Origin of the sequence: Dactylosporangium vinaceum (assembly GCF_019904175.1) — a bacterium.
Taxonomy (GTDB): Bacteria; Actinomycetota; Actinomycetes; order Mycobacteriales; family Micromonosporaceae; genus Dactylosporangium; species Dactylosporangium vinaceum.
In genome coordinates, this window is record NZ_CP061913.1 from 5937983 (window position 1) to 6392371 (window position 454389).

At 73.3% G+C, this 454389-nt stretch carries 409 protein-coding genes, 2 pseudogenes and 1 riboswitch (2 of these 412 only partly in view); of the genes and pseudogenes, 199 read left to right on the forward strand and 212 right to left on the reverse strand.

Annotated features, from left to right (window positions below; genetic code table 11):
* A protein-coding gene (locus Dvina_RS26675) for an ABC transporter permease (protein WP_223105180.1) crosses the window boundary here: on the forward strand, window positions 1-319 show its 3' end. It extends 410 nt beyond the left edge of the window; only the last 319 of its 729 coding nucleotides appear in the window; its start codon lies beyond the left edge, outside the window; it ends in the stop codon at window positions 317-319.
* Window positions 320-557: 238 nt separating this feature from the next.
* On the opposite strand, the gene Dvina_RS26680 is transcribed toward Dvina_RS26675, so the two are convergent.
* Window positions 558-1439 carry an alpha/beta hydrolase gene (locus Dvina_RS26680; RefSeq protein WP_223105181.1) on the reverse strand — a complete coding sequence of 294 codons (882 nt, stop codon included), beginning with the start codon at window positions 1437-1439 and terminating at the stop codon, window positions 558-560.
* A gap of 74 nt (window positions 1440-1513) precedes the next feature.
* Here Dvina_RS26680 and Dvina_RS26685 point away from each other — a divergent pair, with 74 nt between their 5' ends.
* Both Dvina_RS26685 and Dvina_RS26690 read left to right on the forward strand, forming a co-directional pair.
* A complete protein-coding gene (locus Dvina_RS26685) occupies window positions 1514-1858 on the forward strand; it encodes a winged helix-turn-helix transcriptional regulator (protein ID WP_223105182.1) in 345 nt (114 codons plus the stop codon).
* 69 nt (window positions 1859-1927) lie between these two features.
* Window positions 1928-4348, forward strand: a complete 2421-nt coding sequence (locus Dvina_RS26690) for a glycoside hydrolase family 3 N-terminal domain-containing protein (RefSeq protein WP_223105183.1) — start codon at window positions 1928-1930, stop codon at window positions 4346-4348.
* Between the two features lie 522 nt (window positions 4349-4870).
* Here the strand turns inward: Dvina_RS26690 and Dvina_RS26695 are convergent.
* On the reverse strand, window positions 4871-5653 hold the full coding sequence (locus Dvina_RS26695) for a helix-turn-helix domain-containing protein (RefSeq protein WP_223105184.1): 783 nt from the start codon (window positions 5651-5653) through the stop codon (window positions 4871-4873).
* A gap of 427 nt (window positions 5654-6080) precedes the next feature.
* On the opposite strand from Dvina_RS26695, the gene Dvina_RS26700 reads away from it, so the two are divergent.
* Window positions 6081-6920 carry an SDR family NAD(P)-dependent oxidoreductase gene (locus Dvina_RS26700; protein ID WP_223105185.1) on the forward strand — a complete coding sequence of 280 codons (840 nt, stop codon included), beginning with the start codon at window positions 6081-6083 and terminating at the stop codon, window positions 6918-6920.
* Window positions 6921-7016: 96 nt separating this feature from the next.
* On the forward strand, window positions 7017-7400 hold the full coding sequence (locus Dvina_RS26705) for a VOC family protein (protein WP_223105729.1): 384 nt from the start codon (window positions 7017-7019) through the stop codon (window positions 7398-7400).
* A gap of 79 nt (window positions 7401-7479) precedes the next feature.
* On the opposite strand, the gene Dvina_RS26710 is transcribed toward Dvina_RS26705, so the two are convergent.
* From Dvina_RS26710 to Dvina_RS26725, 4 genes are read right to left on the reverse strand one after another with little or no spacing between them, the layout of a single operon-like run.
* Window positions 7480-9324, reverse strand: coding sequence for a glycoside hydrolase family 127 protein (locus tag Dvina_RS26710; protein WP_223105186.1), 1845 nt, complete (start codon window positions 9322-9324; stop codon window positions 7480-7482).
* A gap of 9 nt (window positions 9325-9333) precedes the next feature.
* Window positions 9334-10137 carry a carbohydrate ABC transporter permease gene (locus Dvina_RS26715; RefSeq protein ID WP_223105187.1) on the reverse strand — a complete coding sequence of 268 codons (804 nt, stop codon included), beginning with the start codon at window positions 10135-10137 and terminating at the stop codon, window positions 9334-9336.
* Window positions 10134-11000 (reverse strand): carbohydrate ABC transporter permease, encoded by an 867-nt coding sequence (locus Dvina_RS26720; RefSeq protein WP_223105188.1) that lies wholly within the window; start codon window positions 10998-11000, stop codon window positions 10134-10136. Before Dvina_RS26720 ends, Dvina_RS26715 begins: the two co-directional genes overlap by 4 nt.
* A 2-nt stretch (window positions 11001-11002) precedes the next feature.
* Window positions 11003-12268, reverse strand: coding sequence for a sugar ABC transporter substrate-binding protein (locus Dvina_RS26725; RefSeq protein ID WP_223105189.1), 1266 nt, complete (start codon window positions 12266-12268; stop codon window positions 11003-11005).
* A gap of 169 nt (window positions 12269-12437) precedes the next feature.
* Here Dvina_RS26725 and Dvina_RS26730 point away from each other — a divergent pair, with 169 nt between their 5' ends.
* Window positions 12438-13409, forward strand: a complete 972-nt coding sequence (locus Dvina_RS26730; RefSeq protein WP_246656468.1) for a LacI family DNA-binding transcriptional regulator — start codon at window positions 12438-12440, stop codon at window positions 13407-13409.
* A 13-nt stretch (window positions 13410-13422) separates the two neighbouring features.
* Here the strand turns inward: Dvina_RS26730 and Dvina_RS26735 are convergent, their stop codons facing one another.
* Window positions 13423-15276, reverse strand: a complete 1854-nt coding sequence (locus tag Dvina_RS26735) for a rhamnogalacturonan lyase (protein ID WP_223105191.1) — start codon at window positions 15274-15276, stop codon at window positions 13423-13425.
* 182 nt (window positions 15277-15458) lie between these two features.
* Here Dvina_RS26735 and Dvina_RS26740 point away from each other — a divergent pair, with 182 nt between their 5' ends.
* From Dvina_RS26740 to Dvina_RS26755, 4 genes are all read left to right on the forward strand, one after another.
* A complete protein-coding gene (locus Dvina_RS26740) occupies window positions 15459-16025 on the forward strand; it encodes a hypothetical protein (protein ID WP_223105192.1) in 567 nt (188 codons plus the stop codon).
* Between the two features lie 4 nt (window positions 16026-16029).
* Window positions 16030-17028, forward strand: a complete 999-nt coding sequence (locus Dvina_RS26745; protein WP_223105193.1) for a sensor histidine kinase — start codon at window positions 16030-16032, stop codon at window positions 17026-17028.
* The gene (locus Dvina_RS26750; RefSeq protein WP_223105194.1) at window positions 17025-17657 is read left to right on the forward strand and encodes a response regulator; all 633 of its coding nucleotides are present in this window, start codon (window positions 17025-17027) and stop codon (window positions 17655-17657) included. Before Dvina_RS26745 ends, Dvina_RS26750 begins: the two co-directional genes overlap by 4 nt.
* Window positions 17658-17864: 207 nt before the next feature.
* Complete coding sequence (locus Dvina_RS26755; RefSeq protein WP_223105195.1) at window positions 17865-18431, forward strand: DUF1062 domain-containing protein; 567 nt, start codon at window positions 17865-17867, stop codon at window positions 18429-18431.
* On the opposite strand, the gene Dvina_RS26760 is transcribed toward Dvina_RS26755, so the two are convergent.
* Window positions 18400-19200 (reverse strand): alpha/beta fold hydrolase, encoded by an 801-nt coding sequence (locus Dvina_RS26760; RefSeq protein ID WP_223105196.1) that lies wholly within the window; start codon window positions 19198-19200, stop codon window positions 18400-18402. The genes Dvina_RS26755 and Dvina_RS26760 overlap by 32 nt on opposite strands.
* A 92-nt stretch (window positions 19201-19292) precedes the next feature.
* Between Dvina_RS26760 and Dvina_RS26765 the strand changes: the two genes are divergently transcribed.
* Together Dvina_RS26765 and Dvina_RS26770 are read left to right on the forward strand one after the other, a co-directional pair.
* Window positions 19293-20018 (forward strand): laminin G domain-containing protein, encoded by a 726-nt coding sequence (locus Dvina_RS26765; protein WP_223105197.1) that lies wholly within the window; start codon window positions 19293-19295, stop codon window positions 20016-20018.
* Between the two features lie 8 nt (window positions 20019-20026).
* Window positions 20027-20785, forward strand: a complete 759-nt coding sequence (locus Dvina_RS26770; RefSeq protein WP_223105198.1) for an arylamine N-acetyltransferase family protein — start codon at window positions 20027-20029, stop codon at window positions 20783-20785.
* Here the strand turns inward: Dvina_RS26770 and Dvina_RS26775 are convergent.
* Window positions 20751-21371 carry a response regulator gene (locus tag Dvina_RS26775; protein WP_425516572.1) on the reverse strand — a complete coding sequence of 207 codons (621 nt, stop codon included), beginning with the start codon at window positions 21369-21371 and terminating at the stop codon, window positions 20751-20753. The genes Dvina_RS26770 and Dvina_RS26775 overlap by 35 nt on opposite strands.
* A gap of 59 nt (window positions 21372-21430) precedes the next feature.
* Window positions 21431-22717: a sensor histidine kinase gene (locus tag Dvina_RS26780; protein ID WP_223105200.1), complete on the reverse strand. Its 1287-nt coding sequence runs from the start codon at window positions 22715-22717 to the stop codon at window positions 21431-21433.
* Window positions 22718-22839: 122 nt separating this feature from the next.
* Here Dvina_RS26780 and Dvina_RS26785 point away from each other — a divergent pair, with 122 nt between their 5' ends.
* From Dvina_RS26785 to Dvina_RS26795, 3 genes are read left to right on the forward strand one after another with little or no spacing between them, the layout of a single operon-like run.
* Window positions 22840-23526, forward strand: a complete 687-nt coding sequence (locus Dvina_RS26785) for an ABC transporter ATP-binding protein (RefSeq protein WP_223105201.1) — start codon at window positions 22840-22842, stop codon at window positions 23524-23526.
* Window positions 23523-25901 (forward strand): ABC transporter permease, encoded by a 2379-nt coding sequence (locus tag Dvina_RS26790; protein ID WP_223105202.1) that lies wholly within the window; start codon window positions 23523-23525, stop codon window positions 25899-25901. The genes Dvina_RS26785 and Dvina_RS26790 overlap by 4 nt, the downstream gene beginning before the upstream one ends.
* Window positions 25902-25912: 11 nt before the next feature.
* Window positions 25913-26566 carry a hypothetical protein gene (locus Dvina_RS26795; protein ID WP_223105203.1) on the forward strand — a complete coding sequence of 218 codons (654 nt, stop codon included), beginning with the start codon at window positions 25913-25915 and terminating at the stop codon, window positions 26564-26566.
* Here Dvina_RS26795 and Dvina_RS26800 read toward each other — a convergent pair.
* Genes Dvina_RS26800 through Dvina_RS26820 form a run of 5 tightly spaced genes read right to left on the reverse strand, consistent with a single transcriptional unit; the run spans window position 26525 to window position 32334 of the window.
* Window positions 26525-27895 (reverse strand): DHA2 family efflux MFS transporter permease subunit, encoded by a 1371-nt coding sequence (locus Dvina_RS26800; RefSeq protein WP_246656469.1) that lies wholly within the window; start codon window positions 27893-27895, stop codon window positions 26525-26527. The two genes, Dvina_RS26795 and Dvina_RS26800, sit on opposite strands and share 42 nt — an antisense overlap.
* Window positions 27892-28452 (reverse strand): PadR family transcriptional regulator, encoded by a 561-nt coding sequence (locus tag Dvina_RS26805; RefSeq protein WP_246656591.1) that lies wholly within the window; start codon window positions 28450-28452, stop codon window positions 27892-27894. The genes Dvina_RS26800 and Dvina_RS26805 overlap by 4 nt, the downstream gene beginning before the upstream one ends.
* Window positions 28453-28503: 51 nt before the next feature.
* Window positions 28504-29094 (reverse strand): response regulator, encoded by a 591-nt coding sequence (locus Dvina_RS26810; protein ID WP_246656592.1) that lies wholly within the window; start codon window positions 29092-29094, stop codon window positions 28504-28506.
* Window positions 29095-29141: 47 nt separating this feature from the next.
* The gene (locus Dvina_RS26815; RefSeq protein WP_223105206.1) at window positions 29142-30284 is read right to left on the reverse strand and encodes a sensor histidine kinase; all 1143 of its coding nucleotides are present in this window, start codon (window positions 30282-30284) and stop codon (window positions 29142-29144) included.
* A 4-nt stretch (window positions 30285-30288) separates the two neighbouring features.
* Window positions 30289-32334, reverse strand: a complete 2046-nt coding sequence (locus tag Dvina_RS26820) for an MMPL family transporter (protein ID WP_223105207.1) — start codon at window positions 32332-32334, stop codon at window positions 30289-30291.
* 98 nt (window positions 32335-32432) lie between these two features.
* Here Dvina_RS26820 and Dvina_RS26825 point away from each other — a divergent pair, with 98 nt between their 5' ends.
* Window positions 32433-33107, forward strand: coding sequence for a hypothetical protein (locus Dvina_RS26825; protein WP_223105208.1), 675 nt, complete (start codon window positions 32433-32435; stop codon window positions 33105-33107).
* Here Dvina_RS26825 and Dvina_RS26830 read toward each other — a convergent pair.
* On the reverse strand, window positions 33083-35899 hold the full coding sequence (locus Dvina_RS26830; protein WP_223105209.1) for a transglycosylase domain-containing protein: 2817 nt from the start codon (window positions 35897-35899) through the stop codon (window positions 33083-33085). The two genes, Dvina_RS26825 and Dvina_RS26830, sit on opposite strands and share 25 nt — an antisense overlap.
* Window positions 35900-36033: 134 nt before the next feature.
* On the opposite strand from Dvina_RS26830, the gene Dvina_RS26835 reads away from it, so the two are divergent.
* Window positions 36034-36807: an ArsR/SmtB family transcription factor gene (locus Dvina_RS26835; protein WP_223105731.1), complete on the forward strand. Its 774-nt coding sequence runs from the start codon at window positions 36034-36036 to the stop codon at window positions 36805-36807.
* Window positions 36800-37231: a hypothetical protein gene (locus tag Dvina_RS26840; RefSeq protein ID WP_223105210.1), complete on the forward strand. Its 432-nt coding sequence runs from the start codon at window positions 36800-36802 to the stop codon at window positions 37229-37231. Before Dvina_RS26835 ends, Dvina_RS26840 begins: the two co-directional genes overlap by 8 nt.
* On the opposite strand, the gene Dvina_RS26845 is transcribed toward Dvina_RS26840, so the two are convergent.
* Window positions 37228-37509, reverse strand: coding sequence for an SCO0607 family lipoprotein (locus tag Dvina_RS26845; protein ID WP_223105211.1), 282 nt, complete (start codon window positions 37507-37509; stop codon window positions 37228-37230). The two genes, Dvina_RS26840 and Dvina_RS26845, sit on opposite strands and share 4 nt — an antisense overlap.
* 19 nt (window positions 37510-37528) lie before the next feature.
* On the opposite strand from Dvina_RS26845, the gene Dvina_RS26850 reads away from it, so the two are divergent.
* The gene (locus Dvina_RS26850) at window positions 37529-39121 is read left to right on the forward strand and encodes a HEAT repeat domain-containing protein (RefSeq protein ID WP_223105212.1); all 1593 of its coding nucleotides are present in this window, start codon (window positions 37529-37531) and stop codon (window positions 39119-39121) included.
* Here Dvina_RS26850 and Dvina_RS26855 read toward each other — a convergent pair.
* On the reverse strand, window positions 39112-39426 hold the full coding sequence (locus tag Dvina_RS26855; RefSeq protein ID WP_223105213.1) for a hypothetical protein: 315 nt from the start codon (window positions 39424-39426) through the stop codon (window positions 39112-39114). The genes Dvina_RS26850 and Dvina_RS26855 overlap by 10 nt on opposite strands.
* Before the next feature lie 19 nt (window positions 39427-39445).
* Window positions 39446-40174, reverse strand: coding sequence for an HD domain-containing protein (locus tag Dvina_RS26860; protein ID WP_223105214.1), 729 nt, complete (start codon window positions 40172-40174; stop codon window positions 39446-39448).
* 32 nt (window positions 40175-40206) lie between these two features.
* Between Dvina_RS26860 and Dvina_RS26865 the strand changes: the two genes are divergently transcribed.
* Window positions 40207-41022, forward strand: a complete 816-nt coding sequence (locus Dvina_RS26865; RefSeq protein WP_223105215.1) for an expansin EXLX1 family cellulose-binding protein — start codon at window positions 40207-40209, stop codon at window positions 41020-41022.
* On the opposite strand, the gene Dvina_RS26870 is transcribed toward Dvina_RS26865, so the two are convergent.
* The 3 genes from Dvina_RS26870 to Dvina_RS26880 form a co-directional block, all read right to left on the reverse strand.
* Window positions 41019-41372: a hypothetical protein gene (locus tag Dvina_RS26870; RefSeq protein WP_223105216.1), complete on the reverse strand. Its 354-nt coding sequence runs from the start codon at window positions 41370-41372 to the stop codon at window positions 41019-41021. The genes Dvina_RS26865 and Dvina_RS26870 overlap by 4 nt on opposite strands.
* A gap of 7 nt (window positions 41373-41379) precedes the next feature.
* Window positions 41380-41802, reverse strand: a complete 423-nt coding sequence (locus Dvina_RS26875) for a TetR/AcrR family transcriptional regulator (RefSeq protein ID WP_223105217.1) — start codon at window positions 41800-41802, stop codon at window positions 41380-41382.
* Window positions 41803-42037: 235 nt separating this feature from the next.
* Window positions 42038-42511 (reverse strand): DUF427 domain-containing protein, encoded by a 474-nt coding sequence (locus Dvina_RS26880; RefSeq protein WP_246655336.1) that lies wholly within the window; start codon window positions 42509-42511, stop codon window positions 42038-42040.
* 6 nt (window positions 42512-42517) lie between these two features.
* On the opposite strand from Dvina_RS26880, the gene Dvina_RS55310 reads away from it, so the two are divergent.
* Genes Dvina_RS55310 through Dvina_RS26890 form a run of 3 tightly spaced genes read left to right on the forward strand, consistent with a single transcriptional unit; the run spans window position 42518 to window position 43838 of the window.
* Window positions 42518-42646, forward strand: a complete 129-nt coding sequence (locus tag Dvina_RS55310; protein ID WP_281428051.1) for a hypothetical protein — start codon at window positions 42518-42520, stop codon at window positions 42644-42646.
* A 32-nt stretch (window positions 42647-42678) separates the two neighbouring features.
* Window positions 42679-43191 carry a TetR/AcrR family transcriptional regulator gene (locus Dvina_RS26885; RefSeq protein ID WP_223092123.1) on the forward strand — a complete coding sequence of 171 codons (513 nt, stop codon included), beginning with the start codon at window positions 42679-42681 and terminating at the stop codon, window positions 43189-43191.
* Window positions 43191-43838: a lysophospholipid acyltransferase family protein gene (locus tag Dvina_RS26890; protein WP_223092124.1), complete on the forward strand. Its 648-nt coding sequence runs from the start codon at window positions 43191-43193 to the stop codon at window positions 43836-43838. Before Dvina_RS26885 ends, Dvina_RS26890 begins: the two co-directional genes overlap by 1 nt.
* Here the strand turns inward: Dvina_RS26890 and Dvina_RS26895 are convergent.
* From Dvina_RS26895 to Dvina_RS26905, 3 genes are read right to left on the reverse strand one after another with little or no spacing between them, the layout of a single operon-like run.
* Window positions 43835-44254, reverse strand: a complete 420-nt coding sequence (locus Dvina_RS26895; RefSeq protein ID WP_223092125.1) for a DUF1810 domain-containing protein — start codon at window positions 44252-44254, stop codon at window positions 43835-43837. The genes Dvina_RS26890 and Dvina_RS26895 overlap by 4 nt on opposite strands.
* 9 nt (window positions 44255-44263) lie before the next feature.
* Complete coding sequence (locus Dvina_RS26900; RefSeq protein WP_223092126.1) at window positions 44264-44593, reverse strand: nuclear transport factor 2 family protein; 330 nt, start codon at window positions 44591-44593, stop codon at window positions 44264-44266.
* A gap of 31 nt (window positions 44594-44624) precedes the next feature.
* Entirely contained in the window at window positions 44625-45398 is a 774-nt protein-coding gene (locus Dvina_RS26905; protein WP_223092127.1) for a hypothetical protein, read from the reverse strand.
* 58 nt (window positions 45399-45456) lie between these two features.
* Here Dvina_RS26905 and Dvina_RS26910 point away from each other — a divergent pair, with 58 nt between their 5' ends.
* Window positions 45457-45945, forward strand: a complete 489-nt coding sequence (locus Dvina_RS26910; protein ID WP_223092128.1) for a MarR family winged helix-turn-helix transcriptional regulator — start codon at window positions 45457-45459, stop codon at window positions 45943-45945.
* Window positions 45946-45947: 2 nt separating this feature from the next.
* Here the strand turns inward: Dvina_RS26910 and Dvina_RS26915 are convergent, their stop codons facing one another.
* The 3 genes from Dvina_RS26915 to Dvina_RS26925 form a co-directional block, all read right to left on the reverse strand.
* On the reverse strand, window positions 45948-48053 hold the full coding sequence (locus Dvina_RS26915) for a carbohydrate-binding module family 20 domain-containing protein (RefSeq protein ID WP_246655337.1): 2106 nt from the start codon (window positions 48051-48053) through the stop codon (window positions 45948-45950).
* 167 nt (window positions 48054-48220) lie between these two features.
* A complete protein-coding gene (locus tag Dvina_RS26920) occupies window positions 48221-49801 on the reverse strand; it encodes a glycoside hydrolase family 13 protein (RefSeq protein ID WP_380029529.1) in 1581 nt (526 codons plus the stop codon).
* A gap of 117 nt (window positions 49802-49918) precedes the next feature.
* Window positions 49919-50926, reverse strand: coding sequence for a LacI family DNA-binding transcriptional regulator (locus tag Dvina_RS26925; RefSeq protein WP_223105735.1), 1008 nt, complete (start codon window positions 50924-50926; stop codon window positions 49919-49921).
* Between the two features lie 162 nt (window positions 50927-51088).
* On the opposite strand from Dvina_RS26925, the gene Dvina_RS26930 reads away from it, so the two are divergent.
* Genes Dvina_RS26930 through Dvina_RS26950 form a run of 5 tightly spaced genes read left to right on the forward strand, consistent with a single transcriptional unit; the run spans window position 51089 to window position 57223 of the window.
* On the forward strand, window positions 51089-52330 hold the full coding sequence (locus tag Dvina_RS26930) for a sugar ABC transporter substrate-binding protein (RefSeq protein WP_379993139.1): 1242 nt from the start codon (window positions 51089-51091) through the stop codon (window positions 52328-52330).
* A gap of 2 nt (window positions 52331-52332) precedes the next feature.
* On the forward strand, window positions 52333-53817 hold the full coding sequence (locus Dvina_RS26935) for an ABC transporter permease subunit (protein ID WP_223092129.1): 1485 nt from the start codon (window positions 52333-52335) through the stop codon (window positions 53815-53817).
* Entirely contained in the window at window positions 53814-54659 is an 846-nt protein-coding gene (locus Dvina_RS26940; RefSeq protein WP_223092130.1) for a sugar ABC transporter permease, read from the forward strand. Before Dvina_RS26935 ends, Dvina_RS26940 begins: the two co-directional genes overlap by 4 nt.
* Window positions 54656-56362, forward strand: a complete 1707-nt coding sequence (locus tag Dvina_RS26945) for a glycoside hydrolase family 13 protein (RefSeq protein WP_223092131.1) — start codon at window positions 54656-54658, stop codon at window positions 56360-56362. Before Dvina_RS26940 ends, Dvina_RS26945 begins: the two co-directional genes overlap by 4 nt.
* Window positions 56363-56398: 36 nt before the next feature.
* Window positions 56399-57223, forward strand: coding sequence for a transglutaminase-like domain-containing protein (locus Dvina_RS26950; RefSeq protein WP_223092132.1), 825 nt, complete (start codon window positions 56399-56401; stop codon window positions 57221-57223).
* Here the strand turns inward: Dvina_RS26950 and Dvina_RS26955 are convergent.
* Window positions 57204-58673 carry an MFS transporter gene (locus Dvina_RS26955; protein WP_223092133.1) on the reverse strand — a complete coding sequence of 490 codons (1470 nt, stop codon included), beginning with the start codon at window positions 58671-58673 and terminating at the stop codon, window positions 57204-57206. The two genes, Dvina_RS26950 and Dvina_RS26955, sit on opposite strands and share 20 nt — an antisense overlap.
* Before the next feature lie 101 nt (window positions 58674-58774).
* Between Dvina_RS26955 and Dvina_RS26960 the strand changes: the two genes are divergently transcribed.
* From Dvina_RS26960 to Dvina_RS26990, 7 genes are all read left to right on the forward strand, one after another.
* The gene (locus Dvina_RS26960) at window positions 58775-59209 is read left to right on the forward strand and encodes a MarR family winged helix-turn-helix transcriptional regulator (RefSeq protein ID WP_223092134.1); all 435 of its coding nucleotides are present in this window, start codon (window positions 58775-58777) and stop codon (window positions 59207-59209) included.
* A gap of 33 nt (window positions 59210-59242) precedes the next feature.
* On the forward strand, window positions 59243-59803 hold the full coding sequence (locus tag Dvina_RS26965) for a cysteine hydrolase family protein (protein ID WP_246655338.1): 561 nt from the start codon (window positions 59243-59245) through the stop codon (window positions 59801-59803).
* Window positions 59804-59867: 64 nt separating this feature from the next.
* Window positions 59868-60404 (forward strand): hypothetical protein, encoded by a 537-nt coding sequence (locus Dvina_RS26970; RefSeq protein WP_223092135.1) that lies wholly within the window; start codon window positions 59868-59870, stop codon window positions 60402-60404.
* Between the two features lie 340 nt (window positions 60405-60744).
* Window positions 60745-61083: a hypothetical protein gene (locus Dvina_RS26975; RefSeq protein WP_223105738.1), complete on the forward strand. Its 339-nt coding sequence runs from the start codon at window positions 60745-60747 to the stop codon at window positions 61081-61083.
* A complete protein-coding gene (locus Dvina_RS26980; protein WP_246655339.1) occupies window positions 61080-61568 on the forward strand; it encodes a roadblock/LC7 domain-containing protein in 489 nt (162 codons plus the stop codon). Before Dvina_RS26975 ends, Dvina_RS26980 begins: the two co-directional genes overlap by 4 nt.
* A 61-nt stretch (window positions 61569-61629) precedes the next feature.
* Window positions 61630-62313 carry an RraA family protein gene (locus Dvina_RS26985; RefSeq protein WP_223092136.1) on the forward strand — a complete coding sequence of 228 codons (684 nt, stop codon included), beginning with the start codon at window positions 61630-61632 and terminating at the stop codon, window positions 62311-62313.
* 134 nt (window positions 62314-62447) lie between these two features.
* Window positions 62448-64016: an Ig domain-containing protein gene (locus Dvina_RS26990; protein ID WP_246655340.1), complete on the forward strand. Its 1569-nt coding sequence runs from the start codon at window positions 62448-62450 to the stop codon at window positions 64014-64016.
* A 55-nt stretch (window positions 64017-64071) separates the two neighbouring features.
* Here the strand turns inward: Dvina_RS26990 and Dvina_RS26995 are convergent, their stop codons facing one another.
* Window positions 64072-66882: a glycosyl hydrolase family 95 catalytic domain-containing protein gene (locus tag Dvina_RS26995; RefSeq protein ID WP_223092138.1), complete on the reverse strand. Its 2811-nt coding sequence runs from the start codon at window positions 66880-66882 to the stop codon at window positions 64072-64074.
* Window positions 66883-67004: 122 nt separating this feature from the next.
* Here Dvina_RS26995 and Dvina_RS27000 point away from each other — a divergent pair, with 122 nt between their 5' ends.
* The gene (locus Dvina_RS27000) at window positions 67005-68612 is read left to right on the forward strand and encodes a methyl-accepting chemotaxis protein (RefSeq protein WP_223092139.1); all 1608 of its coding nucleotides are present in this window, start codon (window positions 67005-67007) and stop codon (window positions 68610-68612) included.
* 54 nt (window positions 68613-68666) lie between these two features.
* Here Dvina_RS27000 and Dvina_RS27005 read toward each other — a convergent pair whose 3' ends face one another.
* Together Dvina_RS27005 and Dvina_RS27010 are read right to left on the reverse strand one after the other, a co-directional pair.
* Window positions 68667-69311 carry a response regulator gene (locus Dvina_RS27005; RefSeq protein WP_246655341.1) on the reverse strand — a complete coding sequence of 215 codons (645 nt, stop codon included), beginning with the start codon at window positions 69309-69311 and terminating at the stop codon, window positions 68667-68669.
* Complete coding sequence (locus tag Dvina_RS27010; RefSeq protein WP_223092141.1) at window positions 69302-70408, reverse strand: sensor histidine kinase; 1107 nt, start codon at window positions 70406-70408, stop codon at window positions 69302-69304. The genes Dvina_RS27005 and Dvina_RS27010 overlap by 10 nt, the downstream gene beginning before the upstream one ends.
* A 107-nt stretch (window positions 70409-70515) precedes the next feature.
* Between Dvina_RS27010 and Dvina_RS27015 the strand changes: the two genes are divergently transcribed.
* The 9 genes from Dvina_RS27015 to ptsP are packed head-to-tail and all read left to right on the forward strand — an operon-like array spanning window position 70516 to window position 77673.
* Complete coding sequence (locus tag Dvina_RS27015; protein WP_246655342.1) at window positions 70516-71097, forward strand: hypothetical protein; 582 nt, start codon at window positions 70516-70518, stop codon at window positions 71095-71097.
* Between the two features lie 9 nt (window positions 71098-71106).
* Window positions 71107-71868, forward strand: a complete 762-nt coding sequence (locus tag Dvina_RS27020) for a DeoR/GlpR family DNA-binding transcription regulator (protein WP_223092142.1) — start codon at window positions 71107-71109, stop codon at window positions 71866-71868.
* A complete protein-coding gene (gene pfkB / locus Dvina_RS27025; RefSeq protein ID WP_223092143.1) occupies window positions 71865-72815 on the forward strand; it encodes a 1-phosphofructokinase in 951 nt (316 codons plus the stop codon). Before Dvina_RS27020 ends, pfkB begins: the two co-directional genes overlap by 4 nt.
* Before the next feature lie 12 nt (window positions 72816-72827).
* Window positions 72828-73973 (forward strand): mannitol-specific PTS transporter subunit IIC, encoded by a 1146-nt coding sequence (gene mtlA, locus Dvina_RS27030; protein ID WP_246655343.1) that lies wholly within the window; start codon window positions 72828-72830, stop codon window positions 73971-73973.
* A 5-nt stretch (window positions 73974-73978) separates the two neighbouring features.
* Window positions 73979-74287, forward strand: coding sequence for a PTS sugar transporter subunit IIBC family protein (locus Dvina_RS27035; RefSeq protein WP_223092144.1), 309 nt, complete (start codon window positions 73979-73981; stop codon window positions 74285-74287).
* A complete protein-coding gene (locus tag Dvina_RS27040) occupies window positions 74280-74714 on the forward strand; it encodes a PTS mannitol transporter subunit IIA (RefSeq protein ID WP_223092145.1) in 435 nt (144 codons plus the stop codon). Before Dvina_RS27035 ends, Dvina_RS27040 begins: the two co-directional genes overlap by 8 nt.
* On the forward strand, window positions 74711-75751 hold the full coding sequence (locus Dvina_RS27045; RefSeq protein WP_223092146.1) for a zinc-dependent dehydrogenase: 1041 nt from the start codon (window positions 74711-74713) through the stop codon (window positions 75749-75751). The genes Dvina_RS27040 and Dvina_RS27045 overlap by 4 nt, the downstream gene beginning before the upstream one ends.
* A gap of 10 nt (window positions 75752-75761) precedes the next feature.
* Entirely contained in the window at window positions 75762-76040 is a 279-nt protein-coding gene (locus Dvina_RS27050) for an HPr family phosphocarrier protein (protein WP_223092147.1), read from the forward strand.
* A complete protein-coding gene (gene ptsP, locus Dvina_RS27055) occupies window positions 76033-77673 on the forward strand; it encodes a phosphoenolpyruvate--protein phosphotransferase (protein ID WP_223092148.1) in 1641 nt (546 codons plus the stop codon). The genes Dvina_RS27050 and ptsP overlap by 8 nt, the downstream gene beginning before the upstream one ends.
* A gap of 56 nt (window positions 77674-77729) precedes the next feature.
* Here the strand turns inward: ptsP and Dvina_RS27060 are convergent, their stop codons facing one another.
* From Dvina_RS27060 to Dvina_RS27070, 3 genes are read right to left on the reverse strand one after another with little or no spacing between them, the layout of a single operon-like run.
* The gene (locus tag Dvina_RS27060) at window positions 77730-78554 is read right to left on the reverse strand and encodes a polysaccharide deacetylase family protein (RefSeq protein WP_223092149.1); all 825 of its coding nucleotides are present in this window, start codon (window positions 78552-78554) and stop codon (window positions 77730-77732) included.
* 56 nt (window positions 78555-78610) lie between these two features.
* The gene (locus Dvina_RS27065) at window positions 78611-79819 is read right to left on the reverse strand and encodes an RNA polymerase sigma factor (protein ID WP_223092150.1); all 1209 of its coding nucleotides are present in this window, start codon (window positions 79817-79819) and stop codon (window positions 78611-78613) included.
* Window positions 79816-80154, reverse strand: coding sequence for a YciI family protein (locus Dvina_RS27070; protein ID WP_223092151.1), 339 nt, complete (start codon window positions 80152-80154; stop codon window positions 79816-79818). The genes Dvina_RS27065 and Dvina_RS27070 overlap by 4 nt, the downstream gene beginning before the upstream one ends.
* A 94-nt stretch (window positions 80155-80248) precedes the next feature.
* Between Dvina_RS27070 and Dvina_RS27075 the strand changes: the two genes are divergently transcribed.
* A complete protein-coding gene (locus tag Dvina_RS27075) occupies window positions 80249-81364 on the forward strand; it encodes an outer membrane protein assembly factor BamB family protein (RefSeq protein WP_223092152.1) in 1116 nt (371 codons plus the stop codon).
* 43 nt (window positions 81365-81407) lie between these two features.
* On the opposite strand, the gene Dvina_RS27080 is transcribed toward Dvina_RS27075, so the two are convergent.
* Together Dvina_RS27080 and Dvina_RS27085 are read right to left on the reverse strand one after the other, a co-directional pair.
* Window positions 81408-81746 carry an MmcQ/YjbR family DNA-binding protein gene (locus Dvina_RS27080; RefSeq protein ID WP_223092153.1) on the reverse strand — a complete coding sequence of 113 codons (339 nt, stop codon included), beginning with the start codon at window positions 81744-81746 and terminating at the stop codon, window positions 81408-81410.
* Window positions 81743-81904 (reverse strand): hypothetical protein, encoded by a 162-nt coding sequence (locus Dvina_RS27085; protein WP_223092154.1) that lies wholly within the window; start codon window positions 81902-81904, stop codon window positions 81743-81745. The genes Dvina_RS27080 and Dvina_RS27085 overlap by 4 nt, the downstream gene beginning before the upstream one ends.
* A 423-nt stretch (window positions 81905-82327) precedes the next feature.
* Here Dvina_RS27085 and Dvina_RS27090 point away from each other — a divergent pair, with 423 nt between their 5' ends.
* On the forward strand, window positions 82328-82759 hold the full coding sequence (locus Dvina_RS27090) for an SPW repeat protein (RefSeq protein WP_223092155.1): 432 nt from the start codon (window positions 82328-82330) through the stop codon (window positions 82757-82759).
* Window positions 82760-82789: 30 nt separating this feature from the next.
* Here the strand turns inward: Dvina_RS27090 and Dvina_RS27095 are convergent, their stop codons facing one another.
* Entirely contained in the window at window positions 82790-83305 is a 516-nt protein-coding gene (locus Dvina_RS27095) for a DinB family protein (protein ID WP_223092156.1), read from the reverse strand.
* A 100-nt stretch (window positions 83306-83405) separates the two neighbouring features.
* Between Dvina_RS27095 and pgm the strand changes: the two genes are divergently transcribed.
* Complete coding sequence (gene pgm / locus Dvina_RS27100; RefSeq protein WP_223092157.1) at window positions 83406-85049, forward strand: phosphoglucomutase (alpha-D-glucose-1,6-bisphosphate-dependent); 1644 nt, start codon at window positions 83406-83408, stop codon at window positions 85047-85049.
* Window positions 85050-85059: 10 nt separating this feature from the next.
* Here the strand turns inward: pgm and Dvina_RS27105 are convergent, their stop codons facing one another.
* Together Dvina_RS27105 and Dvina_RS27110 are read right to left on the reverse strand one after the other, a co-directional pair.
* A complete protein-coding gene (locus Dvina_RS27105) occupies window positions 85060-85695 on the reverse strand; it encodes an adenylate kinase (RefSeq protein WP_223092158.1) in 636 nt (211 codons plus the stop codon).
* A 166-nt stretch (window positions 85696-85861) separates the two neighbouring features.
* A complete protein-coding gene (locus Dvina_RS27110) occupies window positions 85862-86239 on the reverse strand; it encodes an FKBP-type peptidyl-prolyl cis-trans isomerase (RefSeq protein ID WP_271189115.1) in 378 nt (125 codons plus the stop codon).
* A gap of 65 nt (window positions 86240-86304) precedes the next feature.
* Between Dvina_RS27110 and Dvina_RS27115 the strand changes: the two genes are divergently transcribed.
* The gene (locus Dvina_RS27115) at window positions 86305-86859 is read left to right on the forward strand and encodes a hypothetical protein (protein WP_223092159.1); all 555 of its coding nucleotides are present in this window, start codon (window positions 86305-86307) and stop codon (window positions 86857-86859) included.
* On the opposite strand, the gene Dvina_RS27120 is transcribed toward Dvina_RS27115, so the two are convergent.
* Both Dvina_RS27120 and Dvina_RS27125 read right to left on the reverse strand, forming a co-directional pair.
* Window positions 86860-87288, reverse strand: coding sequence for a DUF6069 family protein (locus tag Dvina_RS27120; RefSeq protein ID WP_223092160.1), 429 nt, complete (start codon window positions 87286-87288; stop codon window positions 86860-86862). It abuts the gene before it with no gap.
* A 75-nt stretch (window positions 87289-87363) separates the two neighbouring features.
* Window positions 87364-88235, reverse strand: a pseudogene (locus tag Dvina_RS27125) (aminoglycoside phosphotransferase family protein).
* Window positions 88236-88330: 95 nt separating this feature from the next.
* On the opposite strand from Dvina_RS27125, the gene Dvina_RS27130 reads away from it, so the two are divergent.
* From Dvina_RS27130 to Dvina_RS27155, 6 genes are all read left to right on the forward strand, one after another.
* A complete protein-coding gene (locus Dvina_RS27130; protein WP_246655344.1) occupies window positions 88331-89899 on the forward strand; it encodes an MFS transporter in 1569 nt (522 codons plus the stop codon).
* A gap of 112 nt (window positions 89900-90011) precedes the next feature.
* Window positions 90012-91421, forward strand: coding sequence for a sigma 54-interacting transcriptional regulator (locus tag Dvina_RS27135; protein ID WP_246655345.1), 1410 nt, complete (start codon window positions 90012-90014; stop codon window positions 91419-91421).
* A gap of 2 nt (window positions 91422-91423) precedes the next feature.
* Window positions 91424-93376: a vWA domain-containing protein gene (locus tag Dvina_RS27140; protein ID WP_223092163.1), complete on the forward strand. Its 1953-nt coding sequence runs from the start codon at window positions 91424-91426 to the stop codon at window positions 93374-93376.
* A 78-nt stretch (window positions 93377-93454) separates the two neighbouring features.
* Window positions 93455-93610 (forward strand): DUF6131 family protein, encoded by a 156-nt coding sequence (locus Dvina_RS27145; protein ID WP_223092164.1) that lies wholly within the window; start codon window positions 93455-93457, stop codon window positions 93608-93610.
* A gap of 261 nt (window positions 93611-93871) precedes the next feature.
* Window positions 93872-94168 carry a hypothetical protein gene (locus Dvina_RS27150; RefSeq protein ID WP_223092165.1) on the forward strand — a complete coding sequence of 99 codons (297 nt, stop codon included), beginning with the start codon at window positions 93872-93874 and terminating at the stop codon, window positions 94166-94168.
* Window positions 94169-94460: 292 nt separating this feature from the next.
* Window positions 94461-95930, forward strand: a complete 1470-nt coding sequence (locus Dvina_RS27155) for a hypothetical protein (protein WP_223092166.1) — start codon at window positions 94461-94463, stop codon at window positions 95928-95930.
* Between the two features lie 104 nt (window positions 95931-96034).
* On the opposite strand, the gene Dvina_RS27160 is transcribed toward Dvina_RS27155, so the two are convergent.
* The 3 genes from Dvina_RS27160 to Dvina_RS27170 all read right to left on the reverse strand — a co-directional run bounded on the left by Dvina_RS27160 (window position 96035) and on the right by Dvina_RS27170 (window position 99024).
* Complete coding sequence (locus Dvina_RS27160; protein ID WP_223092167.1) at window positions 96035-96493, reverse strand: peptidase inhibitor family I36 protein; 459 nt, start codon at window positions 96491-96493, stop codon at window positions 96035-96037.
* A gap of 192 nt (window positions 96494-96685) precedes the next feature.
* Window positions 96686-98539, reverse strand: coding sequence for a tetratricopeptide repeat protein (locus Dvina_RS27165; protein ID WP_223092168.1), 1854 nt, complete (start codon window positions 98537-98539; stop codon window positions 96686-96688).
* Entirely contained in the window at window positions 98536-99024 is a 489-nt protein-coding gene (locus Dvina_RS27170) for a MarR family winged helix-turn-helix transcriptional regulator (protein WP_223092169.1), read from the reverse strand. Before Dvina_RS27170 ends, Dvina_RS27165 begins: the two co-directional genes overlap by 4 nt.
* Before the next feature lie 91 nt (window positions 99025-99115).
* On the opposite strand from Dvina_RS27170, the gene Dvina_RS27175 reads away from it, so the two are divergent.
* The 3 genes from Dvina_RS27175 (at window position 99116) to Dvina_RS27185 (ending at window position 102854) form a co-directional block, all read left to right on the forward strand.
* Window positions 99116-100414, forward strand: coding sequence for an MFS transporter (locus Dvina_RS27175; RefSeq protein ID WP_246655346.1), 1299 nt, complete (start codon window positions 99116-99118; stop codon window positions 100412-100414).
* A 21-nt stretch (window positions 100415-100435) separates the two neighbouring features.
* On the forward strand, window positions 100436-101833 hold the full coding sequence (locus Dvina_RS27180; RefSeq protein WP_223092171.1) for an ABC transporter permease: 1398 nt from the start codon (window positions 100436-100438) through the stop codon (window positions 101831-101833).
* Window positions 101834-101915: 82 nt separating this feature from the next.
* Window positions 101916-102854: a phosphotransferase family protein gene (locus Dvina_RS27185; RefSeq protein ID WP_223092172.1), complete on the forward strand. Its 939-nt coding sequence runs from the start codon at window positions 101916-101918 to the stop codon at window positions 102852-102854.
* 26 nt (window positions 102855-102880) lie between these two features.
* Here Dvina_RS27185 and Dvina_RS27190 read toward each other — a convergent pair whose 3' ends face one another.
* From Dvina_RS27190 to Dvina_RS27200, 3 genes are read right to left on the reverse strand one after another with little or no spacing between them, the layout of a single operon-like run.
* A complete protein-coding gene (locus tag Dvina_RS27190; RefSeq protein ID WP_223092173.1) occupies window positions 102881-103390 on the reverse strand; it encodes an NUDIX hydrolase in 510 nt (169 codons plus the stop codon).
* 3 nt (window positions 103391-103393) lie between these two features.
* A complete protein-coding gene (locus tag Dvina_RS27195; RefSeq protein ID WP_223092174.1) occupies window positions 103394-103759 on the reverse strand; it encodes a PPOX class F420-dependent oxidoreductase in 366 nt (121 codons plus the stop codon).
* Window positions 103756-105393, reverse strand: coding sequence for an ABC-F family ATP-binding cassette domain-containing protein (locus tag Dvina_RS27200; protein ID WP_223092175.1), 1638 nt, complete (start codon window positions 105391-105393; stop codon window positions 103756-103758). Before Dvina_RS27200 ends, Dvina_RS27195 begins: the two co-directional genes overlap by 4 nt.
* A gap of 150 nt (window positions 105394-105543) precedes the next feature.
* On the opposite strand from Dvina_RS27200, the gene Dvina_RS27205 reads away from it, so the two are divergent.
* From Dvina_RS27205 to deoC, 4 genes and pseudogenes are all read left to right on the forward strand, one after another.
* On the forward strand, window positions 105544-107661 hold the full coding sequence (locus Dvina_RS27205) for an MDR family MFS transporter (RefSeq protein ID WP_246655347.1): 2118 nt from the start codon (window positions 105544-105546) through the stop codon (window positions 107659-107661).
* Between the two features lie 187 nt (window positions 107662-107848).
* A pseudogene (locus Dvina_RS54505) lies at window positions 107849-108335 on the forward strand (transposase); the annotation flags it as partial.
* Between the two features lie 150 nt (window positions 108336-108485).
* Window positions 108486-109214: a GntR family transcriptional regulator gene (locus tag Dvina_RS27220; protein ID WP_223092178.1), complete on the forward strand. Its 729-nt coding sequence runs from the start codon at window positions 108486-108488 to the stop codon at window positions 109212-109214.
* A complete protein-coding gene (deoC, locus tag Dvina_RS27225) occupies window positions 109211-109915 on the forward strand; it encodes a deoxyribose-phosphate aldolase (RefSeq protein ID WP_223092179.1) in 705 nt (234 codons plus the stop codon). The genes Dvina_RS27220 and deoC overlap by 4 nt, the downstream gene beginning before the upstream one ends.
* Before the next feature lie 108 nt (window positions 109916-110023).
* Here the strand turns inward: deoC and Dvina_RS27230 are convergent, their stop codons facing one another.
* Window positions 110024-110896: an NAD-dependent epimerase/dehydratase family protein gene (locus Dvina_RS27230; RefSeq protein WP_223092180.1), complete on the reverse strand. Its 873-nt coding sequence runs from the start codon at window positions 110894-110896 to the stop codon at window positions 110024-110026.
* Between the two features lie 61 nt (window positions 110897-110957).
* Between Dvina_RS27230 and Dvina_RS27235 the strand changes: the two genes are divergently transcribed.
* A complete protein-coding gene (locus tag Dvina_RS27235) occupies window positions 110958-111386 on the forward strand; it encodes a MarR family winged helix-turn-helix transcriptional regulator (RefSeq protein WP_223092181.1) in 429 nt (142 codons plus the stop codon).
* 2 nt (window positions 111387-111388) lie between these two features.
* Here the strand turns inward: Dvina_RS27235 and Dvina_RS27240 are convergent, their stop codons facing one another.
* On the reverse strand, window positions 111389-111904 hold the full coding sequence (locus Dvina_RS27240) for a YflT domain-containing protein (protein ID WP_223092182.1): 516 nt from the start codon (window positions 111902-111904) through the stop codon (window positions 111389-111391).
* 82 nt (window positions 111905-111986) lie between these two features.
* On the opposite strand from Dvina_RS27240, the gene Dvina_RS27245 reads away from it, so the two are divergent.
* From Dvina_RS27245 to Dvina_RS27260, 4 genes are all read left to right on the forward strand, one after another.
* Complete coding sequence (locus Dvina_RS27245) at window positions 111987-112229, forward strand: PspC domain-containing protein (RefSeq protein WP_223092183.1); 243 nt, start codon at window positions 111987-111989, stop codon at window positions 112227-112229.
* Window positions 112230-112859, forward strand: a complete 630-nt coding sequence (locus Dvina_RS27250; RefSeq protein WP_246655348.1) for an alpha/beta hydrolase — start codon at window positions 112230-112232, stop codon at window positions 112857-112859.
* Window positions 112837-114084, forward strand: coding sequence for an ATP-grasp domain-containing protein (locus tag Dvina_RS27255; protein ID WP_223092184.1), 1248 nt, complete (start codon window positions 112837-112839; stop codon window positions 114082-114084). Before Dvina_RS27250 ends, Dvina_RS27255 begins: the two co-directional genes overlap by 23 nt.
* A 104-nt stretch (window positions 114085-114188) precedes the next feature.
* On the forward strand, window positions 114189-114479 hold the full coding sequence (locus Dvina_RS27260; protein ID WP_223092185.1) for a hypothetical protein: 291 nt from the start codon (window positions 114189-114191) through the stop codon (window positions 114477-114479).
* A 13-nt stretch (window positions 114480-114492) separates the two neighbouring features.
* Here Dvina_RS27260 and Dvina_RS27265 read toward each other — a convergent pair whose 3' ends face one another.
* Genes Dvina_RS27265 through Dvina_RS27275 form a run of 3 tightly spaced genes read right to left on the reverse strand, consistent with a single transcriptional unit; the run spans window position 114493 to window position 116728 of the window.
* Window positions 114493-115128, reverse strand: coding sequence for a nucleotidyl transferase AbiEii/AbiGii toxin family protein (locus tag Dvina_RS27265; RefSeq protein WP_223092186.1), 636 nt, complete (start codon window positions 115126-115128; stop codon window positions 114493-114495).
* Window positions 115125-115457 (reverse strand): hypothetical protein, encoded by a 333-nt coding sequence (locus Dvina_RS27270; RefSeq protein ID WP_223092187.1) that lies wholly within the window; start codon window positions 115455-115457, stop codon window positions 115125-115127. Before Dvina_RS27270 ends, Dvina_RS27265 begins: the two co-directional genes overlap by 4 nt.
* A gap of 32 nt (window positions 115458-115489) precedes the next feature.
* On the reverse strand, window positions 115490-116728 hold the full coding sequence (locus Dvina_RS27275; protein WP_380029646.1) for an AI-2E family transporter: 1239 nt from the start codon (window positions 116726-116728) through the stop codon (window positions 115490-115492).
* Between Dvina_RS27275 and Dvina_RS27280 the strand changes: the two genes are divergently transcribed.
* The 3 genes from Dvina_RS27280 to Dvina_RS27290 all read left to right on the forward strand — a co-directional run bounded on the left by Dvina_RS27280 (window position 116722) and on the right by Dvina_RS27290 (window position 119057).
* Window positions 116722-117447 carry a lysophospholipid acyltransferase family protein gene (locus Dvina_RS27280; protein ID WP_223092188.1) on the forward strand — a complete coding sequence of 242 codons (726 nt, stop codon included), beginning with the start codon at window positions 116722-116724 and terminating at the stop codon, window positions 117445-117447. The two genes, Dvina_RS27275 and Dvina_RS27280, sit on opposite strands and share 7 nt — an antisense overlap.
* Complete coding sequence (locus Dvina_RS27285; protein WP_246655350.1) at window positions 117444-118382, forward strand: acyl-ACP desaturase; 939 nt, start codon at window positions 117444-117446, stop codon at window positions 118380-118382. The genes Dvina_RS27280 and Dvina_RS27285 overlap by 4 nt, the downstream gene beginning before the upstream one ends.
* 315 nt (window positions 118383-118697) lie before the next feature.
* Window positions 118698-119057 carry a histone-like nucleoid-structuring protein Lsr2 gene (locus Dvina_RS27290; RefSeq protein ID WP_223092189.1) on the forward strand — a complete coding sequence of 120 codons (360 nt, stop codon included), beginning with the start codon at window positions 118698-118700 and terminating at the stop codon, window positions 119055-119057.
* Window positions 119058-119153: 96 nt separating this feature from the next.
* Here Dvina_RS27290 and Dvina_RS27295 read toward each other — a convergent pair whose 3' ends face one another.
* A complete protein-coding gene (locus Dvina_RS27295) occupies window positions 119154-122036 on the reverse strand; it encodes a fibronectin type III domain-containing protein (protein WP_223092190.1) in 2883 nt (960 codons plus the stop codon).
* A gap of 491 nt (window positions 122037-122527) precedes the next feature.
* Here Dvina_RS27295 and Dvina_RS27300 point away from each other — a divergent pair, with 491 nt between their 5' ends.
* From Dvina_RS27300 to Dvina_RS27310, 3 genes are all read left to right on the forward strand, one after another.
* Window positions 122528-125260: a putative bifunctional diguanylate cyclase/phosphodiesterase gene (locus Dvina_RS27300; protein ID WP_223092191.1), complete on the forward strand. Its 2733-nt coding sequence runs from the start codon at window positions 122528-122530 to the stop codon at window positions 125258-125260.
* A gap of 128 nt (window positions 125261-125388) precedes the next feature.
* Window positions 125389-126798: a type III PLP-dependent enzyme gene (locus tag Dvina_RS27305; RefSeq protein ID WP_223092192.1), complete on the forward strand. Its 1410-nt coding sequence runs from the start codon at window positions 125389-125391 to the stop codon at window positions 126796-126798.
* Window positions 126798-128042 (forward strand): MFS transporter, encoded by a 1245-nt coding sequence (locus Dvina_RS27310; RefSeq protein WP_246655351.1) that lies wholly within the window; start codon window positions 126798-126800, stop codon window positions 128040-128042. The genes Dvina_RS27305 and Dvina_RS27310 overlap by 1 nt, the downstream gene beginning before the upstream one ends.
* Before the next feature lie 52 nt (window positions 128043-128094).
* Here Dvina_RS27310 and Dvina_RS27315 read toward each other — a convergent pair whose 3' ends face one another.
* From Dvina_RS27315 to Dvina_RS27340, 6 genes are all read right to left on the reverse strand, one after another.
* Window positions 128095-129279, reverse strand: a complete 1185-nt coding sequence (locus Dvina_RS27315; protein WP_223092193.1) for an ROK family protein — start codon at window positions 129277-129279, stop codon at window positions 128095-128097.
* An 88-nt stretch (window positions 129280-129367) separates the two neighbouring features.
* Window positions 129368-130627 (reverse strand): sugar ABC transporter permease, encoded by a 1260-nt coding sequence (locus tag Dvina_RS27320; protein WP_223092194.1) that lies wholly within the window; start codon window positions 130625-130627, stop codon window positions 129368-129370.
* Window positions 130624-131388 (reverse strand): ATP-binding cassette domain-containing protein, encoded by a 765-nt coding sequence (locus tag Dvina_RS27325; protein WP_223092195.1) that lies wholly within the window; start codon window positions 131386-131388, stop codon window positions 130624-130626. Before Dvina_RS27325 ends, Dvina_RS27320 begins: the two co-directional genes overlap by 4 nt.
* A gap of 24 nt (window positions 131389-131412) precedes the next feature.
* Window positions 131413-132492 (reverse strand): sugar ABC transporter substrate-binding protein, encoded by a 1080-nt coding sequence (locus Dvina_RS27330; protein ID WP_223092196.1) that lies wholly within the window; start codon window positions 132490-132492, stop codon window positions 131413-131415.
* 103 nt (window positions 132493-132595) lie between these two features.
* Window positions 132596-134125, reverse strand: a complete 1530-nt coding sequence (locus tag Dvina_RS27335; protein WP_223092197.1) for an outer membrane protein assembly factor BamB family protein — start codon at window positions 134123-134125, stop codon at window positions 132596-132598.
* 56 nt (window positions 134126-134181) lie between these two features.
* Window positions 134182-134940 (reverse strand): M15 family metallopeptidase, encoded by a 759-nt coding sequence (locus tag Dvina_RS27340; RefSeq protein ID WP_223092198.1) that lies wholly within the window; start codon window positions 134938-134940, stop codon window positions 134182-134184.
* Between the two features lie 85 nt (window positions 134941-135025).
* On the opposite strand from Dvina_RS27340, the gene Dvina_RS27345 reads away from it, so the two are divergent.
* Window positions 135026-135895, forward strand: a complete 870-nt coding sequence (locus Dvina_RS27345; protein WP_246656593.1) for a L,D-transpeptidase family protein — start codon at window positions 135026-135028, stop codon at window positions 135893-135895.
* A 142-nt stretch (window positions 135896-136037) separates the two neighbouring features.
* Here Dvina_RS27345 and Dvina_RS55315 read toward each other — a convergent pair whose 3' ends face one another.
* Together Dvina_RS55315 and Dvina_RS27355 are read right to left on the reverse strand one after the other, a co-directional pair.
* On the reverse strand, window positions 136038-137105 hold the full coding sequence (locus Dvina_RS55315; RefSeq protein ID WP_223092200.1) for a DUF4037 domain-containing protein: 1068 nt from the start codon (window positions 137103-137105) through the stop codon (window positions 136038-136040).
* A gap of 63 nt (window positions 137106-137168) precedes the next feature.
* On the reverse strand, window positions 137169-142655 hold the full coding sequence (locus tag Dvina_RS27355) for an ATP-binding protein (RefSeq protein WP_223092201.1): 5487 nt from the start codon (window positions 142653-142655) through the stop codon (window positions 137169-137171).
* Window positions 142656-142943: 288 nt separating this feature from the next.
* On the opposite strand from Dvina_RS27355, the gene Dvina_RS27360 reads away from it, so the two are divergent.
* Complete coding sequence (locus Dvina_RS27360) at window positions 142944-143507, forward strand: DUF1275 family protein (protein ID WP_223092202.1); 564 nt, start codon at window positions 142944-142946, stop codon at window positions 143505-143507.
* Entirely contained in the window at window positions 143461-144330 is an 870-nt protein-coding gene (locus Dvina_RS27365) for an NAD(+)/NADH kinase (protein WP_223092203.1), read from the forward strand. The genes Dvina_RS27360 and Dvina_RS27365 overlap by 47 nt, the downstream gene beginning before the upstream one ends.
* A 13-nt stretch (window positions 144331-144343) precedes the next feature.
* Here Dvina_RS27365 and Dvina_RS27370 read toward each other — a convergent pair whose 3' ends face one another.
* Entirely contained in the window at window positions 144344-144634 is a 291-nt protein-coding gene (locus Dvina_RS27370; protein ID WP_223092204.1) for a ubiquitin carboxyl-terminal hydrolase 14, read from the reverse strand.
* An 81-nt stretch (window positions 144635-144715) separates the two neighbouring features.
* Here Dvina_RS27370 and Dvina_RS27375 point away from each other — a divergent pair, with 81 nt between their 5' ends.
* On the forward strand, window positions 144716-146359 hold the full coding sequence (locus Dvina_RS27375; RefSeq protein ID WP_246655352.1) for an NAD(P)/FAD-dependent oxidoreductase: 1644 nt from the start codon (window positions 144716-144718) through the stop codon (window positions 146357-146359).
* Window positions 146356-147801, forward strand: coding sequence for an ATP-binding protein (locus Dvina_RS55320; protein ID WP_223092206.1), 1446 nt, complete (start codon window positions 146356-146358; stop codon window positions 147799-147801). The genes Dvina_RS27375 and Dvina_RS55320 overlap by 4 nt, the downstream gene beginning before the upstream one ends.
* A 37-nt stretch (window positions 147802-147838) precedes the next feature.
* Here the strand turns inward: Dvina_RS55320 and ahcY are convergent, their stop codons facing one another.
* The 4 genes from ahcY to Dvina_RS54525 all read right to left on the reverse strand — a co-directional run bounded on the left by ahcY (window position 147839) and on the right by Dvina_RS54525 (window position 154870).
* The gene (gene ahcY, locus Dvina_RS27385) at window positions 147839-149359 is read right to left on the reverse strand and encodes an adenosylhomocysteinase (protein ID WP_223092207.1); all 1521 of its coding nucleotides are present in this window, start codon (window positions 149357-149359) and stop codon (window positions 147839-147841) included.
* A 151-nt stretch (window positions 149360-149510) separates the two neighbouring features.
* A complete protein-coding gene (locus tag Dvina_RS27390) occupies window positions 149511-150299 on the reverse strand; it encodes an SWIM zinc finger family protein (protein WP_223092208.1) in 789 nt (262 codons plus the stop codon).
* Complete coding sequence (locus Dvina_RS27395) at window positions 150292-153642, reverse strand: DEAD/DEAH box helicase (protein ID WP_223092209.1); 3351 nt, start codon at window positions 153640-153642, stop codon at window positions 150292-150294. The genes Dvina_RS27390 and Dvina_RS27395 overlap by 8 nt, the downstream gene beginning before the upstream one ends.
* Window positions 153643-153667: 25 nt before the next feature.
* Window positions 153668-154870, reverse strand: coding sequence for a ferric iron reductase (locus tag Dvina_RS54525; protein WP_246655353.1), 1203 nt, complete (start codon window positions 154868-154870; stop codon window positions 153668-153670).
* 48 nt (window positions 154871-154918) lie between these two features.
* On the opposite strand from Dvina_RS54525, the gene Dvina_RS27400 reads away from it, so the two are divergent.
* The gene (locus tag Dvina_RS27400; protein ID WP_246655354.1) at window positions 154919-156040 is read left to right on the forward strand and encodes a type III PLP-dependent enzyme domain-containing protein; all 1122 of its coding nucleotides are present in this window, start codon (window positions 154919-154921) and stop codon (window positions 156038-156040) included.
* Here the strand turns inward: Dvina_RS27400 and def are convergent.
* Entirely contained in the window at window positions 156012-156509 is a 498-nt protein-coding gene (gene def / locus Dvina_RS27405) for a peptide deformylase (RefSeq protein ID WP_223092211.1), read from the reverse strand. The two genes, Dvina_RS27400 and def, sit on opposite strands and share 29 nt — an antisense overlap.
* Before the next feature lie 113 nt (window positions 156510-156622).
* Between def and Dvina_RS27410 the strand changes: the two genes are divergently transcribed.
* Window positions 156623-158386, forward strand: coding sequence for a substrate-binding and VWA domain-containing protein (locus tag Dvina_RS27410; RefSeq protein ID WP_223092212.1), 1764 nt, complete (start codon window positions 156623-156625; stop codon window positions 158384-158386).
* Here the strand turns inward: Dvina_RS27410 and Dvina_RS27415 are convergent.
* On the reverse strand, window positions 158383-159792 hold the full coding sequence (locus Dvina_RS27415) for an IucA/IucC family protein (protein WP_223092213.1): 1410 nt from the start codon (window positions 159790-159792) through the stop codon (window positions 158383-158385). The genes Dvina_RS27410 and Dvina_RS27415 overlap by 4 nt on opposite strands.
* A 156-nt stretch (window positions 159793-159948) precedes the next feature.
* Here Dvina_RS27415 and Dvina_RS27420 point away from each other — a divergent pair, with 156 nt between their 5' ends.
* The 6 genes from Dvina_RS27420 to Dvina_RS27445 all read left to right on the forward strand — a co-directional run bounded on the left by Dvina_RS27420 (window position 159949) and on the right by Dvina_RS27445 (window position 164489).
* Window positions 159949-160314, forward strand: coding sequence for a hypothetical protein (locus tag Dvina_RS27420; protein WP_223092214.1), 366 nt, complete (start codon window positions 159949-159951; stop codon window positions 160312-160314).
* 166 nt (window positions 160315-160480) lie between these two features.
* Window positions 160481-160855 (forward strand): nuclear transport factor 2 family protein, encoded by a 375-nt coding sequence (locus Dvina_RS27425; RefSeq protein WP_223092215.1) that lies wholly within the window; start codon window positions 160481-160483, stop codon window positions 160853-160855.
* Between the two features lie 330 nt (window positions 160856-161185).
* Window positions 161186-161449, forward strand: coding sequence for a ribbon-helix-helix domain-containing protein (locus tag Dvina_RS27430; protein ID WP_223092216.1), 264 nt, complete (start codon window positions 161186-161188; stop codon window positions 161447-161449).
* Complete coding sequence (locus tag Dvina_RS27435; protein ID WP_223092217.1) at window positions 161446-161847, forward strand: hypothetical protein; 402 nt, start codon at window positions 161446-161448, stop codon at window positions 161845-161847. The genes Dvina_RS27430 and Dvina_RS27435 overlap by 4 nt, the downstream gene beginning before the upstream one ends.
* Window positions 161848-161986: 139 nt before the next feature.
* A complete protein-coding gene (locus Dvina_RS27440) occupies window positions 161987-162883 on the forward strand; it encodes a hypothetical protein (protein ID WP_223092218.1) in 897 nt (298 codons plus the stop codon).
* An 865-nt stretch (window positions 162884-163748) separates the two neighbouring features.
* Window positions 163749-164489 (forward strand): lysophospholipid acyltransferase family protein, encoded by a 741-nt coding sequence (locus Dvina_RS27445; protein ID WP_246655355.1) that lies wholly within the window; start codon window positions 163749-163751, stop codon window positions 164487-164489.
* A gap of 63 nt (window positions 164490-164552) precedes the next feature.
* Here the strand turns inward: Dvina_RS27445 and Dvina_RS27450 are convergent, their stop codons facing one another.
* The gene (locus tag Dvina_RS27450) at window positions 164553-165104 is read right to left on the reverse strand and encodes a LuxR family transcriptional regulator (protein ID WP_223092219.1); all 552 of its coding nucleotides are present in this window, start codon (window positions 165102-165104) and stop codon (window positions 164553-164555) included.
* 147 nt (window positions 165105-165251) lie between these two features.
* Window positions 165252-167789 (reverse strand): helix-turn-helix domain-containing protein, encoded by a 2538-nt coding sequence (locus tag Dvina_RS27455; protein ID WP_246655356.1) that lies wholly within the window; start codon window positions 167787-167789, stop codon window positions 165252-165254.
* A 254-nt stretch (window positions 167790-168043) separates the two neighbouring features.
* On the opposite strand from Dvina_RS27455, the gene Dvina_RS27460 reads away from it, so the two are divergent.
* The 4 genes from Dvina_RS27460 to Dvina_RS27475 all read left to right on the forward strand — a co-directional run bounded on the left by Dvina_RS27460 (window position 168044) and on the right by Dvina_RS27475 (window position 173282).
* Window positions 168044-169531, forward strand: a complete 1488-nt coding sequence (locus Dvina_RS27460) for a dynamin family protein (RefSeq protein WP_246655357.1) — start codon at window positions 168044-168046, stop codon at window positions 169529-169531.
* A 152-nt stretch (window positions 169532-169683) separates the two neighbouring features.
* The gene (gene grpE / locus Dvina_RS27465) at window positions 169684-170562 is read left to right on the forward strand and encodes a nucleotide exchange factor GrpE (protein WP_223092222.1); all 879 of its coding nucleotides are present in this window, start codon (window positions 169684-169686) and stop codon (window positions 170560-170562) included.
* Entirely contained in the window at window positions 170559-172478 is a 1920-nt protein-coding gene (locus tag Dvina_RS27470) for a dynamin family protein (RefSeq protein ID WP_223092223.1), read from the forward strand. Before grpE ends, Dvina_RS27470 begins: the two co-directional genes overlap by 4 nt.
* Window positions 172479-172490: 12 nt before the next feature.
* The gene (locus Dvina_RS27475; protein WP_223092224.1) at window positions 172491-173282 is read left to right on the forward strand and encodes a hypothetical protein; all 792 of its coding nucleotides are present in this window, start codon (window positions 172491-172493) and stop codon (window positions 173280-173282) included.
* Window positions 173283-173363: 81 nt separating this feature from the next.
* On the opposite strand, the gene Dvina_RS27480 is transcribed toward Dvina_RS27475, so the two are convergent.
* Window positions 173364-174878: an Hsp70 family protein gene (locus Dvina_RS27480; protein WP_223092225.1), complete on the reverse strand. Its 1515-nt coding sequence runs from the start codon at window positions 174876-174878 to the stop codon at window positions 173364-173366.
* Between the two features lie 105 nt (window positions 174879-174983).
* Here Dvina_RS27480 and Dvina_RS27485 point away from each other — a divergent pair, with 105 nt between their 5' ends.
* The 6 genes from Dvina_RS27485 to Dvina_RS27510 all read left to right on the forward strand — a co-directional run bounded on the left by Dvina_RS27485 (window position 174984) and on the right by Dvina_RS27510 (window position 184527).
* Window positions 174984-175745, forward strand: coding sequence for a glycerophosphodiester phosphodiesterase family protein (locus Dvina_RS27485; protein WP_223092226.1), 762 nt, complete (start codon window positions 174984-174986; stop codon window positions 175743-175745).
* 12 nt (window positions 175746-175757) lie between these two features.
* Window positions 175758-177104, forward strand: coding sequence for an MFS transporter (locus tag Dvina_RS27490; RefSeq protein WP_223092227.1), 1347 nt, complete (start codon window positions 175758-175760; stop codon window positions 177102-177104).
* 56 nt (window positions 177105-177160) lie between these two features.
* On the forward strand, window positions 177161-180088 hold the full coding sequence (locus Dvina_RS27495; protein WP_223092228.1) for an AfsR/SARP family transcriptional regulator: 2928 nt from the start codon (window positions 177161-177163) through the stop codon (window positions 180086-180088).
* Between the two features lie 60 nt (window positions 180089-180148).
* Window positions 180149-180826, forward strand: a complete 678-nt coding sequence (locus Dvina_RS27500) for a thymidine kinase (RefSeq protein ID WP_246656596.1) — start codon at window positions 180149-180151, stop codon at window positions 180824-180826.
* Between the two features lie 55 nt (window positions 180827-180881).
* Window positions 180882-183833 carry a hypothetical protein gene (locus Dvina_RS27505; protein ID WP_223092229.1) on the forward strand — a complete coding sequence of 984 codons (2952 nt, stop codon included), beginning with the start codon at window positions 180882-180884 and terminating at the stop codon, window positions 183831-183833.
* Window positions 183834-183900: 67 nt separating this feature from the next.
* Window positions 183901-184527 (forward strand): hypothetical protein, encoded by a 627-nt coding sequence (locus tag Dvina_RS27510; RefSeq protein ID WP_223092230.1) that lies wholly within the window; start codon window positions 183901-183903, stop codon window positions 184525-184527.
* On the opposite strand, the gene Dvina_RS27515 is transcribed toward Dvina_RS27510, so the two are convergent.
* Together Dvina_RS27515 and Dvina_RS27520 are read right to left on the reverse strand one after the other, a co-directional pair.
* Window positions 184493-185476: an endonuclease/exonuclease/phosphatase family protein gene (locus Dvina_RS27515; protein WP_223092231.1), complete on the reverse strand. Its 984-nt coding sequence runs from the start codon at window positions 185474-185476 to the stop codon at window positions 184493-184495. The genes Dvina_RS27510 and Dvina_RS27515 overlap by 35 nt on opposite strands.
* The gene (locus Dvina_RS27520; protein ID WP_223092232.1) at window positions 185473-186657 is read right to left on the reverse strand and encodes a winged helix DNA-binding domain-containing protein; all 1185 of its coding nucleotides are present in this window, start codon (window positions 186655-186657) and stop codon (window positions 185473-185475) included. Before Dvina_RS27520 ends, Dvina_RS27515 begins: the two co-directional genes overlap by 4 nt.
* A gap of 23 nt (window positions 186658-186680) precedes the next feature.
* On the opposite strand from Dvina_RS27520, the gene Dvina_RS27525 reads away from it, so the two are divergent.
* Window positions 186681-188357: an acyl-CoA dehydrogenase family protein gene (locus Dvina_RS27525; protein WP_223092233.1), complete on the forward strand. Its 1677-nt coding sequence runs from the start codon at window positions 186681-186683 to the stop codon at window positions 188355-188357.
* 15 nt (window positions 188358-188372) lie between these two features.
* Here Dvina_RS27525 and Dvina_RS27530 read toward each other — a convergent pair whose 3' ends face one another.
* The 5 genes from Dvina_RS27530 to Dvina_RS27550 form a co-directional block, all read right to left on the reverse strand.
* Window positions 188373-189341: a tyrosine-type recombinase/integrase gene (locus tag Dvina_RS27530; RefSeq protein WP_223092234.1), complete on the reverse strand. Its 969-nt coding sequence runs from the start codon at window positions 189339-189341 to the stop codon at window positions 188373-188375.
* Window positions 189342-189977, reverse strand: a complete 636-nt coding sequence (locus Dvina_RS27535) for a class I SAM-dependent methyltransferase (RefSeq protein ID WP_223092235.1) — start codon at window positions 189975-189977, stop codon at window positions 189342-189344.
* Between the two features lie 463 nt (window positions 189978-190440).
* On the reverse strand, window positions 190441-192759 hold the full coding sequence (locus tag Dvina_RS27540; RefSeq protein ID WP_223092236.1) for a HelD family protein: 2319 nt from the start codon (window positions 192757-192759) through the stop codon (window positions 190441-190443).
* 97 nt (window positions 192760-192856) lie between these two features.
* Entirely contained in the window at window positions 192857-193822 is a 966-nt protein-coding gene (locus tag Dvina_RS27545; protein WP_223092237.1) for a nucleoside hydrolase, read from the reverse strand.
* A 240-nt stretch (window positions 193823-194062) separates the two neighbouring features.
* Window positions 194063-195991 carry an Hsp70 family protein gene (locus Dvina_RS27550; RefSeq protein WP_223092238.1) on the reverse strand — a complete coding sequence of 643 codons (1929 nt, stop codon included), beginning with the start codon at window positions 195989-195991 and terminating at the stop codon, window positions 194063-194065.
* A 153-nt stretch (window positions 195992-196144) separates the two neighbouring features.
* On the opposite strand from Dvina_RS27550, the gene Dvina_RS27555 reads away from it, so the two are divergent.
* Entirely contained in the window at window positions 196145-196609 is a 465-nt protein-coding gene (locus tag Dvina_RS27555; RefSeq protein ID WP_223092239.1) for a MarR family winged helix-turn-helix transcriptional regulator, read from the forward strand.
* Between the two features lie 77 nt (window positions 196610-196686).
* On the opposite strand, the gene Dvina_RS27560 is transcribed toward Dvina_RS27555, so the two are convergent.
* On the reverse strand, window positions 196687-197193 hold the full coding sequence (locus Dvina_RS27560) for a mycothiol transferase (protein ID WP_223092240.1): 507 nt from the start codon (window positions 197191-197193) through the stop codon (window positions 196687-196689).
* Window positions 197194-197246: 53 nt separating this feature from the next.
* Here Dvina_RS27560 and Dvina_RS27565 point away from each other — a divergent pair, with 53 nt between their 5' ends.
* Window positions 197247-198974, forward strand: coding sequence for an MFS transporter (locus Dvina_RS27565; RefSeq protein ID WP_223092241.1), 1728 nt, complete (start codon window positions 197247-197249; stop codon window positions 198972-198974).
* Between the two features lie 284 nt (window positions 198975-199258).
* On the forward strand, window positions 199259-201100 hold the full coding sequence (locus tag Dvina_RS27570; RefSeq protein WP_223092242.1) for an SdiA-regulated/phytase-like domain-containing protein: 1842 nt from the start codon (window positions 199259-199261) through the stop codon (window positions 201098-201100).
* Window positions 201101-201252: 152 nt separating this feature from the next.
* Here Dvina_RS27570 and Dvina_RS27575 read toward each other — a convergent pair whose 3' ends face one another.
* From Dvina_RS27575 to Dvina_RS27585, 3 genes are all read right to left on the reverse strand, one after another.
* Complete coding sequence (locus tag Dvina_RS27575; RefSeq protein ID WP_246656597.1) at window positions 201253-203334, reverse strand: 3-hydroxyacyl-CoA dehydrogenase NAD-binding domain-containing protein; 2082 nt, start codon at window positions 203332-203334, stop codon at window positions 201253-201255.
* Between the two features lie 65 nt (window positions 203335-203399).
* Window positions 203400-204611, reverse strand: coding sequence for an acetyl-CoA C-acetyltransferase (locus Dvina_RS27580; protein ID WP_223092243.1), 1212 nt, complete (start codon window positions 204609-204611; stop codon window positions 203400-203402).
* A gap of 62 nt (window positions 204612-204673) precedes the next feature.
* Complete coding sequence (locus Dvina_RS27585; protein ID WP_223092244.1) at window positions 204674-205483, reverse strand: class I SAM-dependent methyltransferase; 810 nt, start codon at window positions 205481-205483, stop codon at window positions 204674-204676.
* A gap of 86 nt (window positions 205484-205569) precedes the next feature.
* On the opposite strand from Dvina_RS27585, the gene Dvina_RS27590 reads away from it, so the two are divergent.
* Window positions 205570-206235 carry a winged helix-turn-helix transcriptional regulator gene (locus Dvina_RS27590; protein ID WP_223092245.1) on the forward strand — a complete coding sequence of 222 codons (666 nt, stop codon included), beginning with the start codon at window positions 205570-205572 and terminating at the stop codon, window positions 206233-206235.
* Window positions 206236-206243: 8 nt separating this feature from the next.
* Here the strand turns inward: Dvina_RS27590 and Dvina_RS27595 are convergent, their stop codons facing one another.
* On the reverse strand, window positions 206244-207452 hold the full coding sequence (locus Dvina_RS27595; RefSeq protein ID WP_223092246.1) for an acyltransferase family protein: 1209 nt from the start codon (window positions 207450-207452) through the stop codon (window positions 206244-206246).
* A 101-nt stretch (window positions 207453-207553) separates the two neighbouring features.
* Here Dvina_RS27595 and Dvina_RS27600 point away from each other — a divergent pair, with 101 nt between their 5' ends.
* From Dvina_RS27600 to Dvina_RS27625, 6 genes are all read left to right on the forward strand, one after another.
* Window positions 207554-208414 (forward strand): SDR family oxidoreductase, encoded by an 861-nt coding sequence (locus tag Dvina_RS27600; protein ID WP_223092247.1) that lies wholly within the window; start codon window positions 207554-207556, stop codon window positions 208412-208414.
* 23 nt (window positions 208415-208437) lie between these two features.
* The gene (locus Dvina_RS27605; RefSeq protein ID WP_223092248.1) at window positions 208438-210078 is read left to right on the forward strand and encodes a cation:proton antiporter; all 1641 of its coding nucleotides are present in this window, start codon (window positions 208438-208440) and stop codon (window positions 210076-210078) included.
* Window positions 210079-210127: 49 nt separating this feature from the next.
* Complete coding sequence (locus Dvina_RS27610; RefSeq protein WP_223092249.1) at window positions 210128-210949, forward strand: SAM-dependent methyltransferase; 822 nt, start codon at window positions 210128-210130, stop codon at window positions 210947-210949.
* A gap of 24 nt (window positions 210950-210973) precedes the next feature.
* Window positions 210974-212119, forward strand: a complete 1146-nt coding sequence (locus tag Dvina_RS27615) for a CaiB/BaiF CoA transferase family protein (RefSeq protein WP_223092250.1) — start codon at window positions 210974-210976, stop codon at window positions 212117-212119.
* A 63-nt stretch (window positions 212120-212182) separates the two neighbouring features.
* Window positions 212183-212947 (forward strand): hypothetical protein, encoded by a 765-nt coding sequence (locus Dvina_RS27620; protein WP_223092251.1) that lies wholly within the window; start codon window positions 212183-212185, stop codon window positions 212945-212947.
* Entirely contained in the window at window positions 212944-214611 is a 1668-nt protein-coding gene (locus tag Dvina_RS27625) for a hypothetical protein (RefSeq protein ID WP_223092252.1), read from the forward strand. The genes Dvina_RS27620 and Dvina_RS27625 overlap by 4 nt, the downstream gene beginning before the upstream one ends.
* A 62-nt stretch (window positions 214612-214673) precedes the next feature.
* On the opposite strand, the gene Dvina_RS27630 is transcribed toward Dvina_RS27625, so the two are convergent.
* Window positions 214674-215582: a LysR family transcriptional regulator gene (locus Dvina_RS27630; protein WP_223092253.1), complete on the reverse strand. Its 909-nt coding sequence runs from the start codon at window positions 215580-215582 to the stop codon at window positions 214674-214676.
* Window positions 215583-215899: 317 nt separating this feature from the next.
* Between Dvina_RS27630 and Dvina_RS27635 the strand changes: the two genes are divergently transcribed.
* Window positions 215900-217351, forward strand: coding sequence for an MFS transporter (locus Dvina_RS27635; protein WP_223092254.1), 1452 nt, complete (start codon window positions 215900-215902; stop codon window positions 217349-217351).
* A gap of 27 nt (window positions 217352-217378) precedes the next feature.
* Here Dvina_RS27635 and Dvina_RS27640 read toward each other — a convergent pair whose 3' ends face one another.
* Window positions 217379-217828, reverse strand: a complete 450-nt coding sequence (locus Dvina_RS27640) for an endonuclease VII domain-containing protein (protein ID WP_223092255.1) — start codon at window positions 217826-217828, stop codon at window positions 217379-217381.
* A 195-nt stretch (window positions 217829-218023) separates the two neighbouring features.
* Here Dvina_RS27640 and Dvina_RS27645 point away from each other — a divergent pair, with 195 nt between their 5' ends.
* The 3 genes from Dvina_RS27645 to Dvina_RS27655 all read left to right on the forward strand — a co-directional run bounded on the left by Dvina_RS27645 (window position 218024) and on the right by Dvina_RS27655 (window position 220856).
* Window positions 218024-219238 (forward strand): coiled-coil domain-containing protein, encoded by a 1215-nt coding sequence (locus Dvina_RS27645; RefSeq protein ID WP_223092256.1) that lies wholly within the window; start codon window positions 218024-218026, stop codon window positions 219236-219238.
* Between the two features lie 236 nt (window positions 219239-219474).
* Window positions 219475-219819: an RNA polymerase-binding protein RbpA gene (locus tag Dvina_RS27650; protein ID WP_223092257.1), complete on the forward strand. Its 345-nt coding sequence runs from the start codon at window positions 219475-219477 to the stop codon at window positions 219817-219819.
* A gap of 155 nt (window positions 219820-219974) precedes the next feature.
* Entirely contained in the window at window positions 219975-220856 is an 882-nt protein-coding gene (locus Dvina_RS27655) for a pentapeptide repeat-containing protein (protein ID WP_223092258.1), read from the forward strand.
* Between the two features lie 97 nt (window positions 220857-220953).
* Here the strand turns inward: Dvina_RS27655 and Dvina_RS27660 are convergent, their stop codons facing one another.
* Window positions 220954-221292 carry an STAS domain-containing protein gene (locus Dvina_RS27660; RefSeq protein ID WP_223092259.1) on the reverse strand — a complete coding sequence of 113 codons (339 nt, stop codon included), beginning with the start codon at window positions 221290-221292 and terminating at the stop codon, window positions 220954-220956.
* Between the two features lie 65 nt (window positions 221293-221357).
* Between Dvina_RS27660 and Dvina_RS27665 the strand changes: the two genes are divergently transcribed.
* Window positions 221358-222563 carry an MFS transporter gene (locus tag Dvina_RS27665; protein ID WP_223092260.1) on the forward strand — a complete coding sequence of 402 codons (1206 nt, stop codon included), beginning with the start codon at window positions 221358-221360 and terminating at the stop codon, window positions 222561-222563.
* Window positions 222564-222631: 68 nt separating this feature from the next.
* Here Dvina_RS27665 and Dvina_RS27670 read toward each other — a convergent pair whose 3' ends face one another.
* The 13 genes from Dvina_RS27670 to kdd form a co-directional block, all read right to left on the reverse strand.
* Window positions 222632-223033 (reverse strand): hypothetical protein, encoded by a 402-nt coding sequence (locus tag Dvina_RS27670; RefSeq protein WP_223092261.1) that lies wholly within the window; start codon window positions 223031-223033, stop codon window positions 222632-222634.
* Between the two features lie 201 nt (window positions 223034-223234).
* Entirely contained in the window at window positions 223235-223732 is a 498-nt protein-coding gene (locus Dvina_RS27675) for a GNAT family N-acetyltransferase (protein WP_223092262.1), read from the reverse strand.
* A gap of 103 nt (window positions 223733-223835) precedes the next feature.
* A complete protein-coding gene (locus Dvina_RS27680) occupies window positions 223836-224393 on the reverse strand; it encodes a hypothetical protein (protein ID WP_223092263.1) in 558 nt (185 codons plus the stop codon).
* Between the two features lie 73 nt (window positions 224394-224466).
* A complete protein-coding gene (locus tag Dvina_RS27685; protein ID WP_223092264.1) occupies window positions 224467-225096 on the reverse strand; it encodes a nucleoside/nucleotide kinase family protein in 630 nt (209 codons plus the stop codon).
* Window positions 225093-225605, reverse strand: coding sequence for an FxsA family protein (locus Dvina_RS27690; RefSeq protein WP_223092265.1), 513 nt, complete (start codon window positions 225603-225605; stop codon window positions 225093-225095). Before Dvina_RS27690 ends, Dvina_RS27685 begins: the two co-directional genes overlap by 4 nt.
* A 16-nt stretch (window positions 225606-225621) precedes the next feature.
* Window positions 225622-226425, reverse strand: a complete 804-nt coding sequence (locus Dvina_RS27695; RefSeq protein ID WP_246655358.1) for a polyprenol monophosphomannose synthase — start codon at window positions 226423-226425, stop codon at window positions 225622-225624.
* Complete coding sequence (gene lnt, locus Dvina_RS27700) at window positions 226422-228092, reverse strand: apolipoprotein N-acyltransferase (RefSeq protein ID WP_223092266.1); 1671 nt, start codon at window positions 228090-228092, stop codon at window positions 226422-226424. Before lnt ends, Dvina_RS27695 begins: the two co-directional genes overlap by 4 nt.
* A gap of 555 nt (window positions 228093-228647) precedes the next feature.
* Window positions 228648-229862, reverse strand: a complete 1215-nt coding sequence (locus Dvina_RS27705) for a glutamate mutase L (RefSeq protein ID WP_223092267.1) — start codon at window positions 229860-229862, stop codon at window positions 228648-228650.
* Window positions 229859-230236 carry a 3-aminobutyryl-CoA ammonia lyase gene (gene kal / locus Dvina_RS27710; protein WP_223092268.1) on the reverse strand — a complete coding sequence of 126 codons (378 nt, stop codon included), beginning with the start codon at window positions 230234-230236 and terminating at the stop codon, window positions 229859-229861. Before kal ends, Dvina_RS27705 begins: the two co-directional genes overlap by 4 nt.
* Window positions 230233-230925, reverse strand: a complete 693-nt coding sequence (kamE, locus tag Dvina_RS27715; protein ID WP_246655359.1) for a lysine 5,6-aminomutase subunit beta — start codon at window positions 230923-230925, stop codon at window positions 230233-230235. The genes kal and kamE overlap by 4 nt, the downstream gene beginning before the upstream one ends.
* Window positions 230926-230968: 43 nt before the next feature.
* Entirely contained in the window at window positions 230969-232525 is a 1557-nt protein-coding gene (gene kamD, locus Dvina_RS27720; protein WP_223092269.1) for a lysine 5,6-aminomutase subunit alpha, read from the reverse strand.
* 20 nt (window positions 232526-232545) lie between these two features.
* Window positions 232546-234048 carry an amidohydrolase gene (locus Dvina_RS27725; RefSeq protein ID WP_223092270.1) on the reverse strand — a complete coding sequence of 501 codons (1503 nt, stop codon included), beginning with the start codon at window positions 234046-234048 and terminating at the stop codon, window positions 232546-232548.
* A complete protein-coding gene (gene kdd, locus Dvina_RS27730; RefSeq protein WP_223105752.1) occupies window positions 234045-235049 on the reverse strand; it encodes an L-erythro-3,5-diaminohexanoate dehydrogenase in 1005 nt (334 codons plus the stop codon). Before kdd ends, Dvina_RS27725 begins: the two co-directional genes overlap by 4 nt.
* Before the next feature lie 122 nt (window positions 235050-235171).
* On the opposite strand from kdd, the gene Dvina_RS27735 reads away from it, so the two are divergent.
* Window positions 235172-236506 (forward strand): KamA family radical SAM protein, encoded by a 1335-nt coding sequence (locus tag Dvina_RS27735; protein WP_223092271.1) that lies wholly within the window; start codon window positions 235172-235174, stop codon window positions 236504-236506.
* Window positions 236507-236923, forward strand: a complete 417-nt coding sequence (locus Dvina_RS27740; RefSeq protein WP_223092272.1) for a hypothetical protein — start codon at window positions 236507-236509, stop codon at window positions 236921-236923.
* A gap of 187 nt (window positions 236924-237110) precedes the next feature.
* On the opposite strand, the gene Dvina_RS27745 is transcribed toward Dvina_RS27740, so the two are convergent.
* Window positions 237111-238025: an SDR family oxidoreductase gene (locus Dvina_RS27745; RefSeq protein ID WP_223092273.1), complete on the reverse strand. Its 915-nt coding sequence runs from the start codon at window positions 238023-238025 to the stop codon at window positions 237111-237113.
* An 87-nt stretch (window positions 238026-238112) separates the two neighbouring features.
* On the opposite strand from Dvina_RS27745, the gene Dvina_RS27750 reads away from it, so the two are divergent.
* On the forward strand, window positions 238113-238715 hold the full coding sequence (locus Dvina_RS27750; protein ID WP_246655361.1) for a TetR/AcrR family transcriptional regulator: 603 nt from the start codon (window positions 238113-238115) through the stop codon (window positions 238713-238715).
* On the opposite strand, the gene dinB is transcribed toward Dvina_RS27750, so the two are convergent.
* From dinB to Dvina_RS27840, 18 genes are all read right to left on the reverse strand, one after another.
* The gene (gene dinB / locus Dvina_RS27755) at window positions 238704-239894 is read right to left on the reverse strand and encodes a DNA polymerase IV (RefSeq protein ID WP_246655362.1); all 1191 of its coding nucleotides are present in this window, start codon (window positions 239892-239894) and stop codon (window positions 238704-238706) included. The genes Dvina_RS27750 and dinB overlap by 12 nt on opposite strands.
* Before the next feature lie 39 nt (window positions 239895-239933).
* A complete protein-coding gene (locus Dvina_RS27760) occupies window positions 239934-241337 on the reverse strand; it encodes a GH1 family beta-glucosidase (RefSeq protein WP_223092275.1) in 1404 nt (467 codons plus the stop codon).
* Between the two features lie 44 nt (window positions 241338-241381).
* Window positions 241382-242395, reverse strand: coding sequence for an ABC transporter ATP-binding protein (locus tag Dvina_RS27765; RefSeq protein ID WP_223092276.1), 1014 nt, complete (start codon window positions 242393-242395; stop codon window positions 241382-241384).
* Window positions 242392-243435 (reverse strand): ABC transporter permease, encoded by a 1044-nt coding sequence (locus tag Dvina_RS27770; RefSeq protein WP_223092277.1) that lies wholly within the window; start codon window positions 243433-243435, stop codon window positions 242392-242394. The genes Dvina_RS27765 and Dvina_RS27770 overlap by 4 nt, the downstream gene beginning before the upstream one ends.
* Window position 243436: 1 nt before the next feature.
* A complete protein-coding gene (locus tag Dvina_RS27775) occupies window positions 243437-244417 on the reverse strand; it encodes an ABC transporter permease (protein WP_223092278.1) in 981 nt (326 codons plus the stop codon).
* Window positions 244414-245541 carry an ABC transporter ATP-binding protein gene (locus Dvina_RS27780; RefSeq protein WP_223092279.1) on the reverse strand — a complete coding sequence of 376 codons (1128 nt, stop codon included), beginning with the start codon at window positions 245539-245541 and terminating at the stop codon, window positions 244414-244416. Before Dvina_RS27780 ends, Dvina_RS27775 begins: the two co-directional genes overlap by 4 nt.
* Before the next feature lie 109 nt (window positions 245542-245650).
* Window positions 245651-247306, reverse strand: coding sequence for an ABC transporter substrate-binding protein (locus tag Dvina_RS27785; protein WP_246656599.1), 1656 nt, complete (start codon window positions 247304-247306; stop codon window positions 245651-245653).
* A gap of 143 nt (window positions 247307-247449) precedes the next feature.
* On the reverse strand, window positions 247450-248469 hold the full coding sequence (locus tag Dvina_RS27790; RefSeq protein ID WP_223092281.1) for a LacI family DNA-binding transcriptional regulator: 1020 nt from the start codon (window positions 248467-248469) through the stop codon (window positions 247450-247452).
* Window positions 248470-248851: 382 nt separating this feature from the next.
* A complete protein-coding gene (locus Dvina_RS27795; protein ID WP_223092282.1) occupies window positions 248852-250429 on the reverse strand; it encodes a serine/threonine-protein kinase in 1578 nt (525 codons plus the stop codon).
* A 53-nt stretch (window positions 250430-250482) separates the two neighbouring features.
* On the reverse strand, window positions 250483-251244 hold the full coding sequence (gene ppgK, locus Dvina_RS27800; protein WP_223092283.1) for a polyphosphate--glucose phosphotransferase: 762 nt from the start codon (window positions 251242-251244) through the stop codon (window positions 250483-250485).
* A 105-nt stretch (window positions 251245-251349) separates the two neighbouring features.
* The gene (locus tag Dvina_RS27805; RefSeq protein WP_223092284.1) at window positions 251350-251610 is read right to left on the reverse strand and encodes a Prokaryotic metallothionein; all 261 of its coding nucleotides are present in this window, start codon (window positions 251608-251610) and stop codon (window positions 251350-251352) included.
* Between the two features lie 40 nt (window positions 251611-251650).
* Window positions 251651-253228, reverse strand: a complete 1578-nt coding sequence (locus Dvina_RS27810; RefSeq protein ID WP_223092285.1) for a fused response regulator/phosphatase — start codon at window positions 253226-253228, stop codon at window positions 251651-251653.
* Window positions 253225-254925: an ATP-binding response regulator gene (locus tag Dvina_RS27815; RefSeq protein WP_223092286.1), complete on the reverse strand. Its 1701-nt coding sequence runs from the start codon at window positions 254923-254925 to the stop codon at window positions 253225-253227. The genes Dvina_RS27810 and Dvina_RS27815 overlap by 4 nt, the downstream gene beginning before the upstream one ends.
* A complete protein-coding gene (locus tag Dvina_RS55325) occupies window positions 254922-255950 on the reverse strand; it encodes an ATP-binding protein (protein WP_281428081.1) in 1029 nt (342 codons plus the stop codon). The genes Dvina_RS27815 and Dvina_RS55325 overlap by 4 nt, the downstream gene beginning before the upstream one ends.
* Window positions 255947-256363, reverse strand: coding sequence for an ATP-binding protein (locus Dvina_RS27825; protein ID WP_223092288.1), 417 nt, complete (start codon window positions 256361-256363; stop codon window positions 255947-255949). The genes Dvina_RS55325 and Dvina_RS27825 overlap by 4 nt, the downstream gene beginning before the upstream one ends.
* Entirely contained in the window at window positions 256356-256757 is a 402-nt protein-coding gene (locus tag Dvina_RS27830; RefSeq protein ID WP_223092289.1) for an STAS domain-containing protein, read from the reverse strand. The genes Dvina_RS27825 and Dvina_RS27830 overlap by 8 nt, the downstream gene beginning before the upstream one ends.
* Window positions 256757-257626: an STAS domain-containing protein gene (locus Dvina_RS27835; RefSeq protein WP_223092290.1), complete on the reverse strand. Its 870-nt coding sequence runs from the start codon at window positions 257624-257626 to the stop codon at window positions 256757-256759. Before Dvina_RS27835 ends, Dvina_RS27830 begins: the two co-directional genes overlap by 1 nt.
* Window positions 257627-258081: 455 nt before the next feature.
* Complete coding sequence (locus tag Dvina_RS27840; RefSeq protein WP_223092291.1) at window positions 258082-258327, reverse strand: hypothetical protein; 246 nt, start codon at window positions 258325-258327, stop codon at window positions 258082-258084.
* A gap of 35 nt (window positions 258328-258362) precedes the next feature.
* Between Dvina_RS27840 and Dvina_RS27845 the strand changes: the two genes are divergently transcribed.
* From Dvina_RS27845 to nth, 3 genes are all read left to right on the forward strand, one after another.
* Entirely contained in the window at window positions 258363-259142 is a 780-nt protein-coding gene (locus Dvina_RS27845) for a class I SAM-dependent methyltransferase (RefSeq protein ID WP_223092292.1), read from the forward strand.
* Between the two features lie 70 nt (window positions 259143-259212).
* Window positions 259213-260202, forward strand: a complete 990-nt coding sequence (locus Dvina_RS27850; RefSeq protein WP_223092293.1) for a malate dehydrogenase — start codon at window positions 259213-259215, stop codon at window positions 260200-260202.
* A gap of 81 nt (window positions 260203-260283) precedes the next feature.
* Complete coding sequence (nth, locus tag Dvina_RS27855; RefSeq protein WP_223092294.1) at window positions 260284-261003, forward strand: endonuclease III; 720 nt, start codon at window positions 260284-260286, stop codon at window positions 261001-261003.
* Here the strand turns inward: nth and Dvina_RS27860 are convergent.
* The 4 genes from Dvina_RS27860 to Dvina_RS27875 all read right to left on the reverse strand — a co-directional run bounded on the left by Dvina_RS27860 (window position 260975) and on the right by Dvina_RS27875 (window position 267848).
* Window positions 260975-262015, reverse strand: coding sequence for a winged helix DNA-binding domain-containing protein (locus Dvina_RS27860; protein WP_246655363.1), 1041 nt, complete (start codon window positions 262013-262015; stop codon window positions 260975-260977). The genes nth and Dvina_RS27860 overlap by 29 nt on opposite strands.
* Window positions 262016-262217: 202 nt before the next feature.
* Entirely contained in the window at window positions 262218-264548 is a 2331-nt protein-coding gene (gene lon / locus Dvina_RS27865) for an endopeptidase La (protein WP_223092295.1), read from the reverse strand.
* A gap of 479 nt (window positions 264549-265027) precedes the next feature.
* A complete protein-coding gene (locus Dvina_RS27870) occupies window positions 265028-265348 on the reverse strand; it encodes a hypothetical protein (protein ID WP_223092296.1) in 321 nt (106 codons plus the stop codon).
* Between the two features lie 1315 nt (window positions 265349-266663).
* On the reverse strand, window positions 266664-267848 hold the full coding sequence (locus tag Dvina_RS27875; RefSeq protein WP_223092297.1) for an FAD-dependent monooxygenase: 1185 nt from the start codon (window positions 267846-267848) through the stop codon (window positions 266664-266666).
* Window positions 267849-267928: 80 nt separating this feature from the next.
* Here Dvina_RS27875 and Dvina_RS27880 point away from each other — a divergent pair, with 80 nt between their 5' ends.
* Window positions 267929-268501 carry a TetR/AcrR family transcriptional regulator gene (locus Dvina_RS27880; protein ID WP_223092298.1) on the forward strand — a complete coding sequence of 191 codons (573 nt, stop codon included), beginning with the start codon at window positions 267929-267931 and terminating at the stop codon, window positions 268499-268501.
* A 4-nt stretch (window positions 268502-268505) separates the two neighbouring features.
* Here Dvina_RS27880 and Dvina_RS27885 read toward each other — a convergent pair whose 3' ends face one another.
* Together Dvina_RS27885 and Dvina_RS27890 are read right to left on the reverse strand one after the other, a co-directional pair.
* Window positions 268506-269261: a PP2C family protein-serine/threonine phosphatase gene (locus Dvina_RS27885; RefSeq protein ID WP_223092299.1), complete on the reverse strand. Its 756-nt coding sequence runs from the start codon at window positions 269259-269261 to the stop codon at window positions 268506-268508.
* 67 nt (window positions 269262-269328) lie between these two features.
* The gene (locus Dvina_RS27890; RefSeq protein WP_223092300.1) at window positions 269329-269637 is read right to left on the reverse strand and encodes a hypothetical protein; all 309 of its coding nucleotides are present in this window, start codon (window positions 269635-269637) and stop codon (window positions 269329-269331) included.
* A gap of 50 nt (window positions 269638-269687) precedes the next feature.
* Between Dvina_RS27890 and Dvina_RS27895 the strand changes: the two genes are divergently transcribed.
* The 6 genes from Dvina_RS27895 to Dvina_RS27920 all read left to right on the forward strand — a co-directional run bounded on the left by Dvina_RS27895 (window position 269688) and on the right by Dvina_RS27920 (window position 281469).
* A complete protein-coding gene (locus Dvina_RS27895) occupies window positions 269688-272168 on the forward strand; it encodes a hypothetical protein (protein ID WP_223092301.1) in 2481 nt (826 codons plus the stop codon).
* An 848-nt stretch (window positions 272169-273016) separates the two neighbouring features.
* Entirely contained in the window at window positions 273017-274285 is a 1269-nt protein-coding gene (locus Dvina_RS27900) for a hypothetical protein (protein ID WP_223092302.1), read from the forward strand.
* A gap of 186 nt (window positions 274286-274471) precedes the next feature.
* Window positions 274472-274951 carry a CAP domain-containing protein gene (locus tag Dvina_RS27905; RefSeq protein ID WP_246655364.1) on the forward strand — a complete coding sequence of 160 codons (480 nt, stop codon included), beginning with the start codon at window positions 274472-274474 and terminating at the stop codon, window positions 274949-274951.
* 733 nt (window positions 274952-275684) lie between these two features.
* Window positions 275685-276989 carry a glutamate-cysteine ligase family protein gene (locus Dvina_RS27910; protein WP_223092303.1) on the forward strand — a complete coding sequence of 435 codons (1305 nt, stop codon included), beginning with the start codon at window positions 275685-275687 and terminating at the stop codon, window positions 276987-276989.
* A 191-nt stretch (window positions 276990-277180) separates the two neighbouring features.
* Complete coding sequence (locus Dvina_RS27915; protein WP_223105756.1) at window positions 277181-278119, forward strand: ribose-phosphate diphosphokinase; 939 nt, start codon at window positions 277181-277183, stop codon at window positions 278117-278119.
* A 71-nt stretch (window positions 278120-278190) separates the two neighbouring features.
* Complete coding sequence (locus Dvina_RS27920; protein WP_223092304.1) at window positions 278191-281469, forward strand: ATP-binding protein; 3279 nt, start codon at window positions 278191-278193, stop codon at window positions 281467-281469.
* A 45-nt stretch (window positions 281470-281514) separates the two neighbouring features.
* Here the strand turns inward: Dvina_RS27920 and Dvina_RS27925 are convergent, their stop codons facing one another.
* Window positions 281515-282162, reverse strand: coding sequence for a hemerythrin domain-containing protein (locus Dvina_RS27925; protein ID WP_223092305.1), 648 nt, complete (start codon window positions 282160-282162; stop codon window positions 281515-281517).
* Window positions 282163-282305: 143 nt separating this feature from the next.
* Between Dvina_RS27925 and Dvina_RS27930 the strand changes: the two genes are divergently transcribed.
* A complete protein-coding gene (locus tag Dvina_RS27930) occupies window positions 282306-283496 on the forward strand; it encodes a cytochrome P450 family protein (RefSeq protein ID WP_246655365.1) in 1191 nt (396 codons plus the stop codon).
* Window positions 283497-283555: 59 nt separating this feature from the next.
* Here the strand turns inward: Dvina_RS27930 and Dvina_RS27935 are convergent, their stop codons facing one another.
* The 4 genes from Dvina_RS27935 to Dvina_RS27950 form a co-directional block, all read right to left on the reverse strand.
* Window positions 283556-284152: a hypothetical protein gene (locus tag Dvina_RS27935; RefSeq protein ID WP_223092307.1), complete on the reverse strand. Its 597-nt coding sequence runs from the start codon at window positions 284150-284152 to the stop codon at window positions 283556-283558.
* Between the two features lie 69 nt (window positions 284153-284221).
* The gene (locus tag Dvina_RS27940) at window positions 284222-284584 is read right to left on the reverse strand and encodes a tetratricopeptide repeat protein (RefSeq protein ID WP_223092308.1); all 363 of its coding nucleotides are present in this window, start codon (window positions 284582-284584) and stop codon (window positions 284222-284224) included.
* Between the two features lie 36 nt (window positions 284585-284620).
* Window positions 284621-285451 carry an alpha/beta hydrolase gene (locus Dvina_RS27945; RefSeq protein ID WP_223092309.1) on the reverse strand — a complete coding sequence of 277 codons (831 nt, stop codon included), beginning with the start codon at window positions 285449-285451 and terminating at the stop codon, window positions 284621-284623.
* 621 nt (window positions 285452-286072) lie between these two features.
* A complete protein-coding gene (locus Dvina_RS27950; protein ID WP_223092310.1) occupies window positions 286073-286459 on the reverse strand; it encodes a VOC family protein in 387 nt (128 codons plus the stop codon).
* Window positions 286460-286509: 50 nt separating this feature from the next.
* Between Dvina_RS27950 and Dvina_RS27955 the strand changes: the two genes are divergently transcribed.
* The 4 genes from Dvina_RS27955 (at window position 286510) to Dvina_RS27970 (ending at window position 292962) form a co-directional block, all read left to right on the forward strand.
* The gene (locus Dvina_RS27955) at window positions 286510-288927 is read left to right on the forward strand and encodes a hypothetical protein (RefSeq protein WP_223092311.1); all 2418 of its coding nucleotides are present in this window, start codon (window positions 286510-286512) and stop codon (window positions 288925-288927) included.
* A 798-nt stretch (window positions 288928-289725) separates the two neighbouring features.
* Window positions 289726-290985 (forward strand): FAD-dependent oxidoreductase, encoded by a 1260-nt coding sequence (locus Dvina_RS27960; RefSeq protein ID WP_223092312.1) that lies wholly within the window; start codon window positions 289726-289728, stop codon window positions 290983-290985.
* Window positions 290986-291742: 757 nt separating this feature from the next.
* Window positions 291743-292078 carry a transposase gene (locus Dvina_RS27965; protein WP_223092313.1) on the forward strand — a complete coding sequence of 112 codons (336 nt, stop codon included), beginning with the start codon at window positions 291743-291745 and terminating at the stop codon, window positions 292076-292078.
* The gene (locus Dvina_RS27970) at window positions 292075-292962 is read left to right on the forward strand and encodes an IS3 family transposase (RefSeq protein WP_223092314.1); all 888 of its coding nucleotides are present in this window, start codon (window positions 292075-292077) and stop codon (window positions 292960-292962) included. The genes Dvina_RS27965 and Dvina_RS27970 overlap by 4 nt, the downstream gene beginning before the upstream one ends.
* 113 nt (window positions 292963-293075) lie before the next feature.
* Here Dvina_RS27970 and araA read toward each other — a convergent pair whose 3' ends face one another.
* From araA to Dvina_RS28005, 7 genes are read right to left on the reverse strand one after another with little or no spacing between them, the layout of a single operon-like run.
* Complete coding sequence (gene araA, locus Dvina_RS27975; protein WP_223092315.1) at window positions 293076-294560, reverse strand: L-arabinose isomerase; 1485 nt, start codon at window positions 294558-294560, stop codon at window positions 293076-293078.
* On the reverse strand, window positions 294557-295237 hold the full coding sequence (locus Dvina_RS27980) for an L-ribulose-5-phosphate 4-epimerase (protein WP_223092316.1): 681 nt from the start codon (window positions 295235-295237) through the stop codon (window positions 294557-294559). The genes araA and Dvina_RS27980 overlap by 4 nt, the downstream gene beginning before the upstream one ends.
* Complete coding sequence (araB, locus tag Dvina_RS27985; RefSeq protein WP_223092317.1) at window positions 295234-296847, reverse strand: ribulokinase; 1614 nt, start codon at window positions 296845-296847, stop codon at window positions 295234-295236. Before araB ends, Dvina_RS27980 begins: the two co-directional genes overlap by 4 nt.
* Window positions 296844-297848, reverse strand: a complete 1005-nt coding sequence (gene yjfF / locus Dvina_RS27990) for a galactofuranose ABC transporter, permease protein YjfF (RefSeq protein WP_223092318.1) — start codon at window positions 297846-297848, stop codon at window positions 296844-296846. The genes araB and yjfF overlap by 4 nt, the downstream gene beginning before the upstream one ends.
* Window positions 297845-298870 (reverse strand): ABC transporter permease, encoded by a 1026-nt coding sequence (locus tag Dvina_RS27995; RefSeq protein WP_223092319.1) that lies wholly within the window; start codon window positions 298868-298870, stop codon window positions 297845-297847. Before Dvina_RS27995 ends, yjfF begins: the two co-directional genes overlap by 4 nt.
* Window positions 298867-300369: a sugar ABC transporter ATP-binding protein gene (locus Dvina_RS28000; RefSeq protein ID WP_223092320.1), complete on the reverse strand. Its 1503-nt coding sequence runs from the start codon at window positions 300367-300369 to the stop codon at window positions 298867-298869. Before Dvina_RS28000 ends, Dvina_RS27995 begins: the two co-directional genes overlap by 4 nt.
* A 24-nt stretch (window positions 300370-300393) precedes the next feature.
* Complete coding sequence (locus Dvina_RS28005; protein WP_246655366.1) at window positions 300394-301389, reverse strand: ABC transporter substrate-binding protein; 996 nt, start codon at window positions 301387-301389, stop codon at window positions 300394-300396.
* 305 nt (window positions 301390-301694) lie between these two features.
* Here Dvina_RS28005 and Dvina_RS28010 point away from each other — a divergent pair, with 305 nt between their 5' ends.
* Window positions 301695-302681 carry a LacI family DNA-binding transcriptional regulator gene (locus tag Dvina_RS28010; RefSeq protein ID WP_223105757.1) on the forward strand — a complete coding sequence of 329 codons (987 nt, stop codon included), beginning with the start codon at window positions 301695-301697 and terminating at the stop codon, window positions 302679-302681.
* A 964-nt stretch (window positions 302682-303645) separates the two neighbouring features.
* Here the strand turns inward: Dvina_RS28010 and Dvina_RS28015 are convergent.
* The 3 genes from Dvina_RS28015 to Dvina_RS28025 all read right to left on the reverse strand — a co-directional run bounded on the left by Dvina_RS28015 (window position 303646) and on the right by Dvina_RS28025 (window position 306815).
* On the reverse strand, window positions 303646-304647 hold the full coding sequence (locus Dvina_RS28015) for a LacI family DNA-binding transcriptional regulator (RefSeq protein WP_223092322.1): 1002 nt from the start codon (window positions 304645-304647) through the stop codon (window positions 303646-303648).
* Between the two features lie 294 nt (window positions 304648-304941).
* Window positions 304942-305532, reverse strand: coding sequence for an HIT family protein (locus Dvina_RS28020; protein WP_223092323.1), 591 nt, complete (start codon window positions 305530-305532; stop codon window positions 304942-304944).
* 170 nt (window positions 305533-305702) lie between these two features.
* A complete protein-coding gene (locus Dvina_RS28025) occupies window positions 305703-306815 on the reverse strand; it encodes an LCP family protein (protein ID WP_223092324.1) in 1113 nt (370 codons plus the stop codon).
* 442 nt (window positions 306816-307257) lie between these two features.
* Here Dvina_RS28025 and Dvina_RS28030 point away from each other — a divergent pair, with 442 nt between their 5' ends.
* Window positions 307258-307890, forward strand: a complete 633-nt coding sequence (locus tag Dvina_RS28030; RefSeq protein WP_246656602.1) for an FHA domain-containing protein — start codon at window positions 307258-307260, stop codon at window positions 307888-307890.
* 51 nt (window positions 307891-307941) lie between these two features.
* On the opposite strand, the gene Dvina_RS28035 is transcribed toward Dvina_RS28030, so the two are convergent.
* The gene (locus Dvina_RS28035; protein WP_223092326.1) at window positions 307942-309231 is read right to left on the reverse strand and encodes a M20/M25/M40 family metallo-hydrolase; all 1290 of its coding nucleotides are present in this window, start codon (window positions 309229-309231) and stop codon (window positions 307942-307944) included.
* A gap of 124 nt (window positions 309232-309355) precedes the next feature.
* Between Dvina_RS28035 and Dvina_RS28040 the strand changes: the two genes are divergently transcribed.
* Entirely contained in the window at window positions 309356-310267 is a 912-nt protein-coding gene (locus tag Dvina_RS28040) for a hypothetical protein (RefSeq protein ID WP_223092327.1), read from the forward strand.
* A 539-nt stretch (window positions 310268-310806) separates the two neighbouring features.
* Here Dvina_RS28040 and Dvina_RS28045 read toward each other — a convergent pair.
* Window positions 310807-311583 (reverse strand): EcsC family protein, encoded by a 777-nt coding sequence (locus Dvina_RS28045; protein WP_246655367.1) that lies wholly within the window; start codon window positions 311581-311583, stop codon window positions 310807-310809.
* Window positions 311584-311678: 95 nt separating this feature from the next.
* Here Dvina_RS28045 and Dvina_RS28050 point away from each other — a divergent pair, with 95 nt between their 5' ends.
* Together Dvina_RS28050 and Dvina_RS28055 are read left to right on the forward strand one after the other, a co-directional pair.
* Entirely contained in the window at window positions 311679-312482 is an 804-nt protein-coding gene (locus tag Dvina_RS28050; RefSeq protein WP_223092328.1) for an SAM-dependent methyltransferase, read from the forward strand.
* Window positions 312483-312520: 38 nt separating this feature from the next.
* A complete protein-coding gene (locus Dvina_RS28055) occupies window positions 312521-313276 on the forward strand; it encodes an NAD(P)H-binding protein (protein WP_246655368.1) in 756 nt (251 codons plus the stop codon).
* A 108-nt stretch (window positions 313277-313384) separates the two neighbouring features.
* On the opposite strand, the gene Dvina_RS28060 is transcribed toward Dvina_RS28055, so the two are convergent.
* The 3 genes from Dvina_RS28060 to Dvina_RS28070 are packed head-to-tail and all read right to left on the reverse strand — an operon-like array spanning window position 313385 to window position 315114.
* Window positions 313385-313909 carry a GNAT family N-acetyltransferase gene (locus tag Dvina_RS28060; RefSeq protein WP_223092329.1) on the reverse strand — a complete coding sequence of 175 codons (525 nt, stop codon included), beginning with the start codon at window positions 313907-313909 and terminating at the stop codon, window positions 313385-313387.
* A gap of 31 nt (window positions 313910-313940) precedes the next feature.
* Window positions 313941-314126, reverse strand: a complete 186-nt coding sequence (locus tag Dvina_RS28065; RefSeq protein WP_223092330.1) for a hypothetical protein — start codon at window positions 314124-314126, stop codon at window positions 313941-313943.
* Window positions 314127-314130: 4 nt separating this feature from the next.
* Window positions 314131-315114 (reverse strand): helix-turn-helix transcriptional regulator, encoded by a 984-nt coding sequence (locus Dvina_RS28070; RefSeq protein WP_223092331.1) that lies wholly within the window; start codon window positions 315112-315114, stop codon window positions 314131-314133.
* A gap of 64 nt (window positions 315115-315178) precedes the next feature.
* On the opposite strand from Dvina_RS28070, the gene Dvina_RS28075 reads away from it, so the two are divergent.
* On the forward strand, window positions 315179-316039 hold the full coding sequence (locus Dvina_RS28075; protein ID WP_223092332.1) for a DNA-3-methyladenine glycosylase family protein: 861 nt from the start codon (window positions 315179-315181) through the stop codon (window positions 316037-316039).
* Between the two features lie 61 nt (window positions 316040-316100).
* On the opposite strand, the gene Dvina_RS28080 is transcribed toward Dvina_RS28075, so the two are convergent.
* The 5 genes from Dvina_RS28080 to Dvina_RS28100 form a co-directional block, all read right to left on the reverse strand.
* Window positions 316101-316958 (reverse strand): flagellin N-terminal helical domain-containing protein, encoded by an 858-nt coding sequence (locus tag Dvina_RS28080; protein WP_223092333.1) that lies wholly within the window; start codon window positions 316956-316958, stop codon window positions 316101-316103.
* A gap of 132 nt (window positions 316959-317090) precedes the next feature.
* The gene (locus Dvina_RS28085) at window positions 317091-318131 is read right to left on the reverse strand and encodes a serine hydrolase domain-containing protein (protein WP_223092334.1); all 1041 of its coding nucleotides are present in this window, start codon (window positions 318129-318131) and stop codon (window positions 317091-317093) included.
* A 108-nt stretch (window positions 318132-318239) separates the two neighbouring features.
* Window positions 318240-319232 carry a Gfo/Idh/MocA family protein gene (locus Dvina_RS28090; RefSeq protein ID WP_246655369.1) on the reverse strand — a complete coding sequence of 331 codons (993 nt, stop codon included), beginning with the start codon at window positions 319230-319232 and terminating at the stop codon, window positions 318240-318242.
* Window positions 319229-319600, reverse strand: coding sequence for a VOC family protein (locus tag Dvina_RS28095; protein ID WP_223092335.1), 372 nt, complete (start codon window positions 319598-319600; stop codon window positions 319229-319231). The genes Dvina_RS28090 and Dvina_RS28095 overlap by 4 nt, the downstream gene beginning before the upstream one ends.
* A 16-nt stretch (window positions 319601-319616) precedes the next feature.
* Window positions 319617-320192, reverse strand: coding sequence for an adenylate kinase (locus Dvina_RS28100; protein ID WP_223092336.1), 576 nt, complete (start codon window positions 320190-320192; stop codon window positions 319617-319619).
* 76 nt (window positions 320193-320268) lie between these two features.
* On the opposite strand from Dvina_RS28100, the gene Dvina_RS28105 reads away from it, so the two are divergent.
* Window positions 320269-322770, forward strand: a complete 2502-nt coding sequence (locus Dvina_RS28105; protein ID WP_223092337.1) for an AAA family ATPase — start codon at window positions 320269-320271, stop codon at window positions 322768-322770.
* Between the two features lie 118 nt (window positions 322771-322888).
* Here the strand turns inward: Dvina_RS28105 and Dvina_RS28110 are convergent, their stop codons facing one another.
* Window positions 322889-323353 carry a MarR family winged helix-turn-helix transcriptional regulator gene (locus Dvina_RS28110; protein ID WP_223092338.1) on the reverse strand — a complete coding sequence of 155 codons (465 nt, stop codon included), beginning with the start codon at window positions 323351-323353 and terminating at the stop codon, window positions 322889-322891.
* Window positions 323354-323388: 35 nt separating this feature from the next.
* On the opposite strand from Dvina_RS28110, the gene Dvina_RS28115 reads away from it, so the two are divergent.
* The gene (locus tag Dvina_RS28115; protein ID WP_223092339.1) at window positions 323389-323706 is read left to right on the forward strand and encodes an antibiotic biosynthesis monooxygenase; all 318 of its coding nucleotides are present in this window, start codon (window positions 323389-323391) and stop codon (window positions 323704-323706) included.
* A gap of 140 nt (window positions 323707-323846) precedes the next feature.
* Window positions 323847-324116: a DUF6289 family protein gene (locus Dvina_RS28120; protein ID WP_223092340.1), complete on the forward strand. Its 270-nt coding sequence runs from the start codon at window positions 323847-323849 to the stop codon at window positions 324114-324116.
* Between the two features lies 1 nt (window position 324117).
* Here the strand turns inward: Dvina_RS28120 and Dvina_RS28125 are convergent, their stop codons facing one another.
* A complete protein-coding gene (locus Dvina_RS28125) occupies window positions 324118-324804 on the reverse strand; it encodes an SDR family NAD(P)-dependent oxidoreductase (RefSeq protein ID WP_223092341.1) in 687 nt (228 codons plus the stop codon).
* 265 nt (window positions 324805-325069) lie between these two features.
* Here Dvina_RS28125 and Dvina_RS28130 point away from each other — a divergent pair, with 265 nt between their 5' ends.
* Window positions 325070-325477: an MmyB family transcriptional regulator gene (locus tag Dvina_RS28130; protein WP_343217195.1), complete on the forward strand. Its 408-nt coding sequence runs from the start codon at window positions 325070-325072 to the stop codon at window positions 325475-325477.
* Here the strand turns inward: Dvina_RS28130 and aceB are convergent.
* Window positions 325450-327009, reverse strand: a complete 1560-nt coding sequence (aceB, locus tag Dvina_RS28135; protein WP_223092342.1) for a malate synthase A — start codon at window positions 327007-327009, stop codon at window positions 325450-325452. The genes Dvina_RS28130 and aceB overlap by 28 nt on opposite strands.
* Entirely contained in the window at window positions 327006-328274 is a 1269-nt protein-coding gene (gene aceA / locus Dvina_RS28140; protein ID WP_223092343.1) for an isocitrate lyase, read from the reverse strand. The genes aceB and aceA overlap by 4 nt, the downstream gene beginning before the upstream one ends.
* A 165-nt stretch (window positions 328275-328439) precedes the next feature.
* Between aceA and Dvina_RS28145 the strand changes: the two genes are divergently transcribed.
* The 4 genes from Dvina_RS28145 (at window position 328440) to Dvina_RS28160 (ending at window position 331115) form a co-directional block, all read left to right on the forward strand.
* Window positions 328440-329822, forward strand: a complete 1383-nt coding sequence (locus Dvina_RS28145) for a short-chain fatty acyl-CoA regulator family protein (RefSeq protein WP_223092344.1) — start codon at window positions 328440-328442, stop codon at window positions 329820-329822.
* Between the two features lie 134 nt (window positions 329823-329956).
* Entirely contained in the window at window positions 329957-330265 is a 309-nt protein-coding gene (locus Dvina_RS28150) for a VOC family protein (protein WP_246655370.1), read from the forward strand.
* A gap of 32 nt (window positions 330266-330297) precedes the next feature.
* Window positions 330298-330717, forward strand: coding sequence for a MarR family winged helix-turn-helix transcriptional regulator (locus Dvina_RS28155; protein ID WP_223092346.1), 420 nt, complete (start codon window positions 330298-330300; stop codon window positions 330715-330717).
* On the forward strand, window positions 330714-331115 hold the full coding sequence (locus Dvina_RS28160; RefSeq protein WP_223092347.1) for a hypothetical protein: 402 nt from the start codon (window positions 330714-330716) through the stop codon (window positions 331113-331115). Before Dvina_RS28155 ends, Dvina_RS28160 begins: the two co-directional genes overlap by 4 nt.
* A 739-nt stretch (window positions 331116-331854) precedes the next feature.
* Here Dvina_RS28160 and Dvina_RS28165 read toward each other — a convergent pair.
* The 3 genes from Dvina_RS28165 to Dvina_RS28175 are packed head-to-tail and all read right to left on the reverse strand — an operon-like array spanning window position 331855 to window position 333915.
* Complete coding sequence (locus Dvina_RS28165) at window positions 331855-332139, reverse strand: CATRA system-associated protein (RefSeq protein ID WP_223092348.1); 285 nt, start codon at window positions 332137-332139, stop codon at window positions 331855-331857.
* On the reverse strand, window positions 332132-333259 hold the full coding sequence (locus Dvina_RS28170) for a sensor histidine kinase (protein WP_223092349.1): 1128 nt from the start codon (window positions 333257-333259) through the stop codon (window positions 332132-332134). Before Dvina_RS28170 ends, Dvina_RS28165 begins: the two co-directional genes overlap by 8 nt.
* Complete coding sequence (locus Dvina_RS28175) at window positions 333256-333915, reverse strand: response regulator transcription factor (protein WP_223092350.1); 660 nt, start codon at window positions 333913-333915, stop codon at window positions 333256-333258. The genes Dvina_RS28170 and Dvina_RS28175 overlap by 4 nt, the downstream gene beginning before the upstream one ends.
* Window positions 333916-334002: 87 nt before the next feature.
* On the opposite strand from Dvina_RS28175, the gene Dvina_RS28180 reads away from it, so the two are divergent.
* Both Dvina_RS28180 and Dvina_RS28185 read left to right on the forward strand, forming a co-directional pair.
* A complete protein-coding gene (locus tag Dvina_RS28180; RefSeq protein ID WP_223092351.1) occupies window positions 334003-334854 on the forward strand; it encodes an ABC transporter ATP-binding protein in 852 nt (283 codons plus the stop codon).
* Entirely contained in the window at window positions 334851-335843 is a 993-nt protein-coding gene (locus Dvina_RS28185; RefSeq protein WP_223092352.1) for an ABC transporter permease subunit, read from the forward strand. Before Dvina_RS28180 ends, Dvina_RS28185 begins: the two co-directional genes overlap by 4 nt.
* Window positions 335844-335957: 114 nt before the next feature.
* Here the strand turns inward: Dvina_RS28185 and Dvina_RS28190 are convergent, their stop codons facing one another.
* The 3 genes from Dvina_RS28190 to Dvina_RS28200 all read right to left on the reverse strand — a co-directional run bounded on the left by Dvina_RS28190 (window position 335958) and on the right by Dvina_RS28200 (window position 339375).
* Window positions 335958-338048, reverse strand: coding sequence for a PQQ-dependent sugar dehydrogenase (locus Dvina_RS28190; protein ID WP_223092353.1), 2091 nt, complete (start codon window positions 338046-338048; stop codon window positions 335958-335960).
* A 583-nt stretch (window positions 338049-338631) separates the two neighbouring features.
* Window positions 338632-338820 (reverse strand): DUF3072 domain-containing protein, encoded by a 189-nt coding sequence (locus Dvina_RS28195; RefSeq protein WP_223092354.1) that lies wholly within the window; start codon window positions 338818-338820, stop codon window positions 338632-338634.
* Window positions 338821-338901: 81 nt separating this feature from the next.
* The gene (locus tag Dvina_RS28200) at window positions 338902-339375 is read right to left on the reverse strand and encodes a hypothetical protein (RefSeq protein WP_223092355.1); all 474 of its coding nucleotides are present in this window, start codon (window positions 339373-339375) and stop codon (window positions 338902-338904) included.
* 162 nt (window positions 339376-339537) lie between these two features.
* Here Dvina_RS28200 and Dvina_RS28205 point away from each other — a divergent pair, with 162 nt between their 5' ends.
* Complete coding sequence (locus Dvina_RS28205; protein ID WP_223092356.1) at window positions 339538-340062, forward strand: MarR family winged helix-turn-helix transcriptional regulator; 525 nt, start codon at window positions 339538-339540, stop codon at window positions 340060-340062.
* 129 nt (window positions 340063-340191) lie between these two features.
* Entirely contained in the window at window positions 340192-340581 is a 390-nt protein-coding gene (locus tag Dvina_RS28210) for a hypothetical protein (RefSeq protein ID WP_223092357.1), read from the forward strand.
* A gap of 72 nt (window positions 340582-340653) precedes the next feature.
* Here the strand turns inward: Dvina_RS28210 and Dvina_RS28215 are convergent, their stop codons facing one another.
* Genes Dvina_RS28215 through Dvina_RS28225 form a run of 3 tightly spaced genes read right to left on the reverse strand, consistent with a single transcriptional unit; the run spans window position 340654 to window position 343198 of the window.
* A complete protein-coding gene (locus Dvina_RS28215; RefSeq protein WP_223092358.1) occupies window positions 340654-340986 on the reverse strand; it encodes a TraR/DksA family transcriptional regulator in 333 nt (110 codons plus the stop codon).
* Window positions 340974-341648, reverse strand: a complete 675-nt coding sequence (locus Dvina_RS28220; protein WP_223092359.1) for a response regulator — start codon at window positions 341646-341648, stop codon at window positions 340974-340976. The genes Dvina_RS28215 and Dvina_RS28220 overlap by 13 nt, the downstream gene beginning before the upstream one ends.
* Window positions 341645-343198, reverse strand: a complete 1554-nt coding sequence (locus Dvina_RS28225) for a sensor histidine kinase (RefSeq protein ID WP_223092360.1) — start codon at window positions 343196-343198, stop codon at window positions 341645-341647. Before Dvina_RS28225 ends, Dvina_RS28220 begins: the two co-directional genes overlap by 4 nt.
* 54 nt (window positions 343199-343252) lie before the next feature.
* Here Dvina_RS28225 and Dvina_RS28230 point away from each other — a divergent pair, with 54 nt between their 5' ends.
* From Dvina_RS28230 to Dvina_RS28260, 7 genes are all read left to right on the forward strand, one after another.
* On the forward strand, window positions 343253-344647 hold the full coding sequence (locus Dvina_RS28230) for a cation:dicarboxylate symporter family transporter (RefSeq protein ID WP_223092361.1): 1395 nt from the start codon (window positions 343253-343255) through the stop codon (window positions 344645-344647).
* Window positions 344648-344726: 79 nt separating this feature from the next.
* A complete protein-coding gene (locus tag Dvina_RS28235) occupies window positions 344727-345539 on the forward strand; it encodes an ABC transporter permease (RefSeq protein ID WP_223092362.1) in 813 nt (270 codons plus the stop codon).
* Between the two features lie 14 nt (window positions 345540-345553).
* Window positions 345554-346579, forward strand: coding sequence for a taurine ABC transporter substrate-binding protein (locus Dvina_RS28240; protein ID WP_223092363.1), 1026 nt, complete (start codon window positions 345554-345556; stop codon window positions 346577-346579).
* Window positions 346566-347315, forward strand: coding sequence for an ABC transporter ATP-binding protein (locus Dvina_RS28245; RefSeq protein ID WP_223092364.1), 750 nt, complete (start codon window positions 346566-346568; stop codon window positions 347313-347315). The genes Dvina_RS28240 and Dvina_RS28245 overlap by 14 nt, the downstream gene beginning before the upstream one ends.
* Entirely contained in the window at window positions 347312-348151 is an 840-nt protein-coding gene (locus tag Dvina_RS28250) for a TauD/TfdA dioxygenase family protein (RefSeq protein ID WP_223092365.1), read from the forward strand. Before Dvina_RS28245 ends, Dvina_RS28250 begins: the two co-directional genes overlap by 4 nt.
* A 17-nt stretch (window positions 348152-348168) precedes the next feature.
* A complete protein-coding gene (locus tag Dvina_RS28255) occupies window positions 348169-349104 on the forward strand; it encodes a sulfotransferase family protein (RefSeq protein WP_223092366.1) in 936 nt (311 codons plus the stop codon).
* A 75-nt stretch (window positions 349105-349179) separates the two neighbouring features.
* Entirely contained in the window at window positions 349180-350064 is an 885-nt protein-coding gene (locus Dvina_RS28260; protein ID WP_246655371.1) for a hypothetical protein, read from the forward strand.
* Window positions 350065-350082: 18 nt separating this feature from the next.
* On the opposite strand, the gene Dvina_RS28265 is transcribed toward Dvina_RS28260, so the two are convergent.
* Genes Dvina_RS28265 through Dvina_RS28275 form a run of 3 tightly spaced genes read right to left on the reverse strand, consistent with a single transcriptional unit; the run spans window position 350083 to window position 353530 of the window.
* On the reverse strand, window positions 350083-351177 hold the full coding sequence (locus Dvina_RS28265; protein WP_223092367.1) for an LLM class flavin-dependent oxidoreductase: 1095 nt from the start codon (window positions 351175-351177) through the stop codon (window positions 350083-350085).
* Window positions 351174-352205 (reverse strand): LLM class flavin-dependent oxidoreductase, encoded by a 1032-nt coding sequence (locus tag Dvina_RS28270; protein ID WP_223092368.1) that lies wholly within the window; start codon window positions 352203-352205, stop codon window positions 351174-351176. Before Dvina_RS28270 ends, Dvina_RS28265 begins: the two co-directional genes overlap by 4 nt.
* Complete coding sequence (locus Dvina_RS28275) at window positions 352202-353530, reverse strand: NtaA/DmoA family FMN-dependent monooxygenase (RefSeq protein WP_223092369.1); 1329 nt, start codon at window positions 353528-353530, stop codon at window positions 352202-352204. The genes Dvina_RS28270 and Dvina_RS28275 overlap by 4 nt, the downstream gene beginning before the upstream one ends.
* A 224-nt stretch (window positions 353531-353754) precedes the next feature.
* Between Dvina_RS28275 and Dvina_RS28280 the strand changes: the two genes are divergently transcribed.
* Window positions 353755-354957 carry an IS110 family RNA-guided transposase gene (locus Dvina_RS28280; protein WP_223092370.1) on the forward strand — a complete coding sequence of 401 codons (1203 nt, stop codon included), beginning with the start codon at window positions 353755-353757 and terminating at the stop codon, window positions 354955-354957.
* Between the two features lie 8 nt (window positions 354958-354965).
* Here Dvina_RS28280 and Dvina_RS28285 read toward each other — a convergent pair whose 3' ends face one another.
* Window positions 354966-356108 carry an LLM class flavin-dependent oxidoreductase gene (locus tag Dvina_RS28285; protein WP_223092371.1) on the reverse strand — a complete coding sequence of 381 codons (1143 nt, stop codon included), beginning with the start codon at window positions 356106-356108 and terminating at the stop codon, window positions 354966-354968.
* 414 nt (window positions 356109-356522) lie between these two features.
* On the opposite strand from Dvina_RS28285, the gene Dvina_RS28290 reads away from it, so the two are divergent.
* The 7 genes from Dvina_RS28290 to Dvina_RS28320 are packed head-to-tail and all read left to right on the forward strand — an operon-like array spanning window position 356523 to window position 364222.
* The gene (locus Dvina_RS28290) at window positions 356523-358157 is read left to right on the forward strand and encodes an ABC transporter substrate-binding protein (RefSeq protein ID WP_223092372.1); all 1635 of its coding nucleotides are present in this window, start codon (window positions 356523-356525) and stop codon (window positions 358155-358157) included.
* A gap of 5 nt (window positions 358158-358162) precedes the next feature.
* Entirely contained in the window at window positions 358163-359092 is a 930-nt protein-coding gene (locus Dvina_RS28295; RefSeq protein ID WP_223092373.1) for an ABC transporter permease, read from the forward strand.
* Between the two features lies 1 nt (window position 359093).
* A complete protein-coding gene (locus tag Dvina_RS28300; RefSeq protein WP_223092374.1) occupies window positions 359094-359981 on the forward strand; it encodes an ABC transporter permease in 888 nt (295 codons plus the stop codon).
* A gap of 1 nt (window position 359982) precedes the next feature.
* Window positions 359983-361569, forward strand: coding sequence for a dipeptide ABC transporter ATP-binding protein (locus Dvina_RS28305; RefSeq protein ID WP_223092375.1), 1587 nt, complete (start codon window positions 359983-359985; stop codon window positions 361567-361569).
* On the forward strand, window positions 361566-362387 hold the full coding sequence (locus tag Dvina_RS28310; RefSeq protein WP_223092376.1) for an LLM class flavin-dependent oxidoreductase: 822 nt from the start codon (window positions 361566-361568) through the stop codon (window positions 362385-362387). Before Dvina_RS28305 ends, Dvina_RS28310 begins: the two co-directional genes overlap by 4 nt.
* A complete protein-coding gene (locus Dvina_RS28315) occupies window positions 362384-363673 on the forward strand; it encodes an LLM class flavin-dependent oxidoreductase (protein WP_223092377.1) in 1290 nt (429 codons plus the stop codon). The genes Dvina_RS28310 and Dvina_RS28315 overlap by 4 nt, the downstream gene beginning before the upstream one ends.
* A gap of 54 nt (window positions 363674-363727) precedes the next feature.
* Window positions 363728-364222, forward strand: a complete 495-nt coding sequence (locus Dvina_RS28320) for a flavin reductase family protein (RefSeq protein WP_223092378.1) — start codon at window positions 363728-363730, stop codon at window positions 364220-364222.
* 4 nt (window positions 364223-364226) lie between these two features.
* Here Dvina_RS28320 and Dvina_RS28325 read toward each other — a convergent pair whose 3' ends face one another.
* Window positions 364227-365762: a PH domain-containing protein gene (locus Dvina_RS28325; RefSeq protein ID WP_223092379.1), complete on the reverse strand. Its 1536-nt coding sequence runs from the start codon at window positions 365760-365762 to the stop codon at window positions 364227-364229.
* On the reverse strand, window positions 365759-366259 hold the full coding sequence (locus Dvina_RS28330; RefSeq protein WP_246655372.1) for a PH domain-containing protein: 501 nt from the start codon (window positions 366257-366259) through the stop codon (window positions 365759-365761). The genes Dvina_RS28325 and Dvina_RS28330 overlap by 4 nt, the downstream gene beginning before the upstream one ends.
* Before the next feature lie 137 nt (window positions 366260-366396).
* On the opposite strand from Dvina_RS28330, the gene Dvina_RS28335 reads away from it, so the two are divergent.
* Together Dvina_RS28335 and Dvina_RS28340 are read left to right on the forward strand one after the other, a co-directional pair.
* Window positions 366397-366897, forward strand: a complete 501-nt coding sequence (locus Dvina_RS28335) for a hemerythrin domain-containing protein (protein ID WP_223092380.1) — start codon at window positions 366397-366399, stop codon at window positions 366895-366897.
* 10 nt (window positions 366898-366907) lie between these two features.
* The gene (locus Dvina_RS28340; RefSeq protein WP_223092381.1) at window positions 366908-367888 is read left to right on the forward strand and encodes an LLM class F420-dependent oxidoreductase; all 981 of its coding nucleotides are present in this window, start codon (window positions 366908-366910) and stop codon (window positions 367886-367888) included.
* 184 nt (window positions 367889-368072) lie between these two features.
* Here the strand turns inward: Dvina_RS28340 and Dvina_RS28345 are convergent, their stop codons facing one another.
* On the reverse strand, window positions 368073-370337 hold the full coding sequence (locus Dvina_RS28345) for a catalase (protein ID WP_223092382.1): 2265 nt from the start codon (window positions 370335-370337) through the stop codon (window positions 368073-368075).
* Between the two features lie 82 nt (window positions 370338-370419).
* Window positions 370420-370573: riboswitch (cobalamin riboswitch) on the forward strand.
* Between the two features lie 33 nt (window positions 370574-370606).
* Here Dvina_RS28345 and Dvina_RS28350 point away from each other — a divergent pair.
* Together Dvina_RS28350 and Dvina_RS28355 are read left to right on the forward strand one after the other, a co-directional pair.
* Window positions 370607-370831: a CbtB domain-containing protein gene (locus Dvina_RS28350; protein WP_223092383.1), complete on the forward strand. Its 225-nt coding sequence runs from the start codon at window positions 370607-370609 to the stop codon at window positions 370829-370831.
* Window positions 370832-370843: 12 nt separating this feature from the next.
* The gene (locus tag Dvina_RS28355; protein WP_223092384.1) at window positions 370844-371695 is read left to right on the forward strand and encodes a CbtA family protein; all 852 of its coding nucleotides are present in this window, start codon (window positions 370844-370846) and stop codon (window positions 371693-371695) included.
* A gap of 48 nt (window positions 371696-371743) precedes the next feature.
* On the opposite strand, the gene Dvina_RS28360 is transcribed toward Dvina_RS28355, so the two are convergent.
* Window positions 371744-372877: an FAD-dependent oxidoreductase gene (locus tag Dvina_RS28360; RefSeq protein ID WP_223092385.1), complete on the reverse strand. Its 1134-nt coding sequence runs from the start codon at window positions 372875-372877 to the stop codon at window positions 371744-371746.
* Between the two features lie 96 nt (window positions 372878-372973).
* Between Dvina_RS28360 and Dvina_RS28365 the strand changes: the two genes are divergently transcribed.
* On the forward strand, window positions 372974-373687 hold the full coding sequence (locus Dvina_RS28365; protein ID WP_246655373.1) for a TetR/AcrR family transcriptional regulator: 714 nt from the start codon (window positions 372974-372976) through the stop codon (window positions 373685-373687).
* A 151-nt stretch (window positions 373688-373838) separates the two neighbouring features.
* Here Dvina_RS28365 and Dvina_RS28370 read toward each other — a convergent pair whose 3' ends face one another.
* The 4 genes from Dvina_RS28370 to Dvina_RS28385 are packed head-to-tail and all read right to left on the reverse strand — an operon-like array spanning window position 373839 to window position 377008.
* Window positions 373839-374420 (reverse strand): flavodoxin family protein, encoded by a 582-nt coding sequence (locus tag Dvina_RS28370; protein ID WP_223092386.1) that lies wholly within the window; start codon window positions 374418-374420, stop codon window positions 373839-373841.
* Window positions 374421-375359: a TIGR03557 family F420-dependent LLM class oxidoreductase gene (locus Dvina_RS28375; RefSeq protein ID WP_223092387.1), complete on the reverse strand. Its 939-nt coding sequence runs from the start codon at window positions 375357-375359 to the stop codon at window positions 374421-374423.
* Between the two features lie 9 nt (window positions 375360-375368).
* On the reverse strand, window positions 375369-375983 hold the full coding sequence (locus tag Dvina_RS28380; protein WP_223092388.1) for an NADPH-dependent F420 reductase: 615 nt from the start codon (window positions 375981-375983) through the stop codon (window positions 375369-375371).
* A complete protein-coding gene (locus Dvina_RS28385; protein ID WP_223092389.1) occupies window positions 375980-377008 on the reverse strand; it encodes an LLM class flavin-dependent oxidoreductase in 1029 nt (342 codons plus the stop codon). Before Dvina_RS28385 ends, Dvina_RS28380 begins: the two co-directional genes overlap by 4 nt.
* Before the next feature lie 78 nt (window positions 377009-377086).
* Between Dvina_RS28385 and Dvina_RS28390 the strand changes: the two genes are divergently transcribed.
* The gene (locus Dvina_RS28390; RefSeq protein ID WP_246655374.1) at window positions 377087-377542 is read left to right on the forward strand and encodes a MarR family winged helix-turn-helix transcriptional regulator; all 456 of its coding nucleotides are present in this window, start codon (window positions 377087-377089) and stop codon (window positions 377540-377542) included.
* Here the strand turns inward: Dvina_RS28390 and Dvina_RS28395 are convergent.
* Window positions 377519-378121 carry a TetR/AcrR family transcriptional regulator gene (locus Dvina_RS28395; RefSeq protein ID WP_223092391.1) on the reverse strand — a complete coding sequence of 201 codons (603 nt, stop codon included), beginning with the start codon at window positions 378119-378121 and terminating at the stop codon, window positions 377519-377521. The genes Dvina_RS28390 and Dvina_RS28395 overlap by 24 nt on opposite strands.
* 177 nt (window positions 378122-378298) lie before the next feature.
* Here Dvina_RS28395 and Dvina_RS28400 point away from each other — a divergent pair, with 177 nt between their 5' ends.
* The 3 genes from Dvina_RS28400 to Dvina_RS28410 all read left to right on the forward strand — a co-directional run bounded on the left by Dvina_RS28400 (window position 378299) and on the right by Dvina_RS28410 (window position 380832).
* Window positions 378299-379189, forward strand: a complete 891-nt coding sequence (locus tag Dvina_RS28400) for an oxidoreductase (RefSeq protein ID WP_223092392.1) — start codon at window positions 378299-378301, stop codon at window positions 379187-379189.
* A gap of 61 nt (window positions 379190-379250) precedes the next feature.
* A complete protein-coding gene (locus Dvina_RS28405) occupies window positions 379251-380381 on the forward strand; it encodes an NADH:flavin oxidoreductase (RefSeq protein ID WP_246655375.1) in 1131 nt (376 codons plus the stop codon).
* A 205-nt stretch (window positions 380382-380586) separates the two neighbouring features.
* Window positions 380587-380832, forward strand: coding sequence for a hypothetical protein (locus Dvina_RS28410; protein ID WP_223092394.1), 246 nt, complete (start codon window positions 380587-380589; stop codon window positions 380830-380832).
* Between the two features lie 229 nt (window positions 380833-381061).
* Here Dvina_RS28410 and Dvina_RS28415 read toward each other — a convergent pair whose 3' ends face one another.
* Window positions 381062-384505, reverse strand: coding sequence for an MMPL family transporter (locus Dvina_RS28415; RefSeq protein ID WP_343217021.1), 3444 nt, complete (start codon window positions 384503-384505; stop codon window positions 381062-381064).
* An 886-nt stretch (window positions 384506-385391) separates the two neighbouring features.
* Complete coding sequence (locus Dvina_RS28420; RefSeq protein ID WP_246655376.1) at window positions 385392-387683, reverse strand: putative bifunctional diguanylate cyclase/phosphodiesterase; 2292 nt, start codon at window positions 387681-387683, stop codon at window positions 385392-385394.
* A 195-nt stretch (window positions 387684-387878) separates the two neighbouring features.
* On the opposite strand from Dvina_RS28420, the gene Dvina_RS28425 reads away from it, so the two are divergent.
* Window positions 387879-388943, forward strand: coding sequence for a glycoside hydrolase family 11 protein (locus Dvina_RS28425; RefSeq protein ID WP_223092397.1), 1065 nt, complete (start codon window positions 387879-387881; stop codon window positions 388941-388943).
* Window positions 388944-388998: 55 nt separating this feature from the next.
* Here the strand turns inward: Dvina_RS28425 and Dvina_RS28430 are convergent, their stop codons facing one another.
* Window positions 388999-389289 carry a hypothetical protein gene (locus tag Dvina_RS28430; RefSeq protein ID WP_223092398.1) on the reverse strand — a complete coding sequence of 97 codons (291 nt, stop codon included), beginning with the start codon at window positions 389287-389289 and terminating at the stop codon, window positions 388999-389001.
* 145 nt (window positions 389290-389434) lie between these two features.
* On the opposite strand from Dvina_RS28430, the gene Dvina_RS28435 reads away from it, so the two are divergent.
* From Dvina_RS28435 to Dvina_RS28445, 3 genes are all read left to right on the forward strand, one after another.
* Window positions 389435-390328 carry an MBL fold metallo-hydrolase gene (locus Dvina_RS28435; protein WP_223092399.1) on the forward strand — a complete coding sequence of 298 codons (894 nt, stop codon included), beginning with the start codon at window positions 389435-389437 and terminating at the stop codon, window positions 390326-390328.
* A gap of 121 nt (window positions 390329-390449) precedes the next feature.
* On the forward strand, window positions 390450-391949 hold the full coding sequence (locus Dvina_RS28440; RefSeq protein ID WP_223092400.1) for an MFS transporter: 1500 nt from the start codon (window positions 390450-390452) through the stop codon (window positions 391947-391949).
* Between the two features lie 107 nt (window positions 391950-392056).
* Window positions 392057-393337: a methyl-accepting chemotaxis protein gene (locus Dvina_RS28445; RefSeq protein ID WP_223092401.1), complete on the forward strand. Its 1281-nt coding sequence runs from the start codon at window positions 392057-392059 to the stop codon at window positions 393335-393337.
* A gap of 21 nt (window positions 393338-393358) precedes the next feature.
* Here the strand turns inward: Dvina_RS28445 and Dvina_RS28450 are convergent, their stop codons facing one another.
* The gene (locus tag Dvina_RS28450) at window positions 393359-393679 is read right to left on the reverse strand and encodes an STAS domain-containing protein (protein WP_223092402.1); all 321 of its coding nucleotides are present in this window, start codon (window positions 393677-393679) and stop codon (window positions 393359-393361) included.
* A gap of 290 nt (window positions 393680-393969) precedes the next feature.
* Between Dvina_RS28450 and Dvina_RS28455 the strand changes: the two genes are divergently transcribed.
* Both Dvina_RS28455 and Dvina_RS28460 read left to right on the forward strand, forming a co-directional pair.
* A complete protein-coding gene (locus Dvina_RS28455; RefSeq protein WP_223092403.1) occupies window positions 393970-394896 on the forward strand; it encodes an intradiol ring-cleavage dioxygenase in 927 nt (308 codons plus the stop codon).
* A gap of 33 nt (window positions 394897-394929) precedes the next feature.
* Window positions 394930-395385 (forward strand): pyridoxamine 5'-phosphate oxidase family protein, encoded by a 456-nt coding sequence (locus tag Dvina_RS28460; protein ID WP_223092404.1) that lies wholly within the window; start codon window positions 394930-394932, stop codon window positions 395383-395385.
* On the opposite strand, the gene Dvina_RS28465 is transcribed toward Dvina_RS28460, so the two are convergent.
* The 3 genes from Dvina_RS28465 to Dvina_RS28475 all read right to left on the reverse strand — a co-directional run bounded on the left by Dvina_RS28465 (window position 395362) and on the right by Dvina_RS28475 (window position 400151).
* Window positions 395362-396102, reverse strand: coding sequence for a class I SAM-dependent methyltransferase (locus tag Dvina_RS28465; RefSeq protein WP_223092405.1), 741 nt, complete (start codon window positions 396100-396102; stop codon window positions 395362-395364). The genes Dvina_RS28460 and Dvina_RS28465 overlap by 24 nt on opposite strands.
* A gap of 145 nt (window positions 396103-396247) precedes the next feature.
* Entirely contained in the window at window positions 396248-399304 is a 3057-nt protein-coding gene (locus tag Dvina_RS28470; RefSeq protein WP_246655377.1) for an ExeM/NucH family extracellular endonuclease, read from the reverse strand.
* Window positions 399305-399683: 379 nt separating this feature from the next.
* Complete coding sequence (locus tag Dvina_RS28475) at window positions 399684-400151, reverse strand: class I SAM-dependent methyltransferase (protein ID WP_223092407.1); 468 nt, start codon at window positions 400149-400151, stop codon at window positions 399684-399686.
* Window positions 400152-400302: 151 nt separating this feature from the next.
* On the opposite strand from Dvina_RS28475, the gene Dvina_RS28480 reads away from it, so the two are divergent.
* Entirely contained in the window at window positions 400303-400935 is a 633-nt protein-coding gene (locus Dvina_RS28480; protein ID WP_223092408.1) for a class I SAM-dependent methyltransferase, read from the forward strand.
* 450 nt (window positions 400936-401385) lie between these two features.
* Here the strand turns inward: Dvina_RS28480 and Dvina_RS28485 are convergent, their stop codons facing one another.
* Complete coding sequence (locus Dvina_RS28485) at window positions 401386-402228, reverse strand: septum formation family protein (protein WP_223092409.1); 843 nt, start codon at window positions 402226-402228, stop codon at window positions 401386-401388.
* Window positions 402229-403089: 861 nt separating this feature from the next.
* Between Dvina_RS28485 and Dvina_RS28490 the strand changes: the two genes are divergently transcribed.
* Window positions 403090-403689, forward strand: coding sequence for an RNA polymerase sigma factor (locus Dvina_RS28490; RefSeq protein WP_223092410.1), 600 nt, complete (start codon window positions 403090-403092; stop codon window positions 403687-403689).
* Window positions 403689-404927: a hypothetical protein gene (locus Dvina_RS28495; protein ID WP_223092411.1), complete on the forward strand. Its 1239-nt coding sequence runs from the start codon at window positions 403689-403691 to the stop codon at window positions 404925-404927. The genes Dvina_RS28490 and Dvina_RS28495 overlap by 1 nt, the downstream gene beginning before the upstream one ends.
* Here Dvina_RS28495 and Dvina_RS28500 read toward each other — a convergent pair.
* Window positions 404914-405504, reverse strand: a complete 591-nt coding sequence (locus Dvina_RS28500; protein WP_223092412.1) for a class I SAM-dependent methyltransferase — start codon at window positions 405502-405504, stop codon at window positions 404914-404916. The genes Dvina_RS28495 and Dvina_RS28500 overlap by 14 nt on opposite strands.
* A gap of 1043 nt (window positions 405505-406547) precedes the next feature.
* Here Dvina_RS28500 and Dvina_RS28505 point away from each other — a divergent pair.
* Window positions 406548-407048 carry a hypothetical protein gene (locus Dvina_RS28505; protein WP_223092413.1) on the forward strand — a complete coding sequence of 167 codons (501 nt, stop codon included), beginning with the start codon at window positions 406548-406550 and terminating at the stop codon, window positions 407046-407048.
* A 236-nt stretch (window positions 407049-407284) separates the two neighbouring features.
* Here Dvina_RS28505 and Dvina_RS28510 read toward each other — a convergent pair whose 3' ends face one another.
* Entirely contained in the window at window positions 407285-408334 is a 1050-nt protein-coding gene (locus Dvina_RS28510) for a lysylphosphatidylglycerol synthase transmembrane domain-containing protein (RefSeq protein ID WP_223092414.1), read from the reverse strand.
* 737 nt (window positions 408335-409071) lie between these two features.
* Here Dvina_RS28510 and Dvina_RS28515 point away from each other — a divergent pair.
* Entirely contained in the window at window positions 409072-410526 is a 1455-nt protein-coding gene (locus Dvina_RS28515) for a serine/threonine-protein kinase (protein WP_223092415.1), read from the forward strand.
* A gap of 18 nt (window positions 410527-410544) precedes the next feature.
* Here Dvina_RS28515 and Dvina_RS28520 read toward each other — a convergent pair whose 3' ends face one another.
* The 3 genes from Dvina_RS28520 to Dvina_RS28530 all read right to left on the reverse strand — a co-directional run bounded on the left by Dvina_RS28520 (window position 410545) and on the right by Dvina_RS28530 (window position 412570).
* The gene (locus Dvina_RS28520; RefSeq protein ID WP_223092416.1) at window positions 410545-411366 is read right to left on the reverse strand and encodes a polysaccharide deacetylase family protein; all 822 of its coding nucleotides are present in this window, start codon (window positions 411364-411366) and stop codon (window positions 410545-410547) included.
* A gap of 53 nt (window positions 411367-411419) precedes the next feature.
* Window positions 411420-411989, reverse strand: coding sequence for a hypothetical protein (locus tag Dvina_RS28525; RefSeq protein ID WP_223092417.1), 570 nt, complete (start codon window positions 411987-411989; stop codon window positions 411420-411422).
* Between the two features lie 146 nt (window positions 411990-412135).
* Window positions 412136-412570: a DUF6582 domain-containing protein gene (locus Dvina_RS28530; RefSeq protein ID WP_223092418.1), complete on the reverse strand. Its 435-nt coding sequence runs from the start codon at window positions 412568-412570 to the stop codon at window positions 412136-412138.
* Here Dvina_RS28530 and Dvina_RS28535 point away from each other — a divergent pair.
* The gene (locus Dvina_RS28535) at window positions 412561-412749 is read left to right on the forward strand and encodes a hypothetical protein (RefSeq protein WP_223092419.1); all 189 of its coding nucleotides are present in this window, start codon (window positions 412561-412563) and stop codon (window positions 412747-412749) included. The two genes, Dvina_RS28530 and Dvina_RS28535, sit on opposite strands and share 10 nt — an antisense overlap.
* On the opposite strand, the gene Dvina_RS28540 is transcribed toward Dvina_RS28535, so the two are convergent.
* Window positions 412736-413185 carry a hypothetical protein gene (locus tag Dvina_RS28540; protein WP_223092420.1) on the reverse strand — a complete coding sequence of 150 codons (450 nt, stop codon included), beginning with the start codon at window positions 413183-413185 and terminating at the stop codon, window positions 412736-412738. The genes Dvina_RS28535 and Dvina_RS28540 overlap by 14 nt on opposite strands.
* Window positions 413186-413235: 50 nt before the next feature.
* Between Dvina_RS28540 and Dvina_RS28545 the strand changes: the two genes are divergently transcribed.
* Window positions 413236-414210, forward strand: coding sequence for a helix-turn-helix transcriptional regulator (locus Dvina_RS28545; RefSeq protein WP_223092421.1), 975 nt, complete (start codon window positions 413236-413238; stop codon window positions 414208-414210).
* Here the strand turns inward: Dvina_RS28545 and Dvina_RS28550 are convergent.
* Together Dvina_RS28550 and Dvina_RS28555 are read right to left on the reverse strand one after the other, a co-directional pair.
* The gene (locus tag Dvina_RS28550) at window positions 414201-414695 is read right to left on the reverse strand and encodes a hypothetical protein (protein ID WP_223092422.1); all 495 of its coding nucleotides are present in this window, start codon (window positions 414693-414695) and stop codon (window positions 414201-414203) included. The two genes, Dvina_RS28545 and Dvina_RS28550, sit on opposite strands and share 10 nt — an antisense overlap.
* An 84-nt stretch (window positions 414696-414779) precedes the next feature.
* A complete protein-coding gene (locus Dvina_RS28555; RefSeq protein WP_223092423.1) occupies window positions 414780-415172 on the reverse strand; it encodes a VOC family protein in 393 nt (130 codons plus the stop codon).
* A gap of 53 nt (window positions 415173-415225) precedes the next feature.
* Here Dvina_RS28555 and Dvina_RS28560 point away from each other — a divergent pair, with 53 nt between their 5' ends.
* Together Dvina_RS28560 and Dvina_RS28565 are read left to right on the forward strand one after the other, a co-directional pair.
* Window positions 415226-416338, forward strand: coding sequence for a helix-turn-helix transcriptional regulator (locus Dvina_RS28560; protein WP_223092424.1), 1113 nt, complete (start codon window positions 415226-415228; stop codon window positions 416336-416338).
* A gap of 43 nt (window positions 416339-416381) precedes the next feature.
* On the forward strand, window positions 416382-417131 hold the full coding sequence (locus tag Dvina_RS28565; protein WP_223092425.1) for an SDR family oxidoreductase: 750 nt from the start codon (window positions 416382-416384) through the stop codon (window positions 417129-417131).
* Here the strand turns inward: Dvina_RS28565 and Dvina_RS28570 are convergent.
* Window positions 417128-418084 carry a quinone oxidoreductase family protein gene (locus Dvina_RS28570; protein ID WP_223092426.1) on the reverse strand — a complete coding sequence of 319 codons (957 nt, stop codon included), beginning with the start codon at window positions 418082-418084 and terminating at the stop codon, window positions 417128-417130. The two genes, Dvina_RS28565 and Dvina_RS28570, sit on opposite strands and share 4 nt — an antisense overlap.
* Window positions 418085-418182: 98 nt before the next feature.
* Here Dvina_RS28570 and Dvina_RS28575 point away from each other — a divergent pair, with 98 nt between their 5' ends.
* Window positions 418183-419013 (forward strand): MBL fold metallo-hydrolase, encoded by an 831-nt coding sequence (locus Dvina_RS28575; protein WP_223092427.1) that lies wholly within the window; start codon window positions 418183-418185, stop codon window positions 419011-419013.
* Window positions 419014-419098: 85 nt separating this feature from the next.
* On the opposite strand, the gene Dvina_RS28580 is transcribed toward Dvina_RS28575, so the two are convergent.
* Window positions 419099-419557, reverse strand: a complete 459-nt coding sequence (locus Dvina_RS28580) for a MarR family winged helix-turn-helix transcriptional regulator (protein WP_246655378.1) — start codon at window positions 419555-419557, stop codon at window positions 419099-419101.
* A gap of 23 nt (window positions 419558-419580) precedes the next feature.
* Window positions 419581-420549: a DNA topoisomerase IB gene (locus Dvina_RS28585; protein WP_223092428.1), complete on the reverse strand. Its 969-nt coding sequence runs from the start codon at window positions 420547-420549 to the stop codon at window positions 419581-419583.
* 86 nt (window positions 420550-420635) lie between these two features.
* On the opposite strand from Dvina_RS28585, the gene Dvina_RS28590 reads away from it, so the two are divergent.
* Window positions 420636-421622: a LacI family DNA-binding transcriptional regulator gene (locus Dvina_RS28590; protein WP_223092429.1), complete on the forward strand. Its 987-nt coding sequence runs from the start codon at window positions 420636-420638 to the stop codon at window positions 421620-421622.
* Window positions 421623-421734: 112 nt separating this feature from the next.
* Here the strand turns inward: Dvina_RS28590 and gap are convergent, their stop codons facing one another.
* Together gap and Dvina_RS28600 are read right to left on the reverse strand one after the other, a co-directional pair.
* The gene (gene gap / locus Dvina_RS28595) at window positions 421735-422739 is read right to left on the reverse strand and encodes a type I glyceraldehyde-3-phosphate dehydrogenase (RefSeq protein ID WP_223092430.1); all 1005 of its coding nucleotides are present in this window, start codon (window positions 422737-422739) and stop codon (window positions 421735-421737) included.
* 25 nt (window positions 422740-422764) lie between these two features.
* The gene (locus Dvina_RS28600) at window positions 422765-423784 is read right to left on the reverse strand and encodes a GlxA family transcriptional regulator (protein ID WP_223092431.1); all 1020 of its coding nucleotides are present in this window, start codon (window positions 423782-423784) and stop codon (window positions 422765-422767) included.
* Window positions 423785-423934: 150 nt separating this feature from the next.
* Here Dvina_RS28600 and Dvina_RS28605 point away from each other — a divergent pair, with 150 nt between their 5' ends.
* The 3 genes from Dvina_RS28605 to Dvina_RS28615 all read left to right on the forward strand — a co-directional run bounded on the left by Dvina_RS28605 (window position 423935) and on the right by Dvina_RS28615 (window position 428484).
* Entirely contained in the window at window positions 423935-424474 is a 540-nt protein-coding gene (locus Dvina_RS28605; RefSeq protein ID WP_223092432.1) for a Chromate resistance protein ChrB, read from the forward strand.
* Complete coding sequence (locus Dvina_RS28610; RefSeq protein ID WP_223092433.1) at window positions 424471-427386, forward strand: cation-translocating P-type ATPase; 2916 nt, start codon at window positions 424471-424473, stop codon at window positions 427384-427386. The genes Dvina_RS28605 and Dvina_RS28610 overlap by 4 nt, the downstream gene beginning before the upstream one ends.
* Before the next feature lie 261 nt (window positions 427387-427647).
* Window positions 427648-428484 carry a TIGR03620 family F420-dependent LLM class oxidoreductase gene (locus Dvina_RS28615; RefSeq protein WP_223092434.1) on the forward strand — a complete coding sequence of 279 codons (837 nt, stop codon included), beginning with the start codon at window positions 427648-427650 and terminating at the stop codon, window positions 428482-428484.
* 204 nt (window positions 428485-428688) lie between these two features.
* Here Dvina_RS28615 and Dvina_RS28620 read toward each other — a convergent pair whose 3' ends face one another.
* The 6 genes from Dvina_RS28620 to Dvina_RS28645 all read right to left on the reverse strand — a co-directional run bounded on the left by Dvina_RS28620 (window position 428689) and on the right by Dvina_RS28645 (window position 439612).
* The gene (locus Dvina_RS28620) at window positions 428689-430293 is read right to left on the reverse strand and encodes a glycoside hydrolase family 13 protein (protein WP_223092435.1); all 1605 of its coding nucleotides are present in this window, start codon (window positions 430291-430293) and stop codon (window positions 428689-428691) included.
* 460 nt (window positions 430294-430753) lie between these two features.
* Complete coding sequence (locus Dvina_RS28625; RefSeq protein ID WP_223092436.1) at window positions 430754-433714, reverse strand: CBM35 domain-containing protein; 2961 nt, start codon at window positions 433712-433714, stop codon at window positions 430754-430756.
* A 34-nt stretch (window positions 433715-433748) separates the two neighbouring features.
* Entirely contained in the window at window positions 433749-436406 is a 2658-nt protein-coding gene (locus Dvina_RS28630; RefSeq protein ID WP_223092437.1) for a glycosyl hydrolase family 28-related protein, read from the reverse strand.
* Window positions 436407-436414: 8 nt separating this feature from the next.
* Complete coding sequence (locus Dvina_RS28635) at window positions 436415-437284, reverse strand: carbohydrate ABC transporter permease (protein WP_223092438.1); 870 nt, start codon at window positions 437282-437284, stop codon at window positions 436415-436417.
* 12 nt (window positions 437285-437296) lie between these two features.
* A complete protein-coding gene (locus tag Dvina_RS28640) occupies window positions 437297-438235 on the reverse strand; it encodes a carbohydrate ABC transporter permease (RefSeq protein ID WP_223092439.1) in 939 nt (312 codons plus the stop codon).
* Complete coding sequence (locus Dvina_RS28645) at window positions 438236-439612, reverse strand: ABC transporter substrate-binding protein (protein WP_223092440.1); 1377 nt, start codon at window positions 439610-439612, stop codon at window positions 438236-438238. It lies immediately after the preceding gene.
* Between the two features lie 327 nt (window positions 439613-439939).
* Between Dvina_RS28645 and Dvina_RS28650 the strand changes: the two genes are divergently transcribed.
* Window positions 439940-441232 (forward strand): cytochrome P450, encoded by a 1293-nt coding sequence (locus Dvina_RS28650; protein WP_223092441.1) that lies wholly within the window; start codon window positions 439940-439942, stop codon window positions 441230-441232.
* Here the strand turns inward: Dvina_RS28650 and Dvina_RS28655 are convergent.
* Entirely contained in the window at window positions 441181-442014 is an 834-nt protein-coding gene (locus Dvina_RS28655; RefSeq protein WP_223092442.1) for a glucose 1-dehydrogenase, read from the reverse strand. The two genes, Dvina_RS28650 and Dvina_RS28655, sit on opposite strands and share 52 nt — an antisense overlap.
* A gap of 101 nt (window positions 442015-442115) precedes the next feature.
* Here Dvina_RS28655 and Dvina_RS28660 point away from each other — a divergent pair, with 101 nt between their 5' ends.
* A complete protein-coding gene (locus Dvina_RS28660) occupies window positions 442116-443240 on the forward strand; it encodes a sigma-70 family RNA polymerase sigma factor (RefSeq protein WP_223092443.1) in 1125 nt (374 codons plus the stop codon).
* Here Dvina_RS28660 and Dvina_RS28665 read toward each other — a convergent pair.
* The 5 genes from Dvina_RS28665 to Dvina_RS28685 all read right to left on the reverse strand — a co-directional run bounded on the left by Dvina_RS28665 (window position 443237) and on the right by Dvina_RS28685 (window position 447097).
* Window positions 443237-444418, reverse strand: a complete 1182-nt coding sequence (locus Dvina_RS28665; protein ID WP_223092444.1) for a zinc-dependent alcohol dehydrogenase — start codon at window positions 444416-444418, stop codon at window positions 443237-443239. The two genes, Dvina_RS28660 and Dvina_RS28665, sit on opposite strands and share 4 nt — an antisense overlap.
* Window positions 444415-445236, reverse strand: a complete 822-nt coding sequence (locus Dvina_RS28670; RefSeq protein ID WP_223092445.1) for an SDR family NAD(P)-dependent oxidoreductase — start codon at window positions 445234-445236, stop codon at window positions 444415-444417. The genes Dvina_RS28665 and Dvina_RS28670 overlap by 4 nt, the downstream gene beginning before the upstream one ends.
* Window positions 445237-445364: 128 nt before the next feature.
* Window positions 445365-445829 (reverse strand): SRPBCC family protein, encoded by a 465-nt coding sequence (locus Dvina_RS28675; protein WP_223092446.1) that lies wholly within the window; start codon window positions 445827-445829, stop codon window positions 445365-445367.
* A 67-nt stretch (window positions 445830-445896) separates the two neighbouring features.
* The gene (locus Dvina_RS28680; protein WP_223092447.1) at window positions 445897-446556 is read right to left on the reverse strand and encodes a QcrA and Rieske domain-containing protein; all 660 of its coding nucleotides are present in this window, start codon (window positions 446554-446556) and stop codon (window positions 445897-445899) included.
* A 4-nt stretch (window positions 446557-446560) separates the two neighbouring features.
* Entirely contained in the window at window positions 446561-447097 is a 537-nt protein-coding gene (locus Dvina_RS28685; protein ID WP_223092448.1) for an RNA polymerase sigma factor, read from the reverse strand.
* Between the two features lie 101 nt (window positions 447098-447198).
* On the opposite strand from Dvina_RS28685, the gene Dvina_RS28690 reads away from it, so the two are divergent.
* Window positions 447199-448395: a vanadium-dependent haloperoxidase gene (locus Dvina_RS28690; RefSeq protein WP_223092449.1), complete on the forward strand. Its 1197-nt coding sequence runs from the start codon at window positions 447199-447201 to the stop codon at window positions 448393-448395.
* Between the two features lie 31 nt (window positions 448396-448426).
* The gene (locus Dvina_RS28695) at window positions 448427-449638 is read left to right on the forward strand and encodes a sugar efflux transporter (protein WP_246655379.1); all 1212 of its coding nucleotides are present in this window, start codon (window positions 448427-448429) and stop codon (window positions 449636-449638) included.
* A 42-nt stretch (window positions 449639-449680) separates the two neighbouring features.
* On the opposite strand, the gene Dvina_RS28700 is transcribed toward Dvina_RS28695, so the two are convergent.
* Window positions 449681-451099: an FAD-dependent monooxygenase gene (locus Dvina_RS28700; protein ID WP_246655380.1), complete on the reverse strand. Its 1419-nt coding sequence runs from the start codon at window positions 451097-451099 to the stop codon at window positions 449681-449683.
* A 21-nt stretch (window positions 451100-451120) separates the two neighbouring features.
* Here Dvina_RS28700 and Dvina_RS28705 point away from each other — a divergent pair, with 21 nt between their 5' ends.
* Window positions 451121-451729 carry a TetR/AcrR family transcriptional regulator gene (locus tag Dvina_RS28705; RefSeq protein ID WP_223092450.1) on the forward strand — a complete coding sequence of 203 codons (609 nt, stop codon included), beginning with the start codon at window positions 451121-451123 and terminating at the stop codon, window positions 451727-451729.
* Here Dvina_RS28705 and Dvina_RS28710 read toward each other — a convergent pair.
* A complete protein-coding gene (locus tag Dvina_RS28710; RefSeq protein ID WP_223092451.1) occupies window positions 451719-452927 on the reverse strand; it encodes an erythromycin esterase family protein in 1209 nt (402 codons plus the stop codon). The genes Dvina_RS28705 and Dvina_RS28710 overlap by 11 nt on opposite strands.
* A gap of 26 nt (window positions 452928-452953) precedes the next feature.
* Between Dvina_RS28710 and Dvina_RS28715 the strand changes: the two genes are divergently transcribed.
* Window positions 452954-453925, forward strand: a complete 972-nt coding sequence (locus Dvina_RS28715; RefSeq protein WP_223092452.1) for a hypothetical protein — start codon at window positions 452954-452956, stop codon at window positions 453923-453925.
* Here the strand turns inward: Dvina_RS28715 and Dvina_RS28720 are convergent.
* Window positions 453898-454389 carry the 3' end of an MFS transporter gene (locus tag Dvina_RS28720; protein ID WP_223092453.1) on the reverse strand. 729 nt of this gene lie beyond the right edge of the window, so only the last 492 of its 1221 coding nucleotides appear in the window; the start codon falls outside the window, past its right edge; it ends in the stop codon at window positions 453898-453900. The genes Dvina_RS28715 and Dvina_RS28720 overlap by 28 nt on opposite strands.

The window sequence follows — 454389 nt, forward strand, 5'->3', positions numbered from 1 at the left end:
CGGGTCCGTGCTGTACCTCGAGCTGGTCGCGCTGTTGAGCCTCGGGCTGGCGACGGCCGTGCGGAGTCCGGCGGCGGCGGCCGGGATTGTGCTGGCGCTGATGTACGCGTGGCCGATCGTGGCGCTGGCCGTCGGTGACAAGGCCTGGTCGCGGCGGCTCGATCGGATCGGGCCGATGACCGCCGGTGCCGCTGTCCAGGTCACGAAGGATCTGGCGGCGCTGCCGATCGGGCCGTGGGCCGGGCTGGGTGTGCTGGCGCTGTGGGCCGTGGCGGCGATGCTGGCCGGCTGGGTCGTCCTGGTCCGGCGGGATGCCTGAGCGCGTCCGGACACCAAGCCGCGGCCGCTAGCGCTGGTGGTCCGGCGAGGTGCCTTGAGTGGTTGGGCCAGTGAGCCGCGGCTGCGGTCGGTGGTGGTCTGGCTCGTCGACGCCGTCGGTTCTCGACGCGGTGGAGCGCACGGTCAGGCTGTGTCGGCGTGCTCTGCGGGCGGGGGCGGCAGGCCGGGTTGTGGCTTCCGGCCTGCTCCTCGGCGGCGGGCGTTGCTCGGGACGGGGACTACGGGCGGAGGTGCTCGGTCAGGAAGGTCGTGGTGGCGTCGGTGGCCCGGGCGACGTAGGGCTCGTTGTCGTACAGGTCGACGTGGAGGGTGCAGTCGAGCCATTCGATGTGCTTGGGGCCCGCTGCGCGGTCGTGGAGTTGGGCGGCCAGGTCCGGGGAGCAGTACCTGTCCTCCTTGCCGTGGACGATCAGCAGCGGGGTGCGGGCGAGCAGCGGGGCGGCGCTGAGGGCGTCGAACGTCAGGAGGCTGTGCAGGGAGCCGCGGGTCACGCGGTTCTCCCAGGTGGGGGCGGCGGAGCGGTCGGTGCCGTAGTACGACCAGGGCTCGTCGCCGGACATGGCGGCCTCGGCGCCGTCGGGGGCCACGGCCGGCATGAACTCGTCGTAGCGGTCCAGGAAGGAGGCCAGCGCGGCTCGGTAGCCGTCGGGGTCGGCGGCGAAGGACTCGGGGCTGTTGTAGCCGCCCGCGATACCGGCCACGGCGCGGACCCTCGGGTCCTGGGCGGCCGCCCGGACCGCGTAGCCGCCGCCCAGGCAGACGCCCACCAGGGCGATCCGTGCGCTGTCGACGGCCGGGTGGGTGCTCAGTGTGGTCACGGCGGCTCGCAGGTCGGCGAGTTTGCCCTGGGTGTCCTCGTGGGCCCGGCGGCCGCCGCTCGCGCCGAAGCCGCGGTGGTCGAAGGCGAGGGTGGCGAAGCCGGCGTCGGCCAGGCGCTCGGCGTAGGCGCCGGCGACCTGCTCCTTGACGCCGGTGAACGGGCCCGTGACGGCCACGGCCGGGTGGCCGCCCGGCGGGACCGGGCCGGCCGGGATGCGCAGGTGGCCGCTGAGCGTTATGCCGTCGGTAACAAATGCAACTTCTTCGAGATCGTGGGCCATGCGGCGAGGTTAGGCTTGCCCGCGGTACACGTGAAGAAGGCACTTTGGGGTGCCCTTGGCGGCAGGAGAACCTGGTGGCGCTGGTGGTCCCCGACGTGCTTGACGAATCGTGCGCCACCCGGCAGGCGCTGGAGCGGCTCGCGGCGAAGTGGCGGGTGCTGCTGATCTACGCGCTGGCGGCCGGGCCGCAGCGGCATGCCGAGCTGCGGCGGCGGGTGCCGGGGATCACGCAGAAGGTGCTCACCGAGACGCTGCGCGGGATGGAGGCCGACGGGCTCGTCGAGCGGCGCGTGCTGAAGGAGGCGGCGCCGCAGCACGTGGAGTATGCGCTGACGGGGCTCGGCAAGACGCTCGAGGGTCCGCTGCAGGCGATCTGCGACTGGGCATCGATGAATGTTACACCGTCACCACCGGCCTGACCTGCACCTTCACCCCACCCGGCATCGACCGCCCCAAAACTGTCGTACCCCCCGCCTACCCTCCACACCATGCCCCGCCCCGTCCTCCTCACCGCCGTCACCGCCCTGTCGGTCGCCGCCGCGACACTCGTCGGTGTGCTGCCCGCCGCGGCCGCCGAACCGTATCTGGACCCGTCGCTGCCCGTGCCGCAGCGGGTCGCGGACCTGATGTCACGGATGAGCCTCGACGAGAAGATCGGGCAGATGACGCAGGCCGAGCGGGCGTCCGCGTCGGCCGCGGACGTGACGCAGTATCGGCTCGGGTCGATCCTGTCGGGTGGCGGGTCGGCGCCTTCACCGAACACGGCGAGCTCGTGGGCGGACATGACCGACAACCTCCAGCGGGGTGCGCTGGCGACGCCGCTGAAGATCCCGCTGGTGTACGGCTCCGACGCCGTCCACGGCCACAACAACGTGGTGGGCGCGACGCTGTTCCCGCACAACGTCGGCCTCGGTGCCACCCGCGATCCGGCGCTGGTGCAGCAGGTCGGGCGGGTGACCGCCGACGAGGTGCGCGGGACCGGGGTGAACTGGACGTTCTCGCCGTGCCTGTGCGTGGCCCGCAACGACCGGTGGGGGCGCACCTACGAGTCGTTCGGGGAGAAGCCCGAGCTGCCGGTGTCGATGGCGACGATCATCGACGGGTATCAGGCCGGCGGGGTCATGGCCACGGCCAAGCACTACGTCGGCGACGGCGGCACCACCGGCGGGGTCGACCAGGGTGACACGCAGATCTCCGAGGCCGAGCTGCGGGCGATCCACCTGCCGCCGTTCCAGGAGGCGATCCGGCGGCACGTGGCCTCGGTGATGGTCTCGTTCTCGTCGTTCAACGGGCAGAAGCTGCACGGCAGCGACTACCTCGTCAACGGGGTGCTCAAGAACGAGCTCGGCTTCGACGGGTTCGTGGTGTCGGACTGGAACGGCATCGACCAGATCGAGGGCGGCCAGGGATTCACGGCGTCCGAGGTCCGGCGGGCGGTCAACGCCGGCATCGACATGGTGATGGTGCCGACCGCGTGGAAGCAGTTCATCGACACGCTGCGGGCCGAGGTGCAGGCCGGGCGGGTGACGCAGGCGCGCATCGACGACGCGGTGCGGCGGATCCTGACCAAGAAGTTCGAGTTCGGGCTGTTCGAGAAGCCGTTCGCCGACCGCACGCTCACCGGGACCGTCGGCAACGCCGCGCACCGGACCGTCGCCCGCCAGGCCGTCCGCGAGTCGCAGGTGCTGCTGAAGAACACCGGCGTGCTCCCGCTCGCGAAGAGCGGCAAGATCTTCGTGGCCGGCAAGAGCGCCGACAACATCGGCCTGCAGAGCGGCGGCTGGACGGTCAGCTGGCAGGGGGCCGCCGGCAACACGACGCCGGGCACGACGATCCTGCAGGGCATCCGGGCGGCGGCCGGGTCGGCGACGGTGACGTACAACGCGGCCGGGTCCGGGATCGACTCCAGCTACAACGTGGCGGTCGCGGTCGTCGGCGAGACGCCGTACGCCGAGGGGCAGGGCGACCGGCCGTCGTCGCTCGGGCTCGACACCACGGATCTGAACACGCTGAGCACGCTCAAGGCGGCCGGCGTGCCGGTGGTCGTCGTCCTCGTCTCCGGCCGGCCGCTCGACATCGCGGCGCAGCTGCCCGACTGGAGCGGGCTGGTCGCCGCGTGGCTGCCCGGCACCGAGGGCGGCGGCGTCGCGGACGTGCTGTTCGGCGACTACGCGCCGACCGGGAAGCTGCCGATGACGTGGATGCAGTCCGCGTCGCAGGAGCCGATCAACGACGGGGACGGGAAGCCGGCACTGTTCGCGTACGGCTTCGGGCTGACCTACTCGACGACGCCCCCGCCGAGCTCGCCCGGGCAGCCGGGGACGCCCGTCGTGTCGGCGGTGACGAGCACCTCGGCGACGCTCACCTGGACGGCACCGACGACCGGGTCGACGGCGACGTCGTACCGGGTGTATCAGGGTGCCACGCTTGTCGCGACCGTCACCGGGACGACGTATGCGCTGACGGGGCTGACGCCTGACACGTCGACCTCCTACACGGTCGTGGGCGTGGACTCGGCCGGGCGGGCCGGGCCGGCGTCCGGGGCGGCGACCGTCACGACCCCGCCCTCGACCACGACGCCGCCGCCGTCGGCCGGGTGCGCGGTGACCTACTCGGTGAACGACTGGGGCGGCGGGTTCACCGGCACGGTGACCGTGAAGAACACCGGCTCGACGAGCATCAACGGCTGGACGCTGGCGTTCTCGTTCGCGGGCAACCAGAAGGTGTCGCAGGGGTGGTCGGCGACCTGGTCGCAGTCGGGTGCCGTGGTGACGGCCAAGAGCGAGGGCTGGAACGGGACGCTGGCGCCGGGGGCGTCGCAGTCGGCCGGGTTCAATGCGACGTACTCGGGGTCGAATCCGCGGCCGACCGCGTTCACGGTGAACGGAGCGGCCTGCACTGTGGCGTAGGCGAGTGGAGGGTGACGGCGGGCCGCGTCGGCTGGGGGACTGGTTGACGCGGCCTGGGACGGGTGTGCGCCGCTATGCGCAGGCGTTGGCGAGGCTTGTCCGGTCCGGTCCGGTCCGGCCGTGACGTGGGGTCGGTCGGCTGGGAGGGGAAGTGAGGGTGGGGCGGGCCTTGGCTGGTTGTCCCGGCTGGGGTTCGACGGTGCGGTGGTGAGCGGTGCGGTGGTGAGCGGCGCAGTGGGTGTCGCGGTGGGTGGTGTTCGCGGGTGTGGGTGGTGAGCGGCGGCTATGGCGACGGGTGGTGCGCCCGGGGCAGTGGCTCGGTGGTGAGTGGCGGCGGTGTGCGCCGGGGCAGCCGGTGTCGCGATGAGGTGGGGGCGGCGGGCGTGGTGGCGGTTGGTGAGCGGGGCAGCGGGTGGGCGGTGAGTGGCCGCGGCGGCGCCCCGGGGGCAGTCGGTGTCGGGGTGCGTGGGGACGGCGGATGTGGTGGGTGGAGTGGTCGTGGTGAGCGGTGGTGTGCGTGGGTCAGGTCAGGCGGGTCAGGATGTCGGAGCCTGGGGGTGGGCGGTAGGCGATGATGACCTGGCCGTTGGAGTCGGCGATGGCGAGGACGTGGCGGTACAGGTGGAAGGTGCCCAAGGCCGGATGGCGGAAGAGCTTGCGTTCGTCGCGGGTCGGCTGGGCGTCGTGCCGGGACCAGAGGGCTCGGAAGTCGGCGCTCTGGTCGAGCAGGTCGTTGATCAGGGCGGTCAGGGCCTCGTCGTTCGGGTTGGCGCCGGCGGCGGTGCGTACGGCGGCGACGGTGGAGGTGGCGACCGTCGGCCAGTCGGCGTAGAAGGTGCGCATCTGCGGGGCCAGGAAGACGTCGCGGACCAGGTTGCGGCCCGGGCGGTGGGTGGGAACCAGGGCCTGGGCCAAGGCGTTCGCGGCCAGGACGTCGAAGTGGCGGCCGCGGACGTAGGCGGGGATGCCCGACCACGCGTCCAGGAGTTCCTGGGCGCCCTCGGCCAACACCTCCGGCGGCCGCCCGTGTGACGGTGAAGCCGGTGGTGCGGCCAGGCGGCGCAGGTGGGCCCGGGCGTCGTCGTCCAGCTCGAGGGCCCGGGCCAGCGCGTGCAGCACCTGGTCGGACGGGTGGCGGTCGTGGCCCTGCTCCAGGCGGGTCAGGTACTGCTCGCTGATCCCCGCCGCGCTGGCCAGTTCGGAGCGGCGCAGGCCCGGGACACGGCGGCGGCCGGTGCTTGCCGGTGGGCGGATCTGGGCGCGTCTGGCCTTCAGGTACTCGCCCAGCCGGTTGGTGCCGTCCACGCCCTCAACCCTAGCCCGCGCCGCCCGCGCCCGCGTCGCCCGCGCCCGCGTCGCCCGCGCCCGCGTCGCCCGCGCCCGCGTCGCCCGCGCCCGCGTCGCCCGCGCCCGCGCCGCCTGAGGCTGCTGCGCCCGCGTCGCCCGAGGCTGCTGAGCCCGCGCGGCGCGAGGCTGCTGAGCCCGCGCGGCGTGAGGCTGCCGGGCCCGCGCCACGTGAAGCCGCCGGGCCCGCGCGGCGTGAGGATGCTGAGCCCGGGCCGTATGAGGGCTGTTCGTGCCGGATGCAGTGTGCGCCCGGCAAGCCCTGAGCGCGCGCCGTGAAGGAGAGGGTGACCCGGCCGCGGGGCCGAACTCTGAGGCCGCGTCGCGCGAAAGGTATCCCTGCCAGGGTGCTGGCTACCGTTGCCGCGCGGGCCGGAGTATCGGGGGTATGGCTAAGGTTTGGTGCATTACGGGGACCTCGCGGGGTCTTGGGCGGGTCTGGGCACTCGCGGCGCTCGAGCGGGGGGACAGCGTCGTGGCCACCGCGCGTGACGTGCGCTCGCTCGACGGGCTCGTCCAGCGGTTTCCCGGGTCGGTGCTGCCCCTCGCCCTCGACGTCAGGGACCGCGCGGCCGCCGTGGCGGCCGTCGCCGCCGGGGCCGAGCGGTTCGGGCGGCTCGATGTGGTGGTGAACAACGCGGGGTACGGGCTGTTCGGGGCGGTCGAGGAGCTGACGGAGCAGCAGGTGCGCGACCAGTTGGAGACCAACCTCCTCGGTGCGCTGTGGGTCACGCAGGCGGTGCTGCCCGTCATGCGCGCGCAGGGGCACGGGCACCTGGTGCAGGTCTCGAGCATCGGGGGAGTGGCGGGCTTTGCGCTGCTGGGCGGGTACAACTGCAGCAAATGGGCCCTGGAGGGGCTCTCCGAGGCGCTGGCGCAGGAGGTCGGGCCCGCGGGGGTGCACGTGACGATCGTCGAGCCGGGGCCGTACTCGACGGACTGGGGTGGCGACTCCGCGGTCTGGGCGCCGCGCAATCCCGCGTACGACGGGCTGCGGGCAGCCCGGCGGGCGGCGGCCGCGCGGCACGTGGCGGTCGAGCCGGAGGCGACGGCCCGGGCCGTGCTGGAGCTCGTCGATATGGCCGAGCCGCCGCTGCGGCTGTTTCTGGGCACCTACCCGTACGCGATCGCCGAACGGGCCTACGCCGAGCGGCTCGCGACCTGGCGGGCCGGGCGTGCGCTGGCCGCCACCGCCGACGGGGTCGCCCGACCGGCCGGTGCGTCCTGACCGCGGCGCCCTCCGCGACTCCCGGTATCAGCCTGCTGTGCCGGGCGTCGGACTTGATAGGCAAGCCGCGACTTGCCTATGCTGGCGGGCGTGACGATTCGAATCAACGTGACAAGCGTGTTTGTCAGCGACCAGCAGAAGGCCCTGGAGTTCTACACGGACGTGCTGGGCTTCGTGAAGAAGCACGACGTGCCGCTCGGCGAGCACCGCTGGCTGACAGTGGTCGGCGCGGGGGAGCCGGACGGGGTCGAGCTGCTGCTCGAGCCGGACGGGCACCCGGCGGTCAAGCCGTTCCGGGACGCGCTCGTCGCCGACGGCATCCCGGCGACGTCGTTCGCGGTCGCGGACGTCCAGCAGGAGTACGAGCGGCTCGCCGCGGCCGGCGTCGTGTTCACCCAGCCGCCGACGCAGATGGGGCCGGTCACCACCGCGGTGTTCGACGACACGGTCGGCAACCTGATCCAGATCACCGCGCAGTAGCCGGCAGGGGGCGCCCTGCCCGGGAGCGCCCCTCCGGCCCGCCGCGGCCAGCCCTACGCCGGGTACGTGACGGGGTTGCTCACCTCGGGGCGTACGGGCGAAGCGGGATCCAGACCCGCATGGGTCCGGGGCCGCGGTTGGCCCACAGGAAGTAGGGGATGGTGGCCACGGGGCGGTCGGTCTGCACCACGAGCGCCACCGGGGCGAGCGGGTGGTCGCGGCGCACCTCGATCGGCGCGTCGGCGTCGAGGTAGATGTCCTCGAAGCACACGCCGGGCACGTCGGCGTGCTCGAGGCAGTAGACGACGGGTCCCCGCATGACGGCCGCGGTGCCACGGACGGCGTCGACCCGCGGGTGCGGGGTGACGAAGCGGGGCGGCATGGGCAGGATCAGCTCGACCCGGTCGCCGGCCTGCCAGATGCGCTCGATGCGCACGCGGCCGTCCTCGACGAAGCCGACCCGCCGCCCGTTGAGCACCACCGTCGGGTCGCTGCACCACGCGGGGACCCGCAGCGTCAGGGCGAACGGCTCGCCGGTCGAGGAGGTGAACGACACGGCGACCGTCTCGTCCCACGGGTACTGGGTGGTGACCTGGACGGTGTGGCCGCCGGACGAGAACGTGCCCGGGGTGTACAGGTGCAGCTGCAGGCCGGCGTCGGTGCCGGTGGCCGCGTAGGCGTGCAGCGAGGCCATCAGCCGGGCCAGGTTCGGCGGGCAGCAGGCGCACTTGTACCAGGGCAGCCGCTCGCCGGGTGCGTCCTCGTCCGACCCGTCGTGGCCGGTGCGCAGCTGCAGCGGGTTGGAGTAGAAGAACGACGTCCCGTCAAGGGCGATGCCCGAGGCGATGCCGTTGTACAGCACCCGCTCCATCTCGTCCGCGAAGCGGGCCTGCCCCGTGGCGAGCAGCAGCCGCCACGCCCACTGGAAGCTGCCGATGGCGGCGCACGTCTCGGCGTACGCGCGGTCCGGCGGGAGCTCGTACGGGTCGCCGAACGCCTCGTCGCGGTGCCGGGAGCCCTGGCCGCCGGTGAGGTACGTCTTGGACGACTGCGCGGAGTCCCACAGCCGCTCCGCCGCCCGCAGCAGCTCCACGTCACCGGTCTCCACGGCCACGTCCACCGCGCCGGCGAGCAGGTACACCTGCCGCACGACGTGCCCGGTGACCTCGGTGGCCTCGCGCACCGGCCGGTGGTCCTGGTAGTAGGCGCGCTGGCCGAAGCGGCCCTCGGGCCCGAGCAGGCCGTGGCCGCGCATGTCGATCAGGCGCGCGGCGAGGTCGAGGTACGGGCGGTGGCCGGTCACCCGGAACAGTTCCACGAGCGCCGTCTCGATCTCCGGGTGCCCGTCGACGGCGTCCTCCCCGCCCGCGCCGAAGCGCTCGACGAGCAGGTCGGCGAAGCGCCGCGCGACCGCGAGGAGCTGCTGGGCGACGGCGTGCTGCGACGTGTCCGGCGGCGCGCTGCGGGCCCCGGCGACGGCCGCCTGCACGAGGTGGCCGGCGGTGTACATCTCGTGGCTCGAGGGCAGCTCGGCCCACTGGCGCTCGCGGTTGCCGGCCTGGAAGTACGACACCAGGTAGCCGTCCGGGTCCTGGACCTTCTCCAGCAGCTGCACGGCGTCGGCGACGAACGACGGGAACGCGCCGGCCCACAGCGCGGCCTCGAGCGTCTTGTGCACGTCGGTGTCGGCGAACCACCAGCCCCGGAACGGCCCGTCGAAGTCGCCGGTGACGCGGTGCAGGTTGTCGAGGTTGCCGCGCTCGTGCAGCTGCTCGATGCAGTGCGGCAGGGTCGCGGCGCTGTTGCGCGCCTGCCAGCCGCCGAGCAGGCCGGCGGGGTCGAGGCGGGCGGCGCCGGCGTCGAGGGGGCGCAGTGCGCTGATCGCCCGGTCGGTGGGCACGGCGGGGCCAAAGGAGTTGTGCATGTAGCTTCCTCAGTCCTTGACGGCGCCGGCGGTCACGCCGGCGGCCACGTACCGCTGCGCCACGATGAGCAGCAGGGTCGCGGGGATGGACGCGACCACGGCGGTGGCCATGATGGCGTTCCACTGCTGGTTGTTGTTGCCGATGTAGTGGTAGATGCCGAGCGTGATCGGCTGCTGGGTGCCGCCCCCGTCGAGCGTGGTGGCGAACACGAAGTCGGACCACGCCCACAGGAACGCGAAGAGGCTGACGGTGACCACGGCGTTGCGGCTCACCGGCAGGATCACCGACCAGAACGTGCGCAGCGGGCCGGCCCCGTCGACGGTGGCGGCCGCGGTGAGCTCGTCCGGGATGCCGGACATGAACGCGGTGAAGATCAGCACGCCGAACGGCACCGCGATGGTGGAGTCGGCCAGGATCAGCCCGGCCGTGCTGTTGAGGACGCCGAGGCGCAGGTAGATGGCGTAGAAGCCCATCGCCATGATGATGCTGGGGATCATCTGGGCGACGAGCAGCACGAAGCTGAGCCAGCCGCCGCCGCGCGGGCGGAGCTTGGCCAGCGCGAACCCGGCCGGGGCCGACAGCGCGACCGTGAGCACCACGGTGCCGATGCCGATCATGAGGCTGTTGATGAGGTACGGCAGCTGCTGGTCCAGCACCGCCCGGTAGCCCTCGAGGGTGCCGTGCAGCGGGAACAGGTGCGGCGGGTCGGCGCGCATGTCGGTGTCCCGGGTCAGGGACACGTTCACCATCCAGTAGACGGGGAACAGCATGATCGCGGTGAGCAGCACGCCGACGACGGTCTTGAGCTTCATCGCAGCGACGTCCGGATGTAGAGGAGGCCGAAGACCATGGCGACGATGATGAGCAGGTTGCCCACCGCCGCCCCGGGTCCGAAGGCGGGCAGGAGGTTGCCGAAGCTGAGCCGGTACGACCAGGTGGCCAGGGTGGTGGAGGCGTCCGCGGGGCCGCCCTTGGTCATGATCCAGATGATGTCGAAGACCTTGAGCGTGTAGATGAGCCCGAGCAGCAGCGTGATCGCCGAGACCGGCCGCAGCAGCGGGAACGTGATGCGCCAGAACGTCTGCCAGGGCCGGGACCCGTCGAGGGCCGCGGCCTCGTAGATCTCCGCGGGGATCGCCTGCAGGCCGGAGTACACGACCACCAGGTTGAACGGGATTCCGATCCAGATGTTGGCGATCGTCACCGAGGCGAGCGACCACGCGGGCGAGGTCAGCCAGTTCACCGGGTCCAGCCCGATCAGGCGCAGCGCCGCGTTGACGATGCCGGAGTCGCTGTTGAGCATCCACGACCACGTCGAGGCCGACACGATCAGCGGCAGCAGCCACGGCACCAGGAACAGCGCCCGCAGCGTCGCCGAGAGCGGGAAGTGCTGCCGGAAGAACAGCGCGAGGGCCATGCCGATCGAGAACTGGAAGACCAGCGACACGCCCGTGAACACCGCGGTGTGCCAGACGGCCGGCCAGAACGTCGGGTCGGACCAGATCGTGTCGTAGTTGTCGAGCCCGGTGAACGGGGCGTCGCCCTGCACGAACGAGCGGACCGTGTAGTGGCGCAGGCTCAGGTCGAGGTTGCGGTACAGCGGGTAGGCGTAGAACGCGCCGAGGTACACGACCACCGGCGCGAGGAACGCCCACCCGCTGACCTTGGAGCGCATGGTCACTTGGTGGCCGCGGCCGCGGTGCTCTGGGCGGCGGTGAACGCGTCCTGCGGTGACTTGCCGCCGCTGAGGGCGGCCTGGAAGCCCGTCCACAGCGGCTGGGAGATCTTCGGGTACTTGGTGCCGAGGTTGTCGCTGGTCCGGCCCTTGGCCGCCTTGACCGCCTCGACCCACACCTTCAGCTCGGCGTTGGCCGCGACCTGCTTGGTCTGCACGGCGTCGGTGGCGGCGATGTACGACAGCGTCGTGTCGGTGGTGTAGGCGTTGTCGGCGCTGGAGAGGCAGGCGATGAGCTTCTGCGTCGTCGCGTAGCGCCCCGTGTCCTTCTGCACCGGTGCGGTCACGAACTCGCCGCCGGTCGGCGCGGGCGCGGTGCCGCCGGCCTTCGACGGGATCGGGATGATGCCGTAGTCGAAGCCGGCCTTCTTGGCGTTGCCCAGCTGCCAGGTGCCGTTCTCGGCGAACGCGAACTGCCCGGTCGCGAACTCCTGCCAGCTGGTGGTCTGGGTGTTGCCGATGACCGAGTTCGGGGCGAGGCCGTTCTTCAGCCAGTCGGTCCACAGTGTCAGCGCGGACACGCCCTCGGGCGAGTCGAGCTTGGTGAGGTTCGCCCCGGAGCCCCAGAACCAGGGCAGGAACTGGAAGCTGCCCTCCTCGGTGCCGATGGCGGAGAACGTGATGCCCTTCTTGCCGGTCGCCTTGACCTTGTTCAGCGCGGCGGTCAGCGAGGCCCAGTCCTTGACCGTGGCCGGGTCGACGCCGGCCGCGGTGAGCACCGCCTTGTTGTAGTAGAGGGCCAGGGTGTTCGCGCCGATCGGGATGCCGTAGGCCTTCCCGCCGATCTGCCCGGCGGCGAGGAGGTTCGGCGAGATGGCGGCGGTGTCGACCTTCATCTCCTCGGTGGTGGTGAGCACGCCGGCGTCGGCCAGGGTGGACACGACCGGGTTGTCGACAATGAGCACGTCGGGGGAGTTGCTCTGCTGCGCCGCGAGCAGCGCCTTGTTGGTCAGGTCGGAGGTGTCGTAGGCGGTGCGCTTCACGGTGACGCCGGCGTCGGTGCCGCACTTCTGCAGCAGCTTCACCCAGTCGGCGCCGTCGTCGAACTGCGGGTACGGGTCCCAGATCGTGTAGGTGCCGCCGCCCGCGGAGCCGGTCGAGCCGGTGTCGGTGCCGCCGGTGGTGGAGCAGCCGGCGAGCAGGCAGGCGGAAGCGGCGACGGCGACGACGGCCCGCAGGCCGGTCCGCCGAGCGATGGAGACTGTCATTCGGGTTTCCTCATCGGGGGTGTCAAGGAAAGCTCGGAAAACGATTGCCTTGACGCTAGGCAGCGCCTTGATCGGGTGTCAAGGCACTGTTACGGTCACAGCCGAGGAAACAAGGAAACTCCAGGGGGACACACTGAGCAACGTCGTCCGGCCGGCCACGATCAGTGAGGTGGCGGCCTTAGCGGGGGTCTCGACCGGCACCGCCTCCAAGGCGCTCAACGGCCGGGGCTCCCTGCGCGCCGAGACCCGCCAGCGCGTGCAGCAGGCCGCCGAGCAGCTGGGGTTCATCGCCAACGCGGCCGCGCGGGGCCTGCAGACCGGCCGCACCTACACCGTCGGCATGATCACCACCGACAGTATCGGACGGTTCAGCATCCCGCTCATGATCGGCGCGGAGGACGCGCTCGGCGCGGGCCAGGTCTCCGTCCTGCTGGCCGACGCCCGCGACGACCCGATCCGCGAGCAGTACTACCTGCGCACCCTGCTGAGCCGCAAGGTCGACGGGATCATCGTCACCGGCCGGCGCACCCAGGCCCGCCCGCCGATCGCCGCCGACCTTCCCGTGCCGGTCGTCTACGCGTTCATCAGCTCGCAGAACCCGGACGACTGCTCGGTGGTGCCCGACGAGGCCGACGGTGCCCGCCGGGCCGTCCGGCACCTGCTCGCGATCGGCCGCCGCCGCATCGCGCACGTCACCGGGCCCGAGCACCACCACTCGGCCCGGGTCCGGGCCGCCGCGGCCGCGGACACGCTCGTGGAGCAGGGCCTCGAGCTGGCCTGCCCGCCGCTGCACGGTGAGTGGAGCGAGGCGTGGGGCCGGCACGCCGCCGGGATGCTGCTGTCCACGCGGGCCGACGTCGACGCCGTGTTCTGCGGCAGCGACCAGATCGCCCGGGGGGTGGCCGAGGCCCTGCGCGAGGCCGGGCGCACCATCCCGGGCGACGTGGCCCTTGTCGGCTTCGACAACTGGGACGTCATGGTCGAGGCGTGCCGGCCCCAGCTCACCAGCGTCGACATGGACCTGGAGGGGATCGGGCGCAGCGCCGCCGAGCTCCTGCTCAACGCCATCAACGGAGACCCGGTGCCCGGCCAGCGGGCGCTGCCCTGCCGGCTGGTGCCCCGGGCCTCCACTGCGGTGTGACGGCGGCCGGGCGCTACCCGGCGAGGGCGAAGCTGGTGTGCGGCGGCTGGTTGTAGGCGGTGTTCTGCCAGGCGACGGCCTCGCGGTACATCCGGTCCTGCATCAGCGACACGTGCGAGATGGCGGTGCTGTCGGTCGTGGAGTAGATGCGCAGGGCCCGGTTGTCGGTCGTCGGCCAGATGACCTCCTCGCGCCAGTCGCCGAGGATGTCGGCCGACAGCGACGGGGTCGCCTTCGTGCCGTTGTTCGAGTGCACGCCGCTCGCGGTGAGCAGCCGGGTGTCGGCACTGGTGCCGTACTTGTCGATGTGGGTGCCGTCGAGCAGTTCCCGCTGCGCGTCGCCGTCCCACCAGACCACGAAGTTGGCCGACGACGGTTTGCGGCCGATGTTCGCGCCGCCGGTGTTGAACAGGCCGCTGACCGCCGAGGACCACGACTCGGCGCCGGGGCTGCCGGCGTAGATGTCGTCGGAGACGCCGCGGCCGTTGTCGCAGCCGCACGACGCGTTCTGCCAGATGATCGCGCCGGTGCGGGCGTCGGCCATCCAGGCCGCGGCCTGGTTGGTGTTCTCGTCGACCTTGAACACCTCGAGGCCGGGCCGGCCCGGGATGAGGTCGCCGACGTGCAGCGCGTCGCCGTGGCCCTTGCCGGTGTTCCAGAGCCCGGCGCCATTGTCGTCGATCGCCATCGCGCCGTAGACGATCTCGTCGCGGCCGTCCTGGTCCACGTCGGCGATCGCCAGCTGGTGGTTGCCCTGCCCGGTCCAGGCCGAGCCGTTGGTGGAGCTGCTGCTGTCGAAGGTCCAGCGGCGGGTCAGGGCCCCGTTGCGCCAGTCCCAGGCGACGACCACCGTGCGGGTGTAGTAGCCGCGGGCCATGATGATGCTCGGCCGGGACCCGTCGAGGTAGGCGGTGCCGGCCAGGAACCGGTCGACGCGGTTGCCGTAGCTGTCGCCCCAGGACGAGACGGTGCCGCGGGCGGGCACGTAGCTGGTCGTGGCCATCGCGGCGCCGGTCTGTCCGTTGAACACGGTGAGGTACTCCGGCCCGGTGAGGATGTAGCCGGAGGAGTTGCGGTAGTCGGCGGATGCGTTGCCGATGACGGTGCCGACACCGTCGCGGGTGCCGTCGCCGGTCTTCATCGCGACCTCGGCCTTGCCGTCACCGTCGTAGTCGAACACCTGGAACTGGGTGTAGTGCGCCCCGGCCCGGATGTTGCGGCCCATGTCGATGCGCCACAGCCGGGTGCCGTTGAGCTTGTACGCGTCGATGTAGACGTTGCCGGTGTAGCCGGACTGCGAGTTGTCCTTGGAGTTGGACGGGTCCCACTTGAGCACGATCTCGTACTGGCCGTCGCCGTCGAGGTCGCCGACGGAGGCGTCGTTGGCGCTGTACGTGTAGGCGACGCCGTCGGGGGTGGTCCCGCCGGCCGGGAGCTGGATCGGCACGTCCATGCTGCTCGCGGCCAGGGCGGCGGTCGACGCGCCGGCGGTCAGGGAGGCCTGCTCGAGCCCGCCGACGACCGGGCGGACCGAGTAGCGGGCACCGGCCGGGGCGCCGGCGTCCGTGTAGTTCGTGCCCTTGGTGACCGGGGCGGCGTTCACCTTGACGCCGTCGCGGTACACGTTGAAGGCGGTGCCGGGTGCGTCGGTGCCGAGCAGCCGCCACGACAGGAAGTTGCCCTCGCCGGTGCGCAGGCTGATCAGGCCGCGGTCGAGGTGCTCGGTCATCGCGGTCGCCGGCGGTGCGGCCGCGCTCTGCTGCGGCGCGGCGGACGCGGACCTGGTCGCGGACACGGTCGAGCCGGCCGCGAGCAGGACCGCCGCGGCGACCGCGACGGTGAGCGACGGGGCGTTGATACGTTTCATGGACGACATTCCCTTCGGTTGGGGTGGGAAAGCGCTTGCCCGGCCCGCCAAGCTACGGTTTGCATCGATATCTGTCAACGTCTTGGCGTGAAAGCGGCGAAAGGACGCGTGCCGGTCGGCGGTGGAAGGTTGGCCGGTCGGCACTCCCGGGCGCCCCGTCACCGGCCATAGCGTCCCGGGGCATGTGGTTCCAACGTTTCGGCGCCGGCTGCGGCGTCCTGCTCGGCCTGTGCATCGCCGTGCCCGGTGCGATCGAGGCCTTCACCGGCGAGACGGCCGCGACGAGCCTGGTGCTCGGCCTCGGTGTCGTCCTCGCCGCCCCGACCGCGACGGTCCTGTACTTCCACCAGCGCAACGAGAGCGGGCGGTTCGGGGCGCTGGCGTTCGCAGTACACCTGCTGGGCCTCGGGCTCTTCAACGGCGTGGCCTTCTCCCTCAATGTGGTGCTGTTCTTCCTCGACGACGCCACCGTGGCCTCCCTCAGGGCCGGTCCGACGGGCCCGGTGCTCACCGCCGGCGCCGCGGTGTTCGTCCTCGGCACGCTGCTGTTCGCGGCGTCGATGGTGCGAGCGGGGGTCTTCCCGAAGCTGCCGGCGATCGGCTACGGCCTCGGCCTGACCCTCCTGGCCGCCCTCGCGCGGCTCGACGACACCCCGTGGACGAGCCTCGTGCACATCGCCGCCGGCGCATCGGTCGCCTGGCTGTCCCGCACCGCCCTCCCGGCCGCCCGGCCCGTGTCGGTAGCCTGACGCCATGCCCGTGCGCTGGGTGCCGTTCGTGCTGTGCGGCGCGGTCCTCGCCGCCGGCCTGACCGCCCGCCCCCTCGACCTGTCCGCGCTCGGCTTCGCCGCCGGGGTGCTCGCCCTGGCCGGCGTCGAGGCGCTGGACCGGGGGCGGCGGGCCTGGCTGGTGGTCCGCGTGGCCCTGCTGGCCCTCGTGGCCCCGTTCGACCCCAGCGGACTCACGGGTGCCCTGTTCATCACGGTGCCGTTCGCCGCGTACTTCACCATGGGCCGCCGCACCGCCGTCGTGCTGGGCGCGGCCGGGGCCGGTCTGCTCGCGCTGTTCTTCGCCGCCGGTGGGGCGGGCGACGTGGGGGACCTGGTGATGTACGCGGTCGGCCTGGTCCTCGCCCTGACCGCGGCCGCGTTCGCCGTCGGCCGGATGGATGCCGTGGCCGAGCTGGCCGCGGCCCGGGAGCGCAACCGGCTGGCCCGCGAGATCCACGACAGCCTCGGCCACCACCTGACCGCCATCGCCGTCCAGCTGGAGAAGGCCGAGGCGTTCCGCGACCGCGACCAGCAGGCCGCCGCCCGCGCCGTCACCGACGCCCGCTGGTCGGCGAAGCAGGCGCTGGCCGAGGTCCGCGACTCGGTGCGCACCCTGCGCGACGCGCCGCCGTCCGTGCGGGACCTGGCCCGGCACGCGCCCGATGTGACGGTCTCGGTCCTGGGCGACGAGGCCGCCGTGCCCGCGCCCGTCCGCCTGGCCGTCTACCGGGCCGCGCAGGAGGCCCTGACCAACGCCAGGCGCCACGGCAACGCACGGGCCATGGCCGTGGCCGCCGACTTCCGCGGCGGCCGCGCGACGCTCACCGTGACCGACGACGGCACCGGCCTGCCCGAGTCCCCGGGCGCCGGCTTCGGCCTGCAGGGCATGCGCGAGCGCGTCGAACAGCTCGGCGGCACCCTGACCCTCGCCCCGGCCGACTCCGGCGTCCGCCTGACCGTCACCATCCCGGCCCCGGCATGACCCCCGTCCGCGTCCTGGTGGTGGACGACCAGCAGCTGGTCCGCGACGGCATCGCCTCGCTGCTGGGCATCCAGCCCGGCATCGAGGTCGTCGGCACCGCCGCCGGCGGCGAGGAGGCCCTGCAGCGGGCCGCCGAGCTCGGGCCGGACGTGGTGCTGATGGATGTGCGCATGCCCGGCCTGGACGGCGTGGAGGCCACCCGGGCGCTGCGCACGACCCACCCGTCGTGCCGGGTCGTCATGCTGACCACGTTCGACGACGACCAGTACGTGGCCCTGGCCCTGCGTGCGGGCGCGGACGGCTACCTGCTGAAGGACCTGGGTGCGGCCGAGCTCGCGGACGCGGTGCGCCTGGTCCACCGCGGCGTGGCCCAGCTGGACCCGGCGGTGGCCCGGCGGCTGGCCGCGCTGCGCCCGTCCGCCCTCCCGGCCGCGGACCTGACGACCCGGGAGCTGGAGATCCTGCGGCTGGTGGCCACGGGCGCGACGAACCGCGAGATCGCCGGCCGGATGTTCCTCAGCGAGGGCACGGTGAAGAACCACGTCTCGCGCATCCTGAGCCGCCTCGGCCTGCGCGACCGCACCCAGGCCGCCGTCTACGCCCGCGACAACGGCCTGCTCGGCCCCTGAAACCCGGTTGAGGCGCGCCGCGGCGCCGCCGTAGGTTCACCGCGTGACACCGCCCGCACTGTAGACCCCGACGCACCTGTTCCCGCATCTCCGGCCGCCGGGTATCCCGTCGGCCCGGCCGGGCTGCCCTTCGGCGCCCGGGCGTGCTGCGTTCGAGGCCGCGCACTGATCGGCCTCGCCTGGGTCCTGCAGAGAGTGCACATCCTCATGTCCGCACAACCGCATATCGTGCTGTCCTGGCTCGTCCGCCGGACCAGGCTGCCGCTGCTGCACCGCCGCTGCCCGGACTGCCGGTCGGCGTCGGCGACCACCGGGCCCGGGCGGTTCCGGGTCAACGCCAACGGGAAGCTGCTGGACGTCTGGCTCCTGGTCCGGTGCGTGGGCTGCGACCGGACGTCCAAACTCACGGTGCACGAGCGGGTGCCCGTCGCCCGCCTCGACCCGGCCGCGCTCGACGGCTACCACGCCAACGACCCGGCGCTGGTGGCCGCCGTGCTGCTCGACCCGCGGCACCGCGCCGCGCTCGACTGGCGCGGCGCCTGGCGACTGGACACGCCGGCGGCCCCGCTCGCCGGCGACTGGCCGGTCCAGGTCGAGGTCGAGTTCGCCGACCCGGTGCCGGTGCGGCCGGATCGGCTCATCGCCCACGGGCTGGGGATCAGCCGCAACGACGTGCCGGCGCGGGTCAAGTGCGACGTCTCGCTGCGCCGGCCCGCCACCGCCGGCTTCCGGTTCGTCGTGCTCAGCCCGTCAGCGCCGCCCGCAGCAGCGTGAGCCAGGCCGCGGGCTGATCGAGGTGGGCGTCGTGCCCGGCGTCCGCGATGGTGGCGTAGCGGACGCCGGGACGCAGGGCGCGCATGCGGGCGTCCTCCTCCGGCGGGCAGGTGCCGCGCTCGCCGCGGATCAGCAGGGTCGGTGCCCGCACCGCCTGCCACTGCGCCCAGCGGGCTTCGGCGGCCACCGGGCGGATGGCGGCCTCCATCATGTCCGCGTCGAAGCGGGGGCGCAGGCCGTCGGGGTGCTGCTCCAGGTCGGCCGCCCAGGCGCGGGCGGTCGGCGTGGCGCCCAGGAACGACACCGCCGCGGCGGCCGACGGGAACGGCAGCGGCCAGGAGGCGAACCAGCGGCCCAGGCGGGCCGGGTAGTCGTCACCGGGGGCCGTGCCGCCCACGCCCGCCTCCAGCATGACCAGGTTGGAGACCAGCTCCGGGTGGTGGGCGGCCAGGAGCATGGCCGTGTGGCCGCCCATCGACTGGCCGGCGACGGCGGCCGGGCGGGCGCCGCCGAGCGCGTCGAGCAGGAACGCGGCGTCGGCCACGTAGGCGTCGCGGGACAGGTCGGCCGGGCGCCTGGTGCTGTGGCCGTGGGCGCGCTGGTCGGGGACGATCACGCGGAAGTCGCCGGTCAGCGCGTGCGCGGTCGGGAGGAGCTCGGTGCCGGCGCCGGCCAGGCCGTGCAGCAGCAGGACGGGCGGCGCGGCGGGCGGACCGCCGGTCAGGCAGGACAGGACGACGTCGTCTCGGCGGAGCTCCACGCGGTGCACCAAGCCATGATCTCAGAGCCACCGAAAACCACTTCAGCGGATGATTCGGGCAATTAGGATGATGCGCACAACGACCCAGCGGGGGGTACATCATGCGCAGCCGAGGGCGGTTCGCCGTCGCCGTCACGTTCACTACCGCGGCGACCCTTGTGGCCACCGCCGTGCAGGCCGAGGCCGTCGCCGAGACGTCCGGCGGGCATACCGTCGCGCAGTACGAGATGAACGAGGGCCCGGGCGCCCGGACCATGGTTGACAGCTCCGGGCACGGCCTGGACGGTGCCGTCGGGTCAGAGGTGCAGACGGGCGTCGGGGTGCAGGGCGAGACCGCGTACCGCTTCACCCGCCTCGACCCCGACACGCCGCCGACGCACCCGCGGCACCTCGCCACCGTGCCGTCGCAGCGTGACCTGAACCCGGGCGACCGCGACTTCGCCCTCACCGTCCGGCTGCGTACGCAGTACCACTTCGGCAACGTCGTGCAGAAGGGCCAGGCGACTGTCGACGGCGGCAACTACAAGCTGCAGATCCCCAGCGGCATCGCGCAGTGCCTGTTCCGGGGCGACCACGGCACGCTCATCGTCTCCTCGCGCAGCCGCCTCAACGACGGGCGCTGGCACGTCGTGCGCTGCGAACGCTCCCAGACCGGGCTGGCCCTCATCGTCGACGGGCGCACCGAGGCCCGCAAGTCGGGGTGGACCGGGTACATCGCCAACGACTGGCCGCTCTCGGTCGGCGGGAAGACGGCCTGCGACCAGGTCGACGTCGGCTGCGACTACTACGCCGGGGACATCGACTACGTGAAGCTGGAGTCGCGGTAGGGTCCGGTGTGGACGACTACCTGGCACGGATCGGCATCACCGAACGGCCGTCGACGCCCGACATCGGGACGCTGCGGCGGATCCAGCGGGCGCACCTGGGGACGGTGCCGTTCGAGAACCTGAGCATCCACCTGGGCGAACCGATCGGGCTCGGCGACGACGAGCTGCTCGACAAGATCGTCAACCGCCGGCGGGGCGGGTTCTGCTACGAGGTCAACGGGGCGCTGGCGCTGCTGCTGCGCGACCTCGGGTACACCGTCACCCTGCACTCCGCGCGGACGTGGAACGGGACGGTGTTCGGCTTCCCGTTCGACCACCTGGTGCTCCGCGTCGAGCTCGAGCACCCCTGGCTCGTCGACGTCGGCTTCGGCCGGTTCGCCCACCATCCGCTGCGCCTCGACGCCACCGGGCCGCAGGCGGACCCGGACGGCACCTACACCGTGACGGAGGACGCCGGCGAGCTGATCGTGACCGGGCCGCGGGAGCACGAGTACCGGATCGATCCCCGCCCCTATCTGCTGCGTGACTTCGGGCCCACCTGCTGGTATCAGCAGACCTCGCCGCTGTCGCACTTCACGAAGGGCCCGACGTGCTCACGGGTCACCGAGGACGGCGGGCGGATCACGCTCTCCGGTCGCAAGCTGATCCGCACCACCGGCGACGCCAGGCAGGAGCGCACGCTGAGCGGCGACGAGGCGCTCGCCGCCTACCGCACCGAGTTCGGCATCGAGCTCACCCGCCTGCCGGAGGCGAGGACCCCGGCGTGACGAGCCCGGTCTCGTAGGCCACGACGATCGCCTGGGCCCGGTCCCGCAGCCGCAGTTTCTGCAGGATCCGGGCCACGTGCGTCTTCACCGTCGCGTCGGACAGGAACAGCCGCTCGGCCAGCTCCGCGTTCGACAGTCCGCGGGCCAGCAGCGCCAGCACCTCGAGCTCGCGCGGGGTGAGCGTCGACAGGTCCCGGTGCAGGGCGGCCGACCCGGCGTCGCGGGCCGCGTACCGCTCGATCAGCCGCCGGGTGATCGCCGGCGCGAGCAGCGCGTCACCGGAGCGGACCAGGCGGACCGCCGCGACCAGCTGCTCCGGGCTCACGTCCTTGAGCAGGAAGCCGGACGCGCCCGCCGACAGCGCCGCATACACGTACCGGTCGAGGTCGAACGTGGTGAGGATGACGACCCGGGGCGCGGCGGCGTCCCCGGTCATGATCCGCCGGGTCGCCTCGAGGCCGTCCATCTCCGGCATCCGCACGTCCATCAGGACCACGTCCGGCGTCGTGCGGCGCACCGCCGCGACCGCCTCCACCCCGTTGGCCGCCTCGGCGACGACGTCGATCCCGTCGGCGTTGAGGATCATCCGGAACCCGGTGCGCACCAGGGCCTGATCATCGGCGATCACCACGCGCAGCGGCTCGCTCAAGCGGCACCGACCTCCAAAGGAATCTCCGCCTGCACCCGGAACCCGCCCGTCGGCCGCGGCCCGGCGGTGAGGGTGCCACCATAGACGGTGAGCCGCTCCCGCAGCCCGGCCAGCCCCCGGCCGCTGCCGTGCGCACCCAGCGCCGCAACCCCGCCGGTGTCGGCCACGTCGATGTGCAGGGTTCGCCCGTCGGCCGAGACGACGACGTCGATCGCCGCGCCGGCCGCATGCTTGACCGCGTTCGTCAGCGCCTCCTGCACGACCCGGTAGGCGGCCAGCCCGATCCCCGGCGGGACCGGCGGCGCGGCCACGGCCAGGGTCACCGGCACCCCTGTCTCACGGACCCGCTCGACGAGCGTCTCCAGCTGGTCCAGGCCCGGCTGCGGCGCCAGGTCGGCGTGGTCTTCACCGACGGTGAGCAGCCCGATCGCCTGGCGCAGCTCGGTCAGCGCGGCCCGGCCGCCGGCCTCGACGGCCAGGAGGGCCTCCTTCGCCTGCTCGGGCCGGGCGTCCATGACCTTGCGGGCCGCCCCGGCCTGCACGACCATCACGCTCACGTTGTGGGTGACGACGTCGTGCAGCTCCCGGGCCAGGCGGGCGCGCTCCTCGTCGACGGCGATGCGCGCCGCGGCCGCCTGCTCGCGCTCGGCGGTGCGGGCCCGCTGCCGCCAGCTGTGGATGGTGTTCGCGGCCAGCCCGACCGAGGACAGGATCAGGAACAGCATCAGGCCCTGCGGCAGGTCCGGCAGGTTGTCCTGCAGGTCGCTGACCGCGATGGCGGTCGTGACGACGACGCTGACGAGCGCCAGGTTGCGGTACCGGGAGTACATGGGGGCGCTGTAGGCCGCGATCAGCGACGCGACGACGGTCCAGGTCGGGTCGGCGTTCTCCTGGAAGACCGCGAACGTGCACGCCACGATGACCAGGAACGACACCAGCGGGAAGCGGCGGCGGAAGGCCAGCGGCAGCGCGGTGAGCGCGGCGGCCAGCAGCAGCCACCCGGCCTCGCCCCCGTCGTCCGGGGCCGGCGCCATCCGGCCCGGGTCGTCCGGGATGGGCGGCAGCTCCGGCTTCGGGGGCCGCACCGGCGGCGCGCCCCGGTCGAACGGGCCGTGGACGACCATCGGCCCGTGCCGGTCGGGCACCTGATACGGCTCGGCGGCGCCGTTGACCGCGCCGATCGCGAGCAGCACGGCGAGGATGACGTCGGCCGTCCAGGCCCACGGGGTGAGCCGGGCCGGCGCCGGGGTCTCCACGCGCAGCCAGGCCACCAGCTTCTTCATCGGGACAGTCTCGCCGACGGTCGCCGGGTCCGCGTCAGGAGCCGTGCGTACATCGCAGTGATGACACGAACCGGCACACCGGCCGACGTGCGGTGCCCCGGTTCGCCCCTACCTTCAGCGGCATGACCGAACCAGAGGTACTGATCGAGTTCGATGACGTGACGAAGCAGTACGAGGGCGGCGTCGCGGCCCTCGCCGGGCTGAGCGTGCGGGTGCGGCGCGGGGAGGCCCTCGCGGTGCTCGGCCCCTCCGGCAGCGGCAAGTCGACGCTGCTCAACATGGTCGCCGGGCTCGACCGGCCCACCGGCGGCACGGTGACCGTCGACGGGGTGCGGGTGGACCGGCTGTCCGAGTCGGCCTCCGCGCAGTACCGCCGCCGCCGCATCGGCATGGTGTTCCAGTTCTTCAACCTGCTCGACGACCTCAGCGTCCTCGACAACGTCCTGCTGCCGGCGCAGCTGTCCGGCACCGGCCGGGCCGCGGCCCGCAAACGCGCGGACGAGCTGCTCGACCGGCTCGGCGTCGCCCGCCACGCCAAGGCGTTCCCGGGCCGGCTCTCCGGGGGTGAGCGGCAGCGGGTCGCGGTGGCCCGGGCCCTGATGAACCGCCCGCCGCTGCTGCTCGCCGACGAGCCGACCGGCGCCCTGGACACCGCCTCCGGCCAGGACGTCCGCCGCCTGCTCACCGAGCTCAACCGGGACGGGCAGACACTGCTGCTGGTCACCCACGACCTGGCCCTGGCCGAGTCGTGCGCGACCCGGACCATCTCGCTCGTCGACGGCCGCCTGGCCCAGGGGGTGGCGGCATGAGCGCGGGCCTCGGGCGGGTGGTGCGCTCCGGCGTCGGGCGCCGCCGCGTCCAGACCGTCGTCATGACCCTGACGACCCTGCTCGCCGTGACCGCGTCGGTCCTCGCGGTCGGGCTCCTCGTGGCCTCCAACGAGCCGTTCGCGAAGGCGTTCGCCCGCCAGCACGGCGCCCACCTGATGGTGACCTTCGACCCGGCCAAGGCCACCGCCGACCAGCTCGCCGCGACCGCGCACGCCACCGGCGTGACCGAGGCGTCAGGCCCCTACGCGGTGGTCGAGCTCGAGCCGGTCATCGTCAAGACCCACGACGGCGGGTTCCCGGTGCACGCCCGGCTGCCCGCGTTCACGGTCGCCGCCCGCCCGGCCGACACCACCGGCCTCGACCGCCTGGAGCTCACCGCGGGCCGCTACGCCACCGGGCCGGACGAGATCGTGTGGTCCGCCGGCAACGGCCCGTTTGCCGTGGGCGACCAGATCGAGTATCCGGACGCGCCCGGTCAGCCGACGCTGACGATCGTCGGGCTCGCCCGGTCGGTCACCGACAGCAGCACGGCCTGGGCGCTGCCGGCGACGGTCACCGCTCTCACGCCCAAGGACAAGGGCCGACTGCAGATGTTGTACCGCCTGAGCAAGGCCGGCACCGAGGCCGACCTCACCACCGGGCAGCAGGCCATCGCGGCCACGCTGCCCGACGGGGCGGTGCAGAGCTCGGCGTCCTACCTGACCGCCAAGACGGGCAGCGAGCGCGTCGCCGGGGTGTTCGCACCGTTCGTCGTCGCGTTCGGCGTCATCGGCCTGATCATGTCGGTGCTCATCATCGGCATCGTCGTCGGCGGCGCGGTCGGCTCGGCCACCCGGCGCATCGGCATCCTCAAGGCGCTCGGCTACAGCCCGGGTCAGGTCTGCCGGGCCTACGTCATGCAGGCGCTGATCCCGGCCGCGGCCGGCGCGCTCGCCGCGGTCCCGCTGGGCAACCTGGCCGCCGTGCCGATCCTCAACGACGAGGGCGACGCGTTCGGCACCGGCTTCGTCGGCCTCGACTGGTGGGTCTCCGTCGTCGTGCCCGTCGCGGCCCTCGCCGCCGTGGCGGTGACCGCGTTCGTCCCGGCGCTGCGGGCCGGGCGGCTGCGCACGGTCGACGCGCTCGCCGTCGGCCGGACCCCGTCGCTCGGCCGGGGCCGGGCCGCGCGCACCCTGCTCGGGCGCCTCCCGCTGCCCCGGGCGATGAGCCTCGGGCTGGCCAACCCGTTCACCCGCCCGGGGCGCTCGGCGACGATCGCGGCCGCTGTCGCCCTCGGCGCCCTCGGCGTCACCTTCGGCCTCGGCCTCGCGCTGTCGATCGGCGAGGTGCAGGCGGCCATGAACAAGCGCACCGCCGGCGACGTCGAGGTCGGCGTCATGAACGCCGCCGGGCCGCCGCCCCCGCCCGGGTTGCCGGCCCGGCCGGCCGTGGACCAGGCCGCGATCGAGGCGGCCATCAAGGCCGAGCCGGGCACCGGCCGCTACTTCGCGCAGACCTTCGGCGACGCCACCGTCACCGGGCTCACCGGCACCACGGAGCTCGTGCTGTTCGCCGGCGACTCGTCGTGGGCCAGCTACGACGTCATCGAGGGCCGCTGGATCGGCGCCGCCGGCGAGGCCGTCGTGCCGACCGCGTTCCTGCGGGCGTCCGGCGCGCACATCGGCGACACCCTGACCGTCACCTCCGGCGGCCGATCGGCGAGCGTCACCATCGTCGGCGAGGTGCTCGACCTCAGCGGCGACGGCCGGCGGGTCATCGCCGACGCCGGCCCGTTCACCGGCTGGACGTTCGACGGGCCGCGCGGTGGGACGCGCTACCAGATCGAGCTGGCGGCGGGGACCGACCTGCAGCAGTACACCGCGAGTCTCCAGCAGAAGCTGGAGCCCGTCGGCGGCCACGCCGACATCAACGCCGCCGAGATCAGCCAGACCGTCGTGGCCATCGACTCCCTCGCCGGCCTGCTCGCGCTCATGCTCGTCGCCGTGGCCGGCCTCGGCGTGCTCAACACCGTCGTGCTCGACACCCGCGAGCGCGTCCACGAGCTCGGCGTGTTCAAGGCGCTCGGCATGGCGCCGCGGCAGACGGTGGCGATGGTGCTGACCTCCGTCGGCGGGCTCGGCCTGGTCGCCGGGCTGGCCGGGGTGCCGGCCGGGATCGCGCTGCACGACTGGGTGCTGCCCGCGATGGCGAACGCGGCCGACACCCGGTTCCCGGCCCACATCATCGACGTGTACTCCCCGGGGCTGCTCGTGCCCCTGCTGTTCGGCGGTCTGCTCATCGCTGTCGGCGGCGCCCTGATGCCGGCCGGCTGGGCCGCGCGCACCAGTACCGCCCGGGCGCTGCGCACCGAGTAACCTTGCGACGCATGGAGCTGCAGCGCAGGCGCCGATCCCTCGGTCTCGCACTCCTCGTCATCGTCTTCGGTCTGGTGGCCCTGGTCTGCGCCCGGGGCTCCACCGGCGGCGCCATCGCCCTCTACGCGGCGGGCGGTGTCGTCGCCATCGCGCTCGGCGTGGTGCTGCTGCGCGACGAGCTCCGCCCGTTCCGGTTCGCGATCGGCCCGGACGGCATCACCACCCGCGACGGCCTGATCGAGTGGGCGGCGATCGACAGCGTCGTCCTCGACGAGCCGGTCCCGCCCGCGACGTCCGGCCCGCACCTGATCCTCGAGCCCGGCGACCGGGTCGTGCTCAAGCTGCAGGACGTGCGCCAGTCGCAGGAGCAGATCGTCGCGGCGCTGCAGCAGCACTCGGGCGGGCGCCTCGACAACCGCATCGCCCGCCGCGGCCCGGACCCCGGCTTCGCCACGGTCCTGCGCGGATACGAGCCGGGCCGGGTCGACAACCTGGTCCGGCGGGCCGGTGACGCGCTGCTGTCCGGCGACCCGGCCGAGCGGGCCGCGGTCCGGGCCGCCCTCGCGGAGCCGGACCTGGTGGTCGTCCCGCGCGGCTACGACCGGGCCGAGGTCGAGCGCCACCTACGCCGGCTCCAAGCCCGCCTCGGCGACCCGGCGCGGTAGCGGCAGGGCCAGCAGCGCGGCCAGCAGCGCCAGCCCGCTGAGGATCAGCCCGATCTCGTGGAACCCGGCGATCGGCCCGACGCTCACCGCCCGCGCCGCGAGCAGCGAGCCCAGCACACCCACGCCGAGCGACCCGCCGAGGCGCTGGGCGATGTTGAACAGCGTGTTGCCGTCGGCCAGTTGGGTCGCGGCGAGCGGCTCCAGCATCACCGACAGCAGCGGCGTGACCCCGAACCCGATCGCCGCGGCCCGGCCGGACAGGATGAGCGCTGTCGCCCAGAGCGGGGTGCCGGCGCTCACGAACAGCAGCCCGGCCGTCGCGGCGGCCAGCAGGACGAACCCGGCACACACCAGGGGCCGCACCCCGAACCGGCCGGCCAGCCGCTGCCCGGCGGCCGCGCCGACGCCCGTGATCAGGCCCTGGGGCAGCAGCGCGACCCCGGTGGCCAGGGCGGTGTGGTGCTGCACCGACTCGGTGAAGACCGGCAGCAGGAACACCGCCGCGAACGCCACGACCGACGACAGCACGCTGAGCCCGAGCGCGAGGGCGGCCCGGCCGTGCCGCAGCAGCGTGAGATCGACGGCCGGCTCGGCCGTGCGCCGGGCCCACAGGACGTACGCGGCCAGCAGCACCGCGCCGGCGGCGAGGGTCGCGACGGCGAGGCGGTCGCCCCACCCGGCGCTCGTGGCCCGCCCGGCGCCGTAGAGCGCCGCGACGAGCCCCGCCGACAGCAGCCCGAGGCCGACGGGGTCGGGCCGGGCGTGCCCGTCGGCCGGCGGGGCGGTGCCGGCCGGGAGCCGCCGCACCCCGGCCAGGGCGAGGAGCCCGATCGGCAGGTTGACGAGGAAGATCCAGCGCCAGCCGCCGGCCGCGATGAGCAGCCCGCCGAACGACGGCCCGATGGCGGGGGCGAGGAAGAACAGCAGGCCGGCCGTGACCGGGATGCGCCGGGCCGCGCCCCGGCCGAGCAGCACGCTCATCGCCAGCGGGACCAGCGGCGCCCCGGTGCACCCCTGCAATGCGCGGGCGGCGACAAGGGTGCCGATGCCGGGCGCCAGCGCACAGGCGGCGGAGGCGGCGATGAAGCAGGCCAGCGCGGCGCTGTAGACGCGCATGGTCCCGAAGCGGCGGGCCAGGTACGACGTCGTCGTCAGCCCGGCGGCCAGGGCCAGGAGGTAGCCGCTGACCACCCACTGCGCGCCGCCCAGCCCGGTGTGCAGCTCGGCCGCGATGTCCGGGACGGCGACGTTGACGATCGAGGAGTCGATCATCGACAGCAGCGGTCCGGCCATGAGCCCCAGCTGCATCAGCCCGGTCAGCCGCTTCATGGCCCGTCGACCTGCTCGTCCACCTGCTCGTGCGCCGGCCCGCCCGGCTCGTCGGCCCGCTCGGCCAGCCGCGCGATCCAGGCCAGCTCGCGCTCGATGCGCTCGCCGAGCTCGGCCACGACCAGCTCGCCCCAGCGGTGGTCGCGCGGGCTGCGGGCCGTCTTCTCGCCGAGCGCCCGCAGGTGCGCGCCCTGCTTGCGCAGCGCCGCCGCCCGCGCGTCCAGGACGCCGTGGCGCTCGGCCGGGGTGAGGTGCTCGAACTGCCCGAGCCGGGTCAGGAACTCGGGCTCGTCCGTGGCCAGCTCGGCCGGCAGGTCGGCGAGCAGGTCGTGCAGCATCTCGCGGCCGAGGTCGGTGAGGGCGTACACGTGCCGCGGCGGTCGGCCCTCCTGCGCCTCGGCCGTCTTCGTCACGGCGCCCGCCTCCTCGAAGCGGCGCAGGGCCGGGTACAGCGTGTTGTTGTGCAGGGAGTAGGAGGTGGTCGCGGACACGTTGCGCTTGAGCTCGTAGCCGTGGACGGGCCCGCGCTGCAGGTGGCTGAGGATCACGATGTCCATGTACACGCCGTCCAGCGTGACATAGGTACAACTGGACTAGCAACCCGATCGTCACCCTCGGCGCAGCAGGCCGCGCTCCATGGCGACGACCACGGCATGCGTGCGGTCGTTCACGTCGAGCTTCGCGAACAGGCGCAGGAGGTGGGTCTTGACCGTCGCCTCGGCGATCACCAGGCGGGCGCCGATCTCGGCATTTGTCAGGCCGTCGGCGACGGCGGTGAGCACGTCGAGCTCGCGCGGGGTCAGCGCGGGATGGGCGGGGCGGCGCATCCGGGCGATCAGCTTCTCCGCGACCCGCGGCGCCAGGACCGTCTCGCCCCGGGCGGCGGCGCGGATGGCGTCGGCGAGCTGCTCGCGGGTGGTGTCCTTGAGGAGGTACCCGATGGCGCCGGCCTCGACGCCGCGCTCGATGTCGGCGTCGGTGTCGTAGGTGGTGAGGATCAGGACCCGGGTGCGCGGGTGCCGGGCCACGACCTGCGCGGTCGTGGCCACTCCGTCCAGGACCGGCGTCCGCAGGTCGATCAGGGCCACGTCCGGGTCCAGGCGCTCGATCAGGGCGAGGGCGGCCCGGCCGTGCTCGGCCTCGCCGACGATGGCGATCCCCGGGTCGGCCGCCAGCAGCGCGACGACGCCGGCCCGCATCACGGCATGGTCGTCGACGACGATCACCCGGACCGGGTGACCGGCGCTCACGCGTGGCCTCCGGCCGGGACGATCGCGAGGATGCGGGTGCCGTCACCGGGCGAGCTGGTGACGGTGAGCTCGCCGCCGAGCTCGGCCAGGCGCTTGCGCATCCCGTCCAGGCCGAACCCGGGGGCCCGGTCGACGGCGAAGCCGACGCCGTCGTCGGTGATCTCCAGCTCGACCTCGGCGCCGGCCGGGGCGAGGGTCACGCTGACCGTCGACGCCCGGGCGTGCTTGCGCACGTTGGCGAGGCTCTCCTGGGTGCAGCGCAGCAGCGCGATGCGGGTCGGCTGGTCCAGGTCGACGTCCGCGAGATCGGCGACGACGGTGAGCCGGGTGTCCTCGGTGAACCGGTCGAGGGTCCGCCGCAGCGTGTCGGCGATCGGGTGCGGCTGCCTGCGGTCGGCGCCCACCAGGTCCCGCGCCTCGGCCAGGTTCTCGCGCGCGGTCGCCTCGATCGAGCGCAGCTGCCGGACACTGCGGTGCTGGGGGTCGAGCCCCGAGCGGGCGGCCTCGGCGAGCACGACGATCGAGGCGAGGCCCTGGGCGAGCGTGTCGTGGATGTCGCGGGCCATCCGCTCGCGCTCGTCGGCCGCGCCCTGCCGCTGGTACGCCGCGGCCAGCCGGGCCTGGGTCTCCTCCAGCTCGGCGATGACCCGGGCCCGCTCGTGGCTCTCCTCCACGACCCGCAGCACCCACACCCCGATCAGCACGCTCGCCGCGTACACGATCAGGGTCGCGGTGATGGTGGAGCTGACGTACGCGGCGCTCCAGCCGACCCGCAGCGTGCTGCCGACGAGCGTGCCGGCCGCGCCGAGCCCGCTGAAGGCGACGGACGCGTGCCACGACCGGGCGAGGGCCCAGAAGTGCGGCAGGGTCACGATGAACAGGGCGGCGTACCCGTCGCGGAGGTAGGCCAGCCCGCTCAGCGACAGGGCCAGGACGCCGAGGTACAGGTGAGGCAGCACCCGGTAGCGCAGCACCAGCGCATAGCAGCCGGCGAGCAGGCCGAGCAGGGCCAGGGTCCCGACCTTCGCCGGACCGGGCCTGTCGAAGACCGCGACGACGGCGGTGAACAGCCCGTACAGCACCCAGCAGACGGCGTTCCAGCGGCGCAGCGTGGTCGCCCAGAACGGGCCGGCAGTCATGCCGTCAACCTACGCGGCCCGGCCGCGCCGGCCACCAGACCCGGTCGCCGAGCAGCCGCAGCGCGGCCGGCAGCACGAGGGTCCGCACGACGAACGCGTCGATGAGCACGCCGGCCGCCAGGACCACGCCCATCTGCTGCAGCTCGAGCAGGTCGACGAACACGAAGCTGACGAACACGGTGACCATCACGACGGCGGCGCTCGTCACGACGCTCGCCGAGGCCGCCGCCCCCTCGGCGACGGCCGCGGCCGCGGGCAGTCCCCGGCCCGCGGCCTCGCGGACCCGGCTCACCACGAAGAACTGGTAGTCCATCGACAGCCCGACCAGGATCACGGCCAGGAACAGGGGCACCCGCGAGCCGATGCCCGCCCCCTGGAAGGCGAGGACCAGCACGCCGATGGCGGCCGCGGTCGACACCACGCTGAGCACGGCGCCGAGCAGGCCGAGCACCACCGACCGGAACACGAGCACGGTCATGAAGAAGGTGGCCAGCAGCAGCGCCCCGAGGACGACGGGTATCCGGTCGCGCTGGTGGGCGGGGTAGTCGGTGTAGCGGGCGACGTCGCCGGAGACCGCCCACTCGGCGCCGGGAACGCCGCCGAGGGCCGCGGGCAGGTAGCCGGCCCGCAGGTGCTCCAGTGAGGCGAGACCCTGCGGCGAGTCGTTGCGGTACGGCACCGAGAGCGTCAGCACGCTGACCCGCCCGTCGGCGGAGGTGCTGATCCGGGGCGCCCCGGCGAACAGCGGGTCGGCCTGCGCCCGGCGCGCGACCTCGTCCAGCCCGGCGCGGACCCGGCCGGCCTGGGCCGGCTCCGCCCGCACGACGACCTGATGGGCGACGCGGAATTCGGGGAAATCGGCCAGGAGCCGGTCGCGCACCTGCATGGCGGGGACGCTGCGGGAGTACGTCTCCAGGCTGATCTCGGTGAGCCGCAGCCCGGCGATCGGGGCGGCCAGGGCGAGCAGGGCGACGGCCGCCGCGACGAGCGTGACGACCGGGCGGCGCAGCCCGATCGGCACCCGCCCCGGGCTGCGCCGCTGCCGCGCGGGCCTGACGCGGCGGCGGCCGAGCAGGACCAGCAGGGCCGGCAGGACGCTCAGCGAGCCCGCCACCGCCACCAGCGTCACCAGGATCGTCGCCGTGGCCAGGGAGGCGAAGATGACGTCGGAGGCCAGGTACAGGGTCGCGCCGCAGACGGCGACGGCCAGCCCCGACCCGGCCACGGCCCGCCCGGACGTCGCCGCGGCCAGCTCGACGAGAGCCCGCGCATCGAGCGGCCCGCCGGCCCGGGCCCGCTCCTCCCGCTCGCGCTTGACGTAGAACAGCGAGTAGTCGACGCCCACCGCGAGCCCCATCAGGATGATGACGTTGGTGCCGACGCCCGCGTCCGGGAACACGTGCGAGGCCATCATCGCCAGCCCCGTCGACGCGGCGATCGCCGACAGCGCGAGCACCAGCGGGACGGCGGCCAGCAGCGCCGAGCCGAACACCAGCCACAGCACGACGAACGTCACCGGCAGCGCGATGCGCTCCGAGCGGGCCAGGTCCGCACCGCGCTGCGCGTTGACCCCCAGCCCGATCGACGGCGCCCCGGTCTCCTCGATGCGCAGCTGCGGGTACGCGGCCTGCACCGCCGCCGTCTGCGCCAGCAGCGGCCCGACGTGCCGGCGCCCCTCGAGCTCCGGCCCCCGCATCGTCACCCGCACCAGCAGCGCCCGCCCGTCCGCGGAGCGCACCGCCGGGGCCACGCCCGCCACCTCGGGCAGCGCCGCCATCCGCGCCGCGACGTCGCCCGCCGCCGCATCCTGGCCGGCCGCCGCCCCGGTGATCAGCACCAGCTCCTCCGGCGCCCGCTGCAGGCCGCCCTCGGCCGCCATGGCCTCGGCCCGCCCCGCCTCGCCGACCCGGTAGTCGGCCCCGTCCGCGTCCCGCGGGCCGATCGCGAGCCCGGCCCCGAGGGACGCCGCCACGAACGCCAGCCACAGCCCGACGGCCCGCCACGGGTGCCCCGCACTCCACCGCGCCGCCCGCACGGTCATCGCACTCATGCCGTCGAGCCTCCCGGACGACCCCGGGCGAGCATGAGCATCGTACGGTGGGACCGTCTGTCCACCGGTCGGCGGACCCGAGCACTGGGGGTGGCCCGATGCCGGCGCCGCCCTGGTACTGGACCCACGACGCCGGACCCGAGCACGTCGCGCGACCCGAGCCGGCGCCGTGGCGCGTCGCGCGTGTGGCCGCCTACGGCCCCGCCGACCGGCGCCGGTTCGCGACGCTCGTCCACGGCGACCCCGGCCCGGCGCGCACCGTGCACCCGGACCTGACGGCCGCGGACCTCACGGCGCGCGCCGACGCGGTGGCGGTCAGCGTCAGCGGCGGGCGCTTCACGGTCGTCGCCGAGCCGGGCCGGGCGGTGCCGTCCCGGGCACTCGCCGGGGCCTCGGCCGCGCAGATCCGGGAGCGGCTGGCGGCGGGCGAGCGGCTGCTCGACGTCGACGCCTACGCCACGGCGGACGGGACCCGCTACGCGGCAGTGCTCGCCGCCGACGGCCCCGGCACGCACTTCTTCGGCGACCTCACCCTCCGCGAACTGCGGCGCGGCCTGCGCCGGGCCGGGGTGCGCCCGGTGCGGCTGCGGGCCTACGCGTGGGGCGCACTGTTCGCCGCCGCCGCCGGCGAGCTGCCGGCCGGCCGGTGGTACACCGGGCTGAGCGCGGACCAGGTCGGGCGGCGGCTGGACCGGCGCGGCGCCTGGCCGGTGGACCTCGACGCCGAGAGCACGCCGGCCGGCATCCGCTACGCGCTCGTCATGCAGTCCTGATCCGCGTCGGGCGCGCACTCGCCCGCGGGCCCGGCGGCCTCGCTCGCCGGCCCGTCGGACGGTTCGGTGCCCGGCTCCGGCGGCTCGCCCGGCGTCTCGCCCGGCGTCGCGGACGGCGACGGCGTGGCGGACGGTGACGCGGTGGCGGACGGCGGCGCGGTGGCGGGGGTCAGCGACTCGGGCACGGCGCTCGCGGACGGTGCGGCGGCCGGCGGGCCGGACGGCGGGGCCGGCGGTGCGGGCGGCACCGTGACCGCCGGCCGGTCGAAGGACCAGCCCATGGCCAGGAGCCGGGGGATGAGCACGCGCAGCGCCGCGATCGTCTGCGTGCGATCGCCGCCGCCGTCGTGGACGAGCACGACGGCGCCCGGGGTGAGCTGGCGCAGCACCGCGGCGACGATCGCCTCCGGGCCCGGGAGTGTCCAGTCGCCCGGGTCGACGGTCCAACCCAGCGGCGTGTGGTGCAGGTCGGCGGCGACCTTCGGGGTCGGGCCCCAGTCGCCGTACGGCGCCCGGAAGTAGGTGACTGTCGTGCCGGGCGCGGCCGCCTCGATCGCGGCGTCCGTCGCGACGATGTCGGCCCGGGCCTGCTCCGCCGGGGCGTGGCCGAGCGCGTCATGGTGGGCTGAGTGGTTGCACACGGCGTGCCCGGCGGCGACGATACGGCGCAGCTGCTGCGGGTTCGCGGCGACGTTGTCACCGACAACGCAGAACGTCGCGGTGACGTGGTACTGCGCGAGCACGTCGAGGACGGTCCGGGTGTACTGCGACGGGCCGTCGTCGAACGTGAGCGCCAGGGTGCGGCCGGCGTGGGCGGTGCGCACGACGATCGGCCCGGCCGCCGCCGCGGCGGCGCGGCCCAGGGAGTCCGGATCGCCGGTTCGCCCGGCGTCGCCGGTGTCGATGCGCCCGACGTGTGCGGCGGGCGGGAACGCGGCCGGGGGCTGATCCTGCAGGGCGGTGCCGAGGAAGTCGCGCCACAGCTGCGCCGGCAGCGTGCCGCCCTCGACCGGATGGCCGTCGGCGTCGAGGATCGGCCCGGGCACGAGCCGGCCGAACCACACGGCCACCGCGAGCTGCGGGGTGTAGCCGGCCATCCAGGCGTCCTGGTTGTCGTGCGTGTTGCCCCACTGCTGGCTGCCGGTCTTGCCGGCGGCGGGGCGCGCCGGGCCGAGGCCGCGCCGGTCGACGACCGCGTGCAGCACCGCCGAGACGTCGGCGGCGATGCGCTCGTCGAGGACCCGGACCGGCTGCGGCCGGGCCGCCCACACCGTCCGCCCGCCGGTGCTCGCCGACTCCACGAAGTGCCGGTCCTGGCGCACACCGCCCGCGGCGAACGTCGCGTAGACGGTGGCCAGGTCGGCCGGCGACACCGGGTAGCGGCCGATGGCGATGTCCGCCCGGGTGCGCCCGGGCCGCGGCTCACCCGGGCGGTCGACGAGCGCGGTCCGGCCGCCGTACGCCGCCGGCACACCGAGGTCCAGCGCCGTGGCCCGGACCCGGTCCGCCCCGATCTGCTGGGCCAGGGCGTAGAACGGCGTGTTGAGGCCGCGGACCATCGCCTCCTGCAGATTGCAGTCGGGGCACTGCTCGCCGTCGCGGTTGGCCAGCGGCACCCCGCCGCGGTCGGCGAACAGCCGCGGCGAACGCCCGTCCCACCGCGACAGGTAGCCGATGCCGTTGCGCAGGCCGGCCGCGAGGGCGACCGGCGCGAACGTGGCGGCCGGCGGGTGCGGCGCGGCCGCGTCGTCGAAGTAGCCGCGACCCTTGTCGCCGCCGTAGTACGCGCGCACCCCGCCGGTGCCCGGATCGACCGCGACGAGCGCCGCCCGCAGGCCGCCGGGCTGACCGGCGAGCGCGGCCCCGGCCAGCCGCAGCGCCGCCGCCTGCGCCCGCGGGTCCAGGGTGGTGGTGACCGCGAGCCCGCCGGCGTACAGCTGCTGCGACGTCACGCCGTGCGCGGCGAGCTCGCGCTCGACCTGCTCGACGACCAGCCCGCCGGGGTCGGCGCCGCCGGGGCGGGGGCGCGCGGCCGGATACTCGCCGGGCCGGTCGAGCCAGTGCCGTTCCCGCATCGACGCGATGATCCAGTCCCACCGCTCGCGGGCGGGGCCGGGGTTGACGGCGGGGTCGAAGTACGAGGGGTCCTTCACGACCGCGGCGAGCACTGCACCCTGCTCGGCGCTCAGCTGCTGCACGGGCACCCCGAAGTAGGCGTCGGCCGCCGCCGCGACGCCGTAGGCTCCGCGGCCGAAGTAGATGGTGTTGAGGTACCGGCGAAGGATCTCGTCCTTGGAGAGGCGCCGCTCCAGCTTCATGGCCATCGCGAACTCGGTGACCTTGCGCCGGATGCTCACCTGCCGGGTCAGGTAGGCGTTGCGGACGTACTGCTGCGTGATCGTCGAGGCGCCCTGGTGGCCGCCCCGCGCGTCCGCGGCACCGGCCCGCACGACGCCGCGGACGGAGATGCCCCAGTGGTCGTAGAAGTCGCGGTCCTCGGCGGCCAGCACGGCCCGGCGCACCCCGAGCGGGATCTCGCCGAGCGCGACGTCCGTGTGCCCGCCGACGCCGGCCCGGGCGAGCACGGTCCGGCCGTCGCGGTAGTAGAGCACCGACGCCCTCGGCGCGTCCGCGGTGACCGGCAGGTCGACGGCGGCCACCAGGACCTCGACGGCGGCGCCGGTGAGCTGGACCGACACGATGAGCATCAGCAGCAGCCGGTGCACGGCGGTCAGTCGGCGCCGGGCGGGCCAGGCGGCGCGGCGGAGCTTCTCGTCACTGTTGGCATCCATGACCCGACCCACTGTTGCGGGATGGCAGCCGGAGTGCATCGGGCGAGCGACGTACCGCCTGGCGGGTCGGCCGGGTGGTCGGGTTCGCTTGACAATAGGCAGGTAAAAACCTGCATAATGGTGCTGTGAGTGACATGGAGCCGGTGTTCAAGGCGCTCGCCGACCGGACTCGGCGGGACCTGCTCGATCGGCTCCGGGAGCGCAACGGGCAGACGCTGCGGGAGCTGTGCGAGGACCTGGAGATGGCGCGGCAGTCGGCCACGCAGCATCTGGACGTGCTGGTGCGGGCCAACCTCGTGACTGTTGTGCGGCGGGGGCGGGAGCGGCTGCACTACCTGAACCCGGCGCCCATCCACGAGATCGAGCAGCGGTGGATCGCCGGGTTCGAGCAGCCGCGCCTGCAGGCCTTGAACGCCATCAAACGACAAGCTGAGGAGTACGCCATGGCGGAGACCATCCCGACGTACGTGTACGTCACCTACATCCACGCCAGTGCCGAGCAGGTGTGGAGGGCGCTCACCGACGCCGACCTCACCGCGCGGTACTGGGGCAACGCGAACGTGTCCGACTGGCAGGCGGGCTCCGCGTGGGAGCACCGCCGGACCGACGGCTCCGGCCAGGTCGTCGTGCGCGGCACGGTGCTCGAGACCGACCCGCCGCACCGGCTGGTGGTGACGTTCGAGGACTCGCCGGACGAGGTGCGGGAGCCGTCGACGGTGACGTACCTGATCGAGGCGCACCAGGAGATCGTCCGGCTGACGGTGACGCACGAGCGGCTGCCCAACGCCGACATGTACCGCGGCATCGCGCAGGGCTGGCCGGCCGTGCTGGCCAACCTCAAGTCGCTGCTGGAGACCGGGGCCGTGCTGCCGCAGTCGCCGTGGGAGATGAGCCCCGCGCATGTCTGAGGAGCTGCGCAAGGCCTACGCGGCGCTGCTCGGCGCGACCCCGCGGCCCGCGCCGCCGCCGGGGGAGTGGAGCACGCGGCAGATTCTGGCCCACGTGTCGCTGCTGACGGCGGCGACCATCACCCTGGTGGCGTCGGCCGCCTCGGGGGCGATCGGCACGTACGACAACCGGCTCGCCCAGGACCCGTGGACGCTCGACCGGGTCGCGCGGCTGGCCGGGGACGGGCTGCGGGAGCGCATCCGGGCGCAGGGGGAGGCGCTGTGCCTGCTCGCCGGGCAGCTCAGCGAGGAGGAGCTGGCACTGGCGGTACCCTCGCTGCTGCTGTCCAATGGCGAATGCGTCGTCGATGCGCCCCTGACGGTGCGTGACATCCTGGCCGGGCTGGCCGCCGCCGAGCTTCCCGGGCACACCGCCCAGCTCTAGGAGGGCACGATGGCGCCGTGCTCGTCGACGACCTTGTCCTGCCAGTAGCGGTACCACTCGTCGTCGAGGTAGACGGGCTCCTGCCCGGCCGGGTAGCGCACGTAGCCGGCCGGGGGCTCCTGGCCCTTCGTCACGCAGGCAGCGCCTGTCCGATTCCCGACCGCCTTGACCGGGTACTCCTGCGACCGGCACACGCGCTCGCGCATGTCACACGCGCTGACCGGGCCCACCAGGAGCACGAGGAGCGCCACCGCTGAGCGGATGCGGACGAGTCCCATCCCACTATGGTGTACCACGATGGCGCTGAATGACCGGCTGCGCGACGCCCTGCGCGATCCGAACCCCGTGGTGCGGCTGGAGGCGGCGCGTGCGGCCGCCGGCTCCGGCGATCACCGGCTGGTCGAGCCCCTGCTCGAGGTGGCCCTGCGTGACACCGCCGAGGTGCGCGTGCCCAGTGGGCTGGGCGAGACCTACGAGCACGTCGGCGACGCGGCCGCGGTCGCCCTCGGGGAGATCCTGAGCCGCCGGTCCGGGATCGACACCCGGGTCGCGTTGGCGGCCGAGGACCTGCACTGCGACGACGACCGGGTCGCCACGCTGCTGTATTACCTCGGGCCGCGCTACGAGCCGCTGCGCCAGCGCCTCGAGCACCACGAGCAGCCCCGCCTGCGCCTGCGCGCGGCCCGGGCGGTGCTGTCGATCAACCGGACGGCCGCGTTCGCCGCCCGGCTGCTCGACGACCCGTCGCCGCTGGTCCGGCTGGAGGGGCTGCAGGTCCCGGCCCACCTGCGCGACGATGCGGCCGGCCTGCGCCTCATGCGCATCGACCCGGACCCGCGGGTGCGGGCCGAGGCGGCAATGCTGCTGCGGTTCACGGCGACAGGCGTCGAGCCGTTCGCGGCCGCGGCCCGCACCGAGCCCGACCCGGCCGTCCGGACCGCGCTCGTGGCCTGCCTGGCCCACCGGCGCCGCGACCCGCAGGCGGTCAGGGCCATCGCCGGGCTGCTCGGCGACCCCGTTGCCCAGGTCCGGCGGGCCGCCGCGGAGGCGCTGCGCGACGCCACCGACCCGGTCGCGGGGGCGGCGATCGGGCTGCGGGTCCTGGCCGAGCCCGACGACGACGTCCTGGGCGCGCTGCTGCGATACCGCAGCCTGCTCGCCGACGCGCCCGAGCTGCGGCCGGTCATCGAGCGGCTGCACCGGTACGCCAACTTCGACGACGATCGCCGCACGCTCGGCGCGCTCCTGGCCGCCCGCCACACCGAGACCCGCCCGCCGCGGTACACCGCCGACGGCCGGTTCCTGCGGGCCGTGCTGCGCCAGGCCGCTGACGCGCTCGGCTCCGGGACGCTGGCGGACTGGCTCGACGACCCCGGCCGGCCGGTCCCGGTCGGCCCACCGGAGCTCGACGAGTGCGTGCAGGCGTGGACGGCGATGGACGTCGAGCGGGCGCTGAACGCGGCCGAGAACGCCGCCTACGCCGTCGCGCTCGACGACCCGGCCCACGCCGCGCCCGACCCGGTCCGCGGGCCGACCACCGCCGCCCGGCGCGCACTGCAGCTCACCCGGGTCGCCCACACCCTGACCGCGCGGCTGCTGGCCGCCGGGGCCGAGCCGCCGCCGGCCGCCCCGCTGCAGCGGCTGCTGCTGCCGGGTGAGGACTCGATCGAGGCGCTGCGCTCGGTGCTGTCCGTCGACGAGTGCCGCCGGGCCCGCAACGTGACGTGGCTGCGGCTGCTGATGCGCCCGGCCGACGAGGCGTGGTACCTGGAGACGCTGCGGGCCGCCCATCCGACCTCGCCGCCCAAGGAGGACGGCGAAGTGAGCGAGTGGCACCTCAACCTGGCCGTGACCGCGGCCGAGGGCCGCCGCACCACCGGCTATCGCTGAGCGGCGGGCATGACCGGCCGCAGCCGGTCGACGGTGGCCGCGAGGGCCTCGCCGAAGTGCGGGTCGGTCCAGACCGCGTCCTCGAGGGCCTGAACCACCCGGCGGCGGGTCGACACGGTCGGCGTCGGTGACGACTCCGCCTCCCGCTGCAGGCTCTGCAGCGCCGGATCGTCCTCCAGCCGCGCCTGCACGAGCCCGGCCAGGCCGCGCAGCTGCTCCTCGATCGCCGGCTCCGCCTCCTGCGCCCGGCCGCGGTCGAACAGGTGCGACGCCAGCCACCCCACCGCAAGTTCCACCATCGTCACGACGAATACATTCTCATATTCATCGCCCGTCAAGAATGGCCGCGAACCGCTCCTCGGCGAGGTCGAGGTGGCGGAAGATGTGCTGCTTCACGAGCCGGGACAGCGGCGTGTCCGGCCGCCCGACGAGTTCCCGCAGCACGGGGACCATGGGGCGGTACTTCGTGGCCAGCCGCTCGACCTTCGGGCCCGTGGTGTGGATCACACCTACGCCGTTGTCGGTGAAGTCGGAGACCTTGATGACCCGCGCCCACGGCTCGCGGTCGAGACTGGCCCTGACGTGCTCCCGGTACTGCTCGTGCTTGTCGGATGACGGGTCGTACTCGGGATTGGTGACGGCCGACACGAGCCCGGCGACCCGCTCGCCGAACCGCTCGGCGAGCGCGGCGACGGCCCGCTCGCTCGTCGTGCCCGGGTGCCGCGGCCCGTCGGCCAGGTCGGCCAGCTCGCCCGGGTGGTCCTCGACGGTGTCGTGCAGGACGGCCGCCGCGATCACGTCGACGTCGGACACCTCGTAGTGGTGCATGATCCGGATCGCCACCCGCAGCAGGTGGTTGACGTACGGCTCGCGCACCCGCCGGTCCTCGCGGTGCAGCCGCGACGCCAGCTCGAGGGCGGCCGCGAGCCGGTCGCGGTCGGGCGGGGCGAAGCGCTCGATCTCGCGGCGGTAGCGCTCCCGCAGCCCGGCCTCGCCATAGATCTCGGTGATCGCATGCATGGGCATCGTGCCGAGGTACGACGGGAAGTCCATGGCCGTCATTATCGGCACTAGGATGCCCGGACATGAACCGCCGCCACCTCCGCTGGATCCTGCCCGCCGCCACCGTCGTCGCCGCCGCCGTGGTGGCCGTCGTGCTCGTGACCCAGGTCGGAGGCAGCGCCGCGTGCGCGGCCGGTGGCAGCGCGTCGTACTACACGGCCGGGCGCAACGGCATGTGCAACCTGGGCACCCCGGCCGACGGCGCCTACGCGGCAGTCGGCAACGCGGAGCTCGCGGGCGGGCGCAACTGCGGCACGCTGCTCGACGTGACGGGCCCCAACGGGACCACCCGGGTGCAGATCGTCGACCTGTGCCCGGGCTGCCCGGCCGGGAAGCTCGACCTGGGCAAGGGTGCGTTCCAGAAGATCGGTTCGCTGAGCGCCGGCATCATTCCCGTCACCTACGCCACGGTCCGCGACCCGCAGGTCGGTCCGCTGCGGGTGAAGGTGAAGGGCGGCGCCGGGTACTCGTCGCTGAGCGTGGTCGTCGACAACCACGGCAACCCGCTGTCCACTGTGGAGCTGCAGCAGGGTGACGGCTTCGTCGCCCTGCGCCGCGGCGAGGACAACACGTGGACGGGCCCGTCCGGTCTCAGCGGCACGATCGCGCTGAGGATCTCCGATGTGTACTCCCACCGGGCCCTCGTCTCGGGCCTGGCGCTCGGGCGCGGCGACTTCCAGCAGACCACGCAGCAGCTGTACGGCGCGGAGCCGTCGTCAGGGCCGTCGGCCGCCGCGTCCACAGTGGAGTCGGCGGGACCGTCGGCGTCGGTGGAGCCGAGCCGGTCCGTCGTCCCGGCCGGCATCGGGACCACGGCACCGGCGAAGCCGGGGTGTTAGCGGCGCACCGAGTGCTCGACGAGCGCGACCGTCGCGCGGGGGTCGTCGACCTCGATGATGAGCCGGGCGTACCGCTCGTCGGCGAGCTCGATGACGACCGCCTTGTTGGCGTCGCGGACGTCCCAGAACACCTTCTCCCCGTCGACGCGGAACGCACCGGCGGTGATGTAGTTCGGCAGGTAGGTCCCGGCGGTGCGGATCCCTTTGGGCTCCCGGGCGATCCCCGGGTCGGCGGTCGCGCCCCGGACGTTGGCCAGCGGGATCTCCAGGCGGCTCTTGAGGGCCCAGAGCTTGTCGATTCCCTCGATCTCGACGACAAGCGTGTCGGCGTCGACGCGGACGGTTGCCATACTCGCATCACTCCCCAGTGTTGATCCGGGCCCGCAGGCGCAGGCCCAGCAGTTGATTGGCGGCGTCCGGCCCGAGCACCGCGTCGACGCGCCCCAGGGCCGCCGCGACGAGTGCGCCCACCTCGGCGTCGTGGGGCGCCTGCTCCGCCGCGGCGAGCAGGAGCAGGTCGAGCTTCGCGCCCTCCTGCAGCAGCGCGCCGGTCGTCGGTGCGCCCTCGAGAAGCGGTGCCAACTCGTTGCGGAGGTACCACTTCAGCGCGGTCAGATACAGACCGCGCTTGCTGCCGAACGTCTTGTACAGGCTGTTGCGGTGCACGCCGAGCCCGGTGACGAGGTCATCGACCGAAAGCCCGTCGTAGGCCCGCCCGGCGAACAGTGCCACCGCCGCGCGGGTCACCGCCTCCTCATCGAAGCTTCGCGGTCGTCCCATGGCTTGACGGTACAAATTTAGGAACGAACAGTCAAGAACGATCGTTCCCTAATGGGCCACGTCACATCCGGGAGCTCGCGGCCGCAAGCCCCGGCACCCGGCGCCGCCGCATCAAGGGCGTTTCAGCGCCACGTCAGGATCGGCTGGCAATGTGCTGTGCAGCACCGCGATGCGATCCGGCCGGTAACCGCCAGCTGCCCAAACTCACGGACCCGGCCGGACGTGTCGCGGTGCTTCACCAGCCTTGCGTGCCCGGGCCGCCCTTGAACGGGCCGGTGATGTCCGCGGTCAGCCAGCCGCCGTAGAAGTCGCCGGGCTGGGGGACGACCCGCTCGCCGTCGACGGCGCACTCGTCGAGCAGGCCCGGGTAGAACGCCAGGCGGCTGCGCAGGATCTCGTAGCCGGGCGTCGGGTCCTCGTACGACCAGGCGGCATCGGGCACGACCACCCCGCCCACGACCAGGTTCCAGTACGAGGCGTAGCCCTTGAACTCGCAGAACGTGCGCCGGCGGGTGGCGGTGAGCACGGCCCGGACGTCGGCGCGCGGGATGTAGTACACCGGCGGATGGGACGTCTCGAGGACCCGCACGGCGCCGCGGGAGTCGAACACCACCTCGCCCCGGTGGCTCGCCGTGATGTGCCGGTCCGTCGGCTCGGCCCGGGGTGGCCGCGGGTAGTCCCACACGGACTCGGTCGGTCGCTGCATCATCCCAGGATGGCATCGCGGGGCCCTCGTGCGCTCGCCGGACCGGGGACGGTCGTCGGGCCCGGCCGGCGCGGCCGGGCCGGCGTCCCGCTGGAGCCCGGGCCGCCGGAGACGCTCACCGCGCGGCCGCGCGAGTAGACACTGTCTACGCGGTGGTGTAGACAGTGGTCATGGATCTTCGGGCGCGGCTCGTCCGCGCGGGGGTGGAACTGGTCGCGGCGGAGGGGCCCGGCGCCGTGTCGCTGCGGGAGATCGCGCGGCGGGCCGGTGTGTCGCACGGCGCGCCGCGGCGGTACTTCCCGACGCACGTCGAGCTGCTGTCCGCCATCGCCCGCCAGGGCTTCGCCGACCTCGCCGCGACACTGGAGGCGGCCGCGCCGGACCTGCGCAGCCGGGCCCACGCCTACGCGCGGTTCGCCCGGGACAATCGCGGCATGTACGAGCTGATGTTCCGCCACGACCTGCTGCGCTCCGGCCGCCTCGGGCTGCGCGACGCCAGCCTCCCGCTGTTCGGGGCCCTGGCCGCCGAGCTCGGGCCGGTAGCCGCCGGCGCCCTGTGGGCCAACGTGCACGGCGTGGTGCAGCTCTGGCTGTGGGGCAGCCTGCCCCTCGCGACCGGGGAGACGGCCCCGGCGGCGCTGCTCGACGCGGCCCTCGACGCGCACCTCGGACGGGCCTCGTGATGCCGGTGGTGTACCGCCTCGCCCGCGCCACCGCCGGGCGCGCCCTGCGCTGGGGCTGGCGGCCGCAGGTCGGCGGCCTGGAGCACATCCCGCCGGGCGGCGCGATCCTCGCCGGCAACCACCTGTCGGTCGCCGACGAGCTGTTCCTCGGCGCGCTGATGCCCCGCCACGTCGCGTTCTGGGCGAAGGCGGAGTACTTCCGCGGCCACCGCCCGGTCGGCCTGCTGGTGCGCGGCCTGGGCGCCATCCCGGTCGAGCGGGCCGGCGGCCGGGCCGTGCTGACCGCCTTCGACGCGGCGGTGCCGGTGCTGCGACGCGGCGGGCTGGTCGCCGTGTTCCCGGAGGGCACCCGGTCGCCGGACGGGCGGCTCTACCGCGGGCGCACCGGCGCCGTCCGCCTGGCCCGGCTGGCCGGGGTGCCGATCGTGCCCTTCGGGGTGAGCGGGACGGACCTGGTGCAGCCCATCCACGCCCGGCGGCCCCGGCGGGTGCGGGGGGCGCAGGTGCAGTACACCTTCGGCCGGCCCGTCGATGTCGAGGAGGGGACCGTGCGGGCCGCCACCGACGCGGTGATGGCCCGCATCGGCGAGCTGACCGGGCAGGAGTACGTGCCCTCCTACGCGCCGCTGCTGCGCCTCGGGCGCTAGATGCGCCGGAGCGTCTCGGCGTCCTCGATGCCGCCGTAGTAGCGGTCCAGGACGCGGGCGAAGCGGTTCTCGGCCGGCTCGGCGTGGGCGAACAGCGTCATCGACGAGCGCAGCTTCATGGCGTCGGTGGCGCCGAAGATGTCCTCCGCGGTGTGCGTCGAGTCGCCCAGCAGCGCCTCGGTGCACTCGAGCAGCCGCGGCCCCAGGACCGGGTGCTGCAGGTACGCCCGCGCCTCCGCGAGGGAGCCGATGGCGTAGCGCTGCGCCGTGGAGCTGCGCCCGAGCCCCCGGATCTGCGGAAAGACGAACCACATCCAGTGGCTGCGCTTGTTGCCGTCCTTGAGCTCGCCGATGGCGTGGTCGTACACGTCCCGCTGCGCCTCGACGAACCGCGACAGCCCGTACGGATCCTCCATGGATCCAGCCTAATCGGGCGCGTCGAACTGCGCCGAGAGCTCGGCGATGCGCCCGGCCGACCAGCGGATCCGCAGGGTGCCCGCACCGCCCGCGGACCACGTCACCCGGGCGATGTCCTCGTCGCCGTCGCAGGTGACCGAGGTGACGTCGAGGGTGTCGTCCGGCGGGGCCGCCGCGTACGCACCCGCGATCGCCGCGCGGCCCACGTACGGGCTGCCGGGGTCGCCCTCGATGCGCAGGGTCGCGGTGTCGGCGAACCGGTCCAGGTAGCCGCCCCAGTCGCCGGTCCGGACGCCCTCGTTGAACAGCCGGCACTGCTCCAGCACTCGCTCAGCCATGCCGAAGGTGTATCACCCCGATCGATCGATGTCACGAGGCCGGCGGCTGCGTGGGGTCGACCCCCTGCTGGAACGCGGCGGCCTGGGCGGCGATCCGGGCCGCGCCGATCGCCGTGGCCCAGCGCTGCACCTCGGCCGCGAGGGCGAGCGCGCCGGCCTCGTCGCCGGCGTCGCGGGCCAGCACGGCCAGGAGGATCTGCTGGGCCAGGGTGCCGCCGACGGTGCCGGCCGCGGCCCCGGCGGCCGTCGCATCCCGCCAGCGGGCCAGGGCGCCGGCGTGGTCGCCGGCGTCGTGGTCGTGGTCGCCCAGGTGCCGCTGGGCCTCCCGGCGCAGCAGCGGGTCGGCGGCACAGTTCGCCAGGGCGATCTCGTAGTGCTGCGGTGCGCCCGCGCGCTCGTCCAGGATGTTGTCGTACACCAGGCCGAGGTACATGTGCGCCCAGCCGAGCCGCGTCGGGTCCGGCGCCGAGGCCACGAAGTGCTCGGCCCGCTCGCGCAGCGCCGGGTCCACCCGGCGCAGCGAGACGTAGTAGGCGCAGCGGAACCGGGCGAAGCCGAGATCCCAGCGCCCGTCCGGGCCGAGGGCCTCCTCGTCCACTGTGGACAGCCGGGCGGGGGCGTCCCCGTTGCCGTCGTACCAGGCCGAGTCCACGGCGATCTCGGCCGCGAGGAGGGCCACCCGGGCCCGCTGCGGGCCCGGCGGCAGGCGATCGTGCACGGCGTCGAGCAGCCCCGTGGCCTGCTCCCACCGCGCGGCGAGCGCCAGTGATCGAGCCGCTGCGAGCAGCTCATCGAGTGTCAGCATGGGCCCGACGGTAGTAATCCGAAAAACTATCCACAAGAAAACTAGTTAGGGTGTACCCGTGGAGGATGCGGCGGATCGGCACGTCGACGTGTGGACACGCGAACTGGACGGCCTCGACCCGGTCGGTGAGGCGATATTCGTCCGGCTCGCCATCCTGGCCCGGCATCAGGACCGGCGCCGCCGCGAGGTCCTCGCGGCCGGGGGCATGCTGCGCTGGCAGTTCAAGGTCCTGCTGATACTGCGGCGCAACGGCCCGCCGTACACCGCGAGCCCGTCCCAGCTGGCCGAGCACCTGGGGCTCACCCGCGGCGCGCTGTCGGCCCGCCTCGGCGCGATCGAGGAGGCCGGCTGGATCGAGCGGGCACCCGACGCCGCGGATCGGCGCCGGGTGCACGTGCGGCTGACCGATGCCGGGCACGCGATGCTGACCGCGCACATCAGTCAGGAGGGGCTCGGCGAGTCGGTACTCCTGGCGCCGCTCACCGAGCGCGAGCGGCGCACGCTTGCCGGCCTGCTGCGCAAGATGGTGCTGGCCGTGCAGGAGTAGCGCTACTTCCAGGTGGCGTTCACCGTCTGCGCCGCCGTCCCCGTGCTCAGGGTCCGGTTGGCGCCGCTCTCCCAGGTGACCGAGCCGTCCGCGTTCTTCTTGATGAACTTGTACTCCACCGCCGTGTTCGCCGGCAGGGACACCGTCGCCGACCAGATGGGGTAGCCCGCCGGCGACAGCGCGATTGCACCGGCCGTGTTCCAGCTGCCCAGGGCCGGGATCGACCCGACCACGAACACGTTCTGGCCGACCGTCGTCGTCACGTTCGCGTTGAACGTCACCGCCGGGCTGGTCGTCGTCGAGCCGTTCCACGTCGTGCTGATGGCGCCGGTACCCGTGGAAGGCACCGTGTAGGTGTGGTTGCCGCCCGGCTCCCAGGTCACGGCCCCGCTGCTGGTCCTGGTGATGAACTTGTACTCGATCGCCGTGCCCGCCGGCAGCGTCACCGTCTTCGTCCAGGTGGAGCCGCTCGCGGTCATCGGGATCGCGCTCGCCGGGTCCCAGGAGCCGAGCTGGCTGACCGAGCCGACGAGGTACACCGGGTTGCCGGTCGGCGCGCCGGAGACGGTGAACGAGACGCCGCTCGCCGTGCCGGTCGGCGTGACCGTCGGCGTGGCCGTGGCGCCGCCGGTGACCCGGGCGCCGGCGTGGATGGCGACCGCGTCCTTGGCCGCGACCCCGACCGTGGCCTGGCCGCTGCCGTTGACCGTGACCGTCGGGCCGGAGCAGGTCGAGTTGGTGGCGTTGAAGTCGCCGTGGATGACGTCGCAGTAGACGCCGGCCGCCAGCCCGGTGCTGAACGTGCGCGCGCCGACAGCGCCGCTGCCGTTGTTGATGGAGATCCAGCCGTTGGCGCCGCGGGAGAAGGCGATCGCGTTCGCGCCGTCCGACCACCAGTTGCCGACTGTCGTGTCGGCCCGGGTCGCGTTGTGGAAGCCGACCATGTTCTTGACGGCCCGCTGCCGGTGCTGGCACTGCCAGCCGCTGCCGCACGTGACGGCGGTGACGTACCCGTTGGCGTCGGCGGGCGGGGAGGCGTCGTTGTTGGAGAAGGTGAACGAGCTCATGACGTTCGGGGTGCCGAAGTTCCAGGCCAGCATGAACACGTTGGCCAGGGTGTCGGTGGCGCCGTTCTTGTAGCTCAGGGTCGAGCCGTTGCGCTCGGTGTCGTGGTTGGACACGAACGCCGTGGACTTGTTGCTCGGCTCCAGGCCCCAGCTCGGGCCGAACGTCTGCAGGTTGGCGATGCTGCCGTTGAACTGGTTCTTCAGGTTGGTGGCGTAGTTGAACTCCAGGACGCCGCCGATGCCCTCGTAGGCGGCGGGGGCCAGGCTGCCGGAGCCGCCGGGCATGACCTCCTGGGCGATGTACACGCTCTGGTTGGACAGCTTGGCCTTGATGGCGCTCAGGTCGGCCGGGGGGATGTGCTTGGCCGCGTCGACCCGGAAGCCGTCCACGCCGACCGAGATGAGGTCGTTGAGGTACCCGGCGATCTTCGTGCGCACGTAGTCGGTGCCGGTCTTCAGGTCGGACAGGCCGACCAGCTGGCAGTTCCAGACCTCGGCGGAGTTGTTGTAGTCGTGGATCTGGTTGTCCGACTGGGGGCAGTCGGCCGGGTAGAAGTGGAAGTCCGAGGAGCTGTAGCCGGCGCTCGGGTAGCTGTAGGTGTTCGTGAAGCTCGCGCCGCCGTAGGCGGTGGTGCTCGACTGGTTGGCCCCTGTCATGTGGTTGATGACCGTGTCGACGTAGACCTTCACCCCGGCCGCGTGGCAGGTGCTCACCATGCTCTGGAACTGGGCCCGGGTGCCCATCCGGCTGTTGAGGTCGTAGGCGGCGGGCTGGTAGATGTCCCACCACGGGTGCCCGGCGACGCTGATGGAGTCCTCCGGCGGGGCCACCTGCACCGCGCCGTAACCGGCCGGTCCGAGGGTGCTCGTGCACTCGCTCGCCACCGACGTCCAGGGCCACAGCCACAGGTTCGCGATGACGTCGTTGGTGCCGGCGGCCGCCTCGGCCTGGCGGTCGCCGATCAGCAGCGGCACGCTCAGCGCCGCGGTCAGCAGCAGGCCGCCGGCGGCGGCCAGGGTTCTCTTGAGGGATACGCGCACGAGTGCCTCCGGAATGGCGGTAGCGGAGTCAGGGGTGTTTCGCTGACGATCCCGTGGCGGCGGGATCGATTGACGCTGAGCTTCGGCCTCGTTGAAACCGTCTGTCAAGGACCTTGCAAGAATTGCCCGCCGGTACTTCCGGCAAGGCCCTCGAGCAGCAGAAACGATTAGGAAGACTTGTTACTTCTTGCAAAGATCCACACTGCGGTATCGGCCGGAAGGGCATCGCCGTCGATGGGCCGGCTCGCCAGCGCGATGTCGCCGGCGGGCCGCGGGACGGCCGCGCCGGAGAGGTTCACGACGCAGCGGAACCCGTCGCGGGTGAAGTCCAGCACGCCCGGCGCGGACTCCTGCCACCGCAGCGGCCCGCGCAGGTCCCGGCGCAGGCGCAGCGCCCGGTGGTAGAGCTCCAATGTGGACGCCGGGTCCCCGGCCTGGGCGTCGGCGGCGAGCGCGGCCCAGTCCGGCTGGGGCAGCCACGCCGCCCCGGTCGCCGAGAACCCGTACGCGGGCGCGTCCGCCGCCCACGGCAGCGGCACCCGGCAGCCGTCCCGGCCGGGGTCGGTGCCGCCCGAGCGGCGCCACACCGGGTCCTGGCGCGCGTCCGCCGGCAGGTCGAGGACCTCGGGCAGGCCGAGCTCGTCGCCCTGGTACACGTACGCCGAGCCGGGCAGCGCCAGCATCAGCAGCGCGGCCGCGCCGGCCCGCGCCGGGGAGCCGAGGCGGGTCACGTGGCGGCGCACGTCGTGGTTGGACAGCACCCACGTCGTCGGCGCACCGACGGACTCGGCGGCGTGCAGGCAGGAGTCGATGCTCGCCCGCACCGCGGCCGGGTCGGCCCAGTCCGCCTGGAGGAACTCGAAGTTGAACGCCTGGTGCAGCTCGTCGGGCGCGGTGTAGCGGGCGAGGCGCTGCGGCGTTGACGCCCACGCCTCCGCGACGGCCATGCGCTGTCCCGGGTAGGAGTCCAGGATCTTGCGCCAGGCCCTGTGGATCTCGTGCACGCCGTCCTGGTCGAAGTACGGCAGCACCCGCCGCCCCAGCAGCCCGATCTGCCCGGTCAGGCCGGCCGCCGGGTAGCCGGCCGCCTTCACCATCCCGTGGGCCACGTCGACCCGGAACCCGTCGACGCCGCGGTCGAGCCAGAACCGCAGCACGCCCTCGAACTCGACCCGGACGTCCGGGTTGTCCCAGTTGAGGTCCGGCTGGGCGGGGTCGAACAGGTGCAGGTACCACTCGCCGTCGCCGGTCTGCGTCCACGCGGGCCCGCCGAACACCGACTCCCAGTCGTTCGGCGGACGGCCGTCGGCGGTCGGCGGGTGGAAGTGGTACCGGGCCCGGGCCGAAGATCCTGAAGCTTCTTGCAAGGCTTGCCGAAACCATGCGTGCTCGCTCGACGTGTGGTTGGGGACCACGTCGATGATCACCCGCAGGCCGAGGGCGTGCGCGGCGGCGAGCATCGCGTCGAAGTCGGCCAGGGTGCCGAACGCGGGGTCGACGTCGCGGTAGTCGGCGACGTCGTAGCCGCCGTCGACCATGGGGGAGCGGAAGAACGGCGTCAGCCAGAGCGCGTCGACGCCCAGGTCGCGCAGGTAGGGCAGGCGCTCGTGCAGGCCGATGAGGTCGCCGACGCCGTCGCCGTTGCCGTCGGCGAAGCTGCGCACGTACACCTCGTAGATGACGGCGGTGCGCCACCATTCGCCCGGTGTATCGGAAATATCCGGCATCGTGGTCCTTTCCAGGGGCATGGAGAACGTCCCCCGCGCTGGGGCGGCGCGGGGGAGATGGGCGCGGCCCGCCGGCCGCGATCGGGCGGGGTCGGTGCGGTACCCCCGCCGAGGTTCGACGCCGGAGCCGGGCCGGGCTCAGCGGCGGGCGATGCCCGTCGAGTTGCGCACGACCAGCTCGGGCGGGAAGAGGAACTCCGAGTGCGGCGACGGCTGGCCGTTGATGGCGTCGATCAGCGACTGGGCCGCGGCGTTCGACATCTGCAGGACCGGCTGGCGCAGGGTGGTCAGGGGTGGGTCGGTGAAGGCGATGAGCGGCGAGTCGTCGTAGCCGACCACCGACACGTCGCCGGGCACGGTGAGCCCCCGGGAGCGGGCGGCCCGGATCGCGCCGAGCGCCATCAGGTCGGAGCCGCAGACGATCCCGGTCACGCCCCGCTCGAGCAGGCGCCCGGTCGCGGCCGCGCCGCCCTCGACGCCGAACAGCGAGAGCTCGATGTCGGCGGGGAGGCCGTGGCGGGCCATCGCGTCGCGGTACCCCTCGATCTTGCGCTGCACCGGCGTGAAGCGCTCGGGGCCGGAGATGAAGCCGATGCGGGAGTGGCCGAGCGAGGCGAGGTGGTCGACCGCGAGCTCGCTGGCCCGGGCGTCGTCGCAGGAGATGCACGGCGCCTGCAGGCCCGGGACCAGGCCGGTGACCATGACGATCGGCAGCGGCCGGTCGATGAGCTTGCGGTAGCGGTCGTGGTCGGCGGTCGTGTCGGCGTGCAGGCCGGACACGAAGATGATGCCGGCGACCGCGCGGTCGAGCAGCATCTCGATGTACTCGTCCTCGGTCACGCCGCCGGGAGTCTGCGTGCACAGCACCGGGGTGTACCCGTGCCGGGACAGCGCCGACTCGATGACCTGCGCGAACAGCGGGAAGATCGGGTTCTCCAGCTCCGGCGTCACCAGGCCGACGAGGCCGGCGCTGCGCTTGCGGAGCCGTTCGGGTCGCTCGTAACCGAGCACGTCGAGCGCGGTGAGCACGGCGTGTCGGGTGTCGGCGCTGACCCCGGGCCGGTCGTTGAGCACCCGCGAGACGGTGGCCTCGCTGACGTCCGCCTGCTTGGCGATGTCGGCGAGGCGAGCTCGTGGAGCGTCCATGGCCATGCGACGAGAGTAAGCGGCTCCCGGCCGAAATTGAAAGTCGCTTGGAAGGTCTTTCATTCCGTGCAAGTCCTTGCTACGGTTCCGAGCCATCGGCGGATAGACACCCCTTGCAACTCTCGCCGACCCACCCTTCCTTGCCTGACACCAGGAGTCTCGATGCGCATACCCGTGCGCGCCGTCGGCGTGCTCGCCGTCGCCGCCTTAGCCCTGACCGCCTGCAGCGACAACACGAAGCCCGAGGCCGGCTCGACCGCACCCACCGCGACCCTGACCATCTGGGCCGACGACCAGCGGGCCGCCGCGCTCAAGCCGTTCGCCACCCAGTTCGGCGCGGCCAACAAGGTCGACGTGCAGGTCCAGGCCGTCTCCAAGGACCTGCAGACCAACTTCGTCACCGCCGCGCAGTCCGGCAAGGGCCCGGACATCGTCGTCGGCGCCCACGACTGGATCGGCAACCTGGTCCAGAACGGCACCATCGACCCGATCCAGCTCTCCGACTCGCAGAAGTCCGGCTTCGCCGAGGTCGCGATGAAGGCCGTGACCTTCAACGGCCAGGTCTACGGCGTCCCCTACGCGATCGAGAACCTGGCCCTGATCCGCAACACGGACCTGGCCCCGAACGCCCCGGCCACCATCGAGGACCTGGTCGCCGCGGGCAAGGCGCTCAAGGACGCCGGCAAGGTCAGCAACATCATGTCGCTGCAGGTGGGCCAGAACGGCGACGCCTACCACGTCTACCCGCTGTTCGCCTCGGCCGGCGGCTACCTGTTCGGCAAGAAGGCCAACGGCGACTACGACCCGGCCGACCTCGGCGTCGGCAAGCCCGAGTCGATCGAGGCGTTCAAGAAGATCGCGGCGCTGGGCGAGAAGGGCTCCGGCGCGCTGACCCGCTCGGTCAACAGCGACAACGCCATCCCGACCTTCACCGGTGGCAAGACCCCGTTCCTGATCTCCGGTCCGTGGGCCGTCGCCGACATCAAGAAGGCCGGCATCAAGTACGACATCACCCCGGTGCCCGCGTTCGCCGGCGGCAAGCCCGCGCAGCCGTTCGTCGGCGTGCAGGCGTTCTACGTGGCCAGCAAGGGCAAGAGCAAGGCCCTGGCCAACGAGTTCATCACGAACTACCTCACCAAGCCCGACCTGCAGGTGGCGCTGTACCAGGCCAACCCCCGCCCGCCGGCGCTGAGCGCGGCCCTGGACCAGGTCAAGGGCAGCGACGCCGACATCGAGAAGTGGCTGGCCGCGGGCAAGGGCGGCGCGGTGCTGCCGGCGATCCCGGCGATGGCCGCGGTCTGGGACCCGTTCGGCAAGGCCGAGTCGGCGATCGTCGGCGGGGCCGACGTGCCCTCGACGCTGACCGGCGCGGCCAAGACGATCAGCGACGCGATCGCCAAGTAGCCATGAAGATTGCGGTCCTCGGCCTCGCCCTGGCGCTGGCGGTGTACGCCGCCTTCCCGCTGGCCGAGGCCCGTGCCTGGGGATGGCTCGCGGTGCTCGTCGTGGCGACAGCGTTGATCTTCGCGGTCTACCTGTCGAAGCGGGCCATCCCGGCGAAGTACCTCGTGCCCGGCGTGCTGTTCCTCCTGGCCTTCCAGGTCGTCCCGGTGCTGTACACCGTCGCCACCGCGTTCACCAACTACGGCGACGGGCACCGGGGCAGTCAGCAGGACGCCGTCCGGGCGATCGAGTCGGCCTCGGTGCAGCAGGTGCCCGGCTCCGTCGAGTATGCGCTGTCCGTGGCGCTCGACGACGGAGGGCTGAAGTTCCTGCTCGTCTCGCCCGACGGGAAGGCCTACGTCGGCGACGGCACGGGCCTCAGGGCCCTGGAGCGCGCCGACGTCTCCGGCGGCCGGGTGGTCGCGGCCGACGGCTACCAGCTGCTCGGTCTCGGCGAGGCCACCCAGCGCAACGACGAGATCCTCGCGTTCACGGTGCCGACCGCCGGCGGCGCCATCCGGGCGAGCGGCCTGACCCGGGCCTACACCGGCCAGGCCACCCGCTTCTACGACGCCGGCTGCGACTGCATCACCGACCGCGCCAGCGGCAAGCGGTGGGTCGCCGACGAGGAGACGGGCTCGTTCGTCGCCGCCGACGGCGAGCACCTCGCCCAGGGCTGGAAGGTGAACGTGGGCCTGGCCAACTTCACCCGGGTCCTGACCGACTCGCGCATCGCCGGGCCGTTCCTCAAGACGCTCGTGTGGAACCTGGCGTTCGCGGTCGGCTCGGTCCTGGTGACCTTCGCGCTCGGCCTGGCCTGCGCGCTGGCCCTCAACGCGAAGATGCGGGGCCGCAGCTGGTACCGCGTGCTGCTGGTGCTGCCCTACGCGATGCCCTCCTTCGCCATGCTCCTGGTCTGGCGGGACCTGTTCAACCAGGACTTCGGCCTCATCAACCGGATCACCGGCCTGCACGTCGACTGGTTCGGCAGCCCGTGGACGGCCAGGGCCGCGGTCATCCTGGTGCAGCTGTGGCTCGGCTATCCGTACATGTTCCTCGTCGCCACCGGCGCGCTGCAGGCGATCCCGCGGGAGATGCAGGAGGCGGCGTCGATCGACGGGGCCACGACCGTCCAGCGCTTCCGCCGGGTCACGCTGCCGCTGCTGCTCGTCGCGCTCACCCCGCTGCTGATCTCCTCGTTCGCGTTCAACTTCAACAACTTCAACGCCATCTACCTGACGACCGACGGCGCCCCGTTCGCGGCCGGCAACTCCAGCATCGGCGCGACCGACCTGCTCATCACCTACACCTACCGGCTGGCCTTCGGCGGCTCCGGTGCGCAGCTCGGGTTCGCCGCGGCCATCTCCGTGTACATCTTCGCCATCGTCGCGCTCATCTCGGTCGCCGGCTTCCGCCGCAGCCGCAAGCAGGAAGAGGTGTACTCATGACCTCCTGGGTCCGCCGCAGCGGCTGGCGGCACGCGGCGGGACTGCTCGCCGTGGCCTTCTCCCTGTTCCCGATCGTCTTCGTGGTCTCGGCCGCGCTCAACCCCCTCGGCTCGCTGAGCTCCACCGAGCTCGTCCCGCGGGCCGCGGGGCTCGGCAACTTCGCCGACCTGTTCGCGAAGACCGCATTCGGGAACTGGTACCTCAACTCGATCCTCATCGCCGGGGTCGCCGCCGCGGCCGGGGTGTTCCTGTCGATCCTGTCCGCGTACGCGTTCTCCCGCATGCGGTTCAAGGGCCGCCGCACCGGGCTCGTCTCGCTGCTGCTCATCCAGATGTTCCCGCAGTTCCTGGCCGTCGTGACGATCTATCTGATCTTCGCCGCGGTCGGCGACTACTACCCCGCGATCGGGCTCGACCGGCCCTGGGGGCTGATGCTGCTGTACCTCGGCGGCGCCCTGGGGGTCAACACCTGGCTCATGAAGGGCTTCCTGGACACCGTGCCGAAGGAGCTCGACGAGTCGGCGGTCGTCGACGGTGCCACCCACGCCCAGATCTTCTTCAGGGTGACGCTGCCGCTCGTCACACCGATCCTGGCCGTGACCGCGCTGCTGAGCTTCATCGGGACCATCAACGAGGTGCTCCTGGCCAACGTGTTCCTGCACAGCGACGACGAGAAGACCCTCGCCGTCGGCCTCTACGGCCTGGTCGCCGAGCAGCGCAACGCCAACTTCGGGATGTTCTGCGCGGGCTCGCTGCTCACGGCGGTGCCGACGGTCATCGTGTTCCAGGTGCTCCAGCGCTACATCGTGTCCGGCCTCACCACCGGGGCGGTGAAGGGATGACCGTGCACCACGACGGGTCGGCCCTGTACGTGCCCGACCAGAACCCGCGGCTCGGCTCCAACGTAGACGTCTGGCTGCGCACGGCCCGGTCGGTGTCGTCGGTCCACGTCCGGTCCGTCGAGGACGGCGAGCCGCGCTTCACCCGGGCGACCGGCGAGCGGCGCGGCGGCGAACTGTGGTGGCGGGCGAGCGTGCTGGTGCGCAACCCCGTCACCCGCTACCGGTTCCTCGTCGACGGGGACTGGTACACCGTGCTCGGGCGGTTCGGCCACGACGTGCCGGACGACACCGACTTCCGCCTCGTCGCCTTCCCCGCGCCGGCGCCGTGGACCCGGGAGGCGATCGTCTACCAGATCTTCCCGGACCGCTTCGCCCGCTCGGCGACCGCACCGGCGACCCCGGACTGGGCGGTGCGCTGCGAATGGGACGAGCCGGTGGCCGGGCGCGGGCGGGACGCGTCGCGGCAGTGGTACGGCGGTGACCTCGACGGCATCGCCCGGCGCCTGGACCACATCCAGGACCTCGGGGCCGACACGGTGTACCTCACGCCGTTCTTCCCGGCCCGCTCCAACCACCGCTACGACGCCGTCGCCTTCGACCGGGTCGACCCGCTGCTCGGCGGCGACCGGGCCCTGCGCCGGCTGTCCGACGCCCTGCACACCCGGGGCATGCGGCTCGTCGGCGACCTGACCACGAACCACACAGGCATCGAGCACCCGTGGTTCGACGAGCCGGACCTGTACTACATGACTGGCGACGGCGGCTACGAGTCCTGGCTCGGGGTGCCGTCCCTGCCGAAGCTCAACTGGCACTCGGCGCGGCTGCGGGCCCGGTTCGTCACCGACACCGACTCGATCGCCCGGCGGTGGCTGCGCTACCTGGACGGGTGGCGCATCGACGTGGCCAACATGACCGGCCGCCGGGCCGCCGACGACCTGGCCCTGGAGGTGTCGCGGCTGCTCGCCGACGCGGTGCGCGGGACCCGGCCCGACGCCCTGCTGGTGGCCGAGCACGCGCACGGCGCCGGCGCCGACCTCGACGCCGGCGGCTGGCCGGGCACCATGAACTACGCCGGCTTCACCCGTCCGCTGTGGACCTGGCTGCGCGGCGACGACCTGGCCCTGCCGGACTTCCTCGGCGTCCCCGGCCCCGTGCCGCGCCGCGACGGCCACGCGTTCGTCGCCACCGTGCGCGCGATGATGGCGACGATGTCGTGGCGGTCCTGGACGCACTCCTGGAACCTCCTGGGCAGCCACGACACCGCCCGCATCCGCACCGTCGTCGGCTCGGCGCAGCGGATGGAGGTCGCGGCCGGGCTGCTGGCCACCCTCCCGGGCGTGCCGATGGTGTTCGCCGGCGACGAGTTCGGGCTGACCGGGTCCACCGGGGAGGAGTCCCGCACGCCGATGCCCTGGCGCCGGGCCGAACCGCCGCTGCCCTGGTACGCCCGGCTGCTCGCCCTGCGCCGCAAGCACGCGGCGCTGCGCGGCGGTGGCCTGCGCTTCGCCCACGTCGACGCCGACGCGATCGCGTTCTGGCGCGAGACGGCCGACGAGCGGCTGCTGATCCTGGCCCGCCGCGCCGGCGGCCGTCCCGTGGCGCTGCCGATCGCGGAGGCGACGAACCTCTACGGCGGCGCGCCCTGGAGCGGCGTCCTGCCGGCCGACGGGCCCACGTTCCAGATCTGGTCCGTCCCCGCGTAGACCGTTGTTGTCGTACCCACCCGCTAGTCTGCGGGCATGGATGAGGTCTCGTGCTACCTGCGGCAGACCGCGATCACCGACCCCGGGCCGCTCAGCGGGCTCCCCGCCGATCCGGGGGCCCTGGCGAGGATCGTCGGCGGTGTGCTCATCCACCGCGACTGGGCCTGGAAGTGGGGCGTCCAGCTGCCCGACGAACGCCGGGACGAGGCCAACCTGCGCTTCGTCCCGGCGATGCGGGCCAGGCTCGGCTCCCTGCGGGAGCGCCCGGCGGATCAGCGCGTCGCCGGGACCTGCCGCGACTTCGCGGTGCTGCTGGTGGCGCTGCTGCGGGCGGCCGGGGTCCCGGCCCGGGCGCGGGCCGGGTTCGCGGGCTACTTCACGCCCGGCTTCTACGACGACCACTGGGTGACCGAGGTCTGGTCCGAGGACCGCGGCTGGTATCTGGTCGACGCCCAGGTGGCGAGCGCCGAGCCGGGCGCCTACGGCACCGGCGGCCTCGACCCGCTCGACGTGCCCCGCGACGGCTTCCTGGTCGGCGGGCAGGCGTGGCGGGAGTGCCGGTCGGGGCAGCGTGACCCGAAGACGGTGGGGACGAGCGCGGCCGGCCTGACCGGGCTGTGGGAGGTGCAGGGCAACGTGATCCGCGACCTGGCCGCACTGGGCGGGGTCGAGGCGCTCCCGTGGGACAACTGGGGCCTGATCCCGGTGCACTACGACGAGCTGCCCGAGGCGGACCGGTCCCTGCTCGACCGGCTGGCGGCGGTGAGCGCGGCGGGCGGCCCCCGGCACCTGGCGCTGGAGGCCCTCCAGCTGGACCCGCGGCTGCCGGTGCCCGACGAGCTCAGCCGGCCACGGGGGTGAGCTCGGCGTCGGCGCCGGTGCTCGCCGGGCCCGGCTCGACGTGCTCGCGCCGCTCGCCCGCCGGAGTCCTGTCGCGGCGGTGGCGGGGGATGAGCAGGGAGACCGCGGCGGCCACGGCGGCGACGGCGGCCAGGGCGACGAACGCCGACGTGTATGCGGACTCGGTGGGCAGGCCGTCGGCGCGCAGGTCGCTGGTGACGATCGAGCTGACGACCGCGGTGCCGATCGAGGCGCCGATGGTGCGGATGTTGGCGTTCATGCCGCTCGCCGCGCCCGTCTGGGCCTGCGGGACGGCGTGGACGATGAGTGCGGTCATGGAGGAGTACGCCAGGCCGATGCCGACGCCGAAGCACGCGGCGGCGGTGGCGACCTCCCACGGGTGGCGGTGGGCGAAGGCGAACGCCGCCGTCGACAGGGTGGCCAGGAGCGAGCCGGCGATCACCTGGGCCCGGCTGCTGAACCAGGCCGCCATCGGGCCGGAGAGCATGCCCGCGACCGCCATGGTGGCCAGCATCGGGACCATGAGCAGGCCGGCCTGGCCGACAGTGGAGCCGAAGCCGTAGCCGGTGGAGCGGGGAATCTGCATGAACTGCGGCAGGAAGGCGTAGACGCCGAACATCCCGGCGCCGAAGAGCAGGGCCACGATGTTCGTGGTCCACACCGCGGGGCGGCGCATCATGCGCATGTCGATAAGCGGGTTGCCGGAGCGCACCTCGACCGCCACCCACGCCGCGGCCAGCACCGCGGCCGCCGCGAGCAGCGCGATCGTGAGCGGCGACGACCAGCCCCACGCGTTGCCCTTGCTCAGCGGCAGCAGCAGTGCGACAAGCCAGGCCGAGAGCAGGACCGCGGCCGCCCAGCTGACCCGGCCGCGGGTCCGCGACGGCGACGGCGGGACGAAGCGCCAGGCGAGCAGGCCGGTCACGGCGACGACGCCGAGGGGGATCCAGAACAGCCAGCGCCAGTTCAGGGCGGCCACGACCGGGCCGGCCAGGACGATGCCGAGGCCGCCACCGAGCGCGATCACGGCCGACATGGCGCCCACGGCGGACACGACCCGCCCGGGCGGGAACTCGTCGCGGATGATGCCGAACGAGAGCGGGAACAGCGCGCCGCCGAGGCCCTGGATGACCCGGGCGACGATCAGGACGGCGATGTTCGGGGCGAGCGCGGCGAGCAGGCAGCCGGCGGCGATGGCCGCGAGCGCGGCGAGCAGCGTGCGCTCCTTGCCGATCATGTCGCCGATGCGGCCCATGAGCGGCGTGGCGACCGACGCGGCGAGCAGCCACGCGGTCAGCACCCACGTCACGGTGCCGGCGGACGTGTGCAGGTCGCGCTGCATGACCGGCAGCACCGGGCTGACGAGCGACTGCAGCATGGAGAACGCCGCGGTCGACGCGGCCAGGACGCCGAACGTCAGCCGGGACGACGACCGAGAAACTTGAGGCATGCCTCCACAATAGCGGAGGCAGCCCTCCGGTCAACTGGACCCACCGTGACGGGCATCGCATCGGACAACTACGTAGGCTTCCTACGTAGTACGGTGACGGCGTGCCCGATCCCGCCGCGTCCCAGGCCGCCGACGACCTCGTGGCGCTGTTCCGGCGGCTGCGGGCCCGGCTGCGGCGCGTCCCGTCGGGCTCGCTCACCCCGTCCCAGGCCGCCGTGCTGCTGCGGCTGCACCGCGACGGCGCCTCCTCCACGACGGTCCTGGCGCTGGCCGAGGGCGTCCGCTCCCAGTCCATGACCGCGACCCTCAACGCCCTCGGCGATCTCGGCCTCATCGAGCGGGCCGCCGACCCCGAGGACGGGCGCCGGCAGCTCATCACGCTCAGCCCGGCCGGCCGGGCCCGAGCCCTGGCCGACCGGCAGGAGCGGCACGCCTGGCTGGCCGCGGAGCTCGACCGCCGCTTCACCCCGGCCGAGCTGGCGACAATCGCCGAGGCCCTGACGCTCCTGACCCGGCTGGACGACCCCGGCCGGTAGCGACCACCCCCGACCAGCAGTGAGGATCCCCGGATGACCGAGCCCCGCCCCGTCCTGCTCGCCATGGACTTCCAGCACGCGATCATCGATCGCGGCACCGGCCACGCCGCCCTCGCCAACGTCAACCGGGCCATCGCCGCCGCCCGGGCCGGCGGCATCCCGGTGATGTTCGTCCGGGTCGCCTTCCGCCCCGGCTACCCCGAGGTGTCCCCGGCCAACGCCGTCTTCGGGCGGCTCCGGGCGGCCGGCGACACCATGACCGAGGCCGGCCCCGGCACGCAGCTGCACGCCGGCCTCGACGTCCGCGAGGGCGACCCGGTGATCGTGAAGCGCCGGGTGAGCGCCTTCAGCGGCAGCGACCTCGAGGTGCTGCTCCGCGCGGCCGGCGCCGGCCACCTGATCCTGGCCGGCCTGTCCACCAGCGGCGTGGTCCTGTCCACCGTCCGGCAGGCGGCCGACCTCGACTTCGCCCTGACCGTCCTGGCCGACGCCTGCGCCGACGCCGACGAGGAGGTCCACCGCGTCCTCGTCGAGAAGGTCTTCCCGCGCCAGGCCACGGTGCTCACGACCGACGAGTGGACGAAAACCCTCTGACGGGCCGGAACCGCCGCCGCCACGGCCGCGTCTGAGGGGCATGATGCGACGGGGTTTGCCGGCGGTGCTGGTGGGTGTCCTGGTGCTGGGCGGCTGCGCGCGGGGCCCGGCCGCCCCCGCCGCCGGTCCGGCGGTGTCCGTGGCGGGGGACCGGCCCTCCGCGGCCCGGGAGCCCGCCGGAGTCGAGGAGGCCGAGGTCTACACGGCCGTCCTGCGGCAGTACCTCGGCAGCCGCAGCGACAACTCCTTCTCGGTCAACGGCTTCGCCACGACCTACGTGGTCGCGCGGGCCAACGGCGGCGAGCCGCTCGCCGACGACACCCGCCGCCGGATCGCCGCCGCGCTGGCCGCCGTGACCGAGGTCCGCTTCGTCGCCACCCGCGACGAGGTGATCCAGGTCCGCGACGGCTGCCCGCAGGCCCCGGCGGGCAGCATCGTGATCACCCTCGGCGCCGTCGCCGGCGACGACCGCGAGGTCCAGGTCCCCGTCAACGGGTTCGTCGCCTGCCTCGGCGCCACCTGGCTGACCTACGTCGTCCACAACGGCGACGGCGCGGGCTGGACGGTCACCGGCACCACGGGCGAACGGTCGATCGCCTGAATCCGCTCAGATTTCCGGTCCCGTCAGGCGGACCGTCCGTGCGGGCGGCGGCGCCCGCGAGAGCGCTCTCCCGCTCCCGGCGCGGCGCCGCCTGCGAGTGCTCTGACCTGGACTGATGGCGTCGCACATCCATGTGCGACATTGCGTTGTGAACGCAACAGACGACACAGCGCTACCAGGACATCGGCTGGCAGGACAGGTAGCACTTGGCCGAGTGTCTGAAAGATGTGACGAAACGTGTGCTGAGCGATCATCGTGTGTCAGGCTCGGGCGCGGCCCACATGTTTTCACCGCGGAGGCAGGCTTGACCAGCAATCTTGACGTCGCGCTCAAGAGCGCGATGAACATCGACGGCGCGATCGCCGTCGCGCTCGTGGACTACACCAGCGGCATGACCCTGGGCACCCTCGGCGGAGGGCCCGACTTCGACATCACCGTGGCCGCGGCCGGCAACACGGACGTCGTGCGGGCCAAGCTCCGGACCATCGAGATGCTCGGGCTGCCGGACCGGGTCGAGGACATCCTCATCACCCTCGACCACCAGTACCACATCATCCGTCCCCTGGGCTCCATCGGCGGCCGGGGCCTCTTCCTCTACCTCGCCCTGGTGAAGACCCGCGCGAACCTCGCGCTGGCCCGCCACCAGCTGCGCGGGATCGAAGAGAGCCTCGAGCTGTGACCTACTTCGGCACTGCCTCACCCCCGGCGGCGGACGGGCTCCCGTCCCGCCGCGGCGGTGGGGAGCAGGGCTGGTCCCCGGCGCCGAGATTCGGCACCACGATCGATCCGATGGCCGCCGCGCTCGCGGCGGTCCGCTCGGAGCTCGCGGACCTGCGCCTGCGGGTGCCGGGCGTGCGTGGAGCGGCCGTCGGCGGGGTCGACGGCCTGCTCATCACCCACGACCTGCCACCCGGCCTGGAGCCGGCGGACCTGGCGGCGCTGGCCGCGACCACCTACGGTCTGGGCCGCCAGACCGCGATGGTGCTCGGGCAGAGCCCGTTCCGCGACGCCACCCTGCGCAGCGAGGGCGGATACTTCACGGTGTACTCCGTCAACCCGAGCACGCTGCTGTCGGTGCTCGGCGACGACGGCATCAACGTGGCCCGGCTGCACCTCGAGGCCCGCCCGGCCGTGGCCCGCCTCGCCGCGCTCCTGCCCCAGTAAAAAACCACATACGGCGGATTGGCTCCGGCGCGGCCCGCCCGGGCCGGGGAAAGATCAGGCCGTGAACTTCGACGATCTCACCACGCCGCTCGTCGCCGACGCCTGTGTGCGCGCCGGCATCACGCCGCGGATCGCGCCCGCCGGCATCCGGCCCGTCATTGCCGGGACGCGCCTGGCCGGCCGGGTGCTCCCGGCCCGCCACTACGGCAGCGTCGACGTGTTCCTGGAGGCGCTGGGCGACGCCCGCGCCGGTGACGTCCTCGTCATCGACAACGGCGGGCGCACCGACGAGGCGTGCATCGGCGACCTGACGGTGCTCGAGGCGGCCGCGGCCGGCGTCGCCGGGCTCGTCGTCTGGGGCCTGCACCGCGACACCGCCGAGCTGCGCGAGATCGGCCGGCCGGTGTTCAGCTACGGCGCCCTGCCCCTCGGGCCGCTGCGCGTCGACGAGCGCGAGCCGGAGGCGCTCACCAGCGCCCGCTTCGGGCCCCACACGGTCACCGCCGACGACCACGTCCTGGCCGACGACGACGGTGTGCTCTTCCTGCACGCGGCCGACCTGGGCGTCCTGGAGCAGGCCCGGGCGATCCGCGAGACCGAACGCGCGCAGGCCGCCGGGATCGCCGCGGGGCAGACGCTGCGCCGGCAGACCGCGTTCGCGGACTTCCTCGACCGTCGCCGCGCTGACCCGCAGTACACCTTCAGGCAGCATTTGCGCCGGATCGGTGGGGCCATCGAGGAGTAACCGCAGGGCCAGACGTAGGGTCGGCCTCGTTGACGGGGAAGTTCGTCGATGTGAGGGTGCGAATCACATTGACGGGCGGCTACGCGCAGCCCACAACCGCCGCGCGTACCCCAACGAAGGGATCCCCCATGCGCATGAGACGGACACTCGGGGTCGGCGCGGCCATCCTCGCCGTCGCCGCGAGCGTCGTCACCGGCCCGGCGGCACCGGCGCAGGCGCTCGCGGTCACCGGCCTGGGCTCGACCATCGCGCTGAACAACTGCTCCGGCTCGCTGGTGCGCTGGCCGCAGTCGGTCGACGCCGACCGGGCGCTGCTGCTCACCAACGGGCACTGCTACGAGAACGGGTTCATCCCGGCCGGTCAGGTGTACACGAACCGGGCCAGCAGCCGCACCGGGACGCTGCTCAACGACGCCGGCACCGCACTCGGCACGGTCAAGGCCGACAAGCTCATCTACGGCACCATGACCGGCACGGACGTGTCGCTGTACCAGCTCACCGACACGTACGCGCAGATCAAGTCGAAGTACAGCAACACCACCGCGCTCACCGTGGCCGCCGCCCGTCCGGCCGACGGCACCGCCATGACGATCCCGTCGAGCTACTGGAAGCAGGTCTGGACCTGCACCATCAACGGGTTCGTGCCGACGCTCAAAGAGGACACCTGGACCTGGCACGACTCGATCCGGTACAACACCGGCTGCCAGACCACCCACGGCACCTCGGGCTCGCCGATCGTGCGCACCTCGGACCGGGCCGTCATCGGCATCAACAACACCGGCAACGACGACGGGCAGAGCTGCACGCTCAACAACCCGTGCGAGGTCGACGCCAACGGCAACGTGACGGTCCACCAGGGACAGTCCTACGGTGAGCAGACCTACTGGTTCACCACGTGCCTGAACTCGTCGCGGGCGATCGACCTGACCGTCTCCGGCTGCCTGCTGACCGGCGCCACCGCGCCGGGCAACACCGTCACGGTCACCAACCCGGGCGCGCAGACGGCCACCGTCGGGGCGGCCAGGTCGCTGCAGATCACGGCGACGGACTCGGCGTCCGGCCAGACGCTCACCTACTCGGCGACGGGCCTGCCCGCGGGCCTGAGCATCAACAGCAGCACGGGCCTGATCTCCGGTACCCCCACGACCGCCCAGACCACGACGAGCACCGTGACGGTCCGCGACACCACCGGCGCCACCGGCACCACGTCGTTCACCTGGACCGTGTCCGGCACCGGCGGCGGCACGTGCAGTGGCCAGAAGCTCAGCAACGGCGGCTTCGAGTCGGGCACCACGGGCTGGACCGGCACCACCGGCGCGATCGGCCAGTGGGCGTCGCAGGGTGAGGCGGCCCACGCCGGCACCTACAGCGCCTGGCTGCTCGGCTACGGCTCCACGCACACCGAGAGCATCTCGCAGGCGGTCACCATCCCGGCCGGCTGCTCGGCGTCGCTCACGTTCTGGGTGCACGTCGACTCGGCCGAGACGACCACGTCGACCGCCTACGACAAGCTGACCGTGACGGCCGGCTCGACCACCCTCGTCACCCTGTCGAACCTGAACAAGGGCACCGGATACGTGCAGAAGACCTACAGCCTGAACGCCTTCGCGGGCCAGACGGTGACGCTCAAGTGGAACGGCACCGAGGACTCCTCGCTGCAGACGTCGTTCGTCATCGACGACGCCGCCGTGACCGTGAGCTGACGAAGCCGGGTGGGGCCGGCACCCGGACCGGCCCCACCCACCCCGCCGGCGCCGCTCAGGCGTCGACGAGGTCGAACTTCTCCCACGGGCCTATCGCGTCGCGGTTGGCGATGAGCGGGGCGGACCCGGCGCTCTCCGCCGTCACGTACCTGTTGTTGACCGTCGCCTGGAGGCTCACGCTGGTGTCGCTGTTGCGGATCAGCCGGAACGTCTCCCACGGCCCGGCCCGGGCCCGGTCGGCGACGAGCGGGTTGGCCCCGGCGTTCTCGGCGCAGACGAACTGGCCGTTGACCCGGGCCCGCAGCGCCACCAGGCCACCGCCGCGGTCGACGAGGTCGAACTGCTCGGCCGGGCCGATGGCCGTCCGGCCGGCGACGAGCGGTGCGGTGCCGCCGCTGCCGGCCGTCACGTAGCGGGTGTTGACCTGGGCCCGCAGCGCCAGCCCGGCCCGCGCGGGCGCGGTGGCGCCGCCGAGCCCGGGCCCGCCGGGGCCGTCGGAGCCGAGCGTGGCGGCGGTGCCGGCGAGTGTCTTGCGGCCGTTGTTGGCCTGGGCGGTGAGCGTCGTGTGCGAGTACACCCGGAGCGGTTCGGCGGTGCGCTCGATCACGTAGACCGCGTCGGCCGCCGTGGCGAACGTGACCTCGGCCGCGCTGGTGGTGGCCAGGATCGCGCCGTCGGAGGTGCGGCGGACCCGGATCTGCTGCCCGCTCCACGGGTTCACCACCCGGGCCGGCCGGCCGTAGAGGCTCCTCAGCCCGGCATACTTCGTCTCGCCGGCCTCGCGCTCGGCGCTGACCAGGAACCCGTCCTTGGCCAGCAGGGTGAACCGGCCGCTGAAGCCGGTGTCGGCGGGCGCGGCCGGGAACACCCGGATCCGGTCGTCGTAGGACTGCATGAGCGACTCGTTGATCGCCGCGAGGTGCACGCCGAGGTACTCGAAGACGCCGTCGGTGTTGCCGGTGAGGCCGTTGGGGTACTGCTGGTAGCGCTGGAGCATCAGCCTGAGCCCGGCCAGCGCCTGATCCCCGAGGCCGAGCCGGGCCGCCTGCACGGCGTCGCCGGCCGCCACGCTGCTGTACGGGCTGGGCCGCGTGTTCCAGCTGTGCAGGGCGGTCGGGTAGTCGGCGGCGCCGATGCCGGTCAGGTCGTAGGGCCAGATGAGCTCCGCGGTGACGTTCTCGCTGTTGTGCGGCGGGGCCGGGGCCGGCGGGTCGTGGGGCAGCCAGGCGCCGTTGCTCACCCGGTAGGGCGCGAGGTGGTCCAGGACGTCCTGCCAGCCGGCCCGCAGGTCCGCGTCCAGGCCGAGCTGGGCGCTCGCGGCGATGGTCAGCGGGAAGATCAGCCGGACCGCGGCCAGGTCGGTGATCGCGTTCTGCACGTCCCAGTAGGTCTCGGCGGCGTTGGAGCGGGCCATGAAGTAGCGGCCGGTGCTCGCGTCGCGGGACAGCTCGGCCCGGTAGAACCGCACGACCTCGCGCATGAACGGGTACGCCGTGCCGCGCAGGTATGACGTGTCGTTCGTGTAGCGGTACTGCAGGTACATGCCGTAGGCGGCCTCGGCGCCGGTCGAGTAGATGTCGTCGACGAAGTCCGAGCCGACGCTCGTGCGCGCGTTGCCGTCCCAGCCCATCGCCTCCGGCACCCAGATGCCGTCGACGGCGAAGCGGGTGCGGGTGTAGGCCTTCAGCGCGCTGAAGTTGCGGCTGTAGAGCCGGTTCTCGGTGGCGACGAGGTCGGCGTGGTTCGAGGCGAGCAGGGAGTTGTAGACGTCGCCCTGGTCGCGGTGCCAGTATCCGGTGCTCCACGCCGTCCTGTCCTGCGTGGCGCGGAAGACGCCGTTGACGAAGTGGAACGGGTAGTCGCCGTGGCCGCCCGCGGCGATCATGTACGTCGCCAGGTAGTAGATGTTCTCGAGGTAGTCACCGGTGCCGGCGGCCCCGGAGTACTGCACGAACGACCGCTGCCAGAACGCGTGCCACCAGCCGCGGGAGTTGCCGAGCGCCGCCAGGTAGCCGGTGCTGCGGGCCGCGGCGAGCTGGCTGCGGGCGGCGGCCACCGAGTCGCGGCCGGCGGCGTCGATCCGGCTCGCGGCGGTGAACCAGATGGTGTAGTTCGCCGTCGGCGTGATGGTCAGGCGCACCTGGCGGTCGCCGACGACCTGGGTGGTGTACGCGGCGCCCTCGACCGTCGCGGCAAGGGTGTAGCCGAAGCCGCCGGGGTCGCGCTGCCCGCGGCTGAACCCGGCGACCGCGCTGTCGGCGAACGTGCTGATCTGCTTCCACGTGTCGAGGTCGGGTACGTCCGCCGAGTCGGTCACCGTCGCCGGGTCCCACATGCTCAGCTCCAGCGTCGTGCTGCCCTGGCCGGTCCGGGCGTCCTCGACGTGCACCCCCATCACCTCGGACCCGGGCACGCCGAGCACGGTGACCGTCCGGTCGGTGCCGTAGCTGGTCGTCAGCGTCCCGTCGTAGAGCGACAGCCGCTGCTGGTAGCGCGTGGACCCGGCGCCGAGGCCCGGGTCGGTGTCGAGGCTGACCAGGCCGGCCGCGTACGCCGACTGCTCGGACAGGTCGGCCCCGGACACCTGCATGGTGAGCCCGTCGCCGCTCCACACCATGGCGCCGGTCCTGCCGTTGCCGACGGTCAGGCCGCGGCGCGGGTCGGTCTGCGGGGTGTTGTAGACGATGTCGTGCTTGGCCAGGTAGCCGGCGTAGTCGACGTCGAGCGCGCCGGTGACCGGGTCGAACGCCTGATCGGTGCGCGCGGCGCCGGCGGTGGCGCCCGGCAGGACGGCCGCGCAGAGTGCGGCGACGGCTCCCAGCAGCGCGAGCCGGCGGATCCGGGCCACGGATACGGCTGCCACCATTGGAGTCTGCGGGGCCCGCCGGCCGGCCGTGGGAGTTTGCCGGCATTCGTGCGGTACTGCGGTTGTCGGACAACGGGTGGGCGCGCACTCAAGACGGTCGGGCCGCTGCCGATCGGGCAGGTATGCGTCGCTGGCGGATCACCACCCGCATCCTGCTCCTCGCCGTCATCGGCGTGCTCGTCTCGGGCGTGCTGCTGGGCACCGCCGCGGTCGGCTTCGGCCAGCAGCGGGCGGCCAGCGCCGAGGCCAGCACCCTGATGCGGCTGTCCCGGCTGGCGATGGAGGCGAAGTTCCGGGCCGCCGACATCGCCGGCTGGCAGACCGGCTACGCCTTCGACTTCGCCCGCGGCCTGCCCGGCGCCCTCGACGACACCGTGGGGCAGCGCAAGGAGTTCCTCGGCTCGGCGGCCGCGCTGCGGGACGTCTTCGCCCAGCTCGCCGCGGGCCCCCTGGCGGCCGGCGAGCGCACGCAGCTGCAGCGGGCGACGACGGGCTACGAGACCTTCATGGCCATCGACGCCAAAATGATCAAGTTGTACCGCCAGGGCTCACCCGAGGCCAAGACGGCCGCCGACACCCTGGCCTCCGGCGACTCCCTCGACGCCTTCAACGTGATGGCCGCGGCCACCAACGGCATGGCGTCCGCCGTCACCGCCCGCGGTCTGGCCGTGGCCGCGACGGCGCAGGGGACCGCCGAGTCCGGCCGCCGGACGGTGTGGATCGTCGGGCTGGCCGGGCTGCTCGTCGCCGCGGCCGTCGCGGTCGGCGTGGTGGCCAGCATCGCCCGGCCGCTGCGGGCCCTCGACGCGCGCCTGACCGACATCGCCGACGGCGACGGCGACCTGACCGCGCGCCTGGAGGAGGGTGGCCGGGACGAGCTGGCGACGGTCGCCGCCTCGTTCAACCGGTTCGTGGCCGGCCTGGCCGACGCGATGCGCTCCGTCGACGACCGGGCCCGCGTCGTCGCCAGCCACTCCGGCGACCTGTCCGGCGTCTCGGCCGACCTGGCCGTCTCCGCCGAGTCCGCGGCGGCCCGGGCGGCCGCGGCCACGACCGCCACCGAGGACATCTCGCACAGCGTCCAGACGTTCGCGGCCGGCACGGAGGAGATGGGCCAGTCGATCGCGGCCATCTCGGCCAGCGCACACGAGGCGGCCGCGGTCGCCGTCGCCGCGCACACCCTGGCCGGCACCGTGACCGAGACCATGGCGCAGCTGGGCCGGTCGAGCCGGCAGATCGGCGAGATGGCCCAGGTGATCAGCGGCATCGCCCGCCAGACGAACCTGCTGGCGCTCAACGCCGGCATCGAGGCGGCCCGGGCGGGGGAGAGCGGCCGGGGTTTCGCGGTCGTCGCCGGCGAGGTCAAGGACCTGGCCGCGGAGACGGCCCGGGCCACCGAGGACATCTCGGCCCGGATCACCGCCATCCAGGACGACACCGCCGGCGCGGCCGGGTCCATCGAGCGGATCGCGGAGGTGATCGGGCGGATCAACGACCTGCAGGTGACGATCGCCTCGGCCATCGAGGAGCAGAGCGCGACCACCGCCGACCTGTCCCGCACGATCACCGGCGTGGCGCGCAGCAGCGACGAGGCCCGCCAGGACGTGGCCGCGGTCGCCGACGCCACCCGGGCCACCACGGTGACCGTCACGGGCGTCGGGGCCGCGGCCGGGAGCCTGGCCCAGGTCTCGTCGGACCTGCAGGGGCTGGTCGGGCGGTTCCGGTACTAGCCCCGTGTTGCTGACTGCGCGGAGCCATCGGCTGATGGTGGTGTGACCACATCGTCACATGTCGAGGCGGCTCACCCGGCGCGCGGCGACGGCGGCCTGCATCCGGCTCTGCAGGCCCAGCTTCGCCAGGATGCGGCTCACGTGGGTCTTGGTGGTGGCCTCGGCGATGCCCAGGCGCGTCGCGATGGCCGCGTTGGAGAGCCCCTCGCCGAGGCAGTCGAGGACCTCGCGCTCGCGGGTGGTGAGCAGGCCGACGGGCACCGCGGCCGGGGTGGAGTCGGTGAGCGGGCCGGCGAACGCCCCGAGCACCCGGCGGGTGACGGCCGGCGCGACGATGCCCTCGCCGCGGGCCACGGTCCGCACGGCGGCGACGAGCTCGTCGGCGGAGGCGTCCTTGAGCAGGAACCCGGCGGCCCCGGCCCGCAGCGCCCCGAAGAGGTACTCGTCCAGGTCGAACGTCGTCAGCGCGAGCACCCCCGTAACGCCGTGGCGGGTCAGCTCGCGGGTCGCGGCGACACCGTCGAGGCGTGGCATCCGCAGGTCCATCAGCACCACGTCGGGGCGCAGCCGCAGCCCGAGCTCGACGGCCGCGGCGCCGTCGCCCGCCTCGCCCACGACCTCGATGTCCGGGTGCGCCCGCAGGATCAGCACCAGCCCGGCCCGGACGGCCGGCTGGTCGTCGCACACGATCACCCGCACGGCAGCCTCGCCTCGACGACCCACTGCCCGGCGCGTTCCCCGGCCGTGAGCTCCCCGCCCAGCAGCGCCGCGCGCTCGTGCATGCCGATGAGCCCGGCGCCCTCGCCGATCACCCGCTCGCGCGGCAGGCCCGAGGTGACCCGCATCGTGACGGCCGCCGGGCCGCAGTCGACCTCGACCGTGACCGGCCCGCCGTCGCCGTGCTTGAGGGCGTTGGTGAGCGACTCCTGGATGATGCGGTACGCGGCCAGGTCCACGCTCACCGGGACGTCCCCGGCGCCGTGGCGCACGTCGAGGCGGACCGGCAGCCCGGCCCGGGCCACCAGGTCGTCGAGCGCGCGGAGCCCGCCGGGCGCGTTGTCCGGCAGCGCCGCGGGGTCGCGCAGGAAGCCGACCATCCGCCGCATCTCGGCGAGGCCCTGGACGCTGTTCTCGCGGATGACGCCCAGCGCCTGGCGGGTGCCGTCGGCGCCGAGGTCGGTGGAGAGGGCGGCGGTGGCGTGGATGGCCACGGCGCTGAGGTGGTTGGCGATGACGTCGTGCAGTTCCCGGGCCATCCCGGCCCGCTCGGCGGCGACCGCGTTGGCCCGGTCGGCCGCGGCGAGGCGGGCCACCTGCTGCGCCGAGCGCCGGGCGGTCTCGGCCTGGTCGCGGTGGTGGCGCACGTGCGTGCCGGTCAGGACGGGCACGATGGTGACGAGCGCGAGCAGGACGCCGAGCCCGATCGCCCGCACGTCGCGGATGACGACCAGGCAGACGATCGCGGTGACGACCGACCCGACGACGCTTGTGGCGAGCAGGGTCCGGGCCAGCCGGGCGCTGCCGTGCAGGCAGGCGTCGTAGAGCACCTGGGTGTAGACGAGCGGCGTGGCGAGGGACGGGCCGATGACGACGTCACCGGCGACGGCGGCCGTGCCGACGAGCACCGATGTGACGGGCGCCGAGCGCCGCAGCAGCAGCGCCGAGCAGCAGACGGCGAGCGGCACGAACAGCCACCGCGCGTCGACGCGGGCCTGGTACTGCCCGGTGACGTACATGAGCGCCCCCGCGGCCAGCCCGCTGCCGGCCAGGACCAGGTCAACGGTGCGCCCCTTCACCCACCGATTCCACCATCCTTCACCGCCGCGCGGAATGCGACGAAGGATGTAGGCGAACCCTCAGTGGTGCCGACGTAATGTGGCGCCCGGGCCGGAACGCTCGAAGCATGCTGATTGCTTGGATCATCGGGTGTGAGATCGCGTTCTGGGTGGTGCTGGCCGCGGGGCTGAGCGCCAGGTATCTGCTGCGCCGCCGGCGGCTCGGGGCGGCGCTGCTGGTGGCCACGGCCGTCATCGACCTCGGGCTGCTCGTCGTGGCCGCTGTCGACCTGCGCGGCGGTGGGGTGGCCGGGCGGTCCCACGCGATCGCCGCGGTGTTCCTGGGGTTCTCGGTCGCGTTCGGGCACTCGATGATCAGGTGGGCCGACGTCCGGTTCGCACACCGGTTCGCCGGTGGGCCGCCGCCGCGGGTGGTGCCGAAGCGCGGGCCCGAGCGGGTCCGGTACGAGTGGCGGGAATGGGGCAAGGCGGTGCTCGGCGGGGCCGTCGCAGTGGCGCTGCTGCAGGGCGGGCGGTGGTGGATCGGCGACGATCAGCGGACCGAGGCGCTGCAGGGGATGACGCGGTTCGTGGGGTTCGCGCTGGCGGTCTGGTTGCTTGGCTGGCCCGTGTGGGTTTCTGTGGTTCAACTCTTGACGGCCCACACATTCGGGCGTAAACAAAACACAAGCAAAACGAAACGGCGGTGAAACCACATCATGTACGCCGAGGAGCGGCAGCAGGCCATCGTCCGCATCGCCCGTGAGCAGGGGCGGGTCGAGGTGGCCGGGCTGGCCGACGAGCTCAACGTCACGTCGGAGACGATCCGGCGCGACCTCACCTCGCTCGAGCGGGCCGGGGTGCTGCGGCGGGTGCACGGCGGGGCGATCCCCGTCGAGCGCATCGGGTTCGAGCCCGCCCTGGCCACCCGCGACGCCGTGCTCGTGGAGGAGAAGGAGCGCATCGCCAAGCTGGCGCTCGCGGAGGTCCCCGAAGAGGGCGCCATCATCCTCGACGCCGGCACGACCACCATCAAACTGGCCAACTTTCTGCCCGCCGACCGTGAGCTGACAGTCGTGGTCAACTCGCCGGTCATCGCCACCCTCCTGGGCACCCGGACCAACCTCAACGTGCTGCTGCTCGGCGGCCGGCTGCGGGGCAAGACCCTGGCCACCGTCGACGACTGGTCGCTGCGACCCCTGGCCGACCTGTACGTCGACGTCGCCTTCGTCGGCACGAACGGCATCTCGGTGGAGCGCGGGCTCACGACGCCCGACCCGGCCGAGGCGGCGGTGAAGCGGGCGATGATCCGCGCCGCCCGCCGCACCGTCCTGCTCGCCGACCACACCAAGCTGGGCAACGACTACCTGGCCCGGTTCGGCGAGCTGGCCGACGTCGACACGCTCATCACCGACACCCGCGCCGACACCGACCTCGTGGGCGACATCGAGGCGACAGGCATCCGGGTGATGCGCGCATGATCGTCACCGTCACGCTCAACCCGAGCCTGGACCGGGCGATGGACATCGGCCGGGTCATCCGCGGCGAGGTCATCCGGGCCACGGCGGCCCACCTCGACCCGGGCGGTAAAGGTGTCAACGTCTCCCGGGCGCTGCTGGCCAACGGCGTGCCGTCGGTCGCGGTGCTGCCCTGCGGCGGCGACGAGGGCAGCCAGCTGGTCCGGCTGCTCAAGGCCGAGGGCGTCGAGGTGCTGGCCATCCCGATCTCCGGGCGCACCCGCTCCAACATCACCCTGGCCGAGCCCGACGGCACGGTCACCAAGGTCAACGAGCCCGGGCCGGCCCTGGTCGGCGGCGAGTTCGACGCGATCACCGACCGGGTGCTGGGCCGGGCCGGCTCGGCCGACTGGGTCGTGCTGTGCGGCAGCGTCCCGCCCGGGCTGCCCGCCGACGCCTACGCCCAGCTGTGCCGGCGCCTCACCGCGGCCGGCATCCGGGTCGCCGTGGACACCAGCGGCCCGGCCCTGCGCGAGGCTGCCGCGGCCGGTGCCACACTGCTCAAGCCCAACCGGGACGAGCTGGCCGAGGTCGTCGGGTCCCCCCTCGGCGACCTGCGCGACGTCGTCGCCGCCGCCCAGCAGCTGCGCGCCTGGGGGGCCGGGACGGTCCTGGCCAGCCTGGGCGCCGACGGTGCCGTGCTCGTCGACGCAGACGGCGTCGTCACCGGCACGTGCCCGGTGGCCCGCCCGCGCAGCACCGTCGGTGCCGGCGACGCCCTCCTGGCCGGGTTCCTGGCCGCCGGCGCGCACGGGGCCGCCGCACTCGCCGAGGGGCTCGCCTGGGGCGCGGCCGCGGTAAGCCTGCCCGGCAGCAGGATGCCCGGCCCCGCCGATCTGATCCGCCACAACGTCACAATCCACCCCCGACCGGACGAGCTCCGCCCGCTGCTCTCCGGCCCGTCCTCCTGAAGGAGACACCCCGTGTCGACCTACACGCCCCAAGTCACCGGCTCGGGCTTCCGAGCCTCCGTCCAGCGCGTCGGCGGTTACCTCGCCGCGATGGTGATGCCGAACATCGGCGCCTTCATCGCCTGGGGTCTCATCACGGCCCTGTTCATCCCGACGGGCTGGATCCCCAACAAGCACATCGCCGAGCTCGTCGGCCCGATGATCACGGTGCTGCTGCCGCTGCTGATCGGCTACACCGGCGGCCGGCTCGTGCACGGCCAGCGCGGCGCGGTCGTCGGTGCGGTCGCCACGATGGGCATCGTGGTCGGCGCCGACGTGCCGATGTTCCTCGGTGCCATGATGATCGGCCCGCTGACCGCCTACATCCTCAAGCTGTGGGACGGCCTGGTCGAGAACCGCATCCGGCCCGGCTTCGAGATGCTCGTCGACAACTTCAGCGCCGGCATCATCGGCGGCGCGATGGCCGTCGGCGGCCTCTACGGGATCGGCCCGGTCGTCGAGTGGCTGACCAAGCGGGCCGGCAACGGTGCCAACTGGCTCGTCGCGCACGACCTGCTCCCGCTGACCTCGATCGTCGTCGAGCCGGCGAAGGTGCTCTTCCTGAACAACGCCATCAACCACGGCGTGTTCGGCCCGCTCGGTGTCGCCGAGGCGGCCGACAAGGGCAAGTCGATCCTGTTCATGATCGAGTCGAACCCCGGCCCCGGCCTCGGCCTGCTGCTCGCGTTCTTCCTGTTCGGCCCGCGCAACCTGCGTCCGAGCGTGCCGGCCGCGATCATCGTGCAGTTCCTCGGCGGCATCCACGAGATCTACTTCCCGTACGTGCTGATGAAGCCGAAGCTGATCCTGGCCATGATCTGCGGCGGCGCCGCGGGTGTCGGCACCTTCATGATCACCGGCGCCGGCCTGGTCGCCACCCCGTCGCCGGGCAGCATCTTCGCCTACATGGCTGTCACACCCAGGGGCGGCTACTTCGGCGTCCTGCTCGGCATCGTCATCGCCGCCGGCGTCACGTTCGCTGTCGCATCGCTGCTGCTGGGCTTCGGCCGCAATGAACCGGCCGAGGACGAGGCGGCCATCGGCCCGGACGAGGAGACCGTCGTCAACCCCGACGAGGCCGAGAACGCCGCGGCCAAGCTGTCCCGCCAGGAGGCGTAGAGCGCATGCCGACGATTCGCGGTACCGACATCAAGAAGCTCGTCGTGGCCTGTGACGCGGGAATGGGCAGCAGCGTGATGCTGGCCAGCCAGCTCAAGCGCCAGCTCGCCAAGAACGCGGTGACGGTCGAGCACACCCCGGTGAACTCGATCCCGGCCGACGCCGACGTGGTGCTGTGCCACAAGGGCCTCGCGGCCCGGGCCCGGGTCAGCGCGCCGGACAAGGTCATCGTGCCCTTCCAGGTGTTCATCGGCGACCCCGCGGTCGCCAAGGTCGTGCAGGCGGTGCAGCGCGGCGGTGAACTCAGTGGGTGACCTGCTCGCCCGCGACGCGATCCGGCTCGGCGAGCGGGCCGGATCGCGGGAGGAGGCGATCCGCCGCTGCGGCGAGGTGCTCGTCGAGATCGGCGCGGTGGCCCCCTCCTACGTTGACGCGATGCTCGAGCGCGAGCAGAGCATCTCGACGTACATCGGCGAGGGTGTCGCGATCCCGCACGGCACCCTCAACAGCAAGGAGACGGTCGTGCGCGACGCGCTCGCGGTGGTCTCCTTCCCCGACGGCGTCGACTGGGGCGGCGAGGACGTGCGCGTGTGCGTCGCGATCGCCGCCGCCGGCGACGGCCACGTCGACATCCTTGCCGCGCTCGCCGAGATCCTGATGGAGCCCGACGACGCCGCCCGGCTGCGCGCCGCGGCGAGCGCCGATGAAGTACTCGACCTGCTGGTTTTGGAGAAGTCGTGAGAGTAGTACGGTTCCACGCCCCCGGTGACGTCCGCATCGAGGATGCGCCCGAGCCGTCGCCGGGGCCCGGTGACGTCAAGATCCGGGTGCGGGCGTGCTCGACGTGCGGTACCGACGTCAAGATCTTCAAGTTCGGCCACCACCACATCGTGCCGCCGCGCGTCATGGGCCACGAGATCGCCGGTGAGGTCGTCGAGGTCGGCGCCGATGTGCGCGGGTGGCAGGCCGGCGACCGGGTCCAGGTCATCGCCGCGATCCCGTGTGGGCAGTGCGGCGAGTGCCGGCGGGGCCGGATGACCGTCTGCCCCAACCAGGTGTCGATGGGATACCACTTCGACGGCGGCTTCGCCGAGTACATGATCGTGCCGCCGAACGTCCTCGCCGTCGACGGGCTCAACCGCATCCCGGAGGGGCTCAGCTTCGCCGAGGCGTCGGTCGCCGAGCCCCTCGCGTGCGTGCTCAACGGCCAGAACCTGGCCGGGGTCGGCGAGGGCGACGACGTGGTGGTCATGGGCTCCGGCCCGATCGGCTGCCTGCACGTGCGCCTGGCCCGGGCCCGCGGCGCCGCCCGTGTGTTCCTGGTCGACCTCAACCGCGAGCGCCTCGACCTGGCGGCCGCCCTCGTGCAGCCCGACGAGGCGATCTGCGGCGCCGAGGTGGACGTCGTCGACGCGGTCATGAAGCTCACCGAGGGCCGCGGCGCCGACGTCGTCATCACCGCCGCCGCCGCGGGCGCCGCCCAGGAGCAGGCGGTGCAGATGACCGCGCGGCAGGGCCGGATCAGCTTCTTCGGCGGCCTGCCGAAGGACAAGCCGGTCATCTCGCTGGACTCCAACCTCGTGCACTACCGGGAGCTGACGATCGTCGGCGCCAACGGCTCCAGCCCCGAGCACAACAAGGAGGCGCTGCGGCTCATCGCCGAGGGTGCCGTCCCCGTCGCCGACCTCATCACCCACCGCCTGCCCCTCGACGCCGCGCTCGACGCCTTCGGGATCGTCGCCCGCGGCGAGGCGATCAAGGTGACCGTCGAACCCTAGGAGGTGTTTCGTGCCCACCCGGACCGTTGTCGTCGGCTCGGCCAGCGGCCTGCACGCCCGCCCCGCCGCCCTGTTCGTCGCCGCCGCCGCGAAGCAGAACGTGCCAGTCACCATCACCACCGAAGGGGCGAAGAAGCCGGTACCGGCCCGTAGCATGCTGGGTGTGCTGTCACTGGGCGCCAAGCAGGGGACCGAGGTCACCCTCACGGCCGACGGCGACGGCGCCGAGGCGGCCCTCGACGAGCTGGCCGGGCTCCTGGCCCGCGATCTGGACGCCCCCGATGCCTGAGCTGCGGGGGATCGGCGTGTCACCGGGCCGCGCGGCCGGCCCGGTGCTGCACCTGGCACCCCCGCCTGCGCTGCCGGCCCCGCCGCCCGCCGTCGACGCCGGCGCGGAGAAGGCGTCGGTCCGCGCGGCCGTGGCGGCCGTCGCCGCGGAGCTGGAGCGCCGGGCCGAGGCCGCCGCCGACCCCACGGTCGCGGAGGTCCTGCGGGCGCAGGTGCTGATGGCGACCGACGAGATGCTGGTGGACGCCGCCCTCGACCGCGTCGACGCCGGCGCGTCGGCGCCGCACGCGCTGGCGGACGCCCTGGCCGAGCACCGGGCGGCGTTCGAGGCGGCCGGGGGATACCTGGCCGAGCGGGTCGCCGACCTCGACGACCTGCGGGACCGCATGGTCGCGGCCTGTCTCGGCCTGCCGATGCCGGGCATCCCGGCGCCGGGGCATCCGTTCATCCTGGCGGCGCGGGACCTGGCCCCGGCCGACACCGCCGGGCTGGACCCGGCCGTCGTGCTGGCGCTCGTCACCGCCGAGGGCGGTCCGACGTCGCACACGGCGATCCTGGCCCGGACGCTCGGCATCCCCGCCGTGGTGCGGTGCGGCGAGATCGCCGACGTCGCCGACGCGTCGCTCATCGCCGTCGACGGCCGAACCGGCGCCGTGACGACGGGACTCTCGGGGGCCGACGCGGACGCCGTCAACGCGGAGGCCGCCGCCCTGCTCGCCGGCCGGGCCGCGTCGCACGGGCCCGGGCAGACCGCCGACGGGCACCCTGTCGCGCTGCTGGGCAACATCGGCTCCGCCCGCGACCTGACGCCGGACGTCGAGGGCGTCGGGCTGTTCCGGACCGAGCTGCTGTACCTCGATCGCGCCGACGCCCCCACCGAGCAGGAGCAGGTCGCCGCCTACACCGCGGTGTTCGCGGCCCTGCCCGGCAAGAAGGTCGTGGTGCGCACCCTCGACGCGGGCGCCGACAAGCCCCTGCCGTTCCTGCGCATGGCCGAGGAGCCCAACCCCGCCCTGGGCGTGCGGGGGCTGCGCATCGCCCGCCGCACCCCGGCCGTCCTGGCGACCCAGCTCGCCGCGATCGCCACGGCCGCCGCCGCGACCGAGGCCGACGTGTGGGTGATGGCCCCGATGGTCGCCACCGCCGCCGAGGCCGCCGCGTTCACGTCGCAGTGCCGCGCCCACGGCCTCCCGACGGCCGGTGTGATGATCGAGATCCCGGCGGCCGCCCTGCGCGCGCCGTCGATCCTGCGCGACGCCGACTTCCTGAGCCTGGGCACCAACGACCTGAGCCAGTACACCTTCGCCGCCGACCGCATGTGCGGCGATCTGGCCGAGCTCCTCGACCCGTGGCAGCCGGCCCTGATCACCCTGATCGCCGCCTGCGCCACGGCGGGCCAGGAGGCGGGCAAGCCGGTCGGGGTGTGCGGGGAGTCGGCCGCGGACCCGGACTTCGCCCTGGTGCTGGCCGGGCTGGGCATCACCAGCCTGTCCATGGCCCCGCGCAGCATCCCCGCCGTCCGCGAGGCCCTGGCCGCCCACACGCTCCAGGAGTGCCGCCAGATCGCCAAGGCCGCCCTGGCCGCGGACACCCCGGAGGCCGCCCGCGCCGCGGTCCGCCGCACATCCGGCTGACGGGCCCGGTCGCCGGTGCCGGACCCGCGGCCGGGAGCGGGCCGGTCACCGGGTGGTCAGGGCTGCACGCCGAGCGCGACGAACTGCAGGCCGCGGGACTGCAGGGCCGGGATGACGGTGCGCAGGGCGGCGCAGGTCTGGGAGCGGTCGCCGCCGCCGTCGTGGCACAGGAGGATGTCGCCGGGCCGGGCGGCCAGCAGGTGGCTGGTGATGGACGGGGTGCCCGGCTTGGTCCAGTCCTTCGGGTCGCGGTCCCAGTTCACCGGGATCATGCCGGCCTTCGCGGCGGCGGCGAAGACGGCCGGGGAGACGGCGCCGCCGGGTGAGCGGAAGACGGCCGGGGTGCGGCCGGTGGTCTCGTGGATCTTCTCCTGGGCCCGGTACACCTCCTGCTCGACCTTGTCGGCCGGCATCTGCGCGAGCGTGGCCGGGTGGCTCCAGGTGTGGTTGGCGACCTGGTGGCCGGCGGCGACGACGCTGCGGGCGACCGCCTCCTGGCCCAGGATCTGGTTGCCGATCATGCAGAACGTGGCCTGGACGTGGTACTTCTCCAGGATGTGCAGCACCTGCGGGGTCCAGCCGCCGTGGGGGCCGTCGTCGATGGTCAGGGCCACGGCGTTGTCCGGGAAGGCGGGGCCGGGGACGACCTGGCGGTACTCCTTCAACGTGAACACCGGCCGGTTGAGCGTCGGGGTCCCGGGCTCCGCCGGGCTCGGTGACGGCGCCGGGTGCGGCGGGGGCAGCAGCAGCGGTGGCGGCGCGTCGGCCAGGAACGTTTGCGCGTCGGCGGGCTGGGCAGTGGGCTCGCGGGCGACCAGGGCGGCGCCCACCGCGGCCAGGCCGGCGCCGAACAGGCGGCGGCGGGTGACGTGCGTCGGCAATGAGGGCTCCTCCGTCGGGGTGTGCAAGTTGCACTGATCCAGACGTGTCTGCCCGATTATCCGTTGCATCCCAGCGCACCGAGACTGCGGGTCAGGAACGCCCGCTCGGCCTCGTTCGCCGTGAGGGCCAGCGCCTCCTCGTAGGCCAGGGCGGCCTCGGCCCGCCGGCCCAGGCGGCGCAGGAAGTCGGCCCGGGCCGCCGCCAGGTAGCCGTACCCCGCCAGCGCCGGCTCGCTGAGCAGGGCGTCAAGGGCGGCGAGGCCGGCCGCGGGCCCGTCGCGGAAGCCCACGGCGACGGCGCGGTTGAGCCGGACCACGGGGTTGGGCCACAGGGCCAGCAGCGCGTCGTAGAGGCCGCAGATCTCGGTCCAGTCCGTCGCCGCCCACGTCGGGGCCTCGGCGTGGACGGCGGCGATGGCGGCCTGCACGGCCCAGCGCGACGGCGGCCGGCGCAGGGCCTCGCCCAGCAGGGCGGTGCCCTCGGCGATGCGCTCCCGGTACCAGCGCGAGCGGTCCTGATCGGCCAGGAGGACCAGGCGCCCTTCACCGTCCGTACGGGTACCCCCGCGGGCATCGGTCAGCAGCAGCAGCGCCAGCAGGGCGGTGACCTCGTGGTCGCGGGGCAGCAGCAGGTGCAGCATCCGGGCCAGGGCCAGGGCCCCGCCGGCCAGGTCGGGCCGGGTCAGCTCGGCGCCGCCGGGCGCGGTGTGCCCCGTGGTGAACACGAGGTGGACGACCTCGCAGGCGGCCGCGACCCGGGCCGGCAGCGCGTCGGGGCCGGGCACGCGCAACGGGATGCGGGCCGCGGCGATCTTGCGCTTGGCCCGGGTGATCCGGGCGGCCATCGTCGGCTCCGGCACCAGGTAGGCCCGGGCCACCTCGGCCGTCGACAGCCCGCCGACCAGCCGGAGGGTGAGCGCGACCTGCGCGTCGCGGGACAGCGCCGGGTGGCAGCACATCAGGATCAGGCCGAGCCGGTCGTCGGCGGGCGGGGCGACCTCGTCGGTGACGAGCTGGGGCAGGACCCGCCGGAAGGCGGCCTCCCGCCGGAGCCGGTCGAGGGCGCGGTTGCGGGCGACGGTGGTGAGCCAGGCGCCGGGCCGGTCCGGCACGCCGGCCTCCGGCCAGGTGCGCAGGGCCTGCGCGAACGCGTCCTGGACGCACTCCTCGGCCAGGTCCAGGTCGCGGGTCAGGCGCACGGTCACGGCCAGGACGCGGGCCCACTCGTCGCGGTGGGCCCGCTCCACGGCCTCGGTGACCGTCACCCGTGGTCCACGATCGGGCGCACCTCGACGCCGCCGTGCCCGGACTTGAGCTCGGGCAGCAGCGCGGCCAGGGCCAGGGCGGCGTCCAGGTCGGGGGCCTCGAGCACGTAGAAGCCGCCGAGGGCCTCCTTTGTCTCCAGGAACGGCCCGTCCGTCGCGGTCGGGCGCAGGGTCGTCGCGGTCGCGGACGGCTCCAGCTCATGGCCGCCGAGGACGGCCGCCCCGGCCGCGGCGTTGAACGCGCGGTGCCCGGCGTCCTTCTCGGCCCGTTCGGCCGGGGTCTCGGCGTCCCAGCGCTGCTCGTCGCCGTAGATCAGCAGCAGGTACTTCGCCATGTCGGATCCAATCTCCAGGAGGTTCACCGTCTCATGAGCACGACGATCGGGGCTCCCCGGATTCGACAGGCCGCCCACCGTACGATCAGGCGCCATGACGATGACGCGGCGGACGCTGCTGCGGGCGGCCGGGGTGGTGGGGGGTGCGGCCGCGGTGGGCGGCGCGCTCGTCTGGTACGGCGGGCGCGGCACGCCGCCCGCCCCGCCCGGCCACGACGAGAAGCCGCGCTGGCGGGTGCCGGCGGCCGACCAGCCCGACGCGCTGCTGCTCGCCGGTGACACGCTGCTCGCGCTGGGCAACGGGCTGACCGGCTTCGCGGCCGACACCGGGGCGACCCGCTGGAGTCACGACCTCGGCCGCAACGCGATCCTGCCCGGCCGGGTGCGCACGGCCCCGATCAAGGTGGCCGGCGACACCTTCGCCTACCGCACGCAGGAGGGTGGCACGAGCCAGATACGAACCGCGAACCCCCTCGACGGTACCGAGCGCACCCGGCGCGACTTCGCGCAGTACGTCGGGGATCTGGCGCCCACCGGCTCGGGCCTGGTCGTGGCGGTCACCGACGGCGCGGACGGCCGCGGCCTGAGCGGGTTCACGGGCGCCGCCGACACCTGGCGGCACCCGCTGGCCGCGGCCGACGGCCCGTTCGACCTGCTGGGCGAGGGCGCGACGGTCTACTCGGCGGGCCGTGCGCTCGTCGCGTTCGACGCCGCCGCCGGCACCGTGAAGTGGTCGGCGCCGGCCGCGGACGGCCACGTGTTCGGCCGCCCGGTCGCGCACGGCCCGCTCGTCGCCGCGGTCGGGATGCAGTACGTCGACGACGACTACCTGTACCGCCTGGAGACCGTGTTCGTGTTCGACGCCGCCTCGGGCACGCTGCGCTGGCAGTACGACGCCCCCGATGACCTGGCCGACGCCCCGCCGCTGGTGACCGGCCGCGGGATCGTCGCCGTGCACGAGGACGGGACGCTCACGGGCCTCGACCCGGACACCGGCGCGAAGCGCTGGACCTACGTCTGGGACTTCGCCGACATCATCGCGCTCGGCGACTTCGTGTACGTCGCGACGGCCGACGGCGTCGCGCAGGTCGACCCGGTCGACGGCCGGCGGCTGAAGCTGCTCGACGAGCCAAACGCGTACAAGCTCGCCGGCCGCGAGACCCGGCTCTGCGTCGCGGCCGGTGACAGCCTCGCCGGCTACGACGTCTGAACCCCGTCCCGCCGCCGGCCGGCGGTGACCGGCCGGGCAGGGTCTAGGCGGGGCGGTCCTTCTTCGGCAGCTTGGAGACGACCCAGCGGTACGACTCGTCGATCGCCTCCCGGATCTCCTCGTCCGGGATCGCCCCGCCGACGGTCAGCGAGTTCCACCCGGACCGCCCGATGTAGGGCATCGCGGCCGCATCCTCCGGGTAGCGGTGCAGCCACTCGTCGGCCGCCTCCCGGCTGGGCGCGCACTTCACGCCCACCCCGGCGCCGCCGAGGAACGCGAAGATCTTCGGGCCGACCTTGGCCACGACGTCGCCCTCCCATGGCTGGTCCTCCCACGCGCCGGGCTTCGCGAGGCAGTAGGCGACGAGCTCGTCCCGGGTCACGGCCGCCGCCCGGCGGCGTACGGCTCGGCCGCGGCGTGCACCTGGGCGACCGGCACGGAGTCGAGCGCCTCGGCACCACCGGTGGCGCGGGTGAGATCCCAGGTGTGCACGCGCACCTCCAGGCTTGCGACGACGGCCACGGCCTGGGCGATCGGCACCGCCCCATCGGCCCGCCCGGCATCGCCAGCATATCGTCGCGGACCCGCGCAGCGGCTTCCCGGCAGTGGTCCTCGTGAAAGTTACCTGCCGGGGCGCGGGCGCTCGCCAGCGCAATGCCCTTGGTGTGCAAGGCCATTGCTGGCAGGGCCCGGGCGGCTCCCGTTCGCCTGGTAGCGCCGATTCTGGCAGGGGAGCGCTCCCGGAACAAGGCGGGCTACCGTCGGCCAACCATCGATCTCCATGGAGGTGATGCCCAACCCCCACATCGCGGCTCCCACGCGAAACCCGCCGGGCGCGGCGGAGCAGGACGTCTGCAGCGGCCGCCCCCCGCGCCCGGTCCCAGACAAGTTCGGCCGCCCGGATGTGTTAGTTCCCCCGCGATCGGGTTAGTCCAGACCTCATCCGAGCGGAAGGGGGTCGTCATGGTCCGACCCATCGCAGACCTCGCGGGGCACCCGGACATCGCCGAGCTGCGGGCGCGGTACGACCAGGTGGCGGAGACGCCCGCGGCGCGCATCACGGACGGGGTGCTCGTCCTGGCCGGGCTGTACCTCGCGCTGTCACCCTGGGTGGTGGGGTTCACGCCCTTCGAGGGAAACCTGTCGGTCAACAACTTCATCTGCGGGATCGCCGTCGCGGTGCTGGCGGGCGGGTTCGCCGTCGCCTACGGGCGCACGCACGGGCTCGCGTGGCTGCCGGTGGCGATCGGCCTGTGGACGATATTCGCGCCGTTCGTCGTGCAGCGCGGGTACGCCTCGGGTGGGGCGATCGCCAGCAACGTGGTCATCGGGATCGTCACGATCGGCCTCGGGCTCGTCGCGATGCGGCCCGGGATGATGGCCGGCCGGAGGTGACGCGGAGGCGGCCGGGCCGGCCGGCGCCCGTCAGCCGGTCCGGCCGTCGATCTGCTCGCGCAGGATGTCCGCGTGGCCGTTGTGCCGGGCGTACTCCTGGATCAGGTGCAGGTACACGGCGCGCAGCGACATCGGGCCGCGCAGGTCGTCCTCGAAGGCGAAGTCGAGCGGCATGTCGGCGACCGCGGCCCGGGACGCCTGCCACTCGGCGAGCAGCCGGTCGTAGTCCCGTTCGGCCCGGTCGGGGTCGGCCTCGTCGAAGGCGGCGTCGCGGGCGTCCGGGCGCTTGTACGAGTACACCACCGGCAGCTTCTGCACACGGTGCTGGAACCACTCGCGCTCCACGTCGGTCACGTGGCGCAGCAGGCCGAGCAGCGAGATCGTCGACGGTGGCACACCCCGGACGGCGAGCTGCTCACCGGTCAGGCCGGTGCACTTGCCGACCAGGACGGCGCGCTGCCAGTCGAGGAAGCCTTCCAGGAGGGTCCGCTCGCCCGCGACGAGCGAACCCCCGAACGGCGGTGGTGGCGGTGCTGTCCAGATCATGCCGACCACGGTGCCACAAGCTGCGGCTGTACCGCGGTCAGGGTCTGCTCCACCGCGGTTGTCCGCGCGCTTTTCGGACCGGCGTGGCAACGTATGGGGCATGTCCGTCCATCCCCGCGCTGGACAGCCCGCGGAGCGCTCCGACCTCGTCGACGTGCCGCGGCTCATCACCAGCTACTACGCCGTTCACCCCGACCCGGCCGACCCCGCCCAGCAGGTCGCCTTCGGCACGTCCGGGCACCGCGGTTCGAGCCTGCGCGGCTCGTTCAACGAGGACCACATCGTCGCCACCAGTCAGGCCATCTGTGACTACCGGGCCTCCCAGGGGTACACGGGACCCCTCTTCCTGGGTCGTGACACCCATGCGCTGTCGGAGCCGGCGACGGTCAGTGCGCTCGAGGTGTTCGCGGCCAACGGGGTCACCGTCCTGATCGACAGCCGCGACGGGTTCACCCCGACGCCGGCGGTGTCGCACGCGATCCTCGTCAACCGGCACCGGGGCGCGGACGGGGTCGTGGTGACGCCGTCGCACAACCCGCCGGAGGACGGCGGCTTCAAGTACAACCCGCCCAACGGCGGCCCGGCCGACACCGACGTGACCAAGTGGATCCAGGACCGGGCCAACGAACTGCTGCGGGCCGGCCTGCGGGGCGCGGGCGGCGGGGTCAGGCGGGTCACCTACGCGAAGGCCCTGGCCGCGCCGACGACGCAGCGCTACGACTTCCTGGCCGCCTACAGCGACGACCTCGGCTCGGCCGTCGACCTCGAGGCCGTGGCCGGCGCGCAGGTGAGGATCGGGGCCGACCCGCTCGGCGGGGCGAGCGTCGCGTACTGGGCGTACATCGGGGAGCGGTACAAGCTCGACCTGGCGGTCGTCAACCCGGTGGTCGACCCGGCGTTCGGGTTCATGACCCTGGACTGGGACGGCAAGATCCGGATGGACTGCTCGTCGCCGAACGCCATGGCCTCGCTCATCGGCCGGCGGGCCGAGTATCAGCTCGCCACCGGCAACGACGCCGACGCCGACCGGCACGGGATCGTCACGCCCGACGCGGGGCTGATGAACCCGAACCACTTTTTGGCCGTGGCGATCGACTACCTGTACCGCAACCGGGAGGGCTGGGGCGCGGCGGCGGCGATCGGCAAGACCCTGGTGTCGTCGTCGATGATCGACCGGGTCGCCGCCGATCTCGGCCGCACTCTGATCGAGGTGCCCGTCGGGTTCAAGTGGTTCGTGCCGGGCCTGCTCGACGGCTCCGTGGCGTTCGGGGGCGAGGAGAGCGCGGGGGCGTCGTTCCTGCGCCGGGACGGCTCGGTGTGGACGACTGACAAGGACGGCATCCTGCTGTGCCTGCTCGCCTCCGAGATCCTGGCCCGGACCGGGCGGACGCCGTCGGAGCACTACCGCGACCTGGTCGCCAGGCACGGTGAGCCCGCCTACGCCCGCCTGGACGTCGCCTCGACCCGCGAGGAGAAGGCCGTGCTCGGCAAGCTGTCGCCGCAGCAGGTCACGGCCACGTCCCTCGCGGGTGAGCCGATCACCGCGAAGCTGACGGCGGCCCCGGGCAACGGGGCCGCGATCGGTGGTCTGAAGGTGGTGACGGAGTCCGGGTGGTTCGCCGCCCGGCCGTCCGGCACGGAGGACGTCTACAAGGTGTACGCGGAGTCGTTCAAGGGCCCCGAGCACCTGGCCGAGATCCAGACGGAGGCCCGCGAGGTCGTGGCCGACGCGCTGCAGGGTTAGCGCCCGGGCGTCAGGCCACTGCCCTCTCGGTGGTGGCCTGGCGCGGGCTCGGCTTCTTGAACGCCCGCTGCAGCTGCACGACGATCGACCAGGTGACCTCGGAGATCGGGCGGGCGCCGTTGACCTGGATCAGGGTCTCGCGGCTGGCGTAGTACTCCAGCAGCGGCCGGGTCTTCTCCTCGTACACCTTGATCCGGTGCCGGATGACGTCCTCGGTGTCGTCGGCGCCGCGCGCCCGGGCCAGGAGCCGCCGGATGAGCTCCTCCTCCGGGACCTCCAGGTGTACCGCGATCTGCACACCGACCCCGAGCGTCCCCGCCGTGCGGTAGGCGGCCTCGGCCTGCTCCACGGTCCGGGGGAAGCCGTCGAGCACGTAGCCGCCGGTCTCGTTGGCCGCCATGACCGGCTTGCGCAGCATATCCATGATCAGGGCGTCCGGGACCAGCTCGCCCTTGTTGACGATGTCCTCGACGGTCTTGCCGATGGCCGTGCCGTCCGCGATGTGCCGGCGCAGCAGGTCGCCGCTCGCGATATGGGTGATGCCGAACTGCTTCGCGATCGAGTCGGCCTGGGTTCCTTTGCCGGAGCCCGGCGCGCCGACCATCAGGATGCGCTTCGACCGTGGTGCCGCCGACTGCATCGTCATATGCCACCCCTCCATCTGCCCCGCCACCGCGGTGATGGTCTAGCTTCGCATCCCGACCTCACGGACGCGCCTGGGGACGGCTGTGAATTTCCACATGCCCGGCTGTGGGAATGTTGTCCCCCCAGCCGGGCATGCAGTCGCTTCTGCGTGCGCCGCTGCTACCCGGCTACTTGGTGCCGAGCAGGTCGACCACGAACACCAGGGTCTCGCCGGGCTTGATCAGCCCGCCGCCCGCACCCGCCTGGCCGTAGCCCAGGTGCGGCGGGATCACGAGCTTGCGGCGGCCGCCGACGCGCATGCCGGCCACGCCCCGGTCCCAGCCGGCGATGACCTGCCCGGCGCCGAGACCGAAGTCGAACGTCGAGCCGCGGTTCCACGAGGCGTCGAACTCCCGCCCGGTCGACAGGGCGACGCCGACGTAGTGGACACTCACGAGCTGGCCGGGCGTCGCCTCGGGCCCGTCACCGACGGTGATGTCCTCGATCACGAGGTCGGCGGGCGGTGGTCCGTCGGGCAGCGTCACTTCGGGCTTACTCAACGCCATGCGCTTGACTCCTTCGTTACGAAACGTCGTCTCCATCCTGCCCTATCCCGTCTTACCCTCGGCGTGTGCATCCCGTCCGGGTGGCGTTACGGCTGTTGACGGCGTGCGCCGCGCTGCAGCTCGGCCAGGCCGCCTCGGCGTGCTGGCTGCTGCTGCGCTACGGCCGGCTGGTCGACGAGCTCGGCCCGTGGTCGCGCAACGAGGCCACGCTCATCGAGGCGGTGTACACCCACCTGACCGGGGCGGCCGTCCTGGCCGCGGGCCTGTCGGCGCTGCTCGTGGGCATCGCGCTGGCCGTACCGCGGCGCACGCCGTATACCCGCAGCCTGGTCGGCTGGGCCCTGCTGCTGGTGACGGTGTCGCTGCTGCTCGGCGTCGTGTACGGCCCCGACGCGGTACTGCTCCCGGACAACCAGAGCCAGCTGGACCACCTGCAGCCGCTGCTGCCGCTGTGGTACACCGCGCAGCAGGGCCTGACGGTGACGCTGGTGATCGTCGGGTCGGCGACCGCGGTGGTCCGGCTGAGCTCGGAGGCGGCGGGGGAGTACTACCTGCGCCACGACCCGACCGCGACCTGGCGCGGCTTCACGTCCTGGCTGGACGTGCGGTTCCAGGACTGATCAGGTCCGCGGCGGCATGAACCGGCGGTAGGCCGGCACGGCGACCGCGGCGACACCGGCGTGCATGAGCATCAGCGCGATGACGCCGGTGGCGGTGGTGCCCGGCTGCCCCTGCGTGGCCAGCAGCACCACGTCGGGGATGAGCGAGAGGACGAGCACGACCGGCACCAGGACCCGCAGCACCCGGCCGGCGGCGCGGCTGCGGGCGACGACGAGCCGCCAGGCGACCGCCGAGATCAACACGCCCACGACGGACAGCGTCCCGTAGACGGGCAGGGTGAGCGGCTGGAACTCCTCCGGCGCCCCGAGGGCCCGGGCGCCCAGCGCGATGGCGGTGTTGACGGCCAGGCTGCCGGCGGCGGCGATGCCGACGGCGGTGAGCGTCGCCTTCAGGGTGGTGCGGGCGGCGGGCAGAGCGGTGGTGGTCATGTCGGGCCCCTTTCGGTCACGTCAACCTCGGGGGTGACTCTGCTCGGCGCGGTTAAGAGCCTCGATCTGCGCCGGCTAAGAATTGGATAAGCGGCGCAGCGCGGCCCGGGCCGGCGGGCCCCAGGTGGGCTTGCCGCCGGGCCCGCCGTCGGCGCCGATGAGCAGCCCGGCCACGGCCCGGCCCACGGCGCAGCCGCGGGCCCGCCGCACGGTGGCCGGGTCGGCGCCCGGCCCGTAGGCGGCCAGGCACCGCTCGGCGCCGCCGTCGGGCAGCAGCAGCCAGGCGGCCGCCAGGTCCCACGCGGGGTCGCCCGCGCACAGGTCGCCGAAGTCGATCACGCCGGCCAGCCGCCCGCCGTCGGTGAGGACGTTCGCCGCGTGCAGGTCCCCGTGCAGCCAGAGCCGCGGCCCGGGCCACGGCGGTGCGGCGGCCGCGTCGGCCCAGATCGCGCGGGCGGCGCCCGGGTCGTCGACCAGGCCGAGCTCGGCGGCGGCGAGGGCGCGGGTGAATCCGGACGTGTGCCCGGCCAGGTCACCGCCGCGGTTGCGCCCGGGCGGTGCAGCGCGGTGAGGAAGGCGGCCAGGGCCTCGGCGGCGCCGGGTTCGGTGACGGGGGAGCGGTCGGCCGGGGCGCCGGGGACCCAGGTGGTGACGAGCCAGGGCCGGGGGAACCGCGCGGACGGCGCGCCGAGGCGCTGGGGGATCGGGACCGGCAGCGGGAGGTGCGCCGCCAGGCCGGGCAGCCAGGCGTACTCCTTGCGCAGCAGCTCGTCGGCGTCCTGCGTGGCCCACGGCAGCCGGACCGCGAGGTCGTCGCCGAGCCGCCACAGCTGGTTGTCCCAGCCCCGGGCGCCCAGCCGGACGGGGCGGCCGGCGAGGTCGGGGTGCTGGTCGCGCAGCAGGTCCTGGACGAGCCCGGCCGTCATCTCGATCTCGGCGTGCGTCACGGGCGGTAACAGTAGTCGGGTGGTAACAGGAGTGAGGCCCGGCGGCCGGGTGGCGGTGGATGTCGAGACCGGGAGCTCGGCGCCGACCGGTTGGCATGATGAAGCGTTCGCCCTGGCTGGGGCTCGCCGTGCTGGCGCTGCCGGCGCTGCTGGTGTCCATCGACGTGTTCGTGCTGCTGCTGGCCATGCCCCGGATCGGGGAGCAACTGCACGCGAGCAGCACCGAGCAGCTGTGGATCCTCGACGTGTACGGGTTCCTGCTCTCCGGATTCATGATCACCATGGGGACGCTGGGGGACCGGATCGGGCGGCGGCGCCTGCTGCTGCTCGGCGCAGCCGGGTTCGGGGTGGCGTCGGTCGTCGCCGCGTACAGCACCGGGCCCGTCATGCTCATCGCGGCCCGGGCCGGGCTCGGCATCGCCGGGGCCACGCTCGCGCCGTCGGCCCTCGCCCTGATCAGTGGCCTGTTCCCCGACCCGCGCCGGCGCGGCCTGGCCATCGGGGTGTGGATGGTGTGCTTCATGAGCGGTGCGGTGATCGGGCCGGTCGTCGGCGGCCTGCTCCTGCAGCACTTCTGGTGGGGCTCGGCGTTCCTGCTCGGGGTACCCCCGATGCTGCTGTTGCTGGTCCTCGGGCCGTGGCTGCTGCCCGAGCAGCGCCACCCGGACACCCGGGCGTTCGACCTGCCGAGCGTCGGGCTGTCCCTGGGCGCCATCCTGCCGTTCGTCTACGGCGTCAAGGAGCTCGCCCGCGGCGGCCTGTCGCCGGTGCCGCTGCTGGCGGTGGCCGCCGCGGCGGTGCTCGGCGTCGTGTTCGTGCGCCGGCAGATGAGCGCCGGCCCCGGCCGCGAGCCGCTGCTGGACCTGCGGCTGTTCCGCGACCGGGCGTTCGCCGCCGCGCTCGCGGGGATGTTCGCCGGGACGATGCTGACCGGCGCCATGATGGTCTTCATCACCCAGCACCTGCAGCTCGTCGACGGGCTCTCGCCGCGCGCGGCCGGCCTGTGGCTCCTCCCGGCCGCGATCGCCACCGCGGCGTCGTTCCAGGTCGCGCCGCTGCTGGCCCGGCGGGTGCCGCAGGGCCGGCTCATGGCGGGCGGGCTGCTGCTCTCCGCGGCCGGCGTCGCCGCGGTGGTGCTGATCCCGGCCGGCGCGGGGCCGTTGCCGATCATCGCCGCGTTCATCGTCACCAACCTCGGCATGGGCCCGATGGTGACCCTGGCGACCGGGATCGTGCTCGGCTCGGCGCCGCCCGAGCGGGCCGGCTCCGCGGGCGCACTGAACGAGGTGAGCGGCGAGTTCGGCTACGCGCTCGGGATCGCCCTGCTCGGCAGCCTGGGGACCGCCGTGTACCGCGCCGCCGTCGACCTGCCCGCCGGTCTGCCCGCCCCGGCGCTGGCCGGGGCGCGCGACACCGTGACCTCCGCGACCGCGGTGGCCGCCGGCCTGCCCGGCGACCTGGGCGACCGGCTCCTCACGGCGGCCCGGGAGGCGTCGACGACAGGCCTGCACGTCGTGGCCGCGGTCTGCGCCGTCGCCCTGGCCGGGCTGGCCGTCGTCACCTACCGGATGCTGCGCCACCTGCCGCCACTGCGGGCCGCGGCGCCGGTCCAGCCGGAGTCCGGCGGTGCGCACACGGCGGCCGCCGCCGCAGGTGACAGATGACCGCCGCCATATCGAGATCTGCGTGGCGTCATCGCCGGTACGACCACTGCGACGGCACCGAGCAATGCTGAGCGCGTTCAAAGTCCGCTCCGCCGCGCTAGGGTCATCAAATGTGACAGTGACGCCAGACCAGCCCCTGGACCTTCCCCGCACGGCAGGCGAGCTCCGGGCGAGCGGCCACCGGTTCCGCACCGTGAAGGAGGAGCTCCGCGAGAACCTCCTCGACCGGCTGCGCTCCGGCGAGCCGCGCTTCCCCGGCATCGTCGGCTACGACGACACCGTCCTGCCCGAGCTCGAGCGGGCCATTCTCGCCGGGCACGACGTCGTGCTGCTGGGCGAGCGCGGCCAGGGCAAGACCCGGGTCATCCGCGGCCTGACCTCCCTGCTCGACGAGTGGACGCCGGTCATCGCCGGGTCCGAGCTCAACGAGCACCCCTTCGAGCCCATCACGCCCGCGTCGCGCCGGCTCGCGGCCGAGGCCGGCGACGCGCTGCCGGTCGACTGGATTCACCGGTCGGTGCGTTACGGCGAGAAGCTCGCCACCCCCGACACCAGCGTCGGTGACCTCATCGGCGACGTCGACCCGATCCGGGTCGCGCAGGGCCGCACGCTCGGCGACCCCGAGACCATCCACTTCGGGCTCGTGCCGCGCACCAACCGCGGCATCTTCGCCGTCAACGAGCTGCCCGACCTGGCCGAGCGGATCCAGGTGTCGCTGCTCAACGTCCTCGAGGAGCGCGACATCCAGGTCCGCGGCTACCAGCTGCGCCTGCCGCTGGACATCCTGCTGGTGGCCAGCGCCAACCCGGAGGACTACACGAACCGCGGGCGGATCATCACGCCGCTCAAGGACCGGTTCGGCGCGGAGATCCGCACCCACTACCCCCTCGACCTCGAGCTCGAGATGGACCTGGTGCGCCAGGAGGCGCAGCTCGTCGCCCAGGTGCCGGACCACGTGATCGAGGTCCTGGCCCGGTTCACCCGGGCCGTGCGCGAGTCGCCGTCGGTCGACGCCCGCTCCGGCGTGTCGGCCCGGTTCGCGATCGCGGCCGCCGAGACCGTGTCGGCCTCGGCCCTGCGCCGGGCCGGGCTGCTGCGCGAGGACCAGCCGGTGGCCCGCATCGGCGACACCGAGTCGGTCACCTCGACGCTGCGGGGCAAGGTCGAGTTCGACAGCGGCGAGGAGGGCCGCGAGACCGAGATCCTGGCCCACCTGCTGCGCACCGCGACCGCGGAGACGTTCCGCGCCCGGCTGTCCGGGCTCGACCTGTCCGGGTTCACCGACCTCGTCGCCGAGGGGCAGGTCGTCGAGACCGGCGAGCTGGCCGGGGCCGACGAGATCCTGCGCCAGGTCGGCACCGTTCCAGGCCTGGCCAAGGTCCTGGACCGGCTCGGGCTCGGCGACGCGCCCAGCCGGGGCGAGGCCGCCGCGGGCGTCGAGTTCACCCTGGAGGGGCTGCACCTGACCCGGCGGCTGTCGAAGGACCTCACCGACGACGGCCGTACCGTCTACGGAGGCTGACCTTGCGCAATAACAGGTTCCGTTACGGGGCGTGGCGCGGCGGGCCCGACCCGCTCGCCCCGCCCTACGACGTGCGAGCCGCCGTCGACCAGGTCGGCCAGGAGGTCCTCGAGGGCGGCAGCCTGCGCGACGCCCTGCGCAACCTGCTGCGCCGGGGGCCCCAGAACGGCCGGGGCCTCGACGACCTCCTCGCCCGGGCCCGCCGCATGCGCCGCGAGGCCATGCGCCGGGGCCAGCTGGACGGCGCCGTGACCCGGGCGACCCAGCTGCTCGACCAGGCGCTGGCCACCGAGCGCGCCGCACTCGCGGAGCGCGACGGCGACGACGCCCGATTCGCCGAGGCACAGCTCGACGCCCTCCCGCGCTCGACGGCGCGGGCGGTCTCCGAGCTGTCCGAATACCACTGGACCTCTCCGGAGGCCCGGCAGCTGTACGACCAGATCCTCGAGCAGCTGCGCCAGGAGGTGGTCGAGCAGCGCTTCCAGGGCATGCAGCAGGCCCTGCGCGACCCCGAGGCCCAGGCCGCGATGCGCGAGATGCTCCAGGACCTCAACGGGCTGCTCGCCAAGCACGCCCGGGGCGAGCACACCGACGACGCGTTCGCCGAGTTCATGAACCGCCACGGCGACTTCTTCCCGGAGAAGCCGGCGAACGTCGACGAGCTGATCGACGCCCTGGCCCGGCGGGCCGCGGCCGGCGAGCGGCTCATGCGCTCGCTGTCGCCGCAGCAGCGGGCCGAGCTGCAGGACCTCATGGCCCAGTCGCTCGGTGACATGGCCGGGGCGTTCGCCGAGCTCACCGACAACCTGCGGGCGCTTCGCCCCAACCTCAACTGGGGCCGGGGCGAGCGGGTCCGGGGTGAGAACGACCTGGGCTACGGCGACGCCGCCGGGGCCCTGGAGGAGATCGGCGACCTCGACGACCTGCTCGACCAGCTGGGCCAGGAGCACCCCGGGGCCACGCTCGACGACGTGGACGTGGAGGCGGTCGAGCGCCAGCTCGGCCGGGCCGCCGCCGACGACGTGCGGCGGCTGCGCGAGCTGGAGCAGCAGCTGCGCCGGCAGGGCTGGGTGACCCGGGGGGCCGAGGGGCCCACGTTGAGCCCGAAAGCGTTGAGACGCCTCGGTGGTACCGCCCTCAGGACGGTCTTCGCCCAGCTGCACGCCGGTCGCCAGGGGCAGCACGACCTGCGCGACGCGGGTGCGGCCGGTGAGCTGACGGGGGCGTCCCGGCGCTGGCAGTACGGCGACGAGCAGGCCCTCGACGTCGTGCGCACGATCGGCAACGCGGTGCGCCGGCAGGCCGGCGGCGGCGCGGCGGTCCTGCCGATCGGGCTCGACGTGGAGGACTTCGAGATCGCCGAGACCGAGCGGCGGGTCTCCGCCGCCGTCGCGCTCTGCGTCGACCTGTCCTTCTCGATGATGGCCGACGGCCGCTGGGGCCCGATGAAGCAGGCCGCCCTGGCCCTGTCGCACCTGGTCGCGACGAGGTTCCCGCAGGACGCGCTGCAGATCATCGGCTTCGGCCGCTATGCCTCGACGCTGTCGCAGGAGCAGCTCGCGGCGGTCGAGCCCGACATGGTCCAGGGCACCAACCTGCAGCATGCCCTGAAGCTGGCCGCCCGGCACCTGCGCCGCCACCCGGCGTCGGACCCGGTCGTCCTGGTCGTCACCGACGGGGAGCCGACGGCCCACCTGCTCGACGACGGCAGCTCGTACTTCATGTGGCCCTCCACCCGTGAGACCGTCCGCGCCACCGTGCACGAGGTCGATCAGCTCACCCGCTACGGGGCGGTGCTCAACGTCTTCATGCTCGGCGAGGACCCGGGCCTGCGCCGGTTCGTCGACGCGGTCGCCCGCCGCAACGGTGGCCGGGTCTTCACCCCGGACGCCGATGACCTGGGCCGGTATGTGATCTCCGACTACATCCGGGCCCGCCGGGGCCGCCGGGGGTGAAACCAGGTTTGGCGACCGCGGTCGTGGGGGTACCTACATCAACGTAGATCGGTCCCCCCACTCCTCCCGGGAGCTGAAATGATCGTCCTTGGTTTGATCCTGTTCCTCGTCGGTCTGTTCCTGCACGTCGGCATCATCGAGACGATCGGGATCGTCCTGCTCATCGTCGGTGCCGTCCTGTGGATTCTCGGTGCGGTGGGCCGCCCGATCGCCGGCCGTCGCCATTACTGGTAAGTACGTGAGCGGATAAGCGTCCCGAAAAAAGGGCCGGCGCCAGCCGGCCCTTTTTCTGTGCATTGACAATATGGCCACACGGCCCTACGGTAAGGGCGATGGGCCGCAAATCTTTGTGCATTCCCGGATGTGCACAAATGGTCTTTGGGTTCCGCACGGATTCGCAGGCTTTCGATCTCCGTTCCATGCTTGCGGCGGTGCAACGATCTCCGGCGGCGCACGGACCGTCCGTGCGCGGCACATGGTGATCGGAGGAGCGTCATGACACGACGCAGACCTGCCGCCCCGGCCCGGCCGGGCGGCGCCCAGCCGCCCGGCCGCGGGCTCGTCGAGGCGGTGCTCGGCCTGGCCGCCCTGGCCGCCGTGTTCGGCCTGGCCACGCTGGCCCTCTCGGCCGGGCTGCCCGCCGCCAGCATCGCCGCCCTGGTCGCGGCCGTCACGGCGGCGGCCGGTGGGCTCGTGGCAAGCATCCGGCGGGGCACCGCGGGCCCGCGGCCGGAGGACAACGAAGTGGGGGCCTCCCGCGGCAACGGAAGGCCCCCGTCCCGGGACCGCTGAACCCTGGTGCGGGGCCGGCCGGGAGTCGGCGTGAATGCCGCGACGTTACCGCATGGTTGCGCTCGGCCACAGGTCTCGGCATTCACGATCGTATTTTCATGCGTTTCAAGTAGCGCGACGGGTCGATGCGGTGGCACGATTCCCGGCAGCCGGGCGGCGCCGGTCGGCGGCAACCGCCGGCGTGCACCCCAACACCGGTGAATGAACCGCTGAACCCGTCCGGGCCGCGCCCTGCCGCAATTGCCGGCAGGGCGCCGGTCCGCCTCATCCCGCGAAAGCGAGCTGAGCAGCCATGGCCGCCACCACCGCCGGGCCCGACGACGCCGAAGAACGGCGCCGCGGCCGCCGGCACAACGCAATCCACGGCTTCACCGCCGGCGCCGAATGGGCCCGGCTCCTGCGCGCGGAACTCAAACGGGCCGGCGAACCCACCCGCCGGGAAATGGAGAAGCGCACCCACTACAGCGCCAGCATCTTCTCCGCCGCCGACAGCGGCCGCAGCCTCGCCACCTGGAAGCACAGCGAGGCGTACCTGCGGGCCTGCGACGTCCCCGACGAGGATCTGCCCGCATGGCAGCACCGCCACGCCGGGTACGCCGCCGCGGAGACCCTCCGGCACCCGCCCCTCGACCACCTGCGCACCCGGGCCGACGTCCGCCCGGCCGTGCTGCAGATGCTGCACGGGCTCGGCCTGGACCTCGCGGCCTGCGCCGGCCGCGGCCTCGGCGTCATCCCGGACTGCGTCCCCGACGCCGTGCCCGGCCCGGTCCCGGCGGCCGCGGAACTGCTCGACCCGCAGCGGTTCGGGGAGCGGGTCCTCGCCTGGATCGTCTACCTCGCCGGCGGCTACGACACCGACGTGCGGTACTGGGTCGCCCGCTGGCGCGACCTGCCCGAGCCGCCGGTGCCGACCGGACCGGCCGAGCCGCCCGCCCTCGCCCCGCCGCCGGCCCGGCGCACCCTGGCGCTGCTGCTCGTCGGCGCGACGGCCGTGGTCGTCGGCGTGGTGGCCGGGGCGCTGTACCTCTCCGGGCACCGCGGCACCGCGGCCCTGGCCGGGCGTGGGTCCGCATCGCCGCCGCCCGCCCTGGGGCCCGCGGCCGACAGCGGACCGGCGGGGGAGACGCTCCTCGGACTCGCTGAGCAGGCCGAGCGGGCCACGGCCGCGCCGGAGGCCCGGTACCGCTGCGTGCACCGCGCCGACTGGACCGTCGACGCCACCGACCCGCGGGCCCGCGAGACCCGCACCGACGAGCGGCTCTGCTGGGCCAACGATGGTCCCGGCCGTCGGCTCGGCACCGTCAACGGCCGCGACCCGCACACCGAGCGGCTGGCGCCCGGCGCGCCACCCGGGTCGCCGCCCGCCCCGGGCACCGACCCGCAGGCCCTGTACGCGGCCGCCCTGAACCGGCGCCCGAAGCCCGACGGGGACGCCCGCCCGCTGCTGTACTGCCTCGACCTCGCCGACACCTATCCCCTGACCCCGGCCCAGCGCGGCGCCGTGCTGCGCATGCTCGCGGCGCGCGACGGGCTCGTGCTGCGGGGTCAGGGCTTCGACCGCCTCGGCCGGGCCGGGCTCGCGATAAGCGCCGACGGCGCCGCGGGCAAGCGGGTCACGCTCCTGCTCGACCAGCAGACCGGCGACCTGCTCGGCGGGCAGATCGTCACGGGCGTGCCGCTGGCGGCCGGGCAGACCAACACCGAGGACGTCGCCTACGCGGAGTCCGGCTGGTTCGCGGACCTGCCCGACGCCGACCGCTGAGTCGGCGCACCGGACGGTTCGCCGCCCCGCGCCGTCCGCGCCGCGGCCCGGCCGGAAGCCCCGCCCGGGCGGCTGCGGCGGATCGCGGCCGGCGTGCGGGCGGGTCAGCAGTAGCGGTACACCTCCGTCGCGCGGTTGCGGCCGGCGCCCGCGTCGCCGAGCGCCCGCGCGCCGGCGCTGATCTGGAACAGGCCGGCGCCCGTGTCGAGGAACTGCACCGAGCCGCGCGACAGGTTGTAGAACGCCGACTCGACCCGGTCCTGCCAGCCCCACCAGGCCAGGCTCTGCCAGCCGCAGTCGCTGAGCTTGCCGCGCGGGTAGCCGTAGTCGGGCCGGTCGTAGAAGCAGTACCACCCCGACGGGCAGTCGACGAGGGCGTCGGCGCGCGGCGGGGCGTGCAGGGTCACCACGAAGGTGCCGCCGCCGTAGAGGATGTCGCCGCCGGCGATCCGGCCGCCGGGGTGCGCGGTCAGGTAGGCGGCGGTGTCCGCGGCGACCGGCACCGCGGCCGCGGCGGCCCCGGCCAGTGCGAGCGCCGCGAGCATGCGCAGGATGTGAGCCATGGTGCTGACCGTAAGTGACGGTGCCGCTACGTAGTCGATCCACTTCAAATGGTGACATGAGTGAATGTGTGGGCAGCGTGCCGCCGGTGCGTGCGGTCCCGGAGATTTGTGCAAAGGTGCTGCCTGCACAATTCGGCGGGGGAAGGATCGTACGGACCGTAACGGTCGGCCGATCTGCAACTTGCAGACCGCTCAGCGGCGGCCGAACCAGCGCCGTTTCCGTGGCGGCTGCGGCGGTGGCGGCGGGGCAGGCGCGCGCCGGGGCGCTTCGGGCTCGTCGGCCCGGCTGAGCAGGTCGCGGGCGAGCGTGGCGACCTCGGGGATCATGTCCGGGGTGGCCAGGGCCAGGGTGGCCAGTGACTCGCGGATCGTCACGACCCGGTGCCGCGACTGCTGCATCGCCGCGACGAACCGCCGCCCGACCGCCTCACGGACCTCCCCCCGGCAGGCCGGGTCCAGCCAGGCGGCCACGACGAGCCCGAACACGGCGGCCTCGGTCGTCCAGTCCTCGACGCCGAACGCGATGCCGGTGAGCAGCTCCCGCGACCGGGTGGTGTCGCCGGGCTCGACCCCGGCCCGCAGCTCCTCGCAGTGCAGCAGGCCGAGGCAGGCGAACGTCTGCGCCGCCCGCTCCCACACCCCGTCCGGCAGCCCCGGGTCGGTGCCGGCCGGTGGATGGACCAGCAGCGCGACAAGCTCGTCGGCGGGGAGCTGGCCGAGCGGCAGCGCCCGGTCGTAGGCGGCGACCGGGTTCGCCCAGCGCGGCCAGGCGACACCCCGCAGCAGCTCCAGCGACTGCCGATCCGGCGGGGGTACCGCGGGTGCCGCGCGCAGCCCCGAGTAGTGCCACAGCACCCGCCCGCCGGGCCGCTGGGGCTGGACCATGTCCCGCGGCGGATCGCCCTCGATGGTGAGGGTGAGGCCGGGCAGCTCGCGGTGGACGACCCGCAGCGCGCTCGGTACCTCCAGGGCGGACACGGTCGCCGTGCCCTTCATCGCCCGGCTGTCCCGCGGGATCTGGTGCAGCAGGTTGATGACCGACTCGGCGGGGCGGTCGACCGACGACAGCCACGGCCGCCCGTGGCAGGCGGCGTCGAGGTCGGTGTGCTCGTGGCTGTTGACGGGGTGCTCGCGCAGGAAGTCGACGAGGGCGACCAGGTGGCGCACGTCCCCGTCGCGCCGGAAGCGCAGCCGGGCCGCGGTGTGCACGGCGCAGTCGTAGTCGGGCGCCCGGCGGATCGCGGCGTCGAGCAGGTCCAGGGCCTCGTCGAGGCGGCCGGCCTCGGCGAGCCAGTTGGCCATGTCCGCGCACAGGTCGACCTCGTCCGGCTGGGCCTGCCACGCCTGGTGCATCACCTGCAGGGCCTGGTCGAGCTTCCCGTCGGCCTTGAGGGCGTAGGCGTACCAGACGGCGGTGAGCTTGTCGGGGCGCAGCCGGTATCCGTGCCCGCCCCACCGCACCGCCTCGGCCAGCGCGCCCGGGGCGATCGCGGTGAACCGGCGGGCCAGGCCGGCCGCGGCGCCGTGCAGCAGCGCGTTGCCGGGGTGGGCCGTGCAGGCCCGGCGGGCCAGGTCGAGGTACACCTCATTGGCCCGGGCGACGGCCGGCTCGGCCGGGTCGCCGAGGCCGGACATGGCCGCGACGAACAGCCGGGCGAGATGCTCGGGGTCGAGCCGGCGCGGCTCGAGGGCGCGGACCCAGCTGACGTCGGCCCACGGCTGGGCGGGGTCGAACCGGGTGGCCTGGGCCAGCATCCGCAGCCCGCCGATCGGGTCGTGCCGGCCCTGGAGGTGGGCCCGGGCGACGACGTTGCCGATGAACGCGGGCTGCTCGACGGGGAACAGCGCGATCGCGCCCTCGTCGCCGGCCCGGGCGGCGAGCGCGGCGAGGAGCTCGTGGACCTCGGGGAGCCCCGGAGCGAGCGCGATGGCCCCGGCGACGTGGCCGGCGGTGTGCGGCAGGTCGCCGTCGGCGAGCGCGACGCGGGCCAGGGACAGCTCACCGTGGGCCTGCGCGATCGGGTCGGCGCGCTGCTCGTCGGTCACTGCGTGAGCGTATTGCGTTTGACCCCCTTGCCGTGACCCGCCCCGTGTGCCCGGTTTCGGGAGTCGACGTTCGCGGTCATCGCGGTGAGGACGGCCGGGAGCCCGGCGGCGGTCGCGGGGTCGAGCCCGGCGACCGTCTCGTCGGCGAGCTCGCACCACAGCGCCTTCACCGCGCCGGCGAGGTCCCGGCCGGCGTCGGTGAGCTCGACGACGGTGGCCCGCCTGTCGGTGGGGGCGGGCGTGCGCCGGATGTGCCCGGACGCCTCCAGCTTCTTCACCATCAGCGTGACGCTCGGCGGCTCGCAGCCCAGGGCGTCGCTGAGCTGGGCCTGGATTCGCGGGCCGGTGCGGTCGAGCTCGAGCAGCAGCGCCTCCTGGCCGGGGTGCAGGCCGAGCGGTGCGAGCAGCGCGGCGGCCCGGGCCCGGTGGCGCAGGCTCAGCAGCCGGATGGCCTGGTTGAGCGCGTCGGCGGTGGCGAAGTCCAACGGGGCTCCCGATGACGTGGGGCGGCTTGACAGAAATAGTTATGCGCATAACGTTATGCGCATAACTAATCCTACACCGGGGAGCCGCAAGGTGCCGAGAACCGCCGGACCATTCCTGCCGCTACTGCTGCCGCTCGTCTGCGCCGGCCAGTTCATGGTCATCCTGGACGCGGCGATCGTGAACGTCGCCCTGCCGGCCATCCGGGCCGACCTGGGCTTCACGTCGGCCGGCCTGGCCTGGGTCGTCGACGCGTACCTGCTCACGCTGGCCGGCTGCATGCTCCTCGGCGGGCGGCTGGCCGACGTCATCGGCCACCGCCGCGCGCTCGTCGCCGGCCTGCTGCTGTTCGCCGCGGCCAGCCTCGTCGCCGGCCTCGCCGGCCACGCCGGGGTCCTTGTCGGGGCCCGGGCCGTGCAGGGCCTCGGCGCCGCGCTGCTCGCCCCGGCCACCCTCGCCGTCATCAACACGGCGTTCCCCGCCGGCGCCGCCCGGGCCCGCGCGCTCGGCTCCTGGTCGGCGGCCGGCGGCGTGGGCGGCATGGCCGGGGCCCTGACCGGCGGCGCCCTCACCACCGGCCTGTCGTGGCGCTGGGTGTTCCTCATCAACGTCCCGATCGGCGCGGCCCTGCTCGCCGCCGCCTTCGTCGCCCTGCCCCGCGGCACGCCGGTGCGCCGGCGCCTCGACCTGCTGGGCCCGCTCACCGCCACCGCCGGGCTCGCCCTGACCATCTACGGCGTCATCCGCGGCGGTCCCGCGTGGACGATCGCCGCCGGCCTGGTGCTGCTCGCCGGGTTCGCGGTCGCCGACCGGCGGCTCTTCGCCCGCCGCACCACCACCGTCGCCGGTGGGCTGCTGCTGCTCTTCGGCGCACTGTCCATTGCGCTGTGGTACTTCTCCGCGCTGCTCCTGCAGACCGTCCACGGATACAGCGCGCTGGAGGCGGGCCTGGGTCAGACCCCGGCCGCGGTGCTGTTCGTGGTGGTCGCCGGCCGCGCGCCCGCGCTGCTCCCGCGGACCGGGCCGCGGGTGCTCGTCGCGGCCGGCGCGCTGGGCTTCGGCGCCGGGTTCCTGTGGCTCGCGCTCGGCGACGGCGGGTACGGCACCGCCGTCCTCGGGCCCACGCTGCTCGTCGCGGCCGGCATCGGCCTGACGTTCCCGACGCTCATGGCCGCGGCGACCGCCGGGGTGCCGCCCGCCGACGCGGGCACCGCCGGCGGGCTGGCCAGCACCGCGAGCCAGGCCGGGGCGTCGATCGGCCTCGCCGTGCTCGCCACCGCCGGCCCCTTCGACCGGGTCTTCCTGATCGCCGCCGGCCTCGGTGTCCTGCTCGGCCTGCTGAGCCCGCTCCTGCCCCGGCGCGCCGCCGCGCAGGGGGAGCGACAGGCCTGAGTGCGCGGTATGTTGCCCGGCATGAGCGATGTCACGGCGCCGCCGCCGGCCCGGCCGTTACGCGAACTGCTGCCGAACCTCGTCTGGGAGGGCGTCCTGCTGCTCGTCGCGGCCGGGGTCCTCATCACGCTGTACAACGAGGCCGAGCGGCTCTTCAGCAGCGGCGGCTACTGGCTGTCGTTCGCGGCGCTCGGCCTGGCCGCGGCCGGGCTGTCGCTGTCACTGCGCACCGGCACCCCGAACCTCGCGGTCGGGCCCCTGGCGTCGCTCGCCGCCTACGTGTACGCCGACAGCGGCAGCATGCTCGCCGGCATCGCCGCGGCCGCGGGCATCGGCCTGGTCCTCGCCCTGCTCGTCGGCCTGACCGGCCTGCCCGGCTGGACGGTCACCCTCTTCGGCGGCCTGATCTGCACCGCGATCGTCATCGGCGCGAGCGACGCCAGGACGACCCGGCTGCAGGACCCGCCGCAGACGTACTGGATCTGGGGCGTCGGCTTCATCGTCGTGTCCATCGCCGGCGGGGTGGTCTTCGCGATCCCGGCGGTGCGGCGGTACCTGTCCGCCAACCGGCCCGCCGGCGGCGAGGCGGGCGCGTTCAGCGGCGCCCGGTTCGTGGGCGCGCTTGTCGGCGTGTTCGGCTCGAGCGTCGCCGCCGGGCTGGCCGGGGCCGTGCTGACGATCCGGCTGGCCTCGGCGGGCCCGGGCGACAACAACCTCACCCTCGCCGGGCTGGCCGTGGTGCTCCTGGCCGGCGTGAGCCCCCTGGGCCGCCGCGGCGGCATCCTGGGCGTGGTGCTGGCCGTCGCGATCGTGGACGGCCTGACCCGGCTGCTGCAGATCTGGAACCAGGGCTTCTGGGTCACCACGCTGGTCATGGGCCTGCTCGGACTCTTCGGCGGGCTTGTCGTGTGGCTGATGGAGCTCATCGGGCGGCGGGTGTCACCGCTCGTCACGGCCCGTCCGGCGGCGCCGCTGGCCACACCGGTGGGCGGGTTCCCACCGCCGGGCGCGGGCGGACCGGGGTTCCCGCCGCCGTATCAGGGCGCGCCGCCGGTTGCGGGCTACCCGGCCGGTGGGTATCCGGGGCAGCCTCAGTCCGGCCAGCCGGCGCCGGTGGGGCAGCCCGGCTTCGGTCAGCTGCCGGCCGGCTCGCCACCGGGGACGGCGCCGATGTACGTGCCGCCGCCCGCGTCCGGCCCGCCCGCGTCCGCCCCGCCCACCTTCGGGCCGCCCTCGTCCGATCCGCCGGTGTCGGCGCCGCCTACCTATGCGGCGCCGGTCGCGCCGGCTTCCGCGCCGCCCGCCTCCGCGCCCCCGGCTTCCGCGCCGCCGGCCTCTGGGGCGCCGGACGGGATTCCGCCGTGGCCGGGGTCGCAGCCGCCGCCGGCGAGCGGGCCCAGCTGGCCGCCGGCTCGGTAGGCGGCCGGACCGGCAGGTGGCCGGACCGGTAGGTGGCCGGACCGGTAGGGGTTTGTCAGGGCCGCGGTACCGGGAGGCGGCGGTGGTGACCTGGCTCGGGGCGCCGAGCGTCGCGGCGTTGCGGGAGGCGCTGCACGAGGTGGCGCCGCAGCTCGGCGGTGGGGCGATCGTCCCGCGGAACCTGGTGCCGGACGCGGCGCCGGAGTGGTCGGCGGCCACCGCCGTGCTCGCCGGGCGATACGTGGTGAAGTTCGCGTGGGCCGAGCCGGCCGCGCTTCGGATCCGCCACCAGGCGCGGGTGCTTGGCGCGCTGAAGGCTGCGGCGCCCTGGCTTGCGCTGCCGGCCGTGGTGGTGGCGTCGGAGAGCCCGGCGCTGCTGGTGACGGAGCTGGCCGCGGCGGTGCCGTTCTTCGACGTCCGGCACCTGGTCGGGGCCGGCGGCCGGGCCCGGGTCGGGCAGGATCTGGGCACTGTGCTCGCCCGGCTGCACGACCCGGGAGTGCTGGCGGCGGTGTCGGCGGCGGCCGGTCCCTTGGCCGCGCCTGTGATGCCCGCGGCCACCGACGTACTGCGGCGCGGGCCGGCGGCGCCGGATGTGCGGTGGGAGCGGGTGGCGGCCTGGTGCGACTGGACCGATCGGGTGCTGGGGCCGGCGCCGGGGCGGGCCGGGCTGGTGCACGGGGACTTCCACGGTGGCAACCACCTCTGGGACGAGCGGTCGCTGCGGCTGGAGCTGGTGGTCGACTGGGAGACGGCGGGGCCGGCCGAGCCCGAGTACGACCTGCGGTGCCTGCCCGGGGACTGCGGCATGGAGCTGTTCGGCGCGGTCGTCGACGCGTATGAGCGGGTGTCCGGGGCGGCCCTCGACCGGGATCGGATCATGGGGTGGCACGTCCGGACCGTGCTCGACGACGTGCTGTGGCGAGTGGAGGCGGGGGTGCCGATGCCGGACCGCCGGACGGCCGGCGAGTGGGTGGACGATCTGGGCGCCCGGCTGGCCGGGTTCGGGGTCGGCGGCTGAGTGCTCGGTGGCGCAGACTTCGTTGCTCAGACCGGGTGGCGGCCGGTCAGCGCCGGGTGGGACGCGCCGGGCTGGGTGAACCATGCCGCGGGGGTGTTGCGCAGCGTCCGGTCGATGCGCAGGCGGGCGAAGTCCTCCATGTCGGGCAGGGCGTCGACGGCGAACCAGCGCATGTCGAGGGACTCCTCGTCGTTGACGACGGCCTCGCCGGCCAGGTGGCGGCAGCGGAACCACACGCTGAGATAGTCGCAGCGGTCCTCGTTCGGGTAGGTGACCGAGTGCATGGCGACGCCGACGAGGTGCTCGACGGCGATCTCGATGCCGGCCTCCTCGCGGACCTCGCGGACCAGGGCGTCGGCCGGCTGTTCGCCCGGGTCGACCATGCCGGCCGGCAGCGACCAGCCGCCCGTGTCGGCGCGGCGGCCCAGGAGGAGCTCTCCGACGGCGTTGAAGATGACGCCGGAGACGGCGGGCAGCAGGACGAGGTCGTGGCCGACGTGCCGGCGCAGGTTCGTGAGGTACTCGCTCATGGCCATGCGTTATTTATATGTGCCGAGCACCCTGGTCACGGTGACCAGGATGACGACCCGGTCCGGGTTGGGCCGCGGGACCTTGTACCGGCGGGCGTAGCGCTCCTCGGCGTCGCGGACCGCCGCCGGGTCGCGCTCGACGGTGGCGATGCCCTCCAGCGTGCTCCAGCGGCGGCCGTCGATCTGGCAGATGGCGATGTTCGGGTTGTGGTCCAGGTTGCGGACCTTCTGCGAGCGGCCGGACGTGATGATGCGGGCCAGGCCGGTGGCCGGGTCGTACGTCGCGCCGACCGGGACGCTGTGCGGGGTACCGTCGGCGCGAATGGTCGTGACCGTGCACAGGTGGCGTTCGGTCCAGAACTCCGGCAGCGTCACTGCGCGGTCACCCGGCCGTCCTCGACGCGGACCCGGCGGTTGGTGTGCACCGCTTCGAGCATCTGCCGGTCGTGGGTGACCAGCAGCAACGTGCCCGGATAGCCGTCCAGGGCCTGCTCGAGCTGCTCGATCGCCGGCAGGTCGAGGTGGTTGGACGGCTCGTCGAGGACCAGCAGGTTCACGCCGCGGCCCTGCAGCAGCGCCAGGGCGGCCCGGGTGCGCTCGCCGGGGGAGAGGCTCGCCGCCGGGCGCATGACGTGCCCGGAGCGCAGGCCGAACTTGGCCAGCAGGGTCCGCACGTCGGCGGGGTTCTGCTCCGGTACCGCCAGCCGGAACGCGTCGAGCAGCGAGTCCTCGCCCTCGAACATGCGCCGCGCCTGGTCGACCTCGCCGACGACGACACCGTTGCCGAGGTGGGCCCGGCCGTCGTCGAGCGGGATGCGGCCCAGCAGCGCGCCGAGCAGCGTCGTCTTGCCGGAGCCGTTCGCGCCGGTGATCGCGACCCGGTCGGCCCAGTCGATCTGCAGGTCGACCGGGCCGAGGGTGAACGAGCCGCGGCGGACGACCGCGTGGGACAGGGTGGCGACGACCGCGCCCGCGCGGGGGGCGGCGGCGATCTCCATCCGCAGCTGCCACTCCTTGCGCGGCTCCTCCACGACCTCGAGGCGCTCGATGAGCTTCTCGGTCTGGCGGGCCTTCGCCGCCTGCTTCTCGGTCGACTCGATCCGCTTCGACTTGCCGATCTTGTCGTTGTCGGGCTGCTTGCGCCGGGCGTTCTTGACGCCCTTCTCCATCCAGGCGCGCTGCATCCGGGCCCGGGCCTCGAGGTCGGACTTCTTGTCGTCGAACTCCTCGAAGCGCTCCCGGGCGTGCCGGCGGGCGATCTCGCGCTCCTCCAGGTACGCCGCGTAGCCGCCGCCGTAGAAGTGCACCTGCTGCTGGTGCAGGTCCAGCTCCAGGATGGCGGTGGTGGTCCGGGTCAGGAACTCCCGGTCGTGGCTCACCACGACGACGCTCTTGCCGCGCTGCGACTGCATGAACGCCTCGAGCCGGGCCAGGCCGTCGAGGTCGAGGTCGTTCGTGGGCTCGTCGCACAGCAGCACGTCGTAGCGTGACAGCAGCAGGCTGGCCAGGTTGGCCCGGGCCGCCTGGCCGCCCGAGAGGGCCGTCATCTCCAGGTCGAGGTCGACGGCGAGGCCCAGGTCGGCCGCGGTCTCGGCGGCGCGCTCGTCGAGGTCGGCGCCGCCCAGGGCGAGCCACTTCTCGAGGCTGACGCTGTACTCGTCCGCGCCCGCCGGGTCGCTGCCGAGCGCCTCGGCCGCGGCGTCCATGCGCGCCTGCGCCTCGGCGACGCCGGTGCGGCGGGCCAGGAATGCGCGCAGCGTCTCGCCCGGGCGGCGGTCGGGCTCCTGGGGGAGGTACCCGATCGTGGCCTCGGGCGGGCTGAGCTGGACGACACCGTGCTCCCGGGGCAGCAGCCCGGCGAGCGTGCGCAGCAGCGTGGACTTCCCGGCGCCGTTCACGCCGACCAGCCCGATCACGTCGCCCGGGGCGACGACCAGGTCCAAGCCGCTGAACAGCGCCTTGTCCCCGTGCCCGGCCGCAAGATCTTTCACCACGAGCGTCGCTGCCACGCGTTTGAACCTCCCATTTTTGTCGTACCCCGTGACTAGTGTCCCTGGTGTGTTCACGATGCTCCCCGCGCCCCGGCCGCGATCGAGGAGTAGCGTGAATTCTGAAACGGGATCGGATCGAAACGGCCTGGCTCTAACGGGAGAGACGCCTTGAGCACAACAGCACCGCCGGCCGCGGGGGAAGACACCGTCCTGACGCACCGCCAGATCCTCACGATCCTGGGCGGGCTCATGATGGCGATGTTCCTGGCCGCGCTGGACCAGACGATCGTGTCGACGGCGATGCGCACCATCGCCGATGACCTCGGCGGCTTCTCGCTGCAGGCGTGGGCGACGACGGCGTTCCTCATCACGTCGACGATCTCGACGCCGCTGTACGGGAAGCTGTCCGACATCTACGGGCGCAAGCCGTTCATCCTGTTCTCGATCGGCATCTTCATCGTCGGCTCGGTCCTGTGCGGCATCGCCACCTCGATCTACGAGCTGGCCGCCTTCCGGGCCGTCCAGGGCATCGGCGCCGGCGGGCTGTTCTCGCTGGCCTTCGCCATCATCGGCGACGTCGTCCCACCCCGCGAACGCGCCAAGTACCAGGGGTACTTCCTCGCCGTCTTCGGCACCTCCAGCGTCCTCGGCCCGGTCCTCGGCGGCTTCTTCGCCGGCGCCAGCAGCATCCTGGGCGTCACCGGCTGGCGCTGGATCTTCTACATCAATGTGCCGATCGCCCTGGCCGCGTTCCTCGTCGTCATGCGCGTGCTGCACATCCCGCACCGCCGCCAGGACCACCGCATCGACTGGCCGGGCGCCGTCGCGCTGATCGTGTGCCTGGTGCCGCTGCTGACCGTCGCCGAGCAGGGCCGCGAGTGGGGCTGGGGCGACGTGAAGTCGCTCGCCTGCTACGGCATCGGGTTCGTGGGCCTGGTGCTGTTCCTGGTCGCCGAGACCGCGTACAAGGACGAGGCGCTGCTGCCGATGCGGCTGTTCCGCGGGCGCACGTTCTCGGTGGCGTCGATCGGCAGCTTCATCCTGGGCATGGCGATGTTCGGCGGGCTGCTCACGCTGCCGCTGTACCTGCAGATCGTGAAGGGTGCCACGCCGACCGAGGCCGGCCTCATGCTGCTGCCGCTGGTCCTGGGCATCATGACCGGCTCGATCGTCTCCGGCCAGGTCATCGCCCGCGCCGGCCGCTACCGCATCTTCCCGATCATCGGCTCGGTGCTCATGCTGGCCGCGCTCGCCCTGTTCTCGCGGATCGGCGCCGACACGCCGCTGTGGCGCACGATGCTGATCATGGCCCTGATGGGCCTCGGCCTCGGCGGCAACATGCAGCCGGTCATCACCGCAGTGCAGAACGCGGCCAACCCGCGCGAGATCGGCGTGGCGACGTCCACGGTGACGTTCTTCCGCTCGATGGGCGGCACGCTCGGCGCCGCCGTCTTCCTGTCGGTGCTGTTCAGCCTCCTGCCCAACAAGATCAAATCGGCGTACACAGCGGCCGGCGCGACCCCGGACTTCCAGCAGGCCGCCCGCGCCCACCCCGACCAGCTCAAGGCCATCCAGGCCGCCTCGGGCGGCGGCTCGTCGGGCGGCGGCCTGAGCGACACGTCGTTCCTGGAGAAGCTCGACACCGCCATCTCCCACCCGTTCAAGGTCGGCTTCTCCGACTCGATGGCCACGGTCTTCATGGTCGCCGCGGGCATCATGGTCGTCGGCCTCATCGTCATCCTGTTCCTCCCGGAGATCCCGCTGCGCTCCATGTCCGCCGCCCAGGCCCGCGCCGCCGAGGACGCCGCGGCGGCCGGCTCCGCCTCGGTGACCGACCCGGCCGCCGCCGACGCGGACCGCTCACCCGCGCACTCACCGACGTCACCGGCCTCGGACCCCGCGTCGGCACCGGGCGCGGGCCGGACCCCGGACTCGGCGCCGGCGTCAGGTCCGGCCGCGGGTGCGCACTCTGCTCCCGCGTATTCGGCTGTCTCCTCGAACGGCTCCGGGGCGGCTGGGCACACCACGTCGCACTCCGATCCCGCCGCTGCCGCATCCAACGGCGGCTCCGGGGCGAACGGCGGCTCGGGCCATACCGCGGGCCTGGCCTCGGGAGCCCTTGCCCCGGCGGACGGCACCTCGCCGGCGAACGGCGGCGGGGCCCACGAGGCCGACGGCACGGCCGCGGCGGTGGACCACGTCCCGGCGCACGCGGTGGACGGCGGCGCCCACGAGGCCGACGGCGAGGCCCGCCTGAGCGACACCCCACCCCGCCACGCTCTCTGACCGGTCACAGCCTGCCCGGCCGCACGTGAGGGCCAGGCACGCACGGCCCCGACATCGACACGCCCGCCGGGCGGGACCGCTTGCGCGGCCCCGCCCGGCGTTGTCACGTCCACGGGAGTGGTGCGCGAATCGCCCGTCTTTGCGGTGTTTGGAAGACGGAGACGAGCGGTGACCGCGCCCCAGGAGTGTGGACGCCGGCAGGTTTCGGCGGGAGGACCGCGGCTCGGCCGGACCCGATGTGCTGCGTTCGATGGTGAAGACGTTCGCCGAGGCCCTCATGTCGGCGGAGGCTGACGCCGTCTGCGGCGGCGGTGACGGCGAACGCAGCGACGAGCGGACAAATCAGCGGCCGGCACCGTTGAGCTCGCCGTTGCGAAGTTGCGGCAGGGCTCGTATTTCCCGGACTGGTTGTTGCAGCACCTCGCACCTGTCGAAGAGTCAGGTGTCAAAGATGGCGACACATCTGGACGCGCATGTCGAGGCGTTCCGCAACGGCCCCCTCGACGGCGGCCCGTCGGCGTTCATAGCTCTGAACGCCCTCATCGGTTGAGGTGCGGGAACGAGGCCGGATCGTCAACGTGCACACCCTGGTAGCGACCGGCGTGAACGACGACGGGCAGCGGGAGGTCCATAGCTTGGACGCCACCTCCGATGAGGATGGCGCCGGCTGGCTGCACCAGACCCCCGCCACGCGCTGCAACCCGGCTTGCCTGTAGGCGTTGCCGGCGGCGCGCCTGCCTGTGCCGTGGCGCTCGAGTTTGTTGACGTGCGCAGTGCTCGGTGTGATCCTCTAAGTTGTCTAGACGACCTAGTCGGGAGTGGAGATGGCGAAAGCGCCGCTGTACGTGCGGATCGAGCGGGAGCTGCGGGCCCGGCTGGCGCAGGCGCGGCCCGGGGATGCGGTGCCGGCCGAGTCGGCGCTCGCCGCGGAGTTCGGGGTGGCGCGGATGACGGTCCGGGCGGCGCTCAACGCGCTGGAGACGGACGGGCTGATCGAGCGGGTCCAGGGGCGTGGGACGTTCGTGCGGCAGCGGCCGGAGCCGCGCGCGGCCGGGACGTTGATGAGCTTCCAGGACCAGGTGCGCGCATGGGGGCGCACCCCGACGTCGCGCCTGCTCGCGGGTGAGGTCCGGGCGGCGTCCGGCGCCGAGGCGGCGGCGCTCGACCTGAGCGCCGCGGCGCCGCGGGTGGTGTCGATCGTGCGGGTCCGGCTCGCCGACGACGTGCCGGTGGCCATCGAGTACGCCTGCTTCCCGGCCCACCTGAGCGCGCTGCTCGACATCGACCTGGAGGTCGCCTCGCTGCACCGCGCGCTGCACGAGCGCGGGCTGCGCCCCACGCTCGGCACCTCGACGCTCACCGCGCACCGGGCCGGCGCCGACGGTGAGCACCTGCACGTGCCGGCGGACGAGCCGCTGCTCGTCGAGGCCCGCCTGATCGTCGACCAGCACTCGGCACCGCTGGAGTACACCATCAGCCGCTACGTCGGCGGCCGCTACGACCTGCACGTCACGTTCGACGTGCAGCCACCCCGGACAGGAGCCGCCCGATGAACATCGCCAAGATGATCGACCACTCTCTGCTGCGCCCCGAGCTGACCACCGACGACGTCCGGCGCGGCTGCGCGGTCGCCGGCCGGCGGGCCGTCGCGTCGGTCTGCGTGCGCCCGTCGGACGTGGAGCTGGCCGTCGCCGCGCTCGCGGGCACGGGTGTGCTGGTGGGGACGGTTGCCGGGTTCCCGCACGGTGACGCCCGCACCGCCACCAAGGTCGCCGAGGCGCGGGCACTCGTCGAGGCCGGCGCCGACGAGATCGACATGGTGCTGCACATCGGCCGCCTGCGCGACGGCGACAGCGGCTACGTCCACGACGACATCGCCGCCGTGGTCGCCGCCGCGCAGGGCCGCACCGTCAAGGTCATCCTGGAGAACGCCTACCTCACCGACGAGCAGAAGGTCCTCGGCTGCCACCTGGCCGAGCGAGCCGGTGCGCACTTCGTCAAGACCAGCACCGGCTTCGCCCCCGGCGGCGCCACCCTCGCCGACATCCGGCTGATGCGGGCCGCCGTCGCCCCGCACGTCGAAGTCAAGGCCGCGGGCGGCGTACGCACGCTCGCCACCCTGCTCGAACTGCACGACGCCGGCGCGACCCGCTTCGGCGCCACCGCCACGGAGGCGATCCTCGACGACTACGCCGCCCGCGAGCGCGACGAACAGCCGCCTGCCCCCGCCGCAGCCGTCGACGGCGGGTACTGACGAGGAGCCTCCGCAGGGCGCCGCCGGCCCTGAGACGCTTCATGACCTAGCTTCCTAGGACGGCTTACGCGGTGTGGCGCCGGCCGAGGGCGGCAGTAGACGGGTGGGTCAGCGGAGGTGGCCGGCGGACAGCCAGGCGCGGTAGTCGGTCACCGCTGCCTGCAGCGGCCAGGCCGGCTGCCAGCCCTCCTCGCGCAGGCGGGTGGTGTCCAGGTAGGGGATCGGCCCGGAGCCGCCCGGGACCAGGGGGGTCGGGATGTCGGGGATCGCCGCGGCGACCTCGGCGTTCGTCGTCGGGTGGCCGGTGCTGACGTTGTAGGTGCGGTGGCGCAGGGTCGGGGCGGTGGCCAGGAGGGCCAGGGCGGTGCCGCAGTCCGGTGCGTAGAGCAGGTCGGCGCCGTCGTCCGCGTGGACGGTGCCCGGCTGGACGGTGCCGCGGACCATGGCCGGGATGGCGATGAAGGGGCTGCTGGGGCGGCCTCCCGGGCCCCAGATCGCGCCGATGCGGGCCACAACCACGTCCGCCCCGCCGGCCAGGGCCAGGATCTCGGCCACCTTCTTGCTCGCCGGGATCGGGTGCGGTGACGGCAGGGGCAGCGGGGTGTCCTCCCGCCAGGGGAGTGCGCCGACGCCGGCGTAGACGCCGATGGTGCTGGCCATCACGACGCGGGCGTTCCAGGTGGCGGCCGCCCGCAGTACAGCCAGCGCTGCTGTGGCGTTGTGTTGCAGGTCGTCGAGCGGGTCGGCGGTGCCGAGGGGGGCGGCGGCCAGGTGGATGACGGCGGTGATGGTGTGGGTGCGGCCCAGGGCGGTCAGGGAGTCGAGGTCGGTGCAGTCCAGCGTGGCCGTTGTGACGCCCGGGGGAAGCAGCGGCGAGGGGGTCGGGCGGCGGGACGCGGGCTGGACGTCGGCGCCCTGGGCCAGGAGAGCGCGGGTGGTGTGGGTGCCGATGAAGCCCAGGCCGCCGGTGATGAGGATCATGTCGCCTCCGATTGATAGCGTGCTAACGGAATATAGGGCAACATCTCGCTAGCATGCAAACGTGGCTGATGTGATCCGCCTGCTGACCCGTGCGCAGAAGCTGCTGCGGGCGGCGGCCGACGAGGCGATGAGCGTGCACGGGGTCCGGATCGGGCAGAACCTGGTGCTGGAGCTGCTGTGGGAGCGGGACGGGCAGGCGCCGGGGGAGCTGGCGGCGCGGCTCGGGGTGGCGACGCCGACGGTGGTGAACACGGCGACGCGGATGGTGAACGACGGGCTTGTCGAGCGGCGGGCCGACCCGCAGGACCGGCGGCTCGTGCGGCTGTGCCTGACGCCGAAGGGGCGGGCCGCGCAGGCGCCGATCGAGCAGGCCCGCCGGGCCCTGGCCGAGCACGCCCTCGCCGACCTGGAGGAGCAGGAGCTGGAGGTGCTGGCGGCGGCACTGCAGAAGATCATCGATCGGATGCAGGCGCCGCCGCCGGGGAGCTGAGCTCAGGTGTTCGCGGCGCGCCAGGTCTGGCGGGTGATGAGGACGCGGGCCTCCTCGGCGGCGTCGGCCTCGACGGTGACCGCATACTGGCCGGCCTGCAGGGAGCTGCGCGAGGAGAAGTCGCGGCGGCCGCCGGTGAGGGCGTGGCCGGCGGCGCCGAAGATCGCGCCCCAGAGCGCGCCGATGAGGACCGTGCTGAGCAGGACGCCCACCCAGTTCGCGTCGCTGAACAGGGTGAACAGGATGCCGATGAACAGGCCGAACCAGGCGCCGCTGGCCACGCCGGCCAGTGCCGCCCGGCCGACGGTGAGGCGGCCCAGCACGTTCTCGACCAGGCGCAGGTCGGTGCCGATGATCGCGGTCTTCTCGACCGGGAAGCCGTTGTCGGAGAGGTAGTCCACGGCCTGCTGGGCGCCGGCGTAGTCGGCGAAGCGGGCGACGGTGACGGAGGCGCGTTCGAGGTCGACGAGCTCGCCCACCGCGGGGTCGGGCCGGTCTGCTGGATCCGGGGCAGTCATGCCGGTCAGGGTAGAGGTCTCAGGGGTGATTCGGGGCGTCACCCGAGGTCGTCGGGGGACTTCGGCGGGCAACCTGGCAGGTATGAACGACATCAAGCGCCTTCGCCGCTCCCGCACCGACCGCACGGTCGCCGGTGTGCTGGGCGGGCTCGCCGAATATCTGGGGGCCGACCCGACGATGGTGCGGGCCGTGTTCCTCCTCGCGATCCTGCTGACCGGCGGCGTGGCCGTCCTGGCCTACCCGATGCTGTGGCTCGTGATGCCGGAGGCGCCGCCGGCGCCGGTGAGCCCTGCGCCGAACGATCATCTGCCATATGGTGCGTAGGTGGCCCGTGACACCCGTGTGACGATCGAGACACGCGGTGTGCCGCCCTCGGCGGTGCCGGCGAGCGGGCTGGTCCTGCTCGTGCACGACGGGCCCGAGTACGAGCGGGTCGGCCGCCTGACCGAGCACTTCCCCGACACGTACGTCGCGCTGCTCACCCCGGGGCCGCGCAACGACTGGTACTCCGCCAACCCCGCCTACGCCAAGGCCCTTGTCGAGGACGTCCTGCCGCAGCTGCCGCCGGGGCCCGTGGTCGGTCTCGGGGCGAGCCTCGGTGCGCTGGCCCTGCTGCACGCCGAGACCCGGTATCCGGGCCGGTTCGCCGGGCTGTTCCTGCAGTCCGGCAGCTTCTTCACCGCCGCGCTCGACCCGCAGGAGTCCGGGTTCCCGTACTTCCGCCGCATCCTCGCGTTCGTCCGCCGGGCCCGGCCGGTGCCGGCCCGGGTGGTCTTGACGTGCGGGCGGGACGAGGAGAACCTGCTCAACAACCGGGCGATGGCGGGCCGGCTCGGCGTGCCGCTGCTCGAGGTGCCGGGCGGTCACTCGATGACCTCCTGGTGCGACGCGCTCGAGCCCCACCTGCACCGCCTGCTGCGGGAGGTATCAGATGACCGGAGCCACACCCCATGAGCACCTCGTCGGGCTGCTGCTGGGCACCGAACAGGACTGGCCGCGGGCGTTCGAGACGCTCGTCGAACGACTCGGCACGGTCACCGCGGCCGACGGCAGCCGGCACCGGCTGCGCACGGAGCGGGTGACGATCGAGCCGTTCGGGCTGCGCGACCGGCCCGACCATCAGCTGGTCATCGACCGGCTCGCGTACTGGTACTACCACCCCCGCGAGTGGCTCAAGAAGATCGCGCTGATGGACGACGTGTACCTGCTCAACAGCCCGTTCACGTTCCAGTCGATGGAGAAGCACGCGGCGTACTGCGCGATGATGCGCCTCGGGCTGCACGTGCCGGAGACGGTCCTGGTGCCGTACAAGAACCCGGTCGACCATGCGAAGTGGGCGTATACGGCGCAGCGGTACAACCGGGGCTTCGATCTCGACGCGGTCGCCGAGCGGCTCGGGTATCCGCTGTTCATGAAGCCGTACGACGGCGGCGCGTGGGTCGGAGTGTCGCGGATCGCGGACAGTGCCCAGCTGCACGCGGCCTACGACCAGTCGGGTGAGCGGCTGATGCACCTGCAGCAGTCGGTCGAGGACTACGACGTGTTCACCCGGTCGCTGTCGGTCGGGCCGGAGACGATGGTGATGAAGTTCCGGCCGTCGCTGCCGATGCACGAACGGTACGAGGTCGCGCACGGGTTCCTCAGCGACGACGTCGGCGAGGAGGTCGTGACCATCTCGCGGCTGGTGAACGCGTTCTTCCGGTGGGAGTTCAACTCGTGCGAGTGCCTGGTCCGCGACGGTGTGGTGTATCCGATCGACTACGCCAACGCGTGCCCGGACGTGGCCGTGACGAGCCTGCACTACTACTTCCCGTGGGCGATGACGGCGTTGCTGCGCTGGAGCGTCTTCTGCGTGGTGACGGACCGCCCGTCGCGGCTGGACATGGACACGGCCCGCTACTTCGCGATCGGCGACTCCGAAGCCACATACCAGGACAAGCTGCGGGGGTACCGCACCCTCGCCGACGAATACTTCGACACGGACCGGTACCGCGAGTTCTGCGCGAGCAGCCTGGCGCACGTGCCGGAGCTCGTCGCGGAGTGGGTGGCGTCCGCGGACTTCGACGACCTGCTGGTCAGCACCGTGCGCAGCACCTATCCGGCGGCCGAGCACGAGCGGTTCATCGCCCACTTCCGGGGCCTTATAGGGCAGTGGCGGCACGAGAACGCGGTGGGGTGACGGGAGTCACGAGGATCCTTCACCCGGACCGGTGACGCTGCGGTAGTGCACGTCACAAACCGTAGTTTCCGCTGGTAGTGGCGCCTAACGTCGATGGTGTCAGCGTGATTGTCATCAGTTGGAGGACGGTATTGATGGGCCCGTACAACCACCCCGCCTGGTGCGCCCGCGGTCACCGCTGCAACCTCGGTGAGCACCGCGCCACCCCGGCCGTCATGCAGGTCGACGGGGTGGGCAAGGTCCTGGTCACCCGCGTCCTCGGCGCCAACGGCCGGGAGCGGCTCGAGGTGACCGGGTCGGCGTATCTGCACACCACCGGTCAGGCCGCGACGAAGCAGGTCGACCGCACGCTGCGCGGGTTCGCGCACGTCATGGCCAGCGCCGCGGCCCAGTAGCGCCGGGCCCGCGTCAGCGCGGCCAGTCGCGCAGGCGGCCGCGCAGGGCGGCGATCCGCTCGGCGTCCAGGCCGTAGAAGGCAAACCGGCCGTCGTCGAGGCGGTCCAGGTAGCGCCCGGCCGCGATCACGTCGGCGAACTCCAGCGCCGGGTCCTGGCGGCGGGCCAGCTCGAGCAGCTCCCCGACGGAGTAGCGCTCCATCGCCGCCGCGACATCGATGTAGTCGCGGACCTCGCGCCGGTTGACAAGCGCCGCGACCTTCGTGGCGATGAGGTCCTCGAGGTGCATGACCGGGCCGACGTCCATCATGACCGGGCTGTGCCGGCGGTCGAGCCGTGACAGGCTCAGGCGGACCGTCTGGGCGCCGCCGGCGACGGTGAACTCCCGCTGGTCGAAGCCGGCGAAGAGCTCCAGGAGGTCGTCGGCCTCCTCTTCGTGGACGGTGTACCCGGCCTCGCGCAGGGCCGCGCAGACCGCGTCGGCGGCCGCGCCGGCCGCACCGTCCGTGTCGGTGAACAGGTCGACGTCCTCGGTCGGGCGCTCGACGAGCCCGTTCATCAGCCAGGCGAAGCCGCCGCCGAGGACGAAGCCGTGCTTGTCGGCGACGGTCAGCGCGACCCGGGCGACGTCGGTGTAGAAATCGATCATCGCAGGGCCGGGTGGCGGGCCTCCCACGCGCGGCGCACGCCGTGCGGCAGGTTCAGCTCCGGCCAGACCCGGACCAGGATCTTCTTGTTGAGGAACCGGCGCAGCTCGTCGGCGCGGATCGCCTCGCGCAGCACGTTCTCGTACATCCACAGCAGCAGGTCGTGGTTGTCGAGGTCGAAGGCGCGCTGCGGGTTCCACATCAGCCGCTGCGGCAGCTCGACGACCCCGCGGACCGGGCCGCGCAGCTCGTCGAGGGTGCGGGCGACGAGCGCGGGGCGGTGCGGTCGGGCCAGGTAGGCCACCTGTCCGCGGGCCGGCTCGTCGTGCATGGCCCGAAGTGTACTGGTATTCGCGCCGAATATCAGCGGGCGTCCTGCCGGGGCAGGACGACTTCGCGGAAGATGAGCTGAATCGCGGCGATGACGGGAATGGCGATGAGTGCGCCGACAACACCCATGAGTGCGACGCCGACGAGGACGGAAATGATGGCGGCGAGGTCGGAGACCTTCACCGCGCGGCGCATCACCGTCGGGTAGATGAGGTAATTCTCGACCTGCTGGTAGATGACGAAGAAGATGACGCAGGCGATGCCGGCCTGAATCGAGGTCGCGAAGCCGACGATCGATACGACGACCGCGCCGAGGGTCGCGCCGATCTGCGGGATGAGGTCGGTGATGGCGACGAGGACGGCCAGGGCGTACGGGTACGCGATGCCCAGGATCAGCAGGAACACGAACGAGGACAGGCCGGCGATGACGGCGATCGCCAGCGCGCCGCCGAGGTAGGCGCCGACCTTCGACAGGATCTCGTCGCCGAGCAGCCGCACCCGTTCGCGGCGGGAGGCGGGCACGAGCTTGTATCCGCCGGCCTTCAGGCGCTCGAAGGCGGCCATGAAGTACAGCGTGAGAATGATGACCGTCACGATGTTGAAGATGGCCGAGAACGCGACCTGCACCCCGCCCCAGACGCCGCCGAGGGCCTTCGTGACGTTGGCGGCGGTGGCGACGTTCTTGAGCTGATCGAGCAGTTTGTAGTCGTCGTTGAGCTTGTTCAGCTGATCGTTGCGCTGCAGATTGTCGATGTAATGGGGGAGGTTGACGATCAGCTCGTTGCTCTGCTGGACCAGCGGCGGGATGAGCGCGACGATGCCGCCGCACAGCACGAGCATCGCGCCGACACCGACGGCGGCGACCGCGAGCCCGCGGGGCAGGCCCCACTTCGTCAGGCGTACCACCGCGGGGTTCAGGCCGATCGCCAGGAACGCCGCGATGAAGATCAGCAGGAGGATCGAGTAGACGTTCTGCACGGCCTGGTAGGCGGTGTAGGCCAGCAGCAGGCCCAGTCCGGCGAGGAAGCCGATGATCAGCGGGGAGCGGCGCATCGGCGGGCCGGGCCGGCCGAAGCGCGGCTCCTCGACGAGCACGACCTCGACCTCGACGTCCGGGGCGGCCTCGGCCTCGGGTCCGGCCCCGGATCGCGGGGCGGCCGGGGTCGGGTCCAGCACCTCGTCCTGCACTGTGCACTCCCTGGAAGTCGGATGGTCTTGGGGCAGGGTACCGGGTGAACGCCCGCGGCGACCGCTAGCGTTGGGACATGGCAGATCTCGTGTACCCGCCGGTCATCGCATTCGCGAAGACCATGTTCCGCGCGCTGAACATGAAGATCACGATTTTGGGCGAGGAGCACGTGCCGGCGAGCGGGGGAGCCGTCATCGCCTGCAACCACATCTCGTACCTTGACTTCATCTTCTGCGGCCTCGGCGCCCGGCAGTCCCGGCGCCTCGTTCGGTTCATGGCCAAAGAGTCGATCTTCCGCAACCGCATCGGCGGACCGCTGATGCGCGGCATGCACCACATCCCGGTCGACCGCGACGCGGGCATGGCGTCGTACAAGGCGGCCCTCGCGGCGCTGAAGGCCGGCGAGGTGGTCGGGGTCTTCCCGGAGGCGACGATCGACCAGTCGTTTACGATCAAGGACTTCAAGAGCGGCGCGGTCCGGCTCGCCGCGGCGACCGGGACGCCGCTGGTACCGATGGTGCTGTGGGGCACGCAGCGCTTCTGGACGAAGGGCCGCCCCCGTGACCTCACTCAGCGCGGTGTCGCGATCACCATCCGCATGGGTGAGCCACTGCACCCCACGCGCAAGGACAACGGGGACACCGTGTCCGCAGAGTTGCGGAGCCGGATGAAGACCATGCTGGTAGAAGTGCAGCGGGGGTACCCCCAGAAGCCCGCCGGCCCCGATGATCTGTGGTGGCTGCCGGCGCATCTCGGCGGCACCGCACCCGAACCGGAAGTACTTGAAGCGGAGGCCCAGTGACCACGGTCGAACCGACCGATCTGCTCGTGCTGCTGCGCGAGCTCGAACCCGTCGTCGAGACCAACCTCAACCGGCACCTGGCCACGGCCAAGGAGTGGTTCCCCCACGAATACGTGCCGTGGAGCGAGGGCCGGACCTTCGACGGCGTCCTCGGTGGCGAGCCGTGGGAGCCCGGGCAGTCGAAGCTGTCCGAGGTCGCCCGGATCTCCCTCGTCGTCAACCTGCTCACCGAGGACAACCTGCCCAGCTACCACCACGAGATCGCCACGGTCATGGGCCGCGACGGCGCGTGGGGGACGTGGGTGCACCGGTGGACCGCCGAGGAGGGCCGCCACGGCATCGCCATCCGCGACTACCTCCTGGCGACCCGGGCCGTCGACCCGGTCGAGCTGGAGCGGGCCCGGATGACGCACATGGAGGGCGGCTTCGCCAACGCCTACGAGGGGCTCATCGAGTCCGTCGCCTATGTCTCGTTCCAGGAGCTGGCGACCCGCGTCTCGCACCGCAACACCGGCGCGATGTCCGGCGACCCGGTCTGCGAGCAGCTCCTCGCGCGGGTCGCGGCCGACGAGAACCTCCACATGATCTTCTACCGCAACCTGCTCAACGCCATGTTCGACCTGGCCCCGAACCAGACCATGCAGGCCGTGACCCGGGTCGCGACCTCGTTCCAGATGCCCGGGCACACGATCGAGAACTTCGGCCGCAAGTCGGTCCAGATCGCCAAGGCCGGCATCTACGACCTGCGGCTGCACCACGACGACGTCCTCACGCCGGTGCTGCGCCAGGTCAAGGCCCTCGACCGGCCGGTGACCGGCGAGGGCGACAAGGCCCGCGAGGAGCTCGTCGCGTTCATGACCGACCTCGACGCGCAGGCCACCCGGTTCGTCGAGCGCCGGGAGGCGCAGCGGGCCCGGGCCAAGCGCACCGGCTGATCGCCGGCGGTTGCCCCCATATTTGTGGCCGTCGTCACGTTCTGTGGATGGCGGCCACTGTGGGTTCCAGGCCCGGACCTGTGGCCGTACGCTGCGGAAACCGTGTGCGTAGCGTGCCTGCGCCATTGCCGGGCGTGGCTGCCGTGAGGCCCCCCGGCGGCCGGGTCGCCCGTTGCCTTCCGTGAGCGTTGCAGTAGGCTGCGACGACCGTTCCGTGCCTCTCACTGCCCGTCTGACCGATTTCACCACGTCTGACGGCGGTCCGTGGGCCGCGGAACTTCACTCCCCGTATTGCTATCGGAGGGCAGCACTGCCATGGCCAGACGCGTGATCCATGAGCTGATCGACGACCTCGACGGCGGCCTCGCCGACGAGAGCCTCAGCTTCGGCCTCGACGGCGTGCAGTACACCATCGATCTGTCGGCGAAGAACGCCGCCGAACTGCGCGACGTCCTCGCGCCCTTCGTCGGTGCCGCGTCCAAGCTCGGCCGCACCCCGGCGTCGACCCCGCCGGCCCGCGGCGGCCGGACCCGCCCCGTCCTGTCGGCCCGCGCGGAGCGGGAGCAGAACCGGGCGATCCGTGAGTGGGCGCAGGGCAAGGGGCTCGAGGTCTCCGACCGCGGCCGCATCCGAGCCGACATCGTCGAACGATTCCACGCCGAAGCGGGAAGCTGAACGGGGGCGCCCGCTGCGGGCGCCCCCGGTCTTTTCCGGTTCCAGGACCTGTGCTCCTGGACGTCGTTCGCGCTTCGGACGGCGCGGCGGGTGGGCCTACGCCGGTCCTGACGCCGTTTCGTCCGATCCGGCGGCGTGGAACCGCAGCCGGGCGAGGGTCGTGAACGCGAAGCCGGCCAGCAGCAGGCACAGGCCGAGCAGCGCGATGCTGCTGATCGGGTCGCCGGTCACCGCGAGCGAACCGGACATCTCACCACTGGCGCTGACCCCGCCGGTCGTGACGCCGTGGTCGCCGACCGGGGCCGCCGCCGGGGGCTGGACCGCGTGGGCGGTGGCGACGTCGACGCCCAGGGTGAGGTACCGCGGCGTGCCGTTGCCGTCGACACCCGACGCCACGAGCGTGTGCGGGCCCGTGAACCCGGCCGGGACCGTCACCGCGATGCTGAACGCGCCGCTGCCGTCGGTCGTCGTCGTGGTCAGCGTCGTCGGCGCCGAGTAGATCGCCACGGTGATCGTCGTGTGCGGGGCGTAGCCGGTGCCGCTGAGGGTGATCTGCTCGCCCGGCGCCACGTCGGTGCCGCTGGAGCTGTCGACGTGCCCGGCGCTCGGCGGCACGTCGGCCGGGATCGTCAGCGCCATCGGCGTCGCCGTGGCCGTCTGCGACCAGGCCGAGTCGCGGCCGTACTTGCCGAGGGCCTGGACCGCGACGGTGTACTGCGTCCCCGCGGTCAGCCCCAGGATGGCGCAGCCGGCCTCGGCCGCCGCCGCCTCGCACGTCTTCGTCTCCTCGAGCGCGGTCGCCGTCGCCCGGAACTTCGCCACGCCCGAGCCCGGGTCACCGGCCGTCCAGCCGACCCAGATCGCCTCGGTCCGGGCCGTCGCCATCACCGCGGCCGGGGTCGCCGGCGCCTTGCTCGGTGTCGCCGCCGCGGCGGCGGCCCAGGTCGAGTCGCCGGAGTTGCCGGTGCCCTGCGCCTGGACCTGCACCGTGTAGGCGGTGCCGTTGGTCAGCCCGGTGATCGTGCAGTGATCCTCGGTGGCCGCGACCGGCCCGCACGTCAGCGCGTGGTCCTCGGCCGTCCACACCAGGTAGCCGTCGATGCCGGCACCATGGTTCACCGGTGCCGTCCAGTGCACCATGAGCGCGCCGTCGTCGGGCGTGACCGCGACACCGGTGGGCGCGTCCGGCGGCCCGGACACGACCGCCGGGGACGACGCCGCCGACCAGGCCGAGTCGCCGCTGCTGTTCATGCCCTTGGCCTGGACCCGGAAGGTGTACCCGGTGCCGCCGGCGACGAGGTGGTCGATCTCGCAGTAGGTGCTGCCGCCGTCGGACGTGTCGCACATCTTGTTCGGGTCCTCGACGGACTTGACGACGTACTGCGCGATCCCGCCCCGCGCCGCGGCCGGCGCCGTCCAGCTGACCCGCAGCGTGTTCGGCCCGGCCGGGACCGCCATGACCCCGGTCGGCGCGTCCGGCGCACCCGGCGTCACCGGGTCCGAGGAGCCGCTCGGGCTCGAGTCGCCGGCCTGACCGTTGCCGACCGCCTGGACGGTGAAGCTGTAGGCCGTGGCCGGATCGAGCGACCCGGCCACGCAGTGCAGCGTCGTCGCGTCGGTCGTGGTGCAGCCCTTCGACGGGTCCTGGTCGGACACCACCACGTAGTGGGCGATGCCGCTGCTGGGCGTGCTCGGTGCCGTCCACGACACCAGCAGCGACGTCGCCGTCTGCCCGGTCGCGTGCACGGCGCTCGGCGCGGCCGGCGGCCCGGGCACGACCGTGCCGGAGGTCGCGGCCGGGGACGGCTCGCTGTCGTCAGCGCTGCCGTAGGCGACGACCTTCACCGTGTAGGCCGTGCCCATGGTCAGGCCGTTGACGATGTCACAGGTGGTGGTCGACGCGTCCCCGCCGAGGCAGATCCCGGCGGTGCCGCCACCGGATTCCTGCGCCATGGCCGCGTAGTGGTCGACGTTCGTGCCGGAGTGCGTCCAGGAGACCCGGATGCCGGAGGAGAGCGCCTGGGCCGACACGTTTGACGGGGCCTCGGGGATCGCCTCGGCCGTCGCCGCCGCCGAAGGGGCGGACACGCCCGGGACGAGCGCGTCCGCGCCGGCGGCGCCGCCGTCGCCGTCGGTGTCAGTCGTGGCCGCCGCCGTGCCGGTGCCGTCGCCGGCCGGGCCGGGGGCGCCGCCCGCGGTGGCGGCGAGGAGGCCCGCGATCACGCTGGGGATGGCGCGGCGGGCGTCGGTGTCGCGGCCGGCGCCGCGCTTGTCGGTGCCGAGGACGTCGGTGTCCGGGTTCGCGTACGGCCGGCCGCTCGCGGCGGCGCGCCCCTGCGCCTGCGCCCAGGCGCGCATCCGGGCGGCGCCGTCGTCCCGGCCGGCTGCGGTGCTGTCGCGGCCGGTGCCCGGCCCGGCCGACGGGTCGTCGTCGGGGACGTAGTCCATGTACGGCCCGTGCCCGGCGGTGGCATCCGTGGCGGGCGGCGGGCTGGCGGCCGGCGCGTGGCTGCCGGTCGGCGACGGCCGGGCGCCGGTGCGGTCGTCGCCGCGCGCGCCGGCCGTGGCGCCGGTGGTGGCCGCCTTGTCGTCGGCACCGCCGGTGGTGTCGGCGGCGCGGCCGCTCGGCGGGGCGCCTGTGGCGTCCGCCGGTGCGTGAGTGGGGCTCGGGCTCGCGCCGGGCTGCGTGCTCGCCCCGGGATGCGAGGGGTGGGCCCGGTGCCCGCCCCACCCGCCGTTGGAGTCGGCCTCGGTGTTCTGCCGCCCCCATCCGCCGGTCTTCGCCTTCGCGGCGGCAGGGTCGGCCGTCGACTCGGCGCTCGGGCTCGCGCCGGACCGGGCGGTGCTCCCGGCGGCGGGTTCGGCCTGACCGGCCGGGCCGGGGCTGCCGCTGCCGTTGGCCATGGCCGCGAACGCCGGGCCGGCCGCGCTGCCGAAGACCACGACACTCGCCGACAGTGCGGCCAGGCCGGCCTTCACCGAGCGCCGCGTGACCCGCGGGCGCCGCTTGGGCCGCGGCTTCAACCTCGATTGGGCTGGCATCCCATCCCCCGTCTCAGTGCACTCGCGTGCTCAGACCTGCACGCGACAAACGAATGCGAACACGCTTCGCAATCTAGCCATCACCCTCAGTGAAGATCACCGGAACGCCGATTCCGCGCCCGAGCGGCCGGAGCGGGCCGACACGCCGCGACGTCCCGGACGGTCGCGAAGGCCCCAAACCGCCGCCGGCCACGACGGCGGGGCCGGTCACGCCGCCCGGCTCGCGGGACTGGCGCGCACTCCCGTCGTGCGAGTCGGCTCCCGTGACCCGAGCGCGATGTCGTGACGGCTGCCGGCTCGCGGGCCGGGGGAGGCGGGCGCGGAAGGATGGGCCGGGTGCGGGACGGTTGCCTGCCGGGCTTGCCGCTCAGCTCGCCCGGCCGGGACCCGATCAGGGGGGCACGAGCGCCCACAGGATCGGGGGGACGATGGCGAGCTGGCCGGGCAGCCTGCTGCGGGCGGCCGCGCCCACCCGCGGTTACGCGCTGCTGTGCGCGGGCGCCGCCACGGTCACGGCCCTGCTGTGCGTCGTCTTCGTCAGCGGTGCCGGTGGGGCGATGGTCGGGCAGAACGTGTCGAACATCGCGCTGTTCCTGGCCGCGGTGACGGCCGGCACCGCTTGCGCCGTGCGGGCCTGGCGGGAGCGGGCCGCGCGGCGGGTGCGGTGGGCCTGGGGGCTGGTCGGGGCCGGGTCGCTGTCGTGGGGCGTCGGGCAGGCGTTCTGCATCTGGTACGAGACGGTCCTCGGGCGGGCGGTGCCGTTCCCGTCGCTCGCGGACGCCGGGTACTTCTGGATGATGCCGTTCACCGCGGCCGGGCTGCTGCTGCTCCCGGTGTCGCGGCAGAGCCTCGCGCAGCAGGCCCGCAGCATCCTCGACGGGCTCATGATCGCCGTGTCGCTGCTGCTGATCACCTGGGTGCTGATTCTCGGGCCGCTGGTGCAGCAGGGAGCCGACAGCCGGCTCGGGCTGCTGATCACCCTGTGGTACCCGGGCGGCGACGTCGTCGTGCTGACGATCGTGCTGTTCATGGTGGCGCGGCTGCGGCGCGGCGGGCGGCGGCCGTTGTCGCTGCCGCTGGTCGGAGCCGGGCTGGTGGCGTTCACCGTGTCCGACTCCGGGTACGCGTATCTGACGCTGCTCGACACGTACGGGTCGGGCAACGTCCTGGACCTGGGCTGGTTCACCGGCTTCGCGCTGATCCTGCTCGCCGCGCGGCGGCCCGAGCGGGCCTACGCCGAGCAGGAGGTGCACGATCTCGCGCAGCCCCTCGGGGTGATGCTGCCGTATCTGGCCGTCCTCGGTGCCCTGGTGACCAGCACGTTCGAGGTGCTGCGCGACGGGGCGCACGACATGTTCGTGTCCTGGAGCCGCTCCGCGATCATCCTGCTCATCGTCGGCCGGCAGCTGCTGACGCTGCTGGAGAACCGGTCGCTGACCCGCGGGCTCGAGGCGCGGGTCGAGGCGCGCACGACCGAGCTGCGGGCGAGCGAGCAGCGGTTCCAGGCGCTCGTGCAGCACAGCTCCGACGTTGTCACCGTCATCGACGCGCAGGGCGTGGTGACGTACCAGAGCGAAAGCGTCGCCCGGGTGTTCGGCTACGACCCGGCGTACTTCTCGGGGCTCAGACTGACGGAGCGCATCCTCGCCGAGTCCGTGCCGGCGCTCACCGCGGCCGTCGAGGCGATCACCGGGACCGCCTACGCGACGCGGGTCGTCGAGCTGCCGATGCTGCACGCCGACGGGCACCGCTGCCTGGCCGAGGTGACGCTCACCAACCTCCTGGAGGACCCCAGCGTCCGCGGGATCGTGCTCAACTCCCGTGACATCAGCGAGCGCAAGGAGCTCGAGGACCAGCTCGTCCACGAGGCGTTCCACGACGGGCTGACCAAGCTCGCCAACCGGGCCCTGTTCAAGGACCGCCTCGAGGTCGCCCTGCGCCGCCGCGCCGACGTCGCCATCCTGTTCCTCGACCTCGACGGGTTCAAGGAGGTCAACGACAGCCTCGGCCACGCCGCCGGCGACGTGCTGCTCATGCAGGTCGCGATGCGCCTCGGCGAGGCCGTCCGCGACGGCGACACCGTGGCCCGCTTCGGCGGCGACGAGTTCGCCGTGCTCATCGACGCCGTCGGCGCCCCCGGCGACGCCGACGACCTGGCCACCCGGATCATCGCCGCGCTCGACGAGCAGTTCGTCATCGACAACCAGGAGATCCACGTCCAGGGCTCCATCGGCATCGCCCTGACCGGCCCGGACGCCCGCGACGCCGATCAGCTCATGCGCAACGCGGACCTCGCCATGTACCGCGCCAAGTCGGCCGGCTCCGGGCAGTTCGCCCGCTACGACCCGCAGATGCACTCCGGGCTTGTCGAGCGCCTCCAGCTCGCCGCCGACCTGCGCCGCGCCCTGGAGACCGGCGGCGAGCTCGAGATGCACTACCAGCCGACGATCGAGCTGCGCACCGGCCAGATCGTCGGGTTCGAGGCCCTCGTCCGCTGGCGCCACCCAGTCCGCGGCATGATCAGCCCCGTCGACTTCATCCCGCTCGCCGAGTCCACCGGTCTCATCCGGCCGCTCGGCCAGTGGGTGCTCGCGGAGTCCTGCCGCCAGGCCGTCGCCTGGGGGATGGGCGCCCCGGAGCGGGCGATGACGATGGCGGTCAACGTGTCCGGCCGCCAGTTCGACCAGCCCGGCCTGCCCGGGATCGTCGCCGCGGTCCTGGCCGAGACCGGGCTGCCCGCGCAGCGGCTGTGCCTGGAGATGACCGAGAGCGTCCTGATGACCGACACCGAGGAGAACCTCGCGGTGCTGCTGTCGCTCAAGGACATCGGGGTACGGCTGGCCATCGACGACTTCGGCACCGGGTACTCGTCGCTGGCGTACCTGCGCCGCTTCCCGGTCGACACCCTGAAGATCGACAGGTCATTCGTGGAGCGGCTCAGCGGCGCCACCCCGGACGCGGCGCTGGCCCGCACGATCGTGCAGCTCGGGCAGAGCCTGGGGATGGCCACCGTCGCCGAGGGCATCGAGCAGTACGCGCAGTTCCTGGCGCTGCGCCGGATGGGCTGCGACCTCGCCCAGGGCTACTACTTCTCCCGCCCGCTGCCGGCCGCGGAGGCGGGGCTGCTGCTGCAGGAGCACAAGCCCGCGGTCGCCGCCTGACCCGTCGGCCCGCTCACCGCGCGCGGCGGATCGGCACCGGGTCGCAACCGGGTGGGCCACCGCCGTGCTCCCGGCGGTGGCGAGGCTAGTGGGTGACCGCGACACCAGCTGCTTAGGAGACCGCTTCGATGACGGCCGCCCTCGCCGACCAGGCCCGCCTCGACCTGCCCGGGCACTGGCCCGCCGCGCTCGGGCCGCGGGCGCTTGCCGAGCTGGATGCGCAGACGCCGTTCCTGGCGGTGGACCTGTCGACGGTCGCCGACCGCTACGCGGCCTTCACCGCGGCGATTCCCGGCATCAGCCCGTTCTACGCGATGAAGTGCAACGCCGCGCAGGACGTCCTGGGCACCCTCGCCGCGCTCGGGTCGAGCTTCGAGGTGGCGTCGATCGGGGAGCTGCGGATGCTGCAGGAGATCGGGGTGGACCCGGCCGAGGTGCTGTACAGCAACCCCGTCAAGGCGCCGCACGCGATCGCGGCGGCGCGGGCGGCCGGGCTGTGGCGGTTCAGCTTCGACTCCGAGGGGGAGCTGTACAAGCTGGCGCAGCACGCGCCGGGCGCCGCCGTGTACATCCGGCTGCGGGTCGACGACTCGACGAGCCTGTTCCCGCTCTCGCGCAAGTTCGGCGCCGAGGCCCACGAGGCGCGGGCGCTGATGCTCCTGGCCCGCGAGCTCGGCCTGGAGCCGTACGGCGTGACGTTCCACGTCGGCTCCCAGTGCGCGACGACGAGCGCCTGGCGGCAGGCGATCGCCGCGGCCGGGGCGCTGATGGCGGCGTTGCAGGAGGATGGGGTACACCTGCGGATGCTGGATCTCGGGGGTGGCTTCCCGTCGCGCTACGTCGAGCGCGTCCCGCCCCTCGACCAGATCGCGGGCACGATCAATGCGGCGCTCGAGGAGCTGCTGCCGTACCGGCCGGCGCTGCTCGCGGCGGAGCCCGGGCGGCACCTGGTGGCGGAGAGCGCGGTCATGGTCACCACCGTCCTCGGGCGCGAGGTGCGGGCCGGGGAGAACTGGCTGTACGTCGACGTGGGCGCCTACAACGGCATGATGGAGACGCAGCAGACGGTGCAGCAGTGGCGGTTTCCGCTGTGGACGTCGCGGACCGACCACGCCCTTGTGCCGCACGTGCCGTTCACCGTCACCGGTCCGTCGTGCGACAGCTCCGACACCATGTTCTACGGCGTCAACCTGCCGGCGACGATCGAGGTCGGCGACCGGCTGTACATCGGGTCCGCCGGCGCCTACACGCTGAGCTACGCCAGCCACTTCAACGGGTTCGCCCCGCCGGAGCCGGTGTTCGTCGGCGGCCCGGCCGGCACCAACGCCACCGTCCAGCGCATCCCGTCCCAGCCGCATCTGCCGTCCTCGCCCGCTGCACCGTCGCCCGCCGATACACCGTCTCACCTCGGTACACCGTCTCACCTCGGCACGGCGTCTCTCGCGGCTACGGCGTCTCGCGTCGCCACGGTGTTGCCGCCGGCGCCGCCGCTGCGGGCCGCCGGGCCGCCGGGTGAGGCGCGGGCGGGCCGGCGCTGATGGCCGCGGCCGCCGCGGTCGGGGCGCAGCACTGGCGGCATCGCACGGACCGCACCGGCGGGCGGCGGCGGGCCGGGCGGCTGCGCGAGCTGCTCGTCTCCGGCGTCGTCGACTCGTTCGGCCTGTACCTGGGGTGGACCCTGTTCAACCTGGTCGCCGTCGACCGCGGCGGCCTGGCCATGGCCGCGCTGTTCAACTCGGCGATGCTGCTCGGCGTCGTGCTGTCGGCGCCGGTGGTCGGGCGCCTCGCCCGGCACCTGCACGGCCGCACCCTGCTGCTGGTCGCGGGCTGCACCGAGGCGGTCCTGCGCGTCGGCACCCTCGCTGCGCTGCTCAAGGGCGTCGACGCCACCGTCATCGCGGCCGGCGTCACGCTGATGCACGTCGCGGCGTTCACCGGGTTCGCGGCGATGCGGGCCGAGGTCGCCGCCGTCGACGCGCGGCCCCGGGCCATGACCCGCTACGCCCTGTCGATCGCGGCCGTGGAGGCGCTGGGCGCCGGGACGGCCGCGCTGCTGCCGATGCAGGGGGCGACGCTGACCGTGGTGTTCCTGGTGTACGGGCTCAGCCTCGTCCCGAACATGCTCACCGCCCGCCGGGCCCGGACCGCGCGCAACGTGGCGCCGCCGGTGCCGGGGACGTTCGCCAGCCGGGTCGAGCGGCGCCGGGCCGAGGGTGCGGCCCGGGGTGTGCCTGTCGCGCTGCCGGTCCTCGCGGCCGGTGGCGGGATCATGCTGCTGTCGGCCGGGCCGACGCTGCTGTCGGTCGCGCTGGCCACCGAGCTGTACGGGCACCACGCCGTCGCCGGGGCGGCGGCCGCGTTCAGTGCGGGCTGCCTGCTCTCGTCGTGGGCGGTGGACCGGGTCGGGCGGCTGCGGCTGCCGGCCGGGGTGGTGTGGCCGCTGTGGGGCGTCGGGATGCTCGCCGGCTGGGTGCTCGCGCCGGGGCACGTGGCCGGGCTGTTCGTGGCCCAGTTCCTGTCGGGGTTGAGCATGACGGCGTTCGAGGGTGGCATGGACGCGCGGCTGGCTCAGGCGGCCCGGCCCGGCACGGTGACGACGGTCCTGGCCTGGAGCGCGTCGACCCGGGCCCTGGGCAGCGCGGTAGCGGTCCGGACCCTGCCGCTGCTCATCGCCGCACCGCAGGTGGGGACGGTGGCCGGCGCGGCCGCCGCCGTCCTGTCGGTGGCGTCGCTGACCGCCCTGGCCCGCCGCCGCAAGGAAGCGTCGCCGGTCGGAGCCTGACGGCGGCGGTCTCCCGCAGCGCCCGACATATCGCGCCGGCCGGCCCGGGAGCTCACGCGAACAGCGGGTCGGCGAAGAGCGGTTCGAAGGCCAGCTCGGCGGCGCCGATCAGTGCGGCGTCCTGCCCGAGCTGGGGCGTCCGGAGGCGGACGTGCTCGCGGCAGGCGGGCAGGCCGTTGCGGTTCAGGCGGGACCTGACCTGGGCGGCCGAGGCCAGGTACACCTCGCGCAGGGTGCCGCCGAAGATGACCATCTCCGGGTTGAAGATGTTCACCAGGTTGGCCACGCCGAAGCCGAGCCAGTCGCCGACCTGGCGCATGGCGGCCTGCGCCGTGTTGTCGCCGCGGGAGGCGGCGTCGACGACGGCCAGGATGCCCTCGCGGCCGGCGGTGGCGTTGCGGCCGGCGGCGGCCAGGAGGGCGTGTTCGCCGATCTCGGTCTCCCAGCAGCCGTGGGAGCCGCAGCTGCAGGGCTTGCCGTTGGGGTTGACGACCATGTGGCCGACCTCGCCGCCGTAGCCGCCGTGGCCGGTGACCGGGCGGCCGGCGGCGATGATGCCGCCACCGATGCCGGCGTCGCCGTAGAGGTAGACGAGGTTGTCGCAGCCGGCGGCGGCGCCGCGGGTGTGCTCGGCCAGGGCGGCCAGGTCGGCGTTGTTGCGCACGGCGACCGGGCGGCCGTCGCCCACCAGCACGCCCAGGGCCTCGCCGAGCGGCTGGTCGGCCCAGCCGAGCTGGGGGCCGAGGCGCACGTAGCCGTCGTCGCGGCGGACCATCGCCGACACGGCGGCGCCGCTGCCGATCAGGCGGGCGCCGGCCGGGGAGGTGAGCTGCATCTTGCGCACGAAGTCGGCGATCGGGGCGACGACCGTGGCGGCGTCGTGCTCGCCGCGGGGGCGGGCCGCCTCGAAGCGGTCGAGCAGGACGCCGCCCAGGCCGACGCGGGCGGCGACGATGCGGTCGACCTCGACGGCGAAGGCGTACACGTAGACCTTCTCCGACTCCGGCCGCACGACGAGGGAGGGGCGCCCGGCCCGGCCGCGCTGCTCGCGGGGGACGCCCTCGGAGACCAGGCCGGCGCCGGCGAGGTCGGCGGTCAGTGCGCCGATGGTGCTGCGGTTGAGGCCCAGGCTCGTCGTGAGATCGGCACGCGACATCGCGCCGTGGAGGTGCACGGAGCGAAGGAGCGCTCCGAGGTTGCTCCGCCGGATCTCCTCCTGGCTGGGGCCAACGCGCATGCTCGGCTTTCTTCGAGGTCAAACAGAGCTGTCGAACGAGAGCGGTCACAACACTACGAGCGGCGGTACAACAGTGGGAACCAGCAGACTAGTGCAGCGATATCCCGACGCGGGCCGCGCGGCGGCGGGTGAGCGCGTCGATGCCCGCGGCGAGCAGCAGCACGACGCCGGTGACGATGTACTTGGTGCCGGGGCTGTACTCCATCAGGCCCATCCCGTTCTCGATGACGGCCACGACCGCGCCGCCGAGGACCGCGTTGAGCACCCGTCCCTTGCCGCCGAACAGGCTGGTCCCGCCGATGACGGCCGCGCCGACGGCGTAGAGCAGCACGTTGCTGCCGCCGGTGTTGGGGTTCACCGACGCGTCCCGGGACGCGGCGACGATTCCGCCGACGGCGGCCATGGTGGAGCAGATGACGAACGCGGCGATGCGGATCGCGTCGACGTGGATGCCGGCCCGCCGCGACGCCTCCCGGTTGCCGCCGACGGCGTAGACGTGGCGGCCGAACGCGGTGCGGTTGAGCACGAACGTGCACAGCCAGAGCAGCAGCCCGAGGATCGCCACGATCATGGGCACGCCGCGCTGGGAGATGGCGTCGTTCTTGGAGCGCTCCAGGTTGAGCGTCCACACGGCCGCGCCGAGCAGGACGGCGACGGTGACGACTCGCAGGGCGATGACGGAGATGGGGTCGGCGGTCAGGCCGTGGCGGACGCGGCTGTGGCGCTTCCACAGGTGCAGGGCGAGCATGGCGGCGATCGTGACGCCGTAGAGGACCCAGCCCTGCAGCGGCGTGAACCGCCCGTCGAAGTTGATCTTCTTGATCGCCGGGTCGTCGACGGCGACGATCGTGCCGCCCTTCATGAGCAGCAGCACCGCGCCCTGGAACGCCAGGAACGCGGCAAGTGTCACGACGAACGACGGGATGCCGAGCTTGGCCACCAGCAACCCGATGACGAGCCCGATCGCCGCGCCCGTCGCGACCGCTCCGAGCACGGCGAAGTACCAGGGGAAGCCGTAGTTGGTCAGCAGGACGGCCAGCACCGAGGCGCAGACGCCGCTGGCGAACCCGGCCGAGAGGTCGATCTCGCCCAGCAGCAGCACGAAGACGAGCCCCATCGCGATGACGGTGACCGCGGCGCCCTGATGCAGCAGGTTGGCCAGGTTGCCGGCGGTGACGAACTCCGGGCGGGCGACCGAGAACGCGACCACGAGCGTGAGCAGGCCCAGGACGGCCGGGAGCGCGCCCATGTTGCCGCCGCGCACCCGGGCCAGGTAGTCGCGGGTGTACGGGCCGAGGCCGGCGGAGGGGCGCTGCGCGGTGCGGTCCTCCAGCATGGAGAGGCTCATAGGGTCGCTCCCAGTCCGAGCGGGCCGCTGCGGCCGGTGGTGATGAGCTCGACGACCTGCGAGTGGGTCACGTCGGTGGCCCGGACCTCGGCCGCCATCTGGCCGAGGTAGAGCGCGGCGATGCGGTCGGCGACGGCGAACACGTCGTTCATGTTGTGCGAGATGAGCACGACGGCCAGGCCCCGGTCGGCCAGGCGGCGGACCAGCTCGAGGACCTGGGCGGTCTGGGCGACGCCGAGGGCGGCGTTGGGCTCGTCGAGGATGACGATGCGGTTGTTCCACAGCACGGCCTTGGCGATGGCGACCGTCTGGCGCTGCCCGCCGGAGAGGCTGGAGACCGGGTGGCGGACCGACGCCACCGTGCGCACCGACAGCCCGGCCAGGGTCTCGGCCGCCTTCTGCTCCATGGTGATGTCGTCCAGGACGAGGCCGCGGCGGATCTCCCGGCCGAGGAACATGTTCTGGACGATGTCGAGGTTGTCGCACAGCGCCAGGTCCTGGTAGACGATCTCGACGCCGAGCGCGGCGGCGTCGCGGGGGCCGTGCACGGAGACCGGCCGGCCCTCGAAGAGGTACTCCCCGGAGTCGATCGAGTAGATCCCGCCGACGCACTTGACAAGTGTCGACTTGCCGGCCCCGTTGTCGCCGACGAGCGCGGTGACCTGCCCGGCGTACACCGAGAAGTCCACGTCGCGCAGCACCTGGACCGGTCCGAAGCTCTTGCTGAGCCCCCGAATCTCCAGCAAGGGTCTTTCGGTCACAACACTCCCTCGAAAGCCGGTACCCTACTTGATACCTGCTGCGGCGCACTTCGCGGCGAACTCGCCGGTGCACACCTCATCCGCCGCCACGTAGCCGTCGTCGATGACGTCCCGGACGTTCTGCCTGGTGATCGCCTTGGGGTCGAGCAGGATCGCGTCGACGTCGCGCTTGCCGACCCGGTCGTAGACCTTGGCCGTGGTGACGCCCGTCTCACCTTTCGCCAGGGCGATGGCCAGCTTCGCGGCCGCGGCGGCCTCCCGGCGCACGTCCTTGTACACGGTCATGCACTGGTCGCCGGCGAGGATGTTCTGCAGGCCCTGCGCGGTGGCGTCCTGCCCGGTGACCGGGATGTGGCCGTTGAGGCCCTGCTTCTTGAGCACGTTGATGGCCGCGTTGGCCAGCCCGTCGTTGGCCGCGATGACCCCGCCGATGTCCGGCTGCGCGGTCATCATCTGCTCGAACGCGGTCCCGGCCCGGGTGTTGTCCCACTCCTCGATCCACTGGTCGGGGCCCTTCTGGTACTCCCCGGACGTGAACTTCGGCCCGAGGACGCCGTCGTAGCCCTCCTTGAACAGCGTCGAGTTGTTGTCGGTCTGCGAGCCGTTGAGCTCGGCGATGACCGGCCGGGTCGCCTTGGCGTCGGTGAGGCACTTGACCAGGCCCTGGCCCTGCAGGGTGCCGACGGCCGCGTTGTCGAAGGACACGTAGTAGCGCGCCGACCCGCCAAGGGTCAGCCGGTCGTAGTCGATCGTGGCGACGCCGGCGTTGCGGGCCTTGTCCAGCACGGCCTTGCCGGTGCCGGAGTCCAGGTTCACGATCATGAGCACGTCGACGCCCTGGGTGATCATCTGCTCGGCCAGGGTCGTGAACGCGCTCTTGTCGTTCTGCGCGTTCTGGATCTCGTAGTCGACGCCGGCCGCCTTGAACGCGGCGGCCAGATACCTGCGGTCGGCGGTCTCCCACCGGGCCGATGACTTGCTGTCGGGGAGGATGACGCCGATGCGCGGGCGGCTTCCGGCGCCGGACACGTTCGCGGTGCACGCCGCCGTCCCGCTCGCTGCGAGGGCGCCGATCGCCAGCAGGGAGAGGATCCCTCTGCGCATTGCTCGGGTCCTTTCGGGTGTCGACATCGTGTCGGGCAACGTATGGCGTGCCGTCGCACCGTGAGAAGTCGCGGCCCGTAACAATTGCGCAATACATTCTCACCTACCCGGCGGCGAGGGCGTGCACGGCACCGGCGCGGGTGCCGAAGTACAGCGATCCCTTCCAGACCGCCGGTGTCGCCTCGATACAGCCGCCGATCTTGTACTCCCACAGCGGCCGGGGTTCGGCGTGCGTGTCGGCCACGTCGTAGGCGTGCATCACGCCGGTGCAGTCGCCCATGAACAGCGTATCGTCGACGATCACCGGGGACTGCCAGGTCTCGCCACCGGCCAGGTGGAAGCGCCAGCGCACGGCCCCGCTCGCCCGGTCCAGGCCGAGCACGTCGCCGCCGGCGGTGTCGTAGACGGCGATGTCGCGGTACAGCGCGGGCGTCCCCCAGACGCCGCCCGGCTTCTGGCCGGTGTCCTTCACCGCCCAGACCACGGGATTGTCGGGCTTCGACGGGTCGAGCTTCAGCATCTGCCCGACGTCGCGGGAGCGGGCGTTGCCCTTCTCGTACTCCGAGCCGACGTACAGGAAGCCGTCGGCGTCCACGACGATCGACGCGTCGGTGTCGTCGCCGGTCCAGAACCGCAGCGTCCGCACCGGGGCCCTGCCGTCGCGCAGCCCGGACAGGTCCCAGCCCTGCACGAGGCCGCCGGAGTTGGCGAAGTACACCGTGTCCCGGAAGACGGCCACGGAGTTCTCGATCGACACGTTGCTGTCGCCGGCGTCATTGAGCAGCTGATCGTCCCAGCCGGGGGTGTTGAACACGAGCTTCGGGGCGACGGTGACCTTGCCGTCGGCGCCGTAGCCGCGGTTGAGCTTCACGATGTGGAACTGGCTGTTCTCGCCGCCCTCGAGCAGGTAGTCGTCGATGATGAGCCCGGAGCCGTCCCAGTCGTCGTTCCACATGGTCGGCTTGACGGCGTCCGCGGCCAGTTTCCACAGTTCGGTGGGCGCGGCCCGGTCGGTGGCGATGACCCGGTAGAAGCCGTCGCGGGAGCCGGAGTAGACGAGCGGGAACCCGTCGGGGTCGACGGTGACGCTGCCCTTGATGATGTCGCCGGTCTTGAAGTCGGGCAGGATGCGCTCGCCGGTGGCGGCGTCGAGGAAGTGGATGGCGCGGTCGTAGGCGCCGAACACGACCCAGGTGCGGCCGTCGCGCTCGAAGACGGCGGGCTGGCCGGTCCAGCCGGTGCCGCACCACTCGCGGGTCTCGCCCTTGTCCGACGACATCGAGCACAGCCCGCCGCTGCGCGGGAACTGCCACCGGGCCACGGGCGTGGTGCGGGGGACCGGGCCCTGGCCGTAGTAGGTGCGGGTCGGGTTGCCGCGGAACGTCAGCAGGCCCTGGACCTTCGTGCCGTAGGGCCGCCCGACGCCGGCGGGGTCGGACCAGCCGGCGAACGGCGGCGGGGCCGGCGACGCGGACGGCGGGCCGGGCGCCGCGGCGCCCGGGGTGGGGCCGGGCCCGGGCTCGGCGCGCGTCTCGGCCCGGCGCAGCCCCCACGCCGTGGTCGCGACACCGCCGACGATCAGCACGAGCATTCCGGCGATCAGCAGCCGGAACACACCAACCCGGGATTCCATGTCGGCCAGTATGGTGACGGTGATCATGCCGCGCCGCAATGTGACGTGGATCGGATTCACGCCTTCTCGAAATGCTGGTAATCCGTACCGTTTTTCCAGGCTCCGCCCCAGGAGAATCCCTCCGCCCGGAATGCCTGGACGGTCGGGTCACCGGCGACGATCATGCCTTTGCGCACGTTGCCGCGGTCGAGGAATGCCGATCCGGCCGGTGGCATCACCCGGCCGCCCGGCAGATACGGGTTCTCGACGGTGTTGACGTCGATCGCCCGCCCGTAGGCGTGATTCGACAGATGCTGCGTGTTCGGCACATTGCGGCAGTTGAACGCCGAGGTGTTGTCGGCCGCCATCGACGTGTCGTCGCTGCCGCCGTACTCCTCGACGAGCGCCATGCCGCGGATGGGGAACCGCGCCGCCCGCAGCCGCTGGAAGACCCGCAGCGTGGCCTCGGCGATCGCCTTGTGCACGACGAGCTGCCCGGGTCGCAGCGCCCCGTCGAAGTCCACATAGGACACGTGCACGAGCCGGAGATCGTCGAGCCCGACCGGGCACCCGGGCCGCCAGGAGACCCCGGTCATGGCGGTGCGCAGCGCGGCCGGCAGCGCCTCGATCGAGTCTTGCGGGATCGATGGTCCAGACGCTGCGGGGGTACCCGCAGGGCCGGCGACGGGCGGCGCCGACGAGCCCGACACGCCCGCCGGGACCGGCGCCACCTGCGGCGTGGCGCCGCACCCGGTGGCGAGCAGGGTCAGGCCGGCCGCCGCGAGCCCGGTGGCGAGGCGACGGACTGCCGGATTTGTCGGAAACGCTCGGCCCATGTGTTCGATACTATGGGTCGTGCCGGTTGACCAGCGAGGACGCGCGCGATGGCGGTTCGCAGCAATCCCGTTGCTGTTGGTGACGATGCTCGCGGGGTGCGGTACCGAGGGCTACGCCGGTGTCACCGCCGCGCCTGCCTCGGGCGTCGCGACGCCCACGACGCCCGCCCCGGCCGCGCCGGGCACCGCCTCGTCCGGCGAGCCGGTGAAGTCGGCCGTGGCCGCCCGCCCGGTGACCACGAGCGGCCCGGCGGTCCAGGAGAAGGCCGGGCCCACGACGACCGCCCCGCCGGCGGCCAACCCCGGCCGGTCGGCCCAGCCGGTGCGCACGACCCCGGTGCCGCTGCCGACCAACGACGCCGCGCGGCTGCGCACCCTCCCGGCGAGCACGAAGCAGGTCATCATCGTGCAGTCCGGGTCCCAGACGTCGACGTCGGCGACGCTGCAGGCCTACGCCCGTGACGGCGGCTCCTGGACCCCGGTCCTGGGCCCGATGGCCGCCCGGGTCGGCGCGAAGGGCTTCAGCGACAGCAAGCACGAGGGCGACATGACGACCCCGGCCGGGATGTTCGCCATCGACGCCACGATGTACGGCATCAGCGCGGACCCCGGCGTCCGGTACGCGTACCACCGGGTCGTGACCGACGACTGGTGGAACGAGAACAGCGACACGCCCGGCTACAACACGTTCGTCCACGGCCCGAACCCGGGCGGGCCGAGCGAGGCCCTGTGGACGTTCGTCCCGCAGTACAACTACTTCGCCGTCATCCGCTACAACATGCCCGCGGCGCCGGGCCGGGGCAGCGGCATCTTCCTGCACGTGGCCAGCGGCAACAGCACCGCGGGCTGCGTCAGCCTGGCGCAGGGCGACCTGCTCAGCGTGCTGCGGTGGCTGGACCCGGCGGCCAACCCGCAGATCGTGATGGCGCCGACGGCCTGGCTCGGCCGGTACTGAGGGCGCCGACCACGGCGGTGCGCCGCACCCTCGAGGCAGTGGTGGCCCGTCACCCGCGGGACGGCCCGTCGTCGACCCCTCACCTAGCATCCTAGGACGCATGAGCGAGCGTGGCTGAAGCCACGCACCCGCAATACAGCCGCTACGCGGCCGGGGCCGGCCGGTGGCCGGGGTGGACGGCGGCGGCCAGGGCCCGGGTCAGCTCGGGCCGGCCCATGACGTCGGTGCTGTCGGCGAACTGGTCGACGGCGCCGATGCGCCGCCCGCCCGGGTCGAGGACGTCGGCGAACCGGCCGGCGTCGATGACCGGGAAGGGGCGGTCGAAGTACGGGCGGCGGGTGGCGTTGACGGGCGGGGCGAGGCGGAGGCGGTTCTGCCAGGCGCCGGCGAGCTTGTAGGCGTCGCAGAGGGCGGACTGGCGATCGGCGGCGTCGTCGGCGCGCAGCGCGTGGGTGAGGGCGTCGGCGATGGGTGCGCTGCCGGGCAGGGCGGCGAAGGCGGTGCCGAGCCACTTGCTGTACGGCGGGTAGCGGCGGGCCAGGAGCAGGCACAGGCGCATGACGTCGCGGGCGAGGCGGGCGGCGACGGTGCGGCTGCCGAGGTCGTCGCCGAGCTCGGCGGTGCGCCCGACGAACGCCTCCTCCTGCGCGATGCGGGCCCACTGGGCGGCGAGGATCTGTTTCCAGACGGGGTCGGGGTACCAGGCGAGGTTGGTGCGCAGGGCGGTGAGTTCGCCGGTGTCGTCGTGGTAGACGGCGCCGGCGGTGGCCTCGGCGAGCAGCTGGGTGGGGGTGGCGAGCCAGTCGGCGGTGGTGACGGTGGTGCGGGCGTCGAAGCCGAGGTGGCGGCGGGACCAGGTGGCGACGTCGGTGATGTCGACGCGGTGGTGGACGGGGCCGGTGGTGGGGGTCATCACCTGGACGCGTTCGCCGGGCGGGGCGAAGTTCGTGGGCCGGCCGTGGATGTCCTTCGGCAGCCGCTCGCGCAGTGTCCGGCTGAGGGCGGCGGCGTCGACGGTGGCGAGGTCGACGAAGAGCTGGAGGCGGGGGCCCCAGTCGTGGTCGGTGGAGCGTTCGGTGTCGAAGCCGAGGACCTCGGAGCCGGGGCCGATGCGGGCGGCGGCGTGCGGGATGCCGGTGAGCAGCGGCCGGACGCCGAGTTCGTAGAGGTCGCGGCAGAGCTGGAGCCCGGGGATGAACGGGGGTGGCATCCGCTCACCGTATGGGGTCCGGGCCGGGCCGGCCGCAGGGTTTCACGGCCGGCCCGGAGCGGGTCAGCGCTTGAGGCCGTGCTCGATGGCCTCGATGATGCGGGGGCGTAGTTCGCGGGCGCTGATGATGGCGTCGACGGAGCCGACCTCGACGGCGCGCTGGATGGAGTGGACGCGGTCGAACTCGGCGGCGACGGCGGCGAGTTTCTCGGCCCGCACGGCGGACTGGACCTCGGCGAGGCGGGCGTTGAGGGCGGCGCGTTCGGCGCCGGATGCGGTGGCGATGCGGGCCTGCAGGTCGGTGACGCGGGGGTCGGTGCTGGTGCGGTTGTTGACCTCGCCGGAGAAGACGACGGCGGCGGCGGGGGCGCCGCCGAGGACGGAGGCGAAGGAGCCTTCGAGGGCCAGGACCGTCATGTTGGGGTTGAGGGCCTTGGAGAACACGACGAACGCGCCGCCGTGGTAACGGGAGATGACGGTGAAGACGATGGGGCCTTCGAAGTTGACGATGGCCCGGCCGATCTCGGCGCCGTACTCGAGCTGGAGTTTGCGCATGGACTCGGGGGAGCCGTCGAAGCCGGAGAGGTTGGCCAGGACGACGAGGGGGCGGTTGCCGGAGGCGGCGTTGATGGCCCGGGCGACCTTCTTCGACGACTGGGGGAACAGGGTGCCGGCGGTGTAGGTGTCGGGGCCGTCGGTGGGTGGGAAGCCGGTGCGGGGCACGGAGCGCGACTCGATGCCGACGAGGCAGACGGGGCGGCCGCCGAGGTGGGCGTCGTGGACGACGGCGGTGTCGGCGTCGGCCATGCCGGTCCAGCGTTCGAGGGCCGGGTGGTCCTGGTCGGCGACGGCTTTCATGACGGTGCGGATGTCGAAGGGCTTCTTGCGGTCGGGGTTGTGCTGGGTGGAGAAGATCTGCCCGACGGTGGTGAAGTCGCTGCCGGCGACGGTGTGCGGGTAGGAGGTGACGTCACGGTCGGCGGGGTCGGTGGTGGTGGTGCGGCGGGGGCCGGGTTCGCCGGGCGCGACGTAGGTGTGCTCGTAGTGGGCCATGAGCACGTCGCGGGCGGCGGGGAGGTTCGGGGCCCAGTACTGGGCCTGGCCGTTGGGGCCCATGACGCGGTCGTAGCCGCCGATGCCGTAGTTGTCCTCGGCGGAGATGCCGCCGGAGAAGTCGAGGGCCTGCTTGCCGGTGAGGACCATGGCGGAGTCGGGGGTCATGACGAGGATGCCCTTGGTGTGCATGAGCATTGTCGCCTCGGCGTTCCAGTAGGGCTGGGCGCCGACGTTGATGCCGGTGACGATGATGTTGATCTCGCCGCCGGCCTGGGTGAAGGTGACGATGCGTTTGAGGGCGGCGGCGACCCAGTCCATGTTCTCGGTGCCCGAGGACATGGAGATGCGGGCGCCGGCGGACAGGGCGAACCACTCGACCGGGGCGTTGAGGCGTTCGGCGAGGTCGAGGGCGGCGATGACGCGGCTGCACTCGGGTTCGGAGAGGGCGCCGAGGGCTTTGGTGGGGTCGCCGAGGAGGGCGACGCGGGTGACGCCTTCGGGGTGGCGGGGGGTGGGGGTGGTGACGACGCCGGCGATGATGGCGGCGGTGTTCCTGCCCTTGGGCCGCTGGACGGGCACGAGGGTGCCGTGCTCGTCGAGGTCGTGTTCGGTGAAGGTGCCGCCGGGCCCGGCGAGCAGGCTGGTGAGCTCGTAGGGGTAGACGGTGCCGCGGCGGGCGGCGCGCAGGACCTTCTGCCGGTAGTCGTCGATGGGCTGGACGGGCTCGGTGGTGGGTTTGTCGACGGTGAGACGGGCGCCGTGGCCGGGGTCCAGGGTGATGCGGACGGCGACTTCGGCGAGGTCGCCGGCGGCGTTGCGCTGGCGGGCGAGGAACTGGACCTCTTCGAGGCCGGCGCCGGCGGTGGTGGGCAGGAGCCGCTGGACGAGGGTTTCGATCTCGTCCTGGGTCAGTTCGGTGGCGGGCCAGACGTACATCATGATGCGGTTGGTGTCGAAGCGTTTGTTCTGGGGGCGCTGGGCCTGGATGTTGCGGATGGCGTCGAGGCAGCCGGTGGTGATGTCCTCGAGGGCCGGGAGGGCGACGAGGCGGCCGTCGGCTTCGCGCAGGGCGGTGAGGTCGCGGACCTGGCCCATGGCGATGAGGCGCTCGTCGGCGGGGTTGGTCTTGGCGACGGCTTTGAAGAGGTAGATCTCCTCGTCGGCGGAGGGCAGCCGGGTGAGGTCGAACTCGCGGAGCCGGTAGAGCTGCAGGCGGTTGGCGATCTGGGGGTGCAGGCCGCGGATGAGGCGGTCCTCGGCGAAGCCGTCGCCGTCGGGGCGGAAGGTGAAGTGGTGGTGCATGACGGCGTGGCTGGTGCCGGCGACGGTGATGGTGATGCGGCGCACGCCGTCGGGCTGGGGGTGTTTGGTGAGCAGGTCGCCGAGGGTGGCGGCGATGGCTGTCGCGTCGGGCTGGTCTTCCCACGCGACGTAGACGTCGGCGACGGTACCGCCGGCGGCCGGGTCCTGGGCCAGGTGCCCGACGGTGTCGAGGGCGGCGCCGAGGGTGGCGATGTCGACGGCGGTGGTGACGACGCGGGTGAGGCCGGATCGGCCGGTGTGCTGGGCGGTGACGAACCGGCCGCCGGGCGTGTCGGTGGCTGTGACGTCGGTGAGTCCGCGGCTGCCGTAGTAGCGGCGGGTCAGCACTTCGAGCAGTGCGGAGTGGTCGGTGCCGGTGCGGCCGATGCGCTGGCCGATGAGCCGGACGAGGGGTTCGGCGGAGGCGACCATGGACTGGATGCGCTCGGCCCGGTCGGGGGCCTCGGGGTTGCGGTCGAGGTAGGTGAGGTCGGCGCGGACGGTGACGTAGACCTTGGCCCGGTTGCGGCGCAGGAGGGGCTGGGCGAACCAGCGGAAGACGATGCCGCGGGCGAGGTCGGCGACGGCGGGGAAGCGGACCTGGGTGGCTTCGATGAGGTGTTCGAGGGTGAGCCCGGCGCGTTCGGCGAGGGGTTCGATGGGGGGCGGGCCGGCGAGCCAGCGGCGCAGGAGTTCGGTGATGACGGCGATGTCGGTGGCGGTGCGCTGCTGGGCGAGGAAGATGCGGAAGACGGCGGCTTCGAGGGCGGGGGTGCGGTCGAGGCTGTCGACGCCGTAGTGGGCGAGGACTTTGGTGAGGCGGGTCTGGAAGCCGGTGGGGATGCCGGCCCGGTCGACGTCGAGGCTGCCGAGGTAGCGGTGGAAGTATTCGCGGGGTGAGTGCACGGCGCTGCCGGGTTCGCTGCCGAGCTCGCCGCCGGCGCTGTTGCGGGTGAGTTCGGCGAGGTCGGCGAAGACGGTGAGGAGTTCGACCTCGCCGGGCAGGGGCCGGTCGCCGGCTTCGGTGCGGGCGGTGAGGTAGCGGGTGAGGGCGCGGCCCTGGTCGGCGGGGTCGACGTCGAAGCCGAGCAGGAGGCTGTAGAGGTCCTGGCGGCTGCGGTCGAGCAGGGCGGCGGGGTCGGCGGTGGTGCCGGCCGGGGGGAGGTCGATGTCGACGGTGTGGGTGTCGGCGGGGCCGGTGGTGTCGCTGTCGCCGTCGGTGAGGGGTTCGAGGCGCAGGAGGGGGGCGCCGGTCTCGACCTGGCTGCCGACGGAAACGGGCAGTTCCTTGACGCGGGCCCGGAAGGGTGCGCGCAGGGCGGTCTCCATTTTCATGGATTCCAGGACGAGGATGGTGGCGCCGGCGTCGACCTCGTCGCCGACGGTGACGGGGGTGGCCACGACGAGGGCGGGTGCGGGTGAGCGCACGACGCCGCCTTCGTCGCGGCTGATGCGGTGGGTGACGCCGTCGACCTCGACGAGGTGGATGGGGCCGTGGGTGGCGGAGATGAGCCGGAAGCGGTGGCCGTTGACGGTGATCTGGCCGCGGTGGCTGTCGAAGGCCTCGATCTCGATGTCGGCGGCGACGGGGTCGGCGCCGGCGGCGATGAGGGTGCGGTAGCGGGTCTGGCCGACGCGGGCGACGGTGACGCGGTAGGTGTTGCCGCGCAGTTTGAGGTCGAGGGGGCGGCCGGCTTCGTGCTGGACCTGGGGGCGCCCGCCGTGGGCGGTGGTGAGCAGGCGGCTGCGGGCGATCGCTTCGTCGTCCTGGTAGGCCTCGATGGCGGCGGCGGCGAGGGCGATGGCGGAGTGGCGGTGGTTGACGAGGCGGCCCTGGGCGCGGACGCGGTCGATCCAGCCGGTGTCGGCGGTGGCGTCGATGACTTCGGGCTGGTCGAGCAGGTCGATGACGAAGCTCTTGTTGGTGGCGCCGCCGTCGATGATGACGGTGGTCTCGGCCATGGCGCGGCGCAGGCGGGCGAGGGCCTCGTCGCGGTCGCGGCCGTAGGCGATGATCTTGGCGATCATGGAGTCGAAGTCCGACGGGATGCTGTCGCCTTCGCTGACGCCGGAGTCGACGCGGATGCCGGGCCCGGCGGGCAGGACGAGGCGGGAGATCCGGCCGGGGGCGGGGGCGAAGTCGCGGTCGGGGTCCTCGGCGTTGAGGCGGGCCTCGACGGCGTGGCCGAGTTCGGCGGGGCGCTGGCCGTCGAGGGTGCCGCCGGAGGCGACGTGCAGCTGGAGTTTGACGAGGTCGGTGCCGGTGGTGATCTCGGTGATCGGGTGTTCGACCTGCAGGCGGGTGTTGACCTCGAGGAACGCGAAGAGTTTGTCGGCGGGCTTGTAGAGGAACTCGACGGTGCCGGCGCCGCGGTAGCCCACGGCGAGGGCGAGGCGTTCGGCGGCGGCCTTGAGCTCGGCGACCTGGTCGGGGCCGAGGACCGGCGACGCGGACTCTTCGATGATCTTCTGGTTGCGGCGCTGGACGGAGCAGTCGCGCACGCCCAGGGCCCAGGCGGTGCCGTGGCCGTCGGCGATGACCTGGACCTCGACGTGGCGGGCGCCGGTGACGAGCCGCTCGAGGAAGACGATGCCGGAGCCGAACGCGCGGAGGGCTTCGGCGCTCGTGCGCTCGTAGGCGTCGGTGAGTTCGTCGGCGGAGGCGACCATGCGGATGCCGCGGCCGCCGCCGCCGGCGGTGGCTTTGAGCATGAGGGGGTAGCCGATGGCGGCGCCGGCTTCGAGGGCGGCGTCGAGGGTGGCGACCTCGCCGCGGCTCCAGGGGGCGACGGGGACGCCTACCTCTTCGGCGATGAGTTTGGCGCCGATCTTGTCGCCGAGTTTGCGCATGGCGTCGGCGGAGGGGCCGATGAAGGTGACGCCGATGCGGTCGCACAGTTCGGCGAAGGTGGGGTCCTCGGCGACGAAGCCCCAGCCGACCCAGGCGGCGTCGGCGCCGGTGGCGAGGAGCGCCTGCTCGAGCAGGGCGTGGTTGAGGTAGGGCCGGGCGGCGGCGGGGCCGAGGGGGTAGGCGTGGTCGGCCTCGCGGACGAACGTCGCGGTGCGGTCCACGTCGGTGTAGAGGGCGATGGTCTCGATCCGGGTGCCGGTCTCGGCGGACAGGTCGCGGACGGCGTGGATGAGCCGCATGGCGGCCTCGCCGCGGTTGACGATGGCGATACGACTGAACACCGCTGTGTGCCTCCTGGTTTCCCCGCTGGTGCCGCGACGGTCTACACCCTGCTTGATTACTGCTGAGTACACCAATGCCGTCGCAAACCGATCCTAGGGCCGTCGTGTTGTGGGATTCCTACAACATTTGTTGCCGGGATCCGAGCTTACGTCATAGCATCCTAGGACGCCTTACACGGTGTGCCTCCGGCACACCCCAAGAACCAGTAACGATCGGCGCTGCGCGCCGACCTGTCTTCACCAACCGCAGGCGGCGTATTCCGGCGGTGGCGGGGAAGGGTCCGGTCCGTGCGACGGACGATGCTTGCTCTGGCCGCCGGGTATCTGGACGGTCTCGCCCTGCTGTATCTGGGCGGTGCGTTCGCGTCCGTCGTCGGCGGGAACCTGGTGCTGGCCGGGGTGGCGGCGGTGGCGGACCGGGCGCATCTGGCCGGTGCGGTGCTCGCCACGGGGGTGTATGCGGCGACGGTGGTCGCGGCGCGGCGGGTCGCCCCGGCCCGGTGTCGCGTCGCGGCGCTCGCGGCCCTGTGCGCGCTGACGGGCGGGTGGGCGGCCGCGCACCACGACCCGCGGGGGGCGGTACAGATGCCGCTGCTGGCGCTTGCGTCGATCGCGTGTGGTCTGCTGGCGCCGCGGCGGATGGACTGGCGGCCGCTGCTGGCGGTGCCGGTCGGTGCGGCGGGGGCGGTGCTGCTGCTGGACCGGGCGGCGTGGCTGGGTCCGCTGCCGGCGGTGGCGCTGGTGGCGGTGGCCGTCGTCGTTCCCGCGGGCCCGGAGGCGGGCTGGACCCCGTACAGTGACGGCAATGGGGATGGTGCACACCGTCGGACTCGTCCTGCATCCACGCCGTGACTCGAAGCCGGCGATCGACGCGGTCATCGACTGGGCGCGCAGCCGGGAGACGACCGTGCTGGGCCTGCCGGACGAGGTGGACCGCATCGACTGCTCGGCGGTGGCCGTGTCCGCCGACGAGCTGGTCGGGCGGGCGTCGCTCGTCGTGTCGCTGGGTGGTGACGGGACGATCCTGCGTTCGATGCGGCTGTTGTCGGGCAAGCCGACGCCGGTGCTCGGGGTGAATCTGGGGCGGCTGGGGTTTCTGGCCGAGGTGTCGGTGGAGGAGTTGCCGGAGGCGTTGTCGGCGATCGACGCGCACCGGTTCACGGTGGAGCCGCGGATGGCGGTGCGTACGACGTTGCCGGACGGGACGGCGGTGACGGCGTTCAACGACATCGCGTTGGTGCGGACGCCGGGGCATGGGATGGCGGCGGTGGCGATCTCGATGCAGGGGTATCCGTTTGTGCGGTATTCGGCGGATGCGCTGATCGTGGCGACGTCGACGGGGTCGACGGCGTACAGCTTCTCGGCGGGCGGGCCGATCGTGTCGCCGAATGTGGAGGGGATTCTGGTGGTGCCGGCGGCGGCGCATTCGGCGTTCAACCGGGCGTTGGTGTTGTCGCCGCACGAGGATCTGGATCTGGAGCTGTTGCCGTCGAGCGGGCGGTTGGCGGTGGAGGTCGATGGTGAGTTGTTGGGTGAGTTGCGGCCGGGGGACACGTTGACGGTGTCGGCGGTGCCGGCGGCGGCGAAGGTGGTGCGGTTGGGCTACACCACCTTCTATGAGCGGGCGCGCCGGAAGTTGCAGGTGAACGGGAGTCTTGAGGTGGAGTTGCCGTAGGTGGGCGGCCGTGTCAGCTGTGGGCGCGGGAGGGGAGTCCCTGGACGTTGAGGATGGTGTCGTCGGCGTAGCACCAGACCCATTCCTCGCCGGGTTCGTAGGACTGGACGAGGGGGTGGCCGGTGTCGTGGTAGTGGGCGGTGGCGTGTTTGGCCGGGGATGAGTCGCAGCAGCCGACGTGGCCGCAGGTGAGGCAGAGGCGGAGGTGGACCCAGCGGCCGCCGGTTCTGAGGCAGTCTTCGCAGCCGTCGGCTGAGGGTTCGACGTCGTTGATCTGGTCGGTGTGGGTGCAGCTGTTGGGCATGTGATCACCGTAGCGCTTCGGTGGTGTTCGCCGGTGGGGGTGTTGCGTGGTTGGATTGGTGGTATGGCCAAGCCTGCGATCTTGACCGTTGACGACGATCCTGCTGTGTCCCGTGCGGTGGCTCGTGACCTGCGGCGGCAGTATGGGGAGGAGTATCGGGTTGTCCGGGCGGATTCGGGGCGTGAGGCTCTGGAGCTGCTGCGGGAGTTGAAGCTGCGTGGTGAGCAGGTGGCGGTGCTCCTGGCGGACTATCGGATGCCGGAGATGAACGGGCTGCAGTTCCTCGAGGCGGCGATGGACCTGTTTCCGCGGGCGCGGCGGGTGTTGTTGACGGCGTATGCGGATACGGATGCGGCGATCCAGGCGATCAATATCGTGGATCTGGATCATTATTTGTTGAAGCCGTGGCATCCGCCGGAGGAGAAGTTGTATCCGGTGATCGATGCGATGTTGGAGGCGTGGCTGGCGGCGCCGGACCGGCCGTCGGCGGATGTGAAGATCATCGGGCATCGGTGGTCGGCGCCGTCGTTCCGGGTGCGGGATTTCCTGGCCCGGAACATGATCAGTTACCGGTGGTTCACGACTGATGACGCTGAGGGGCAGCGGTTGCTGGCGGCGGCGGGGGTGTCCGCTGACGATGTGCCGTTGGTGATCACGACGGAGGGTAAGGCGCTGATCAATCCGTCGGAGGCGGAGCTGGCGACGCAGGTGGGGTTGACGACGACGCCGGCGACGGACTTCTACGACCTGGTGGTGGTCGGGGGTGGGCCGGCGGGGTTGGGTGCGGCGGTGTACGGGGCGAGTGAGGGTCTGCGCACGGTGTTGCTGGAGGAGCGGGCGACGGGTGGGCAGGCGGGGCAGTCGTCGCGGATCGAGAATTATCTGGGGTTCCCGGACGGGGTGTCGGGGGCGCAGTTGACGGATCGGGCGCGGCGGCAGGCGGTGAAGTTCGGTGCGGAGCTGCTGACGGCGTGCCGGGTGACGCGGTTGGAGACGCACGGTAATACGCGGGTGCTGCAGTTCGAGGATGGGACGAGTATCGCGGCGCATGCGGTGATTCTGGCGACGGGGGTGTCGTATCGGCGGTTGACGGCGCCGGGGTTGGCGGAGCTGCATGGGCGGGGTGTGTATTACGGGTCGGCGTCGACGGAGGCGCCGTCGTGTGCGGATCAGGATGTGTACATCGTGGGTGGGGCGAACAGTGCGGGGCAGGCGGCGATGTTTTTCTCGCGGTATGCGAGCCGGGTGCATCTGCTGATCCGGGGGGCGAGTCTGCAGTCGTCGATGTCGCAGTATCTGATCGATCAGATCGAGGCGGTGGAGTCGATTCAGGTGCATGCGTGCACGGAGGTGGCGGCGGCGTTCGGTGATGAGCATCTGGAGCGGCTGGAGCTGCGGCCGGTGGATGGCGGGCCGGGGCGGGTGGTTGATGCGTCGTGGCTGTTCATCTTCATCGGTGCGGAGCCGCGCACGGATTGGCTCGGTGGGGCGGTGCTGCGGGATCCGCGGGGGTTTGTGCTGACGGGTCCGGATCTGCTCAGTGGTGACGGGCCGCCGCCGGGGTGGCGGCTGGGCCGGGATCCGTATCATTTGGAGTCGTCGATCCCTGGGGTGTTCGCGGCCGGGGATGTGCGGGCGGACTCGGTGAAGCGTGTCGCGTCTGCTGTGGGTGAGGGCGCGATGGCTGTGTCGCTTGTGCACCGCTACCTTCTGGAGTCGCAATGAGCACGTCGATGCATGAGTCCGGTCGTCGTTTGTCGGCGTCGGAGTTGCGGTCGCTGTTTCTGTTCGAGGCCCTCGATGACGAGAAGGTCGCCTGGTTGGCGGAGCGCGGGTGGGCGGTGACCCATCGGGCCGGTGAGGCGATCTATACGGAGGGTGAGCCGGCGACGTGTTTCGTGGTGTTGTTGTCGGGGACGGTGTCGTTGTCGCGGAACATCCGCGGTGATGATGTGGAGCTGTCCCGGACGGACCAGGTCGGGGTGTACGGGGGTGCGACGCAGGCGTACCTGGGTGAGCAGGTGGCGCAGGTCTACAACAACACGATGCATGCGATCACCGACGCGGAGGTGTATGAGCTGCCGGCGGTGGAGTTCGGGCCGGTGGTGCGGGAGTGGTTCCCGATGGCGATGCATCTGCTGGAGGGTTTGTTCTTCGGGATGCGTAACAGCAACAATGCGGTCGCGGAGCGGGAGCGGCTGCTGGCGTTGGGGTCGTTGTCGGCGGGGTTGACGCATGAGTTGAACAATCCGGCGGCGGCGGCGGTGCGGGCGACGGCGGTGTTGCGGGACAAGGTCGCCGGGATGCGGCACAAGCTGGCGATGATCGCGGATGGGCGCATCGACGGGGAGCGGCTGCACGGGTTGGTGGAGTTGCAGGAGACGGCGGTGAAGAAGGCGCAGAACGCGCCGAAGCGGACGGCGTTGCAGACGTCGGATGCGGAGGATGCGATCGGTGACTGGCTCGACGGGCATGACGTGTCGGGTGCGTGGGATCTGGCGCCGACGCTTGTCGCGGGTGGGGTGGAGGTGGCGTGGCTGGAGGATGTCGCGTCGTGTATCGGTGAGCTGGATCTGGAGCCGGCGGTGCGGTGGTTGTCGTACACGATCGAGACTGAGCTGCTGATGGGGGAGATCGACGACGCGGTGGCGCGGATCTCGGGGCTGGTGGGGGCGGCGAAGCAGTATTCGCAGCTGGATCGGGGCCCGTTCCAGGTGGTCGATGTGCATGAGCTGCTCGACGCGACGCTGATCATGTTGAATGCGAAGATTCCGCAGGGGGTGCGGGTCGTCACGGAGTATGACCGGTCGGTGCCGAGGATCCCGGCGTATGCGGCGGAGCTGAACCAGGTGTGGACGAACCTCATCGACAATGGGGTGTCGGCGATGCACGGGTCGGGGACGTTGACGATCACGACGGGTCTGGACTCGACGGGGAACTGTCTGTCGGTGGACATCCACGACACCGGGTCGGGGATCGCGCCGGAGGTGCGGCCGCGGATCTTCGAGCCGTTCTTCACGACGAAGCCGGTCGGTGAGGGTACGGGTCTGGGGCTGGACATCTCGTACCGGATCGTGGTGAAGAAGCATCACGGTGACATCCGGGTGACGTCGGAGCCGGGCAGTACCCATTTCACGGTGACGTTGCCGTTGCAGGAGACGCGCTGAGCGGTGGCGCCGGGTCGCCCCGGCGCCACCGTGTGGGTCAGTAGCGGTAGTGGTCGGGCTTGTAGGGGCCGGCGACGTCGACGCCGATGTACTCGGCCTGTTCCTTGGACAGTTCGGTGAGCCGGACGCCGAGGGCGTCGAGGTGCAGGGCGGCGACCTTCTCGTCGAGGTGTTTCGGCAGCCGGTACACCTGCCGCTCGTAGGCGTCGGGCTTGGTGAACAGTTCGATCTGGGCGATGGTCTGGTTGGTGAACGAGTTCGACATGACGAAGCTCGGGTGGCCGGTGGCGTTACCGAGGTTGAGCAGGCGGCCTTCGGAGAGCACGATGATGGATCGGCCGTCGGCGCGGGTCCATTCGTGGACCTGGGGTTTGATCTCGGTTTTGGTGATGCCGGGGAGTTTCGCGAGGCCGGCCATGTCGATTTCGTTGTCGAAGTGTCCGACGTTGCCGACGATCGCGTTGTGTTTGAGCCGGTTGAGCTGGGCGGCGGTGATGATGCCCTTGTTGCCGGTGGCGGTGATGACGATGTCGGCGGTGTCGATGACGTCGTCGAGGTGGACGACGGGCAGGCCGTGCATGGCGGCCTGGAGGGCGCAGATCGGGTCGATCTCGGTGACGGCGACGCGGGCGCCCTGCCCGCGGAGGGCTTCGGCGGCGCCCTTGCCGACGTCGCCGTAGCCGCAGACGACGGCGAGTTTCCCGGCGAGCATGACGTCGGTGGCGCGGTTGAGGCCGTCGAGGAGTGAGTGGCGGATGCCGTAGGTGTTGTCGAACTTCGACTTGGTGACGGAGTCGTTGACGTTGATCGCCGGGAACAGCAGGGAGCCGTCGTCGGCGAGTTTGTAGAGGCGTTTGACGCCGTTGGTGGTTTCTTCGGTGACGCCGCGGACGGCGGCGGCGATGCGGGTGAAGCGTTGCGGGTCGCGGGCGAGGCTCGCGGCGAGGGTCTGCAGGATGATCTGGTACTCGGGGTCGTCGCCGGCGGCGGGCTGCGGGACGGCGCCGTGGGTTTCGAATTCGGCGCCCTTGTGGATGAGCAGTGTCGCGTCGCCGCCGTCGTCGACGATCATGTTCGGGCCGGTGGGTTGCCCGTCGGGTCCGGTGAACTGGAACAGCTGGTCGGTGCACCACCAGTACTCGTCGAGGGTTTCGCCTTTCCACGCGTAGACGGGGGTGCCGGCGGGGGCGTCGACGGTGCCGGTGGGTCCGACGACGACGGCGGCGGAGGCCTCGTCCTGGGTGGAGAAGATGTTGCACGACACCCACCGGACCTGCGCGCCGAGCGCGACGAGGGTTTCGATGAGCACGGCGGTCTGCACGGTCATGTGCAGGGACCCGGCGATGCGGGCGCCGCGCAGGGGCTGGGCGGCGGCGTATTCGCGGCGGGTCGCCATCAGGCCGGGCATCTCGTGTTCGGCGAGGCGGATCTGGGTGCGGCCGGCCGGGGCGAGGGACAGGTCGGCGACGGCGAAGTCGATGCCGCCGCGGGTCTGCCGGTAGGGGTGGCCGTCCGCGACGAGCTGCTGCAGGGTCGGCCGGTGCTGGTGCTGGGACATACCTGAGGTCACCTCCCGGTGACAGGAGGCGCCCTTGGGTCAAGGGAAGTCAGGTGATGGCCGAGCGTGGCGAACGCCGGTTGCCGGGTTCGTCGCAGCGCCTCTCGGCCCTGACGGCGGTGCAGTGTTCGTGCCCCGCTACCTGACGACGTTACCGGGGCTGTCGGCGGTCCGGCAACCCCGGCTCGCTGTGGGTGACGGTGTGATAGGCGGCACGGAGCAGGTCGGTGACGTCGAACCGGCCGGCGGTGAGGGGGAGGGTTTCGAGCTGGTCGAGGATGGCGTCGCCGCGGCGCAGGGTGCCGGGCAGGGGTGGCTGCGGCTGGGGGAGCCGGGGGCCGGCGTCCCAGAAGCCGGCTTCGCGGTGCGGTGCGGGGGTGTCGTCGCGGTGCGGGCCTTTCGCGATGTGGCCGAGGGCGGAGGTCCGGTGGGCGCGCAGCGCGTCGAGGACCTCGTCGCGGCCGCGGCCGCGCCAGGCGAGGATCTGCAGCGGGTCGGCGTCGAACTCCTCGGCGAGGACGTAGCAGGCGGCGGTCAGGTGCCGGCACGGTTTCTGCCAGCCGGGGCAGGAGCAGTCCAGGACGATGTCCTGCAGCGACTGCGGGAACAGTGACAGCCCGAACTCGGCCAGGACGGTGTCGAGGCCGGCGGGGAGGTCCCCGGCGAGGAGTTTCGCGGCGTAGATGGCGTTGGCGGCCAGGACCCGGTCGATGCGGGCCCAGTCGGCGGCGGTCCACGCCTTGACCCCGATCCGGGCCCGGTACGTCTCGCCGTCCTCGTCGACGACGAGGGCGGTGACGATGCTGGTGGAGATGGTGATGGAGCGTACCTGCCCGGCGCGGGCGTAGCGGCGCCCGGCGGAGAATGTGGTGCCCATCCGCAGGGATTCGAGCATGAGCAGGAACTGGTGCGACCATCTGCGGCTGGCGGGTTCAGGCATCGGCGACGGCCTCCGGGGTCAGGCGCAGCAGGTCGAGGAGGTCGTCGCTGGACAGGCCGGTGAGCCAGCCTTCGCCGGACCCGACGGCGACACCGGCGAGGCCGCGTTTGCCGGTCATGATCTCGTCGATGCGCTCCTCGACGGTGCCGATGCACACGAACGTGTGGACCTGCACGTCGCGGCGCTGCCCGATGCGGAACGCCCGGTCGGTGGCCTGGGCCTCGGCGGCCGGGTTCCACCACCGGTCGACGTGCACGACGTGGTTCGCCGCGGTGAGGTTCAGGCCGGTCCCGCCGGCTTTGAGTGACACGAGCAGCACGGCGGGGCCGGTGCCGGACTGGAACCGTTCGACGAGGCGGTCCCGGGCGCCTGTGGGGGTACCGCCGTGCAGGAACTCGACGCCGGCGCCGAGGGTCGCGGCGAGGTGCGGGGTGAGGAGGTGCCCGAACTTCGTGAACTGGGTGAAGACCAGGGCCCGGTCGCCGGCGTCGACGGCGGCGGTGAGGATGTCCTCCAGGCGGGTCAGCTTCCCCGACCGGCCCGGCAGTGGTGTCCCGTCACCCATGAGGTGCGCCGGGTGGTTGCACACCTGTTTCAGTTTCGTCATCGCGGACAGGACCAGGCCTTTGCGCTGGGACCCGGCCCGGCCTTCCTTGAGTTTCGCGAACAGTTCGTCGACGACCGCCTTGTACAGGGTCGCCTGTTCCAGGGTCAGGGTGCACCACTGGCGGCGTTCGAACTTCTCGGGCAGGTCGGCGATGACGGCCCGGTCGGTCTTGACCCGGCGCAGCAGGAACGGGCGGGTCACCCGCCGCAGCCGCGCGGCCGCGTCGGTGTCGCCCCACCGTTCGACCGGCACCGAGTAGCGGGCCCGGAAGGTGCTCGCGTCGCCGAGCAGGCCGGGGTTGAGGAAGTCGGCGATCGACCACAGTTCGGTGAGCCGGTTCTCGACGGGGGTGCCGGTCAGGGCGATGCGGTGCCGGGCCGGGAACCGGCGCACCGCCCGGGCGGTGACGCCGGTGGCGTTCTTCACCTGCTGGGCTTCGTCGAGCACGACCCGGTCCCAGTCGACGGCGGCGAGGGTGTCGGCGTCGCGGGTCGCGACCTGGTAGGTGGTGAGGACGAGGTCGGTGCCGGTGGTGGCGGGGCCGCGGCCGGCGCCGTGGTGGACGCGGACGGTGAGGGCGGGGGTGAACCGGGCGATCTCGCGGCGCCAGTTGCCCAGGACCGACAGCGGGCACACGATGAGCGTCGGGGGGCGTGGCCCGCGGGCGCGGGTGTGGGCTTCGAGGGCGAGGACCTGGACGGTCTTGCCGAGGCCCATGTCGTCGGCGAGGAGCGCCCCGACGCCGACGGTGTCGAGGAACGCCAGCCACGACAGGCCCCGCCGCTGGTAGGGGCGCAGTGTCGCGGTGAGTCCGGGTGGCGGGTCGAGGAGCTCGAGGCGTTGCGCGGCCCGGCCGGTGAGCAGGTCCGCGAGCCAGCCCTGCCCGTCGACGCCGGTCACCGGCAGCGGCAGCGACCCGTCGGGGATGAGCCGGGTCAGGCGCATCGCCTCCCCGGCGGTCATCTGCCCGCGCCCGCCGCGGCGCAGGAACGCCAGCCCGGCCCGCAGCCGCTCCCGGTCCAGGTGCACCCACCGGCCGCGCAGCCGCACCAGTGGGACTTTCGCCCGGGCGAGTTCGGCGAGGTCGGCCTCGCTGAGGAACTCGTCGCCGATCGCGAGGCCCCACCGGTAGTCGACGATCGCGGCCCGGTTCGTGGTCGTGTCGCGCAGGACCGGCGCCGCCGGCTGGGCCGTGCGGACCGTCAGGGTCAGGCCGAGGTCCTGCCGGCGCTGCCACTGCGCCGGCAGGAGCACCCCGAACCCGGCGTCGTGCAGCAGCCCGGCGAAGGTCAGGAACCGGTAGGCGCCGGTGGTGTCCAGGCGCAGCGACACCGGGTCGCGTCGCCACAGTGCCTCGTCGAGGTCCGGCCACAGGCGGCTGGCCCGGCCGAGGTCGGCCAGGAGCACGTCCTGCGGGTAGTCGACCCACGTGAACAGCGGCGACGCCGCGTCCGACCAGACGTCCCGGGCGGGGATGAGCAGGCCGGGTTCGGCGGCCGGCTGCAGGAGGAACTCGACGAGCCAGTATCCGCCGTCCTCGTCGGCGGCGGCCGCGGCGCGGGGCGGGTGGCGGTGTTCGCCGCCGGCCGGGTCGGGGGCGAGTTCGGCGCCGTCGTCGTCGGGGTCGTCGACGTAGGTGAGCCGGAAACACAGCCGGACGGCTGCGGGCCGGCCGCTGTCGGCCCACCGTTGCAGGACCTCCCGCAGCCGCGCCACCTCGGGCCCGTCCGCGAGGAGGTCCCCGGCCGGCGGGTCGCCGGCGGCCGGTGGTGCGCCGGTTGCAGCGTCCGGGCCGGGACCGGCCGGTGCCGGGGTGGGGGCGGGCGGCGGGGTGTCCGGCGGCAGGAAGCGGGCGGCGGCGGCCCGGGCGGCGATGGCGCGCGCCTCGGCCCGGGCGCGGGCGGCGGCCGGGGACAGGCCGGCGGTCGAGGGTGGCCCGGTGCGGCCGGAGGGGTCGGGCGGCTGGTCGCCGCCCGGTGCGGCGGTGGGGGCGGTGGTGCGCAGGCGCGCGTCGGGGCTGGTGAGGGCGGCGAGCCAGGCGCGGGTGGCGGTGTCGTGGCGGACCTGGCCGGGGGACAGCAGCGGGTGGCCGGTCAGCGCCGCGCGGACCAGGTGGTCGACGGCCGCGTCCAGGGCGGTGCGGGTGGCGTCGCCGGTGGACCAGGGCCGCACCGGCCGGCCGGCGGCCGGGGCGGCGGGCAGGGCGGTGGCGGCGGCGCCGGGGAGGGCGCGGGCCAGGGCGGTGAACGTGGCGGCGTCGGCGGACCACAGGGCCGGGCGCCAGCGGGCGGCGGGGCCCCGGCCGGCGCCGGAGGGTTCGGTGGTGAGGGCCGGGAGGTAGCGGCCCCGGGCGACCAGGTCCCGCGCGAAGGTGACCACGTCGGCCAGGGCGCCGACCGTCGGCGCCGCGACGGCGGTGTCCGGGCCGGCCGCCAGGAGCTGCTCCGGGTCGGTGGCCGGGGGCAGCACGACGATCGGGACGGTCCACCCGGTCCGGCGTTTCGGGGCCGGGCGGGGCCGCGCCGCCGGTGGCAGGTGCCCGGCCAGTGTCGGTGACGGGGCCGGCCCGGCAGCGCTCGACGGCAGGAGCAGCTCGGCGGTGGTGACGGTGCCGGGCAGCGGCGGCAGCGCGGCGAACGGGTGCAGCGGCGGCGCCGGGGTCGGCTGCGGGTCGGTCGTCTCGGCCCAGCAGGCCAGGGAGCCGTCCGGCAGGACCAGGCCGTGCACGACGATCACCTGGGCCACCCTAACGCGGGACGGGTCAGCGCCAGCGGGGCGGGCGGCCCGTGTCGACGAGTTTCCAGTCGCCGTTGTCGTAGAGGACGTTGTCGTAGTAGTACGTCGACGCCGGGAGCAGCTGCGGGGTCGTGAACGCCGCCCGGGCCGCCGCGTGCAGGGTGGCCTCGTCGACGCCCCAGACGGTGGCGGCGAGCGCGGCGACGTAGTTGAGGGCGTGGTGGCCCATGAAGCTGTCGTAGGCGAGGGAGAACACCTCGTCGGCGGCGAGGGGCACGTCCCGGGGGATGACGTTCGCCGGGGGCAGGCCACCCGGGAGGTTCGCCGCGGCCCGCAGATGGCTGTCGACGTAGACGGCGCAGTCGCGGTACACCACCGCCGTGCGGCGCGTCCCGGCGTCGAAGGTGAACAGGGTGTTCTGGCCGTGGGTCTCCAGGGGGCAGCCGGTCGCGACGACGGTGTCGCACCAGAGGCGGACCATCGGGGCGATGATGCGGGTGGCGACGAAGTCGGCGGGGGGTTCGCCGAACGCGTCGACGAGCTGCTGCAGCAGGGGCGGGTCGGCGGGGGCGGCGAGGTCCCGGCCGTAGAGGGCGAACAGCGGCACCGTCCACCGCGGTGCGGGCGTGTCGGGGCGGGCGGCGCGGACGAGGAACCCCCACGCGTCGTCGCCGAGGCCCGCGTCGAGCCAACCGCCGAACACCTCCGGCAGGACCGGGGTCCCGGCCCGCCGCAGGTCGGCGGAGACCCACAGTTGCAGGTCGATGACGGGGCGGCGCAGGCGGCGGGTGAACCGGGACAGCCGCCGCGGATAGTGCAGCTTCACGAAGTGCGGCTCGACGGGCCGGCCGGCGGCTTCGGTGATGAACACGGTCCGGGCGTTCGCCGACGGCACCGCGGTCAGCGCCGGGCCCGGCTCCAGCGACAGCAGCACGTCACGGGCGGCGAGGCCGGGGCTGTCGAGGGTGTTCGGGTGCACCGGCAGCAGCAGCGTGTCGCCGTCGCGGTAGTGCGCGGCGAGCGGCGATCCGGTGTCGTGGTGGCCGCCGAGGTTTGTGGGGACGCGGAACGTCGGCAGGGTGAACGTCGCCGCGCCGCGCTGCGGATGGTAGCGCTCGGCGATGTCGAGGTCGGCGGCGTACGGGCTGTAGGTGCGGGTGCCGACGCCGAGATACCGTTCCGCGTACTGCCACAACGCGATGGGGTCGTGGACGTCGTTGAGGTGCATCGGCGTGAGCCTACTGGCACCCGTGGCCCCCGGCCGAACGGAGTACGGGTGTCACCGAGCCCACATGTGACCCGGGCCGCCCTGGCCGGGCCGCTGCCCGCATACCTGTACGACCTGGGCGTCGTCCGGGCCCGGATCGGGCAGCTGCGAGGGGCGCTGCCGGCGGGGACCCTCGTCGCGTACGCGATGAAGGCCAACGGCCACCCCGACGTCGTGCGGGCCGCGGCGCAGGCCGCCGACGCCCTCGAGGTCGCCTCCGCCGGGGAGCTCGACGCGGCGGCCGGGCTGGGGGTGCCGCTGATCCTGTCGGGGCCCGCGAAACCCGACGCGCTGCTGCGCCGGGCCGTGGACGTCGACGCGGTCATCAACGTGGAGAGCCTCCACGAGCTGCGGCGCATCCCCGGCCGGGCCCGGATCTGCCTGCGCGTCAACCGCGCCCACGCCGCCCTGCCGGGCACGCACCGGATGACCGGCGGGCCGACCCAGTTCGGGATCGACGAGGCCGACCTCGGCGCCGCCCTCGGCCTGGCGCGCCGCCACGAGCTGCTCGGGTTCCACCTGCACGCCGTGTCGAACAACCTCGACGCGGCCGCGCACGCCGCGTACATCCGCGACTGTGTCACCTGGGCCGCGGCCCGCGGCGGCGGCTGGGTCAACACCGGCGGCGGGTTCGGCGTCGACGTCACCGGCCGGGCCGCGTTCGACCTGGACGCCCTCGCCACCCTCCGCAGTGATCTTGATCTCCCGGCGGGGATGACGCTGCTCACCGAGCCCGGCCGGTACGTGGCGGCACCGGCGGGCTGGTACGCGGCCGAGGTCGTCGACGTGAAACGCTCCCACGGCACGTGGTTCGCGCTCGTCAAGGGTGGGACGCATCACTTCCGGCTCCCCGCCTCGTGGGGCTACAGCCACCCGTTCACGGTCGTGCCCGTCGAGCGGTGGCCGTACCGGTGGCGCCGCCCCGAGGTCACCGGCGCGGCGGTCACGGTGGCGGGGGAGCAGTGCAACCCGCGTGACGTCCTGGCCCGCGACGAGCCGGTGACGCGGCTGCGGGCCGGGGACGTGCTGCTGTTCGCCAACACCGGCGCCTACGGGTGGGAGGTCGCCCACCACGACTTCCTGCGCCTGGACCCGCCCCGGTTCACGATCCTGGACGAAACAGCGCCCTGACCGCGCGCAGCGCCTGCCGGCGCGGGTCGCCGGTGAGGGTGTCGACGAACAGGACACCGTCGCAGTGGTCCGTCTCGTGCTGCAACGCCCGGGCCAGGAACCCCGACCCGGTGACCGTCACCGGGTCGCCGTGCTGGTCGGCGCCGGTGACGGTGACCGTCTGCGCGCGGGGGGTGGGGAAGGCCAGGCCGGGCAGCGACAGGCACGCCTCGTCCCCGGTCTGGACCCCGGCCCGGGCGGTGACCTGCGGGTTCACGACATGGCCGCGGCCCTGCGCCGTCGCGTACACGAACACCCGCGCCGCGACGCCGACCTGGGGCGCGGCCAGCCCGGCCCGGCCCGGTGCGGCATCGAGGGTGTCGAACAGGTCCGCGACGAGCGCGTGCAGGGCGGCATCGAACACGGTCACCGCCTGCGCCGGGCGGCGCAGGACCGGGTCGCCGTAGCGGCGGATGATCTGGGCGCTCACCTGCGCAAGGGTACGTGCGGGGCGGCCCGGACCCGGCTTGACAAGGGCCTACACTATGCCGACTTCCCACCCCCGGAGGCACTGCCATGGCCCACCCGGCCACGCGGGCAGACGTGCGGTCACACCGCCGCGGCCCAGGTCACGACCGCTTTCGATCCACCCCGTGGATCATCGGCGGGCTCGTCGCCGTCCTCGCCGCCGGTGGCGGCTGGCTCACGTACCACCGGCTCACCGGCAGCACCTGCACCGGGTCGGTCACCGCGACCGTCGTCGCCGCACCGGCGACCGCGACGCTCCTGGAGGACCTGGCGACGAAGTGGTCGTCGACGGACCCGACCGTCGGCGGGCTGTGCGCGCACGTCGCCGTGTCCGCCCGCGACACCGCCGGCACCGCCCAGGCGCTGGGCACCGAGTGGGACGCGAAGACCGGCACCCCACCCGACGTGTGGGTCCCCGACTCCTCCGCCTGGGTGCGGCGCGCCTCGACCGCGGCGATCGCCGAACGGATGATGCCCGACCTGCAGCCCAGCCTCGCCCGGAGCCCGTCGGTGCTGGCGATGCCCGAGCCGATGGCCCGGGCGCTGGGCTGGCCCGACACCGACATCACCTGGCAAGAGATGATCAACAAGGTGGCGGCGGACCCGCAGGGCTGGGCGAAGTACGGCAAACCCGGCTGGGGCGCGTTCAAGTTCGGCATGTCCGACCCGCTGCAGTCCACCGCCGGGCTCCTCGCGCTCATGGCGATGCTCGACGGCAACGACGACGGTGAGGTCACCCCCGACGAGCAGGCGACCCTGGCGAAACTCAAACAGGAACGGGCCCTCTACACCGCCACCACCGGGCAGCTGCTCGACGGGCTGTCGAAGGCCGACCAGGCCGGCGCCGAGCAGGGCCTGCAGTACGTGTCCGCGTTCCCCGCCCTCGAACAGGACGTCCTGACCTACAACAAGGCAAACCCGCACACCCCGCTCGTGGCCGTGTACCCGTCCAACGGCAGCGCCGACGCCGACAACCCGTACCTGATCCTGGAGGCGCCGTGGGCGTCGAAGGACAAGCAGGAGGCGGCGAAGGCGTTCCTGACGTTCGCGCGCGGGCCCGAAGGGCGCAAGGTGTTCCTCGACGCCGGGTTCCGCGACCCGAACCGCGAAGCGGGCCCGGCCCTGTCCGGGTCGACGTTCGCCGCCCGGATCAAGACCGTGCCCCGCGCGGTCCTGCTGCCCGAGTCGGTCAAACAGTCGATGGACACCTGGACCGCCCTGACCCGCCCCACCAACGTCCTGCTCGTGCTCGACGTGTCCGGGTCGATGAACGAGCAGGTCCCCGGGACCGGCAAGACCCGCATGCAGCTGGCCAAGGACGCCGCCCACGGCGCCGTGGCACTGTTCGACGGCGACGTCGACGCCGGCCTGTGGGTGTTCTCCACCCGCCAGAACGGCACCACCGACTACCGGCAGCTCGTCCCCATCGGCCGCGTCGGCGACCAGGTCAACGGCAGGCCCCGCCGCGAACAGATGACCGCCTCCATCGACCGGCTCGCCGCGACCGGCGACACCGGCCTCTACGACACCGCCGCGGCCGCGCAGCAGGCCGTCGCCGACACCTTCCAGCCCGGCGCCACGAACCTGGTCGTGCTCATGACCGACGGCAAGAACGACGACACCACCGGCGGGCTCAACCTCGACCAGCTCCGCGAGAAGCTCCAGGCCAACGCCGCCGGCGACCGGAAGGTCCCGATCGTCACCGTCGGCTACGGCAACGACGCCGACTTCACGTCGCTGCAGGAGATCTCCCGCGTGAGCGGCGGCACCCTGTACACGTCCAAGACCGCGTTCGACATCAACGAGGTCCTCCTCACCGCCATCTTCGGCCGGATCTAACCCCGCAGCGGGTTCGGGACCCGGCACCACCTGTCCTGCAGCGGGTCCGGGGCGAGCCGCATCGCGGTGGTCGCCTTCAGCGGCCAGTCCCGCCGCAGGATCACGTCGCGGTCCGCACCCGCCGCACCGGCCCGGACGGCGTCGGTGACGTGCTGCCACAGGCCCGGGTCGGCGAGGGCCGCGACGAGGCTCGCCAGGACCGTGCTGCCTGCCGCCGCGAGCAGCTTCGTGCGCAGCGCGTCCTCGTCGTCGGTGGGCAGCGCACCGATGAGCGGCGGCATGACGTGCCCGGCCCGGCGCAGCCGCCCCGGGTGGACGTGGATGCCGCCGAGGTCGCGGTAGTACAGCCGCACCGGCGCACCCGCGACGACCTCCACGAGCAGGTTCTGCCCGTGCGCCTCCAGGGCCACACCGTTGGCGAGCAGCTCCAGCAGCGGCGGCACCATCAGCGCCACGAACTCCCGGAAGAACCGCGGCGTGAGCAGGTCCGGGCGGTGGGGGAGCAGCGCCACCGGCAGCACGTCCGCGCCGGGCGGCGGCCCCGCCCGCCACACCGCACCCAGCGCCCGCTGCGGCACACCGGCGTCGTCGAGGACCGTCCCCGCCGACCGCTCCGCCAGCACACCGAGCTCGGGGGTACCGGCGGTCAGCGCGACGAGCAGCGCCGAGGCCAGGGGACCGTTGTGGACCGCCGCCGCCGACAGGGTCCGCACCGCGCTGGTCATCTGCACCTCCACCGCCGTCTTCACATGCCCGCCGGGGACCTCCAGGGTCCGCAGCGACATCAGCGGCCGGGCCGGGATCTCCACCCCGGTGTCGGTGACCAGGCCCGTGGCGAGGGCCCGGGGGAGCTGCCACGGGTGGACCGGGAACCGCGGCGGCACCGGCACCCCCGACGTGCGCCACCGGCCCGGGTCCGTCTCCACCACCCGCAGCCGCACGTCCGGGTGGTGCTCCGGGGCGTAGGCGAGGACGTCGAGGGTCGACAGGCCGATCCTGGTCCGGCAGCACGGATGCAGCGGATGACCGTCCACAATCGACTGCTCCGCCCCGGCCAGCCCGCCGAACGGGCTCGGCGGCGCCGTCATCGCCAGGGCCAGGTTCGCGACGCTGTTGTCGAGCTCCACCCGGAACCCGGCGGCGAGGCCGAGCGCCGCGGCGAGGGTGCCGGGGTCGGTGAACGCGGCGCCGTCGGCGACCACCCGGTGCAGCGGCGGGCCGAACAGCGGCGGCGGCGCACCGCCGAGCCGGGCCGGGTCGATGACCTGCTCCCGCCACAGCGCACCCCACAGGCGGGTGAGCACCGCGGCGCGGGCCGGCGGTACCGCCGCCGAAAAACGCGGCAGGAGATCGGGCCGGTGCGCGTCGAGCACCGCGGCGGTCGCGGCGACGTCGGGGGCGTCCACCCGGCGAGTCTAGAGAGGCGCCCGCGACGGCTGGGAATCGCATCGTCCGTTCGGCCCAATGTGTCAGCGCCAACCACCCGGCTGCCCGTTCACCTGCGGAAATGCTGTGATGTACGCGAGGATCAGCTTGGAGCACGGACGCTTCGGGAGGCCAATATGGAGATTCGACAACTGACGGCCAGCACGCCGGCCGCCGCCCCGCCACCAGCACCACCGAAGACGGCGGTGCCCGGCGCGGCGACCAACGCGGCCGTGGAAGCGCCCGCACCCCCGCCGAAGGGCGGCCTGCCCGCATCGCAGCAGGTGCTGAGCAAACTCACCCCCGGCGACCGCGCCGCCATCGCCGGCGCGACCGGCTACCACCTGTCACCGACGGGCGCCGTCACCAACGTGTCGGGTGCGGTACCGCCCTGGTCGTTCATCATGGCGTTCGCGGCCTCCCGCACCGCCGGGCCCCCCGACGACACCGTCAAACCCGACAAGGCCGCCGACGACGGCGGCCAGATCGACGTCACGGTCTGATCCGGCCGGCCCCGAACGCACCGGGGATGCGCCGGCACGCCGACGGCCGGCGCATCCCGTCACCAGTCTGCACGCGCACCGCGCCCGGTTACGGTCCGGTTTCGGGGTGTAAACAACGACCGGTGGGGCGTTGACCGCACCGGGGTCCGGCCCGTGTCATGGTGGTATGACCACCGACGTGCAGCACATCGGCGTGCAGTACTCACAGCTGCTCACCACGATCGACAAACGCGACTGGACCGGCCTGGCCGGCCTCGTCACCGACGACGTCGTCTACCACCGTCCCGGCTGCCCGCCCATCGAGGGCGCGGAGCAGTTCGTCGCGTTCTACCGCCGCCGCTGCATCGTCTCCGCCGGGCGGCACCACGTCGACCGGTGCGTCACCGCTGACGGGCCGGACGGGCAGGGGTTCTGCTGGGGCCGCTTCGACGGCATGTCCCACGCCGGGGTACCGCTCAACGAGATCTTCGCCGACTGGTACGAACTGCGCGGCGGCCGCATCGCCCGCCGCCGCACCTTCTACTACCGCCCGGCCATCTAGTGCACGAATAACGCCGGGGTCGCCTGTCGGCCCCGGCGTTGTTCCACGCCGTCTGGTTGACATAATGTACATTATCGAACATCCGCCGGGTACGGTGGCGGGGGCCGATATGTCGGGCGCTGGCGCGCCACGACATATCGGATTTTTCGCCCGACGGGGTATCCGCCCGTCGTTGCGCGGCTTTGGCACCAGGCCGACGGTGGCGCTGGTCACGGACGGTTGCGGATCTCCGGTCGTCCGGGGCGGGACGGCGCAGGTGGGCACGAACGCTGACCCGTTCGGGTGACGGCACGCTAGGTGATCGTCGTATGCGGGCGATACCCTGGCCGTATGCGTGAGGTGCGCAAGGAGCGGGTGACGGTGACGATGCCGGCCGACGACGCCGCGGCGGTGCGGCGGTTCGTGGACTCGGGCGGCGCGGAGTCGGTGTCGGCGTACGTCGCCGAGGCGGTCCGGGGCCGGCTGGCCCGGGACCGGGCCCTGCTGACGCTCAACGAGCTGTACGCGCAGCGGGGGGTGCGGCTGGACCCGGAGCACCACGCGTGGGCGCGTGAGGTGCTGGGGGTGGCACCCGCGAACGGGACGGTGTCGTGACCGCGGTCGGGGGGCGAATCCTGGACAGCTCCGCGATCCTCGGGTTCGTGGCGGGCAAGCCGTACAGTTCGGCGATCGTGTGGCACGCCGTGGATCAGGGTGTGGTCCTGGCGGTCCCGGCGGCGGCCCTGGCCGAGGCGTGGGCACAGACGTCGCCGAAAGACTATGACGTGTTGAAGGTACTGCTGAGCCTGCCGGTCGTGGTCGTCGACGAGCTGACGGCGGCGGACGCGGTGGACAGCGGGGCGTTGTTCTCCGGTGAGGGCGGCCCGGCGACGGTGGCGGCGGCGCACGTGGTGCGGCGGGCGCAGGCCCGGCCGGGCTGGGCGATCGTCACCGACCGGGCGCAGCTGCTGCGGGAGCTGGACCCGCAGGCGGAGATCGACGAGCTGCCGTAGCGCCCCTCGGGAATGCGAATATTTCTGCCGCTGTGTGGTGGGCGGGTCTGTCGTACGGTGTGTCGCGTTCGGAAAATGTCGTAGGTGGCTGGTATGACTGTTCCGACACATGTTCGATAGCTGGGTTGGGGAGGGTGCGATGGTTGCCGCGCGGACCGCGGCCAAGGGCTTGTCGACGGTGGATCTGGAGCAGATCCGGGACACCCTCGCGGCCGGCCGGAAACCGAAGGTCGTGTTCACCGAGCAGGCCGGGCAGATCGCCGGGCAGCTGGGCCAGGTCGTCGCGCTGACGGACCCGGAGCTGTCCGACGAGTGGGTCGTGGTCCGGTTCGGCCGCGACGAGTTGCCGTTCTCCCCCGCCGATCTGGCGATTGCACCGAAGACCACGGCGGCGAAGCGTGGTGCCGCCGCCGTGCCCGCACCTCGTGAGGAGAGCTCTGTGCCAGCCGCTTCCGTTGCCGACTCCCCCGCCGCCGTGACCTCAGCCGCGGCGCCGGACTCCCCTGCCGACGCCGCTGCGGCGTCCTCCTCTTCACCTGCCCCGGACGCCGGCGGCGGGTCCGATGTGGGCTCGGCTCCCGGTTCGGACCCTGCCGGGTCGGGCTCGGCCGCGGCGGCGGGCTCGGGTTCGGGCGGTGCCGGTTCGGCTTCGGCTGGGTCGGCGGCCGGGTCCGGTGGTGATTCGTCCGATTCGTCGGGTTCGGGGGAGTCGAGGCCGTCCTCGAGCAAGCCGCCGGCGAAGAAGACCGCGCCGAAGGCGAAGCCGCCGGCCGGGCTGACCGTGACGCTCGCCTACGCCGACGGCGAGTGGACGGTCGCGGCGAACCAGGGCGCGAAGGCGCTCGCGAAGCCGTACGTGATCAAGGCCGGCGAGGCGCTGAAGATGGTCGCGATGCTCGACGTGCCCGGCGTCCACGAGGCCGTCGAGGAGATCGTGTCCGCGGCCCGCGCCGAGGCCGAGAACCAGGCCGAACGCCTCCGCGCCGAGCTCGCCGAGATCGAGGCCCGCCTCGCCGAACTCCGCGAGGCCGAGTAGCGGCGGGCCCCGGCTGCGGTACGACGACCGCAGCGGGGGCACGCCGGCCGGTCCCCGGGACCGCTGTGGAGCCGCAACGCTGCATAGCCGGAGCGTCGGATTGACGGATTGCGCGCGGCTGCGGCGCCCTGGGGTGTCACGGTCGCGGGCGCCGGACACTGTCGCCGCGTGCCGCGCCCGTCGGGGGCTGGACTCGCTGGAGTGCAGCCGGTGCTTCGGCGCCGACGGCCACTCCTTGGCTCGGCGCGGCGCCCCGCCTCCGGGCCCGTGGGAGCGACGGCGGCCAGCGCCGGGAGCGCCCCCGTCGGCAGCGGACCCAGCCACGCCGACGGCCGGGGCGCCGGCGCGCTGAGGTGTGGGGCGCTGACGTGTAGTGCGGTGCGGCGGTGGATGTGCGGGCGCGGTGGTGTCGGCGGTGTCGGCGGTGCGCTGGTGAGGATTGGCCGACGGGATGGTTCGCGGGCAAAGGGGTTGACGCTACCGTTCTCGGGGTCGGGACCAGCGCGGAGAACGGAAATCGGACGTGAGTGACGGGGAGCCGGCGCGGATCGGCGTGGACGCGGCCGCGGCCGCGGCCGCGGAGCGGGACATGGTTCCGGCGCAGTCCCGAAAGGCCCTCGACGGTGCCGGCGGTGATGGTGCCGTGGACGGTACTGCCGCCGATGGTGCTGCCGGCGACGGTGGTGGCGCTGCACAGGTGGTGACTCCCCCGGCTGCGCGGATGCCCCTGGATGCCCGGGTCCCGACTTCGGTCCTGGACCGTGCGGCGGACCGCCCCGCGCACGCGGACGGCCCGGGACACGGGAGCGGTTCGGGGCGGGCGGACGGTGCAGGGCTTCGCGGCGCGCAGCGGTGGCGCACGCCGGTGACGTGGAAGGTGCTGCTCGGGGCGGCGCGGGTCGTCGTGTGGCCCGTCGCCCGGCTGCGGGTCACCGGTGCGCTGCCGCAGCGGCTGCGGGGCGGGCCGGTCATTCTCGCCGTCAACCACATCGGGCCGTTCGACCCGGTGGCGGTCACCGCCGCGTGCCGGGTGGCTCGGGTCGCGCCGCGGCTCATGGCCACCGGCGGGCTGTTCAAGGCGCCGGTCGTCGGGGCGGTGATGCGGGCGTCGGGGCACATCCGGATCAACCGGCGGCAGGCGAACGTCGCCGACGCCGTCGACGACGTGACGCGGGCCCTCGCGGTGGGGTCGCATGTGCTCGGGTACCCGGAAGGGCGGATCACCCTCGACCCGGGAATGTGGCCGGAGCGGGGCAAGACGGGGCTGGCCCGGGTCGCGCTCGCGACCGGGGCGCCGGTCGTCGCGGTCGCGCAGTGGGGGGCGCACGAGGTCGCGGCGTGGGGCGGGTTCGGGCCGACGGTGCGGGCGCTGGCCCGGGCGCTGGTGCGCCGGCCGGTGGTGCGGGTCCACTTCGGCCGGGTCGTCGACCTCGGCGGGATCGAGCCGGGGGCGCCGGGTGCGGCGCAGCGGGCCACCGACCGGATCATCGATGCGATCACCGCGGAACTGCGGGAGTTGCGGGTCGACGAGCCGCGGCTGCCCCGGTACATCGACCCGGTCCGGCCGTTGAGCGTGCAGCGGCGCCACCGGCCCAGCGGACGGTGACCATCCGTCGCCCCGGCAGCACATGAGCGGGGCCCGTGCACGAGCACGAACGGCTGCCCGGGGTTACGCGCCCTCGCGGCGCATGCGCAGGTAGGCCAGGACGGCCTCGCGGGTGGTGCGTACGCCCAGGACCTCGCGGGCTTCGGCGATGCGGCGGTTCGCGGTGCGCAGGGACAGGAACTCGGCCGCCGCGGCCGCCGCGATCGTCTCCCCGCCGGCGAGGCGTTCGAGGAGGGCGCGCTGCTCGGGGGCGAGGACCGGGCCGCCGGCGTCGTCGGCGGGTTCGGTGCCGAGGTCGGCGTCGGGGTCGGTGGTGACGGGGCCGATGCGGGCCAGGTCGGCGAGCAGTGCCCGGCCGATGTCGGCGGTGGTGTCGCTGATGGCGACGATCCCGGCGCCGCGGGCGGCCGCGTAGAGGGCCAGTTCGGCGGTGTCGCTGTCGGCGATGCGGCCGTAGAGGGCGAGGCGGGCGTCGGTGACGTCCCATGCCTGGTCGGTCAGGGCGAAGCCCTCGCGGGTGGTCCAGCCGGCGCGGGCGAGGCGGCGCAGCACGGCGGTGGCGTCGGCGCCGGACGCGACGACGTACCGGGGTGCGAGCGCGGGGTCCCCGGTCATCGGCGGGCCGCGGGTGTAAACATGCGCCCACCATGCGATGAACGGGCCGTCGCGCACAAGACCACAGCGTTACTCATCCACAGTCCTCAATGGCCGCCGGAGTGGGCGCCTTGTGCCCGTTTCCGCCGGCTCGCAAACACAATGCCGTCACTGGCCGAGCTCCTCGATGGCGAGGGCGGCGGCCTCGGTGCGGGTGCGGGCGCCGAGCTTGCGCATGCCGGAGCGGATGTGGGTCTCGACGGTCTCCCGGGAGATGCCCAGCTGCCCGGCGATGCGGCGGGTCGGCTCGCCGTTGGCGACCAGGCGCAGCACGTCGCGTTCGCGGTCGGTGAGCTCGTCGCCGGCGCGGCGGCCGCGGGTGTCGCGGCGGATCGAGTGCCGGCGCAGGGCCCGGCGGGCCCGGCCGAGGAGCACGACCAGGCCGGCCTCCTCGGCGAGGCGTTCGGCCTCCAGCAGCGGCGGCACCGCAGCCTCCGCCCCGTCCTCGAGGAGGCCCTGGGCGAGCAGGCAGCGGACCTCCTCACGGCGGGCGAGCTCGTGCCAGGCGGCGGCGGCCTCGGCGAAGCGGTCCGGGGCCTTCCACGCCTCGAGTGTCGCCTGGACCGGCGGGAGGGGCGCGGCGTCGTCGCCGCCGGCGTAGGAGGTGCCGGCGTCGTAGGCGGCCCAGCGGGCGGTGATGCTGCGCAGCCCGTCGACGAGCGGCGTCGACCCGGCCGCGGCCGGTGGGGCGAACGCCTGGTCGGGGCGGCCGTCGAGCCACGCCGCCTCGCGGGTCACCCAGTCCAGGACCGGGGCCGCGGACGCGGGCCGGTTCTGCAGGGCCTCCAGGCGGGCCCGGGCCGGGGCGAGCAGGCCGCCGTCGGCCTCGGCGAGGCTCGCGGCGGCCACGGCGTAGCCGCGGGCGAGGGCGGGCAGGGTCCGGTCGGCGAGGTCCCCGGCCCGGCGCACGACCTCGTCGATCTCGGCGCCGCGCAGGGCGTCGCACCACAGCTGCGCGGCCAGGAACCGGGTCTGCCAGCTGTAGGCGAGGTCCCCGGCGCAGGCGGCGGCGGCCGCGGCGGCGGCCTGGGACGCCTCGGCGAGGCGGGCGTCGGCGGTGAGGGTCTCCACGAGCAGCCACGCCGACCAGCGGGCGGCCAGGGCGTCACCGGCCTGCCCGGCCGCGGACGCGGCGGTGGCCAGGCCGTACTCCCAGCCGGGCTGGCGGGTGCCGGCCCGCACGGCGGCGATCGCGGCGCGCAGGCCCGGGTGGGCCGGGGCGTCGCCGTGGACCTTGAGCAGCTCCTCGGCCCGGGCGACGGCGCCGCCGGGGTCGGTGGTGAGCATCGACAGCAGCCGGATGCGGTCCCGGCCGCCGAGGACGTCGGCCGGGGCGTCGTCCGGGACGGCCTCGACGGCGGCGGCCGCGGGGACGGGGCTGCCCTGCTGCAGGAGGGCCTCGCCGCGCAGGACGGCGGCGACGGGGTCGGTGGTGGCCGGGTCGATGACCCGCAGGCAGGAGCCGGGCCGGCCGGCGGCCAGGGCGGCGCGGGCGGCGGCGATGCGCACCTGCGGCTCGGCGTCGACGCCGGGCAGGTCACAGGCGAGCAGCAGCAGCTCGGCCCGGTCCCCGGACGACTCGGCGGCGGCGGCCGCGGCCACGGCGACCTGGTAGGCCTCCGCGGCGGCGCCGGCCGCGGCGAGGTGGCGGGCCGCCTCCCGCGGCGGGACGAGGGTGGCGAGGCGGCGGTGCAGGGCCGCGCGTTCGGCGGTGTCGAGCAGGCCCGCGGCGACCTCGGCCGTGTACGGGGAGACGGGGGCGGCGACGCCGTCGGTGAGCTCGACGAGGCCGGTCTCGACGAGCTCGGTGAGGCCCTCGCCGAGGACGGTGGCGGTGACGGGCCGGCCGAGCAGGCCGAGGGCGGCCATGGCGGTGCGGGCGGGGCGGGTCAGGTCGGCGAGGGCACCGGCGACGGTGTAGGCGAGGCCCTTGTCGAGGCCGTCGCCGCCGTCGCGGGGGGTGCCGCCCTGAGCGACGTGCTTGGCGAGGGCGACGACGGCGAGGGGTACGCCACCGGCCCGCCGGACGAGGTCGGCGACGACGGTCGGGGACGCGGACGGGGCGAGCTGGCGCACGAGGGCGGCGGCCGCGTCGGCGGGCATCGGCGGCATCTGCAGCCAGGCGCCGGACCGGTCCGCGGCGGCGCGCAGGGCCCGCTCGGCGTCGCCGGGGAGCCGGTGCGGCGTGCGCAGGGTGACAACTATCCGACAGTGCTCGGCGATGGCCGGGAGCGCGGCGACAGTCAGCGGATCCGCCCACTGCAGGTCGTCGAGGAGTAGCAGGCCGTGACGGACGCGGGAGCGGACGGCCTCGGCGAGCAGCGGCGCCTCATGTGACGGGAGTCGCACCCGCACCGCCCGCGACAGCGGCAGCGCCGGGACGCCGCGCAGCATGGCCAGGGCCCCGCCGCTGAACACGGGCCCGCGGAAGGACTCCCCGAGGCGCTTGAGCACACCCGTGCGGCCCGTCCCGGGCGCGCCGGCGATGACCACCAGACCCGGGTTGTGCAGGGCGTCCACCGCCGCGGCGAGCAGCTCGGCGGGCGGCCACACGGCAGGAACGCTCGCCCGGCCCACGACCGCGGACACCACCGCCGGCCCGGCCGCCTCGGCGGCGACGGGCTCTTCAGTCGGTGCCTCAGGCACGGGAAGCCTCCATTCCTGGCACGAACATGGGATCCTGCGCGCGCAGGATATTCGTAATGTGTGTGCCGTACGTGCGTGACATGACGGTACTGATTGCACCCAGGAGCGAAGAATGAGCGAGGTCCACCCCTTGGACACCCGAGGGTACGTCGGCATTGTGGCTGAAACGACCGGCCTCGCGCAGTCGGTGATCGGTCTGTGCCCGGCGTCGAAGCGGAGCTGACCCCGTGGCTCCAGGACCACTCAGCTCCCGTGTGGGCGATCTCTGCGGCGAGGTCGGCAACCGGCTCGGCGGGGCCGCGCAGGCCCAGGTCGTCGACGTGCGGCGGCGCCTCGGCGAGCCGCTGCGGGTCGCGATCGCCGGCCGGCTCAAGTCCGGCAAGTCCACGCTCGTCAACGCGCTGATCGGGCGGCGGGTCGCCCCGACCGAGGTCGGCGAGTGCACGCGTATCGTCACCCAGTTCCGCTACGGCACCTCCGACCGTGTCGACGTCGTCAAGCGCAACGGCGCCCGGGTCAGCCTCCCCCTCGACGAGGCCGGGATGATCCCCCAGCGCCTCGGCGTGCCCCGGCACGAGGTCGCCTACGTCGACGTCACGCTCACCAGCGACCACCTGCGTGACCTGACCGTCGTCGACACGCCCGGCCTGTCCTCGGCCAACACGTCCGTGTCCGACCAGGCCCGCCGGTTCCTGTTCTCCGAGGCCCCGATCGACGACGACCTCGACTCCGACTCCGCCGGGGCCCTGTCCGGGGCCGAGGCGATCATCTACGTGTTCACGCAGTCGGTCCGCGAGGACGACGTGCAGGCCCTCGAGGCGTTCCGGTCGATCTCGGCCCGGCTGTCCAGCAACCCGATCAACTCCCTGGGCCTGTTCAACAAGGTCGACAAGCTCGCCGGCGGCGGCATGGACCCGTGGCCGATCGTCGCGCCGCTGGCCAACGACCAGTCGAAGGTCTTGCGCCGGGTCGTCTCCGACGTCGTGCCGGTGGTGGGGCTGCTCGCCGAGACCACCGAGGCCGGCCGGCTCACCGCCGCCGACTGCGAGGCCCTGCGCCAGCTCGCCGCGCTCCCCCAGGGCGAGCGGACCGTGCTGCTGGCCTCCGTCGACCTGTTCACCAGCCGTGAGTGCCCGGTGACCCGCGAGTCGCGGGAGCGGCTGCTGCGGCTGCTGGACCTGTACGGGATCAGCTTCGCCATCGCCCAGCTGGTCGCGAAGCCCACCCTGGCCACCGGGGAGCTCGTCCGGATGCTGTTCCAGGCGTCCGGGTTCCCGCGGCTGCGCCAGACCCTCGACCACGCGTTCCGCTGGCGCACCGACGCGATCAAGGCCGGCTGGGCCCTGTCGAGCCTGGAGAAGATCGCCAGCCACGCCGAGCGCCCGCACGACCGGGAGCTGCTGCGCGACGCGATCGAGCGGGTCCTGCAGCAGCCCGAGTCGCACCGGCTGCGCCTGCTGGAGGTCGCGCAGCTCGTCACCACCGGCGCCGTGGACCTGCCCGACCAGATGGAGGGCGAGCTGACCCGCCTGGCGCTGTCCAACGACCCCGGCTGGATCCTCAACCTGCCAAGCGCCGACCGCGACTCGATGGTCCGCGCCGCCCTGGACGCCGCCACCCGCTGGCGCGCCTACGCGGTCGCTGGGGCCAGCCCGTCACAGTCCCGGGTTGCGCTCGTCGCCCACCGTGGTTTCTACCTGCTGTCGCAGCGCATCCGCGGCGGAGGGGCAAATGTCCGGTAACGCGAACGACAACCGGCCGCAGCAGGCCCGCGGCGGTGGAGCAAATGTCCGATAATCACACGAACAGCCGTCCGTCCGGTCCGCCGGCCGGACGGTCACCAGCCATTGCGCGCTCAGCCCATAACCGAGGCCCCCACCCCCAGGAGCCGAAGATGTCCTCCAACAGCCTGCGCCTGCTCGCGGTCGCCGTCGCGCTCGTCATCGCGGTGCTCACCGGCGTGGCGACCGGTCTGCTCGGCGGCGCCCCGAACTGCCCCGCCCAGACCGTCACCGCGTCGGCCCCGGCCGTCGACGGTGCCGCCGGCGCCGCCGGTGCGGTCAAGGCCGGCGAAGGCGGCACACCCGAGCAGCCCGACGGCAAGGCCACCGCGCCCACGACGCTGCAGGCCCAGTCGAAGGCGTGCGACGCGCAGGAGTCCTTCGGCGTCAAGCCGGCCCTCGTCGCGTTCGTCGGGACCCTGTTCGTCGGCGCCGCCCTGCTGCTGTTGCTGCTGCTGTCGACCCGCGGCCGGGGCGGGTCCGCGCCGGTGTCGGCGCCGCCCGGCGCCGGCGGGCAGTCCGACGCCGACCGGCGCGCGCTCGTGCAGGCCACGATCTACGTGCGGGACCGGGTCACCAGCAAGGCCCTCGGCGACCGGCTCGGCGCCGCCCTGCACGACGCGGGCGTGACGACCCTGGAGCCGACCGGGGTCCGGTTCGACCCGGCCCACCACGAGGCGGGCGGCACCACCCCGACCAACGACCCCGGCCTCAACGGGCAGATCTCCGGTGTCGAGGTCCCCGGCTACGTCGACCGCGACGGGCGGGTCCTGCGGGCCCCGATCGTCACCGTCTTCCAGGCCGCGCGCAGCGCCGGCGGCGCCACCGGCGCCCACCCGACGGTGCCCCCGGCCACGACCGGGCGCCGCCCGGCCCAGCCCGGCACCGCGACCGGCCAGCACCCGATCGTCGCGCCGAACCAGCACACCCAGCCTGCGCCACCGACCCACCCGAACCAGACCACGCAGCCGCGCAGGGAGCAGCCACGATGACCACGACCCCCAACGCTCCCGCCGGTCAGGCGCCGAAGAAGCCCGCCGACCCGACCGCGGCGCTGGGCAAGCTGCTCAAGGCCGGCGTCGAGGGCAGCCTCGCCTACCTGCGCAAGATCGACCCGGACGCGGCCGCCGACATCGACACCGAACGGCGCCGCGAGGTCCAGCGACCCAAGATCGTCGTGGTCGGTGAGACGAAACGCGGGAAGAGCTCGCTGACCAACATGCTCATCGGCGTGCCCAACCTGTCGCCCGTCGACGCGGCCGTGGCCACCGCCTCCTACCTGGAGTTCATGCACAACCCGCAGCACGGCGCCCGGGCCTACATCCCCGGCCGCGAGGACCCCGTCCCGATCGGGCTGGGCGACCTGCGCGACTGGGGTACCGTCCTGGGCCGCATGCCCGACGGGATGCGCCCCCCGCGCCGGATCGAGATCATGCACTCGGCGCCGCTGCTGCAGTACCTGACGCTCATCGACACGCCCGGCACCGGCGGCCTCGACTCGATGCACGCTGAGGTGGCGATGGACGCGGTGGAGAAGGCGACGGCCCTGCTGTTCGTCGTCGACTCCTCCAGCCCGTTCTCCAAGCCGGAGATGAACTTCCTCATCGAGGCCAGCAAGAAGGTCAACTTCGTGCTGTTCGCGCTGACGAAGGTCGACGCCTACCCGGGCTGGCGCAAGATCCTCGACGACAACAAGGGCCAGCTGCAGACCCACGCACCCCGGTTCGCCTCCGCACCCTGGTTCCCGGTCTCGGCCCGGCTGGCCGAGCTGGCCATGCAGATGCCGAAGGACGCCGCCGCGGAGCTCATCCGCGAGTCGCGCATCGCCGAGCTGCAGCACGCCCTGATCGACCTGGCCTCCAAGGGCCACCTGCTGCAGCAGGCCAACGTGCTGCGCTCGGTGCGTTCCGAGTACATCCGCTTCGACCAGGAGCTCGGCGACCGGATGAAGGCCACCGACCCCGACCCGGCCGACGCCGAACGGGCCAAGGAGGAGCGCGCGCAGGTCGCCACCCGCAAGCGCACCGAGTCGCGGCAGTGGTCGCTGGCGCTGTCGACGGAGACCCAGCGGGCCCGGGTCGAGGCGACGTCCCGGCTGCGCAACTACATCACGCAGCTGCAGGAACAGTTCATGGAGAAGATCGACAAGGGCGGCCGCGGGGACATCTCCGACCTGCCGGCCGAGCTGGACAAGGCGCTCTACGCGCTGTCCGTGCGACTCTCCCACGACCTCGAGTTCCGCTTCCGCAAGGTCGGCGAGCGGGTCCTCGCGCAGGTGTTCCACCCGCACGAGCTCCAGCACGTCCTGCGCGGCCTCAACGCCCGGCTGCGCCACGCGCTCGGCACGAAGCCGCGGCGGGAGCAGTCCGGCGACGGCGCGATGGTCGTCATGTCCTCGGCCGGTATGGCGATGATGGCCGCCCGCGTGCCCGGCATGATCGGCGGGGCCGGCGCCCTCGGCGCGATCGGCCTGGCCGGGGCCGGGCTCGTCCTGCCCGTCGTCGGGGTCGGCCTCGGCCTCGCCGCCGGCGCCTACATGATCTTCAAGCGCAAGAGCATGGCCGACAAGCAGCAGGCCCGCCAGTGGCTGCGCGAGGTCCTCAGCGAGGCCCGGGCCGCCCTGTCCGACGAGATCATGCACCGGTTCACCGACCTGCAGTACGCGCTGACCCTCGCCCTCGACGAGGCCATCGAACGGCGGGTCAAGCAGCTCGACGCGCACATCGCGAACATCGACAAGTCCCTGGGTGAGGACAAGGCGGAACGAGCCAAGCGCAAGGCGGCGCTCAACACCGAACGGGAAGGTCTCCGGTCCCGCATCAAGCAGGTCGACGAGGTGCTCGTGCGCATCCGCGCGCTCACCCCGTCCGCCCCGGCCGATGCCGGCGCCGAGGCCGCCGAGGCGTAAGGGGGTCTGACGATGGACGGGCACTGGGAGTGGTCCGAGGGCGGCGGCGACGACGCCGACACCGCCGACCTCAACGGCGACGCCGGGCATGACCTGCACGGCGGGTTCGAGGCCGAGGGGTTCGAGGCGCACGGCGACTACAGCACCGACTTCGGCGGCGACGAGCACGGCCCCGGCGGCCACCTCGACAGCGGCCACGCCGGTGACGACCTCGAGGAGCCGCTCGGCACCGAGCACGCCACGGCCGAATACGACGAGTCCCTGCACGGCCACGACGACCTCGGCGGCCACGAGGACACCGGCCACGACGGCACCGGTGACAGCGGCGGCGACGGCGGCGACGGGGAGCACGACGTCCAGCTCGACGACCGGCACCTCGACCCCGGCCACGACGATACCGACTCGCACGAAACCGGCTCGCACGACACCGGCGACCCGGGCCGGCCGGACCACGACGGCGGCGCCGAGCACCACGAGGCCGCGTTCGGCGCCGACCCCGACGTCGACGCGTCCGCCGACGACCCGGCCTGGCACGACGTGCAGTTCCCCGACGAGCTGCACCTGCAGGACCCGCCCGCGCCCGTCGACGGGTTCCCGTGGACCGACGCCGACGTCCTCGGCGGCCCGGACCACAGCCTCTCCGCGGCGTTCGACCCGGCCGTCGAGCCCGGCACCGCCGAACCCGCCGGCCTCGCCGACTACGAACACCTCGACGTGCCGCCCGGCACCGACCCGTGGAGCCTCCTGCTCGGCTCGGAGGACCCGGCCACGAGCAGCCTCGCGACCTACTGGGCGCCGCAATAGGACAACGGCCGGACCAGACGACAAAGCGGCGGATTCGGTACTGACCGCCAGTACCAAATCCGCCGCTTGTTGCTTGTGCCGTTAAGCCAGTGCCGTCCACAACAGGATCACGAAGAGGATCGCGACCAGGACCAGCACGACCACGATCACCGCGATCCAGTTGCGCTCGGCCGCCTCACCCTGCTGCGCCGGCGCCTGCCGGGCCGCCTGGGGCGGGAACGGCCCGGGCCGGGCCGGGACCACGGGCTGCTGCACGACCGGCTGCGGCGCCGGCTGGGGCCGGAACACCGGCTGCTGCACGACGGGCTGCTGCACCACCGGCGGGCGCTGCACCACCGGCTGCTGCACCGGGGGACGCGCCACCGGCTGCGGCATGACCGGCTGACGGACCGCCGGAGACACCGGCACCCCCGACATCGGCGCCGCCGAGACCGGCGTGTGCTGCATCGGGGGACGCTGCTGCACCGGCGGGCGCTGCATCGGCGGCGGCGCGGTCGCGGTCCGCGGGGTGCCGGACGCCAGCTGCGGCGGGACGGCCGCGCCGATGCACAGCGCACCCTCCACCACGACCGTCTCCGGCTGCTCGAGGGTCGTCGGCGCCACCCCGAGCTCGGTGTGGATCAGGTGCGCCGCGAGGGGAATCCGCGACGACCCGCCGACCAGGAAGATCCCGACGAGGTCCTTCGGCTGCAGCCGGGCCGACTCGACCGCCCGGCGCAGGCACGCGACCGTGCGCTCCAGGTACGGCTTGACGAGCGTCTCCAGCTCCTCGCGGGTCAGGTGCGCGTCGATCTCCATCGACGGGAGGTGGATGTCCGTCGACGCGGTCCGCGACAGCATCTCCTTCGCCCCGCGGACGTCCTCGTAGAGCATCCGGCGCAGCCGCCGGTCCGACGCGTCGGTCGGGTTGGCCAGGGCCGCCCACTTCTCGGCGTGGCTCTCCTGGTAGGTCTTGCCGAGGTGCTCCACGATCGCGTGGTCGAAGTCGAGGCCGCCGACGTCGGCCAGGCCGTCCTCGGCGAGGACCTCGAACCCGGACTGGGTGCGGCGCACCACCGTCGCGTCGAACGTGCCACCGCCCAGGTCGTAGATGGCCAGGCTGCGCCCCACCGGGACGGCGGAGCCGAGGACCGCGGTGAAGTACGACGCCGCACCGACCGGCTCGGCGATCAGCCGCGGCGTGCCCAGCCCGGACAGCCGGCACGCCTCCATCAGCAGCGACCGGCGCCGCTCACCCCACCGGGCCGGGTGGGTCAGGCGCACCTCCTCCGGCGCACCGCCCAGCTGCCGCCGCGCCTCCGCGTTCACCTGCGACAACACGTGCGCGAACAGCCGCGGCACGGGCATCGACGTGTCGGCGATGAACACCTCGCCGTCGTCGATGCGCCGCTTCGGGTTGGGCTCGAACCGGGCCGGGTCCAGCCGCGCGTTACGCTCGGCATCCCGGCCGACGAGGACCTTCCCGTCGGTGTTGAAGTACAGGGCAGAGGGCAGCAAGGGGGAACCGTCGAACAGCAGCGGTCGCATCCGCAAGTCGCCCGCGCGGACCATCGCAACCGTGTTCGACGTGCCGAAGTCAATGCCGAGCACGCGCATGTGCGTCACCCTACCTGTGCCGTTCCACGCCCTGCGTCGGCCGTCAAGCCTGCCGTTCACCCGCCGCACGCGTGGAGTTGACCGAACAACCGGGATACTGGCCGCGTGAAGCAGGTCCCTTACCTCGACGCGCCCGGACCGCTGGGCTTCGCCCACCGTGGCGGGGCGGCGGCCGGTGACGAGAACACGACAGCGGCGTTCGCCCGTGCCGCCGATCTCGGGTACCGCTACATCGAGACCGACACGCACGCCACCGCCGACGGGGTCGCGGTCGTGTTCCACGATGACACGCTGCAGCGGCTCCTGGGGCGCCCGGGTCGGATGATCGACCTACGCTGGGCCGACCTGCGCACCGAGCGCGTCGGCGGCGCCGCGGCCGTCCCCCGCCTCGACGAGGTCCTCGACGCCCACCCCGGCATCCGGTTCAACATCGACGCCAAGACCGAGCACGCGGTCGCCCCGACCGTCGAGGTGATCGAGCGGCTCAAGGCCCACGACCGGGTCCTGCTCGCGTCGTTCTCCTCGGCCCGGCTGCGCCGCCTGCGCCGCCTCGCCGGGCCCGCCGTCGCCACGTCCATGGGGATGCGGGAGGTCGCCGCCCTGTACGGCTCCTACCGCCTCGGGCGCCGGTACACGCCCCTGGAGGCGGTCGTCGCCGTGCAGATCCCGCCGCGCTACGGCCGCCTCGCCCTGGCCACGCCGGCGTTCGTCGGCTACTGCCACCGGATGGGGCTGCAGGTGCACCTGTGGACGATCGACGATCCGGCGCAGATCGCCCACTTCCTCGACATCGGCGTAGATGGCATCATGACCGATCAAATCTCGGTGCTGCGCGAGGTGTACCTCGAGCGCGGCATCTGGCCGTAGAAGGGTCGTTGCGTGGAGGAGCTCAGCTCACGCCGGGAACGCACCGGCTGGTACTTCTACGACTGGGCCAACTCCGCGTTCCAGACGACAGTCGTCACCGTCTTCCTCGGGCCGTACCTGACGGCGATCGCCAAGACGGCGGCCGGCTGCGACGGCGACACCTGCCCCGACGGCGCCGCGATCCACCCGCTCGGCCTCGCCATCGCCCCCGGGTCGCTGTTTCCCTACACGGTGTCGCTGTCGGTGTTCCTCACCGTGTTCGTGCTGCCCGTCGTCGGCGCGATCGCCGACCGGTCACCGCGCAAGAAGCAGCTCCTGGCGCTGTTCGCCTACATCGGCGCCGCGGCCACGGTCGGAATGCTGTTCCTCACCGGCGAGCGGTACCTGCTCGGCGCCGGGCTGTTCCTGCTGGCGAACATCGCATTCGGCGCGTCGGTGGTCGTGTACAACTCGTTCCTGCCGCAGATCGCCGACGAGCAGGACCGGGACCGCGTCTCGAGCTTCGGGTGGGCGTGGGGGTACCTCGGCGGCGGCACCCTGCTGCTGATCAACGTGGCGGCCGTGCTCATGAAGGACAGCCTCGGGATGAGCACCGGGGAGGTCGCCCGCTACAGCATCGTGTCGGCCGGCCTGTGGTGGGCCGGGTTCACCACCATCCCGCTGCTCGCGCTGCACAACCGGCCGGTCCTCGCGGGGGAACACCGCGGCAACCCGCTGCTCGACGGCTTCAAGCAGCTGTGGACCACCCTCAAGGGCATGCGGGCGGTCCCGCTGACCCTGTTCTTCCTCATCGCGTACCTGATCTACAACGACGGCATCCAGACCGTCATCTCCCTCGCCAGCGTCTACGGCACCGAGGAGCTGAAACTCTCCGACGACGTGCTCGTCCCGACGATCCTCATGGTGCAGTTCCTGGCGTTCGCCGGCGCCCTGCTGCTGGGCCGGCTGGCCAGGGTCATCGGCGCGTGGAAGACGATCCTGCTCAGCCTGGTGCTGTGGACCGTCGTCATCCTCGTCGCGTTCGTCCTGCCCGAGCGGCAGGCGGTGCCGTTCGTGATCCTCGGCGGCGGGATCGGGCTCGTCCTCGGCGGCAGCCAGGCCCTGTCCCGGTCGCTGTTCTCGCAGCTGATCCCGAAGGGCAAGGAAGGCGAGTACTTCGGGCTCTACGAGATCTCCGACAAGGGCACCAGCTGGCTCGGGCCGCTCGCGTTCGGGCTCGCCTACGACCTCACGAACAGTTACCGGGTCGCGATCATCGCGCTCATCGTGTTCTTCGTCGTCGGGTTCATCGCCCTGGCGCTGGTCCCGATCCGGCGGGCCATCGAGCAGGCCGGCAACACGCCCCCGGCCAAGCTCTGACGGTTCGCCGACTGGTGGGTGTCGTCTACGTGACACCCTGCGTTACTGTTCGGGTCGTGCGTTACCGGCTGCTCGGTCCGCTGGAGGTCGACGTCGCCGGCCGGCGGCTGGAGATCTCGGCGACCCGCGACCGGGTCCTGCTGGTGATGCTGCTCCTGCAGCCCAACCGGGTCGTCACCCTGCCCCGGCTCGTCGACGCCGTCTGGGGCGACGCCGCCCCCGCCACCGCCCGGGCCCAGCTGCACACCTGCGTGTCGCGGCTGCGCCGGCAGCTGCCCGGCGCGATCCAGACCGACACCGCCGGCTACCGGGCCGCCGTCGAACCCGACGAGCTCGACACCCTCGTCTTCGCCCAGCTCGTCGCCGACGGGCGGGCCGCGATGGCGGCCGGGGAGCTGCACACCGCCCGCAAGCACCTCCGCGACGCCCTCGACCTGTGGCGCGGCCCCGCGCTCGCCGGGGTCGACAGCCCCTCCGTGCAGGCCGCCGCGGTCGCCCTCGAAGAGCGCCACAACAGCGCCCTGGAGGACTGCATCGACGTGGAGCTGCAGCTGGGCCTGCAGGCCGAGCTCATCAGCCAGCTCACCGGCCTGGCCGAGCAGCACCCGCTGCGCGAACGCCTCCACGGCCAGCTCATGACCGCCCTGGCCCGGGTCGGGCGGACCGCCGACGCGATCGCCGTCTACCTGCGCCTCACCGAGACCCTCGACGAGCAGCTCGGCCTCGCCCCGAGCGCCGCCCTGCAGGAGCTGTACCGCAATCTGCTGCAGCCGCCTGCGGTGCTGGGCTCGGCCGCCCCCGCCCCCGCACCGCGGGCCCTGCCGATCCCGACCCCGTGGACACTGCCCCGCGACGTCGCCGACTTCGCCGGCCGCGAGGAGCTCGTCACCCGCCTCGTCAGGGCCGCCCAGCCCGGCCGCGACGGCGTGCCCGTCGTGCTCACCGTCGACGGGATGGCCGGCGTCGGCAAGACGAGCCTCGCCGTCCACGTCGCCCACCTCGTCGCCGACCGGTACCCCGACGGGCGGCTCTTCGTCGACCTGCGCGCCCACGGCGAACGCCCGCCCCTGGCCCCCCACGACGCCGTCGGTCTGCTCCTGCGCCACCTGGGCGTCGACCCGGAGCGCATCCCGGCCGACCCCGACGAGCGCGTCGCCCGCTGGCGCAGCGAGCTCGCCGCCCGCCGCCTGCTCGTCGTGCTCGACAACGCCGCCGACCCGGCCCAGGTCACCCCGCTGCTGCCGGGCGCGTCGGCCAGCCTCGTGCTCATCACCAGCCGCCGCCGTCTCGGCGGCCTCGACGGCGCCCACAGCATCTCCCTCGACGTCCTCGACGACGGCGACGCCGTCCGGTTCGTCACCACCGTCGTCGGCGCCCGCGCCGAGGCCGACCCGCGGGCCGTCGCCGACGTCGTGCGGCTCTGCGGCGGCCTGCCCCTGGCGCTGCGCCTGTCCGCGGCCCGCCTCGCCCACCGGCCCGGCTGGAGCGTCGCCGACCTCGCCGACCGGCTCCGCCAGGCCAACCCCGCCCCGATCGACCTCACCGTCGACGGCCGGTCCCCGCACGCCGCGTTCGAACTGTCCTACCGCGCCCTGGACGAGCCCGCCCGGCGGCTGTTCCGGCTGACCGGGCTGCACCCGTCCGGGGAGTTCGCGGTCCGGGTCGCCGCCGCCCTGGCCGACCTGCCGATCCGCGACGCCGACGAGCTCCTCGGCCGGCTCGTCGACGCGCACCTGCTCATCGAGCCCGTCGCCGGCCGGTTCCGGCTGCACGACCTGCTGCGCGAATACGCCGCGCAGCTCGCCACGGCCGACCCCGAGGCCGACGCCGCGACCACCCGGATGCTCGACTTCTACCTGCAGGCCGCGGCGGCCGCGACCCGCCCGTGGGAGAACGGCCGGCACCGCGGCGCCATCGACGCCGGCGAGGACCTGCCGTGGGTGCCGCGGTTCACGGACCTGGCCGGCACCCGGCGCTGGCTCGACGCCGAGATCGGCAACGTCATCGCCGTCACCGCCCTCGCCGACCGCCTCGGCCGGCACCGGCACACGTGCCTGCTGCCGCGGGCGGTGTGGGGGTACCTCTTCCGCAACTCCATGAACGACATCTCCACCGACCTGCACCGCCGCGCCCTGACCGCCGCCGAGGCCCTCGCCGACGACGACCTCATCGCGATGACCCACAACTACCTGGCCTCCGCCTACGCGCGGGCCGGCAACCAGGACGACGCCGCCCGCCACCTGCACGCCATCACCGAGCACCCCGTCTGGGGCGCCCGCGCCCGCTCCAACCTGGCCGCCGTCTACCTCTACGCCGGCCGCCTCACCGAGGCCCTCGACCTGCTCGAACAGTCGCTGCAGGCGATCTACCCGGCCGAGGTCATGGTCTACGGCGGCCAGTGGCCATGCCTCACCACGATCCTGCGCCTGCTCGGCCGCACCGACGAGGCCGTCGCCTCGGCCCGCCACGCCCTGGCCGTCGGCCGCTCCAACGGCACCCAGCTCGCCATCAACGGCGCCATCGAACTGGCCGTCATCCGCGAGTCCCAGGGCCGCCACCGCCAGGCCGAGCTGCTGCTGCGCTGGATCGTCGGGCAGACCGCTCCCGAGGCCGGCATGGCCCTGATCTGCGAGACCCGCAGCTACCTGGGCGTCACCCTGGTCGCCATGGGCCGCACCGGCGAGGGCCTGGCCCTGCTCGAACTCGCCGCCCGCGACTCCGAACACCTCGACCCCCACATCGCCTGCCTGGCCGCCAGCAACTACGGCGCCGGCCTGCGCACCGTCGGCCGCCGCGACGAGGCGAAGGCCGAATACGCCCGCGCCCTGGAACGCGCCATGCGCGCCGGCTACCGCTACGAACAGGCCCGCGCCTACCACGGCCTGGGCCTGTGCACCGACGACCCGCGCCTGTCGCGCCAGCGCCTGCAGACCGCCGCCGACCTGTACAAGGCGATGGGCGTCACGGAACGCGTCCTCGATTAGCGCCTTGGATTAGGCTGCGTCGTCGTGACGGGAACCGACGATGACGACCCACTGGCCTGCGTGGCCGCCGGCGACAGCCGCCTGCGGCGGGGCGGGCGGTTGAAGTTCTTCTACGGGCCGATGGACTGCGGCAAGTCCACCCTCGCGCTGCAGATGGACTACAACCACGCCCGGCAGGGCCGCCACGGGCTGGTGCTGACGACGATCGACCGGGCCGGGCCGGGGCGGCTGTCGACGCGGATCGGGCTCGGCAAGGAGGCCGTCGACGTGGCCGGGCTGGACCTGCGGGCGCTCGTGCGGGAGCGGTGGGCGCGCGGGCTGCGGGTCGACTACCTCATCTGCGACGAGGCCAGCTTCTACACCGTCGAGCAGATCGAGCAGCTGGCCGACCTCGTCGACACGTCGGACGTCGACGTGTACGCGTTCGGGCTGGCCACCGATTTCCGGACCGCCCTGTTCCCGGCCGCGCAGCGGCTGTTCGAGCTCGCCGACGAGGTCACCAAGGTGCAGGTCGAGGTCCTGTGCTGGTGCGGGCGGGCCGGGCTGCTCAACGCCCGGGTCGTCGACGGGGTCATCGCCCGCGAAGGCGACCAGGTCGTGATCGGCGACACCACCGCCGACGGGGCCGAGGAGCCGCAGCCGGCCGACGTGCACTACCAGGTGCTGTGCCGGCGGCACCACCGCACCGGCGACCTGGGCCCGGCCGCCCGCGCGGAGGGCCAGCTGCGCCTGGTCTGACGTCACCGGGCGGTGCGGGCCGGGCATCGGCGGCGGTCGCCGTAAGGTACTCGGTGTGGGTGGGCAGGACGCGGTCCGGGGGTTCGAGTACCAGTTCCTGCGCACGCTCGAATACGCCTTCGCGGCGCTCGACGGCGAACCGGCCGGCGCGACGGGTGTCTACGTCGAGAGTCCGCCGGCGCCGGCCGGGGGTGCGGTCGATGCCGAGGCCGTCGACTTCGCCGTCTACCGTGACACGCAGTGCCTGCTGGCCGCGCAGGTCAAGAGCACGCCCCTGTCGGCTCCGGCGGCGCTGGCGATCCTGCTGCGGCTCATCACCGGCGACGCCGGGCGATATGTGCTGCTGACCAACCGGGCCGGCCTCGGGGAGCTCGACGGGCTCGCCGAGACCCTGGCCGGCCCGCCGGGTGACGAGGACGCCTTCCGGGCTGCGGTCACGCACTTCGCCCGCCGGTCCCGGGGCGTCCGGGAGCAGCTCGACGGGCTCGACGACGACACCTGGGCGCGTCTGCGGCGGTGTGGTGTCGGGGTGGACACTCGCAGTACCCCCGACATCAGGCGGGCTTTGAGGGAGACGACCCGCCGCCTTCGACGCCGCGTTGCGGCCACCCCTGGGTGGGACGCCGCGGGGCTCGTCCTGGGCCACCTGCTGTGGGACGTGCTGTCGACGGCGGCCGCGCCCGGTCAGCCGCTGATCGCCCTCGACACCATCCGGGACGCGCTCGCCGTCGACAACGCCACCCTGGCCGCCGCGGTCGCCGGGCGGGGCTGGACGGTGACGGTGAACGTGCCGCCGCGGCGGACCGACGTGGCCCGGCCGGAGCTGGTCGAGGCGATCGCCGCTGTGCTGCCGGTGCCGAATCCGGCGCCGCAGGTGCCGGTGTGCGTGCTGCACGGGCTGTCCGGCGTCGGGAAGACGAGCCTGGCCGCGGCGTGGGCCGATGACCGCGGCGACGACTATCGGGTGGTGTTCTGGGTCGACGCCTCGTCGGCCGGGTCGATGGAGTCCTCGTTCCTGGCCGTCGATGCCTGGCTTGCCGCGAACGCCGCACCGGCGCCCGCGGAGGCGGAGGTGCGCGACCGGGTGCTGACCGGGCTGAGCCGGTTGCGGGAACCGTGGCTTTTGGTCTTCGACAACGCGGCCGATGCCCGGGCCGTCAAGGCGTGGCTGCCGCGGACCGGCACGGGTCACGCCCTGGTGACGACGACCGATCCGTCGTCGTGGCACGGCGCCTACATGACGGCGCTTGCGGTCCCGGTGATGACCGGCGGGCAGGCCCATGATCTCCTCGGGCGCCGGCTTGGGACCGGCGACCCGCGGATCGGCGCTCTGGCCGAGCGGCTGGGGCGGTGGCCGCTCGCGCTGGAGCTGGCGTCGGCGTATCTGCTGGACACACACGCTGGTGACCTTGACGCAGCCGGCTACGAGCACCTGGTGCTGCGGGCCCTCGACGACCCCGACTCGGTCCCCCCGGGCTATCCGCGGACCCTCGTCGGCGCCGTGCTGCTGGCCGTGCGGCGCATGGAGCAGCGCGCCGGCGCACATCGGGCGGCGAAGGTCGCGCGGCTGACCCTGCGGTTCGCCGCGCTCCTGCGGCCCCGGCAGATCCCGCTGCACCTGCTGATGGCCTGCGTGTTCGGCGACATCGAGGCGGACCTCCGTGGTGAGCAGCCGGCGCCGGCGGTCTACCGGCACCCGGACCCACCGATCGGCGAGATCCTTCGCGAGCTGCGCCGCGGCTCACTGATCGCCGTCGACGAGCCGGTCTTCGGCGCGGGCCGGACGCCGACGGCACTCGACTTCTCGATCTCCATGAACGAGGTCGTCCAAGACGTGATCCGATGGGACGTCACCCGGGAGGGAGGCATCGAGACCGCTGTCACCCAGGCCGGATACTTCGCGCAGGTGTGGCTGCGCGAACTGCTCGACGCCGACCGGGACGACCTGGCCCTGCTGCTTGCCGGTCACTGTTGCCGACTCGCCGACACCGCGATCGAGCACGGCATCGCCAACCTCGCGACAGCGCTGCTGTGGGGGAACACGGCCGCCGCACTCACGCGGGTCGAGGGCTTCCACCTTGCGGCCACCTATCTTCGGGCCGAGCTCGCGTTCCTCGACACCCAGCAGCCCGCCGATCCGGCCCTCGAGCTGGATACGTGTGTCCAGCTCGCCGCCGTGCTGGCCCGCGCCGCCGACCGGCCGGCCGACGCCGCCGACCCGGTGTGCGACCTGATCGAGCGGGCCCTCACCCGGTACGAGGACGTCACCGCCCGCGACCCGGTCCGATCGGCCGGCGCCGCCTTCACCGCGTCCGTCGTCGTGCGCGGGCTGGCGCACGACCTGCCGCAGCACCCGCGGCTCCAGCACATGGCCGCGCGGCTCGGGCAGCTGCTGCGCGCCGCGCCCCGGCCGGTCGGTGCCCAGGCCAGGGCGGTCGAGGTCGACCGGGTGAACGAGCTGCTACGCGACGGCGCTGACGGGGCGGCGCTGCTGCGGATCGACGAACTGCTCGCCACGGCCGGGTACGGCTTCTATCGCGCGACCCTGATGCGGCTGCGGGCCGAAGCCCAGGTCCAGCTGCGCGACTGGACCGGCGCGTCGGACAGCGTGCGGGCGGTCCGCGAGTCCGTCGAGTCCGGGGCAGCCCACTACGTGGAGGTCGACGGGCTTGTCACGAACCTCGCCCATGCATACTTCATGCAGGTCCCGGGCCCGCGGGAGGCGACCCGGCTGCTGTCGGAGGTCGTGTCGGTGGCCGACGTGTACGAGTCGCTCGGCAACACCTTCCGGCCGGGCGACCGCGACCGGGTCGAGCTCTGCCGGGCTTACCTGGCCGCCGAAGGGCTGGACATCGACTCCGCGGTCCGGCATCTTGCCGCCGTGGACCGGCGGGAGCTGTCGATGGTCGAAGCGGCGCGGCCGGCGGGCGCGCCGGCCGTCCATTGGCTGATGACGCGCTGGGCCGCCACGCTGCCACCCGAGTGGCGAGGCGGCGGCGATGACTAAGCGGCACAAGCCGCCGAACCGGCGGCCGGTGCCTCCGCGGCAGGCGTCCGAGCCCAGGCCCCACCCGATGCCGGCGATCTCCGAAGCGCAGCGGTCGATGTGGCTGTCCGAGCGGATGCCGCCCGAGGCCAGGCCGTTCTATCTCGCGTTCGGCGCCTACCGGGCCGTCGTGGCCGGTCAGGAGTTCCGATCGTCGTCGACGGCCTGCTACGAGCTGGGGCGGGCACTGGCGCTGCTGGGGTACGAGACGGCCACGGTTCGGGCCGGCGTGCGCATCCTCGGCGGTGACAACCTGCGCCCGATCGTGGCACTCGACGACAGCGCTGACCATATGATCCTGCGCGTCCACGCGTTGAGCCGGTTCGCCGACCCGGCGGTCTTCGTGCACCCGGCGGTCCGGCGCCGCGTCCGGCTGCCCGCGGACGACACGCTCGGGCCGGTCTTCCCGGCGGAGCCCGCCGCGAAGGGGCGCGTCCTGCACAGCGTCGTCCGGCCACCGCACGTCCTGCAGTACGACATCGGCCCCGGCGCCGCAGTCCCGGGCCCGGCCCTCCCGGCGGCCGAGCGCGCGCAGGCGGAACGCAATGCGCTGCTCACCGCCACCGGGACGCTGACGCAGGCCCTCGCGCTGTGGCACACCAACCCCGGGCGTGTCGAGTTCAGTCCGGTGCTGCGGGACTATCTCCAGGGGTGATCGGTCCCGCCGGGGGCAGGACGAGCTCGGCGACGACGACGTTGTGGTCGCTCTCGCCCGGGTGGCGGGTGGCGAACTCGCGCACGCCGATGCGGCGGTCGGCCAGGACGTGGTCGAGGGTGACCGGCGGGGTCCAGAACGGGAGGGTCTCGGTGCGGCACGGCCAGGTCGGGACGAGGCCGCGGCCGCGTTCGGCGGCGGCGTCGCGGTAGCCGGCGCGCAGCAGCTCGCGGAGGACCCGGTGGTCGAGGGTGGCGTTGAAGTCGCCGAGCAGGATGCGGGGCGGGCCGTGCGGGTCGGGGACGGCCTGGGCGCGGATGTTCTGGTGCCAGGCGGCGACGTGGCCCGGGCGGGGCGGGTACGGGTGGGCGGACTCGACCAGGATCTCCCCGGCGCCGGGGACGAGCACGGTGGCGCCTGTCTGCTTGAGCGGGATCGGGGTGTGGGTGCGGATCACCGGGCCGGTGATCGGGTGGCGGCTGAACAGTCCGGACCCGCCGCCGCCCGGGGCGGTCGCGAGCACCCGATAGGGCAGCAGCGCGTCGATGCCGGCCGCGTCGAGCGCCGCCAGGCCCTCGTCGGTCAGCTCCTGCACGGCGAGGACGTCGACGTCGTCGACCTTCAGCTGGTCGACGAACGCCTGGGTGGCGCCGCGGCCGTAGAGCAGGTTCGCGCACATCACCCGCAGCCGCACCCCGTCGCCCGGGGCCGGCCGCGGGATCAGGCGCGGCACCACCACGCCGCCGAGGACGAGCCCGCAGCCGAGCAGCACCAGCCCGGGGCCGGGGGCGGTGAACGCGGCGGCCGCGCCGGCCAGCACGGACAGGAGCGCCGCGTACGGCGTGTAGGTGACGAACTGCACCAGCGGCGTGCCCCGCTCCAGGCCCAGCACCCGGATCACGGTGAACACCGCCACCGGCGCGGCCAGGGTCCAGGCAACCACCGTCATGCCACGACCGTACCGGCCCGGTCCGACAGTGCCCGCTCCAGCGGGGCCCGGAACCTCGGTGTCACCCGGACACCGTCCAGCCACTGCGTGAGCTCGTCCGCCGCCCGGGCGACCGCGCGGGCGACGCTCGGCGCCACCGGCTCCAGGAACTCGGTGACGACCCGGCCGGCCGGTCCCTGCGCCCACCCGCCGACGATGCGCCCGTGCGCCCAGATCGTCGGGCCGGCGTTGCCGGTGCGGTCGAACAGGGACTTCGTGTGCTGCCCGAGGTACCAATGCCGGCTCTGAAAACCCATGACCGTCGGGTCGAGGCTCGGCAGGAGCGCCACCCACGGCCCGGGGTCGTCGACCGGTCCGGTGTCGTCGGGCAGCACCCAGCCCGTGTCGCCGCCGTCGAGGGTCACCTCGACCGCCTCGAGTGCGCGCAGCGCCGCGCGCGTATGGGTGAGCGTCCACCCTGTCCACCAGCGCAGGTCGGCGGTGGTGCCGGGGCCGAACCGCGACAGCCACGCCCGCGCCAGCTCGGTGCGCGCCACCGCCGGGTCGAGGTCCTCCAGCGGCTCGGACCGCCAGTCGTCGAGGCACGACCAGGCGTACTGGCTGCTGACCCACGTGCCGAGGGGGCGCCCGCGCACGATGCGCCCGTCCGCGGCCAGCAGGAACAGCACCCGGCTCGTCACGTACTGGCTGCCCTGCGGGAACACCATCAGCGTGCGCAGCCGGGGCTCGTCCGCGGCGAGCTGGGCGGCGGTCGCCGAACCGCGCCGGCGCAGCGCCGCGTACACCGACTCCGACACGTCCTGCAGCCAGGCCGCGTCGCCGGCGCCGGTCTCGGTCAGGTGCCTGACGAGCAGGCGGCGCTGCTCGGCCGCGACCGCGCGGGCGGCGCCGGCCTGCACGACCGCGGCGAACCCGGACGGCACGACGAACATCGTGCGGCGCATCCCGAGCATCCGCGTCAGGGTCCGCCGCTCGTACAGCGCCGACTCGACGGCCGCGATCGACGGGCGGTGCAGCCGGGCCGCGACCGACAGGTGCACGGTGGCCGGGTCGGTGGCGTGGAGCGCGACGAGCTCCGCGGCGACCTCCTCGGCGGTCTTGCGCGGGTGTACCGCCCCGGCGAGGCCCTGCCGCAGCGCCAGCCGGGCCCGCCGCTGCGCGGTGTCGACGTGCGCGCTCACCGCACCAAAGTAGCCTTGCCCGCATGACGCGATTCGTGCAGCCGGGGCCGGCGCTACGCGACCCGTACACCGCCGACCCGCAGCTGCGCGGCTGGCTCGACCGGCTCCTCGGCGAGGACGGCCACGCCGCCGCCGGGCAGCGCCTGTCGGACCTGGCCGCCGAGGTCCTCGGCCCGCTGCGCGAGGCCCACCACGACGCCGAGACCCACCCGCCGACGCTCACCCGGTTCGACGCGTGGGGGCAGCGCATCGAGCGGGTCGACACCTCCGCCGGCTGGCAGGCGCAGCGGGCCGCGGCCGCCCGGCACGCCGTCGTCGCCCTGCCGTACCTCCCCGACGCCCGCGACACCTGGGGCCCCGGCGCCCGCGTCGTGCAGCACGCCCTGCTGCACCTGTGGGGCCCGGAGTCGGCCACGTTCTCCTGCCCGGTCGCGATGGCCGACGGCGCCGCCGCGCTCCTCGCCCGGACCGGGGCGCAGGGCGAGTGGCTGGCCCGGCTGACCGCCACCGACCCGGCCGTCGCGGTGACGTCGGGGCAGTGGATGACCGAGTCGCAGGGCGGCTCCGACATCGCCCGCTCCACCACGACAGCCGCCCCGGACGGGTCCGGCGGCTGGGTGCTGACCGGCGACAAGTGGTTCTGCTCGGCGATCGACTCCGCGATGGCCGTCGCGCTCGCCCGGCCCGAGGGCGCCGCCGCGGGCAGCCGCACCCTGGTGCCGTTCCTGGTGCCGCGCTACGCCGCCGACGGCCGGGCACCCGCGCCCGGCCTGCAGGTGCTGCGGCTCAAGGACAAGCTGGGCACGCGGGCGGTACCGACGGGCGAGGTGCGCCTCGACGGCGTCCCCGCGTTCCCGCTCACCGACCCGGCCGAGCCGGGCCTGGCCGCAATGATGACCCTCGTCGTGGTCACCCGCCTGCACAACGCGGCCGCGGCCGCCGGGGGCATGCGCCGCGGCCTCGAGTACGCCCTCGCCTACGCCGCCGAACGCACCGTCGCCGGCGGTCTGCTGGCCGACAACCCGCTGCACCGGGCCACCCTCGGCGGGCTGGCGGTCGACGCGGCCGGCGCGTTTGCCCTGGCCGCCCACGGGTTCGCGCTGCTGGGCCGGGCCGAGCACGGCGACCGGGACGCCGCCGCGGAGCTGCGCCTGGCCGCGCCCCTGGCGAAGCTGACGACGGGCCGGCTCGCTGTCGCGTCGGCAAGCGAATACCTGGAGTGCTTCGGCGGCGCCGGGTACGTCGAGGACACCGGCATCCCCCGCCTGCTGCGCGACGCGCAGGTCCTGCCCATCTGGGAGGGCACCACCAACGTCCTGTCCGTCGACGTCCTGCGCGCCCTCGCGACCGGCGACGGCGCGCGGCCGGTGCTCAACCGGCTCACCGCGGCCACCGACGCCGCCACGCACCGGCTGCCCGGCGTGGCCGAGGCCCTCGCCGCCGCGGCCGGGCGGCTCGCCGCGGACCTGGCCACGGCGGCCGCGGACCCGCGCAACCCGCGGGTCGTGGCCGGGGCGCGGGAGCTGGCGCTGCGGCTCGGGCACGCGCTGACGGCGGCGCTGCTGCTCGAACACGCGGCGTGGGCCGCGGAGCGCGGTGAGGAGCGGCCGGCGCTGCTGGCGTCGCTGTGGATCCTGCGGCGGCTGGGCAACGCCGACATCTCCGCCGACCTGCACGCGGGGTTCGACCAGCTGGTGTGAGCGGGGCGCGGTGCCCTACGCGCGGCTGCGGCGAGCCCGGGCCGCGGCCAGCGTGTACGCGGGGTCGCGGTCCAGGTTGTGGCGGTCGCGGTCGTAGCGGCGCGTCGTGCGCGGGTCGGCGTGGCCCATCGCGTCCTGCACGTCCTCCAGGGGTACACCCTCGTCGCGGGCGGCCGTCGCGAACGCGTGGCGCAGCGAGTGCGGGCTCAGCCGCTCCCACTCGGGGACGCCCGCGGCCCGGGCCAGGCGGCGGACCAGCCGGAACACGGCGTGCCGGTCGACCCGGCCCCCGGTGGCGGTCGCGAACAGCGGCCCGGGGGCGTCGCCGCGCAGCGGCAGGTAGTCGTGCAGCGCCCGCAGGACGCCCGGGGTCAGCGCGCGGCGGCGGGGCTTGCCGCCCTTGCCGGTGAACCGGACGGTCTGGTGGCCGCGCTCCGTGCCGAGGTCCTCGACGTCGAGGGCGACGACCTCCCCGACCCGCAGGCCGAGGTCGGCGAGCAGGACGAGGATCGCGCGGTCGCGGGCGCCGGTCGGGCCGCCGAGCCGCTCGGCCGCGGCGAGCATGGCGTCGACCTCGGCGGCGGCCAGCCCGACGGTGGCCGACACGTCCCGGTCGACGCGGGGCCGGTCCGCGCCGCCGACCGGGTTCGCGGGCAGGGCCTCGAGCCGGACCAGGAACGCGTACCAGCTCGACAGCGCCGACAGTTTCCGGGCCACGCTGGCCGGGGCGAGGACCTTGCCGGTGCGGGCGTCGACAGTCGCCTCCAGATCCCGGGCGTAGGCGTTGACGTGCAGGAACGACGCGTGCAGCGGGTCGAGGTCGCGGCGGGCGCACCACTGGAGGTACTGGTGGACGTCGCGGCGGTAGGCGGCCCGGCTGTTCGCGGACAGGCGCCGGTTGGCCAGCCAGGCCTCGGTGAAGTCGGCGGAGCCGTCGGCGACGGCGGGCAGGGCGGGCGGCGGGAGGCGTTCGGGGGAAGCCATCTACGGGTTGACCGACCACACGGTCGTGCGCTTCACGGGGGTGTCTTCAAGCGTCTGCGGTACCGGTACGTCGTACTCGGCGAGCAGCGTCAGATGCTCCCGGGGCAGGTACGCCCGGCCCGGGTCGCCGACGAGGACCGTCGCACCGGCGCGGGCGGCCCGGCGCAGGTAGTCGAGCATCCGGCGGGTCATCTCGCGGCTGTAGAAGATGTCGCCGGCCAGGATGACCTCGGCGTCCGGCTCCTGCTCCAGCACGTCGGCCAGCAGCGGCGTGACGGCGACGCCGTTTGCCTCGGCGTTGACGGCGATCGCGGCCACCGCGAGCTCGTCGATCTCCACCGCGGTGACCCGGGCCGCGCCGGCCTTCATGGTCGCGATCGCCACCAGCCCGGACCCGGCCGCGAGATCCAGCACGGTCCGGCCGCTGATCAGATGCGGATTGTCGAGGGTGTACCGGGCCAGCGCCTGCCCGCCCGCCCAGGCGAACGCCCAGAACGGCGGCGGCATCGCGGTGCCCTGATCCGTTTCGGTCCGCTCCCACAGCTCGATGGCCTCGTCGGCGAGCCGCAGCCGGACCTCGGGGGTGAGGGGTACCGGTCGGAGGTGGGTGTTGTCGAGCACGAATTGCACCGTCATCGCGGCGGAGGGTATCAAGGCCGGTTGTCACCCGTGCGTGCGACGCCCCGCAGGCGGTTGCTTCGGTACCGTCGCCGCATGGACGGAAGTGCCGTTTTCGTCTGGATCATCCTCGGCCTCGCGGTCGCGGTACTGATCATCATCGCGCTCTACGTCGACTCCTGGCGCCGCCATGACGACGCGTAGCTGACCTGCACTTTCGTGAGTTGTCCACAGGCCCGGATCGGGGCTTCCGCGGCGGTGGGCGGGCGTGGTGTCGTTGACGCATGACACCGCCGCCCGCCCATCCGCGCACCGCCGCCGCGAACACTTTCGGACGCCGCCGCGCCGGGCGCGGTGACGGCCGCCCTCCGGGCCGGTCCCTGCGATGGTGACCGCCGCAGCGGTTGCTACAGTCACCCTCGGTTCGGTGAGCGTGCTGGAGTCCGACCCATCACGCTCCCGGCTGAACCCCTGCCAGGCCTCAGATGCCGACGACCGCGAGCAGCGATTCCGGCAGCGATCCGGGGTGCAGGATGCCGAGGCGCTGGGTCGCCCGGGTCAGCGCCACGTAGAGGTCGTTGGCGCCGCGCGGGGACTCCTCGACGATCCGCTCCGGGTCGACCACGATGACGCCGTCGAACTCCAGACCCTTGGCCTGCTTGACGGTCAGCACCGCGACCCGGGCGGTGAGGTCCGGCTCCTCGCCGATCGCCGCGTCGGGCGCCGCCTTGCGCACGTGCGGGACCAGGTCCTCGAAGGTGCCGCCGGGCAGGATCACGCCGAGCCGGCCCGCCCCGGCCGCCTCCGCCTCCTGCTCCACCGCCTCCGCGAGCGCGTCGCCGAGCTTCACCGGCGCCACACCGCGCACCCACGGGTCCACGCCCGCCTCCCGCACCGACCGGGGCGGCTGGAGGCCGGGGTCGATCCCGGCGAGGACACCGGCGGCGACCGCCATGATCTCCGCGGGCGTGCGGTAGTTGACGGTCAGCTCGCGCAGCCGCCACCGGGCCCCGACGTAGGGTTCGAGGGCGTCGCCCCACGCGGACGCGCCGCCGAGGTCACCGGTCTGGGCGACGTCGCCGACGACGGTCATGGAGCGGCTCGGGCAGCGGCGCATCAGCAGCCGCCACGCCATCGCCGAGAGCTCCTGGGCCTCGTCGACGATCACGTGGCCGAAGGCCCACTTGCGGTCGGCCGCGGCCCGCTCGGCCGGGGTCAGGGCCTCGCCCTCGTCCTGCCGCTCGGCCAGCCGGTCGGCCTCGAGCAGGTCGGTGACCGACAGCAGCTCCGGGTCGTCCTCGTCCTCGACGTCGATCGACCGCGACCCGAACGCGATCTCCAGGGCGCCCTCGGCGTAGGCGACCTGCTGGCGGCGGCGGCGCTCGGCCAGGATCTCCAGGACCGTCTCGTCCTCGCCGAGCAGCTCCGCGGCCTCGTCGAGCAGCGGCACGTCGGCCGGGGTCCAGCCCTCCCGCGGAGCCCGCTTCAGCCGCGGGTCGGCGCCGGCCGCGGCGAGGCGCTTGTCGGAGGCGAAGAGCCCGGCGAGCAGCTGCTGCGGGGTGAGGATCGGCCACAGCCAGTCGAGCGCGGCCAGGACCTCGGCCTCGCCGCGCAGCTCGCGGCGGATCTCGGCCAGGTCGGCCTCGTCGAGCAGCTGCGGGTCGCCGGGGGCGTCGCCGCCGCCGAGCGGGTCGTCGGCGTAGGGGTCCAGGCCGATGGTGTCGGCGATCAGCAGCGACAGGGCGTGGATGATCTCGGTGTCGAACGTCGGCCGGGCCAGGTTGTGCAGCTTCCCGGTGCGGCGGGCCCGGTCGCGGGCGTCCTCGATGACTGACGGGTCGAGGACGACCTCGGCGCCGTCGAGCAGGTCGAGGCGCAGCTTCAACGGCTCGTCCGGCACCCGCTGGCGGTCCCGGACCGCGGCGGCGAGCACGTCGGCCATCACGGCCCGGCCCTTGATCTCGGCGATCTCGGCCGGCTCCTCCCGGTGCGCGACGACACCCGGGAACAGGTCTCCCATGGTGCCGAGCAGCACGCCGGTCTCGGCCAGCGACGGCAGGACCTGGGAGATGTACCGCAGGAACGTCGCGTTGGGCCCGACGATGAGCACGACCCGGGAGGAGAGCATCTGCCGGTGCGTGTACAGCAGGTAGGCGGCCCGGTGCAGCGCCACCGCCGTCTTGCCGGTGCCGGGGCCGCCCTGCACGACCATGACCCCGTTGAGGTCGGCCCGGATGACGTGGTCCTGCTCGGCCTGGATGGTCTCGACGATGTCGCGCATCCGGCCGGTCCGCGAGGCGTTCAGCGCCGAGAGCAGCGCCGCCTCGCCGGTCACGCCGTCGTGGGCGCCGCGGCCGGTCTCGTGGGCCTCGTTCAGGTCGAGGATCTCGTCGTCGAGGCCGGTCACGGTCCGCCGCTCGGTGCGGATGTGCCGGCGCCGGCGTACCCCGTCGGGCGCGGCCGCGGTCGCCAGGTAGAACGGCCGGCTGGCCGGGGCCCGCCAGTCGATCAGCAGCGGCTCGTAGTCGTTCTCCTCGTCGAAGATCCCGATCCGGCCGATGTAGCGGACCTCGCCCCCGCCGGCGGTGAGGTCGAGCCGGCCGAAGCACAGCCCGTTCTCCACGGCGCTGTACTGCGCGATCCGGTCCGTGTACAGGGCGGCCTGCGAGTCGCGGTGGGACCGGTCGGCCGGGGTGCCGCCACCTTCCCGCAGCGTCCTGGACAGGTGGCCCGAAGCCTCCTCCCGCAGGCTGTCCAGGTGCTCATAGAGCGTGTCGAGGTGCCCCTGTTCCTCGACCATGTCGGCTGTGTCGGATGGGTTTGACAATCCGCTCTCCAGTCGGCTAACATCGCAACAGTCAGACGCCTTTTGGCGTCTTTTTTGTTGCCCGAACGCTCTACGATACTACGTCCCGCTCGAGTCCCCGGGTCTCCTCGGCTCGAACGCCGGCGCCGGCCTCGGCGGTCGCCCGGCTCGGCGGGGCTGCTCGACCGGGCCGCTCGGCGAGCAGCGTTGCGACGAACCGCTCGTGGTCGTACCCCACGATGATCCGCGTGCCCGAGCCCGGCCGCGGTCGCGCGCCCCACTCGCCGCGCTCCCGGTAGATCTCGACCTCGGCCCACTCGCCGATGCCGGGGTCGAGCGCGCAGCAGGCGGCCAGCGGATCGTGGAACAGCTTCCCGCCCGGGTGCTCGCGCAGATAGTCGCCCATCAGCCGGCGGATCGCGGTCAGGCTCGCCGCGCCCGCCCGGCCGAACCGGGCGTGCAGCGCCTCGTCGTAGGCGACGCCGTGGCAGACGTTCTTCGACACGAACCAGCGTTCCCGGATGGCCGGGCTGGCCAGCGCGGCGAAGACCGCCTTCGGTGCGCCGTTGAGGTTGAAGCTCGGGCAGGTGGTGCGGCCCTTGAACTTCTCCAGCTGCCGTGCCCGCGGCACGACCCCGTCCCCGGCGAAGCCGCCCTGCACGACCAGCCGGCCGAGCCGGAACCGGTCGTCGTGCAGGGCCTGGCCGAGGTTCTTCAGCGGCCCGCCGCAGATGAGGGTGGTGTCGTCGGTGCAGCGCTCGGCGAGCAGCCGCGCGGCGGGTTCGGCGTCGCGGTTGGGCCCGATCGGGCCGAGGGCCTGGTAGTGCCACGGCGACACGGCGTCCCTGGGGTGGTCGAGGTTGCCGGCACCGACCCGGACGTCGTCGCGGCCGAGGAGGCGCAGGCCATGGCGCACGACGCCGATCTGGGCCGCGGTCCCGGGGGTGACGGTGACGGCGCGCAGGTCCACGGCGGGGTGCCCGGCGAGCAGGAGCAGGGTGATGAAGTCGTCGGGGTCGCCGGTCTCCATGTCCCACACGACGGCCTGCCTGTCCATGGTGTGTTGCTTTACGCGAGACCGGCGGCTCAACGCAACGCGGTTACGGCCGGGCGCTGTCCGCACCGCAGGCGGCCGGGGCGCCGCGGCCCCCGGTTTCGCCGCGGCGCTCACGGGCCGCGCCGGCGAGTGGGTGGGCCGGCCCGTGACGGCTGCGCTCGGTTCGTTGCGGCGCGCGCGGCCCGGCGCGCGCCGGCGGGTGGGGCCGGCGAGTGGGTGGGCCGGACCGTGGCGGCTGCGCTACGGGATGGCGGCGGCCAGGCGCAGGGTGGTGGCGGCGGCTCCGGCCAGCAGGAGCAGGGCGGCGGTGCGGGGTAGCCAGCGGTGGGCGCCGGGTTCGCGGGCGGCGACGTACCGGCCGAGGGCGGCCCCGGCCCCGACGAACGCGACGGCGGCCGGGCCGCCGGCCAGGACGACGCCAATGGTGATCGCGGCGGAGTGGTCGTGGCCGTGGGCCGCGCCGAAGCCGGTCAGGGCGAGGACGAGACCGGCGGCGTCCGCCCGGCCGAACACCGCGGCACTCCCCTGCGCCCGCCACAGCGCCGCGCCGGCCGCCGCGACGGCGACGACCGCGCCGAGCACCCACAGCAGCGGCGTGGTGCCCCAGCGGTGCGCGACCGCGGCGGCGCCCGTGTATGCGGCGAGGCAGCCGGCGAGGAGGGACACGACGTGGATCGCGGCCCGCCACTGGGTCCGGCTCCCGGGGAGGCCGAAGAGGTAGGCGAGCCACAGGGCGTAGCCGGGGTAGAGCAGCGCGTCACCGAGCCAGAAGTGCCACTCGGGCATCGTCGTGCGCCCCAGACCGGTCATCGCGACGAGTCCGGCGACGAGCAGTACCCCCACCGCCAGCGACCAGGCGCCCCGACCGGCCGGCTTCGGCTCCTCGTCGGTCTGGGCCGCCGCCGGCTCGGCCGGCGTCTCGGCCGGCTCCTGCCGCGGTGCGGGCACCCGGCTGCGGGCGCTGGGCGCGGCCGGGGCGGTCTGGTGGGCGATGATCGCGATTGTGTCCTCCGACACCGTGTCGGCGCCGGGCACCGCGGCCCGCTCCCGGATCTCGGCGCGGGGACGCACGATGCGGGGCGGCGCGTCGAACGCGGCGACGCTGCCCTGGGCGACAGCCAGCTCCGGCTGCTCCATGACCGTCGGCGCCGTGCCGGTGACGCGGTGCAGGGCGGTGGCGACGAGCGGGATGCGGCTGGAGCCGCCGACGAGGAACAGGCCGGTCAGGCGGCCGGCCGGGACGGACGCGGCGATCACGGAGCGGGTCAGTGCGACGGTGCGCGCGACGACCGGGGCGGCGAGGCGCTCGACCTGCTCGCGGCCCAGCGGGGCGTCCTGGTCGAGGATCGGCAGGTGGACGTACGTGGAGGCGGAGCGGGACAGGATCTCCTTCGCGGTGCGCACGTCCTCCCACAGGTTGCGCCGGGCCCGCCGGTCGCCGGTGGACTCGGGGTGCTCCAGGCGGCGCACCGCCTCGGGGTGGGTCGTGGAGTAGACGGCGCCGAGGTAGGCCACGATCGCGGCGTCCACGTCGAGGCCGCCCGCGTCGGCGAGCCCGTCACTGGCGGCGACGTCCCAGCCGCGTTCGGTGCGGCGCACGACCGACGCGTCGAACGTGCCGGCGCCGAAGTCGTAGACCACCACACAGTCACCGGGGGACAGCGCCGCGCCGGTGTCCTGCGCGAAGTACGACGCCGCCGCGACCGGCTCCGGCACCAGCTGCGCCGGGGCCGCGGGGCCGGCGAGCTCGGCCAGGCGGGCCGCTTCGACGAGGACCGCGCGGCGGCGGGCCGCCCACGCCGCCGGGTAGGTCAGCGCGACGCCGGCCGGTGGTGCTCCCATGGTCCGCACGGCCTCGGCCCGGACCTGGACGAGCGCCGCGGCGATGAGGCGGGGCACCGGAAACTCGGCGTCACCGAGCAGCACCGTGCCGTCGTCGATGCGCCGCTTCGGGTGCGGCTCGAACCGCTCCGGCCGGACCCGGGCGGCGTGGATCGCCTCCCGGCCGACGAGCAGCTCCTGGCCGTCGGGGCCGACGCACACCGACGACGGCAGCTGCGGGAACCCGTCGAACAGCAGGGGACGGGTGCGGCCGCCGGGCTCGTGGATCACCGCGGCGGTGTTCGACGTGCCGTAGTCGACGCCGAGGCAGTACCCGCCAGTGATCATGCGCGCACCCTACGATGACGGCGCCGCCGCGGTCATCGACCGGAAGAGGTACCCGGCCCGGCACAACTACACCGAGTGACTCCGGCCGCGAAACGTCTTGCCCGGGAAACGCATGCCCGGGGCGTTCGGCGACGGGAATCTATGCTGGGTGGCATGGCCGCACCGCTGACGCCTGACCTGTCGTTCCTGCTCGACCACACCAGTCACGTGCTGCGCACCCAGATGACGGCGGCGCTGGCGGAGATCGGCCTCACCCCGCGGATGCACTGTGTGCTCGCGCACGCGCTGGGCGAGGAGCGCACGCAGATCCAGCTCGCCGAGATCGGCGGCATGGACAAGACCACGATGGTGGTGACCGTCGACGCGCTGGAGAAGGCCGGGTACGCCCAGCGCCGCCTGTCCAGCACCGACCGCCGGGCCCGGATCATCGCGGTCACGCCGTCGGGCGCGGAGATGGCCGCGCGCAGCCAGGAGATCGCCGACGGGGTGCACGCCGCGGTCCTCGATGCGCTGCCCGAGGACGAGCGCGCGGTCCTGGTCCGGGCGCTGACCCGCCTGGCCCAGGGCCACCTGGCCACGCCGGCCGAGGCCCCGGGCGTCCGCCGCGCCCGTCAGTGACGCGCAAGACCCGGTCGGTGACGCCACCGGCCGGTCAGTGCCACGCACCAGCCGGTCGGTGACACCCGCCGGCCGGCTCACTCGCCGGGCGGGCCGCCCTCGAGCTCGGCGACGATGTCGATGTGCCCGACGTGGCGGGCGTACTCCTGGACGAGGTGGAACAGCACCCGCTCCAGCGTCGGCGGCTCGGCACCGTCCCAGCGCGGCCCCGGCGCACCCACGGCGTCGAGCGCGTGCCGGCCCACCACCGCGCGGGTGATCGCGCCCTGCGCCAGCAGGTCGGCGCTGAGCGCGTCGCGGCTCTCGTCGGGCGCCACGAACCACCCGTCCTCGCCGCGGTCGCCCCACGGCTCGGCGACGGCGCGGCCCTCGAACCCCCACTCGAGCCACCGCAGCTCGACGTAGCGCAGGTGTTTGAGCAGCCCCAGCGGCGTCCAGCCGGACGGCAGCACCGAGCGCCCGGCGGCGGGCTCGGGCAGGCCCGCGACCCGCTCGAGCAGCGTCGCGCGGAAGTAGTCCAGGTAGCGCACGAACACCTCACCGCGGTCGGCGGCCGGCGTCGTCGGCTCGGGAAACGCAGGCAAGTTAATCCCCTCCGGGATAGTCCCGTAGTAGACGATCTGCTACGGTCGGGCTTATGCGACAGAACCGATGGCTCGCCCTCGCCGTACTCGCGACAGGCATGCTCATGGTGATCCTCGACGGCAGCATCGTCACCGTGGCGATGCCTGTCATGCAGCGTGACCTCGGGTTCAGCCCGGAGGGCCTCACGTGGGTGGTCAATGCCTACCTGATTGCGTTCGGCAGCTTCCTGCTGCTCGCCGGGCGCCTCGGTGACCTGCTCGGACGCAAGCGGGTCCTGATCGCCGGCACCGCGGTGTTCGTGGCCGCGTCGGTGCTCGCCGGTGTGGCGACCGGCCCGGCAGTGCTGCTCGTGGCCCGCTTCCTGCAGGGCGTCGGCGGTGCCATGTTCAGCGCCGTCAGCCTCGGCATGCTCGTCACGCTGTTCCCGCAGCAGGGCGAGCGGGCCCGCGCGATAGGCGTGTTCTCCTTCACCGGCGCGGCCGGAGCGTCGATCGGCCAGGTCCTCGGCGGCGTCCTGACCGACGCCCTCAGCTGGCACTGGATCTTCCTCATCAACGTCCCGATCGGCGTGGCCACCCTCGCCCTCGCCGTGCCCTGCCTGCCCTCCGACAGGGGCCTGGGTCTGCGCGCCGGCGCCGACGTGCTCGGTGCGCTGTTCGTGACCGCCGGCCTCATGACCGGGATCTACGCCGTCGTGCAGACGAGCGGCAGCCGTCTGCTGACTGCCGGCGCCTCGGTGGTACTGCTGGCCGCCTTCATCGTGCGCCAGATGCTCGCCAGGACTCCGCTGATGCCGCTGCGGGTGCTGCGTTCGCGCCAGGTCGCGGGGGCCAACGTGCTACAGGTGCTGCTGATCGGCGCGATGTTCTCCTTCCAGATCCTCGTCGCCCTCTACATGCAGCGAGTCCTGCACTACTCCGCGCTGCAGACCGGCCTCGCCATGCTCCCGGCCGCCCTGGCGATCGCGGCGGTGTCACTCGGCGTGTCCGCCCGGCTCATCCACCGCTTCGGTGAGCGCACCATCCTGATCACCGGCCTGGTGCTGCTCACCGCCGCCCTGGGCTGGCTGACCCGGCTGCCGTCCGACGCCCGCTACACGACCGACCTGCTGCCCGTGATGCTCCTCATCGCCGGCGGCGGCCTGGTGCTGCCCGCGATCACCGGCCTCGGCATGTCCGGCGCCCGCCCCGACGACGCGGGCCTGGCCTCGGGCCTGTTCAACACCACCCAGCAGCTGGGCATGGCGCTGGGTGTGGCCGCCCTGTCGACGGTGGCCGCCGCCCGCACCGAAGCCCACCTGCGCGCGGGCGCCTCGTCGGCGGTGGCCCTGACGGACGGCTACCGGCTCGCCTTCACCATCGGCGCGGCCCTGCTGGCCGCCTCCATCGTGGGCGCCGCATTGCTGCTGCGGCCAATTCCCGCGGCGGCGCTCCCGGTCACCTTCGCGAGCCCTCGCGCGAGCAGTCCGCGGGCCACGTCCCCGGCGACCACGACCCCATCCGGCGACCCCATCGCCGCCGCGCAGTCCGCTTCCCGCTCCGGTGCCGCCGGCAGCTCCCTCGCCGGCGCCTGCGCGGGCACCGAGCACTCGCCGGCCGAACTCCCGCAAGCCGAACTCCCGCCGACCGGGCGGCCGACGTGCGAAGCCGGCTCATCGCACTCGGCCGCACCGGCTTCGGCGCGGCTGGCCGGCGCGCCGAAGGGCCCGGAGCGGGCGGAGGCGATCGGTCGGGGCGGCGAGCCGGTGATCTGCTCGGCGTCGGGCCACGGCGCCGGCTGAGCCCGGTTTACCGGATTGCGATTACTGGTAATCCATTGCCGATAATTCGTTCGTCCGAAACTTCCGCGGGCCCGGCGGCCGGCGGTGGCCCGGCGCTGGTGCTGGTGCTGGACGGCGATGCAACGTTTGCCTGGCCCGCTCCGTCTCAGTGAGGAGATGGCCCGTCACACACACAGGGTAGGCCGCCGGGCGTGTCCGGGGGCGGTGTGACGGGCCGGTGGGCATGATCGGATTCGGGGCGGGCTGTGGCCGGTTTCTCAGGGGTGTCTGCAACACTGTCGCGCATGCTGCAGCGGGTCGGGGGCGCGATCGGGGCGTCCGTGTTGGTGGTGGTCGTGCCGGCGGTGGCGGCGCTGGGGATTGCGGCGGCGGCGTACGGTGCGCCGAGCCCGACACCGTCCGCCTCCGGCGCGGCGAACCCCAACCTGGGCCCGGCCGTCAGCGGAGTCACCATGTGCACGATGAGCGACCCGCAGCTCACCGAGGTCTCGGGGCTGGTGGCGACCGCGGACGGCTACGCGGCGATCAACGACAGCAACATCGAGCGGTCCCGGGAGAAGATCTTCTTCCTCAACGACCAGTGCGCCGTGACCCGCACCGTCGCCTACCCGAGCAGCGCCTTCGACCCCGAGGACCTGGCGGTCGCCAAGGACGGGACGCTGTGGGTCGCCGACGTCGGTGACAACACCACGCTGACCGGCGGCTCGGGCAACCGCCGCTCGTCGATCGCGCTGTGGAGCCTCGCCCCCGGCGCGAACACCCCGGTCATCCACCGCCTGGCGTACCCGGACGGCAAGGCCCGCGACGCCGAGGCGCTCATCATCGACGGCGACGGCCGCCCGGTGATCATCACCAAGGACCCGGTCGGCGAGGTGTACACGACGGCCGAGCCGCTCCCGGCCAACAACGCGAACCCGGCCCCGCTGACCCGCTCCGGCACCTTCCGCCCGCAGGCGACGGGCACCGCGAACCCGTACGGCATCGTCGGCACCGCCGTGGTCACCGGCGCCGCGCTGAGCCCCGACGGCAAACGGGCCGTGGTCCGCACGATGTCCGACGCCTACGAGTTCGACGTCACCGACGGCGACGTCGTCGAGGCGATCACGGGCGGCCAGAAGCCCCGCATCACCCCGCTGCCGAGCGAGCCGCAGGGCGAGAGCATCGCCTACAGCCGCGACGGCACCACCTTCCTCACCACCTCCGACCAGCCCAAGGCCACCCCAATCCTGAAGTACACCCCCTTCGCCCCGCCGGCGCCCGCCTCGGCCGCGCCGGTGGTCCAGGCGCAGACCCCGAAGACCGCCGGCCGCTCGTTCCTGGACAGCCTTTCGCTGCAGGACATCAAGCGAATCGTCATGGGCGTCGGCGTGTTCGGCATCCTGATGATCGCCGCCGGCGTGTTCGCGGTCGTCCGCTCCCGCCGCCGCCGTCGCTCCCTCCTGGCCCCGGCCGCCGCCCCGATCCCCGCTCCCGGCCCCGCCGGGCCCGCGGAGGACTCCCCGGCCGAGGACTCCCCGGGGCAGGACCCGACGGCCGAAGGGTCCGTGCAGCCGGCGGGCGCGAGCCCGGCCGCACCCGCCGCCCCGGCCGACGACGTGGCCTCCGCCGAGACACAGCGCGTCACCGCCACCGGCACGCCGGCACCCACCGACGCGCCCGCCGACTCACCGGCCGACGCGGCTTCCGCCGAGACGCAGCAGGTCGCCGGCACCGACGAGACCCAACTCGTCACCGGGGCCACCGACGAGACCCAACCGGTCGCCGGGACCGACGCGCCGGCGCCCCCGTCGACGGCGAAGGGCGACTCGACGACCCCGGCCGGTGACGACGCGGCGGCCGGAGCGGAGACCACCGTCGCGCCGAAGTCCGTCTCCGCACCCGCGTCCGCGGGTGTGCCGGCCGAGGCGGCCGGGACCGACACGTCCAGGCCGGCGATGACGGTCCCCACGCAGAGCACCGGCGCCGCCCAGAGCACCGGCACCGGCGCCGGCGAGCCGGGCCGATCCCAGTCCGGCCGTGCGGCGAAGGCGGCCCGGGGCACCAAGGCGGCGAAGTCCACGAAGTCGGCCCGCGCCCCGCGGCGGCCGCGGTCGGGCGGAGGGGCCGACGACGCCGGCCCGTCCTGAGCGCCGGGCCGCTCGACCGGCCCGACGCGGCCGGGGTAAGGCACGGCCGGCGTGGCCGCGGTGAGGCGTGGGCGGCCGCGTCGAACAGCGGCGAGCCGCGGCCCCGCCGGAGCGGGACCGCGGCTCGTGGGTACTGACACCGGCCGGGCGGGCTACACGAACGTCGAGCCCTCCGCGGCCTTGGCCCGCAGCAGCGCCGGGGGCGTGAAGCGCTCCCCGTAGCGCTCGGCGAGCTCCTCGGCGCGGGCGATGAACCCGGGCAGGCCGCCCGCGTACTGGTTGATGTACTGCAGGACGCCCCCGGTCCAGGCCGGGAACCCGATGCCGAGAATCGACCCGACGTTCGCGTCCGCCACCGAGGTGAGCACGCCCTCGTCCAGGCACTTCACGCTCTCCAGCGCCTCGGCGAACAGCATCCGCTCCTGCATGTCCATGAACGGCACAGCCACGGCCGGCCCGGACCCGGCCGGAGAGGACGCGGCCGGGCCGGCGAAGTGCGTGCGCAGGCCCGGCCACAGGCGCGTCCGCTTGCCGTCCTCGTACTCGTAGAAGCCCGCGCCGCCCGACCGGCCGGGGCGGCCGAACTCGTCGACCATCCGGTCGATGAGCGCGTCGGCGGGGCTCGGCGTCCACGTGCCGCCGCCGGCGACGATGGCCGCCGCCGTCGCGTTGCGGATCTTCTGGGGGAGGGTGAGCGTGAGTTCGTCCATGAGCTGCAGGACCGGCGCCGGGTATCCGGCCTGGAGGCTGGCCTGCTCGATCGACGGGGCCGGCACGCCCTCGGCGAGCATCCGCAGGCCCTCGAGGGTGAACGTGCCGATGACCCGGCTGGTGAAGAAGCCGCGGCTGTCGTTGACGACGATGGGCGTCTTCTTCAGCAGCCGTACCACCGCCAGCGCCTTGTCCAGGGCCTCGTCCGACGTCTCCGCGCCGCGGATGACCTCGACGAGCGGCATCTTGTCGACCGGGGAGAAGAAGTGCAGCCCGACGAAGTCGCCGCGCCGGCGCACCCCCTCGGCCAGCAGCGAGATGGGCAGCGTCGACGTGTTCGAGCACAGCAGCGCGCCGGGCGCGACGACGTCCTCGATCTCGGCGAACACCTTGTGCTTCAGGCCGGGGTCCTCGAACACGGCCTCGATGACCAGGTCGGCCCCGGCGAGGTCGGCCACGTCCGCGGTGGGTGTGATCCGGTCCAGCAGCGCCTGGTCGTGGCGGCGGGTCGCCGCGTACGCCTTGCCCTTCTCCGCCGCCTCGAGCGTGACGTCCTTGAGCAGGACGGGCAGCCCGGCCTTGGCGCACACGTACGCGATGCCGGCGCCCATCATGCCGGCGCCGAGGACGGCGACCTTGCTGAAGCCGACGTTCGCGGCGCCGCGGGAGTTGGCGGCCTGCATGTCGAAGAAGAACGCCTTGATCATGTTTTTGGCGGTCTGGCCGGTGGCGAGCTCGACGAAGTAGCGGCCCTCGATGGCGAACGCGGTGTCCAGGTCGACCTGCGCGCCTTCGACGGCGGCGCAGAGGATGTTGCGCGGGGCCGGGTACGGGGCGCCCTTGAGCTCCTTGCGCAGGGTCGCCGGAAACGCGGGGAGGTTCGCGGCGAAGGACGGGCTGCTGGGGGTACCCCCGGGAATTTTGAAGCCCTTGACATCCCACGGCTGGACGGCGCCCGGATGCTCGGCGATCCACTGCCGGGCGGCGGCGATCAGGTCGCCCGCCGGCGCCACGGCATCGACGAGGCCGACCTGCAGGGCCTTGGCGGGGCGGTGCCGCTGACCCTTGAGCAAAACCTGCATGAGCGCGTCGGCGATCCCGAGCATCCGCACGGTGCGCACGACGCCGCCGGCGCCGGGCAGCAGGCCGAGGGTGACCTCGGGGAAGCCGATCTCGACGCGGGCGTCGTCGGCGACGATCCGGTGGTGGCAGGCGAGCGCCAGTTCCAGGCCGCCGCCGAGCGCGGACCCGTTGATCGCGGCGACGACGGGCCGGCCGAGCGTCTCGAGGCGCCGCAGCAGGCCCTTGAGGTGCGTCGTCGAGGCCGTGACGGCGGCCGCCTGGTCGGGGCCGATGCTCGCGAGCAGGTCCAGGTCGCCGCCGGCGAACCAGGTCTTCTTCGCCGAGGCCAGGATGACGCCGGTGATGTCGTCGCGCTCGGTGTACAGCCGGTCGATGACGGTGCCGAGCGCCTCGGTGAACGCGGCGTTCATGGTGTTGGCGGACCGCGCCGGGTCGTCCATGGTCAGCAGGACGACGCCGTCCGCGTCCCGCTCGTAGCGGATGATCTCCACGTCGCTCCCCCGGTTCACAGTCGCTCGACGATCGTCGCGATGCCCATGCCGCCGCCGACACACATCGTGGCCAGCCCGTACCGCTCGCCGCGGCGTTCGAGCTCGTCGACGAGCGTGCCGAGCAGCATGCCGCCGGTCGCGCCGAGGGGGTGGCCCATGGCGATGGCGCCGCCGTTGACGTTCACCCGGTCCAGCTCGAAGCCCATGTCCTTGGCGAAGTGCAGCACGACAGCGGCGAACGCCTCGTTCATCTCGACGAGGGCGATGTCGTCGACGGTGAGCCCGGCCTTCGCCAGGGCCTTGCGGCTGGCCGGCGCCGGCCCGGTGAGCATGATCAGCGGGTCGGCGCCGCTGACGGCGGCGGACACGATCCGGGCCCGGGGCGTCAGCCCGAACTCGCGCCCGGCCGCCTCGCTGCCGACGAGCACCAGTGACGCGCCGTCCACGATCCCCGACGAGTTGCCGGCGGTGTGGACGTGGTCGATGCGCTCCACCCAGTGGTACTTCTGCAGCGCCACGGCGTCGAACCCGCCGAGCTCGCCGATGGGCGCGAACGACGCGGGCAGCGCCCCGAGGCCCTCCATCGTCGAGGCCCGCACGTGCTCGTCCCGGTCGAGCACGACGAGCCCGTTGCGGTCGCGGACCGGGATCACCGAACGCGCGAAGTGGCCCCCGGCCCAGGCCTTCGCGGCGCGGGTCTGCGACTCCAGGGCGTAGGCGTCGACGTCCTCGCGGCTGTAGCCGTCCATGGTCGCGATCAGGTCGGCGCCGATGCCCTGCGGCACGAACCCGGTCGCGAAGTTGGTCTCGGGGTCCATCGCCCACGCGCCGCCGTCGGAGCCCATCGGCACGCGGGACATCGACTCGACGCCGCCGGCGAGGATCACATCCTCCCACCCGGCCCGGACCTTCTGCGCCGCGATGTTGACGGCTTCCAGCCCGGAGGCGCAGAACCGGTTGAGCTGCACGCCGGCCGCGGTCTCCCCGAGCCCGGCCGCGATCGCGGCGGTGCGGGCGATGTCGGAGCCCTGGTCGCCGATGGGTGAGACGACACCGAGGACGACGTCGTCGATGCGTTCGGGGTCGAGCCCGGGGTTGCGGGTACGCAGCTCGTCGATCAGCCCCACGACGAGTGAGATGGGTTTGACACCGTGTAGCGAGCCGTTCCTCTTACCGCGGCCGCGAGGTGTGCGAATGGCATCGAAAACGAAAGCCTCAGTGCTCACCTACTCAAGAGTAACCAGGCGTCGCCCCGCACACCAGACCGCCCCGGGCCCGCCGGCCGGCGTCAGCGACCGGCCCGGGCCGCGGTCACCAGCAGGTACTCCCAGTCCATCGACCCGTCGGCAGCGCGGAACCGGGCGGCGAGCGCATCGAGTGCCGCGTCGAGCTCGGCGGTGCGGGCCGGATCGTCCTGCAGCGCCCGGTACACGGCGAGCGTCGGGCCGTAGTTGCGCTTGAAGTACTCCCGGAACCCGTCCGCGGCGGCGAACGCCTCGACGCGCAGGCGCTGGGTCCGCACCGTCACGTCTGTCACCCGATCGCCGAGGAGCGTGCGGACGTGCGCCTCGTCGCCCCACAGCGGCGCCGGCTGCGCACCGGGCGGGGGCGCGGGCGCGAACGGCTTCATCACCGCGAACAGCTGCCCGATGAACCCGCCCGGCGTCCAGCTGAGCAGCCCGATCGTCCCGCCCGGGCGGCACACGCGCACCAACTCGTCGGCGGCCACCTGGTGCGACGGCGCGAACATGACCCCGACGCACGAGAGCACGCAGTCGTACTCCCCGTCGGCGAACGGCAGCGCCTCGGCGTCGGCCTCGGCCCAGGTGAGCTTGGCGCCCCGCGCGTCGGCGAGGCGTTCGCCGGTCTCGAGCAGGGCCGGTGTGAGGTCACTCGCGGTCACGTCGGCTCCGGTGAGGGCGGCCGGGATGGCGGCGTTGCCGGTGCCGGCGGCGACGTCGAGGACCCGCTGCCCGGGCCCGATGCCGCACGCCTCGACGAGTAACGGCCCGAGGCTCGGGATGATGTCGGCGGCGACCGTCGCGTAGTCGCCGGAGGTCCAGATCGCGCGGTGCCTGTCTTTCAGCGGTGTGGTCATGGCAGCACGCTAGGTGGCCGCACGTGTCGGCAACCAGTACACGATCTGTACTGGAGCCGGCCGGGCGGGCGCCCTACGCTGCCGGTATGGGTGCCGGTTACCACCAGTTCTGCCCGGTCGCGAAGGCCATGGAGCTGCTCGACGAGCGCTGGACGATGCTCGTGCTGCGTGAGCTCATGGCGGGCAGCGACCGCTTCAACGATCTGCGCCGCGGCCTGCCGCGCATGTCCCCGGCGCTGCTGTCGAAGCGGCTGCAGCAGCTGACCGGCGCAGGCCTGGTCCGCAGTGAGGACGGCCGCTATGTGCTGACCGAGGCGGGCTTCGAGCTGGCCCCGATCGTGAACGCGATTGCGGTCTGGGGTGTGCGCTGGATCGGCGAGCTCGGCGACGCCGACCTGGACCCGAAGCTGCTGCTGTGGGACATGCACCGCCGCGTCGACCACGAAGCCGTCCCGCCGGGCCGTTCGGTGGTGCACTTCGACTTCACGGACGTGCCGGGCCCGGCACGGTACTGGTGGATGATCATCACCGCCGGTGCGGCCGACGTCTGCGACGACGACCCGGGCTTCGACGTCACGGTCACCGTCAACGGCACCCTGCGCCGCCTGACCGAGGTCTGGCGCGGCGACGTGAGCTGGCAACACGCCCAGCGCGACGGCGCGTTGCGGGTCCACGGCCCCGAACACATGCGCCGAGCCCTGCCCGCCTGGTTCACGCCGGCCCCGTACACCACGACCGCCCGCCCGGTGTAGCCGCCCCGTCACGCCGCGACGTGCGCTCGCCGGGCCGGCGCGGGCGAGCGCGGCGGCGGGGGCGGCGGCCGCTCGAACCGGTGGAACACCGCCACGCACCCGGCCAGCCCGGCGGCGAACACCGGCAGCCACAGCAGGCGAGCCGCCAGCCAGGACGCGCCGTCCGGTACCGTCTGCAGCCCCACCATCACCCCCGGCACCAGCAGCGACACGAGCAGCAGCGACGTCTGGTGCCACAGGAAGACCGTCATCGCCGAGCGGTTCACCGCGGTCACCGCCCGCCACGGCCGCGCACGGTCCATCGCCCGCCGCAGCGACGGCAGGATCAGCAGCGCCAGCCCGCACTGCCCGATGCCGAACGCGACGGCCGCGAGCGTCGGCGGGTTCAGGTTGGAGATCCCCTGCCCGGGGACGCCGACCATCGACACCGGATACCCGAGCCGGCCCGTCAGCACCACCGCCGCCCCGAGCCCGCCGGCGAGCATCACCCATCCGCTGCGCGCCGACCGGAGCCGGCCCCGCGACCAGGCCGCGCCCAGGCAGTACGGCACCAGCCACCCCGCGCCGAGGTTGATCCACCCGATCCATCCGGGTGCCCCGAACGCGAACCGCCCGAGGTCGACGGCGACCACCACCGCGAGCGGCCACCCGGGGTGCAGCCGGCGCACGAGCGGCTGGGCGAGGGTCAGCGCGGCGTACACGAGCAGGAACCACAGCGGCGACGCGACGAGCTTCAGCACCGTGCGCGACCGCACCGCCGCCGTGAACGCGTCGACGCTGCGCGACAAGCCCGGGGTGTACTGCCACAGGACCGCCCCGATCAGCAGCGCGCTCCACGCGGCGACCAGCACCAGCACGGGCCGGAACAGCCGGTGCAGCCGCGCCGACAACCAGGCCCGCCGACCGCCCGCCGCCGCGCCGCCGCCCGAACCGGCACCACCTCCCCGCCCGCGGGCCGTCACGGCCCCGCCGACGAAGAAGAACAGTGCCAGGGTCTGGAACACCCACGACGCGGGCGCGAGCCCCGGGGCGGCCCGCAGCGGGCTTGCCACATGCGCCGGTCCCCCGTCCACGACCAGTGCAGTGACCAGCCAGTGCCCCAGCACCACCCCGAGGATCGCCACCACCCGCAGCGCGTCGATCCCCCGATCCCGCCCGGGCGCCGCGACGGGGCCGGGCACCGGCGAGCCGGCGGTCCGGCCCCGTTCGGTTCGCATGGACGCACGGTAGGGAGCGGCCGCCGCCCGCCGCGTCACTCCGCGGAACCATCTGCGGGTAGCTCTCCGGTACTACGGCCGCTCCGGTATTACTGATCCCCATGGCGCGAATCCTCATCACCGGCGCGACGGGCTCTCTCGGGCGGCGGGTGGCGACGCTCGCGGTCGCCGCCGGCCACACGGTGCTCGGCACCCACGTACGGCCCTGGATCGAGGCGGTCGATCGTGGCCGTGGTGTCACGGAGGGCAAGGCCGACGCGGTGATCAGCCCGGTCCGGGTCGACATCCGCGACCGCGATGCGGTGCGTGACGTCGTCGACGCGGTCCGGCCGGACCTGGTCATCCACACCGCGGCGGGCCGCGACCGCAACGACTGGGCGGCCAACGCCGACGGCGCCGCGAACGTGGCCCTGGCCTGCGACGAGCGGGTGCGCCTGGTGCACGTCTCCAGCGATGCGGTCTTCTCCGGCCGGGCCGGCCGCGAGTACACGGAGGACGACCACCCCGACCCGATCTACCCGTACGGCGCGGCGAAGGCGGCGGCCGAGACGGCGGTGCGGGCGATCGCGCCCGGCGCGGTGGTCGTGCGCACGTCGCTGATCATGGCCGACGGTGGCAGTGGCCACGAGCAGCTCACCTACGACCTGCTCGCCGGGCGGGTCGACGGGGCGCTGTTCACCGACGAGATCCGCAAGCCGATCCACGTCGACGACCTCGCCGACGCGCTGCTGGAGCTCGGCGGCGGCGACGTCAGCGGGGTCGTGCACGTGGCCGGGCCGGACGCGGTGAGCCGCTACGACCTCGGCGTCCTGGTCGCCCGGCGCGACGGTCTCGACCCGGGGCCGCTGCGCGCCGCGACCGGCTCGGGCCGCCCCGGTGACGTCCGGCTCGGCATCGGGCCGGCAACGGGGCTGCTGCGGACGCGGCTGCGTGGCGCCTACGAGTTCATGCGCGCGGGGTGACCGCCCGATTAGGGTGATCTTCCGTGAACGGTGTGCAGCTGCTGCTGATCATTTTCGGTGGCATCGCGGTGTCGGTCGTCGCGCACCGCCGCGGGGTGCAGCCCGGCCTCATCGTCGTCGTCCTGGCCGCGGGCGCGTCGTTCCTGCCCGGCGTGCCACGCCTGGAGCTGGACAGTGAGCTCATCCTCGCCGTCGTCGTGCCCCCGCTGCTGTACTCCGCGACCCGGGCGGCGTCGTTCTCCGGGTTCTCGCAGAACCTGCGGCCGATCCTGACGCTCGGCGTGACGCTGGTGGTGCTGACCACCGGCGTCGCCGGCCTCGTCGGCAGCTGGCTGATGCCGGCGATCGGGCTGCCGGCGGCGCTGCTGCTGGGGGCGGTCCTGGCGCCGCCGGACACGATCACCACCGTCTCCCACGGCGACGAACTCGGGATACCCCGCCGGGTGACGGCGATCCTGACCGGCGAGAGCCTGGTCAACGACGCCACCGCGCTGACGCTGTTCGGGATCGCGGCGGCCGCGGCCGGGGCCGAGGAGACACTGTTCGACAACCCGTTCGGCCTGTTCGCGTACACCGCCGCCGCCGGGGTCCTGATCGGGATGGTGTTCGCGGGCGTCGCGCTGCTGCTGCGGCCGCGGCTGCACACGCCGGTGCTGGAGACGTCCCTGGCGCTGCTGCTGCCGTTCACCGCGTACCTGAGCGCCGAGCAGGTCCACGCCTCGGGCATCCTCGCGGTCGTCGCCTGCGCCTACCTGTTCAGCATCAACACGACCCTCGACCCGAAGTTCCAGTATCCGAGCGCCTACCGCACCCGCCTGCAGGAGGACGCGGTGTGGCCGGTCCTCGACTTCCTGCTCGAGACGTTCGTCTTCGCCTACATCGGCCTGCAGCTGCGGTTCGTCATCGCCGACCTGCGGCACGCGAGCGCCGAACCGGGCCTGGCCGTCACACTGCTGGCGGCGGGGGTACTGCTGGTCACGGTGATCCTGTTCCGCCTGCTCGCGGTCTGGATGATCTTCTCGTGGTGGGACCTGCGCCGCCGCGCCCTCGAACGGCGCATCCGCGACGACCCGGCGTTGCGCGCGCGGATGCGGCAACGGGCCGCGGACCGCCTCGCCCGCCGCCGGCGCCGCCGGGCCCGCGCCTACGGTGAGTGGCAGGCGTCGGGCGAGTGGCAGGCGGCCGGTGAGTGGCAGGGCCCGCTCGGCGCGCCGACCCCGCGCGAGTCGCTGATCGTCGGCTGGACCGGCATGCGCGGCATCCTCACCCTGGCCGCCGCGGCCGCGATCCCGCCCACGCTGCACAGCGGCGAGCAGTTCCCCGGCCGCGACGCGATCCAGGCGATCGCCCTGTTCGTCACCCTCGGGACGCTGCTGATCCAGGGCACCACCATCAGTCCCCTGGTCCGCCGCCTGAAGATCGACACGCACCGTGAACGCGAACGGGCGACGCAGCTGCTGGAGCGCGGCCGCCGGATCGCCACCGCCGCGATCAGCCACGACGGCCCGCCGACCCCGGCGGGCTTCGACGCCCAGCGCACCGCCGTCGTCACCGCCGTGCTGCGCGGCGACCTCGACGACGACACGGCCCGCATCCTGGTCCACGACATCGACCTGCGCCAGGCCGCCGAAACGCACCTGGCCCGAGAGGAACACACCGGATAGCCGCAAAACCACCTGGACATCCGGCGCCGCCGCTGCCACGGTCACCGGCATGGATGTCCTGAGCATGCACGAGATCGCCGAGGCCGGGCACCGGATCCTCAACCCGTTCACCGAGGACAAGCTGATGCTGCTCGGCGAGGTCTGCCGCCTGCACCCGGGCCAGCGGCTGCTGGACCTGGCCAGCGGCAAGGGCGAGCTGCTGTGCCGCTGGGCGGACGCCTTCGGCATCGAGGGCCTGGGCGTCGACATCAGCACCGTCTTCGTCGCGGCCGCCCGCGCCCGGGCCGTGGAGCTCGGCGTCGCCGACCGCGTCACCTTCGCCCTCGGCGACGCCGCACAGGCCGTCCCGCCACCCGGCGGCGCGGGCGACGCCACACGCCCGCACGCCGCGGAACCGGGCGGCGACCCGGGCGGTGCCGGGCCGCGATGGGAGTACGACGTGGTCTCCTGCATCGGCGCGACCTGGATCGGCGGCGGGCTGGCCGGGACGGTGGCGTTGATGCGGCGGGCGGTGCGGGACGACGGGCTGCTGCTGCTCGGCGAGCCGTACTGGGCCGACGACACCCCCGACGGGGCGTACGCCGCGCTGGACTGTCCGCGTGAGGTGTTCGCCACGCTCGGTGGGACGCTGGAGCGGCTCGAGTCGGCGGGGCTGGAGCTGCTGGAGATGGTCCTCGCCGACGGTGACAGCTGGGACCGGTACGTGGCGTCGCAGTGGTGGACGGTGTCCGACTGGCTTCGCGCGCACCCGGAGTCGCCGGACGCGCCGGCGATGCGCGAGTACCTCCGGGCGGCCCGGCGGACGCATCTGCAGTACCAGCGGCGGTACCTGGGCTGGGGCGTTTTTGTGTGCCGCGTCTCGGGTGCGTGATCGCCCGCCCGGTACCTTGCTGGCATGAGCGATGGACCGCTGCGGGATCTGCGCGTCGTGGAGCTGGCGGGGATCGGCCCGGGCCCGTTCGCGGCGATGCTGCTGGCCGACCTGGGCGCCGACGTGGTGCGGGTCGACCGGCCCGGGCCGGGCTCGCCGATCGCGCCGCCGGCGGCCGGGGACCTGACGAACCGGGGCAAGCGGTCGGTGGCCGCGGACCTGAAGACGCCGGAGGGTGTCGAGGTGGTCCTCGCCCTGGCGGAGCGTGCGCAGGTGCTGATCGAAGGGTTCCGGCCGGGTGTCGCCGAGCGGCTCGGGGTCGGCCCGGAGGCGGTCCTGGCCCGCAACCCCGCGCTGGTGTACGGCCGGATGACCGGCTGGGGCCAGGACGGCCCGCTGGCGGCGTCGGCGGGGCATGACATCACGTACCTGGCGCGGACGGGTGCGCTGCACGCGATCGGCCGGGCGGGCGGCCCGCCGCAGGTGCCGGTGAACCTGCTCGGCGACTACGGCGGCGGGGCGCTATACCTGGTCGTGGGGGTGCTCGCGGCCGTCCACGCGGCGACGGTCACGGGCCGCGGCCAGGTCGTGGACGCGGCGATCGTCGACGGCACCGCCCACCTGAGCATGATCGTGCACAGCCTCCTCGCCGCGGGCCTGTGGCGCGACGCGCGGGGCGTGAACCTGCTGGACACCGGCGCGCCGTTCTACGACGTGTACCGGACCGCCGACGACCGGTACGTGGCGGTCGGCGCGCTCGAACCGCAGTTCTTCGCCGACCTCGTGGCCCGGCTGGGCCTCACCGACCTGCCGGAGCAGTTCGACGTGCCGCGCTGGCCGCAGCTGCGGGCGCGGCTGGCGGCGGCGTTCCTGGACAAGACCCGGGACGAGTGGGCGGCGGTGTTCGACGGCACCGACGCCTGTGTCGCGCCGGTGCTGTCGCTGGCGGAGGCGCCCGCGGATGCGCACCTGGCGGCCCGCGGCACGTTCGTCACGGCGGGCGGCGTCACCCAGCCGGCTCCCGCGCCCCGCTTCACCACCCCGCCCACGCTCTCGCCGCCCGACCCGCCGGCCCCGCCGTCCGGGCGGCCGGACCGGGCTCCGCTCGGCGCGCCGCCCCGGCCGGGTCAGGACACCGCGGAGGTCCTCGCCGACTGGGGCATCCGGTGACCGCCGCCGGCCGGGCACCCCGGCCGCCGCGCGGTGCGGCGCACCCGGGCCGAGGGGTTTGACGTGGCCCGGCTCACCGAGATCGCCTACCGGCTCCCGCACGCCGACGGGTCGTTCCTCACCCACCTGCGGACACTGCTGGGCGGCGTGGCGCAGCTGTCGGCGGCGCCGGGCCGGCTCACGCTGACCCCGGCCGCGCCGGTGGGTGCGCTGCCGGTGACGGTGTTCGAGACCGCGGCCATCGACGTTGCGCAGGTGCGGTTCACGACCTCGGACGGCGACGCCTACGCCCTGCAGTCGCCGCCGGGCCCGTCCGGCGGCGGTGTCGCGCTCGGCGACCTGGCGGACCGGCTCGCCGCCCACGTCGAGGCGGTCGATCACACCGGGGTGAACCTGCCGGCCGCGTCGTCGGCGCAGCTGTGGCGGCAGACGGTGGACCGGATCGCCGGGTCGTCGGCGATGTACCGCTACCCGACGGGTGAGCCGTGGCCGTTCGTGCTCCCGGCGACCGCCGCCGAGCTCGACGGTGCGATCACCGCGTTCGTCGCGGGCCGGGAGCCCCGCTTCGAGCTGGTCCGCGACGACTGGCTGGCCGAGCCGCTGTGGCAGTTCGCGCTGCGGACCGACCTGTCCAGGGCGGCGCTGGAGCGGATGTTCCCGGAGCCGGACGGCACGGCGTTCCCGGGTCTGGGCGAGGTGTTCCGGGCGGTCACGGTGCGGGGCCGGCCGCTGGTGCGCTTCGACCTGTACTACCGCGGCGACGGTGCACCGGACGACTGGGAGACCGGCGAGTGGCTCGTCACGGCGGGCGGGCGGATCGGGGCATGAGGCACCTTCGGTGGGCGGGCCCGGCGGCCGTGGTGGTGGTGGCGGCGGCCGGGCTGTTCGCGGCGTACCTGCGGATGGCGCGCGCGGTGACGGTCAACAGTGACGGCGCCAGCAACGCGCTGCAGGCGTGGGACCTGTTCCACGGCAACGTGCTGCTGCGCGGGTGGACGCTGTCGGATGTGTCGTTCTACCCGACGGAGCTGGTGCAGTACGGCATCATCCAGCTCGTCACCGGCGTCACGACCGAGCAGATCCACATCGCGGCGGCGCTGTCGTGGACCCTCGTCGTGTGCTTCGCCGCCTGGCTCGCCCGGTCGGCGGCGACGTCGTGGCGCTCCGGCGCGGTCGCGGCCGGGGTCGCTGTCGCGGTGCTGGTGGTGCCGTCGCCGGGGGTCGGGTACCAGACCCTGCTGTCGTCGCCGAACCACACCGGTTCGGCGGTGCCGCTGCTGATCGCGTGGCTGCTGATCGACCGGGCCCGTGACCGTCCGTGGCTGCCGTATGCGGTGGGGGCGGTACTGGCGTGGGGGGCGATGGGTGATCCGCTCATCACGTTCGTCGGGGCGGCGCCGCTGATCGCCGTCACCGGCTATCGGACGGTGCGAGCCCGGGCGTGGCGCGGCCTCGACGTGCGGCTGGCGGCCGCCGGGGTCGGTTCGGTGGTGGTGTCGCACGCCGCGCTGTGGCTGATCGAGCAGGCCGGCGGGTTCCGGGCGCCGCGGCCGCCGATCGAGTTGTCGCCGATTGAGGTGTGGGCGGACCGGGCGGGGACGGTGTCGCGGATGCTCGGCACCCTGTTCGGCACGGCACGCCCGCATGTCCAGCCGGGTTGGGTGGAGACGACGCTGCAGGTGGTACGGGTGCCGGGACTGCTCCTGGCCGTCGTGGCGGTGCTGGTGACGGCGGTGGCCGCGGTCCGGGGCCGGGCCGACCGGGTCGACGCGGTCCTGGCCGCGGCGATCGTGTGCGACCTGGGCGCCGAGATCGTGTCGACGCTGCCGATCGACCTGCTGGCCACGCGCGAGGTCGCGCCGGTGCTGCCCCTGGCCGCGGTCCTGGCCGCCCGCCTCACCGCCCGCACACTCGACGACCGCCGCGCACCCGCCGTCGAGCGCTCCGCTCGACCCAATGCGCCGGTCGCCGAGCCGGCCACGCGAGCCGGCTCGGCAGCATCGCCCGCGATCGGCTCGATCACCCCGCCGGTTCTGGTTCGCCGATTCCGGGGCGCCGTGCTGGCGGTTCTGCCGGTCGTTCTCGCGGCGCAGCTGATCACCCTCGTCGCCTACGCCCCTCCGCAGGCCGCGCCGATCGAGGGTCAGGAAGCCGCAGAGTGGTTGCAGGATCACGGCATGCGGTACGGCCTCGGCTCGTACTGGGTGTCGAACAACATCACCGTCGGCACGTCACGCCAGGTCACGGTGGTGCCGACGCTCAGCGACCACGGGCGGCTGGTCGGCATGTGCTGGCAGACCCACACCGACATGTACGACCCGGCAAAGCACGACGCCCGCTTCGTGCTGCTGGAAAAGCACCGCCCCATGTACGGCACGGAGTCGGACGTCATCACCCAGTACGGCCCGCCGACGACCCGCCAGGACTTCCCCTCCTACGTGATCTTCGTGTACGGCCGGAACCTCCTGGAGGGCTTCGCCACGACCTGCTGAACACCACTCCGGTCGCGGCGCACCAGCCCGGACGTTCGTCGACCGCGCGCGGCCGCCGCCGGTCAGGCCCGGGCGGCCGCGTACAGCATGTCGCGTATCCCGGCCCGCTCCTCCTGGTCCTCCCGCCAGACCAGCCGCAGTGCCAGATCGGGCACGTCCAACGCCAGCCGCACGAGCCGCCCGCCGGCCACGCTGTCAGTGACGGCGAATTCCGGCAACAGCGTCACGCCGAGGCCTTGTTCGGCCCAGGCCCGCATCACCGGTACTCCCCCGGCCTTGACCCGCCGCGGCCCGTCCCCGAGCAGCCGCTGCCCGGCGAGCCAGAACGAGCACTCCGGCACGTTGACCAGCAGCCGCTCGCCCCGCAGGTCCTCGACACCGACCCGTTCACGCTGCGCCAGCGCGCTTCCGGGCGCCGCGACGAGCGCAAGCGGCACGGGTTGCAGGTCCAGGAATGTGAGCGACCCGCCCGGCACGGCGAACCCGAGCCCGCCGATGCCGTCCCCGGCGTCGAGCAGCAGCGCGGCGTCGAGATGCCCGTCGAGTACCCCACGCAGCAGCCCGTCCCGGACACCGTCCGCGTGTACGTCGACTTCGACGTCGGGCCGGCGTTGCGCGAACCGGGCCAGGATCCGCGGCACGTACACCTCGGCGATCGTCCCGAGTGCCCCGAGCCGCAGCACCGGCCGCAGATCCCGCACGTCGCGGACCGCGGCGTCGGCCTGCGCGAGCAGCGTCCGCGCCCACCCTTCGAGCCGCTGCCCGGCCGTGGTCAACGTCATGCCTTTCCCGCCCCGCACGAACAGCGCCACCCCGAGCGCCGCCTCGAGGGTCCGGATCTGCTGCGACACTGACGAGGGCGCCAACTGCAGCGCGACGGCCGCGTCGGTGACCGTCCGATGCCGCACCACCGCCGCGAACGTCCGCAACTGCCGCAGCTCCAGCGCCGCCGCTCCGCCGTCACCGTTCACAGGTCACCCGCACCATCGCGAGCAGCAACACGATGCCGCGCCGCCTGACGCCAGGGAGCGGCGCGAGACCACCCGCTGTGACGCCCACGACACGGGCGGTGAGGGGCGGCACGCACGACGTCTCACTCGGACGCAAAGCCGGCCGCGGCGCTTGCCGAACGGCCCGGTGACGCTGCACGGCCGGTAACTCTACTCAAGCAGCGCTCATCGGTAATCCTCGAACGCCGCAGGTGAGCCGCGCATTCGGTTTCCCCGAACGCCGCCTGCGGTCAGGCCGGTGGAGACGCAAACCCCGGTGCCGCACCGTAGGTCGGACCATGACCACTTCGCAGACTCACCAGCTCGCCTCAGCACCGGCCCGCCGCGCCCTGGCCGGCATCTCCCTCGGCTATTTCATGGTCCTGCTCGACATGACGGTCCTGGCCGTCGCCGAGCCGGACCTGGCCGCGTCCCTCCACGCATCAACGGCCGGCCTGCAGTGGGCGACCACCGCGTACACCATCGTCTTCGCCGCGCTCCTGCTCTCCGCCGGCGCCGCCACCGACCGCTACGGCGCCGCCCGCCTGTTCCACCTGGGCGTCGTCACCTTCACTGTCGCGTCGCTGCTGAGCGCCCTGGCCCCGGCCCTGTGGGTCCTCGTGGCTGTGCGAGCCGTGATGGGCGCCGCCGCCGCGGCGTGCGTACCGGCCTCAATGGCCCTGATCGCAAGCCTCTACCCGTCCCCGCCGGCGCGCGCCCGAGCGATCGCCACCTGGGCCGCGACGAGCGGCGCCGCGGTAGCGGCCGGCCCGATAGCCGGCGGTGCACTGGTCGGCGCCGCAGGCTGGCGCGCCGTGTTCCTGATCAACGTCCCACTCGGCCTGCTCGTCATCTTCCTGACCCGGCATCTGTACTCCCCCACGCCCCCACCACCAGACCCGCCCACCAGCACCACTGCGACGCCGGCCGGCACCGAGGCCAATCCCAGGCCCGCAACCACCGGGCCAGGGCCCGACGCGCCCCGCCTCGATACCCGCCCACGCATCGACTGGCCGGCCCACGCAGCCGCCGCGGCAGTCCTGGCCCTCGGTAGTGACACCCTCATCACAGCCGGCACCGGCAACCGCCCCCACCTCGTCCTGGCCGCCACCCTCACGGTGATCGCGCTCGCCGTGTTCACCGCCCGGGATCGCCGCAGCCGCACCCCGGTCCTCGACAGGCGTCTCCTGAGCGTCCCGGGCGTGCGCGCGGCGATCACGGCCGCCGCAGCGGTGAGCTTCGCGCTGTCCGGCGCCCTGTTCGTCCTGCCGCTGGTCCTGCAGCGCACGTACCACCTGGCCGCCCTCGAGACCGGCCTGGCTTTCCTGCCCCTGACGGTCCCGTTCGCCGTGAACCCGCCACTGACCGCCCGTATCGTCGCCAAATCCGGCCCGCGCATCCCGACAGCCGCCGGCCTGGCCCTCCTCACGTTCGGCGCCACAACCCTGGCCGCCGCCGTACACACCGGCGCCGCCTACCCCTGGCTGGCCCCGTCGCTGCTCCTCGTCGGTCTAGGCGTCTCCTTCGCCCTCCCCGCGCTGGCCACGGCGATCGTGACCGCCGCCCCACCGGGCGCGACAGGCGCCGCCGCCGGGATCCTCAACGCGGCCCGCCAGGCCGGTGCCTGCGCCGGTGTCGCCGCCATGGGCGCCACACTCCCGGCCGGTACAGATTGGCCGCTGCTGCTCTCAGGCTTGGTGACCGCAGCCGCCCTGGTCTACTTCGTGCTCCCGGGCCGCCCGCGCCGTTGAGTCCCAGCCGCGGGACAGCCGGCTCCGTCAGGCGTTGCCGAGCCGTCGGTGCCGCTCCAGATAGTCGCGGACCGCCTCCAGCAGCCCGGGGCTTTCCTCGACGGCCCACGTCACGGAGTTGCACCGCCCGCAGAGCAGCTGGCGGACTACACCGGTGCGGTGGTCGTGGTCGACGGACAGGCGTCGCGGTTCGCCGCCGCTGCCACGCCGGGTCTCGGGCTGTCCGCAGATGGCGCACAGGCCGCCCTGGTCCTGCAGCATCCGGTCGTACTGCTGTGGTGTGAGCCCGTACTTGTCCCGGAGGACCTGCGCGTGCGAGATCCGGCTGCCGCCCCCGGCGAGGTACTGCACCCGCCGTGCGACGGACAGGCACTGCTTGCACGGCTGCCGTGGCCGTGAGGAGTGGCCCTGGTTGTAGAAGGCGTCGCGCGGCTGCGTGTCACCGCATCGCCGGCACGCGACGGTCTCGTCTGTCACGCCTGCAGCGTACTGCAACATACAACGTTGTGTAGAGGCATAACTTAACTGTCATTATGGTGTATGCCTTCCCCGGCGCTTCCGAGCGCCCCCACGGCCGTTCCGCAGGCAATTATCGAATTATCGGTATTAGCAATTCGATAAACCGGCGTGTCGCGTGACGAGCAGCGATCCGCGGGTCCTACGCTGTCGGGCGTGACTGAGTCTCGGATCGACGTACGGCTCGACGGCGACGGCGCCGCGGCGCGTGAGTGGGTGGTCGACGAACGTGCCGGCGAGGAGCGGCCGTGCGCGTACTGCGGCCGGCCCGTCCCGCAGCGCAACGCTGCCGGGCGGCCGTTCCGGTACTGCCGCGACAACGACGGCGAGTGCCAGCGCAACGCCCGCAACGCGCGGATGCGCCAGCGCACGTCGCCGGGGCTCAGCGGGCAGGTCGCGCGGGCGTTCGAGATCGCCGAGCGGCTCGACCAGTCCCTGACCGACCTCGTCGACGCCCTGCACGCGGAGGTGTCCACGAGCGGCATCGAGCGGCAGGTCGCCGAGGCCCGGGCGGAGGCCGCCGCCGGGCTCGTCGCCGCGCAGGTCGAGCGCGACGACGCCCGGGAGGAGACCCGCAAGGCCCGGGCCGCGCTCGAGCAGGCCCGGGCGGACGCGGCCCGGCAGCGCGCCGAGGACGCCGCGGCGGCGCAGGAGGCGCTCGCCGCCGAGCAGGAACGGGCGCGGCTGCGGGTCGAGGAGGTGCAGGCCGCCGCCGGGAAGGCGGTCGCGGAGATGCAGGCGGCCGCCGAGCAGGCCGTCACCGAGGCCCGCGAGGAGGCGGCGGTGACGGTGGCGGAGACGAAGGCGGCCATGGAGCAGGCCGTCGCCGACGTCCGCCGGGCCGCGGAACGGTCCGTCGCCGCCGCGGTCGCCGACGGTGACCGCCGGGTCGCGCAGGTGCAGGCGGCCGCGGACGAGGCGCTGGCGGCGGCGCGGCAGGCGGCGGAGGCGACGATCGAGCAGTACCGGGAGGCCGCCGACGAGATCGCCGTCCAGCGGGACAAGGCCCGGCGGGAGGCGGCGACGGAGGCGGCGCTGCGCGCGGAGGCGTACCGGGAACGCGACGCGGCCCGCGACCTGGCCGGCAACGCCCTGCGGGAACGCGACGTCGCGCACACGGCCGTGGAACGGGCACTGCGTGAGGGGGCGGAGGCGGAGGGCCGGCTGCAGCGGCGCCTGGACGCGGAGGGTTCCCGGGCCGCGGGGGCCGAGGCGGCGCTGATCGCGGCCCGGGAGGAGCTGGTGCGGCTGCGGTCGGAGGCGGACCGCGCGCATGCCTGGGCGGACAATCTCCGCGATCAGGTGACCCAGCTCACCGCGGCGCTGACCCGGCTCACAGTGTCGGGAAGTGTGCCACCCGAGGCGGGGTGAGAACCGTCAACCACCTGGGTGACCTGCCGAAACTACCTTCGGTGAGCCGCGCCACGAAACGACAGGTGTGGTCGATCATTGAAACCCAACGTAAAATCAGGGTACCCACCTGGCGACGAACCTACCGCAGCGCCGGGTCGGTCGTGTAATCTGCCCGCCCGCGGTGGGAATCGTCAGACCACGTGGCGTCGTTGGTTACAGCGAAGCGCAACACGATCCGAAGGGGAAGACCAACCATGGGCGAGCGCATGCTGCGCGGCAGCCGTCTCGGAGCCGTCAGCTACGAGTCCGACCGCAACACCGAACTGGCTCCGCGTCAGACCCGTGAGTACCTGTGCGCGAAGGGGCACCAGTTCGAGGTACCGTTCGCCGTCGATGCCGAGGTCCCCATGACCTGGGAGTGCAAGTTCGACGGGAGCGTGGCGCGGCTGGTCGACGGCAGCGAGCCCGAGCAGAAGAAGGCGAAGCCGCCGCGCACCCACTGGGACATGCTCCTGGAGCGGCGCACGATCGCCGAGCTCGAGGACATCCTGAACGAGCGCCTCGAAGAGGTCCGGCTGCGCCGCGGCCGCTCCGCGTAACAGCGCACCCCGCACGACGTACGGAAAGCCCCGGCCACCCGCCGGGGCTTTTCGCCGTCCTCAAGCCCCCGGACCGCTGCCGGCCGGGGCAACGCGGGCCTTGTGACACGGTGGTGTGGCGTGGGGGTACCGTCGGGCGCGATCAGGAAGGAACCATGAGCGCAGAGTTGCGAGCCGACTGCTCCCGCTGCTTCGGCCTGTGTTGTGTCGCCCCGGCGTTCTCCCGGTCGTCGGATTTCGCGATCGACAAGCCGGCCGGGCACGCCTGCCCGAACCTCGGCGCCGACTTCGGCTGCGGCATCCACACCCGGCTGCGCGAGCGCGGCTTCCCCGGCTGCACCGTCTACGACTGTTTCGGCGCCGGGCAGCACGTCGCCCAGGTGGTCGCGCAGGGCCGGGACTGGCGCGCCGACCCGGCGTCCGCTCCCCGGATGTTCGAGGTGTTCGCCGCGGTCCGCATCCTGCACGAGCTGCTGTGGTACCTCACCGAGGCCCGGGCCCTGCCGAGGACGGCTGCGCTGCACGCGGCCCTGGACGACGCCCTCGCGGCCACCCGGGCACTGCGCGACACCCCGGACACCCTCACGCCCGGCGGCGCCGAACGTCACCGCGCCCACGTCGCCGCCCTCCTGCGCGACGCGAGCCGCCTGGCCCGCACCCCCGGGCCGGGTTCCCGCGGCGCCCCGGCGTCGGCCGCGGACGGCCGCACCCGCGACGGGCGTCCCCGGCGGCAGCGCGGGCGCGGCGCGGTACACGAGGCGCCGGGCCGGGCATTGATCGGGGCGGCGCTGCGCGGGGCGGATCTGCGCGACGCGGACCTGCGCGGGGCGCTGCTGATCGGGGCCGACCTGCGCGGCGCGGATCTGCGCAACGCCGACGTCATCGGCGCGGATCTGCGCGGTGCGAACCTGGCCGGTGCGGATTTGCGCGGCACCCTGTTCCTGATCCAGTCGCAGCTCGACGCGGCGACCGGCGACGCGTCCACCCGGCTGCCGGCGGCCCTGCACCGTCCGGCGCACTGGTCCACGGCCCGGTGATCCGGCGCCCGTCCCGGGTCGCGGCCGGGCCCGTCCGGCCCGGCGCGGTGCTGTCCGCGCTGCCGGTGCTTGGCCCCGGCGTTCGGGGCGGGTGTGGTCAGGCGGCGGGGTCGAGGGCTTCGGTGACGGTGGCGTGGACGGGGATCGGGCCGGCGAGGCCGACCGTGCGTAACAGGCGGGCCATGAACGGCGTCGGCGCGGCGAGGCGTAAGAAGCCGCCGGTGGCTTCGCAGTGATTGCGGGCGTACGCGAAGGTGCCCAGGCCGATCGAGTCGCAGAACTGCACGCCGGCGAGGTCGACGACGATGCGGGTGCGGCCCTCGTCGAGCAGCCGGTGCATGGTGTCGCGCAGGGCGGGGGCAGTGTTGAGGTCGATGGCGCCGGCGATGCTGACCAGGGCGATGCCACCGGCACGGTTTGTGACTGCAAGGTGCATGAACAAATCCTGCCCGTGATGGGCATGGTCCGCACCGTGGCCGCCACCCGTTCGGGTGACGGGCCGTGAGCGGGGTGCGGCTGCTCGCCGCGGCGGCGCTGGCCCGCACGGCGGACTCGAGCGCCGGGGTCGCCCTCGTCCTGGCGTCGCTGCGGCAGTCCGGCGGCCCGGGGCAGGGGTCGCTGGTCCTGGCCGTGCTCCTGGTGCCGCATCTGCTGGCCGGGCCGCTCGTCGGGCTCGTCACCGACCGGGCCCGCCGCCCGCGCCTGGTCCATGCGGGGTTCGTCGCCGCGTTCGGTGTCGCCCTCGGCGGGATCCTGGCGCTGCTCGGCCGGGCGCCGCAGCCGCTGGTCCTGGCCGTGGCGCTGCTCGCCGGCTGCTGCGGCCCGATGATCTTCGGCGGGTTGTCGGGGCGCCTCGACGACGTGGTCGCGGCCCCCGACCGGGTGCGGGTGCGGGGCCTGGACGCGGCCACCTACAACGTCGCCGACATCTTCGGTCCGGTGGCCGGTGCGGGGCTTGTCGTGTCGATGGGTGTGCCGGCGGCCGCGGCGGTGATCGCCGTGTCGTGCCTGTGCGCGGCCGGGCTGCTGCTGACTGTGCGCCCGCTGCCGGCCGCGCCGGGTGCGCCGTCACCGGCCGGGCGCGGCGGTGGGCGGGTGTCGTTCGGGGAGGATCTGCGGGCCGGGTTCCGGGCGATCGCCGTGTCGCCGCCGCTGCTGGCGGTGACGGCCGCGACGTGCCTGGCGACGTTCGGCAACGGGATGCTCCCGTCGATCGCGGTGCTGCTGGGGGTGGCGCACGGGCACCCGGCCGGCGGTGGTCTGCTGGTCACGGCGGTCGGGGTCGGGGCGCTGGCCGGGTCCCTGGCGGTGGCGCGGTGGCCGGTGCGGGTGGCGGCGCACCGGGTGGTGTTCGGCTGCCTGGCCGCGATCGGGGTGCTGCTGGCGGTGGTGCCGCTGGTGCCGGCCTGGGCGGCGGTGGTGGCGGTGTTCGCCGTGGCGGGGCTGTTCGACGGGCCGCTGTTCACGTCGGTGCTGCAGGTGCGGGCCGAGCAGTCCCCGCCGCGGGTCCGCACGCAGGTGTTCACCCTCGGCGCCGGCGTCAAGCTGACCGCCGCGGCGGCGGGGGCGGCGGTGGCCGCCGGGGTCGTCGGCCGGCCGCTGTGGGTCCTCGTCCTGGGGCTCGCCGGCTCGCAGCTGGCCGCGGCCGGTGTGGGGGTGCTGCTGCTGGCCGTGCGGGGCCGCCGGGCCGCGTCCGGTCCGCACTAGGTGCCGGTGACGCCGCACGGGCGGCCTCCCTGGCTGGGAGACCGCCCGTGCGGTGCGGTGCTGACGCGTCAGCGGTGGCCGTGGTGGCGGCCGTAGTCCTTCGCGATGAGCAGCCACCCGCCGCGGCGGCCGTTGAACGCCGGGACGCACTTGCCGTCGTCGAAGCGGCCCTGGCGCTCGCCGACCCAGGCGAAGAAGTTGCAGGTCTTCTTGCTGTTGTACCGGCCGGCGATCCAGGTGCGGACGTGGTCGTCACGGCGGTCGCCGAAGTTGCCGTCGTGGTCGCCGAACTGCCCGTTGTGGTCGCCGAACTGCCCGTCGTGGTCGTGGTCGTGCGGCCCCGGCTGGACGGCGGCGGGCTGGCTGCCCTGCCCGGTGGCGGCGGACGCGGCCGTGGCGGTCATGCCGAGGACCGCACCGGCGGTCAGGGTCATGGCGCCCAGGGCCAGGATTCGCTGCGTGTTTCGCATCTTGACTCCCCCTTGTGTCGTAATGACGCGATTACACTATGTAGCCGAACGCCGGAAATGTCGCAAAACGCCTCATCCTTTCAGCCAGAGGCTGACGGACATCAGGCCACCCGCGGACGCCGACCGGTACAGCCACCGGACGCGAAACGTCCACATCCACCACCGGGGTCGCCGCCCCGCGGGCGGATCCTGCCGCCGCGGTCAGCGCCCGACGGTGCGCACCAGCACGGTCCCGCCGCCGGTGAACGGTTCCCGGCCGGCGGGGGTGAACCCGCACCGCAGGTAGGCGCGCAGCGCGGCGGTGTTGCCGCAGGCGATCTCGAGCTCGACGGTGCGGTGGCCGCGGCCGGCGGCCCAGCCGGTGACGGCGTCGGCGAGCTGCGCGGCGATGCCGTTGCCGCGGGCGGCGGGCACCACCCACATGCTGATCAGGTGGGTGGTGGCGGGCCGGGCGGCGGCGACCCAGGCCGCGGCGATCCCGAGGGGCACGTCGCAGCCGGCGCGGCTGCGCAGGCCCGGCGGCGGCCCGAACGCGGCGAAGAACGCCCCACCGGCCGGCCACGAGCGCCAGTCGAGCTCGGACCGTTTCGCCTCGCGGGCGTAGGTGCTGATGAACGCGGCGGGGCTGTCCTTGAGCGCGGCGAGGCGCATGTCGCGTTTGAGCCGCCAGTCGTCACCGGTGAGTGGGCGTACCGCCACGCGTCCCTCCACCGCACGACCCTCCCAATTCGCCCGGCGCAGGGCAAGAGGGATCCGGGGCCGATATCGCACAACCCGCGCAGGCGGCCCCGAACCGGCCCGGTCACATGGTGGCGCGGTCGCTGTCCAGCTGCTGCAGGACGGGCCCGACGAGGTCGGACAGGTCACGGACGAGGACGGCCACGGCCCGGGCGGCGGCCACGGCGAGCGCCCCGCCGGCCGTGCCCGGCTCGGGAGCCGCGGGGAGCCCGTCGAGGGGCAGGGGCGCCTCGATGAGCAGCGTGGTGCGCAGGTGCGGGTAGCGGGCCAGGTCGCGGTCGCCGGGCTGGACGAACTGCCCGAACAGTTCCGGCCAGCCGCGCCAGCCCCGGTCACGCCACCAGGCCCGGGTCGTGGTCAGCTCCGCGGGCAGCGGTGAGACGAGCTCGACGCGGGCCATGAGCCCGCCGTCGAACGGGTTGCGGCGGCAGGTGGCGGCCAGGACCCGGCGGTGCCAGCGGACGTAGCCCGGGTCGAGGACCGGCGGGGTCGCGAACGTCCACGCGGCGCAGGCGAACGCGACGGGGGCGATGTCGCCGAGGGCGTAGGCGAAGCCGTTCGGGTGCGCCTCGACACGTGCGGTGTAGCGGTCGCGGTCACGGTCGAGCCAGAACGTCTTCACACCCCGACGGTAGCCCGCGGCCGGCGCCGTGCCAGCCCCGTCCGCGCACAGCCGAACCCGCAGGTCACAGCCGTTACAGGGCGGTGACGACGGCGGGGTGGCGGGGGTCGTCGGCGCGCACGACGACGTCGGCCTGATATTCGGGCATGACCTCGTCGCGGTAGCGGCCGTAGGCGGGCACGGTCCAGCCGAGCTCGGCGGGCAGGCGCCGGGTCAGGGCGGCGTCGCTCTGCATGAGGTGGACCGCCACGTCGAAGCCGAGGCCCGCCCCGAGGAGGAACACCCCGGAGACGATGACGGCGCCGTGGGCGGGGACGGTGACGTACGCCGCGCGGGTGGCCCGGTCGGTGACGGGGTCCCACAGCGACGGCAGGACACGGCCGGTGCCGCCGGGCCCGGCCGGGCCGAGGACCTCCCGGGTCAGGGCGCGCAGGTCGAGCCAGTCCTCGTAGTACGCGTCGGGGTTCGTGCGGCCCCGTTCCAGGCGCAGCGACGCCGCGCGCAGAAACATCCCGGCCGCGATGTGCAGCGCCGGGACACCCTCGTCGCGCAGGACCCCGGCAGCGGCCTCGGCGAGGTCCGCCCCACCGGCGGTCGGGGCGCCGTCGACGGCGACCCGGGCCGGGTGCCCGCCGTCGAACGCGGCGACCCGGGCGGCGATCTGCCGGGCGAGGGCGGCGACGGTGACCGGGGACGCCTTCACCGCTCGACGATCTCGCCCTCGACGATCTCACCGGCGCCGCCCGCCGGGCCCGGGTCGCCGCCGGTGGCGGCGGCGGCGGCGGGCGGGGTCCGTTCGGCGCGCACGACGCGGGGGCCGAACAGGTCACCGGCGGCGGCCGGGGAGATGCGCCGCTCGGTGGCCCGGCGGACCTGCCGGTCGGCGAGGTGGCGCACGGGCGGCACGAGCAGCAGCAGCCCGGCGGCGTCGGTGAGGTAGCCGGGGACGATGAGCAGCAGCGCCCCGGCGAGGCCGGTGACCCCGTCGGAGACCTCACCGCCGGCGGGGCGGCCCTCGCCGAACGCGGCCCGCAGCCGCCGCCAGGCCCGGACCCCTTCGCGTTTGACGAGCATCAACCCGACGACGGTCGTCGCGAGGCCGATGAGGATCGCCCACAGCCAGCCGATCGCCTGCGCGACCAGGACGAACACGGTGATCTCGGCGATCACCAGCAGAAACGCGCCGATCGCCGCCCAGCCGAGCCCTCGCATGCGTTCCTGCCTCTCCTCAGCGCCCGGTGCTGCCCTGGGCCGGGCCGTTCCCGGCGACGGCCCGTTTCAGGGCGGTCCAGCGGGCGGCGGTGCCCCACACTGTCACCTTCCACAGTGCCTCACGAACGATCGAAGAGCTCATCTTCGACTGCCCGCGTTCGCGTTCGGTGAATGTGATGGGCACCTCAGCGACCCGGAACCCGTCGCGGTGTGCACGCCAGGCCAGGTCGACCTGGAAGCAGTACCCGTGCGACGCGATCGAGTCGAGGTCGATCTTCCCGAGGACCGGGGTGCGGTAGGCGCGGTACCCGCCCGTCGCGTCACGCAGCGGCATCCCGAGGGCGAGACGCACGTACACGTTGCCGATGCGGGAGATCGCCTGCCGGTGCGCGGGCCAGTTGACGGTCCGGCCGCCCTGCACATACCGCGACCCGAGCACCACGTCGGCGTCGGCGAGCGCGTCGAGGAGGGCCGGCAGCTCCTCCGGGGCGTGCGAGCCGTCGGCGTCCATCTCCACGCAGGCGTCGTAGCCGCGTTCGGCGCCCCACGCGAACCCGGCGATGTACGCGGCGCCGAGGCCCTGCTTCCCGGGCCGGTGCATGACCTGCACGGCCGGGTCGGCCGCGGCGAGCCCGTCGGCGATCCGCCCGGTGCCGTCGGGGCTGTTGTCGTCGGCGATGAGGATGTCGACGGCCGGTGTCGCCGCCCGGACCCGCCCGACGATGATCCGGATGTTGTCGGCCTCGTTGTACGTCGGGATGATGACGAGGACCCGGCCGACCCCGGGATATTCGGCCACGCCTCGGTCGGGTGCGTTCACAGGTCCTCCTCGGGGCCGTCGGCGGCTTCGGGCACAGGGTGCAGGTCCGGGTCGCGCCCGCCGTCGCGGCGCCGCACGGCCAGCGCCGCGACGAGACCGAGCACGGCGAAGGCGACGAGGGTGTACTCGGGGATCGCCCCGAGCCGCGTCGCCAGCGTCCGCCGGTCGCCGAGGTGCAGTTCGGCGACGATGACGGCCGGCTTGTCGAACGCGGTCTCGGCGCTGGTGGCGCCGGTCGCGTCGGCGAACGCGGAGATCCCGACAGTGGAGGCCATGAGCGCATCACGGCCGTGTTCGACGGCCCGCAGCCGCACCATCGCCAGCTGCTGGCGGGCCTCGGCCTCGTTGAACGTGGCGTTGTTCGTCTGCACGGCGATGAGCTGCCCGCCGCCGGTCACGGTGTCGCGGACCAGGCCGTCGTAGGCGACCTCGAAGCAGATGACGTCACCGACGGTCGCGGGCCCGACGCTCAGCACACCGGGGCTCGTCCCGGCGGTCATGTCGGTGACCCGGTCGACCTCGCTGGACACCAGCCGCGCGACTGAGCGCAGCGGCATCGTCTCGGCGAACGGCACCGGGTGCCGCTTCACGTACTTGCTGACCGGGTCGCCGAGCTGCCGGCCCGGGTTGAACACCAGCCCGGCGTTCTCGACCCCGGTCTCGGGGCTGTACAGCACCGCACCGACGAGGATCGGCGCGCCGACGGCGTCGGCGGCCTGCCCGATGAGCACCCCGGCGTCGGTGTTGCGCAGCGGGTCGATGTCGGAGGCGTTCTCGGGCCACACGACGAGGTCGGGCCGGCGCGCCCCGGCCTTGACCCGGTCACCGAGGGCGATGGTGGCCCTGACGTGGTTGTCGAGCACGGCCCGCCGCTGCGCGTTGAAGTCCAGGCCCAGGCGGGGCACGTTGCCCTGCACGACGGCGACGTACACGGCCGGCCCGGCCGGCTCCGTCAGCGGCACCACCGCCGCCACACCGATGAGCGCACACCCGGCCGCGACCGCGGCGAGGGGCGCCACGGCCCGGCGCACCTCGGTCCCGGCCCCGATCCCGCGCAGGACCGCGAACCCGGCGAGCCCCCCGGCGAGGGCGACGGCGAACGTCACCAGCGGCGCCCCACCGGCCGCGGCCAGACGCAGCAGCGGCGACGTGTCCTGGGAGAACGCCAGACGCCCCCACGGGAACCCGCCGAACGGTGTACGGTCGCGCAGCGCCTCCTGGGCCACCCACAGCAGCCCGACGGCCACGGGCCAGCTCCACCCGCCGCCGTTCCAGCGCTGCCGCCCGCCGAGCAGCGGACCGATCCACGCCCCGGCGAGGCCGACGAGCCCGAAGTACAGCGTCTCCAGCACCGACAGCAGCAGCCACGGCACCATCCCGGTGTGCAGGTTCGTCCACGCCAGCAGCGGCGTGAAGAACAGCACCCCGGAGAGGCACCCGAGCCAGAACCCGGCCCGCAGCCGCCGCCCGTGCACCGCCACGGCCAGCAACGCCACCGCGGCCGGCGCCGCCCACCACTGCCCATACGGCGGGAACGCCACGAGCATCGCCCCACCCGCGACCGCAGCGGCGAGGATCGCCGCCCACAGCGGCAGGACCGGCTCGTCGACGGGCCCGCAGGCCGCGGCCGCGGCGGGCTGCTGCACGACCAACGTCACCTGCGCCATCCCCGTGGTTGTCCGACTCTGGTTACGCCTTGCGGCGCCCATTATGCGGGGTGGGTAGCCCGAACGTGGAATCGCGGCCCCCGGCGGCAACCGGACCGGGCGGGGCACAGCGCTGCAAGGGGGCGCGACCGTAGTCGCGCCCCGCGCTCCCAGGCCCTGTGTCCGGCCGGTGCGGCAGCGGCGTTCGTGCGCGGCCTTCGTTCCGGCGCGGCGCGGACTGGCTGCCCGTGCACGTGCCGTTGTCTACTGGTCGCGTGATCCCCCCTGCCCGACCACCGGTGGATGCCCGTTCGTTGCCCCCGCCGACCCCCGCCCGGCACGTCGCGGGGTCGTCGCGCCGGTTGACGCAGACGTCCGGCCGGCCGGGCGTTGGGGAGTAGCGAACCGCGGTCATCCTTCCCGAAGTAGGACGCAAAGACGGTACGCGCCGATCCGGGGTCGGTGTCAACCGCCCGGCCGCCCCGAAACGCGATCCGCGGCGTGTCGCACGGGCGTGTCGGGCCTGGTTCACCCTGCCGCTGACACCCCGTACCCGCCCCGCCACGACGTGTACCGTCACTGTGCGTGCGCGAGGACGGCGCACAGCCCCGCGGCGGCGGCCGGATGGTCGGCGGCGAGCAGACCGGCCGCGGCCAGCACATAGCTGGCGTCCACAGCGGTACGCGGGTCACGGGGCAACGCCCAGCCGCCGGCATGATCGTGCAGGACCGGGCCCAGCGCCGCCCGCGCCGCGGCTGGATCAGCATGCCGGAAGACGCCACCGGACGCGATGACCGACACGACGTGTCGCAGGTCGCGTCCCCCGCGGGCGTGGCGGCGCACCGCCACCGTCACCGCCGCCGCCGCCAGCTCCAACGGCCCCGCACCCGCCGCCAGCGCGACACGCTCCCGGGCGGCGGCGTCATGGACCCCGTCGACGTTCCACCGCACCCCGAGATCCCCCTCCACGGTCCGCGCCTGCCACAGCGTCCCCGCGACCGCGTCCGGGGCCTGCTCCCGCGGCTGCAGCGCCGAATACACGTCAGTCGTCGCCCCGCCGACATCCACCACCAGCAGATCCCCGCCGACCGCCCGGGCCAGGACCTCGACACCCGACAGGACCGCATCCGGGGTGGCGGCCGTCACGAGCCGCCCGAACCGCGGCCCCCGCGACAGCCGCTTCCCGCCGATGACGTGCGCCAGGAACAGCTCCCGGATCGCCGCCCGGGCCGGCCCCGGCTCGACGACCCCGATCCGCGGCAGCACGTTCCCGGCCGCCGCGACCGGCATCCCCCGCGCACCCAGCAGCGCGGTGATCTCATCGCGGGCGTCGCGGTTCCCGGCGACGACGACCGGCACCCGCCACCGGGCCGCGGCCAGCCGCCCGGCGTTGTGCCGGATCGTGTCACCGTCCCCGCCGTCGGTCCCCCCGGCCAGCAGCACCACATCCGGCCGCGACGCCCGCAACGCCCGCACCGCCGCCGTGTCCAGCCGCCCGGCGAAACAGCCCACGACCCGCGCCCCGGCCGTCAACGCGACCCGCCGGGCCGCCTCCGCCGACACCAGCTCCTCGAACCCGACGACCGCCAGGCGCAGCCCCCCACCCGCCGACGAACAGCAGTACACCCCCGCGACCGGCCCCGCCGCGGCCAGCAGCGCATCGACACCGTCGAGGACATCCGTCTCCACCGTCGTCGGCGCCGACAGCGACGCGAGCACCGCCCCGGTCGCCGTGTCGACGACCGCGCACTTCGTGTCCGTCGACCCCACGTCGACACACGCGACCCTCATGGCACGACGACGGTCCCCGTCGCCGACACGGCCAGCAGCGGCGGATCGAGGACCACCGCCGCCGACGCCCCCCGGGCGGTGTCGGCACGGCAGGTGACATGACACGTGAACTCCACCGTCCGCGACCGGCGGCCCTCCCGCGTCACGACCGCCGTCACCTCCACGACGTCACCGGCGCGGACCGGCGCATGAAACGCCACCGCCGCATACCCGGCGAACAGCCCCTCGTCACCGTCGGTGCGGATACACACCTCCGTCGCCGCATCACCGAACAGCGCCAGACTGTAGGCACCGTCCACGAGACTCCCGCCGTAATGCGCATGCGCATACGGCACATAGCGGCGGTGCACGACCGTCGTCCCGACAACACTCATGTCCGGCGGCTCCCAATCGTGTGGGCAAGGTACGAGGCGACCTCGCGCGGTGTCGTGCCACGACCAAAGATCCGATCCACGCCCAGCTCCCCGGCCATCAACTCATCGAACCGGGGCCCGCCGACGACGAGCAGCGGCCGGCGCGCCACCGGGAACGCCTCCCGGAACGCCGCCGACATCGCCCGCACATTGTGCAGATGCGCATCGCGCTGCGTCACCACCTGCGACACCAGCACCGCATCCGCCCGCTCCACCGCCGCCGCCTCCACCAGCTCCGCGACGCTGACCTGCGCACCGAGGTTCACGACCCGCAGCTCCCGGTAATACTCCAGGCCCTTCTCCCCGGCGATCCCCTTCACATTCAGGATCGCGTCGATCCCGACCGTGTGCGCATCCGTACCGATACACGCCCCCACCACCACCAGCTTGCGCCGCAGCCGGGCCCGCACCGCCGCATTGACATCCTTCGGCGACAGCAGCGGAAAATCCCGCTCCGCCACCACCACCTTCCCCGGCTCGACCAGATGCGCGACCCGCCCATACACCACGAAGAACGTGTGCCCCGCCCCGATCGGCCGGGCATGCACCACCATCGCCGGGTCGACACCCATCTTCCCGGCCAGCTGCACCGCCGCCCCCTCCGCCCGCTTCGACGCCGGCAACGGCAACGTGAACGACAGCTGCACCATCCCGTCACCCGTCGTGTCCCCGTACGGGCGCACCACCCCACCGTCACCGCTCACCGCTCAGCAGCCCCTCTACCGGATTCCAGTAGTCGTCCTCGCGCCTCGCGACCCCGTCCAGGCCCTTCCCACGATCCGCGGGCCGGCGCATGATCCCGAACGTGCCCTCCCCGATCGCCGCCAGCAGACCCCGCCCCCGGATCACCTCCAGCAGATCCACCGCCTCCCGCAGCACCGACGACGCCCGCTGCCGGATGAACGGACCCGGGACGAAGTCCTCGTGCAGATTCCCCGCCGCCCGCAGCACGTACTGCACGTTCTGCAACGCGATGTCCCGGTCCGACAGCCACGGCGTCACCACCGCCTCCGTCATCATCCCCACCAGCAGAATCCCCTGCCCGGTCAACGCCCCCGCCAGATTGAAGAACCCGTCGAGAAGGTTCCCGCGGAACACGTCACCGCTCATGTGCCGCGTCGGCGGCATCCACTTCAACGGCGCCCCCGGGAACAACTCCCGCGCCAGCAGCGCATGCGCCAGCTCCAGCCGGAACGACTCCGGCACCTCCGGATCGATCTCGAACGCATGCCCCAGCCCCAGCTGCCACGTCTCGAGCCCCGCCTCCTTCGCGAAATACTCGTTCAGCAGCTGCGACACCGTCACCGTATGCGCCGCGTCGACCGCATCCGCCGTCGTCAGATAATTGTCCTCACCGGTGTTGATGATGATCCCGGCCCGGGCATGGATCTGCCGCGACAACCGCTGATCCACGAACGTCCGGATCGGGTTGATGTCCCGGAACAGAATCCCGTACATCGAATCGTTGAGCATCATGTCGAGCCGCTCCAGCCCCGCCAGGGCCGCGATCTCCGGCATGCACAGCCCCGACGCGTAGTTCGTCAGCCGCACATACCGGCCCACCTCCTTCGACGTCACATCCAGCGCCGCGCGCATCAACCGGAAGTTCTCCTGCGTCGCGTACGTCCCCGCGAACCCCTCCCGCGTCGCCCCCTCCGGCACATAATCCAGCAGCGACTGCCCCGTCGACCGGATCACCGCGATCACATCCGCGCCGGCCCGCGCCGCCGCCTGCGCCTGCGGAATGTCCTCATAAATGTCACCGGTGGCGACGATCAGATAAATCCACGGCCGCCGCGGCGGATCCCCGAGCCGCGCGATGAGCCGCTCCCGCTCCCGCCGCCGCCCGTCGATGCGGGCCACCCCACGCCGCACCGCCGCCACCGCCGCCCGCTTCGCCGTCGCCCGCGCCGGCACCGTGAAACGCACACTGCCCGCCGCCGCCTTCTGCGCCAGCAACGTCACATCGGCGTGACCGTCACGCACCAGCGCATCGAACACCGGCAGCAGCACCCCGTGCCCCAGCCCGACATCCGCGACCACCGCATCGACGAGCCGGTTCACCCACGGAATCCCGTCCGGGTCCGCCCCCGTGACCCCCGCCAGACGCAGCGTCGCCCGCTCCACCGACACCGTCGTATGCGTGCGGGCAAGGTCGACGACGGGCCGGCCCGCCTGCGCCGCGAGCCGCCGCGCCCGCGCCACGACCGCCCGGTCGAGACCCAGCTTCCCGCCCGGCTTCCCGGTCACCGCCGCCTCCTCGCCATCGCTCAACCCGTCCAGATATCGGTACCGGCCAGCACCGTCAGCCGCGCCGCCGGCGTACCGTCCCCGCCGAGCACAGCCCCCAGCGGCAACGTCGTGTCCCACACCACGAACGTCGCCGTCCCACCCGGATTCAGCACACCCTCGTCATCGACACCGACCGCCCGCCACCCGCCCCGGGTATGCGCCGCGAACGCCGCCTTCGCCCCGATCCGCTGCACCGGATTGTGATGACGCATCGCCGCCCGGCACGACCCCCACGGATCAAGCGGCGTCACCGGACTGTCCGACCCGAACGCCAGCAGCACCCCCACCCCGACAAGCGACCCGATCGGGTTCGCCGCCAACGCCCTCGCCGGGCCCAGCCGCTGCGCATACATACCGGCCTCACCACCCCACAACCGGTCGAACGCCGGCTGGATCGACGCCACGATCCCGTACTCCACGAACTTCGCGATCGCCGCCTTGTCCAGCAGCTCCGCATGCTCGATCCGGTGCCGCCCGGCCCGCAGCCGCTCCACCCCCACCCGCGCCGCCGCCAACCCGAACCCGGCCAGCACCGTCCCGATCGCGGCATCACCGATCGCGTGGAACCCGCCCTGCACCCCATGCTCCACACACCCGGCCAGATGCTCACCGATCTGCTCCGCACTCAGATACCCGTGCCCGCACGACCCGGCCTCGTCCGCATAGTCATGACCCAGAAACGCCGTCCGCGCCCCCAACGCCCCGTCGGCGTACAGATCCCCGCCCGCACCGACCGCCCCCAACTCCCGGGCCTTCGCCGCCGCACCGGTCTCCCCCCACAGCCCGAACACCCGCGGCAACCCCGGCCCATGACCCAGCGCCGCAGTGAAATCAGCCTCCCCCGACGTCCCCGGCCCGCCGCACTCGTGCACCGACGCGATCCCCAGCGACGCGGCCCGCCGCAACGCCGCCACCTGCGCCGCCCGCGCCTGCCCCAGCGTGATCGACGCATACGCCGCCGCCCGCACCACATGGTGCGCGTCCAGCCGCAGCCACCCGCCCTCGTCATAGCCCGCCGCCGCCTTCGCCTCCGCGCTGAGCAACGCCGACGACACCAGCGCCGCGTGGATACACGCCCGCGACAGGTACACCGCCCGCCCACCCGCGGCCCGATCCAGCTCGGCCGCGCTCGGCGTCACCGGGTCCGCCCACCCGGACTCGTCCCAGCCGTGCCCGATCACCACCGCATCCGCCGGCAGCCCCGCCGCATACGCGCCCACCGCATCCAGCACATCCCGGCCCGACCGCGCCCCCGACACGTCCAGGCCCTGCAACGTCAGGCCCGTCGCGGTCGTGTGCACATGCGCGTCGACGAACGCCGGCGTCACCAGCGCACCGTCCAGCTCCACCACCCGATCCGCGCGCCCCGGCGCATCGGCGTCGACACCCAGCCAGGCGATCCGGTCGCCGTCAGTCAGCAGCGCGGTGGCAGACGGGTCAGCCGGAGTATGGACACGGCCACCGCGGTACAGGGTCCTCATACCGCCCAGTCTGCCAACCGCAGACCCAGCCGCGCCCGGAACAGATCCCGCACAGCACTGTCCGATCGCAGCAGACCGATGGCGTACTCGGCGTGGCCCGGCACGTAACCGTTGCCGATGAGCATCGTCACATCCGCCGCGAGACCCTCCGCACCCAGCGCCGCGGCCGCGAACGACGTCGCCATCGAAAAGAAGATCACCGTGCCGCCCGGCCGCGTCGCCAGGATCGCCGCATGCTCACAACCCGGCACGTCGACACACACCACCGTCACATCCGCCGGCTCCCCCACCGCCGCGGCCAGCCCCACCGCGTCCCGGGCATCCGCGACGAGCACCTCCGTCGCCAGCCCCGCCCCCTCCAGCAGCCGCCGCTCCGCCTCGTCGCGCACCACACCCACCGTCTCAAGACCCCGGGCCGCGGCCAGGCACAGACTCCCCGACTTCCCCGCCGCCCCCAGCACCAGCACCTTCCCCCGCTTGTGCCGCCGCACCAGCGCCGGCGCCCCGCACACGTCGAGCACCGCCAGCGCCAGCTCCGGCTCCAGATCCGCCGGCAGCTTCGCGGCGACCGACCGGGCGAACAGGATCGCGTGCCCGTCGCACGGCACCTGCTCACCGCGCCCGTCCCACCCCCGCAGCCCGTCGTGGACGGCCAGCGGCGTCAACGTCAGCGACACCAGCGTCGCGACCCGATCCCCGACCGCCAGCCCCAGCGGCGACGCCGGGCCGACCGCGTCGACGGTGCCCAGCAGCATCCCACCCGACCCCGTCACCGGGTTCTGCATCTTCCCCCGCCGCCCGATGATCTCCAGGACCGCGGCCCGGACCGCATCCCCGTCACCGCCGTACGCCTGCGACAACTGCCGGAACGACGCCGCGTCCAGATTCAGCCGCTCCACCCGCACCCGCACCTCGTCGTCACCGACGACCGGCGAGGCGTCCAAGCGCTCCGCCGCCTGCGGCAACACCCCGGCCGGGGCCAGGACCCGGTGCAAACCGATCGGCGAACCCACGTCGACACACCGCCTTTTCCCGCAAGCAACGGCATTGACCGAAAATCTTCCGGCAGATTAACCTGACTACAGGATATCTTTCAAGCGCCGCCGAATGAAGGGCCAGGACCGTGCAGCCGTACGCCTACCAGCGCCACGCACTCACCGAACCCGACTGGCGCCGCTACCCCGGCTGGGCCGACGTCACCCGCGACCAATGGGAAGACGCCCAATGGCAACGCGCCCACTGCATCAAAACCATCCCCCAGCTGCGCACCCTCCTCGGCGCAACCGTCACCGACGCCTTCTACCAGGACCTCGCCGACGACCAGGCCACCCACGCCACCATGTCGATGCTCATCCCACCCCAAATGATCAACACCATGAGCCCCGACACCCCACCCACCGACGACACCCTCCGCAACGACCCCATCCGCCGCTACATGCTCCCCATCGCCACCGACCGCCACCCCGAATACCCCTCACACCCCTACGCCACCCGCGACTCCCTCCACGAACACGACATGTGGGTCGCCGAAGGACTCACCCACCGCTACCCCACCAAAGTCCTCGCCGAACTCCTCCCCACCTGCCCCCAGTACTGCGGCCACTGCACCCGCATGGACCTCGTCGGCAACAACACCCCCACCGTCACCAAACTCAAACTCCTCAACAAACCCGCCGACCGCCACACCGCCATCCTCGACTACCTCCGCGCCCACCCCGGCGTCCGCGACATCGTCGTCTCCGGCGGCGACGTCGCCAACACCCCCTGGCACCAACTCGAAACCTTCCTCATGGCACTACTCGCCATCGACACCATCCGCGACATCCGCCTCGCCACCAAAGCCCTCGCCGGCCTCCCCCAGCACTGGCTGCAACCCACCGTCGTCGAAGGCCTCGAACGCGTCGCCCGCACCGCCGCCCGCCGCGGCGTCAACCTCGCCATCCACACCCACGTCAACCACGCCCAATCCCTCACCCCACTCGTCGCCAAAGCCGCCCACACCGCACTCGAGGTCGGCGTCCGCGACGTACGCAACCAGGGCGTACTCCTCCGCGGCGTCAACGCCACCGCCGAGGACCTCCTCGACCTCTGCTTCGCCCTCCAGGGCGAAGCCGGCATCCTGCCCTACTACTTCTACATGTGCGACATGATCCCCAACGCCGAACACTGGCGCGTCGCCGTCTGGCAGGCCCAGCAGCTCCAGCACGACATCATGGGCTACCTCCCCGGCTACGCCACCCCCCGCATCGTCTGCGACGTCCCCTTCGTCGGCAAACGCTGGGTCCACATGGTCACCGAATACGACCGCGAACGCGGCATCAGCTACTGGACCAAGAACTACCGCACCAGCATCGAAGACGACGCCACCCAACTCGACCGCACCTACCCCTACTACGACCCCATCGACACTCTGCCCAAAACCGGCGCCGACTGGTGGCGAAAAGAGCACGCTAAGTAGGTGCGCCGCACGTTCCTCCGCCTGCTCGGCCTCGCCATCGCCGCCACCGCCCTCATCACCTACATCAACTGGGCCGGCCGCCGCGACGAAGCCCGCTTCAACCCCGCCGGCTCCCTGCAGTGCGCCGGCGACACCCGGATCGCCGGCGCCCAGGCCACCACCGCCCCCACCACCCGCGAAACCCGCACCCCCGACCAGCTCGCCGAAGCCTGGGCCAACGCCCGCAACCCCGAGCTCGTCGCCGGCAAGCACCGCCTCTTCGACAGCGACGACCGCGTCGACATCGGCTTCGACCGCCGCGCCCACACCGTCGCCGTCCTCACCTTCCGCACCCGGGGCGCCCTCGGCTGGCACCTCGACGCCGTCGTCGCCTGCCAGGGCCAGACGGCCAGGTCCCCGGCCCCGGCCGCCACCTGACCGGCCCGCGCGGACCCGCCACGCAGGACGGGCCCGCACTGCGCCACACCAGCCGGCGCAACCTGCCGTCGGGCCGGAACACAAAAACCTAAGTCAGCCGCGCAGCGGCTAGGGGTTGCTGTTCAGACGTGGCGTAGCCACGTCATCTAAGGCGTCCTAGGATGCTAGGATTAGACATCGCCGCTGGTCAGGCCGCCTCCGCCGACGCGAAGTAGTCGCCGTGCGCCAGGTCCTCGAGCAGCGTGTAGTGCGTCGGCGTCCAGCCCAGCAGCTCGCGGGTGTACGCGCTGGAGACCGGCACGTCCGCGGCGAACACCGAGGCCAGGGCCGGGCTGCCGAAGTGCGTCCCGGCCTCGTCGAGGCCCACCGCCACCACGGGCAGCCCGAGCGCGGCACCGATCGCGGCGGCGATGTCGCGCATGGCGACGCCGCCCTCCGCCGCACCGTGCAGCGCGGTGCCGGCCGGGGCCTGCTCCAGCGCGAGGCGGAACAGCACCGCCGCGTCGAGGCGATGCACCGCGGGCCACCGGTTGGCGCCGTCGCCGATGTAGGCCGACACCCCGGTCCGGCGGGCCGCCGCGACGAGCATCGCGACGAACCCGTAGTCGCCGGGGCCGTGCACCGTCGGGGCGAGCCGGATCACGCTCGAGCGCACGCCCCGCTCCGCGTAGGCCAGGCAGCGCTGCTCGCCGGGGATGCGGTACGCGGCGAACGCGTCGGCGCTGGGCGGGTCCGTCTCCGCGCTCACCCGGCCCGGCGCCATGACCATCGTGCCGGACGTCGACACGAACGGCCGGCCGGACCCGGCGAGGGCGGCGCCGAGCGTCTCGATCGCGTCGACGTCGCGCCGGGTGATGCCGGCCCAGTCGCCGGGCTCGCCGCCGGCGGCCATGTGCACCACGCCATCCGCCGCGCCCGCGCCCGCGCGCAGCCGGTCAAGGTCGTCCAGCGAGCCCGCGAACGGCTCCGCGCCCAGCCGGGTCAGGCGCTCGGCCGCGGCGGCCGAGCGGGCCAGCCCGGTGACCCGGTGCCCGGCCGCGAGGAGCTCCGACACGACGGCCGGGCCGGTCAGGCCCGAGCCTCCGGTGATGAACACACGCATGACAGCTCTCCGCACACTAAAAGGAGCATGTTCCGTTTCCGTGCGGCGACGTTACACAACCGGAGCATGTTCCGCTAGTGTGGTGCGGTGGCCTCACCCGTGCGCAGTGACGCGGCCCGCAACCGGCAGGCGCTCATCGAGATCGCGACCCGGCTGTTCGCCGCCGCCGCGGGCGACGAGCCGTCGATGCGGCTGATCGCCCGTGAGGCCGGCGTCGGCATCGGCACCCTGTACCGGCACTTCCCGACCCGCGAGGCCCTCGTGGAGGCCGTCTACCAGGACCAGGTCCGCCGCCTGACCGAGGGCGCCGACGCCCTGCTCGCCGCCCACCCGCCCGCCCGGGCCATGCGCCACTGGATGGACCTGTTCAGCGAGTGGCTGGCCACCAAGCACGGCATGGTCGACACCCTGCGGGCCATGGTCGGCAACCAGCAGCTCGGCCACGCGCACACCCGCACCGAGCTCCTAACCGCCATCGACAAGATCCTCGCCGCCGGCCGCGCCGCCGGCGACATCGGCGCCCACGCGACCGCCGAGGACGTCGCGGCCGCCCTGATCGGCATCTTCACGGTCGCCCCGATCACCAGCCGCGCCGAGCAGGCCGCCCGCCTCCTCGACCTCGTCATGCTCGGCATCGCCGCCACCGGGCCGGACGGGCCCCGGCCGGGCGCGGCCGGATCAGTCCGGTAACAGCGGGACTGTCGGGCCCTGGCGGCGGCCGAGCAGCGACGCGCAGGTCAGGGCGGCCGAGCCGAACCGGTCGCGGACCCGGTCCAGGGCGGTGTCGAGCTCGTCGCCGGAGGTGACGTCGAACGGCAGCTCCAGCTGGGCCGAGCCGTCGCCGTCGAGGTTCGTCACGGCCAGGCCGACCAGGGTGAGGCCGCGGTTGGCGATCTCGGAGACGGCGGCGGCGTGCAGGGCCAGGACGGCGTCGAGGATCGTCTGGGTGTGCGCGGTGGGGCGCGGCAGGGTCCGGGAGCGGGTGACCCGGGTGAAGTCGGCGAAGCGCAGCCGCAGCACGACGGTGCGCCCAGCCCGGTTCGCGGCGCGCATCCGGCGGGTGACCCGGTCGGTGAGCTCGGCGAGGACGGCCTCCTGGAACGGGCGGGGGTGGGGGCCGCGGCCGAGGGCGCGCTGGGCGCCGATGGAGCGGCGGCGCACGCCGGTGACGACGGGCCGGGGATCGCGGTTGTGGGCCAGGGCGTGCAGGTGGCGGCCCTGGCCCTCGCCGAGCATCGAGATCAGCGTGGCCTCGCCGAGGCGGGCGACCTGCCCGACGGTCGTCACGTGGTGGGCGTGCAGCTTCGCGGCGGTGACGACGCCGACGCCCCACAGCCGCTGCACCGGCAGTGCGTGCAGGAACGTGAGCTCGCCGTCGGGCGGCACGACCAGCAGCCCGTCGGGCTTGGCGACGCCGCTTGCCACCTTGGCCAGGAACTTGGTGCGGGCCACGCCGACGGTGATGGCCAGTCCGGCCTCGGCCCGGACCCGTTCGCGCAGCCGCCGGGCGATGCCGAGCGGGGCCCCCTCGAGCCGGTACAGGCCGGCGACGTCGAGGAACGCCTCGTCGATGGACAGGCCCTCGACCATCGGCGTGGTGTCGCGGAAGATCGCGAAGACGGCCTTCGACGCCTCCGCGTAGGCCTTCATCCGGGGCGGCACCACGATCGCCTCCGGGCACAGGGCCCTCGCCTGCCGCCCGCCCATCGCGGTGCGCACGCCGCGGCGTTTGGCCTCGTAGGAGCAGGCCAGGACGACACCCCCGCCGACGATCACCGGCCGCCCGCGCAGGCGCGGATCGTCACGCTGCTCGACGGAGGCGTAGAACGCGTCGAGGTCGGCGTGGAGGATGTTGGCCCCGTCCGGCACGAACACATGTTCGCACGGGGCGGGGCCACCAGGGAATACTTACGAGCGCAGGGCCTTGATCGTGTCGCGGTACCAGTGCGCGGAGCGCTTCGGGGTGCGCTGCTGGGTGTCGTAGTCGACGCGGACGATCCCGAACCGCTTGTCGTACCCGTACGCCCACTCGAAGTTGTCCATGAGCGACCACGCGAAGTAGCCGCGGATGTCGGCGCCCTGCTGCCGGGCGAGGGCGACGGCGCCGATGTGGGAGTCGAAGTACGCGACCCGGTCGGCGTCGTCGACGTAGCCGGTCTCGTCGGGCTCGTCGTCGAACGCGGCGCCGTTCTCGGTCACGTAGATCGGCAGCCGGTAGTCGGTGTAGAGGCGCACGAGCAGCTGGGTGAAGCCCTCGGGGACGATCTCCCAGCCCATGGCCGTGATCGGCCGGCCGGTCGGGATGACCCGGGAGACCGGCAGCCCGGCCGAGTCGGTGTCGTTGCCGTCCTCGTCGACGCCGGACAGCGTCTCGGAGAAGTAGTAGTTGACGCCGAGGACGTCCAGGGGCGTCTTGATGGCGTCGAGGTCGCCGTCCTGCACCGGCAGCGCGATGCCGAGCTTGGCCAGGTCGTCGACGAGGTCGGCCGGGTAGCGGCCGTGGACGAGCGGGTCGAGGTAGATCCGGGTGGACAGCGCGTCGGAGCGGCGGGCGGCGTCGAGGTCGGCCGCCGAGTCGGTCTGCGGGGTCGGGACCCCCATGTTGAGGGTGATCCCGAACGTGTGCTGCCCGCCCGCGCTCTGCGACGCCTCACGCATCCGCTGGGTGGCCAGGCCGTGGCCGAGGAGCAGGTGGTGCACGGCGTGCATGCTCGCGGCGAAGTCGCGCCGGCCGGGGGCGTGGGCGCCGTAGGCGTACCCGAGCATCGCCGAGCACCACGGCTCGTTGAGCGTCGTCCAGGTCGTGATCCGGTCCTGCAGCGCGTCGAAGACCAGCATGCTGTAGTCGGCGAAGCGGTACGCGGTGTCGCGGTGCGGCCAGCCGCCGGCGTCCTCGAGCTCCTGCGGCAGGTCCCAGTGGTAAAGGGTGATCCACGGTTCGACGCCGTTGGCGAGCAGTTCGTCGGTGAGCCGGTCGTAGAAGCCGAGACCCTCCGGGTTGACCGGGCCCCGGCCGCGCGGCTGCACGCGGGGCCAGGCCACCGAGAACCGGTACAGGTCGACGCCGAGGTCGCGGATCAGGGCGACGTCCTGCGGCATGCGGTGGTAGTGGTCGCAGGCGACCTCGCCGGTGTCGCCCTTGTCGATCGCGTCGGGCACCTCGCAGAACGTGTCCCAGATGGACCGGGTGCGCCCGCCCTCGTCGACCGCGCCCTCGATCTGGTAGGCCGAGGTCGCCACCCCCCAGCGGAACGTGGGCGGGAGCGTGGCGATCGGGTTGGCCAGATCGAGGGGCGATGCGGTCGTGTCCATGGTTCTCCTGGGTTGTTCAGCGGATGGTCAGTGGCGGCGGCCCGCTACCCGGCGGTGACCGGGTGCAGGTGGCAGGCCACCGTGCGGGCCCGCCCGACGTGGTCGTCGGGCTTGCCCAGGATCGGCAGGATCGTGTCGCACGGCTCGAACCGCTTCGGGCAGCGCGGGTGGAACGAGCAGCCGGTGGGCATGCCGCGCAGGTCGGGCGGGGAGCCGGGGATGCCGGTCAGCTCGCGCCGCTCGCCGCGCAGGGCGGGGAACGAGCGCAGCAGCCCGGCGGAGTACGGGTGCAGCGGATCGCGGTAGATGTCGGCCGACGGGGCCTCCTCGACGATCCGCCCGCCGTACATGATCGCGATCCGGTCGCTGAACTCGACGAGCAGCGACAGGTCGTGGGTGATGAACAGCACCGAGAACCCGAGCCGCTCGCGCAGCTCCACGAGCTGGCCGAGGATCTGCCGCTGCATGACGACGTCGAGCGCCGTGGTCGGCTCGTCCATGATGACCAGCTGCGGCTGCAGCGCCAGGGCCATGCCGATCATGACGCGCTGGCGCATGCCGCCGGAGAGCTGGTGCGGGTAGGCCTCGAGGCGGTCCTCGGCGATGCCCACGAGGCGCAGCATCTCCTTGGCCCGGGCGACGCGGGCCGCCTTCGACAGGCCCGGCTCGTGAGCCTTGATCGCGTCCATCATCTGGATATCGATCTTGTGGACGGGGTTGAGCGAGTTCATCGCGCCCTGGAACACGATCGACGTCTCGGCCCACCGGAACTTGCGCAGCTCGGCGTGGTTGAGGCTGAGCACGTCGTACGGCTCACCGTCGGCCGGGTGGTAGGTGACGGACCCGCCGGCCACGACGCCGGGCGGGGGCAGGAGCCGGGTCACGCCGTAGGCGAGGGTGGACTTGCCGCTGCCGGACTCCCCGGCGAGGCCGACGACCTCGCCGCGGTGGATGGTGAGGTTGACGTCGCGGACCGCCCGGACCGCGGCGTCGCCGAGGCCGTAGTCGACGTCGAGGTGCTTGATCTCCAGCAGCGGTTTGGTGAGGACCTGGGTCATCGCTTGGCACCGTCCATTGTGATGTTCGCCGGCGGGTCGGCCTGGCGCACGACCGGGGTGAAGCCGACCTGCATGCGGACCTTGCGCCCGTCCGGGCCCTTGTTGGTGCCGGCGCCGGAGGTGCGCAGCCGCGGGCTGACGAACTCGTCGATGCCGAAGTTCACCAGGCTCAGCGCGGTGCCGAGGATCGCGATGGCGAGGCCTGCGGGGACGAACCACCACCAGGCGCCCTGGGCGAGGGCCTGCTGGCCCTGGGCCCAGAACAGGATGGTGCCCCAGTTCCACGACGACACCGAGGAGATCCCGATGAACGCCAGCGTGATCTCCGACAGGACCGCGAAGATGACGGTGCCGACGAAGCCGGACGCGATGATCGCCGTCAGGTTGGGCAGGATCTCGAAGAAGATGATCCGCCACGTCTTCTCGCCGGTGGCCCGGGCCGCGTCGACGTAGTCGCGCCGGCGCAGCGACAGCGTCTGCGCCCGCAGCACCCGCGACCCCCACGACCAGCTGGTCAGGCCGATCACCAGGGCCACGGTCAGGTCGTTGACCCGCGGCAGCGACGTGCAGATGATGATGATCAGCAGCAGGCCGGGGATGACCAGGAAGACGTTGGACAGCACCGACAGGATCTCGTCGGTGATGCCGCCGAGGTAGCCGGCGGTGACCCCGACGACGACCGACAGGATCGTGGCGACGACCCCGGCGACCGCGCCGACGAACACGACGCTGCGGGTGCCGGCCAGGATCTGGCTGAAGATGTCCTGGCCCAGGTGTGTGGTGCCGAACCAGTGCTCGGCCGACGGCGGCTGGATGCCGCCCGGGTTGATCGCGTCGGGGTTGTACGGGGCGACCCACGGGCCGATGATCGCGAACAGCACGTAGATGGCCAGGATGACCAGGCCGGTCGCGGCCTTGCCGTTGGCGATGAACCGGAACCGCTTGCGCTTGGCCTTCTTGCCGACCGGCGCGGCGTCGGGCTGGGCCATCGCGCCCTGCCCGGGGATGACCTGCTCGATGCTCGACGGGGTGACGGTCATCTCAGCCTGCCTTTCGGGTGCGCGGGTCGAGCATCGTGTAGGCGACGTCGGCCAGCAGGTTCGCCACGAGCACCGAGATCGTGATGACCAGGAAGATGCCCTGCATCAGCGGGTAGTCGTGCGCGCCGACGGCCTGGAACAGCTGGAAGCCGACGCCCGGGTAGGAGAACACGATCTCGACGAGCAGGGTGCCGCCGACGATGAAGCCCAGCGACAGCGCGAACGCGGAGATGTTGGGCAGCAGCGCGTTGCGGGCGGCGTAGCTGAACGCGACCCGCCGCTCCGACAGGCCCTTGGCGTGGGCGACGGTGATGTAGTCCTCGGCGGACACGGTCACCATCATGTTGCGCATGCCGAGGATCCAGCCGGACATCGACGACAGCAGGATCGTGCAGGCCGGCAGGACGCTGTGGTTGATCGCCGAGTTGATGAACGTCCCGTCGAAGTACGGCACCAGGCCCGGCGTGTAGCCGCCGGAGGACGGGAAGAAGCTGTCGGAGCCGGTGAACAGGGCGATGAAGACCAGCCCGAGCCAGAAGTACGGCACCGAGGACAGGAACGTCGTGGCCGGCAGCAGCGAGTCGACCCAGGTCCCGCGCCGCCAGCCGGCGCCGACGCCGAGGCCGGTGCCGATGAGGAAGCTCAGGATCGTGGTGATGCCGACGAGCCCGATGGTCCACGGCAGGCTCTGCGAGATGACCTCGCTGACCGTCGACGGGAAGAACGTGAACGACAGCCCGAGGTCGCCGTGGAACAGCTGCCGCCAGTAGTCGAGGTACTGCTGCCACAGGCTCTCCTGCTCGTCCAGGCCGAAGAGGACCTTCAGCGACTGGATCGAGTCCGAGGAGATCGCGCCCTGGTTGCGGGCCAGGAACGAGCTGATCGGGTCACCCGGGATCATCCGCGGGATGAAGAAGTTGATGGTGATCGCGGCCCACGCCGTGAACAGGTAGAACGCGATGCGCTGCAGCAGGAATCTCATCGGGCCTCCTCCGGCGCCTGGTGGGCCGGTGGCGTGGGGATCGACGGGTCACCGACGGCTCCGATGCCCTCTCTGGCGACGGTGTCGGCGTCATAGAGCCAGCACGCGGCCCAGTGCCCGGGCTGCCCGACCTCGAGGCGGGGCGGCAGGTCGACGGTGCAGCGCGGCATGGCGTGCGGGCAGCGCGGGTGGAACCGGCAGCCCGCCGGAGGCCGGATCAGGCTCGGCGGCTCACCGTTGCCGCGGTCCTCGGCGCCGGCGTCGGCGATCCCGGCGATGCGGTCCGGGTCGGGTGCGGAGTCGATCAGCAGCCGGGTGTACGGGTGCGCGGGGGTCTGGGTGACCGTCTCGCTGTCGCCGCCCTCGACCATCCGGCCCGCGTACATCACCATCGTCTCGTCGGCGAAGTACCGCGCCGAGGCGATGTCGTGCGTGATGTACAGGATGGCGAGGTTCAGCCGCTCCTTGAGGTCACGCAGCAGGTTGAGGATGCCGAGGCGGATCGACACGTCGAGCATCGACACCGGTTCGTCGGCCAGCAGCGCCTCGGGGTCGGCGCCGAGGGCCCGGGCGATCGCGACGCGCTGGCGCTGCCCGCCGGACAGTTCGTGCGGGAACTTGTCGACGTAGCGCTCGGGCGGCGTCAGCGCCACCCGGGTGAGGAGGTTGGCCAGGGCGGCCTCGAGCTCCTGGGCGCTGTTCCCGGCGTTGCCGTGGATCTTCAGCGCGCGGGTGAGGTGGTACCGCACCGTGTGCACCGGGTTGAGCGAGCCGAACGGGTCCTGGAAGATCAGCTGCACGCGGCTGACGTACTGCCGGAACCGCCGCCCGCCCCGCACGTGCGTGGTCTGGCCGTGCAGCCGCAGGTCGCCGCCGGTGCGCGGGTAGAGCTGGGCGAGCAGCCGGGCGACGGTGGACTTGCCGGAGCCGGACTCGCCGACCAGGGCCGTGACCCGGCCGCGGCGCAGGGTGAACGACACGTCGTCCACGGCGTGCACGACGGCCCGTCTGCCGGTGAAGATGTCGGCGAGCCGGCGGCGTACGGGGAAGTGCTTGGTCAGCCCGACGGCCTCCAGCACCACCTCATCGGCCGGGGCCTTCGCCGGGCTTTCGCTCAACGTCATGCCGATTGGTCCTGTCTCGGGGTGTATCGCAGGGTGTCGTGACGGGGTACCGCTCCCCGGGTGGCCAGTATCGCGCCACCCGGGGAGCGGTGTCAGTACGATCCGGGCGTCAGGAGCCGGCCGGCTTGAGGTGCATGATCACGTCGAGCGCGTTGGCCTGGGTCGGCTGCCCGGCACTGTACGGGTTGGCGTCGTCCGGCCAGCCCGTCCAGTTCTTCTGGCTGTACGCCATGCCGATGTTGTCGGCGCCGACCGGGATCATCGGGGCCTGCTCGACGAAGATCTTCTGGAGCGTGGCGAGCGCGGTCTTGCGGGCCGCGTCGTCGGTGGCGGCGGCGTAGGCGCGCAGCGCGGCCGTCGCCTCCTTGTTGTCGAACCGGCCGAAGTTCGCGGCCGGGGACGGCGTGCCGATCGGCTTGAGCTGGTCGCCGTCCATGATGGTGCGGTAGATGTCGTACGGGGTCGAGCCGCCGTCGGTCCAGCGGAACGCCGCGTCGAACTGGCCGGCCTCGATGTTCTTGAACCAGGCGTCCTGGTTGGCCTTGTCGATCGTGGCCTGGATGCCGATGGTGGCCAGGTTGGCCTTCACGATCTCCAGCGACGTCTGGTAGTCCGACCAGCCGGCCGGGTCGCTCAGCGTCAGGGTGACCGGCTTGCCGGACGGGTCCTTCAGCGTGGTGCCGTCGAGCTTGTAGCCGGCCGCGGTGAGCAGCGCCTTGGCGCCCTCGGGGTCGACCTTGTAGTCCTTGCCCTTGTAGGCGTCGGCGATGTACGCGTCACCGGCGGGCGACGGCAGACCCGTCACGCTCTTCACGAGCGGGTGGAAGTAGCCGGCCTCGGCGGTGTTGAAGATGTCGTCGCGGTTGATGACCATGCCCATCGCGACGCGCAGCTTCGGGTCGTTGAACGGCGCCTTGGTGGTGTTGATGTAGAGGCCGTGGATGCCCAGGACCGGCGGGGCCCAGATCTTGTGGCTGGCCGCGTCCTTGTCGATGAAGACCGTCTTCACGTTGGGGATGAAGACGAAGCTCCACTCGCTCTCGCCGTTGGCCAGGGCGGTGGTCTGCGCGTTGTTGTCCGTGTAGGACGTGTAGCGCAGCTCCTTGACCGCCGGCGTCCCGCCCCAGTAGCCCTTGTCGCGGGCCGTGAGGGTGGTGGTCTGCGGGGTGAAGGACTTCTTGACGTACGGGCCGGAGCCGATCGGGTTCTTGTTGGCCTCGGTCTTCGGGTCGGCGACCTTCTCCCACACGTGCTTGGGCACGATCGGGATCTGGGCGATCGCCTTCTGCTGGCTGACGAACTGCGAGGACTTGAACGTGATCGTCACGTCCGAGCCGGAGACGGTGGCGTCGGTGATCGGCACGCCGCCGGAGTTGAGGGCCTCGTTGTCACGCACCAGCTTGTAGGTGTACGCGACGTCGTCGGCGGTGACCTTCTGGTCGTCGGACCAGGTGGCGTTGTCCCGGACGGTGACCGTGACCGAGGTGTAGTCGGTGTTCCACTTCGCGGCGGTGGCCAGCCACGGCTTCATCGGGTCGGCCGGCTTGACCGGGTTCCACATCATCAGCGGCTCGTACAGCACCCAGCGGTAGCCGTCCTTGGCCGCGGCCGAGGTGGTGAGGAACGGGTTCTCGTTCTCGGTCAGCGGGCCGTTGGGCATGCCGACGTTGAGCACGGTGGTCTTGGCGCCGTTGTTCTTGTTCGGGTCGTTCGGCGAGTCGCCGCACGCCGCCAGCGTAGTGCTCGTGGCCAGCAGACCGGCCATGCCGAGCAGTACGGAGCGTCTGGTCAACACGGGGGTGTCTCCTTTTGTACCTGGATCGACAGGTGGGGCGGACAGGAACATTCGTGGTACGGAGCGAAGCGGAGTGGCCACGAAACAGCCGGCTCTGCGTTGGTACTGAGGCGTCAGGTCGAGCGCTCGGGCTGCGCCGCGACGGTGGACCCGCGCACGACGAGCGTGGTGGACAGGATGTTCGGCTCCGCCGTGAGCGGCGTGCCGTCGAAATGCGCGATGAGCCGACGCGCCGCCATCTCGCCCATCTGGCGCATGGGCTGGCGGACGGTGGTCAGCGGCGGTTCGGTGTGGGCCGCGTGCAGGATGTCGTCGAACCCGACGAGGGCGACGTCCTGCGGGACGGCCTTCCCGGCCAGCCGCAGCGCCTGCAGGGCGCCGGAGGCCGACAGGTCGTTGTGGGCGAACACCGCGTCGAACTCGACGCCCTCGGCGAGGGCCCGCTGGATCGACGTGATGCCGCACTCGTAGGTGAAGTCGCCCTCGACGACGAGGCGGGGGTCGATGGGTGCGCCCGCCGCGGCGAAGACGTCGGCGAAGCCGCCGAGGCGGTCCTGGGTGCAGCCGAACTTCTCCGAGCCGGTGATGACCAGGGGCCGGCGCCGGCCGATCTCGACGAGGTGCCGGGCGGCCAGTGACCCGCCGGCCCGGTTGGTGGTGGCCACCGACGGCATCAGCGGCTTGTCGCCGCGGTCGTCGATGAGGACCACCGGCAGCCCGCCGGTGTACAGGTCGGCGAGGTAGTCGAGGGTGCCCTCGGGCTCGATGGCCAGGAGGCCGTCGAAGGACTTGCCGGAGACCTGGGCGGCGAACTGGCGCATGGACTCGGCGCCGCGGTTGCACGTGAACAGCAGCAACCCGTACCCCTCCGACTCCACGACGTCGACCGCTCCCTGCACGACCTCACCCATCCACGGCCACGTCAGCGACGGGACGAGCATCCCGATCACCCGGGTGTGCCCCCGGGCCAGGTTGACCGCCCGCGCGCTGGGCACGTAGCCCAGCTGGTCGATGACCGTCCGAACCCGTGCCGCGGTCGCCTCGTCGACCTCGCCTTTGCCGTTGAGCACCCGCGAGACGGTGGTCTTGCTGACCCCCGCCCGGGCCGCCACATCGGCGATGGTGATCGGCACGCCGCGATCCTTCCGGTGAGAGCGCTTTCTGGCAAGAGAGCGTGTTCTGGAACCGGTTCCGCAACCGGTTCCGGCACACTAAATCCGATCGCGGACAGTGGTGTCAATAACACGGTGGTAACGAAACTTAACGTGGCGGCAACCCTTGCCAAGCGGCTGCGCATGGTGTTTGCTCGGGACCACCGTCGATGCGTATGCGATCAGGCCGGCCACCCCGGCGGGTCGCCGCCGGGACCGCTCCCATGGAGCGCTCTCACGGCGTTCGAGGATCAGGGACAGGTGCTGGTGGCGAGCTGCCGCGGCGCCCGCGGCGGCCCGGACCGCTGCTCCCGCGGCCGCACCGGCCGGGGGCGGTCACGACCGCCGGCTCACGAGCGCCGGCTCAGGGCAGCCGGATCGCGCTGGAGTCCCCGCCGACCAGGCCCGACTTGACCCGCAGCTCCGTGAACTGCAACCCCTCGGGCACGTCGAACACGAGCGTCCCCGTCACCGCGGTGTCCGGCGCGATCTCGTTGAACAGCGGCCGGGCGTCGGCGTACCACACCCAGGCCAGCTCGTCCGGCCCGTACTCCTTGCCGGCGCTGTCGCGCAGCTTCTGGTAGCCGACCCAGATGCGGGCCTTGCTGTCCCCGGTGTTCTCGACCTTCAGCTGGGCCAGGCAGTACTGCCCGTCGGGTTTGCGGGTCAGCGGCCAGTCCCCGAGCTCCTTGCGGCCGCAGCTGAACCCGGCCAGGGTGAAGCGCAGCTTCCCGTCCTGCGCGACCGGGGAGCGCTTCGGCGTCGGCGACGGGGTCGGTGACGCCGGCGTCGGGGCCGGGGACCCGAGCTCGCCCCGGCCGGCCTTCTGCGCCAGGCTCAGCGCCACCAGCAGCACCGCCAGCAGCGCGATCAGGGCGAGCCCGGTCGCGATCCCCCGCCCGGCCCGCCGCGGCCGGCGCCGGGGCGGTGGCGGCGCGACGGGCAGCGGCGGGCGGAACCCGCGCCCGGTCCGCGGGGCCGGCCCGTCGTGGCCCTCCAGGCCCGGGTAGCCGCCGTGCGCGGCCAGCCCCGGGTAGCCGGTGGACACGGCGGTCACCGGCCGGGTCGGCGGCGACACCGGCGCGGCGCCCTTCGCGAACGCCGCCGTCGCGCCCCGCCGCGACCGGGGCCGGGCCGCCGGCGCCGACCCGCGCACCGTCGCCGCGACCTGCGCCGCGGCCGGGTCGTCCTGCCCGACCAGGGCCAGCAGCACCTGCCGGGCGGTCGGGCGCCGCTGCGGGTCCGGGTCGAGGCAGCGGCGCACCATGGCGGCCGTTGCCGGGTCAAGACCGGCCAGGTCCCCGGGCGGCAGCTGCCCGGTGCCCGCCCACGCCACCAGCAGGCCCCACGCGTAGACGTCGCTGGCCTGGCTCGGCGGCCAGCCGCGGACCTGCTCCGGGGCCAGCCAGCCGGGTGTGCCGAAGGTGGGGCCGTGCGCGGCGGTGTGCCCGAGCAGCCGGGCCACGCCGAAGTCGATGACCTTCGGCCCGAACGGCGACAGCAGCACGTTGCGGGGGCTCAGATCGGCGTGGACGAGCCCGACGGCGTGGATCGCGGTCAGCGCCGCGGCGACCCCGACGGCGACCGCCTCGACCTGCCCGGCCAGGGGCCCGTGCGCGGTCGCGTAGTCGTGCAGCGACGGGCCCTGGACATACTCGGTCACGATGTGCGGCACGGCCCCGTCCAGGGCCACGTCGAGGACCCGGGCCGTGCAGAACCCGGCGACCCGCGACGCGGCCGCTGCCTCCGCCGCGAACCGGTGCCGGAACATCGGGTCGCCGTAGAACGCCGGGTTGATGACCTTCAGCGCCACCTGGCGGCTGCCGGCGCCCGTGGCGAGGTACACGGTGCCCATCCCGCCGACGCCGAGGACGCCGAGCAGCCGGTAGGACCCGACGGTGGCCGGGTCCCCGTCACGCAGCGGCGCCGGCGAATCCCCCATACGACTTATGGTGCCTCACCGGCGCACCCGGCTCCGAACACTCGCCCCGGTTTCTACACAACCCGGGCATTGCGGGCGGCCAGCAGCGCCGCCCCGGCGATCCCTGCGTTGTTCTGCAGCGCCGCCGGCACCACCTTCGTCGGCACATCGACGAGGTGCAGCCACTTCTCGGCCTTCTTGCTCACCCCGCCGCCGACGATGATCAGATCCGGCCACAGCAGCGCGTGCAGGTGGCGCAGGTACGTCTGGACCCGCTCCGCGAACTCCGGCCAGCCGAGATCGTCGGCCTCCCGGACCCGGTCCGAGGCGTAGTCCTCGGCGTCACCGCCGTGCAGGTGCAGCCCGGACATCTGCAGGTGCCCGAACTCCGTGTTCGGCACCAGCGTGCCGTCGATGAACAGGGCCGTGCCGATCCCGGTCCCGAACGTCACCATGACGACCAGGCCGGGCACGCCCCGCCCCGCGCCGTACTCGACCTCGGCCACCCCGGCCGCGTCGGCGTCGTTGAGGACCGTCACCGGCTTGCCCAGCGCCGCCGAGAACAGCTGCTCGGCGGGCGCGTCGACCCACGACTTGTCGACGTTCGCCGCGGTCTTGGTCACCCCGTGCTGCACCACCGCCGGGAACGTGATCCCGATGCTGGCCGCGGCCTCGAACGCCCCGGCGACCTGCACGACCGTCTGCACGACAGCCGCCGTGTCGGCCGGCTGCGGCGTCTCGATGCGGACCCGGTCGCTGGTGAACAAGCCGGTCACCAGATCGACCGGCGCCCCCTTGATGCCCGATCCACCAATGTCGATTCCCAGGACGACCACAGCTGCTCCTTCACGCGCCAGGGGTGTCACCACAATGCCTGCGGGTCACCCAATCATGGCCCGCCGGCGCGGAGATCACCGGGGGAACGCCGTCCCAGCGCCGCCTCAGCCCGGATAGGCGCCCACCGCGTCGCGGACCTCCGACCCGGCCGCCGCATCCGCCGTGCGGGCACAGTGCGCGCAGCAGTAGAACCGCCCCGACACCTCCGAGCCGTGCCCGACGATCCGCGTCCCGCAGTGCTCACACACCGGCGCCAGCTTCTGGATCGCACACTCGAACGAGTCGAACGTGTGCACCCCACCGCCGACCGTCCGCACCTCGAACGCCATGTAATAGTCATTTCCGCAGGTCACACATACCGCCATGGACAAAGCGTCACCAATGCCGCGCGCGCCCGCAACCGGTTCAGGCAGAAATCGCCCGCCGGATCACCAGCATCGCCTGATCGTCCTCGGACTCGTCACCCACACCCAGCAGCAGCGCGTCGCAGAACGCCTCCAGGTCCCCGTCGCCGCCGTCCGCGGCCAGCCCCGCCACCAACGCCGCCTGCAGCCGCTCCAGACCCTCGTTGAACGACGACCCGCGCCGCTCGATCAGCCCGTCCGTCACCAGCACCAGCGACTCACCGGCATCGAGCGTGAACACCGTCTCCGCGTCGTGGACCGTCGGCACCCCCAGCAGCGCCACCCGCCCCTCCACGGTCGTCGCCCGGCCCCGCCCGACCCGCAGCGGCGGCGGATGCCCGGCGTTGGCCAGCCGGATCTCCCCCGTCGCCAGCTCGATGCGCAGCAGGCACATCGTCACGATCTCCTCCGGCAGGAACCGCAGCATCATCCGGTTCAGCCGCTCCAGCGTCAGCCCCGGCGCGTGATCCTCGGCCAGGTACGCCCGCAGCGCATGCCGGACCTCCGCCATGATCGTCGCCGCCCGCAGCGAATGCCCGGCCACGTCACCGATCGCCGCGACGATGTGCCCCTCCACCGCCACGACCTCGTAGAAGTCCCCGCCCACATACGCGTGATCGGACGCCGGCCGATACCGCACCGCGATGTCGTAGCCCGGCACCGGCGGCAGCGACGCCGGCAGCATGCTCTGCTGCAGCGTCAGCGCCGTGCGCCGCTCCTCGTCATACGAGCGGAGCGCCTCCACCGCCAGCGCGATCGCCTGCCCCAGCTGCCGCAGCACGTCCCGGTCGTCGTCGGTGAACCCGGCCGCCGGGACCGCGATGTGCAGCGGTTCCCGCCCCGCCTTCACCCGGGCCACCACCCGGAACACCGCCCCGGGCCACCACGGCCCGTCCTCCTGCACGAACAGCTCCGCCCCGACCGCCCCGTCCAGCGGGTCGATGTCGAAATGCTCCCGGTACGCGGCCCGGACCACCGGCACCGCCCCCGCCGCATCCACCTGCACGGCCAGCGCCCCGGTCTCCGGCGACGTCGCCGCGACCGCCACCGCACCGTCGAACACCCGCGACGCCCCGACCGCGGCCAGCCGCAGCAGCTCCGGCAGGCTCGTCGCCGCGTTGATCTCCGCCGTCGTGGCTACCAGCCGCGTCAGCCGCCCCGCGAGGCGCTCCGCCCGGTGCCGCGCCCGCGAGTACCGCAGCAGCGCCCCCACCGTCGCCAGCAGCTCATCCGGGTCGATCGGCTCGGCCAGATACGCGTCAGCGCCCCGGATCAGCCCCTGCGTCCGGTCCACCGCATGGACAGCCGTCGCCGAAATGTGGATCACCGGCACCGCCGCCGTCCGCGGGTCCGACTTGATCCGCTCCGCCACCTCGAACCCGTCGATGTCCGGCAGCCGCACATCCAGCACCACCAGCTCGACCGCGACCGCCTCGTCGTGCAGCAGCGTCAGCGCATCCTCCCCGGCCGCCGCCTCGACGACCCGGTGACCCTCCCGCCGCAGCCAGCTGGTGATCACGTACCGCTTCGACGGGCTGTCGTCGACGACCAGGATGTCGGCCGCCGTCACCACCGTCATCGGGCGATGCCCGCGACGAGGTCGACCACCGCCCGGCGGGTCAGGTGCTCCTTCACCAGCACCGACCGGGCGTGCGCCAGCTCGTCCGCCCGGAAGTCCGACAGGTCCGCGGCCGTCACCACGAACACCGGAATCCCGGCGACGTCGTCGAGCCCGGCCAGATCGGCGAGCAGCTCCGTGCCGTCACCGCCCGGCATCCGCAGATCCAGGAAGATGACCGACGGGTGCTCCCGCACCGCGATCGCCAGCCCTGAACGTACATCGGCCGCCTCCGAAACCTGCCCCGCGATGCCCGCCAGGAGCTGGCGCAGCAGGTGCCGCGCCGCCGGATCGTCATCGACGACCAGGGCCCGCTCCACCTGCGGCAGCGGCCCGTCGTCGTCGACCTCCGGCACCGCCGGGCGCAGCGGCAGCGACAGCGTGAACGTCGAACCCTCCCCCGGCTCCGACACCATCGTCAACGCCCCGCCCAGCAGCGTCGCCAGCCGCCGCGCATACGGCAGCCCCAGCCCCGTCCCACCGGCCTGCCGGGCCCCGCGGACCTGATGGAACTCCTCGAACACCCGCGCCTGCTCCGCGAACGGAATCCCGATCCCGGTGTCCGCCACCGCGATGTACAGCCGATCCCCGTCGACCCACGCCCCCATCCCGACGGTCCCCGTGTCGGTGAACTTCAACGCGTTCGTCAGCAGGTTGCGCAGGATCTGCGTCAGCAGCAGCTCGTCACTGACCAGCCCGGCCGCCGGCGGCTCGTCCACCGCCAGCTCCACCTCCGGGCGCGCCAGAGGCCGCAGCGTCCCCCGCAGCTGCCCGAACACCGCCGCCAGGTCGATCGGCCCCCAGTTCGGCTCGATGCGCCCCGACTCCGCCTTCGCCAGGTCCAGCAGATCGTTCACCCGCGCCAGCAGGTCCGCCGCCGAACCCTGCACCAGGTCCAGCTGATGCGTCTGCTCCGACGTCAGCGGCTCCGAACGCGGGTCCAGCAGCAGCCGGGTCAGCCCGATGATCGCCGTCACCGGCGCCCGCAGCTCGTGCGACACGTTCGCCAGGAACCGCGACTTCGCCTCGTTCGCCTCCCGCAGCTGCGCCGAACGCTCGTCCAGCTCCGCATACAGGGCCACGACACCCTGGTTCGTCTGCTCCAGCTCCTCCGACAACTGCGTGTACAGGGCCATCACGCCCTTGTTCGTCTCCTCGAGCTCCGCGTTGAGGTGCAGCAGCTCGTCCCGGTGCGCCTGGACCTCCTCGAGCGCGGCCACCAGCTGCCGGTTCTGCACGCTCAGCTCGTCGAGCGCGGTCGTCGGCGAACTCTCGGCCAGCTCGGCCCGCGCCTGCCCGACCCGCTCCGCATCGACCTGTGCCGGCAGCCGCCGCGTCAGCACGATCCGCTCGTCCTCCACCCGCACCTCATCCATCAGCCGTCCGGCCGCCCGGACTCCCTCAAGATTCTGGTTACCCAGGGCCGCGGATGACACAACAATGACCAGGTGAGGGCGCGGACCCGCGGCCGCCGCGAACAGCACCTCGGCGCCCGGCACCTGCCGCCCGATCTCACTGAGCGCCGTCGCCACCCGGACCTGATCCTGGTAGTCCATCCCGAGCGCGGCCGCCACCTCCCGGCCGCGCTGGCGCAGCACGAACACGTCATGCTCGGAGCTGAGCACCATCCGCAGCACCGGCGCCGGGTCCACACTCACGCCGGAACACCGCTACCGGCCACCGCCACGCAGGCATCGTCGCGCCGCACACCCGCATCACGCAGCAGCGTCGCCGCGACAAGCAGCGGGTCCTGCCGCGACAACCCCGGATAGTCCCGAAGATTCCACCGATCCGACACACCATCGGAGTGCAGCACCACGACCCCCTCCGGCGGCAGCTCGTACGTGAACTCACGCACACCCCGCGACTGGTGCCCGACGATACCGGGCATGCTCACCATGCCCCGCCGCTCACCGTCCGGAAACGCGATAGCCCCCGCGACATTGCCAAGCCCCGCGAACACCACCGCGCCGTCCGACACCCGCGCCACCGACACCGCCGCGCCCCGCGTGTGCGACACCGACCGGTGCAGCAGCTCCAGCAGCCGCCCCGGCGCGTCCACGTCACTGGCCAGGAACACGTCGGTGATCGCCGAGGACGCCGCCGCCGCCAGCGGCCCGTGCCCCAGCCCGTCCGCGACGAGCACCAGCAGCACGTCGCCGACCGCCCGCGCCGCATACCGGTCCCCGCACGCCCGCTCCCCCGTGATCGGCCGCGACAACCCCGCCACCGGCGGCGGCACCACCCGCCGCTTCTCCCCCGCCCACAGCTGCGCCGTCAGCACCGTCCCCCGCCCCGGCAGCGAATACCCCGCCGCGACGTCCGACAGCCGCCGCACCGCCCCCAGCCCTATCCCCAGCGTCCCCGCCGTCGAATGCCCGTCCACCGAGCTGAACGGCAGATCCGCCATCCCCGGCCCCGAGTCCACCGCCACCAGCTCGACCCCGCCGACCTCGCCCCGCCGCAGGCACCGCACCGACAGCGCGCCACCGTCGGCGTGCCGGTGCAGATTCGACGCCAGCTCCGCCGCGACGATCGCCACCTCGCCGGCCCGCTGCTCACTGAAGCCCAGGCGCTGGGCGCAGTCCACGGCGACCCGGCGCGCGACCCCCGCCGCACCCGAGTCGCCCACCGCGACCCAGCCGAGCTCCTCCACCGTCGGCACTGCGGCGACGGCCGTCACCGGGCCCACTTCGTCACGGCGATCCGCGTGCCCGCACCAGGCGTGGTGTCGATCTCGAACTCGTCCACGAGTCGTCTGGACCCCGAAAGACCCAAACCCAAACCACTGCCCGTCGTGTACCCGTCCGTGAACGCCAGTCCCAGATCCACGATCCCCGGCCCGGAGTCCACGAACTCGGCCCGGACCCCGGCCCGCCGCCCGTTGTGCACCCCGGCGATCGTCGCGTATCCGCCGCCCCCGTGGATCAGCGTGTTGCGGGCCAGCTCACTCGCCGCCGTCACCAGCTTCGTCTGGTCGACGAGCGGCAGCTTCGCCTCGACCGCCGCGACGCGCACCGCCTGCCGGACCCGCACGACGTCCTTGTCGTCACCGATCTCCAGCCGCAGCACCTCGGCACCGGCGTCGTCAGGCACCGGCGTCCTCGACCACTGTCAGCATCCCCACCCCGTGCACCTGCTTCGCCGCGGCCAGAATGTCGAGCGCCTTGTCCACGTTGAGCGCCGTGCGCACACCATTGAGCGACAGCCCCAGCTCGACGAGCGTGATCGCCACCGCCGGCCGCATCCCGACCACCACCGTCTCCGCGTCGAGGACCCGCGACACCGCCGCGATCGTCGACAGCATCCGGCCGATGAACGAGTCGACGATCTCGAGGGCCGAAATGTCGATCACCACACCGTGCGCACCGGTCTCCACGATCCGGTCCGACAGATCCTCCTGCAGCTGCAGCGCCGTCTGGTCGTCCAGGTCGATCTGGATCGACACCAGCAGGATGTCGCCGATCTTCAGTACGGGAACCCGGTCCATCAGATCCCCTGCCGCCCGGCCGACGACCGCTTGACCAGCTCGACACCGCTGGCCCGCAGCGCGTGCACGAGCGCGTCGGCCAGCGACGCCTTCGTCACGATGTCACCGAACTCGATGCCCAGCGCCACCACCGTCTGCGCGATCTGCGGCCGGATGCCGGAGATGATGCACTCCGCACCCATCAGCCGGGCCGCCACCACGGTCTTGAGGATGTGCTGCGCCACCTGCGTGTCGACGGCCGGCACGCCGGTGATGTCGACGATCGCGTACCCGGAGCCGGTGTCCACCAGCGTCTGCAGCAGCTTCTCCATCACCACCTGCGCCCGCGCCGAGTCCAGCGTGCCGACCAGCGGCACCGCCACGACCCCGTCCCACAGCTTCACCACCGGCGTCGAGAGCTCCAGCAGCTGCTCCGTCTGGTCGGCGATGATCGACTCCCGCGTCTTCGCGTAGGTGTCGAACGTGTACAGGCCCATGTCGTCGACGAGCACCGAGAGCGTCAGGAAATCGGCCGGCACCTGCTCGCCGTCGGTGGACTCGAACAGCCCGAGCACCACCTCCTTGATCGTGAAGACCAGGTTGGCCGTCTCGATCGGCGTGAACCCCTTGCGCGCCCACTCCTGCGACAGCTCCCCGAGCACCGCCCGCGACTCGCCGCCGTGCGACCCGGCCAGCTCGCCTTCCGCGCTGCCCTCGAGCATGCCCAGCAGCGCGGAGTACACCTCCCGCACCTGCCGGACGAGCTCCGCGTCGGTCAGCCGCCCCCGTAGCGTCCGGGCGGAGATCTCCGCCCACCGCTTCTGGATCTCATCCCCGTGCGATCGCAGGAGCGCACTGAGCCGCTGCCTGGCCTCGGCGTTCACCTTCACCCGTCCACTCCCCCTACGCTCACGCTGAAACGCGATTCGAGACAGGACGGTACCGCCCACCGCTCACCCGAGCGAACGCGGATACCTCTTTGCTGCGAGACAATTTTCTTGCGGCCGGTTTGCCGTATTTCGCGAGGCACCACCCGCCGCCCCACCAGCCGCTCCCGTTGCCGCCCGCCCCGGCATCAACGCGTGCGAGCCTCTCGCATCCGCTCTGCCGATCGCTCCTCCCACCGGCGGCCTCATCGGCACCACGTCGCATCATCCGTACCGGCACCAGCAGCTTGACCCGCGCCACGTCGCGTAGCGCATCCTAGGAAGCTAGGTCATGTCGTGCAGGCGCGGATTCGGACGTATGTGGCCGGGTGAGCGAAGACGCGAATACCCCGTCGGGCGAAATATCCGCTATGTCGCGGCGCGCCAGCGCCCGACATAGCGGGCCGGCCCGCCCGTGGTTAAAGCGTTGCCAGCCGCGACTCCCGCTGGGCAGACTCGATCGCCTCGCCACGGGTGTCGCCCAGCCACACGACCGGGCCGACCGGGTGGCCGATGCGGATCAGCTGGCCGGTCTCGTCCGTCCAGGCCACCATCGGGACCGGCTGCATGCTGTCCATCTGCCAGCCGATCACCCGGCCGGCCAGGACCTCGTTGTCGGCGCTGGTGGCGAGCCACAGCGGCACGTTCTGCGCAATGATCGTCATGCCAGGGTGATGCCCCGGTAACGGAGGGTACAACCATGGACACACTTGAAGACCTGCTCGCCGAGGCCGCGGCGGCGCCCGTCGACGGCTGGGACTTCTCCTGGTTCGACGGGCGGGCGATCGAGGAGCGGCCGCCGTGGGGGTACGCCCGGCGCCTCGGCGAGCGGCTGCGCACCGCCACCGCGGCCCTCGACATCCAGACCGGCGGCGGGGAGGTCCTGCGCACGGCCCTCACGGCGGCCGGGACCGTGCCGGCGACGGTCGCGGCGACCGAATCCTGGCCGCCCAACATCGCCCTGGCCCGGGCCGCGCTCGCACCGTTCGGCGGGGTCGTCGAGGAGGCGGCCGACGACGGGCCGCTACCGTTCCCGGCGGACACGTTCGACCTGGTCAGCAGCCGGCACCCGACGGTCGCCGGATGGGCCGAGATCGCGCGGGTGCTGGCACCCGGCGGGACGTACTTCGCCCAGCACGTCGGCGTGGGCACCGCCGCCGCGGTCACCGACTTCATGATGGGCCCGCAGCCGGTCGGCGACGGGCGCAGCGTGCAACGGGCCCGGGCGGGCGCCCGGGCGGCCGGGCTCGAGGTCGTGGACGTGCGCGAGGCCACGCTGAAGCTCGAGTTCTACGACGTGGCGGCGGTCGCGGTGTACCTGCGCAAGGTGATCTGGATCGTCCCGGGCTTCACCATCGCGCGGTACCGCCGGCAGCTCGCGGCGATGCACGAGCACATCGGGCGGGAGGGCGCGTTCCGGGCGTCCACGGCGCGGTACCTGATCGAGTGCCGTAAGCCACACACCGTGACGGGACGGTGAACACACGATCCGGGGGCGAGGATAGTTTGTCGGCAGAAGCACACCCGCCGTTGCTGCCAGGAGACTTCTCATGAGCGACTCGCCCGTCAACGTCACCGTCACCGGCGCGGCCGGCCAGATCGGCTACGCGCTGCTGTTCCGCATCGCCTCCGGGCAGCTGCTCGGCGCGAACACCCCGGTCAAGCTGCGCCTGCTGGAGATCCCGCAGGCCGTCCGGGCCGCCGAGGGCACCGCCCTGGAGCTCGAGGACGGGGCGTTCCCGCTGCTCGCCGGCGTCGACGTGTTCGACGACCCGAAGGCCGCCTTCTCCGGCACGAACGTGGCCCTGCTCGTCGGCGCCCGGCCCCGCACCAAGGGCATGGAGCGCGGCGACCTGCTCGAGGCCAACGGCGGGATCTTCAAGCCGCAGGGCGAGGCCATCAACGCGGGCGCCGCCGACGACATCAAGGTCCTCGTCGTGGGCAACCCGGCCAACACCAACGCCCTCATCGCCCAGCGCCACGCCCCCGACGTGCCGGCCGACCGGTTCACCGCCATGACCCGCCTCGACCACAACCGGGCCCTGTCTCAGCTGTCGCGCAAGCTGTCGGTCCCGGTGTCGCAGATCCGCAAGCTGACGATCTGGGGCAACCACTCGGCGACGCAGTACCCGGACCTCTTCCACGCCGAGGTCGGCGGGCGCAACGCCGCCGAGGCCGTGAACGACGAGCAGTGGCTGGCCGAGGAGTTCATCCCCCGGGTCGCCAAGCGCGGCGCCGAGATCATCGAGGTCCGCGGCGCGTCGTCGGCCGCCTCCGCCGCGTCGGCCGCGATCGACCACGTCTACGACTGGGTCAACGGCACCGCCGAGGGCGACTGGACGTCGGCCGCGATCGTCTCCGACGGCTCCTACGGCGTGCCCGCCGGCCTGATCTCCTCGTTCCCGGTCACCTCGTCCGGCGGATCGTGGCAGATCGTCCAGGGCCTGGACATCAACGAGTTCTCCCGCGCCCGCATCGACGCGTCGGTGGCGGAGCTGGAGGAGGAGCGCCAGGCCGTCGAGCGCCTCGGTCTCATCTAGACGCAGCGGTTGTACCGCCAGAGGGTGGGGACGGCACCATACGGGCCGTCCCCACCGCTGTGTCCGCAGTAGGCTTCGGCGGTGAACGCTGCGGCGGATACGGACCTGCCCATCGCGGAGAAGCGGCGCGCCCGGCGCATCCTGCGCCTCCTGCAGACCCGCTACCCCCGGCACCGCCTCGAGCTCGACTTCGACTCGCCGCTGCAGCTGCTCGTGGCGGCCACGCTCGCCGCGCAGACCCTCGACGAGCGGGTCAACGCGGTGCGGCCGGTGCTCTTCGAGCGTTACCCGGCCGCCGCCGACCTGGCCGCGGCGGTGCCGGAGGAGATGGAGCAGATCCTCGTGCCGGTCGGGTACTACCGGCAGAAGACCCGCAACGTCATCAAGCTCGCGACGGTCCTCGTCGAGCGGCACGCCGGGGCGGTGCCGGAGACCCTCGAGGAGCTCGTCGCCCTGCCGTGGGTCGGGCGCAAGACCGCGAACATGGTCCTGGGCAACGCGTTCGGCCAGCCGGCGATCTCCGTCGACACCCACGTGTCACGGGTCGTGGCCCGGCTCGGCTGGGGCCCGGAGAAGGACGTCGGCGCGGCCGAGGCGGCGCTGCAGGCCCGCTACGACAAGCGGGACTGGGTCGCCGTCAACCAGCTGCTGATCCTGCACGGCCGCCGGACCTGCCACTCCCGCCGACCGGCCTGCGCGGCCTGCCCGCTGGCGCCGGAGTGCCGGTCGTCGGCGCTGGGTGAGCAGGACCCAGACAAGGCCCGGGCACTGCTCAAGGACGGCGCGCCCGCTCAGCCCTGATCCCGGCGGCCGGGACCTTCGCCCAGAGGGTCTCGCCGTCGTCGTCCCACACGCCCGCGACCCGGCCCCGGTGCACGACGACCGGGGAGATCCAGCCCGCCGCCCGGCTCACCCGGGCGCGCTGCTCCGGCGGGATGATGCGCGTGTCGGCGGTCCCGGGGCCGAGGACGAACTGGTCGAAGGCGGGCAGGAGCCGTACACCCTCGAAGGGTTTGGGGGTCTGCAGCGTTTCGAGGTCCTCCGAGCGGGCGTAGAGCCGCTCCCCCTCGACGTCGACCTCGGCGATCACCCCGTCGGCCAGCAGCTCGGCGAACCACGCCCGCAGCGCCGCCGGCTTCGACCGGCCGCGGATGAGCCACCTGTCGAACGTGGCCGCCGACGCCGGACCGTACGCGCCGAGGTACGCGGGGATGACACTGCGCGCCGCCGCGGCGGGCTGCGGGAGGCCGTCCCAGGCGGGCTTGCTGAACGTGACGCCGGTGGTGCCGTACACGAGCAGCCCCTGCCAGGCGACCGGCTTGAGCACCGTGCCCCAGCCGGACCGCAGGTGCTCCCCCAGTGCGGGGTCCCCGGCGTGCTCGACGATCGCGGCGGTGAGCTCCTCCCGGGTCAGCTCGCGCCCGTCGAGCACCTCCGCGGCGGCGGCGGTGACCTTCTCCATCTGCGCCGCCGTCACGAACGTCCGCTGCCACGAACCCGTCTCCCAGGTCCGCGCGGCCCCGAGGAGGGCGAGCTGGGCCCGGGCCGGCTCCGGCGGCAGCAGGTGCAGGGTGCCGCGCACAGTCCAGGTCTTGACCAGCCGCCGCTCGGCGAGCGCCGCCCCGACCGACCCGGGGTCGGGCGTCTCCTGCCGCGCCGCGACCGCCTGCTCGGCCGCCGACGCGACCTGCGCCTGCACCCCGCCGAGCCGCGTGACAACGGCGACCGGGTCGGCCGCCTCCGCCGGTCGGTGCAGCCACTGCTGCCGGCAGCGCCAGTGCAGCACGTCGTCCCAGGTCACGGAAATGGTCACGGCGCCACGGTACAGAGACCGTGACGCCGTGACTGATGTGCTGGTGCATGTGGGCACGCCGGCCGGCCGTTGGAGCCGAACTGCCGGGCGTTGGAGCCGATACGTCGAAGCGTTGGAGCCGATATGTCGGGCGCTTCGCGCCGCGCTGCGCTCGACATATCGGACTTATCGCCTGTCAGGGTATTTGCCCGTTTTGCCGCGATCAGACGGTCGTCGGGACGAAGTCCGGGACCGCCGGGTCGTCGGCCGGGCGCAGGGCGAGGGCCAGGACGTCGGCCACGTCGGCGAGGGCGTGGACGGTGAGCTGGCTGCGCACCTCCTCCGGCAGGTCGTCCAGGTCGGGCTCGTTGCGCTTCGGGATGATGACCTCGGTCAGGCCCGCGCGGTGGGCGGCCAGGAGCTTCTGCTTCACGCCGCCGATCGGCAGGACCCGGCCGGCCAGGGTGACCTCGCCGGTCATGCCGAACTCGGGCCGCACCGGCCGGCCGGTCGCCAGGGACGCGAGGGCCGTGACCATCGTGATGCCGGCGCTCGGGCCGTCCTTCGGCACCGCACCCGCCGGCACGTGCAGGTGGATGCGGCGCCCGGCGAGCTCGTTGGGGTCGATGCCGAGCCGGCGCCCGTTGGAGCGCAGGTACGACAGCGCGATGTGCGCCGACTCCTTCATCACGTCGCCGAGCTGACCGGTCAGGGTCAGGCCGGGCTCGCCCTCCATCGAGGTCGCCTCGATGAACAGCACGTCGCCACCCGCCCCGGTGACCGCCAGGCCGGTCGCCACGCCGGGGACGGCGGTGCGCTCGGCCGACTCCGGCGTGAACCGGGCCCGCCCCAGGTAGGTCGCGACCTCCTCGACGCCGACGTGGACCGGTGCCGGGTCGGCGGCCAGGGCCACCGCGACCTTGCGCAGGATCTTGGCCAGGGCCCGCTCCAGCTGCCGCACCCCGGCCTCGCGGGTGTGCTCGCCGGCGATGCGGCCCAGCGCCTCGTCGGAGATCGTGAAGTCGGCGGCCTCCAGGCCGGCCCGCTCCAGCTGCCGGGGCAGCAGGTGATCCCGGGCGATGGCGACCTTCTCCTGCTCGGTGTACCCGTCCAGCGCGACGAGCTCCATACGGTCCAGCAGCGGTCCGGGGATGGTCTCGATCACGTTCGCGGTGGCCAGGAACAGCACGTCGGACAGGTCCAGGTCGACCTCGAGGTAGTGGTCGCGGAAGGTGTGGTTCTGCGCCGGGTCCAGCACCTCGAGCAGGGCCGCGGCCGGGTCACCGGCGTAGCCGGCGGCGAGCTTGTCGACCTCGTCGAGCAGCACGACCGGGTTCATCGACCCCGCCTCGCGCAGCGCCCGCACGATCCGCCCGGGCAGCGCGCCGACGTAGGTGCGCCGGTGCCCGCGGATCTCGGCCTCGTCGCGGACGCCGCCGAGCGACACCCGCACGAACTTGCGCCCGAGCGCGCGGGCCACGGACTCGCCGAGGCTCGTCTTGCCGACCCCGGGAGGGCCCGCGAGAGCGAGCACGGCGCCGGAGCCGCGGCCGCCGACGACCTGCAGGTTCTTCTCGGCGCGGCGGTTGCGCACGGCGAGGTACTCGAGGATGCGGTCCTTCACGTCGGCCAGTCCGGCGTGGTCGGCGTCGAGCACGGCGCGGGCCGCGGCCAGGTCCGTGTTGTCTTCGGTCCGCTCGTTCCACGGCATTTCCAGTACCGTGTCGAGCCAGGTCCTGATCCAGCCGGCCTCGGGTGACTGGTCGCTGGCCCGTTCGAGCCGCCCGACCTCCCGCAGGGCCGCCTCCTTGACCTTGTCCGGCAGCTCGGCGGCCTCGACCCGGGTCCGGTAGTCGGCGGACCCGTCGGGCTCGTCCTCGCCCAGCTCCTTGCGGATGGCCGCGAGCTGCTGGCGCAGGAGGAACTCCCGCTGCGTCTTCTCCAGACCCTCGCGAACGTCATGGTTGATCTTCTCGTTGACCTGCTGCTCGGCCGCGTGCGCGCGGGCCCACTCGACGAGCAGCTCCAGCCGCGCCGTCACCTCGGGCGCCTCGAGCAGTTCGATCTTCTGCTCCAGCGTCAGCCAGGGCGCGTACCCCGCCGAGTCCGCCAGCTCCGACAGGTCGGTCATCTTCTCGACGGTGTCGATGACCTGCCAGGCACCGCGCTCCTGCAGCACGCCGATGACGAGCGCCTTGTACTCCCGGGCCAGCTCCCGCGCCTTCCCGGCCGGCGCCGCCTCGACGACCTCGGCCGCCTCGACCCACAGCGCCGCCCCGGGCCCCGGCACGCCGGCCCCGATCCGCGCCCTGCTCAGGCCCCGAATCACCGCCGCCGGCTCCCCACTGGGCAGCCGCCCGACCTTCTCGAGCACGGCCACGACACCGTGCGAACCGTAAGCTCCGTCAACCCGCGGCACGGCGAGCACCCGCTTGTCCCCGGCCGCCCGAGCCGCGTCGACGGCCGCCTGCGTGGAGGCGTCGAGCGTGACGGGAATGACCATGCCGGGCAGCAGGACGTCATCGTTGAGCGGAAGAACCGGAAGCGTAGCCATCAGACACACCTGCCATCAGTGTTGGGTTGAGCGTGTCAGGCTTAAGTTACAAACCGTTCCCCTTGTTCCCGGCGGGAACCTCGGTGTGACCGGCGCCATAATTCCGTATTGCCCCCACCGTCCCGGCTTGGCGGGTGCCGCGCGTTGCCCCCGCGAGCTGGATGGTTGAGCGGCCACCGTTCGGCCCGGGAGCTGTATGGCACTGAGCGCGCCGTGGGGAGCGTCGACCGGTGCGACACCGCGGTGCCGATATGACGGGCGCTGAGCGCAATGCGGCCGGGTGCCATCTGTCGAGGTTCGCGCTCGCCGGCTTGCCTGCGGCCAGTCCGCGGCACACTATGGCCCGCGTTCGCAGCGCACTGCGGCCAGTCCGCGGCACACTGTGACCCGCGTTCGCAGCTCACTGCGGCCTGCGTCCGCGGCGCATTGCGGCCCGCGTTCGCAGCTCACTGCGGCCTGCGTCCGCGGCTCGGTTCGGCTCACGGGCCGAATATGGGCCCCAGGACGCAGACGCCCACGACGAGGAGCAGCGGGAGCAGTATGACCGCCAGCACGACGAGCGCTCGACCCCGCGCGGAGCGAAGCCGGGAGCGCCGCGCCAGGTTCACCGCGGCCGGTCCACCCTCCGGCGGCATCTCCACACCGCGGCCACCGGCGAGCCGGGCGAGGAGCACGTTGACGGCCTCGGGAGTCGCGCCCCACGTGCTCAGGTCGGTAACGACATCCTTCGGCCCGCGGCGGACGAGCGCGGCGAGCAGGTGCTCGGTGCCGATGTGCGGGGCCTTCTCGGCGAGGGACATCTGCGCTGCCGCTTCCACTATCGCTCGCATCGCCGCGTCGAACCGCACCGGTGACGACCGCCCGCCATCCGCACCGGCAGCCGGCCCGTCGCCGTGCATTTCCGCGGTCGGCTGTTCGCCATCCGGACCTGCAGCCACCGGCGCGTCGCCACGGATAATAGGAGTTGATTGCTCGCCTCGCGGGGCCATGGGCGGAATTACTGGATTACCGATTGCGGTAATCCACCGACGGTAATCCGCGCCGGACTGGCCCGGCGACTCCGGCGTGGCAGCCCCGCCAGTCGATGCCGAGGCCGCAGATGCCGCGGGCGCAGATGCCGAGGCCGCAGGTGCCGCGGGGGCAGGTGCTGGGGTTGAAGAAGAGGTCGAGGTTGAGGCCGCGGCTGGCGCAGAGTCTGCGGCCGGGTCCGAGGCCGTAGCTCCGGTTGAGACTGTGGTTGGGGTTGAGGCCGTAGCTGCGGTTGAGGCTGCGGTGGAGTTTGCGGCTGGGACCGGTGGCGGGCGGGTTGCGGACCAGATCGCGGCGGTATTGCCGATCGGGTGGGCTGCCAGAGCGGCGGCGAGGTCGGCGGGGCGCATCTCGGACCGGTCGATGGCGATCGCGCGCTGCGCCATGAGCGCGAGGACCTGGCGCGCTTCGGCTGTTACCCGTTCGAACATGACGCATGTTCTACCGGATCATGGCGCTGGACCGAATATGGCCGACTGGTCCGCCTCATCCATCGGGCCTCGGCATCCAATTAGCCTCGCCTCTGCGCCACACCGATCCGGGTCGCACAGATCCGGGTCGCAAGGGTCCGGGTCGCAGTCACCGAGCGCCATCGCCGTCGGCATCCGCGTCCGCGTCGGCAACCGATCCCCGTCCGCGTCGGCATTCCCATCCGCGTCGGTGGCGGCGTCGGACCGGACTGCGCAACGGCCGCCACGGCGACAAGCGCCGTCACCGGGCCTCGATATGCCCGCCGCACCACGCTCGGGGAGGCCGGCCCCTCGACGAAATACCGGTATTGGCGGCTCCCGTGGCGAGCACGGGCGGCGGGCCCTCATGCGCCCGCCGGATCACGCCCACAAGGCTGAGCCCGCGCCGGGGGCCGCCGGCACGATTGCCCGCTGCGGCCCGGCGCGCCGCTACAGAGCACCGGGCCCAGTCCGCCCGACAAGCGCGAACCAGCAGCGACGGCACCGACGGAGCGGATGACCCAACGCCGGCCGCCGCCACCGGATGCACGGGACCACGCGGGCACCGGTGCGGGCGCCGACAAGGTGAGCCTCGCGAAAGCGCACGGCCAAGAGCGCGCGCCGGGCGTCACAGGCTTCAGGTCAAGGCGGGGACCTCGTACTCCGGCAGGTCGAACGCCGTCGCGGTGCGGGTGGCGAAGTACTTGAAGACGCGGCGCATCGGGGGGACGTAGCGGATGGTCTTGAAGAAGCGGTTGCGCTGGGCGATCTTCTTCCAGGTGGTCGGGACCAGGAAGTCGGGGCTGCCGCCGGCCTGCTTCTGGCCGGTTGCCACGTACGGGCGCATGAGGGTTTCGTAGCGGGCGAACGCGGCCCGGTGCTCGCCGCGGGCCCTGTCGAGCTCGCCGGCCAGGACGTGGGCGCCGACGACGGCCAGGCCGGTGCCGTTGCCGCCGGGGCCGCCGGCGAACCCGGCGTCGCCCAGGAGGACCACGCGGCCGCTGGACCAGGAGTCCAGGTGGATCTGGGTGGACTCGTCGAACCAGAAGTCGGCCGCGGCGTCCATCGCGTCGAGCAGCTCGGGGGTGCGCCAGCCGACGCCGGCGAAGCGCTCGCGGATGATGCGGCGCTGCTGGGCGGTGTCGCGGTGGTCGAAGCCGAGGCCGGGCTCGTAGAAGCTCAGCGAGACGATCTGGTCGCCGCCGTGCGGGGACATGACCGTCACGGACCGGCCGGGCTCGCTGTACATGATGCCGCTGCGGTGCAGGTGCATCGTCGCGGGCATCGTGAAGATCCCGCCGTACACACCGAGGGGTCTGGTGTGTTGCGGGCTGTCGCCGAAGACCAGGCGGCGCACGCCGGAGTGCACGCCGTCGCAGCCGGCCACGAGGTCGAAGCGCCGGCGTCGGCCCGAGGCGAAGTCCACGTCGACGCCGGCGTCGTCCTGGGCGATCGCGGTGATGTGGTCGCCGAATCGGTACCGCACGCGCTCCCTCGTCGCCGCGTACAGCACCGCGGCCAGGTCGCCGCGCAGCACCTCCAGGTCGCCGCTGAAGATCGCCGAGGGCAGCGCCGCCACCTGGGCACCCGTGCCGTCGACGATGGCGATGTCGCCCATGTGGGTCGCGCGCACCTCCAGGGCCGCCCGCAGGCCCATGCGGTTGAGGGTCTCCAGGTGTACCGCCCCGCGGAAGTCGACCGCGTAGCCGCCCCCGCGCAGCGCCGGGGCCTTCTCCACCACCGTCACGTCGTGGCCGTACCGGCTGAGCCAGAGCGCCAGGGCCGGACCGGCGACGCTCGCACCCGAAATCAGGATGTCCATGCGGCGACCATACGCGCGTCCTACACGTTTGTATAGAACGTTCGTGTAGCACAGCCGTATAAGACCTAGGATCGGCTCTCATGGGACATCGCGAGGACCTCCTGGAGGGTGCGGTCCGCTGCATCCTCGAGAAGGGGTACGCCAGCACGACCGCTCGCGACATCGTCGAGGCGTCGGGCACGAACCTCGGCTCGATCGGCTACCACTACGGCGGCATGGCCAACCTGATGGCCGCCGCCCTGGAACGCGCCGTCGAGGCGTGGGGGCTGTCGCTGGCGAACGCGATCATGACGGCCGGGGCCGACGGGCTGACCGGCGTGGAGCGGTTCGAGCGGTACTTCGAGCACATGATCGAGAGCGTCAAGAGCCAGCGGCCGCTGATGCTGGCGACGTTCGACGCGTTCCTGCAGGCCGAGCAGTCCGAACCGGTCAAGCGGATGCTCGTGGAGGGGATGCGCGGCGCGCGGCGGCTGTGGGCGCAGGTGTTCCACGGCATCGACGGCGCGGCCGAGCCGGCCAAGGCCGACCTGGTCGGCTCGTTCTACCAGGCGCTCATCAGCGGTGTGCTGACCCAGGTGCTGATCGACGCCGACGACGCCCCGACCGCCCAGGACCTCAGCGCGGCCGTGCGGATCGTGGCCGCGAGCTTCTGAGCCGCTACGCGACCTTGACCACGACGGTGGTGGCGTTGTCGCGGCCGCCCGCCTCCAGGGACGCGGCGACCAGCTCGGACGCCATCACGTCCGGCGGGGCGCCCGAGCCGAGCGTGCGCTCCATGAGCTGGTACGGGACCTGCTCGGCGATGCCGTCGGTGCACAGGCAGTACACGTCGCCGGGGAACATCGTCACGCTCAGCACGTCCGGCTCCGGCAGGCCCGGGTGGCCGATGAACCGGTGCAGCTGGTAGCGGGCGGCGGCGGCCTGCGGGGAGTCGGCCGGATACCAGCCGTGGACGGCGCCGAGCCAGGCCGCGGTGTGGTCGACGGTGAGCAGCTCCAGGAGGCCGCCGCGCAGGCGGTACACCCGGCTGTCGCCGATCTGCGTGACCCAGGCGCCCGTCGCGTCGGCGACGAGGGCGGTCAGCGTGCAGCCGGTGAGCTCGCGCAGCTCCTGCCCGGCCGCGCGGACGCGGCGCTGGGCGTCGGCGACCGCGGCGAACAGAGGCGTGGGTTCGAACGGGCCGCGGTGCTGCTGCACGGCGGCGGTGAAGACGTCGACGGCCATCCGCCCAGCGGTGCGGCTGCCCTCGCCGGCGCCCATCCCGTCGGCGACAACCGCACACAGCCCCGGACGGCGGTGCAGCTCGGCGGCGTGCAGCACGTCGAAGTTGGCCGGGTAGCGCCGGCCGACCTCCGTGGCGGCCCCGACGCTGAGCTGGCGCCCGGCCCCGGAGACCTCGATCGTCATCGTCATCGTCGGCCAGGGTATCCGGTGTCCGGCCGCCCGGGTGGCCCACCGTTCATCGTCCGTTCAGCGCGAATCAGTGACGTTCGTCGCTGTCCCCGGCGTACGCGTGGATCATCCACGTTCCGTCGTCGCGCGGTGACCACCCGTCGACCTGGCCGCCGAGTTCGGCGAACAGCACCACCCGGTCGTACAGCCAGTCGGCGAAGTCGTCCTGCTCCTCCACGCTGAGGCCGGTCCGCACCGCCGCGCCGAACGTGATGAGCGTGGTGCCCTCCAGCGGCGAGGCGCCGAGCACGCCGCACGCGCCCTCCGGCAGGTCGAGGTCGTCGCGCTCCTCGACCTCGATGAACCCGCCGTCGGGCATCTCAACAAGGAATGCCATCGGCCACCACGCTACCTGTGGGGCGGGCGGGGCGGCGGTACAGTGCCCGGATGGACCCGGCGGCGGCGCTTCCGGCCCCGCTGAGCTCCCTGATCGGGCGGGACGCCGAGGTGCGCCTGGCCGCGCGCCGGCTGGCCCCGGGCCGCCTCGTCACGCTCGTCGGCCCGGCCGGCAGCGGCAAGACCCGGGTGGCCGTCGCGGTCGGGGCGGCCGCGCCGGGCCCGGTCCGGTTCCTCGATCTGTCGACAATGGACGATCAGGACCCGGCCGGCTTCGTCCTCGACAGCCTGGGTGTGGCCCGGCGCCCGGACCGGACGCCGTTCGAGACGCTGCTCGCGGCCCTGGACGCGACAGACGCAGCGGGGGTACCGCCGGTGCTCATCCTCGACAACTGCGAGCACGCGGCCGCCGCGGTCGCCCGCTTCGCGGGGCACCTGCTCGACGCCCGCCCGGCCCTGCGCATCCTGGCGACGAGCCGGCAGCCGCTCGGCCTGCCCGCGGAGACGGTCCTCGGCATCCACCCCCTCGACCCGGCGAGCGCGCTGCGCCTGTTCGAGACCCGCATGTTCGAGCGCACCGGCCACCCGCTGCCACCGGCCCACCGCCCCGCCGCGGCCGCGATCTGCGCCGCCCTCGACGGCCTGCCGCTCGCGGTGGAGCTGGCCGCGGCCCGCGCCGCCCTCCTGTCGGTACCCGAGGTCAACCGCCTCCTCGCCGACCGCTTCCGCGTCCTGGCCGACGCCAAGGCCCCCGGCCCCGCGCATCACCGCACCCTGCGGGCCGCCCTCGACTGGAGCTACCAGCTGCTCTCCCCCGACAAGCAGGCCCTCCTGCGCCAGCTCGCCGTCTTCCAGGGCGGCTGGGACCCCGCCGCCGTGGCGACGCTGCCCGCCTACCGCCCCGGCCTCCTGCAGGCCCTGGCCGAACGCTCCCTCCTGACCACCCCCGAACCCCCACTCCCACCACCGGACCGCGCCGCCGCACCCCACCCGCGCCCGGCCGACCCACCACCGCCCGCCTCCGGACCCACGCCACCGTCCGGCCCGGCGCCAATCACCCCGCAACGCCCGCCGTCGACCGGCTCCGCAGCGCACGACTCGGACCGCACGCCGCCGTCCGGCTCGCCAGTAGCCGACTCAGCGGCGGGCGGCGCGAGCAGCGCGGGCGGCGCAGGCGGGGCGGGCACGGGCAGTTCGGGCGGGGCGGGTCCGCAGCGTTCGGCTGAGGCGGCGCTTGGCGGCCTGTCGCAGCGGCCAGGTCCGGTGGGCGGAGGGCAGTCCGGGGCTGCGCGGGGGCGGATGTTGCAGACGATCAGCGCGTACGCCGCCGCCCGCCTCGCCGAGCACCCCGACGAGGCGGCCGCCGCGCACCGGGCCCATGCTGCGTTCCACCTCGACCTGGCCGAGCGGGCGGCGGCCGGCATCCGCGGCCCGGACCAGCGCGCCTGGCTGCGGACCCTGGCCGTGGAGCAGGACAATCTTCGCGCCGCCCTGGTCCGCCTGGCCGCCGAGCCGGGGCCCGCGCTCGACACCGACCTGCGCCTGGCCGCCGCGATGGCCCCGTTCCAGCACTTCACCGGCGGATACTCCCAGGGCCGCCGCTGGCTCACCGACGCACTTGCCCGCCGCCCGGACGCCCCGGCCCCGGCCCGGGTCGCCGCGCTCGGCGCCGCGGCCACGCTCGCGATGCTGGCCTGCGACTACCCGGCCGCGGCCGCCCTGGCCCACCGCGCGCTCCCCCTCACCTCCGGCGACGATCCGGCCCAGCGCGGCCCGCTGCTCACCCTCCTGGGCAGCGTCGAGCGGGAACGGGCCCGCTACGAGACGTCCCGCGCCCATCTGGACGAGGCCCGGCAGCTGTACCGCAAGGCCGCCGACGCCTGGGGTGAGGGCCGCGCGACCCAGCTGGCCGGGGCCACGGCCTGGCTGTCCGGCGACCTGGACGCGGCCGCGGAGCTCCTCGCCGCGAGCCTCACCGCATTCCGTGACCTGGCCGACGCCGAATCCGCCGCCTCCTGCCTCACCCACCTGGGCGCCGTGGCCCACTACCGGGGCGACGGGCGCACCGCCCGTCGCCACCTCGACGACGCCCTGGCCGGCTTCACGGAGCTCGGGTTCCCGGAGGGCGTCGCGTGGGCTCAGGACCTGCTGGCCCGCGTCGAGCTGGCCGACGACCGCCTCCCCGCGGCCGCCGAGCGCCTCCGGGCGAGCCTGACGATCCACCGCCGGGTCGGCGACCGCTGGCGCACCGCGAGCGTCCTGGAGGCCCTGGCCGAGTGCCGCCGCCGGGCCGACGACCCCGCCCACGCCACCGCCCTGCTGGCCGCCGCCGACGCCCTCCGCCACGAGATCTCCGCACCGACCCCGGCCTGCGAGCAGCCGGCCCGGGCGGCCACCGAGGCCGCTCTCCGCGCGGCCCTGCCGCCGGCCGACTACGCCCGCGCGTACCGCTTCGGCGCCCGGACCGCCCTCGACGACCTCCTCCCCCTGAGCACCACCCCGCCCCGCACCTCCGCACCGGCATCTGCGTAGTTCCGCCGCCGCGAACCACGCCGCCCGCCGAGACTCAAACGGTGACCACGATCGGCTCCGCCCCCGTCCCCCCGGACCCGCCCCTGGTCCGCACCACCCCACCACCAGCTCCAGCCCCGCCCGGCCCGGCCGCACCGACCGCACCCGCGGCACCGTCGGCACCGGCCGCTCCGGGCGCGGCTCTGACCCCGTCGACCCCGCCCCTCCTGCCACCCGACGGCCCGCTTCCGGGCGCCCCGACCTCGGCCGCCACCCTCCAGCAGGTCCTCACCACCCTCCTGACCCGGGCCGAGACAGCCATGGACCGGGCCCTGCTCCAGATCCTGTCCCGCCTCCCCCAGCCTGCAACCCCGCCGCCGCCCGCCACCCCACACCCGGCGACGCCGCCAGCCACAACCCCGCAACCACCCACCGCACCGAACGCCCCGACAGCACCGGCGACGCCGCCGGGCCCAACCCCGCAACCACCCGCCGCACCGGGTCAACCCACCGCACCGAACGCGCCGGCAGCGCCCGCCCGGCCCACGCCACCGGCTCAACCCTCTGCACCGCCGGCGCCGGCTCAACCCTCTGCACCGCCGGCGCCGGGACAGCCCGCCGCACCGCCGGCGTCGGGCCAGCCGCCACCGCCGCCCGCTCAAGGGCCCGCTCAGCCCCCGAGGTCATCACCGCAGAGTCCGCCGCCGCCGACCCCCGGCCCGGCGGACACCCCAGCGGACACCCGCCCGTCCCCGCCGCCCGTGCCCCAGGCCACCGGCCGCCCGGGTCCGCCGCCTTGGTTCACCGATCCCGGCACCGGCCGGCTGCCGCCCCCGACCGGTCCTGATCCGGGCCGCGCCGGCCGGCCGGTGGCGCTCGTCGGGCCGAACACCGGGCGCCTCGACCTGCCGGCCGCCCTCCTCGAGCCCGCAACCGGCGTCGACCCGCCGGGCCGGGCCGCCGTCCGGGGCTGGGAGGCGGTCACCGGCCTCGCCGCACCCGCGCAGCGGCACGCGATCGACGATCTCCGGGTGCTGCTGCCCGCGGATGCGGCGGTGCGCCGGGAGGTCGTGCGTGAGGCGGTGACCTGGCTGGCCGCCAACCTCGGGGACCCGCGCCTGGTCGCGGCCCGGTGCGCCGAGCTCGGGCCGGCCGCCGCCGCGCTCGGGGTGCCGCCGCAGCGCCTCGAGGCCCTGGCCATCCTGCTCGTCGACGCGCTGCGGGCCAATCCGCCCGCGCCGCCGCTGCGGGCCGACGAGGAGGCCGCCCTGCGCGACGCCGGGCGGCTGATCGCCCGGTGGGCCGAGGCCGGCGTCGACGCGGCCGGGCACGAGCCGGTCCACTGGAGCGCGACGGTCACCGCGCACGACCGGCGGCGGGCGGACATGGCCGTGCTGACGCTGCGGACCTACCTGCCCTACCCGTGCCCGCCGGGCCTGCGGGCCGTCGCCGGTATCGCCGCGCTCCCGGGCCGTGCCCGCGAGTGCTGGGTCGGCAACCGGCCCGCGGTCGACGGCGTGGTCGAGGTGCACGTCGCGCTGCACCGCGACGATCCGGTGGGGGCCGAGCTCGTCGAGCGGACAAGGGTCGGTGACCGCATTGACCTGTACCGGCCGACCGGCTCCCCGGTGCCGCTCGACGACGACGCCCCGCTGCTGCTGATCGCCGACCGGGACGCCGTCGGCCCGATCCGCGCCGCCCTCACCGCCCTCCGCGCCGCCCGGACCGCCACCGCCGGGCCCGCCACCACGCCCCCGGACGCCGCGGGGCCCGGCACAGCACGGCCCGGCCGCGCGGAGCCCACCACCGCCCGGCCCGGCAGCGCGCAGGCGAGCGCGGCGACCGGTCCGGGGCATCGAGCGGCGGGCTCAGGCCGGGACGGCTCCGGCGCGGACCGGCGGGCGCCCGACGTGACGGTGTTCTGGCCCGCACCGGTCGAGCGGGACGTGTACCGGCTGGCCGACCTGGCTCCGGAGGGCACGGTCGTGATCCGGGACCGGTTCGCCGACGACGGGCGCGACTGGTCGGGGCATGCGGTGTTCGTGGCCGGCACCACGGCCGCGAACACCGCCGTGACCGCTCGGCTCCGAGCCGCCGGAGTGGCGCCGGAGCGCCTGGTCGTCGCCGGCATCGGCTGACACCTTAACGCTACGCAATGTGATCGCCATGTCACTCAAGCGGGTGAAATCCGGACGGCCGGCCCGGGGCGGCTGAGCGCCGCCATATCGCATCGCCGGGCCCCGCGGGGAGATTCGCCGGGATTGCGGACGAACGGTCGGCGGCTGCTTACTTTCAGGCCATCTGCCCGACTTCGTGGAGGTGAGATGGGATTCCGGAAGGGTGTCGCCGTAACGCTCGTCGCGGGTGCGGTCGCGGCGGGCGCGGCGATTCAGGCCGGGCCCGCGTTCGGGGCCGAGAGCGGCATGGTGCGCGGGGTCGTGGCCCTGACCAACACCATGCGGGCGCGGTCCGGGTGCGGGCCGGTGTCGTCAAGTCCGCGGCTCAGCTGGGCCGCCTGGCAGCACTCGCGGGACATGGCCGGGCGCGGCTACTTCTCGCACGGGTCGCCCGGGGGCGGCTCACCCGGCAGCCGGGTCCGGGCGGCCGGATACAGCTGGTCCGCCTACGGCGAGAACATCGCCTGGGGCCAGCGGGACGCGCGGGCCGTCATGAACGCGTGGATGAACAGCCCGGGACACCGGGCCAACATCCTCAACTGCCGGTTCCGCAATGTGGGTGTGGCCGTCGCGTACGACTACCGCGGCGTGCCCTACTGGACCCAGGACTTCGCGAGCCCCTGGTAGTCCGGCCAGCCCGGCTCCGCCGGCCCGCCGCTGCGCGCGGGCTACCCCGGAGCCGGGCTGCGGCATGAATTTCGTATGAGTCCGCAGGTGTCAACGACCCCCGCCAGGGAAGAGCCTGCCCGGGACACGCGCCAGCCGAGCCGGACGCTCCCACCCTGACAACTCGCAGTAGTTGTTTGAACACTCCATGCCGTAACGCTGCCGCACCGCGTTCGCGACGGCCGCCGTCGACACCGGCCGCGACAGCCGGTTGCCGCGGCCGGTACGCTGCGCGATCCGCCCGGGAAACGACGCCGGAAAACAGCGCTCGGCGAACTCGCCGGGGATTTGTGCGGCACTTCTTTTTCCGGGGACCGCGGCGACGGGCGTTGGCACCGGCAGTACCAGAGAAAACGCTTGCGAAAATCACCGGCAAACACCGATCAACATCGATTCTGTACCGTCGCGGCTGTCGAATTCCGCCCCGCGGAGCACGATCTGGCGCCGGCGCGGCCGAGCGCCGTGAACCGGCGGGCATCCAGCGGGTTCCCATCCAGAGTTCACCGCCCGTTGTCCTCGAACCCTGGACAGGACGGCCGGATGACCGCCTAATTGAATGCACCTCGCCCGGCACCCGCCCGCCGGCCGGGCCCGCCGCAACACCCCACCGCCTCGCACCGCGCACCTGAACGATCACTTTTCTCATGCGTAATACCACTCTGGGTAGCACGCACCCTTCTTCCGGGAGGCCGCCGTGAACGACACGACACCCGCCATCCTCCTCACCGAAGCCACCGCCTCCGCCTATGTCGCCGCCGCCGGATTCCGGGTCGGGCCGGTCGGGCGGGTCGGGGTGGAGCTGGAGTACTGCGTGCGCGATCCGCGGCGGCCCTCGCATCGCCCCGCGCCGGCCGAGCTGCTCGGGCTCCTGGCGCACCTGGGCAGCCCGCTTCCGGGCGGCAGCGTGGTCACCGTCGAGCCGGGCGGGCAGCTGGAGCTGTCCAGCTCGGTCGGCGCCTGCCTGTCGGACTGCACGAACGCGCTCACCGCCGACCTGGCGCTGGTGCGCGTGGTCCTCGCGGAGCACGGGCTGTACCTGGACGGGACGGGCCTGGACATGGCGCGGCGGCCGCGGCTGGTGACGGATCACCCGCGCTACGTGGCCCTGGCCGAGTACCACGACCGGTCGGGCGCGCGCGGGCGCACGGTCATGACGAACTCGGCGTCGATCCAGGTGTGCCTCGACGCCGGCACCGACGGTGCCGAGGCCGACGACTGGTCGCACTTCACCCGCCGCTGGTGGCTGGCCGACGCGATCGGGCCGGTGATGATGGCCGCGTTCGCGAACTCGCCGCACGTCACCCGGGCCGGGCGGCGCTGGGTCTCCTACCGCCAGGCGCTGCGCTTCGGCACGGATGCGAGCCGCACCCGCGCGCCGCGGCGCACCGGTGACCCGCGCCAGGCGTGGGCCCGCTACGCCCTCGCCGCGAAGGTCGCCATGGTCGCCCCCGCCGGCGACGACCCGGCCGCCGCCGAGCCCGGCGCCCGCTGGCACGTGCCGCACGGCCTGACGATGCGCGACTGGCTGCGCGGGCACGGCCCCCGGCCGGTGACACTGAGCGACCTGGAGCGGCACCTGGGCACCCTCGTCCCGCCGGTGCGGCCGCGCGGCTACCTGGAGCTGCGCATGCTCGACCAGCAGGCCGGCGACGACTGGGTGGTCCCGGCGGCCGTCGTCACCGCGCTGCTCGACGACCCCGAGGGCGCCGCCGCCGCGGCCGCCGCCACCGAGCACCTGCGCTCCCCGCTGCGCCGCCACCGCGACTGGCTCGGCGCCGCCCGCGACGGGCTGGCCGACCCGGCCACGGCCGCCGCCGCGCTTGCCTGCTTCACCGCCGCCCAGGCCGTCCTCGCCCGCCGCCGGGCGCCGCTGCCGATCCGTGACGCCGTCGCGAGCTTCGCCGACCGCTACGTCCTGCGGGGCCGCTGCCCGGCCGACGACGCCCCCCAGGCCCCACAGCGCCGCCCCCGCCGCGTCGGGGTCGTCTCGGCGGGCTGACCGGTGCCGGCCCGGAGCGCCGCCCGCGCGCTCCGGGCCCGCGCGAGCGCCTCCCGCCCGCGCCGCGGCGACGCCGAGTGACGTCCCCGACCGCGCACGGTGCGACACCGGCGGGTGTCGGCGCGGCGGTGGCGCGAGGGCGGTGTGGTATCAACGGGGTGACCAGACCCCGGCTTCGAGGAGTCATGTCCGTGCGCGACATCGCCGTGTTCAGTGGCAGCGCGCACCCGGCGCTCGCAGAGGAGATCTGCGCGCAGCTCGAGGTGCCGCTCCTGCCCGTCCGGGTGGATCGATTCGCCAACGACTGCCTGGAGGTGCAGCTGCAGGCCAACTGCCGCGAACGGGACGTGTTCCTGATCCAGCCGCTCGTCCCGCCCGTGCAGGAACACCTGGTCGAGCTGCTGCTCATGCTCGACGCGGCCCGCGGGGCATCGGCCGCGCGCACGACGGTGGTCATGTCGCACTACGCGTATGCGCGCTCCGACAAGAAGGACGAGCCGCGCATCTCCATCGGCGGGCGCCTCGTCGCCGACCTGCTCTCCGCCGCCGGGGCCAGCCGGGTGCTCACGCTGACGCTGCACTCGCCGCAGGTGCACGGGTTCTTCTCGGTGCCGGTGGACCACCTGCACGCGCTGCGGGAGCTGGCCGGGCACTTCGCCGGGCACGATCTGGGCAACGCCGTGGTGGTGTCGCCCGACCTCGGCAACGCCAAGCCCGCCTCCGCCTTCGCCCGGATGCTGGGTGTACCGGTGGCCGCCGGCGCCAAGCAGCGCTTCTCCGACGACCGCGTGGTCATCAGCACCGTGATCGGCGACATCGAGGGGCGCGACGTGATCGTGCTCGACGACGAGATCGCCCGCGGCAGCACCGTGTTCGAGCTCATCGACAAGCTCCGCGAGCGCGACGCGGCGAGCATCCGGGTCGCGTGCACGCACGGGCTGTTCACCGGCGACGCCCTCCAGCGCCTCCAGGACCAGCCCGACGTCCTCGAGATCGTGTGCACCAACAGCGTGCCGCTGCCCAAGGACAAGTGGGTGCCGAAGCTGCGGGTGCTGTCGATCGCGCCGGCCATGGCGGAGGCGATGCGGCGGATCCACAACGGCGAGTCGGTGAGCTCCCTGTTCCACTGACGGCGCCCGCCCGGTGTCCGATGTCCGAAGTTCGGTTGTCGGCCGCGATCGTCCATGATCGGATACCGGGAGTGAGCGCCAATCCCGTGACCGTCGACGTGCTGGGGCCGCTGCGGGTGCGGGTCGCCGGGGCGGTGGCCGACATCGGCGGGCCCCGGCAGCGGGCGGTCCTGGCCCGGCTCGTCGCCGCGGGCGGGCACGTGGTGCCCACGGACCGCTTCATCGACGACCTGTGGCAGGGTGAGCCGCCGCCGAAGGCCCTGGCCGCCCTGCAGGTGTACGTGTCGAACCTGCGCCGCGTCCTCGAGCCCGGCCGCGCCCCGCGCACGCCGGCGACGGTGGTGGTGTCGGCGGCGCCCGGGTACGCGCTGCGGCTGCCCGACGAGCAGGTCGACGCCTGGCGCTTCGAGGCGCTGCTGCGCGAGGGCAGCGAGCTGGCCGAGGCCGACCCGCGGGCCGCGGACCGGCTGCTGCGGGCGGCCCTCGACGCGTGGGCCGGGCCCGCGTACGCCGAGTTCGCCGACGAGGGCTGGGCCGGGCCCGAGGCGACCCGCCTCGAGGAGCTGCGCCTGGCCGGGGTCGAGGCGGCCGGCCGGGTCGCGCTGCGGCTGGGCCGGGCCGCGCTCGTCGTCCCCGAGCTGGACCGCCACGTCCAGGAGCACCCGCTGCGCGAGGCGGCCGTGCACGTCCTGGCCACCGCCCTCTACCGGGCCGGGCGGCAGGCCGACGCGCTCGCCGTGCTGCGCCAGGCCCGCGACCGCCTCGCCGACGAGCTCGGCGTCGATCCGGGGCCGGCGCTGCGGGCGCTTGAGGCCGACGTCCTGGCCCAGGCCGACCATCTGGCCGCGGACGCCGCACCGGCACCGGCGGCGACACCCGCACCCGCGCCCGCGCGGCGGCCGGGCGCGCCGGCGGACCCGGCGCGGGCGGAGGCGATCGGCCGGGACGAGGAGCTCGCCGCGCTCATGTCGGCCGCGCTCGCGGTACAGGCTGAGGGTCTTCGGATCGTGTGGCTCGGTGGTGAGGCCGGCGCGGGCAAGTCGACGCTGGCGCGGGCGTTCGCGGCGGCGCTGGCCGACCGGGGCTGGCCGGTCGCGTGGGGGCGCTGCCCGGAGGTCGACGGCGCGCCGCCCGCGTGGGCGTGGGCCGAGGTGCTCGCCGGTGACGCGGCGGCCGCCGACGGGCCCGGCCTCGACCAGTTCCAGCTGGCCCGGGCGGTGAGCGAGCGGCTCGGTGCGGGCGGGTCGCTGCTCGTCGTGCTCGACGACGTCCACCGGGCCGACGGTGAGACGCTGCAGATCCTGCGCCACGTGGCGGTGGCGCTCGCGGCCCGCGCCGTGCTCGTCGTGGCGACGTTCCGCACCGGGGAGGACCAGCCGCAGCTGCAGGCGGCCCGGGCCGCCCTCGCGGGCCCGCGCTCCAGCGAGCTGCTGCTCGGCGGGCTCCGCGCGGACGCGGCGGCGCGGGTCCTGGCCCGGCACCTCGGGGCGCCCGTCGACGACGCGGTCGCGGCTGTCGTGCACGAGCGGACCGGCGGCAACCCGCTGTTCCTGGCCGAGACGGCCCGGCTGATCTCGGCCGAGGGGGCCGGCAACGCGGTGCGGGCCATCCCCGCCGGAATCGGGCACGTCCTGCGGCGGCGCCTGGCCCGGCTGCCCGCGCCCGCGCAGACGGTGCTGCGGCACGCGTCGATCCTCGGCCGCGACGTCGACATCGACGTGCTCGCGTCGGCGTTCACGGAGGGCGAGGACGCGGTGCTCGACGGGCTCGAGGCCGGGGTCCTGGCCGGGCTGCTGGAGGAGCCGGCGCCCGGGCGCGTGCGGTTCGGGCACGCGCTGCTGCGCGACGTGCTCTACGACGACATGCCGCAGCTGCGCCGCCGGCGGCTGCACGAGCGGGTCCTCGCCGTGCTGGAGCGGACCAGCCCGCACGACGTCGCCGCGCTCGGCCACCACGCCCTCGCCGCGGCGACCCCGGCCACGGCGCGGCGGGCGGCCGGGCACGCGTCCGCGGCGGCCCGGCAGGCGGCGGCGGCCTTCGCGCACCGGGAGGCCGCGCAGCTGTACGCGGCGGCCCTCGACGCCCTCGCGCTGCACCGCCCGGCCGCCGGCGAGCCCGCCGACGCGGACGGGCTCCGGCTCGACCTGCTGTGCGGGCTGGCGTCGGCCCGCGCGAACTCCGGCGACATGCTCGGCGCGCGCACCGCCCGGTGGGACGCCGTGCAGGCCGCGCCCGGCGGCGACACCATCGGGCGGGCCCGGGCCCTGGCCTCGTTCGACGCGCCGGTGGCCTGGTCGATCCGGGTCGCCCGCGGTATCGACAGGCCCCTCGTCGAGCTCCTGGAGCGGACCCTGGCCCGACCCGCGCTGCCGCCGCTGCTGCGGGCCCGCCTGCTCGTCGCGCTCGTCTACGAGCTGGAGGGCGACGAGCTCGCCCGCTGCGACGAGGCGAGCGCGGAGGCGCTGCGCATCGCCCGCGCCGAGGGCGACGCCCCGGTGCTGTGCCAGGCCCTCAACGCGCGGTACTTCGCCGTGCTCAACCCGCAGCGCCGGCACACCCTGGCCGCGGTCGGCGCGGAGCTGCTCGAGGTCGCGCAGCGGGCCGGGCTGCTGGGCTTCCAGGCGCAGGCGCACCACGTGCTGTATCAGGCCGCGCTCGAGCGCAGCGACCTCGCCCTCGCCCAGCAGCACCTGGACCGGGCCCTGGAGCGCTCCACCGCCGGGCAGCTCGGGGTGACGCTGTCCGTGATGGCGATCCTCGGCGCGATCCGGGCCCTGTTCGCCGGCGACCACGCCACGGCGGAGCGCATCTACACCGAGCTGGGGCAGCGCATCGAGGCGGCCGGGCAGCCCAACGCCGCCCTCGTCAGCCTGATCGGCGTGTTCTTCGTCCGGCTCACGCAGGGCCGCGGGCACACGCTGCTGGCGATGCTGGAGCCGCTGCGCACGCTGCCCACCGCCGAGGCCGAGGCCGGTGAGCTCATCGCCCGCGCCCTCGTCGACGCGGGCCGCCTCGACGAGGCCCGCGCGGCCTGGCGGCCGGACCGGCCGGTCCGCGAGGACTACTACTGGCTGGCGATGACGGGCCTGCGCGGTGAGAACGCGGCCGCGCTCGGTGACCCGGTGGTGGCCGCGCGGTGTTACGAGCAGTTGCTGCCGTGGGCCGGGCAGTTCGTCGGCCTGGCCAGCGGGACGGCGCCCGGGCCGCCGGTCGACCTGGTCCTCGGCCGGCTCGCCACCGTGCTCGGCCGGCCCGCCGACGCCCACTTGCGGGCGGCCGCCGACCTCGCCGCCCGGACCGGCGCCACGCCCTGGATGCAGCCGCGGCCCGGCGCCACGCCCGCAATGTAGCCGCGGCCCCTGGCCACGCCCGCAATGTAGCCGCGGCCCGGCGCCTCAGCCGAAGATGAGCCGCTCACGGCGCAGGAAGCCGGGGCGGACGGCGGCGAGCATCAGGCGCAGCACCGGGCCGGCCAGCCGGTACAGCTCCTCCAGCTCGGCCGCTGTCGCGTAGCGCTCGATGCGGGGCAGCTCGAAGCCCAGCTTCCCGCCCTTGCGCACCGCGGTCTCGACCTGCTGCCATTGGGCGCCGGAGACGTAGCGGCGGATCACCGGGAACACCGTGCGCTCCTCGTCCTCGATGTGCTCGGCCAGCAGGTCCCGCAGCGTGGCCAGGGAGTCGGCGAGCCGGGCGGCGGCAGCCCGGTCGGCCGGGGCCGCGGCGAGGGCGGCGGCCTGCGCGCGGATGCGCTCGAGGAGCGGGTCGAGCTGGGCGTGGTCGTCGGTGAGCTCGGCCAGGTCGACCTCGGCGCCGGCGGTGGCGTTGAGGATCGGCCACAGCACGTCGTCCTCGGCCCGGTGATGGTGGTGGATGCCGTCGCAGAGCGTGGCCAGGTAGCGGTGGACGGCCTTCGCCCGGGCCGGCGTGGCCGGGACGCGGCCGTCGGCGATGTCCCGGGTGACCTGGGCGAAGCGGCGGGCGTCGCCGACCATCGAGCGGTGGTTGACGGTGATGCCGACGAGGTTCGGTGCGGAGTTCGTCATGGGTACAGCTGACGGCGGCCCGGTTGGCGGGCACTTAACACCGGCTTGGCGGCACCGGCACCGGCCGCGGCCGCCACGCCGATCATGCGGCCACGGACGGGTCCATGATTCCCGGCGCCCCGCCGATTCGTTACCGTGGATACGTGACGACGCCGTTGCAGTTCACTCAGGCATTCTGGAACAACCCCCATCCCGTGTACGCGCAGCTGCGGGAGGAGTCCCCCGTGCGCCCGGTGACCCTGCCGAACGGCATGGAGATCTGGCTCGTCACGCGGTATGCGGACTGCCGGGCGGCGCTCGCCGATCCGCGCCTGTCGAAGCGCCAGGGCGCCGGGGACAACGCCCGGTCGCTGGCGCAGCCGGTGCGCTCCCCGCTGACCCGCCACCTCCTCGCCAACGACCCGCCGGACCACACCCGGCTGCGGCGGCTCGTGTCCCGGGAGTTCACCGCCCGGCGGGTCGAGGCGCTGCGGCCGCGCGTCGGCGAGCTCAGCGCGGCCCTGATCGCGTCGCTGCGGGAGCGGGGCGCCTCGGCGGAGCTCGTCGAGGACTACGCGGTGCACCTGCCGATCCAGGTCATCTGTGAGCTGCTCGGCGTGCCGATCGAGGACCAGGCCGACTTCCGGCGGTGGACGTCGGTGATGGTGTCGGCGTCGGCGTCGGCCGGTGGCGCGGGCGTGCCGGAGGCGGCCGCCGCGTTCGTCGGCTACCTGCTCGGGCTCATCGGGCGCAAGCGCGCGGCGCCCGCCGGCGACCTGCTCAGTGCGCTCATCGCGACCCGGGACGAGGGCGACCGCCTCGACGAGGACGAGCTCACGTCGATGGCGTTCCTGCTGCTGCTGGCCGGGCACGAGACGACGGTGAACCTGATCGGCAGCGGGATGTACACGCTGCTGACCCGCCCCGACGTGCGGCGGTCGCTGGAGGCGGACCCGGCGCTGGTCCCGGCCGCGGTCGAGGAGTTCCTGCGCCTGGAGTCGCCGGTGGAGACGGCGACCTCGCGCACGGCGACGGAGCCGGTCACGTACGGCGGCGTCACGATCCCGGCCGGGGCCATGGTGGCCATCTCACTGCTGGCGGCCGACCGCGACCCGGAGCGGTTCCCGGAGCCCGACGCGTTCGACCTCGGCCGGCCCGACAACCAGCACCTGGCGTTCGGGTACGGCATCCACTACTGCCTCGGCGCGCCGCTGGCCCGGCTGGAGGCGCAGATCGCGTTCACCGACCTCCTGGCCGCCTTCCCCGGGATGGCGCTGGCCGTGCCCGCGGACCGGGTCGACTGGCGGCCGGGGACGCTGATCCGCGGGCCGGTGGCGCTGCCCGTCACGCTCTGAACCGGCGCGGGCGCCCGGCACCCGGCCGGGCGTCCGGCGCTCAGTCGGGCAGGTGGCGCTCAGTCGGGCATGTGGCCGCCGGCGCCCAGGAAGAACGCGGCGATGCCGAGGACGGCGACGACCAGGGCGGCCAGCTTCGTGAACCGGCCCGTCGGGTCGGCGACCGTGACGTTGAACCAGCCGCGCGGGTCCTTGCGGACCCGGATCGTCTCGCCGACCTTGGGCTCGGTGCTCATGAACCGCAGGCGGCCGAGGTTCTCGCCGGTGTCGCGCTCGGCGACCTGGTAGGCCGGGAAGCGGTGCTCCGACACCTTGCTGACCGCGCGCACGACCTGGGTCACGCGGGCGTCGGTCGGCACGCCCTCCCTGGACATGTACACCGGCAGGACCAGCAGCGCGCCGAGGACCGAGGCGAAGCTGAGCACCAGCAGCATCACGACCCGGTTGCCGGCCGCGTGCTCGGGGGCGCCGAGGCGGTACAGCAGGTAGCCGGGCACGGCCGCGAACAGCGACAGTGCCAGGCCGGCGGCGAGCCAGGTGAAGCTCGGGCCGCCGGCCAGGATGCCGGTGACGATGACGAAGGCCGTCGTCACGACGAGGGCGACGAGCGAACGCCAGACACCCTTGAACAGTGCGCGCCACGGATAGTGCCTCACGAGTGGCCACCGTAGGCGATCACCGCGCCGGGCGCTGCCCCCGGGTCGGCCTCAATGTCCCGGCCCAGCTCAGATGGTGCCCGCGACCCGCTCGGCGGCGGTCGTGTACTCCGGGACCGTCGACATCGCGGCGGCCAGCCGCAGGTACGGCAGGGCCTCGCGGGGCCGGCTCTGCCGCTCCAGGGTCCGGCCCAGCAGGTGGCACGCGTAGTGGTCGCTCGGGTCGCGCTCGACCAGGGCGCGCAGGTGCGTCTCGGCCCGGTTGAGCTGGGCCGAGGCGAAGTAGGCGCGGGCCAGCCACAGCCGCACCTCGGCGTTGCTCGGCTCCTCGTCGAGCACGGCGGCGAGGATCTTGGCGGCCTCGATCGGGTCTCCGGCGTCGAGGTAGAGGACTCCCCTGCGGTACTCGGCGATGACGTCGTTCATTCCCATGGGATGTCCTAACGTTTACGCGGTACGGAAAAGTCCCTAGTGCTGCCGCAGCCACCCGATCAGGTCGTCGAGCACCTGCTCCTGCTCGGGCTCGTTGTAGACCTCGTGGTGCAGCCCGTCGTACACGTGCAGCGTCAGGTCCTGCGAGCCCGCCCGCTCGGCGATCAGGCGGCTGGACTCGGCGGCGACCAGGCCGTCCTCGGACCCGTGCAGGACCAGGGTGGGCAGCCGCAGCTCGGGCAGGCGGCGCTGGAAGACCGCCATCTGGGTGAGCATCGCCCCGCCCAGGCCGGCCGGGATCTTGCCGTGGTGGACGAGCGGGTCGGCGTCGTACTTCGCGACCACCGCCGGGTCCTTCGAGATCAGCACGGACGGCAGTGACTGCACGGGCGCGCCGGGCGCGATCCGGCCGAGGACCTTCGCGACGGCGATGGCGGGCTTCGGGATCCCCGTGCCGGGCACGACCGGCGTCCCCGACAGCACGAGCCCGCGCAGCCCGGCCTGGTTGTCGAGCGCATACGCGAGGGCGATCATGGCGCCCATGCTGTGCCCGATCAGGAACGGCGCCGGCCCCGGATGCCGCCGCCGCACCTCGTCGAAGAGCAACTGCAGGTCCCGGGTGTACTCCGAGATGCTCCGCGCGAGCAGCCGCTTGCCCTCGGACCGGCCGTGGCCGCGATGATCCGGGGCGTACACCGCCAGCCCGACGGCGCCCAGCCGCTGCACCACGTGGTCATAGCGCCGGGCGTGCTCGCCCATGCCGTGGGACAGCACCACGACGCCCGTCGGGCCGTCCTCGGGCGTCCATACGTCGTAGACGATCCGCACGCCGCCACCGCCGGTGAGGCTCCGCTCCTCGCGCTGCATGGCAGCATGGTCCGCCGCCCGCCCCGCCTCCGCAAGCACACCGGCCGTTTCCGGGCCACGAACCGGCCCCGGCCCGCCCGCCCCCGCCCCGCTCACTCCGGCGCGCCGCGACCTACCCGCGCGGCGCGACCTGCCCCACGCAGCTTGACTTGCCCCGTGCGCGGCCCGACTTGCCCCGCGTGATGCGCGACCTGCGCGACTTGTCCCGCGCGGCGCGACTTGCCCGGGTGCGGCGCGACCTCCCCCGCGTGATGCGCGACCTCCCCCGAGCGGCGCGACCGGCCCCGCCCAGCCCGACTCTCCCCGCGTGATGCGCGACCTGCGCCGTGCGGCCCGACTTGCCCCGCGTGCGGCCCGACTTGCCCCGCGTGCGGCGCGACTTGCCCCGCGTGCGGCGCGACTTGCCCCGCGTGCGGCGCGACTTGCCCCGCGTGACTTGCCCCGCGTGCGGCGCGATCTGTACCCGCTGCTGCGGCCGGTCGCCGCCGGCCGCGCGGCGGGGTCGGCCCGGGCGTGCCGGGCCGCCGTCCCGCAGCACCCGGGCCGCCGCGCCGGACGGGGCGGCGGCGGGTGGGGCGGGAGCGGTGCTGCGGGCGGGCGGTGCTGAAGGTGGTCGGCGGGTTACGCTGCGCGTTCGGCGGCGGAGCGTTCGATGCAGAACTCGTTGCCCTCAGGATCGGCGACGACAACCCAGCCGGTACCGTCTGGACGTCGGAAATCGTCGACTTGAGAGGCGCCCAGGGCAAGAACGCGTTCCACCTCCTCGTCGCGGGTCGCGTCAAGCGGCTGCACGTCGAAGTGCACGCGGTTCTTGACGCTCTTGGGCTCGGGGACGCGGATGAACAGCAGGCCGGCAGAGCCGTCCGGGGCGAGGATGAGCGCCTGATCATGCGTGGGCAGATTGGGGTCGTTGGGTGCCTCCTGGTAGCCGGTCACCGCGCTCCAGAAGAGGGACAAGCGGTACGGATCGGCGCAGTCGATCGTGATGTGCCTGATGCGGACAGTCATTGCGTCAAGGTATATGTGACAACGGTGTTGCCGCCGAGAGGAGCCGAAGGTTGCTGACAGCTGGCCCGGCGTGGACGGCGGGGGCCGTCGGCACGCAGACGACCACGCCACGCACCGACCGGGGCGACACGCCCGGCGCACCGGCGTCACCGGGATCACCGGGGCCGCTGCTGGCCGGGGCCGAGGAGGTGCTGGTGCTCACCGGGCGGGCCGATCTCGGGTTCGTCGAGCGCTGCCTGCGCCAGGCGCGGGCCGGTGGGGCGCGGACCACGGTGCTCTACGACGCCCGGGCCGAGGCCGTGCCCGGCGACGGGGACGCCGCCCTGCGCGACGTGCTGCCGGTGCCGGTCGTGGCGCGTTCGGGTGGCGGGTTCCGGGCTCGGGTCGTGATCGCCGCGTCGGCCGACGGGGCCACGGTGTCGATCGGGTCCGGGGATGCGACGCCCGGCGGGTGGGGGCTCGGCGCGGAGGTGTGGACGCACCTCACCGCGGACGGGGCGACGGTGCCGACGCTGATCACCGACCTGGCCGCGTGGCTGCGGCGGCTGCCGGAGCTGCTGTGGATCGAGCCCCTCGGGGTGGAGCGCCTGACGGCGGTCGCCGACCTGCTCAGCGCCCGGCCCCACGCGGCCGAGGCCGACGAGCCGCTGCTGCTCGTCAACGACGAGGTCCCGTTCGTGGAGCAGCTGCCGTTCGCCGCGGGGGCGGACCGGCTGGGCGTGGCGGCCGGGGCGTTCGACGCGGCCGGGCGGGCGTTCGCGGAGATCGCCCGGGCGGTGCGGGCGCTGCAGGTCCGGCTGCTGGTGCCGGTGGGCGTGCGCTGCGACGTGGCCGGTCTGACGGCCGTGCTCGACGAGGTCGGCGGGTTCGACGAAACGGGCGAAGTGCTCGTGCAGGCGGCGACTGACCGGCAGTACCACGGCGCAGGGCTCTTGGAATGGTGGAGCGGCGACACGGGCGTGCTCGTCACGGGCGGGCTGGAGTGCACGCCCGAGTCGCTGCTGGTGACGAGCGCCGACCCGGGCGGCCACGTCGAGCTGGGGCTGCTGCAGGAGGTGACGGCGTCGCTGCTGGACGAGCCGGCGGCGCACGACGTGGCGCTCGGCGACCCGGGCCTCGCGGTCCGCACGCCGGAGCCGGCCGGGGCCGCCGCCGCGCGGGTCCTCGCGGTGCGGCTGCACGCCGACCGGGTCGAGGCCGGCCTTGTCGCGGCCGGTGCGACGGCGCCGGACGGGCTCGTCGCGACAGTCGGCGAGACGTCGGTCAAGCTGCCGTGGACGGGGGCGGAGGGGCGCCTGCACACGTACGTGGCCGAAGGGGCCACGCTGCGGGGCCGGGCGGCGCAGATCCGGGCCGCGGACGGCACCCAGCTCGGCACCGCCGTCGTGAGCGACGTCGCCGTCGCCGTGACCCGCTACAGCCGGCCGTCGCCGCTCGAGTCGCGCGACCTCGCCGACGTGTTCGGCGACGCCGACGACCTCGAGAACCTGTTCGCCGCGGTCTCGCAGCTCGCATCGGGGCGCACGCAGCGCTACGGCACCGCACCGGCCGAGCGCCGCGCCGCGGAGGAGGAGCGGCTGCGCGCCATCGTCGGCCCGGCGCTGCTGGACTTCGCGTTCGGCCGCACGCTCGTCGACGCCGCCGGCGAGATCGCGATCGCCGTCGCCTCGATGGACGCCGGGCAGATCGAGCGGCTGCGCCAGCAGGTCCTGCGCCTCGGCGGGGCCGCGTCGGGCTGGCCGCTGCCGGCCCGGCTCACCGCGTTCCGGATCGTGCTGGTCCTGGCCGCGGCCGGGCTGTGGCCGGCGCCGCAGGACTGGACGCCGCTGCTGGCCGCCGGGCTCGACGCGCTGATCGCGGCCGACGACGAGGCGTTCGCCGGTGAGCAGGGCGCGCTGGCGACCGTGGGGATCGCGGCGGTACACCATGGGCATCTGCTGTCGCCCCTGGGCGGCTTCGAGGACCTGCGCGCGCAGGTCCGGCTCGATCAGACACCACCGGAGGAGCTAGTGGCACAATACGCAGAGGGCCTGGCCGGCGACGTGCTCGGCACCGAGTTCCAGGCCGCGGGCATCGCCGCCGACGCCGGGGAGCTGCTCGTGCGCTCCCCGTTCGACGACGCGGTCGACGCCATCCCCGAGTCCGTCGGCACCGTCCAGCGCTCCGACAGCGGCGGCGTGCTGGTGGACACGTCGAAGGATCCGCGGCGTACGACGCTGCTGGTCCTGGACCTGCTCCGCGACTTCCCCGACACGCACGTCACCGTCCGCGGCAGCGCGGGGACGGAGACGCACGGCTGGTGGAACGGGCGGCGGCTGGTGCTGCTGTCGCCGTTCGGGGGGCGGTGGCGGGGGTCGCTGTGGCCGGGCCTGATCACGGGTATCGCCATGTACGCCAAGGGCGCCGCCCCCCTCCCGGCCGCCGCCCGGACGTGGATCACCGAGGTCGCGGAGATGGACGAGGGCTGACCTCCGCCTCTCCTCCTCATGTGCAGGCCGTCGGCACGTTGGGCTCGGGGCGCGATTTTCGTCCCGGCGCTTCGGCACGCCGGCGCTGAGCAGCGGCAGGCCGAGCAGCAGCGGCGCGGCACGGTTGGCGTTCCGGCAGGCTTGGCGTTCCGGCACGGTTGGAATTCCGGCAACCCTCGGCGCTCTGGCACGTCGGCGCCCTGGCACGTCTGCGCCCTGGCACGTCTGCGCCCTGGCACGTCTGGCGGCCTGGCGCTTCGGCGCGCGGGCGCTCCGGCACGGTTGGACTCCTGGCACTGCGGCACCCTGGCACGGTTAGCGCTCTGGCACTGCGGCGCGTCGGCGCACCGGCATGATCGGCGTCCCGGCAGTGCGGCACGACGGCGCTCCCGCCCGGTGGCGTTTCGACATCGCTGTCGCGCTGCGGCACGCTGGGCATTTGGCGCTTGGAAACGCTGCATTTTCGGCGCTTCGGCGCGCTCCGCTTTGGCGCTTCGGCGCGCTTCGGCGCTTCGGCGCGCTCCGCTTTTGGCGCTTCGGCGCGCGAATTGTGTGCGGATTATCGTCGGTGGATTACCGCAATCGGTAATTCGATAATTCCCGGCCGCTCAGTGGGGAGCGCTGCGCGGCCTGGGCGCGAGCGGCTCGGCGGTGGTCATGGTGATGCGTGCGGCGTGCGGCGTGTGGCCTGAGCGACTTCGGGACCCTCCTGATACGTGATGAGCTGTCCGGTAATGGGCGCCGCGGAGGCGTACTAGTACGCAGACAGGTGGTCGGGCCCGGTCCACGCTGCGGGGCATGAAGCAGAACGCAGTCGTCCTCGGCGGCGGCGTCGCCGGGCTCCTCGCGGCGGCGGCATTGGCGCCGCGGTACGACATCATCGAGATCCTCGAGCGGGACGACCTGCCGGAGGGGCCCGAGGCCCGCCGGGGTGCGCCCCAGGGGCGGCACGTGCACGCGATGCTGCCGCGCGGGCTGCAGGCCATCGAGCGCCTGCTGCCCGGGACCACCGATCGGCTCACCGAGGCCGGCGGCATGCGCGGGGACGTGCTCGGCAACGCCCGGTGGTACCTCAACGGCCTCCTCCTGCGCCAGAGCGACCTCGGCCTCACCGCGATCACCGCGAGCCGCCCGCTCATCGAGCACACGATCCGGGCCGCCGTCCGGGCCCTGCCGAACGTCGTCCTGCACGACGGGCACGACATCATCGGCCTCGATCCGGGCCGCGGTGTGCAGGTCGCCGACCGGCACGGCGGCGGGTCCCGGGTGATCCCGGCGTCGCTCGTCGTCGACGCGACCGGCCGGGCCTCGCGGATGCCGCAGTGGCTGGCCGCGTTCGGCTGTGCGCCGCCGCCGGAGGACGCGGTGCCGATCGACCTCCGCTACGCCTCCCGTGTCTTCGAGGACCGGGGCGGCGACCTGCTCGGCGACGACCTCGTCGTGATCACCGCCCGCTACCCGGGCCGCCGTCGCAGCTCCGTCATGCAGCGCCTCGAGCACGACCGGGTGCTCGTCACCCTGGCCGGCGTCCACGGCGAGCGCCCGCCGGGCGACCTGGAGGGCTTCGCGCAGTACGCCGACAGCCTCTCGGTCCTGGACACCGCAAAGGTCGTCGCGGCCGGCCACCCGGTCGGTGACGCCGTCACGTACCACTTCCCCGCGTACGTCCGCCGCCGCTACGAGCGCGTCGAGCTCCCGCCCGGCCTGCTCGTGATCGGCGACGCCGCGTGCGCCTTCAACCCCGTGTACGGCCAGGGCATGTCGACCGCCGCCATGTCCGCCGAGCTGCTCCTGGACGACGTCGACCCGCAGCACTTCCACGCCGCCCAGGCCCAGCTGCACGAGGCACCATGGACCCTCGCGGTCGGTGCCGACCTGGCCCTGGACGGGGCGCCGCTTGACGACAATGCCAAAGCCCCGGCGGAGCTGGTACGCCGCCTGCAGCTCGCCGCCGCCGAGGACGCCGACCTGGCCGCGGCGTTCATCCGCGTCACGTCCCTCGTCGACTCCCCGCGCGCGCTGGCCGAGCCGTGGATCGCCGAACGCCTCAAGCGGTAGCAGATCCACAACCGCCCGCCGGCGCAACGCCCCGTCCATCGCCTCGTCCACCGCCCCGCCCAGGCGCCACCGCACCGCGGCAGGCCCGACCGCTCAGGCCACGACGGCCCGACCACCCGGCGCTCACGGGACGCATCAGACGGCTAGGTACGGTCCAGCACGCGAGCGAGGTCCAGCACGCGAGCGAGGCGCGGCACGCAGGCACGGCAGGACACAGGGGCACAGCAAGACACACCGGCACGGCAAGGCACACGGGCACAGCAAGACACCGGCACGGCACGGGCGCGCCGACGCGACGCTCGGGTGCAGCGCGATGCGCGCGTGCAATGCAGCGGGTGCAATGCGGTGCGGCACGCGGCCACGGTGCGCAGCTGACGCCGGTCGGGCACGGCGTGCGGTCGCGCGTGCAGGGCGCGGATGCAGGGCGCGGATGCGGGTTCGATGCTGCGCGCGGACGCGGACACACCACAACGCGCGGATGCGGAGGCGGGCACGGCACAACGCGCGGACGCGGACACAGCACAGCGCGCGGACGCGGAGGCGGACACGGCACAACGCGCGGACGCGGACACAGCACAGCGCGCGGACGCGGAGGCGGACACGGCACAACGCACGGACGCGGACACGACACAACGCGCGGAGGCGGGCACGGTGCGGTGTGCGGGGATGGGGACGGTGTTGGGCCTGCCCCGTTTTGACGGACATCTGAGATCAGGAGCCTGTGGGCTTCGGGAGGATGTCCAGCATCATGGAGAGTATGGGCAAGCAACGGCCTCGGCCTCGTCGTTCGTTCACGGCGGAGTTCAAGGCCGAGATCGTGGAGTTGTGCCAGCGTGGTGACCGTTCGGTCCGGCAGGTGGCCCGGGATTTCGATCTGACCGAGACCGCGGTGCGGGACTGGGTGAAGCAGGCCGCGATCGACAGCAACGCCAGCAGCGGTGGCGGTTCGGCGGCGGGTGCGCCGGCGGCGGGTGGGTTGACGTCGGACGAACGGGCGGAACTGGCCCGGCTGCGGCGGGAGAACCGCCGGTTGCAGGAGGACGTCGACATCCTCAAACGGGCCACGGCTTTCTTCGCGAGGGAGACCCGGTGAACGTGTATCCGTTCATCGAGGCGGAGCAGGCCGGCAAGCGCAACATGAAACGTGCGTGTGAGCTGCTGCAGGTCTCCCGGTCCGCCTACTACCGCCGCAATCACGTCTCCGACCGGGCCCGCGCCGACCAGGACCTCACCGCGCAGATCATCGCGATCCACGACGCGTCGAAAGGCACCTACGGCGCGCCGCGCATCCACGCCGAACTCGCCGCAGCAGGGCGGCGGCACGGCCGCAAACGCATCGCCCGGCTGCTGCACGGCACCGGCCGCCGTGGCCGGTCCCCACGCCGGTGGCGGGTCACCACGGTCCCGGACCCAGCCGCTTCCGCGCGTCCGGACCTGATCCAGCGTGGGTTCGCCCCGGACCCGGCGGCGGTCGACACCCGCTGGTGCGGCGACATCACCTACATCAACACGTGGGAAGGGTGGCTGTACCTGGCCACCGTCATCGACCTGGCCTCCCGCCGCGTCGTCGGCTGGGCCGTCGCCGAGCACCTGCGCACCGACCTCGTCGACGCCGCGCTCACCGACGCGGTGCACCGCCACAGGCCGGCGGACGGGTTGATCTTCCACTCCGACCGCGGCTGTCAGTACGTCAGCGCCCAGCACGCACGGCTCGCCAACCGCCACGGCGTCAGGCTCTCCGTCGGCCGGCGCGGGCAATGCTGGGACAACGCCGTCGCCGAATCGTTCTTCGCCACCATCAAGACCGAACTCGTGCACCGGCAGGCCTGGCCCACCCGCACCGCCGCACGCAAGGCGATCTTCGAATACATCGAGGGCTGGTACAACACCCGACGCCGGCACTCCAGCCTCGGCTACCTCAGCCCAACCGCCTACGAGGCCAGCAGGATCGACCCACCGCTCAGCAAGGTAGCCTGAACCACCACATCGACCCTGTCCGTCAAAACGGGTCAAGCCCATGTGGCGCGTGGATGCGGATATGGCGAAGGGGCCGGACAGCGCCGGCCCCTTCGCGCTCAAGCAGGTAACCGTCAGAAGCCGCGGGCCAGGCGGTAGTAGGCCGCGTTCCAGCGGACCTCCTTCGCGAACTGCCGCGGCGTCGTGTCCGCGTCGATGACCAGCAGCTCCGTGCCCACCATCTCGGCCAGGTCGTGCAGCTCCTCCACGCCCACCGCCGAGGACAGGACCGTGTGGTGCGGGCCGCCGGCCGTGAGCCACGACTCCGCGGACGTGGCGAGGTCGGGGGCCGGCTTCCACACCGCGCGGGCGACGGGCAGCTTGGGCAGTGGCGCGGAGGGGGGTACGACCTCGATCTCGTTGGCGACGAGCCGGAAGCGCTCCCCCAGGTCGGCCAGGCCCAGCACGACCGCGGGGCCGGGGGCGGCGTCGAACACGAGGCGCACCGGGTCCTCGCGGCCGCCGATGCCGAGCGGGTGGATCTCGCACGACGGGGTGTCGGCGGCAATCGACGGGCATACCTCGAGCATGTGGGCGCCGAGGATGACCTCGTTGCCGGGGGTGAGGTCGTACGTGTAGTCCTCCATGAACGACGTGCCGCCCCCGGGCACCATGGCCTTGAGGGTGCGCACGAGCACGGAGGTCTTCCAGTCGCCCTCGCCGCCGAAGCCGTAGCCGTCGGCCATGAGCCGCTGGACGGCCAGGCCCGGCAGCTGCCGCAGGCCGCCGAGGTCCTCGAAGTTGGTCGTGAACGCCTTGTACCCGCCCGCGTCGAGGAACCCGCGCAGGCCGAGCTCGATCCGGGCCGCGTACCGCAGCGCCTCCGAGCGCTCACCGAGCAGCGCCGAGGAGACGCGGTAGGTGTCGGCGTACTCCTTGACGAGCTTGTCGACGTCGGCGTCCGCGGCCGCGTCGACGGCCTCGACGAGGTCGTTGACGCCGTAGGTGTTCACCGAGACGCCGAAGCGCAGCTGCGCCTCGACCTTGTCGCCCTCGGTCACGGCCACGTCGCGCATGTTGTCGCCGAAGCGGACCAGCTTCAGGGAGCGCATCTCGGCGTATCCGGCGGCGGCCCGGGCCCAGGCCCCGATCCGCTGCGCCACCCGCGGGTCGGTGACGTGCCCGGCGACGGTCTTGCGGGCCACGCCGAGGCGGGACTGGATGTAGCCGAACTCCCGGTCGCCGTGCGCGGCCTGGTTGAGGTTCATGAAGTCCATGTCGATGTCGGCCCAGGGCAGCGCGACGTTGGACTGGGTGTGCAGGTGCAGCAGCGGGGTGCGCAGCGCGTCGAGGCCGGCGATCCACATCTTCGCCGGGGAGAACGTGTGCATCCAGGCGACGACGCCGACGACGTCCGGGTCGGCGTTCGCCTCCAGGCACACCTTGAGGATGTCGCCGGCCGAGGTCAGGACCGGCTTCCACACGACCCGGGGGCCGACGGCCGGCGACTCGTCGAGGGCCGCGGCGATCTGACGCGACTGCGACGCCACCTGCTCCAGGGTCTCCGGTCCGTAGAGCCCCTGGCTGCCGGTGAGGAACCAAATCTCGTGCGTCGTCATCGTGCGCCCTTCTTACTGGTGGGCTGCTGCCCGTATACGTTCTGGTAGCGGTCGTACAGCGAGTCGACGGCCTCGGCGGGCAGCCGCTGCACGGGGCCGAGCTGGCGGGCGAAGTGCATGGTGCGGGCCACGTCCTCGCACATGACGGCCGCCTTGACGGCGGCCCTGGCGTTCTTGCCGATCGTGAACGGCCCGTGCTGCGCCATCAGTACCGCGGGCGAGCGGTGCCCCTGCAGCGTCTCGACGATGCCGCGGCCGATGGCGTCGGAGCCGATGAGCGCGAACGGCCCGATCGGGATGTCGCCGCCGAACTCGTCGCCCATCGCGGTGATGGAGCACGGGATCGGCTCGCCGCGGGCGGCCCAGGCGGTCGCGTACGGGCTGTGCGTGTGCACGACCCCGCCGACCTCGGGCATGTGCCGGTACACGTAGGCGTGGGCCTCGGTGTCCGACGACGGCGCGTGCTCGCCCTCGACGAGCTTGCCCTCGAGGTCGCAGATCACCATGTCGGCCGGGGTCAGGTCGTCGTAGCTGACCCCGGACGGCTTGATGATCAGCAGGTCCTCGCCGGGCACCCGGGCCGAGACGTTCCCGGAGGTCCAGGTGACGAGGCCCCACCGGATGAGCTCCGAGTGCAGGGCGCAGACCTCCGCCCGCAGTGCCGCGATCGAGCTCATCGGGAGACCTCCTCGCGCAGGGCGCGCAGGCGGTGCAGCACGTCGTTGGCGCCGCGGCCGAAGTAGTCGTGCAACGTCTGATACTCCGCATACAGCCGGTCGTAGACGTCCGCGGCCGCGGCGTCCGGGACGTAGACATCGCGCGAGACCTTGCCCATCGCCTCGGCGGCCGCCCGGATGTCCGGGTAGACCCCGGCCGCGACCGCCGCGTGCATGGCCGAGCCGAGCGCCGGGCCCTGCTCGGAGCCGATGACCGAGATGGGCCGCCGGAGCACGTCGGCGTACACCTGCATCAGGAAGCGGTTCTTGAGCAGCCCGCCGGCGGCGATGAACTCGGTGACCGGGACGCCCGACGACGTGAGGGCCTCGATGATCGTGCGGGTACCGAACGCGGTCGCCTCGACGAGCGCGCGGTACACGTCCTCGGGCCGCGTGTGCAGGGTCTGCCCGACGATGACGCCCGACAGGCCGTGGTCGACCAGGACCGAGCGGTTGCCGTTGTGCCAGTCGAGGGTGACCAGGCCGTGCTGGCCCGGCTTCTGGGCGGCGGCCCGCTCGGTGAGCTCGTCGTGGGTGAGCCCGCCGGACAGCAGCGTCTCGACGTACCAGCCGAAGATGTCGCCGACGCCGGACTGGCCGGCCTCGTAGCCCCACAGGCCGGGGATGATCCCGTCCTGGACGACGCCGCACATCCCAGGCACGTCGGCCAGGTCGGCGCCGCTCATCACGTGGCAGGTCGACGTGCCCATGATGGCGACGAGCTGGCCGGGCTCGACGGCCTTCGCGGCCGGGGCGGTGACGTGGGCGTCGACGTTGCCGACGGCGACCGCGATCCCGGCCGGCAGCCCGGTCCATCCGGCCGCCTCCTCGGTGAGCGACCCGGCCCGGCCGCCCAGCGGCGCGAGGGGCCCGTCCACCTTGGACACCCAGTCGCCGAAGCCGGGGTGCAGCGCCTCCAGGAACGCCTTCGACGGGTACGCGCCGTCCTGGTAGACGCCCTTGTAGCCGGCCAGGCCGATCATCCGCGTCTCGACGCCGCACAGCTGCCAGACGATCCAGTCGGTGGCCTCGATGAACCGCTCGGCCCGCGCGTAGATGTCGGGCGCCTCCTCGAGGACCTGCAGCGCCTTGGCCAGCTGCCACTCCGAGGAGAGCTTCCCGCCGTACCTGCTGATCCACGGCTCGCCCCGCTCGTGGGCGAGGGCGTTGATCCGGTCGGCCTGGCCCTGGGCCGCGTGGTGCTTCCACAGCTTCGGGTACGCGTGCTTCTCCTGCGGCAGCACGTCGGACAGCGGCGTGCCATCGGCGAGGACCGGCAGGAACGTGCAGGCGGTGAAGTCGGTGGCGATGCCGACGACCTCGGCCGGGTCGATGCCGGCCGCGGCGACGGCCTGCGGGACCGCGGTGCGCAGCACGTCGACCCAGTCCGACGGGATCTGCAGTGCCCAGTGGGGCGGCAGTGGGTCCCCGGTGGCCGGCAGGGTGCGCTCGACGGCACCGTGCCGGTACTCGTGGACGGCCGTGGCGACCTCGGCCCCGTCGGCGGTCCGCACGACGACGGCCCGCCCGGACAGGGTGCCGAAGTCGACGCCGACTGTGTATTGCGTCATGGAGTTCTCCGCGCGGTCTTTTTCCTGGTCACCGTCCGCTGCAGCACGATGAAGACGAACAGCAGCGTGCCGATGAAGATCTTGGTCCACCAGGAGCTGAGGGTGCCCTGGAACGTGATGAGGCTCTGGATGAGGCCGAGGACCCCGACGCCGAGGACGGTGCCGAGCACGAACCCGGAGCCGCCGGTCAGCACCGTGCCGCCGATGACGACGGCCGCGATCGCGTCGAGCTCCATGCCCAGCGCGTTGAGGCCGTAGCCGGACGGGGTGTAGAACGTCAGCAGGATGCCGCCCAGGGCGGAGCACAGGCCGCTGATGGTGTACACGGCGATCTTCGTGCGCCCCACGGGCAGGCCCATGAGCATCGCCGACTGCTGGTTGCCGCCGAGGGCGTAGATGTTGCGGCCCAGGCGGGTGTAGGCGAGGACGTACGCGGCGGCGATGACCACGACGCCGGAGATGACGACGCTCCAGCCGATGTGGAACCCGCCGAACCGGATCTTGTCCGAGGCGATGGTGTTCCAGGTCTCGTTGGTGATCGGGATCGAGTCGGTGCTGATCACGTAGCAGGTGCCGCGGGCGAGGAACATCCCGGCCAGGGTCGCGATGAACGGTTGGATGTCGAAGAAGTGGATGATCGCCCCCATCCCGAGGCCGATGATCCCGCCAACCGCGAGTGCTACCAGTACCACCAGAGCGGGGTTGATGCCCTTCTCCAACAGCGTCGCCGTGATCATCGTGGTCAGGGCGACGACCGCACCGACCGACAGGTCGATGCCGCCGGTGAGGATCACGAACGTCATGCCGACCGCGACGACGAGCAGGAACGCGTTGTCGATGAAGATGTTCAGCACGACCTGGGTGTCGTCGAAGCCCTTGTACCGCACCACGCCGACGCTGTACATGATGAGCAGCAGGACCCCGGTGGCGAGCACCGGCTTGCGCAGCCAGTTCGCCGCGATCCGGCCGGCCGAGCGGGTCGGGGTGTCCACTGTGGTCATGCGCCGACCTGCACCTTCTCGTCGGCCCGCGCCGCGACCGGGATCGGCCGGCGGCGCTGGAACATCGCCCGGAACTTCGGCGACTGGGCGAGGCACAGGACGATGACGACTATCGCTTTGAAGAGCAACGTGACTTCCGGGGGTACTCCGACCGTGTAGATCGTGATGTCGAGCGTCTTGATGATGACGGCGCCGAGCACCGTGCCCGCGATCGAGAAGCGCCCGCCGGACAGCGAGGTGCCGCCGATGACGACCGCGAGGATGGCGTCGAGCTCGATCAGCAGGCCGGCGTTGTTGCCGTCGGCGCTCGACACGTTCGAGCTGATCATGAGTCCGGCGACGGCGGAGCAGACCGCGGCGAAGACGTACACGCCGAGGATGAGCCACCGGGCCTTGATGCCGGCCAGCCGGGACGCCTCGGCGTTGCCGCCGACCGCCTCCAGGAGCATGCCGAGCGCGGAGCGGCGCACGAGCACCACGGCCAGGACGATGACCGCGGCCGCGATGAGCACGCTCAGCGGCAGGGAGAGCCAGTAGCCGGCCCCGATCATCTTGTACGGCCCCGAGTTCACCGTGATGATCTGCCCGTCGGTGATGAGCTGGGCCAGGCCGCGCCCGGCGACCATGAGGATCAGCGTCGCGATGATCGGCTGGATGCCGATGGTGGCGACGAGGAAGCCGTTCCACACGCCGAGCACCAGAGCCAGGGCGATCGCGATGCCGACGGCGGCGAGCACCCCGGGCACGCTGCCCTGGTCGCCGAGGTCGCTGATGCGCAGGCAGGCGATGGCCCCGGCGATGGCGACGACGGCACCGACTGACAGGTCGATGCCGCCGGTGGCGATGACGAGCGTCATGCCGAGCGCGACGAGCGCCAGGGGCGCCGAGGACCGCAGGATGTCGATGATGCTGCCGTACAGGTGGCCGTCGCGGACCTCGATGTTGAGGAACGTGTGCGTGTGGATCAGGTTGGTGATGAGCAGGACGACGAGCACGGCGATCGGCCAGGTGAAGCGCTTCACGCGGTACCACCCCCTTCGGCGATGGCCGCCATGAGCCGGTCGGTGTTCACATCGTCGGTGTTCGGCAGCTCGGCCACCACCCGCCGGTCGCGCAGGACGGCGATCTTGTGGCTGAGCCGGAGCACCTCCTCGAGCTCGGCGGAGATGAACAGCACCGCCATGCCCCCGTCGGAGAGCTCGGTGACCAGCCGCTGGATCTCGGCCTTGGCGCCGACGTCGATGCCGCGGGTGGGCTCGTCGAGGATGAGCAGCCGCGGCTCGGTGATCAGCCAGCGGGCCAGGAGCACCTTCTGCTGGTTGCCGCCGGAGAGGTTGCGCACGGGCAGGTCCGGGTTGGCCGGGCGGATGTCCAGCGCCTTGATGTACTTGGCGACGAGCTCGTCCTTGCGCTGCTTGGACAGCGGCCGGGACCAGCCCCGGGCCGCCTGGAGGGCGAGCACGATGTTCTCGCGCACCGACAGCTCCTCGATCAGGCCCTCGGTGCGCCGGTTCTCCGAGCAGAACGCGATGTCGTGCTGCATCGCGGCGCGCGGGCCGGGCATGGCGACCGGTTTGCCGTCGACCGCGATGGTCCCGCTGTCGGCTTTGTCGGCGCCGAAGAACAGCCGCGCGGCTTCGGTACGTCCGGAGCCCAGCAGCCCCGCCAGCCCGACGACCTCGCCCTTGTGGATGGCGAGGTTGAACGGGGCGATGGAGCCGGTGCGGCCCAGGTCGTTCGCCTCGACCACGGTGTCGGCGTTGTCGAGGCGCCGCTTCGGCTGGTCCTCGAGCCGCTCGAGGATCGCCAGCTCCTTGCCGATCATCAGGCTGACCAGCTCGAGCTGCGGCAGGTCGGCGACGAGGTGCTCGCCGACCAGCCGGCCGTTGCGCAGGATCGTCATCCGGTCGCAGATCTCGTAGACCTGGTCGAGGAAGTGCGAGACGAACAGGATCGCCATGCCCTGGCTCTTGAGCTGGCGCATGACCCGGAACAGCTGGGCCACCTCGCCGGCGTCGAGGCTGGAGGTCGGCTCGTCGAGGACGAGGACCTTGGCGTCGACGTCGATGGCCCGGGCGATGGCGACCATCTGCTGCACCGCGATCGAGTATTCGGCCAGCGGCGCGGAGACGTCGAGGTCGAGCTCGAGGCGGTGCAGCAGCTCGGCGGCCCGCTTGCGCATGGTGCCCCAGCGGATGTGGCCGAAGGTGCGCGGCTCCCGGCCGATGAAGACGTTCTCGGCGACCGAGAGGTTGGGACAGAGGTTGACCTCCTGATACACCGTGCTGATGCCGGCCTGGGTGGCTTGCAGCGGCCCGGTAAAGCTCACCGGGGCGCCGTCGAGGACGATCTCGCCCGCGTCGTTGCTGTAGACACCCGTGAGCACCTTGATCAAGGTTGACTTCCCGGCGCCGTTCTCGCCCATGAGGGCGTGGACCTCGCCTGGCAACAGGCGGAAGTCCACGTCCTGCAGGGCCATGACACCCGGGAACTGCTTGGTGATGCCGGTCATGGTCAGCATGGTTGGGTCAGGCTCTCGAACTCTTTAGTACTTGCGGTCGGGGAGGGCGGCCTTGGCCTGCTCGGGCGTGAACTCGGTCTCCACGGTGAGGATCCGCGGCTCCACCGTCTCGCCCTTGACGACCTTCTTGGCCAGGTCCATGAGCTGAGGGCCGAGCAGCGGGCTGCACTCGACGATGTGGTTGATCTTCCCGGCAGCCAGGGCGGTCATGCCGTCCTTGACCGCGTCGACAGAGATGATCTTGATGTCGGTGCCCGGCTTCTTGCCGGCCGCCTCGATCGCCTCGATCGCACCCAGGGCCATGTCGTCGTTGTGCGCGTAGAGCACGTCGATCTTCGGGTTGGCCTTCAGGAAGGCCTCCATGACCTCCTTGCCCTTCGCCCGGGTGAAGTCACCGGTCTGCGACGCGATGATCTTCATGTTGGGCGCGGCCTTGATCGCGTCGGCGAAGCCCGACTTGCGGTCGTTGGCCGGCGCGGAGCCCGTCGTGCCCTGCAGCTCCACGATGTTCACCGGGTCGGTCTTGCCCTGGTACTCCTTGACCAGCCAGTCGCCGGCCTTCTTGCCCTCGACCACGAAGTCCGAGCCGAGGAAGGTCTTGTACAGCGTCGTGTCCTTCGAGTCCACGGCGCGGTCGGTCAGGATGACCGGGATCTTCGCGTCCTTGGCCTCCTTGAGCACCGTGTCCCAGCCGGACTCCACGACCGGCGAGAACGCGATGACGTCGACCTTCTGCGCGATGTAGCTGCGGATGGCCTTGATCTGGTTCTCCTGCTTCTGCTGCGCGTCGGAGAACTTCAGATCGATGCCGGCGGCCGTCGCGGCGTCCTGGATCGACTTGGTGTTCGCAGTGCGCCAACCACTCTCGGCGCCGACCTGCGCAAAGCCCATAGTGATCTTGCCATCGCCCTTGGCGGCCCCCGGTGACGAGGAGTCGCTGGCGTTCTCCCCGCCGCACGCACTGAGCGTGGAGACCAGGAGCACGCTGCCGAGCACAGCAGCGGACCATCTCTTCAGCACTGCGTCTGTCCCTTCGAGATAGCGTGAACGTTCACATTGATAAGCCCATGGCCACACGCCTGGGGTGTCGGGCGGTGGCCTGATGCCGCATGAGGCCTGATTGCATTGGCCGTCGCGGTTGTATTTCGAGAGTGTTAGCGTTCTCATCCCGGGCGTCAAGTAGCGGCGACCGAGATGTTGCCGGAAGGAGACACTCCGTGGCTGCAGCAGTCATCGGGCCGGACCGCGGGCGACCGGGCCCGGTCGCGCACACCGGCACCGCCCCCGGCCTCGACGCCGTCGGCCCGCCGCTGCGCAAGGTCGGCATGCGCGACGTGGCCCGGCTGGCCGGCGTGTCCCACCAGACCGTCTCGCGGGTCCTCAACGACCTGCCGAACGTGAGCGCATCCACCCGCGAGCGCGTCCTGGACGCCGTGCGGGTCCTCAACTACCGCCGCAACCTGGCCGCCCGCACGCTCGTCACATCCCGTTCCCGGACTATCGGCCTGATCGGCTTCGAGACCACCCTGGCCGGCCCGGCCTCGATGATCTACGGCATCGAGAAGGCCGCCCGCGAGGCCGGCTACTACGTCAGCATCGCCACCGTCCGCTCCCTGGAGCGCCACGCCGTCCTCGACGCCGTCGAGCAGCTCTGCGCCCAGGCCGTGGAGGGCATCATCGCGATAGCCCCGAAGAACTCCGTGGCCGACGCCCTGACCCAGGTCCCGAACGGCACCCCCGCCGTGGGCGTGGGCGGCGCCGACGACGGCTACGTCCCGATGCTGCGCGTCGACAACGTGCGCGGCGCCTGCATGGCCACGAGCCACCTGCTCGAACTGGGCCACGAGACGGTCCACCACGTGCCCGGCCCCGCCGACTGGCCGGAGGCCCGCGACCGCATCGACGGCTGGCGCCAGACCCTGCACTCGGCCGGCGCCCCGGTCCCCCCGATCGAACCGGGCGACTGGAGCGCGAGGTCGGGCTACCTACGCGGCCAGCACCTGGCCGCCGACACCCGCGTCACAGCGGTCTTCTGCGGCAACGACCACATCGCGCTGGGCGTCCTGCGCGCCTTCCACGAGGCCGGCCGCCCGGTCCCGGGCCGGGTGAGCGTGGTCGGCTTCGACGACACCCCGGAGTCCGGCTTCTTCCTGCCGCCCCTGACCACCATCCACCAGGACTTCGCCGAACTGGGCCGCCGCAGCGTCGACCTTTTGGTAGCCCAGCTGACCGGCGAACCGTTCCCGAAACCGTCCCCGATCCACCTCTCCCCCCACCTGGTCGTGCGAGCCTCAGCCAACGCCGCCCCCTGACCCGCCCTCAATCCCCAGCCACCGCAATCCCCAGCCACCGCCAGGCTCGCCACCCCGCAACACCCACCGAACCGCCGCTCAGCTCAAGCCACCCCGACGCCGACGCCGCACAAAACGCGCAAATCGGCACAAAATACCTGAGCGACCCGCCTTGCCCTCCCCCAGCCGCGCCGCGCGATCACCCGCGGACCGCAGCGCGGCACAGGGCGGGCGGCGAGGCGGGCGGCCGCAAGCAGCGCACGAGAGCAGCCGCAATGACAGCCGGCGACGACAGTGGAAACACCGTCATCGGGGCAGCGGAATCAACGTCATCGGGACAGCGCCAAGGCGGGCTGCGCGAAGCCGACCGGGCGAGCCCGCGCAACGGCACGGCCAGCCGCATCGCGCCCCAGCAACCAGCCGCGGCGATCCACGCCCTTAAATTCCCTAAGCCCACCGTCATCGCCAGCGCTGGCGACCGCCCGGTCTCACGGGACGCCGACGACCCGGCTCCCGGATCGCCTGCCCGCCGTCGGCGAAGCAAGTCCGTCACCGGCTCCGTTCTCCGGCGTCGGCGTCGGCGTCGGCGTCGAAGCACGCGGATGAACGACGCGCCGAGAATCATGCGCCGCCGTCCTACCGCTGCGAGCCTTCCCGGACACCTCGGCGCAGATGACCGGCCGGCCCCCGTCGCGCGCAGGGCGGGCGCGCCCAGCGGGACGTGGCGTGATTTCTGGGCCTTGATCGTGCAAGTTTCACGCGGTTGGCGCGCGGACGGGCGTGTTCGGGGGCGGGCGAGGCAAGGCGAGGGCGGGACGAAGCAGAGGCGGACGAAGCAAAGGCGGTCGCGTTGGTGTGGTCGGGTTGTGGCGAGTGGGAGGACCCCCGGAGTCGGTGGCGCTCCGCTTTTCTTCACCGTAACCCATGCGACCTAATCGATCTCCGAGTCGCTCACCCGCCGTCAGATCCCGCCACTCCCCGTCATCTACGCACGTGGTGGGGCGGTGCTTGCTCGGGGGATCAGGGCCGGCTGGACGCGCGGGTTCGGGGCTGGGCGGTCCGGGCCCTCGCGTAGGTCGGCTTCGATGACGCGGAGCAGGGCGGCGATGCAGCGGCGGCCCACCTCGTCGAAGTCCTGGCGGATCGTGGTCAGCGGCGGGGACAGGAACTCGGCCTCGGGGATGTCGTCGAAGCCTACGATGCTCACGTCGTCGGGGACGCGGATGCCGCGCTCGTGGAAGGCGCGCATCATGCCCAGTGCCATCTGGTCGTTGCCGGCGAAGACCGCTGTCACGTCGTCGCGGGTGGCCAGTTCCAGGCCGGCGGCGTAGCCGGACCGGGCGCTCCAGTCGCCGGTCATCAGGGGCGGGGCGGGCAGGCCGGCCTCTTCCAGGGTGAGGCGCCAGCCGTCGATGCGGCCGTGGGTCTCCAGCCAGTCGCGCGGGCCGGAGAGGTGCCAGACCTTGCGGTGGCCCAGGGACAGCAGGTGTTGTACGGCAAGCCGGGCGCCGGTGACCTGGTCGACGGAGATGGCGGGGACCTCGCCGCCGACGTCGGACTCGACGGCGACCGCGGCCATGCCGAGGGGCATGTTGTGCAGGGCGGCCGCGGCGGCGGTCTGGGGGGCGATGACGACGACGCCGGCGACCGACTGGTCGGCGAGGGCGCTGAGGGCGGAGACCATGCCGGTGTGGTCGACGCGTTCGAGGGTCACGATGCTGACGCCGTAGCCGGCGGCGCGGGCGGCGCGCTCGACGCCCAGGAGGGTGGAGGCGGGGCCGTAGAGGATGGTGTCGAAGGAGACGACGCCGACGACCCGGGAGCGGCGGCCGGCGAGTCCGCGGGCCATCGCGTTGGGGCGGTAGTTGAGTTGGCGGACGGCCTCGAGGACGCGTTCGCGGGTGGCGGGGCTGACGCTGGGATGGTCGTTGAGGACGCGCGACACCGTCTGATGTGAGACGCCCGCGAGCCGCGCGACGTCGTTCATGACGGCGGCACGGTTGTGGCTGGTTGCGCGCAAAGTCCCTCCCCCGCAGCAGATGTTAGCGCTGCCACGATATGCCCGCGCCATGCGCGGGACGTGGTGCCGGTCACGGGTTTGACCGTTCGGCTGATCTGCGGGAACAGCTTCCAACGCGACTCAACTTAAGGCGACGCAATGCAACATCAACTTGCGCGGATCGACACGGCGAAATGTTCGGGCTTCAGCGGCGGCGCGGGCGGTGACTGGGGCCGGCGCGTCGGCAGCGAGTGCTGCACGACCCCGCGCCGGCCGCGGACTTCAGTGCACGGTGCCGCCGTCCGCGGCCAGGGTTTCGGCGATCTCACGCAGGACCGCCCGCCACTGGTCCTCCGGCTGCTTCGGCAGGATGTCGTCCCACAGGTCCAGGCAGGACCCGCGCAGCTGCAGCAGGCCCTCGGGGCGCCCCATGAACCACCAGTGCAGGTGCCGGGCGCCGTCGCCGATCTTCGCGATGTGGACCCGGGCCACGCCGCCGACGGCCAGGATCGCCCGTTCGACGCGCTGCATCAGCGGGAACAGTTCGGCGCCGAGGTCCGCGGGCAGGTCGTCGAAGTCGTGGTGGCCGCGCGGGCTCAGCAGGACCACGGCCGGGATGGCGGTCGGGCCGCCCGTGTGCCGCAGGATCCACCGGTCGTCGGACCACACGGCCGGGCCGTGGGGGTCGCGGCAGACGAAGCAGTCGTCGGTGCTCTGCTCGCCGTTGCGCGGCGGCTCCGGTACCACCGCAGGCTCAAGGGTTTTGATCTGCAGGTCGCCGGTGAACGGGAAGATCTCCCAGCCGGCGATGCCGCCCGCGAACGGGGTGGGCGGCTCGCCGATGGGCAGGTGGGCGAGGAATCGATCGGCCATGCCGCCGATCATGCCACCGGGCGGGACCCGGCGTTGCCCCTGGACGGGTCGGGGTGCCGCCGCCCGGTGCGTCGCTGCGGACCGGGGCTATGGCCGTCCCGTGCGGGTCGGACTCGGGGGTATGGGAGAGCCCCCGCCCGGTGCCGGGCGAGGGCTCTGCGGTCGTGCGGTTACTTCGTGGACGGCGCCGTGGCCGGGGTGGCCGCGTCGTTGGCGATCATCTCCGGGTGGCTGGCGATGAACGGGCCGACGGCGTCGTTGCTGTACGCCTTGAGCAGGTCCTTGGCCGTCTGGTCGAGGACCTCGAACGACTGGCCGTTGATCACCTCGGTCGAGAACTGGCCGTTGTTGGTGCGCAGCGTGATCATCTGCTCGGGGTTGACGCCCTTGAGCGTGAAGATCCAGTCGGCCAGGGAGACGTTGTTGTTGTAGAACGACACCGCTTTGCCGACCTGCCCGAGTACGTCGTTGACCTTGATCGGGTTGGAGATCACGCCGGCGCTCGTCGCCTTCTTGGCCATCGCCTTGATGAACTGCTGCTGGTGGCGCTGACGGCCGTAGTCGCCGTCATTGTTGGCCAGCTTGTCGCGCTGGCGCACGTAGTCGAGGGCCTCCCAGGCCGCGAAGTGGCGGCAGCCGACCTCGTAGACCATGGGGCGCATGTTGGGCTTGAGGCTCGTGGGGATGCCGTCGGCGTTGAAGTTGTAGGGCACGCCCTCGACGTTGGTCTTGGTGTTCCAGCCGGTGTGGATCGACGTGACCTTCTCGTCGACGCACATGTCGACGCCGTCGAGGGCGTTGACCAGGCCGCTGAACCCGTCGAAGTTGACGATGGCGGCGCCGTTGAACTTCAGCGAGCCGCCGGCCAGGCCGCTGACCGTCTCGGCGAGCAGCTTGAGCCCGCTGTCGCGGCCGCCGCCGTTCTGGTAGCCGAACTGGAAGGCCGCGTTGATCTTGTCGGTGCCGCCGTTGTAGCCGGTGCTCTTGCTCGCCGGGATGCCGACCCGGGTGTCCCGCGGGATCGACATCAGGTAGAGCGCGTCGTGGGAGGCCGGCACGTGGGCGACGATGATCGAGTCGGCCCGGGCGCCCATCTCCTCCTTGTTGACGCGCTCGTCGATACCGACGAGGAGCAGGTTGATCGGCCCGTCGATGGTCGCGCCGGTCGCCGCCGCGTCACCGAGGCCGCCCTCGTGGGTGATCTGGTCGCTGTAATGGTTCAGCAACAGATTGCCACCGACGAGCGAGCCTCCGCTGACGAGCAGCAGTAACGCCCCTCCCACGAGGGACAACCGCGCCCACAACGGGTCTTTCTTCCCACGCTTCTTCGCCATACCACTCCCCGGCACCATCTGTTCCCCGGCGGGCCACAATATCCCCCCGAAGTGTGCGTCCGTGTTTCGTCCCTGAAGACGGATACGGGACAGCGGATGGTTGCAGTCCGGCCGATCCGGTGTCGTTTTTCGGCATGTCGCCATGACCCGCCTGCGGCGGCGCCGGGCCCGCGCCGGTGAGCAGGCGGTTCGGGGGCCCGGTCCACCGCCCGGTGCGGGCCCGGCCGGAGGGCGGCGTGACGTGGGTCATGCCCGCGGCGGTGCGTCAAGGTCGCGACTGCGGGGCTATCACAGGCGTGATACACAGTTGCTTGCCGGATAGGGCGTTGGGGCATGCGGGTGAGGGGGACGAGTGGGCGCGCTGCAGCGGTTCGAGAAGCGGCTGGAAGGAATGGTCGAGGGCACCTTCGCCAAGGTCTTCAAGGGCGTGGTCCACCCCGTCGAGATCCTCAACGCCATGCAGGGCGAGGCCCAGGCCAACCAGTCCCACATGACGGGCGGCCGGGTCCTGGTGCCGAACCGGTACCTCATCGCGCTGGCGCCCGCCGACCACTCCCGCCTGGCCCCCTTCGCCGCCGCCCTGGCCCAGGAGCTGGCCCAGTCCCAGGCCGAGTACGTGGGCGAGCAGGGCTGGGCCGTCTACGGCGACATCGTCGTCGAGATCACCCGCGGTGACGACCTGGCGACGGGCCTGTTCCGCGTCTCGGCTCAGGTCTACACGGGCGGCGAGGTCACCCCCGGCGAGGGCCACGGCGTCCGCCTGGTCACCGAGGACGGCCAGAACTACCCCCTGGCCGAGGGCGCCACGATCATCGGCCGGGGCGAGCAGGCGTCCCTGCGCCTGGCCGACGTGGGCGCCTCCCGCCAGCACGCCCGCGTCGACTACGACGGCCACCGGGCCCTGCTGACCGACCTGGGCTCCGCGAACGGCTCGGTCGTCAACGGCCGCCGCATCGACACGGTCATCCTCCACCCGGGCGACGAGATCCTCATCGGCAGCACCCGCCTGTCGTTCCGGGTCTGACCCCTCCCCCGCCGGCGCCCGGCCCGGCGAGCCGGCCCGGCGGCTGGATCCTCAGCAGGTGCGCAGGAGACGGGTCAGGACCCGCTCGCCGAACTCGAGCGCGGCCAGGGGGACGCGCTCGTCGCGGCCGTGGAACAGTGCGGTGAAGTCCAGGTCCGGCGGGAGGCGCAGCGGGGTGAAGCCGAAGTGGCGGATGCCCAGGCGCTGGAAGTGCTTCGCGTCGGTGCCGGCGGAGAGCATGTACGGCAGCAGGCGGGCGCCCGGGTCCTCGGCTTCGACGGCGCCGGCCATGGCGTCCACCAGGTGGCCGTCGAAGCTCGTCGCGACCGGCGGGAGCTGGTCGTGGACCAGCTCGACGTCCGGGCCCAGGATCTCGGCCAGTTCGCGTTCGAAGGCTCGTTCGCGGCCGGGGAGCATGCGGCCGTCGACGGTCGCCTCGGCGGTCGACGGCACCACGTTCGCCTTGTGGCCCGCCGTGAGGATCGTCGTGTTGGCGGTGTCGCGCAGCGCCGCGCCGATCAGGCGGGACAGCGAGCCCAGCCGGGCCACCGCGGCCTCGGGGTCGGCGGGGTCGAAGGGGGTGCCGGTCAGCTCGGCGATGCCGGTGAGGAAGTCCTCGACGGCGGGGTGCAGTACCAGCGGGAATCGATGCTGCTCCAGACGGGCCAGCGCGGTGGTCAGCTTCGCGACCGGGTTGTCGGTGTGGAGCATGGAGCCGTGGCCCGGCGTGCCGTGGACCTTCAGGCGCAGCCACATGGAGCCCTTCTCGGCCGTCTCGACCAGATAGGCGCGGACGTCGTCGCGGACCGTGTAGGAGAACCCGCCCACCTCGCCGACCGCCTCCGTCACGCCGTCGAAGAGGTCGCGGTGGTGGTCGATCAGCCAGCCGGCGCCCCTGGTGCCGCCGGCCTCCTCGTCGGCCAGGAACGCGAACACGACCTCGCGCGGCGGCACGATGCCTTCCCGCCGGCAGCGGCGGGCCGCGGCCACCGACATGGCGACCATGTGCTTCATGTCGATGGCGCCGCGGCCCCAGAGGTACCCGTCGCGGATCTCACCGGCGAACGGCGGGACCGACCATCCGGACGCGTCGGCGGGCACGACGTCGAGGTGGCTGTGGACGAGCAGCGCGCCGCGGGAGGGGTCGGCGCCCGGCAGCCGCACGACCACGTTGCCGCGCCGGGGCGCCGACTCCAGGTACACCGGCTGGAGCCCGGCGTCGGCGAGCCGCTCGGCCACGAACTCCGCCGCGGCCCGCTCGTCGCCGTCCGTGCCGTCGTCGCCGGCGTTCGTGGTGTCGTACCGGATCAGCTGCTGCGCGAGCTCGACCACTTCACTCATCGAATCACCGTAATGGCCGGCCGATGACTCACAGCGACTTGGCAGCTTCACAGGATTGCCGCCACAGCTGACCCGGGCACGGTCGTCGTGGACACGCCCGAACCGCTGCTGAGGAGTACGCGCGATGAGCTCCGCCCACGATGACCCGCAAGCGCCCGCCGACCGCCTCACCCCGGCGACGCCCACGGCCGCCGCACCGCCCGACGCCGCTGCGGCCCACCCCGCGGCCCCGGCGGACTCCGAGGCCGCCGCCCGGCCGCTTGCGGGCGGCGCGGACGGCGCGGGCTTCGACAGCGGCACGCCGCAGCCGGTCGCCGGAGGGCCCGGGCCGCAGGCGCCGCCGGTGTGGGCGGCCGAGGCGCCGTACGCCCCGGCCGGCAGCGGGGATGGGGCGCCCGTCGACGGGGCGGCGAAGCGGTCGTCGCGGGTGAAGCTGGGCATCGTCGCTGCGGTGTCGGCGGTCATCGTGATCGGCGGCGGGGTGGCGGTGGCGCAGGCGGCGAGTGACAGCAGCTCGGCGCCGCGGGCCGGTGGGCCCGGTGGCGGGCCGGCGTTCCCGGGCGGTCGCGGCGGCGGGCCGGGCGCGCAGAACGGCCAGCAACAGGGCGGCGGGCCGAACGTCCCCGGCGGGCAGGGTGCCCAGGGCGGGCCGGGCGGGTTCGGACCGGGGTTCGGGCGCGGCGGGGCGGTCCTCGGCGGGGCGCTGCACGGGGACTTCGTGGTGAAGGGCGGCGACGGGCAGTACGTGACCGAGCGGCTCCAGGCCGGCACGGTCACCGCGGTCAGTGCGGCGTCGATCACGGCCACGAGCGACGACGGGCACGCCACCACGTTCGCCGTCAACGGCAGCACCCGGGTCGCCGGCGGCGCCACGATCGCCGACGTGAAGAGCGGCGACGCGGTGACGATCGTCGGCACCGTCTCCGGCGGCACCGCCACGGCCACCGAGATCACCGACATCGCGCTCATGCGGCAGGGCAACGGCGGTAACGGCCAGCAGCGCCCGGCCAGCCCCCGACCCGCGCGCACCGCCTGACCCGTACCGTGGCCACGGCTTTGACAGCCTCGTGAGCTGTGTAAACGGCGCCACCCGGCCGTCGAAACGGGCGAATACCCGGCCGGGGTATAAGTCCGATATGTCGAGGCGCGCCAGCGCCCGACGTATCGGCCTCGGACCGGCCCCGAGAGCTCAAGGCGTGTCTGGTACGTCTGGTTAGAGCCGTTCGTTGATTGCGGCGAAGCGGGCGGCCCCGCCGCGGTTGCGTTTGAGCCGGCTGGTGCCGGTGGACGGCCGCCCTTCGACCCCGGCTTGCGCCGGTTCGCCGCGTGGTCCGCCTTCATCGGATTCGTCGCACGGGTCCCGAGACGACGTAGACAGGTCCGGTTGCCACGGCCGGCCCGGACCCGGGCCCGGCGGTCAGCACCAGCGACAATGCCTTGCGGCCCTGCTCACTCGCCAGGTGCACCTTCGTGGTCCGCCCGCCGCGCGACCGGCCCGGGGCCGTGGCCGATCGATTCGGTTTCGACTCCACCCGGCGACTGCCGCTGGTGGCGAGAGACAAGCCGCGGTCGGGCCTAGCGCGCCGGCGGCAGCTGCAGTGGTGCCTGGTGCGGCGGGGCCGGTGGGAGTTGGTGGGGCACGTGGTAGCCGTGCGGCGGGGTCGCGGGCATGAACGGGCGGCGGTACAGGGTGATGGCGCGGCCGCCCAGGGCTCGGGTCGCGTTGCCGTTGGTGACGCCGCCCAGGATGATGGCCAGGCCCGGGATGACCTTCGCGGCCATCTTCTTCACCGCGCGGACGCCGGCCATCTGGGCCAGCTTCAGGCCCAGGCGCATGAGGACCTTGCGGACCTCGGGGCGCTCGTCGGGCAGGAGGGCGTCGAAGCGCTCGCGGCCCCGGGCGACGGCCAGCGCGGTGCGGGCGGTCTGGGTGTACTTGTGGATGCCCTGCAGCACCAGCAGGTCGACGGCCCGGTCCGGGTGGGCGGGGTCGGCACCGTAGGCGGCGGCGAGCATCAGGACCATCCGGGCCTGCGTCCAGGCCAGGACGCCGACGTCGAGCAGGGCGCCGGCGACCGGGACGGCACCGCCGACGGCGCCGGAGAGCCGCGACTGGTTCACGTAGCGGTAGACGATCATGTTCGCGAGGGCGTCGGCGGGGGCGCCGGGGTTCTGGCTTTTCAGCTTCTCCAGTTCGGCGGCCATCTTCGGGCCCAGGCGGGTGACGGCTTCCAGGGCGAGGTGCTCCGGGGCGTACTCCGGGTCCGCCTTCATCTTCGCCCACAGCCCGGGTGGCGGGCCCTCAACGCGGGGGGCGTCGGCGGGGACGGCGGTCTCGGCTGGCTCGGTCACGCCGTCCACGGTAATGATCCCGGGCCGTCCGGCGGAGTCAGGAACCCGATCGCCACAAGACCGTCATATTTCCATCGCCGGGTACAGTCGCACCCGTGAGCCTGCCGGAGTGGGCGCCGGACGGCGTCGATGTCACAGTTCCCAATGCGGCCCGGGTGTACGACTACGGGCTGGGCGGCTACCACAACTTCGCCGTCGACCGCGAGTTCGCCGAGCAGCTGATCGCGGCCTGGCCCGGCATCCTGCAGGTCGCGCACACCAACCGGGCGTTCCTGGGGCGGGCGGTGCGGTGGCTGGCCGGGCAGGGCATCCGGCAGTTCCTGGACATCGGCTCCGGGATCCCGACCCGGGGCAACGTGCACGAGGTCGTGCAGGCGATCGACCCGGCGGCGACAGTGGTGTACGTCGACGTCGACGACGTCGCCGTCTCGCACGGGCGGGCGATCCTGGCCGGCAACCGCAACGCGACGGCGATCGGCGGTGACCTGCGCCGGGTCGAGGGCATCCTGGCCGACGAGCGGGTCCGGGCGCTCATCGACTTCGACCAGCCGGTGGCGGTCCTGCTCGTCGCCGTGCTGCACTTCATCACCGACGAGGACGACCCGGCGCGCCTGGTGCGCACGCTGAGCGCGGCCTGCGCGCCGGGGAGCTTCGTCGCGCTGTCGCACTTCACCGCCGTCGACGACCTCGGCTCGCAGCACGAGCAGGTGACGCGGCTCTACGACCGGACGCCGACGTCGGTGCGCACCCGCGACGCCGGGCAGGTCGCGGCGATGCTCGACGGGCTGGAGCTGGTCGAGCCGGGCATCGTGCCGGTCACCGGCTGGCACCCGGACCCGGCCGAGCCCGCCGAGCACGAGCAGCGGTCGGTGCTCGGTGCGGTGGCCCGCAAGCCGTGAGCGGATAAAGCCGTTGACGCGCATGTGAATCTGGGCGGGTGCCTGATCATCTGCTTGCCGTCACCGGCGCCTCCGGTGCGCTCGGCCGCCTGGTCGTCGACCGTCTCCTCGCACACGTCCCGGCCGCCCGGGTCCTCGCCGTGGTCCGGGACCCGGCCACCGTCGCGGACCTGGCCGAGCGGGGTGTCGGCGTCCGGCGCGGCGACTACGACCGGCCGGAGACCCTCGACTTCACGGGCGTCGAGCGGCTGCTGCTGATCTCGTCGCCGGTGCTCGACGACGGCACGCGGGCCCGGCAGCACCGCGCCGTGATCGCCGCGGCCGCGGACGTGCGGCTGCTGGTGTACACGAGCTTCCTGGGCGCGGACCGGGACGCGGGCGCGCACCACGACACCGAGGCGGCGCTGCGGGAGCGGCCGCACACGATCCTGCGCAACCCGTTCTACACCGACGCGTTCGTCCAGGCCGGTGACGAGCTGACAAGCGGCACCGGCGGGCGGGGGCTCAACACCGCGACCCGGGCCGACCTCGCCGCGGCCGCCGCGGCCGTCCTGGTCGCCGAGGCCGGTCACGAGGGCCGCGCCTACGACCTCACCGGTCCACTGTGGACGTTCCCGGCGGTCGCGGCGGCCCTGCACGTCGCCCACCGCGAGCAGACCCCGGCCGGGCCGATGGGCTACCTGCACGGCCTCGCCGCGGCGGGCCGGCTGGAGCGGCAGACCGGCGACCTGGAGCTGCTGCTCGGCCGGGCACCGACGGGTGCGGTGGAGGCGTTCCGGGCCGCCCGACGATGAGCTCGGGCGGGCCCACCCGCTCCGCGGACCGGCCCGCGGGCGAGGCGGCGCACAGCGGGCGGCGCGTCGATGCCGACGGCCCCGGCGGACAGCGGCGCCGGGCGGCGCTCACGGCCCGATCGGCTTCACGAGCGTCTCGAAGGCGAGGTCGGGGCGCAGCGGGACGCCGAAGCGCTCGTCGCCGTACGGGAACGGGCTCAGCTCGCCGGTGCGCTTGTAGCCGCGCCGCTCGTACCAGGCGATGAGCTCGGCCCGCTGCACGATGACGGTCATCCGCACCTCGCCCGCGCCCCACTCGTCCCGGGCGTACCGCTCGGCCCGCGCGAGCAGCCCCGCGCCGAGACCGCCGCCCTGGCGGCCCGGGTCGACGGCGAACATGCCGAAGTACGCGTAGCCGTCGCGCCGCTCCAGCTGGCAGCAGGCGGCGACGGCCCCGTCGCCGTCGAGCGCGACGAGCACGACACTGCCGGGTCCGGTGACCGCGGCCGTGACCATCGCCGGGTCGGCCCGCTGGCCTTCGAGGAGGTCGGCCTCGGTGGTCCACCCGGCCCGGCTGCTGTCGCCGCGGTAGGCCGACTGCACCAGCTCCACGAGCACCGGCACGTCGGCCGCGTCCGCCATACGGAAAGTCATTGGGCCGATGGTACCGCCGGCACCCGCGCGATCAGCCGCGGCGGCGGGCCCCGCGCAGGAGCAGGACCAGGCCCACGACGGCGACGATCGGGCCGATGACCGCCCACATGCCGTTGCCGCTCATCGCGCTGCCGCCGAGCACGTCGAGGCCCTGCAGTGTCCACACGACCCCGGCGAGCAGGGCCAGGACACCGACGATGACGAGGATCCAGCGCATGCGGTCAGCTTGCTCCGCCGGCGGCCCCGGCGCAACGACCGTTCCCGTCCTGTAAGGATTCGTAGAGCGCCGCCACGTCGAGGGCGGCGGCGCGCAGCGCGGCGCGGACCGGCTCGGGGTCGAGGACCTCCAGTCGGGCGCCCAGGCCGAGGAGGCTGCCGACCGCGTGGTCGACGCTGGTGAAGGCCAGCCGCAGCCGGGTACCCCCGCCGCTGTCGTCGTCACTGCAGTGCCGGGCGAGGACCCGGCGGGCCAGGGCGAGCGCCGCCGGGTGGACCTCGGCGGTGACGCGCAGGGCGCGCGGGCGGGCCTCGACGCCGGAGCGCAGGGCGGCCCAGGCCGCGGCCAGCTCGAAGCCGGGCGGGCGCCCGGCCGGCTCGGGCAGGGCGGTGCAGTCCTCGATGCGGGCGACGCGCAGCAGGGCCGGCTCGGCGGTGACGAGATACCAGACGCCGGCCTTCGCGACGAGGCCCGCCGGGTCGACCGTCCGGGCCGTGCGGGCACCCTCGCTGTCGCGGTACACCAGGCGCAGCCGCTGACGCTGCAGGAGCGCCTCGTGGATGGCCGGCAGGTGCGGGACGGCCTCACCCGAGCGCATCCACGGGTCGACGTCGACGAGCACGTGGCTGCGGCCGTCGGCGAGCCCGCCGCGCAAAGCCCCGCCGCCGGCGCCGGTCAGCTTCTCCAGCGCGGTGTCGAGCGCGTCGCCCAGCCCCAGGTCCCCGGCGAGGCGGGACTGCCCGACGGCGAGCCCGGCGCCCTCGGCCCGGCTCAGGTGGGCCAGGCCGGTCCGGTAGGTGTCGAGCAGCCGGATGCCGCCGTTGCGGCCGCGCTCGGTGTAGACGGGGATCCCCGCGCCGCTGAGCGCCTCGACGTCGCGCAGCACCGTGCGGACCGACACGCCCAGGCGCTCGGCGAGGTGGGGCGCCGCCGCCCCGGGCCGGGCCTGGAGCAGCAGGACGAGGGAGAGGAGCCGGTCACCGCGCACGCCGCCGACAGTACCCGAGAAAACATGACAACAGATGTCGTGTTTCCTCGTCCATGCTGACCGCATGCAGAGGAAGATCACGGGCCCGTACGACATGGCGCGGCAGAACGAGAGCTTCGGCGGCTGGGTCCGCCCGGCCGGCGGCGACCCGCACAGCATCGCGATGGCGTTCCCGGTCGAGGGCCGGCACAGCGCCGCCGGCGTCATCCTGCGGCAGCGGGGCGACACCGTGACCGGCGAGGTCAGCGGTCCGCCCGAGGCATTCGAGCAGGCCCTGGCCGCGGTGTCGCTCGACGAGGACGGCGGCGGCTGGGCCGCGGTCGGCGAGCGCGACCCGGTCATCGGCGAGCTGCAGCGGGCGAACGCGTACCTGCGGCCGGTGCTGTTCCACTCGCCGTACGAGGCGGCGTGCGCGTTCGTCATCGGCCACCGCATGCGCATCACCCAGCAGCGGGCCCTGCGCGCCCGGATCGCCGCGGCGCACGGCGAGGCGGTCGAGGTCGGCGGGCAGGTCCTGCACGCGTTCCCGGCGCCGTCGGTGCTGCGCGGGCTGCGCGAGCTGCCGGGCCTTGACGCCGAGAAGATGGTGCGGCTGCACGGGATCGCCGACGCGGCGCTCGCGGGGCGCCTGGACCGGGCCCGGCTGCGGGCGATGCCGGCCGAGGAGGCGATCGCGGACGTGAAGCGGCTGCGGGGCGTCGGCGACTTCTTCGCCACCGGGATCGTCCTGCGCGGCGCCGGGCGCACCGACGCCGTGCCGGCCGAGGGGTTCACGCGGTCCGGAATCCGCCGACTGTACCGCCTCGACGCCGACCCGACCGACGCCGAGATGCACCGCATCGCCGAGCCGTGGCGGCCCTACCGGATGTGGTGCTCGGTCCTCGTCCACGCCGACGAGCGCAACGCCCGGCGCGTCGGCGCGTAGGCACAAAAAATGCGGCGGGGAACGGACGCCGCTGTCCGTTCCCCGCCGCCACCCACCCGCGTCAACGCAGCAGCGACAACACGTTCTGTGGTGCCTGGTTGGCCTGGGCCAGCATGCTCGTGCCGGCCTGGGTCAGGATCTGCGAGCGGGTGTAGGACACCATCTCCTGCGCCATGTCCGTGTCCCGGATCCGGGACTCGGACGCGGACAGGTTCTCCACCGCGACGTTGAGGTTGTTGATGGTGTGCTCGAACCGGTTCTGGTAGGCACCGAGGGTGGCGCGCGCCGTGGAGACACCCTTGATGGCCTTGTCGATGGCGTCGATCGCCGCGGTGCCGGAGCTGGTCAGGTCCAGCGAGCCGACGCCGAGGCCCGTCGAGTCGAAGCCCGACAGCGCCGAGCCGCTGCCGAACGCCGAGGCGAGGTTGACCGCGATCTGGTCGGACGACGAGCCGTTGGCGCCGACCTGGAAGGTGCCCGTGTAGGCCGAGGCGCCGCTCTGCAGCAGCTTCTGGCCGCCGAACGCGGTGGTCGAGGCGATCCGGTCGAGCTCGGAGTTGAGCTGCGAGAACTCGGTCTGCGCGGCGGAGCGCGCGTCGGAGTCCTGCGAACCGGTCGACGCGGCCTGCACCGACAGGTCACGCATGCGCTGCAGGATCGAGTGCGTCTCGGTGAGCGCACCTTCAGCGGTCTGCACGACCGAGATGCCGTCCTGCGCGTTGCGCACGGCGACCTTCAGGCCGCCGATCTGCGAGCGCAGACCCTCGGAGATGGACAGACCGGCCGCGTCGTCGGCCGCCCGGTTGATCCGGTAGCCGGAGGACAGCTTCTCCAGCGACTTGCTCATCTGCCCGTCGGTGACCGACAGGTTCCGGTAGGCGTTCTGCGCGGCGATGTTGTTGTTGATGCGAAGACCCATGATGTCCTCCTTGGATCGGGTCAGGGCCGGCGCCCGTCCTTGGTCGCCGTTGCCTCTGCCATCGCCAGCCGCGGCCCCGGCCTGAGGGTCGGGCAGCGGAACTGGCCGATCGGATGACAGGGTGTCTGCGCGTCAGGCGGCCAGGACCTCCTCGACGAGGCGCAGGGCCCGCTCGTCCATGCAGCCGCGCAGCGCCTGGTCGGCCGGGGTCGTGGTGCGGTACAGCACGACCGAGCGCGACCCGTCGGCGCTCACCCCGTTGCAGGTCGCCGTGCCCGGGACGTCGCCCGGGTGCGACCAGAAGCCGCCGCCGGCGCCCGGCACCCGGAACGCACCCAGCCCGTATCCGATCCCGGCCCGCACGTCCTGGTAGGTCTCGGCGGCCACGGTCCGGTCGAACTCGGCCCGGGCCGCGGGGCTGAGCAGCTCGCCGGTGCGCAGGGCCCGCCAGAAGCGGGTCAGGTCGGCGGTCGAGCTCACCAGGCCGCCGGCCGCGTCCAGCGCGGTGGGGTTGAGCTCGGTCACGTCGAACAGCGGCCCGCCCAGCTCCAGCTGCTGGTAGGCCCGGGCCGAGGAGCGCGGCAGGCCGGTGTGGTCGTACGGGAAGTACGTGTCGCGCAGCCCGAGCGGCCGCACGATCCGGTTGCGGACCTGCTCGGCCCACGGGCGCCCGGTGACCGCCCGCACGAGCAGCCCGGCGAGCACGGCGTTGGTGTTCGCGTAGGCCCAGTGGGTGCCCGGGGCGGACCGCGGTCCGTGGGCCAGGGCGAGCGCCACCAGGTCGCGGGGCTCGTGCCGGGCCAGGCGCGAGCCGGCGGCGAGGTCGCCGACGTAGTCGGCCAGGCCGCTGGTGTGCTGCAGCAGGTGCCGCACGGTGATGCGCGCATCCGGCAGCAGCCCGGGCGCGTGGCGCTCGACCGGGTCGTCGAGGTGCAGGCGGCCCTCGTCGGCCAGGAGCAGTACCACCGCGGCGGTGAACGCACCCGTCGCGCAGCCGATCCGGAACCGTCCCGCCGCGGGCATGCCCACCCCGGCGGTCGCGGTCACGTCCCGGCCGCCGGCGTAGACCTGGCCCTGGGCCCCGGTCGCGCCGAGCCGGCACAGGTCGTCGAGCGCCTCCTGCAGCGTCTCCCGGATGACGTCCCGCTCCGCGACAACCCCTCGTGCCCACATGCGTCAAGGGTCCGCCGCGGGCGCGCCACTTTCGATACCGCCACCTTCCCGAGTCGGGGTATGGCTAGCACTACCCGGCGGCCCGCGGCGGCGCCCTCGCCGCCCGGCTCAGGGCCGCGTGGCGGCACCGCGCGGGTCGAGCCCGGCGGCCCGGTACACGGCGTCGATGACCTCCATGTTCGCCACCGAGTCGGCGGGCGGCGTCAGGTTCGGGCCGCCGTCGCGGACCGCGGCCGCGAACGCGCGCAGCTGGTGCAGGTAGGTCAGCTCACCCGGGATGCGCTCGTGCGTCGTGCGGCCGCCGCGGGTGATCGTGAAGCGGTGGAACACGCTCGGGACCAGGTAGTTGAAGATCTTGAGCGAGCCCTCGCTGCCGGTGTAGCGGGCGGTCAGCCCCAGGACGTGGCGGGACCAGAGGCTCGCGGTGGTGCGGCCGGTCGCGCCGGACGGGAAGCGGTGCTCGGCGACCATGAGCCGGTCGACGCCGGGCTTGCGCAGGGTGGCCCGGGCCGCGGTGACGACCGGCTCGGCCCGGCCCAGGGTGCGCAGCGCGTGGACGGCGTAGCAGCCGGCGTCCATCATGGCCCCGCCGGCCAGGCCGAGGTCGTAGCGGATGTCGCCGAAGCGCGGCAGCGGGAAGCACATGCTCGTCTCGACGTGCCGCGCCTCCCCCAGCTGCGGGATCACCTCCAGGGCGCGGGCGATCAGCGGGTGGTACCGGTAGTGGAACGCCTCCATGACGACGAGCCCGGTCTTCGCCGCGGCGTCGGCCACCGCGCGGGCCTCGTCGGCGTTGGCGGTCAGCGGCTTCTCGCACAGCACGTGCTTGCCGGCGGCGAGGGCGGCCAGGGTCCACTCGGCGTGCAGGCCGTTGGGCAGCGGGTTGTAGACGGCGTCGATGCGCGGGTCGGCGAGCAGCTCGGCGTAGCCGGCGTGGACGGTCCCGATCCGGTGCTTCGCCGCGAACTGCTCCGCCCTGGCCCGGTCGCGGGCCGCCACGGCCGTCACCTGCACGGTCGGCACGGACCGGGCCGGGCCGACGAGCGCGGCCGGGGCGATCCGCGCCGCCCCGAGGATGCCGATGTGCAGCAGCCCGCTCACGCCGGCACCCGGTGTTCCACGAGCCCGACGAGGTTGCCCTCGCTGTCCTGGACGAACGCCTGCCACTCGGCAGTGCCCGCCGGGCCGAGCGTGTCGTCGGCGTGGGTGAAGATGACGTGCGGCTCCGCCGTGATCTCGGTGCCGGCCGCCCGCAGCCGCTCGACGGTCGCCGCGATGTCGTCGACGGCCAGATACAGCAGCGCCGCGGGCGCGTTGCCCTCCAGCAGGAGCCGGACCCCGTCCAGGTCGAAGAAGACCAGACCGGGCGGGTCGAACGTGGCGACGGGCGCGGCCCCGAGCAGGTCGGCGTACCAGCGGGCGGCGCGCTGCAGGTCTCCGGCGCGCTGAGCGATCTGCACCAGCCTCATCGGCGGAGCATAGCGATCAGGCGGCCCGGGCCTCCAGTGCGGCGAGCACGTCGGCGCTGACGACCTCGACCGGGCGCATCGCGTCGACGGTGAGCAGGATGCCCCGGCGGGTGTAGTACGTCAGGACCGGCTCGGTGACCTCGCGGTACAGCCGCAACCGCTGGCGGATGACGGCCTCGTTGTCATCGGCGCGGTGCTCGACAGCGGCCCGCTTCAGCAGGCGCCCGACCAGCTCCTCGTCGTCGGCCTGCAGGTGCAGGGCCACGCCGGCGGTCATGCCGATGCCGCGGGCGACGCGGTAGGCGGCCCGGGCCTGGGCGATCGTGCGCGGCACGCCGTCGAGGACGTAGCCGCGGCCGCGGGCGCGCGCCTCGAGGAGGCCCTCGCGCATCAGGTCCAGGACGATGTCGTCGGGGACCAGCTCGCCGCGCTCGATCAGCGGCTCGATGCGCCGGCCGAGCTCCGTGCCGTCGGCCACGTTGCGCCGCAGCAGCTCGCCGATGGTCACCCGATGGAGATCGAAGTGTTCGGCGATCACGGCACCCTGCGTGCCCTTGCCCGCGCCGGGCGGCGCAACCATCAGCACCCGCACGCGCACAACGTTAACGCATGTCAGTGTCCCGGCAACCCGCGACGGTCCCGGGCCGCCGGGACTTTAGGGTTGGGCCGTGCATCTTTCCGGCCGCGCCATCGAACTCGACCACCTCGACCGGGCCTGGCGGGCCGCGGCGACCCGGTCCGGTGCGCTCGTCGTCGGCGGTCCGGCCGGGATCGGCAAGTCGGCGCTCGTGGATGCGTTCGTGGCGCAGCGCGGCGGGCGGGTGCTGCGCGGCCGGTGCCGGGAGGTGGGCGGGGACGCGCTGGCGTACGGGCCGTTCCGCGCCGCGCTCGCGGACCCCGCGCCGCTCGACCCGGCCCGGCCGCGCTCGGTCGTCACCGGCGAGGTCCTGGCCCGGCTCGAGGCGGCCGCGCCGGTGGTGCTGGTGCTGGAGGACCTGCAGTGGGCCGACCAGCCGAGCCGGGAGCTGTTCGCGGCCCTCCCCGGCGCGCTGCGCCGGCCCGGTGTCCTCGTGCTCGGCACCCGGCGCGGCGACGCCGGCCCGGGCGGGCTGCGGCTGGGGCCGCTCGACGAGGCGGCCACCGGGGAGCTGCTCGCCGAGCGCCTCGGGCACCGGCCCGGCTCGTCGGTGGTGGCGGGCGTGTGGGAGTACAGCCGGGGCAATCCGCTCATGATCACGGCCGCGGCCGACGTTGCGGACCCGCCGGAGTCGCACGATGAGCTGCTGCTGTTGCCGCTGCGGGGCCTGCCCGCCGAGTCGCGGGCCGCGGTCCGGGTCGCCGCCGTCCTCGGCACCGACGTCGACGAGGCAGTGCTCGGGCGGATCGCGGGCCGCGTGCGGGAGCGGCTGCGGCCGGCCGTCGCGGCCGGGCTGCTGGTGGTGTGCGCCGGCGGGTACCGCTTCCGGCACTCCCTGGTCCGCGCGGCCGTCTACGCGGAGCTGCGCGACGGCGAGCGGGCCCGGCTGCACGCGCTCGCGGCCGGCGCGATCACCGCCCGGCTCGGGTTCCGGCCCTCGACGGCCGCGCTCGTCGAGCTGGCCGAGCACTGGCACGCCGCCGGGGACGCCGACCGGGCGTTCGACGCGGCCTGGCGGGCGGCGGGGGCGATCGGGCCCGCGTACGCCGGGCAGCTGCGGATGCTCGAGCGCGTCGCCGCGGCGTGGCCCCGCGTGTTCGACCCCGGCTTCCGCACCGGCACCGACCGGGTCGCCGTCCTCGCCGCGGCCGCGGTCGCCGCACTGCACGCCGGCGCGTACGAGCGCGGGCTGGCGCTGGCCGGGGCGGCGCTCGACGAGACCCGCGAACCCGCGCGCCGGGCGGTGCTGCTGGAGACGCGCAGCCGGCTGCGGTCGCGCCTCGGCGACGACGACATCGCCGGGCTGCGCGCCGCCCTCGCCCTGGCGCCGCGCAACAACCGCATCCGGGCCGCCCTCGCCGCCCGCCTGGAGGCACTGACCCGCTCGGTCGAGGCCCGCGTCCTCGCCGAGGAGGCCGCCGCCGACCGCGACCCGGCCGTGCGCGCCGTCGCCCTCGCCACCCTGGCCTCGGCCGCGACCGACCCCCAGCCCGGCGCCGACCCGTCGGGCAGCGGCGCCGCCGTCGCCCTGCGCCGGGCCCGCGAGGCGATGGACCTCGCCCGGCAGAGCGGCGACGACGACGCCGAACTGCTCGCCCGGGCCGTGGAGGCGGCCGCCCTCGAGGCCGCCGGCGACTCCCGGGCCGCGGCCGCGGCGGCCGCGGCCGGTTTGGAGGCGGCCCGCCACACCATGCTGTGGCCGACCCGCGGCGCCACGCTCGCCACCGCCCTCGCCGGGTCGCTGCTCGCCCTGGGCGAGTGGTCGAGGGCCCGCACGGTCCTCGCCGAGGCACACGACGGCAGACCTCCGCAGCGGTACCGCGCAGTGCTCGCCACCACCACCGCGTGGCTCGACGCCGTGGAGGGCGACGCCGAGGCCGCCGCCGCGGGCGCCGACGAGGCCGCGGCGCTGTTCGGCGGGCAGTACACCGGCGGGCACTTCCTCGTCCCGCTCTGGGAGGTCCGCGCCCTGCTCGGCGAGCGGCCCCCGTTCGGCGACGGCCGCCTGCCGATGGTCCCGGCCGCCGCCTGGTCACTGCTGCTGACCCACCCCGACCGGAGCCTGGCCCGCCGCCTGCCGGTCAACGGCCCGGTCCAGCGGGCGGCGAGCCTGACCCTGCACGCCCGCTGGGACGAGGCCATCGCCGCCTGGCGGGCCGTCGGGCACCCGTTCCGCCTGGCCCAGACTCTGCTCATGGCCGCACACGCCACCCGCGACCGCTCGACGGCGGCCGCCCGCGCCCGCGAGTCCCTGGCCCTCGCCACCCGCCTCGGCGCCCGCCCCCTGGCCGCGGCGGCCTCGGCGCTGGTGCACAGCGAGCGCCTGGAGCCGGGTCCGGCCCGGCTCACGGCCCGCGAGACCGAGGTGCTGCGCCTGCTCGCGGCGGGCCGGACGAACAAGCAGATCGGCGCCGCCCTCGGCATCTCCCCGAAGACGGCCGGCGTCCACACCACCAACATCCTGGGCAAGCTGGGCGTCAACTCCCGCGGCGACGCCGCCGCCGTCGCCCGCCGCCGCGGCCTGCTGGCGTAGCGCCGGGGCTCAGCCGCAGACCTGACCCACGGCCGTGCGGAGGTTCTCGGCGGCCTTGGCCAGCAGGGCCGCGGCGACAGCGGCGAACGAACGACTGCGCATCCGGCAGCGCCTCCCGTCAGACGTGCTCCGCGTGCCGGTCCGACCCGCCGCCGCTCACCATATCGAGGGCCGTGACGAAGGCCACGTAGGCCCCGGCGCCGAGCCGTCTGGCGTGCCGGGCCTCGATGTCGGCCACGATCTCGTCGGAGATGCGCATGATCGCCCGGCCCCGGTCCGTCGGCCGGATCAGCTTGGCCCGCCGGTCCGCGGGGTCGGCCGTCCGATGGACGTAGCCGAGCTGCTCGAGCTCGTCGAGGATCGCGGCGATCGTCTGCTTGTTGCGCCCGGCCAGCCGGGCCAGGTCGGCGAGGCGGATGCCCTCCTCGTCGAGGTATGCCAGGACCGCCCCGTGCCGCGGCCCGACGTCGTCGAACCCGAGCGCCGCGGCCCGTGCGAACAGCTCGGCCTGCAGCCCGAACAGCAGCCGCGCCGCGAGCACCCCGAGGTCCGGCGTCTGCGCCTTGCGTGTGCTCCGTCGCACGGCCACTCCCCCGGCATCGCGCTATAGTCCAATTTTTGGACGATCTCACCGAGGAGTATGCCATGCCCACCGTCGAACTGACCCGCTTCCGTGTCGCCCCCGACCGCGAACCCGACCTGCTCGCCGCCCGCCCGGCGATGGTGGCCGACTTCCGCGCCGACCGCACGGGCTTCCTGGGCGCCCGGCTGGTCCGCCTGCCCGGCCACGAGTGGCTGGACATCGTGACCTGGCAGACCCCGGAGGACTTCGCCGCCTCGCGCGCGAAGGGCGCCAACCTGCCGGGCATCGCCGCCTTCTTCGCCGCCATCGCCGAACTGCTCAGCGCCGAGGAGGGCACCACCACCGACGCGTGAGCACGAGCGCCGGTCGCCGGGTCCGCTGCCGCTGCCGACCTCGGTGACATTGCGCAGCCCCGCACCGGCCGGGCGGTGCATGGTATGGCAAGGGTCCGGCGGTCTTGCGCGGGTGGACGCGCATTGGTGACTATCGCTGCATGACTTCACGGATGCGGCGGCTGGCGGTCGTGGCGGTGCTCGGGATCGGGGCCGCGTTGCTGGCGCCCACGGCGCCGGCGCAGGCGTACGGCGCCTGCGCGGCCGGGACGATGTGTGGCTGGCTCTACTACTCCGACGCCGCCCGGACGCACCAGCAGGGCGGGCACACCACCAACTGCCAGGGTGTCGTCCTGGACTGGGGCATCAAGTCCGGATACTCCACGTTCGTCTCCCAGGGCTGCGGCGGCGACGGGCCCGGGCCGGTCTGAGTCAGAACGGCAGCGGGCCGCGCTCGTCCTGCAGCGTCCCGGTCGGGCCGTCCGGGCCGAGCGTGGCCCACCGCGCGACGACCGCGGCGCTCGGCCCCACCGGGCGGCCGATGCCGAACGCGGCGGTCATGTCGGTGGCGGTGGCGCCGGGCTCGACGGCGTTGAACCGGATACCGGGGTGGGCCTTGGCGTACTGGACCGTGAGCATCGTCGCGGCCGCCTTGGACGCCGCGTAGAGCGCCAGCGGCAGGCCGGACTCGGGGCGCTCGGGGTTGGTCACCGCCCAGAACGACCCCATGCTGCTGGAGACCGTGACCACCGTCGGGTTCGCCGACTTGCGCAGCAGGGGCAGGGCCGCCTCGGTGACGCGCACGATGCCCACGGCGTTGGTGTCGAACGCCAGCAGGGCGGTGGGCCCGTCGATCGGGCCGGCCGCGAGGATGCCCGCGTTGTGCACCAGGACGTCGAGGCGGCCCTCGGCCGCGCCGATCGTGTCGAGTGCGGCGCGCACGGATTCGTCGTCGGTCACGTCGAGCTGCACGAAGCGCGCGCCGAGGGTGGCCGCCGCGTGCGCGCCGCGCCCGGCGTCGCGGGCGCCGACATACACGGTGTGGCCCAGCGCGAGCAGCCGGCCGGCGGTCTCGTAGCCGATGCCCTTGTTGGCCCCGGTGATCAGTGTCACGGTCATGCGGCAACGCTAGGCCGGGCCGCCGGGGCGAGCCGGAGCCCTGCTCAGCCGGGGGCCCGCCAGGACCCCCGCTGCGGGCCCGGCCCGCTCTACGCTTGGGGTGTGCGCGACGCGACGAACACCCTCGGCGCCTTCCTGCGGGCCCGGCGCGAACTGGTGACCCCGGAGCTGGCGGGCATCCCCGACGTGGGGGTCCGGCGGACGCCGGGCCTGCGCCCTGTCACCGGGCCTCGCCCCGGGCGGCAACCAGCTGCGCGACCTGTTCCTGGACCCGGCCGAGCAGGCGCTGCACCCCGACTGGGAGTCGGTCACGGAGTGCTTCGTCGCCAACCTGCGCCAGGCGGTGGGCGGCGACGTCGACGATCCGCGGTTCATCGAGCTGACCGGCGAGCTGACCCTGGCCAGCCCCCGCTTCCGCCGGCTCTGGGCCCGCCACGAGATCCGCGGCCAGCGCGGCACCCCGATCCGGCTGCGCCACCCGCAGGTCGGCGAGCTGACCCTCAACCGCGAGCGGCTGGGCGTCGGCGGCACCGACGGCCTCATGATGATCGTCTACCACCCGGACCCCGGCTCGGCCGACGCCGACGCGCTCGCCCTGCTGGCCTCCGCGGACCTTCCCGCGGGCCGGGCGAGCGCGGCGGCACATCACGCGGAGGGCGCCAGGAACCGGTAGGCGTCGGTCGTGAAGAACGGCGGCAGGTGCTCCTGCAGCGCGGCCCGCTCGAACACCTCCGCCACCGCGGCCGGGTGGCGCAGGTCGAGCTCGGCCAGGGCCGCGGCGTACAGCTCGCGGACCGTCTGCGCCGTGACCGTGCCGCCGCCCGCGAGCGGGGTGTTGTGGTGCAGCCACTGCCACACCTGGCAGCGGGCGATCTCGGCGGTGGCGGCGTCCTCCATGAGGTTCGACAGTGCCACCGCGCCGGCGCCGCCGAGCCAGGCGTCGAGGTACGAGAGCGAGACGTCGATGTTGGAACGCAGCCCTTCGAGGGTCACCTGTCCCGGCGTCTTGTCGACGGCGAGCAGGTCGGTGGCGGTGACGTCGACGTCGTCGCGGCGGCGGGCGAGCTGGTTGGGGCGGTCGCCGAGGACCTGGTCGAACGCGGCGCGGGCCACCTCGACCAGGCCCGGGTGGGCGACCCAGGAGCCGTCGAACCCGTCGCCGGCCTCGCGCTGCTTGTCGGCGCTGACCTTCGCCACCGCGGCGGCGTTGACGGCCGGGTCCCGGGAGGGGATGAACGCGGCCATGCCGCCGATCGCGTGGGCGCCGCGCTTGTGGCAGGTGTGCACGAGCAGTTCGGTGTAGGCGCGCATGAACGGCACCGTCATCGTCACCTCGGCCCGGTCGGGCAGGACGAAGTCGGACCACTGGCCGAAGTTCTTGATGATGCTGAAGATGTAGTCCCAGCGCCCGGCGTTGAGGCCCGCGGAGTGCTCGCGCAGCTCGTAGAGGATCTCCTCCATCTCGAAGGCGGCGGTGATCGTCTCGATGAGCGTCGTCGCGCGGATGGTGCCCTGGGGCAGGCCGAGGTACTCCTGCGCGAAGACGAAGACGTCGTTCCAGAGCCGGGCCTCGCGGTGGTCCTCGAGCTTGGGCAGGTAGAAGTACGGTCCGGAGCCGTTGTCCAGCTGGCGGAAGGCGCAGTGGTAGAGGTACAACCCGAAATCGACGAGTGACGCCGAGATCGGGCGGCCGTCGACGACGATCCACTTCTCGACCAGGTGCCAGCCGCGCGGCCGCACGACGATTGTCGCGAGCTGCTCCCCGAGGGTGTACCGCTTCCCGCGCTCGTCGGTGAAGTCGATCTCCCGGTCCAGGGCGTCCATCAGGTTGAGCTGCCCGCCGATGACGTTGTCCCAGGTCGGTGCGGTCGCGTCCTCGAAGTCGGCGAGCCACACCCGGGCGCCGGAGTTGAGCGCGTTGACTGTCATCTTCCGGTCGGGCGGCCCGGTGATCTCCACCCGCCGGTCCTCGAGGCCGGGCGCGGGCGGCGCCACCTGCCACGAGAGGTCGTCGCGGACCGTGGCCGGCGGGAAGTCGGGCAGCTGCCCGGAGGCGAACCGGGCCCGCCGCGCGCGCCGCGTGTCGAGCACCGCGACCCGGCGGGCGGCGAAGCGCTCGTCCAGGGCGACCAGGAACTCCAGCGCGCCGGCCGTCAGGACCTCGTCGAAACGCGGATGCAGCGGCCCATTGATCTTGTACCTCACGCGAACTGCTCCTGTTCCGTCGAGCCGTGCAGTGCCGTGGTCTCGCCGGCCGGGTTGAGCACCGTGCTGATGAGGTCGAAGTAGCCGGTGCCGACCTCGCGCTGGTGCTTGACGGCGGTGTAGCCGTGGGCCTCGGCCGCGAACTCGCGCTCCTGCAGCGCCACGTAGGCGGTCATGCCGTCGCTGGCGTAGCCGCGGGCCAGGTCGAACATCGAGTAGTTGAGCGCGTGGAAGCCGGCCAGGGTGATGAACTGGAACTTGTAGCCCATGTGCCCGAGCTCGCGCTGGAACTTGGCGATCGTGGCGTCGTCGAGGTGCTTGCGCCAGTTGAACGACGGCGAGCAGTTGTACGCGAGCATCTGGTCGGGGTACTCCCGCTTGACGGCCTCGGCGAACTGCCGCGCGACCTCCAGGTCCGGCGTGCTCGTCTCCATCCAGAGCAGGTCGCTGTAGGGCGCATACGCGATGCCGCGGGCAATGCACGCCGCAACCCCGTTGCGGAAACGATAGAACCCCTCGTGGGTACGTTCACCGCTCACGAACGGGAGATCCCGCTCGTCGACGTCGGTGGTGAGCAGCGTGGCCGCCTGCGCGTCGGTGCGCGCCACGATCAGCGTCGGCACCCCGGCCACGTCGGCAGCGAGCCGGGCCGCCTGCAGCGTGCGCACGTGCTGCCCGGTCGGGATGAGGACCTTGCCGCCGAGGTGGCCGCACTTCTTCTCCGACGCGAGCTGGTCCTCCCAGTGCACGCCGGCCGCGCCCGCGACGATCATGCCGGTCATCAGCTCGTAGGCGTTGAGCACCCCGCCGAACCCGGCCTCCGCGTCGGCGACGATCGGCGCCAGCCACTCCGTCTGCGTGTCGCCCTCGGCGGTGGTGATCTGGGCCGCCCGCAGCAGCGCGTTGTTGATCCGCCGCACGACCGCCGGCACCGAGTTGGCCGGGTAGAGGCTCTGGTCCGGGTACGTGTGCCCGGACAGGTTGGCGTCCGCGGCGACCTGCCAGCCGGACAGGTAGATGGCCTTGAGCCCGGCCCGGACCATCTGCACGGCCTGGTTGCCGGTGAGCGCACCGAGCGCGTGCACGTAGTCCTCGTCGTGCAGCAGCTGCCACAGCCGCTCGGCGCCGCGGCGGGCCAGGGTGTGCTCCTCCTGGATCGCGCCGCGCAGCCGGACCACGTCGGCGGCGTCGTAGTCGCGCCGCACACCCGCCCAGCGCGGGTCGGTGTCCCATTCCTGTCGCAACTGCTCAACTGCCTCGGTCATCGTCAGCTCCCTTGTGTGCCGTACCGCTGCGCTCACCGTCACATGCGGCGAACGGGCCGGTCGAGGGGCGGAAAAAGCCAAGTCCTGCCAATTTTCCGATGCGGTTTGCTAACTTGCGAAATGCGCATTTGACAGCGCTGCTATTTGAGGTGCGATGCTTGGGGCATGGCCAAAATCTTCGCCGGTGCGCGACTGCGGCGGCTGCGCGAGGAGCACGGCCTGAGCCAGACCGACCTGGCCCGGCACCTGGCCATCTCGCCGAGCTACCTGAACCAGATCGAGCACGACGTGCGCCCGCTGACCGCACCGGTGCTGATCCGCGCGACCGAGCTGTTCGGCGTCGACCCGGCCGTGTTCGCCCCGCACGACACGCCGCAGCTGGTGGCCGGTCTGCGCGAGGCCTTGGCCGGCTCCGGGAGCATCGCCGACCTCAGCGAGCTCGCGACCCGCCTGCCCGACCTGGCCGAGTCGATCATCGACCTGCATCGACGGTACCGCCAGGTCTCCGACCAGCTCACGGAGCTCGTCGGGGACCGGGGCCAGCTCGGGCGCAGCCCGCACGACCAGGTGACGGAGTTCTTCTACCGGCGCCAGAACTACGTGCCGTCGCTTGACGAGGCCGCGGAGACCCTCGCGGGCGCGATGGGCCTGCGCCGCGGTGAGGTCCGCCCGGCCCTGCGCGACCGCCTCGCCGAGCGCCACGGCGTGCGCATCGTGCGCGAGGACACCTTCGGGGAGCTGCACCGGTACCGGCCGCAGACCCAGACCCTGCACCTGTCGACGTCGCTGCGGGCCGGGCAGGAGGCCATGCGGATGGCCGCGCAGCTCGCCCTGATGGAGTACGCGGACGTGATCGACGAGATCGTGGAGGAGGAGCACTTCGACGACGTCCAGACCCAGATCCTGACCCGGGTCGGCCTGGCCAACTACTTCGCCGCCGCCCTGGTCCTGCCCTACGAGCAGTTCCTCACCGCCGCCGAGGCCCGCCGCTACGACATCGACCTGCTCACCGAGCACTTCGCGATGGGCTGGGAGACGGTCTGCCACCGCCTGTCGACACTGCAGCGCCCGCGCGCTCGCGGCGTCCCGTTCTCCTTCGTCCGCGTCGACCGCGCCGGCAACATGTCCAAGCGCCAGTCCGCGACCGGCTTCCCGTTCTCCCGCACCGGCGGCACCTGTCCACTGTGGAACGTCTACGAGGCGTTCAGCTCCCCCGGCCGCCCCGTCACCCAGATCGCGGCGATGCCCGACGGCCAGCGATACCTGTGGATCGCCCGCACCATCACCCGCCACCACGGCGGCTACGGCCAGCCGGGCAAGGTCTACGCGATCGGCCTGGGCTGCGAGATCCGCCACGCCGCCCGCCTGGTCTACTCCACCGGCATGGACCTGCACGACGCGGCCGCCGCCATGCCGATCGGGCCCGGCTGCAAAACCTGCGAGCGCGCCACCTGCCCGCAGCGCGCGGCCGCCCCGATCAGCCGCCAGCTGGACCTCGACGAGAACCGCACGACATTCATCCCGTACCCGCTGAAGGGCACACCGTAGCCGCCGCGCGCTCCGCGTGCCCGCACCGCGTCTCGTCCGGGGGCCGCGTGTTTGGTCCCGGCCGCGGCGGGCACGGGGCGGCCATGGTGAGCCGTTTTGCACAGTGGACGCTCGATGTACACGACGTTGCATCGATGGCCCGGTTCTGGTCGGCGGCGCTCGGCTACGACATCGACCCGGGCGACGACGGCGACGCCCACCTGCGCCCGCGCGACGGGCAGGGCCTGAGCGTGTGGCTGCAGCCGACGTCGGCGGTCAAGGCGGGCAAGAACCGCAACCATCCCGACCTGCGCGTGGACACCTCCGGCGCGTCCGCGGTCGACGCGGAGGTGGACCGGCTCCTGGCGCTGGGGGCCACCCGCGCGGACGTCGGGCAGCGCGGCGACGAGGGCTTCGTGGTGCTGCGCGACCCGGAGGGCAACGAGTTCTGCCTGCTGTATTGATAACCTGGGTTAGCTAAGCTAGCTTAGCGATCGTGACGCTCGCCCAGGATCTGCGCCTCGCGGTGGGCCGCCTGGCCCGCCGCCTGCGCCGGTTGTACACCGACGGTGACGACAACCTGACGTTCCTCGAGCTGGCCGTGCTGCAGCGCCTCGAGCGCCTGGGCCCGGCCAGCCCCGGCGAACTGGCCGGCCACGAGCACGTGACCTCGGCCGCGATAGCCCCGGTCCTGCGCCGCCTGGAGGCCCACGCCTTCGTGACCCGCGCCGCCGACCCGGCCGACGGCCGCCGCTCGGTGATGAGCATCAGCCTGCCCGGCCGCACCGCGCTGCAGACCCGCGAGGCGGCCAGCATCGCCCGCATCCACGACGCCCTGAGCACGCTGACCCCCGCCCAGCGCCAACTCCTGGCCGACGCCATTCCCCTCCTCGAGAAGGTGACTGCGCAGCTATGACCTGGACCCCGCTCGACGCCGACGTGGCCGCGTTCATGGCCGAGTACGACAGCGGCAGCCTGCACCTGTTCGCCAGCCCGTTCCTGGCCCTGGACCCGGCGCGCGCGGTGGCCGTGACCCCGGCCCAGCTGGGCGCCGCCCTCCCCGCCCGCCGCGCCATGTTCGACCGGGCCGGCGTGGGCCCCCTGCAGCGCACCACCACCCGCCAGCAACGCCTGGACGACAAGCACATCCTGGTCGGCGCCGCCTGGTCCGCCGACCGCACGTCCGGCGAGCCCTTCACGACCACGGCCACCCTGCTCCTGCGCCGCGAGGACACCACCTTCCAGATCATGGTGTACCTGAACCACACCGACCTGGCCGCCGCCCTGACCCCACCCACCGAACCCCAGCCCTGACCACCCTCGGGCCTGGGGCACACCAACACCGACAACCACTTGGCCCGGCACCTCAACCCGTCCGTGCAGCCGCCCGGCAAACGTCCGCGGTCCGGCCCGTTCCGGGCGCGCACAGCAAATCCGCCCGACGAACCAGGGCACAGACGGCGAGCCCGCGAGGCCGGGCAGGCCAGCGGTGGACACGCAGGCGGCCAGCCGCGGTCGGCACGCACAGAACACGGACCGCGCCTACCCCCTCGACCCCGCCGCCGCCCGGCCCTACCTCAAACCCCGCCCTGCTCGAGCAGGCGCCGGCCCGGACGGCGAGCGCGGACGACGGACCGGCGCAGCGAGCCAAGGCATACACGGCGGCCGCAGGCAGCGGACGAGCGGCGCGGACACCGGACAAGCGGCGCGGACAGCGGACAAGCGGCGCGGACAGCGGACCGGGTCGGCAGGTATAGCGAATCAGCGCGGCAAGCCCAAGCACAGGCGGCGGACAAGCAGCGCGGACAGCCGACCGGGTCGAGCCAGCGGGCATGGCGGATCGGCGCGGCGAGCCCCGGCACAGGCGGCGTGCGCTGTCGGCGAGGGCGGCGCGCACTGTCGGCGGGAGCGGCGGGCCTGGGCGGTGGGGGCGGCGGAGGGCGGACGCGCGGGCGGCAGGTCGGGGTGGCGGGCGCGGGCAGGTGTCAAGGCGGAGGGTCGGGCGGCGTGGGCGGGTGGCTGAGGTCGGGTCGGTCGTCAGGGCGGTCGGTGGTCAGGAGATGTCGGCGCGGACCAGGCGGATCAGGGTTTCGATCTTTTCGGCCAGGGCGGGCGGGCAGGTTGCGGTGCCGTGCCCGCCGATCGACGGTGTCGGGCCCGGCCGCAGGAGTTCGAGGCGGGCGTGGGCGTCCTGGATGGCGGCGGGGTCGGCGTGGCGCAGGGCGCGGTCGATCTGGGTCATCTGGCTGTCGAGGAGGATCCACGCCGCCGACGGGAGGCGCCAGCGCAGGGAGTCGCTCAGGGTGTCCAGGACGCCGCGGGGCGGGCGGTCAGCCATGCTCGGCCGCCGGGAACAGGACTTCGACGGTCAGGCCGCCGCCGGTGCGGGCACCGGCGTGGATGGTGGCACCGTGGGCGGTCGCGATGGCTCGCACGATGGACAAGCCTAGCCCGTGATGACCGTCGTCGGCGATGCGTTGCAGGCGCTGGAACGGCTCGAAGAGGCGGTCCACCTCGTCGGGTGGCACGGGCGGTCCGGTGTTGGCGACGATCAGCCGGGCGTGGCCGTCGAGCGTACGGACCGTCACCTCGACCGTCCCACCCGGCCGGTTGTAATGGATGGCGTTGTCGCACAGGTTCGCCACCAGCCGGGCGACGAGCATTGGGTCGCCGGCGAGCAGGGCCGGCCGCAGCGTGCTGTCCAGCCGCAGGTCGTGGCGCTCCAGCTCACCGCGGCGGTCGGCCAGGGCCGTCGCGGCGACCGCGTCGAGCCGGACCGGCACGCCCCCGTCGCGGGCCGACTCGCTGCCGGCCAGGGTGAGCAGGGACTCGAGCAGCGCGCCGCGCCGGCGGTTGACGGCGAGGAGCCGCTCGAAGTTGGCCCGGAAGTCCTCGGCCGTCGCGCCCTCGTCGATAAGCGGCTCCTCGAGCAGCGCGTGCTCGACGGTGAGCGGCGTGCGCAGCTCGTGCGCGGCGTTGGCGACGAACCGCTTGTGCCCTTCGAGGGCCGCCTCGAGCCGGCCGAGCAGCCCGTCGATGGTGTCGGCGAGGTCCTTGAACTCGGTCCGCGGGCCGGCGACGGCCAGCCGCTCGTGGACGTTGCGGCCGGAGATGCGCTGCAGGCTGTCGGTCATCGTGCGCACGGGGCGCAGGATGCGGCCGGCGATGACCCAGCCGGCGCCGAACGAGATCGGGACCATGATGAGCAGGGCGAGGCCCGGCACGAGGATCAGGTTCTTGCGGTAGTTCTCGTCGGCGCCCCTGGCGATGTAGACGGTGGCGCCCCGGGCCGGCAGTTGCCGGTCGACCGCGGCCGCGTGCGGCGGCGCCGGGCCGTCGGCCGGTGGCAGGCTCCTGGACAGGCCGATCACGATCGCCAGCAGCGCCAGGCCGGAGAGGAACGTGACGAGGCTGTAGAAGAGGGTCAGCCGCCACCGCAGCCGGTTCGACCGGATCATGGCGAGATCTTGTATCCGGCGCGGGCGACCGTCTCGATGAGCGGCGGGTCGCCGAGCTTCGCCCGCAGCCGGTTGATGGTGACCTTGACGGTGGTCGTGAACGGGTCGGCGGCCTCGTCCCAGACCCGGTCGAGCAGCTCCTCCGCGGACACGACCCGGCCGCGCCCGGCCAGCAGATGCTCCAGGACGGCGAACTCCTTCGGGCTCAGCGGCAGCCGGGCCCCGCCCCGGGTGGCGACCCGCTGCGACGGGTCGAGACGCAGGTCGGCGTGCACGAGCACGGGCGGGGTGGCCGAGCGGTGGCGCCGCCCGAGGGCGCGGACCCGGGCGACCAGCTCCGCATACGCGAAAGGCTTCGGCAGGTAGTCGTCGGCGCCGAGCCCGAGCCCTTCGACCCGCTGGGCCACGGTGCCGGACGCGGTCAGCATGAGCACCAGGCTCGGCGACTCGCGGGCCACGAGAGCCCGGCACACGTCGTCGCCGTGCACACCGGGCAGGTCCCGGTCGAGCACCACCACGTCGTAGTCCACGACGTCGGCCCGCTCGAGCGCGGCGGCACCGTCGTATGCGGCGTCGACCGCCATGCCCTCGCGCCGCAGGACCCGCGCGATCGAGTCCGCCAGCTGCCGCTGATCCTCCACCACGAGCACTCTCACGGGGCCGAGGGTAGCCGCGGCCCGGTTACAGCCAGGTGTCAATGCCTGACACCGTGCTGTAACCGCCCGGCGACTACAAACGACGCCATGCCACCCGTCATCGAAACCCAGGAACTGACGAAGCGGTACGGTCGCCGGCCCGCGCTCGTCGACTGCTCCATCGCGATCCCGCCGGGGCGCATCGCCGGCCTGGTCGGGCCCAACGGCGCCGGCAAGTCGACGCTGCTCGCGCTCACGTGCGGGTTGATCACGCCGACCGAGGGGCGGATCACCGTGCTGGGCGGTGCCCCCGGGGTGAACGCGGCCCAGCTGGCCAGGGTCGGGTTCGTGGCTCAGGACGCTCCGGTGTACTCCGGGCTGTCCGTCGCCGATCACCTGCGCCTCGGGGCCCGGCTCAACCCGCGCTGGGACGACGGCCTCGCCCGGCGCCGGATCGAACGGCTCGGCCTCGACCCCGATCAGAAGGCCGGCCGACTCTCCGGGGGCCAGCGGGCCCAGCTCGCGCTGACCATCGCCGCCGCCAAGCGCGGGGAGCTGCTCATCCTCGACGAGCCCGTCGCGTCCCTGGACCCGATAGCCCGCCGGACGTTCCTCTACGACCTGCTCGACTTCGTCGGCGAGCTCGGCGTGACGGTCGTGCTGTCCTCGCACCTGCTCGGCGACCTGGCCCAGGTCTGTGACCACCTGATCGTGCTGGGCGGCGGCCGGGTCCAGATCGCGGGCGACGTCGCGGACATTCTCGCGGTACACCATCGGATTGCGGCCGATCGCAGCGGAGCCGGGGGTCTGCCGTCGGGCGCGCAGGTGGTCTTCACCGACCGCGGGGTGAGCGGTGGCTCCACGATCGTGCGGTCCGCCGAGCCGATTCCCGGGGCCGAGCACACCGACCTCGAGGACATCGGCATGGCGTACATGATGGCGGCGGAGGCGCGGCGATGATCTGGCTCACCTGGCGGCAGTTCCGCACCCAGGCGCTCGTGGCGGGCCTCGTGCTGGCCGCGCTCGCCGCCTACCTGCTGTATCTCGGCGTGCAGATCCGGGCCGACTACCGCACCGACGTCGTCGGCTGCGTGCCGTCCGACTGCACCGTCACGCGGCGGCTGTTCGGCAACGCGTACGAGGCTCCGATCGCGATCATCAGCCTGATCCTGATCGCCGTGCCGGGGCTCATCGGCGCGTTCTGGGGTGCGCCGCTCGTGGCCCGCGAGCTGGAGAACCGGACCGACCGGCTGGTGTGGAACCAGAGCGTTACGCGCGGCCGCTGGCTGGCGGTGAAGCTGACGGTGCTCGGTGTGGCCGCGGTCGCCGTCACCGGCATATACAGCCTGCTGCTCACGTGGAGCGCGAGCCGTTACGACGAGTACATCGGCAGCCGGTTCAGCGCGCCGAACTTCGGCGCCCGCGGCGTCGCCCCGCTCGGCTACGCCGCGTTCGCGTTCGTGTTCGGCGTGGTCGTGGGCCTGGTGGTGCGGCGCACGGTGGCGAGCATGGCGATCGTCGTCGCGCTGTACGCCGCGCTGCAGATCGTCGTCCCGCTCGCCCTGCGCGCGCACCTGATGCCGCCGGTCACCACCGAGGTCAAGGTGACGGCCGATGTCATGGCGCACGCCCAGGGCTTCGGCATGAACGACACCTCGGCCCGCATCCTCGGCTACACCCAGCCCGGCGCTTGGTCGATGAGCCCGGACAACCAGGTCTTCATGGCCGACGGCACGCCGCTCACCGCCGCCAGGAACAAGGCGTGCCAGACCGGGAGCATGGACGGCGACTTCGCCTGCATGGAGTCGAAGAACCTGCATTTCGTGTACTCGTACCAGCCCGCGAGCCGCTACTGGCCCTTCCAGTGGATCGAGACGTCGGCGTACCTGGTGCTGGCCGGGCTGCTGGCCGGGTTCGGCCTGTGGTGGGTGCGCCGCCGCATCACGTGAGCGCGACTCGGCGTGCGGCGCGCGGCGGCCCGGCCCGGCCGGTCTGCCGCTGGCTCGCCGCCGCGAGGTCCAGCGCCGGATCGGTGCCCGGCGCCGGGCCTCGCGGGGCGGCGGTCAGCCGAGCGTCACGTGCAGGACCTTCTCGTCGCTGTTGTCCGGGGTGCTGTCCTTGTCGCCGAGGTTGGAGGTGGTCAGCCACAGCCCGCCGTCCGGGGCCGGTTCGACGGTCCGCAGCCGCCCGTAGGTGCCGTTGAAGTACACCGCGGCGGCGGGCAGGTCGCTGCCGCTGATCGGGGCGCGGTACAGGCGGGTGCCACGCTCGCAGGCGATGTAGACGACGTCCCGGACCACGGCGATGCCGGAGCAGGAGCCTTCGGCCGTGGGGTACGTCCGCTTCGGCGCGATGTATCCGGCGGTGCCGCAGGTGCCCGAGGTGCCCTCACACGCCGGCCAGCCGTAGTTGCCGCCCTTCGTGATCAGGTTCGTCTCATCCATGATCGAGTTGCCGAACTCCTGCTCCCACAGCCGTCCCTGCGAGTCGAACGCGAGCCCCTGGGGGTTGCGATGCCCATAGCTCCACACGTAGTTGCCGAACGGGTTGTCCGACGGCACCGAGCCGTCCGGGTTCAGCCGCAGGATCTTGCCGTTCAGGCTGTTGGTGTTCTGTGCGTTGTCGCCGTTCTGCGCATCACCGGTCGACGCGTACAGCTTCCCGTCCGGCCCGAACCGCAGCCGCCCGCCGTCGTGGAACTTGTTGCGCAGGATGCCGCTGAGCAGCACCTGCTCGCTCGCAGTGTCGAGCGCGTCGCCGTTGAGCTTGATCCGCACGATCCGGTTGTCGGCCGGCGACGTGTGCATGATGTACAGCCAGTGGTCGCTCGCGAACCCGCTGGAGATCGCGAGGCCGAGCAGTCCGCCCTCGCCGTCGGTGCTCTGGACGTTCGGCACCGTCCCGACCACGGTCCGCGCGCCCGTCGCCGGGTTGAGGCGGACGATGTTGTGGGCGTCGCGCCGCGTGTACAGCAGGCTGCCGTCCGGCAGCGTGACGAGTCCCCACGGGATGTCGGTGTCGGTGCCGACCTGGGTCACCGCGCACACCGGGCTGCCGCACGAGGCCCCGGTCGTGACGGTGGCGGTGTTGCTGTGCCCCGACACGTTGGCCTGGGCGTCCCGGGCGACGACGAAATACCGATAGGTCGTACTGCCGGTCAGCGCACTGTCGATGAAGCTCGTCCCGGGCGCGGTGGTAGCCGTGCCGGTCACCGTGCCGACCTTGGCGTCATTGCGGTAGATGTCGTAGGCCCGCACGCCGACGTTGTCCGTCGCGGCGGACCATTGCAGTGTGACAGTGGTCCCGGACGCCGAGGCCGTCAGGTTCCCGGGCGCGCTCGGCGCCTGCGTGTCGGCCTGGCACTGCGGCGGCGTGATCGGCACGGTGGTGCTGGCCTGGGAGACGTTGCCTGCCGCGTCCCGCGCGTTGACGTACAGGCCCCAGGTGACGCCGGCGACGACCGTGAGGCTCGTCGACAGCGTGTTGCCCGGGACGGACTTCATCAGCTGCCCGTCGTGGTACACGTCGTAGAACGCCACGCCCACGTTGTCCGTGGAGGCGTTCCAGGCGAACGTCACCGCGTCGCAGGCGAGGTCGCTGACCCGCGGACTCCCCGGCACGGTCGGCGCCTGCGTGTCGGCGTTGCCGAGCGTCGTGCGCCACTGCTGGTTGCTCTGCCCGTTGCACGTCCACAGGTTGACCAGGGTGCTGTTCGCGGTGGCCGCCCCGGTCACGTCGAGGCACAGCCCGGACTGCACGCCGACGATGGACCCGTTGGCCGCGAACCGCCACTTCTGGTTCGCCTGCCCGTTGCAGGTGTAGATCTGCGCCGTCGCCGGCGCGGTCGTGTCCTGCCCGGCCACGTCGAGACACTTCGCGGAGTCGTACACCCGCAGCTCCTGGGCCGCCGTGTAGGTCCAGCCCTGGTTCGCCTGCCCGTTGCAGTCGTAGATGTTGACGCCGGTCTTGTCGGCCTGGTTCTGCCCGACCACGTCGAGGCACCGCCCGGAGGCCACGCTGACGATCGTCGTCCCCGTCGCGGCCTCGGCCGGCACCAGCACGGCCGCCCCGACCCCGCCGACCGCGAGGGCCAGCAGCACCGCCCCGAGCCCGACCCGCAACCGCCGCCGCCGTACTGCCGTGCTCGATCCCATCCGCTGGTCCTCCACAAGCCATGGCCCCGCCAGGGGTCAGGTCAGGTCTGCGCGTACACGCGCTCCGGCGACTGCCGCATCGAAAAGCGCCGGCGGGGACGGCTGGCGGACCGCCCCCCGTATCCGGACATTCACCATCGAAGATGCACGATCGCGGCGTGTCAAACGCTGACGGAAGAAATAAGGACCCACAAACCTTCCGCTATGGCAGAGATCCGCTGCGGACGCCGGGCGCGCGCGGCTCCAGGCAGGCGGGGGCCGCCCGGGCAACGCGCAGGATCGAGTGACCACACAGCGGCGTCGGATCGGCCGCGGCGGGCGGTTGAGCAGCGGCTGGAGCCGAGACGCGGTTGGCCCGGGCCGATGCGGGCGGGGCGCGGCGCCGGGCGGGTGGCCGGTGCGTGACCGGCGGCAGCGGCTGCGCGGCGAACGACGGCGGGCGGCGGGCGGCGGGTCGAGCAGGCGGCCCCTGGAGAGGCTCGACAGGGGGCTCAGCGCAGCCGGCGATGTTGGCGTTGGTCACGGTCGGAGCAGGTCCTCCCCGTGGGAGGGTCCGACCGTGATCCAGCGCCGTCCGGGGCCGTCAGCGGCGGCCGGTCTCCTCCTGCAGGTCGTCGATCATCTGCGACGCCTCGGCCTTCGTGAGGTCCTCGGGGACCTCCTCGCCGGCCTCGCGGGCCAGGGTTCCCAAATACGACTCCTGCGGACCGGTCATCGGCTCGTCCCCGGTCACCCAGTCGGCCGGGTCCTTCTCAGGGTTGCGGTCAGTCATGGTGTTCTCCCTTCGAACGCCTGTTGCATACCCCGCCCGGACCGGGACGAATCATGGTCACCCGCCCCGAATGTCCAGCCGCTACCGGAGGGAGTACACGCGCACCGTCCGCCCGGCCGGAAAGTCCAGGGCCGCCGCCTCCCCGCCGTACGCGGCCACGAGGGTGTCCGGGTCCCGCCACCACCAGGTGTCGGCCCGGCCCCGCACCTCGGGGATCGGTGTCAGGCCGGCCAGCGCCACGGCGTCCGCCTCGGGGCCGGTCAGTGTGGTGATCTGCCGCGCCCGGCCCGCCACCTCGTGAGCCAGGGCCACCGACTCGATCCACCCCTCGATCGAGTCGTGCAGGGCGACAACGGCCCCGGCGGCCAGGCCGAACGCATCGTCGGGGCCGATCACGAACGAGTACGGCACCGCCGTGCGCTGCGGGCCCGTCTCGAACATCCAGGCGCCCGCCCCGGCCGGCTCCGGCGTGTCGGCGGCGAACAGCCGTGGCCCGCCGTCGTACGCCGGCGCGGGCGGCAGGGCCAGACCGCCCCACCGGCGCTGAAACGCCACCGCCCGGGCGGGTACGGGAGGGCCGCTTGTGTAAGAAGTGTGTTCGGGTCGGCGCGGCGGGCGGTGCTGCGGCTGCCGGGAGGCGCCCGCGTCCATACGCTATTTGAGGCCAAACGAACCGCGGCCGGACGCGATGAACGGGCACAGGGCAAAGGAGCGCGCATGCCGGGCCGACGCTCGACGGTCGAGGCCGGTGATGGGCTCGTCGCCGGGCTCTACCGGGCCGCGACGGCCGTTCGCCAGCACCTGGAGAACACCGCGCTGCGGGCGGCCGGGCTGACCTGGACGTCGTTCGGGGTGCTGCGGGTGCTGCTGGACGGCGGGCAGTTGGAGTCCCGGCACGTCGCCGCGGCGGCCGGGATCGCCAAGGGGACGCTGACCGGGGTGGTGCGGACGCTCGAGGCGCGGGGGCTCCTCGCGCGGATCGAGCACCCCGACGACGGGCGGCTGCTGCTGCTCGCGCTCACCGGCGACGGTGTCGAGCTGATGCGGGACCTGGTGCCGCGCTTCGCCGCCGAGGAGGCGTTCGTCAGCGCCGGGCTGAGCGACGCCGAGTGCGGGCTCGTCGCGGCCGGGCTGCGCCAGATGGTGCGGCAGGTCCAGACGTGCGGGGAGCAGCGGCGGCTGGAGCTGCTCGCCGGGGCGCCACCCGCGCGGCGGCGCAGCGGGCGGCGGCCCGGCGCTTGAGGCAGCCCCGGGCTTGCGTCAGCCGGCGAGCGTAGGTCCGCCCGCTGGCACGTTTCCGGGATTCGAGCAGGTCGCGGTCGCCCTAACGTTCGTGTCAACACCGACAACGAACGTTCCAGGGAGATACAGATGAGCGACGTCGACTACGGGCAGTACGAGGCCGGGCAGGAGTCGGGCGAGCTCGACCAGCTGCACCAGGCCGAAGGGTCCGAGGCGGACCACGACAGCCGGTTCGGCGTGTACGAGCAGGACCACCACGCGGCCGAGTCCACCGACTTCTCGCAGGGCCAGCACGTCGAGTACGACGCGCCCGGCGCCGTGCACTTCGAGTCCGACGACTACACGAACTACAGCCACGACGCCTCGGTCGACGACCGCGTCTTCACCGCCGAGGGCGGCGAGTCCTCGCACCAGGCCGAGTTCTCCGAGCTCGACGCCCTCAAGGCCCGCTTCGACAACGCCTTCGTCTCCGGCACCGAGTTCAGCGGCAGCGACGCGGAGCTGACCGCGGCCAGCTGAGGCCCATCAAGCAACGGCCGGACGCCTGTGGAGGGGCGCCCGGCCGTTTCCAGTCGATGCTCCAGTCGGGGTTCAGGCGCAGGCGACGCAGGTCTGCGCGGACGGGCGGGCGGCCAGGCGCTCGGGTGGGATGGGGCGGCCGCAGACCGTGCAGGTGCCGTAGGTGCCGGCGGCCAGGCGGGTCAGTGCGTCGTCCAGCTCGCCCAGGCGCCGCCGGGCCGAGGTGAGGACGGCGCTGAGCTGGGCGCGCTCGTAGGCGATGGTGCTGCCCTCCGGGTCGTGCTCGTCGTCGGCGTTGGATTCGCGGGACGCCTCGAAGACCGCCCGCAGATCCGCCTCCAGCGCCGCGATCTCCGCCGCCAGGGCCCGGCGCCGGTCCTCGAGGGCGGCCTTCAGGGTATCCATCGGTACTCCACCTCCGGCCGGCCCGCGTTGCCGTAGCGCAGGTGGCGGGCGGCCGCGCCGCGCTCGGCCAGGTACTCCAGGTAGCGGCGGGCGGTGACGCGGGACGCGTGCAGTGACAGGGCGACCTCCGCCGCGGACAGGCCGCCCGCCGCGGCGCGGATCAGGTCGGCGACGGCCGAGAGGGACTCGGGGCTCATGCCCTTGGGCAGGTGGGTCGGGGACTGGCCGCGCAGGGTGGCCAGCAGGACGTCGACCTCGTTCTGGTCGGCGACGGACTCGGCGCGGTCCAGTTGTGAGCGATATTGACGGTACCGCTCCAGCTTGTCCCGCAGCGCTGGAAACGCGAAGGGCTTCAGCAGGTAGTGCACGATCCCCTGCGAGACGGCGGCGCGCACGACGTCCAGGTCGCGGGCGGAGGTCACCGCCATCACGTCGGCCGGGTGGCCCGCGGCGCGCATGGCCCGCACCACGTCCATGCCGTGCATGTCGGGCAGGTTGAGGTCCAGCAGTACCAAATCGACACGCTCCTTCACCAGCAGGCGCAGTGCCTCCGCGGCGGTGCCGGTCTTCGCGGCGACCGTGAAGCCCGGGACCCGCTCGACGTACATCGCGTGCGCGTCGGCCGCGATCGGCTCGTCCTCGACCACCAGTACCCGGATCACGCCGGTACTCCCACAGCCACCCGGACCGTGAACGCCGACCCGTCCACCTCGATGTCGCCGCCGTGGCGGTGCACCGCCTGCCCGACGAGGGCCAGGCCGAGGCCCCGGCCGGTCGGGGCTGTCGCGTGGGCGGCGCCCTTGGTGGACCAGCCGCGCTCGAAGGCGCGGCTGACGTCGGCCGGGTCGAGGCCGGGGCCGCTGTCGGTGACGCGCAGGGTCAGGGAGCCGCCGTGCCGGACCGCCGAGAAGGACACCCGGCGCGGGGGCGGGGCGGCGACGGCGGCGTCGATCGCGTTGTCGAGCAGGTTGCCGACGATGGTGACGAGGTCGCCGGGCGGGAGGGCGGCCTCGGGCACCTCGGCGTCCGGGGCGACCTCGAGCTCGACGCCGCGCTCGGCCGCCTGGGCCGCCTTGCCCAGCAGCAGCGCGGCCAGGACCGGCTCCCGCACGGCGCCGACGACCCGGTCGGTGAGGCGCTGGGCGACGGCCAGCTCGGCGCCGGCGAACTCGATCGCCTCGGCGGTGCGGCCGAGCTCGATGAGCGACAGGACGGTGTGCAGGCGGTTGGCGGCCTCGTGGGCCTGGGCCCGCAGCGACTCGGTGAAGCCGCGGACCGAGTCGAGCTCGCCGGTCAGGGCCTGCAGGTCGGTGTGGTCGCGCAGGGTGACGACCATCCCGGCCCCGGCCGGCGCCTGGTTGACGACGAGGACCCGGTCGCCGGCGAGGTGGATCTCGTCGGTGCGCGGCACCCCTTCGGCCAGCACACCGAGCAGGCCCTCGGCACCGATCGGGCGGCCCAGGGCCGACTCGTCGAGGCCGAGCAGGCGGCGGGCCTCGTCGTTGGCGAGCAGCAGGCGGCCCTGGCGGTCGAGCAGCAGCAGGCCCTCGCGGACGGCGTGCAGGACGGCGTCGTAGAACTCGTACATCCGGGCCAGCTGCGCCGGGCCGAGGTCGTGGGTCTGGCGGCGCACCCAGCGGCTGACCAGCCAGGAGCCGGCCCCGGCCAGGAGCAGGGCCAGGGCGGCGGTGACGAGCAGCGACGGGATGCGGGCGCGGACCTGCTGGGCGACGGACGTGAGCCGGATGCCCACGGACACCAGGCCGACGACCCGCTCGCCGTCGCGCACCGGCACGACGGCCCGCATCGAGGCGCCGAGGGTGCCGGTGTAGGTCTCGGTGAGCGAGCGGCCGGCGACCGCGTCGTCGATGTTGCCGAGGAAGTGCCCGCCGATCTGGCGCGGATCCGGGTGGGTGTACCGGATGCCACCCGTGGTCATGACGACGACGAAGTCGGTCTCGGCGTCGCGGTTGAGGCGGTCGGCGAGCGGCTGCAGGACGGCTGTCGGGTCGGGGGCGGCGAGCCCGTCGCGCACCGACGGGGAGTCGGCGACGGTCCAGGCGATGCCGAGGACCTTCTGCCGGGCCGCGTCGAGGCTGGCCCGGTCGGCCTGGACGTAGGCGCCGGCGAGGGTCCCGGTGACGAGGACGGTGATGACCGTCAGCTGGAGGCCGAGCAGCTGCTGGGCCAGGCTCCAACGCCGTGGTGACATGTACGCAATGTACGCAACAGTGACCGGGGTCACTCAAACGAGAACGCTTGCGGTATGACACCCCCGCAGAACGCGACCGCCGCCGCCCCCGCCCGACGGCGCGACCGTACACACCTGCTGTACCTGGCCGTGATCGTCGCGGTCATCCTGGGCGCCGCGTTCGGCCTGCTCTGGCCGAAGACGGCCCTGGAGATGAAGCCGCTGGGGACCGGCTTCGTCAACCTGATCAAGATGATGATCAGCCCGATCATCTTCTGCACGATCGTGCTCGGCATCGGCTCGGTGCGCCAGGTCGCCCGGGTCGGCAAGGTCGGCGGCCTGGCCCTCGGATACTTCCTGGTCATGTCGACGGTCGCGCTCGCGGTCGGCCTGGTCGTCGGCAACATCCTGCAGCCCGGCTCCAACCTGCACCTGACCGACGCGGCGAAGGCGGCGGCCGAGAAGTCGGCGGCCAGCGGCTCCGGGTCGACGACCGACTTCCTGCTCGGGATCATCCCGACCAGCTTCTTCTCCGCGCTGACGTCCGGCGAGGTCCTGGAGGCGCTGCTGGTGGCGCTGCTCACCGGCTTCGCGCTGCACTCGATCGGCCCGGCCGGGCAGAGGATCGTCACCGGGATCGGCTACGTGCAGAAGCTGGTGTTCCGGGTCCTCGCCATGATCATGTGGCTGGCCCCGATCGGCGCGTTCGGCGCCATCGCCGCGGTCGTCGGCGCCGGCGGCTGGGCCGCGATCGAGAGCCTGCTGCAGATCATGGCCGGCTTCTACCTGACCTGCGCCATCTTCGTGTTCGTCGTGCTGGGCGTCCTGCTGCGCGCGGTGGCCGGGATCAACATCCTGCTGCTGCTGAAGTACCTCGCCCGGGAGTTCCTGCTGATCCTGGGCACGTCGTCGTCGGAGTCGGCGCTGCCCCGGCTGATCGCGAAGATGGAGCACGCCGGCGTGTCCCGCACGGTGGTCGGCCTCACGGTCCCGACGGGGTACTCCTTCAACCTCGACGGCACCGCCATCTACCTGACGATGGCCTCTCTGTTCATCGCCGACGCGCTCGGCCGGCCCCTGAGCATCGGCCAGCAGATCTCGCTCCTGCTGTTCATGATCATCGCGTCGAAGGGCGCGGCCGGGGTCACCGGCGCCGGCCTGTCCACCCTCGCCGGCGGCCTGCAGGCACACCGCCCCGAGCTCGTCGACGGCGTCGGGCTCATCGTCGGCATCGACCGGTTCATGTCCGAGGCCCGGGCCCTGACCAACTTCGCCGGCAACGCGGTGGCGACGGTCCTCGTCGGCAAGTGGACCGGCGACTTCGACAGGCAGCGCTGCGACGAGGTCCTCGCCGGCCGGCTGCCGTTCGACGAGACCACCATGGTCGACGACCACGACCACGGCCCGGGCGCCGAGCCCGCCGAGACGCCGGAGCCGGCCGTCCCGCACCAGCCGACACCGGCCGCCTGAGCCACCCGCGCCGCCGGCAATTCCCTATTATTCCTATAGGGAGTTGACCGGCGGCGCCCCTATTGTCTACCGTCTCGGCATGAATTTGCCCGCGACCGCCGAGCGCGCACCCGGCACCGCATCGCGCCCCCGGCGCCGGGCCTGGGGCCTGCGGCTGGCCGCCCTGGCCGGGCTCGCCGTGCTGTGGCAGCTCACGGCCACCGTCATGGACAATCCGGCGTTCATCCCGGCCCCGGCCGCGGTCTGGCACCGGCTCGTCCAGACGTCGACCGACGGCTACAGCGGGTACACCCTCATCGAGCACCTCGGCGTCAGCCTGCGCCGGATCCTCATCGGCTCGGCCATCGGCGTCGCCGGCGGCCTGCTCGTCGGCGTCGTGATGGGCACCGTCGCCTGGGTGCGGGTCGTCACCGAGCCGGTCGTCACGTTCGTGCGGGCGCTGCCGCCGCTGGCGTACTTCAGCCTGTTCATCATCTGGTTCGGCATCGACGAGACGCCGAAGCTGTGGCTGCTGTCGATCGCCGCGCTGCCGCCCGTCGCCGTGGCCACCGCGTCCGCCGTCGGCTCCGCCCCCACCGCCCTGGTCGAGGCGGTCCGCGCGCTCGGCGCCGGCCGCTGGGAGTCGATCCGCGACGTGGTGCTGCCCAGCGCGCTGCCGGAGATCTTCACCGGCATCCGGCTGGCCGTCGGCATCGCCTACTCCTCCGTGGTGGCGGCCGAGACCATCAACGGCGTCCCGGGCATCGGCGGCATGGTCCGCGACGCCCAGCGGTACTCCCAGACCGACGTCGTCGTCCTCGGCCTCTTCGCCATCGGCCTCTCCGGGCTCGCCATCGACGCCGGGCTCCGCCTGATCGAACAGCGCCTCATTCCGTGGCGCGGTCGCTCCTGAGAAGGAATCCCCCCTTGAAGAAGTTCCTCGCACTGGCCACCGCGGCCGTCCTGACGCTCACCGCCTGCGGCAACGGCGCGGCCGCCGGCAACAAGGACGCCTCCCGCAAGACCATCCGGCTGGCGTACCAGGCATTCCCGTCCGGCGACCTGATCGTCAAGAACCAGGGCCTGCTCGAGAAGGCGCTGCCCGACTACACGATCACGTGGACCAAGTTCGACTCCGGAGCCAGCATCAACACCGCGTTCGTCGCCGGCAGCATCGACATCGCGGCCATCGGCTCCAGCCCTGTCGCACGCGGGCTGTCGGCCCCGCTGAACATCCCGTACCAGGTCGCGTTCGTCCTCGACGTGGCCGGCGACAACGAGGCACTCGTCGCCCGCAACGGCACCAACATCTCGTCGGTCGCCGACCTGCGCGGGCACAAGGTGGCCACGCCGTTCGCGTCCACCGCGCACTACAGCCTCCTCGCCGCGCTCAACCAGGCCGGCGTCAAGGAGTCGGAGCTGACGATCGTCGACCTCGAGCCGCAGGACATCCAGGCCGCCTGGGCCCGCGGTGACCTCGACGCCGCCTACACCTGGCTGCCGTCGCTCGACGAGCTCAAGAAGACCGGCAAGGTGCTCATCTCCAGCCGGCAGCTGGCCACCGCGGGCAAGCCGACCCTCGACCTCGGCGTCGTGTCGGCCGCGTTCGCCAACGCCCACCCCGACGCCGTCGACGCCTGGCGCAAGGCCGAGGCGAAGGCCCTCGACATCATCGCCCAGCAGCCCGACGCCGCCGCCGAGGCGGTCGGCAAGGAGCTCAACATCTCCGCCGCCGACGCCAAGCATCAGCTGAGCCAGGGCGTGTTCCTCAAACCCTCCGAGTTGTACTCGCAGGAGTGGCTCGGCACCGACGGCAACGTCGGGGATCTGGCGAAGAACCTGCTCGCGGCGGCCCAGTTCCTGAAGGCGCAGAACAAGATCGACGCGGTCCCGGACGCCTCCGCCGTCGAGAAGGCCATCTACACCAGGGGCCTGCCCGGTGTCCTCTCCTGAGCCCGCCGTCGACATCGAGGACGTCGAGCACCGCTACGGGGCGGTGACGGCGCTCGGCCCGGTGCGCCTCACCGTCCCGGCCGGGCAGTTCCTGGTGCTGGTCGGGGCGTCGGGCTGCGGGAAGAGCACGCTGCTGCGCCTCATCGCCGGGTTCGAGCAGCCAAGCGCCGGACGCGTGCGGGTGAACGGGGCGCAGCCGGTGCCCGGGCGCGGGGCGGGCCTGGTCTTCCAGGCACCCCGGCTGCTGCCGTGGAAGACCGTCGGCGGCAACGTCGAGCTGGCGCTGCGCTACGCCGGCGTGCCCCGCGAGGACCGCCCGGCCCGCGTCGGCGAGCTGCTGGAGCGGGTGGGGCTGCCCGACGTCGCGAACCGGCGGACCTGGCAGATCTCGGGTGGCCAGCAGCAACGGGTGGCGCTGGCGCGGGCTCTGGCGGTACCGAATCCGCTGCTGCTGCTCGACGAACCGTTCGCCGCGTTGGACGCGCTGACCCGCGAGCGACTGCAGGAGGACCTGCGCCAGGTTTCCGCCGCGAGCGGGCGCACGTGCATCTTCGTCACCCACAGCGTCGACGAGGCGGTGTTCCTGGGCAGCCGGGTCGTCGTGCTGACGCAACGGCCGGGGCGCGTCGCGCTCGACGTGCCGATCGACCTGCCCCGGGCCGGCGTCGACGCCGAGGAGCTGCGCCGGGCACCCGAGTTCACCGCATACCGCGCCGAGGTCAGGAGCACTGTATGAAACTGGAGCCACTCGGGCCGCGCTTCGCCGCCGAGGTCCACGACATCGACCTCGACCGGGCGAGCGACGAGACGATCGCCGAGGTGCGGGCGGCGCTCGTCGAGCACAAGGTGCTGTTCTTCCGCGACCAGCCGCTCGACGACGACGGGCACGTGCGCCTCGGGCGGCGCCTCGGCGAGCTCACCGCCTCGCACCCGGTGGTCGGCGGCGTCGACGAGGCCCACCCCGAGGTGTACGCGCTGGACAGCAGCGACGGCGGCTTCGCCGACGTGTGGCACACCGACGTGACATTCGTGCGCCGCCCGCCGCTCGGCTCGATCCTGCGCGCGGTCACGCTGCCCGCGACCGGCGGCGACACGAACTGGGCGGACAGCCAGCTCGCCTACGAGTCGCTGTCGGCGCCGGTGCGGCGGCTGGCCGATCAGCTCGTCGCGGTCCACGACGGCAACCGCGAGTTCGGCTACTACCTGGCCCAGCGCCGCGGCGGGCGGGGCAACGAGTGGGACGGCGAGGTGGTCACCCGCCTCGACCCGGTCGAGCACCCCGTCGTGCGGGTGCACCCGGAGACCGGGCGGCGCGGGCTGTTCGTCAACCCGGGCTTCACCTCCCACATCGTGGGCGTCTCGGAGGCGGAGAGCCGCGGGATCCTCGACCTGCTCTACGCCCACCTGACCAAGCCCGAACACATCGTGCGGCACCGCTGGCGGGCCGGTGACGTGGCGATGTGGGACAACCGCAGCACCGCCCACTACGCCAACCGGGACTACGGAAGTGAGCGGCGGGTCATGCACCGCATTACACTCCGGGGTGATATCCCGATTGGTCCGATCGGATAAGGGGAATAGCTGTGGCGATGGCCCGGCCCGACTTCCTGATCGCCGGGGTGCCCAAGGCCGGCACCTCGGCACTGCACGCCGCACTGGCACCGCACCCGCAGCTGTACCTCTCCGCGGTCAAGGAGCCCAAGTTCTTCCTGACCGACGGGCCCCCGCCGCGCCACGGCGGCCCCGGCGACGTGCAGACCTACCAGGAGCACGTGTGGCGGCGCGAGGACTACGAGGCCCTGTTCGCCCCGGCCCCGCCCGGCGCGCTGACGGGTGAGGCGACCCCGTTCTACCTGCACGACCTGGACGCGCACGAGCGCATCGCCAAGCTGCTGCCGGACGTCCGCCTGATCCTCGTCCTGCGCGACCCCGTCGACCGGGCCCACTCCAACTGGGCCCACCTGTTCGGCGCCGGCCTGGAGCCGGAGGCCGACTTCCTGCGGGCGGTCGAGCTCGAGCAGCGCCGCAAGGCGGCCGGCTGGGCCCCGTTCTGGCACTACACGGACCTGGGGCGCTACGGCAGCCAGCTCGAGCACCTCCTGCGCCACGTCCCGCGCGAACGGGTGCTGCTCCTGCGCTACCGCGACCTGCGCGACGACCCCGCCGGCACCCTCGACCGGGTGTGCGCGTTCCTCGGGGTCGAGACCGGCCGGCTGCGCGCGGCGCCGCCGGACAACGTCCGGCCGTTCGTGGCCGACACGCCGGCGAATGCGGCAATCCGTCTCGCGCTGCGCACCGGCGGGCGCATCGGCCACCGCTTCCCCCGGCCGGTGCGCAAGGTGTTCCGCACGCCGCTGCTCAACCTGCTGCATCGCGGGCACCAGTCGCGTCCGTTCGTGACACCGGCGCAACGCGCGGCCCTGCTGCCTCGTTTCGCCGATGAGATCCGCAAGCTCGAAGACGTGAGCGGGGAGTCCTACGCCGACTGGCTCAGCCTCGAGCACGCCAGCCGCTACCGGCCCTAGCCCGCAGCGGCCGGCCGGGTTAGCTTCGACCGCGTCAGCCTCAAGCCATCGACCGTCGCTCCGAGAGGAACCACCTTGTCTGTACCGCCACCGCTGCCCCGCCTCCAGGACTCGACGGTGGCGGTCGCCCCGCCGGACGGGGGCACCGGCACCTGGGCGGGCGCCCCGAGCGCGTGGCGGCACGGCGAGGACATCTACCTCGCGTATCGCCTGCGCCGCCCCATCGGCGAGGGCCGCGGCTACGCCAACGTCGTCGCCCGCTCCACCGACGGCGTCGAGTTCACCCCGGTCGCCGAGGTGCACAAGGACCGCTTCGGCGGCGCCTCCCTGGAGCGCCCCGCGCTTGTCCGCACACCCGAGGGCCGCTGGCGGCTGTACGTGAGCGTCGCCACCCCCGGCACCAAACACTGGCGCGTCGACGTCCTCGAGGCCGACCGCCCCGAGGACCTCACCGACGCCCCCGCGAAGACCGTCCTGCCCGGCGACCACACCGTCGGCGTCAAGGACCCGGTGGTGCACTTCGACGGCGCCCGGTGGCACCTGTGGGCGTCGTGCCACCCGCTCGAGTCGGACGAGCACGCCGACCGCATGTCCACCTGGTATGCCACCAGCCCCGACGGCCTCGCCTGGCAGTGGCAGGGCGTGGCCCTCACCGGCCGGCCCGGCGCCTGGGACGCGCGCGGCGTGCGCGTCTCCGCCGTCCTGCCCACCAGCGACGGGGTCCTGGCCACCTACGACGGCCGCGCCACCGCCGAGGAGAACTGGGAGGAGCGCACCGGTGTGGCCACCGGCACCTTCGGCGCGCTCACCGCGACCGGGGGCGAGCCGGTCACGTCGCCGCACGCACCGGGCGGGCTGCGGTACCTCACCCTTGTCACGCTCGCCGGCGGCCGGCGCCGCCTCTACTACGAGATGACCCGCGCGGACGGCGCCCACGAGCTGCGCACCGAGGTGATCTGAGGCGGTCGGCGTCGGCGGTCAGGCGCCGAGCCAGGCCTCCGCCAGGAGCTCGAAGGAGCGCAGCCGGTCGGCCGGGTCGTGGGTGATGGTCGTGACAAGCAGCTCGTCGGCCTGCGTGACCCGGCGCAGCGTCTGCAGCCGCTCGGCCACCGCATCGGCCGTGCCGACGAAGCGGGTGTCGAGCCGGTCACGGACCAGCGCCTGGTCCGCGTCCGACCACGGCAGCGCGGCCGCCTCCGCCGGCGTCGGGTACGGGATCGCGCCCGTGCCCGTCCGGATGCTGCGGACCCAGTGCCGGAACGGCGAGCCCAGGTGCGCGGCCCGCTCGGCGGTGCCGGCCACGAGGACGTCGGCCGAGACCATGACGTAGGGGCGGTCCAGGACGCCGGGGCGGAACGCGGACCGGTAGGCCTCCACCGCCTCGAGCACGTTGGACGGCGCCACGTGGTAGTTCGCGGCGAACGGCAGGCCCCGCTCGCCGGCCACGCGGGCGCTCTCCCCGCCGCTGGAGCCGAGCACCCACAGCTGCGTCTTGGCGCCCTCGCCCGGCGTGGCGTGCACGTCGTAGCCGGCGCGGTGCAGGGTGCCGGCGATGAGGGCCTGGAGGTCGTCGACGATCGACGGGAACGGGGCCGGCTCGGCACCCGGCTGGCGCAGCAGCGTGGCGTAGGCGGCGAAGCGCGGGCCGGCGGCCAGCGTCGAGAAGTCGAACGGGGCCGGGATCAGCAGCCCGTCGACGACCCGGTCGGCGACGTCGGTGACCGGGGTCGGGCGCCCGCCCGAGCGGCCGAGGCCCAGGTCGATGCGGCCCGGGTGCAGCGCGTCGACGATCCCGAACTGCTCCACGACGGACAGCGGGGTCTGGTAGCCGACCTGCACGGCGCCGGAGCCGACCCGGATGCGGTCGGTGGCCGCGGCGATGAGGCCGATGAGCACGGCCGGGGCGGCGCCGGCGACGCCCCGGGCGAAGTGGTGCTCGGCGACCCAGTAGCGGGTGTAGCCGAGCGCGTCGGCGCGGCGGGCCACGTCGATCGACGTGCGCAGCGCCGCGCCCGCGTCGGAGCCCGAGCTGATCGGGGCCAGGTCCAGGATGGACAGCGGCACGTTCGTCATGCCGGCACCCCCAGGGGCCGGCTCGGGATCTCGCGGCGCAGCACCGGGGCGACCTCGGCCTGGAACAGCTCGAGGGACGCGCGGTGCTGCTTGTCGGTGAGGCCGTCGGCGTCGGCCTGGACGTGCATCACCTCGTGGCCGAGGCGGTCGTGGTAGCGGTGGACCTTGTCGATGATCTGCTGCGGGCTGCCGACGAGCATGGAGCTGCGCTCGATCGCGTCCTCGATCGAGGTGAAGACCGGCTTGACGCCGAAGCGTTTGAAGGTCTCCAGGCGGGCGTTGAAGATCGGGCGGTACGTGTCGATCGCCACCTGCGACCGCTCGTGGACGTAGGTCCCGGCCGAGCCGGCCCCGACGAGGGCCGTCGACGGGTCGTGGCCGTGGAAGGCCAGCCGTTCGCGGTAGTGCCGGACGAGCTCCTCATAGGGCTCGACCGGGTTGGTGACGTTTGCCGAGAACAGCGGGTCGCCGTGCTGCGCGGCCAGCTCGACCGACGCCTTGCTGGTGGCGCTGCCGTGCCAGATGCGGATCGGCTGCTGCAGCGGGCGGGGCAGGACCTCGGCGTCGGTCAGGGACGGGCGGAACCGCCCCTCCCAGGTGACCCGGTCCTCGCGCCAGAGCCGGGTGAACAGCTCGTAGCCCTCGCGGTTGCGGTCCCACTGGTCGTCGGTGGTGACGTGGAACAGCTGGGCCTGCGCGGTGCCGTTGCCCTTGCCGACGATGAGCTCCAGCCGCCCGTCGGAGAGGTTGTCGAGTGTCGCGTAGTCCTCGTAGGCGCGGACCGGGTCGAGCAGGCTCAGCGTGGTGACCGCGGTGAACAGCCGGATGCGGCTGGTGCGGGCGGCGATGTGGCTGAGCACGACCGGCGGCGAGGAGGAGATGAACGGCGCCTCGTGGCGCTCGCCGACGCCGAAGCCGTCGAAGCCCGCCTCCTCGGCGAAGACGGCGTTGTCGACGACCTCGCGCAGCCGGTCGCGCGGGGACTTCGTGCGGTCGTGGACGATCAGTGTGATGGCCAGGAATTTCATCGCGCCAGCCCCAGGTGTTCGCGCAGCGTCGTGGTGGTGTATTCGGCGCGGAAGACCCCGCGCTCCTGCAGCAGCGGCACGACGGTGTCGACGAACTCGTCGAGGCCGCCGGGCACGATGTGCGGGACGATGATGAAGCCGTCGGCGGCGTCCTGCTGCACGAAGTCGTCGATGGTGGCGGCGACCGTCTGCGGGGTGCCGATGAACGTCTGCCGGCCGAACACCTCGATGACCACGTCGCGGAGGCCGAGGTGCTTCTCCTCCGCGAGGGCCCGCCACTGCCGGGCCGTGGCCACCGGGTCGGCGAACATCCCGGCCCGGCCCTTGATGATCGAGTCCTGCTCCGGGGCCGGGTCGAACGCGGGCAGCGGGCCCTCCGGGTCGTGGTCGCTGAGGTCCTTGTTCCACAGCTGCTCGGCGAGCAGGATCGCGGTCTGCGGGCTGACCTGCTGGCGGCGGATGTGGTGGGCCTTCTCCTGCGCGTCGGCCTCGGAGGTGCCGAGCACGAACGTGCTGGCGGGCAGGATCTTGAGGTCCTCCGGCCGGCGGCCGTGGCGGGCCAGGCGGCCCTTCACGTCGGCGTAGAACGCCTTGCCGTCCTCGAGGGTGCCGTGCCGGGAGAAGATGGCGTCGGCGTCGCGGGCCGCGAACTCGCGCCCGGCGTCGGAGTCGCCGGCCTGCAGGATCACCGGGCGCCCCTGCGGGCTGTGCGGGATCGGGAAGTTCCCGGCGATGTCGATGTGCTGTCCCTTGTGGACGAACGCGCCGGGGTCGGCCTGCCGCGACCAGACGCCGGCCGCACGGTCGGCGACGATCTCGTCGGCCGCCCAGGTGGCGAAGAGCTCCCTGACGGTCTGCAGGACCTCGGCCGCGCGGGAGTAGCGGTCGTTGCGGTCGAGGTAGCCGCCGCGGCGGAAGTTCTCGCCGGTGAACGCGTCCCAGGAGGTGACGACGTTCCAGCCGGCCCGCCCGCCGGACAGGTGGTCGAACGAGGCGAGCTTGCGGGCCAGCTCGAGCGGCTCGTTGAACGTCGAGTTGAACGTGCCGGTCAGCCCGAGGTGGGTGGTGACCGCGGCCAGCCCGGCCAGGACCGTCAGGTTGTCGGGCCGGCCGACGACGTCGAGGTCGTGGATGCGGCCGCGCTGCTCGCGCAGGCGCAGCCCCTCGGCCAGGAAGAAAAAGTCGAACTTCCCGCGCTCGGCGGTCTGCGCGAGGCGGCGGAACGACTCGAACTCGATCTGGCTGCCGGACGCCGGGTCGCTCCACACCGTGGTGTTGTTGACGCCGGGGAAGTGCGCGGCGAGGATCACCTGCTTCGTGCTCATGCCGCCCTACCTTTCATAGCGAGCCCAGGTTTGATATTGATCTGGGTTGACGCGGGCGAGGCAGGTATGGCTTTCATGCTGGCTGCCGTCGATGGTTCAGGACGCATGGCCGCCTGCCTCGTCTGCTCTTGCTGACTGCTGATTGGGCTCTGCGATCCATCGCTGTGTAGGGCGTTGACGGCGGCAAGAGCGCGCGGTGACAGGCCATGGGAGAAGGGAGTCAGATGGCTGTCGCGGTCGGAGTCGATGTGGCCAAGGAACTGCACTGGGCCGCCATCGTGCACACCGAGACCGGGAAACTGCTGGCCAGCTGCAAGGTAGCCAACGAACCGGCGGCGATCCATGAGTTGATCGACCAGATCCACGCGGCCGAGGGCGATCACGGCCCGGCGACGGTCGCGATCGACGTACTCGGCGGGATCGCCGGGCTGTTGCAGGTCATGCTCAGCGACGCCGGCTTGGACCTGGTCCACGTATCCGGGCTGGCAGTCAACCGGGCCCGGCGGGCCACCCGCGGTGGCGAGCACAAGTCGGATCCGCGCGATGCCAAGGTGATCGCCGATCAGATCCGGCTGCGCCGCGAGGAACTGCGCCCGGTCACCACCGACACCGACGCCGATGCCGAACTGCGGCTGCTGGCCGGACGCCGCCGGGAGCTCGTGGTCGATCAGACCCGCCGCATCGCACGGCTGCGGGACCTGCTCGCCTCGATCCATCCCGGCCTCGAACGCGTGCTCGACCCGACCAACAAAGCCGATGCCGCACTGCTGGCCCGCTATGTCACCCCGGCCGAAATCCGCCGCGCCGGCCGCAACCGGATCATCACCTACCTGCGCACCACCGGCCGGCACAACACCGCCGTCATCACGGCCTTGGCCGACAAAGCCCTGACCGCCGCAACCGGGCAGCACCTCACGGTGCCCGGCGAGGCAGTCGCTGCCGACATCGTGCGTGACCTCGCCCGCGAGGTGCTCGCCGGCCGCGACAAACTCGCCGCGATCGACGCCCGGCTCGCCGAGGCGCTCACCCGCCACCCTGACGCGGCCCTCGTCCAGTCCCTGCCCGGGATGGGGGCCACCCTGACCGCCGAGTTCCTCGCCGTGGCAGGCGGCATCAGCCGATTCGCCAGCGGCAACCAGCTCGCCTCCGCAGCCGGACTCGCCCCCGTGCTGCAACAATCCGGCAAGATGCACTACCTGCGCCGCGCCAACGCCGGCGACAAAACCCTCAAACGCATCTTCTACCAATCGGCGTTCTGCGCCCTGCAACGAGACCCGGCCAGCCGCGCCTTCTACGACCGCAAACGAGCCGAAGGAAAGCGGCACCACCAAGCCCTCATCGCCCTGGCCCGCCGACGCATCAACGTCCTGCACGCCATCCTGCGCACCCGGCAGCCCTACCAAGCAAACTTTGCTCTCGCCTCTTGACTCAGACATTAGGCTGCGATCTCCTCGGTGCGGGCGTAGCGGTTCGCGGGTCGCGCGAGGCCGAGGTGGCCGCGCAGGGTGGTCTCGGTGTAGCCGGTGCGGAACACGCCCCGCTCCCGCAGGATCGGCACCAGTTCGTCGACGATCGCGTCCAGGTCGGCCGGCAGCGCCCCCGGCCGCAGCCGGAACCCGTCGAGCCCGGCCGCCCGCCACCGCAGGAGCAGATCGGCCAGCTCCGCCGCACTTCCCGCAAACACGAAGGCATCGCTGCTGTACTGTCCGGAGCCCGCCGAATCCAGCCGCTGCTTGCGGGCCGGGTCCAGGAACACGTTCACGTCGGCGAACACGAGCAGCCGGCGGTCGGTCAGCGAGCGCACCTCGTCGACGATCGCGCGGGCGTGGCCGGCGTCGGCCGGGGTGACGAAGACGACGTCCGCGCCGGCGGCGGCGAACTCGTACGGCACCCGAGAGTGCGCGAGCGCGGTGACGACCGGCTGGCCCTGCGGCGGGCGGGGCGTGATCGACGGGCCCTTGACGCTGAAGTGCTTCCCGGCGAAGTCGATGTAGTGCAGCTTGTCGCGGTCGACGAAGCGCCCCGTGGCCGCGTCGCGGATGACGGCGTCGTCCTCCCAGCTGTCCCAGAGCCGGCGCACGACCTCGATGTGGTCGGCGGCGTCCTCGAACAGGCCCGAGATCAGCTCGGGGTCGATGGCGTCCGGGTCGCCGTTCGCGGCGGCGAGGGCGGCCGCGACGACGTCGGGGTCGACGGCGACGCGGGCCCGCCAGCCGGCCCGGCCGGTGCTGATGTAGTCGAGGGTGGCCAGCTGGGTGGAGACGTGGAACGGCTCGGTCGTCGTGGTCAGCACCGTGGGGACCAGGCCGATGCGGCTGGTCAGCGGGGCGACGCGGGCGGCGATGAGCAGCGCGTCGAGGTGGCCGCGGACGTTGCCGGCGCCGCCGGGGGCCAGGCCGTGGGAGTCCTCGATGGTGACGAAGTCGAGCGCGCCCTCCTCGGCCCGGCGCACCAGCCCCAGCCAGTAGTCGGCGGTGAACAGCTCCTCGGTCCGCGCGGACTCCTCGCGCCAGGCCGCCGGGTGCCAGCCGGCGCCGTCGAGGGCCACCGCGAGGTGCAGGGGGTCGGTCGTGCTCATGCCCGGTACTCCCGGTCGGCGGGGCGGGCGTCGAGGGCCCCGGCGATGGTGACCCTCTGTGACCGCCTGCCGAACCGGTCGGCGCCGGTGCGGTAACGCCCCGGGGCGGGGGCGGCCGGTACGTGGCCGGTGCATCGGCAGCGCGGCCGGGTGTCGTCGGGAGTGCGGGTTATGCGGTACACGCCGCGGGCCTCGGTATCGACCGGGCTGACCAGACGGCTGGAGCGGGGCGGTTTCGACATGCGGGACCTCCGTTGTGCCGGAGCAATAGCCGACTTATCCTACGTGCAAGATATGTTTTTGGCGAGGGCTTCGTGACATGGCCGACAGGAACGCCCATCGACCGTTGACAGTCACGCTGAGCCACTGCTCAACTGGCCGACACCACCCGACGAGCCACCCCGAGGAATGTCCATGCGTGGATACATAGGTCGATACCTGGCCGGCCTGGCCGCCGTCGCGCTGCTGACCGCCGGCTGCGGCGGCGGCGCGGCCGAGGACCCGGGAGCCGCCGCGGGCGCGCCGGTCACCGGCGGCAAGCTGACGTGGGCGGTGGAGACCGAGCCGGTCACCTTCAACCCGCACCAGTACGCGCAGGCCAAGGCCCGGCTGCTGGTCTGGAACAGCTTCGAGGCGCTCCTCACGCACGACGAGAAGGGCGGCTACGTCCCGTGGCTGGCGAAGTCCTACGAGGCCTCGTCCGACGGCAAGGCGTACACCTTCAAGCTGCGTGACGACGTGAAGTTCCACGACGGCGACAGGTTCGACGCCGCCGCGGTCAAGGCGAACCTCGACCAGCTCCTCGTGCCGGGCTACGCTCCGGGCGTCACGTCGACGCAGCTCAAGTACTACGCCGGGGCCAAGGTCGTCGACAGCTCCACCATCGAGGTCGACCTCAAGCAACCCGACGTGGGCATCCTGGACTTCTTCGCCTCGCCGCAGGGCGCGCAGATCTCGCCGAAGTCGCTCAAGAGCCCGAACCTCAAGGCCGGCGGCCCGGACGTGGTCGGCACCGGCCCGTTCATCCTCGACCGCTACAGCAAGGGCCAGGAGGTCCACTACAAGAAGAACCCGGACTACCACTGGGCGCCGGCCAACGCGGGGCACCAGGGCGCCGCGTATCTCGACGAGGTCACGTACCGGTTCCTCAAGGAGTCCTCGGTCCGCGTCGGCGCGCTCACCTCGCAGCAGGTCGACGTCATCGAGGGCGTCCCCGCCACCGAGCAGGGCCTGGTCAAGGCCGACCCCAACCTGCAGTTCAGCCAGCACCTCAACAGCGGTACCGCGTACAACTATTACTTCAACCAGACCAGGGCGCCGTTCAACGACATCAGGGTCCGCAAGGCGTTCCGCGACGCGGTCGACGTCGACGGGGTCCTGCAGGGCGTGTACCGCGGCACCGCGACCCGGGCCTGGAGCATCCTGAGCCCGTCCGGGCCGTACTACGACGCGTCGCTGGAGAAGACCTACGGCAACGACCCGGCCGAGGCCGGCAGGCTGCTCGACGAGGCCGGCTGGGCCACCAGGGACGCCGATGGCTTCCGCACCAAGGACGGCGCCCGGCTCACCGTGCGCATCGTGCTGTCGGCGCCGTTCGTGCGCGACAAGCGCGACATCCTGGCCCAGGCCGTCCAGGCCGCGGTCAAGCAGTCGGCCGGCATCGACCTGCAGGTGAAGGTCGTCGACCAGGGCACCGCCACCGACGCGCTCAACAAGGGCGAGTTCGAGGTCTTCGACAACTCCCGGGCCGACACCGACGCCGGCGCCGCGCTCACGCTGATCGTGCCCAAGGGCGCCCCGATCAACCGGCACGGCTTCACCAGCCCCGAGCTCGACGCGCAGGTCGCGGCCGGCTCGGCGACGTCCGACCCGGCCAAGCGCAAGGAGATCTACACCTCCATCCAGCGCACGCTCACCGACAACGCGACACTGCTGCCCCTCTACGCCCCGGCGGACCAGATCGCCGCCCAGAAGACGGTCGGCGGCCTCGGCTTCGAGCCGACCGCGGGGGTACCGGGCAGCGCCTACAACGTCTGGATCGGAAAGTAGCAACCATGTGGCGAGCCGTACTCCGGCGCCTCGGCAGCGGGGCGGTGGTCCTCTGGGCCGCCGCCACCGCGGCCTACCTGGCGCTGCACCTGGCGCCCGGCGACACCGTCGACACGCTCGTCGGCGACGGGCCGGACACCCCGCAGATCCGCGCGCAGATCGCGGCCGACCTCGGCCTGGACCGCCCCGCGGTGGTGCAGTACGTCACCTACCTGTGGCGGCTGCTGCACGGTGACTTCGGCCGCTCCTACGTCCTGCAGCGCCCCGTCACCGACATCATCGCCAGCCAGGTCTGGCCGACGGTGAAGCTGACCCTGGCCGCGAGTGCATTCACCGTCGTCGTGGCGCTCGGGCTGGCCCTGCTCAGCACCGGGCGCACCGGCCGGTGGCGCTGGGTGCGCGGGCTGGCCTCGGCCCTGGAGCTCTCGGCCGTCTCCGCGCCCGGCTTCCTCATCGGCATCCTGCTGCTGAGCGTCTTCTCGTTCCGCTTCGGCTGGTTCCCGGTCTCCGGCGACCGCGACCTGTCCGCGCTCGTCCTGCCCGCACTGTCGCTGGCCCTGCCGCTCGGCGGCCTGCTCAGCCAGGTCATCCGGGAGGGCCTCGAACGCGCGCTCGACGAGCCGTTCGCGGTGACCGCCCGCTCCCGCGGGCTGACCCGCCAGGCGCTGCTGTGGCGCCATGCGCTGCGCCACGCCCTGCTGCCCGCCGTCACCCTGGCCGGCACGCTCATCGGCTTCCTGCTCAGCGCGGCCGTCGTCGTCGAACGCGTCTTCGGCCGGCCGGGCCTGGGCCAGGTCGCCACCGACGCCGTGGGCACCAAGGACATCCCCGTGGTCCTCGCCGTGGTGATGCTGTCGGCCGCCATCTACGTCGCGCTCAGCACGCTGGCCGACCTGACGTACCTCATCATCGACCCCCGGCTGCGGAAGGGCTGACATGTCGATCACGCTCTCGGCCACGCCCGCCACCAGCGCCCAGCCGGCCCCGGCGCCCGCGGAGGAGCGCCGGTCCCGGCTGCGGCGGCTCCGGGCTCCCGGGCTCGTCGCCGCGGTCGTCGTCATCGCGCTGATCCTGATCGCCGCGATCGCCCCCGGGCTGCTGACCGGCGCCGACCCGCTGGCCGCCGACCCGTTCGCGGCCCTGCAGGCGCCCAGCGGCGGGCACTGGTTCGGCACCGACCAGCTCGGCCGCGACGTGTTCACCCGCACCGTCCACGGCGCCCGGTACTCCCTGGCCATCGGCGCCGCCTCGACCGCGCTGTCGCTGCTGGCTGGCGGGCTCGTCGGGCTCCTCGCGGGCCTCGCGCCCCGGTGGATCGACGAGGTCCTCAGCCGCGCCCTCGATGTGCTGTCGGCCTTTCCGGAGGTACTCCTGGCGCTGCTCTTCATCGCCTTCACCGAGCCCGGCACCCCCAGTCTGGTGCTGGCCATCGCCCTGGCGTTCGCACCGCGCTACGGGCGCATCGTGCGGGCCCAGACCCTGCTGGTGCGCCGGGCCGGATACGTCGAGCAGGCGGTCACGTTCGGCCTGTCCCGGGCCCGGCTGGTCTGGCGGCACGTCCTGCCCAACGTCCTCGGGCCGCTGCCGATCCTGGCCACCATCGGCCTGGGCACCGCGATCGTCAACGCGTCGGCCCTGTCGTTCCTCGGCATGGGCCCGCAGCCGCCGACCCCGGAGTGGGGCGCGATGCTCGCCGAGAGCCGCAGCTACCTGCGCGTCGCCTGGTGGTCGGCGATCCTGCCGGGCGCGACCCTCACCATGACCGTCATCGCGCTGACCGCCCTCGGCCGCCGGCTGCAGCGCCGCTTCGAAGGCAGGCGCTGACATGACACTCGTCGAGGTCGAGAACCTCCGGGTCACGTTCCCCGGGCCGGTCCACGCCGTGCGCGGGATCAGCTTCACCGTCGAGCGCGGCGAGTGCGTGGCCATCGTCGGCGAGAGCGGCTCCGGCAAGAGCGTCACCGCGCGCACCCTCGTCGGGCTGGCCGGCGCGACAGCCATCGTCGAGGCCGGCACGCTGCGCCTCGACGGCCGCGACACCATCGGCTTCGGCGACCGCGAGTGGCGGCGGCTGCGCGGCCGGGTCGCCGGGCTCGTCCTGCAGGACGCCCTGGTCTCCCTCGACCCGCTCAACACCGTCGGGCAGGAGATCGGCGAGGTCCTGCGGGTGCACGCCATCGGCACCGCGGGTGAGCGCACCGGGCGGGTCACCGCCCTGCTCGACGCGGTCGGCGTGCCGGACCCGGCCGAGCGGGCAGAGCAGTACCCGCACCAGCTCTCCGGCGGGCTGCGCCAGCGCGCGCTCATCGCCTCGGCCATCGCCGCCGACCCGCCGCTGCTCATCGCCGACGAGCCGACCACCGCCCTCGACGTGACAGTCCAGGCCCAGCTGCTGCGCCTGCTCGCCGAGCGCAAGGCCGCCGGGTCGACGCTGCTGCTGGTCAGCCACGACCTGGCCGTCGTCTCCTCGATCGCCGACCGGGTCCTGGTCATGCACGACGGCGTCATCGTCGAGCAGGGGCCGACCGCCGCCGTGCTCGCCGACCCGCAGCACGAGTACACCAAGCTGCTGCTGGCCGCGGTGCCCACCGCGGCCTCGAAGGGGCTGCGGCTCAGCTCGGCCGAGCGGGTGGCGCTGCCGCAGCGGGCCGTCGCGGCGGACGACGTCGTGCTGCGGGCCGAGGGGCTCCAGCACCACTACGGGGCCCGGCACGTCGTCGACGACGTCGGCTTCACCCTCGCCCGCGGCGAGACCCTGGGCATCGTCGGCGAGTCCGGCTCCGGCAAGACGACTGTCGCCCGGATCGCGCTCGGCCTCGTCGAGCCCGCGGCCGGCGCCGTCCACCTCGGCGGCACCCGCTGGAGCGGCGTGCCCGAGCGGCGCCGGCGGCCCCTGCGCCGGCGCATCCAGGTGATCGCCCAGGACCCGCTGAGCTCCTTCGACCCGCGGTACACCGTCGAGAAGCTCGTCGCCGAGCCGCTCGATCTGCGCGGCGCCGCCCGCCGGGACCGGGTCGTGGAACTCCTCGAACGGGTCGGGCTCGGCCCGGCCCACCTGCGCCGGCACCCGCGGGAGCTCTCCGGCGGGCAGCGCCAGCGGGTGGCGATCGCCCGGGCCGTCGGGCCGCGCCCGGACGTCATCGTCTGCGACGAGCCGGTCTCCGCGCTCGACGTGTCGATCCAGGCCCAGGTCCTGGACCTGCTCGCCGACCTGCAGGCGGCCGACGGCACCGCGCTGCTGTTCATCTCCCACGACCTGGGCGTCGTGCACCACCTCGCCGACCGGGTGCTGGTCATGCATGACGGCCGGGTCGTGGAGCAGGGCCCGGTCGAAGAGGTCTTCACCCGACCGACCGACGACTACACGAAGGCGCTGCTCGCCGCGGTGCCCCGGCTGGAGGCCGCCCGATGACCCACTCCGCAGTGCGGTTCTACGCCCTGGAGGTCGACGCGCCCGATCCGGCGTCCCTCGAGGCCCGGGTCCGGGCGGCCGAGGCGGCCGGATACGCGTTCGTCACGTTCCCCGACGACCCGCTGCGCGGCGGGATCGAGGCCGGCGTGCGGGCCGCGTTCCTCGCCCGGCGCACCACCCGCATCGGCCTCGCGCCGACGCTGCACGCGACCACCACCGAGCCGTTCCACCTCGCCACCCAGCTGGCCAGCCTCGACCACGCGTCGCTGGGCCGGGCCGGCTGGGTCGTCGGGGCCACGTCGGACCCGGCCGCCCTGGCCACCGTCGGGCGCACCGAGGTCGACCCGGCGGAGGTCGGTGACGTCGTCGACGTGGCCCGGCGGCTGTGGGACTCGTGGGAGGACGACGCCATCATCCGCGACGTGCCGACCGGGCGGTTCCTCGACCCGGCCCGCGTGCACCACGTGCACTTCGAGAGCCCGCGGTTCTCGATCGTCGGCCCGCTCATCACGACCCGCCCGCCCCAGGGGCAGGTGGTCGTCATCGGCTCGCCTGCACTCGGCATCACCGACCGCCTCGACGTGCTCGTGGTGGAGCCCGGCGCGGACGTCGAGCGGGGTGACGCCCTCGTGTTCGCGGCCGTGCCGGCCGGGTTCGACGTGTCCACACTGGACGGTGCCGCCGACGGTGTGCTGATCCGCGACGACGGCGGGGAGCTGGCGCCCGTCCCAGCCCCTTCGACCGCCGCCACGCTGCGTCAGGCCCTGGGCCTGGCCCGGCCGGCGAACCGCTTCGCACGTGCCCGGGGTACAGCATGAGCCGCTTCCTGCATCTGGGTGTCTTCTTCACCGGCGTCGGACCCAACCTGTTGTGGACCGAGCCCGACTTCGCCGACCACACGCACATCGACACGTTCCTGCACGTCGCCAGGGCCCTGGAGCGCGGCCTGTTCGACGCGTTCTTCCTCGGGGAGGGGCTGCGCGTGCGGGAGAACCGCGGCACCGTGCACGCCCTCGACGTCGCCGGGCGCCCCGACGCCATCACCCAGCTCGCCGCGCTTGCCGCGCAGACCACGCACATCGGGCTCGTGGCCACCCAGAACACCACGTACAACTACCCGGCCGACCTGGCCCGGCGCCTGGCCAGCCTCGACGCGGTGTCCGGCGGGCGGGCCGGCTGGAACATCGTGACCACCGACAACGCCTGGACCGGGGAAAACTTCCGGCACGGCGGCTGGCTGGCGCACGAGCGGCGCTACGAGCGGGCGTCGGCGTTCGTCGCGGCGGCCAAGGCGCTGTGGCGGGGTGAACGGGTCACCGCGGACCGCGACATCCTGCGCCTGGACGCCGTCGGCGCGGTGCCGCCGAGCCCGCAGGGGCGGCCGGTGCTGTTCCAGGCCGGTGACTCGCCCGGCGGCCGCGACCTCGCCGCCCGCCACGCCGACGTCGTGTTCTCGGCCAACACGAGCTACGAGAAGGCGGCCGCCTACGCGGAGGATCTGCGCGGGCGGCTGCGCGCGATCGGGCGGCCGGTGGACGCGGTGCGCATCCTGCCGGGCGCGTCGGTCGTGCTCGGCGACACCGCGGCCGAGGCCGAGGAGAAGGCCCGCTGGATCAAGCGCGAGCAGACGACCGGGCCGCGGGCCATCGCGTACCTGGAGCAGTTCTGGGGCAAGGACCTGTCCGGCTACGACCCCGACGGCCCGCTGCCCGACATCGACCCCGCCGAGGGCGAGCTGGACCCGTCCCGCGGGACGCTGCCGATCGAGTTTCGCACCGGCAAGGCGGCCCGCATCGCCGGCTGGCGCGAGCTGGCCGCGGAGCGCAACCTGTCGATCCGGGACCTGGTCATCGCGGTCAGCCCCGGCCACGAGAGCTTCACCGGCACGCCCGGGCAGGTCGCCGACGAGTGGGCCCGCTACGTGCGCGACGGCGTCGTCGACGGCTTCAACCTGCTCCCCCAGCAGCTGCCCGGCACCGTCGAGGACGTGGTGGACCGGCTGGTGCCCGAGCTGCAGGCGCGCGGCGTGTACCGCACCGAGTACACCGGCACCACCTTGCGGGACCACCTGGATCTCGATCCCTCTTCCCTATCGAATCACTAGGAAATTGGCTAGACTGGCATGACCGGTACACCAGCGGAAGGACGGGCCGAACCGATGACCTCGCCCGCACTGCTCTCCCCCGCCGACCTGCGCCGCGTCTTCGGGGCGTTCCCGACCGGCGTGACGGCGATCGCCGCGATCGTCGACGGCACCCCGGTCGGCCTCGCCGCCAGCTCGTTCACGTCGGTGTCCCTCGACCCGCCGCTCGCGTCGGTGTGCATCGCCCGCACCTCGACCACCTGGCCGGTCCTGCGCCGGGCCCCCCGCCTCGGCGTCAGCGTGCTCGCCGCCGACCAGGAGCGCCTCGGCCGCCAGCTCGCCCAGCGCGACGGCGACCGGTTCGCCGGGGCCACCTGGCGGGCCAGCCGCGACGGGGAGATCCTCCTCGACGGCGCGTGCGCCTGGCTGGACTGCAGCATCGAGGAGGAGTACCCGGCCGGCGACCACGTCATCGTCCTGCTGCGCATCCACGACCTCGACGCCGACCACGCCGCCGCGCCGCTGGTCTTCCACCGCAGCGCCTTCGGCCGCCTGCACCGGGCGGCGTAGCCGTTCAGCCCGTCATGAACTGCCGCAGCAGCCCGGGGACCGCGGCCTCGGCCACCCGGACGGCCTCGGCGTCGGCGACGTCGAGGATCGCGTAGCCCTGGCGGCCGCCGGCGGTGGTCGCGGTGAGCGTCGTCAGGCCGGCCCGGCGCTGGAACAGCGACGTGGTCAGGTTCCAGCCGATGACGGCGTCGGTGCGCAGCACGTAGCGGCGCCGCACCAGGCTCCCCTGGCGGCTGACCAGCCAGCCGCCGGTCACCGCGTGGCCGAGCGCCCCGGCCCGGTCCCAGGCCAGCAGCAGGCCGAGCGGCAGCAGGGCCAGGGCCGTCAGGAACGCCCACCACGGCACCCCGGCCACCAGCACCGACGCCAGCACGATCAGGATCATGACCGTGCTCGTCACGCCGGCCCGGGTGAACCGGCGCAGCGTGGCCCGGCGGCCGTGGCCGGCCAGCGCCATCCGCAGCGGCTCGGCGGCGCCGATGACCGTCCCGGCCACGTCCGCGGCGACCGTGTGCGGCGCCGGCGGCAGCAGGACGGAGCCGCCGCGCTCGGCGCCGCGGCCAACCCGCAGTCCGGTGGCGATGGCGAGGACCCGGGCACCGCCGACCGCCCGCAGCAGCAGCGGCTCGCTGAGCTCCACCCCGCGCAGCCGGCGCTCCTCGATCGTGGTGTTGCGGGTGGTGAGCAGCCCGCGCCGCACGTGCAGGGTGCCGCTGTCGTGCCGGCTGAGCCGGAAGCCCCAGAACGCCAGGACGTAGCCGACTGTCGACGCGACGGCGGTGAACACCACGATCCCGGCGATGACCAGCAGGATCGCCACCGGCAGCGGCCGCTGCTGCAGGTAGTCGATCGACGCGTGCACGAGACCGATCTTCGTGAGGTCGACGTGGCTCTCGTTCACCAGCCGCGACCCGAGGCCGACAAGCACACCGATCGTGACCAGGCCCGACAGCGTGAACGGGCCGTATCTGATCCAGCCCGGCCGCAGCGCCGCGAGCAGCGTCTCCTGGGTGGCGCTCGCCACCTCCGGCACCGCGGTGGTGCCCGGCGCGGCCACCGGGCGGTGCAGGAGCTCGCGGTGCAGGTTCTCGGCCGCGGCGGCGCCGAGCCCGTCGAACTTCACGCCGTCGTTCTTCTTGTCGGTCTGGCCGGTGCCGACGGTGACCCGGGCCAGGCCGAAGACGCGGTGCAGCAGGTGCGCGGTGACGTCGACGGTGCGGATGCGGTCGCGGGGCACGGTCAGCGTGCGCCGGCGGATGAGGCCCCGGCGGACCTGGACGTATTCGGGGGTGATCCGGAACGACGTGGTGAAGTAGCGCAGGAAGCCCAGCCCGATGCCGAGCCCGCCGATGCCGAGCGCCCACCAGCCGCCGTCCGCGCCGTTGTTGGTCTGCACCCCGACGAGCACCGCGATCAGCGGGAAGATCAGCCGGCGCAGCTCCATCACGGGGTGGACCGCCAGCATCCGCGGGCTCAGCCGCCGCCAGCCGTCGCCGGTGTCCGCCACCGCCCCCTCGGCCGGCCCGAGCGCGGTGGTCACGTGGCGTCCCCGGTCGACTGGCCGACCCGGCTGGTCAGGTCGGCGACGAGCCGGTCGGCGTCGGCCGCGGCCAGCCCCTCGATCTTGATCGGACCGGCCGCCGAGGCCGTCGTCACCGTCACGTTCGCGAGCTTGAACAGCTGTTCGATCGGCCCGCGCTCGCTGTCGACGGTCTGCACCCGCGAGATCGGCGCGATCCGCCGCTCCTGGCTGAGCCACCCCGTCTGGGTGTACACCGCCGTCGGCGTCGCCTCCCAGCGGTGCACCCGGTAGCGCCACTGCGGCATCGCGACCAGGTGCGCCGCGGCCAGCACCAGCCAGGCCGCGGCCACGAGCACGTGCGGCAGCCGGCCCCCGTCGCTGTCGGCGAACCACCAGATCGCCTGGGGCACGATCAGCACGATCCACAGCACCGCGGCCCGGGCCGCCCAGTACCACAGGGCGCGCGGACTGACCCGGTGCATGGGCGGCCGCAGCCGCACCACCTCTGCCGTCATCCGATCATCATGGACCCTGCCACCGCGGGATCATCAAGACATATGTCATGGGTGGGCGCCGTCACTTCGTCCGTTTGTGCAGGTACCTCCCCGGGTACGCGAACCACTGATTGGATCGCAGGGCTAAAGGAGAATAGATGTCGACCGACGCGATTGTGCTGCTCAAAGACGACCACAAGACCGTCAAGCGGCTGTTCAAGGAGTTCCAGAGCGCCGAGGACGGCCCGGCCGCGCGCAAGGCCGAGATCGTGGAGCAGATCCTCAAGGAGCTGACGGTCCACACGTACATCGAGAACGAGGTCATGTACCCCGAGGTCCGCAAGCTCCTGCCCGACCTCGAGGACGACGTGCTCGAGTCGTACGAGGAGCACCACGTCGCCGACGTGCTGTGCTTCGAGCTGGCCGCGATGGACGCCGAGGACGAGCACTTCGACGCGAAGGTCACGGTGCTCATCGAGAACGTGACCCACCACATCGAGGAGGAGGAGCAGGAGTGGTTCCCGAAGGTCCGCGAGGGCCTGGGCCGCAGCCAGCTCCAGGAGATCGGCGCGAGGATGCTCGAGCTCAAGCCGAAGGCCCCGACCCGGCCCACGCAGCCGGCGGCGCTGAAGAAGGCGCTCGACGCGATGCGCGCCTGAGGAGGCGACAGTGGTCAACTTCGGATACACCCTGATGACCGAGCAGAGCGGACCGAAGGATCTGGTCCGCTACGCGGTGCGGGCGGAGGAGGCCGGCTTCGACTTCGAGGTCTGCAGCGACCACTACTCGCCGTGGCTGACCGAGCAGGGCCACGCGCCCTACGCCTGGTCGGTCCTCGGCGCCGTGGCCCACGCGACCGAACGCGTCGAGCTGGCGACCTACGTGACGTGCCCGACCCAGCGGTACCACCCGGCGGTCGTCGCCCAGAAGGCGGCCACGCTGCAGCTGCTGGCCGACGGCCGCTTCACCCTCGGCCTGGGTGCCGGGGAGAACCTCAACGAGCACGTCACCGGCGAGGGCTGGCCACCGGTCGCCCAGCGCCAGGACATGCTCGAGGAGGCCGTGCAGATCATCCGGGCCCTGCACACCGGCGACCTGGTGACGTGGGAGGGCGACTACTTCCGGGTGGACTCCGCCCGCATCTGGGACACCCCGGACGGCGGTGTCCCGATCGGCCTGGCCGTGTCGGGCGAGAAGTCGGTCGAGCGCTTCGCCCCGCTGGGCGACCACCTGATCGCCGTCGAGCCCGACGCCGACCTGGTCAAGGGCTGGAACAAGGCCCGCCCCGCGGGTGCCGCGAGGTCCCGGGCCATCGGGCAGATCCCGATCTGCTGGGCTCCGTCCCGGCAGGAGGCGGTCGACCTGGCCCACGAGCAGTTCCGCTGGTTCGGCGGCGGCTGGTTCGTCAACGCCGACCTGCCCACGCCGGCCGGCTTCCACGCGGCGAGCCAGTTCGTGCGCAAGGAGGACGTCGCGGACTCGATCGCCTGCGGCCCCGACCTGGACGAGCTGGCCGAGAGCGTCAGGCCCTACTGGGAGGCCGGCTTCACGGACGTCGCGGTCGTGCAGGTCGGCGACGTCCTGCAGCAGCGCTTCCTGGACGAGGCCGCGGGGCCGCTGCTGGAGCGCCTGCGCACCCTCGCGAAGTAGCACCTGGGGCGGGTCCGGGAGGCCCGTGCCCGTGTGGTCGAGAGCCGGCCCTCGTCATGAGGGCCGGCTTTCGTCGTGCGGGCCGGCTTTCGTCGTGCGGGCCGGTCCGAAGCGCACACAGTGCGGGCCGGCCCCCGCGTCGCGGGAGCCGGCCCTCGTCATGCCTGCGGGCGGCGCTGCGCCCTTATGCGACCGAGGCCGGGAACCGGTCCCAGACGCGGTGCAGGGGCAGGAGCGCCTGCACCGCCTCGAGTGTCGCCGCGCCGTCCTCGCCCGTGACGACGCCCGGTGAGCCGGCCACGCCGACCTGCTGCAGGGCCTCCGCGCCGGTGCCCCAGGCGCCGATCGCCTTGCCGTGGCGCCACGCCTCGTCGATGAGCAGGAGCACGCGCGGGTCGACGGTCGCCGAGTCCGAGGCGCCCGCCTTCGCGTCCCGCGCCGGTATCGCATCGGGCGACGGCGCCGGCGCGGCGGCCAGCAGCAGCGCGTCGAACTCCACCGAGCGGGCGGCGGCGAAGGTCCGCTGGACCGTCAGGTCGCCGATCAGGCCACCGTGCGGCCCGATGACGAGCGGGACCATGCCGGCGCCGAGGATCGTGCGGCGGACCGCGTCGACGTCCTCGGTGCCGCCGGTCTGCGGGCCCACGACGATGCCGATGACCCGGCCGTCCGGGGGCCACGCCTGGCCGACCTGCGACAGTGCCGGGCTCGGTGCGACGTCGGCCACCGGCTCCGTCGCCTCGGGGGTGGGCAGGCCCAGGCCCGCGGCCACCTCGGCGCACAGCACCGGGTCGATGTTGGCCAGGCACTGCAGCTGCCGCTCGCGGATCTCCTGGTGGTAGCAGCGCGACAGTTCGAACGTGTAGGCGTTGATGATGTGCTCGCGCTCGACAGGCGTCATGCTCAGCCAGAACAGCCGGACCTGGCTGTAGTGGTCGGCGAACGAGGCCGGGCTCGCCCGCACCTTCGGCGCCTCGGTGACGGTCACCGGCAGGTCGGCGAACGCGGCCTGGTCGGCGCCCGCGGTGAACGGGTTGCCGCCGTCGAGGGAGTTGGGGCGGTACGGCGCCACCCCGCCGTGCACCGCCTGCTGGTGGAAGCCGTCGCGGAGCATGTCGTTGACCGGCGCGTGCGGCCGGTTGACCGGGATCTGGTTGAAGTTCGGCCCGGCCAGGCGGGTGATCTGGGTGTCGACGTAGGAGAACAGGCGGCCCTGCAGCAGCGGGTCGTTGGTGACGTCGATGCCCGGGGGCAGGTGACCCAGGTGGAAGGCGCTCTGCTCGACCTCGGCGAAGAAGTTGGTCGGGGTGCGGTCAAGCACCATGCGCCCGACCGGCTGCACCGGTGCGAGCTCCTCCGGCACCATCTTCGTCGGGTCGAGCAGGTCGACGCCGGCGAACGTCTCGTCCGCCGTGTCCGGGAACACCTGCAGACCCAGCTCCCACTCGGGGAACGCGCCGGCCTCGATGGCGTCGTACAGGTCGCGGCGGTGGTAGTCCGGGTCGACGCCGGCGATCAGCTGCGCCTCCTCCCAGGTGAGGGAGTGCACGCCGAGCTTGGGCTTCCAGTGGAACTTCACCAGGGCGGTGTCGCCGGCCGCGTTGACGAGCCGGAAGGTGTGGACGCCGAAGCCCTCCATCATCCGGTACGAGCGCGGGATGCCCCGGTCGGACATGTTCCACATCGTGTGGTGCTGGGCCTCGGTGTGCAGCGACACGAAGTCCCAGAACGTGTCGTGGGCGCTCTGGGCCTGCGGGATCTCCCGGTCCGGGTGCGGCTTGCCGGCGTGGATGACGTCCGGGAACTTGATCGCGTCCTGGATGAAGAACACCGGGATGTTGTTGCCGACGAGGTCGAAGTTGCCCTCCTCGGTGTAGAACTTCGTGGCGAAGCCGCGGGTGTCGCGGACCGTGTCGGCCGAGCCCCGGGAGCCCAGGACCGTCGAGAAGCGCACGAAGACCTCGGTGCGCACGTCCTTGGCCAGGAACGCGGCCCTGGTGACGTCGGCCGCGGTCCCGTACCCGATGAAGTAGCCGTGCGCCCCGGTCCCACGGGCGTGCACGACCCGCTCGGGGATGCGCTCGTGGTCGAAGTGCGTCATCTTCTCGCGGAAGTGGTGGTCCTGCAGCAGGACCGGGCCGCGCGGCCCGGCCTTCAGCGAGTGGTCGGTGTCGCGCAGGCGGGTGCCGGTCGACGTGGTGAGGAAGTCGCCCTGCTGCGCCTTGGAGATCGGCGGTGCCCCGGTCGCCACGCCGGTGGGGCTGACCGTCGCCGGGGTCCCCTGCTCCTTGGACGGGGGCGGCGGGCCGGTGGGGTCGGTCGGCTCGGTCAAGGACGGCGTGACGCTGCCCGGCTTGCCGGGCACGTCGGGCGTCAGCGCGTTTGTCACCTTGGCGGCGGCGGCCTCGACCACGTCTTTGACCACCTCGGTTGGCTTGCGGGATTCCATACGGCCGCCGGTACCCGGGCGGATCGGGGCAAAACAAACCAGCCGATCGATCAAGATCGTGAATCGCGGCACTGGCCGGGCCTGCGGATTGACGGTTGACGGTCGCTGCCCGTAGCGTCGGCGGTACTTGACGGCGACAGGAAGCCGGTGAAAGCCCGGCACGGTCGCGCCACTGTGAGCCGCACACCTCCGGGTGCGCGGTGAGTCAGACCCTCCGCCGTCAGCCGCCACTGCACTAGAGGGACGCAAGATCCCTGAAGGAGGCTCATATGAGCGTGTCATCGTCGACCCCGGCCGCCGTCGCCACTGCGGCACCCGTCGTCATCCCGCTGTCCCGGTCACTCGTCTGGCTGGTCGGCACGGCCGCATTCGCCGCCCTGCTGTACTACTTCATCGGCATCGACCAGGGCGCCGTGTCGGTCTTCGGCGCCGACGCGCACGTGCACGAGTTCGTGCACGACGGCCGCCACTTCCTCGGTTTCCCCTGCCACTGAGGCACCGAATCCGTGGAAAAGCGCATCATCCTGCGCGGCGCGCTGGCCGGCCTGGCCGCCGGCCTCGTCGCGTTCATCTTCGCGCGCATCTTCGCCGAGCCGCTGATCCAGCAGGCCGTCGACTACGAGAGCGGCCGCGACGAGGCCCAGCACGCCCTGGACTCGGCGGCCGGGGCCGCCGTCGCCGACGAGCACAGCCACGAGCTGTTCAGCCGGACCGTCCAGGGCAATGTCGGCATCGGTGTGGGCATGCTGCTGTTCGGGCTGGCCATGGGGGCGCTGTTCGCTGTCGCGTACATGGTCTGCCTGGGCCGCGTCGGCAACCTCCGCCCGCGCAGCCTGGCCCTGATCCTGGCCGGGGCCGGGTTCCTCACGTTCTACTTCGTGCCGTTCCTGAAGTATCCGGCGAACCCGCCCGCGGTCGGCCACGAGGAGACCATCGGCCAGCGCAGCGCCTACTACCTCATCCTGCTCCTGGCCTCGATCGCGTTCCTGATCCTGGCCACCGTCCTCGGCCAGCGGCTCAAGCCCCGGTTCGGCACCTGGAACGCCACCGTGATCGCGGGGGCGGCGTTCGTGGTGGCCACCGCGGTCCTGGGCTTCCTGCTGCCGTCGTTCGGCGACCTCCCCACGAACGTCGCCGACTACGGCAGGCACGCCTCGGAGACACCGCTGCCACTGCGCAACGAGGCGGGGGACATCGTGTTCCCGGGATTCGACGCGGACCTGCTCTATACATTCCGCCTGTACTCCCTGGCCGCGCAGCTGCTGCTGTGGAGTGCGATAGGGCTCATCTTCGCGCCGCTGGCCGAGCGGCTGCTGGGCGGCCGGCCGATCCGGGTCGAGGCTCCGGTCGCCGCCTGACGCCGACCGGCTGCGGACCTCGGGGCGCGGCCGCCGGCCGCGCCCCGTTCAGTCCGGCTGGAAGAAGGCCACCATCCGCTGCGCGGCGTCCGGGGCCATCAGCATCTCCTGGACGCTCGCGGACATGCGCGCGGCGGCGCCGGTGCGTTCGAACATCTCCCGCTCGTAGTCCGCGACGGCGCCCGGCACGTCCCGCGGCCGCGCGACAAGGGCCAGCGCGAGCCGGGCACCGTCGAGCAGGGCCATGTTGGCGCCCTCGCCCACCGGTGGCATCAGGTGGGCGGCGTCGCCGACGAGCGTGACGTCCGGCCGTGACGGCCAGGTCAGCCCGGCCGGCAGCGTGCTGATCGACCGGGTCACGACCGTGTCGTCGCACGCCTCGATGAGCGCGATGATCTTCCGGTCCCAGCCGGGGAGCAGCTCGATCAGGCGGGCCCGGGCGCGGGCCGGGTCGTCGAGCGGGATCCCGGCGCTGTCGAACCAGCCCTCGCCGGTGTTGTAGAAGCTCACGCCGATGCGGACGCGCCCGTCGCCGTTGCGCTGCGCGCCCAGGGAGATGCCGTCGCCGAGCACCCAGAAGTTGCCGCGGCCGACCATCGCCGCGAGGTCGGGGTGGGTGCTGTCGATGTCGGGGATGCCGATCTCGACGACGTGCTGGCCGACGGGGGCGGGGCGGGCGTCGGTGAGCAGGGGCCGAACCTTCGACCAGGCGCCGTCCGCGCCGACGAGCAGGTCGTAGGGCACGCGGTGGCCGTTGGTGAAGTGCACCTCGCCGTGCTCGGCCCGCTGGAAGGCGTACCCCCACATGACGGTCTTCTCGGGGAGGGCGTCGAGGAACAGGTCGCGCAGGTCGGCCCGGTCGATCTCGGGCCGGAGCATCGGCGCGTCGTCGGGCGTGTCCTCGCGGTGCAGGAGGGTGCCGGACGGGTCGAGGAGGCGCATGTCCTGGCCTTCGCCCCGGGCCGTGGCCAGGAACCGGTCGAGGAGGCCGGCTTCGCGCAGCGCCGGCTGCCCGGAGTGGATGTCGAGCATGCCGCCCTGGCCGCGGGCCGTGCGGTGGGCGTCACGCTCGTATACGGCGGCGCCGATGCCGTGCACGTGCAGGACCCGGGCCAGGGCCAGGCCGCCGGGCCCGGCGCCGATGATGACGATCCTGGGCCTGCCGGCCGTTGCGCTGTTCACGATCGCTCCCCACTACGCCGTCCGGCGCGCTGCGCCGCCTGCCTCAATACGTCGTATGAGTTCGATACGGCGTATTGCTTCAATACACTGTATCGAGTGAGGCACTGTATTGTCGACGCCATGGTGCTGTGGGAGCGACCCGAGCCGCCGGAGCGCCCGGCTCCGACCCCGCTGAACCGCGAGGTGATCGTGCGCGCGGCCATCCGCCTGGCCGACGCCGACGGGCTGGAGGCGGTCTCGCTGCGCAAGGTCGCCGCGGAGCTGAACGTCGGCCCGATGCGCCTGTACGGGTACATCGACACCAAGGAAGACCTGCTGGACCTGATGGTCGATGCGCTGCACGCCGAGATCCGCCCGACCGGCGACGGCTGGCGCCCGATGTTGCGCTCCCTGGCCGAGGCGACCCGCGAGGTCGTGCACCGCCACGAGTGGTTCGCCGACCTGATCGGCGGCCGCCCCCAGCTCGGCCCGAACGCCCTGGCCCGGGGCGAGCGGGTGATGTCGGCCATGCACGACGTGGACACCGACACGGTGATGCCGCTGGTGGACGCCGTGAACGCCTACATCATCGGCGCCGTCCGCCGGGAAACCGCCGAGCGCCGCGCCGAACGCGAGACCGGCCTGGACGAGCGGGAGTGGCAGTCGTTCTACGGCCCGTACCTGATGCGCGTCTTCGCCACCGGCCAGTTCCCGGCCCTGGCGGCGGTGATCCGCGACGCCAAGCACCTGGACGCGGACGAGACCTTCGAACTGGGCCTCGATCTGCTCCTGGACGGCTTCGAGGCCCGCCTCGCCCGCTCGGAGCCGTAATTCGCTCAGCGCCGTCGCCCGACGGGCGACGGCCTGCACGATGAGCAGCGGTCCGCACGATGAGCGACTGCCCCCACGATGAGCGGCGGCTCGCACGACCGGGAGAGGCGACCCTCATGACGAGGGCCGCCTCGCAAGCACCGGGAGCGGCTCAGGACGACGGATACGGGCTGTCGTTCAGCAGCTTCGCCAGGTGCGCGGCGTTCGCGGCGAGCGTCTTCGTAGCCGTGCCCGTCGTGTCCGGCTTCGGCCCGGCGTCGGCGTAGTCGACCTTGCCCATGGCCTCGCCGACCCAGTACGTGCCGCCCGCCGCCGGCACCGTGAAGCCCACGTCGTTCAGGGCCTGGTAGACCTCGGCGGTGACGTGGTGGGCGCCGTCCTCGTTGCCGACCACGCCCACGACGGCGACCTTGCCGTACATCGTGGACTCGCTGATCTCCGCGTCGAGCCGCTCCAGGACCACCTTGCAGACCGACGCCGGCTGGCCCATCCAGATCGGCGTGGCGATGACCAGGATGTCGGAGCCGAGCAGCTTCGTGCGGATCGACGGCCAGGCGTCGCCGGAGCCCTCGTCGGCGGTGACGCCGTACTTCACGTCGTGGTCGACCACGCGTATCACCTCCCCGTCGACGTCGTGGTCGGCCAGGGCGGCCAGGATCTCGCGGCCGAGCAGCTCCGAACTGGACGGTGCGGGCGACTTCTTCAGCGAGCAGACGAGCACGAGGGCGCGCATCTACAGGAACTCCTTCCGGTACATGTCGATGAGCTCCGCGTAGTTGGGGCCGATGTTGGCCACGTACACCTCGTCGAAGCCGGCGTCCTCGTACTGCTTGAGCTGCTCGGCCTGCTTCGCCGGGTCGGGGCCGCAGGCGATGGCCGACGCGACCTGGTCGCGGGTCACCAGCTGCGACGCCTGCTCGAAGTGCTTCGGCGACGGCAGCACCTGGGACAGCTCGCCCGGCAGGCCGGCGTTCGGCCACAGGCGGTGGGCGATGTCGACGCCCTCGGACTCGGTCGGCGCGAACGCGGCCTTGAAGCCGCCCTGCACCGGCTTGTCGCCGCCGCCGGCCTCCCGGAAGCCCTTGACGAGGTCGGCGTCGGGCATCGTCAGGATGTACCCGTCGGCGATCCGGCCGGCCAGGTCCAGGGCCTTGGGCCCGAACGCGGACATGTACACCTTCGGGGGCGTCGACGGCCGGGTGTACACCTGGGCCTGCTCGACCTCGTAGTGCTGCCCGCGGTGGTTGACGAACCCGCCGTCCCACAGCTTCCGCATCACCTCGACCGACTCTTCCAGCATCTCCAGGCGCTCGGCGGCCGAGGGCCAGCGCGCGCCGATCACGTGCTCGTTCAGCGCCTCCCCGGTGCCGACGCCGAGCACGAACCGCCCCTCGTGCAGCACCGCGCTGGTGGCCGCGGCCTGGGCCACGACGGCCGGGTGGATGCGCTGGATCGGGCACGTGACAGCGGTGGTGACAGGGATCGTGACGACCTGGCTCAAGGCCCCGATCATCGACCAGACGAACGGGCTCTGGCCCTGCTCGTCGTTCCACGGATGGTAATGGTCGGAGATCCACAACCCCTGGAACCCGGCCTCCTGAGCCAGCCGGGCCTGCTCGATCAGCTGAGCCGGGGTGTACTCCTCACACGACAAGAAATACCCGATGCGCATGACATGCAACTACCCACGAAGCATCGCCTGTACCGTGGCCGCGTCCTCATTGGCCCCGAACAGCGCGGTGCCGGGCTCCATCCGCACGCCCTGCGCGAGCGGCCCGGCGAGGACCGGGTCGAAGCCGAGCGCGTCGACGATCGCCGCGACCGCCGCCACGTCGTCCGGCGCGTCACCGGCGATCGCGATCGCCCGCCGGCCGGGCGTGCCGGCGGGGCGGGCACCGTCCTCGAGGTCGTGGTACCCCATGTGGTTGAACGCCTTGACCACCCGCGCCGGTGCCAGGAACGCCTGGACGATCTCGCTGGACGAGGTCAGGTCGTCGCGGACCCCGTCCACCTCCCACCAGTAGTTCATGGCGTCGATGACCAGCTTCCCGCGCAGTGACGGCGCCGGCACGGTGCGGTACTTCCCCAGCGGCAGCGCCAGGATCACCACGTCGGCCCGCCGCGCCGCCGCGTCCGCCGTCACCGCCTGTGCACCCGGTGCGAGGACCTCGACGATGAGCGCGATCCGGGCCGGGTCACCGGACCCGGCGATGAGGACGTCGTAGCCGGCGGCGACGGCCAGACGGGCCAGCACGGTGCCCACCTTCCCCGCCCCGAGGATGCCGATCGTCGTCATGCCAGCAGGTCGCGGACCATCGGCAGCACCTTGGTGCCGAACAGCTCCACGGAGCGCATCCGAGCCCCCACCGGCTGTGCGCCCGCCGTGTAGATGAGGTCGAACCGGCCCACGCCCAGGTCCTTGACCGTCCGGGCGATCTTGCGGGCCACGGTCTCGGGGCCGCCGAGATACAGCGAGCCGCCGGCGACCTCCGCCTCGAACTCCGAGCGGCGCAGGGCCGGCCAGCCGCGCTGGGCGCCGATGCGGTCACGGATGGTTTTGAAGGGGCCGAAGAACAGCTCCTTCGCCTGCTCGTCAGTGTCCGCGACGAACCCGGGCGAGTGCATGCCGACCGGATGGGCGAACGTGCCGAGCTGGTCGGCGGCGCGGCGGTACAGCTGCAGATAAGGCTTGAAGCGGTTCGGGTCTCCCCCGATGATCGCCAGCATGAGGGGCAGGCCGTAGCGGGCCGTGCGGACCACGGACTGTGGCGACCCGCCCACGCCGACCCACGTGGGCAGCCGTCCGGACTCGGTCTTGGGGAACACGTCGGCTTCGGACAGGGGCGCCCGGGTGGTACCGCTCCAGCTCACCGGCTTCTCGTCGAGCAGCTTCACGAACAGCTCGAGCTTCTCCTCGAACAGCACCTCGTAGTCCGCGAGGTCGTAGCCGAACAGCGGGAACGACTCCGTGAACGACCCGCGCCCCAGGATCACCTCGGCCCGCCCGCCCGAGATGGCGTCGACGGTGGCGAAGCGCTGGAACACGCGCACCGGGTCGTCCGAGCTCAGCACGGTGACGCCGGAGCCCAGCCTGATCCGCGAGGTGCGCCCGGCGATCCCGGCGAGGACCGTCTCCGGGGTCGAGATGGAGTACTCCGGCCGGTGGTGCTCACCCAGCGCGATGGCGTCGACACCGAGCTCATCGGCGAGCACGGCCTCCTCGACGACCTGCCGGATCGCCGCGGCGTACGACAGCGGCGCGCCGGTATGGTCCACCGGGACGTCACCGAACGTGTCGAGACCGAACAGCAGCTCGCTCATGCTGACCTCCGTTGATTGACGCGTCAATCATGCCGCCCGTATGATTGACGCGTCAAGCACATGGAGGTGACGCCCGTCATGCGTCGGCTACCGGCCCGGGATGAGCTCAGGACGTGGCGTGAGTTCATCGAGACCGCGGAGGCGCTGCGCAGCGCGCTGGCCACCCGGCTGCACCACGACACCGGCCTGTCACCGGCCGACTACGCCGTCCTATTGGCCCTCAGCGAGGCCGACGGCGGCCGCCTGCGCTCCTCCGAACTGGCCGAGCGGTGCGGGTGGGAACGCAGCCGACTGTCCCACCACCTGCCCCGCATGGAGCGCCGCGACCTGATCCGCCGCGAGGACTGCCCCACCGACAACCGCGGCGCCGAGATCGTCCTGACCCGCGCGGGCGCGGCCGCCTTCCACGCGGCGACGGTCCCGCACCTGACCGCCGTCCGCGAGCTCTTCGTCGACGCCCTGACCACGGCCCAGCTGGCCGCGGCGGCCGACCTTGCCGCCGCGCTGCGGTCACACCTCACTGACGGAGCGTAGCGGCGCCCCTGCCCGGTGCAGGGTGGCGTCGAGGAACGTCTCCAGCGTCTCGCCCATGAGCTCGGCCAGGGTCCGCTCATTGCCGGGCTGGTTCCAGCGGTTGCGGGCGGCGAAGAACACGGCGGCCGCCGTCCACCCGGCGACGGCGGCGGCCCGCTCATCGGTGCCCCGCTCGCCCAGTGCGCCGGCGATGCGGCCCGCCAGCCCGGCCCGCTTCACCAGTTCGCGCTCCTGCAGCTCCGGGCTGGCCGCGATGACCCGGCCGAGCAGCACCGAGCCCGCGCGGTACCGCTCGTAGGTGGTGTCGGCCACCCGCTGCAGGGCAGCCACGGCGGCGTGCAGCGGGTCGAGCGCCTGCGGCTGCGCGGCGATCTCGGCCGCGATGAGCTCCTCCGACGCCTCCTGGCCGGCGAAGACGACCTCGCGCTTGTCGGCGAAGTGGTGGAAGAACGTGCGCCGGTTGAGCCCGGCCCGCTCGGCGATCTGCGCGACTGTCGTCTGCTCGAAGCCCTGCTCGTCGAAGAGCGTCAGCGCGGCCTCGCGCAGCCGGTCGTACGCGCCGGGTTCCCATCTCGCCATGGCCTCCAGCCTACGTGATTGCACTCAGTGGCATTATCGCGCTAGGCTGATGCCACTGAGTGCAATCACCGCCTGCGCCGCACCGTTCGTTCGTCATCTCCCGTGCCACACCGCTCGTCCTCCACCGCTCGCCTGCTCTTCTCGCCTGCACTGCTCGTGCTGAACGGAGTCCATTCCATGGCTGACTTCACCGCCGGTGACCTGCCCGACCTGCACGGCCGGACGGCGATCGTGACCGGCGCCAACTCCGGCGTCGGGCTGGCGACCGCCCGCGCGCTGGCCCTCGCCGGCGCCCGGGTCGTGCTCGCCGTGCGCAGTCTCGACCGGGGCCAAGCCGCCGCCCGCACGATCACCGGCGACACCGAGGTGCGCCGGCTCGACCTCGCCGACCTCGCCTCCGTGCGCGCCTTCGCCGCCGCCTGGACCGGCCCGGTCGACCTGCTCATCAACAACGCGGGCATCTCCGTCCCGGACCGGCGGCGCACGGCCGACGGGTTCGAGCTCCAGTTCGCCACCAACCACCTCGGGCCGTTCGCGCTGACCAACCTGCTGCTCGAGCACGTCACCGACCGGATCGTGACCGTCTCCTCACAGGCCGAACGGATGGGCCGCCTCGACCTGGACGACCCCAACGACGAGCGGCGCCCCTATCGGGAGTCGGCCGCGTACAACCGCTCCAAGCTGGCCAATCTGCTGTTCACCGCCGAGCTGCAGCGCCGCCTCGACGCCGCCGGGTCACCGGTCCGCGCCGTCTCCGCCCACCCCGGCCTCGTGCAGAGCGCGATCTACTCGGAGTCCGGGGCGGTGCTCCGCCTCATGGTCCGGCTGCTCGGCCAGAGCGCCGACGAGGGCGCCCTCCCGGTCCTGTACGCCGCGGTCGCCGACCTGCCCGGCGACAGCTTCACCGGCCCGAGCCGCTGGGCCCACATGCGCGGCGCCCCGGAGCTGATCAACCGCTCCGCCACCGCCCGCGACGCCGGCCTCGCCGCGCGGCTGTGGACGCTGTCCGAGCGGCTCACCGGCACCCACTTCCCGCTCGGCCGCCAATTCTCCACCGATCCAGTATGAAATCGGCCACACCGGGCGGCCGGGCGGAACAAGCACCGCGCCCGTTGATTTGATCTGCTGTGTGACCACCTCTCCGACGACGACCGGCCTGCGCACCGCGGCCGACCCGGCGCCACTGTTCACCCCGTACGCCCTGGGCGACGTCAACCTGGCCAACCGCTTCGTGATGGCCCCGATGACGCGGCAGTTCTCGCCCGGCGGCGTGCCCGGCCCCGACGTCGCCGCGTACTACGCCAGACGGGCCCCGCACGTCGGGCTCATCGTCACCGAGGGCACCTACGTCGACCACCCGTCGGCCGGGTCGAGCGACCGGGTGCCCCGCTTCTACGGCGCCGACGCGCTGGCCGGCTGGCGCTTCGTCGCCGAGGCCGTCCACGCGGCCGGCGGCCGGATCGTCCCGCAGCTGTGGCACCTCGGCGCCGTCCGCACGGCCGGCTCCCCACCCGACCCCGGCGCGCCGGTCCTGAGCCCGTCCGGCCTGCGCGCCGACGGCACCGCGGTCGGCGAGCCGGCCACCGCCGCCGACCTGGACGCGGTGGTGGCCGCGTTCGCCCGGGCCGCCGCGGACGCCCAGCGCGCGGGCTTCGACGGCGTCGAGATCCACGGCGCCCACGGCTACCTCCTCGACCAGTTCCTGTGGCCGGGCACGAACCGCCGTACCGACCACCACGGCGGCAGCCCCGCCAACCGAGCCCGCCTCAGCGCCGAGGTGATCGCCGCGATCCGGGCGGCCACCGGCCCCGCCTTCCCGATCCTGTTCCGCTTCTCCCAGTGGAAGGGCGGCCACTTCGACGCCCGCATCGCCGACACGCCGGCCGAGCTGGAGCAGCTCCTCGCCCCACTCGTGGACGCCGGCGTCACCGCCCTGCACGTCTCGACCCGCCGCTACTGGCTGCCCGCGTTCGACGACACGGCGCTGACCCTGGCCGGCTGGACGAAGAAGCTCACCGGCCTGCCGGTCATCGCCATCGGCTCGGTCGGCGTAGCCCAGGCGTTCCGGGGCGAGCACGAGGAGCAGGCCGGCTCCCTGAGCCTGGCCCCGCTGCTGGAGCGCTTCGACCAGGGCGAGTTCGACCTGATCGCCCTGGGCCGCGCCCTGCTCTCCGACCCGGCCTGGCCCACCAAGCTGGCCGAGGACCGCCTGTCCGAGATCCACCCCTACGACAAGGCCGACGAGACCCGCCTGACCTGACCCTCGCTTCAGCGTCCGCATCACCGAGGGCCGGCCCGCCGTCACAGCCGCCGGCCCTCGGACGGCCCCGTCACCCGGCCGGCGCGGCGAGTTGCTCGTCCCTGCCCCGGCCGGCGTTTGCGCAGCTCGTTCGGCCGGCCGTGTTCAGGCGGTCGTTCGGCCGGGTTGTTTTGCGCGGCGCCCGGCCGGGCACAGGAAAACCATCATGGAGCCCCCGACCTGCCTGCTCTACCTTCTCACGGTCGGCCGCGAGAAGGAGCTGGTGCTGCGGGTGCACGACACCGACCTCTCCCGCCAGCAGCTGTCCGAGTGGATGGAGACCGGGGCCGTGCATCCCTTGACGGTGTCCCGCTCGGGCGATGACCAGACCTCGACGCTGCTGATCAATTTCAGTCACGTGGTGGGCGCCCGGCTGGCCCTGTACAGCGACGGCCGCTCCACCTCCTTCTGACGCCAGGCGTGAGCAGGCCACCGGCCGCAACTCCTGCCGCTCTCTGACGGTCACTCTCCATGACCCCGCCCGGCCGCCAGAAAGGTAGCCGGCGGCCGGCCCGTCAACGACGTGTGCGCGGGTCTGGGTCGGCTACCGGCAAGGCCGCGCTTGACCAAGGCCTGCACACCGGCGGCCGACTCGCATACCTCAAGCCCGGGCTACCCCCTCCAAGGCGGTGACCGGCGGCTCAGCCCGAGGAGTGGACAAGCTCCCGAACGCGCTCGACCCGCACCGGCACCACGTTGGCCGCCCGAACCCTGCCGGGCAGCAGAACCGAGTCGACAAGCCACCCGAGGCCAAGCAGCCCGACGGTCCCGAGATACCACCACCCGAGCCGCCGCCGCCCGAGATAGAAGTGGTGCGCCCCGAAAACCCCAAGTAGAAGCCACCAGGTGTACGCCACCACAACCGACTTCCGCCGCTCCCCCACAGCGACCCGGTCACCCACCGTCACCGCCACCCCCGACCCAACCAACGCCGACGCCGCACCCTCCCTTGCCGCCGACGCAGCATGCTCCCCCGACGCCGACGCAGCATGTTCCTCCGACGCCGACGCAGCTCGATCAATTTCCGACAGCCCGAACCCACCGGCGCCGCCTCCGACCGCCCCCGACCGCGCCGCCCCGATCGCCGTCGACGTCGACCTACCACGCTCGACATCCGTCGACATCGACGCCGCGACATCGATTTCAGTCGACGCCGACCGCCCCGGCTCGATTGCCGTCGACATCGACACCGAATAGCCGACTTCCGTCGATGTCGACACGCGAGGGTCGACAACCGTCGACGCCGACACCGCAACGTCGATTCCACTCGACGTCGCCACCACCGGGTCGATCCCGGCCGAGCTCGACACCACACGGTCGACTTCGGCCGACGTCAACACCGCTGCGCCGGCCCCGGCCAAACTCGACACCACACATTCGATCTCGCTCGACCTCGACACCACAGGGTCGACTTCAGCCGACGCCGACACCGACACCGAGGTGCCGACATTCGCCAACGGCGACGCCGGCGGGTTGACGATCGTCGACATCGACTTCGAGCCAGATAGCGCAGCCGTCCTGTTCGCAGCCGGAGCCGCGGCCGTTGCAGAGGTACAGGCGGAGGCCGGTGCAGAGCTCGAGGCGAAGGCTGGTGCGGAGGCCGGGGCAGAGGCCGGCGCGGAGGCCGGCGCGGAGGCCGGGGCGGAGGCCGGGGCAGAGGCCGGCGCAGAGGCCGGCGCGGAGGCCGGCGCGGAGGCCGGGGCAGAGGCCGGGGCAGAGGCCGGCGCGGAGGCCGGCGCGGAGGCCGGCGCGGAGGCCGGCGCGGAGGCCGGCGCGGAGGCCGGCGCGGAGGCCGGGGCAGAGGCTGGTGCGGAGGCCGGCGCGGAGGCTGGTGCGGAGGCCGGGGCAGAGGCTGGTGCGGAGGCCGGTGCGGATGCTGAGGACGCGATGGAAATTGGGGCCGGATTCGTGCTGGGGATGACGGTCGGGTCGTCCAGCACTGTTTCGCGCAGGCCGATGAAGCCGTGCAGGCGCTTGAGCCACGCCGGCGCCCACCAGTTCGCCGCGCCGAGCAGTGTCATCGTCGCCGGCACCAGCACGCACCGGACCAGGGTTGCGTCCACCGCAACCGCCACCGCCAACCCCAGGCCGATCTGCTGCACACCGCCCATCTCGCCGGTCACGAAGCAGCCGAACACGATCACCATCAGCAGCGCGGCCGACGTGATGATCCGGCCCGAGTGCTGCAGCCCGCGCCGCACGGCGACGTCAGTCGGGAAGCCCCTGTCCGTGTACTCCTTGATCCGGCCCAGCAGAAACACCTCGTAGTCCATCGACAGCCCGAACGCGAAGGCGAAGACGCTCACCACCGTGAACGGGCTGAGCCCGCCGACCGTCAGCACGCCCAGCGGCCCGGCCAGGAAACCGTGCTGGAATACGGCGGTCAGCACACCGAACGTGGCCCCCAGCGACACGAGGTTCATCAGCACGGCCTTCAGCGGCACCACCACCGAGCCGGTCATCGCGAACAGCAGCACGACCATCGCCAGCAGCGTCACCCCGAGCGCGAGCGGCAGCCGGTCGGTGATCTGCCCGACCACGTCGGTGACCATGGCGCCACTGCCCGTGACCCAGGACTCGCCGCCGCCCGGCCGGTCGGCCCGGATGCGTTCCACGAGGTCACGAGCGGCCGGCCCTTCCGGGTCACCGAGTGCCTCGATACCCAGCGTGGTCAGCCCGTTGCCGGCGTCCGCGGCCGGATGGATCAGACGCACCCCGGCGGTGCCGGCGAACCGGGCCGCCCATGCGTCGAGCCCGGCCGGGTCGAGGTGCGCGACGACGATGACGGCCGGCGCCGCGCTCTGCCCGTAGCTGTCGGTCAACGCGCGCTCCACCTGCACCGACTCCATCGACGGCGGCAGCGCGCCGAGGTCGTCCAGGTGGATGGCGGTGTCCAGGGCCGGCAGCGCGACGGCGACCAGCGCCACCCCGCCGAGCACGGTGGTCAGCAGCGGCCGGCGCTGCACGATGCGGGCCAGACCAGCGAAGAAGCCCATTTCGGGGGTACTGCGACCAGCCCGCCTCGACGGCCGGATGCGCTTGCGAAACAGGCCGAGCAACGCCGCCGTGAACGTCAGCGACACCAGCATCGCCGCGATGGCCACCGAAATCCCGGCCGCGCCGAGGGCCGACAGTCCCGTGATCCCGAACAGCAGGAGCCCGCTCAGCGCTGCGGCAACCGTCAACGCACTGAACGCGATCGTGCGCCCGGCCGTCGCCCAGGCCCGTGACACGGCAACCGCAGGCTCAAACCCGGCCGCCAACTCCTCCCGGTACCGCGCGACCAGCAACAGCCCGTAGTCGATCGACAACCCGAGTCCGAGCAGCGTGACGATCGTGACGGCGTTCGAGTCCAGCTCGGTGAACTTCGTGAAGACCAGCAGCATGATCATCGAGAACGCGATCGACACGACGGCGGCCAGCACCGGCATGCCGGCCGCGATGATGCCGCCGAAGATGAACACCAGCACCACGAGCGTAATGGGCAGCGACATCGTCTCCGCCTTGGACAGGTCCGCCCCCGCCTGCGCGTTGGCCTGCTGATTGAGCACGGGCCCGCCACCGACCCGCACCCGGGCGTCGGCCTGCCCGTGCTCGCGCAGCGTCACCGCACCGGCATGCAGCGCATCGGTGAGCGCGGTCGCGGCGGTGTCCTGGGCATCGTCGTCGAGGTTGGCCAGGTCCACCTGGATGAGCAGTCCGCGCCGGTCCTTGGCGAGCAGCGCCCCCGCCTGCTCGGGCGGCACCCCCTGGTCGAACGGCGTCACCACCCGGCTGACGCCGGCGATCCCGCGCAGCCCCCCGGCGATCGCCAGCACATCACCCCGGACCGACGCCGCCGCCGGATCGACGCCGTCGACGACCCCGATCACGGTCCCGCCCTGCGTCGACTGCGTAGCCAGGACGTCCTGCCCCCGGAACGACTCCATGTTCTTGGGGCTGTTGTCGGACGCCAGCGCATCGAACACCGGCCCGGCGGCCAGGACACCGAGCACCACGGCGGCCAGCCAGAGTCCGAGCACCCCCCACCGATGCCGGAAACACCACTGCCCGACCCGCGCGATGAACCCGTGTGCCATAGCCATCCCCAATGCCGGACCCGTCACGAATCAACGCACTCAGCCTCGTCACCGGGGACCCCGAACACACTGCCGCCGACCACCGAGTCGACCGGCGGGCCAGCCCCAGCCCCGGCCGGGGGCCAGCCCTACCAGCGGCAGAACTCGATTAGCGTCGACATCGACCAAATTCATCGACAAGCATCACGAACACAACGCCGCGGCAGACGAAGGCAAGGACGACGGCGAGGCGAAGGCAAGGACGACGGCGAGGCGAAGACAAGGACGACGGCGAGGCGAAGACAAGGACAACGGCGAGGCGAAGACAAGGACAACGGCGAGGCGAAGACAAGGACAACGGCGAGGCGAGAACAAGGACAACGGGGAAGACGACCGCGAGGATGACGGCGAAGGCGAAGACGACGGCGAGGCGTCATGGAGAGCCGACTCGCATCACAGCACCGGCCCGCGTCATGCGAGGCGGCCCTGATCGTGAAGGGCGCATCGCCAACGCGAACAGGCGCGCAGAGCGGGAACCAGCCCCATCATGCAAGTCGGCCCGCATGACGAGAGGCAGGCCGCCCCACGAGAAACAGCCCGCACGACCAAAGGCAGCACGCAGCACGACAGGAAGCCCCCACGGCCGAAGGGCGGCCCACACGACCAAAGGGCGGCACGCACCACGACAGGCAGTCCGAAGACCAAAGGCAGCCCCACCACGAGAGACAGCCCGCATGACCGGAGGCCGCGCGCACCACGAGCAGCGGCCCGCGTGGCCAGAGGCCGCCCGTACCAGGAGCGGCCGCCCGTACCAGGAGCGGCCGCCCGTACCAGGAGCGGCCGCCCGCGTGACGAGCAGCCGCCCGCGTGACGAGCAGCGGCCCGCAGCACGAGACCGTGCGACGGGGCGGTGCTACGCCGGAGTGGCGAAGAGGGCGCGCTGCGCGGCCAGCAGGGCTGTCATGTCCTCGGCCGGCATGGGGCGGGCCAGGTGGTAGCCCTGGCCCAGGGAGTAGCCCAGCTCGATCAGGCGGTCGACCTGCGCCCGGTTCTCGATGCCCTCCGCGACCGTGTCCAGCCCCAGCGCCAGCGCGAGCTGCACGACCGCCCTCGCCACCGCCTGCCGGGCGTCGGCCTCCGGGGAGCCGGGCTCGTCCAGCTCGATCCCGTCCACGAACGACTTGTCCAGCTTGATGATCGCGGCCGGGAACGCGCGGAGCAGGCTCAACGATGACTCGCCCGTGCCGAAGTCGTCGAGGGCCATGCGCACCCCGAGGGCGTGCAGCTGGTGCAGGGCGCGCGAGACCTGCTGGCCGCGCAGGACGGCCGACTCGGTCAGCTCGAGCACCAGGCGGTCCGCGGGCAGGCCGGACTCGGCCAGGGCGGACTGGACGTCGGCGACGAAGTCGGGGTCGTGCAGCTGGCGGGCGGAGACGTTGGGGCCGAACTTCTGCAGGGCGTCGGGGCCGAACTCGGCCAGCCAGGCGGCGGCCTGGCGGCAGGCCTCGCGCAGGACGAAGCGGCCGAGGGGGACGATCAGGCCGGTGCGCTCGGCGGCGGGGATGAACTCGGCCGGCGGGACCAGGCCGCGGGTCGGGTGGCGCCAGCGGGCCAGGGCCTCGACGCCGACGATGCGGCCGCTGTGCAGGGACATGATCGGCTGGTAGTGGAGGGTGAACTCGCCGGCGTCCAGGGCCCGGCGCAGCTCGCCGCCGAGCTGGGCGTGGTCGGCGACCGGCTGGTCCATGCCTTCGTGGTACCGCACCCAGTTCGCCTTGCCCCGCTGCTTGGCCGCGTACATGGCCACGTCGGCGGTGCGCAGCAGGTGGTCGAGGGCGGTCGCCGCGGGGGCCGTGGCGATGCCCACGCTCGCGTGCACGAGGAGGCGGTGCGCGCCCATCGGGCCCCCGAACGCGTCGAGGATGCGCTGCGCGATGGTCTCGCCGAGCGCCGTCGCCTCGGTGACGAGCACGGCGAACTCGTCGCCGCCGAGGCGCGCGGGCAGGCCGTCGCGGCCGGTCTCGCGGCGCAGCACGTCGGCGACCGCGATCAGCAGGTCGTCGCCGACGTCGTGGCCGAGCGAGTCGTTGACGGTCTTGAAGTCGTCCAGGTCGACCAGGAGCACCGTCGCGCCGGTCCGCTCGAGCTGCTCGGCCAGACGCCGGCGGAACAGGGCGCGGTTGGCCAGGCCGGTCAGGCCGTCGTGGGTGGCCTCGTGCTGCAGGCGCTCCTGGGTCAGCCGCCGCTCGCGCAGGAGGCGGGCGTTCTCCCGGAAGGCGACGAACTGCCGGATGGTGACCAGGCCGGTCACCAGCACGGTGGCGACGATGACGAGCTTGCCGGTCCAGGTGACGGTGCCCGGGATGACGGCGATGAGCGGCACGTCGACGGCGGCGACGGCGAGGTACGGCAGCCAGACGTTGGCCCGGCCGCGGCGTTCGGCGCCGGCTCGCCACTGGCGGCGCACGGCCAGGGTGCCCAGGAACGGGGCGATCGGCATGACGACGGCCTGGGCCGGGACCGTGCCGGCGTCGCCGCCGAGGACCATGCACACGGCCACGCCCGCGCCGCACAGCCCGCACAGGCCGATCAGGCGCAGCGCGACCCGGTCGATCGGGCCGCCGGCGATGTAGGCGACCTTGGTGATCCCGCCGACGGCGAACGCGAACGACATGCCCAGCAGGATCAGGGCCTGGATGCTCCACACCCGGGTGCCGCCCAGCATCGGGGCGAGGCCGAAGTGGAACAGCACGGTGCTGCCGCCGAGGAACGCGATGGCCCGGTCGAGCCACTGCTTCCAGCGCTCGCCGGGGCTGGCGATGCCGAGCGGCACCCGGCCCATCGCCCACATGGCGGCGACGAAGCCGATGCCGGCGAGGATGGCGGCGGCCGGCGGCATGGTCGGCAGGACGGCGGTGTCGCGGAACCCGGCGGCGGCCAGCACCCAGTATCCGGCGCTGACACCGGCGAACGCCACGAGCAACAACCGCCAGAACCGTTTCGCCGGTACTGTCAGCGGCGCACGACGCAGCAGATCGAGCACGGCGGCCACGGTCACGGCGGCGCCGATCGGCAGCCACAGGAACGAGACCGCCGCCGGCCCCACGCCGGTGACGATCCAGAGGACGTACCACAGCGTGCCGGCGGCGGCGAGCGCACCGGTGGCCACCACGTAGCGCAGCGGGGCGCGATGCACGGCGGTCACGGCCTCATCTATCGGCCGCGCGGCGCCCGGATCAAGGTGTTGACGGCACGTCCCGGGCGGGCACGGAACTTTCATGGCCCATTCGCAACTTTCGGGGCTGTTGCGCCTTGATATGCCCTCTAGTGCGAGTACCCCCGAAGCAATATTTCCGGAACGTCGTTGACAGCTTCCAGCGTCATCGACGAGCTTCGAGCCATGAAGCGCTTCAGACTCCTCCTCGGGGCCGCCTGCGCCGCGGCGCTGGCCGTGACCTCACTGACGCTGACCGGCACCGCCCATGCCGAGGCGGACCGGACCATCACGTCGAACCTCACCGGCACCCACAACGGCTACTTCTTCTCGTACTGGAAGGACAGCGGCAACGTCACGATGAACCTGGGCGCCGGCGGCAGCTACAGCGTCCAGATGAACGGCATCAACAACTCCGTCGTCGGCAAAGGCTGGAAACCCGGCTCCAACCACACCGTCAACTACTCCGGCTCATTCAACTGCGGCGGCAACTGCTACCTCGCCCTCTACGGCTGGACCACCAACCCCCTCATCGAGTACTACGTCGTCGAAACCTACGGCAACTACAACCCCAGCAACGGCACCCAACGCCTCGGCTCCGTCACCACCGACGGCAGCACCTACGACATCTACCGCACCCAACGCGTCAACCAACCCTCCATCATCGGCACCGCCACCTTCTACCAATACTGGAGCGTCCGGCAGAACAAACGCGTCGGCGGCACCATCACCACCGCCAACCACTTCAACGCCTGGGCCAGCCTCGGCATGAACCTCGGCTCCCACGACTACCAGATCCTCGCCACCGAGGGCTACCAGAGCAACGTCAGCTCCAACATCACCGTCAGCGAAGGCTCCGGGCCGACGGGCGGGCCGACCACCCCGCGCTCGCCGACGCCCGGCACGTCCTCGAGCCCGCCCCCGAACAACGGCGGCGGCGGGGCCTGCAAGGTGACGAACCAGGTGAGCGCCTGGAACACCGGGCTCACCGACAACATCACCATCACGAACACCGGCTCGACCGCCATCAACGGCTGGCAGCTGAAGTTCAACCTGGCGTCCGGCCAGAGCATCACGTCGGGCTGGAACGCCACGTACTCACCCTCGACGGGCGCCGTCACGGCGACCAACGCGAGCTACAACGGCAGCCTCCCGCCGGGCGGCTCGACAACCATCGGCTTCCAGGCCAACCACAGCGGCAACAACGCCGCGCCGACCGGCTTCACGCTCAACGGCGCCGCCTGCAGCTGAGTCTGTGCTCCACCGCGCCCGGGCCCGGCCACCGCCGGTCCCGGGCGTGCCGCGTTCACCGCGCACCCGGCTCCCGCGCCGCCCCGGCGAACACGTCCTCGCCCCGGCGGTATGCGGCGTACGCCCGCTCCAGCTCCGCGACAAGCGCTCCCGCGTCGGTGCCCGCCCCGGCCGCGCCCACCGGCCCGCCGGGGCCGGCCTCGGCCTCCTCGACCTCGGTCTGCCACACCTCGGGATTGAAGAACCGGTGCCACCGCGGCCCGAAGAGCTCCTCGCCCCGCAGCACCAGGTACAGCGCCACGCCGAGCAGCACCAGCCCGCTGCCCGCCCCCACGACTCCGATCACGACGGCCCCCGCCTCTCGGTACTCTCACTGACACCACGCGTTACGACGCCGAAGTACCCCCGGAAGTTGAAACAATCGCTGCGTACTTCCCGACAGTTGTCGATGCTTCGGGCTCAGCCCGTAAGCCGGCCCGTAAGCTCGGCCCATGCTCGAGACCGTGGTGCCCGGGGTGTACGCGTGGGTCCAGCCGGACGGCACCTGGTGGGTGAACAACGCCGGCGCGGTCGTCGGCGGCGACGACGTCTTCATCGTGGACACCTGCGCGACCGAGGCCCGCACCCGCCGTTTCCTCGCGGCCGTCGACGGGGTGGCCGCGGGCCGGCCGGTGCGGATGGCGGTCAACACCCACCAGCACGGCGACCACACCTACGGCAACTGCCTCCTGCCCGCCGCCACCGTGCTGTTCGGCCACGAGCACATGCGCGAGGCGCTGCGGACCGACCCGATCATCGACGGCTGCCCGCCGTTCTGGACGCCGGTCCCCGACTGGGGCGACGTCACCCGCCGGCTGCCCGACGTCGCCGTGCGCGACGCGGTGACCGTGCACGCCGGCGGCCGGCGCATCGAGCTGCGCCACCCGGGCGGGACCGCGCACACGCCCGGCGACCTCGTGGCGTGGCTGCCCGAGGAGCGGGTGCTCTTCGCCGGTGACCTGGTGTTCAGCGGACTGACGCCGCTGGTGCTCATGGGCTCGGTCGGCGGGGCGGCGCGGGCCCTGGACTGGATGGCGGCGCTGGAGCCCGAGCACGTGGTGCCGGGGCACGGGCCGGTCCTGCACGGCCCGCAGATCGGGGCGGCGTTCGCGAAGCTGCGGCGGTACTACACGGCCGTCACCGAGGCCGCGGACCCGGGACTGACACCGCTGGAGGCGGCCCGCGCCTTCGACCTCGGCGAGTTCGCGGACTGGGCCGACGCCGAGCGGATCGTGCTGAACCTGCACCGGGCCTACGCCGAGCGCGCCGGCGCCGAGCCGGACCTGATCGCCGCGCTGCGGGACGCCGTCGCGTGGCGCGGCGGGCCGATGCCGACCTCCGTGTAGGCCGCGCCGACGCCGGTTGCCTTCGGGGAGCCGCACGGTCGCCGTGCCGCCGCCGCGCTCAGCAACCCGGCCTGTCAGCCGATCGGGCAGCTCGACCGCGACTGCTGACCGGAGAGGCCACATGACGACAACCACCAACCGACCGGGGACGGCGGGCGCCGGCCACGCCGACCCGGTGGCGCACCCGCACCACGCGCGGCGCTGGGCCATCCTCGGTGTGCTCGGCCTCGCGCAGCTCATGGTGGTGCTCGACGCCACGATCGTGAACATCGCACTGCCGTCGGCGCAGCGGGCGCTGGGCTTCTCCAACGAGTACCGCCAATGGATCGTCACCGCCTATGCGCTGGCCTTCGGCGCGCTGCTGCCGCTCGGCGGGCGGGTCGGTGACCTGATCGGGCGCAAGACGACGCTGATCGTCGGGCTGGTCGGCTTCGCGGCCGCGTCGGCCGCCGGTGGTGCCGCGCAGGGCTTCGGCACGCTTGTCGGGGCCCGGGCCGCGCAGGGCGCGTTCGGTGCGCTGCTCGCGCCGGCGGTGCTGTCGCTGCTGACGACGACGTTCACCGACGCGAAGGAGCGGGCGAAGGCGTTCGGGATCTACGGCGCCATCGCCGGGGCCGGCGGCGCGACCGGGCTGCTGCTCGGCGGGGTGCTCACGGAGTACCTCGACTGGCGCTGGTGCATGTACGTCAACGTCCTGTTCGCCGTGGCCGCCACCGTCGGCGCCGCGTCCCTGCTGCACAACCAGCGCGGCGGCGCGGGCAGCCGGCTCGACGTGCCCGGCACGCTGACGGTGTCGGCCGGCCTCTTCTCGCTCGTGTACGGGTTCGCCAACGCGGAGACCCACGCCTGGGGCAGCCCGGCCGTGTGGGGCTGGCTCGTCGCGGCCGTGGCGCTGCTCGCCGCGTTCGTCGTCATCGAGACCCGGGTCGCGCACCCGCTCGTCCCGCTGCGCGTGCTGCTCGACCGCACCCGCGGCGGCGCGCTGCTGACCGTCCTCACCCTCGGCGTCGGCATGTTCGCCGTGTTCCTGTTCCTGACCTACTACCTGCAGCAGAACCTCGGCTTCAGCCCGATCCGCAGCGGCGCCGCGTTCCTGCCGATGATCGGCGCGCTGGCCGTGACCGCGACCACCGCCACGAGCGTCGTCGTGCCCCGCGTCGGCCCGCGCCCGCTCGTCCCGGCCGGCTTCCTGATCGCCGCCGGCGGCCTGCTCTGGCTCACCGGCCTCGACGTGCACTCCGGCTACGCCGGCAGCGTGCTCGGCCCGCTGATCATCACGGGCGTCGGCATCGGCCTGGCCATGGCCCCGGCCATGACCGCCGGCACGTCGGGCGTCGCGGCGCAGGACGCGGGCGTGGCCTCGGCGCTCGTCAACACCGCCCAGCAGGTCGGCGGCTCGGTCGGCACCGCCGTGCTGAGCACGATCGCCTCCAGCGCCCTCACCCACGCCCTGGCCGGTCAGCAGCCGACCGCCGCGGCGATGGCGTCGGCCGCGATCGACAGCTACACGACGACGTTCACCTGGGTCGCCGGGTTCTTCGTGGTCGGCGCCGTGCTCAGCGGCCTGCTGCTGCGCACCGGCCCGCTGCCCACCGGAGCCGCTCCGGCCGCGCACATGTAGCCGGATGTTTGCCCGGGTGCGCGGCGGGTATCGCGGAACGGTTGCGCATCGGGAGCCGTTTGCCCGGTTCGGCCCGCAACCGGGCCGGGCGCGTCCATGCTGACGCCATGAGTGGACTGGGGGCGCGGCTGCCCCGCGGTGCGCGGTTGTCCGATGCGTCGCGGGCGGCCCGCCATACGATCGTGGTCCGGCTGCTGTGGCTGCACGTCCCGGCGCTGCTGATCCTGGGGCTGCTGGGGCCGATGCCGGCCTGGGAGGCCGTGGCGCTGCCGGCCGCTGTCGCGCTCGTGGCCGCGGCGGCCGGGCGCGCCCGCGGCGGCCCGGCGGGCTCCCTGGCCAGTGCCGGGCTGATCCTGTGCACGCTGATCGCCGTCGAGCTCTCGGGCGGCGCGATCGAGGCGCACATCCACCTGTACGCGGTCCTCGTCTTCGTCGCGCTCTACCAGCGCTGGATGCCGCTGCTGTGCGCCGTGCTCATCGTCGTGGTGCACCACGCCGTGCTCGGGCTCGTCGCGCCGCAGCGGGTGTTCGGCATGATGGACATGTCGCCGGTCATGGCGCTGGGCCACGTGGCCGTCCACGCGGGCCTGCTCGTGCTCGAGATCGTCGGCATCCTGGTGTTCTGGCACTTCGCCGAGCAGGTCGAGCGGGACAACGAGCGGCTGGCCGCGGACGCCGCGCGGGACCGCGAGCAGGGCGAGCGGGCCGGCCACGAGGCGCGGACGCTGGCCGCGGACGAGGCGCGGGCCCGGGCCGAGCGGGCGGCCGCCCGGGCCGAGCAGATCACCGCCGACATCGCCGGCATCGGCGGGCAGGCGCGGGCCGCCATCGACGCGGTAAGCGCCGTGGACGCCGAGCTCAACCAGCTCACGGGCGCGGTCCGCGAGGTGGCCACCCGCTCCGGTCAGGCGGCCGGGAGCGCGGCCGGCGGCCTGGACACCGCCCGCTCGGCCACCGAGAAGGTCGGCCGGCTCGAGCGGTCGGTGGCCGAGATCGCCGAGGTCAACGCCCTCATCGCCCAGCTGGCCGCCCAGACCAACCTGCTGGCCCTCAACGCGACGATCGAGGCCGCCCGGGCCGGGGAGCTGGGCAAGGGCTTCGCGGTCGTCGCCACGGAGGTCAAGGAGCTCGCCCAGCAGACGGCGACCTCGGTCGACCGGGTCAACACGGTGATCTCGGCGATCACGGAGCAGACCGCCGAGGTCGCCCGCACCTTCGCCTCGACGTCGAGCGCGGTCGAGGAGATCCACGTCCTGCAGCTCGACATCGCCGGCTCGGTCGAGCGCCAGGCGGCCACCCTGGACTCGGTCGCCGGGCAGCTCTCCACCGCCACCGGCGCCGCCCAGCAGGTCCTGGACGGCCTCGACCGGCTCGCGGCGAGCGGCTGACCGGCGCCGGGCGGCCGCCGCTCAGGCCGCGGCCGGCCCGGCGGGCAGCGTGTTCACGATCGTGAAGATCTGGTCGAGCGCGGTCAGCCGGAACGTGCGCAGCAGCCGCTCGTGCGGGCTCACCAGCGTCAGCTGCTGGCCGCGACCGACCAGCCGGTGGTACACGCTGACCAGCACCCCGAGCGCGCTGGAGTCGATGAACTGCACGGCCGCGACGTCGACGTACAGCGCCGCCTGGCTCTCGTCGAGCACGGCGTGCAGGTAGCGCCGCAGCTCCGGCGACGTCGCAATGTCCAGGTCACCGGCGGCCGTGACCACCGTCACCTCCAGACCCTGCTGCATCGACAACTCCACAGGGCCTCCACATCCGCACGCCGGCCCGCACGGACCGTGGCGACGATCGTAGCGCGGTGAGCTCCCTACCTTACGTATTCGCGTTGCGCGCCGCGACCGGCCGGCTGTCGATCACCCGGCCGCCGGACACGCCGACGAGCTCGGCGGCGAGGTTCACCGCGGCCGCGGCAGTGGTCCGGCGCCACCCGGATCGTCGCCCCGGTGCGGCCGGGAGCGGCCCGCCCGAACCCACAGCCCGCTGCCAGCCTGCTCACAGCCGGCCCGGCCAGCCTGAACGCATGGACGACACCAGGTATGAGGGCCGCCCGCTCCCCCGGCCCGACGAGGAACTGACGGACCAGGGTCTCGGCTTCGACATCGGGACCATCGTGCGGCGCCGGCAGGTGCTGCGGGCGTTCGGGCTCGGCGCGGCGGTGGCCGGGCTGACCGCCGCGTGCAGCGACGACCTCGACCCGGCCGCGGGCCCGTCGGCGAGCGCCTCCACGGCGACGGACGCCGCGGCCGCGGGCGAGATCCCGGACGAGACCGCCGGGCCCTACCCCGGCGACGGCTCCAACGGCCCGGACGTGCTCAACCAGAGCGGCATCGTCCGCCGCGACATCCGCTCCTCCTTCGGCACCGCCACGGGCACCGCGCAGGGCGTCCCGATGACCCTGGAGCTGTCCATTGTGGACATGGCGAACGGCGGCACCCCGTTCGCCGGCGTCGCGGTCTACGTCTGGCACTGCGACCGCGAGGGGCGCTACTCGCTGTACACGCAGGGCGCCCAGGACCAGAACTACCTCCGCGGCGTCCAGGTCGCCGACGCCCAGGGCCGGGTCTCGTTCACGAGCATCTTCCCGGCCTGCTATTCGGGTCGCTGGCCGCACATCCATTTCGAGGTGTACCCCGACCAGGCGAGCATCACCGAGTCGTCGAAGGCCATCGCCACGTCGCAGGTCGCGCTGCCGAAGGCCACCTGCGACACCGTCTACGCCCAGTCCGGGTACTCCGCCTCGGTCCAGAACCTGTCCCGCGTGACACTGCAGAGTGACAACGTGTTCGGCGACGACGCCGGCGCCCTGCAGCTCGGCGCGGTCACCGGCAACGTCACCAACGGCCTCGCCGTCTCCCTGGTCGCCCGGGTCGACACGCGCACCACACCGACCGGCGGCGGCATGGGCCCCGGCGGGCCCGGCGCGGGCGGCGCGCCGCCGAGCCGCTGACGCGCGGGCGGCCGGGGTGCCATCATGAGCGCCATGACGGCATGGCAGGACGTGGAGCGGGCGGAGCCGGAGTTCGCGGGGCGGGTCCGGGCGCTGTTCGACGCGCACCGGCACAAGACCATCGCCACGGTGCGCGCCGACGGCGCCCCGCGGATCTCCGGCATCGAGGCGACGTTCGAGGCCGGCGAGCTCTGGTTCGGCTCGATGGCCAACGCCCGCAAGGGCGCCGACCTGCGCCGCGACCCGCGGTTCGGCCTGCACAGCGCGACCGTCGACCCGATCGAGGGCGCCGAGGCCCGGTGGCCGGGCGAGGCGAAGATCAGCGGCCGGGCCGTGCTGGCCCCGCCGCACCCCGACCACGGCGGCAGCGACCGCTTCCGGGCCGTCATCACCCAGGTCGTGCACACCCACCTCAACCCGGAGGCCACCCTGCTCGTCGTCGAGTGGTGGACCCCGGACGGCGGGCTACGCCGGGCCGAGCGGGAGTGACCCGCCGGCGGTGACCACCCGCGAGGCGAGGAACGGCCCGCCCCACCAGCAGCGCCAGCCGAGATTGCGCCGGGCGGCGGTGCTCAGGCCCAGCGCCCGCAGCCGATCCACGTACGTGCCGGTGTGCAGCAGGTCGACGACGGCCAGCCGCCCGCCCGGCCGCAGGACCCGCACCGCCTCGTCGATCGCCGCCTGCCGGCCGGCCGCCGCGGCGATGTTGTGGATGACGAAGCTGCTGACGACGACGTCGAAGCTGCGGTCCGGGAACGGCAGCCGGGTGATGTCACAGGTGTGCACCTCCACCCGCCCGGCGACCCCTTCCAGCTCGGCGTTGCGCAGCGTCACCTCGGGCCCGTTGCCGGTCTGGTCGGCCTGCCAGACGTCGACCCCGACCGCCCGCCCGGCCGGCAACCGCCGCGCCGCCGCGAGCAGCACCGCCCCGCGCCCGCACCCGAGATCGAGCAGCTCCTCGTCCCCGCGCAGCCCGAGCCCGTCCAGAATCCCGTCCCACGCCCGGAACTTGCCGGCCCGCGTGGTGTGCACGTAGAAGAATCCGAACAGCGCCAGCCCCACCGAGGCCAGGCCGAACCAGGCGCTCACCACGGCGGCGAGCACACCGGACCCCACGATCAGCGCCCCGAGCACCGCCGCCTGCCCCCATGCCGGGACCACTGCGAAGTCCCCGTCATACCCATAGTCCCCGCGTCGCTCGCTCACACGGGCCATTCTTCGCGTGGGTACCGCGGGCCGCTTGTACGAATGTTCCCCGGCCGGAGGTATCAGCGGACCGCCGGTCCCGCGCCCTGATGACGCGGACGGGGCCGCCCTCCGGACGAAGAGCGGCCCCGCGGACTACCGGCGATCAGGCGACCGGCTGCCAGGGTCCCCACGGGTCACCGGGGGTCTGGTTGCGCGTCCACCACTTGGCGACGTACTTCTTGTTCTGGTACACGACAACGTCACCGGCCGTGAAGATGCGCGACGCGGTCCAGAGCGCGGTGCCGTCCGGGGTCGTGGCGATCTGCTGCCACGGGCCGTACGGGTCGCCCGGAACCTGGTTCTGCGTCCACCACGACGCCTGCCACACCGAGCCGTTGAACGAAACCTTGTCGCCGGCGAGGTACACCTTCGACGAGTTCCACGCCGGCACGATCGGCGTCACCGGGGCGTTGAGCCCGACGACGACCGGGTCGTGGTCCGACGCCGCGAACGGGTCCGCGCCGTTGAACAGCTGGGTGACGTTGTAGTTGTACCGGCTGTAGGCGTACGCGATCGCCTCCTGCGCGTTGATCTGCCAGACGTCGGCCCCGGTCACGAGGGCGCGCGCGCCCGCGTTGGCCAGGACGTGATCCAGCGAGCCCTGCAGCCCGTCGAACGAGTACGTCGACTCCGACGGGTCCAGGGTCGAGCCCAGGTCGGTGTAGCCGGCCTGGTAGAGCACCTGCAGCGGGTCCTCCTGGGTGTACGAGTTGAGGTCGCCGACCAGGAAGATGCGGTTGGTGCCGATCACGGACGCCGCGGTGTTCGCGAACGCCACGGTGTCCTGCGCCTCGCGGACCCGGGTCGCGTTGAACGAGCCCTGGTTGTTCGCGGGCGAGGACGTGTCCGGGGCGTCACCGTCATACAGCGGGTCACCGGCGCCCTTGGACTTCCAGTGGTTCGTGACGACCAGGAACGCGTCGGCGTCCTGGGCGCCCGCCTTCTTGAAGCCCTGCGCCAGCGGCTCGCGGGCGATCGAGAACGGCTGGCCCGGCGCCGAGGACGTCAACAGGATCGTCGACGCCCCGACCAGGGCCACGTCCGCCGGCTTGTAAATGAACGCCGAGCGGATGACGTCCTCGTCGGACAGTGCCGGGAGCTTGTCGGCGCCCGGTGAGGGCACGTACGCCCACACGTTCGCGCCGGCCGCCGCGTTGAGCGCGTCGACGAGCTGGGCGAGGGCCGTGTCCCGGGCCTCGCCGAACTTCGCCGAGTTCTCGACCTCTTCCAGCGACACGATGCTCGCCCCGAGCCGGTTGATGCCGGTCACGATCTTCGCCTGCTGCCGCTGGAAGCTGGCGTCGTTCGCGGCACCGCGCGGACCCGCGGCGTTGTTCGGACCGGTGCAACTGCGCACGGTGACGTGGTTGCCGGCCCGGTCGTCGTACCAGGTGCAGGTGCCGAGCCCGGCCGCGACGTACCGCTCGCCCGTCATCGGGAAGTAGTTCTCGACGTTGAACGTGGCCAGGCGCAGGTTGCCGCCGACGTCGGCGGGCTGCGCGTTGGCCGTGCGGGTGTCGCTGAACGTGGCGACGGCCGCCCCGTCGTCGGTGACCTGCTTCGTCGGCTGGAAGTTCCAGAGCGAGAAGCGGTACTCCAGGATCACCGGCTGGTGGAACGTGACCTTCGACCCGATGCTCACCGCGTTGGCCGGCGTGAACCACGGCAGTGGCGTGCCGGCGTTGGCGGCCGAGCTGTAGTTGACGCTCGCACCGTCGTCGAGGGTCACCGACCGGGCCGCGTTGTCGGCCACCACGGCCTGCGCCTCGGGGCTGCCCGGGCGGCCCGCGTCCGTCGGCTGGCGCAGGGGCGCGTCGCCGGCGGCGAGGGTGAAGGAGCCGTACCAGTTCGCGTCGTAGTTGTCCGCGACGGTGAACGTGCCCTGCGGCGCGATCAGCTCACCCTCGTGGGCCTCCTTCTCCGCGTCGGTGTCCAGGCTCGTCCACGGGATCGTGCCCGCCTTGACGGCCGGCAGCGGCGCGGCCAGCTTTGTCACCGACGGTGCGGTGATCTCGGTCTCGCCCTGGAACTCCGCGACGGTACCGCTGACCCGCACGCTGTCGCCGATGCCCACCTGCGCGGCCGAGACCGACCCGAACACGAATATCGCGTCGGACGCGCCCGGCGTCAGGTCCTCGGCCTCGGTGCCGCCCGCCCCGCCGGTCTCCAGGAAGAAGCCGTTGAAGCCGCCGGTCGTGTAGACCGCCGTCACCACGCCCTCGGTCGTCACGGACTTCCCGCTGTAGGGCGAGGTGTCAGTGCCGGTGCCCTGGATCGCGGCGATGGCGAGGACCTCGGCCGCGGCGTTCACCGTGTAGGTGAACGTCGCCGCGGCGCTCGCCCCGCCGTTGTCGGTCACGGTGACCGTCACCGACGAGGTGCCCGCCGCGCTGGGCGTGCCGGTGATCACGCCGGCCGCAGAGATCGCCAGCCCACTCGGCAGACCGGAGGCCGTCCAGGTGTACGGCGAGCCGCCCCCCGAGGCCGCCAGCGTCACGGGCGCGATCGCGGTGCCCACGGTCGCGGTCTGCGGCCCCGGGTTCGTCACCGCGAGCGAGCTCGTGCCCCCGTCCGACGCCGCGTTCTGCGGTGCCGGCGTCGCCGTGTGGAAGTCGGCGGCGTTGCTGTCGGTGTCCGCGCCGGCCGCGTCGCGCTGGTAGCTGAGCACCAGCGAGTTCCCGGTCGCGGCGGCCCCCTCGGGGGAGTTGCTGGTGCCCCAGCCGATCTTGTCGATGACCGACGGGTCGGTCGGCAGCACGCCCGTGGCGCTCGCGGCGATGAACAGCGTGCCGCCGCCCGCGCCCGGGTTGACGCTGGTGCCGGTGTTCAGGTCGGGCGTCGGCAGCGGCGCACCCGGGTTGGTGCTCGCCCCGTTGCCCGGCAGCATGATCAGGAAGTGACCGTGCGCGGCCACCGTCCCGGTCAGCGTGAACACCTGCGCACCGCTGGGCACGACGGTGCTCGTGGGCGCCCGGTACTGCAGCGTGTCCCCACTCAGCGCGATCGGGCTCGCGGTCGGGTTGTACAGCTCGATGAACTTGTTCGAGTAGCTCGCACCCGACGAGCCGCCGTTGACGTAGGCCTCACTGATCACCAGGCCGGTGCCCGCCGGGTTGGCGGACGCCGCAGTGGCGAGGAACGGGAGAGCCAGGCACGCCATGGACAGGGATAATGCGACGGAGACCCGCCGGACGAGCGCACGGGACATAGACCCGGACCTCCAGGTGGTCGGTGACAATTTCCGCCGGCCCGCGGGCCGACCTTGGGACGCTAGGCGCCCGACTGCGACTGCCGGCAGACGAAGGCTGAACGGCGTGTAAACCCTATGGCAGATCCACGCGCGATCGGGCGATGATAGGGCTGGATATAGGGGTCGGTCACCCCGTCAGCAATGCGACAGGAAAATCCGTCGGCGCCCATTTCATCAAAACACGCCGATGTTTTGGTACGTCCATTTCCGCCGTTTCGCACCACAGGGCGCGGGACGCACTTGCCGTGACGAGCGCCGGGCGCGCCGGTGCACCCGGGCGGTAAGCGATTCACCGGACCCGCTGGCGGATCCTCAGCTCGGTCCAGGTACCACCGGCAATGTGGTGGGTTGCGACGGTGGCCAGCAGCCCACCCGGGCGCAGAGCGTCAGCGGACTTCGACACCCGCACCGCGGGGTCGATCCAGTGAAACGCGGTAGCGGCGAACACCACGTCGAACGGCTCGCCGGGCAACGGCCACGCCTCGAACGCCCCCGTCACGACCTCCACCGCGTCGAACCGGGCAAGACTTCGCCGAGCCACCGCCGCCAGCTCCGCGCCCAGCTCGACAGCCACGACGCGGTAGCCCCGCTCGGCCAGCGACACCGTCGCCTGCCCGGTGCCACAGCCGATCTCCAGCACGCCGGCCCCGGGCACCACCCCGCCCGCAGCGAGATCATCGAACATCTGCGCCGGGTACCGCGGGCGGGCGCGGTCATACCGCACAGCGTCCTCGTCGAACGTTGCTCGCACCTTCACGGCGTCATTGCCATCGCTCACCATCAGAGAGTACGAGCGCGGCTCCTTCGACACGCGCCAATTGCCGATGCCAGGCCCGCCGGGGGCAGCCGCCCGCCCACGCACCGATCGTCACCGAATTCGCCATCACGTGCCGTTACCATGGGCACCGATGAGCGAGGCCGAGGAGACCGCGAAGGTGCGCCGGGTCTGGGACCGCCAGGCGCCCGAGTACGACCGGCAGATCCAGCTCCTGGAGCGCATCTGGTTCACCGGCGGCCGGGAGTGGCTGACGTCCCGCGCGCGCGGACGGGTGCTCGAGGTCGCCATCGGCACCGGCCGCAACCTGCCCCACTACGCCCCCGGCACGGACCTCACCGGCGTCGAGCTGAGCCCCGCCATGCTGGCCGTCGCCCGGCGCCGCGCCCTCTCGCTCGGGTGCGCGGCCGAGCTCCACGAGGGCGACGCCGAACAGCTCGACTTCGGCGGCGGTACGTTCGACACGGTCGTCTGTGCCCTGTCGCTCTGCGCAATCCCCCGCCCGGCCGCGGCGCTCGCCGAGATGCACCGGGTCCTGCGACCCGGCGGCCGCCTGCTGCTGCTCGACCACGTCGGCAGCACCTGGCCACCCATCTACGCGGCGCAGTGGCTCCTGGAGCGCTTCACGATCCGCTCGGCGGGCGAGCACTTCACGCGCCGCTCACTGCCCCTGGTGCGGGCCGCCGGCTTCGAGATTGTCGAGCACGAACGGCGCAAGGCGGGCTCGATCGAACGCCTGCACGCCCGCAAACCGCCCGCCGGCTGAGGTTCCCCCACCACCAACGACGCCAGAACTCTCGACCCGCCACGGGGCGGCCACCCGCTGCCCGCGTCCCGCCGATCCACGCACCGGACCACAGCCACCTGAGCCACCACGCTCGTCTAGGTGCCTGGCCCATCCGCCACCCAGGCCGGCAACTCAGGGGCCAACCCGTCCGCCACCCAGGCACACAACTCAAGGCTCAACCCGCCCGCCACCCAGGCACACAACTCAAGGCTCAACCCGCCCGCCACCCGGACACGCAACTTGGGGGTCAACCGGTCCGCCGCCCAGCCCGGCAACGCCTCTGCCGCCACCGGATCGTCCGTGGGTTGGCCCGGTCTCCGCCGCAGCCGCCGGAGATCCCGGTCGCGGCGGGTTGGCAGCTGGACCGGCTAACGTGATTTTCGTCGATGTCGACGGTTATCTCAGTTTTGGTCGATGTCGACGGTTGTCTCAGGATGTCGGAAGGTCACCGAGGCCGTAGAGGCTCGTCGTGATCGGGTGGTCGAGGAGAACCCAGCAGCGGGCGCTGTGCTCGCCGCCCGGCCAGGCCGTCGCGTCGCCGGTCGGGCGGGCGGTGATGGTGACGTGACGCTGGTCAAGCAGGTCGGCGGGCATTGCCGTGTAGGTCTGGGCCCGGGCCTTGCACTCGACGGCGAACGCACCCGAGACGGCGTCGGCCGTGGCCGGGAAGTCGGGCCAGTCGGACTCGGCGATGCCGACGAACTCCATGTCGTGCGGGTCGGTGCACGGCAGCCGTCGGGTGCCGATGAACGCGTTCAGCACCACGACGTGAGTCGCGCAGCCCAGCTGGAGGTCCGGCGCCGGCCCCGAGCCGTCGGGGTTACCGCGCATCGAGCCGCGCCGATCGGCGACGGGGTCGAGTTCGTCACCCAGGGTGATGGCGTCGCAGCGGTACCACCGCCGCCCCTGCTGCCATTGCTCACGTGGCGGGGCGGTGATGATCAGCTGGACGTGCAGGGTGCGCCAGTCCGCACCGAGGTAACGCTCGGCGGTGCGTCCGCACTCGGCGTACTCGGCACCCAGCTCGGACCGCGCCGGCGGCTCGGCCCGACCGGCCAGGACGCTGCCAACCTCACCCACGGCGACCGTCTCGAGACGGTGTGGCTCGGTGCAGGCCACACGAACCGGGTCAACCCCGGCCCAGCACTCCCCCGCCGCCGGCCCAGCCTCCGACCCCCCGTCCGCGGGCCGCAGCGCAAGCAGCACCAGCACCGCGACGACCGCAGCGACCACGATCGCGCCGACCTTCGCCAACGTCCGCCCCCAGCGCACCCCGCCATTGTCGCAGCGCGCTCACCCATCGTCGCACCGCGATCACCGACAACCGTGACGAGCACCATCGCGCCAACCTCGGCCACCAATGTCGCAGCGCGGTCCCACATCACCGCAGCGCAATCCGAGACGACCGGACCGAACACGATAATGCGATCTCCGTCGACGCCCGCTACCAGCGCACGTCCCCATAGTCGCAGCGCAGTCACACATTGCTGCCGCGCGTTGACCCATCGTCGCACCGCGATCGAAGAAGACCGACGCAAGCACGATGGCGTCGACGTCCGTCGACGTCCGCCGGCAGCACACGCCGCCGCAGTCGCAGCGCGGTCACGCATTGCCGCAGCGCGATGAAAGTCGCGGGAACACGGCGGGGGTGTGCGGGCAGTCATCGGTATGTTGCACAACATGGCCGACCCGGCAGAGACGAGCCGCCGCCGGTCGACCGCCTCACCTCCGACCGCGTCTCCCCCGTCCCCATCTCTGTCGACGGACACCGCGCCACCACGCGCACGAGCCGCAAGCGCTGTAGGACCGCCGCGAGGCGAGACCGCGACGGTCACGGCCGCAACACCGCCGATCCCGGCCACCCTGCGGCTCATCCACGGGCCGACCGACGATCCACTCCGACCAGCCGCAGTACCGTCAGCCGACGCCATGAAACCGCCGACCGGCGCCGCAACACCACCAGCCCGCGCCGCAACACCACCAGCCGACGCCGCGACGCCGCCGCCGCTGACAGGGACGGGGACGCGGACGAGATCCAGACCGGAACCGGAACCAGCCCGGCCATCGGCACCGGCCTCGGTAGACGGCGACAAGGGACCACGGCCGGCCCCGATTACGCCGTCGACGCAGGGCATGACCCCGCGTGCTGAGATCGTCACGCAGCTGACCGGAGAGGTGCCGGTCGATGGACTGCCGGATGTCGGCCAGCTGTTCGACCGTTACGGCGCGGAGCTGCGGCACTACTGCGCGAGCCGGGTCGGGGCCGGTCTCGCCGAGGACATCGTCGCCGAGACGTTCCTCATCGCGTACCAGCGCCGCGACCGGCTGCACGACGGGCCGGTGCGGGCGTGGCTGTACGGGATCGCCTCCAACCTCCTGCGCCGCCACCGGCGCACCGAGACCCGCGCGCTGCGGACGCTCGCCCGGACCGGGCAGGACCCGCTGGTGCCCGACGTCGCCGACCGCGCCATTGCCCGGGCCGACGCCTCAACAGCGCGAAGAGACCTGGCGGGGGTACTGGCCCGGCTGCCGGCCCGCCAGCGCGACGTCCTCCTGCTCTACGCCCTGGCCGACCTCGACTACGACACCATCGCGCGCACGCTCGGGATCCCGCTCGGGTCCGTGCAGTCCGCGCTGTTCCGGGCGCGGACAAAACTCCGCGCCGCGCTCACCGGCGGCCCGCTGCGCCCGGCGCCGGCCCGCATCATGCCCAGTGCCGAGGGGGAGCTGTGATGATCGACGACATCGACGTGCACGAGTTGCGTGCGCTGACCGAGCCGCGGACCGCGTCGTCGCCCGAGGACCTGGCTACGCTCCGGCGCCGGGTCGTCACCGGCGTCAACGGGGCCGTCTCCGCCCGGCCACCACGGACCCGCCGCGCGTGGCTCGCCCCCGTCGCGACCGCCGCCGCCGCGCTCGCCGTCGTCACCGCGGTGGCGGTGGCGGTGAACCCGGGCGGCGGTGCCAACCAGCCGGGGCTGATCGTGGCGGGCACGGTGGCACTCGGCCGGCCGGTCGACCCGGCCGGCGCGCTGGCCGAGCTGGAGCGGGCCGCCGCCGGGACCAGGCCGGTCAAGGCCGCCCCGACCGATCAGCTGCACCAGCACATTGAGATCACCGGCCTGTCCGTCGGCGGTCCGAGTGCGAGCCCCGCGTCACGGCAGGTGCTCGACGTCTGGTTCGAGGTCCAGGGCCTGATCACCCTCAGACGGCTCGACGGCAACGGCACCGACTCGCTGAACGCCGACGGCAAGCAACGCACCGCGCAGGAGCGGGCCGACTTCGCCGCGAACGGGGCCGGGCCGGACCATCCCACGCCGGAGTGGCTGGGCGGGCTGTCCAGCAACCCGGACGTACTCATGCGGGAGCTCGGCTTTGTCGCGCCCACCGATGCGGCGGCGGCCGAGGCCCTGTGGAGCCAGGTGACCGGGTTCATGGTCCGGGTCGATCCGCTCCTGCCCAGCGGCGTGCGGGCCGCGCTGCTGAAGATGCTCGCCCGCACCGCCCGCTACGCCTTCGGGCACGAGGTCACGCTCGGCGGGCAGCGGCTGCTCGGCGTCGGGAGCCTGGGCGGCGGTACCGGCCGGCTCGTGCTGTTCGACCCGCGGACGGCCCGCGTCGTCGGGCGCGCGTTCCTGTCCGGCGGCCCGAGCCTCACGAGCCCGTCGCCGGCGGGCAGCTTCTCACCTGGGCCGGTCGTGACCCTCTCGGCGGGGCCGATCGTGACGGGGTCGGCGTGGCCGAGCGGTTCGGTAGTGCCGAGCGGTTCAGCGATGTCGAGCGGCTCGGTGGCGCCGAGCGGTTCGGCGGTGCCGAGCGGCTCGATGGGGCCGAGCGGTCCGCCCGGGCCGAGCGCCGGCGTGTCGAGTGTGCCGCCGCGGAGCTCGGGCACCTACAGCTACGGTCCAGGCCGTCAGTCGATGTCGATCCAGATGCAGTACCTGTACACGTACGAGGTCATCGCTTCCTGACCAGCAGCTGCACCCCACGGGCTTCATTGCCGTTCATGGTCGTGACGGTGAGCTCCTCCTCGCGCACAGTATCGAAGTCCTGGAGGAGCCCGCGCAGGTAGGGCCGATCGTGGTGGCGGCAGACAGCACCGTCACTCGTGGTGAAGACCCCGTCCGCGTCGTAGCGGGCGGGGTCGCCGTGCCGGAGCAGGTCGCTCACGTACAGCAGACCGCCCGGGCGCAGCACCCGCCCGGCCTCGGCGACAAGCGCCCGCTGGTCCTCGCGCCCCGGGACGCAGGTGAGGACCGCGAACAGCAGCACCACGTCCACCGACCCCGTCTCGACCGGCACGTACGGTGGCTGCCGGATCAGCGTGAACGTCAGGTCCGGGCGCAGTGCCCGCCCGCGTTCGAGCAGCGCGGCCGAGATGTCGGCCCCGGCGACGTCGCTGAACCCGGCGTCGGCGAGCGCGGCCATGGTGCGGCCGTACCCGCACCCGTAATCGAACACCCGCGCCCCCGCCGGCAGCCACTCGATCCGCAGCGGATGCGTGAACGTCTTGGTGGCCCCGGGGCCGTTCCAGTAGTCGGCACTCACGGCAGCAGGCTCCTCACAAATACGCGGAGGCCCTCACGGTAGATGTCCCGGACGGCGCTGCGGGGCCAGTCGTCACCGATCGCAGCCAGGTTCGACAGCTCCGCTGCCGGCCACGCGAACCGGCCGGACACCGTCGAGGACATCCGTCTCCACCGTCGTCGGCGGGCCGGCCGGCAGAGCGGGCGCGCACCATGACCTCGCCGACGATGTAGCACCAGAGGTGCCGGAAGACGTCGACCGACTCCTGCGCGCCGCAGCCTGCCCGACGCCGGCCTATGCCATCACTCCCCGCTGCCTGAAGCAGGCCTATGCCATCGCTCCTCGCCGCCTGAAGCAGGCCTCCGTCCGGCTCTGTTTCCGTGAGTGGACGGCCGGCCGCAGGACCGCCAGCGCACGCCGGAGCCGGGTCGGTGGCCGCCCGCAGTGGCTGCGCGCCGCAGGCTTCGGTGCGGGGCAGGAGCAGCTTGCGGGCGTGCATGATGCCACAACTATCTGTCCGCACTCATACGAACATTCCTCACGCGCTCGGCGCCATCCTAGCCACCGCGGGCATGTCGACGCTTGTCTTCGAGGTTGGGCGGACGGATCGTCATCCGTGGACGTCCCCGGTCACGCTCACCACACTCGCTGGAACGGCGGTCCTGCCCGACAGGTCGTCGGGTCGCCACCCACGGCGTCGCGACCCACGGCGTCGGCACCCGTGGCGTCGCCGCCCACGAGACGGGCACCGCATCGGGGGTGCTGAACGGCTCCCGGCGGCCCGGCGCGTCCCCGGGCTGGCCCGCACTCGGCACCGCGGCTGGTGAGCGCACCGGCACCGCCACGACCCCGGCGGCGCTCAATGCCAGCTCCGCGCTCGGTTTCACGCTGGGTGCCCTCCTCCTCACCGCAGCCGCAGTGCTCGCGGTGCTCGTCCTTCGCCGTATCGATGCCCTCGCGGCCGCTCCGGAGCCCACCGCGGTCGCCCCGGAGCCGCTACCCTGTCCGGCATGTACCGACCTGGCCGGATCGCGATGACAGTGAGTGGAGGCATCGTACTCTCAGTGAGCCTCATCCCGTGGTTCTGGACCGCCACCGCAGTGGGCGACAAGGTCGGCGAGCACACGGAGTACGACACCGCGAACGCCTGGCAGGCGTCGACTTGGTGGGCGATTGCCGTGGGGCTGGCGGTGGTCGCGGCCGTCGCCGCCGCCGCCCGCTCCGACCGACGCTGGGTGACCGACCCAGCACTCGCTGCAACCGCGGTGGCGCTGGGCATTGTCGTCTGGCAGTGGCAGGGCATCCCGGGCCTGCACGACCAGACGAGTGCGCACGGCGGCCTCGGCTGGTTCGCCGCCGGCCCCGACGACCCGGAGGTCGGCGAGATCGTTCGGGACAACCTGGTGCGGGTCGACATCGACGGCCTCTACCAGGACGTCACCTGGGGCCTCTACCTCGGGATCGCGGCCCTGGCCGGGCAGTGCCTCATCCTCGCCGTGCGCACCCTGCCCAGCCGCCGTCCCGACCGCCCCGACGGCGCGCCATCACACCCACGCACCGACTGACCGGCGCGGCGCTCACGTCACCGACGGCGCGGAATGGGTCACGTTGGCGGGTTATCGCACCCGACGACGCACAGCCGCACCTACGCACCCGACGACCGACCCCGCGCTCACGTCGCGGACTCACGTCGCGGGCGATGCGGCGCTCACGTCGCGGGCGGTGCCGAGCGGTCACGTTCACGGCGTAGCGCACCGACAGCGCGCAACCACACGCACGCACCGGCTGAACGGAGCGGCGCTCACGTCACCGGCGGTGCGGAGCGGTCGCGGTCGCGGCGTAGCGCCACGGCCGCGATGCCTCCGATCGGGATGAGGATCCAGGTGGAGAGCACGCGATAGGTCAGGACCGCCGCCGTCGCCCCGGCCACCGTGGCCCCGGCGGTCGTCAGCCCGGCCACGAGCGCGGTCTCGACGACGCCGACCCCGCCCGGCGTCAGCGGCACCTGCCGTACGATCTGCACGCTCAGGTAGATCCCGGCCATCGCGGCCACCCCGACCGGCAGATGCAGCGCCTCGGCCACCGCGACCAGGCAGAGGAGGTCGGTCAGCCACTTCGCCGTCGCGTACACGAGCGCAAACACCCAGTCACCGGCCCGCAGTTCGGCCCCGGCGCGCCAGGCGTCGCGACCCGCGCGCAGCACGGACTGTAACGCCACCGTCACCCGCTTGCCGGTGTCTTTCGCTGGGCCGGTGGCGGCCGGGCGGCGGGCAAGGCGACGGCCGACCAGGATGGCGGCGACGGTCACGGCGGTCATGCCCGCGACCACGGCGAGTGGCCGCCAGGTCAGCAGATCGTCCGACGAGCGGGTCAGCAGCGCCAGGCCGCCGCCCGCGAACAGCAGGCCCAGTCCCCCGATCGAGGCCAGCCCGGACACGATCGCCGAGGCCGCGGACGCCTCCCGGGTCGCGCCCCCGCGCTGGTACTCACGGATCGTGAACGCCGTGGACACCGCCGGACCGGCCGGCATGGAGATCGACAGCGCGGTCCCGGCGAGCGTGATGGCCATGATGTGGCCACGCGTGAGGTGGGCGCCGAGGCTGTTGAGCAGGCGCCGCTGCTGCAGTGCGAACGCCTCGATCGACACCGCCTGCAGGACCGCGGCCAGCAGGATCCAGCCGTAGTTCGCACCGGCCAGCGCCCCGAGGATGTCCTGCGGCGCCGGGAGCCGCCCACGCAGGCCGATTACGGAGAGCGCCAGGACGATTACGCCGACCACCGCGAGTCGCACCCACCGGCGGCGCCGGCGCGGCACGGCCGGTGGCGCGAGCTCGGGCGAGGGCGCGGACATGCGTCCGATCATCCCAAACCCGCCCGCGCGCGTCCGCACCTCGACGGCGTGGTAGGCGTCTCAACCCGCTGATCAGCGAATTACCGGATTGCCGACATACGGCAAACGCAATCCAGCAATCCAGCACCGGCCGACCCAGCGATCCAACGCCGACCGCCCCAGCAATCCAACGCCGGCCGCCCCAACGATCGGGCACCGCCGACTCAGCAATCCGGCACCGGCCGGCGCGGACGTGACCCGGCAATGCAGCACCGACCGACCCAGCGATCAGGCACCGCCGACTCAGCAATCCGGCACCGGCCGGCGCGGACGTGACCCGGCAATGCAGCACCGACCGACCCAGCGATCAGGCACCGCCGACCCGGCAATCCGGCACCGGCCGGCGCGGCAATCCGGCACGAGCCGGAACAGCACTCCGACGCCGACCCAGCAAGACGGCACCGGCCAGCGCGGCGATCAGGCGTCGTCGGGCCCAGCGATCCGGTCCGGCCGCCGCGGCGATCGAGCATCGTCGGGCCAAGCGAATCCGCACCGGCCGGTGCGGAATCCGGCTTAGGCCGGTGCGGAATCCGGCTCAGGCCGGTGCGAATCTGGCTCAGGCCGGTGCAAAATACGGCTCCGGCCGGGCCGGCGGTCCGGTCCGGCGGGTTTCGTCAGACGGCTTTCGCGACCAACACGTGACGGCCGGTTGCTGTCCGGTTGGAAAAGATCCGATATCGATGTGTACCGTGCTGGCGGTGGACGTGAGCGAACCCGGCGGCGAGGCCCAGGTTCTGGGCGGGCGATACCGCCTCGACGACATCCTCGGTGTCGGCGGCATGTCGGTGGTGTGGCAGGCACACGACGGTGTCCTCGGCCGCGCGGTCGCGGTCAAGCTGCTCTCCGGCCGGTACGCGGCCGACGAGCGCTCCCGGCGCCGCATCCGCAAGGAGGCGCGGGCCGCGGCCGCCCTCTCGCACCCGAACGTCGCCCAGGTGTATGACTTCGGCGAGGCGGAGGAGGACGGCGCCCCGGTCCCCTACGTGGTGATGGAGCTCGTCCCCGGCCCCACCCTGGCCCAGCGGATGAAGTCCGGGCCGGTCCTGCCGTCCGAGGCCCTGACCGTCTGCGCCGAGATCGCCGCCGGCCTGGCCGCCGCGCACGCCATCGACCTGGTCCACCTCGACGTCAAGCCGGCGAACGTCATCCTCGCCCCGTCCGGCGCCAAACTCGTCGACTTCGGCATCGCCGCCGCGGCGGGCCCCATCGCGCTGAACGACACCGACGCGTCCGGGCGCCCGCTGTTCGGCACCCCGCATTACCTGGCCCCGGAGCGGCTGACCGCGGAAGGGCCGGTCACGCCCGCCTCGGACGTGTACTCCCTGGGCGTCCTGCTCTTCAAACTGCTTGCCGGCACCCTCCCGTGGCCCGTCGACGGCGAGGGCGGGATCTTCGACGCCCACCTCAACCGCGTGGCCGCGCCCCTCCCGCCCATTGCCGGGGTGCCGCCCGAGGTCGGCGAGGTGGTCCGCCGCTGCCTGGCCAAGCATCCCGGCTCGCGCCCGACGGCCGAGGAGGTGGCCACGGCCCTCGGCGCCACCCCGCTGGTGCACCGCCAGCCGTCCCGCCTGCGCCGGGCCCTGGTCGTGACCGCTGCCGCCGTCGGCGGGGGCACCGCCGCCACGGTCCTGGCCTGGGCGCTGGCCACTGCCCCCGGCAACCACGCCGCCCAGCCCGAGGCCGGCTCCCGCCCGAGCGCCGACGGCACCGCCGCCGCCAACCCGACGGGCGCGGCGGCCCAGCCGGCCGCCACCGGCACCGTCACGGTGGCCCCGGGCCCGGGCGGCGGCACCCCGCCGACCGGCCTGTCCCCCGTCCTGCCCGCCGGCAACCCGACCACGACAACGGCCGCCCCGGGCCCGACCGCCACGACGGCCACCACCCGGGCCGCCGACCCGACGACGACAGCGCCGCCGGCGGGCGGCTCGGGGACGCAGACGTTCAGCTCCGAGGGCGGCACCGTCACGGCCGAGTGCACGGCCGACGACCAGGCCCACGTCACGTCCTCGTCCCCGACGCGGCCGTACAAGGTCGACGACCAGCAGCCCGGCCCGGCCTCCTCGGCCACCGTCACCTTCCGCCACGGCAACACCCGGGTGACGGTCACCGTCACCTGCAGCAACGGCACCCCGACCGCGGCCACCACCGGCTGACCGGCGCGCCGCCCACCGTCAGGCGTGGCCGGGCGGATCGGTGATCGGCAGGGCGATGAGGGTGAAGCGGCTGGTCAGGTCGGGGAGGATGGTTCGCAGCGCGGCGACCGTCTGGGGGCCGGCGCCGTCGTGGAGGAGGACTATCGAGCCCGGTCGGGTGTTCGTCAGGACGTTGTGGATGATCGACTGGACGCCGGGGCCGCGCCAGTCCTGGGGGTCCACGGTCCAGTAGATCGAGGTCATGCCCATGCCCGCGGCCATGTTCACCACGTGCGGGGCGAAGTTGCCGCCGGGGGCGCGGTAGTAGCAGATCGGGGCGCCGGGAACGGCCGCGTGGATGGCGTCGTTGGTGCGCTGGAGCTCGCTGCGGATGCGCTCGGCGGGGCGGCTCGGGAGCATCTCGTCGTGGGTCCAGGTGTGGTTGCACAGGGTGTGTCCCTCGGCGACCATGCGCTGCACCAGGGCGGCGCGCGCGGCGACCTGGTGGCCGACCATGCAGAACGTCGCTTTGACGTGGTACTGGGCCAGCAGATCCAGCACCGCCGGCGTGTCGTCCCACGGGCCGTCGTCGAAGGTCAGCGCGACAGCCGACGAGCCGGTGGTCCGCAGCGAGCCGGCCGGGCCGGTGCCGGGGGTCGCGGCGGGTGCCGGGGCCGAGGCGGAGGCCGACGCAGCGGGTGCCGAGGAAGGCGACGGTGACGAGGCGGACGCGGTGTCGTGGCGGACGGCCAGCGGGACCGAGCTGAGCGCACCCGCCGGGCGCGACGCCACCCCGCTGCTGCCGCCGAGCGCCAGCACCAGGACGGCCAACGCGAATACGGCTGTGCGGCGCCAGGGCACGGATGAACTCCACGGTAGGTGTCGCGCGAAATCGCCGCCACTCTACAAGAGGTTCAGCCCACGCCGGTGGCCGGGCGCCCGCCGCCCCGCGGGTCGCCCAGGAGTTCGGCGAACAGGGCCCGGTAGTGCATGAGCGCCTGGCGCAGCTGCTCCGTGGAGGCCAGGCCGCGCTCGTTGTACCGGCTGATCTCGTGGGCCTCGCGGTAGTGACCGATGGTCTGCGCGTGCTCGACGCTCAGGTCCTCGGCGCGGGTGTCGAAGTCCTCGACGGGGTAGCCGCGATCGACCATGACCCGGGTGACGAGCTCGTCGGCCTCGCGGGTGGCGGCGCGCGGGGCCTCGGCGAAGTGGGCCTGCGTCTGCTGCCACTCGGCGGCGTACTGCTCGCGCTGGTTCGGGTCGAGCTCCCGCAGCGTCAGCTCGTCGTGGCGCTGCTCGCGATGCCGGAGGTTGCGTTCGGCCTTGCGCCGGTTGGGCTGCTCCGTGATCGTCCGGTCGTACTCGGGGCCGAACCGCTGCCGCAGTGCCTGCGTGCGGCGGTGCCGGGCCACCGCCGTCGCCACCGCGGCGACGACGACCAGCACGATGACGATGGCGGCGAGGGTGGTGGCGGTGGTCGACATACCACCGACGCTAACCACCCGGGGTCAGGCCGGGCCTCACCCGGGATGGTGGGCCGCGGTCTGCGGGGGCACGGCCGGCCCGCGGACCGGGCCCAGACCGACGTCGGGACGCCCGCGCCGACGATGACGATCCGGGGCGCGCCGCCTCAGCGGCTCCCGAGCGCCTGCACCAGCTCGGCCTTGGTCATCGCGGAGCGGCCCCGGATGTTGCGGCGCTTCGCCTCGGCGTAGAGCTCGTCGCGGGAGCGGTCGACCGTCGGGCGGCTGCGCACCGACTTGGTGGCGGTGCGCGGCTTGTCGGAGGACTTCATGGTGCGCGTCGGCTTGCCGAGCTCCCGCCAGCTGGTCTCGGTCATCTCCACGCCGTGCCGTTTCGCGGCCCGCTTGATGCGCTTGAACGCCTCGTCGCGCTCCGCGTCGCTGGCGTCGCGGACCTGGTCGAAGCGGGCGATCGCGTTGCGCACGTGGGAGGCGTCGTTGAGCGGCTCCTTGCGCAGCCGCGGGAAGGCGAAGGTGCGGTCGGACATCGCGTTGCGCTCGGCGGCGTCAAGGGTGCCGGAGCGCTTCCTGGTTGCTGCCATATGTCCCGCTTACCCGATGCCGCGGCGACTATTCCGCGGCGGCCACCGCCACCTCGCCCGCGGACGCGGCGATCACCGCCGCCCCGGGCACCGGCCGCCCGGCCCGCCCGGAGGAGGGCCTGAGCGCCGGCGCCCCGTGCATGAGCGCCGGCGAGCGGGCCGGGCTCAGCGGCGGGTGAGCTCCATGACCCAGTTCGACTCCCACGTCGCCCCGCCGTCGGCGGAGAACTCCTGCTCCCAGCGGGCCGAGGTCGCGGTGATGTGGGACCAGATGAAGTGGGCGCGGATGGGGCGCCCGGCGAAGGTGTCGTCGCCGTAGAAGTCGCCGCGGCCGTCGCGGAAGGTGCCGACGACCGGCGGCTCCAGGGTGCCGGTGCGGCTGGAGGCCCAGAAGATCGACCACGTCGACCGGTCCCTGTCGAACAGGCGCACGGTGAAGCCGCTGAAGCCCTGGGTCGGGAAGTCGATCTCGTCGATGTTGCCGGTGCCGCCGAGGATCGGGCGGGCCGTGCACGCGCCGGGGAACGAGTACCAGTCGTCGCTCCCCGCGAACAGCGTGCGCAGCCGGCGGTTCTCGACGTGCCAGGAGCCGAACAGAAAGTCGAAGTCGTTCATGCGCTAGAGCCTGCGACGGTACCCCTGACATCTTCTGTCAGACTCTGCCGGTGCGTGCGAGCCGGCTGGTGTCCCTCCTGCTGCTGTTGCAGAACCACGGCCGGATGAGCGCGGCCCGGCTGGCGGCGGAGCTGGGGGTCACCGCGCGGACGGTCTACCGGGACGTCGACGCCCTCGCGGCGGCCGGTGTGCCGATCTACGCCGAGCAGGGTCCGGCGGGCGGATACGCGCTGATGGACGGGTACCGGACGAGGTTGACGGGCCTGACCGCCGACGAGGCCGAGTCGCTGTTCCTGACCGGTCTGCGCGGCCCGGCGGGCGAGCTCGGCCTCGGCGCGCAGGTGGCCGCGGCCGAGCTGAAGCTGATGGCCGCCCTGCCGACGCCGTACCGCGACGCCTCCCTGCGCATCCGCCAGCGCTTCCACCTCGACGCGCCCGGCTGGTACAGCGCGCCCGAGCCGGTCCCGCACCTGCTCGCCGTGGCCGAGGCGCTGTGGCAGGACCGGCGCATCGAGATCCGGTACCGCCGCTGGTTCCCCGCCCCCGGCGAGGTGACCCGCCGCCTGCGCCCGCTGGGCCTGGTCCTGAAGGCCGGCGTCTGGTATCTGATCGCGGCGGGCCAGGGCGACCCGCACACGTACCGGGTCGCCGCCATCCGCACCGTGCGCACCCTGCCCGACACGTTCACCCGCCCGCCCGGCTTCGACCTCGCGGCGCACTGGCGCGAGCAGGTCTCCCGGTATGAGAGCGCCTCGGAAACGGCGACCGCGCTCGTGCGGCTCTCCCCCGCGGGCGCCGCCGCCCTGCCGGACGTCCTCGGCCCGCGCGCCGCCCGCCTGGCCCAAGCCACGATGACCGAGCCCATGGCGGACGGCTGGCGGGAGGCGTCCGTCCCCCTGGAGTCACTGGCCAACGCGGCCGCGGGGCTGCTGCGCCTCGGCCCCGAGGTCCGGGTCGTGGCGCCGCCGGAGCTTGTCGCCCACATGGTCGCGACGATCGCGGCGATGGCCGCGCTCTACGCCTGAGCGCGGCGCCGGACTGCGTAGAGGTGCCCGGCGACGGCCGCGGCGAGCAGCGCGATCCCGAGGCCGTCGACGGCCACGGGGACGATGGCGTCGAGGGCCTGCAGCGCCTGGTGCCGGTCGGTCGCACTCGCCGCCTGCGACACCGAGTAGAACCGCTGCTGGCCCGGCAGCGCCTCGGCCGGTGTGGCGAGCGCGAAGCCGATGCGCACCACGACGGCCGTCCACAGCAGCCAGCACCACGGCGGCAGCGCCCGCAGCCCGTAGACGACCCCGGCCGCCCCCAGCACCGTCACCAGCCAGGCCAGGCGGTGCACCTGGTAGCCGGCGGCCGCCGCGTCGAACACGTCGCCGACAGTGGGCCCGGCCTCGACCCGGCCGCGGGCCGCGGCGAGGGCGGCGAGCTCCCCGGCTCCGGCGGCGAGCATCAGGACGGCCGCCACGGCCGGCACCGCATCGGCCGCCGGCACCGCCGGGAGGAGTCGCACGCGACGGATTCTAGAGCGGCCGCCGCCGGGCGTCCGGCCCGGTGCGCGGCCGGGTCCGGGGCGGTGCACCCACGGCTGTCGCGCTCAGGCGAACTTGGCGATCGCGGCGGGCGTCACCGGGGTGAAGACGTTCACCAGGTTGCCGTCGGGGTCGCGCAGCAGCAGGGAGCGGTTGCCCCACGGCATGGTCGTCGGCTCCTGCACGACGTCCGGGCCGCCGGCGGGCGCCGCGCCGGTCAGCCGCCGGAACACCGCGTCCACGTCGGCGGCCAGAAACTCCACGATCACCGAGCCGTTCGGGGCCGGGGTCAGGAACGGCACGGTCCGGGCGTGGGCGATCGCGATGGTGCCGCGGGGCGTGCGGATCTCGGCGAAGTCGGCTGTCGGCCGGACCGCGTCGGTCTGCGCCAGGGTCGCGTAGAAGGCGGCAAGACGGTCGACGTCGACGGTGATCAGGCGAATCGAGATGAAGTCCATGCCGTCGACGCTAAATCGAATACTGGACAGATTCCGCCCGGTATACATGAGCAATGTCGAGACCCGCCGCGCGCGTGCTGATGCTGCTGGAGCTGCTGCAGTCCGGCGGGCTGCGCACCCTGGCCGAGCTGGCCGACCGGCTCGGCGTCGACGAGCGGACCGTGCGGCGCTACGTCGAGCACCTCATCGACCTGGACATCCCGGTCGAGTCCGTGCGGGGGCGCTACGGCGGATACCGGCTCGGCCCCGGGTATCGGATGCCGCCGCTCATGCTCAGCGACGACGAGGCCCTGGCCGTGCTGCTGGGCCTGGTCGCGGCCACGCGCAGCGGGCTGCTCGACGCCGGCGCCACCGCGAGCGAGACGGCCCTGGCCAAGATCCGCCGGGTGCTGCCGGGCCACCTCGCCCGCCGCCTCGACACCGTCCTCGCCTCGCTGACCTTCACGGCGCCACCGGCCACGGCTCCAGCACAATCGGACAAACCGGACCGGGGCCGATCCGACGCAGGCCGATCCGACCGGGGCGAATCCAGCTCCGTGCCGGCACTCGCCGACCCGCCGGCCGCACACCCCTCAGCCTCCGCGGCCACCGGCGCCGTGCTGCTCACGATCGCCGACGCGGTCCACCACCACCGGCCCGTCGCCCTGCGGTACTCGGGCCGCGACGGGCGGACAAGCGCCCGCACCGTGCACCCGTACGGCCTCGTCGTCCACGCCGGCCGCTGGTACGTGACGGCCGTGGAGCCGGCCATCGGCGAGGAGCGCACGTTCCGGCTCGACCGCATCGCCGACGCCCGGACGCTGCCCGGCACGTTCGCGCCGCCCGCCGGGTCCGACCCCGCCGACCGGGTGCTGCGGGGGCTGGCCGGGGCGCCGTACCGGTATCGGGTGACGGTCTGGATCCAGGCGACGGAGGCGCACATCCGCACGCGGCTGCCCGCCGGCCTGGCCACGATCGCGGCGGAGGCGGCCGGCGGGTGGCGGCGGGCGGACCTGAACGTGGAGCGGCTCGACTGGCTGCCGGGCCTGCTCGCCACGCTGGACCGGCCGTTCGCCGTGGAGCGCCCGGACGAGCTGCGCGAGCACGTCGCCGCCCTCGCCGACCGCCTGCGGGCCGCGGCCGCCGCCCGGCCGCCCGATAGCCGGGGACCGGCGATCCCCGGCTGAGCCTGACCTGGTTGCCCGGCGCCGCCTGGATGACGCTGCGGTGATGAACATCAGCGGCAACACCGTCTTCATCCCCGGCGCGACCTCCGGCATCGGCCTCGGGCTCGCCCTGCGCCTGCACGCCAGGGGCAACACCGTCATCGCCGGCGGCCGGCGCACCGAGCTCCTGGCCCGCATCCGCACCGAGCACCCCGGCATCGCCACGGTCGCCGTCGACACCGCGGACCCGGCGTCGATCGCCGCCGCCCGCGACGAGTTGGCCGAGCGCTACCCGGCCCTTGACACGCTCATCACGATGGCCGGCATCATGGAGCCCGAAGACGTGCGCGACCCGGCCGCCCTCGACGTCGCGGAGCGGACCGTGACCGTCAACCTGCTCGGCCCGGTCCGGCTCATCAGCGCGTTCCTGCCCGGCCTGCTGGCCCGGCCGGAGGCGACGATCATGACGGTGACGTCCGGCCTGGCCTATGTCCCGCTGCCGTTGACCCCGACGTACAGCGCGACGAAGGCGGCCGTCCACTCCTACACGGAGAGCCTGCGGGTCCAGCTGTCCGGCAGCACCGTCCAGGTCGTCGAGCTCGTCCCGCCGGCGGTGCGCACCACCCTCATGCACCAGCAGGACGATCCGCACGCGATGGCGCTTGACGAGTACCTCGACGAGGTCATGGCGCTTCTGGAGGCCGACCCGAAGGCCGAGCAGATCCTGGTCGAGCGGGTGAAGTTCCTGCGCAACGCCGTCGCGGAAGGCCGCTACCGGGAGGTCCTCGCCGTGCTGAGCGGCTACGGGGCCTAGGGCACCACCACGAGGCGGCGGCCCTGCAGGTCGGTCCGCCGCCAGGCGGCCTCGATGTCGCCGAGCGCCACCCGCTCCAGCGCGAAGCGCAGCTCGCCGGAGCGGGCCCAGGCGAGGACCTGCGCGTAGGCCTCGCCGATCCGGTCGCGCAGGCCGCGGGCCGCGCCGCACAGCTCGACGCCGGAGGTGCGCAGCGCTTCCGCGCGCAGGCCGAGCGCCGGGCCCGCGGACTCGCCGGCCTGCACCATCCGGGTCGGCTTGTGGAAGCCGAACGAGTCGGGGGTCAGCGCGCGCAGCAGGATCTCGGTCGGGCGGCCCCAGAGGTAGTCCAGGACGACGTCGTAGCCGTCACCGCGCGCGTCCCGGTACGCCGCCACCAGCTCGTCGTCGGACACGGCGGTGCTGATGACCGTGTCCGCGCCCAGCTCGGCGACCGCGGCCAGCTGCGCGTCGTCGCGGCCGGTGGCGACGATGCGCCCCGCGCCGAGCAGGCGGGCGACCTGGACGGCCAGCCGGCCGGCCACCCCCGTGGCGCCCTGGATGAGCACCGTCTCACCCGGCGCCAGGCCGCCCGCCGTCTGCATCGCCATGCCGGTGATCGCGCTGCCGAGCACCGTGGCCGTGGCCGGGTCGAACCCGTCGGGGATCGGGGCATAGCCGTCGGCCGGCACGACCGCCAGCTCGGCGAGCGCGCCGTAGGGCGGCCGCAGGTTGCCGAACCCGACGAGCCGCCCGTCCGGCAGCTCCCCGATCCCGTCGAAGCACGGGATCATCGGCAGCGTCGCGAGGTAGCGCGCCGCCGTGTAGTGCGTGCCGGCCACGATCGCCCGGTCGACGTTCTCGACGGCCACGGCCCTGACCTTGACCACGATCTCCCCGTCGCGGGCGACCGGGTCCGGGAACTCCTGGAACCGGGGCGTGCCGCCGACCTCGTGCAGTACCGCCGCGTGCATCCTCACTCCTAACGTACGGTGTACGTCGAACGCTAGACGTACACCGTACGTCTCGTCAAGGCGCGTGATCCCGCGGCGACGGGGTAGAGGGGCCGACCATGGAGACCTCGGCCACGTTCATCGGCACGGCGACAGTCCTGCTGCGGCTCGGCGCGTTCACGCTGCTCACCGACCCCAACTTCCTGCACCGCGGGCAGCGGGCCTACCTGGGGCACGGGCTGTGGAGCCGGCGGCTCACCGAGCCCGCGCTCGGCCCGGCCGACCTGCCGCGGCTCGACGGGATCGTGCTGTCGCACCTGCACGGCGACCACTTCGACCGGGTGGCCCGCCGTCACCTGCCGCGCGACGTCCCCGTGCTCACGACCGTCCCGGCGGCCCGCCGGCTGCGCAAATGGCACTTCGACGACGCCGTCGGCCTGCGAGCCTGGGATGACGTCGTACTGCACCACGCCGCCGAGACCCTGAGGGTGACGTCGGTCCCGGCGCGGCACGGGCCGACCGGGCCGCATCTGGCGATGCCGACCACGATGGGGTCGATCCTGGACTGGGAGGTCGACGGCGTCCGCCGGCTGCGGCTGTACATCAGCGGCGACACCCGGTTCAACCGGCACGTCCTGCGCGACATCCCGAGCCGCTTCCCCGGCGTCGACACGATGCTGCTGCACCTCGGCGGCACCCGCGTCCTCGGCCTGCTGGTGACGATGGACGCCCGCGACGGCCTGCAGCTGGCGAACCTCATCCGGCCCCGGCGGATCATCCCGATCCACTACGACGACTACGGCGTGTTCCGCGACCCGCTGTCGAACTTCCTCGCGGCGGACGTCACCGCCCGCACCGACGCCGCGGTGACGCCGATCCTGCGCGGGGAGACGGTCGACCTCGCCCCGGCCGGCCGGGTGGCCGGCTCGGCCCCGATCACCGCCACCTGACGGCGGCGCGGCCGCTGCGGGTGGTGAGATCACCACAGCGGCCGCGGACCCGGCGCCGCCGCGGCTCGGCCCCGTCCGGCCCGGCCTACGCGCTGCGGCGGTCCCGGGCCAGGCGCTCGAGGGCCGGCAGGGCGGCCGCGATACTGGCCTCGTCCTCGGCGCTGAGGTCCTCCAGGAGCGCGGCCAGATGGGCGGCGCGCACCTCGCGGCGGCGCTGGAGCAGGTCGATGCCGGCCTGGGTGACCTCGACCAGGACGACCCGGCGGTCGGAGGGGTCGTCGGCCCGCCGGGCCAGGCCCTCACGTTCGAGGCGCTGCACGAGCTGCGTCATGGCCGGCTGGGTGACTCCCTCGGCCGCGGCGAGGTCGGTGAGCTTGCGCGGACCCTCCTGCTGCAGCCGCCAGATCGTGGACGCCGCGGTCAGGCTGATGTCGTTGGGCGGATTGCCCTGCCGCAGCACGCTGAAGACCCGCTCGACCGCGACCGTCAGGCGCGCGGGGTCCAGAGTCGAGCCGATTGCCGCCATACCGTCGCGCACCGCCATACCTCGATTGGACCACGCCGGGGTCACGCGGAGTCCAACAGCTCCCGGACCTCGTGCTCGCTGCCGGCCGTCTCCCCGTCCTCGTAGGCCTCCACGATCCGCGGGTCCACGTACGAGGCCCGCGCCACAGCCGGCGTGTTGCCGAGCTTCTCCGCGACCTGCTTCATCGCCCCGGCCACCGCCTTCTTCCGCTTCGTCTCGGTCGGCTGCGGGCCGGCCTCGTCCAGGGCCAGCGCGGCGGTGACGGTGCCGTGCCAGGTGCGGAAGTCCTTGGCCGACATCTGCTCGCCGGTGACCTCCCGGAGGTACTCGTTGATCTCCCCCGCCGTCACCTCGTGCCAGCGCTTCACGGCCGGGTCCCAGTATGCGAACAGCCGGTTGTGCCCCCGGCGCCGCTTGCGCAGCTCGCGCAGCACGGCGCAGATCTCCCCGTCGTCGACCCCGGAGGCGTGCTCGATGCCGGACTTGCCGGTGAACTCGAGCAGCACGCAGCCGCCACTGCACCGCACGTGGTCCGGGCGCAGGGTGGACAGCCCGAAGGACGGGTCCTCGGCGCGGTCGGCCGACTCGGCCCCGCCGACCCGGAACATGCCGAGGTCCAGCAGCCCGGCGATGGCGGCCAGGACCCGGTCCCGGCTCAGGCCGCGGCCGTGGGTGAGGTCGTGGCGGACCCGGTCGCGCATCCCCGGCAGTCGCTCGGCGACCTCGAGGACGTGGTCGAACTTGACCCGGTCCTGCTGCTCGCGCCACCGGGGGTGGTAGAGGTACTGCCGCCGCCCGGCCGCGTCGGTGCCGACGGCCTGGATGTGCCCCCGCGCGTCGGGGCTGATCCAGACGTCCTTCCAGGCCGGCGGGATGACCAGCGCCTTGATCCGCTCGACGGCGTCGGCGTCCCGCAGCGGCTTCCCGTCGGTGTCCAGGTACGCGAAGCCGCGACCGGACCCGCGCCGGCCGAAACCCTGTTTGTCCAGCTGACTACGCCGCAGTCGCATGGCGTCGCCGGTACCCGGCCGATCATCACCAAAACGCGCAAGTTCTTGCACAACCAGCGGCGATTCTTTCCCGGTACATTGGCCGGGTGGTGACGAGGCTCTCCGAGGTGGCGAAGTACGCCGGATACAGCGAGGCGACGGTCAGCCGCGTCCTGCGCGACGTCCCGGGCATCGGCGCCGACACCCGCAACGCGGTCCTGACCGCGCTCGACGTCCTGGGCTACCAGCGCCCGACCCGCCACCGGCGCGAGCTCGGGAGCCTGGTCGGCATGGTGCTGCCCGACCTGCACAACCCGATATTCCCCGCCTACGCCGAGGCGATGGCCGGCGCCCTGGTCCGTCACCAGCTCATCCCGGTCCTGTGCACCCGCACCGCCGACGGCGTGTCCGAGGCCCACTACATCGAGATGCTCCTGGCCCGCAAGGTTGCCGGGATCGTGTTCGTGGGCGCCAGCTACGTCGACGCCGGCCCGGAGCAGGTCAAGGCGCTGCGGGCCCGCAGGTTGCCGATCGTGCTGATCAACGAGGCCGACGAGAACTCGGGTGTACCGCGCGTGGCCGTGGACGACGCCGAGGCGGCCGACCTGGCCGTGGCGCACCTGCGCGAGCTGGGCCACCGTCGGATCGGTCTGATCGTCGGCCCCCGTGGCCACGTCCCGTCCGAGCGCAAGTTGGCCGAGTTCCTGCGGCTGACCGGCCGCCCCGACCTGGTGGCGCACACCCTGTTCTCGATCGCCGGCGGCCAGAGCGCGACAGCCGCGCTGCTGGCCGCCGGCGCCACCGGCGTGGTCTGCGCCAGCGACACCCTGGCCCTGGGCGCCATCCGCGGCGCCCGCAAGCAGGGCCTGCGGGTGCCGGAGCAGCTCTCGGTGGTCGGCTTCGACGACTCCGTCTACATGCCGATGATGGACCCGCCGCTGACGACCGTCCGCCAGCCGATAGCCGCGATCGGTGTGGCCGCGGTCAACGCCCTGGTCGCCCAGATCGAACGCCGCCCGGTCTCCCTGGACGAGGAGCTCTTCGAACCGGAGCTCATCGTCCGCGGCTCCACCGCCGCCGCCCCGGCCGACTGACGATCTTCACGCCGCTTCTTGCACCCTCCCCCGTCTCGGCCGCCGCGCCGGTTCACCCGTCCGCGGCGAGGGCGTCCGCGCGCCGGCCGGCTGCCGCGCGTGACCGGCCGGCTCACCGTCCGGCGGCCATGAGCTCCAAGGTGTCGACCACGCGGTTGGCGAAGCCCCACTCGTTGTCGTACCAGCCGACCACCTTCACGTGGCGGCCGTCCACCCGGGTCAGCGCCGAGTCGAAGATGCACGACGCCGGGTCGCCGGCGATGTCGCTGGAGACGATGGGGTCCTCGCAGTACACCAGCACGCCCTGCAGTCGTCCTTCGGCGGCGTTGCGGTAGGCGTGCAGGACCTCGTCGCGCGTGACGTCGCGGCTGACGAACGCGTTGAGCTCCACCAGCGAGCCGACCGGCACCGGCACCCGGATCGAGTCACCGGAGAGCTTGCCGTCGAGCTGGGGCAGGACCAGGCCGATCGCCTTCGCGGCGCCGGTCGTGGTCGGCACGATGTTGACGGCGGCGGCGCGGGCCCGGCGCAGGTCGCGGTGCGGGCCGTCCTGGAGGTTCTGCTCCTGGGTGTAGGCGTGCACCGTCGTCATGAACCCGTGCTCGATCCCGGCCAGCTCGTCGAGCACCGCGGCGAGCGGGGCCAGGGCGTTTGTCGTGCAGGAGGCGTTGGACACGATCGTGTGACGCTGCGGGTCGTACCCGTCGCTGTTCACGCCGTACGCCAGCGTGATGTCGGCGCCGGCCGAGGGGGCGCTGACGAGCACCTTCGCGGCACCCGCATCGAGGTGGGCCCGCGCGGCGTCGGCGGCGGTGAAGCGCCCGGTGGCCTCCAGGACGATGTCGACGCCGAGCTCCTGCCACGGCAGCGCCTTCGGCTCGCGCTCGGCGAGCGCCCGGATCTCCCGCTTGTCGACGATGATCGCGCCGCCGGCCGCCACGACCGGGCGGTCGAGCCGGCCCAGGGTGGTGTCGTACTGCAGCAGGTGGGCGAGCACGTCCGGCCCGGCCAGGTCGTTGACGGCGACGACCTCGAGGCGGCTGCCCCGCTCGAGGATCGCCCGCAGCACCCCGCGGCCGATGCGCCCGAACCCGTTGATGGCAATTCGTGTGGTCATGTCGTAATGGTGGGCTTTTGTCGGCTTAGGCGACAGCCGACGCCTCGCCAGTCTCCGCAAGCATCGCGCCAGGCCGCCGGCGCTCGTCAAGCGGCACGCCCGGCCGGGCGAACGTGCGGCGGTACTCGCTTGGCGACGTCCCGAGGATCCGCTGGAAGTGCAGCCGCAGGTTCGAGCCCGTGCCGAGCCCGACCTGGCCGGCGATCTGCTCCACGCCGAGCGAACTGCGCTCCAGCAGTTCCCGGGCCCGGTCGACGCGGGCCCGCAGGATCCACTGCGTCGGCGTGTAGCCGGTCTCCTCGACGAACCGCCGCGACAGCGTCCGCTCGCTGACGTTGGCGTTGCGGGCCAGGTCGGCCAGGGTCAGCGGCTCCCCGAGGCGCTCCAGGGCCCAGTGCCGGGTCGCGGCGAAGTGCTCGCCGACCACCTCGGGCACGCTGCGCGGGATGTACTGCACCTGCCCCCCGCTGCGGTACGGCGCCGCGACGAGCCGCCGGGCCACGACGTTGGCGAGGGCCACGCCGTGGTCGCGGCGGACGAGGTGCAGGCAGAGGTCGATCCCGCTGGCCGCCCCGGCCGAGGTGAGCACCGCCCCCTCGTCGACGAACAGCACGTCCTCGTCGACCCGGATGCCGGGGTGCTTCTGGGCGAGCTGGTGCGTGTAGTGCCAGTGGGTGGTGGCCCGCCGGCCGTCGAGCAGCCCGGTCGCGGCGAGCGCGAACGCCCCGGTCGAGATGGCGGCGAGCCGCACCCCGCGGGCGTGGGCCCGGCGCAGCGCCCGGACGACCTCGGCGGGCGGATCGTCGCGGTCGGGGTTGCGGTACCCCGGGATGAAGATCGTGTCGGCCGCGTCGAACGCCTCCAGCCCCTCGGCCACATGGTACGCCAGCCCGTCGCCACCCGCGACGAGCCCGGGCGCCGCGCCGCAGACGTGCACCGCATACGGCATCCCCGGCCGGTTGGTGAACACCTGCGCCGGGATGCCCACGTCGAGCGGCTTGGCCCCGTCGAGCACCAGGACCACCACGCGGTGAATCGCCTCCACACCAGCAGCGTCACATCACCGCCGGCGCCGCGACAGTGTCCGGATAGCCATGCACCGCAAGTTTCCCGCCACCGCTCGCCCGGCCGCACCGATCGACGGCCTGGCGTGCCGGACGTAACATTCGCAACCGTCGACTGTTACGCTCGTTACATGCCGGAGCCACTCCTGCTCATCAGCACGTCGACGGCCGGTGCGGCGGCGAGCGTGCGGGTGATGATCTGGCGCAAGCTGCGCTCGCTCGGCGCGCTGTACATCCAGCAGTCGGTGTGCCTGCTCCCGGCTCGCCCGCCGATCGTCCGGCAGGTCCAGCGCCTCACCGGCCGGGTCCGCGCCGACGGTGGCGTGGCGCAGGTGTACACGATCACGGTGCCCGACCCGGCGCAGTACGCGGATCTCGTCGCCCAGTTCAACGCCGCCCGCGACGCCGAATACGCCGAGGTCGGCGAGCGCACCCCCGAGCTGCTGGCCGAGCTGGCGCTGGAGACCGGGCGCGGCCGGGCCACGTACGCCGAGGTCGAGGAGTCCGAGGCCGACCTCCAGCGGTTCCGGTCCTGGCTGGCGAAGATCACGGCGCGGGACCATTTCGGCGCACCCGGGCGCAGGGCGGCGGCCGCGGCGGTCGAGGCCTGCGCCGAGGCCCTGGCCGCGTTCGAGACCGCCGCCCTGCACGCCGAGGCGGGGCCCGCATGACGGCGCACACCTACTTCGACGAGCCCGCCGACGCCGTTCTTCATGCTTTGGGGGGTACCGCCACAGGGCTCCCGGCGGCCGAACGGGCCGCTCGGCGCGCACGGTACGGGCCCAACCGGCCGGGCCCGGTGCGCCGGCCGAAACGCTGGCTGCCGGAGCTGGCCGAGGCGTTCACCGAGCCGCTGCAGCTGCTCCTGATCGCCGTCGCCGTGCTGTCCGCCGTGTTCGGGGAGCTGTCCGACGCCGTGGCCATCGCCGCCGTCATCGCGGTCGTGGCGGTACTCGAAACCAGCACCGAAATGCGGGCGGCCCGGTCCATCGAGGCGCTGCGGGCGATGACGGCACCGACCGCGCGGCTCGTCACACCCGGCGGTGTCCGGGAGGTGCCGGCGGCCGACCTGGTGCCCGGCGACGTGGTGGCCGTCGAGGCCGGCGACGTGGTCCCGGCCGACGCCCGCGTCATCGCCGCCCGGGGCCTGCGGGTCGACGAGTCGACGCTGACCGGCGAGGCCGCGGCGGTGGGCAAGAGCGCCGTCGCGGTCCCGGCCGGCACGCCCCTGGCGGCGCGGTCGAGCATGCTGCACGCCGGCACCGCTGTCGTCGCCGGTGACGGCCGCGCGGTGCTCACCGCGACAGGCACGCACAGCGAACTCGGGCGGCTCGGCCGCCTGGTCGCCGAGACCCGGGAGCCGCCGACACCGCTCCAGCGCACCCTGACCCAGCTGGCCAAGGCGGTCCTGGTCATCGCGATCGCGGCGAGCGTCGCCGTCCCGCTGGTCGGGGTCCTGGCCGGCCAGCCCGTGCGCGACATGCTCCTGTCGGGCCTCACCATCGCCTTCGCCACGGTCCCGGAGGAGCTGCCGATCCTGGTCGTGGTCCTGCTCGCCGTCGGCGGCCGCCGGCTCGCCCGCCGCGGTGCGCTACTGCGCCGCCTCCGGGCCGGCGAGACGATCGGCGCCGTGGACGTCATCGTGACCGACAAGACCGGCACGCTTACCGAGAACCGGCTCGAGCTCACCGAGCTCGTCGGCGACCGCCGGGCGATCCTGACGACGGCCGTCGCCGCGTACCCGCCGGGCGGCCGGGAGCCGATGGAGCAGCAGCTGCTCGCCGCGGCCGCCGCCGAGGGCATCGCGGAGCCGGGCCCGGCCCTCACCGGCCACCCGTTCGACCCGCAGCGCAAGCTCCTCAGCCGCGTGCACCGCACCGCCGGCGACGGCCTGCGGCTGGCCGTCGCCGGCGCCCCGGAGGCGGTGCTGGAGCGCTGCGTCCTGGCCCCGGCCGCCCGGGCCCGCATCGAGGCCGAGGTCGCGGACCGGGCGCGGCGGGGCCTGCGGGTCATCGCCTTCGCGGAACGGTCACTCACCGGCACCCCCACCGCCCCAGCCGAAGACGGCGACCCAGCCGACCACGAGCCCACCGGCGGCCCGGTCGATCTGGATCTCGCGGGCGGCTCGGCGGACGGCGCCTCCACCGGGGGCCGGGGCCTCACCGGCGGTTCAGCCGATCGCGACCTCGCCGGCGACACGGGCGAGCGGGAGGTCGTTGGCGGCTCAGCCGATCGCGATGCCACCGGCGGCGTGGGCGATCTGGATCTCGCCGGCGGCGTGGGCGAGCGGGATGAGGTGGAGGCCGGGCTGCGGTTCACGGGGTTGGCGTGCTTCACCGACCCGCTGCGCCCCGACGTCGCCGCCGCGGTTGCCACGTTGCAAGGCGCCGGGGTCGCCACGATCGTCGTCACCGGCGACCATCCGGAGACGGCGGCCGCGGTGGCCGCCGCGGCCGGCCTGCCCACCGCAGCGGGCGCCGCGCCGGTTGCAACGTTGCATGGACCGGGTACCACCACGATCGCTCGGCCCGGCGATACCCGCGAGACCGCGGCCGGCCGGCCCGACGCCGACCGGCCCGCCGCCGCCGACCGGCTCGCCAACGCCGGGCTGTCCGCCGCCGCCGGCCGGCTCGCCACCGCCGGGCCGTCCGCGGGGCGGCTGGTCGCGCGCGGGGACCTCCTCACCGACGCGAGCGACGAGGAGCTGGCGCCGCTGCTCGTGCACGGAACCGTCGTCGCCCGGGCGACCCCGGCCGCCAAGCATCGCCTCGTCCAGGCACTGCAGGCCCGCGGTCACACCGTGGCCGTCACCGGCGACGGCGCCAACGACGCCCCCGCCCTCGCGGCCGCGGACGTCGGCATCGCCATGGGCCGCCGCGGCGCCGACCTCGCCCGGGCCGCCGCCGACATCGTGCTGACCGACGACGCGTACCCGACAGTGGTGGCCGCCGTCGCCACCGGCCGCAACATCGGTGCGCAGCTGCGCCGGGCCGTCGCCTTCTACCTCGGGGCGAAGGTCGCCCTCGTCATCGTCCTGCTCACCGCCCTCGCGGCCGGCCTGCCGGTGCCGTTCGCCCCGGTCCACATCGTGCTGCTCGAGATCTTCATGGACCTCGGCGCCTCAGTCGCGTTCGTCGCCGAGCCCACCGCCCCGCACGCCATGCACCGCCCGCCCCGCCCGTCCGGCCCCCGCTTCCTGGACCGCGCCGCGGTCACCGCCATCGCGACAGTCGCCGTGACGCTGACCCTGGCCGTCCTGCCCGGATACCTGCTGCTGGCCCACGACAACCCACCCACCGCCCGAGCCGCCGCCGTCCTCGGCTGGCTCGCGGGCCACGCCCTGATCGCGTGGACGTTGCGGACCCGGCCCGGGCTGGCGTGGCGTACCAACGCCGCATTTCCGGCCTGGGCCGCAGCCGCCACGGCCGTCGCGCTACTGGCCACACTGACCCCGGCCGGCCGCCTCCTGCACCTCGATCCCCTCACAGCCCGCGACACGGCCATCGTCACCCTGACCGTCGCCGCCGCCGTCATCCTGTCCCTGGCAACCGCCCGCGCCACGCACCTGCGCGACCGCCTCTGACCACACCCGCCCCAGTGCGACGTCGCCGGAGCTGCGCTACCGTCCGACCCGGTAATCGCAGCACCACGATCCGCGACCGGGGCCGACACCAGATCACACCCGGCGCGACCGCCGCCGCCAATGCAACGCAAGCTCCGGCTCGGGCGGCCTGCCGGCCCTGTGGCGTTCGGATGCGACGGTCGCGGCCGGTGCGGTCAGGGCGTGTGCTCACCGTCCGGTGCCAGGATTGTGGTGACGGCATCGGCGAGGCTTGGAGGCGGCATGGGGTGGCGGGAGCGGCTCGGGGCGATCGGGGTCTGGCGGGGCGTCGGGCTCGTCGACGCGGTGCTGGCCGGGCGGATCGAGGCACTCGGGTATGGCACGCTCTGGCTCGGTGGGTCGCCCGGCGCCGATCTGCTGGCGGCCGAGGCGGTGCTCGATGCGACACAGACGCTCGTCGTGGCCACCGGGATCGTCAACATCTGGCGGGCCGACGCGGCCGAGCTGGCGGCGGCGTACCACCGGGTTCAGGCCCGCCATCCCGGGCGGCTCCTGCTCGGGATCGGGTCCGGGCACCGGGAGGCGGACGCGGGGCGGGCGCGGCCCGTGGAGGCGATGTCGGCGTACCTGGACGTGCTCGACGACCGCGGCGTGCCCGTCACGGACCGGATACTGTCCGCACTCGGGCCGCGGATGCTCGCCATGGCGGCGGCGCGGGCCGGGGGCACGCACCCGTATCTCACCGTGACGGCGCAGACACGCCAGGCCCGGGCCACGCTCGGGGCCGGGCCGCTCGTCGCCCCCGAGCAGACAGTCGTGCTCGACGCCGATCCGGAGTCGGGTCGGCGCGCGGCCCGGGCGTTCCTGTCGCGCTACCTCGGCATGTCCAACTACACCACCACCATGCGCCGGGCCGGGTTCACCGACGCCGACGTGGCCGGCGGCGGCAGCGACGAGCTCGTCGACGCGATCATCGCCCACGGCGGGCCGGACACGCTCGCGGCAGCGGTCCGGGCCCATCTGGACGCCGGGGCCGACCACGTCTGCGTACAGGTCCAGCCCGCCGACAGCGACATCACGCCGGCCCTGCGCGCGATCGCCGAGCACGCACACCTGTAACCACGCGCACACATCCCGCGGCAGCAGATCGCCGCGTCGCCGAGTCACCGCGTCACTACCGAGTCACCACGTCACTACACAGCCGGACCCACGGGCGATCGTCGAGCGCGCACACCCACAGCCACACACACGCATCCCAGCGGCAGCAGGCCATCGAGTCACCACGTCATGACACAGCCGGCCTCTCACACGATCACCGAGCGCTCACACCTGCAGCCACGCACACGCATCCGGCGGCAGCAGGCCATCGGTCACCACGTCACTACAGAGCATGATTCGGGTGTACTGCGGCAGCCTCGCACCAGCACCACTGAAGTTCACGACGCACACGAACGTGTCGCCGCGCCGGAAGGCCAGGACCCCGTCGTCGCCGGCGAGCCAGGCCGGGTCCTCCGGCAGGTGCACGAGGTGTTCGCGGCGCAGGGCGAGGGCCTGGCGGTACAGCCGCAGCGTCGATTGTGGATCGGAGTCCTGGATTTCGACGGTCTGGGTCGACCAGGACTGCGGCTGGGGCAGCCACGGGGCCGTCGACCCCGGCGGCGAGAAGGCGAACGGGGGTGCGGTGCCCGCCCACGGGAGCGGGACGCGGCACCCGTCGCGGCCGCGGTCGGTGTGCCCGGAGCGCTCCCACGTCGGGTCCTGGATCCGGGCGAGCGGGATGTCCTCGACCTCGGCCAGGCCGAGCTCGTCGCCCTGGTAGACGTAGACGCCGCCGGGCAGGGCCAGGGTGAGCAGGGCGGCGGCGCGGGCGCGGCGGCGGCCCCGGTCAAGGTCCGTGTACGCACCGTGACGGCGGTTGCCGAGGTCAAACGTCGTGTCCTCGCGGCCGTAGCGGGTGACGTGACGGATCGTGTCGTGGTTGGACAGGACCCAGGTCGGTGGCGCGCCGACCAGGTGGTGGGTGGCCACGGTGTCGTCGATTGTCTTGCGGACCGCGTTGGGCTCCCAGGCGCAGCACAGGAAGTCGAAGTTGAACGCGGAGTGCAGCTCGTCCGGGCGCAGGTAGCGCACGAACTGAGCCGTCGTCGGCAGCCATACCTCACCCACGAACACGCGCGGATCGACGTAACTGTCAGCGATGCGCCGCCACGCACGGTAAATCTCGTGGACGCTCTCGTGGTCCTGGTACGGCAGGTCGGCCGGGTCCGGCTCCGGGCCGACGTCCGGCAGGCCCGGCGTCTTCATGAGCCCGTGCGCGACGTCGATGCGGAAGCCGTCGACGCCGCGGTCGAACCAGAAGCGCAGGACGTCCTCGAACTCGGCCCGCACACCCTCGTGCTCCCAGTTCAGCTCGGGTTGCTGGGGGGCGAACATGTGCAGGTACCACTCACCGTCGGGCAGGCGGGTCCAGGCCGGGCCGCCGAAGTACGAGCGCCAGTCGTTCGGCGGCAGCTCACCGGCCGGCCCCCGGCCGGGGCGGAACCAGAACCGCTCGCGGGCCGGGTCCCCGGGCGGCGCGGCGAGCGCCGCCCGGAACCACGGATGCCTGTCGGAGCAGTGGTTCGGCACCAGGTCGACGAGGATCCTAAGGTTGCACGCGTGCGCCTCGGCCAGGAACCGCTCGGCGTCGGCAAGGGTGCCGAACAGCGGGTCGATGTCGCGGTAGTCCGCCACGTCGTACCCGCCGTCGGCCATCGGCGACACGTTCCACGGCGTGAGCCAGAGCGCGTCGACGCCCAGGTCCCGCAGGTACGGCAGCCGCGCCCGCAGGCCGGCGAGGTCCCCCACGCCGTCCCCGTTCCCGTCGGCGAAGCTGCGCAGGTAGATCTGGTAGATGGCGGCCGTGCGCCACCAGGTCGGGCCGGGCATGAACGTGATCCCCTCGTTGAACCGAAAGTGCCGAACCGCTTACCGCTGGTGTGTTCACCGCCGCCCGGCGACGCCACCCACCCGCCGGCGCCACCGGTCACAGCGGGTGCCACCGATCCCGGCCGCCGTCGCCACGCACCCGCCGGCGCGACCGGTTACAGCGGGTGTTCTCAGCCCCCGTCCGTCGCTGCCAGCCGCCGCTATCGGTGGCCGCCGCCGGTGGCCGGTCGCGGTTGGTCGCCGCTGCCCGCTGCCGGTGGCCGGTCGCAGTTGGTCGCCGCTGGTGGCCGGTCGCGGTTGGTCGCCGCTGCCCGCTGCCGGTGGCCGGTCGCAGTTGGTCGCCGCTGGTGGCCGGTCGCGGTTGGTCGCCAGTCGGCTACCAGCTTCCAGCTGCCGGTTGCCAGCTACCGGCTGCCGGCTGCCGCTGGTCGTTCGCCGGGCCCCGCCAGCCGTGTGTCGACTACCAGCCGGTGTTGCCGGGCCCCCGGGTGATGACGAAGCTGCCCGGGTTGTTCAGCCCGCCCGCCGCGGCGCCGGTGACAGTCACGTAACTGGCCGTCATGGCGCCGGTGACATTGAGGAGGTCGATGCCCCAGGTGCCGGCGCCGGTGATGACGACGTGGTCGAGCCGCAGGTCGGCGATGCGGTGGCCGTCACTCAGCAGCACCGCCTGATATGTGCTGTCCACAATGGACAGGTTGGAGACGATGACCGGGGTGGTGATGTCGGACTGGTTGGCGTAGATCCACAGCGCGCCGAGGTCCGAGTTCCAGTTCGGCTCGTGGCCGCCGGTGCGGGTCAGAGTGTTGCGGGTGACCGTGGTCGGGCCGCTGAACGGGATGCCGAACCGGCTGCTGACGGCGATCCCGGCCGAGCCGGTGACGGTGTCGGAGAGCAGGTTGTCGGCCACCGTGTTGCCGCTGCCGCCGTAGATGCCGACCGCGTTGGCCAGCAGCGGGGACTGCACCGTGTTGAACGTGTACGCCGAGTTCGACACCGCGTGCGTCTGCGAGAACATCGCCAGGGCGTCGTCGCCGGTGTTGCGGATCGCCGACTGGTCGAGGCGGACGTTCTGGACGGTGCCGTTGTAGGCGTTGAGGTTGACGCCGTCGGCGATGGTGTCGGCGATACGCAGGGCGACGGCGTAGAGACCGTCGGTGCCCGCGCCGACCCACAGGCCGGTCTTCGTGTGCTCGATGCGGACGTCGAACAGCAGTGAGCCGGTGCCGAAGTTCCCCTCGATGCCCGTGTCGAAGTTGGTGTCGTCACGGTAGGTGACGTCGCCGGACATCGTCAGGTCGGCGATGGTGACGCCGGAGCCGGTCGCGAAGAAGCCGCCCTTGCCGCTGCGCCCCCGCACGGTGCTGTACCACTGCCCGGCGCCGCGCACCGCCACCCCGGCCAGGTTGATCCGGCTCGTGATGTCGAACGTCCCGGCCGGAATCCACACTCCCTGCCCCGACGAGCGGGCCGTGGAGATCGCGTTGTTCACGGCATTGGTGTCATCGGTACCGTCGTTCGCCGTCGCCCCCGCGGAGGTGATCGACACGAAGCCGGTCGGCATCGAGTACGCGGCCGCGACCTGCTCGGCGTCGACCACGTCGATCGTGTAGGAGCTCGCCGTGTCCGCCGCGTCCTTCTGCAGCCTCAGCACCGTACCGGCGGGAAAGTCGCCGATCGTCGAGCGCACCTCGTCGAAGAAGTGGTGGGCCGAGCCCTGCGACGGCACGTTCGTGTACGGGTAGGCGCCGTAGACCCACGAGTACTTCGAGGTGAGCGCGATGTCCCTGACGTGCGCGCCGTTCGCGTAGAGCGAGATCGGCGCGCCGGCCCCGGCCCCGTCGGCGCTGTCCGGGATCGAGTAGCGGATGGTGAGCGCGTTGGCCGGCCTGGTCAGCGTGAACTGCACGTACTGCCCGGTGCTCGTGAGCTGCACGGCCGAGCGCCCGGTCGCCTCGCTGGCCAGGCTCAGGTACGTCCGGCTGGGCGCGAGCTTCGTGCCGTTGGTGGTGGCGTCGGCCGCGCGGTACTCGACGTACGGCACCGTCGCACCCCGGCTCGACAGTGGTTGACTACCGTCGACATTGACGGAGTCGATGTTGATCCCGTCGGCGTTGACCGCGGTGTCGACCTGCCAGCCGATGAGGTTGACCCCGGCCCGCAGCGTCACCGTCTGCGTCGCGGAGGTCCAGGTCGCCGCGGCCGGCAGGCTCACCTGAGCGGCCTTGATCCCGTTGACGTACTGCGACAGCGGCTGCGCGGCCCCCGACGTGTTGCTGTACCGCAGCGAGACCTGCCGCGATCCCGCGGCCGGCGAGTTGACGGCGACGATGACCCGCGCTCCGACCGCCGTGAACCCGGTCAGGTAGCCGCCGCCCGAATACCCGCCGGCCGCCGTCGCGAGGCGCGGTCCACCGGAGAAGAACGCGGTCTCGGCCTCGTAGCCCGCCCCGGAACCGCCGGTGCCGCCGGTCCCGCCGGACGTGGATGCCGACGGCGTCGGCGATGGCGATGACGAGGCGCTCGGGCTGGATGCCGGTCCGACGGTCAGGCTGTCGAGGTTGACGTTGCCGGAGTCCGCGCTGTCGAACCGGTACGCGACAGTGTTCGAAGCGGCCGTCAGGCTCACCGCCTCGGTCGCCATGCCCCAGGTGTCCCAGCTCGCGGTGGCCGGCAGACTGATCTGGCGCAGCCGCACACCACCGACGTACAGCGACAGCGTCTTGGCCGACCCGGTCCCGTTGGCGTAGCGCAGCGTGAGCGAGCCCGTGGCCGGCACCGTGAACGAGGTCGCCGCGCTGCCCTTGTTCCCGTCCGTGTACCCGCCGACGAACCCGGTGCCGGTGTACCCACCGTGGTCGGAGGCGACGACCGCCCCGCCGGACAGGACCGCGTTCTCCGCCTCCAGACCGCCGGCGGCGGCCGTCGACACGGTCAGGCTGTCGAGGTTGACGTTGCCGGAGTCCGCGCTGTCGAACCGGTACGCGACAGTGTTCGAAGCGGCCGTCAGGCTCACCGCCTCGGTCGCCATGCCCCAGGTGTCCCAGCTCGCGGTGGCCGGCAGACTGATCTGGCGCAGCCGCACACCACCGACGTACAGCGACAGCGTCTTGGCCGACCCGGTCCCGTTGGCGTAGCGCAGCGCGAGCTGGTTGCCCGCCTGCACACTGAACGTGGTGGCCGCGCTGCCCTTGTTGCCGTCCGTGTACCCGCCGACGAACCCGCTGCCGGTGTACCCGCCGTGATCGGTGGCGACCGACGCGCCGCCGGACAGGGTGGCCGACTCGGCCTGATAGGTGGCGGTGGCCGCAGCGGCCGGGGGTGCGCTGAGGGCGATGGCGGCGCCCACGATGACCGCGGCAGTGGCGGCCGCCGCAGCGATCACCCGGCGGCGCGGGCCGGCGATCAGTCGTCGTTGCATGGGGTGTCCTCCCTTCGGACGAACGGTTACGGGGTCAGTGCGCGTAGACCTCGAGCTCGGACAGCTGCGCGGCGGGCCAGCCGTCGTTGGCGGTGAACGTGAGCGTCAGAGTGCGCAGCGTGGTCGGCGGGAAGGTGATGGTGACCGCGTTGCCGGTGTCGGGGTTCAGCGTGTAGCCGGCCGCGGCCACGAGCGGGGCGGTGCCGTTGCTGACCGCGATCCGCTCGGTGCGGGTGCCCCAGTTGGCGGGCAGGCGAAGGACCAGGCGGCCGACGGTCCGCTCGTCGCCCAGGTCCAGGGTGACCGTCTGGGGGAACGCGTTGCCGGCCGACTCGAAGTAGGTGCCGGAATCGCCGTCCACCAGGTTCGCCGGGCCCAGCCACGACAGTGCCTGCGAGCTCGACGCGATCTGCTGGCCCAGTGCCAGGTTGCCGTCGGGGTCGAAGCCGATGCCGCGGACGGACACGACGTACGGGCCGGCCGGCGAGCTCGTCTCCAGCATGATCCGGTCGGCGAAGATGCCCGCGTGCTCGGGGTTGAAGCCGACGGTGACGGTGCACGTGCCGCCTACCGGGATTCGGGTGCACGGCGTGGTGGCGGTGTAACCGGGCGGGGTGTGCAGCCCGCGGATGACGATTGGGTCCGGGCCGGGGTTGCCCACCGTCACCGTCCTGGTAGCGGTGGAGTGCAGGGCCAGGTTGCCGAAGTCGAGGGCGTCGGCGCTCAGCCGCAGGGCGCCGGCCGGTGGGAAGCCGCACCGCGACGACGACCAGCCCAGGTTGCCCGGGCCGCGCTCGAGCAAGAAGCCACTGCCGCAGCTGTACTGCCCGGAGGCGCCCAGGCCCGCGGCGACCAGCCAGGACAGGCGGGCCGAGCCGGGCGACTGCCGCTGCAGCGCGAACGTTCCGGCCCGGATGACCGCCACCCGGTCCAGCCGGACGTTGTCGATCCGCTGCCCGAAGAACTGGACCGCCGCGAACGGGCTGTCCACGATCGACACGTCGTGCACGTCGATCGCGCCGGCCATCGGGGCGTCGGCGGCGTAGAACCACAGGGCGGCGACCTCCTCCGGCGGGTTCGGCACCAGGGCGCCGGCGCGCAGGATCACGTTGCGGGCGATCGTCGTCGTCCCGGCCAGCGGTACCGCGCCGAAGCGGTTGCCCACGTGGATGCCGCCGCCCTGGGTGACGGTGTCGGCAGCGACACTGTCGGTGACGGCGTTGTCGCGGCCGCCGTAGACGGCGAAGGCGTTGGCGAGCAGCGGGGCGACCACGGTGTCGTGGACGAACGCGTTGTCGTGGTCGGCGTTGGCGTCCGACCACATCGCGAGGCCGTCGTCGCCGGTGTTGCGGACGTACGTGTCCCGGATCGTGGTGTGCGCGACGCCGTTGTGCAGGTTGACGCCGTCGGCCATCGTGTTCTGGATCCGGGCGTGACTCACGGTGAGACCGTCGCTCGGGCCGTCGAACCACATGCCGACCTTCGTGTGCTCGATCCACACGTTGTCCACAGTGGACCCACTGCCCATGACCCCACCGAGCCCACTGTCCGAGGTCGAGTCGTCACGCACGACGGTGTCCCCCGCGATCGCGAAGTCCGCGAGATGCACGGCCGCGGACCCGTCCCCGTAGACCCCGACTCCGCGACCGGAGAGCACCGTGTGCCAGGGCCCGGCGCCGCGAACCGTGACTCCGGAGGCGGTGAGGTGCCGCGGCACGCGATAGGTCCCGGCCGGCAGCCAGACGCCCCTGCCCTGCGCCTTCCCCGCATCGAGCGCGGACTGCACTGCTGGACCAGAATCGACGACACCTGTCGGGTCGGCACCGAAATCGACGACATCGACAAAACCGTCGGGTTTCATCGACGATCGACCGACAAGCTCAAAATCGGCGAGGTCGATCGAAATCGACGTCGAGGCGGTCAGACGGACCCGCGAACCGGCCGGCACAGTGCGGCCGAGCAACGCATGGGTGTCGTCGAAGTAGTGATGCTCGCCGCCGTCCGCAGGGTTGTTCGTATACGGGAAGTTGCCGTACACGTGCGAGTAGCGGGCGGTCACCGGCAGCTCGACACCCGCCGAGGAACCGGTCGAGGCACCCGGCAAGGAACCCGGCGAGGCACCGTTCCAGCCGCCCGGCAACGCGCCCGGCGAAACACCGTTCGAGCCGCCCGGCAACGCACCCGCCGAAGCATCGTTCGAGCCGCCCGGCAACGCACCCGCCGAAACACCGTTCCAGCCGCCCGGCAAGGAACCCAGCGAGGCGCCGATCGAGCCGCCCGGCGAGGAATCCAGCGAGGCGCCGATCGAGGCGCTCGGCAAGGAACCCGGTGAGGAAACGTTCAAGGCACCCGGCGAGGCGCCGATCGTCACGCGTAGCGTCGCGTCGGGGCTGCCGTCGGGCAACGAGTACCGGACGTTTATCGCGTCCGCCCGGGCCGACAGCACGAACTCGACCCACTGCCCGGCCCGCAGGCTTACCGCCCGCCGCCCCGACGCCTCCGCGACAAGCGTGGTGAAGGCGTACCCGGGCCCGAGCCGGGCACCGTTCGTGAACGCGTTCTCGGCCTCGTAGGTGGTGAACGGGGTGTCGGCGCCGGGCGGGGCGGCGGTCGCGCCGGCCGGGGCGGGGTGGCACAGGACGGCAGCGACGAGCGCCGCCGCGGACACAGCACGCGGCAGGAGACGTGTCATGGTCGATTTCAGCCTTTCAGGCTGCCGGTGGTGAGGCCGGACATGATGTTCTTCTGGAAGATCAGGAAGAACACGACGGTCGGGACGGCGGCGATGACGGCGCCGGCGATGACGACGTTCTGGGTGAGGCCCTGCGAGAAGGCGTAGATGCCGACGTTGACGGTCCGGTTGTCCGGTGACGGCTCCACCAGCAGCGGCCACAGGAAGTCCTTCCAGATGGCCGTCAGCGAGAAGATGGACACGACGCCGAGGATCGGCCGGGAGATCGGCAGCACGATCGAGCACAGCGAGCGCAGCGGGCCGGCACCGTCGATCGCGGCCGCGGCCATGAGGTCGGCCGGGATCGAGTCGAAGAACCGCTTCAGCAGGAAGATGTTGAACGCGTTGGTGACCGCGGGCAGCCAGATCGCCCACGGCGAGTCGAGCATGTTCCAGTGCACGAGGGGCATGTCGATGACGGTGACGTACTGCGGGATCACGAGGACCGTCGACGGGATCATGAGCGTCGCCAGCATCATGGCCAGCAGGACGTTGCCGAACGCGGGGCGCAGCTTCGAGAACGCGTAGGCGGCGGCGACGTCGAACACCAGCTGGAAGGCGAGGGCTCCGAAGGCGTACCAGACCGTGTTGAGCAGCAGCCGCCCCAGGCTGAGCGCCGTCCACGCCTCCGCGTAGTTGCCCGGCTGCGGGTCCTGCGGATACAGCGTGGGCGGGACCTGGGCGACCTCGGCGCCGGACTTCAGGGCCCCGGTCACCATCCAGTACAGCGGGCCGATGAACACGATCGTGAACATGACGACGACGAGCGCGACGACGATCCAGTAGGCGCGGCGGGCCCCGGGACGATGCAGCCGGGCGGGCGAGATCAAAGTGCGCATACGGGTACCCCCCTAATCCTGTTTCGGACTCAGCCGCGCATAGGCGATGGAGAAGCCGGCCAGGACGACCATGAGCATGACGCCGAGCGCGGCGGCGCCGTTGAGGTCGTTCTGCTTGAACGCGTGCTGGTACATCAGGTACACGACGGAGGTCGCGGAGTCCTCGACCCCGGCGCCGCCGGCCAGGATCAGCGGTTCGATGAAGACCTGCATGGTCGCCACGACCTGCAGCAGGAACATCAGCGACAGGATGAGCCGGGTCTGCGGCACCGTGACGTGCCACAGCCGCCGCAGGACGCCGGCCCCGTCCAGCTCGGCCGCCTCGTACAGCTCGCCGGGGATGTTCTGCAGTGCCGCGAGGTACACCAGTATCGAACTGCCGACGTTCATCCACGTCGAGGCGAGCACCAGTGAGGGCTGGGTCATCGTCGTGGACTGCACCCACTGCGACGTCGGCAGGTGCGCCGCGTGCAGCAGGTGGTTGAAGATGCCGCCCTCGCCCGGGTCGTAGGCGAAGCGGAACAGCAGCAGCGCGGAGGCGGGCGGCAGCATCACCGGCAGGTAGACCAGGGCCCGCAGGTAGCCGCGGGCGTGGCGCAGCTCGTTGAGCAGGACCGCGATGAGGAACGGCAGCGCGTAGCCGATGAGCAGCGCCAGCAGCGTGAACGTGACGGTGTTGCGCCACGCCGCGGCGAAGCTCGGGTCGTGCCACAGCCGCTCGTAGTTCTGCCAGCCGACCCAGGTGGTGACGCCGCGGCGGGTGCGCTGGAAGCTCATGACGAACTCCCGGACCATCGGATACCAGGAGAAGACGGCGAAGCAGGCGACCGCACCGATCAGGAAGGCGTGCCCGGTCACGGTGCTGCGGATGCGGCTGCCGGTCTTCGATGAGGTCCGGGCCGGGGCGCGGGCCGGCCGCACCGCATGGTCCAGCCGGACCGCGCCGTCCACTCAGGACTCCTGGGACAGGATCGTGTTGACCTTCTGCTCGGCCGTGCTCAGCAGCGTGTCGACGTTCGCGTCGGGCTGAGTGAGCACCGCGGACATCGCGGCGTCGAGCACGGCGTAGATGGCCTGGGCCCGGGCCGGCTCGGCCTTGACGGTGATCGGGGTGCTCGCGTAAGGCGCGTAGTCGCTCAGGTCGAGGTTGCTGTTGGCCTTCTTCAGCTCGTCGTCCTGCCGCTGCACGTCGGTGCCGGGCTTCCAGATGAGCGGCTCGGGCAGGCCGACGGGCACGCCCATGCCCTTCTGGGCCGCGTAGTTGAAGTCGCCCTGGCCGGGTGTCAGCTTCTCGAAGGTGATCCACTGCAGGCCGGCCCTGATCTGCGCCGCGCTGAGCCCCTTCTTGAAGAAGTAGCCGCTGCCGCCGCCGAGGGTCGCCTTGGCCGGGCCGTTGTCGCCGGGCATCGGGCCGATCGACCAGTCCTCGTACCTGCCCTTGAACTGGGTGACGATCGACTTGATGGTGTCGGGGGCGCCGATGTACATGCCGACCTTGCCGGCGCCGGCGTTGGTGAGCAGGTCGGCCCACTGCAGCAGCTGCTTCTCGCCGACGCTGTTGTCGCTGAACCGCATGGACTTCAGGTTCGCCAGGACGGCCTTGCCCTCGGGGGTGTTGAACGCGGCCTTCTTGCCGTCGGCGCTGAGCACCGAGCCGCCGCGGGAGTACAGGGCGGCGGAGAAGTGCCAGCCGCCGGTGTTGCCGGCGCTGTACTCCTGGTAGCCGGCGACGCCGTTGCCCAGGCCGCTGATCTTCTTGGCCGCGGCGGCGACCTCCTGCCACGTCGCCGGGGGTTTGGCGGGGTCGAGCCCGGCCTGTTTGAACAGCGGCTTGTTGATGACGAGGCCGAGGCCGTAGCCGGCGTAGCCGAGGCCGTAGACCTTGCCGTTGTCGATGAACGGGTCCTTGATGGCCGGCAGGAGCTTGTCCCAGCCCGGGACCGTGTCGGCGGTGATGTACTTCGTGATGTCCTCAGCCGCGTCGGCGTCGAGGACCTGGTCGAGGTCGGTCATGTACCCGTAGAACAGGTCGGCCTGGGTGCCGCCCTGCAGCCGGGCGGTGAAGTCCGGCGGGTTGTTGCACTGGCTGCCGACGGAGACCGTCTTGATGGTGACGCCGGGGTGGGCCTTCTGGAACGCGGCGACGTCGTCGTTCCAGAGCTGCAGGGACTTGCCGCCGTTGTCGGTCTTCTGCGGCGGGCAGTCCACGACGATCGTCGTCGCCCCGCCGGCCTCGGCGTCGTCCTTGCCGTCGCCGCAGGCGGTCAGGGCCGTGGTCCCGAGCGCGCCGGCGAGCGCGAGCACCACCATTCTCGAGTAAATTGACATGTATCAATCCCTTCGGGCGGACGGGATGCGCGGTGCGATGTCACGGGGTGTGTTTCGTATCGGTGTCGCAGACAGTACGACCGCGCCCGGAAGAAGTCCAGAGTTTCGTGCAAGAACTCGACTGGATTGCCGCCTGATTATCGGCGCTTGCTGTCCGCATCGATGGGCGCGACGTGCAGGAATCCGGCCACGGTCGGCATTTCGCCGCGGTAAATGCCGCCGGTTGGGTGCGCAATTTCTGCGTCGATGATCGCAATAACTTGCACCATTGCGGTGACGCCGGCCGCCTGTCGTTTTCCGCCCGCCCCGAGGGGTAGCCGCAGGGGTATGCCGAACCGCCTGGGAGTGCTCGACACCGCCCGCTGCGCCGCCGTCGTCCTCGCCCCGCTGCTGGCCCAGGGTGTGATCCGCCGCCGCAACCGCGTGGTCCGCCTCGCGCAGCGGCTCGACCTGGACCGGCGGGCGGCGGCGGTACTGCGGCAACTGCGCACCCGCCACGGAGACGGCCCCCTGCGCCTGGCCGTCCCGGGCCGCTCGATCGCGCTGGTGCTGAGCGCGGACGGCGTCGAGCGCGTGCTGACCGGCTCACCCGAGCCGTTCGCCCTGGCCACGACCGAGAAGGTGGCGGCACTGCGGCACTTCCAGCCGCACGGCGTGCTGATCTCCGGTGGCCGGGAGCGCGAGGCCCGGCGCCACTACAACGAGCGCGTCCTGGACACCGGCGCCGAGCTGCACCACCACATCGCCGGTGCCGTCGCCGCGGTGGTCCGCGACGAGGTGTCCACGGTGGACGGTCCGGTCCTGGACTGGCCCGCGTTCGCGGCGATGTTCGACCGCATCGCCCGCCGGGTCGTGCTCGGCGCCGCGGCCCGCGACGACGAGCGGCTCACCGCCGAGCTCAACCGCCTCCGCAACGCCGCGAACTGGGCCTACCTGCGCCCGCGGCCGGAGCACCTGCGGGCCCGGTTCCAGCGGCGCGTCGACGCGTATGTGGCGCGGGCCGAGCCGGGCAGCCTGGCCGGGGCCATGGCGGCCAACCCCGCGGCGCCCGGCGTCGACCCGGCCGGTCAGGTGCCGCACTGGCTGTTCGCGTTCGACGCGGCAGGCATCAGCGCGTTTCGCACACTGGCCCTGCTGGGCTCCGACCCGGCCCGGCAGGCGACGGCCGCCCGCGACCAGGGGCCCGTCTACCCGTACATCCGGGCCTGCGTCCAGGACACGGTGCGGCTCTGGCCGACGACCCTCGTCGTGCTGCGTGAGAGCACCGTCGACACCCGGTGGCCCGGCGGCACCCTCCCGGCCGGGACGGAGCTGATCCTGCCCAGCTCGTACTTCCACCGCGACGGCGAGCACGCCGACGACTTCGCGCCCGAGACCTGGCTGCACGGGGAGGCGATGCGCAGCTGGTCGGTCTTCCCATTCAGCGCCGGGCCCGGGGTCTGCCCCGGCCGCAACGTGGTCCTGCTGACGACGAGCACGCTCATCGCCGCGCTCCTGGACCGCTTCGGCCCGCTGCGGACGGCGGCCCCGCTGCGCTCGCCCCTCCCCCGGACGCTCGACCACAGCGGTCAGAGGATCGGCTTGCCGCCCGTGACCGGCACGATCGCGCCCGAGATGTAGCTGCCCTCGTCCGACGCGAGCAGGACGTAGACGGGGGCCAGCTCGGCCGGCTCGCCCGGGCGGCCCAGCGGCGTGTCCTTCCCGAACTCCTCGACCTGCTCCGCCGGCATCGTCGAGGGGATCAGCGGCGTCCAGACCGGGCCCGGGGCGACCGCGTTGACCCGGATGCCGCGGTCGCCGAGCAGCTGGGCGAGGCCCGCGGTGAAGTTGGCGATGGCACCCTTCGTGGTGGCGTAGGGCAGCAGGTTCGGGCGCGGCATGTCGTAGTTGACGGAGCTCGTGTTGATGATCGCCGAGCCCTTCGCCAGGTTGGGCAGGGCGGCCTTCACCAGCCGGAACATCGCGTGGATGTTGATGTCGAAGGTGCGCACCCACTCCTCGTCGTCGATCTCCTCGACGCTGTCGTGGCTCATCTGGAACGCGGCGTTGTTCACCAGCACGTCGATCCGGCCGAACTCCTCGACCGCCGTGCGGACAACCGACTCGCACATCGCCCGGTCGGCCAGGTCGCCGGGGACCAGGACGGCCCGGCGGCCCTCCGCCTCCACATACTTGGCGGTGTCGCGGGCGTCGTCGTGCTCGCTGAGGTAGGAGATGAGCACGTCGGCCCCCTCGCGGGCGAAGGCGATCGCCACCGCCCGGCCGATCCCGCTGTCGGCGCCGGTGATGACCGCCACCTTGCCGGTGAGGCGGCCGCTGCCGCGGTATGAGGTCTCGCCGTGATCGGGCTTGCGGGCCATGCGGGCCAGGGTGCCCGGAGGCTGCTGCTGAGGTTCGGACATGCGCCGCCGTTACCCGGGCCCCCGGCACCGAAACGAACCCGCGCGGGCCCGAAATCGGTGATCATTGTTTGAACCCTTGTCGCACGGCAACTAACGAGGCCATGGAACTGTCGATGACGCTGTCCTCCCGGCCCCGGGAATCGCTTGTCGAGCTGGACGGCGTGCTCGACTACGCCTCCGTGCCATACCTGCGCCAGGTCGTGTACGAGCGCTTCGACAGCGGCTGCCATGACATCACCGTGGATGCCGCGCGCGCCCGGCTGATCGACGCGGCCTCCATCAAGGTGCTGCTCTACCTGCAACAACGTGCCGAGAAGGCCGGCGGTCGGCTGCGCGTGACGGGGGCCCGGGGCATCGCGCTGACCGCCCTGGAGATCGCCGGCGTCGCCAAGGAGCTCGACGCCTACGCCGACCTGGACTGGCCGGAGGCCGACCGCGACCGCACGCCCGTCGACTCGGCCGCCCTGCACATCGGGCACGGGCACTGGCCGGTCGGCGTGACCGAGCTGATCGGGCAGCTGTACGCCCTGGCCCCCGACGACCCCCGCCGAGCCCGCCGGCGCGACGAGATCATCGCGATGTGTCTGCCCGCGGCCCGCAACCTGGCCCGGCGCTACGCCGGCTCCGGCGAGCCCGTCGGCGACCTCGTCCAGGTGGCGTCGCTGGGCCTGGTCAAGGCGGTCGACGGCTTCGACCCCGAGCGCGGCCTCGAGTTCGGCGCCTACGCGACGCCGACGGTCGCCGGGGAGCTGAAGCGGTACTTCCGCGACCGGACGAGCGCCGTGCGCGTCCCCCGCCGCCTGCAGGAGCTGCGGCTGGAGATGGGCAAGGCGCGTGAGGAGCTCGGCTCGACGGCCACCGTCGCCGACCTGGCCGCCCACCTCGGCGTCGGCGAGGCCGAGGTCGCCGAGGTCATCACGGCCGGGCACATGCAGCACCCGATGTCGATCGACGCGCCCGCCGGCCCCGAGTCCGACGACGCCACCATCGCGGACGGCGTGGGCGGCGACGACCCCGCCTTCGGCCTGGTGGACCTGCGCGTCTCGCTGCCCGCGGTGATCAGGAGCCTGCCCGAGCGGGAGCAGCGGATCATCGCGCTGCGCTTCTACGGCAACCTGAGCCAGTCCGAGATCGCGGCGCGTCTCGGACTGTCCCAGATGCACATCTCCCGGCTGCTCACCCACGCCCTGAGCTTCCTGCGCCGCCGGCTCAGCGAGGACGGCTAGGGCTTGAAGAGCACCTTGACGGTGCCGTCCTTCTTCTCCTGGAACGCCGAGTAGGCGGCGGGGGCGTCGGCCAGCGGGACCCGGTGGGTGGCGAACCCGTCGACGCCCAGCGGGTCGCCGTCGCCCGTCAGCAGGGGCAGGATGTCGTCGACCCAGCGCTTGACGTTGGCCTGGCCCATCCGCAACTGCACCTGCTTGTCGAACAGCACCATCATCGGCATCGGGTCGGCGGTACCCCCGTAGACGCCCGACAGTGAGATCGTCCCGCCCCGCCGGACCGCGTCGATCGCCAGGTGCAGCGCGTTGAGACGGTCCACGCCGGCCTTGTCGATGAACTTGCGGGCGGCCGCGTCCGGCAGGAACCCGGCCATGGTCTGCGCCAGCTTCCCGGCCGGGGAGCCGTGCGCCTCCATGCCGACCGCGTCGATGACCGAGTCGGGGCCGCGGCCGTTCGTCAGCTCCCGCAGCGCGTCGGCGACGTCGTCGTGCTCACCGAGGTCGAGCACCTCCACGCCGTTGGCCCGGGCGCGGGCCAGGCGCTCCGGCACCAGGTCGACGCCGATGGCGCGGTAGCCGCGGTAGGACGCGATGCGGGTGCACATGTCGCCGATCGGGCCGAGACCCAGCACGGCGACGGTCCCGCCCGGCGGCACGGCCGCGTACTCGACCGCCTGCCAGGCGGTGGGCAGCACGTCGGAGAGGTACACGAACCGGTCGTCCGGTGGGCCCTCGGGCACCACGATCGGGCCGAACTGGGCCTGCGGCACCCGCAGGTACTCGGCCTGCCCGCCCGGCACCTGCCCGTAGAGGCGGGTGTAGCCGAACAGCGCCGCACCCTTGTCCTCGGCCCGCACCTGCGTGGTCTCGCACTGGGTCATCAGGCCCTGGGTGCACATCCAGCAGTGCCCGCAGGAGATGTTGAACGGGATCACCACCCGGTCGCCGGGGCGCACGTTGGTGATCTCGGCGCCGACCTCCTCCACGATGCCCATCGGCTCGTGGCCGAGGATGTCACCGGCGGACATGAACGGCCCGAGCACCTCGTAGAGGTGCAGGTCGGAGCCGCACAGGCCGCTCGAGGTGATCCGGATGACGATGTCGTTGGGCTGCTCGATGCGCGGGTCCGCGACCTCGTCGACGCGCACGTCCCGCTTGCCGTGCCACACAACGGCCTTCATGCTCCAGCTCCTGACTCCGGGGCGGACCCCGGCTCGGCCATCTTGCGGTGCATCTCCGCCTTCGCGGTGTCCGGCAGCGCCTTGCCGACGACCGCCTGCACCTTGTTCTTGAACGAGCCCGCGACCACGTGGTCGTCGCCGTCCATGAGCGCCTTGAAGCCCTGCTCGGCCACCTTCGCCGGGTCGTCCTTCTTCCCGGCGCCGACCTTCGTGTCCATCATGTCGGCCCGCTCGAAGAAGTTCGTGTCCGTCGGGCCGGGCATCAGCGACGTCACCGTCACGCCGGTGTCCTTGAGCTCGTTGCGCACCGCCTCCGAGAACGACTGCACGAACGCCTTCGACGCGTTGTAGACGGCCTGGTAGGAGCCGGGCATCGTCGAGGCGATCGACGACGTGAACAGCACCTTCCCGGCGCCGCGCTCGACCATGCCGGGCAGCACCCGCTTGGCCAGGTGCACTGTCGAGGTGACGTTGACGTCGATGATGTTGAGCTCGTCGCGCAGCGCCGTCTCGGTGGCGAAGTCGCCGCCGGCGCCGCGGCCGGCGTTGATCGCGACGGCGTCGATCGGCCGGCCGGTCGCCGCGATCGCCTGGCAGAGCGTCTCGACGCCGTCGTAGGTCGCCAGGTCGGTGCGGCAGGTCTGCACCTGCGCCCCGCCGTCGCGGCGCAGGTCCGCTCCGGCCGTCTCCAGCCCGGCGTCCTCGGCCGCGATGAGCACGTCGTAGCCGTGCTCGACGAATTGTCTGGCCAGCTCATAGCCGATACCACTGCTCGCGCCGGTCACGACGGCGAGCGGGCGTTCCGTCACGTGGGTCATACCCGGCGCATACCCGGGCACCCCACCCAAAAACAAAACATCTCACTCGAAGGTGAGCACCGCACCGCCGGAAACGAGACTGGCCCCGCACCTCGCGGGAGCGAGGTGCGGGGCCGCGGTGTCAGGTGTTACGCGCCCGGGCGCGGAACGTCGCCGCGCCAGGCGCCGGACTCCTGGCCGCGCTGCTCGATGAACTCCTTGAACCGCTTCGTGTCGGCCTTGACCTGCATCGAGTCGACGCCCACGGCGCTGCCGACCTTCTCGGTGAGGCCCTGCGGCTGCCAGTCGAGCTGGACGGTGACCCGCGTGTCGGTGTCGCCGAGGCGGTGGAAGGTCACGACGCCCGCGTGCTGCGTCTCGCCGGTGGTGCTCTTCCAGGCGATCCGCTCGTCCGGGTGCTGCTCGGTGATCTCGGCGTCGAACTCGCGCTCCACGCCGCCGATCTTCGTCACCCAGTGGGTGTGCCGGTCGTCGAGCTGACGGATCGACTCGACTCCGCTCATGAACTGCGGGAACGACTCGAACTGGGTCCACTGGTTGTAGGCCGTGTGCACGGGAACGTGCACGTCAACGGACTCGGTGACCGTGCTCATGTCAACCTCCTTGCGTCGCGTACTCCTTTCGAGTGCCCGGCCCGGGACGGAGGAAACGTAAGCGGCGTCACGAACTGCGGGGCACGAAAACCTCGATCTGCCCGCCCGCCTCGCGCGCCTCGATCAGTGGCAGGCGGGCCGGGGGCGGCGACAGCTGCGAGCGCAGGACCGTGCCGTCGTAGCCGAACGCGGTGCGGTGACACGGGCAGTCGAGGCGCCGCTCCGGCTGGTTGAGGCGCAGCCGGCAGAACTGGTGGGTGCAGATGCCGGAGCGGGCCGACACCCGGCCGGCGGCGCGGCTGACGAAGCCGGACACGACGCCCGTGTCGAACGCGACCGCCTCGCCCTCGGCCAGCGCATCGGCGGCCAGCACCGGGTGCCAGACGCCGTCGTTGGGGCTCAGCGCGCTCAGGCCGGGCGGCCCGCCGATCAGCGTGCGGTCGGCCACCACGGCCGCCGTGGCCGCGGCCGCCGCCGCACCCGCCCCGGCCAGCAGCGCCCGCCGCCGCTTGAGCCTCGGCGGCGGCTGCTCCAGCCCCGCGGCCCGATCCGCGAGCCGCTCGCGCAGGTCCGCGACGAACTGCGCCCGCGGTACCGCCGGCTCCGCGGCACTGCTCTTGAGCACGATCGCCGCGCGCAGCGCAGCGGTCTCGTCGTCGGTCGGCACGAACGGGCGGGGCCGGCGCCCGTCGAGGAGGCGCTGCACGAAGTCGGTCAGGCGGCGCATCGGCTCAGCTCCCATCCGAGTCGAACAGTCCGGCGGCGTGGCGCAGCGCACGGTACTGCAGCACCTTCGCATTGGCGATGCTGACACCCATCTGCCGGGCCGCCTCGCGGATCGTGGCCGACTCCAGGAACCGCAGCCGCAGGATCGTGCGGTAGCGCTCCGGCAGCGCGTCGAGCACCCGCCGCACCTGTTCGGCCTTGTCCGGCCGCGGGTCGGGGGCGGCGTACTCGTCGGCGACCGTCTCGAGGTCGATCTCGGTGACCTGCCGGCCGAGCGTGCGCCGCCAGTGCTCGGCCAGCACGGTCCGGGCGACGCTCAGCAGGTACCCGCGCACCTCGCCGATGCTCACGTCCAGCCGCACCCGCGGTACCGCCGCCAGGAAGACCTCGGCGGTGAGATCCTCGGCGTCCTGCCGGTTGCCGGTCCGGGCGAACATCAGCCGGTACAGCCGCTCGACGTTGTCCGAGTACGCGTCCTCCCACGAGCCGTAGGACGCCTGCGACACCAGCTTGAGCAGACGCACGGGCTTCGGCGCGGTCACCGGCACTCACCTCCGCATGGAGATACGGGCCCGGGTTACACGCACCGGCCGACCGTAACCCGCGCACGTATCTGTTCTCGACCGAGCATTGGAGGTACGAGATGACGGGTATCCGACGCCGAAGCCTGATCGTGGCCGGGGCCGCCGGCAGTGCAGCCGCGGCCCTGCTCACCACGACCGGCGCGCCGGCCTTCGCAGGGGCGCGCCGCCCGGACGACGACGGCGCTGTCGTGCCGGGCTGGAACGCCGAGCTGCTCGCCGCGGTCCGCACGCCGGGGGCCCAGCCGGCCACCGTGCACCCGACCCGCAGCTTCGCGCTCATGCATCTGGCCGTGCGCGACGCGGCGCTCGTGTGCGACAGGCGGGCCTCCCCGGCCGCGGCCGCCGCCCGGGCCGCGCACGACGTCCTGGCCGCGCTGTTTCCCGCCCGGGCCGCGCGGTTCGCCGAGCGCCTGGCCCGGGACCTGGCCGCCGTGCCCGATGCCGGCGCGCGGGACAGGGGTGTCCATAATGGACAAACAGCGGCAGCGGTGGTACTGCACGTGCGCGCGGACGACGGCGCCGGCGCGACGCCCCCGGCGATCCCGCCGGGCACGCGGCCCGGCGAGTGGCGCCCGGCGGCCCCGGCCTTCACCCCGGCCGTCTTCACCCACTGGGCGCACGTGCGCCCGTTCGGCCTGGCCCGGGCGAGCCAGTGCCGCCCGGCGCCCTATCCGCGGCTGTCGGCCGCCCTCTACGACGAGGTCCGCGTCCTCGGCCGGGACACCGGCACCGCGCGCACGGCCGACCAGACCGAGCAGGCCAGGTTCTGGGCCGCGCCGATCTGGAACTCCTGGTTCGAGATCGCCCAGGGTCTCACCACCGGCCACCACCTCGGCGTCGTCCCGGCCGCGCACCTCTTCGCGCGGCTGGCCGCGGTGCTCGCGGACACGGTGATCGCGTTCTACGACGCGAAGTACCACTTCCGGATCTGGCGCCCGGTCACCGCCATCCGCGAGCTCGGTGACCCACAGTGGCTGCCGCTGGCCACGACCCCGGCCGACCCGTCGTACGTCGGTGCGCACAGCGCCGTGGGCCAGGCCGCCGCAACCGTGCTTGCCGCGACATTCGGTCGGCGCCAGGCACTGAGCGTCACATCGGAGTCACTGCCGGGCGTGTCCCGGACGTTCCGATCGCTGCAGGCCGCCGCCGACGAGGCCGGTCTCAGCCGCATCTATGCGGGTGTGCACACCCGGATCGACCACCGGGCCGGGCAGGAGCTGGGCATCCACGTCGCCCGATACAGCCGGCACGGGTAAACCGGTTGTCCTGACCGGTAAAGTGCCGGGAGTGACGACGACCACCGACAGCGCTGCCTCCGCGCGGCCCCGGCTGCGCGGGCTGGCCCGCACCCTCCTGCCCCTCAGCCTGATGTTCCTGGCCGTCGGCATGGGCACGGCCGTGGTGTTCCCGTTCATCGCGCTGTTCCTCAACACCGAGCTGCACGCCGGCCCCGGCCGGGTGACCCTGTTCCTGGTCGCCTCGCCGCTGGCCGGCGTGCTCGTCACCACCCTCGTCGGCCGGCTGTCGGACCGCGGCCCCTACCGGCGGTGGATCCTCGTGATCGCCGCGCTGGGCGGGGTGACCTGCACCGGGCTCTACACGGTCGTGCGCGACTACTGGGTGCTGCTGGCACTGTCGGTGAGCGTGTTCGCACTGTCCGGCTCGCTGTTCCCGCAGACGTTCGCCTACGCCCGCCAGGTCCTCGAGCGCGACAGCCCGGACCGGGCCGCGTTCGGCATCAGCGCGATGCGCACCGTGTTCTCGCTGGCCTGGGTCGGCGGCCCGGCCCTCGCCGCGCTGCTGCTCGACGTCGGCGGGTTCCGGCTGCTCTACGGCGTGGCGGCCGGCCTGTACCTGACCGCCGCGCTTGTCGCGGTGCTGCGCCTGGAGACGCTGCCGGCCCCGCCGCGCGAGACGGCCGACGAGTCCTCCACCCCACTCACCGTGCCGCGGCCGCTGCTGTGGGCGACAGTGGCCGCGTTCGTGCTGCTCCAGACGCCGATGACCCTCGCCGTGCAGGCGCTGCCGCTGTTCATCAGCCGCGACCTGCACGCCGAGGCGTCGGCCGCCGGCCTGATCCTGGGCCTGTGCGCGGCCCTGGAGATCCCGCTGATGCTCGGCCTGGGCGCGCTCACCACCCGCTTCCGGCTGAGCACGCTGGTCCGGATCGGCGCCGCCTGCGCCGTGGTCTACTACGCGATCGGCTGGGCGAGCCCGAACGTGTGGGTGCTCGCCGCGGCCCAGCCCGTCAACGCGGCCTTCATCGCCGCGATCTCCGGCGTCGGCATCACCTACATGCAGGACATGATGCCCGGCCGCCCCGGGCACGCCACGACGCTGTTCACCAACACGTTCCCGATCGGCGCGATGCTCGCCGGGTCGCTGCTGGGCGTCGCGGCCCACTTCGGCTACCGCTCGGCGTGGGCCATCAGCACCGGCCTGTGCCTGGCCGGCCTGCTGCTCCTGCTCGTCGCCCGGGCCCGGCGAACGGCACGCTGACCGGGGCGGGGCCTGCCCCATCCCCGGCCCCTTCGCGGCGCGTCAGTGCGGCCCGAACCACGTCGTGAGCGCCCGCTCCAGCCCGTCGGTGCCCGCGCTGCCCCAGGCCACCACCCCGTCCGGGCGGATCAGCAGGTTCTGCGGGCCCTCGGCCACCGCGACCCGCCCGGCCCACGGCGCGGCCACCTTCGCGGCGTCGCCGTCCGGCGTGGCGTCCAGCAGCAGGCCGCCGGGCCGGCGCAGCAGCTCCCACAGCCGCGCGTCGCCGACGGGGCGGTCGGCGGCGATCCGGCCCGCCTCGGGGTGGTCGCTGTCCATCGGATACGGCCGGTCGACGCCGCTCATGAGCCGGGTGAGGTGCGCGTTGGGCTCGTCGTAGGCGAGCAGGTCGGTGAACACCTCGCGCAGCGCGCTCGTCTGCGGGTCGGGCCGCATGAGCGCGACCTGCGCCCGGGTGTTGGCCAGCGCCGCCGCCGCGACCGGGGCCCGCTCCTCGTGGTAGGTGTCGAGCAGCCCTTCGGGCGCCCAGCCGGCGATCGTCGCCGCCAGCTTCCAGCCGAGGTTCACCGCGTCCTGGAAGCCGAGGTTGAGGCCCTGGCCCCCGAACGGCGGGTGCACGTGCGCCGCGTCGCCGGCGAGCAGGACGTTGCCGAGGCGGTACCGTGTCGCCTGCCGCGTGTTGTCCGTCCACCGGGTGCCGGTGACGAGCCGGTCGACGACGACGCCGGTGCCGGAGGTGCGGCGCAGGGAGCCCTCGATCTCCTCGCGGGACAGTGGCGCGTCGCGGTCGGCCGGCGGCCCGTCGAACTCGACGGTGAGCACGCGCTGGGGGCCGGGCCCGAACACCACCATGCCGGTGCCGGTGCGGTGCCACCCCTTCGCCAGCGGGTTCGGTCCGGCGATGTCGACGAGCGCCTGCCGGCCGGTGATCGTCGCCGGTGTCCCCTCGAACGCAAACCCGGCCAGCCGCCGCACGGTGCTGCGCCCGCCGTCGCACCCGACCACGAACCGGGCCGTGAGCTCGACGGCCGCCCCCTCGTGCTCGGCCGTGACCCGCTCGCCGTCCAGACCCGTCACCGTGCAGCCGCGCAGGACCGGGACGCCGAGGGTGCGCGCGTACGTCTCCAGCTCGGCCTCGACGACGGCCTGCTGGGCGAACACCGGCAGCGTCCGCAGCTCGGGTGCGCCGCGCAGCAGCCACAGCCCGGAGAAGTGCCCGACCGGCATCCCCTTGGGGAAGATGCTGAGGTCCGGCTGCGGGAACCGGTCGAGCAGCCCCCGCTGGTCGAAGATCTCCGCCGACGGCGACCCGACCGACCCGGCCTTGATCTGCTCGGAGGGCGCTTCGAGGCGCTCCAGCACGGCGACGCCGACCCCGAAGCGCTGCAGCTCGGTGGCGAGGAACAGCCCGACCGGCCCGGCGCCGACTACGATGACGTCGTACGAATCTTTGAGTAGCACGATATTTAGGGTAACCCAAAAATGCTCCGTGAGGAAAAGAAGGCCCGCGCCCGCGCCGCGATGGCCGACGCCGCCGCCGGCCTGTTCGCCGAGCACGGCTACGACAACGTGGCCATGACCCAGGTCGCCCGGGCCGCGGGAGTGTCCGAGCAGACGCTCTACAACTACTTCCCGACGAAGGAGAGCCTGGTCTTCGATCTGGCCGAGACGTTCGAGGAGACGATGCTGAGCACCCTGGCCGCCCGCGCCCCGGGCACCGGCGTCGTCGACGCCTACGGCCACTGGCTGGAGACGTTCCTGCTGGGCCCGGACGCCCGGCGCGCCGTGGAGACGCCGGGCGGCATGGTCCGCCAGATCGCGGTCAGCAACACCCTGCACCGCGCCCTGCTGGACCTGGCCCACCGCGTCGCCACCGGCCTGGCCGGGCGCCTCGAGGAGGCCGAGGGCTACCCACCCGCGAACGCCACCGCCCTGGCCGACGCGCTCGTCGCCGTCTTCGTGCGCACCGTCGAGTCGCTGAGCACCGCCCCGGCCCCGCGCGCCATCCCGGCCGTGCGCCGGCGCACCCGGGCCGCTATCGAGGCCCTCCGCCCCCTGCAGCGGGACCCGGGCCCGCCGCTCAGGCGGTGACCTGCTCGGTGGTGGTGATGTGCGGGAGGTTGGCCACGAAGTCGTAGGCGGCGGTGATCGGGGCCTCCTGGTAGACGTTCATGATGCGGATCCGGTCCGGGCCGCCGGGCTCGCCGCGCAGCGGGCGCAGGTCGGTGAGCGTCGACGGCGCGTAGGCCGCCTCGGCGCTGCCGTCGACCGGCGGGTCGAGCGGGGCGGCGGCGATGGCCACGCCGCTCGGCGAGTCCGGGTCGGCGCGGTGGCTGGACGTGGTGCCGGCGGTCGCCGTGACGGCGATCGTCAGGTACTCCTCGCCGAGCCGGTGGGCCAGGTGGTGGCCCATCGCGGACAGCGCGAACGCCGGGGTGCGCACCGGGGTGCGCTGGATGTGGCTGTTGTGGGCGCCGAGGACGATGCGGGTGTCCGGGGGCAGGGTGTCGAGCAGCCACCCGATCGTCTCGGCCATGCCGCGGTCGCGGGCGGCGACCTTCGGGTGGGCGGTGTCGCCGCCGATCCGGGCCGCGTAGCTGCGCAGGGCCTGGTCCAGGAGTACGGCCAGGCGCAGCTCGTGGCGGGCCACCCGGTAGGCGGCCGGGCCGGAGGCGTCCGCGTAGTCGACCTCCAGCGCGTCGAAGCGGGCGGCCAGGTCGGCGAACCCGGCGGTGATCCGGTCGCGCAGCGCGGGCTCGAGCGCGGCGTACGCGGCGTGCGAGCGCAGGGCGTGCTCGCTCGCGAACTGCAGCACATCGGCGCGCAGCCGGTCGACGAGCGCGGCGCCGTCGGCGTCGAGCGCGGCCAGGTAGCGCTGCACCCCGTCGAGCGCGGACAGCGGGGAGGCCGTGGAGCCGGGCACGTCGACGCCGAAGAAGCGCAGGCCGCCCGCCCGCATCCACGTCAGGTGCTCGCGCATCTCCGGGCAGCGGCCCATCGTGTAGGTAATGTGGTCGCGGGCCAGCGTGTCCAGCTCGCCGGGGCCGCCGCGCGTCCACGCGTCCACTGCCAGGCCCTCGCTGAACCCGGACTCCATCGCGAACGCCGTGAAGCCGCAGCGCTCGGCCAGGAACCGCAGCAGCCGGTGACGGAACCGGTAGAACTCGCGGACCATGTGCGCGTTCTCGCCGATCGCCACGACCCGCGCGCGCCGCACGGCCGCGGCCAACGGCTCCAGGTCGTCGAGGGGTGCGGCGGGATCGACTGTCGTCAGCATGATCGTTTCCACGAGCGGACCCTATCTATCGTGGCAGCATGAACGGGGAGCAGGTACTGCACACGTCCACCACCGCGACCGGGCACACCCGTACGCTCGCCGTCACCGTCAGTGGCGAGCCGGCGAAGCTCAGGTTCACCGAGAAGTACACGGGCGACGGCTCCGGCTGGCTGGGCCGGTTCACGGCGTTCCACGTCGAGGCCCGGCTCGACGCGGCCGATCCCGGCCCGCTCGTCGCGGCCGTGCGCGACGCCACCGCGGCGGCGCCGCTGCCACCCGGGAAGGCCCGCGATCGGGTGGCCGGGCTGCTCGCGGCGACCGGGCTGCTCATCCGCCGCTCCAGCAGCATCCCGTGGGTGCACCTGGGCCGGCAGGCCACGCTCGCCATCACGCCGGACGGCAACCCGCCGGCCATCACCTTCGCCCGGTACGGCGAGCAGAAGGTGCACGTGGTCACCGGGTACGACAACCTGGACCGCCTGACCGAGCACCTCACCGGCGCCCGCGCACTGTCCACTGAGGACCGGATCGGCCGGTTCATCGCCGCGTTCGAACCGATCACGACCCGGGAGCAGGTCCTCGCGCTCTACGAGGCGCTCGGGCTGGAGTTCGAGGAGCGCAGCGAGCGGCGGTACCCCCTGCTGCACGCCAACCGCGCGAACACTGACTGCATCTTCACCCTCACGCTGCTCGTGTCCTCGATCGACGACCGGATCGCGTTCACCGAGTTCTACGACTACGGCGCCCGGCCCGGGGACGCCGGGCGCGAATACGGGTACAGCGCCGTCACCCCGTATGCGTCACTGCAGCCGCTGACCGGCTACCTGCGGGCCCACCTCGGTCTCGACGAGCGGGCCGGCCTGGACGCGTGCTTCCGGGAGCTGGTCGCCCGGGGCGTCCTCGGTGACGGGCGGCCGATCGAGGCCAACCGCGACCTCGTCGGCGAGCTGTTCTCGGCGGCCGGCGTGGCGTACAAACCGGATCATTGGGTCTGGGTCGACAGCGACTGATCGGGCACGCTGCGCGGTGCGGCGCGGCGCAGGCCCCGCACGGCCGGGATGAGCAGCAGCGCGACGCAGCCCAGCACGCTCACCGCGACCGACGAGCCGAGCACGGCCTCGGCCCCGACCAGCGCGGCGACCGGGCCGGCCAGGGCCTGGCCGATCGGCAGGCTGCCGTCCGAGCCGAACACCTCGTACGACGTGATCCGGTTGAGCATCGACGGCGGGACGTTCGTCTGGACGCTCGTCTGCCACATCACCGACCAGAACGACCACGCCGCGCCGTTGACGGCGGCCGCGCCCAGCAGCACCGGCAGCCCCGCGTGCAGCGCGATGGCGAGCGGCAGCAGGCCGTAGCCGAACATCGCGACAGCGCCCGCGGCGAGGGGCCGGCCCGGGCGCAGGCGCAGCGCGAGGAGGCCGCCGACGATCGCCCCGGCGGCGAGGCCGGACTCGGTCCAGCCGTAGGCGGG

What these genes read in the sequence shown, in the direction of transcription:
- Dvina_RS26680 (WP_223105181.1), bottom strand. Translation starts at nt 1,439, where the DNA reads ATGGCCCACGATCTCGAAGAAGTTGCATTTGTTACCGACGGCATAACG.
- Dvina_RS26690 (WP_223105183.1), top strand. Translation starts at nt 1,928, where the DNA reads ATGCCCCGCCCCGTCCTCCTCACCGCCGTCACCGCCCTGTCGGTCGCC.
- Dvina_RS26700 (WP_223105185.1), top strand. Translation starts at nt 6,081, where the DNA reads ATGGCTAAGGTTTGGTGCATTACGGGGACCTCGCGGGGTCTTGGGCGG.
- Dvina_RS26710 (WP_223105186.1), bottom strand. Translation starts at nt 9,324, where the DNA reads ATGCACAACTCCTTTGGCCCCGCCGTGCCCACCGACCGGGCGATCAGC.
- Dvina_RS26715 (WP_223105187.1), bottom strand. Translation starts at nt 10,137, where the DNA reads ATGAAGCTCAAGACCGTCGTCGGCGTGCTGCTCACCGCGATCATGCTG.
- Dvina_RS26720 (WP_223105188.1), bottom strand. Translation starts at nt 11,000, where the DNA reads ATGCGCTCCAAGGTCAGCGGGTGGGCGTTCCTCGCGCCGGTGGTCGTG.
- Dvina_RS26725 (WP_223105189.1), bottom strand. Translation starts at nt 12,268, where the DNA reads ATGACAGTCTCCATCGCTCGGCGGACCGGCCTGCGGGCCGTCGTCGCC.
- Dvina_RS26735 (WP_223105191.1), bottom strand. Translation starts at nt 15,276, where the DNA reads ATGAAACGTATCAACGCCCCGTCGCTCACCGTCGCGGTCGCCGCGGCG.
- Dvina_RS26740 (WP_223105192.1), top strand. Translation starts at nt 15,459, where the DNA reads ATGTGGTTCCAACGTTTCGGCGCCGGCTGCGGCGTCCTGCTCGGCCTG.
- Dvina_RS26745 (WP_223105193.1), top strand. Translation starts at nt 16,030, where the DNA reads ATGCCCGTGCGCTGGGTGCCGTTCGTGCTGTGCGGCGCGGTCCTCGCC.
- Dvina_RS26750 (WP_223105194.1), top strand. Translation starts at nt 17,025, where the DNA reads ATGACCCCCGTCCGCGTCCTGGTGGTGGACGACCAGCAGCTGGTCCGC.
- Dvina_RS26755 (WP_223105195.1), top strand. Translation starts at nt 17,865, where the DNA reads ATGTCCGCACAACCGCATATCGTGCTGTCCTGGCTCGTCCGCCGGACC.
- Dvina_RS26765 (WP_223105197.1), top strand. Translation starts at nt 19,293, where the DNA reads ATGCGCAGCCGAGGGCGGTTCGCCGTCGCCGTCACGTTCACTACCGCG.
- Dvina_RS26775 (WP_425516572.1), bottom strand. Translation starts at nt 21,371, where the DNA reads ATGATCCTCAACGCCGACGGGATCGACGTCGTCGCCGAGGCGGCCAAC.
- Dvina_RS26780 (WP_223105200.1), bottom strand. Translation starts at nt 22,717, where the DNA reads ATGAAGAAGCTGGTGGCCTGGCTGCGCGTGGAGACCCCGGCGCCGGCC.
- Dvina_RS26785 (WP_223105201.1), top strand. Translation starts at nt 22,840, where the DNA reads ATGACCGAACCAGAGGTACTGATCGAGTTCGATGACGTGACGAAGCAG.
- Dvina_RS26790 (WP_223105202.1), top strand. Translation starts at nt 23,523, where the DNA reads ATGAGCGCGGGCCTCGGGCGGGTGGTGCGCTCCGGCGTCGGGCGCCGC.
- Dvina_RS26795 (WP_223105203.1), top strand. Translation starts at nt 25,913, where the DNA reads ATGGAGCTGCAGCGCAGGCGCCGATCCCTCGGTCTCGCACTCCTCGTC.
- Dvina_RS26800 (WP_246656469.1), bottom strand. Translation starts at nt 27,895, where the DNA reads ATGAAGCGGCTGACCGGGCTGATGCAGCTGGGGCTCATGGCCGGACCG.
- Dvina_RS26805 (WP_246656591.1), bottom strand. Translation starts at nt 28,452, where the DNA reads ATGGACATCGTGATCCTCAGCCACCTGCAGCGCGGGCCCGTCCACGGC.
- Dvina_RS26810 (WP_246656592.1), bottom strand. Translation starts at nt 29,094, where the DNA reads ATGCGGGCCGGCGTCGTCGCGCTGCTGGCGGCCGACCCGGGGATCGCC.
- Dvina_RS26815 (WP_223105206.1), bottom strand. Translation starts at nt 30,284, where the DNA reads ATGACTGCCGGCCCGTTCTGGGCGACCACGCTGCGCCGCTGGAACGCC.
- Dvina_RS26820 (WP_223105207.1), bottom strand. Translation starts at nt 32,334, where the DNA reads ATGAGTGCGATGACCGTGCGGGCGGCGCGGTGGAGTGCGGGGCACCCG.
- Dvina_RS26825 (WP_223105208.1), top strand. Translation starts at nt 32,433, where the DNA reads ATGCCGGCGCCGCCCTGGTACTGGACCCACGACGCCGGACCCGAGCAC.
- Dvina_RS26830 (WP_223105209.1), bottom strand. Translation starts at nt 35,899, where the DNA reads ATGGATGCCAACAGTGACGAGAAGCTCCGCCGCGCCGCCTGGCCCGCC.
- Dvina_RS26835 (WP_223105731.1), top strand. Translation starts at nt 36,034, where the DNA reads ATGGAGCCGGTGTTCAAGGCGCTCGCCGACCGGACTCGGCGGGACCTG.
- Dvina_RS26840 (WP_223105210.1), top strand. Translation starts at nt 36,800, where the DNA reads ATGTCTGAGGAGCTGCGCAAGGCCTACGCGGCGCTGCTCGGCGCGACC.
- Dvina_RS26845 (WP_223105211.1), bottom strand. Translation starts at nt 37,509, where the DNA reads ATGGGACTCGTCCGCATCCGCTCAGCGGTGGCGCTCCTCGTGCTCCTG.
- Dvina_RS26850 (WP_223105212.1), top strand. Translation starts at nt 37,529, where the DNA reads ATGGCGCTGAATGACCGGCTGCGCGACGCCCTGCGCGATCCGAACCCC.
- Dvina_RS26860 (WP_223105214.1), bottom strand. Translation starts at nt 40,174, where the DNA reads ATGGACTTCCCGTCGTACCTCGGCACGATGCCCATGCATGCGATCACC.
- Dvina_RS26865 (WP_223105215.1), top strand. Translation starts at nt 40,207, where the DNA reads ATGAACCGCCGCCACCTCCGCTGGATCCTGCCCGCCGCCACCGTCGTC.
- Dvina_RS26870 (WP_223105216.1), bottom strand. Translation starts at nt 41,372, where the DNA reads ATGGCAACCGTCCGCGTCGACGCCGACACGCTTGTCGTCGAGATCGAG.
- Dvina_RS26875 (WP_223105217.1), bottom strand. Translation starts at nt 41,802, where the DNA reads ATGGGACGACCGCGAAGCTTCGATGAGGAGGCGGTGACCCGCGCGGCG.
- Dvina_RS26880 (WP_246655336.1), bottom strand. Translation starts at nt 42,511, where the DNA reads ATGATGCAGCGACCGACCGAGTCCGTGTGGGACTACCCGCGGCCACCC.
- Dvina_RS55310 (WP_281428051.1), top strand. Translation starts at nt 42,518, where the DNA reads ATGGCATCGCGGGGCCCTCGTGCGCTCGCCGGACCGGGGACGGTCGTC.
- Dvina_RS26885 (WP_223092123.1), top strand. Translation starts at nt 42,679, where the DNA reads ATGGATCTTCGGGCGCGGCTCGTCCGCGCGGGGGTGGAACTGGTCGCG.
- Dvina_RS26890 (WP_223092124.1), top strand. Translation starts at nt 43,191, where the DNA reads ATGCCGGTGGTGTACCGCCTCGCCCGCGCCACCGCCGGGCGCGCCCTG.
- Dvina_RS26895 (WP_223092125.1), bottom strand. Translation starts at nt 44,254, where the DNA reads ATGGAGGATCCGTACGGGCTGTCGCGGTTCGTCGAGGCGCAGCGGGAC.
- Dvina_RS26900 (WP_223092126.1), bottom strand. Translation starts at nt 44,593, where the DNA reads ATGGCTGAGCGAGTGCTGGAGCAGTGCCGGCTGTTCAACGAGGGCGTC.
- Dvina_RS26905 (WP_223092127.1), bottom strand. Translation starts at nt 45,398, where the DNA reads ATGCTGACACTCGATGAGCTGCTCGCAGCGGCTCGATCACTGGCGCTC.
- Dvina_RS26920 (WP_380029529.1), bottom strand. Translation starts at nt 49,801, where the DNA reads ATGCCCCTGGAAAGGACCACGATGCCGGATATTTCCGATACACCGGGC.
- Dvina_RS26925 (WP_223105735.1), bottom strand. Translation starts at nt 50,926, where the DNA reads ATGGACGCTCCACGAGCTCGCCTCGCCGACATCGCCAAGCAGGCGGAC.
- Dvina_RS26930 (WP_379993139.1), top strand. Translation starts at nt 51,089, where the DNA reads ATGCGCATACCCGTGCGCGCCGTCGGCGTGCTCGCCGTCGCCGCCTTA.
- Dvina_RS26935 (WP_223092129.1), top strand. Translation starts at nt 52,333, where the DNA reads ATGAAGATTGCGGTCCTCGGCCTCGCCCTGGCGCTGGCGGTGTACGCC.
- Dvina_RS26940 (WP_223092130.1), top strand. Translation starts at nt 53,814, where the DNA reads ATGACCTCCTGGGTCCGCCGCAGCGGCTGGCGGCACGCGGCGGGACTG.
- Dvina_RS26945 (WP_223092131.1), top strand. Translation starts at nt 54,656, where the DNA reads ATGACCGTGCACCACGACGGGTCGGCCCTGTACGTGCCCGACCAGAAC.
- Dvina_RS26950 (WP_223092132.1), top strand. Translation starts at nt 56,399, where the DNA reads ATGGATGAGGTCTCGTGCTACCTGCGGCAGACCGCGATCACCGACCCC.
- Dvina_RS26955 (WP_223092133.1), bottom strand. Translation starts at nt 58,673, where the DNA reads ATGCCTCAAGTTTCTCGGTCGTCGTCCCGGCTGACGTTCGGCGTCCTG.
- Dvina_RS26965 (WP_246655338.1), top strand. Translation starts at nt 59,243, where the DNA reads ATGACCGAGCCCCGCCCCGTCCTGCTCGCCATGGACTTCCAGCACGCG.
- Dvina_RS26975 (WP_223105738.1), top strand. Translation starts at nt 60,745, where the DNA reads ATGAACATCGACGGCGCGATCGCCGTCGCGCTCGTGGACTACACCAGC.
- Dvina_RS26990 (WP_246655340.1), top strand. Translation starts at nt 62,448, where the DNA reads ATGAGACGGACACTCGGGGTCGGCGCGGCCATCCTCGCCGTCGCCGCG.
- Dvina_RS26995 (WP_223092138.1), bottom strand. Translation starts at nt 66,882, where the DNA reads ATGGTGGCAGCCGTATCCGTGGCCCGGATCCGCCGGCTCGCGCTGCTG.
- Dvina_RS27000 (WP_223092139.1), top strand. Translation starts at nt 67,005, where the DNA reads ATGCGTCGCTGGCGGATCACCACCCGCATCCTGCTCCTCGCCGTCATC.
- Dvina_RS27015 (WP_246655342.1), top strand. Translation starts at nt 70,516, where the DNA reads ATGCTGATTGCTTGGATCATCGGGTGTGAGATCGCGTTCTGGGTGGTG.
- Dvina_RS27020 (WP_223092142.1), top strand. Translation starts at nt 71,107, where the DNA reads ATGTACGCCGAGGAGCGGCAGCAGGCCATCGTCCGCATCGCCCGTGAG.
- pfkB (WP_223092143.1), top strand. Translation starts at nt 71,865, where the DNA reads ATGATCGTCACCGTCACGCTCAACCCGAGCCTGGACCGGGCGATGGAC.
- Dvina_RS27035 (WP_223092144.1), top strand. Translation starts at nt 73,979, where the DNA reads ATGCCGACGATTCGCGGTACCGACATCAAGAAGCTCGTCGTGGCCTGT.
- ptsP (WP_223092148.1), top strand. Translation starts at nt 76,033, where the DNA reads ATGCCTGAGCTGCGGGGGATCGGCGTGTCACCGGGCCGCGCGGCCGGC.
- Dvina_RS27070 (WP_223092151.1), bottom strand. Translation starts at nt 80,154, where the DNA reads ATGGCGAAGTACCTGCTGCTGATCTACGGCGACGAGCAGCGCTGGGAC.
- Dvina_RS27075 (WP_223092152.1), top strand. Translation starts at nt 80,249, where the DNA reads ATGACGATGACGCGGCGGACGCTGCTGCGGGCGGCCGGGGTGGTGGGG.
- Dvina_RS27090 (WP_223092155.1), top strand. Translation starts at nt 82,328, where the DNA reads ATGGTCCGACCCATCGCAGACCTCGCGGGGCACCCGGACATCGCCGAG.
- Dvina_RS27095 (WP_223092156.1), bottom strand. Translation starts at nt 83,305, where the DNA reads ATGATCTGGACAGCACCGCCACCACCGCCGTTCGGGGGTTCGCTCGTC.
- pgm (WP_223092157.1), top strand. Translation starts at nt 83,406, where the DNA reads ATGTCCGTCCATCCCCGCGCTGGACAGCCCGCGGAGCGCTCCGACCTC.
- Dvina_RS27105 (WP_223092158.1), bottom strand. Translation starts at nt 85,695, where the DNA reads ATGACGATGCAGTCGGCGGCACCACGGTCGAAGCGCATCCTGATGGTC.
- Dvina_RS27110 (WP_271189115.1), bottom strand. Translation starts at nt 86,239, where the DNA reads ATGGCGTTGAGTAAGCCCGAAGTGACGCTGCCCGACGGACCACCGCCC.
- Dvina_RS27120 (WP_223092160.1), bottom strand. Translation starts at nt 87,288, where the DNA reads ATGACCACCACCGCTCTGCCCGCCGCCCGCACCACCCTGAAGGCGACG.
- Dvina_RS27130 (WP_246655344.1), top strand. Translation starts at nt 88,331, where the DNA reads ATGATGAAGCGTTCGCCCTGGCTGGGGCTCGCCGTGCTGGCGCTGCCG.
- Dvina_RS27145 (WP_223092164.1), top strand. Translation starts at nt 93,455, where the DNA reads ATGATCGTCCTTGGTTTGATCCTGTTCCTCGTCGGTCTGTTCCTGCAC.
- Dvina_RS27150 (WP_223092165.1), top strand. Translation starts at nt 93,872, where the DNA reads ATGACACGACGCAGACCTGCCGCCCCGGCCCGGCCGGGCGGCGCCCAG.
- Dvina_RS27155 (WP_223092166.1), top strand. Translation starts at nt 94,461, where the DNA reads ATGGCCGCCACCACCGCCGGGCCCGACGACGCCGAAGAACGGCGCCGC.
- Dvina_RS27160 (WP_223092167.1), bottom strand. Translation starts at nt 96,493, where the DNA reads ATGGCTCACATCCTGCGCATGCTCGCGGCGCTCGCACTGGCCGGGGCC.
- Dvina_RS27180 (WP_223092171.1), top strand. Translation starts at nt 100,436, where the DNA reads ATGAGCGATGTCACGGCGCCGCCGCCGGCCCGGCCGTTACGCGAACTG.
- Dvina_RS27190 (WP_223092173.1), bottom strand. Translation starts at nt 103,390, where the DNA reads ATGGCCATGAGCGAGTACCTCACGAACCTGCGCCGGCACGTCGGCCAC.
- Dvina_RS27220 (WP_223092178.1), top strand. Translation starts at nt 108,486, where the DNA reads ATGGCGAAAGCGCCGCTGTACGTGCGGATCGAGCGGGAGCTGCGGGCC.
- deoC (WP_223092179.1), top strand. Translation starts at nt 109,211, where the DNA reads ATGAACATCGCCAAGATGATCGACCACTCTCTGCTGCGCCCCGAGCTG.
- Dvina_RS27230 (WP_223092180.1), bottom strand. Translation starts at nt 110,896, where the DNA reads ATGATCCTCATCACCGGCGGCCTGGGCTTCATCGGCACCCACACCACC.
- Dvina_RS27240 (WP_223092182.1), bottom strand. Translation starts at nt 111,904, where the DNA reads ATGACTGCCCCGGATCCAGCAGACCGGCCCGACCCCGCGGTGGGCGAG.
- Dvina_RS27245 (WP_223092183.1), top strand. Translation starts at nt 111,987, where the DNA reads ATGAACGACATCAAGCGCCTTCGCCGCTCCCGCACCGACCGCACGGTC.
- Dvina_RS27255 (WP_223092184.1), top strand. Translation starts at nt 112,837, where the DNA reads ATGACCGGAGCCACACCCCATGAGCACCTCGTCGGGCTGCTGCTGGGC.
- Dvina_RS27265 (WP_223092186.1), bottom strand. Translation starts at nt 115,128, where the DNA reads ATGATCGATTTCTACACCGACGTCGCCCGGGTCGCGCTGACCGTCGCC.
- Dvina_RS27270 (WP_223092187.1), bottom strand. Translation starts at nt 115,457, where the DNA reads ATGCACGACGAGCCGGCCCGCGGACAGGTGGCCTACCTGGCCCGACCG.
- Dvina_RS27280 (WP_223092188.1), top strand. Translation starts at nt 116,722, where the DNA reads ATGGCAGATCTCGTGTACCCGCCGGTCATCGCATTCGCGAAGACCATG.
- Dvina_RS27290 (WP_223092189.1), top strand. Translation starts at nt 118,698, where the DNA reads ATGGCCAGACGCGTGATCCATGAGCTGATCGACGACCTCGACGGCGGC.
- Dvina_RS27300 (WP_223092191.1), top strand. Translation starts at nt 122,528, where the DNA reads ATGGCGAGCTGGCCGGGCAGCCTGCTGCGGGCGGCCGCGCCCACCCGC.
- Dvina_RS27305 (WP_223092192.1), top strand. Translation starts at nt 125,389, where the DNA reads ATGACGGCCGCCCTCGCCGACCAGGCCCGCCTCGACCTGCCCGGGCAC.
- Dvina_RS27310 (WP_246655351.1), top strand. Translation starts at nt 126,798, where the DNA reads ATGGCCGCGGCCGCCGCGGTCGGGGCGCAGCACTGGCGGCATCGCACG.
- Dvina_RS27315 (WP_223092193.1), bottom strand. Translation starts at nt 129,279, where the DNA reads ATGCGCGTTGGCCCCAGCCAGGAGGAGATCCGGCGGAGCAACCTCGGA.
- Dvina_RS27320 (WP_223092194.1), bottom strand. Translation starts at nt 130,627, where the DNA reads ATGAGCCTCTCCATGCTGGAGGACCGCACCGCGCAGCGCCCCTCCGCC.
- Dvina_RS27330 (WP_223092196.1), bottom strand. Translation starts at nt 132,492, where the DNA reads ATGCGCAGAGGGATCCTCTCCCTGCTGGCGATCGGCGCCCTCGCAGCG.
- Dvina_RS27335 (WP_223092197.1), bottom strand. Translation starts at nt 134,125, where the DNA reads ATGGAATCCCGGGTTGGTGTGTTCCGGCTGCTGATCGCCGGAATGCTC.
- Dvina_RS27340 (WP_223092198.1), bottom strand. Translation starts at nt 134,940, where the DNA reads ATGGGCCGAGCGTTTCCGACAAATCCGGCAGTCCGTCGCCTCGCCACC.
- Dvina_RS27345 (WP_246656593.1), top strand. Translation starts at nt 135,026, where the DNA reads ATGCTCGCGGGGTGCGGTACCGAGGGCTACGCCGGTGTCACCGCCGCG.
- Dvina_RS55315 (WP_223092200.1), bottom strand. Translation starts at nt 137,105, where the DNA reads ATGCCACCCCCGTTCATCCCCGGGCTCCAGCTCTGCCGCGACCTCTAC.
- Dvina_RS27365 (WP_223092203.1), top strand. Translation starts at nt 143,461, where the DNA reads ATGGGGATGGTGCACACCGTCGGACTCGTCCTGCATCCACGCCGTGAC.
- Dvina_RS27370 (WP_223092204.1), bottom strand. Translation starts at nt 144,634, where the DNA reads ATGCCCAACAGCTGCACCCACACCGACCAGATCAACGACGTCGAACCC.
- Dvina_RS55320 (WP_223092206.1), top strand. Translation starts at nt 146,356, where the DNA reads ATGAGCACGTCGATGCATGAGTCCGGTCGTCGTTTGTCGGCGTCGGAG.
- ahcY (WP_223092207.1), bottom strand. Translation starts at nt 149,359, where the DNA reads ATGTCCCAGCACCAGCACCGGCCGACCCTGCAGCAGCTCGTCGCGGAC.
- Dvina_RS27390 (WP_223092208.1), bottom strand. Translation starts at nt 150,299, where the DNA reads ATGCCTGAACCCGCCAGCCGCAGATGGTCGCACCAGTTCCTGCTCATG.
- Dvina_RS54525 (WP_246655353.1), bottom strand. Translation starts at nt 154,870, where the DNA reads ATGCACCTCAACGACGTCCACGACCCCATCGCGTTGTGGCAGTACGCG.
- Dvina_RS27420 (WP_223092214.1), top strand. Translation starts at nt 159,949, where the DNA reads ATGGAGATTCGACAACTGACGGCCAGCACGCCGGCCGCCGCCCCGCCA.
- Dvina_RS27425 (WP_223092215.1), top strand. Translation starts at nt 160,481, where the DNA reads ATGACCACCGACGTGCAGCACATCGGCGTGCAGTACTCACAGCTGCTC.
- Dvina_RS27430 (WP_223092216.1), top strand. Translation starts at nt 161,186, where the DNA reads ATGCGTGAGGTGCGCAAGGAGCGGGTGACGGTGACGATGCCGGCCGAC.
- Dvina_RS27440 (WP_223092218.1), top strand. Translation starts at nt 161,987, where the DNA reads ATGGTTGCCGCGCGGACCGCGGCCAAGGGCTTGTCGACGGTGGATCTG.
- Dvina_RS27450 (WP_223092219.1), bottom strand. Translation starts at nt 165,104, where the DNA reads ATGACCGGGGACCCCGCGCTCGCACCCCGGTACGTCGTCGCGTCCGGC.
- grpE (WP_223092222.1), top strand. Translation starts at nt 169,684, where the DNA reads ATGTCCTCCAACAGCCTGCGCCTGCTCGCGGTCGCCGTCGCGCTCGTC.
- Dvina_RS27470 (WP_223092223.1), top strand. Translation starts at nt 170,559, where the DNA reads ATGACCACGACCCCCAACGCTCCCGCCGGTCAGGCGCCGAAGAAGCCC.
- Dvina_RS27475 (WP_223092224.1), top strand. Translation starts at nt 172,491, where the DNA reads ATGGACGGGCACTGGGAGTGGTCCGAGGGCGGCGGCGACGACGCCGAC.
- Dvina_RS27480 (WP_223092225.1), bottom strand. Translation starts at nt 174,878, where the DNA reads ATGCGCGTGCTCGGCATTGACTTCGGCACGTCGAACACGGTTGCGATG.
- Dvina_RS27510 (WP_223092230.1), top strand. Translation starts at nt 183,901, where the DNA reads ATGCCGGCGATCTCCGAAGCGCAGCGGTCGATGTGGCTGTCCGAGCGG.
- Dvina_RS27515 (WP_223092231.1), bottom strand. Translation starts at nt 185,476, where the DNA reads ATGACGGTGGTTGCCTGGACCCTGGCCGCGCCGGTGGCGGTGTTCACC.
- Dvina_RS27525 (WP_223092233.1), top strand. Translation starts at nt 186,681, where the DNA reads ATGACGCGATTCGTGCAGCCGGGGCCGGCGCTACGCGACCCGTACACC.
- Dvina_RS27530 (WP_223092234.1), bottom strand. Translation starts at nt 189,341, where the DNA reads ATGGCTTCCCCCGAACGCCTCCCGCCGCCCGCCCTGCCCGCCGTCGCC.
- Dvina_RS27535 (WP_223092235.1), bottom strand. Translation starts at nt 189,977, where the DNA reads ATGACGGTGCAATTCGTGCTCGACAACACCCACCTCCGACCGGTACCC.
- Dvina_RS27540 (WP_223092236.1), bottom strand. Translation starts at nt 192,759, where the DNA reads ATGGTCGAGGAACAGGGGCACCTCGACACGCTCTATGAGCACCTGGAC.
- Dvina_RS27545 (WP_223092237.1), bottom strand. Translation starts at nt 193,822, where the DNA reads ATGGACAGGCAGGCCGTCGTGTGGGACATGGAGACCGGCGACCCCGAC.
- Dvina_RS27550 (WP_223092238.1), bottom strand. Translation starts at nt 195,991, where the DNA reads ATGATCACTGGCGGGTACTGCCTCGGCGTCGACTACGGCACGTCGAAC.
- Dvina_RS27555 (WP_223092239.1), top strand. Translation starts at nt 196,145, where the DNA reads ATGGCCGCACCGCTGACGCCTGACCTGTCGTTCCTGCTCGACCACACC.
- Dvina_RS27565 (WP_223092241.1), top strand. Translation starts at nt 197,247, where the DNA reads ATGCGACAGAACCGATGGCTCGCCCTCGCCGTACTCGCGACAGGCATG.
- Dvina_RS27570 (WP_223092242.1), top strand. Translation starts at nt 199,259, where the DNA reads ATGCTGCAGCGGGTCGGGGGCGCGATCGGGGCGTCCGTGTTGGTGGTG.
- Dvina_RS27575 (WP_246656597.1), bottom strand. Translation starts at nt 203,334, where the DNA reads ATGGACGACCCGGCGCGGTCCGCCAACACCATGAACGCCGCGTTCACC.
- Dvina_RS27585 (WP_223092244.1), bottom strand. Translation starts at nt 205,483, where the DNA reads ATGACCACACCGCTGAAAGACAGGCACCGCGCGATCTGGACCTCCGGC.
- Dvina_RS27590 (WP_223092245.1), top strand. Translation starts at nt 205,570, where the DNA reads ATGGGTGCCGGTTACCACCAGTTCTGCCCGGTCGCGAAGGCCATGGAG.
- Dvina_RS27595 (WP_223092246.1), bottom strand. Translation starts at nt 207,452, where the DNA reads ATGCGAACCGAACGGGGCCGGACCGCCGGCTCGCCGGTGCCCGGCCCC.
- Dvina_RS27600 (WP_223092247.1), top strand. Translation starts at nt 207,554, where the DNA reads ATGGCGCGAATCCTCATCACCGGCGCGACGGGCTCTCTCGGGCGGCGG.
- Dvina_RS27610 (WP_223092249.1), top strand. Translation starts at nt 210,128, where the DNA reads ATGGATGTCCTGAGCATGCACGAGATCGCCGAGGCCGGGCACCGGATC.
- Dvina_RS27615 (WP_223092250.1), top strand. Translation starts at nt 210,974, where the DNA reads ATGAGCGATGGACCGCTGCGGGATCTGCGCGTCGTGGAGCTGGCGGGG.
- Dvina_RS27625 (WP_223092252.1), top strand. Translation starts at nt 212,944, where the DNA reads ATGAGGCACCTTCGGTGGGCGGGCCCGGCGGCCGTGGTGGTGGTGGCG.
- Dvina_RS27635 (WP_223092254.1), top strand. Translation starts at nt 215,900, where the DNA reads ATGACCACTTCGCAGACTCACCAGCTCGCCTCAGCACCGGCCCGCCGC.
- Dvina_RS27650 (WP_223092257.1), top strand. Translation starts at nt 219,475, where the DNA reads ATGGGCGAGCGCATGCTGCGCGGCAGCCGTCTCGGAGCCGTCAGCTAC.
- Dvina_RS27655 (WP_223092258.1), top strand. Translation starts at nt 219,975, where the DNA reads ATGAGCGCAGAGTTGCGAGCCGACTGCTCCCGCTGCTTCGGCCTGTGT.
- Dvina_RS27660 (WP_223092259.1), bottom strand. Translation starts at nt 221,292, where the DNA reads ATGCACCTTGCAGTCACAAACCGTGCCGGTGGCATCGCCCTGGTCAGC.
- Dvina_RS27670 (WP_223092261.1), bottom strand. Translation starts at nt 223,033, where the DNA reads ATGCGAAACACGCAGCGAATCCTGGCCCTGGGCGCCATGACCCTGACC.
- Dvina_RS27690 (WP_223092265.1), bottom strand. Translation starts at nt 225,605, where the DNA reads ATGCGAGGGCTCGGCTGGGCGGCGATCGGCGCGTTTCTGCTGGTGATC.
- lnt (WP_223092266.1), bottom strand. Translation starts at nt 228,092, where the DNA reads ATGGCGCAGGTGACGTTGGTCGTGCAGCAGCCCGCCGCGGCCGCGGCC.
- Dvina_RS27705 (WP_223092267.1), bottom strand. Translation starts at nt 229,862, where the DNA reads ATGAGGGTCGCGTGTGTCGACGTGGGGTCGACGGACACGAAGTGCGCG.
- kal (WP_223092268.1), bottom strand. Translation starts at nt 230,236, where the DNA reads ATGAGTGTTGTCGGGACGACGGTCGTGCACCGCCGCTATGTGCCGTAT.
- kamE (WP_246655359.1), bottom strand. Translation starts at nt 230,925, where the DNA reads ATGGTGCAGCTGTCGTTCACGTTGCCGTTGCCGGCGTCGAAGCGGGCG.
- Dvina_RS27725 (WP_223092270.1), bottom strand. Translation starts at nt 234,048, where the DNA reads ATGAGGACCCTGTACCGCGGTGGCCGTGTCCATACTCCGGCTGACCCG.
- Dvina_RS27745 (WP_223092273.1), bottom strand. Translation starts at nt 238,025, where the DNA reads ATGCGTGTGTTCATCACCGGAGGCTCGGGCCTGACCGGCCCGGCCGTC.
- Dvina_RS27760 (WP_223092275.1), bottom strand. Translation starts at nt 241,337, where the DNA reads ATGGACACGACCGCATCGCCCCTCGATCTGGCCAACCCGATCGCCACG.
- Dvina_RS27765 (WP_223092276.1), bottom strand. Translation starts at nt 242,395, where the DNA reads ATGACCCAGGTCCTCACCAAACCGCTGCTGGAGATCAAGCACCTCGAC.
- Dvina_RS27770 (WP_223092277.1), bottom strand. Translation starts at nt 243,435, where the DNA reads ATGACCGTCACCCCGTCGAGCATCGAGCAGGTCATCCCCGGGCAGGGC.
- Dvina_RS27775 (WP_223092278.1), bottom strand. Translation starts at nt 244,417, where the DNA reads ATGAGATTCCTGCTGCAGCGCATCGCGTTCTACCTGTTCACGGCGTGG.
- Dvina_RS27780 (WP_223092279.1), bottom strand. Translation starts at nt 245,541, where the DNA reads ATGACGTTGAGCGAAAGCCCGGCGAAGGCCCCGGCCGATGAGGTGGTG.
- Dvina_RS27785 (WP_246656599.1), bottom strand. Translation starts at nt 247,306, where the DNA reads ATGGCCGGTCTGCTGGCCACGAGCACTACGCTGGCGGCGTGCGGCGAC.
- Dvina_RS27795 (WP_223092282.1), bottom strand. Translation starts at nt 250,429, where the DNA reads ATGGGGGATTCGCCGGCGCCGCTGCGTGACGGGGACCCGGCCACCGTC.
- Dvina_RS27805 (WP_223092284.1), bottom strand. Translation starts at nt 251,610, where the DNA reads ATGGCGGTATGTGTGACCTGCGGAAATGACTATTACATGGCGTTCGAG.
- Dvina_RS27810 (WP_223092285.1), bottom strand. Translation starts at nt 253,228, where the DNA reads ATGACGGTGGTGACGGCGGCCGACATCCTGGTCGTCGACGACAGCCCG.
- Dvina_RS27830 (WP_223092289.1), bottom strand. Translation starts at nt 256,757, where the DNA reads ATGGACCGGGTTCCCGTACTGAAGATCGGCGACATCCTGCTGGTGTCG.
- Dvina_RS27840 (WP_223092291.1), bottom strand. Translation starts at nt 258,327, where the DNA reads ATGACGATCATTGCGCAGAACGTGCCGCTGTGGCTCGCCACCAGCGCC.
- Dvina_RS27845 (WP_223092292.1), top strand. Translation starts at nt 258,363, where the DNA reads ATGGACACACTTGAAGACCTGCTCGCCGAGGCCGCGGCGGCGCCCGTC.
- Dvina_RS27850 (WP_223092293.1), top strand. Translation starts at nt 259,213, where the DNA reads ATGAGCGACTCGCCCGTCAACGTCACCGTCACCGGCGCGGCCGGCCAG.
- lon (WP_223092295.1), bottom strand. Translation starts at nt 264,548, where the DNA reads ATGGCTACGCTTCCGGTTCTTCCGCTCAACGATGACGTCCTGCTGCCC.
- Dvina_RS27870 (WP_223092296.1), bottom strand. Translation starts at nt 265,348, where the DNA reads ATGTCCCTCGCCGAGAAGGCCCCGCACATCGGCACCGAGCACCTGCTC.
- Dvina_RS27875 (WP_223092297.1), bottom strand. Translation starts at nt 267,848, where the DNA reads ATGGACATCCTGATTTCGGGTGCGAGCGTCGCCGGTCCGGCCCTGGCG.
- Dvina_RS27880 (WP_223092298.1), top strand. Translation starts at nt 267,929, where the DNA reads ATGGGACATCGCGAGGACCTCCTGGAGGGTGCGGTCCGCTGCATCCTC.
- Dvina_RS27885 (WP_223092299.1), bottom strand. Translation starts at nt 269,261, where the DNA reads ATGACGATGACGATCGAGGTCTCCGGGGCCGGGCGCCAGCTCAGCGTC.
- Dvina_RS27890 (WP_223092300.1), bottom strand. Translation starts at nt 269,637, where the DNA reads ATGGCATTCCTTGTTGAGATGCCCGACGGCGGGTTCATCGAGGTCGAG.
- Dvina_RS27895 (WP_223092301.1), top strand. Translation starts at nt 269,688, where the DNA reads ATGGACCCGGCGGCGGCGCTTCCGGCCCCGCTGAGCTCCCTGATCGGG.
- Dvina_RS27905 (WP_246655364.1), top strand. Translation starts at nt 274,472, where the DNA reads ATGGGATTCCGGAAGGGTGTCGCCGTAACGCTCGTCGCGGGTGCGGTC.
- Dvina_RS27925 (WP_223092305.1), bottom strand. Translation starts at nt 282,162, where the DNA reads ATGACGAACTCCGCACCGAACCTCGTCGGCATCACCGTCAACCACCGC.
- Dvina_RS27940 (WP_223092308.1), bottom strand. Translation starts at nt 284,584, where the DNA reads ATGGGAATGAACGACGTCATCGCCGAGTACCGCAGGGGAGTCCTCTAC.
- Dvina_RS27945 (WP_223092309.1), bottom strand. Translation starts at nt 285,451, where the DNA reads ATGCAGCGCGAGGAGCGGAGCCTCACCGGCGGTGGCGGCGTGCGGATC.
- Dvina_RS27950 (WP_223092310.1), bottom strand. Translation starts at nt 286,459, where the DNA reads ATGACTGTCCGCATCAGGCACATCACGATCGACTGCGCCGATCCGTAC.
- Dvina_RS27960 (WP_223092312.1), top strand. Translation starts at nt 289,726, where the DNA reads ATGAAGCAGAACGCAGTCGTCCTCGGCGGCGGCGTCGCCGGGCTCCTC.
- Dvina_RS27965 (WP_223092313.1), top strand. Translation starts at nt 291,743, where the DNA reads ATGGGCAAGCAACGGCCTCGGCCTCGTCGTTCGTTCACGGCGGAGTTC.
- araA (WP_223092315.1), bottom strand. Translation starts at nt 294,560, where the DNA reads ATGACGACGCACGAGATTTGGTTCCTCACCGGCAGCCAGGGGCTCTAC.
- Dvina_RS27980 (WP_223092316.1), bottom strand. Translation starts at nt 295,237, where the DNA reads ATGAGCTCGATCGCGGCACTGCGGGCGGAGGTCTGCGCCCTGCACTCG.
- araB (WP_223092317.1), bottom strand. Translation starts at nt 296,847, where the DNA reads ATGACGCAATACACAGTCGGCGTCGACTTCGGCACCCTGTCCGGGCGG.
- yjfF (WP_223092318.1), bottom strand. Translation starts at nt 297,848, where the DNA reads ATGACCACAGTGGACACCCCGACCCGCTCGGCCGGCCGGATCGCGGCG.
- Dvina_RS28000 (WP_223092320.1), bottom strand. Translation starts at nt 300,369, where the DNA reads ATGCTGACCATGACCGGCATCACCAAGCAGTTCCCGGGTGTCATGGCC.
- Dvina_RS28010 (WP_223105757.1), top strand. Translation starts at nt 301,695, where the DNA reads ATGCGCGACGTGGCCCGGCTGGCCGGCGTGTCCCACCAGACCGTCTCG.
- Dvina_RS28015 (WP_223092322.1), bottom strand. Translation starts at nt 304,647, where the DNA reads ATGAACGACGTCGCGCGGCTCGCGGGCGTCTCACATCAGACGGTGTCG.
- Dvina_RS28020 (WP_223092323.1), bottom strand. Translation starts at nt 305,532, where the DNA reads ATGGCCGATCGATTCCTCGCCCACCTGCCCATCGGCGAGCCGCCCACC.
- Dvina_RS28030 (WP_246656602.1), top strand. Translation starts at nt 307,258, where the DNA reads ATGGTCGAGGGCACCTTCGCCAAGGTCTTCAAGGGCGTGGTCCACCCC.
- Dvina_RS28035 (WP_223092326.1), bottom strand. Translation starts at nt 309,231, where the DNA reads ATGAGTGAAGTGGTCGAGCTCGCGCAGCAGCTGATCCGGTACGACACC.
- Dvina_RS28040 (WP_223092327.1), top strand. Translation starts at nt 309,356, where the DNA reads ATGAGCTCCGCCCACGATGACCCGCAAGCGCCCGCCGACCGCCTCACC.
- Dvina_RS28060 (WP_223092329.1), bottom strand. Translation starts at nt 313,909, where the DNA reads ATGACTTTCCGTATGGCGGACGCGGCCGACGTGCCGGTGCTCGTGGAG.
- Dvina_RS28065 (WP_223092330.1), bottom strand. Translation starts at nt 314,126, where the DNA reads ATGCGCTGGATCCTCGTCATCGTCGGTGTCCTGGCCCTGCTCGCCGGG.
- Dvina_RS28075 (WP_223092332.1), top strand. Translation starts at nt 315,179, where the DNA reads ATGCAGAGGAAGATCACGGGCCCGTACGACATGGCGCGGCAGAACGAG.
- Dvina_RS28080 (WP_223092333.1), bottom strand. Translation starts at nt 316,958, where the DNA reads ATGGGTCTTCGCATCAACAACAACATCGCCGCGCAGAACGCCTACCGG.
- Dvina_RS28085 (WP_223092334.1), bottom strand. Translation starts at nt 318,131, where the DNA reads ATGTGGGCACGAGGGGTTGTCGCGGAGCGGGACGTCATCCGGGAGACG.
- Dvina_RS28095 (WP_223092335.1), bottom strand. Translation starts at nt 319,600, where the DNA reads ATGAGGCTGGTGCAGATCGCTCAGCGCGCCGGAGACCTGCAGCGCGCC.
- Dvina_RS28120 (WP_223092340.1), top strand. Translation starts at nt 323,847, where the DNA reads ATGACTTCACGGATGCGGCGGCTGGCGGTCGTGGCGGTGCTCGGGATC.
- Dvina_RS28125 (WP_223092341.1), bottom strand. Translation starts at nt 324,804, where the DNA reads ATGACCGTGACACTGATCACCGGGGCCAACAAGGGCATCGGCTACGAG.
- aceA (WP_223092343.1), bottom strand. Translation starts at nt 328,274, where the DNA reads ATGACCGAGGCAGTTGAGCAGTTGCGACAGGAATGGGACACCGACCCG.
- Dvina_RS28145 (WP_223092344.1), top strand. Translation starts at nt 328,440, where the DNA reads ATGGCCAAAATCTTCGCCGGTGCGCGACTGCGGCGGCTGCGCGAGGAG.
- Dvina_RS28150 (WP_246655370.1), top strand. Translation starts at nt 329,957, where the DNA reads ATGGCCCGGTTCTGGTCGGCGGCGCTCGGCTACGACATCGACCCGGGC.
- Dvina_RS28160 (WP_223092347.1), top strand. Translation starts at nt 330,714, where the DNA reads ATGACCTGGACCCCGCTCGACGCCGACGTGGCCGCGTTCATGGCCGAG.
- Dvina_RS28165 (WP_223092348.1), bottom strand. Translation starts at nt 332,139, where the DNA reads ATGGCTGACCGCCCGCCCCGCGGCGTCCTGGACACCCTGAGCGACTCC.
- Dvina_RS28170 (WP_223092349.1), bottom strand. Translation starts at nt 333,259, where the DNA reads ATGATCCGGTCGAACCGGCTGCGGTGGCGGCTGACCCTCTTCTACAGC.
- Dvina_RS28180 (WP_223092351.1), top strand. Translation starts at nt 334,003, where the DNA reads ATGCCACCCGTCATCGAAACCCAGGAACTGACGAAGCGGTACGGTCGC.
- Dvina_RS28185 (WP_223092352.1), top strand. Translation starts at nt 334,851, where the DNA reads ATGATCTGGCTCACCTGGCGGCAGTTCCGCACCCAGGCGCTCGTGGCG.
- Dvina_RS28190 (WP_223092353.1), bottom strand. Translation starts at nt 338,048, where the DNA reads ATGGGATCGAGCACGGCAGTACGGCGGCGGCGGTTGCGGGTCGGGCTC.
- Dvina_RS28195 (WP_223092354.1), bottom strand. Translation starts at nt 338,820, where the DNA reads ATGACTGACCGCAACCCTGAGAAGGACCCGGCCGACTGGGTGACCGGG.
- Dvina_RS28205 (WP_223092356.1), top strand. Translation starts at nt 339,538, where the DNA reads ATGCCGGGCCGACGCTCGACGGTCGAGGCCGGTGATGGGCTCGTCGCC.
- Dvina_RS28210 (WP_223092357.1), top strand. Translation starts at nt 340,192, where the DNA reads ATGAGCGACGTCGACTACGGGCAGTACGAGGCCGGGCAGGAGTCGGGC.
- Dvina_RS28215 (WP_223092358.1), bottom strand. Translation starts at nt 340,986, where the DNA reads ATGGATACCCTGAAGGCCGCCCTCGAGGACCGGCGCCGGGCCCTGGCG.
- Dvina_RS28225 (WP_223092360.1), bottom strand. Translation starts at nt 343,198, where the DNA reads ATGTCACCACGGCGTTGGAGCCTGGCCCAGCAGCTGCTCGGCCTCCAG.
- Dvina_RS28230 (WP_223092361.1), top strand. Translation starts at nt 343,253, where the DNA reads ATGACACCCCCGCAGAACGCGACCGCCGCCGCCCCCGCCCGACGGCGC.
- Dvina_RS28235 (WP_223092362.1), top strand. Translation starts at nt 344,727, where the DNA reads ATGAATTTGCCCGCGACCGCCGAGCGCGCACCCGGCACCGCATCGCGC.
- Dvina_RS28250 (WP_223092365.1), top strand. Translation starts at nt 347,312, where the DNA reads ATGAAACTGGAGCCACTCGGGCCGCGCTTCGCCGCCGAGGTCCACGAC.
- Dvina_RS28255 (WP_223092366.1), top strand. Translation starts at nt 348,169, where the DNA reads ATGGCCCGGCCCGACTTCCTGATCGCCGGGGTGCCCAAGGCCGGCACC.
- Dvina_RS28265 (WP_223092367.1), bottom strand. Translation starts at nt 351,177, where the DNA reads ATGACGAACGTGCCGCTGTCCATCCTGGACCTGGCCCCGATCAGCTCG.
- Dvina_RS28270 (WP_223092368.1), bottom strand. Translation starts at nt 352,205, where the DNA reads ATGAAATTCCTGGCCATCACACTGATCGTCCACGACCGCACGAAGTCC.
- Dvina_RS28275 (WP_223092369.1), bottom strand. Translation starts at nt 353,530, where the DNA reads ATGAGCACGAAGCAGGTGATCCTCGCCGCGCACTTCCCCGGCGTCAAC.
- Dvina_RS28280 (WP_223092370.1), top strand. Translation starts at nt 353,755, where the DNA reads ATGGCTGTCGCGGTCGGAGTCGATGTGGCCAAGGAACTGCACTGGGCC.
- Dvina_RS28285 (WP_223092371.1), bottom strand. Translation starts at nt 356,108, where the DNA reads ATGAGCACGACCGACCCCCTGCACCTCGCGGTGGCCCTCGACGGCGCC.
- Dvina_RS28290 (WP_223092372.1), top strand. Translation starts at nt 356,523, where the DNA reads ATGCGTGGATACATAGGTCGATACCTGGCCGGCCTGGCCGCCGTCGCG.
- Dvina_RS28295 (WP_223092373.1), top strand. Translation starts at nt 358,163, where the DNA reads ATGTGGCGAGCCGTACTCCGGCGCCTCGGCAGCGGGGCGGTGGTCCTC.
- Dvina_RS28300 (WP_223092374.1), top strand. Translation starts at nt 359,094, where the DNA reads ATGTCGATCACGCTCTCGGCCACGCCCGCCACCAGCGCCCAGCCGGCC.
- Dvina_RS28305 (WP_223092375.1), top strand. Translation starts at nt 359,983, where the DNA reads ATGACACTCGTCGAGGTCGAGAACCTCCGGGTCACGTTCCCCGGGCCG.
- Dvina_RS28310 (WP_223092376.1), top strand. Translation starts at nt 361,566, where the DNA reads ATGACCCACTCCGCAGTGCGGTTCTACGCCCTGGAGGTCGACGCGCCC.
- Dvina_RS28315 (WP_223092377.1), top strand. Translation starts at nt 362,384, where the DNA reads ATGAGCCGCTTCCTGCATCTGGGTGTCTTCTTCACCGGCGTCGGACCC.
- Dvina_RS28320 (WP_223092378.1), top strand. Translation starts at nt 363,728, where the DNA reads ATGACCTCGCCCGCACTGCTCTCCCCCGCCGACCTGCGCCGCGTCTTC.
- Dvina_RS28330 (WP_246655372.1), bottom strand. Translation starts at nt 366,259, where the DNA reads ATGACGGCAGAGGTGGTGCGGCTGCGGCCGCCCATGCACCGGGTCAGT.
- Dvina_RS28335 (WP_223092380.1), top strand. Translation starts at nt 366,397, where the DNA reads ATGTCGACCGACGCGATTGTGCTGCTCAAAGACGACCACAAGACCGTC.
- Dvina_RS28345 (WP_223092382.1), bottom strand. Translation starts at nt 370,337, where the DNA reads ATGGAATCCCGCAAGCCAACCGAGGTGGTCAAAGACGTGGTCGAGGCC.
- Dvina_RS28350 (WP_223092383.1), top strand. Translation starts at nt 370,607, where the DNA reads ATGAGCGTGTCATCGTCGACCCCGGCCGCCGTCGCCACTGCGGCACCC.
- Dvina_RS28370 (WP_223092386.1), bottom strand. Translation starts at nt 374,420, where the DNA reads ATGCGCGCCCTCGTGCTCGTCTGCTCGCTGAAGAAGTCGCCCGCACCG.
- Dvina_RS28375 (WP_223092387.1), bottom strand. Translation starts at nt 375,359, where the DNA reads ATGCGCATCGGGTATTTCTTGTCGTGTGAGGAGTACACCCCGGCTCAG.
- Dvina_RS28380 (WP_223092388.1), bottom strand. Translation starts at nt 375,983, where the DNA reads ATGACGACGATCGGCATCCTCGGGGCGGGGAAGGTGGGCACCGTGCTG.
- Dvina_RS28385 (WP_223092389.1), bottom strand. Translation starts at nt 377,008, where the DNA reads ATGAGCGAGCTGCTGTTCGGTCTCGACACGTTCGGTGACGTCCCGGTG.
- Dvina_RS28390 (WP_246655374.1), top strand. Translation starts at nt 377,087, where the DNA reads ATGCGTCGGCTACCGGCCCGGGATGAGCTCAGGACGTGGCGTGAGTTC.
- Dvina_RS28395 (WP_223092391.1), bottom strand. Translation starts at nt 378,121, where the DNA reads ATGGCGAGATGGGAACCCGGCGCGTACGACCGGCTGCGCGAGGCCGCG.
- Dvina_RS28400 (WP_223092392.1), top strand. Translation starts at nt 378,299, where the DNA reads ATGGCTGACTTCACCGCCGGTGACCTGCCCGACCTGCACGGCCGGACG.
- Dvina_RS28410 (WP_223092394.1), top strand. Translation starts at nt 380,587, where the DNA reads ATGGAGCCCCCGACCTGCCTGCTCTACCTTCTCACGGTCGGCCGCGAG.
- Dvina_RS28415 (WP_343217021.1), bottom strand. Translation starts at nt 384,505, where the DNA reads ATGGCTATGGCACACGGGTTCATCGCGCGGGTCGGGCAGTGGTGTTTC.
- Dvina_RS28425 (WP_223092397.1), top strand. Translation starts at nt 387,879, where the DNA reads ATGAAGCGCTTCAGACTCCTCCTCGGGGCCGCCTGCGCCGCGGCGCTG.
- Dvina_RS28435 (WP_223092399.1), top strand. Translation starts at nt 389,435, where the DNA reads ATGCTCGAGACCGTGGTGCCCGGGGTGTACGCGTGGGTCCAGCCGGAC.
- Dvina_RS28440 (WP_223092400.1), top strand. Translation starts at nt 390,450, where the DNA reads ATGACGACAACCACCAACCGACCGGGGACGGCGGGCGCCGGCCACGCC.
- Dvina_RS28445 (WP_223092401.1), top strand. Translation starts at nt 392,057, where the DNA reads ATGAGTGGACTGGGGGCGCGGCTGCCCCGCGGTGCGCGGTTGTCCGAT.
- Dvina_RS28450 (WP_223092402.1), bottom strand. Translation starts at nt 393,679, where the DNA reads ATGCAGCAGGGTCTGGAGGTGACGGTGGTCACGGCCGCCGGTGACCTG.
- Dvina_RS28455 (WP_223092403.1), top strand. Translation starts at nt 393,970, where the DNA reads ATGGACGACACCAGGTATGAGGGCCGCCCGCTCCCCCGGCCCGACGAG.
- Dvina_RS28460 (WP_223092404.1), top strand. Translation starts at nt 394,930, where the DNA reads ATGACGGCATGGCAGGACGTGGAGCGGGCGGAGCCGGAGTTCGCGGGG.
- Dvina_RS28470 (WP_246655377.1), bottom strand. Translation starts at nt 399,304, where the DNA reads ATGGCGTGCCTGGCTCTCCCGTTCCTCGCCACTGCGGCGTCCGCCAAC.
- Dvina_RS28480 (WP_223092408.1), top strand. Translation starts at nt 400,303, where the DNA reads ATGAGCGAGGCCGAGGAGACCGCGAAGGTGCGCCGGGTCTGGGACCGC.
- Dvina_RS28490 (WP_223092410.1), top strand. Translation starts at nt 403,090, where the DNA reads ATGACCCCGCGTGCTGAGATCGTCACGCAGCTGACCGGAGAGGTGCCG.
- Dvina_RS28495 (WP_223092411.1), top strand. Translation starts at nt 403,689, where the DNA reads ATGATCGACGACATCGACGTGCACGAGTTGCGTGCGCTGACCGAGCCG.
- Dvina_RS28510 (WP_223092414.1), bottom strand. Translation starts at nt 408,334, where the DNA reads ATGTCCGCGCCCTCGCCCGAGCTCGCGCCACCGGCCGTGCCGCGCCGG.
- Dvina_RS28525 (WP_223092417.1), bottom strand. Translation starts at nt 411,989, where the DNA reads ATGTCGACCACCGCCACCACCCTCGCCGCCATCGTCATCGTGCTGGTC.
- Dvina_RS28530 (WP_223092418.1), bottom strand. Translation starts at nt 412,570, where the DNA reads ATGGCAGCAACCAGGAAGCGCTCCGGCACCCTTGACGCCGCCGAGCGC.
- Dvina_RS28540 (WP_223092420.1), bottom strand. Translation starts at nt 413,185, where the DNA reads ATGAACGACTTCGACTTTCTGTTCGGCTCCTGGCACGTCGAGAACCGC.
- Dvina_RS28555 (WP_223092423.1), bottom strand. Translation starts at nt 415,172, where the DNA reads ATGGACTTCATCTCGATTCGCCTGATCACCGTCGACGTCGACCGTCTT.
- Dvina_RS28560 (WP_223092424.1), top strand. Translation starts at nt 415,226, where the DNA reads ATGTCGAGACCCGCCGCGCGCGTGCTGATGCTGCTGGAGCTGCTGCAG.
- Dvina_RS28565 (WP_223092425.1), top strand. Translation starts at nt 416,382, where the DNA reads ATGAACATCAGCGGCAACACCGTCTTCATCCCCGGCGCGACCTCCGGC.
- Dvina_RS28570 (WP_223092426.1), bottom strand. Translation starts at nt 418,084, where the DNA reads ATGCACGCGGCGGTACTGCACGAGGTCGGCGGCACGCCCCGGTTCCAG.
- Dvina_RS28575 (WP_223092427.1), top strand. Translation starts at nt 418,183, where the DNA reads ATGGAGACCTCGGCCACGTTCATCGGCACGGCGACAGTCCTGCTGCGG.
- Dvina_RS28580 (WP_246655378.1), bottom strand. Translation starts at nt 419,557, where the DNA reads ATGGCGGTGCGCGACGGTATGGCGGCAATCGGCTCGACTCTGGACCCC.
- Dvina_RS28585 (WP_223092428.1), bottom strand. Translation starts at nt 420,549, where the DNA reads ATGCGACTGCGGCGTAGTCAGCTGGACAAACAGGGTTTCGGCCGGCGC.
- gap (WP_223092430.1), bottom strand. Translation starts at nt 422,739, where the DNA reads ATGACCACACGAATTGCCATCAACGGGTTCGGGCGCATCGGCCGCGGG.
- Dvina_RS28605 (WP_223092432.1), top strand. Translation starts at nt 423,935, where the DNA reads ATGCCGGAGCCACTCCTGCTCATCAGCACGTCGACGGCCGGTGCGGCG.
- Dvina_RS28610 (WP_223092433.1), top strand. Translation starts at nt 424,471, where the DNA reads ATGACGGCGCACACCTACTTCGACGAGCCCGCCGACGCCGTTCTTCAT.
- Dvina_RS28615 (WP_223092434.1), top strand. Translation starts at nt 427,648, where the DNA reads ATGGGGTGGCGGGAGCGGCTCGGGGCGATCGGGGTCTGGCGGGGCGTC.
- Dvina_RS28620 (WP_223092435.1), bottom strand. Translation starts at nt 430,293, where the DNA reads ATGCCCGGCCCGACCTGGTGGCGCACGGCCGCCATCTACCAGATCTAC.
- Dvina_RS28625 (WP_223092436.1), bottom strand. Translation starts at nt 433,714, where the DNA reads ATGCAACGACGACTGATCGCCGGCCCGCGCCGCCGGGTGATCGCTGCG.
- Dvina_RS28630 (WP_223092437.1), bottom strand. Translation starts at nt 436,406, where the DNA reads ATGACACGTCTCCTGCCGCGTGCTGTGTCCGCGGCGGCGCTCGTCGCT.
- Dvina_RS28635 (WP_223092438.1), bottom strand. Translation starts at nt 437,284, where the DNA reads ATGCGCACTTTGATCTCGCCCGCCCGGCTGCATCGTCCCGGGGCCCGC.
- Dvina_RS28645 (WP_223092440.1), bottom strand. Translation starts at nt 439,612, where the DNA reads ATGTCAATTTACTCGAGAATGGTGGTGCTCGCGCTCGCCGGCGCGCTC.
- Dvina_RS28650 (WP_223092441.1), top strand. Translation starts at nt 439,940, where the DNA reads ATGCCGAACCGCCTGGGAGTGCTCGACACCGCCCGCTGCGCCGCCGTC.
- Dvina_RS28655 (WP_223092442.1), bottom strand. Translation starts at nt 442,014, where the DNA reads ATGTCCGAACCTCAGCAGCAGCCTCCGGGCACCCTGGCCCGCATGGCC.
- Dvina_RS28660 (WP_223092443.1), top strand. Translation starts at nt 442,116, where the DNA reads ATGGAACTGTCGATGACGCTGTCCTCCCGGCCCCGGGAATCGCTTGTC.
- Dvina_RS28665 (WP_223092444.1), bottom strand. Translation starts at nt 444,418, where the DNA reads ATGAAGGCCGTTGTGTGGCACGGCAAGCGGGACGTGCGCGTCGACGAG.
- Dvina_RS28670 (WP_223092445.1), bottom strand. Translation starts at nt 445,236, where the DNA reads ATGACCCACGTGACGGAACGCCCGCTCGCCGTCGTGACCGGCGCGAGC.
- Dvina_RS28675 (WP_223092446.1), bottom strand. Translation starts at nt 445,829, where the DNA reads ATGAGCACGGTCACCGAGTCCGTTGACGTGCACGTTCCCGTGCACACG.
- Dvina_RS28680 (WP_223092447.1), bottom strand. Translation starts at nt 446,556, where the DNA reads ATGCGCCGCCTGACCGACTTCGTGCAGCGCCTCCTCGACGGGCGCCGG.
- Dvina_RS28690 (WP_223092449.1), top strand. Translation starts at nt 447,199, where the DNA reads ATGACGGGTATCCGACGCCGAAGCCTGATCGTGGCCGGGGCCGCCGGC.
- Dvina_RS28705 (WP_223092450.1), top strand. Translation starts at nt 451,121, where the DNA reads ATGCTCCGTGAGGAAAAGAAGGCCCGCGCCCGCGCCGCGATGGCCGAC.
- Dvina_RS28715 (WP_223092452.1), top strand. Translation starts at nt 452,954, where the DNA reads ATGAACGGGGAGCAGGTACTGCACACGTCCACCACCGCGACCGGGCAC.